This window comes from Alkalilimnicola ehrlichii MLHE-1 (assembly GCF_000014785.1).
Taxonomy (GTDB): Bacteria; Pseudomonadota; Gammaproteobacteria; order Nitrococcales; family Halorhodospiraceae; genus Alkalilimnicola; species Alkalilimnicola ehrlichii.
The window spans coordinates 910,305-1,371,677 of record NC_008340.1 but is presented as its reverse complement, the minus strand read 5'-3'; the positions used below and the strand labels follow the sequence as shown (position 1 = coordinate 1,371,677).

Here is a 461,373-nt window from a genome sequence, read left to right as displayed (position 1 = left end):
ATGGTTACTGCGAGGACTACGCCGAGCGGCTCTTCCGGCAGATCCAGGGCTTCGGCGAGTACGGCTTCCCGGAGTCCCACGCCGCCAGCTTCGCCCTGCTGGTCTACGTCTCCGCCTGGCTCAAGTGCCATGAGCCGGCCCTCTTCACCTGCGCGCTGCTCAACAGCCAGCCCATGGGCTTCTACGCCCCGGCCCAGTTACTGCGGGACGCCGAACGCCACGGGGTGGAGATCCGCCCGGTGGACGTGCGCCACAGCGACTGGGACTGCAGCCCGGAGCACCGCGGCGACGGCGAACCGGCCCTGCGCCTGGGCCTGCGCCTGGTGCGGGGCCTCAACCGCCGGGCGGCGGACCGGCTGATCGCCGCCCGCGGCCGGCGCCCCTTCCGCGACGTGCAGGAGATGGCCCGCCGCGCCGCCCTGCACCGCCGGGATCTGGAGACCCTGGCCCACGCCGGCGCCCTGCGCGGCCTGGCCGGTCACCGCCGCGCGGCCTGGTGGCAGGTGCTGGGCGCCGAAGCCGGCCTGCCGGTGTTTGAGGATCTGCACATCGAGGAGGCGGCGCCGGCGCTGGACGCCCCCGCCGAGGGCGAGGACCTGGTGGCCGACTACACCAGCCTGGGCTTCACCCTGGGCCGCCACCCCCTGGCCCTGCTCCGCCCGCAGTTGCGACGCCGCCGGCTGCTGACCGCTGCCGATCTGGCCAGCACCGGCCACGGCCGCCTGGTCCGCACCGCCGGGTTGGTCATCAACCGCCAACGCCCCGGCTCTGCCGGCGGCGTCACCTTCCTGACACTGGAGGACGAGACCGGGCAGATCAACCTGGTGGTCTGGAAGGCCACCGCCGAGGCCCAGCGCCGCACCCTGCTGGCGGCCCGGCTGCTGATGGTCAGCGGCATCTGGGAGCGCAAGGGGGCGGTCACCCACCTGGTGGCCGGACGGCTGGAGGACTGGAGCGACTGGCTCGGGGCGTTGGACGTCCGTTCGCGGGATTTCCACTGACGCCCTGGGCTGCGACGACGGCAACGACGCCCCGTCACCCCGCCGCTGCAAGCGCGGACCCACCCCCACCGTCACTGCGAGGAGCGAAGCGACGCGGCAGTCTACCCCTCTGGATCGCCACGGGCCTCCGGCCCTCGCGATGACGGGGAGGGGCCACCCCGTCACTGCGAGGAGGCGAAGCCGACGCGGCAGTCTACCGCCCTGGATCGCCACGGGCCTTCGGCCCTCGCGATGACGGGGAGGGGGCACCCCGTCACTGCGAGGAGGCGAAGCCGACGCGGCAGTCTACCCCTCTGGATCGCCACGGGCCTCCGGCCCTCGCGATGACGGGGAGAGGGGCCACCCCGTCACTGCGAGGAGGCGAAGCCGACGCGGCAGTCTACCCCTCTGGATCGCCACGGGCCTCCGGCCCTCGCAGTGACGGGGAGGGGCCACCCCGTCACTGCGAGGAGCGAAGCGACGCGGCAGTCTACCGCCCTGGATCGCCACGGGCCTCCGGCCCTCGCGATGACGGGGAGAGGGGCCACCCCGTCACTGCGAGGAGCGAAGCGACGCGGCAGTCTACCCCTCTGGATCGCCACGGGCCTCCGGCCCTCGCGATGACGGGGAGGGGGCCTTTGGCCCTCGCGATGACGGGGGAAAGCCTTCGACCCTCGCAATGGCGGGGGCGGACCCTCGCAATGGCGGGGGCGGTGGTCAGGCGTTGCCCACGTTGTGGTCGTGCGGCGAGTGGTAGTAATCGCTCCCGCGGGCTGACTCGCGCACCTCGTCAAGCAGGTGGCGCAGTCGCTCCTCCGCCGAACTCATATCGGCACAATCGGCGCAGGTCGGATCGCCGCACGGCTGGCGGGCGTACAGCCAATAGTGGATCGCCCCGGCCAGCATCCCCGAGGCCGCTTCCCAGGCATCGGCATCCTCATGCTGTTCCATCAGCCGGTTGCCCATATCCACCACGTTGGCGGCGGCAATATCGTAGAGACTGCTATCGGGTGGGAGCTGATCGGACATACGTACTCGGACCGTGAATGGCTTGCGAACAGGCGGGCCGCGCATTCTAGCAGGCCTGGCGCGGGGACACACCTCCGCCCCCCGAGCGCGGCCTACTCCCCGCCGCCCCGCTTCACCCGGGCCAGCTGCCGGCGGCTGCGCTTGTCCGGGCGATGGTCCGGGCGGGGCACGAAGGCCGCGTTCATGCGCTGCTGCTCCCGCACCTTCTCCCGCGCGGCCACACTCTCCGGCGTCTCCTCGTAGAGCTGCTGCGCTACCTTTGCCGGACCGCGCTGGTTGGCGACATCGCGGACCACCACCTCGAAGGTGATCGCGCCCTTGCGCACCCGCACCCGGTTACCGGCACCGACCTCCCGTGCCGGCTTGGCGTTCACGCCATCCACCTCGACCTTGCCGCCCTTGATCGCCTCGACGGCCAGACGGCGCGTCTTGAAAAAACGCGCCGCCCACAGCCAGCGGTCGAGCCGGACCTTTGCTGTCGGTTGGTCGTCCCGGTGACCCATGACAGGCGTCTCCGGCGGCGCCGCTCAGGCCTGCACCAGGCTGTTGCGGGCCACGACAATGCCGTCCTCGTCGGCGTACAGCCAGTCGCCGGCCTGAATCGTGATCCCGGCGAAGGTGACGGTGACATCGCGCTCGCCGATGCCCTTTTTGACACTCTTCAGCGGGTGCACGTTGAGCGCCTTCACACCCAGATCGATCGTGGCCAGCTCCGCGCTGTCGCGCACGCACCCATAGACCACTACCCCGGCCCAGCCGTTCTTCTGCCCCAGGGCCGCCAGGTTGTCGCCCAACAGGGCACACCGCATGGAGCCTCCGCCGTCGACCACCAGCACCCGCCCCTCGCCGGGCTCGCTCAACGCCTCCCGCACCGCCGAGTTATCCTCGAACAGTTTCACGGTGGTCACCGGACCGTGGAAGCGCACCCGTCCGCCAAAATCCCGAAACATCGGGTTCATCACCCGCAGCTCGTCGGCGAAATCATCGCAGAGGTCGGTCGTCGGAACACTCATTCGGGTCTCCTCGCTGTTGTTATCATCCAATCTGCCTATTATGCACCGTAAGGAAACCCGGAACGAAACCCGGCCCGACCCCCGGGTCGCAGCCGACCGGGTCCCGACAGCCCGCGGAGCCGTCATGCGCACATTGCCCGCCCTCATTCTGGCCGCCCTGTTCACCGTGGCGTATATAGCCCTGCTCTACGCACTGGTGACCTGGTTATGGCCACTGTTCCCTCCATGGCTTAAACTGATCGGCTTCATACTGCTTGCCGTATTCGCCATCGGCTCACCCCTACTCGTGCTCGCGCGGCTCGCCCGCCGCCACCCGGAGACCGGTGCCCGGCTGGTACGGCTGCTCGGTGGCAAGGCACCGCCGGGCGTTGACCCGACTGCAAACGCCCCGGGCCGCCCGCCCCGGGACCAGGACAGCCACAAGCCATGACGACAGATCAGAGCAAGCTCGAGGCCATCAACCAGGCCCTCAGGGCCCAGCGGCAGCTCGTCCGGCAACTGGACGACCAACAGGCGAGTCTGGAACGCCAGCTCCAAGGGCTGACCGGGGACAGCGCAGGGTGGGCTGCCGACACCGACCCGGCGCTCGGCCACGTGCTCGAGGCCTTCCACGCCCTGCTGGGCAGTCTCACCGAGAGCCTGAGCCAGGGCGACGCCGCACAACTGCTGGCGCGTTGTGCGGCGGAGCTGCTGCCCGATACCACGGGGGCCATTTTTGTCGACCAGGCCGGCGTAGAACCCGCGAACCGGGCGATCGCCGCCTGGCGCGGTGCCGAACTGCTCACCGACCCCAATGCGCTTCATTACGAGTGCACCGAGGACCAGGCAGCACACCGACTCAACATCGAGGCCCAAGGCCTCTACCTTGGGGTCGTGGAGCTCCGCCCCCTGAGCCCTGGCCGGGCGCTGCGTGCACGCGAACAACAGACCCTGCAGATGCTGGCCTCGGCCGCCGGGCTGGCCCTGGCCACCCACACCCTCCGCTACCGCCTGCGCCATCGCAACGTCCGTGACCCGCTCACCGGACTGTTCAACCGCCGTTACGCGGAGGACACCCTGGAGCGCGAACTGCATCGGGCCCAACGCCACCAGCTTCCGCTATCGGTGGTGCTGATTGACCTGGATCGCTTCGAGGCCTACAACCAGCGGCATGGCCAGAACGCCGGTGACCGCATGCTCCAGGCCATGAGTGACCTGCTGCAGCATTCCTTCCGCGGCTCGGACATCTGTGCCCGGGCCGCCGGCCAGCGCTTCCTTCTGGTGCTGCCCGAGGCCGCCATCCGTGATGCGATCGAACGGGCCAACGATCTGCGGCGGGAACTGGCCAAGGTCCGAGTGCACCTGCGCGGCCTGCACCTGCCGGCGATGACCGTGTCCATGGGCGTGGCCGGCTACCCGGAGCACGCCGATAGCAGCGACGATCTGATGGCCGCGGCCGACGCGGCGCTGCAGTTGGCCAAGCACTCCGGGGGCAACACCTGCGCCCTGGCCGAGAAAGTGCCCCTGTCGCCCCACAATGAGTGATGCCGTCCGCCGGGGGGCAACCCTAATCATCATCGCCGAGTTACTGCTGGCGACCATGGCGGCGACCATCAAGGCGGCGTCGGCGGAACTGCCCAGCGAGATGCTCGTCTTCTTCCGCAACCTGTTCGGGTTGCTGCTGTTGCTGCCGCTGCTGGTCCGGGGCGGGCGCCGGGGGCTGGCCACCCGCGTGCCGCACCTGCATCTGCTGCGCGGCCTGGCCGGCGTGGGCGCCATGTACTGCTTTTTCTGGACCATCGCCCATATGCCGCTGGCGGAGGCGCTGCTGGTAAAGCTCTCCGCCCCCTTCTTTCTACCCCTGATCGCCTGGCTGTGGTTGCGCGAGACGCTGTCCGGCCGTACCGTCCTAGCCATCGCCGTCGGCTTTCTTGGGGTCTATTTCATCCTGCAACCCAACGGGGCCATGCAGGGCGCCGCCCTGCAGGTGGGGGCAGTGGGCCTGGCCGGTGCCGCGCTGGCGGCGCTGGCCAAGGTCACCATCCGGCGCATGGGCCCGGAGGAATCCAGCCGCCGGGTGGTCTTCTGGTTCGGCGTGACCGCCACCACGGTCTCCGCCCTGCCCCTGCCCTGGGTCTGGCAGACACCAACGGGTCAGACGCTGGTGCTGTTGGTGGTCCTTGGCGCCTGTGCCACATCGGCCCAGCTCCTGCTCACCCGGGCTTTCGCCATCGCCCCGTCGGGGCGCCTGGGCCCCTTCACCTACATCTCGGTGGTCTTCGGTTCGCTCTACGGCTGGTGGATCTGGGGCGAGCTGCTGGGCCCCATGACCCTTCTGGGCATGGCCCTGGTCATCGGTGCCGGCCTGCTCAACCTGACCCTGCGCCGACCGGCGGCGCCGCCGGCCCGGCGGCCCGCGGAGGAACACCCATGACCGACGTCCTCACTGCCACCTATGAGCTTTACCTGGCCGAGGGTGAATCCCCCGAGGGCAAGGCCCGCGGCATCGCCCTGGAGCAGACCGTGGAGATGCCGGCCGACTGCCTGCCCGGCGACATCGCCGAGCGCATGGTGGGACGAATCCGCACGCTCGAGCCGCGGGCGGACCACTGGGTCCTCGAGATCGACTACCCGCTGGCCGCCATCGGTGGTGAGCTGACCCAGTGCCTCAACCTGCTCTTCGGCAATATCTCGCTGCAGTCCGGCATCCGGCTGGTTCAGGTGGCCTGGCCACCCAGCCTGCTGCGCCGCTGGGGCGGCCCCGGGCTGGGGGTGTCCGGGCTGCGGGCGCGGCTGGACGTGGGGGCGCGGCCATTGCTTTGCGCCGCGCTCAAGCCCATGGGGCTGTCGGCACCGGCGCTGGCCGCACGGTGTGCCGCCTTCGCCCGCGGCGGCGTTGATCTGATCAAGGACGACCACGGCCTGGCCGATCAGCCGGACGCCCCCTTCGCCGAGCGCCTGAACGCCTGCCAGGATGCGGTGCGACAGGCCAACCGCAGGAGCGGCGGCCGCAGCCTGTACCTGCCCAATGTCACCGCAGCGCCCCAGGCCCTCGGGGAACGGCTGGCGGCCGCGCGGGACGCCGGCTGTGAGATGGTCCTGATCAGCCCCTGGCTCACCGGCCTCGAGACCCTGCGCTGGGCGCGGGACGAATACGGCCTGGCCCTGATGGCGCATCCGGCGATGACCGGCGGGCTGTTTCTGCCGCGCCACGGCATCAGCCCGGCCCTGCTGCTGGGCGAGTTATTCCGCATTGCCGGCGCCGATGCCGTGATCTATCCCAACGTTGGCGGCCGCTTTCGCTTTTCCGCCGACACCTGCCAGGCCATCAACCACGCCCTGCGCCGGCCCCTGGAGGGACTGGCGAGCGCCTGGCCGACACCGGGCGGCGGCGTGGACGTGAAGCGGGCTGGCCACTGGAAGCAGGCCTACGGGCCCGATACCATCCTGTTGATCGGGGGCAGCCTTTACGCCCAGGGCGACATCGAGGCCGCCTCCCGAGCCCTGATGCAAGCGATCCGAGACTGATATGCCCGAGCAATCGAAGGTCATCCACGCCCGCGACTACCGCTGGGAGGGCGTGCCGCTGAAGGCCTACAAGACCGATGGCACCCACTTCCGCGCCATCACCCGGCAGACCCTGCTGGGCGCTGACGAGGACGAGCGCGCACTGGGCCACCAGACCCGGTACTTTGAGATCGCCCCCGGCGGCTACTCCTCCCTGGAGCGGCATCAGCACACTCACACGGTGGTGATCCTGCGCGGGCAGGGGGAGCTGATCCTGGGCGATGCGCTGCACCGGATCGGCCGGCACGACTGTATCTACATCGCGCCACAGACCTTTCACCAGTTCCATGCCAGCGGCGATGAACCCCTCGGCTTTCTCTGTATCGTCGACCGTGAGCGCGACCGGCCACGCCTGCCCGACGACGACGAACTGGCCCGACTGCGCGCCCTGCCCGGGGTCGGCCCCAAGGTCCGGACCTGACTCGTGGAGGCCATCCCGCTATCCACCCTGTTCATCGCCCTGGGTGTGCTGATCGTGCTCTCAGGCTGCTTCTCCGGCTCCGAGACCGGGCTGATGGCGGTGAATCGCTACCGGGTGCGTCACCTGGCAAGGCAGGGCCACCGCGGCGCCCGCCTGGCGGAGCGCCTGCTGGAGCGGCCCGACCGGGTCCTGGGCGTGATCCTGCTGGGCAACAACCTGGTCAACATCGCCGCCTCGTCGCTGGCCACGCTGATCGCCATCCGCCTGATGGGCGAAGCGGGGATCGCCCTCGCCGCGGTATTGCTCACCATTACCATCCTGATCTTCTCCGAGGTGACACCGAAGACGCTGGCGGCGGTGAACCCGGAGCGGGTGGCCTTCCCCGCCGCCTACGCCCTGACGCCGCTGCTGCTGGTGAGCTACCCGGTGGTCTGGATGGTCAACACCGTGGCCAATGGCCTGCTGCGGCTGTTTCGCGTCCGCGTCACCGACACCGGCGACGACAGCCTCAGCCGCGAGGAATTGCGCACGGTGGTCAATGAGGCCGGCAACCTGATCCCCCGACGCCACCAGAAAATGCTGTTGAGCATCCTCGATCTGGAGTACGCCACGGTGGAGGACATCATGGTGCCCCGCAACGAGGTGGTCGGACTCGATCTTGATGCCCCCTGGGCGCAGACGGTGGAGATGTTGATCAACACCCAATACACCCGCCTGCCGGTGTACCGGGGCGCCATCGACAACCTGGTGGGCATGATCCATGTCCGCCAACTGCTGGCCGACCTGCTGCGCAGCGACTTCACCCGCAGTGACCTGGAAAGCCGGGTCGGTGAGGCCTACTTCATCCCCGAGGGCACCGGGCTGCATCAGCAGTTGCTCAACTTCCAGCGCCGGCGCGAGCGCATCGGGTTGGTGGTGGACGAGTACGGCGACATCATGGGCCTGGCCGCGTTGGATGACATCCTGGAGGAGATCGTGGGCGAGTTCACCACCGACCCGGGCTCCGCACTGGCCAACATGCACCAGGAGCCCGACGGCAGTTGGATGGTGGAGGGTCAGACCACCGTGCGCGAGCTCAACCGGGTGCTCAAGTGGGGGCTACCCGCCAATGGCCCCCGTACGCTCAACGGCCTGATCCTGGAGCACCTGGAGTCGATCCCCGAGGCCGGCACCAGCCTGCTGATCCAGGGCTGGCCGGTGACCATCCTGCAAACCCAGGACAACCGGGTGAAAATGGCCCGGGTCCAACCCCACCACAAGCGCCGCCGCCAGCCCCGGCGGCACTGAGGCGCGGCCGTCAGCGCCCGGCCGCACCGCCGCGCCGGCGCCCCTCTTCGATATCGCTGAGCTGCAGATTGAGCGCACCCACCGAGATCTGCAGCTCCCGCAACGACAGCGCCAACGACAGCATCATCAACAGCAGGCTGACGGCGAAGATCCATTGCGCCAGCAGGAGCCAGCCCGCGAACAAGGCCAGCATGCAGAAGGTACAAAAGAGCAGGCTGGCCACCCCCGCCACCTGCATGTTGCGGATCAATATGACCCGCCGGCGCAGGTTATCAATCTGCCCCTTGAGCCGGGTGTCGTGGCTGTCCCGGTAGCGCGCCTGCAGGTCGCGGATCAGCGAGGCGAGGGCTAGGAAGCGGTTGGTATAGGCCAGCAGCAGCAGCGAAATCGCCGGAAAGAGCAGCGCTGGCGTGGACAGTGCGAGTTCCGTGGTTTGCGATTCGGGGCTTAGCATCCTGGGCCGGGTCTCCTCGGAAACGAAGCGGTCATTGTCCCGCGATCACGCGCCGCTGCCAATGAGGCCCCGAAAACGCGCGAGGACCGGCCCCCAGTAGGGGACCGGTCCTCGCACAGCAACCTTTCGCACGCACTCGTGAGTGCGGTGTCGACAGGCGGCAGGGCTTACTGGATACCGCCGCCCTGCATGCCGCCACCCTGCTGCTGCATCTGCATCATCTCCTGCTGGATCTCCTCGAACTCAGCGATCAGGTCGTCGGTCTCGGGGTGATCGGCACGCATCGCGGCGAGCAGGTTGTCCTGGAAGTCCTGCTGCGCCTCCATGAAGGCCTCATCCTCCATGGCATCGCGCTGAGCCTCCTCCAGGGCCATGCGCTCTTCCTGAAATGCCTCGAACAGGCTCTGCTGCTGCTCCGGATCGCCCTCGGCGGCCTGCAGCTGGTCGCGCAGCTCCTCGAGGCGCTCGATGTTGCCACGCGGGTCGTGGCCCATGCTCTCCATGGTGGTGACGGCCATCTCCTCCAGGTCTTCCTGCTCCTGGCGCAGGCCGGCGTTGTCCTCCAGCGTCTGCTGCTGGAGTTCACCCAGCTGCTGGTGGATCTCCTGCAGACGCATCTGCGCCTGCTGCGCCTGCTCCATGCCCTGGCCGCCCTGCTGCTGTGCCATGGCCGTTCCGGCGACCCCGGTCCCCAGGGCCAGGGCACCGCAAACGGCCGCGACCATGCCGGCGCGCGCCATACGAGATTTCATCGTTTCAATGATAGTCATGGACAATTGGACACCAAATTTTATGGGCGGCCTCGTCGGCCGCGAGTGAATTGAGTGCGTAAACACTAACAGCAAGCAAACGCTGCCTGTCAAATCCGCTTTAATCGCTACCCGGCGCCGTGACTCCACAGCCCCACACCGCTATTTTCGCCTTGACCGCTTGCCAAGTCACGCAGGCCAGACGATAGTTTCCTTGGGTGGCGAGCGTTAACTGAGGGACAGACAAAAATACAGGAGAGTTCCATGATCAAGGCAATTCGTAACGGATGCTTGGTCGTCGCGATGGGGGGCAGCCTGGTCTTTCCCGCCATGGCAGCCGATCCGGAGGCCATCGTCGACTACCGCCAGGGGGTGATGAGCTCGCTGGGGGGTAATGCCGCGGCGTCGGCCGCCATCATCATGGACGGTGTCGACTTCCGCGACAACCTGGAGCAACACGCCCGGATACTGGCGGAGTTCACCCGCGATATCCCCGCCCTCTTCCCGGAGGGCTCAGACGTCGGCGACAACGACGCCCGCGAGGCGGTCTGGAGTGACCGCCAGACGTTCGAAGAGCGCGCTGCTGAGACCCGGGATGCCGCGGAGGCCTTCTACGCGGTGGTGCGCGAGGATGGCACTGACCGGGAGATCATGGCGGCCTTCCGCGATCTGGGCCAATCCTGTCGGGCCTGTCACGACGATTTCCGCGACTGAGGTCGGTCCCATGACCGGGCGCTGGCCCACAGCCGCCCTGGCCGCTGCGGCCGTCCTGGCGCTGACCGGGCCGGCCGCAGCGGAGGCACCCGGGGATGACCCGGTCACCCGCGGCGAGTATGTGATGCGGGCCGGGGGCTGCGTCTCCTGCCATACGCCCCGGGACGAGGACGCCGAGTTCCTCGCCGGGGGCCGGGCGCTGGAGACGCCCTTCGGCACCTTTTACGGGCCGAACATCACCCCCGATCCGGAGTACGGCTTGGGGGACTGGTCGCTGGATGACTTCATCGGCGCAATGACCGAAGGGCGCGCGCCCGACGGGCGTCACTACTACCCCGTATTCCCCTACACCAGCTACACCCGGATGCGGCGCCAGGATCTCGAGGACCTGTGGGCCTACCTCCAGTCACTGGAACCGGTCAGTCAACCCAACCGCCCCCACGAACTCCACTGGCACGTGCGCTGGCGCTTGCCCCTGGCCGGGTGGAAGTGGCTGAACTTCGAGCCGGGTGAATTCGAACCCGATCCGTCCCGCTCGGAGACCTGGAACCGGGGGGCGTACCTGGTCCATGCGCTGAGCCACTGCGCCGAGTGTCATACGCCGAGAACCCGCACCGGCGGCCTCGACCGCGACCGGTGGCTGGCGGGGGCCCGGGACGGCCCGGAGGGAGAGACCGCCCCCAATATCACCCCCCACCGCGAAACCGGGATCGGACGCTGGAGCGAACGCCACTTGGTCCGCTACCTGGATTTCGGCATGGACCCGGACGGCGACTTCGCCGGCGGCCTGATGGGGGAGTTCATCGACGAGTCCAGCAGCCATCTGAGCGATGACGACCGGCGGGCCATCGCCCATTACATCCTGTCGTTGGAGCCCATAGAACACGCCGTCGATTGATCCCGGTCGGCCCGGTACTGTCTTGATCTGCGTCAAGATGACGCACGGTTTGCCCTATACAGGCCAGTAGGCTGATCGATACTGATATAAAGACTCCCCGTTCCCCAGCCCCAATATCGGCCTAGCAGCAGGAGGTCACCATGCTCACCATCGACGACTGCCGGGAGCTCGCGGAGCTCACGGAGGAGGAGATCGACGCCATTTGCGAGCACGAGCACTGTTCGGAGATGCTGGCGATCGAACTGGGCAACTATCTGGTGCACTCACCGGAGGGCTGTCCACGCATCCGGCGGATGATCCTGGACGACATTGAACACGCCGAGGCCCGCGGCGATACCCGCCACGTGGTCAAGCTGAAACTAACCCTGAAACACTTCTGCGAAACCCACCCGGAGGCGGTGGACAAAGCGCTGGACCAATAAGCACGTTGAGGCGCCCGGTGCGGTCGTGGCCGGCCGCACCGCCCACCCGCGGTCCATTTCCGCTCAGGCCGAACTGCTGCAGAAGGCCTCGTAGTCCACATAACCTGGGAACGGACGCCCGGGGGCGCAAACGGGGCAATCGGGGTTGGCCTTCATCCGCAATTGCTGAAACTGCCCCCGCAGCGCATCGTAGTGCACCAGTCGACCGGACAGCGGCTCCCCCACACCCAGCAGGAGCTTGACCGCCTCCGTGGCCTGCAGCAGCCCAATCACCCCCGGTAGCACGCCCAGCACCCCGGCCTGGGCACAGGATGGGGCCAGCTCCGCCGGGGGCGGCTCCGGATAGAGGCAGCGGTAGCAGGGCCCGTCATCCACATTGAACACCGTGACCTGACCCTCGAACCGGTAGACCGCGCCGTAGACCAGCGGCAGGCCCAGTTTCACGCAGGCGTCATTGACCAGGTAGCGGGTGGGAAAGTTATCTGAGCCGTCGATCACCAAGTCGGCGCCGGCGAGCACGGCCTCGATGTTCTCGCTGTTCAGCCGGGCCTGGACGGCCTCCACGCGCACCTGGGGGTTAAGCGCGGCCACCGCCTGCCGCCCGGACTCCGTCTTGGGCTGGCCGACCCGGTCGTCGGTATGCAGGATCTGGCGCTGCAGGTTGCTGCGGTCCACCACGTCATGGTCGACCAGCACCAGGGTGCCCACCCCGGCCGCGGCCAGATAGAGCGCCGCCGGCGAACCCAGCCCTCCGGCCCCCACCAGCACCACCCGGCTCTCGCCCAGGCGCAGCTGCCCCGCCTCACCCACCTCGGGCATGCGCAGGTGGCGGGCGTAGCGGGCCCGCGAGGCGTCATCCAGCACCCGCGGCACCTCGAAGGGCAGGCCTTCGTCCTTCCAGCGGTTAAAGCCGCCGGCGATGTTGCGCACGTCGCGATAGCCCAGGCGACGCAGGTCGTCCGCCGCCAGCAGCGAGCGCTGTCCCACGGCGCACAGGGTAAGGATGGGCCGTTCCGGCTCGGGCACCGCCTCCTCGATGCGCAACTCCAGCCAGTTGCGGTCGATGCGCAGCGCGCCGGTGGGGCTGCCCTCTGCCACCTCCCCGGCCTCCCGCACATCCAGCAGCACTGCCCCCTGCGCCGCCAGCTTCTGCGCCTCCGCCGGTGTGACCTCCGGCACCTCCCGGCGAATCCGCGCCGAGAGGCGCTCCAGGGCGGAGGGCGCCCCGCCGGCCACCGCCGGCAACACGGTCAGCACATCGCCCGGCCGCAGCGGCGTCCTCTGCCCCGCCAGCTCCCGTACGTCCTGCTCACCCCGGAAAAGATTGACGAAGGCCCGCAACTCGCCGTCCGGATCCACCAGACGGGCGTGCAGCAGCGGGTAGTCGCGGGCCAGGGCCTCGAGCACCTCGCCCACGCTGGCGCCCGGGACGTGCAGTTCCGGCTGGTCCCCGGCGAAGGGCCGCAACGGCGCCGGCAGGCGCACGGTTACGCTGGTTTCAGACATAACGTTTCCTCGATGAAATGATCGCCACGCAGGCGCCAGCTCCGCAACTCGGTGATCGCACGCCCGTCCACAGCGGCGATCAGGTAGCTCCACCCCCGCCAGGCCTGCTCACGGTCGGTCCCGGAGGGTCGCGCCCCGCCGTCCGGGTGGGTGTGCCAGACGCCCAGGATATCCAGGCCCAGGCGGTGGGCGGCGCGGTCCCAGCGCAGGAAATCGCGGGCGTGGACCAGGTAGCGGTCCGCCCGGCGGGCCGCCACATTGCGGCAGAGCACCAGCCGCCGGACCCGACCGTCACAGCCCAGCATGAGCCCACAGGCCTCCTCCGGCCAGCGCGCCAGGCCCAACCGCGCGAGCCGGTCGCGCTCGCGGGCGGGCAGGGTCAGGGCGTGTGGGGACAATGGCGCCATCATGACTTCATGGTAACTTAGTCAGGTATCGTTTGGCCCCTACCCCACTGGCCGTGGAGAGAACCCGACCCCGTGACCCAGACCGTACTGCTCGTTGGCACCCAAAAGGGCCTGTTCCGGCTGGAGGACACCCCTGACCGGACCGGTTGGGAGCTGGCCGGGCCGCTGATCGCCGGATACGAGGTGCTGCACGCCTGGCTGGACCCGCGCGACCCGCAGCGGGGGCTGGCGGCGGTGGACCACCCCGTGTGGGGCGCGCATATCTACCGCACCGACGATGCCGGCCACCGCTGGGAACCGCTCGCCGGCGTGCCCCTGCACCGCCCCGGGCTGTGGCCCAAGCGGATGAAGGCGGTCTGGCACCTGGCGCCGGGACCGGCCGAGGCCCCGGGGACGGTCTACGCCGGCACCGATCCGGCCGGCCTGTTCCGCAGCGATGATTACGGCCAGAGCTGGACGCCTGTGGCGTCACTCAACGAACACCCCACGCGGGACACTTGGGAGCCGGCCCGCGGTGGCTTTTCGTTGCATTCCATCCTGATCGACCCGCAATCGCCGCAACGCCTCTACGTAAGCATCTCGGCCGGGGGAGTCTTCCGCAGCGACGACGGCGGGCGAAGCTGGCGCCCCTGCAACGAGGGGGTCCGCGCCGAGAACCTGCCCGGCCGCTGCGCCGTGACCGGCCACAACGTGCACCGCACGGTGCTCTGTCCGCGCCGGCCGGAGCGGCTCTACCGGCAGTGTTACAACGGCGTCTACCGCAGCGACGACCGGGGCGGGCACTGGACGGAGATCTCCTCCGGACTGCCCAGCGATTTCGGCTACGCCCTGGCCACCCCGCCGCAGGATCCGGACACGGTGTACGTCATCCCCATTGAGAGCAACCACCTGCGGACCTGCTGCGACGGCCGCCTGCGCGTCTACCGCAGCCGTGACGGTGGCCGACACTGGGCGCCCCTGACCCGGGGATTGCCGCAACGCCACGCCTACGTCACCGTCCTGCGCGAGGCCATGGCCCAGGACGGTGCCGATCCGGCGGGGCTGTACTTTGGCACCTCCAGCGGCCACCTGTTCGCCAGCCGCGACGGCGGCGAGCACTGGGAGACGGTGGCGGAGTTCCTGCCCCGGGTGCTCTCAGTGCAGGCCGCCCGCTGTTACTAACCTTTCGGAAGGTTGGTAACGCCCGTTGGCGGGGCCTACTCCTCGCCACCCAGCCGGCGTAGCAGCCGCTCCTGGTAAGCACGCTCCACCGCGACCAGGCCGCCGCCCCGCCCGCGGCCCCGGCGCTGCTCCAGCCGGGCCCGAAGCAGCGCCAGGCGCTTCTCCGCCTCAGTGCGCTGGCGGCGCTGGATGGCGGTGTCGTCGTCGAGCCCGGCCAGCAGCGCCTCAAGGGACTCCACCTCGCGCTGATCCTGCAGTTCCGGCGGCAGGCAGTTGGCATTCTTGAGGATTCGGTACGCCGTCCGCAACTCCTCCGGCACCATACTGTCGTCATCGAGTGCCAGCGGCTTGCCGGCTCCGGGCAGATCGTCCAGCTCGCCCTGTTCCAGGGCCTCCCTGATCCGGGCATCGGCCAACTCATCCAGAAACTTCATCTCGCCCCTCCTGCCAGAAGGCCTGCACCTCCTCCAGCGACCCGGTGCGCCTCATGGGCGGCAGACTCCGCAGGAAGACCTTCCCGTAGCCCCGGCGGGTGAGCCGCGGATCGGCGATCACCAGCACACCGCAGTCATCCGCATCGCGAATCAGCCGCCCCACCCCTTGCTTCAGTGTAATCACCGCATGCGGCAACTGCAGGTGGCGGAAGGCGGAAATCCCCTCGGCCTCCGCCGCCTGAATCCGGGCCTGCAGCACCGGGTCGGCGGGTGAGGCGAAAGGCAGCCGGTCGATGATCAGGGTCGAGAGCGCGGCGCCGCGCACATCCACCCCCTCCCAAAAGCTGGCTGTGCCCAGCAGCACGGCGTCCCCGGCCCGTCGGAACCGGGCCAGCAGCTCGTGCTGGGCCGCCGCCCCCTGGACCAGCAGCGGGCGGTCCAGGGTGCCGGCAAGGGACTCGGCGGCCCGGCGCAGCACCCGGTAGCTGGTGAACAGCAGGAAGGCCCCGCCCGGGGCCGCGGTGATCACCGGCCGCGCCATCGCCACCAGACGCTCGGCATAATCCGGTGCGTCCGGGTCGGGGAGATTGTCGGGCAGGTAGAGCAGCGCCCGCCGGGCGTAGTCGAAGGGGCTGTCCAGACAGAGGGTGCGCGGTGCCTCCAGGCCCAGACGATCGGCGAAATGGGAGAAATCGCCCTTCATGGCCAGGGTGGCGGAGGTGAAGACCCAGGCGGCGGGGGCCGCGGCACGGCGGTTGCGGAAGGGACCGGAGACATCCAGCGGCGTGAGCCGCAACCAGAACCCCGAGCCCTGGGTCTCGAACCAGGGCACCCCATCACCGCTCCCGGGCTCATTGAAGCGACACAGTGCCTGGTGGAGCGCCTCCGCCCGTTGCTGGCACCGGGCCAGGCCAAGCCCGCGCTCGGAGAGCGGCGCCAGGGCCAGGGCCAGGTCGTGCAGTGCCCCCTTGAGTGCGGTCACCGCCCGGCGCAGCTCCGCAGCGGGGGGCTGCGGCCAGGCGGCCCGCTGATCGCCCTCACCGAGTGCGTCGCGCAGCGAATCGGCAGCGGCGGTCACCGCGGCCACCCGCTCCGGAAAACCGGGCTGATCCCCGGCCTCGCGCCCGTAGTCCTCCAGGCAGTCCCGGGCCAGGTCCCGCAGTTGTCGGGCGCTGAGGCCCAGGCCGAAAAAACGCGCCGCCGTCTCCGGCAGCTGGTGGGCCTCGTCCAGGATCCAGGCCTCCGCCTCCGGCACCACCTCGCCCCAGCCCGATTCACGCAGGGCCCAGTCCGCCAGCAGCAGGTGGTGGTTGATCACCACCAGGTCGGCCTCCTGCGCCCGGCGCCGGGCCTCGTAGAAGTGGCATTCGGAAAAGCGGGGGCACTGTCCGCCCAGGCAGTTCTCGGCGGTCGCGGTGATTCGGGGGCGCACATCGGGGCGCCGGGCGGCCGGCGGCGCCTCGGCCAGGTCACCGGAGTCGGTGGTGGCCGCCCACCCCGCCACCTGCTCCAAGGCATCCTGCTGTGCCGTGCTCAGCCCCGGCGTCCCCTCGCGCGCTGCGCCCAACCGCTGCAGGCAGAGGTAATTGCCCCGCCCTTTGAGCAGCGCGGCACGCAATGGGACACCCAGGGCGTCGCGCACCAGGGGCAGGTCGCGGTGGAAGAGTTGGTCCTGCAGTGTCCGGGTACCGGTGGAGATCACCACCCGCCGACCGGAGAGCAGCGCAGGCACCAGGTAGGCGAAGGTCTTGCCGGTGCCGGTACCGGCCTCGACCACCAGCGTGGCGCTGTCCGCCAGCGCCTCGGCGACCGCCGCGGCCATGCCCTGCTGAGCCTCCCGGGGTTGAAAGCCGAGTATCCGCGCGGCCAGCGCCCCGTCGGCGCCCAGCACCTCCAGGGCCACCTCCGGCAAGGGGGCGTCCCCGGCGGTCAAATGGCCTCCGCCTGGCGACGCGCCTCCTGGGCACCCTCCTCGTCACCCTGCTCGATGCGGCTGGCCTCTATGATCCGCCAGTTACGCTGCTGCAGCGCCCGGTCACCTTCCGCCAAGCGGATGGAGCGGCGCGCCATTTGCTCCGCCTGGGCGTAGTCGCCCTGTTGGAAGCGCACGACCGCCAGGTTCTGCCATAGCGGGGCCAGGTTGGGGCTGATCCGCACCGCGCGCTCCAGGTAGGCGGCCGCCAGGTCGTACTCCCCCGCATCGGCGGCCTGCCGGGCATCCGCCACCAGCTCCAGGACCGCATCGGGAATGCGCGCGCGCTCCGGTTCGCGTTCGCGCTCCGGTTCCGCCACCGGGGCCTCCTCCTCTGGCTCCGGGGCCTCGGCCGGTTCCACCGGCTCCGGCCGTCGGTCCTCTGGGGGCAGCACAGCACATGCGCCCAGGGTCAGTGGCAGGAGCAGGGCCAGCAGTCTTAATGTGGTGGTCATGGGTCGTCATCCCCCGGTTCCGGGTCATAAGGTATGGGGCGCAACGCCACCGCGGCTCAGCGCCGGAAGACGCGATCCCAGAAGCCCCGTCGGTCGTCGTCGTCCGGCTCGCGGGCACAGACCACCGACTCCGCCGGCAGGTGCCCGCTGATATAGGGCAGCGCCACCGCCCCGTCACAGTCCGGGCCACTGCGCCGCCCGGTCCGGTAATCGATCCAGGCCTCCTCCACGCCAGCGGGGGGCAGGCGGTTCAGGCGGCGGAAGCTCAATGCCTGAAACTGCTCGCCCCAGACGGGCATCGCCCCGCCACTGCCGGTGAGCCCGATCGGTTGATTGTCGTCCCGCCCCAACCAGACCACCGAGAGCAGATCCCCGGAGTAGCCCGCGTACCACGCGTCCCGGTAATCGTCGGTGGTTCCGGTCTTGCCCGCAAGGCCGTGGGTGTCGCCCAACCAGGACCGCAACCCGCGCGCGGTGCCCCGCGCCACCACCTGCTCCAGGGCATGCTGCAACAGGTAACTGCTGGCCGGATCGACCGCCTGTTCGGTGGCCAGGGGATAGCGGGAGAGCAGCTCGCCGTCGCTGTCGGTGACCGCCCGCACCGCCCGCAGCGGGGTCCGGAAGCCCTCGGCGGCGATGGTCTGATAGACCTGCGCCATCTCCAACACGCTGTGTTCGCTGGCACCCAGCACGAACGAGGGGTACAGGGTGTTGGGGACGCGGCCGCCCAGGTCAGCCCAGGTGCGGGCCACCCGGCGCAGGCCCAGCCCCTGGCTGAGACGCACCGTGGGCACGTTGAGCGAGTCGGACAGCGCCTCCCATAACGGCACCTCACCCCGGTGATCGCCATCGTAATTGCGCGGCGTCCAGGGCTCGCCCTCGCGATCCCGGAGGGTGACCGGCTCGTCGCTGAGCACGGTCCCCAGGGCGTACTGCCCCGGTTCCCGCAGGGCCGCCAGATAGACCGCCGGCTTGACCAGTGAGCCGATGGGGCGGCGGGCATCCAGGGCCCGGTTGAAGCCGGCGTAGCGGTAGTCCGCGCCCCCGACCACGGCCTTGACCTCGCCATCCTCCACCGAGACCGACACCAGCGCCGCCTGCAATCCTTCCGCACCGAATGCGGCCAGGCGGCTGTCCACCGCCCGCTCCGCGGCACGCTGGACCCGCGGCGCCAGCGTGGTGTGTACATGCAGCCCCTCGCTGATCAGGTCCTCCCGGCGGTAATCCCGTTGCAGGTGGCGGCGCACCAGGTCCATGAAGGCGGGATAACGCCCTTGGTGGCGCTGACCGTCGGCCACGACCCCCAGATCCTCCGCCATGGCCTCCCGCGCCTCGTCCCCCGGGATAATGCCGTGACGCGCCATCAACGTGAGCACCAGATTCCGTCGCTCCCGCGCCCGCTCCGGGTGGCGGCGCGGGTTATAGTGCGAGGGTCCGCGCACCATCCCCACCAGCGTGGCCTGCTGGGCGAGGCTGAGCTCATCCAGGGGACGCCCGAAGTAGAACTCGGCACCCAATCCGAAACCGTGGACGCCCCGCCCGCCGCGCTGCCCGAGAAAGACCTCGTTAAAGTAGGCCTCCAGGATCTCGTCCTTCTCGTAGTAATGCTCCAGGAGCAGCGCCATCACCGCCTCGGTGAACTTGCGCCGCAGGGTCTGATCGGCACTGAGGTAGAAGTTTTTGACCAGCTGCTGGGTCAGGGTGCTGCCCCCCTGCACCACCCGGCCGGCCCGCAGATTGGCCAGGGCGGCCCGGGCGATGCCGGTGAGGGAGAGGCCGTGGTGGTCGAAGAACTTGCGGTCCTCCACCACCAGCAGGGCCCGGACCAGGGTCTCCGGCACCTGCTCGAGCCGGACCAGCAAGCGGTCCTCCTGATGGGGCGCGTGCAGGCTGCCGACCACCGCCGGCTCCAGACGCGCCAGACCGACCCGCTCCCGGTCATCCAACCCCGTCACCGAGGCCAGCTGCCCCCCATCGAAGGCCAGGCGCAGGCTACGGGCCGGCTCCTCACCGTCGGGGTGGGCAAAGCCGCGCGTACTCAGGTGGAAAACCGCGCCGTTTCGGCTCCAACTCCCCGGTTGGCGCCCCGACGTCGTCTGCCGGTAGCCCAGCTCCTCAAGCTCCACCTGCAGCTCCACCGGCGACAGGGCCTTGCCGGCGTAAAGCTCCAGGGGGCGGGCGTAGACCCGGGCCGGGACCGCCCACCGGCCGCCCTCAAAATGCTGGCGCAGCTCCGGCTCCAGCGACTTGGCGTACAAGGCCAGCAGGCCCACCGCCACCAGGGCGACCGTGACCAGCAGGCCCAGCAGACGCGCGCCCCAGCGCTTCAAACGCCCGGGGCGCCCCCGCCCGGTGGCCCTGCGCCGGCTCTGACGTGATCGCTTCACCATCGGTCACCCGGGGCCGCCCCCCGACCTGCCACACGGCACCGCGCCGGCCGGACCACCGGGACGCACCGATCCTCGCGGACCGCGCCGGGAGCACGACGGTTACTCAGACACTCGGCTATCACAGATGGGGGCCTGACTCGTGGACTGTCTCAATCGGCCGGAGATTATACCATCGCTTACCCACCCGATACGGGCTTGACCGGTGGCCATTGCCGGCAATGCGGAACCGCCGTGGCAGGCCCGCCGGGGCTTTCCCTGCCGCCCCGGTGGCTTTACCCTTTGCCCTGCCAACGTATTAATCCACCTGCGCCGGCCGTTGGGCTCAAGTTTTCCCACCCACCGCCGTCATCTACGGGCAAGGTATTACAACCACAACAAACAACGACGACGACGACGGGACCAGGGGGAGCCGACCATGGCTTCGGTAGTCAAGGACAACGAAGAGCGCACGCCTTCCGTGACCATGAACCATTTCTCGGTCATCCAGCAGATCGCCGAGCGCACCAGCGGCGTGGGTGTGGAGGCGGTGGACATTGTCAACCACATCGAACACGTCGCCCAACTGTTCCGGCGCCAGGCGGCCATATTCTCCGACCTGGTGGGCACCGCGCGGCGCATGAGCGAGGCCAACGACACCGTCGACCAAGCCGCCCGCCGCGCCCACGACGTGGCGGCCAGCGCCGGCAAGGACGTGGAGCGCTCACGCGCAACCATCACCCACTCGCTGGAGCAGATCCGCGGGCTGGCCGAGTCGGTCACCCATATCGAAGGCCAGTTGAGCAGCCTCAACGAGGCGCTGCAGGGCGTGGCCCAGGTGGCCAATGAGATCAGCACCATTGCCAAGCAAACCAATCTGCTCGCCCTCAACGCCACCATCGAAGCCACCCGCGCCGGCGAGGTGGGCCGCGGTTTCGCCGTGGTGGCGGAGCACGTCAAGGAGCTGGCCAAGCAAACGGCGGATGCCACCTCCGAGATCCATCAGATCCTGGAGGAGTTGACCAACATCATCGAGCGGCTGATCCGGCGCGGTGCCGAGAGCACGGAGAAGGCCCAGGCGGTGCGTGAGGGCACCCACGCCATCCAGGAGATCATGGAGACGGTGGGCAGCGCCATGCAGGACGTGGACACCGAGTCCGGGCGCATCCATGAGTCCGTCGGCGAGATCGACCAGCACTGCCGCAGGACGGTGGGAGGGCTCGAGGAGCTCACCAGCGAGGTCCGGCACGCCAACGATGCATTGGAGGAGGCTGAGGCACGGACGGAGAAGCTGCGTCATTACACCGAGCTACTGATCCGCGAAACGGCCGTGGAGGGCGTGGAGACCATCGACACGCCCTATATCCGCTTGGCCGAGCAACTGGCCGCGGACACCGCCGCCGCCTTCGAGGAGGGCCTGAAGCGCGGCAGTGTCAACGAACAGGCGCTGTTCGATCAGAACTACCAGCGCGAGGCCGACACCGCGCCACCCCGTTTCACCGCCGCCAACTCCGAGTTCTGTGACCGGGTGCTGCCGGCCATCCAGGAACCGGCCCTGCAGCGCCAGCGCCGGGTGCTGTCCGCCTTCGTCTGCGACCTGGGCGGGTATGTGCCGGCACAAAGCCGTGAGGCCGCCCGCGCCCCGTCAGCGGACGACAGCGCCGAACTACCGCGGTTTCATCGGCGACGGCTGGACAGCCGCGAGACCCGTGCCGCGACCCGCAACCGCGAGCGTTTCCTGCTGCAGACCTACCGCCTGAATCTGGGCGAAGGGCACCATGCCCTGGTCAAAGAGGTCTCGGTGCCCATCAAGGTGGGCGGGCGGCACTGGGGGTGTCAGCGGCTGATCTACGCGGCGGACTGAGTCAGGGGGGGCAGCAACGCAATGTTTTTCTTCAAGCGCAAGGCCAAGGACCAGCCGGCCGGTGGACAGCGGGCGCCGGCGGTCACTGACGAGGATCTGAAGTACCAGGAGATCCTCAAGCAGACCTCCCTGCACACCAGTGAGCTGGGCCTGGAGGCCTCCGACGTCACCGGGCACGTGGACGGGATCAAAGAGCAGACCCGCCGCGAGGTGGCGCTGTTCGAGGAACTGCGCGACTCCGCCCAGCGCATGTCCGAGGCCAACAAGGTGGTGGACTCGGCCGCACGCAACGCCCAGCACGTCTCCGGCGCCGCCCGCGCCGACATGAGCCGGTCCGACGAGACCATCCAGAAGGCCCTGGGCGACATCCGCGACCTGAGCCAATCGGTGCACGACATCGAATCCGAATTGGGCGGGCTCAACGACGCCATGGTGCGGGTGAGCAAGGTGGCCAAGGGCATCGGCTCCATCGCCAAGCAGACCAATCTGCTGGCCCTCAACGCCACCATCGAGGCGGCCCGCGCGGGCGAGGCCGGACAGGGGTTCGCCGTGGTGGCCGAGGAGGTGAAATCCCTGGCCGGACAGACCCATGACGCCACCTCCGATATCGACCGCACGCTGCACGAACTCACCGAGCAGACCCGCGGACTGATCGACACCGGCGGCAAGAGCACCGAGCGGGCGAAGCAGGTGGAGAAGGGCACCAACGCCATGCAGGAGGTGCTGGATGCCGTGGCCCGGGCGATGGGTGACGTGGACAACGAGTCGGCACGGATCGCCTCCGCCGTACAGGAGATCGATCGCTACAGCGACCAGACCCTGGACGGCCTGAACGAGATGGCGGATGACGTCACCGGCTCGCTGCGGAAGCTGGAGGACGCCGGCAGCCGCCTGAACCAGTTGCTCAGTTTCGTCGAGGAGTTGATGAACCTGGCCAACGCCAGTGACGTGGAGACCGAGGACACCCCCTATATCCGTGTCGCCACGGAGACGGCCGCCCAGGTCAGCCGGGCCTTCGAGGCGGCGATCCGCAGCGGCGAGATCACCGAGGCGGACCTGTTCGACGAGGATTACGTCCCGATCCCGAACACCGACCCGCAGCAGTACACCACCCGCTTCGTGGAGTTCACCGACCGCGTGCTGCCGCCCATCCAGGAGCCGGTCCTAGAATCGGATCCGGCCATCGGCGGGGCCTGCGCCATCGACCGCAACGGCTACATCCCCACCCACAACCTGCACGTCTCCAAGCCGCAACGGCCGGGGCAGCGGGAGTGGAACAACGCCAACAGCCGCAACCGGCGGTTGTGGAAGGACCGCACCGGCCAGACCGCCGCCAAGAACCAGCGTCCCTGGTTACTCCAGACCTACCGCCGCGACATGGGCGGCGGCAAGTTCGTGCTCATGCGCGACTGCTCGGCGCCGATCACGGTCAATGGTCGCCACTGGGGCGCAATGCGGATACTCTACAAGCTCTGATCCGCGACACGGCGCTATAAATCCTGATCCTCTGGCTGCTGCTCGGCCCCAAGGGCTGAATCCGGCCGGAAGACCACCCGGTAGAGGGCCTCATTGGCGACCGCGTGGGCCGTGGCCAGCGGGATAAAGGGCACCACCACCGGCCCGCTGGCGAGCTGCAACCGCAGCGTGGCCAGCCCGCGGCGCCGCTGCACCCAGCTCTGCTGCACCGTCACCGCCTGGACCTTCTCCAGCGGGAACAGGGTGGTGCGCCGGCCCAGCAGCCCCCGCCGGACGCAGAGGAAGCGCCCCGCCCGGCGCCAGGCGACGGCGCGCCAGCGCAGCCAGGCCACCGGCCAGGCCAGCACCAGGGCCAGCGCCACCAGGGCCAGCCAGCCGGGGAAGCCGGTGAGTGTCAGCAGCACCAGGGCCAACGCGGTGGCGCCGGCCACCAGCCGCAACGCCAGCACCCGGCGGTAGAGCCGGTGGACCCGCTGGTAGCCCGCCTCGAAGGCGCCCCCGGCCGGCGCCCCAGTGCCGCCCCGGCCCGCCGCGTCCGCACCCAGACCCGACCAGAACACCTCGCTCAGGGCGCGTCCCTCCCGGCGACTCAACCCTGGCACCAGGAAACGCTGACCCGCGGTATCCGGTCCGCCGGGTAGGGCCCCGTACTGGTGACAGACCAGGTAACCGCAGCGCAGCAGCCGGCCCGCCGCCGTCTGCACCCACTCCAGGGACTGCAGCTTCGCCGCCGTGAGGGTCTGTTGGCGACGGGTGAACAGACCGCTGTACTGGAGGTAGCGGCCGCCCTCGCGCACCAGGGTGAAGCCGAAAAAGCGCAGCCAGACCACAGCCACCGAGACGCACACCAGGAGCAACAGCAGGGCCGTCACCGTCAGCACCAGGGCCAACACCGGCGACTCGGCGGCAGCCTCCAGCCAGGGCAGTCCGGCCAGCAGCTCTGGGTTGCGCAGGGCCAGGCGTTCCAACGGCTGCACCACCGGCGCCAACAGCGCGGCGATGACGTAGGCATGATTGCTGGCAAGGCCGTGCAGGGTGAGGCCACGGGGGCCGATCCGGAACAACGTCTCCGTCGACGCCTCCGACGGGGGCTGCCCCGCCTCCGCCCCGGTCGCACCCTCCACGGCGGGCCCCGGCCGGCCCCGTTCCAACCGTTCCTGCAGCGCCTCCGCCACCGCCCGGCGGATGCCCGGCAGCTCCACCTCGGCGGTGGCCCCGCCCGGTGTGTCCAGGCTGAAGCGGACCACATCAAAGGGGCGCATGTAGACCGGCTGCTCCAACGCCATATGCTGGACCCGCTCGGCGCTCACCTTCACCTCGCGCCGCTCCAGCACGCCGCGCTGCACCACCAGCACATCGCCGTCCATGCGAAAGCGGAACCGCCGGTAATAGAGCAGACTGATCAGCGCGGCGATCAGGCCCACCAAGGCCAGGCCCAGGCCCAGCTCGCGCAGGCCCACCTGCTCCAGCAGGGCCGCGCCGGCACCGGCACCGACCACCAGCGGCAGATTCTCGCGGACGAAACGGAACAGCCCGCCCAGGAACAGGATCGCAAGCGCCCAGGGCGACAGGCGCTGCCACTGCCCCACCGGGGGGCCCTCCAACTCAGCGGCCATCCGCCTCCCCTGTCTCCCCGTTGGCCGGCGGCGCCGCGGCGCCCTGGATGCGGTCCAGCAGGTACTGACGCAGGCGCTCGGCCCGGTCCCGCTCCAGGCCCTGGATGACCAGGTCGCCCCCGGCGCCACCAGCGGTGAAACAGGTCAGGCGGACCAGGCCGAAGGCCCGCTCCACCGGGTTGCTTGCGGTCTCCACATGCTGGATGCGGACAAAGGGCAGCACCGTGGTCCGCTGGACCAGCAGGCCGCTCTGGTAGGTCACGTCCTGCTCGCGCACGGCCCAGGCGCGGCGGCGCGCCTCCAGCCAGGCCAGGACCGGCGAGACCACCAGCAGCAACCCCACACCGGCCAGCAGCACCGGCCGCATGGCCAGGGGCATGCCGGTCATCACCGGCAGCAACCACGCCAGGAAGGCCAGTGGCAACAGGCTGAGAAACCGGCTGATAAGCTGGTAGGGCGCAAATCGGGGCGAGACCGGCTGGAGGGACTGTGCCTCCAGGGCAGGCAGCCGCTGCGGGTCCACCGGTGCATTGGATAGGGCCATGATTACCTCGGGGCCGTCGGTGTGGGCCCAGTATCTCAGATGACCCGACCCCGGTGTCAGTCCCGCCGGGTATTGGCCGATGGCAGGGTGATCACGGCCTCCAGCCCCGCGCCGGTATTGCGCAGCGCCAGCTCACCACCGTGGGCGCGGGCGATGTTGCGGGCAATCCCCAACCCCAGCCCGGTGCCTCCGGTGGCCGCGCTACGCGAGGCCTCCAGCCGATAGTAGGGGTCGAAGATCCGTTCCAGGTCCGCCTCCGGGATACCCGGACCGCGGTCCCGGATGCTCACCCGAACACCCGTCCCGTCCGCGCTGACCCGCACCTGGGCCCGTTCCCCGTAGCGCACGGCGTTGTCGATCAGGTTGCCCAGGCACCGCTTCAGGGCCAACGGCTCGCCCAGGGTCCAGGCGCTGTCCGGCCCGGTGAGCGCCACCTCGCCGCCGACCTCGGCGGTCTCGTGGACGAGTGCCCGCAGCAGGGGCATCAGATCGAGCGGTTCCGGGTCCTGCACCGGGGTGTCGCCGCGCATGAAATCGAGGGTGGAATGGACCAGCTGCTCCATCTCCGCCAGGTCGCGCTGGAAGCGCTCGCGCAGGGCCTCGTCGGGCAGCATCTCTGCACGCAGGCGCAACCGGGTGATGGGGGTTTTCAGGTCGTGGGAGACCGCCTCGAGCATCCGGCCCCGCTGGGCCAGGTTGTCCCGCAGACGCTGCTGCATGGCGTTGAAGGCGCGGGTGGCCTGTCGGACCTCCCGGCTGCCCTGCTCCGGCAGCGGCGGGTGATTCAGGTCGCGCCCCAGGTTCTCGGCGGCCCGGGCGAGGGTGCGCAGCGGGCCGGTCAGGCCGCGCACCGCCAGCCCGGCAATCACCAGCACGGAGAGGGTGAAGACACCCAGCGCGGCCAGCAGCCGCTGCGGCCAGCTCAGCGCATCGGCCGGCACCGGTTGGCGCAGCGTCAGGACACTGCCATCGTCCAGGTGGGCCTGGACCACGACCAGGCGCAGGGCCCCGGCGTGGTGATGCTGGTGGCGCCGTTGCATCTCGGTATAGCGACCGCCCTGCTCTTCCGGCGCCTCCACCCAGACCTGGAACGGGCGGTCCGCCGTCATCCGCTCACCCAGCACCTGCTCCAGCCGGCGGGCGGCATAGCTCTCCGGCGGATCATCGCGCCAGGGTTGGTCCAGGCTGGGTCGCAGCATGCCCCGGCCCCGCAACCGGTCACGCCGGTCATCAGCGGCCAGGGTCTCCAGTTCGTCCAGGCTGCCAGCCAGGCGCTCGGCCAGCCCGGAGACCACCACCCCCAGGGTCATGCGGCTGCGGTCCTGCCAGAGGATCCAGCCCGCCGCCAGCTGGGCCGCCAGCAGCCCGCCCAGCATGAGGACCAGCAAACGACCCATCAGGGTCTGGGGCCAGAGGCGCATCAGGCCACCCGCTCCACGTCGCAGGCCATCAGATAGCCCTCGTTGCGCAGGGTGCGGATAATGCGCTGCTCCCGGGCATCGTCCCCGAGCAGCCGGCGCAGCCGGCTGACCTGCACATCGATGCTGCGGTCGTAGGGGCTGGCATCGCGGCCGCGGGTGATGTCCATGATCCGGTCCCGGCTCAGCGGTCGCCCCGGCCGGGCGGCGAGGGCCTGTAACAGCCGGGTGTCCGCCCCGCCGAGGGTATGCACCTGGCCGTCCGGGCCGGCAAGGGTGTGGGCGGCCGGGTCCAGCAGCCAGCCGGCGAACCGGTACCGGACGCGCTCCCCGGCGGTGCCGGCCGGGTCGTCCTGCCGGGCCGGGGGCATGCGACTGCGACGCAGTAGGCCGCGGATGCGGGCCAGCAGCTCGCGGGGGTTGAAGGGTTTGGGCAGGTAGTCGTCGGCACCGAGCTCCAGACCGACGATGCGATCTGTCTCCTCGCCCCGCGCGGTCAGCATAATCACTGGCAGGGTACGCCAAGGGGCATCGGCGGCGCGTAGCTGCCCGCAGAGCTCCAGGCCGTCATCCCCGGGCAGCATCAGATCGAGGATCAGCAGGTCCACCGGGCCGGCCTCCAGGGCCGGCCAGAGCGCCGTCCCATCAGGCACAGCGCGGGCCTCCAGTCCATTCTGGCCCAGATAGTCGACCAGCAGTTCCCGCAAGCCGGGATCATCGTCCACGATCAGTATGTTCGCCTGCATGCGATTCGCTGCTCCTTTGTTGCCGGCTGCCCGCCCGCCGGGAACGCCGCCACGGGGGGACTGTCCCTTGTATACCACCCTCGCGAAAGCCGGGGTGTAAGCGCTTGTGACGCCGCATCGGGCACCGGTTACGTTCCGTTACAAACCATGGCCCCGCGGAAACAGGGCGCTTACCTGCCTATGGTGTGATGAAGGCGTGGCAGGACAAACCGCCTGCCAGCCACGACACACTGATCGAGAGGACAACGCCATGACACGCAAACAGACCCGACCGATGACCCGCATGTTAACCGGTATCACCCTGGCCACGCTGCTCGCCGGGACCGCCGTAACCGGCTACAGCCTGGCCCAGGAGACCCAGCGCGGTGAGGGCCAGCGCGGCGAGCGCGGTGGCATGATGATGGAACGTGGCGAAGGGCGCCACGGCATGATGAAGGGCCACAAGCACGGCGGTGACTACGGTGAGCGCATGGAGGCGCACCGCGAGCGGATGGCCGAGCGCCTGAACCTGGACGACGAGCAACGGGCCTTGTGGGACGAATTTCACCAGCACATGGGCCCGCGCCACGACCATGAGCAGCGCCGCGGGGCCATGCGCGAGATGATGGAGGACGACTTCACCGGGCGGCTCGAGCGGATGGAGCGCTGGTCTGCGGAGCACGCGGAACGGATGCGCGAGGCGCGGCGGGCCGGTGAGCGCCTGTACCAGTCCCTGGACGCCGAGCAACGGCAGATGCTGGACGAAGCGCCTCGCGAGATGGGGGAGCGTATGCGCGACTCCCGTGAGGAGCGCCGTGGGGAGACCCGTGAGGACCGGCGTGGGGAACGCGGCGAGGGCCAGCGCCGGGACGACGGCCAGCGTGGAGGCCAGGGCCAAGGTCAGCGCCAAGGCGGCTACTAAGGGCTCACCACCCACCATGGCCGGTGGGCCGGGATGGTCCACCGGCCGACCGGCGCCCCAGCCGGCCCGGTCACGAAACTGTCATCTCTTTGTCCTACCATCCGCTGCGTCGCCGGCCCGGGCCCCTCCGGGCCGGCGGCCCCGAACCGCCAGCGGAGTCTTGATGAAGCCCTTCTCAACCCTGCTTTACGGCCTGCTGCTGAACCCCGTGCGCACCCTTCGCCGGGGGGGCGAGGCACCGCCACCGTCCTGGCAACGGTCCCTCTTCCAGTTGATCCTCCCCTGGATCGGCTTCAGTGTCTTCACCAGTCAGACCCTTTACCAGATCATCCCCACCGGTCTGCCGCCGGAAGGGGTGCCGCACCCGATCGGCTTCGGCATCTACAGCTTCATCATCCTCACCATTGCCTGTCTGGGCCTAGCCGGGGCGGCCCATTGGCTTGCTGAATTATTCCAGGGCCGGAGTGATTTCGAGCGGGCCTTGCAGGCGGTCGGTTACGCGATGATCCCGGCCTGGGTAGGCAATATTGCGGCCGCCTTCCCATGGCCCTACGGCAACGGTATTGGTCTGGCGCTCATCGTCTACAGCCTGATCCTCCTGCTGCCCGCCTTCGCCATCGTGCTGGGGATCCGCCGGGGTAACCGGCTGGGCCACTACGTGGCCACCCTGATCTGCGCCGCGCTGATCACCTTCGTCCTGGGGTGGCTGCTGATCGACCTGATCCCGGGTGCCAAACCAGAGGTCCGGTTCGGCACCACGTGGCTGATCTGAGCCGATGGGCGGCCCCGACGCCCACTCCCACCCCAGCGCAGGCGCACGCGAGTGATTGACGGCATCGAACCGCTCGCCCTAGCATAGGAACGGCCAAGGATTGAATGGACTTGCACTGCCACGGAGCCGGCATGCCAATAGACAACGGACTGTACCTCGCCCTCTCGCGCCCCGGCGCGGCAGAGGCCGACCTGCCCCGGGTCACCGGGTTCACCCTGGATGAGCACCTCTCCCGGCCCTTCACGCTGACCCTGGACCTGGTCCACCCCTCGCCCGATCTCGCCCCCGACGACTGGCTTGAGCAGGGCCTGGCACTGGCCATCCATCAGGCCGGCCGCGTCACCCGCCGGGTCCACGGCGTGGTCACCGAGTTCCAGCGCGGCCGCACCGGCGCCCGGCGCACCGCCTACCAACTGGTCGTCCGCCCCGCCCTCTGGCGCCTTGCCCTGCGCCGCAACGCCCGCATCTTCCAGCACGCCTGCCCGCTGGATGTCCTCCACACCCTGCTTTCGGAACATGGCATCACCGACGCCGCCTTCGCCGTCCGCCACCGCCCCGAGCCCCGCGAGTACCTGGTGCAGTACCGGGAGAGCGACCTGGCCTTTGTCCAGCGGCTTGCCGCCGAGTTGGGCATCGTCTACTTCCACGAGTTCGACGACACCCCCGAGGGCGGCCACCGCCCGGTGTTCACCGATACCCACCGGGGGCTGGGGCAGGCGGGCGAATGGGCCTACCGCCCCCGCGCCGGCGGCGTGGCCGAGGCCCGCCATGTGCACACCCTGCGCGAGGCCCACCGGGTGCGCGCGCAGCGCGCCACCCTGGAGGATCGCCATTTCCGCACCCCCCGGCGGCGGCTGATCCACGCGCAGGCGGTGGATGGGGCAGCCGGGCATGATGGCGCCGAGTCGGGGGCCACCCCCTACGAGCACTACGACCACCCCGGCCGGTTCAAGAGCGAGACCAGCGGCCGGGCCTTCACCCGGGTCCGGCTCGGCCAGTTGCGCGCCGACGCCCACACCGCCGAGGCCGAAAGCGATATTGCCGAGCTGCGCCCCGGCGTGCGCTTCACCCTCGATGGCCACGACGCCGGCGAACGGCGCCGCGACTGGCAGGTGGTCGGCGCCCTTCATACCGCCCGGCAGCCCGCCGCGCTGGAAGAGGACGCGATCCTGCTGGCCGACGAGGACGAGGCAGGCGTGGCCCGGCTGAACAACCGGCTCACCCTCGTGCCCGCCGACACCGACTGGCGCCCGCCCCACGACCCGGGCGCCGGCCCGCGGATGGAGGGCCCGCAGATCGCCCGGGTGGTGGGCCCCGAGGGGGAGGCGATCCATTGCGATGAGCACGGCCGGGTCAAGGTCCGTTTCCCCTGGGACCGCTACGCCGCCGACGACGAGCACGCCAGCGCCTGGCTGCGCGTCGCCCAGCCCTGGGCCGGGCCCGGCTACGGCGGGCTGTTCCTGCCCCGGGTGGGCCATGCGGTGATTGTCGACTTCATGGCCGGCGACCCGGACCAGCCGGTGATCACCGGCCGGGTCTACGATGGCCACAACACCCCGCCCTATCCGCTGCCCGAGCACAAGACCCGCAGCGTGCTGCGCAGTCGCAGCCACGGCGGCGAGGGCTACAACGAACTGCACTTCGAGGACGCCCACGACGCCGAGCGCATCCACCTGCACGCCCAGCGCGATCTCGACCTGCACACCCGCAACGACCGCTCCGAGACCATCGGCCGGCACAGCCACCTGGGCGTCCACGGCGACCGGCTCGCGGAGATCCACGGCGACGAGCACCTCACCGTGCAGGGCGAGCGGCGCGAGCGCACCGGTGGGGATCAGCATCTCAGCGTGGAGGGCACGCTCCATCAATACCAAGGCGAGTGCCTTTTGGTGGAGGCTGGGCACGAGATCCACCATGCCGCCGGGGTCAAGCTGATCCTGGAGGCCGGTGCCGAGATCACCCTCCGGGCCGGCGGCAGCTTCATCAAGCTCGACCCCTCCGGCATCACCCTCAGCGGCCCCGGCATCCGTATAAACTCCGGAGGCAGCCCGGGCTCGGGGAGTGCACAGCGGGCCCAGACGCCCGCACGGCCGGGGCACGTGCCGGCCGAACCGCCCCCACGAGTCGTAAAGGGCGTTGGCCCGGACCCCGAGCGCTATGCACGCAGCGAGGCCGCCCGCATTCAATTGTGTGGCAAGGACACGGAGTCCGGTAACTGTTCCAGGGAGGAATGCCCGTGCACGAGTGGCTGACCCGGATTGGTGAGCGAAGCCACACCGTCGAAGGCCCCGGCGATGGCGCCGACGGGGAATGGGTGGGGCTGATCATCGACCCCCACCGCATCCCGGAAGAGGCCCTTGCCCTCTACACCCTTGATGGCGCTACCGACATCGTTCCCCTGTTCGCGGGGACGGAACTCCGTTCATTGTCAGCTTACGGGCCCTGGGCCGCGCGGCTCACACCGGGCAGCCCCGCGTTCGAACAGGCCGAAATGCTTTGCCGCGAGCTGGCGCTGGGCTGGATGTGCCGGCCGCCCGGCGGTGCCCTGGAGCCCTTCGTCGAGCAGATGCAGCGGCTTGCCGTGATGGACGACGCCGACGGAGGGCAGTCGCTGGTACAGGTGCAGCAACCGGAGGCCTGGACCGCCCTCCTGGCCAGCGCGCCGCGCACCCATTTTGACCTGTGGCTGCAGGTACTCGGACCGGTCTATACACCGACGCCCACCGCCGGTTGGCGCTGCTGGGTCGGGGCCGAGCCGCGCGGGCCGACCAGCCCACCGTTTCTCGATCACAACCAGTGCCGGGCGCTGGACGACGCCCCGCTGGCATGGTGGCTTGGGCAGGACCTTGGAATTCCGCTGGAGGCCGTCCCGCCCGACATGCTTGAGCAGCTCCGAACCCTTCGTGAGGCGGGCATTCACCTCCCCGACGAGTGGCGCCGCCGATTGGCGAAACCCGGCGGCGCGAAGGATCAGACAGCCCGTTCCAAACCGGGTGCCGCGGGCAGGGAGGCCGGCACATGACCGACTCCATCGCCCCCCAGGTCTGGCCCGCGGGACCGCGCGGCCGCGACGATGACCTCTTCCACGAAGACCCGCGCCCCCTGTGCGCAACGTTCCTGTGGGCGGACATCGTCTATCTCACCGGCTCCGGCGAGTTCTGGCTGCTCAACGCCACAGCCGCCGCCGCGATGCACCACGCGGCCGACAAGCTGGCCGACATCGCCGCCGTGGACGACCGCGACGAGCGCAACCGGCGGCTGTCCGAGGAGGCGGGCGTGCTGGACAGCTTCCTGCCAGCGCATCCGGTCAGTTTCCTGGGGGAAGCGGACCGCCAACGGTTCGCGCAGACCCTCCAGCAGCTCGCCGCCCTTCAGGACGAGGCCCCGGACACGCTGCTGCAACGGGTGGTGGACGGCGTGCCTTTCCAGGGCACCACCAGCGTGAGCACCTCGCAATCCTGGTCCGGCGATCATTCAATGCCTTCGGCCGTACCGACCCAATGCCCGGAACCGGCACGCATCCACGAGAGCAACGACCATCTCGACGCACTTCAGGCCCTTTATCAACGCGGCCTGGACAAGGCCGAGAAGGCCGGCTATGTCGTCGATAGCGCCCTGGTCCACGGCGACAGCGAGGCGCGCATCCGCGAGGCGCTGCAGCGCTATCACCGGCGGCGGGAGCTTGCTTTCCAGGGTGCTCGGTCCCACCTGGAACAGGGTCAGGGCCTGCCACCGACGCGGCCGCTCCATAAGATCCTGGAGCAATACCGCCGGCATGTGGCGCTCTGCGACCAGGACCCGGTACCAGAGGCCGTCGAACGCTGCGAGATCGCCTCCGTGATCGAGCACTACATCCCGCAACTGGAGCAGGACTACCGCCACTACATCGACAGTCTCATCGAGCTGGCCGGGCTGGGCGTGGCCACCCCCGAGCTGGCGCTGGCTGAGGACCCGGACGCCGGCTTCGCCGACGGCGTGGACTACGTGGCCCGCTACTTCGCGACCCTGGACGAACTCGACGCCTTGCGCGAGGACGTGGACACGCGGCTCAGGGAGTGGGAACAGGGCACGGGCCGGGCCACCCCGCTGCCCATCTTCCTGTTCACCGACGAGCAGGCGCGGTTCGACCGGCTGCGCGAGCGCATGGACCGCCTCTACCGCACGGCCCGGCGCCGGGTGGACCGCACGCGCCCGAGGCGCGTCCTGCACTGGGACCTGGGCCCCGACGACATCCGCGACCCCGAACCCTACCGCCCGCCCCCGATCCACCGGCTGGTGCGCGCCGACTTCCCCCTGCGCGAGTTCAGCGGCCCCGGTCGGCAGCGCACCCTCGATCACCTGAGCCTGCACCAGCTGGGCGAGACCCGCCCCCACTACGCCCGCCAGCGCGATGCCGCCATCGCGCACGACAGCCGCACGGTCACCGAGCCCCGCTCCCTGCCCGACACGGCACTGACCGGGTGGCTCACCCGACGCGGCTGCCGGCGGCTCGACTGGAACCCCGACTGGCACAGCGAGCCGCTCGGGCTGTTCGAGCCGGAACGCTTCTTCCACGACCTCGACCACCAGGGCCTGGTCATCGACCGCCTTGCCGACGACAGCGCCCGGGAGGAGTGGGGCCGGCGCCTGCGCCGGATCCTGTTCGCCGACCCGCTCAACCACCCCATGCGCCTGTTCGATGCCAGTGGCCCGGCGCAGCTCCTGCGCCTGCTGGCCGGCGCATACGCCGAGCCCGACCGGCGCGACCGGGCGCTGTCCGGGGAGGCACCCCTGTGGCTGCGCCGGCCCGGACCCGTGGCGCAGGCCGAACCGGAGACAGCCGCTTCCGGAACCGGTGCCCGCATCGGCCTGACCGCCCGCTACCAGGACACCGCCGGCATCGACACCGGGGGCAACGCCGGCGGCCGGACGGTCAGTGTGGCCCCCAGCCTCGCTCTCGACGAGCTGGGCATCACCGCCACCGTGGCCCCGCGGGCAGGACGGCTCGCGGGTCGTGTTGCGATTGCGCGGCCAGCACGCCTTCGACTTCGGCCGTGGCGAGATCGCCCTCGCGCCCATCCAGCTGCCCGATCCCGCCAAGGCGGAGCCGGTCATCGTCCCCTTCGGCCTTGATGCCGATCACCCCGATGCCCGCTCCATCGGCCGCTACTGCCTGCACATCGAGCCCGTGCTCCACGGCCATGCCGCCGTCTCCGTGGCGCTGGGCGGCGGCGTCGGGCTCGACACCGCCGGGGGCCGTCTCGCCGTCAACGGCCTCGCCCCCGTGGAGCGCGACGGCGTCGATGCCCGACTGGAGGCCTTCGCCGGCACCGGACTGGCCGGCCACAACCACTGCCGTCTGCTCTGGCAGCCGCCGGCGAACCTGCTCGCGCGCCTGCCGCGCTACCAGGCCATGGCCGAGATCGACCGCGCGGGCTACGCCCGGGACGAGGCCCGCCAGTGGAAAACCCTGACCGCCGCCGAGATCAACCCCGAGGTGCGCGTCGGCGTCGGCGGCGAGGCCGCCTTCCGGCTCGGCCTGCACAACGGCCGCTTCGTGCTGCACGCCTCCCTGCGCCTGGTGCTCGGCGTCGGCGGCGGGGGCAGCGTGCGCCTGGCGCTTGACCCCCGCCACCTCGACCTCTGGCTCGCCATGATGCACCAGGCGCTGGTGGAGGTCGGCTACGAGCGCGTCGACTGGATCGACGAAGACGCCTTCGAGGAGATGAGCCGCCTGGCCTATCTCGCCGCCATCACCCTGGTCGAACCCGCCCTGCTCCTGCTGCGCGGCACCCACCGACTGCGCCAGATGATCGAGTGGTTTACCCGGGACCGGGACATGGCCAGCCGGATCGCCTACACCATCGTCAACGACCCGCAACGGGACGCCATTGCCGCCTGGGTGCGCCAGCTACCGCCCGAGGCCCTGGGGCCGCTGTTATACACCCTGACCAGTCGGCCGCAGGCGTTCGAGGTGGAAGGCGACCAATACAACGCGGAACAAGCACGAGAATTCCACCAACGGGCCATCCTCAATTGCCTGCAATGGATCGTCTCTGGCGCCCAGAATGGCGTTTACGGGCCGCGGCGCGAGTTCTCGGCCGAGCAGCCCAACCCGGCGCAGAAATTGTTCGAGAAGGCCGTGGTGCGCATGGGCCGAGATGGACAGCCTACCGACGAATCCAGGGCCGATGCTTATGCGGAAAACCGCAAGCGTCTGGATGACTTTATGCCTGGAGCCTCACCGACCAGCCGCGTCGGCGCGATCGGCGAACGGTATGAGCGTGCGGTAAGAACCCTCTCCCGACACATTACCCCGCTGAACTGAGTTTTACAGTGGGACCGTATTTTGAATTGCGCAAGCAAAGGAACAGCGCCATGTCTCTCATCGGCAAAAGCGTCACACGTTTCTGGCTTCCAGCATTTCTGATAGCAGTGGGGAGTTCGTTGATACCGGCCAGTGCCACCTCTGAGCTCAGCCTTGACGAACCCCTCCATCAAGCCAAGGAAGAAGGCATGCGCCTGTGGGGCCTGCATGAATGGATCGACATGCAGCCCCCGTTGGAAAAAGCGGCCGAGGCCGGTGATGTCGAGGCCATGTACTACCTGGGCGAGGCCAACCGGCTGCTGGACCGGGGTATGTCCCGCGAAGCGATCGACTGGTATCACCGCGCGGCGCAGGGCGGGGATCCCTACGCCATGCTCCGTCTGAATTGGGGCATGATCTGCGAGCTGGCCGACATCTGCCCCGAAGAGCATGACTCCTGGGCAGAAATGGCTCTGGACCGGGAACTCCCCAAAGCGGAGGAAGGGGATCCGGATGCCATGCTTGCACTGTATTCGATCTATGTTGCGCTAGAAGATGTTGAAGAAGGTCGGAACTGGTTGCGCAACGCTGCCAGGGCGGGCCTCCCACAGGCACAAGACCTATGGGCGAGTCGTATTCAGGAACGCTCCGGCGAGTGGCCCCCGCCGCTGGAAGACGTGCAGGCCGCCGAGCCCTGGTTCCGCAAGGCGGCCGAACAAGGGTATGCCCCGGCTATGAATAACCTGGCCGGCAATCTCTGGCGACAGGACGACGTCGAGGGCTCATGGAAATGGGTCGTGCGCGGGTCCGAGCATGGCTATGTAAATAATCGAGTGACTTACGGTCGGTGCCATCTCAAGCCCGAGGACCGGCCTTACTGCCCCAATGACAGCGATCCGATCAAGGGCTGGGCCATCCTTCATGCAGCGTACGAAGAAACTCGCCATGATGATGCTCGCTGGTATATGGAGGAGTTTTCGGATCTTCTCAGCGACGAAGAAATCGCCGAAGCCGAAGAACTCGCCGAGGAGTGGCTGAACCGCGAGCCCCCGCTGTCCTATTTCCCGCCCAAGTACGGCCTGTAGCGGAATGCTCCTGTTTTGGCAGGTCACCGCCCGGACCGGTTGGCTCCCTTGGAATAGTTGCCGCCTGCCCGAATCCCTGGCGCAGGCCGACCCGGAGCACGATGCCTCCGGAAACGGCGTCCGCATCGGGATCACCGCCCGCCATGACGACGCCGTCGGCACCGGTCCCGGCCAATCCGGGCAGAGTTTCGCGGTCACCCCCAGCCTGGCCCTGGACGGTCACGTCATCGTTCCCACCGTGGAGCCCGGGGCCAACGGCGCGACGACGCCGCTGCGAACGCAGGGCCAGCACGCCTTCGACTTCGGCCGTGGCGAGATCGCCCTCGCGCCCATCCAGCTGCCCGATCCCGCCAAGGCGGAGCCGGTCATCGTCCCCTTCGGCCTTGATGCCAATCACCCCGATGCCCGCTCCATCGGCCGCTACTGCCTGCACATCGAGCCCGTGCTCCACGGCCATGCCGCCGTCTCCGTGGCGCTGGGCGGCGGCGTCGGGCTCGACACCGCCGGGGGCCGTCTCGCCGTCAACGGCCTCGCCCCCGTGGAGCGCGACGGCGTCGATGCCCGACTGGAGGCCTTCGCCGGCACCGGACTGGCCGGCCACAACCACTGCCGTCTGCTCTGGCAGCCGCCGGCGAACCTGCTCGCGCGCCTGCCGCGCTACCAGGCCATGGCCGAGATCGACCGCGCGGGCTACGCCCGGGACGAGGCCCGCCAGTGGAAAACCCTGACCCGTGCCGAGATCAACCCCGAAGTACGCGTCGGGGTCGGCGGCGAGGCCGCCTTCCGGCTCGGCCTGCACAACGGCCGCTTCGTGCTGCACGCCTCCCTGCGCCTGGTGCTCGGCGTCGGCGGCGGGGGCAGCGTGCGCCTGGCCCTCGACACCCGCCACCTCGACCTCTGGCTCGCCATGATGCACCAGGCGCTGGTGGAGGTCGGCTACGAGCGCGTCGACTGGATCGACGAAGACGCCTTCGAGGAGATGAGCCGCCTGGCCTACCTCGCCGCCATCACCCTGGTCGAACCCGCCCTGCTCCTGCTGCGCGGCACCCACCGCCTGCGCCAGCTGATCGAATGGTTCACCCGGGAGCGGGACATGGCCAGCCGGATCGCCTACGAACTCGCCGCCGAGGAACCGCCCAACCTCCGGTATGACCCGGAGGCCAGTCGGGAACACCACAAGCGCGTCCAGCAACTGCGCGCCTGGGTGCGCCAACTGCCGCCCGAGGCCCTCGGGCCGCTGCTTTATACCCTGACCAGTCAGCCGCAGGCGTTCGAGGTGGAGGAGAACCAATACAACGTGGAGCAAGCACGAGGATTCCACCAGCGGGCGATCCTCAACTGCCTGCAATGGATTGTCTCCGGCGTCCTGGCCGGCGTCTACGGGCCCCGGCGCGAGTTCTCCGCAGAGCACCCGAACCCGGCGCAAAAGTTGTTTGAAAAGGCCGTGGTGCGCATGGCCCGAGACGGACAGCCTACCGACGCATCGAGGGCCGATGCGTATGCCGAGAACCGAGGGCGGCTGGATCAGTTCATATCAGGGGGCCGCGCTACCCCTGAGCAATCCGATATGCAAAGGAAATACAGACAGAATGCCGGCTGGCTTTCCCGCCACATTCAGTAGAAAGGAAGGCATGCGACGACAACGGGCGGTTTGCGAAGGCCCAACAGAGGTATCGGTAATGCCCTGCACAAGAACAATGGTTTTCCTCTTGATCGTTGGCTTATGGGCCGGGACGGCTCAAGCCAACAAAGGCGAAGACACAACATCCCCAGAGCTCGATGCCGAGCAACAACAGGCCAAGGAAGAAGGCATGCGCCTGTACGGCATCCGCTGGCGCAGCGTGGCCATCCACCACCTGGAAAAGGCCGCCGAGGCCGGCGATGTTGAGTCCATGTACACCCTTGGCGAGATCTACCGCTTTATGGACCGTGGCATGTCCCACGAGGCCATCGACTGGTACCACCGCGCGGCGGAGGGCGGGGATCCCTACGCCATGCTTCGTCTGAATTGGGGCATGATCTGCGAGCTGGCCGACATCTGCCCCGAAGAGCATGACACCTGGGCAGAAATGGCCCTGGGCCAGGAACTCCCCAAAGCCGAGGAAGGGGATCCGGATGCCATGCTTGCACTGTATTCGATCTATGTTGCGCTGGAGGAGGTGGAAGAGGGTCGGAACTGGTTACGCAACGCTGCCAGGGCGGGCCTCCCACAGGCACAAGACCTGTGGGCGAGTCGTATTCAGGAGCGCTCCGGCGAATGGCCCCCGCCGCTGGAAGACGTCAAGGCCGCCGAGCCCTGGTTCCGCAAGGCCGCCGAGCAGGGCTACGCCCCGGGGATGTACAACCTGTCCCTAGCCTTGCGGGATCAGGAGCGGTATAACGAAGACTGGAAATGGACGAAAAAAAGTTCCCGACATGGCCATATCAGCGGTCGTCTCGCCGTTGGCTGGTGCTACCTGGATAATACCTGGGCGGATTTCTGCCCGGACGACGCAGATGACACGGTCAAGGGTTGGGCCATACTTCACGCGGTTTATGAAGAGACGCGAGATAGCACGGCCGAGGGCATTCTTGGGCGAGAACGCGACCGCATGACCGAAGATGAAATCGCCGAAGCCGAAGAACTCGCCGAGGAGTGGCTGAACCGCGAGCCCCCGCTGTCCTACTTCCCGCCCAAGTACGGCCTGTAGCGGAAATGACCGGCTCGGGCCCCGTACCGCCCCGTCGGGCCGACCACCTGTGGCATAACAGCCATGGATCTACCATGCCCCTGTGCGGTCCAGCACCGGACGGGCACGGCGCTGCCGCTGCCTCATTGCCCGGACGGCAACGACTGACTCTCTCCGCGTGGGTTCGCGACTAACGCCGGTCCCCCGTGGCCTGCTCCGCCATCTGGTCGAAGCTGGTGTGGCGCACGTCCTTGCCCTTGACGCAGTAGACGACGTATTCACAAATGTTGCGTGAGCGGTCGCCGATGCGCTCCAGGGCGCGGGCGGACCAGACGATGTCCATGATGCGCGGGATGGAGGCCGGTTCCTCGGCCATGTAGTTCATCAATTCGCGCATGATCTGTTCGTACTGGCTGTCCGCCTGGATGTCCTGCTGCGCAACGCGGACGGCCTGGTCGGGGTCCATGCGGGCGAAGGCGTCCAGAGCGCCGCGCAGCATCTGGCGGACATGCTCGCCCAGCACGGCCAGTTCGTCGACGGGGCTGTGGTTGCGGTCCCGCTCCAGCAGGTGCAGGGCCATGCGGCCGATGCGCTCGGCCTCGTCGCCCATGCGCTCCAGGTCGGTGATAGCCTTGATCACGGCGATCAGCAGACGCAGGTCGGTGGCGGTGGGTTGACGGCGGGCGATTATGTGGCTGCACTCGTCGTCCAGCGCCACTTCCAGGTCGTTGATCCGGTAGTCGCTGGTGATCACCTTTTCGGCCTTGGCGCTGTCGCCTTCGACCAGGGCCGCCACGCCGTCGGCGAGCTGCTGCTCGACGAGGCCGCCCATGGTCATGACTTTCCGGAGGATGTCTTCCAGTTCTTCGTTGAACTGTTGGGAGATGTGTTGCTGGAAAAAGTTGTTGTCCATGGTGGTTCGACCTGTATTGACTGTAGCTATGGCGGCTTGGGTTGGGTGGTGCCGGACTGCGGGGCGGTTCGTCGTTCATGGGGACGCTGTGAATACATCCCTGTACGCTTGAAGGCGGCATCCATGCCGCCTACACCCCATGAACGACGAACCGCCCCCGCAGCCCGGCACCACCGACTTCGACGCCCTCTAATGGCCAACCTATCTTGGTGCCTCTGTCTTGGCGGCCTCGATTCCGCTGCCCCCTCCCCGGCGACCCTTATCCGGTCAACCATAGCGACCGGTAATGTAGTCCTCGGTCTGCTTCTTCGCCGGGGTAGTGAACAGGGTGTCGGTGTCGTTGAACTCCACCAGTTCCCCCAGGTACATGAAGGCGGTGTAATCGGACACCCGGGCCGCCTGCTGCATGTTGTGGGTGACGATGGCGATGGTGTACTCCTCCTTGAGCTCGAACATCAGCTCCTCGATCTTCAGCGTGGCCAGCGGGTCCAGGGCGGAGGCGGGCTCGTCCAGCAGCAGCACCTCCGGCTCCACCGCCACGGCGCGGGCGATTACCAGCCGCTGCTGCTGACCGCCACTCAGGCCCAAAGCGTTCTCGTGCAGGCGGTCCTTCACCTCGTCCCACAGAGCGGCGCGCTTGAGGGAGCGCTCCACCACCTCGTCCAGCACCCGCCGGTTGCGCACGCCCTGCAGGCGCAGGCCGTAGGCCACGTTCTCGTAGATGGACTTGGGGAAGGGGTTGGGCTTCTGGAAGACCATGCCCACCCGGCGGCGCAGCTCGGGGATGTCCACCCGGCGGTCGTAGATGTCTTCGCCGTCGATGCGGATGTGGCCCTCGATGCGGCAGTTGTCGATCAGGTCGTTCATGCGGTTGAAGCAGCGCAGCAGGGTGGACTTGCCGCAGCCGGAAGGGCCGATAAAGGCGGTAATCCGCCCCCGTGGGATCTCCATGTCGACGCCCTTCAACACCTTGTCCTGCCCGTACCAGAGCTGCAGGTCGCTCACCTCCAAGCAGGTGTCGGTGGCCTTGCCCGGCTTGGACTTGGGCTTGTTTTTCAGCGCCTCGACGTTGTAGCCGTGGGTCATGCCACCCTGTTGCTGTTCGTTCATCATCGTGCTCACCATGGCTCGGTACTCCGTGAATTCGTTATCGGGCCTTCCGGCCCCTGCGGCCGCCCTTCCGGCGACCGGATTCGTCGACCCGGTCCGGGCCTCAGTCGCTCTGCGCCTTGTAGCGTTCGCGCAGGTAGTTGCGGATGGAGATGGCGGAGAGGTTCAGCACCACGATGACCATCAGCAGGATCAGCGCGGTGGCGTAGACCAGCGGCCGGCCAGCCTCCACGTTGGGGCTCTGGAAGCCCACGTCGAAGATGTGGAAGCCCAGGTGCATGAAGCTGCGCTCCAGGTGCACGAAGGGGAAGTCGCCGCTCACCGGCAGCTGCGGGGCCAACTTCACCACGCCCACCAGCATCAGCGGCGCCACCTCCCCCGCCGCCCGGGCCACGGCCAGGATCAGCCCGGTGATCATCGCCGGCGTGGCCAGGGGCACCACCGTGCGCCAGAGCATCTCGCTCTTAGTGGCGCCCAGGGCCAGCGCCCCGTGGCGGATGGAGCCGGGGATGCGGGACAGCCCCTCCTCCGTGGCCACGATGACCACCGGCAGGGTCAGCAGCGCCAGGGTCAGCGAGGCCCAGAGCACCCCGCCCTTGCCGAAGGTGGGCGACGGCAGCCGCTCGCCGTAGAAGAGCTGGTCGATACCCCCGCCCACGAAGTAGACAAAGAAACCCAGCCCGAAGACGCCGAAGACGATGGAGGGCACCCCGGCCAGGTTGTTCACCGCGATGCGGATGGTGCGGGTGAGCGGCCCCTGCTTGGCGTACTCCCGCAGGTAGATGGCCGCCAGCACCCCGAAGGGGGTGACGAAGATGGCCATGACGATGGTCATCAGCACCGTGCCGAAGATGGCCGGCAGGATGCCCCCCTCGGTGTTGGCCTCGCGGGGGTAGCCGGTGACGAAGTCCCAGAAGTCGCGCACGTAGAAGGCCATCTTCTCGCCCACGCCCATGGCGTTGGGCCGCCAGGGCTTCACCACGTCGCCCATGGCGATCTCCACCTGCTCGCCGGAGGCGGTCTCCATCAGCAGCGAGAAACGGGCCACCTCGCGCAGCAGCTCGTCGCGGCGCTCCACCAGCCCTTCGTACTCCTCCTCCCAGCGATCCCGGTCCGCCTGAATGGCGGCGGCCTGTTCGGCACGCGCCTCTTCGGAAAGGGTCTCGTCGGCGTCCAGGCGGCGCTGGGCCAGGCGCAGCTCCTCGATGGCCGCGTTGACCGCGCCGATCTCCACCCGCTCGATATGGCCGATCTCCTCGATCCGGCCGCGGTTGTCCTGGAAGAGCTCATCGAAGCGGGTCCAGGCGGCCTCATCGCCCTGGGCCACCGCCTCGCCGTCCACCCGCACCTCGCGCAGGTAGCCGATGAAGTCCCCCCACTGGCGGCGCTCCATCACCACCACGTCCTCGGGGTAGCTCCACTCGGACATGCTGGGGCCGGCGAACCAGGCGAAGTCCCGGCCGTCCACGTCCCGGTTGCCCCGCTTGATCCGGTAGCGGGTGACCAGGGCATCGTCGTCGGCCACATCGAAGCCCCGCTCCCGGGCCGCCGGGGCGGTGAGGGTCTCGGCCGCGTCCACCTCGCCCAGCACCTGTCGGGTCTCCCGGCCCGGCTCGCTGTACTCGAAGGCCACCACGTTGCTGGGCCAGAAGTGCTGCAGGCCGTTCCAGGCGATGTGGGCGATCAGCCCCACCACCATCACGATAGAGATGGCCACGGCACCGGCGTTGAGCCAGATCCAGGGCGTACCCCGCTTGAACCAGTCGCGCATCGCTTCAAATTCCTCTCGTTGACAGTCCGGGTCGGGACGGTCCGGGTTGGCGTTGTCTCATCACCGGGCTCACAGGGTGCTGTACTTCTTGCGCAGGCGGTGGCGCACGATCTCCGCCGCCGTGTTCACCACGAAGGTCATCAGGAAGAGCACCAGTGCCGCCAGGAAGAGAATGCGGAAGTGGGTGCTGCCCACCGCCGCCTCGCCCATCTCCACGGCGATGTTCGCCGACAGGGTGCGCATGCCCTCGAAGAGGTTGAAGTTGACCACCGGGCTGTTGCCCGTCGCCATCAGCACGATCATGGTCTCGCCCACGGCGCGGCCGAAGCCGATCATGATGGCGGAGAAGATGCCCGGGCTGGCGGTGAGCAGCACCACCGTCACCATCGCCTGCCAGGGGGTCGCCCCCAGCGCCAGGGAGCCCTGGGTCAGGTGTTTGGGCACGTTAAATATGGCGTCCTCGGAGATGGAATAGATGGTCGGGATCACCGCGAAGCCCATGGCCACCCCCACCACCAGGGCGTTGCGCTGGTCGTAGTTGATGCCCTGGTCGGTGAGCCACTGGCGCATGTCGCCGCCGAAGAAGGCCAGCTCCAGGAAGGGGCTGGCGGTCACCCCCAGCCACCCCACCAGCAGCACCACCGGGATCAGCAGCGCCGCCTCCCAGCCCGCCGGGGCCAGGCGGCGGATGCCCTCCGGCATCACCCGCGTCCAGAAGTAGGCGGCGAACACCATGGCGATGGGCATGACGATCAGGATGGAGAAGACCGCCGGCAGGTTGCGCTCGAAGAAGGGCGCGGCCCACAGCCCGGCCAGGAAGCCGAGGATGACCGTGGGCAGGGCCTCCATGATCTCGATGGTGGGCTTGGTGATCTGGCGCATCTTCGGCGCCATGAAGTAGGCCGAATAGATGGCCCCCAGCACCGCGATGGGGATGGAGAAGAGCATGGCGTAGAACGCCGCCTTCAAGGTGCCCACCGTCAGCGGCACCAGCGAAAACTTGGGCTCGAACTCCTGGGTGGCCGAGGAGGACTGCCAGACGTAGGCCGGGTTGTTGCGCCCCTCGTACCAGACCTTCTGCCAGAGGGCGGAGAAGGAGACCTCCGGGTGGGGGTTGTCCACCGCCAGGAAGTGGAAGGTGCCATCGCCCCCCACCGCCAACATGGCGTCCTGGCGCGGCGCCATGGCCAGGCCGTCCACCCGGTCGGCGCCCTCCAGACCGATCCGCGAGAAGGTCCGGGCCGACGTGGCGTAAGCCAGTTGCACGGTGCCGTCCTCGGCGCCGGTGGCAAAGCCCTTGCGGCCATGCTCGGGGGCGATCACCGAGATGGGCGCGGCGTGGGCGTCGAAGCTGCGCACCTCGGTCAGGCTGCGGCTGCGATCCTCCCCCCGGGTGATTATCCACTGGCTCACCGAGCCATCGGACCCGCCCACGATCATGGACGCCGCCCCCAGCAGAAAGTCCATGGCCGTCACCTCGGCGCCCTCGCCGGTGATGGCCCGCTGGCTGCTGACCAGCTCGGGGCGGTTGAGGTTGGAGACGTCGAAAAAGTGCAGCCGGCCGTCGGCACCGCCCACGAACAGGTTGCGCATGGTGGTGTCCAGCAGGATCTGGGTCACCTCGACGCCGGCCTCCGGCCAGGGCAGTTCGTAGATCTTGCGCTCCACCGTGGCCGCGCCGGTGAGGAAGTCCGTCTCCTCTTCGAACATCACCAGGCGCAGCGCCTCGGCCTCGTTGTTGGCCGCCACCACCGCACTGCCTCGCCGGCCGCGCTGCACGGTGATGGCGTCCAGGGGCAGCCCCTCCTCGGCAAAGACCTCCAGCGGCTCGCCCTCGCCTTCCGGGTAGGTGATGCTGGGGGTGATGGCGCGCCGCCCTTCCGTGTAGCTGACGTCGTAATCGTGGCGGGCCATGATGGCGGTGCCGTCGGACAAGCCGTAACCCACCAGGCGCGTGCGCGCCTCGGCCACGTCGAAGCTGCGCACCTCCACGCCCTCCGGCCGGTTCAGGCGGTACTCGTCCAGCAACTCGCCGCTACCGGGGCGGAAGAAGTAGACGCCTCCCTCCTCGGTGAAGCGCACCGCCACCTCCTGGTAGCGCTCCATGGCGGTATGCAGGGTGCGGCCGGAGTCGGTCCCGCCCGGGGCGGCGTAGGTGGACACCGGCCGGATCTCCGGGTCGCCGAAGATGGGCAGGGTCTCGGAGAAGAGGTAAACGAAGATCAGCCCTAGGGCGACGATCACCCCCACCCCGAAGGTGGCGATGCTGCCCTTGCTGATCCAGTCCTTCACGTGACGCCACCGGCGCCAGCGCCTGCGCTGCTCTTCGCTGGGGAGATAACGGCCGCTGGTGCCGCCCGCCGCGGCTGGGGAGGTGTCCGTCATGGTCAAGGTGTGAACTCGCCGTGGTGGATGAAGTGACGGCGATGGTAGGCGCCCGGCATGACGGTTTCGTGACAATTTGGCGAAGGCCCGCTTGTGTCATGGAACTGTCATATTGACAGGCCATTCATGGCCTTAGAATGCGCATCGTTCCACCGAGCCAATCCGAGGCACCGACCATGCGCACCCGTTCCCTGCTTTGCTCCGCCCTGCTCTCCCTGGCCCTGACCACCGGCCCGGCATTGGCGGGCCCGCCGCCTTGGGAGGAAAGCGCCGCCGACGACCACAGCGCCGAGGGCCAACGGGAGATCGCCCTGGCCCACGCTGATCAGGAGGACTACGCCGAAGCCCTGGCGTGGCTGGAGTCCGCCGCCTCGGCGGGCAGCGCCCGGGCCAAGGTGCACCTGGGCTACTTCCACCAGGAGGGCCTGGGCGTGGAGGCAGACGGACAACAGGCGCTGCACTGGTACCAGCGCGCCGTGGAGGCCGGCCGCACCGAGCACGCCACCCGCGTCGCCTGGGCCTACCTGGAGGGGGCGTGGGTGACGCCCGACCGGGAAGCGGCCGAACACTGGTTCCAGGTGGCCATCGACGCGGGCCACCACGAGGCCCACCTGGGGATCGGATCGGTGCTGCTGAGCGACGTGGTGGGCGGCGGCTCCGCCGAGCTGGCCGAGCGCGCCCAGGGGCATTTCAAAGCGGCCCTGGAGGAAGGGCTGGACATGGGCAGCTACTACCTGGCGCGGATGTACCGGGAGGGCCTGGGCATCGAACCCGACCCCGAGCGCGCCCTGCCCTACCTGTACGAAGGGGCCCGCTCACCGGACACCCAGATTAACGCCCCCATGCAGGCCTGGCTGGCGGAGATGTACTACGCCGGCGAAGGCATGGACGAGGGGGACAAGTTAGAGGCCGCGAGTTGGGCTTGGCTGGCGGCGGCCAACGGGCACCCGGACGGGGAGCGGTTGGTGAACGCCATTACGGCGGAGTTGGATGAAGCGGAGGCGGATGAGGCCAAGGAGCGAGCTTGGCGGCGGGCTGGGGGACGCTGACTGCATACATGCCTGCCATGCCCCTTGTTTCTACCCCATTCAATATAAGGACCCAATCAGCGCATGCCATTTTCCGGTCCGCGCGCTCTCGCGCCATTACCAAAGACGGATGGTGAACCCCTCCGCTGCGTGAGGCGGCGCGGACCGGCGCGCTCTACCGGTCCCCCTAGACGCACCGCAGCGCCATCCACAATGACCGAATCCTGGCCATCGACGAGGCCAGCGTCACGTTCCGCTACCAGGACTACCGGGCGAACGGCAAGCGCCGTGAGGTGACGCTTGCCGGTGAGGAGTTCGTGCGCCGGGTGCTCCTACACGTGCTGCCGAAGGGGCTGATGCGAATCCGCCATTTTGGGCTGCTGGCTAACCGCAGTCACAGGGCCAAGCTGGCGCAGGTGCGGGAAGCACTGTCAGCCTACACTGAACCGCCCGCTTTGGCGGGTGAGGCCTCGGCTGTTGGCACCCCCTGCCCGGAATGCAAGTCGGGCTACTTGTTCGTCATCGCGGAACTGCAACCCCGTGCGCTGCGGGAGGAGGCGGAACGACGACGATCCCCGTAGCTCGACGCACCGTCTGAACGTGTGGAGAAGACCGCCTTCAGAGCAAGGCGCGGTCCCTTGCGGGCCATCGGTTGGAATTCGGGCAGGGCTGGTGCAGTATCAAGGGAACGAACTCACGGCCAGCTTCGAGGAGACCGGCGGTGGTCGCTCAAGGAAGACCCACGCATTACTCGGTTCGCGCCGCTAGGTGCGAAGTGCCCCACGGGCGCCTGATACTTTCCCCCTTATATAGAAGACCACCCAGCGCGTGCCTCCGGGCAGGGCGGCTCAGTCCAACAGACATTTATCCGCCATGCTGCGCACGGCAGATAAATGCTTAGATGTTAGCGGGTGGAGTAATGGCGCACTACGACGACCACAGCGAGCATGACGAAGAGCTCTAGCCTGCGTTGGACGAGATCGACTTCTCACGGATCCATACGATGTTCCGTAGCTTGGTCCTGTTCGATGACATGTTCCTCAACATGCAGGGGATGAACATCGCGATAAACGACTCCTTTATCACGGACCAAGAGTACAACCTTTTAAGAACATATTTTGAGATTGAGCGGACGCCTACTCAGCAGGCGCTGTTTGTGTCGGCGCAGTCTCAGATGTGGATATTCGCGTTATACGAGTTGCTCAGGACGTGGCGCCACCGGATTCGCAAGTTGAAGACATGGCGCGAGAACGGCGCCATCCCTCACATGATGCGTCGGCTCCAGCAGGATCAGCACAACCTAGGAGCTCTCATGAAGGTGAGGCATCTTGAGCGTCTCCAAGAGGATCCGGAGTTCGTTGCCCTCATGGAGGCCCACGATGCGGCGCTAGAGCCGGTTTTCAGAATGGCTGAATCGATCCGCATCAACTTAGCTAAGCACGAAATCAAGGGCAAGCCGAACGCACCTGTTCGCGCGCCGGGGTACGGCAGGATAAATGGCATGTGTGGCGCCCTAGACTTCGAGCTAGACATGGGCGACAACACTTACCAACTGATAAACCGGAGAGACATCGCCGAGGCGCTCAGACGGGTTGGGGTCGCGCCATCCCATCAGCGCTAACATCGGCTTGGACGCCGGCCGTTTGGAAGCCGGCCGTTAGCGGAAGACCAACAATAAGACTCTGGGGGAATTTGCATGGCCCGCAAGGGAACCTACTACCTAGGGAGGGTAGTAAAGACCGGCGCTCTTGAAACCGCCGACATAAAGGCCGCTCTGCGTGCGCCTGAGAGCATAACGAGGTACGGTTCCGCATGGACGTTCCTTGACGTCCGCGAGCTTTCCGATGGCCGATCCTCATACTTTTTTGGGCGTCTTGGGAAATACGATCCAGACGGCGAGGTTTCGGTAGTCGATCCGGAGCAACACAAGGAGACGACTCAGCGGCAGCCCAATATCACGCGCGCATCGAGCCCTTTCCTATACGTCCCCGAGCATTCGGGCCTCTCGTTCCTCCATGTGTCCAATCAGATAGAGCATACGACCTTCATGAATCGTTGGGCTGAGGTTATCAATGCCTCGCACAACCAGCTTCTTGCGCGGTGCGATGTCGACCCCATAGCTGATCTTCGTTCATTTGCACGCAAACTCAACGGATTAGACGGAATATATCGCGTATCAGCGACCGTGTCGCCGCCCAACCCATTGTTCGGTCCGTTGTGGGAGGATCTCAAGAACTACCTCAAGTCCCGCAACACAGACCGCATGAAAGTCGAAGAGGACAGCAGCCAAAGGGAGCCGCTCGACACCGACCTGCCGGAGCATGTCCAAGGTATTGTTCAGCAGAGTGCGGACAAGCCGTACGCACCGGGATCGTTGCCAATCGGAGATGCTGCCATCCTGATGGCCGCTGATGGATACGGCAAAGGATACGTGCGGGGGAAGCAGGGCGATGATGTGGTAATAATCAGGACCTCTGAAACGGTAAGGAACTTCTCGTTCGCGCGAGACCCTGAACCCGAGGAACTCTACCGGAAAACGGCCGCTATACTTGAGCGAATCAAAGAAGAGCGACACATGGAGCACGATTGATGCTCGCGAAGCTCCTTGACCTAAAGCGGCTTCTGTTGGTGTCGCCCGAGCTTCTTTGCGTTCTAGCGGTCGCGCTCCTGGCGCACCGAAACCCCGAGTTTTTCGAGGCGGTGGCTTCGTCTGTTAGAGATGCAAAGGGGCTTCCTGCCTTCCTTGGCGGGCTTCCGCTTGTGCTGGTAGGTGTTAGCTACAAACTCGGCATGGATGTGCTACGGCCGGGGGACGAGGAAGAGAATAAAGTTCTTTACCAGTGGCCGCAGTATTGGGCCCTGGAGTTTCGGGTGACTGTGTCTCTCCTTCTCTGCGGGGTGGCGACCGGAGCTATGGCGCTGTTCTATCTCAACCCGCTCGAGTGGAGTCCTGCAACGTCTGGAGCTGTGTTCGTGGGCGCGATGCTTGTTCCTGTCATGACCGTGATACCGCTCGCTGCCGCTAAGTTGGCTATCAGGAAGATTTTGACTTTATACCGCTAACAAATTGCTCAACCGGACGCTCGTGCCTCGCGCCGGTTAGCGCCACGTTGATGACAAGACATGGACACTAACCTAATCACAACTGAAATCCTGAAGACACTGTGGTGGGTGATTCCTATCGCCCTGATCATGGCGATACTCCGCTCTCCATGGTTCAAGGGGCTGGTCGGCGAATCCTTGGTCAAGTTGGCAGCGAAGCTAAGGCTCCCGGCGAGTAAATACCACCGACTGCACAACGTCACGCTACCCACACCGGACGGAACCACGCAGATCGACCATATCTTCGTGTCTCGCTACGGCATCTTCGTGGTAGAGACAAAGAACATGAAGGGCTGGATTTTCGGCGGCGAGCGTCAGGCTCAGTGGACGCAGAAGATCTACAAGAAAACCTTCAAGTTCCAGAACCCCCTTCGCCAGAATTACAAGCACGTGAAGGCACTGGAGTCAGCGCTTGGTGTCCCGCCAGAGCACATCCATTCCGTGGTGGTGTTCACGGGTGCAAGTAGGTTCAAGACGCCCATGCCCGCCAGCGTGACCTGGGGCGCCCAAGTTCCACACTTCAGACCGAAAACCCAAGGGGTTGTGGGACGTAAGTGCTTGAAGCGATTGATCTGCGCGGCCAGAACCAGCCAAGCCGCTGTTGTGTCACGCGAATCCTAAGCTGGCTATTGATTGCAGGTCTCTGGGTGGCATAATGTCATGCCATGTACACGCGCATCACAAAGTCCGGCCCGCGCCGCTATTTGCAGTTGGTCGAGGGCTACCGAGACGCCAACGGCAAGGTTAAACAGCGTGTGGTAGCCAGCCTGGGTCGCCTTGATCAGCTTGAGGCAGCTGACCTGGAGCCGCTCATCAAGGGACTCCAACGGGCGGTGGGGCGTCCTGAATCATTGCCTGAAGCGCCTCAGTTCGAGACCGCCCGCGCCTTTGGCGATGTGTGGACCCTCCATCAGCTCTGGCAGGAGTTAGGCCTGGATGGGGCCTTGAAACGGGCTCTGCGCTCCTCCCGACGACAGTTCGATGCCGAGGCACTCATCCGAGCCATGGTTTTCAACCGCCTCGCTGAGCCGAGCAGCAAACGCGGCACGCTGGAGTGGTTGCGCGAGAGCACCAGCATGCCCGGGCTCGATGCCTCGACCGTGCACCACGAGCAACTCCTGCGTGCCATGGATGCGTTGGAGGACCACAAGGAGGCCGTGGAGCGTGCGGTAGCCGGCCAGTTGCGGCCGCTGCTTGACCAGGATCTCAGCGTCATCTTTTACGATCTCACCACGGTACGCATCCACGGCACCCATGCGATGGAAGACGATATCCGTCAGCATGGCCTCAGCAAGGACACCGCCGGTATTGGCCGCCAATTTGCGCTGGGGGTGGTCCAGACTGCCGAAGGCCTGCCGATCGCCCACGAGGTCTTCGAGGGGAATGTCGCCGAGACGCGCACCCTGGCCCCAATGATTGAACGTCTGCTGGAGCGTTTCGCGCTCGCCCGCGTGGTAGTGGTCGCCGACCGCGGCCTGCTCAGCTTCGATAACATCGACACTCTGGAGGCACTGGGCGTCGAGCAGGGGCTGACGGTCGACTACATTCTGGCTGTACCCGCCCGGCGTTACGGGGACTTCACCGAGGTGATGGAGTCTCTGCATACGCAACTGGAAACCGCCGTCACCGAGCCTAGTCAGGACGTGGTGACCGAAACCACCTGGCAGGGCCGACGCCTGGTGGTGGCCCACAATGCCGAACGGGCCGCCGAGCAGAGCGCGCAGCGTCGGCAGACCATCGAAGAGCTTGACGCCCTTGGTGCCCAACTCGCCGAGCGACTCGATAATCAGGATGCTGGCCAGCCCGGTCGTGGGCGGCGTTCCACCGACCGTAGTGCCTACCAGCGCTTCCACAAGGCCGTGCTGGAGAGGCGCATGAGCGCGATCATCAAGGCCGATCTCGGCTCGCCGCAATTCAGCTACACCATCGATGAGCCCGCCTGGGCGGCTGCCGAACGTCTGGACGGCAAGCTACTGCTGGTTACCAGCCTCACCGACATGGGGGCGGAAGCTGTGGTAGAGCGTTACCGCTCCCTGGCCGATATCGAGCGTGGATTCCGGGTACTCAAGAGCGAGATTGAAATCGCGCCGGTCTACCACCGGCTGCCGGAGCGCATTCGGGCGCACGCGATGATTTGCTTCCTCGCGCTGGTGCTCTACCGGGTCTTGCGCGGGCGCCTCAAGGCCGCCGGCAGCGCCTGCTCACCGGAAAAGCTGCTACGGAGCCTGCGGCAAATCCAGCGGCACACGGTGCGTGTGGGTAGCCGCGCCTACGAAGGGCTTACCCGACCCAACCAGGAACAGCTGGACCTTTTCGAAGCCGCCGGCGTGGAGGTTCCGAAGGCCCCGCGTTGACCGTGTTGTGGCATTTTTCGAATTCCGGGCCTAACAGGATCAGATAGTTACGGCGTTAACTGTGGAACTTGGGGGGGCGGCGCCTACATCACGTACATCAAGTCATTCACTGAGCCGGTGCTGAGTGAGTCCGAGGTACAAGACCTCCTGTCGCAGATCAAGTCTGGCCGATTGGAGCCAACACGGAAGACGCATCGCCAGCACGTCCAACAGCTCCGGTCTCGGTCCGACCCGACGGCAGAGCGGAAGTGTCCCAGGTGTGGTAACGACATGGTCTTGCGCACGGCCAAGCGGGGCGCGAATGCAGGCAATCAATTCTGGGGTTGCTCGGGGTATCCCAAATGCAGGGCCGTTCAAAGTGTCAGTTAGCAGATAGCCTCGGGCACCGTGCCTCCTTCCAGAACTGCTCAGGCTATAGTGCGGCAGAAGGGGCTGTATAGCCCCGAATTGCGTGAGGCAGCGGGGCTACGCCGCCCTGGCAAGTCCTCCCTATGCACTTTTGCAACCAAGAGGAACCCGCCATGACTGATCTCCGGTCCATCCAGGCACCGCTCAAGGAGCAATACCGTCAATCCCCGGAATCGGCCCTCGTCACGCTGAAGGCGGAGGGCCGTGTCGGCGAAGGGGTCTCGTGCAGTCTGGCCACCGGCAAGGCGCTGGTCGAGGCCGGGCTGCACCCCGCAACCGGTGGTCCCGGCACCCAGGCCTGTTCCGGGGACATGCTGCTGGAGGCGCTGGTGGCGTGTGCCGGTGTCACCTTATCGGCGGTGGCAACGTCCTTGGAAATCCCCATCGAAGAGTGCACATTACGTGCTGAGGGGGACCTGGATTTCCGTGGCACGCTGGGCATCTCGAAGGAGGCACCGGTGGGTTTCAAGGAGATCCGCCTGGAGATCGCGCTGCAATCCCCCGCGTCAGCGGAGCAACTGGATACGCTCCTGGAACTCACCGAACGGTACTGTGTGGTGGCGCAAACGTTGAAGGCCGCCGTGCCGGTGCACGCCAGCTATCGCGACAATGCCCAATAACCAGAACCCGGAACAACGCGCCCGCGACCGCATCGATGAACAGCTCCGCGCCTCCGGCTGGACGGTGCAAAGCCTGGCCGCACTGAACCCGCAGGCCACCCGGGGCGTGGCGGTGCGCGAGTACCCCACCGACGGTCAAGTCCCCATCGGCACCATCCAGCGGCTCTACTTCACCCTGACGGGTGAGCCACTGCCTTAACCAAATCAACCATGGGAAGCTGCCATGTCGGATTTCCAAACGCTACGCGAAAAAGCGCGCGCCTTTGCTGAGGCTCGTAACTGGGACCAATTCCACTCCCCCAAGAACCTGACGATGGCGCTGTCAGGAGAGGTGGGGGAGCTCCAAGACCTATTTCAGTGGATGACAGAAGCGCAGTCTCACGAGCTCACGCCGGATCAGCATCAGGCAGCGGCGCACGAAATCGCGGATGTGCAGATTTACCTGCTCAGGCTGGCAGATAAGCTGGGTATAGATATTCCTAGAGCCGTAGAGGAGAAGATGGCGCTCAACGAAAAGCGCTATCCCGCCGAAAAGGTGTGGGGATCATCACTCAAATACACTGGGTATCAACGCGAGGATGATTCTGCCTCATGATTGTATATGCTGCGAACAAGGCTGCCTTCGTCGAGGATATACGCCTCAACCGGATCCACGAAAAGATATTGCTGGAGTTTCGTCGGCGTCTTTCACGATCAGTCGCTGCCAAGGAGGTGGACTCCTGGCGCAATTCGCTGCAATTCATGGCCAACCTATTAGTCGACCCGGAAATCCCGGATGATGCCGGCGTGTCACTCGAGTACCACATCCCCCTGACCAGCAAGCGTATCGATTTCATCCTGACCGGCCAGAGCGACAGACGTGAAGAGACTGCTGTCATCGTGGAGCTAAAACAGTGGCAGCAGGCTGAGGCGCTGGGTAAAGACGGCATTATCTGCACCCCACTCGGCGGCGCTTGGCGGGAGACCAGCCACCCCTCCTACCAAGCCTGGACATATGCGGCGCTGATTGAGGACTACAACGAAACTGTTCGTGCCGACTCGATCCACCTCGCGCCCTGCGCATATCTGCACAACCTTGATGACGACAGAGCGGTGAATGACCCGGTGTATGCGTCGCATATTGCCCGCGCACCGGTCTTTATTTCCCGTGATGCAGAGCGCCTTGCCGATTTTCTGAAGCGCCATGTCCGCTATGGTGATCGGCACGACATCATGTACCGCATAGAGAATGGACGTATCCGGCCATCTCGCAGTCTAGCGGACGCGGTCCTGTCGATGCTGAAGGGCAACGACGCCTTCGTCATGATCGATGACCAGAAGGTCGCGTTCGAGAAGGCGCTGGAGTTAGCCCACAGAGCCCAGCATGGGGAAAAACAGGTGCTAATTATCGAAGGTGGACCCGGCACTGGAAAATCGGTATTGGCTATCAACCTCCTCGCCAAACTGACAGACCGAGACCTTGTCTCCCAGTACGTGTCGAGAAACGCGGCACCTAGGGCGGTATATGAGGCCAAGCTAACTGGTTCTTTCAAAAAGAGCCGCATCAGCAACTTGTTCCGAGGTTCAGGCTCTTTTATGGAGAGTGAGCCCGATTGCTTCGACGTATTGCTAGTAGATGAGGCACACCGTTTGAACGAGAAGAGCGGCCTGTACGGAAACCAAGGCGAGAACCAGATAAAGGAGATTATGCATGCCGCCCGGCTGTCCGTCTTTTTTGTGGACGAGGCACAGCGAGTAACCCTCAAGGATATTGGCACCCGAAACGAAATCCGCCACTGGGCCCAGACTCTCGGGGCCGAAGTGACAGAGCTCAGGCTGGCGTCACAGTTCCGCTGTGGTGGCTCGGATGGCTATCTCGCTTTTGTCGATCACCTTTTGGCCATTCGAGACACCGCTAATGCAGACGTTGAATCTATTGATTTTGACGTCCGCGTAATGGAATCACCACAGGATTTACGGCGGGAGGTGCTGGCGCACAATGCCAATAACCGTGCTCGCATGGTGGCAGGTTACTGTTGGGACTGGAAGAGCAAAAAGGACCCAACGGCCATGGACATAGAAATTCCTGAACATGACTTCTCTGCCCAGTGGAACCTAACTAAGGACGGCAGCCTGTGGGCCCTGGCCGAGCACTCCGTCGAACAGATCGGCTGTATTCACACCATTCAAGGATTGGAGCTTGACTATGTGGGTGTCATCATAGGTCCAGATTTAGTAGTCCGCGACGGTGAGATCATCACTGACGGGCGCAAACGATCTTCAATGGACCGATCGGTTCGGGGTATTCGAAAACTCTACAAACAAGACCCGGAAGACGCTCAGCGCCTAGCCGACGAAATCATCAAGAACACTTATCGTACGCTGCTGACTCGCGGAATGAAGGGCTGTTTTGTATTCTGCACGGACCCAGAGACCAACGCCTGGTTCCGCAAACAGATCGAAACCCCCGCTAACAATACCGTAATGCGGGCGGCTAACTATGAAGCCCTTCCCTACCCACTTCTGGCCACTGAGGACGTGAGGCCTTTTGAAAATGCTGTTCCGGTATTCGATCTAGCAGTGGCTGCCGGCGAGTTCAGCGATGCTCAATCAGTAGAAGATTGTGACTGGATGCAACTTCCTGATTGGCTCCGACCCGAACCAGATTTTTTTGTTACCCGCGTTATTGGCGAGTCCATGAATAAGCGCATCCCGAACGGCTCATGGTGTGTTTTTAGAGCGAATCCGGCCGGCACTCGGGAAGGCAAGATTGTTCTGGTAGCACACCGTGATATCCAGGATGATGATACCGGGGAGCGTTACACAATCAAACGGTATCACAGCGAGAAAGCGGTTGGAGATGACGGGTCGTGGTATCACACACGGATTGTGCTGAAGCCTGAGAGTCGCCATTTTGGCTATCGGGATATTGAGCTAACCGAGGACGCCGTGACCGAACTTAGAGTAATCGGAGAGCTGGTCACGACGCTGTAATGAAGTGACCCCCTCCAGAGCTGCACAGGCTATAGTGCGGCGATCAGGAGGACGACATGAGCAACGAAGCGACCATCAAGCGCTGGACCGCGAAGCGTAAATCCGCGGTGGTGATGGACGTCTTCAAGCGCAAGGCCGGGACGACGGCATGAATCCATCGACCCATACCACGACAGCAAGGAGGCTGTATGAGTGAAATCGTAATCTTTGAAGATGCCAACCAGCCGGTCGAAGTCCGACTGGAAGGCGAGTCAATCTGGGCGACTCAGAGCCAGATGGCCGAGCTGTTCGATACGACAACGGACAATATCGGGCTACACCTCAAGAACATCTATTCAGAGGGCGAGTTGGCCGAGTCGGCAACTACCGAGGAATTCTCGGTAGTTCGCCAAGAGGGCAACCGCCAGGTACGCCGGCGGCTCAAGCACTACGATCTGGACGCCGTGATCTCAGTGGGCTATCGGGTCAACTCGGGGCGTGCCACCCGCTTCCGCCAATGGGCCACCCGCGTCCTGCGCGAGCATCTGACCCAGGGCTACAGCCTCAACGAACACCGACTGGCCCAGCAGGGCCTGTCCGAACTGGAGCAGGCGGTGGAGTTGCTGGGCCAGACGCTCACCCGGCAGGAGCTGGTTTCCGACCTGGGCCAGGAGGTGGTGGGGCTGATCCTCGGCTATGCCCGCACCTGGCGCCTGCTGCAGGACTACGACGAAGGCGCCTTGGGTCTGCCGCCCGGCGCCCGACCGGCCCGGGGCGTTCTGGCGCTGGACGAGGCACGCCGCGCCCTGGATGCCCTCGCGGCTGAACTGCGCGAGCGGGGCGAGGCCACGGAGCTGTTCGCACGGGATAGGGGTGACGGGCTGGCCTCGATTCTGGGCAACCTGGAACAGAGCATGTTCGGCGAATTCCTCTACAAGACGCGTGAGGAACGCGCCGCGCATCTGCTGTACTTCGTCATCAAGAACCACCCCTTCTCGGACGGCAACAAGCGCTCTGGCGCTTTCCTGTTTCTGCTTTACCTGCGCCAGGAAGGCATGCGCCTCACCCTCAACGAACAGGGCCTGACCGCCCTGACCCTGTTGATCGCTGAGAGCGACCCCAAGGCCAAGGACCTGATGGTGCGCTTGGTCATGAACCTCATTTCGGAAGACGTGAGCAACAACCACGACGACAGAGCGAGTGCCGAATGAACGCCGGGGAACCTCGTCTCTAGGATCTGGAACTTCTGTCACATGCTGCGCGACGAGCACCTGCGCGAGTTCATCGAGCGCTACAAGCCGGGGGCGCGCCACCAGCGCCAGGCCACCTGGAGCGAGGACAACTTGCCCGAGCCGGACGGACGACATTGCCGAAGAGATCATCGAGAACCTGGAGGCCGGGCTGGAGAGTTTCCGGGGGGTGTTGTCGGAGTTGCAGTCCGAAAGGTGATTACTGCGGTGAGAATGGTGGGCCCCGCATTGCACGGGGCCCACCGCCCTACAAGTCAGCGGTTGCGGCCTTATTTCATGGCGTCCGCCAGGATGCCGTTCAGCGTCGGGCTGGGCCGCATGACCTTGTCGGCCACCTCGGGGGACGGGTGGTAGTAGCCGTCCAGGTCCGCCGGGCTGCCCTGGACCACGCTCAGCTCTTCGAGGATCTGCTCCTTCTTCTCTTTCAGCTGCTTGGCCACCGGCCCGAAGTGATCGGCCAGCTCCTTGTCCTCGGTCTGAGCGGCAACCGCTTCGGCCCAGTAGAGGGCCAGCCAGTAGTGACTGCCCCGGTTGTCCAGCTCGCCGGTCTTGCGCGACGGCGACTTCTCGTTCTCCAGCGCTTCCTCGGTGGCCTGGTCCAGGCACTGCGCCAGCACGCGGGCACGGGCGTTGTCCTGCTTCATGCCCAGTTCGTCCAGCGACACCGCAATGGCCAGGAACTCGCCCAGCGAATCCCAGCGCAGGTGGTTTTCCTCCTGCAGCTGCTGGACGTGCTTGGGCGCGGAGCCGCCGGCGCCGGTCTCGTACATGCCGCCGCCCTTGAGCAGGGGCACAATGGAGAGCATCTTGGCCGAGGTGCCCAGTTCCAGGATGGGGAACAGGTCGGTCAGGTAGTCGCGCAGGACGTTGCCGGTGACCGAGATGGTGTCACGGCCGCGCAGCGCACGCTCCATGGAGCGGCGGATGGCCTCCTCGTAGGTCTGGATGCGGATATCCAGGCCGCTCAGGTCGTGCTCTTGCAGGTAGCAGTTGACCTTCTTGATCAGCTCGATGTCGTGGGGGCGGTTGCGGTCCAGCCAGAAGATGGCCGGGGTGTCGGCCTCGCGGGCGCGGCGGACGGCCAGCTTGACCCAGTCGCGCACGGCGATGTCCTTGGTCTGGCAGGCGCGCCAGATATCGCCCTTCTCCACCTCGTGCTGCATCAGCACATGGCCCTTGTGGTCGACGATGCGCATGATGCCGTCGGCCTCGAGCTCGAAGGTCTTGTCGTGGGAGCCGTACTCCTCGGCCTTCTTCGCCATCAGGCCCACGTTGGGCACCGTGCCCATGGTGGTGGGGTCGAAGGCGCCGTTGGTCTTACAGAAGTTGATCATCTCCTGGTAGATCTTGGAGTAGGTGCTCTCCGGCATGACGGCCTTGCAGTCCTTCGGCTTGCCGTCGGGCCCCCACATCTTGCCGCCGTTGCGGATCATGGCCGGCATGGAGGCGTCCACGATCACGTCACTGGGCATGTGCAGGTTGGTGATACCCTTGTAGGAATCCACCATGGCCATTTCCGGGCGGTGCTCGTAGACGGCCAGGATGTCGCGGTGGATCTCCTCCTGCTGGGAGCGCGGCAGGGTTTCGATCTTCTCGTAGACGCTGCTGAGGCCGTCGTTGGGGTTCACGCCCAGTTCTTTGAACAGGTCGCCCCACTTCTCGAAGACCTCTTTGTAGTAGACCTTCACCGCGTGACCGAACACGATGGGGTGCGAGACCTTCATCATGGTGGCCTTCACGTGCAGCGACCACATGACCTGGGAGTCCTTGGCGTCTTCCATGGTCTCTTCCAGGAAGTCGCGCAGGGCGTTCACGCTCATGCGCATGCTGTCGATGATCTCGCCGGTCTCGAGCTCCAGCTTCTTCTTCAGCGTGACGTTGCCGTCCTTGTCGACGAACTCGATGCGCACCGTGCCGGCCTGGGGCATGGTGACGGACTGCTCCGCGGAGTAGAAGTCGCCGCCGCGCATGTAGTCGGCGTGGGTGCGGGAGGCCTTGCTCCACTTGCCCATGGAGTGCGGGTGCTTGCGCACGAAGTTCTTCACCGCCCGGGGGGCGCGTCGGTCGGAGTTGCCCTCGCGCAGCACCGGGTTGACCGCGCTGCCCAGCACCTTGGCGTAGCGGTCGTGGATCGCCTGTTCCTCGTCGTTCTTGGGCTCGGCGGGGTAGCTGGGAACGTCGTAGCCCTGGGACTGGAGTTCGCGGATGCAGGCGTTGAGCTGGGGGATGGAGGCGCTGATGTTCGGGAGTTTGATGATGTTGGCGTTAGGGTCCTGCGTCAGGTCACCGAGGAAGGCCAGGCCGTCCTCCACCTTCTGATCGTCGCTCAACCGTTCCGGGAAGGCGGAGAGGATGCGTCCGGCCAGGGAAATATCAGAGAGTTTGACATCGATGCCGGCGGCGCCAGTGAAGGTCTGGACCACGGGGAGTAAAGAGCGGGTGGCCAACGCAGGGGCCTCGTCCGTGAGGGTGTAGTAGATGGTGTTCGTCGCGGTGTCGGTCATGGGATCCTCTTATTGGTGATCGTTGGATGACGACGCTGTAGTTATTATTGGGGCCTGATCGGCCGTGGAAGGCGATTGGGCCGTCTGCGTACTCGCTGAGAGCCCCGAGGGTAGTCACTCCGCCCCGGTAGGCGCAAACAGTAGCACTCCCTCTATTGTACATTGGTTGACGCGAGTGCTCTCCTTGGAGCGCGGGTCTGTGGTAATCACCCATGCAAACCTCCCTTGAACGGCTTCAATCCTGGATCTAGCTGGCGGCTATCCTGGCCGGGTTGGGCCTCGGCCTGATCCGGCCCGGGGTGGGGCTGCTGCTGGAGCCCCTGCTCTGGCCTCTGCTGGGTGCCCTGCTTTACAGCACGTTTACCCAGATCCCCCTCACCCGGCTGCGCCACGGCTTTGCGGACTGGCGTTTCCTGGGGGCGTTGCTCACCGGCAATTTTGTAGTGATCCCGCTGTTCGTCGGGGAGGTCATCGAGGCCGCCGCCGGCTCATCCCCGACACGACCGGTTGAGCCCGGCCTACTTTATCTGCATATCGTCCTTCACCGACTTTACGCCGTCCACTGCCCTTGCCACAGCAACAGCGCGATCAGCGGCGGCCCGTGAACTGACAAAACCGCTCAATTGCACCTCGCCACGGAAGGTTTCCACGCTGATCTCCATGACCTTGAGATCGGGGTCGTTGAAGATCGCGGCCTTCACCTTGGTGGTGATGACGCTGTCATCCACGTACTCACCCGGAGCCTGACGGGTCTCGGTGGGGGAGCAGGCAGCCAGCCCGATAAGAGCGAATGCCAGCAGAAAAACTGAAAATAAACGGACATAGGTGTTCATGGTGATGTTCTCCAAGACGTGCGATTCGGGTCATTCTGCAGGGCCACCAGGTTGCTGCGCGCGGCGTCCGTTTCAGCCGTTCCCGGTTTCTATTTTGCGTGGTGCCCCTCCTCGCGCCGACTGGCTATTCCAGTAGGCCTATTATGTTATTTCTTTCCTTATCTCAGGCCGAGAAAGCCGAGAACGAAAAGGACGATGACGACAAGGCCAACCACCCAGATAATGCTATTCATCATAATTATTACTCCTTGCTACAACTATGTTGCTTTTCAACAACGGCTTATCACTACTCTACGACCATTCCGTTTCACCTTCCGTTCGATGGCGAACATAAAATAAGATCATTTTGGTAGTCGCCCACGGCGCATCCATTGCCTCATCCTCTGCGAAACGGGTACCGAGCCCGGGGGGCAACACTGAGGTCCGTACAGAATCCCTGAAATCCCCACCGAAGTCGGTGCGCCAGCGTACCCTCGGACGATCTCGAGCCAGCTATCGACAAACCTTACCGAGGATTGTGGCGCGGCACCCCTGTCAGGCTTGTTGCAGCCTAATGTGGGGTTAGAGTCTGAACCCGAACAGAAGGGGGCCACGAGGGATGCCGCCGCAGGCAAAGGGCGGCGCCGAATGGGCACAGAGCGCCGGTACTAGGACCGCGATTCCCGGCGCAGGGCCTTCTCCAGCGTTTTCGTTTCGGTAATGTCGAACAGGGTGATGACGACACCGTCGATCACGTTATCCAGCCTGCGATACGGAATGACGCGGACTGAGAACCAGCGCCCGTCGGAGGCCAGGATCTGCTTCTCCGAAGCCTCCAGTGTACGCAGGGTTTCCGCCGCGTCTTCGTGTAGTGTCGGGTAGTCGAGGGTGGTGGTCAGGTCACTCAGGGGACGGCCGATATCGCTTTCACGCAAACTGAAAATGGTGGACGCCCGCTCGGTGTAGCGCCGCACGTTCAGGTCCTGGTCCAGGAACAGAATGGCGATCTCGATACTGTTGAGGACGTTCTGCATATCGCTCTGGGCCAAGGCGAGGTCGTCCAGTTTCGCCTGCAGTTCGCTGTTGATCGTTTGCAGCTCCTCGTTCATGGACTGCATTTCTTCCTTCGACGTGGTGAGCTCCTCGTTGGTCGACTGCAGCTCTTCGTTGGTCGATTGCAATTCCTCGTTGGAGGACTGAAGCGCGTCCCGCGATACCCGGGCCTCCTCACGCAGGGCGATGATTTCGTCGCGATACTGTTGCAGTTCGGCCTCATGGGCGGCGTCGGCTGCGCTCTGGCTGCCCTCTTGCCCCTGCGCAGTCCGCTGAGGGGTCACCTCCCGGAAGACCACCATGGTCATGCCCTGCAGGGCGGTTGGCTCCCGAAAGGACTGCACCGTAATGTCCAGGGTCAGGCCCTTTTCCGTCTCGGTCAGGGCGAGGCCGTGAAGGTGCACCGGTTCCAATTGCTCGTTGGCCTGTTTCAACGCCCGGGCGAGCGGTGCCCGAAGGCCGGGGCGCGCCATGGCATGGATATTCCAGTTGGCCTTGCCCGCCGCGGGCTCGAGATACCTCCCGGTGCGGCCACTGATGTAAACGATGTCGCCCTCAGGGTTTAACAGGACTGCGGCCGGTGCATAGACCTGGAGCAGCACATGGTCGGCGGCGGCCTTCAGATCGTCGCCCTTGTCGGCGGGTAGGTTCGGCGTGGACACGGAATGCTCCTGCGTTGTCCGGGTCAATGGCGGGAAGGCGTTTAGCAGAAAATCGATTCTCTCAACGGAACGCGTGTCCCGTCGTGAATAAATCCGCAAGGCCGATTGCACGGGCTCGAAGAGATGGGTTTGCCGCCCCACGGTTTCGGCGCTGCCCAGCACCAGGAGGCCATCGGGCCGCAGACAATAGTGGAACAACGGAATCAACTTGCGTTGCAAGGCCGCATCGAAGTAGATGAGCAGATTCCGGCAGACGACCAGGTCGAGCCGGGTGAAGGGCGGGTCCAGCACCACGTCGTGCTGCGCGAACAGCACCTGATCGCGAATGTCAGCGTTCACCTGATAGTGGGCCTCGTGTTGGCGGAAGAACCGTTCCAGGCGGTCCGCCGTGACGGCATCGGCGATGGACAACGGGTACTCGCCCCGGCGTGCAGTGGCAATGGCATCGGGGCTGAGGTCCGAGGCGAAGATCTGCGGCGCGAAGTCGGCGGGATGGGGCAAGCGCTCTGCCGCCTCCCGCAGGGCGATCGCCAGCGAGTAGGGCTCTTCGCCGGTGGAGCACCCCACCACCCAGGCCCGCAGCGGCCGCGCAGTGCCGCATCGTTCGAGCAGGGCCGGAAGCGCCGTCTCTACCAGATAGTCCCAGACCTCCGGGTCACGGAAGAAGCGGGTGACCCCGATCAGCAGTTCCTTGAACAGCAGGTCGATCTCCTGCCGGTTGTTCTCAAGAAAGTCCGCGTACCCGGCCAGCGAGTTGATGCCGTGGACGGCCTGGCGTCGCTCGATCCGCCGGTGCAGGGTGCTGGTCTTGTACAGCGAGAAGTCATGTCGCGTGTGGCGCAGCAGCAGCCCGACGATGCGCGCCAGCGGTTGCGGCGGGGCCGCGGGGCTCTCGTCCTCATCACCGGGTAGCACCGGGGCGGTCACCTGGTCGACATAGGCCTGAATGCGCGTCGCCAGGGTATCCGCCGGTGCGATGATGTCGACGCATCCGGCGTTGATCGCGCTTCGCGGCATGGCGTCGAACTGGGCGCTGTCAGGGTCCTGGGCCAGCGTCAGTCCACCCACCGCCTTGATCTCCTGCATGCCCAGGGTGCCGTCCGAGCCCATGCCGGAGAGGACCACCCCGATGGCGCGCCCCCCCAGTGCGCTCGCCAGGGAGGCGAACAGCACGTTGACGGGCAACCGCATACCCCGGGGCTCCATGGGCTTGGCCAGATGCAGTGCGCCGCCCGCCAGGGTCAGTTCGGTGTTCGGGGGTATCACATAAACGTGGTCGGCCGCCACGGGTAGGCCGTGCTCCGCCTCCCGCACGGGCATGGCGGTCACCCGTTGCAAGAGCTGGGGCAGCAGGGCCTTGTGGGTTGGATCAAGGTGCTGGACGACGATATAGGCCAGACCGCGCCCAGGCCGTGCATGGGCGAAAAAGGCCTCAAGCGCGGTGAGCCCACCGGCTGACGCGCCCAGACCGACGATGCCGGGCAGATTGGTGTTGGCGTTGCGAAGGGTCAAGACTCACGGGATCCCGACTCGTTGGACACAGTGATCAGCACCAGGTCGCCCCCGGGGGCCACCGCCGCCACCAGATTGACCGGGCCTTCGTCCTGCGCCAACCGCACGCGACAGGTGGCTTCGTCGCCTTCCTCCCCCAGTGCCGCGAACAGATCCTGCACGGCCGGCCGACTCTCCGACGCAAGTACCTCGCTGAAGGCACGGCCGATGGGGCACCCACCCACCTGGCCGGCCCCAGCGCGATTCACATCCATGATGGTGCCTGAATGATCCACCACGAAGTAGGCCACGGGGGCATATTCGTATAGGGTCTGATAGCGGTTGAGGGCCGCCTCTGCCTCGCGCTCGGCAGCGACCAGCTGCTCCTGCTGCAAATCAAGTTCCACCTGGTGGACCTGCAGTTCGTGCAAGAGTTTGAGTGCCTCATCGGCACTGCCCGGAGCGCTGGCGAGCCGATAGAGCATCCCGAGGGCATCGACGCTGACCGTCCACCCGTTGGCCGGCGGCGCTGTGCCAGACGCGAGCTTGCGCTCGGCTGCAAGGCGCAGCCGCCCTTCCTCTGACAGGTCACCAGACATCGTTCAGCCTCCCAAAGCTCCGGTGGTTCACCCGGCAAACGCTTTGCCGGCACCCCCGTCTGCTTTTATCCTACGCGCTTTGTCGAATTGCCGGAATGCGGCACTCCCGCTTCACCCTCCGGATCGGCCTGGAAGAATTGGTAGCCCGCCCGGCCCTTTGCCTTTGCCTGGTACATGGCGGCATCGGCCCGTTGGTGGAGGGTCTCGGCATCCGCACCGTGTTGGGGAAAGATACTGATGCCGATGCTGGCGGAGACCTGCAGGGTGTGGTCACCCACATGCAGCGGCGCCGTGATGGCCGCCAGCACTTTTTCCGCGATGTGCGCCGCATCGTCCGGGCTATCGATCTCCTCGAGCAGAACCACGAATTCGTCACCCCCGAGACGGCTCACGGTATCGGTCTCGCGGACACAGTCCGAAAGCCGATAGGCGGTCCCGCGGAGGGCGTGGTCGCCGATATCATGGCCCATGGTGTCGTTGATGCGCTTGAAGTGATCCAGATCCAGAAACAGCAGGGCGAGTTGCCGGTCATGGCGGCGGGCGGCCCCCAGGGCCCGGCCAAGCCGTTCCGCGAGCAGCGCTCGGTTGGGCAACCCGGTCAGGCTGTCATGGTGAGCCAGATAGGCCATCTTCTGGGTCACCGAGCGCGACAGACTGACATCGCGAAAGACGATGACCGCACCGGTGACCCGGCCGTTACGATCATGGATCGGTGCCGCGGAGTCCTCGATGCCGATGCTGCCGCCATCGCGTTGCAGCAGGATGCAATTGGCCACCAGCCCGACGGTTCTGTCTTCGTTCATCGCAGTAACCGCAGGGTTCAGCGCGAACTCGCCGGCGGCCCCGTCCACGATCTTGAAGACGGTCGCCAGAGGCTGGGCGGAGGCCTCGTCCCGCGACCAGCCGGTGAGGGTTTCCGCCACCGGGTTGAGATACGTCACATAGCCCAGGCTGTCCGTCACCAGCACGGCGTCGCCGATGGATTCCAGGGTGACACGGGCACGCTCCGCTTTCTGGAACAACGCCTCCTCCGCCACCTGCCGGCCCGATTCCACGGCCTTTTGCCGGGCGACGTGGCGGAGGATGGCGGGAAGCCAGCTATCCCCTTCCAGCCGGCCCCCGTCCAACGGCAGGATCAGTGCCTCGGGGGCAGCGAGTTGTGCCTGACTGATCGCGTAGTCCGGAACGGCCACGTCGAAGAGCACGATGTCCGCGGCACGGATCGCCCTTGCATCAATGGCACGCGATACCATGTCGAAGGGCTGGCCGAAGTGAGTGGCGACCACCGCCATGACCCTGGCCGCCGTTGCGGGATCAAGGCCCAGGAGGAGGATCGACACCGGATCGGCCGCCACCGGTGTGGCCACTGGCGTAAGCGCTCGCCCGCTCACCAGTGGCCCTCGCCCATGATAGAGTCCATTGGTCGCGGCCCGTGCCACCATCTCCCGGTCAGGGAAGGCGCCGTCGATCACCTGGGGAGCTGTCCCCTGCTCCCGAATGGCCTCGGGGTGCTGGCGCGGCCGCGGGGTCTCACTATCCTTGAACTTCATGGAGGGACTCCTGCAGTCTCGACGACCGGAGGATGCGCCCGGACAGGGTATAACGTCTGTGCGCTCCACGAGGAATCGGGCGGCGCTATGTGTGCTAGCGAACAGAGGGTCTGAGTAGCGGTTCGACACCGCCAAGCCTGGCGGACACGCAGCCGCGGGGCATCGCCCCCGGCCTGTTGGGTGCGGCAGGGAAGGCCCCCTATCCTATCCTGTCGAGAGGCGTTGAGGGTGGCCCGCTCTGGCACTGCCCCAGCGCGACTCACCGTTGGTAAAGGGATAACCGTCCATGCAGGTATTACAGCGCGCGCAACTCAACCGGTTACTCGCAGCCCTCCCCGCGAGCGATTTCGCACGCCTCAGCCCCCATCTGGAACCGGTTTCCCTCACCCTGGGCGAGTCCTTGTGCGAACCGAACAAGGAGATGAAGCACGTCTACTTCCCGGTGGATTGCATCGTGTCACTGCTCTGCCTCATGGAAGACGGCAGTTCGGCGGAGACCTCGGTGGTGGGCAATGAAGGGATCGTTGGGGTCTCGTTGTTTATGGGGGGTGAAACAACCCCCAGCCAAGCGGTGGTGCAGGCCGCGGGACACGCCTATCGACTGACCGGGCGTGCCCTGAAAGCCGAATTCCACCGTGGGGGCCCCATGCAGCACCTTCTGCTGCGCTACACGCAGGCCCTGCTGACACAGATGGCGCAGACCGCTGTCTGCAACCGGCATCACACCCTGGATCAGCAGCTCTGCCGCTGGCTGTTACTGAGCCAGGATCGCCTTCAGTCCACCGAGCTGATCATGACGCAGGAGCTCATCGCCAACATGCTCGGGGTGCGCCGGGAGGGCGTCACGGAAGCCGCCAACAACCTGAAAAAGGCGGGGCTGATCAGCTATCACCGTGGGCATATTTCCATCCTCGACCGGGCCGGGCTCGAGCGTCGCGTCTGCGAGTGCTACGAGGTCGTGAGGCGCGAATACGCCCGGCTGCTGCCTCGGGAGGTGAGCAAACCCTCAACGCAGGCCGACCAGACCGGGAATGAATAGAACGATGACCACGGCACCCCTCTGAACGGCCCCATCCTCCCCCCTCGCCGAGCCCTCGGGGTGGCCCGGTTTGATCCGTACATTCCTTTTTTGTTATATTCTCTTTGGTTATTACGATATAGCTTCGTTGCCATATTTATGCCCTCCACTTGATCAGGTCGCTGCTGAGAGCCCGCACAATGAAACGCAGATTACTCGCCCGGGTCACCGGTCTAGCCCTTCTCGCCCCACTGGCATGGACGGCTAATGCCGCCGATCCATCGGTAGATGTCTACGCCGTGCTCCATTTGTCGCTGGATCACCTGGACAACCGCGAGAGCGACAGCCAGTTCCTCTCCACCAATCAGTCCCGCCTGGGCATCCGGGGCAGCACCGCCCTGTCCGCCGACACCCGTGCCCTCTTCCAGTACGAAACTGAAGTCAATGCCACGGAAGGCGGCTCGGGGCTCTTCCGCCGCAGCCGCCACAGCTTTCTGGGCCTGAGCGGGCCCTACGGCACCGTCCGTGGGGGCAACCTGGACGGCCCCCTCAAGGCCCTGACCGACCGCACCCAGTTCTTCACCGCCCGACTGGGTGACCCCGGCAACCTGATTGCCGGTGCCGGCGTGACCTGGGAGGACACCATCGGCGCGGCAGACGCCCCCGGCCACCTGCGCCGGCACAGCAATGCGATCGACTACACCACACCGGAATGGCAGGGCCTGAGCGCCACACTCATGGGCACCCCGGCACAGGGTGAATCCAGTGCCCAGACCGGTTCCTGGATGGTGCGCTGGCAACAACCCGCCTTTCAGCTGGCCGCCGGCTGTGTTCACAGCCGTTCCGGCAACTTCGCCAACGGCGATCGTAGCCAGACGACCCGCCAGCTGCTCGCGCAATACCGCGAAGGGGCCATCAACCTGGTCGCCATTGTCCAGGACCACCAACACATATCTGGACGGGGGGACCGGGATGCCCGCGCCGGCCTTCTCGGCCTGGGCTACCGGGTCGCACCCGGCCTCGAACTCCAGGGGCAGGTCGCGCACTTCGACGACGACCGCGGCAGTGACCATGACTCCACCCTTTACACCGTGGGTGTGGAGCATGCGATGAATCCGCGGGCCCGGGTGTATCTGAATTACGCCCAGGTCCGCAACGGGGATCTGGCCGGCCGTAGCGTGGCAGGGCAGTCCCATGCCCCGCCACCCGGGCCTGACAGCAGCCGCAGCCGCATGCTGGAGGTGGCGGACGGCAACAACCAGTGGGGGGTGTCCGCCGGGATGCTTTACGTCTTTTAAGCGACGTCTTTGATCGCAAAAGGGGGCGCCACTCTCTCGAGTGTCGCCCCCGTCCCCGGGCCCTTCCCTGGCCCATTCAGACCGTCTGGCGGTTACAGCCCCAGCCGCTCCATCTCCCGCTCGGCAGCGGCCGCCGGCAGCGGGATGAACCCGTCCCGAACGGTCACGTCCTGCCCTTGCTGGGTGTAGATCATGCGCAGGAACTCCCGCTCCACCGGGGGCAGTTCCTCGTTAGGGTGCTTGTTGACGTAGACGTACAGGAACCGGGCCAGCGGGTAATCGCCGGTCACCGCGTTCTCCGCGCTGGGCTCGAACAGCTCACTGTCGCGACCGAGCGGAATGGGCCGCACGCCGGAGGTCTGGTAGCCGATGCCCGAATAGCCGATCCCGTTCAGGGACTCGGTCACGCCCTGCACCACCGAGGCGGAGCCCGGCTGCTCGTTGATGCTGTCCTTGAAGTCACCGTCGCAGAGGGCGTGCTCGCGGAAGTAGCCGTAGGTGCCGGAGACGGCGTTGCGGCTGTAGAGGGTGAAGTCGCGGTTCTGCCACTCGTCGGTCAGCCCCACCTGACCCCAGCGGGTGATGTTCCCACCACCGCAGCGCTGGGTCTCGGAGAAGATACCGTCCACCTGCTCGATGGTCAGCCCCTCGATGGGGTTGTCGCGGTTGACGTAGACGGCCAGCACGTCGATGGCCACCCGCGCCAGGGTAGGCTCGTAGCCGTGGGCGTCCTCGAAGGCCTGGATTTCGGAGTCACGCATGGAGCGGCTCATGGGGCCGAAGTGGGCGGTGCCCTCGGCCAGCGCCACCGGGGCGGTGCTGGAGCCGGCGCCCTCGATCTCAATGGAGACGTTGGGGTAAAACTCGTTGAAGGTCTCGGCCCAGAGGGTCATCAGGTTGTTCAGGGTGTCGGAGCCCTGACTGGAGAGGTTGCCGGAGATACCGGAAACCCGCTCGTACTTGGGCAGGTTCGGATCCACCTCGGCAGCACCCGCGGCGCCGACGGCAAAAACGGTTCCGGCCAGGCCGGCGATGCAGCTTTGCTTCCACATAAGTTCATCACTCCGATCAAACGATGGCGGTTAACGCAGAACGGAGTATGGGAAGCGCATCTGACGCCGACGTGACCGATTCATGACCATCCGGTGACAGTGCCCCGGAGTATCCTCAGCCCTCGGACTGACGCAACCTATCCAGGACCGCTTCCGGTGAGGCCGATCGCGGCAGCGTGAGCCGGAACACCGCGCCTTCGGGGCCACTCTCCTTCAGGGTCAGCGCCCCGCCGTGGTTGCGCGCCAGTTCCCAGGCGATGGCCAGACCCAGACCGGCGCCGCCGGAACGTGGCGCGGTCCGCTTTTCCACGAACAACTCATCACGGACCGTATCCGGGACACCGGGACCATCGTCCGCGACCTCCACCCAAACGGTATCTGCATGCTGGCCGCCCTGCACCTGGATCTGTCGGGCGCCGGCAGCCACCGCGTTGCGGACCAGGTTCAGCAGGATGCGAAAGATCTGATCAAAATCGGCGTCCAGGACAACGGCGTCGGCACCGGGCGCCTGCAGTGAGGCCCGGGCCACCTCCTCGGGACCGATGGCCGCACGGGCCTCCTCGACCACGTCATCAAGGGTGAAGCGCTCCAGTTGCGGCGCTCGTTCCCGGGCATTGCCCACCTCCAGCATCGCCTCGCACATGCGCACCGACCGCCGCACCGAGCGGCGGATCATCTCCGCGCTGCGTTGCACCAGCGGGTCGGGATGGCGCGCCAGCCGGTCCCCCATCAACTGGGAGGCCACCATGGTGTTCCGCAGGTCATGCGTGACCTTGCGGATGGAGCGGCCCAACTCGGCCAGTTGCTCCTCTTGGCGATCCCGCACGATGGCGAGAATGTACTCCCGATTGTCGATCCGTATACAGGAGGCGCGGACCTGGGCAGGCAGCAGTGAGCCGCCCTGCGCCCGGCAGGAGAGATCGTCCGCGACCCAACGGCCCTCCCGGCGCACCTGGGCGAGAAAGGCCTGCAGCCGTGGGATCTCATGCGGGTGGATGTCGGCCGGGGTCAGCCGCTGGAAATCGTCACTGCTGTAGCCCAGATAACGGCAGGCGGCGGCATTCGCCCCGGCGAAACAGCCGTGGTCCACATCGATGAGAAAGGCGGGGTCGTAAAGCTCCTCGAACAGTCGGGCGGTGGCATCCTGCGTCTTGGACAGTTCGTCGGAGAAGATCATGCGCGGTGGTTTCCGGTGACAGCGGGTGGAGTGAGCCCGTATGCCCATAAACCGTAGCTGTCGGACCAATATCTGCCAGTTCAGCCGAACAGGAGATCGCCGTAGCTCCAGATCAACGTCCCCAGCACAATGGAGGCATAACAGGCGTAGGGCACCGAGCGCCAGAACCGGGCCAGGGCCGGCATCGTCGCCCCATCGACCTCGCATTGGTCATCGCCGCATTGCGTCGCCCGCCCAAAGACCCGCGTGCGGTGAAACTCCACAGCGAAGGAGAAGAGCACCATCAGCGCCCCGGAGCGCTGAAACCAGTGCCCCTCACCGGTTGCCATGCTGACGTACAACGACACCATCACCGGTAAGATGGCGCACAGCATTAGCACGGCCTCCAGGACGTAATCCTGCCGGGAGGGGAGCGGGCCGCTGACCACGCCGTTAGAATTCGCCATCGGGCACCTCGTGGTTGTGTCGCCAGCCCAGGGCCCATCGCCCTTGCCGGTCACGCCCCGCCGGCGGCGCCGTTCCGCCCTCGCCCACGCTTGCGGGCACGGACAGAGACCGCCCTGTGCATCCGGGCGGTGACGCGGCTGAGGCCCCGCCTCAACCAGCGGAAGCACGCCGCGAAGGCCTGGGCACGGAGTTCGGCGTTGCGCTGCTCCACGGCACGCAGCTTCGGGTCCGGCGTGTGAAACGCCATGGGCACCTCCAGACAGCGACTCCCATCGGGCAGACCACTTCCAATTGTGGTGCACGCGGGTGGCACTGTCATCGGTAAAGCTACTTAGGTGGGTTGCTCCCGCCCGCTGAATACAGCCCCGCTGCCACCGGGCTTTGACCCCGCCGGCGGACGACCGGATAATCGGCCCCGGCCCCGGCCCAGGGCCGGCTCGCCGCCCTGCCCCACCGAAGAAGACGTGATCGCCCATGAGTACTGAGAACGCACCACAAACCCCTGCCGAGCAGGAAGAGCATGCCCGTCTCGCCGAAGTGATGGCCCGCCTGCAGCGCGCCCTGGAGGCCACTGACCGGCGCCTGCGCGCCTACGCCGAGGAGGTCCGGGAACAGAAGGAATACCTCTGGGAGGCACGGGCGGATATGGACCATGTGGAGAAGATCTCCACGCGCCAGTCCATCGAGCAGTCGGTGATGACCGGTGAGACCATTCTCGACCGCCAGAAACGGCTGAAGAAGCTCCAGCGTGCCCCCTATTTCGGCCGCCTCGACTTCGCCGCCGACGGCGCAACCGGGACCGACCCCATCTACATCGGCATTCACCACTTCTACGACGACAACAGCGGGGAGAACGTGGTCTACGACTGGCGCGCGCCCATCGCCAGCCTGTTCTACGACTACGAAACCGGCCCGGCCCGGTATGAATCGCCCGACGGTGTGGTGGACGGCGAGGTCCAGCTCAAGCGCCAGTTCCGGATCCGCCACGGCAAGATGGAGCTGATGATCGACAGCAACCTGCATGTGGTGGACGAGGTGCTCCAGGAGGAACTGGCCCGCAGCTCCGACGACAGCATGCGGAATATCGTCGCGACCATTCAGCGCGACCAGAACGCCATTATCCGCAACGAGACGGCGCCGGCACTGATCATCCAGGGGGTGGCCGGATCCGGCAAGACGTCCATCGCCCTGCACCGCATCGCGTTTCTGCTTTACCGCTTCAAGGAAACCCTCAGCTCGACGGACATCCTGATCATTTCGCCCAACCGGGTCTTTGCTGACTACATCGCCAACGTGCTCCCGGAGCTGGGCGAGGAGCAGGTGAATGAGATCGGTATGGAGACCCTGGCCGACGAGCTGCTGGAAAGCCGCTACCGCTTCCAGACCTTCTTCGAGCAGACCGCCGAGCTACTGGAGAACGACGACGAGGCAATGAAGGAGCGGCTGCGCTATAAGGCCTCCCCGGAGTTCCTCAAAAAGCTCGGCGAGTATGCGGCGCACGTGGAGGAAAACCGCTTTGTCGCCGAAGACCTGTGGATCGCCCGCCGGCTGATCCCCGGCTGGTTGCTGGAGGAGATCTTCCGCAAGCACCGCAATATGGGCATGTCGGAGCGCATTGCCCAGGTGGTCCGGGAGACCGAACAGAAGTTCGGCATCCAGTACAACTACGACCTGATGCCGGAGGACCGCCGGGCACTGCGGGAGGCGGTGAAGGGGATGATCCGCCAGTCCACCCTGCGCGAGACCTACAAACAGTTCTTCACCTGGCTGGGTCGGCCGGAGCTGTTCAAAACCGCAAAGAGGGGCAAGCTGGAGTACGCCGACGTCTTCCCGCTGATTTACCTGAAGATGCGCCTGGAAGGCATCCGCTCGCCCTATCGGTACGTCAAGCACCTGCTGATTGACGAGATGCAGGACTATACCCCGGTACAGTACGCGGTGATCGCTCGGCTGTTCCGCTGCAACAAGACCATCCTGGGCGACGCCAATCAGTCGGTAAACCCTTACAGCGCCTCCGATGCCGAGCAGATTCAGCAGGCCTTCATGCAGGCCTCACGGGTCAGCCTGACCAAGAGCTACCGCTCCAGTTACGAGATCACCCAATTCGCCCAGCAAATCGCCCCCAACCCGGAGCTGGAGGCCATAGAGCGCCACGGCGAGCCGCCGCGGGTCGTCCGCTGCCGGACCCGCAAAGCGGAGCTGGCCCACATCGAGGAACAGGCAATGGACTTCCAGGCCTCGGGCCACAACACCCTGGGCATCATCTGCAAGACCCAGAGGCAGGCCAAACGGACCCACGACCGGCTGAGCGAGACGCTGGAAGGCATCCGACTGCTCACCGAACAAAGCAGCGGATTCGCCCCGGGCATCATCGTCTGCACCGCACACATGGCCAAGGGGCTGGAGTTCGACCGGGTGATCATCCCCGAGGTCAGCGAGAAGAACTACCGCACCGACATGGAACGCAACCTGCTCTACGTGGCCTGCACCCGCGCCATGCACCGGTTGACCGTAACCCATACCGGGGCACCGGCCGCCTTCCTGCCGGCCGCGGACGAGGTCGCCGTCACCGTTTCACTCTGACGCCGCCCGCTCAGGCTGGCCCGAAGGCCTCCTCCACTGGCACCGGCCGGCCCAGGTGATAGCCCTGGCCGTAAGCGATGCCGTAGTCACGCAGCATCGGCACCAGGACCTCCTGGTCAACGAACTCGGCAATGGCCGCCTTGCCGAAACCGGCCGCAATGTCGGCGATGGCCCTGACGATAATCCGGCTGTCCTCGTTGTGGGGCAGGCTGCGGATAAAGCTACCGTCGATCTTGATATAGTCCACCGGCAACTGGCCCAGGTAATGGAAGCTGCTGAACCCGACCCCGAAATCGTCCAATGCCGTCTGACAACCCAAGGCGCGGATGCCCTCCAACACCCCTCGGGCGGTGGAAAAATCGGTAACCGCCGCGGTCTCGGTGATCTCCAGTATCAGGTGCTCCGGGTCCGCACCACTGGCGCGGAGCTCGTCCGCCAGGAAGGTCGTCAGTCCATCGTCGTGGAGCGACTGCCCCGACAGGTTCACTGCCAGGCCAATACCCTGTGACTGCACCCGGCGGAGCACCTTCAGGGCCGCGCGCAGCACCCAGCGGTCCAGCTGAACGATCTGGCCACTGTGCTCGGCGAAGGGGATGAACCGGCCGGGCAGCAGCAGTTCACCGGACGGATCGCGCATACGCACAAGCACCTCGTAGTGGCGCACACTGCGGTCCCGCAGCCGCACGATGGGCTGCACCATGAGCTCGAAGGCATCACCCTGGAGCGCCTGGTGTAACTGCTCCACCCAATAGACCCGCTCCTGCAGCTCGCCCTTGGCGTGGTCCAGGGCGTGGAGCAGGTGCCAGCGCTGGACCCCTGTCTCTTTCGCCTTGTACATGGCCACATCGGCACTGGCCATCAGATCGGTCGGGGTTTCGCCATGTTCGGGGAACAGCACAATGCCAATGCTGGCGCTGACCCGGTGGCGGCGCTCGCCGATACTCAGGCCCAGGTCTTCCAGGAGCTTGACCATGTACTGGGCCACGGAGACCGCCGCGTCGGCATCCGTCTCCTCCAGCAGCAGTGCAAACTCGTCGCCGCCCAGGCGGGCGATCACGCCCCGGTGCTCCAGATGATCCAGCAACGTCCCGGCCACCAACCGCAACAGCTCATCACCCGCGTGGTGGCCACTCAGCTCGTTGACATCCCGGAACTGGTCCAGGTCCATCAGCAGCACCGCCCCGTGCACCCCCTTGGCCAACGCCCTGTCGAGGGCCTCCTGAAAGTAACGGCGGTTGTAGAGCTCGGTCAGCGGATCACGCTGGGCCAGCCAGATCAGCCGCGCCTCCGCGGCCTTGCGCTCGGTGATATCCAGCCCCACCGAGATGCGGCCCGCCGGCCGCCCCTCCTCCGCCGCCAGCGGGGCGTGGTACCAGGCCACGATCCGCTCCCCCCGGCCGGGGCTGTGCAGCGGGCGCTCCTCCTCCCGAGGCAGGCCGCTGTTACGACCGATGGGGACCAGGCCCGGAAAGACCGCGTCAAAGTGCGCGCCCACCAACTCATCCTCGCGACGGCCCAACGCCGCCTGGGCGTAGTCGTTGATTAGCGTGATCCGCCCCTCGGCGTCCTGACTCACGATAAGGACCCGGGCGGTGTCCAGCAGACTGCTGACGAAATCCCGCTCACGCCCCAGGGCGCGCAGCTGGGAGACCACCTGCTCACGCCGGCGCCGCACCTCGCGCTCGAGGGCCTCCAGCTGATCGGCCAGACCGAGCGTGGTGGTCTCCAGCAGATCGATTTCATCGGCCAGCCGGGGGCGCCCGACCGGAATGGCGGTACGCGCCCGCTGAAAGCCGCCCTCGGCCAGCCCCGGCAGGACCTGCGCCAGGCGGCGCAGACGCAGCATCGGACGCCACAGGATGAGCAGCAGGATCGCCTCCGCCACGAGCCATCCGGCCAGCCCCATAAAGAAGAGGTTGCGGGTGTGCCACTGGATGACATCCAGCTGGCGGGTGATATCGGTAATCAGCAGCAGGTAGCCGCTGCCACCGGGCGCCTCATGCTCGGCCAGCGTCACCGCGTTGATCTCCAACTCCCGTCCGTCGATCGCGATCTGCCGCGGGGCGCTTACCAGGGCCTCCATGCTAACCTCGCTGGCCAGGGCCTGCAGCCAGGGCAGGGTCACCTCACTGCGGGTGAGGGCGAGCAGATGAGCGTCCCACTCCGGCAACCGGGGGATGTCCCCTGCCTGATCCACCATGGTGTCGCCGCGTAGCAGCAGCGCCACATCACTGCCGGAGACATCGTGCAGCTGGCGGGTGAGGTCCACCAGGGAGCGCGACAGCATCACCATACCGGCGGTCTCACCCGCCACCAGCATGGGCACCACGCTGAACTGACGACAGCCCGCCTGGCAGATCAATGCGGTCAGTGGCCTGTCGTCCAGACGGACCTGATGCAGCCAGCGCTCGATCCCCTCCGGCGCGACCGCGGGCCTCCCGCCGCGGGCGGCCACCTGCGTGCCGTCTGGCGCGTAGACGCCGATACGCTCCACCCCGGCCTCCAACTGCAGAGTGGGCCACTGCCCGTCGAGAGCGCGGTGCGCACCCTCCGAATCACCGGCCTGCACGGCCCGGGCCAGCTCCGGTGCCGACGCCACCAGTGCCGCCAGCTCGCGCAGTCCCTCCGCCGATCGCTCCAGCGCCAGGCGGATCTCGCGATGCTGGCGCGCCTGGTGCGCCTCACGGGCCTCCTGAAACTGCCGCTCCAGGGTGCCATGCCCATGCGCGGTGACCAGGGCTGCCAGCCCCACCAGCACCAGACTGGTCAGGGCGATGACCCGCCAGGTCAGGCCCAGGCGGAGTCGGCGTCGCGCGGTTCCGGTTTCGCTCATGCGCATCCTTCAGTCACCGGGTCGACGGCGTCAATAACGCAGCGAGAGCTGCATGAGCAGCATATTCCATCGCCGGCGGGTGTCGGAGGGATCGGGATTGTCCTCAGTGGGCAGCCAGCCGGTACCGTCCACATAGTGGTACTCAGCGCCCAACTGCACCTTGGGATGGGGCTGCCAGCGCAGCCCCAGCGTCCAGTCGTGGGCAAAGCGGGCATGGGCGGGCAGGCCGGTGGCGGCGGCGAAGTCCCGGCCCGAGCGGTCACTGCGGTCGCTGACCAGGCTGTCGTAGCGGATCAGCCACTGCCAGTCCGGGTGAAAACGACGGGTGTATTGCACATACCAACTCTCGCCGGTGATGTCGAAATCGGCGCCGATGTCCGCCAATCCCTCCATGCTCGACTCCCGCACCGCAAACTCCGCGGTCAGGTCCCAGAGGGCCTCGTTGTATTGGAAGGAGACAATCCAGGGCTGGAAATCGAACTGACCATCACGGGCACCGTCGCGCTCAAAGCGGGCCTTGACGCGAGCCGCACTGAGCGCAGCGATGATGCGTCCGCCGTCGTGCTCATAGAGCAACTGGCCAATCACCGAGTCCCGGGGCTCTATACCGCCCGGCACCGGGTCCAGCCGCAGCGTGCGCTCCAGGTCGTCGTCCGCCTGGACCCGGCCAAAACCCACCTGGGCCCGGAGCGCGCCACCGTCGGGGATGCGCTCCTCCAGGTAGACGGTGCCGCCGTCCGCCGCCAGGGCCAGTGAGCGGGCACGATCGAAGTAGATGGACTGCGGCAGCAGGATACCCGGCCTCGCGAACGGCACATCCCGGGTCTGGTTGTGCAGGCCGAAGGGGTTCTTGAAGCGGCCCGCCTGCAGGCCCAGGGTGCGGCTGGCCGACGATACGAACTGGTAGTCCACCACCCCATGGTCGAGTTTGGGCCGGGCGTCACGACCATCCCCACCGGCCCGACGGCTCAGCACCTGGGCCGAAAGCAGCAGATCGTGGTGGGGCCGCAGCGAGGCGTTGGCGGCGATCTCCGTGAACTTGAAGCTGCCGCCGCCGTCGCGGCTGGGGCCGAAGAAGTTGTTGTGGTCCGTAGTGACCCAGCCCTGGCTCAAAAAACCGTGCAGTTGCAGGGTGTCCAGCATGTCCTGCCCCGCGGCGGCGGTGCTCAGCCCCAGTGCCAACACGCCCGCCAGACCACCGGCAGCCCGCCTATTCAATCGCAATGATCTGGACGCGCTCATCCAGGTACTCCCTTGTCAGATAGCCCAGCGCGCCAGGGGTGGTGGCCACGCGCTCATGCATCTCCGCCTGGGAACCCACCCGATGGGGTGACTGACCGGTGCCCGAGAAAACGGCCCGGTCCCAAGCCAATTGCAACTGGTGGGGGAAGGCATCAAGACGGCCCTTCACGAAACGCTCGTGGACCGGGTGACCCTCGGTGAGCACGAAGACCCGGGCGCTGGTGCCGTCCGGCCAATGGCGCTGTCGCATCGCGAACATGGCACGAACGGCATCCCGGCTGATCGCTTCGGTGCCGACCCCGGGGTGGGCAACCAAATAGACCGGCTCCTGCTCGGCCAGCGCCTGGGCGCTGCTGAACAGTGCCCAGGCAAGCATTAGCCCAGCCAGTGCCGAACCGGAGCGGCGCGCCCCGGCTGACCGCCAAAGGCATGGGCCCCGGTCTGTGGTGATACCGGAGAGGGATCGGATAATAGCCCCTAATGTCCTGAGTCGCAGCAGCTTATTCGTCCTTGCGCCGTGGTGACCGTTACGCAGTTTCTTATAGGCTTAGGTGCTCCGTAGGAAGTTACTATATCGAAACCGGTCGGCTATAGAAACGCCGACGCGCTCAGGGTTTAATCCATGAACTTCGTCCGGTTCCCTAGCTTGCGGGAGGCCGGGCCGTCCGGGTGCCGGCCCGGCGCAGCAATGCGGTGGGAAAGGTACAAATGAAGGTGCTGCCCTGCCCCGGCTGACTGCGCACGGTAAGCTGCGCCCGGTGGCGATTGAGCACATGCTTGACGATGGCGAGCCCCAGACCGGTACCGCCACTGGCCTTGGAACGGGCGCTGTCCACCCGGTAAAAACGCTCGGTGAGCCTTGGGATATGAGCTGCCGGTATCCCAATGCCATTGTCGGTGACAGATAAATGGGCACCCGCCTTGTCGGCATACCACCGAACGCCGATATAGCCGTCCCCCGGGGTGTATTTAACGGCATTAAAAATAAGGTTGGAGAAGGCGCTGCGCAGCTCGCTCTCACACCCCTCCAGCAACAGCCCCGGCTCGCACGTCAACTCAAAACGGTGATGGCGGCTGCCCGAAAGTGCCTTGCCGTCCTCGACGAGTTCCTCCAGTAACCGCGGCATGTCCACCCACTCCGGGTGGCTGGGCGTGGCACCGGTCTCCAGGCGGGAGAGCAGCAGCAGGTCATCCACCAGCCGGCGCATGCGCTCGGACTGCTCCTGCAACAAACGCAGCATGTCGCCAACTTCGGGGTCGTCCGCCATCTCCTCGTTCAAGGTTTCCGCCACGCCGTAGATGACCGTCAACGGCGTCCGCAACTCGTGGGAGACATTGCCCACAAAGTCCCGACGCATGGTCTCCAGCCGGTGCAGGTGGGTGACATCACGCGCCAGCAGCAGGTAGCGGTCGGTGCCATAGGGCACCAGCCGGATTTCCAGCCAGACCTGGCTGTCCAACGGTGACGGGAGGCTGACCTCGCGGGTCACCGGACTGCGGGAGGAGAGGAACGCCACGAAATCGGGATGGCGGTAGATGTTGGCGATCCGCTGGTGGCTGTCGCCGGGCCAGCGCAGCCCCAGCAAACGTGCGGCGGCCGGGTTCCACCAATCGATGCGGTAGTCGCCGCTAAGCACCACCAGGGCGTCGGGCATGGCGCGGGCCGAGTCCCGGTAGCGGGCCATCAGGCGCTGCAGATTACGCCGACGTTGGCGCTGGCGCTGCTGGCGCTGGTACAGGGCGTCGAAGAGGTGCCGCCAGAGCCCATGGGCGGCGGGGGGTGCCAATTGCCGCCCCTTACGCAGCCAGGCCTCAAAACGGTAGAGGTTATACCCTTCCCAGGCGAGCATCGTCAGGGCCGCCAGCAACAGCGCCTCGCTCAGCGCCTCCGCCCACCAACCGACCAGGGCCGCCAGCAGGAACAATGCGGACAGGCGGGACAGCACCCGGGGCCAGGGGTTTCCCTGCATCATTCAGACCTGGGCCGAGAACCGGTAGCCGGTACCGCGCACGGTCTGCACCAGATGGTCGTGTCCGGACTCCGCCAGTACCTTGCGCAGCCGCCGGATGTGGACATCAACGGTGCGCTCCTCCACATAAACATTGGTACCCCAAACGTTATCCAACAACTGACCGCGGGTATAGACCCGCTCCTGGTGGGTCATGAAGAAGTGCAGCAGGCGGAACTCCGTGGGGCCCATGTCCAGGGTCCGCCCGTTGCCGGACACCCGGTGGCTGACCGGGTCCAGGGTCAGCCCCTCCACCTCCACGGGTTGGTCGCCGGCATCCGGCGTCGTCCGTCTCAGCACCGCCCGGATACGGGCGATCAGTTCCCGAGGCGAGAACGGCTTGGTGACGTAGTCATCGGCGCCGACCTCCAGACCGCGCACCTTGTCCTCCTCCTCGCCACGGGCGGTGAGCATGATCAGCGGCACATCGCGGGTGAAGGGGTCGCGCTTGAGCTCCCGCGCCCAATCGATGCCGCTGACGTCGGGCAGCATCCAGTCCAGCAGGATCAGGTCCGGCACGCGCTCCAAAAGCGCCGCCTTGCCCTGGGCGACATCAGCGACGCCGGTGATCTCGAACCCCGCGCGCCGCAGCGGCAGCAGCAGCATCTCTCGAACGGCCGCATCGTCTTCCACGAGCAGTATATTGACAGCCATGCATCCAATCCCCGTCAGGTAACGACGGCCGCTATTTAAAGGCAGTAATGTTACAGCACTATGAACCGCCCCAGCCGCCACCCCCGGGGGTCATGACAGTGAGCCGGTCCCCGGCCGCCACCTCCAGGCGCACCTTGCCCGGCAGCAGCTCGCCGTTGAGCCGGTTCTCGCCCACCGCGCCCGGCGCGCCACCTTGTAGCCCCCAGGGGGCATGGCGGCGCCGTTCGGTGATCAGCGTGACCGATGCGGGGGTGAGAAACTCGTACTCCCGGATCACCCCCTCGCCTCCGGGATGGCGCCCGGCACCGCCGGAGCCACGGCGCAGGGCATAGCGGCGCAGACGCAGCGGATAGGCCATCTCCAGCGCCTCCAGGGGGGTGTTGAGGGTATTGGTCATGTGCACCTGAACGCCCGACCGGCCGCGATGGTGGGGACCGCCGCCCATGCCGCCGCCCAGGGTCTCGTAGTAGTCCCAGGGCGAGTCCTCCGCCAGCGCCCCCATGGCCAGGTTGTTCATGCCGCCATGGCTGGCCGCGGGGATGCGGTCCGGCAGCGCCGGCGCCAGCGCCCCCAGCACCGCGTCCACCACCCGCTGGCTGGTCTCGACATTGCCGGCAGCCACCGCGGCCGGGTGGCGGGCGTTGAGCAGGCTGCCCTCGGGGGCGCTCAGGGTGATAGGCCGGAAGGCACCGGCACAGGCCGGGGTCTGCTCCGGCATCAGACAGCGGAAGGCGTAGAACACGGCGGCGGCCGCCACCGATAAGGGGCAGTTCAGGTTGCCCCGCACCTGGTCGGCGGAGCCGGCGAAGTCCACGTGGGCATCGTGGTGATCGAGGGTCAGGGCCACCTGGATGGGCAGGTCCTGCTGCCCCTGGCCGTCGTCATCCAGGTAGTCGGTAAAGGTCCACCTGCCGTCGGGCAGGTCCACCAAGGCGGCCCGCACCAGCCGCTCGGCGTAATCGTTCAACGCCGCAAGGGCGGCCCGGAACTCAGACATCCCCATGCGCCCGACCAGTTCCTGCAGCCGGTGCACACCGCTGGAGACCGAACTGGCCTGGGCGGCAAAGTCGCCCCCCGCCTGCCGGGGGTTGCGGGTGCGCGAGACGATGCGCTGCAACACGGCCTCGTCGCGCCGGCCTGCCCGGTAGAGCCGCACCGGACTGATGAGCACCCCCTCCTCCTCCAGGGTGGTGGACAGGGGCATGGAGCCCGGGGTCACCGCACCGATATCCGCGTGGTGGGCGCGGTTGGCCAGGAAGGCGACCCGTTCGCCATCCACGAACAGCGGCGAGACGAGCGTGACATCGGGCAGGTGGGTACCGCCCAGGAAGGGGTCGTTAAAGACCACCATGTCCCCCGGCTGCCAGTCGAAGCGCCGGATCACCCCCGCCATGGCGTAGGCCATGCTGCCCAGATGCACCGGGATGTGCGCGGCCTGCGCCGCCAGCCCGCCGTCGGCATCGAACACCGCGCAGGAAAAATCCAGCCGGTCGCGGATGTTGGGCGAGAAGGCGGTGCGCCGCAGCACGGCGCCCATCTCCTCGCAGACGGCGGCCATGCGGCTGGAAAAGACACTGAGGGCAATCGGGTCCATGGTGGTTGCTCCTGGGGCACGGTCGGGCCGTGCCGGGTCAAGATCAGGCTTTGGGTGTTATGGTACCTGCCGCTGCGACAGAGTTGATCCCATGCCGGTGCACTGCACAATTAGCCTATAATGGGCGGACGCGGAACGGGACGGGGGTTGAGATATTCCGCTCGAGTCCCCAAATAATGTACTAAGGAATTTACAACTCGATCGAGCGAGCCGGGCCACCGGCTGTCATTCCCAAACGGAGATACTGAGGAGCGATCATATGGCTTTCAAGCTGCCCGATCTGGCTTACGACTATAACGCGCTGGATCGCGCCATCGACGCCCAGACGATGGAAATCCACCACACCAAGCACCACAACACCTACGTCACCAAGCTGAACGACGCCATCGCGGGCAAGCCGGAGGCCGATCTGTCTCTGGAAGACCTCCTGAAGAAGGCCGGCCAACTGGGTGCCCCGGTGCGTAACAACGGCGGTGGCCACTGGAACCATACCGCCTTCTGGCAGTGGCTGTCCCCCAACGGTGGCGGTCAACCGCAGGGTGAGGTGGCCCAGCAGATCGACCAGGCCTTCGGCTCCTACGAGAAGTTCCGTGAGGAGTTCACCAACGCCGCCCTGGGCCGCTTCGGCTCCGGCTGGGCCTGGCTGATCGTCAACGGCCAGGGCCAGCTGCAGGTCACCTCCACCCCCAACCAGGACAACCCGCTGATGGACGTGGCCGAGGTCAAGGGCACCCCCATCCTGGGCCTGGATGTCTGGGAGCACGCCTACTACCTGCGCTACCAGAACCGCCGTCCGGACTACGTCGAGGCCTTCTGGGACGTGGTCAACTGGGACGAGGTGGCAAAGCGCCTGGCCGAGGCCAAGTAAGGCCCGGACCGCGCCCGGGGCGGCCGCACCGCCCCGTTCACAAAGGCCCCGGCGAACACATCGACCGGGGCCTTTGTGTTTCAGCCCACCGCCGCGGCCTCTGGGCAATTTGTCCGACCAACCAACAGGCTGCACGCAACTTGCGCCCCGCCCGGGGCCTCTCTAGAATCCTCCCTTTTTCCCCGGCGGCCCTCGCCGCCCGCTGGCATCGCGGAGCCCGATCATGCTGGAAGCCCTCATGCCCACTTACAAGCGCCTGCCCGTTGCCTTCGAGCGGGGTGAAGGGGCCTGGCTGTGGGACGACCAGGGGCGCGCCTACCTGGACGCCCTGTCCGGCATCGCGGTCTGCGGGCTGGGCCACGCCCACCCGGCGGTCACCCGCGCGCTGCAGGAACAGGCGGCCACCCTGTTGCACACCTCGAACCTCTACCGGATTCCGGTGCAGGAGCAGCTGGGGGCGCGCCTGACCCAGGTGGCCGGGTTGGACGAGGTGTTTTTCTGCAACTCCGGCGCCGAGGCCAACGAGGCGGCCATCAAGCTCGCCCGGCTCTACGGCCACCGGCGGGGTATCGAGCGACCGCGCATCCTGGTGATGGACAACGCCTTCCACGGCCGCACCCTGGGGACGCTGGCCGCCACCGGCAACCCGGCGGCCCAGGAGGGGTTCGGACCGCTTCCGGAGGGCTTTCTGCGCATCCCCTACGATGACCTGGAGGCGGCCCGCCGGGCCGCCCGCGAACACGACGACATCGTCGCCGTGCTGGTGGAGCCGGTCCAGGGCGAAGGCGGCGTCCGCACCCCGGCGGCGGACTACCTGCCCGGCCTGCGCGAACTCTGCGACCAGCAGGACTGGCTGCTGATGCTGGACGAAGTGCAGACCGGTATGGGCCGCACCGGCCGGCTGTTCGCCTACCAGCACGCCAACATCCGCCCCGACGTGCTCAGCCTGGCCAAGGGCCTGGGCAACGGGGTGCCCATCGGGGCCTGTCTGGTGGGAGGTGCCGCGCGCGGCGTCTTCGGCCCCGGGAACCACGGCTCCACCTTCGGCGGTAACCCGCTGGCCGCCCGCGCGGCCCTGGCCGTGCTGGAGACCCTGGAGGAGGACCGCCTGGCGGAGCGGGCCGCGGTCCAGGGTCGGCGGATCCGCGAGGGCCTGATGCAGGCGCTGGGCGATCACTCCGGGGTCCGGGAGATCCGCGGCCTGGGCCTGATGATCGGGATCGAGCTCACGCAGCCCTGTGCCGGGCTGGTGACCGAGGCGCTGGAGCAGGGCCTGCTGATCAACGTCACCGCCGGCTCGGTGGTACGTCTGCTGCCCCCGCTGGTGATCAGCGACGAGGAGGCCGACCGCATCGCCTCCGGGGTCGCCGACCTTATCCGGGCATTCCTGACCAGGGAATGCGCCTGAACCCCACCCGGGGAGGACTCACATGCATCCGCGTCATTTTCTGACCCTGCTCGACTTCACACCGGACGAGCTGCGCCGCGTCATCCACCGCGCCTCGGAACTGAAGCACATTCGCGACCAGGGCCAGTTGCACGAACCGCTGCGCGGCAAGGTGCTGGGCATGGTCTTCGAGAAATCCTCCACCCGTACCCGGGTGGCCTTCGAGGCCGGTATGAACCAGCTGGGCGGCAGCGCCATCTTCCTCTCGCCCCGGGACACCCAGCTCGGGCGCGGCGAGCCGGTGGAGGACACCGCCCGGGTGCTCTCCCGCATGGTGGACATCATCATGATCCGCACCTACGGCCACGAGGTGCTGGAGCGCTTTGCCGAGTACTCCCGTGTCCCGGTCATCAACGGTCTGTCGGATCGCTTCCACCCCTGCCAGTTGCTGGCCGACATCCAGGCTTATGAGGCGCATCGGGGCAGCATCCAGGGTCGGACCGTGGCCTGGGTGGGCGACGGTAACAACATGTGCCACTCCTGGATCAACGCCGCCCGCCAGTTGGACTTTCAACTGCGGATCGCGGTACCGGAGGGCTATGACCCCGACCCGGACCTGATCCATGCCGGCGGCGACCGGGTCAGCGTGCACCGGGATCCCCGCGAGGCCGTGGAGGGGGTACACTTGGTGACCACGGACGTCTGGGCCAGCATGGGCCAGGAGGAGGAGGCCAAGGCACGCATGAAGGCCTTCTCCGGCTTCTGCGTGGACGATGCGCTGATGGGCCTGGCGGCGAAGGACGCGGTGTTCATGCACTGCCTGCCGGCCCACCGGGGCGAAGAGGTGTCCGCCTCGGTGATCGACGGCCCGCAGAGCGTGGTCTGGGACGAGGCGGAGAACCGCCTGCACGCCCATAAGGCCCTGATGGAATTTCTATTGCTGGCACAGGAGTGAGCGTGGTGAGCGGCGAGAGGGTGCACGGACAGGACGAGGACATCCTCCTTGAGCTGGACGACATCGAGTGCCGCTACGACGACGAGCCGGTCATCCGCGGGTTGAGCTTCCGGCTGCGGCGCGGCCAGGTGGCGTGCCTGCTCGGACCCAGCGGCTGCGGCAAGACCACCGCCCTGCGGGCCATCGCCGGCTTCGAGCCGGTGCGTGCCGGCGAGATCCGCTTGGCCGGCGAGGTCATCTCCCGCCCGGGCTACACCCAGCCCCCGGAGAATCGCCGGCTGGGGATGGTGTTCCAGGACTACGCCCTGTTCCCCCACCTGAACATCTACGAGAACATCACCTTCGGGCTGCGCGACCACACCCGGGCGGAGCGCCGGGCCCGGGCGGATGAGCTGTTGGAGCTGGTGGATATGCGCGGCATGGGCACCCGCTACCCGCATGAACTCTCCGGCGGACAACAGCAGCGGGTCTCGCTGATCCGTGCGGTGGCCCCCCGCCCCCGCCTGGTGCTGCTCGATGAACCCTTCTCCAACCTCGATGTGGACCTGCGCGAGCGCCTGGCCCGGGAGGTGCACGACATCTTCCGCGACCAGGGGGTCACCGCCATCCTGGTCACTCACGATCAGCACGAGGCCTTCGCCGTGGCCGATGTGATCGGCCTGCTCAAGGACGGGCGCATCGAGCAGTGGGACACCCCCTACAACCTCTACCACGAACCGGCCTCCCGCTTCGTGGCCGAGTTCATCGGCCAAGGCGTGCTCATCCCAGCCACCCTGCGTGACCACAACCGGCTGCAGACCGAGGTGGGCACGCTGCTCGGCAACCGCGCCTATCCCTGGCCCAACGACACGGCCGTCGACATCCTGCTGCGGCCGGACGATGTGCGCCTCATGCCGGAATCACACCTGAGGGCGCGGGTGGCCAACAGGGCCTTCAAGGGCGCAGAGACCATCTACACCCTGCGCCTGGAAAGCGGGCGGCAGGTGCTAGCGCTGGCCCCCAGTCACGACGTGTACCCCGAAGGCACCGACGTGGGCATCCGCATCGATGCCCAGCACCTGGTCGCCTTCCGTCGCGAGGAGGAGTAACCCGCCAAGGCAGGGACCGGCCTCATCCGCCCCCGCCTTCGAACGAAAGACGCCCCCGGCGGAGCATGCGGGCACAGACCTCAGGAGAGGCCGGCCGGGAGAAGAGATACCCCTGAACAGCGTGGCACCCCTCACGGCACAGGAAGGCGTGCTGTTCCGGCCGTTCCACCCCCTCCGCCACCGATTCCATGCCCAGGTTGTCCGCCAGGCTCAGGATGGTGCGGATGATGGCCGCCCCACTCTCGTCGGCGTACAGGTCGTTGACAAAGGAACGGTCGATCTTGAGCACGTCAATCGGGAAGCGGCGCAGGTAGGCAAGCGAGGAGTAGCCGGTGCCGAAGTCGTCCATCGCAACCCGCACCCCCATATCGCGGAACTGCCCGAGGGTATCGATGACCGAGGTGACCTCCCGCATCAGCATGCTCTCGGTCACCTCCAGCTCCAGGTTGCCCGGGGGCAGCCCCGCCTCCCCGAGAGCGCCCTCGATAATCCCCGGCATCGCCGGGTCCCGGAACTGGGGCGCCGCCAGGTTGACCGCCAGTTGCACAGGCGGCAGGCCCGCCTGTCGCCAGGCCCGGGCCTGACGGCAGGCCTCGCCGACGATCCACTCGCCCAATTCCATGATCAGGCCGGTCTGCTCCAATACCGGGACGAAGGTCGCCGGTGAATGGACCGGCCCCTCCCCCTCCCGCCAACGCAACAGGGCCTCCAAGCCAATGATACGTCCGGTGGCCGTCTCCACCCGGGGCTGGTAATCGAGATAGAATCCCTCCATGCGGTCCACTGCCCGGCGCAGACGGCTCTCCAGGGCCACCCGGGCCCGTGCCCGCTGGTTCATCTCCGCGGAGTAGTACGCCAAGCGAGTGCTTTCCTCCTGCTTGGCCCGATGCATGGCGGCCTCGGCCCGCTGCATCAGCTCTCCGGGACTGCTGCAGTCATGAGGGTAGAGTGCGACACCCGCGGAGCCGGGCACGTAGAACTCGTCCTCACCGACCCGGAAGAGTTCCTGCAGCGGCGCCAGCAGCCGGTCCACGCCGGCCGCCACCTCGGCATCATCACCGGCGCCGGCCAGCAGGACGGCGAACTCATCCCCCCCGAGTCGGGCCAGGGTCTCGCCGGGGCGCAGACACGCCTCCAACCGGCGCGCCACCTGCTGCAGGACCTGATCGCCGGCATGGTGGCCCACTCCCTCGTTAACGCTCCGGAACCGATCCAGGCCGATGTGCACCAGAGCAAAACACCCCTTCTCCGCCTGCGCCTCGCTGATCGCCTGACGCAGGCGGATCTGGAACAGGGTGCGATTGGGCAGCTCGGTGAGCACGTCGTGATGGGAAAGGTACTGCAGCCGGCGCTCCGCCTCGCGCATCTCCGTAATGTCGTGCACCACCCCGGCCATGCGCAGCGGGCGACCGTCGGCGTCGAAGGCCACGGTGCCTTTCTGATGCACGATTCGGACACTGCCGTCGGGCCGCTGGATACGGTGCTCGATGTCATAGGGCGGGCCGTTCGGCCGCATCGACTCATCGATGGCCTGGCGCACCCGGGCCCGGTCCTCCGGATGCACCGCCTCCATAAAGGCGGCCTCGGTTCCGCCCCATTCCCCCGGGGTCAGGCCGAAGATCCGGTAGACCTCATCCGACCAACGGATCTCGTTGCGCACGAAGTCCGAGACCCAGCTTCCCAAGTGCGCGATCTGTTGCGCCTCCGCCAGCTCCGCCTCCCTGCGTTCCAAGGCCTCCCGGGCCACCTGACGCTCGCGGACATCCTGAAACGAGACCACCGCCCCGGCGATACGCCCCTCCTCGCCATACAGGGGCGCAGCGTTGACCAGGACCGGCACGGGATGGCCGTCACTATGCCGGAACCGCAACTCGCAGCCCTTCAGGACGCACCCCGTGCGCAGCACCTGATCGATGGGCGAGGAGCGGGGCGGCAACGGCTGACTGTCGGGCCCGCTGTGCAGGGCCCACTCCTGGTGATTGGCGCGCAATGCCACCTGCTCGTCGGCCAAGCCGAGCAGCCGGCAGGCGGCCCGGTTGAGAAAGGTGAAGTTGCCTTCGGCATCCACGCTGAAGACCCCCTCGGCCAGGCTCTCCAGCAACTGTTCCCGCATCGCCCCCCCCGGCATGCAGTGCGGAGATGTCCCGCATGATAGTGACAACATATTAGTTCCTTGGTAGGGGAGCCAGTTTGTCAAAACCGGGTGACGTCGGCAATATAACTATTCTACGAATGGTTTTTGACGACGACTCAACTTCCCGCCCCCCCGTCCGATACAGGGGATAGCCAACACACTCTACCGAGCGGCAGTACGCAGCCCAGAGGTCGGGCACGCCGCATGGACACGCGGGAAGCAAAGGGGGTTCCGTGCTCAATAATCTCAAGATCAGCAGCCGTCTGACGCTCTCAGTGGCCACGCTGACCGTGGTGGGCGTGGCGCTCTTCTCAGCGCTGTTCATCTGGCGCACCGGAGCACTGGTGGAGCAGGCCGAACAGCGGGAGCTGGACCATGTCTACCGGGCGCTGGAGACGGAGATCGCCGACGATGCCCGGATGGCCGAGAGCTATGCCTCGCTGATGGCGCACATCCCACAGGTCCGTGCGGCCTTCGCGCGGCGCGACCGCGACTACCTGGTGAACATGCTCCAGCCCATGTACGACGCCAACGCCGAGGCGTACGGGCTGTTCCAGTTCCAGTTTCATGAGCCGCCGGCCACCTCCTTTTTCCGCTTTCACCGGCCCGACCGGTACGGCGACGACCTGTCGGAGGTCCGCAAGACCATTGTCACTGCCAACGAGGCGGCCACCACGGTGCGCGGCCTGGAGGGGGGCGTGCTGGGGATCGGAATCCGCGGGGTGAGCCCGGTCGCCGATCTGGACGGGAACCACGTCGGTGCCGTGGAGTTTGGCATCGACCTGGGACAGCAGTTCGTGGACCGCTTCGCCGAGGAATTCGGGGTGGAGCTCTCCATCTATACCCGTCAGGAGGATGGCTTCCAGGTCTTGGCCAGCACCCTGCGCGGTCAGTCGCTGGTCAGCCAGGGCATGCTCCACCGGGCCTGGACCGGCGACGAGGCGCGTGGCGACACGGAACGCAACGGGGTGCCTTACGCCACGGAGGCACGGCCGATCCACGACTTCTCCGGCGACCGCATCGCGGTTGTGGAGATCGGCATGGACCGCAGCTTCTACGCCGCCACCCTGCGCAACACCGCCCTCCAGGCCGGTGGGATAGCCCTGATCGGCATTCTGGTCGGGCTGGCGGTGGCCTTCTGGCTCGCCCGCGGCATCGTCCGTCCCATCCGCGCCACTGTCGGCCACCTGAACGACATCGCCCAGGGTGATGGCGACCTCACCCGGCATCTGGACGACTCCGGCCGTGACGAGATGGCCGAGCTGGCCACCGCCTTCAACCGCTTCGTGGACAAGATCCGCAAGCTCGTGCGTGAGACCGCCGAGGCGACCACCCAGATCGCCGCCGCCTCCGAGCAGATGGCCACCATTGCCCGGCAGACCCAGGACGGCACGCAGCGCCAGCAGGACGACACCACCCAGGTGGCCACCGCCATGAACGAGATGACCTCCACCGTGGCCGAGATTGCCCGCACCACCCAGGAGGCCGCCGATCTGGCCCATGGGACCGCCAGTAAGGCGGAGGACGGTCGCCAGGTGGTACACGGCTCCATGGAGGCCATCGATCAGCTCGCCGAGGAGGTCCAGGCCGCGGCGCAGGTGATCGAGAAGCTGGCCGAGGAAGGCGAGCACATTGGCTCGGTGCTGGACGTCATCCGGGAGATCTCCGATCAGACCAACCTGCTCGCCCTCAACGCCTCCATCGAGGCGGCGCGCGCCGGCGAACACGGCCGCGGCTTCTCGGTGGTGGCGGACGAGGTGCGCAGCCTCGCCGCCCGTACCCAGCAATCGGTGGGCGAGATCGAAGAGATGATCGAACGGCTGCAGTCGGGCACCAGCCAGGCCGTCTCGGTCATGGAGGAGAGCCGCCAGCAGGCCCGCGAGGGTGTCCAGGCCTCGGCACGCACCGGCTCCACCCTCGAAGAGGTGGCCGCCTCGGTCAGTCAGATCAACGACATGGCCACCCAGATCGCCAGCGCGGTGGAGGAGCAATCGGCCGTCAGCGAGGACATCAACCGGAATATCACCCACATCAAGGATGTGGCCGAGGATACCGGGCGCTCCGTGCAGGAGAGCGCCACTGCCAGCGATCAGCTCGCCCAACTCGCCAGCCAGCTACAGCAACTGGTGGGGCGCTTCAGGACCTGAGTCCGGAACCAGCCCGGCCTCCGGGGCTCCGGGGGCCGGCGTATCAGCCCTTGCGGTGCACGTCCTGCACGTGGGGCAGACTGCCGATGCGGTTCATCAGGCGGCTCATCTGGTTGACGTCCGCCACCTCCAGTGACAGATCCAGCGAGGCGTGCTCACCGCGGGAATCCGACTGGGTGTTGATCCCCAGCAGTCGGATCTGCTCATTGGTCAGCACCTTGGAGACGTCGCGCAGGGCCCTCTGGAGATCCGGCGTGTGGATGATGATATTCACCGGGTAACGCTTGCCCCCCGGATCGGTCCAGGTGACATCGATCAGCCGTTCCGGCGCATCGGAGCGAGCACGGCCCACCTCGGGGCAGTCCCGGCGGTGAATGGTCACGCCGCGGCCCCGGGTTAGGAAGCCGATGATGGGGTCACCGGGCGCGGGCGTGCAGCAGCGGGCCAGCCGGGTCAGCAGGTTGTCCACCCCGTAGATGGTCACCTCGTCACCGCCCGTGCTGGAGACGGTGCTGCGCTTGCGGCTGACCTGCAACGGTTCCTCGCCCTCGGGCCGGGGCAATACCCGCTCGCCGACGATGCTGGCGATCTGACCGGCCGTGATATCACCGCGCCCCAGTGCCGCCAGGAACTCCTCCAGCCGGCGGAAGCGGGTCTTCTGCGCCAGCTCGTCCAAGGGCACGTCCTGCAGCCCCAGCCGGTGGAGCTCCCGGTCGAGGATGTTACGTCCGGCCTGGACGTTCTTGTCGTGATCCTGCTGGCGGAACCAGGCCCTGGCCTTGGCCCGCGCCCGGGAGGTGCGCAGGTAGCCCAGCGACGGGTTGAGCCAGTCGCGGCTGGGGGTGGCTGAGCGTGAGGTGATGATCTCCACCTGACTGCCGCTCTTGAGGGTATGGGTCAGCGGGACCATACGGCCGTTGACCTTGGCCCCGCGGCAGTGATGCCCGACATCGGAGTGGATGTGATAGGCAAAATCGAGCGGGGTGGCCCCCCGGGGCAGGTCCACCACGTCACCCTGGGGCGTGATGACGTAGACCCGGTCCTCGAACACCTCGGCCTTGAAACGATCGATGAAGTCCTCGGCGCCGTTCTCCTCCTGCCCCCACTCCAGGATCTGGCGCAGCCAGGCGATCTTCTGTTCAAAATCGCGGTCCTGGCGGCCGCCCTCCTTGTAGCGCCAATGGGCGGCGATGCCCAGTTCCGCCTCCTGGTGCATGGCGTAGGTGCGGATCTGCACCTCCAGGGTCTTGCCCTCGGGGCCGACCACCGCGGTATGCAGGGAGCGGTAATTGTTCTCCTTGGGCGTGGCGATGTAGTCATCGAACTCCTTGGGGATGTGCTTCCAGAGGCTGTGCACCACCCCCAGCACCGCGTAACAGGTGCCCACGTCCTCCACCAGCACCCGTAGGGCGCGCAGGTCGTAGAGCTCCTCGAAGCGCAGGCCCTTGCGCTGCATCTTCCGCCAGATGCTGTAGATATGCTTGGGCCGGCCCACCACCTCAGCGTCGATTCCGGCCTGCCTCAGGGCCTCCTGCAGTTCCCTGCGGACCCGCTCGATGTAGGCCTCGCGGTCCAGCCGGCGCTCCGCCAGCAGCTTGGCCACCTGCTTGTAGACATCGGGCTGCAGGTAACGGAAGGCCAGGTCCTCCAACTCCCACTTGAGCTGCCAGATGCCCAGGCGATTGGCCAGAGGGGCGTAGATGTCCCGGGTCTCCTGGGCGATGCGCTGCTGCAGCGTCTCGGGCAGGTCGCGGATGCTGCGCAGGTCGTGCAGCCGCTCGGCCAGGGTAATGAACACCACCCGCACGTCCGAGGCCATGGCCAGCAGCATCTTGCGCAGCCCCTCGGCACGTTCCGATTCACCGGACAACTGGCCCGGGTCGTGGAAACGGGAGATGTCCTGCATGCGCGAAGCCCCCGCCACCAGGTGGGCCACGTCATCGCCGAGCTGCTTGCGGATACGGCCCAAGGCGGTGTCATCCAGGGTGGGCAGGTCGTGCAGCAGGCCGGCGGCCAGGGTGGCGGCGTCCAGCCTCAACCCGGAGAGGATGGTGGCCACCGCCACCCCGTGCTCGAAATAGCTGTCACCGGTGGGACGCTGCGCCGACTTGCACCCGGCCTCGGCGAGACGCCAGGCCTCGGCCAGCACCCGGCGGTCGTCCTCGTCCAGCCGGGCAGGCAGCTGCGCTACCCAGCTGTCGTAATCCAGCTGGGCCTCGTCGGGTAATTGTGTCAGTCCGGTATGTACCATTTACACCGTCATCCGCCGTCCATAAGGCGTGAATTGTACCTGTACCGTCTCCGCTTTCACCCCTTGGTTCACCCCATTATCCGCCATGCATCGCGCAAGCACATGTGGCAGCGCCGCATGCCGGGCCAGGCCATCACTGTCTGCAGGTCCAACCACGCCCCAGGCTTGCACAAGCCGCGAAGACTGTATAAATTTACAGTCATCATGACAAACGACACGCTCACACCCCGACAGCAGCAGGTGCTCGACCAGATCCGCGGGCACATCCGGCGCACCGGCTATCCGCCCACCCGGGCCGAGATCTGCCGCGCCCTGGGCTTCCGCTCGCCCAATGCCGCCGAGGCCCACCTCCGGGCCCTGGCCCGCAAGGGGGCCATCGAACTGCGCCCGGGCACCTCGCGCGGCATCCACCTGCCAGAGGAGGCGGCGGCCAACGACAGTGACGGCCTGCCCGTGGTCGGCCGGGTGGCCGCCGGCAGCCCCATCCTGGCCGAGGCCCACATCGACCGGCATTACCGGGTGGACACCCATCTGTTCTCACCCCGGCCCGACTACCTGCTGCGGGTACGCGGCATGAGCATGCGCGATGCCGGCATCCTCGACGGGGACCTGCTGGTGGTCCACCGCACCCACGAGGCCCGCAACGGCCAGATCGTGGTCATGCGGCTGCACGACGAGGTCACCGTCAAGCGCCTGGAGCAGCACGGCAGCCGGCTGCGGCTGCTCGCCGAGAACCCCGACTACCCCACCATCGAGGTGGACCTCACCCGCGATGACGCCAGCCTGGAGGGTATCGCCGTGGGCGTCATCCGCAACGAGGGGCTGGACTGAACCACAGCCGGTGTCCATGGAGCCGAGACCGCCTTTGGCCAGGGACGGCCACCATCGCAAGCGCGAGGAGCCCAACATGACCGAGGCACTGGACAATCTGCTGAAACACCCCCATATCTGGCGTGCCACCGGCGACCCGGACGCCTCCCGGGGGCTTGCCACCGGCTTTCCGGCCCTGGAGGCCGTGTTGCCCGGTGGCGGCTGGCCTGCCGGGGCACTCACCGAGATCCTCCATGACCGGACCGGCGTGGGTGAACTGCGTCTGGTTCTGCCGGCACTGGCCCGACTGAGCCGTGCCGGGCGCTGGGTGGTCCTCATCGCCCCACCCAACCTGCCCTATGCCCCCGCGCTGGCCGCTGCGGGGGTGGACCTCCGCCACCTGCTGCTGGTCCACCCCCGCACCGACCAGGAGGGGCTGTGGGCGGTGGAGCAGGCCCTGCGCTCCGGCACCTGCAGCGCCGTGCTGGCCTGGCCGGGGCCACTGGACACCGCCGCCCTGCGCCGGCTGCAACTGGCCGCCGAATCCGGGGATGCCTGGGGCGTCCTCTTCCGCGATCTGCAACAGGCCGCCCAGCCCTCCCCCGCCGCCCTGCGACTCACCCTCAGCCAGGATGCCGGCGGTAACCGGCTGGATATCTTCAAATGCCGCGGCGGTGGCCGCCAGCAGCTCACCCTGGCGCTGGACCACCCCGTGCCGCTGCCGGCACGGGACGGGGAAGCCCCGCTCAACGCCACTCCCCGACAGCCCACCCGGACGCACCGGCCGGCCGCCAATACGGCACCGCGCCGCCGCCCCCCGGCCACCGTGACCCCCCTGCACCCCCACCGCGCCCGTCGCGGCCGTAACCGCTCCCAACTGGGTCTTCCCCTGGACGGGGAGCGCCACTAAGCCGGGCCGGCCCCAGCCCCGGCCATGGAGATGCCGCGATGCTGTGGCTGGCCCTCCACCTGCCCGACCAGGCCCTGCCCGAGTCGCCCTGCACGCCCCCGGCAACGGGGGCGTGCAGGGCGACCGCCGATCAGGGGGCCGACGACCCCCTCGAAAACCTGGCGGCCTGGGCCTACCAGTACAGCAGCCGGGTCTGCCCCTGGCCGCCGGCCACGCTGGTGCTGGAGATTGGTGCCAGCCTGAACCTATTCGGCGGCCTCCAGGCCCTGCTGTCCAGGATTGACACCGGACTGCGCCGGCTGGACCGGACGGCCCGGCGGGCGGTGGCGCCCACGCCCCGGGGGGCCTGTTGGCTGGCGCGCTGCGGGCAACAGCGGATCCTCCAGAGCCCCGAGGCCCTGCGCCAGGCCCTGGATCCGCTGCCCCTCGCGGTGCTGGACCTGGAACCGCGCCAGCATCAGGCCCTGCACGGTCTGGGCCTGCGCCGCCTGGGCGACTGTCTGGCCCTGCCCCGCCGGGAACTGGCCCGTCGTCTGGGTCCGGCGCTCCACCAGCAACTGGACCAGGCCCTGGGCCACCGCCCCGAACCGCTGCCCGAATGGCGGCCGCCGGCCCGCTACCGGGGCCGCCGGGAACTGGTGCGGGAGACGGACAACCTCACCCCTCTGCTGCCCCTGCTGGAACGGCTGCTGCACGAACTGCAGGGCCTGCTGCGCGGCCTGGACGCCGGTGTCCCCCGCTTTGAGCTGGTGCTGGAGCACCTCCACCGCCCCGCCAGTCGGCTGACCGTCGGCCTGACGGAGCCGGACCGCGACCCGGAGCGTCTGCTGCGGGTGGCTGGCGAACGCCTGGCCCGGGAGCCGCTGGCCGCCCCGGTACAGGCGATCACACTGCTGGCCGAGGACATCCAACCCCTGCGGCCCGAGCCGGAGGCCCTGCCCGGCACTCGCGCCGCCCACGATCATCACCCCATGCGGGTGCTGCTGGAGCGACTGACCGCACGCCTGGGCGAGACCCGCGCCCACGGGCTGGCGGTGCATCCGGAGCACCGCCCGGAACGGGCCTGGCGCCGGGTGCCACCGGGCCAGGCCGGTGCCGCCGCCCCCCAGAAACCCCGCCCCACCTGGCTGTTGGAGCGGCCGCGCATCCTCGGCCAGCAGCAGGGCCAGCCGGTCTGCCGCGGCCCGCTGATCCTGGAGCGGGGGCCGGAGCGCATCGAGAGCGGCTGGTGGGACGGCGCCGACGTGGCCCGCGACTACTACGTGGCCCGCGACCATGACGGCGCCCGCCTGTGGATCTTCCGCGAGCGCCGTGGCCGCCGGCGCTGGTTCCTGCACGGCCTGTTCGGCTGAGCCGCCCGGCCGGAGCCCGCCCTAGTTCATGATCCGGCGCCGCAGCAGCCACGTGGCCAGGGACAACCCTGCCAGGGCGTACACCGCAATCACCCCCAGGTGCACCAGAACCAGGCCCGGCCACTCGCCGATGACCAACGGCCGCACCAGCGCCACCGCGTGCGCCAGTGGCAGGCACCAGGCACCGGCAACCACCGCCTGTGGCAGGGCCTCCAGGGGAAAGAACACCCCGGAGAGCAGCAGCATGGGGGTGATCACCAGCGTAAAGTAGTAAAGGAAGAAGTCGTAGCTGCGCGCCAGCGCAGTGACCACCATGGCCATGGCCGCGAAACAGAAGCCGGTCAGCAACACCACCGGCAGGGCCAGCACCGCGCGCGCATCGGCCACCAGCCCCAGCAGCGAGGCCACCACCAGGATGGCCGTGGCGCTCATCAGGGCCTTGGTGGCCCCCCACGCCACCTCACCGAGCACAATGTCATCCACCGTCAGCGGCGCCCCCAGCATGGCCGTCCAGGTCTGCTGCTGGGAGAACCGGGTATAGGCGGAGTACATGGCCTCAAAGCTGGCCGTGGTCATGGCACTGGAGCAAACGATGCCCGAGGCCAGAAAGACCATATAGGGCAGGCCATTCACCTCGCCCACCAGCCGCCCAAAGCCGTAGCCCAGGGCCAGCAGGTAGAGCAGCGGCTCGCCGAAATTGCCCAGGATGGAGGGCACCATCAGCTTGCGCCAGACCCGCACGTTGCGCCGCCAGACTGGGATGAACCGCAGGCTGGGCCGCGGCCGCAGCCCCCGGGTGATGTCGTCGCGCGCGCGTCCGTCCATCCTTCAGTCCCTCAGCCCATGCCCGGTCAGGCGCAGGAAGACGTCCTCCAGATTGGCCCGGCGGTGCACCCAGCGCAATTCCGGATAGGGGGCCAGGGATGCGAGCAGCAGCCGTTCGTCGGCCGCATAGAGCCGCACTGTCTCTCCCGAGTCCTCCTGCCGGACCCCATCGGGCTGCAGCCCCCAGCTCCGCCACCGCTCTGCATCGCGCCCGTCCAGCTCCACCACCTGGTTCTCGATGTGGGCGCGGATCAGCACCCCCGGGGCATCGCTGGCCACCACCCGTCCCTGGTCGATGATGGCGACACGGTCACAGAGCCGCTCCGCCTCTTCCATATAGTGGGTGGTGAGGATCAGCGTGCGGCCCCGGTCCAGCAGGGCCCGCAGACGGCGCCAGATGTGCTGGCGGGCCTGCGGATCCAGGCCAGTGGTGGGCTCGTCCAGCACCACCAGCTCCGGATCGTTGATCAGCGCCCGCGCCAGGGTCAGGCGCCGCTTCATGCCCCCGGACAGGGCCTGGATGGCGGCGTCCTCGCGCCCCTCCAGGCTGGCGAAGCGCAGCAACTCCGACACCCGCCGGTCCAGTTCCGGCCCGCGCAATCCAAAGTAGCTGGCGTAGGTGTAAAGGTTCTCCACCACCGTGAAGTCCGGATCCAGGCTGTCCACCTGGGGCACGACCCCGGCGCGGGCACGCACCTCCCGTGCCCGGGCCGGCACCGGCAAGCCCAACACCTGCAGGGTGCCGGCACTCGGCGGGGTATGCCCCAGCAGCATCCGCAACGTGGTGGTCTTGCCGGCCCCGTTCGGACCCAGCAACCCGAAACACTCTCCTGGCTGCACCGCCAGGTCGACGCCGGCCACCACCGCCAGCCCGCCGTAATGCTTCACCAGTCCCTCGGACCACACAGCCCATTCCGGTTTCCGGGCGCCCATCATCCCCGTTACCTTGCGAAACCCGCTGTCATGACTAACACTGGAGTAAGGTTTTCCCTTATTGCCATCTCCACCCCATCGTCTTCTCAGTCTCCCCATGACGATCAGGGAGTGTCGTCTTGAGACAGATCGCGCAGCGCATCGCCTGGGCCATCGCGCTCCCCATCATGGCCTTCCTCGCAGTCGCCGGCTTTCTGGTCCATGACCGTATTGAGGCCACCCGGCAGCTGGAGGCCCGCGTGACCCAGCTCGACCACGCCGAGGCCATTGCCCCGCTGATCCACGCCCTGCAACAGGAGCGCGGCGCCGGCAGTCTCTACCTGACCGCTCCGGGCGATACCCGCCTGCGGGAACTGGTCACGGCCACCCGCGAGGAGACCGATCAGGTCCTCGATACGCTACGCCGGCAGCGGGAGGAGGCCCCAGATCCGCCGTCCTGGATGGTGCGCCTGCAGGCGGAGCTGCGCAAGCTTCAGGACCACCGGGAGGCGGTGGATAACCACCAGCTCGACCCCGAACTGCATATCCACGTCTACACCCAGGTCATCGAGGCATTGATCCGCCGGATCGGCGAACTCATCGGGCCGTTCGGGCTGGAACGGCTCGACAATGACCTGATCGCCTATCTACTGCTCTTTCAAATCAAGGAGCAGGCGGGACGGGAACGGGCCCTGGGCGCAATCATGATCGCTGACAACGCCCCCCCGGGCTTTCGCCAGCAGGACCTGCTGCACCATGTGGTCCTGCAGCGAGAGTACCAGCTCGCGTTCGACCGGCTCTCCAACCCGGAGCACCGATACCGGTTAGAACACCTGATCGACCTGGAGGCGGAGGACCGGTTCATGGACCTGCGCACCCAGCTACTGGAGGCCAACGCCCCGCCCAACGACGGAGCACTGGCCCGAACCTGGTTCGGGCTGGCCAGCCAACGCATCGACGCTATGCGCGCGCTCTCCGAGCGCCTTCAGGATCAGGTGGTGGGGGAGCTGCGCGCCGAGGCGCGGTCCCTGCAGCGGACCAACCAGCAGGTGGTCGCGGCCACCGCCGGGCTGCTGACCATCACCCTGCTGCTCTCGGTGGGCATCGGCCGGGGCCTCTACCGGCAGTTAGAGGGCCGCCGGCGCGACGCCGAGCGCATCGAGTACCTGGCCACCCACGACCCACTCACCGGACTGCCCAACCGGACCCTGTTCCAGGACCACCTCACCGAGTGCCTGAACCGGGCCCGTGCCGAGGGGCATAAGGTGGGTCTGCACATGGTGGACCTGCAGGGCTTTACCGAGATCAATGCCACCTGGGGCGACGAGGTCGGTGACCGCATCCTGCAGACCCTGGCCCACCGCCTGGAGGAGGTGCTCCCCGCTGACGCCATCATCGCCCGTCCCTACGGCGACGACTTCGCCATCATCCAGCCGGCCATCCGCGCGGAGGGGGACATCCACACGGTGGCCGAGACCGCACGCCGCGCCGTGGAGAAGACCCTGCGAATCGGGCCGCGGCGGATCCGGCTGCGCGGCCGCGCCGGGGCCGCCTGCTTCCCCGAGCACGGCGAGAGTGCCAACAGTCTGATGACCGCCACGACCCTGGCGTTACAGGAGGCCAAGGCCAAGGGTGGCACCTGTGTCTACGTCCGAGGCATGTCCGACCGGTTCCAGGCCCGCCAGTCGTTGGCCCGGGACCTGGAGCACGCCCTCGAGCGCGGCGAGCTGCTGCTCAATTACCAAACCAAGGTGGACTTGGCCTCCGGCCGGCTGGCCGGCGCCGAGGTACTGCTGCGCTGGCACCACCCGGTGCGGGGCCTGGTGCCGCCGGACCAATTCATTCCAGAGGCGGAGAAATCGGGCCTGATCGTCAACATCGGCCAGTGGGTCCTGGAGACGGCCTGCCGTCAGGGCCGTCGCTGGCTCGACCAGGGCCGCCCGGTCCAGCTGGCGGTCAACCTCTCATCGGCCCAATTCCGCCAGGCCGACCTGGTGGACCAGGTCAAGGCAACCCTGACCCGGACCGGACTGCCCCCTACCCTGCTGGAACTGGAGATCACCGAGACCGCGGTGATGATGGACATGGACACCTCCGTGCGCACGCTGCAGGCCCTGCGCGAGCTGGGCGTCTCCCTGGCCATCGACGACTTCGGCACCGGCTACTCCTCGCTGGCCTACCTGCGCCGATTCCCGGTCTCGGTGCTGAAGCTGGACCGAAGCTTCGTCGACGGCATGGAGCATGGGGGCGACCCGGCCGCCATCGCCGCCGCGGTGGTCCAGTTGGGGCAGGTGCTGTCGCTGTCGGTGGTCGCCGAGGGCGTAGAGACCGAGGCCCAGGCTGCCGCCCTGCGCCAGCTCGGTTGCGACCTGGCCCAGGGCTATCTCTACGCCCGCCCACAGCCGGCGGAGCAGTTTGAGGCGCAGCTGCCGGCACCGAAGACCTGATTCGGTGCGGGTTCGCCCCTCATTGCCCAAGGAACTGGGCAAAAAACTGCACCACCAGCATCCCGGCCATCAACCAGAGCAACCCGCGCAGCCACCCGCGGAAGCGGTCCGCCGGTACCCGGTCGCGCAGGGCCATCCCGGCGCGCAGGCCCGCCAGGCTGATCAGCGCCAGCGGCAGGGACCAGAGCAGCAGATCCAGGCCGAAATAGCCCAGCACGGCGAAGGTACCGGCCTGGGCTATCTTGCTGACGAAGAAGGCCAGGTTGATGGCCTGGACCAGGACCAGCGGGGCCACCTTCATCTCCAGGAAGAAGATCATCAGCACCGGCCCACCGACGTTCACGGTGCCCCCCAAAACCCCGGCACCGAAGCCGAAGCCGGCCCCGGACCGGCGCGGGTGGCGCCGGATCCAGCCCCAGTCCAGACGGTGGAAGTGGCCGCTGGTCAGGTAGAAGACCATGGTCGCGGCCAGCAGCAGGCGGAAGGGGTTGGGATCCACCGAGACCAGCCACAGGGTGCCCACCACCGCGCCGGCCAGCATCCACAGGGCAATCGGCCAGAAGCGGCCCAGGCTGGCGGCCCAGCCGCCACCGCGCAGCATACTGTAGCCGTTGACCAGGATATTCGGCGCCAGGGTGAGCAGGATGGCGGTCTGCACGTCGGTCATCAGCGCCAGCAGCGGCGTGGCGACCAGCGGAAAGCCCACGCCGAAAGTGCCGTGGACCAGACCGCCCAGCAGCACCACGGCGAGCGCCAGAACCATATAGATGACGGGAATGTTCTCCAACGGGCGCCCCCCAATGCCCCCACGCCCGCCGGGCGGCCGCTGTCAGCGGCGCCGGGTGGGCCTTCTGCCGCGCCGCCCCTTGTGCCGGGGGGCCTTGCGTTTGTCGTTGTCTTTTTGGGTTTCGTGTTCCAACCCCACCGCCTGGCAGAGGGCGGCCACCTGCCCCTCGCGCAGGGGCCGGTGCTCGCCCCGACGCAGCCCCCGCGGCAGGCTCACCGGCCCGTAGCGCACCCGGATCAGCCGGCTCACCTTCAGGCCCTGGGACTCCCAGAGGCGGCGCACCTCGCGGTTACGGCCCTCGCGCAGGGTGACCTGGTACCACTCGTTGCCGGGCGGGGCCTCATAGCCCAGGGCCCTATAATCCACGACCGGCGTGATGCGGGTGAAGGCCGCCTCACCGTCGTCCAGGGTAACGCCCTGCTGGAGCCGGCGCAGGATCTCGGGGGTGACCTCGCCGTAAACCCGCACCGCGTATTCCCGCTCGATGCCGCTGGACGGGTGCATGAGCCGATTGGCCAGTTCCCCGTCGGTGGTGAATAACAGCAGGCCCTGGCTGTTCAGGTCCAGCCGGCCCACCACCACCCAACGGCCATCCGCCTCGGGCAGGTTCTCAAAGACCGTGGGCCGCCCCTCGGGGTCGTCACGGGTGCAGACCTGCCCCTCCGGCTTGTAGTAGAGCAGCACCCGGCGCTCCGGCTGGAGCTTGCGCCGGGCCACCGGCCGGCCGTCCACCTGCAGCCGGTCCTCGGCGGTGACCCGGTCGCCCAGTTGGGCAACGTGGCCGTTGACCTTGACCCGCCCCTCGGCGATCCAGGCCTCCATCTGCCGGCGGGAGCCGACCCCGGCGCGGGCCAGCACCTTCTGCAGTTTTTCGGTGTTTGCTTGTTCAGACATGGCGGTATTATCGCCCGGCATGGCCGGGCGCCCAAAGGGTGAATGGCCCGGAGGCCGATGGGGTGTAGGCCGCGCTCAGGCGCTGGCCACGTCGGGTCGGCCCAGGGCGTAGCGCTCCAGGCGCTTGATCTCGTCGCGTAGCTGGGCGGCCTCTTCAAACTCCAGGTTGCGGGCGTGCTCGCGCATCTGTTTCTCCAGCTGCTTGATGCGCTTGACCGCCTCGGCCGGGGTGTAACGGCCGTACTTGGCGGCCTCTTCCGCCACCTTGTCGATACGGCCCCGCGGCGCGCCCGGTATCGGGGCGCCGCCCCGCTCCATGATATCGGCCACGTCCTTGCGCACCCCCTTCGGGGTGATGCCATGGGCCTCGTTGTGGGCCTGCTGCTTGGCGCGGCGCCGCTCGGTCTCGTCAATGGCCCGGCGCATGGAGTTGGTGATCTCATCACCGTAAAGGATGGCCTTGCCGCCAAGGTTACGCGCCGCCCGGCCGATGGTCTGAATCAGCGAGCGCTCGGAACGCAGGAACCCCTCCTTGTCCGCATCCAAAATGGCCACCAGCGACACCTCGGGGATGTCCAGGCCCTCGCGCAGCAGGTTGATGCCCACCAGCACGTCAAACTCGCCCAGGCGTAGATCGCGGATGATCTCGGTGCGCTCCACGGTGTCCACATCGGAGTGCAGGTAGCGCACCCGCACGCCGTTCTCGTGCAGGTATTCGGTCAGGTCCTCGGCCATGCGCTTGGTCAGGGTGGTGACCAGCACCCTCTCGTCGCGTCGGGCGCGCTCGGTGATCTCGCCGTAGACGTCGTCCACCTGGCTGAGCGCCGGGCGCACCTCCACTTCCGGATCGAGCAGGCCGGTGGGGCGCACCACCTGCTCCACCACCCGCTGGCTGTGCTCATGCTCCCAGGGGCCGGGGGTGGCGGAGACCAGCACGCACTGGGGTGCCAGGCGCAACCACTCCTCGAATTTCAGCGGCCGGTTGTCCAGGGCCGAGGGCAGGCGGAAGCCGTAGTCCACCAGGGTCTGCTTGCGGCTGCGGTCGCCTTTGTACATGCCGCCCAACTGCGGAATGGTGACGTGGGATTCGTCGATGAAGACCACGGCGTCCTCAGGCACGTAGTCGAACAGGGTGGGCGGCGGCTCACCGGGGGCGCGGCCGGAGAGGTGCCGGGAGTAGTTCTCGATGCCGTTGCAGTAGCCCAGCTCGTGCATCATCTCCAGATCGAACAAGGTGCGCTGCTCCAAGCGCTGGGCCTCCACCAGTTTGTCGGCGGCGCGCAGCTCCGCCAGCCGGTCGCGCAGTTCCTCCTTAATGGCGTCGATGGCGCGCAGCACCTGGCCGCGGGGGGTGACGTAGTGGGTCTTGGGGTAGATGGTCAGGCGCGGCACGCGGCGCAGCACTTCGCCGGTGAGGGGGTCGAAGTGCGACAGCTCTTCGATCTCGTCGTCGAACAGTTCCACCCGCACGGCCTCGTCCTCGGCGTCGGCCGGGAAGATGTCGATGACCTCGCCCCGGGCGCGGTAGGTGCCGCGGGTGAAGTCCATGTCGTTGCGGGTGTATTGCATTTCGGCCAGGCGGCGCAGGATCTGGCGCTGGTCGATGGTCTCGCCGCGCACCAGGTGCAGCAGCATGGCCATGTAGGACTGGGGGTCGCCCAGGCCGTAGATGGAGGAGACGGAGGCGACGATGATGGTGTCCTGCCGTTCCAGGATGGCCTTGGTGGCGGACAGGCGCATCTGTTCGATGTGTTCGTTCACCGAGGCGTCCTTCTCGATGAAGGTGTCGGAGGCCGGGACGTAGGCCTCGGGTTGGTAGTAGTCGTAGTAGGAGACGAAGTACTCGACGCGGTTCTTGGGGAAGAACTCGCGCATCTCGCCGTAGAGTTGGGCGGCGAGGGTCTTGTTGGGGGCCAGGACCATGGCAGGCCGCTGCACGGCCTGGATGACGTTGGCCATGGTGAAGGTTTTGCCGGAGCCGGTGACGCCGAGCAGGGTCTGGTGGCGTTCGCCGGCGTTGAGGCCCTCGACCAGCGAGGCGATGGCCGTGGGCTGGTCGCCGGCGGGTTGGAAGCGGCTTTGGAGCTGGAACCTGGCGGTCATAATCGTCAGCACTGCCTGTGTGGCCTGGGGCTTCGTTCAGGGCGACTTGGGGTGTCGGGCGGGGGTGATGTCCTTCAGGGCTCCACTTGCGCACCCCTTCGGGGTTCCCTGCGCTACTCACAAAAAGTCGGCGGCGCGAACTCGCTTCGCTCGGACAGGCGCGCCTTTTCTCCGACTTTTTGCTGCGTTGCTCGGTGCGCAAAGTCGCCCTGAAGGACACCACCCCCGCCCGACACCCCAAGTCGCTACGACAGATTCTACCGTGTTCTCCTGTTCGGGCTCTGACCCCCGATGAGCCTCGTTGTTCAGGCGACAAACCTCCCGCATTGACGGTTACCCCGCCATCGATGTGCACGATCGGGCGCGAGCGGTTAGAATTACGCGGCTAAGACTCAGCGAGAAACGGAGGCAACTTTGGATATCAAACTGGCGAATCGGGTTCAACGTGTGAAGCCCTCTCCCACTCTGGCGGTGACCGCCAAGGCGGCGGAACTGCGCGCCGCGGGCAAGGACATCATCGGCCTGGGGGCCGGCGAGCCTGATTTCGACACGCCTGAGCATATCAGAGACGCAGCCATAACGGCGATCAACGAGGGTGAGACCCGCTACACCCCCGTCGACGGCACTCCGGCGCTGAAGAAGGCCGTGATCAATAAGTTCAAGCGCGAGAACGGCCTGGACTACGATGGCAAGCAGGTGCTGGTCTCCTCCGGCGCCAAGCACTCGCTGTACAACCTGATGTGCGCCCTGCTCAACGAGGGCGACGAGGTGATCATCCCGGCGCCCTACTGGGTGTCCTACCCGGACATGGCCAAGCTGGCCGACGCCGAGCCGGTGATCATCGAGGCCGGTCAGGAGCAGGGGTTCAAGATCACCCCCGAGCAGCTGGAGGGCGCGATCACTGACCGCACCCGGCTGTTCGTGATCAACAGTCCGTCCAATCCCACCGGTTCCGCCTACAGCAAGGCCGAGCTGGCCGCGCTGGGCGAGGTGTTGAAGAAGCATCCGCAGATCGTGGTGGTCACCGACGATATCTACGAGCACATCCTGTTCGAGGGTGAGTTCGTCAACATCGTCAACGCCTGCCCGGAGCTGAAGGACCGCACCGTGGTGGTCAACGGGGTGTCCAAGGCCTACGCCATGACCGGCTGGCGGGTCGGTTATGCCGCGGGCCCCGAGGCGCTGATCGGCGCCATGAAGAAGATCCAGTCCCAATCGACCTCCAACCCGGCCTCGGTCTCCCAGGCCGCGTCGGTGGCGGCGCTGGACGGTGATCAGGGCTGCATCCCGCCCATGCTGGAGCAATTTAAGAAGCGCCACGACTTCGTGGTGGACGCCCTGAACAAGATCGACGGCGTCGAGTGCCGCCCCTGCGAGGGCACCTTCTACTGCTTCCCCAATATGCAGGGTGCCATCGACAAGCTGGACGGCGTCGGCAATGACGTGGAACTGGCCGGGTTCCTGCTGGAGCAGGGTGTGGCCCTGGTGCCCGGCTCCGCTTTCGGTCTCGAGGGCTATGCCCGGATCTCCTTCGCCACCAGCATGGAGAACCTGGAGAAGGCCATGGAGCGGATCGCCAAGGCGCTGGGCTGAGGCGGTCGGGCTTCCGACAAGCGCCCATGGCCAGGGCGCAGTGCCGGCTTTCGGCCGGTGCGGTTCAGCGAAAGGCCCCGGTGCGCGTCACCGGGGCCTTTTTGCTTCCCAACCCGGGCCCAACCCCGGCGGCCGTGCCCCCGTCTATTGGACCCCATCAAGGCCTGATCCGGCTGCTCTGCATTGCTTATCGGCCCGGGGCGGTTCATCTTTCTGGGTAGCCGTGTGGTCCTGACGCCAACCGGCCGATGTTTTCCGGCAAGGGGGAGAGAGTTATGCGACGCAAACCGGCCACTGCGTTATCCACCATCGACCTGCGCCGCCGGCGATTGCTCCAGACGCTGGGCATCGGCGGGGCCGCTGCCGGGCTCGGCGGGCTCCCCTGGCTGACCGCACCCGGCGCCCTGGCCGGCGAACCCCGCCACGGGGGGACCCTGCGAGTGGCCCTGCCCCAGGCCGCCACCATCAATCCGCTGCGCATGAGCGCCGGCGGTGCCATCGCCGTGGTGCAGCAGGTGGCCGAATACCTGGTGCGCGTGGACGAGCACCTGAACCTGCAGCCGGCCCTGGCCACGGACTGGGAGACGCCCGACGAGGGGCGGACCTGGGTGTTCCGCCTGCGCGAGGGGGTGAAGTTCAACGACGGCCGGCCGCTGGAGGCCGACGACGTGGTGGCCAGCTTCCGGCGCCTGGTGGATCCGGACGTCGCCAGTGTGGCCCGCTCACAGTTGGACTTTCTGCCGCCCGAGGGCATCAGCGCCGACGACCGGCACACCGTCCGCTTCGAGTTATCGCGGCCCATCGGCGCGTTCCCCTACTACACCCAGATCTACAACGCCGTGATCCTTCCCCGCGACCACGACGGCGATCTCGCCAGTAACCCCGTCGGCACCGGGCCCTTCCTACTGACCCACTACCAGGCCCGCGAAGAGGCCGTGCTGGAGCGCAACCCCGACTATTGGGACGCGCCACGGCCCTACCTGGACCGGGTGCGCATGGCGATGTACGACGGTGATCAGCCCCAGGTGCTGGCCCTGCGCGGCAACGCCGCCGACATGATGCTGTTCGCCAGCTATATGAACGCCCGCCCGCTGCTGGACAACGAGGAGATCAACCTGCTCAGCGCCCGCAGCACCCAGCACCGCCAACTGGCCATGCGCTGCGACCAGCCCCCTTTCGAGGACGTCCGCCTCCGCCGCGCCGTGGCCCTGGCCCTGGGCCGGGAGTCCATGGTGAACAACCTCATTGGCGGCTACGGCGAACCGGGCAACGACCACCCGGTGGCGCCCCTCTACCCGGACGCGGCCGATATCGACCTGGCCCGGCGCGAGCCCGACCTGGAACGGGCGCAGGCGCTGCTGGCCGAGGCCGGCGTGCCCAATGGCTTCCAGATCGACCTCCACATCGGTCGCCTGGCCGAACTGCCGCAGTACGGCGTCCTGGTCGAACGCATGCTGAACCCGATCGGGATCCGCGTGAACCTGCGGGTGGAACCACTGAACACCTACTACGAACACTGGACCAAGGTGAACTTCGGCCTCACCGACTGGGTGGGCCGGGCGGTTCCGGAGCAGATCCTGGCGGCGGCCTTCCGGGGGGGCGCCGACTGGAACGCCCCCCATTGGCGCGATGATGAGTTCGACGCCGCCCTTAGCGAGCTGGAGGCGGCCACCGATCCGGCGCGCCGCCGGCAGCTCACGGCCACCCTGGCCGGGAAGCTGCACGAGGAGGTGCCGGCGGCCATCACTTACTTCACCCAGGCCCTGCGCCCGGTGCGTCGGCGGGTGCAGGGTCTCCGCGCGGACAATGCCAACTACCTGGACCTGACCCGGGCCTGGCTGGCCTAGGCGGCGAGGCACCTTCCAGCGTGCTGCGTTATACGCTTCGGCGCCTGTTGATGCTCGGGCTCACCCTGGTGGTGGCCTCGCTGCTGGTGTTCGCCCTGACCACTGTGCTGCCGGGCGACGTGGGCCGGATCATGCTCGGCCCCTTTGCCGACGAGGCGGCGGTGGCCCAGGTGAACCGCGAGCTGGGCCTGGACCAACCGGTGGTGCAGCGCTACCTGGACTGGGTCGGCGGCGTGCTGCGCGGCGACTGGGGGCACTCCTACACCCTGGAGGCCCCGGTGCTGCCGCTGGCGCTGGAGCGGCTGGGCCGCTCGCTGCTGCTCGCCGGCCTCGCCCTGGCGCTGCTCATCCCCACGGCCCTGGCGGCGGCGGTGGTCGCCGGCCGCCGTGCCGGCGGCTGGCTGGACCGCACCGGTTCGATCACCGCCCTGGTGCTCAGCGCCATGCCCGAGTTCGTCACCGGGGTGCTGCTGATCATGGTCTTCGGGGTGATGCTGGGCTGGCTGCCGGTCCAGGCCCTGCCGCCGGAGGGCAGCGGACTGCCGGAGACCCTGCGCCACCTGCTCATGCCGGCCCTGTCGCTGGCGCTGTTGCTCTTCGCCTATCTGTTCCGCATGGCGCGGGACGGCATGATCACCGAGTTGCGGGCGGACTACACGCGCACCGCCGTCCTCAAGGGCCTCCCGCCCGGGGTGGTCATCCGCCGGCACGTGTTGCGCAACGCCCTGCTGCCCACGGTCACGGTCATCGGCGCCCAGGTGGGCTGGCTGGTGGGTGGCCTGGTGGTGGTGGAGTCGCTGTTCCGCTATCCCGGCATCGGCGGCCTGATCCACGGCGCGGCCCTGGACAAGGACATCCCCCTGCTGGCCGGCTGCGCCCTGCTCATCACCCTGGTCTACGCGCTGGCCAACATGCTCGCCGATCTGGTCTATGCCGCGCTCAACCCCAAGGTCCGCCGCGGCATGGGGGGGCGCTGAAATGGGCCGTCTGCCGGCGACCTTCTGGGTGGGCCTGGCCATGGTCAGCGCCTGGGTGTTCAGCGCCCTGTTCGCCCCCTGGCTGGCCCCGGCCGACCCGCTGGACATCGCCTTTGACGCCATGGAGCAGCCGCCCTCGGCCCAGTACTGGTTCGGCACCGATAACTACGGCCGCGACATGTTCAGCCGCGTGCTGCACGGCGGACTGCACGTGTTGGCCATCGCCCCGGCGGCCACCGTCCTGGGCCTGGCGCTGGGCACCGCCATCGGGTTGCTGGCGGCCTACCTGGGCGGCTGGCGGGACGAGGGCCTGATGCGGTTGATGGACGCCATCATGGCCTTTCCCCTCATCGTACTGGCGCTGCTGGCACTGGCCGCCCTGGGGCCCTCCACCGTCAATGTCATCGTGGTGATCGGCCTGGTGTTCGCGCCGTTGATCGCCCGCACGGCGCGGGCCGCCGCCCTGGTGGAGGTGGAGCGGGAGTACGTGCAGGCGGCGCGGCTGCGGGGCGAGTCGGGGCTCTACATCCTGATCGGCGAGGTGTTGCCCAACATCCGCGGCCCACTGATGGTGGAAGCGGTTATCCGGGTGGGTTATGCGGTGTTCACCTCCGCCACCCTCGGCTTTCTGGGGATGGGGGTGCAGCCCCCGGCCCCGGACTGGGGGGTGATGATCAGCGAGAACCGCGCCCTACTTACCGAGGCCCCGTGGACGGTGCTGTTCCCCGCCGCCGCCATCGGCTTCGTGGTGGTCGGCTTCTCGCTCATGGCCGACGGACTCCAGGAGCGGGAGGGCTGATGCGCACACCGGCGCTGGAGATCGACGCCCTTACCCTGAGTTACCGCCGCCGGGGCCAGCGCCTGCCCGCCGTGCGCAACGTCTCGTTGAGCCTCGCCCCCGGGCGGACGCTGGGGATTGCCGGCGAGTCCGGCTGCGGCAAGTCCACCCTGGCCATGGCCGCGCTCGGCTACCTGCCGGGCAACGCCCGCATCGAGCAGGGCGAGGTCCGTATCGCCGGCCAGAGCCTGGCGCGGCTCTCCCCTGAAGCGCTGCGGCGGCTGCGTGGCCGCCAAGTGGCCGCGGTCTACCAGCAGCCGGCGGCGGCCCTGAATCCCGCCATTCCGGTGGGCGAACAGATCGCCGAGGTCTGCCGGCTGCACTTCGGCATGGGCCGGGCCGCGGCCCGTAATGCCACGGTCGAGATGCTGCGCAAGGTGCAGATCCCGGCCCCGCAGGCCTTGCTACACCGCTACCCGCACGAACTCTCCGGTGGCATGCAGCAGCGGGTGGTGATCGCCATGGCCCTGGCGCCCGACCCGGCGGTTCTGATCCTGGACGAACCCACCACCGCCCTGGACGCCACCGTGCAGGCGGAGATCCTCGCCCTGTTCGCGGAGCTGCGCCGGACGGTCAGTGCCGCCATGCTCTTCATCAGCCACGACCTGGCGGTACTGCGGCAGGTCTGCGACGAGTTGGCGGTCATGTATGCCGGCGAGGTGGTGGAACGGGGACCGGCGCAAGCGCTGCTGGAGCAGCCCATGCACCCCTATACCGCGGCCCTGCGCCGGTGCATCCCCAACCTGGACAGCGATAAGCGGCGCGGCGGGCTGGCCACCATTCCCGGCACCCCGCCGGAGCTGTCCGCGCTGCCCGGTGGCTGCGTATTCGCGCCCCGCTGTCCCATCGCCACCCCCCAGTGCACAGCGGCCCCGGTGCCGCTGGCCACGGTGGCGCCCAGTCAGCAGAGCCGGTGCCTGCTCCCGGACCTCGCCGGTCAGGCGGTCCGCCCGAGTCGCGCCGCGCCCCGGCCCGACGCCACGCCCGACGACGGCCGGCCCCCGGCCCTAAAGATCGAGGGCCTCAACGTCGATTACGGCCGGGTCCGGGTGCTGCGGGAGGTCTCACTAACCCTGGGCGGCGGGCAGACCCTGGCGCTAGTCGGTGAGTCCGGCAGCGGCAAGACCACCCTGGCCCGGGCCGTCACCGGGCTCAAGCCCGCCACGGCAGGTACCTTGGAGCTTCAGGGCAAGCCCCTGGCCGGCCGCCTCCGCCGCCGCAGCGGACGAACCCTACGCCGTCTGCAGATGGTGTTCCAGTCACCGGACGACACCCTCAACCCCAGCCACCGGCTCGCCAGCATGCTCCAGCGCGCGGCGCGCACCCTGGGTGGACTGCGCCGAAAACAGGCCCGCGAGCGGGCCCTTGCCCTGCTCGGCAGCGTGGCACTGAGCGGCGAGTTGGGCGCAAGGCGCCCGGGGCAGCTCTCCGGCGGCCAGCGGCAACGGGCCGCCATCGCCCGGGCCTTTGCCGGTGCCCCGGAGCTGGTGGTGCTGGACGAGCCCACCTCGGCCCTGGACGTTTCGGTTCAGGCCGCCATCCTAGAACTGCTCTTGCGCCTGCAGGCGGAGACCGGCGCGGCCTACCTGTTCATCTCCCACGACCTGGCGGTGGTGCGCTATCTGGCCGACCGGGTGGCGGTGATGTACCTGGGCGAGGTGGTCGAGGAGGGCCCGGTGGAGGCGGTCTTTGCAGGCCCCGGCCACCCCTACACCGCGGCCCTGCTGGCCGCCACGCCGGATCCGGGCCGGGCCTGGCGCCCGCCGGTCCGCCTGCCGGGCCACAACCCGGGCCCGGCGGGGCGTCCCGAGGGGTGCCCCTTCCACACCCGTTGCCCCTACGTACTGCCGATTTGCGCGCACTCGCCGCCGCCGGACCACGGGCCGGCGCCGGGACACCGGGTGCTTTGCCACCTGCCCCGCGAGCGCCTGCCCCGGGGCCCGGATAGAGGCGACGGGGCCGGCGGCTAGCCCGGGACGCACCAGCCGGCAGACAGAAAAAACCCCGGATGGACAAGCCGACCCGGGGTACACGGAGGAAGTCAGAGGCTCAGCCCAACGCCGGCCCCTCAGGAACTTTCTTGTTTTTTATTTCAGCCCCTCGCGTTCCAGCGCCTTCTCCGGCAGCACCAGCGCGGTCTCTTCCGGTAACGGTTCGAGGTCCATTGCGAACCATTGGTGGCCCTGAACGGCACGCCGCTGCATCCCAAAACGAATTTTGTCACCGTGGGTGAATTGCGGGGCCGGCTCGCCTTCCGGCAGGCGGAGCATCATGCGCATGGCCCGCATGACCTGGGGCACCTCCTCATGAATCACCACAATTTCATGATCCGCCTCATCATAGGAGACAAAAATCCCGTTCACCGGGTAGACTTCAGATCGCTCAACATCCTGGGCCAGCCCCGCCACGGACCATACGAGCAGTGCCAAAGTCACCACCAGGGGCAAAGAATAACTCTTCATCGGAATATCCTCGTACCAGTTTCTGAAAAACCGCGGGATCACCCACCGCGGGTTTGGGGTCACCGCCTATATTCGGGCCTTTCCGGGCTGTCCAGCATTGATTGAGTGACAGCGTTGAGGACATCCCAGTCGATCTCCTCATAGGTGAGCACCTGGCCCTTCTCAAGCGACTGGGCGTGGCGCTCGGCTTTCTGTTCGCTGGCGTACGGGATGAGGGTCGGCCCCATGGCCCCCATCCTGCGATCCCCCATGACGTACAGCGCCTTATCGGCCACGATCAACGCCGTGTCGTCCGGCTGCTCCCAGTCGGTCTCCCCCAGGTCATGCACGTACGCCTGGCGAACACGGCCAGCATTCTCCGCCTGCATCACCCAGGCAAACAGGTCTGTGGTGGAGCAGAAACTGAGGTTCTTCCGGCCATCATCCACGCAGACCTGCCCCTTGGGGCCGGGATAGTCCACGACCACCATGCCGCATTGCGCACAGCGCTCATCCGATGCCGTGGTGGCCGCATCACACTGGGCCCGCAATCCGTCCCCACAGCCCTTCAACGCAATCAGGGGGGAGAGTCCCAGCAGGATGATCGCGGACCGCCTGGTCAGCATATACCTCTACCTCTGTACACCCTCATTCAGCCCGGGCACAGCGCACCAGCCGACTGAAATGCGTAAAAAACATGGCCCGCTGACCGTCCATGAACCGCACATGCAGTACCTGGCCGGTATCCTTGTCCACGGTGGATGACCAATAGGGCATCGCGGAATCGGACCATCCGACCTGCGAGTAGTCGATCCGGTCCCGGTTTTCCCAGACCAGTTCCAATTGCTCTATGGCGGGCAGGAACCACCCCTCGCCTTTCTCCGCGCAGTAACGAGCGCTATCAAACCCTTCAAGGCCGTCGGAGTCGCCGTAGTCCCACAGCACTTCGTAGGTGTTGCTGTAACCATCCGAAAATGAGGTGTCCACGCCGCCCACGCACTGATGGCAGGTGGCGCTGTCCCATCGCATCTGCGGATCACCGGACTCGGCGTCGAAGAAGGTCTTGATCCCGTCAACCTCACCGGCATAAAAGAGCGGCCAGCCCTCCTGACCACAGAAGGAATCACTGACCTCGCCGACTGTCTCCTCGCCGGCCTCCAGGCAGGCCGCAGCCGAGGAGGCGAAACCGCCCCCGAGGAGTGCAACGGCCAGAGCGGTCAGAAGGCGGCCATGAGCCCCAAAGTTCTGGGTAATGCTGTTCAATTGTGTGACCTCGAATAGGTGACCGGAGACCCATCAGTCCTGCTTCAGGCGCGCCATGAGCCACTCATCCAGCGCGTCCATTTCCTCAATGCACACCTCATGCATAATCGGGTAATCCTCCCAATGCACGTCGTGACCGAGGGCCTTCAGCTTCTCGCGCCCCTGCTCGGCACGCCCGAAGTCCATGACATCATCGCGCGTGCCATGGGCCATGAAGATGGGGGTACCGGCGTTGGCGTGGTGCTGTTCCGCCTGCAGCGTTTCCGGCAACGGCAGATAGCCGGAAAGGCAGACCACGCCCGCGAGCGGCTCCGGGTACCGCAACCCCGTGTGCAGGGCCATGGCGCCGCCCTGGGAGTAGCCCGCCAGCACGATCCGGTTGGCCGGGATGCCTGCATCCTGCTCATCTCTGATCAGATCAACGATCCGTTCATGGCTATCGCGGATGCCCTCGACATCCTCCTCGGCGTCGAGATCCAGACTGAACAGATCAAACCACCCCCTGAGCAGCCCCCCGTCGTTCACGGTGATCCGCCGCACCGGGGCGTGGGGCACCACGTGGTGGATGCCAATACGGTTGGTTTGCCGCATCTTGGGGAAAACCCCATCAAAGTCGGTCCCATTCGCACCAAGGCCGTGCAGCCAGATCACGGATGCCACCGGCCGCTCGTTGGTGCTCCAGTCCGAGATCAGCATCGGTCCCCGCTGCACCTCCTCGCCAGGGGCCAGTTGCCCCCAGCTGGAGACCTCATAATCGGACTCTTCTTGAATCTTTCCTTCCTGCATCACATGTCACCCATGATTTCCCGCGCGCGCTCGAAGTCCATCGAGCCGACCGCGGAACTCAGTTCGTTTAGGACATCCCAGTCGATCTCGTCGTAGGTCAGGATGTGGGCGTCGTCCACACCGTTATCGACCAGGTGCTGTTTATGCGCTTCGGCCCGCCGGTCGTCACCGAAGGGCACCAGAGTCAGGCCCATGGCAGCGATCCGGGGATCGCCGACGACGTAATATGCCTGCTTAGCCACCATCAGCAGGCTGTCATCGGGGGACTCCCACGACTGCCCCTCCATGTCATGGACGTAGGCCCGGCGCAGCCGGGTGGCGTTCTCCGGCTGCAGTGCCCAGGCAAACAGGTCAGTGGTGGAGCAAAATCCCAGGTTCCGGGTGCCGTCATCGACACAGGCCTGGGCTTTCGGCCCGGGGTATTCGACAATCGTCATGCCGCACAACACACAGAGTTCATCGTCGTGGAAGGGCCTGGGTGAGCAGGCCGCTGTCTGGTCCTCCGTCTCGCTGCACGCCACCGTCAGGCCCACTAGGGGGAGGCCGGAAAACAGCTTCAACAGGGTACGCCGATCAGTCATCTATAAACCTCAAGCAGTCCTGTGACGAAATCGCCACATCGCCAGGAGAAAGGGCACAACCGCCCAAACCGCCAAAACACCAAACAGCAGGGGGAGCGAATAGGCGTCGGCACCCACGGACGTCAGCCCCGCATACTCCCTTGCCGCCTCAAAACCGGTCAGATTGATCAGTCGGAAGACATCAGTGGGGTTGAAGAGCAGCAGCACCTGGAACAGGACCGAAGAGACGGCCCCCTCGGTCCCCACCAGCAGTGCAAGCAGCACCAGGTCATAGACCAGAACGAACAGAAACCAGACCACCAGGGCAAGGCCGGCGGCCTTGGACTTGTCCCCCACCATCACGCTGATCAGGTACGCCATTCCAATGAAGGACCAGCCCAGCAGCAGCGCACTGCCAATGAACATGCCGAACCCGCCCGCCAGCTGGCCGGCATCAACTCCGCCCCCGAGCAGCCCGATGACCACACCCGCAACCCCGAACCCCACCAGCGTGGACAGCCCGAGAATGCTGGCATGGCCCAGGAACTTACCCGTGACCAATTGACTGCGTGACAACGGGTAGGTCAGCAGAAGCAGAAGGGTGCCCTGCTGATCTTCCCCGACGATGCTGTCGTAGGCGAGCATCAGCGCGATCAGCGGGATCAGGAACACAGCCAGGGTGGCCAGGCTGATGATCGTGGTGGCCACACCGGTAAACCCGACATGACCGGCCGCCGCCGCCCCAAACCAGGCCAGACCGATCGCAAAGAGCGCAAAGACGATGGTAATGGCTAGCACCCATCGGTTTCTCAGACCATCTCTAAACTCCTTGCCGGCAACAGTGAAAATGGCGTTCATCGCGGCGCCCCACTCCCTTCCATTTGTTTGTCAAAGTGCACGTAGAGGTGCTCCAGCGAGGCCGGCTGCCACTCCATGTCGTCCACGCCCTCACTGGCCAGCAGGTGCCTGAGCACGTCCACCTTCTGGCCATCGTGGGTAACGATCTCGACGGCCTGCCCGTTCACCCGACGCCCCTCCAATCCGGTGCCCTCCGCATGGGCGAGGATCCGGTCGGGCGTGCGGGTAAAGACCTTGATGGTCTGAGGCAACCCAGCGAGGCGCCGCAGTTCATCGAGTGTGCCCTGGGCAAGCAGCTTGCCCTGGCCCATGATGGCGGCGCGGTCGATATGGCGCTCAATGCCCGGGAGGACGTGAGAGCAGAGAATGATGCTCACCCCCTTCCCGCGCAGGTCATCCATCATGTCGTAGAAGTCGCGGGTCGCGATGGGATCAAGCCCCACCGTGGGCTCATCCATCAGGAGTAGCTGCGGGTCCCCCAAAAGCGCCTGCGCCAGGCCCAGCCGCTGACGCATGCCCTTGGAATAGGTCCGCACCTTTCGGTCCGCGGCGTGGGCCAGGCCGACCCGCTCGAGCAGTGTCCCGACCAGGCTACGGGCCACCTTCTTCAGATCCGCAAAGTACCGCAGCACCTCTCGGCCGGTCAGTTGCTCGTAAAAGGAAACATTCTCCGGTAGATAGCCGATCCTGCCGCGCAGGTCCGCCGCCTCCTTTTGTGAAGGACTCTTTCCAAAGACCTCCACGCTGCCGGCCGTTGGCGTCAGCAAGCCCAGGATAAGTTTCATTGTGGTCGATTTACCGGCCCCATTGTGGCCCATCAAACCCAGCACCTCGCCGGCCTCCAGCCCGAGGGTGAGACCGGTGACCGCGTGGACCGACCCGAAGTGCTTATCGACGCTCTCTAGACTGACTACTTTGCTCACCCGAGTTCCTCCAGGAGCTTCAAATCATGCGCAGGCCTGATCAGCGGATAGCTGTCCTTCACGCCACTGGGGCGAAGCACCGGGAATTGCCGCTGAACCCAGCGCAGGACCTGCACCGCAGGACTGTTCAAAAGGATCTTGGCGGCAGGGTATTTCCAGAGGATGCCGTCCATGGCATCGTTGGGCTCATACGGGACATCACCGATGCCATCGCCCCTGAGATCCCAACCCATGTAATCGCTCCAGTAGTTACCCCGCCCCTCGTGAGACCACTCCTGCTCCACATTCGCGACGTACATCACCTGGTGCTGGTTCCCGACGAATGAATTGCCGTGAAAGTGGTTGTTGTTGGAGCCGGCTGTCAGATGGACGCCGATCTCCGCACGGGCGAACAGGTTGTCTTCAAATTCGTTGTGTTGCGAGTTGTAAATAAAAACGGCTTTGCCCTCGGCGCCAAGAACGCCATGCCCATCCGGCGTACCGGGCGGGTGGCCCCGCATCACGTCAAGAGAACGGTTCCTTGCGAGATAGGAATAAGTGACCGCATTAAGAAGAATCCCGTAATTCTGATCCCTGATAGAGGTATTCCCCTGTACATTGAGGTGACGGGACATCATCAGGGCGTAGCCCATGCGGTTATCATAGGTTCGGTTCACCAACACATCGTTGGTGTGGGAAAACATGTAATGAATACCATACCGCTGATTATGCAGGACGTTGCCAATCAGACGGTTGTGATGACTGACATCGATATAGATGCCGTCGCGGGCTTCCCAGATCTCGTTGGCGATGATGACCGAGTCTGTCAGCCGGAACATGCGGATGCCATCGCCGCGCTCTGCCGAACGCATACGGGTATCACCGCTGATCCGGTTGGCGATAATCAGCACCTCATCGCTCTCCCCGGCCCATATCCCAAAGGCACGGGAATGAATCCGGTTACCTGTAATAACTGTGCGGTGGGAGCCCTTGTCGAGAAAGATCGCAGCATCCATTTCAGTCATATCGATGCCACTGTTGCGGATGATCAGGCCCTCCACACGGGTATCTGGTGCACCAATAATGGACAGGGTGACACCGACCCCTTGGCCATCCAGGATGGCCCCGTTATCCCCCTTCAGGGTCAAGGGTTTATCGATCCGGAAGTTGCCTCTATAGACCCCGGGTCGCAGCGAGAGCGTATCGCCAGGTTCGGCTTGATCAATGGCCTCCTGCAGACCCATACCCCCGGGCTGCACATACGTTGGCTCGGCCCAGGCCCCCTTCATCAGGGAGAGGGTGAGCAACAGCATCAGCGTAACGATGGATTTCAAGGTCATTCGCATCAGTCTCTCAGAGGCTGCCGAACCGGTGCGGTGCCCGGTCCGGCAGCGCTCGGCCTTACGCGGGTTCCACGATCATGCGACCGGCCATCTCCATGTGCATGGCATGGCAGAACCAGTTGCAGTAATACCAGTAGACCCCGGCCTTGTCGGCGGTAAAGGTCACCGATGCCGTCTGCTGCGGGCTGACCTCGATACTGACCCCATGATCACACACACAGAAGCCGTGGGTGAGGTCCTGGATCATGTCGAGGTTGGTGCAGACCACGGTCACCTCGTCACCCTGCTTCACCCGGAAGTGGTTCATACCGAACTCCGGCGCAATCAGGGTCATATAGACCCGCACTTTGTTGCCGTCACGGATGACCTTATTATCACGGGTCAGAGTGACACCGTCCTCCTCCGCCATCTTCACCGTTTCAGCGAAGTAGGGATCGTCGCGTTCCCAGATCTGCTTGGTCTGGATCTGGTCACGCCGAACCACCACGCAGTCATGCGGCTCCGCAAAGGTCGGGGTATCGTGGACCAGCTTCATCTCCTCGCCGGAGATGTCGATCATCTGATCGTTCTCCGGGTGCAGCGGCCCCACGGGAAGGAAGCGGTCCTTCGAGAACTTATTAAGGGAGAACAACCACTTGCCGTCCGCTTCACTGGATTCGGCCAGCGTGGCCTTGAGGTGGCCCGGCTGGTAGTGCACGTTCAACTTCTGCCGGATGTAGTTGACGTTCTCGCCCTGGAAGTGGCGGACCGCATCCTCCATGTTCCACTTGACCACCTGGCTGTCGATGAACAGCGTAGTGTAGGCGTTGCCGCGCCCGTCAAAAGTAGTATGCAGTGGCCCCAGACCCAGTTCCGGCTCGCCGGCGACCGCATCCCGCGGCTCGATTTTGTCATCGAACAGGTCATCCAAACGGGAAATGTCGATCATGGTGACCGTGGGCGACAGCTTGCCGTTGGCAATGAAGTACTTGCCGTCGGTGGAGCCGTTCAGGCCGTGGGGGTTACGGGGCACCGGGATGTACCGGGTAAGCTGAGAACCCTTTCGGCCATCGACCACCGGGACGCCATTGTCACCGAAGGTCATGTATTCGCCATTCTCGACGGCCTCCTCGATGCGCGGGATATTGAAGATGACCACATGGTCGCGCTCCGCCCGCATCTTCTCCTCAAGCGTGAAGCCGTGCTCGGAGTTGTAGCAGGTGGATGCCCCGTACTTCCCACAATAGCTGGAGTCCATGTTGTCCAGGTTGCCATCCACCAGCACCTGCCAGGCCACCTCCATGGTCTCAGAATCCAACGCGGACCAGACGGAGAAGTGCTTCTTGGGATCCTCCAGCTCGGTGCCGTCGTTGGGCAACGGAATGATCATCTCACCGTTGCAGTAGACATAGCCGGTTTTCGGCGCCTTCTGCAGCCGCAGGCCGTGGATCGCCTGGGCGTTCGGGATGGTGGTCACCTTGTCCGTCTTCATGATGTCAAGCCGGACCCGGGCGACGCGGGTATTGGCCTTGTCGTTGATAAACAGGTACCGGCCGTCGTGCTTGCCATCGGTGTAACTGATATGCGGGTGGTGGGCGTCGCCATTCAGGAACTTAGAGCTTTCGCCCAGAATCCGCTTGCTCTCGTTACTGATGCCATAGCCGGTTGCGGAACAGACATTGAATACCGGGATGCGCATGATCTCCCGCATCGACGGCACGCCGTAAACCCGAACCTCGCCGTTGTGACCGCCGCTCCAGAAGCCGTAGTACTCGTCGAGATCCCCCGGCCCTACGTGGATCTTCTCTAGAATGGATTGGTCGGCTGCCTGTACCTCACCGGAGCGAACCAGCGCACCGGTGCCGGCGGCACCCGCGGCGCTGACCGCCCCAACGGCAGCCGTGGTACCGAGGAACTTACGACGGCTCGGGTTCCGCAGGCCCGCCGATTCCTCACTGTTGGTGGTGTCCACCGTGGTGGTCTTTGTGTCCATCTCTTTCATTGTCATCGCCCTCTCGGCTTTACATCGAACACTCGCTTACGCCCCCCGGCATATCACGCTTCCTGGGGCTTCTTCAGATCAGGGAAGGCTTTATTCGCCCGCCCCTCGGCTTGCCGCGCCGCCTTTTCCCGGCGTTTACGGCCAACAATCATTGGTGGGCACTTTCGGTCGTTCCAGTACGTCACCTGGCAGTCCAGGCAGTAGTGGCACTCGTTCGCATTGATGTGCCCGTCCGGGTGAATGGCCTGCACCTCGCATTCGTTGGCGCAGATCTGGCAGGGGCTGCCGCACTCCTGGTGACGGCGCAGCCAGTCGAACAGACGGATCCGTGCTGGGATGGCCAGGGCCGCCCCCAGGGGGCAGACATACCGGCAGAAGGCCTTGCGCATGAAGACCCCGACTACCAAGAGCCCTACCGCGTAGAGCACAAAGGCCCACTCGCGCATGAACTGCATAGAGATCGCGGTCTTGAAAGGCTCAATCTCGGCATACCGCTCGGCCTCGATCAGCGAGTGCAGCGACACCGCGAACAGGCCCAGCAAAATGATGTATTTCAAGGCCCAGAGTCGCTCATGCACCGCAAAGGGCAGCTCAAACTGGGGCACCCTCAGCTTCCGGGCCACCTCGTTGATCAGCTCCTGCATGGCACCGAAGGGGCAGAGCCAGCCACAGAAGACCCCACGTCCCCATAGCAGCACGGTCACTGCCACGAAGCTCCAGAGGATGAACATATAGGGGTCCATCAGGAACGTGGACCACTGGAAGTCCGTGAACAGCGAGTTCATGAAGGTCAGCACGTTGACCACGGACAACTGGGCCAGGGTGTAGTAACCGATGAACCCGACCGTGTAGACCAGGAACCCGTGGCGGATCCAGTACAGTAGCCGCGGCCGGCGGGCCAACACATCTTGGAACAGCAGGATCAGGGTCAGTAACCCCAGGCCGAGGCCGAGCACGGTGATACCGAACACCCGGTCCTCCCAGACCGTCAGCCACAGGGGCGTGTCATCCTCTTCCAGGCTGGGTGGCGGCTCCGGGATATCCAGGAAATGCTCGGGCACCTGGTAGGTGGTGAAGAACCGGGCGTTCATCCGGTCGACGGGCCCCACCTCGCGGCGCACCAGCAGCTCCAGCTCGATTGGCTCGGCCGGATCGAACATGGCCTCCTGCCGGACGATAAATAACTCCTTCTCGTCGAGCGGCGGTTGCCCGTCGATGGCCACGTCGTACAGTCGGATCAGGTCTCGATCATGGAACTGAACGGTCTCGTCGCCCTGCACGATCTGCATGCGGTCGAAGACACCGCCACGTACCCAGCCATCCCCCTTGAACGAATAATTGCTCTCGTCGGTGGCCATAACGGCGATCAAATGCTCGCCTTCCTCAAGACGCGCCATCATCCGCTCGTAGGCGTCATCGCCGAGCAGGTTGCGGCCGACGGTGGGCACGTTCACATAGGCATAAAAGAGCTCAATGAGCGTCTCGTCACGACGCTCTTCGGGGGCCTCGTCGATCCCCTCGCCGCGGGTGCCGACAAAGGCGTCGTCCCGGTCACCCAGGGTGATGTGGAGATGACCCAGGGCCCCCATTTCAATCAGTTCCTGCCAGGTGGCTGGCTCGAAGATATCCTCGCGGACGGTCGCGGGCTCGCGGAGGGCCGCGGTATCCACTTCAACAATGCCGCGCTCACGGGCCACCATACGCGCTGAGCGCATGATGGAATCCCCCATCACCACCACCGTTACTGTGGCGCTGGAGACGGAGTCGACTCCGATATAGCCCTCACGGTCACGGCCACCAACGCGGACTCGGTCGGTAACGTGCAGGCCTTCGTACTGCTCCAGAAACTCCACCAGTTTTGAGTCCGGAACACCGATCAGCACAATGGGCTCGGAGTGATCAAGGAGCTGGGCCCCAGTGATCTTGCCGTTAAGGTCCAGCCCCACCCGCATGTTGACCGGTTTGCCGGAATACGCGCCGATTGGCGCGAAGTTGACTGTTTCGAAGGCGTAGCCCACCTTCTCACCATTAGAGAAGAGCGGGATGACAGGGGGATCGCCTTCTGGCTCCCCTACCTCGTCCGCGCCGGGAAACAGGTCTTCCAGCCAGTCCGCTGCCCAGGCCCCGCTGAAAGGGAGCAGGAGCAGCGCGGTCAACAGAATTATCAGAAACGGGCGAAACCGATTGATCACTGGGGCCTCCACAAAAGGCTAAAGCTAACGGCTATTCGCAGCCTTGCGCTGCATACCACGCAGCAACATCCCTAAGCGCCTGATCCCTCTGGAATTGAGGCCTGTCCATAATCGGCGTCATTTCCGTGTGTTCCCGATCTCCCTCCCTGAAGGCCACCAACTGCTTAAACAGGTAATTCTCATGCTGTCCGATCAGTCGAGGGTAGCGATCAAACGCAGGATCACTGCCCGTCAACCCGTGGCATTGGTAACAACTGGTCGCGGCAAAAAGCATGCCTTGGTTGGGATCTCCCTTAAGCTCTTCCGCAGAGACAAGCATCGGAATGGATAAGGCCACCCCAACCAGCGCGCTCAAAAAAATTCGGTGTGCCATCGCTCGTGTACCTCGTAATCAGTCGGCCTGTGGTGGTTCTTTTCATTGGGTCGCCGGCCAGCAAGCACCCCCACTTCACCACCGCACCGCACGCTTTATCTTTGTGCGTGAACAAACTCTGCTGCGGTGTTCGGTCGCGGCTTCCAGCCTTCGCCCGAAGTGTGAGGAATGACCGCCGACCCGCTTATGGGCAAAGCGTCTGTGCCGTGAAATAGGCAGCAAGATCCTTCTTGTCCTGCTCAGTGAGTTGCGCCGCCTGGGGCGACATCAGCGGGTCTTCCCGGCTCCCGTCCTGGAAGTTTTGCAGTTGGATGAGGATGTACTCCTCGTTCTGCTGCGCCAGCTGCGGGTACTGAGGTGAGTCGTTGCGGCCTTGCGCCCCGTGGCAGGCAAAACAGGTGGTCGCGAGTTGCTCACCGCGCTCCGGGTCACCCGCCACGGCGGCCCCGGAGGCCAGCAGCGCCCCGCCGACTGCTACAGATACAATCATTTTGCGAAACATGTCCGGTGTACCTCTCCAGAAAGCTGTTGTCGTTATAGAGCCGGCGCTGTTTACCACCGGCTCGTTACCTAGTGAACGCCTAAACACTGGAAAGGTCTTTGCCGGAGAACAAATTGACCTGGGACAATCTGTCGCAGGTGCAATCGACGGCTGGTTACTGCATGCTGAGGAGTTGCAAGCGTTTCGTGGATGCGAGCGTGACCCGGCAGCGCCCGACACGCACCAGGCCATCGCGCTCCCATTGCGCCAGCAGGCGGCTGACGGTATGGAGCGTCGTTCCGCAGAATTCCGCCAACTCTTGGCGGGTCAAAGGGTCACGCAGCTGCAAACCATCCGTGGTGGGTATGGAGGCCTGGTCAGCGAGTCGCAGCAGGCAGTGGGCCAGCCTTTGTGCGACCGGCTGCGTAGAGGACTCACAAAGGCGGTCCACGGTCTGGTCCTGGTATTGGCTAACGAGCTGAAGCAGGTTGTACTGCAGCGTAGGTAACCGACGAAGTTCGCTACTCATCGTCCCCCGGGACCACGCCAGCACCGTCACATCCATCCAGGCGCGGGCGGTCACCGGGTATGTCGCGTCCGGCCGGCCCACGACCGAGCAGGCGGCGAAGGGTTCCCCCGGCCGGATGATCCTGACGACGACCACGTGGCCATTACTCATGGCGCGAAACAACTTCACGGCACCCTCGACCACCAGAAAAAACTGATCTGCCGGCTCGCCGCAGTTGAACAAAGTCCCGCCACCGGGTACCACACGGCGGTGTCCGCGCGAGATAACCTCGGAGACCTGGCGTTCAGCCAGCCCGGAGAAGAGCGGACTAGTCTCCAAATCCTCGTGCAACCTGATGACATTGGTAGTCACCATCACAATCCTCCGGCTTTGGTGCGATACATATATTATGAATATTGTTACTTATGACTTTAGTTCTATGTTTGATACAAAGCAAAGACACGGGGCATTTACATCTTTATTTTTTGATAGATGGCAACAAACGACCCAAACTGGCTTCCCGGAGGGAAAAGCTGATGCAAGCTGCTAACGTCAAGGCACTGAAGGACCCCATTGTGGAGGAGGCCAGAGAGCTTCTCGCCGAGGTGGACTTTCGCCTCGGCTCGATCCCGACCACGGTGAGGCTCAGGCTCTACTATGAGATCCACAACCATGCGTTGGGCTACGAGCAGAGCCACTTCATACAGACCCCGCTACAGGACGAACCCGCCATGGTGGACCTGGAGGATGAGAAGGATCCGGATGCCGCACTGGAGGCGCTGGTGAGCGACTTCATCCAACGCTACCGTGAGGCGGAACAGGCCGGTCACCGACCATCTGCCGGCTGGCTAATGCCCAACCGCGATTTCTGCTGACACCCGACGGCGAGCGCCGGTTATGCCGCTCCGGGCTTCTCTGGCACGGGCTTGACAGGTGGCAGCGCGTGAGTACAATGCCCAGCACAACGCAACGCACAGTTCCCCGGTAGCTCAGTTGGTAGAGCAAGTGACTGTTAATCACTGGGTCGGCGGTTCGAGCCCGTCCCGGGGAGCCATACAAAACAAGGGCCTAGGCGATTCGCTTAGGCCCTTTTTGTTTGTCTGGGGGTTATCTGGGTGCACAGGTGGGTGCACATTGGCGGTTGCTAGGTGCATAACTGGGTGCAGCGCACTTTACCCAGCGGTCGGCCACCGGGTCGCCAGAACCCGCCCCACTCTGCGGATGGATGCCAGACCACCCGCGCAGGTCGATAGGACAAACGCCGTTTACCGCCAATACCGATAGGAAACTTCAATGTTGGCACGCCTTGCATGGGGGAATGCCCCTTGCATGACATGCAAGAATGCGGCCTAGCACTGCGCCACCTCTTCGCATCCGACACATAGCGCGGATTGGTGCCGAAGTCTGCGGCGGCCTTGGCGCGGGATTCTTGCTCGTAGCGGGACGGCTTGGGCGGCTCCATCTTCTCGGCTGCGATGGCGGCCTTCTGACTGGTGGTGATGGGCTGATCATCAGAAACATCCGGAATTATTTCCGGACCTTTTCCGGCGCTCGCGACTGGCCGCCCAGGGGACAACCTCTGCCTCTCCTTCGCCTCCGCCTCATACATGGCGAGTGCTTCCGTTGCGATGGCGGCTCCCAAAAACAAAACACGCCCCGATGGCTGAGTGAGGCCACCGGGGCGCTAGGGGTTTCGTGGGCGGCCACCCCATCGGGCCGGACGCGAGCGGTGCAGGCAATAACCGCTCCCCACTTCCAGCGAGGTCTAGGCGGCGCGGGCCTTATCCCGCGTGTTCATGACTAGCGTTGCCTGGTGCCCCGCCACGTTCATCAGCTCCCTTACTGTACGCATCAGGGCATCCATGTCGGCGGTGGTGGCCATGCGATCCCGGTCAACTTCGGGTCGCGGTTCATGGGCAGCGTCGGCGGCCTGAAAGGCTTTGCGACAGGCGGCGGTGGCGCTGGCGTGTACTTCGTCCAGCCGTTTACGCAGATCGGCCAGCTTACCCACCAGCTCGGCCAGCTCGGCATGGGTGTCGGCTTCCTCCTGCAACTCCTGCTCCATCACCTTCACCGCCTGCCGGAAGGCAGGGCCGTTATCCTTGCGCTCGGCTTCGGGCCGTTGCGCCTCCAGGGCGTCTATGCGGTCGCCATGTTGACGAGCAAGGCCGTCCAGCCGTTCGGCCTCGGCACGGCAGTTGGAAGCCGCTCCCATGTCCCCGGCAGCCACGGCGGCCTGATACTCGTCGCGGGCCTTGTCGGCGGCGGCTGCGTGTTCCTCGTTGAGCCGGTACTCTTCGGCAATCTGCTTTTCCAGTGCGTCTACATGCTTACCCATTGTTATCACCTCCCCGCTTATGTGCGCCCTTGATCGCGTCCACCATCGCCTGATACCCGCCACCACTCGGAGCGCTGTCCGTGGTCGGCTCTGGCATGACCGGAGCGGCCTTTGCCTTCGCGTCGGTGCGGGTGAGGCCGCGACTAGACTTGTGACGGTCGCGGATTTCCGCCATCGCGGCGGCCTGTCGGCGGCGCTCGGCACCAGCGTCATACCGGCCAGCACGGCGCGGCGGAGCGGTGTCGGCCTTCGGGGTGGCGGTGCGCTGGTTCATCAGCCGTTGCACCGCGCTCGGGTCTGCCTTGCGTCGGGTGGGCTTGCTGTCGGCCTTCGGCTCAAGGTCGGAACTCCAGAACTCCTTAATGGGCCTGGACGGTTGTTCCCAATGCTGTGGGCTGTCACTTCTGAAAACTGCCATCGTCGTTACCTCGCTGTACTACCAAGTGCAAAGCGCCCGCATCCGTTCGCCTGGGGCGCGTGAGTTGGCCGCCACCAGACCGGCAACGGCGTTTGCTCTGTCATCGTGACCACCGGGGGCGTGGTCGATACTGTCCCGGCCACCGCGTGCTGTGCGGCGCTCCAGGCTGATTAGCTGGGTCATCAGCCGATCATCGGGCGGAAGCTCCACGCGGGCGCTGTTCATGCTGGCGAGCATGTCCCGATAAAGGTCTGACTTCGGTTTAGCGGCCTGCTCTACGGTGATCCCGTGGCGGCTGAACTCGTCGGCAGGCCATGAGCCTGCATAACGATCCGAGATAGCGCGGGTGATCCGGTAGGACTTCAGCAGGTCGGCGTATTCGGCAACGATCTCGGCAGGCGTACCCTTGCGGGCGCGTAGCACGTCCACGACCACGCGCTCCCCTTCCCGGTGGCCGATGGCGGCGGTGAACTCATCCGCGCCACCACCTGCCGGATCAACAAAGGCGGTATAGGTAACGCGCTTGTTGTAGGGCAACTCCAGCGGGGTGGGCCGCGTGGCGGCCTCTACTACTTCGCGTTGCAGGAAGGTCTCCACGTCCGTCCTGAACTCCGCCAGGTACTCCGCCGCCGCACTGGCCGGGTCACGCTCCATTGCCTCCGTGACCACGCGCTCAGGCAATGAGGGATTCATGGTGCGGCTGGGAGCCTGCGCCACCAGGATGGGCGATGCCTTGCCGTAGTGTCGGCGGTAGTTTTCCCATAGCTCACCGCGTCGGGCGTATGGGCTGGAAAGCGCGATCAGCTTGCCGTTCAGCGTGGCCAGACCGGGACGCACGGCGGCAATGATCTCGCTGTCAGGGTTCGCGCTGTCATCGGAGCGCCAGAACGCCACCTCGTCGGCAATCACCGCCGCGAACGTGTAGCCGCGTGTCGTGCGGAATGAGGCCGTGCCCACCTCGATAACAGCCCGGTTGGACAGCTCTATGGATTCCCGATCCTCGCGCACGATCAGCCGTTCCAGCATCGGATTCGCGTGCATCAGACCGGAGATATACCGGAACACGCTGCGGGCCTGCGCACGGTCGGCAGCCATGACGCGGGTGGTGGCAACCTCACCGGGTGCCAGGGCATCGCGGTGGTCTTTGAAACACGCCTCATAGACCGCCAGCAAGGCCGCTGCATTGGACTTGCCACCGCGGCGGCCTACCACTAGCCACAACTCGTCATGTGCGCTCTGCGGGGCGCTCTCGCGGTCTGTGAGCGCGTGCCAGTGCTGTGCCTCGGCATCGTCCAGCGGGAGGCCATAAAAGCCGCTCAGGAGCGCACGCCAGGCGGCCCAGGTGTCGCCACCGAACTGGCCACCGAACAGGGCGGGATCGGTCATCACGTCGCGGATGGTGACGCTCATCGCATCGCCTCCCGTGCCTGGTGGGCCAGGTCCAGGGTTACGGCGTAGCGGTTGTGATCGCCCTGGTGGAGCCAATCCACCGCCAGGCGGCGGAGCGTGGCGACGTGGCGGGCGCTGGTGTCCGTCCGGTGGTAGCGGCAGGAACGGCGGTGGTGCGTGGCGTGGCGCTTGGCCACCGCGCATAGCTGGCCGGGACCGGGGTAGTGGCGGCAGTTGGCACAGATGACCATTAGCCCGCCTCCCCTGCCTTGGCCGCCAGGTATTGCGCAAGGTCTGGAACGTCACGTTGACGGCGCTCCAGACCAAGGCGGGAGTAGATACCCTGGAGACTGTTAGCGGCCTGCACCCACTTGCCCACGTCGAAGTCACCGCCCTTGGACAACGCCTGCTCCTGTTGGGCCAGCCAGTATTCGAGCCACAGACCACGCTCTACAAGGGATCGCTGCATGTAAGACAAGCGATCCGCACCACCAAGGTCATTACAGACTTCATCGAAGCGGGCGCGTAGCTCACGGGCAAGGCCATAACGACCGTCCAGCGATTCCAGCCAGCCGGGGCGGTATTGCTTTGGAATGTCCTGATGCTTGGCCGCCATTTCGCGCCTAACCTCTCGCTAATGTGCACCCATTTGTGCACCTAAAACCCTTACTCCCTATGGTACTAGCGGGACAATGTTTTACAAGTGATTGATTAAACTGCATTAACATGAATTGACGAGAGTGATTAGTTATCACTTGGCGGGGTTCAATCACCACCACAGGGGCGGCTTAAAGGCGGGCGCTGGAGGGTAGGCCGGGGTAATTGCCCCTGATTTGAGCGAGGTTATATTCGGGTCCGGTAGCTAGTGGGGGTTTGTGGGGTTTCTGGGGTTTGTTTCGCTCTATAGGTCTGAACTGTCGCTGACAGTTTTGAACCCATCGTTGTGAGAAACCCCAGAAACCCCCGAAACCCCCACTAACTCAGACTTGCACCACCCGCCATTGCCGGGTCTTGTACGCCTCCCCCGCGCTCTCAATGCGCAGGCCATCGACAACGCGCCCGGCGTGGCGCTCTATCCAACGGCCCAACCGGCGGCGATTCACATAACCACGATCCCCCGCGATCTCTTGCAGGGCCTCCAGCAGCGCCGCCCGTCCTTCGTCGTATTGCGGGAAGGTGCAGCCGTCGACATCGCCCCCGGCTGTGCTGATTAGCGTGGCGACCCGCACGGGCGCGGCGGCGTGTTGCGCGTGCCATGCCGCCACCAGCGCCCGGAGCTTCTGCGTTTCCGGGTCGTTGTCGTAGTTGCGGGCCACGGCGTCGGCAGGGTCAGCCAGGCTAAACCCCGCCAGCCCTTCGGCCCTGACCCAGACCACGCATTGGCGAATAAGGGCATCCCATTGTTCATAGCTGCCCATCGTTCCAAGGCCATGGGCTGGGGCGCCCTCAGCGAGAAACCCGCGCAGCACCGTTAGGGCGGCGGCGCGGTAGTGCAACCACCGCTCCCGCACGCGGGCCACCGGGTCAAAGGGGAAGGCCAGGCGCTCCGGGTTCTCCACTCCGTGGTCGATGGTGGCAACCAGTACCCGGCGGGACAGGTCGCCCACTAGTCGAAGGTTGTTACCCGTGGCAGCCACCAACACGCGGGTTGGGGCGCTCACATCCTCAGATACGCCTAGCTTGCGGTCTCTGAACTCGCTCGCGGTCAACACCGCGCATAACGTGTCCGAGTCCATAGGGCCGCTTACGTTGTCTAGCAGCAGACTAGACGGCCCGGCCATCAGCGCGGACATTAGGCGCTTGCGCTGTTCCTCGGCTTGCTCCGACCACGGGCTTTCGACCGGCTCGGAACCGCCTAGCCATGCTGTAGCCTTCGCGCCCTTGCTCTTGCCCGTTCCTGCCCGGTAGGCGTTCCAGGCGAAGGCGGGCGCGGTCTCCAACAGTGGGCGCTGAACGGCGGTCAGCAACGCGGCCAGTTGAACCGCTCGGCTCACGTCATCGACATAAGGGAAGCGCGCGAAAGGCTCCCAAAGGGTGGCCAACGCGGCCCGTACCTGCTCCCGGCTCGGGTGCGCTGGAATGGCTGGCCAGCCGTCCGGGTGGTCTGCTAGCAGCAGCAGGCCGGTTGCCTTGTCATAGCCGGGCTGGTTCAACAGGGAGCCATCGGGGCGCAGTATCGGCCCGCGAATTACCCCGGTCAGCTCGGGCACGCTCCAGCCGCCCCGGTTGGCCAGGATGCGCGGCGCAAGGTCTCCGGGCGCGTCGGCAGGTAGCCAATCCTTGGCGCGCCCGTCCCACCTCAGCCATGCGGCTACTTCCTCCAGGTGAGTCCGCAACCAAGGCGGTTGCACCCCGAATAGGGTACCGTCCTCCACTACCCGGACAAGCTGCCCCCCACGTTGGAACACAACACCGGCTTCAGCCATAAGGGCGTCGGCTTCGCGCACAATGCGCGGCATTTCCCCGGGCTGGGCCTTCAACGTGGCGCTTGCGCGGATCAACGTATAACGCGCCCCGCCGTGGGCATGACTGTAGATGAAGGGGCGGCCACCACTGCGAAGGTTCAGCCATGCTATTCGGCTGTCCGCCCGGTAATCCGGTTCCAGCGGATCAGCGAAGCGTTGCCCATGCCAGCGGTCGGGATCGTCCAGCACTTGCCCGACCGTCACGCGCTTGCCGCTTTGGTGGTGCAAAACGAAGTCACCGTAAAGACGCCCGTTCGTCACCGCATCAGTTAGCCGGGCGCGGGCTTCCTCGACATCCTTCGGCTGGATTTCGTCTAGGCGCTGCTCTACCCACTCTTCCCGCTGCAATGCTTGGTCTGGCGCCATTGCCTCGCGTTCCTGTCGGCGCAGCTCGGCCAGTTCCTCCAGCTCTGCGGCTGTCAGGTCCGGCAGCGTTGCGCGGGTGTCGATGGGCGCGGCGTCATTGTTGCGCGGCTCTGCCGGTGGGCGGCGTTGTTCCAGGGGCGCGATGCAAGCGGCACCGGCGGCGAAGTCCAGGCGCTCGGGCTGCCACACCACGGCATCCACGGGGCCACGCTCCAGCAGGGCACCGGACTTGCTCACCAAGTAAAAGCCGTGACCCGCAAGCCATAGGCGCTTATGCAGAACCTCACCTGCTCGGGGTATGTCGCGGGCGTCAGCCACCAGGACATAGCAGCGCAACCCGCCCCGGCCCTTAACGCATTCGCCCGTATCAGCGTGGTAGATATGGGAACTGCCACTATCACCCAGCACCAACGGGGCACGCTCGATGTCTGGCCACGCTTCCCGCAGCACCGACAACAGGCCATCCCGGTCTAGCGGTTTGGCGGTCGCCTCAGGGTCATAGTCGAGCATGAGCCACCCGGGCGCGGCGGGCCAATCGAAGTGCTCACGGGTGCGGGTAATGTCCCCTTCTTTTGCGGCCTTGCGGGATGCCACGGGGGAACGTTCAGCCCTAGCCACGCCAAAGGCCAACGCTTGGTCTGGCCGCAACCCGTCAATTAGCGTTGCCAGTTGCCACGGCTCCCCGCATTCCATGCGCCGGTATTCGCCACGCACTAGGGAACCACCGGGGGCGGTCAGAAGCTGGCCCTGTTGGTCCAGATGGTACCGCTTGGAAAGGCGGGAGGGGTTCGTAGCGGTGAACAGTGAAACGGCGGCATCGGCAGTGCTATCGGCAGTGCTATAATTCTGTTGCACGCCATCCCAATGTGCGCCCGCCCCGTTCGCCGGTTCGCCCCCGGCGGCGGGGTTTCGTTTTTCTGTCAGCATTACGCACCCTCCCCGCCTGCCTGCTGATAACCAACCGGATCGGCAAGCCATTCGTGAACGTCCGACTCACGCCAGACGGTCATGCGCTGGCCCAGGCGAATACGGGGAGGGAATCGCCCTTCCTGCTCACGTCGCCAGATCGTGGACTCGGAAAGGCCGGTAACGTCGATGACTTCCCGCTTTTTCATCAGGCGGGAAGGGCAGGCGGTCGCGTTTTGTGCGGTCATTGGTCAGAACCTCATGTTCGAGGCTCCACCAGCGGGGGGCGGCAAGATACGGCCAGGTGTTGCGCTATGTGTTCAACTCTGGCTATACTGCCTATGAGGCTACCGCTCCAACGGTAGACCTCACTCCACCCCCAACGGTGGAGCACGAAAGGTAGAAAGAAACGGGGCTTTGCCCCACCAGCCCGGTCACTGCTCCAACAGCGGCCGGGCTTTTTTGTGCGCAATCCGTCACGCACAGACCTGATTAAACCGCACTGGAGGGGGGTCGCGCAAGTGCCGATTTTAGCCATATATCAGGGGTGTAGCGCGACACCCCCACTAGATGTTGTGTTTTGACCTAGCCCACCACCTCCAGCCGCGCCCCGCCATTCTCGTCCCACTGGAGCGCCGCCCGGCAACGCGCCTCGGGCACCGGCTCGCCTGCAATGGCGGCTTTCAGCGCAATATCCCATGCCCGCATGGCCCGCTGTTTCTCGCCCCAATAGTCGTAGCGGTCGTAGTGCTTCGCGCTCACGCCACCAAAGTCATGGTTGTGCAGGTGGTTGGTGGTGGTTTTGGGAATCCCTATCTCGTGCATCCGCGTTTTGCAGGTGCGCCGGAAGTCTGAGGCCGTAAACTTCTCCATCGGCTCGCCCTGCGCCTCCAGGTGCGCCAGCAGACCGCGAACGATAGCGCCCGGCCTCTCGGCTCGCATGGGCTTGTGCGCGTTGCGTAGCTGCGGGAACAGGTACCCTTGCCCACCAGTCAGCGCCCGCAATTCCTCCAGCACTTCGGCGGCGGTGCTGTTGATTGGTACCAGGTGGTCGCGGGTGCGGTTTTTGTGCCGGGCGGCTTTCAGGTGCCACTGTCCGGCCTGCAAATCGAACTCGGGCCACTGTGCTTCCCTCAGCTCGGTAATGTGCTGGCCGCCCAGCGCCAGCAGCAGGCGCAACAGCAACGCATCCTGCGGGTAAGGGGTCGCGTGGTCGGCCTCCCGCCATACGCGCCCGATCTCGCTAAATGAAAGCTCCCGATCTCCGGGCGTAACGTGCACCTCAAGCGGCACGTCCTCCACCGGGTTGTGGCGCACGCGGAACTTAACGGCACTGCCCAGGTTGCGCGGGTCGTTATCCGCCTGAATGGCCAACTTGAACGCGCGATGCAGGTTAGCCCGCAGCACTCGGGCGGTATGGTCAGCGCCACGGCTTAGGGGCCGGTGCAGGATCAGTTGCACGTCCTCCGGCTCCACGTCCCCGGCCTTGGTGTCACGGGGCACCACCGGGAACACGTCGCGGTGGAACCCACGGCGAACGGCGGTAATGTACTCCCTGGAGCGCCCGCGCTTGCGCATGTGCCACAGGTACAGCGCCGCCACCCCTGCCAGCGTGCCCCGTTGCGCCCGCTTGCGTTTCTCCCGCCTGTGCGCCTCCTGCTGCTCTCGGGCGTGCTCCTGCGGATCAATGCCCCGCTCTAGCAACTCTCGCGCCTCCTGCGCCTTCTCCCGCGCCTCTGCGAGCGTTGTCTCAGGGTAGTTACCCAGCCCCATGAACCGCCGCTTGCCGGTAATGTCGTTACCGTCTTTATCGGTGGTGCCCTCGGGGGAGTAGTAGAACTGAAAGAATGTCAGCCGCCCGGCTGCCGACACCTTCACCCCGAACCCTGAACCGTCACCGTCCCACTCCCTGGTGGCCGACTTGCGGCGCTTGCCCTGGAGCGCCTCCAGTTTCTTGGCCGTAATACCCTTGCGAGCCATCGCCCTGCCCTCCTGAATCACTAGATCAGAACCCGAATCACTGGGCCGATTGGGTGCACAACTGGGTGCACACTGGCGGTCACAAGATGTGCACCCAACTGCATTAACCTGAATAGAATAATACGCCTTGGATGCAGGCCGTACAAGGGTTTACGGGCATCCAGGAGGGAGGGAGCAAGTGATAAAAATGGACGGGAAAGAAAGAAACGCTTGACTGTTAATCACTGGGTCGGCGGTTCGAGCCCGTCCCGGGGAGCCAAAGAAGCGAAGAGGGGTTAGGTCTAGCGGCCTAACCCCTTTTTTGTTTTTGTGGAAGCACTGAATACATCCTCATTGCGAGCCCCACCCCCGCTGCGCGAGCCCGAATCTACGAAGGACGGCACACCCCCGTCATCGCGAGCCCCCCTCCCCGCTGCGCGGGCCCGAATCAACGAGGAACGGGGCACCCCCGTCATTGCCAGGGCCGAAGGCTTTCCCCCCGTCATCGCGAGGGCCGAAGGCCCGTGGCGATCCAGGGCGGTAGACTGCCACTTCGGCTTCGCCTCCTCGCAGTGACGGTGTGGGGGGGGGGGGAGACAACCGCGCACCTCCCCGCCGCGTCACCCGGACCGGGTGCGCCACCGGCACTCAGAGTCGGATCGTGGCAGGCAACGGATCGTGTGGGCGATTTGCCCTACCCGGACCAGGCACCCTCCTCGTAACCAATTGATTTTTCGGTATTCATGAGTTGGCCCGATTTCTGCTTTAAGAAGGCCGTGTCCATTCAACCCTCTCCGTAGTGGTTATGGCCCTCATCCGGCACACGCCTCGGCGGCCGGACCGAGGGCCTCTTCTTTTCCACCCGTGCCCCCCGGGCGGCTTATACCCTGGGTATGTCAGGGGCCTCCGCAAGGAGCAGATCGAGCCACCGGTTGGTCAGTTTCTCCTGGACTGAATTCTGTCGCAGCCGTCCGTTCAGGTGCTCAAAGTCCACGGCATCGAGGGGCTGATCCTGCTCACAGCAGCTGAAGACAAACCGCTCCTCACCGCTATCCGGATCCTCCTGCCGGCACAGGCACTGGGCACAGACCGCTTTCATCATGCACTGCATCGGCGAGTTGATGGAGCCGAGCGCCACGTGGCCAGGTTTCAGATAAGGCTCAAGCGCCCCGCGACGGGCTGCTTTCACCGCCGCCATCATGCGATCGGAGCCGATGGCCATGATGCGATCCACCGCTCCCATGGGCACTGCAGTCGACCCTAACTCACCAGCGGCATACGCGGTCATTGCCTCCACAATGTTACCGACGACGCTGCGATCCTGTGGGCGGCGTGCCACCACCGGTTGCACCCCGGGACCGGGATCAACACTCCAGACGACTACGTCTGCCGCCGCCTCGATCTCGTCAACCTTATAGATGTCGCCGGGGTTACGGTAACCGGCGAAGTAAAGCACCCGGCTACCCGCCGCCCGCAACGCCCGGCCGATGGAGAAGAGCACGGCGTTACCCAGGCCGCCTCCGGCCAGCAGCACCGTCTCGCCAGCCGGTATCTCGGTGGGGGCACCGGTCGGTCCCATCAGCACCAGCGGGTCGCCGGGTTGCCAAGTGGCACAGAGGCGGGACGAGGCGCCCACTTCCAGCACGATGACCGAAACCAGGCCCTGCGCCCTATCCACCCAGGCCCCGGTCAGCGCCATCCCCTCGGTGACCAGCGGCACGCCGTTCATCCGCGGGGCGCACGACGCGTAGTTCTGTACCCGGTAGAACTGCCCGGGCTGGAAGTTGCGCGCCTGCAGCGGCGCACGCGCCACCACCTCGACAATACTGGGTGCCAGCCGCCGCACCGTCTGTACGCGTGCCTGGAGCTGATCATCCAGGTGCGCCAGCAACCGGCTTATGGCCGCATCCCGTTGCGGCTGATCGGCCGGGTCCAGGCTGTCGAGCGCCTGACGGAAGAGGTCGACGATGTATGGATAACCGTCCTTGGCGCTGGCCATGGCGCGCACCACGTTGCCTGCGTAAACGGGATGGTTGTCGCCGAAGAAGGACACGCGGCGGCCGTCATGTTCATAGGAGGTGAAGGGTGCCGGGTTACCAATTTTTGGGGTGGGCTGGTTCTCGCCCACCGGCGTCAGGTGTGGGGCGTCCTCTCCGGGCTCGAAGGCACGGAAGAATTTGCCATCCAGCTCGAAGGTGCCCGGGTGCTCCCTTTCGTAGGCCACGTTGGGTGAGGTACCGGCGGCCACTACCAGGGTCCGAAGGGGCAAGGTGAGTGTCTCACCACCGGCCACCCAGTCGCCATCCTCCTGCTGATGCATCTTCTCAAAACGAACGGCCTTCAGGTGGCCATGCCCGTCTGCCATGGCCGATTGCGGTGCCATACCATCAGCCAGAATCAGGCCCTCCTCCATGGCCCTGACCAGCTCGTCGTGGTTCTGCCGATAGGCCGGCGCGTCATGCAACCCCTTGCGGTAGAAGAGCGTGACGCCCCCCCATCCCGACAGCAGATGCGCGAAGTCAGGGCACTCCCCTGCCTGCTCTGCCCGGGCGCGCTCGGCCCGGACGGCGCGGCCATGGTCCAGAAACTCGTCAAGGATCTCGCGTTCCTCGCCGTCATATTCGGCCAGGACCGCTTCCTCTCCAAAGCGGCTGACCACAGCCTCGTACCGCTCCAACGTTCGCTCCACCTGGATGGGGTAGTAGGCGAGGAGCTCCGTGGTGGTATCCACGGCCGTCAGCCCGCCCCCCACCACTCCGGCGGGCAGGCGAACCTGCATGTTGGCCAGGGCGTTGCGCTGGGCCGCACCGGTCAGCTGCAGCCCCATCAGAAAGTCCGATGCCTGACGGATGCCGCGCACCAGATTGTTCTCAAGCCCGATGACCGTCGGCTTGCCGGCCCCGGCGGCGATCGCAATGTGATGAAAGCCGAGGGCCCAGGCGTCGTCCACCGTCAGGGTGCCACCCAGGCGCACCCCCCCAAAGCAGCGGAATGCGCGGCGTCGTGCTAGCGTCAGATAGATGACCTTGAGGAAGTTCTTGTCCCAGCGAGCGGTAATGCCATACTCGGCGACCCCGCCGAAGCCAAGTACCGTCCGTTCATCCAGTCGCTCGTAGAGGGTGTCGAAATCGCGCACCGGCGCGGGAACGCCGCTGGCGACGCCAGTCAACTCATCGGGCAGGGGCTCAATCTTCAGGCCATCGATGCCGACAACGCCAAACCCCTCATTCAACAGGTAGTGGGCCAGGGTGTAACCTGCCGGCCCCATACCGGCAACCAGCACATTCTTGCCGTTGTAGGGCAGCATGTGGGGGCGCTGGACGTGCAGGGGGTTCCACCGGGTGAGCAGGCTGTAGATCTCGAAGCCGTAAGGCAGGGCAAGCACCTCGCGCAGGATGGCCGTTTCCACCTCCGGGATCGCCACCGGCTCGACCTTCTGATAGATACAGGCGGTGACGCAGTCCTTGCAGATGCGGTGGCCGGTCCCGGGCACCATAGGGTTGTCCACCATAACCACCGCCAGGGCGGCCAGGCTGTCGCCCCGGTGCTTGAGATATTGCGCCTCTGAGATCTTCTCCTCCAGCGGACAGCCCACCATGGGCGTGCCCAAGGGGTTGTTGCGAAAACCACCCGCCTTTGCGCGCATACCCTTGGAGCAGAAGTCCCGGTCGCGATCGTGGCAGTAGAGGCAGTGCTCCACCTCGTCCACGATCCGCCTTAGCGGCAGACCCGGATCAGTGAGTGCGAACCCATCCCGCCTTCGCGTCACGTCGGTGCGATACGCCGTATACCCCTCCCGCGCCACGGGCTCGCACGGCACTTGGTTCTCAAAGTCCGTCTTGGCCCGTCCCCGCAGCGCCGTCCAACCATGCGTTTGGGCACCGATTGCGGTGGATTGAACGGCGGCGAAAGTCCAGCGTTCTATCCGGTTGAGAAGCGCGGCCAAGAAGGCCTGCGGGGTGCTCTCCGACAGCGCCTCCGCCAGCAATGTGGGGCCATCGGGATGCGCCTCCAGTGACTGCCGAAGGGCCGTTACGCCATCGGGGTCGTGCCCCGTCTCCATGGCCTGCAGCACGGACATGGCGCTCGCGGCAAGCGCCCGCTCCGGGTCTTCGACTGGGTTATCGCTCCCGGACAATGCCTCTTGGAGCACAGAGACCTCGCGGTCCAGGGTCTCCAGGTCCCAGTCGGCTAGATCCTCGGGGGCAAAGCGCTTCCGGACCTTCGCGACCACTTGGTCCCGGTAGGCCATGACGGTATCCAACTCCCGCTGAACGCGTTCCCGGAGTCGACCCCATTCGCTCTCGATCCCAAAGAGGCGGGCCAGAAAACGGCTCACTTGCGGGGCCACCCCGGTGAGTACCGCCGAGCGTTCCGTGGCCGAGAGATCCCCCGCCCCGGCCGTCCGGTACTGCTGAAAGACCTCGAACAATACCGGATCGTCCGTCGCCAGGAATTGGTCGAAAACGCTCAACAGTTCCGCAAGCTGCGCCGGGTTGTGGAGATCCGCGTAACGGAAGCCGGCGATACCCAGGGGAAAATCGCGTCCCTGTGGGCCACCGGCTTCGGGGGGAACTTGCGCATCAGGTGACATGGTGGGCTCCCGTTCATTCGGAGCGGTCGCACCGTACGGTCGGCGGGGCGCCGATAACGGTCATTCCGCATACCACATTATGGCGCCTTGCAGGGGAGAACTCCCGTGCGGCGTTTTGTCCCGGTCCCGGCGAGGCAACCGGCTTCCGCACCTGGCGACGCACAGCCGCCTGCATATGATCCTGAGCGGGCACAACATTCCCGGATCAAGCCCATAGACAAACACATGGGCCACGCTTAGGATAGTGGGTAGTTACTATCTTAATAGGTCCGACATGTCAGATCGTCAACGTCTGCCCGCCGAGGAGCGCAAGGCCCTGATCATCCGGGCGGTGACCGCACTCTGTGGCGAACACAATCCGGCGCGAGTGACGATGGCCGCTATCGCCGAGCGCATGGGGGTGACCCAGGGGGCCCTGTTCCGACACTTCCCCAGCAAGGCCACCATCTGGGAAGCGGTGGTGGACTGGGCCAGTGGACAGCTCTTGCGCCGGGCCGACCAGGCCATCGAGGCGGCCGACAGCCCCACCGACGCCTTGGAGCAGCTCTTCCTGACCCACGTGGACTTCATCGTCCACCACCCCGGCGTCCCCCGCCTGATCCTGGGTGAGCTTCAACACCCCGAGCCGACGCCGGCACGCCAGATGGCACAGGCCCTGCTTCGGAAATACCGGCAACGGCTGCAGACGCTCCTTCAGGCCGGGTGCAGGGCCGGCCTGCTGCGCCCGGACCTGGATATCGAGGCAGCGGCCACCCAGTTCATCGGCGCAATCCAGGGGCTGGTGCTCCAGGCACTGATCAGTGGCGACATGCGGCAGGCTGCCACCGTCGCGCCGCGCGTCTTCGCACTCTACCTTCAGGGTATCGCCACCCCCCATGCGCCAAAGGTTGATCCGCCGGAGGCCCGGCCATGACGCTCATGCGCCATCGCTGGTCCGGTCCGGCCGCCATCCTTCTGGGTCTGCTGATCGGGCTGGCCACCGCAGTCACCCTGGTCCTGTTGCGCGAGCCCCCTCAGCGGATCGAAACGCCGGAAGCCTCACACGCCGTACGCTATATCCGGGCCGAGCTATTACCCCTCCGGGTCCGCGTCGGGGGCCATGGGGTCGCACGCCCCGCCGAGACCTGGGCGGCCGTAGCCAACGTGCCGGGTCGGGTAATCTACCGGCACCCGGAGCTGCAGAGCGGCAACCTCCTCCCGGAAGGGGCCTTACTTCTCCGAATCGACCCCAGCCGATACGAATTTGCAGAGCGTGAGGCCCGCGCCGAACTCGCCTCCCTGCGGGCGGAACGGCGCGAGCTGGACGACGAGGAACGGAATACCCGCCGGCTGCTCGCCCTGGAGCAACGCCGGCTGGACCTGGCGGAGCAGGAGTTGGACCGCGTGCGCCGCCTCGCCGAGCGTGGGGCGGTCTCCAGCGCTCAACGGGATGAGCAGGAGCGCGTGACATTGCAGCAGGAGCACGCCGTGCAGAGCCTGCAGAATCAACTGCTGCTCTTTCCAGCCCGGCGCGAGCGACTGGAGGCCCAGCGCGCGCGGACCGAGACCCGGCTGGACCACGCCTTGCAGGATCTGGCTGACACCCGGTTTTTCGCCCCCTATGACCTGCGTGTTCACGACGTCGAGGTGGAGCGCCACCAGCATGTCAACGCCGGACAGCGCTTGTTCCGGGCGGACAACATTGCAGCCGCGGAACTGACCGCCCATGTGCCGGTGAAGCAAATGCGCCGGCTGCTGGGCGGTGACACTCCGCCTCCGCTGACGGTGGCCAACGACGCCACACTGCCCCGGGTGGATCTGTCCGGGTTGGAGGCCAAGGCAACGCTGGTGGGTGTGGACGGTGTGGTCTGGCCTGCCCAGGTCAAACGCGTCGTTGATGGCCTCGATCCACAGACCCGCACCGCCCGGGTCGTCCTGCAGGTGGATCACCCCTATCGCCAAGCCCAGCCCCCCGTCCGACCGCCCCTGGTACGCGGCATGTACCTGCGGGCAGAACTGAGCCAGCCCCTGACCGAACCGCGCCTGGTGATCCCGGCCCACGCCGTTCACCGGGATGAGGTCTACCTCGTGAACGAGGAGGACCGCCTTCAGCGGCGAGCAGTATCCGTGGCCTTTTGGCAGGAGGGCCTGGCGGTCCTGGCGGAAGGGCTGGCGCCGGGGGACCGGGTGGTGGTGGACGACGTCGTGCCAGCCATAGGCGGGATGCTGCTGGACCCGCGACGCGACGAGGCCTTGGAGGCCTCGGTACGTGAGCGGGCCGAGGGCACACAGCCATGATCCGCTGGTTTGCCGCGCACCCCACCGCCGCCAACCTGGTGCTGGTCATTCTGGTGGCGGTCGGCCTGTTCGCGGCCCCCACCCTGCAGCGGGAGACCTTCCCGGACTACCGTCCCGGCGAGGTCAGCATCGAGGTGGCGTACCGGGGGGCCAGCGCCGCCGACGTGGAGGACAACATCTGCCGGCGTCTGCACGATGCCGTCAAAGGCGTGGAACACCTGGACGAATTCGTCTGTACCGCCCAGGACAACCGCGCCTCGGCCACCGCCAGCATGGCCCCCCGCGGCACCATGGCGCGGTTCCTGGGTGACATCGACACCGAGGTCAAGGCCATTACCGACTTCCCGGAGCGCGCCGACCCGGCGGTGGTCCGGGAACTGCACCGCACCGACCTCGTGGCCGCTGTCGCGATCACCGGGGACCTCTCCCTGGTCGATCACGAGGCCTACGCCCAGCGGCTGGAGGATCGCCTGATCGCCCTGCCCGGGGTGGCCGACGTCATCACGCATGGGCTCTCCCAGCGCCAGTGGCAGGTGGAGGTAGGCCATGACGCCCTCGCACAGCATGGTCTGTCCGCCATTGAGTTGGCCGCCCGCGTTGCCGCCCAGAATATCGACAGCCCGCTGGGCACGCTGGAAACCCCTGACCGGGAGATCCTGCTGCGCTTCACCGACGAACGCCACGACCTCGTCGGCCTGGGGGAGCTGGTCGTGCTCTCCGATGAAGGTGGTGGGGAACTGCGATTGTCCGAAATCGCCCGACTGAGCGAGCACCGGGAACACACGGAGGAGAAGGTGCTCATGAATGGGCGACGCGCCGTCCTGCTGGAGGTGCACAAGGCCACCCACGCCGATGCCCTGGATGTCATGGAGGCTATGCAAGGGTTGCTGGAAACGGAGCGCGCACGCTGGGGCGAGGCCCTGACGCTGACCGTCACCCAAGATGCCACTTCGATCGTCCGTGACCGGCTGCAAATGCTGGTCTCCAACGGGCTGCTCGGGCTGATCCTCGTATTGCTAGTGCTCAGCCTGTTCTTCCGCCCGCGTCTGGCCCTTTGGGCCGGCATCGGGCTGCCTGTGGGGTTCCTGGGCGCGTTCACGGTCATGGCCTTGACCGGACTATCGCTCAACATGATCACCCTGGTCGCGCTGTTGATGGCCATCGGCCTGGTAATGGACCACGCCATCGTGATCACCGACAACATTTCCGCCCGCGCCCGAGCCGGCAGCCGTGCGCTGGAGGCCGTGGTGGAAGGTGCCCGTCAGGTGCTGCCGGGGGTCATCTCCTCTTTCCTGACCACGGTAGTCGTATTCACCCCGCTGTCCTTCCTGGCCGGTGAGCTGGGCGCGGTTTTACAGGTCTTGCCGGTGGTGCTCATCGCCGCACTCACCGCCAGCCTGATCGAGGCATTCCTGGTGTTGCCCCACCACCTCCGGGGCGGTCTCGACCGGATTCAGTCCAAAGGCAACTCACGGCTTCGGCAAGGTTTTGACCGCGCCTTTGATCGCTTCCGGGAAGGTGTCGGCAGCCTGGCCGACCGCGCCATACGCTTCCGCCATGGGGTGCTGGCCGGCACCCTGGTGATACTGCTGGCGTCAGCCGGCTACCTGGTCGGTGGCCACCTGGGTACCGAGGCCATGCCCGACATCGACGGCGATGTGCTGGAGGCCCGCATCCTGATGCCCCAGGGAACCCCCCTGTCCCGCACCGAGGCGGTGGCCAAACAGGTGAGCGAGGCCATGGCAGAACTGAATGAGCGTCTCACACCGGAGCAGCCGGACGGTGCCTCGCTGGTGCGCAACCTGCAGGTGCGATTCAATCACAACCCCAGTGCGGGTGAGCCCGGCCCCCATGTCGCCACCCTCAGCGTCGACCTGCTCACCGCGGAGCGCCGCACGGTGGACCTGGAAACTCTGACCGCTGCCTGGCGTGAGGCCATCGGCCCCATCGCGGGCGTACACAGCCTGGTCATTCAGGAGCCTGGCTTCGGCCCAGCCGGCACCCCCATTGAGGTTCGCCTGAGCGGCGACGACCTCGACGAACTTCAGCAGGCGTCGGAGCACCTGAAGGAGACCCTGGGCACGTACCAAGGCGTGTACAACGTGTTGCACGACCTGCGGCCCGGCAAGCCGCAATACCAGTTCCGCATGGCGGAAGGCGCGCATGGGCTGGGGCTCACGGCGGAGGCAACCGCCCGCCAGCTACGCGCCGCCATACTGGGGGAACTGGGGGGCACACTGCGCATCGGCGCCCACGATGTGGAAATCCTGGTCCGCCACACCGAGCGGGACCGCAACCGCCTGGATGCACTGGAGGAGCTCACCGTGCTCGGGCCGGACGGCCAACGCATACCGCTGGCGGTGGCGACGGAACGTAAGGCAGCCCGCGAGTGGGCGCGCATTACCCGGGTGGACGGCCAACGCACAGTCACCGTGGAGGCCAACGTGAACCCCCGGGTGGCGAATGCCCAGGCCATCGTCAATGACCTACAAAACCATTGGCTGCCGGACTTCAAGGCCGCTCACCCCACGCTGGCCGTGGGCTTCGAGGGCCAGGTGGCCCGTTCGGCGGAGACGGGAGGGTCGGTGCGGCGGGCCCTGCTGATCGGGCTGATCGGGATCTACGTGATCCTCTCCTTCCAGTTCCGCAGCTATGTGGAGCCGCTGCTGGTCATGGTGGCCATTCCCCTAGCCTTCATGGGCGCGCTCTGGGGCCATGTGCTGATGGGCTACTACCTGTCCATGCCCTCGCTGGTCGGCGCCGCCTCCCTGGCCGGCATCGTCGTGAACAACGCCATCCTGCTCATCCTGTTCATCAAGGCCCACCGGGACGCGGGGCTGTCCGCCGTGCGTGCCGCCGGCCAGGCCAGCCGCGACCGGCTGCGGGCCATCCTGATTTCGTCCGGCACCACCACCGCCGGAGTGTTGCCCCTGCTGGCGGAGTCCAGCACCCAGGCGGACGCCATCAAACCTTTGGTCATCTCTGTGGTCTTTGGCCTGGCCACGTCCACCGTGCTGGTCCTGTTTGTCATCCCGGCCCTGTACGTGATCTTCGACGAGCACCGGGCCCGACGCCTCAGGTCATCCGCTGAAGAACATCCGTAGGGCCACCACGGTCGGTAAGCCGGTGTTTAACCGACCCGGCCACGTGGACCCCGATCAGCGCCAGCAGCACATAGGCCGACCAGGTGTGCAGGGTGCTCGCCGCTCCCGCCAGGCCACGACTCTCGGGCACCAGCGAAGGCAGGCTGAACAACCCGAACATCGAAACCGGATGGCCGGCGGCATTGGACATGACGTAACCGCTGAGCGGCACTACCAGCATCAGGGCGTAGAGTAGAACCTTCACCGTCACGTTCAGCCGCCGCAACGGGCGTGGCAATGCGGAGACTGGCCCCGGCGGGGGCTGGACCCGGAACCACGCCAGGCGCGCTATCAACAAGACCACCGTAATGGCACCAAGTGCTTTGTGCAGGTTATAGACATTGCCGCGGATGGGGTTGTCCTCCGACAGCCCGGTCATCCACCACCCCACGGCGATGAGTGCAATGATGAGAAAAGCGCTCAACCAATGCAGGACTTTGGAGGGCGAGCTGTACTGATCATTCGGTGCATATGACATATCGCATAAACCCACTGTATTCCTATGCAATAACGCGCGATATTTTACATTCGCGGACATGCACATCTTATCGTGAAGCAGCTCGCATGCATTGATCCACAGTCGGTCCGAACCCCCATCCGCCTGCTATAGTGGCTAAACAACCCACCCAAACACTTGGCTATTCGGCCGGGAGCCCCTTATGCGCATTGTCCCGACACTGATCGTGGCAGCGGTTGCCTTACTCTCGATGGGCACCGCAGCAGCTCAAGCCACTGACGTCGACGTAAAACGGATGATACTGAGCGTTAACTCCAGCAGCTCCCTCTCTCAGGGCCTGGCGATGGACATTGGCCAACAACTCCATGACCGAGGTGAAGAGGTCCGCATTGTGCTCTGCGGGAGCGGAGCGGCCTTGGCCAGGAAGGGATACGATGGGCCCACCCTCCCCGACCGGGACCAGACGTCTCAAAGCCTGATGCAGGACCTGATGGGTAAGGGCATCCGGGTCGATATTTGCGAATACGCCTTAACCGGAACGGAAGACCCCGCCGAGGAGCTAATCGGCGGTATTGGGGTCACTGACCCTTCAGAGTTGCGTGAATTCTGGCAAGGTGCGACCCGCATCGCCGCCTTCTGATCGATGGTCTATTGATCTTACTCCACCGGTGGGGCAGCCCTGCCCCAACCGGCGGCCATATGTTTCACCGGGACACCCCGCGGGGCGCCTTGGCTAGGGCCCTACCACCTCCGTCTCAGGGTCTAAGACCACCTGCACCGTATTCCGGCCCGCGTTATTGGCTTGGTGCACACCAGGCTCGGTCCGCCGAATCAGCCCCGGGACGCATCGCCCGGTTGCAGGGAGGCGCAGATGGTCCGAGTGCGTACGCCGGCGAACATGACCGGTGATTCCAGACGGAGCGCAACCAACTCTTGCCTGACGCCGGAATCGCGGTCATGGTCCCGGAACCACTCTCCACGGTGGGCGGGAATACGCTGCCGGAATGAGAGGGCCAAGGCCAACGGGCTGGAGCCCTTTGAATACCTGAAGGACGTGCTCACACGCCCACCGGCCGCGGACACCGGCTAGGCTATTCAGGCCATGCTGCGCTAGAACTGGGGCGGGACAATAAAGGCCTGAGGCCGAAACCGGTCGGTGGGCAGGGTGGACCGCTCGCGCCAAAGGGTATTAATCTTTCAGAAGTATTTACCTAAGCTTAGGTGTGGCCGCACACCATACGATCATACTGCAGGACTCAATCGATACCTACATTTTGTGAACTAACCCATATATTGCCTTTTTAAAGAGTAAACAATAATAAAGGGAGATCGAATGGACCCGGATTTGAAACGGCGCCTGAAAGCCACCCCTGCTCTCCCTTCTCTCCCACCGGCAGCGGTCCGTATCCTGGACATTGCGCGCAGCAACGAGCCCCAGCCGCGCGAACTGTACGAGGCCATCCAACTCGATCCGGCCCTTTCCGCGCGCCTGCTGCGGGCCAGCAATTCGCCGGCCTTTCGCCGGGTGGGCGAGGTGCGCTCGCTCCGCGAGGCCCAGATGGTGCTGGGCTACGATGCCACCCTCACCCTCAGTCTGTCCTTCTGTCTGTTCACCACCATCCGCCGTCTGGAAGCCGGTCGCCTGGACTATGAACACTTCTGGCGCCGCTCCGCCTGCGTCGCCAGTGTAGCCGCACTGATTGCGAAATCGCGCGGGTTGGCCGGTGCAGAGGCAATGCTCGCCGGGCTGTTAAAGGATATCGGTGTTCTGGTGCTGGACAGCATCACCCCGGCCGACCACCCCGGCTGGACGAGTGATGAGCAGGCGGCGGCACAGCTTGCGGCGGAGGTCGGGGCCTGGCTGATCAATGAATGGCGGCTGCCGGACTACCTGGCGAGTGTCAGTTGGGCAACCCGGGACCTGGACCGGCGGCTGCCGCATATCCCCGACGAAGACCAAGCGCTGGTAGAGGTCGTCGGGGTGGCGGACGAGCTGGTGGGGATCTGGCTTGCCGACGATACCGGCGGGCAGCTGGACAATAGCCGGGACCTGGTCGCCCGGCGCTGGGCCTGGTCACCAGAGCAACTCTACCAACTGATCACCGAGGCCGACGAGGCGATCAAGGGCAACCTTGCCCTGCTGGATCTCAGCCAATTCGACGAGCAGATCATGGTCGGCGTAATGGACCAGGCGCGGGAGGTGCTACTGTTCCAGAATCTGTCCCAATTCAAAACGACCCATGAGGCCAACAGCCAGGCCGACGCCTTACGCGAACGCGCCCGTCAGCTGGAGGAATCCAGCCTGCGCGATGAACTGACCGGCGTCTGGAACCGCCGCAAGCTCTTCTCCTTCCTGGAGGTCACCCTGGAGGATGCCCGCACCGCCGGCACGCCGGTCACCGTCGCCTTCGCCGACCTGGATCGCTTCAAACCGGTAAACGACGACTACGGCCATGCAGCGGGCGATGTTGTCCTCAACCATTTCGCCCAGAAACTCTCCCGGCTGGTGCGCGGCGACGACCTAGTCGCCCGCTACGGCGGCGAGGAGTTCGCTATTGTCATGCCCAACACCGGTGGCGAAACCGCCAAGACGGCGCTGACCCGGGTGCTGAAGCAAGCCGCCGAGACGCGCTATGCCGTCCGCGAAGGCAAGTCCCTGCAGGTGACAGCCTCTATAGGCATGCGCAGCGTCGACCCCCGCAGCGAACCGGAGGTGTCAGCCCGCGAACTGCTTGCCGAGGCGGATGAGGCGGCCTACCACGCCAAGGCGATCGGCCGGGCAGCGCTCGTCGCCTCGGATCCGGACGGCCTCAGGGTGGTGCACCGGCTGGGGCAGCCATCGGTGATGGGCCGACTGGGCCAGACGCTGGTCAGCGCCTTCAGGCGGCGCTAGCCCGGCACGATCTCCTCCCGACAAACCACCTGCACCGTATCCCGCCCCGCCTCTTTGGCCTGGCGCAGGCCACGCTCAGCCCGCCGAATCAGCCCCGGCACGGTATCCCCCGCTTGCAGGGCGGTAACCCCAAAACTCGCCGTCAACGGGAAACCCAACCCGAAATCCGTCTCCGCCACGGCCCGTCGCAGGGCCCGCGCCAGGTATTCGGCCTCCAGGCCGTCCGTCATCGGGCAGGCCAACAGGAATGCCCCCCCGCCCCACCGCGCCAACGCATCGGTGACGCGAATCCGATCGCGCAAGATATTGGCGACGTCGGCCAACACCCGATCGCCCGCTTCCTGGCCAAGGCCCTCGTTGACCAGATTGAGATGGTCGATGTCAATCAGGATCACCGCCAGGGCCCCGGACTGCCCGTTCAGGCCCGCCACCTCCCGGTGCAGCAGCTCATCCATCCTCTCGCGATTGGGAAGGCCGGTAAGCGCATCGGTGCTGGCCTGCCCCTCCTCGCATTGCCGGGCTGCCTCCTGCGCGCGATAACGCTCCCACACCTTGCGCTGAAGCACCGCCGCACGGTCCTCAAGCGCTTGCAACGGCCAGGCCTCTTCTCCATCAGGCTCGGTGGCGGGAAAGGAGCCGTGCAGGTGCTCCAGTCGCCAGGCCCCGTCAATGTATCGGAAGACCAGGGTAAGGCGCAGATGGTCCAGGGCCAGCTCCTGCCCTTGCGCCAGGATAGTGTTGCGAATCCCGATATCCGCCGCCACCAGCGCCACGTCCGTGCACAGCGGCGTCACCTTGGCCGTACGAACGGCGTACTCAAACGGCTCAGGCACCTGGCTGATATCCCGTTCAATGACCTCGCGGGCCTCGTCCGGGTCATAGACCGACTCGTTGGCACCGGTCCCGAAGCCATGCACCAGCGGCCCGTTGAGGTCATGCAACGCAGCGGCATCACGCTTCCTCAGCCAGGTGTCCAGATAGCGCAAAAAGGCTTGGTTTACCGCCTCGTTCAGTTGATTCCGGTCTGCCTGCTCCATCCACAGTCTCCCGTGCGCCATGTCTTGGCGCCTACTTATTCTGAACATCAGTCATCCGGACAACCGGCACGCTTCCAGCGGGCACGGCACGCCGGGTCATTGTCTGACCAATATAGTCAGACAAACGATGGGACAAGGCAATAGATGAAATATGTTCATTTTTTGTGATCAAAAGGCAGGGCCCTGGGAACGCCTTTGTTCACCAGGGGCCCTGTTCGCCGTCACACACCATGGCTTCAGCGGAATCCCTCCCGGCCGCCGCCGATGGGCCTTTGAATCCCGTGGCGGGTATCCCGTTGCGCCTGTTCGCGCTTGCCACGCAGCTCGTCCGCAGCCACCTGGTCGAACCGCGCCTTATTCCGCACCGCTTCGATGTGAGGCACGTAGTTCTCGCTGACCAGGACCTCGCCCGGGCTCAGTTCACGGGGGCCGTTCGCCCGCACATGGCCGACGAAGTGCTGGTAGTTCTCCCCGCTGCCCACACCGCTGGAAGCAATCGACTGGGTGGGGAGATCCGCCCGCACCTGGCCCACGTGGGTGGTCCAGTTCTCGGCCGCGGCCAGGCCGGAAACGGCCAGGCCGGCACCGAGCGTCAGGGCCGTCGCAGTCTTGATAACAAAGGTCTTCATGATGGTCACCTCAGGCATTGAGTTGGGTCTCGGGTCCGGCGGTTGTGCTCCCGCCGAATTCACTGTCAGGTTATGCCGAAGGGCCCTGCGCGGTAATTCGTCTCTCTACCTAGAGGGAACTACCTAAAGAGTCAGCTCCCTGCCACCGCTGCTAGCCTGATACTACGCAACGGAAGACCTGTCATGGCTCGACACCAGACCATCATTGAGCGGTTGCCGCCTAACCACCAGCGCCGGGACTGGGTGGTCGGTGACCTGCACGGTTGCCGTTCCCTGCTCAATGAGGGGTTGCAACGGGTCGACTTCAACCCGGAAGGGGGCGACCGTCTGCTGTGCGTGGGCGATCTGACCGACCGGGGGCCGGAGTCGGTGGCCTGCCTGGAACTGCTGCTGGCGTCCTGGTTCCACAGCGTACGGGGCAATCACGACGATATGATCCGGGACTGGCTGGAGGCACCGCCCGGGTCCCTGCGCAGGATCGAGGCGGCCCACCTGTTGCTGGCCAACGGCGCCGACACCTGGGCGCAGGACCTGCTGCTCGATCCCGACCCCGCGGACCACCCGCTGATGCCCCTGCTCCACATGCAGGCCGAGTTGCCCCATGTGCTGGTGGTGGGCAGCGGCGCCGGGCGCTTTCAACTGGTCCATGCCGAACTGGTGAGTCCGGGGGCGCCACAGGGGCTGCTGAGTGACGCCGACATCGACGCCGGCCTGCCCGGCGTCGACCCGACGCCGCTGCTCTGGTCCCGACGGCTCATGGGGCGGCTGCGCAGCCCCCTGCCCGAGCGCAGTGAATCGCTGTCCACCACTTATTGCGGCCACACCGTCGGTCGCACCCTCCGCCGGCGCCTGTCCCACGTCTGCCTGGATACCGGGGCCTTCGTGCGGGTGACCCGCGGCACCACCGACTTCGGGCTGACGCTGGTCAACCCGCAGAGCGGTGAGGTGGTGTTCGTGCCCTAGGCGGCGAGTACGCTCGCCAGCCCCCTCGGGCCCGGTCCGCCTCACACCAGCCGCAGGTCCGGGTCCCCGTAGCACTGGTAGGCCCCCCAGGTGTTGTAATCGGGAAACTGAGCCCAGCAGGCCGCGCGGGCACGCAACACGGCCAGGCCCAATGCTTCGCCGTTGAGCAGGGCCTGGTAGAAGACCTCCGCGAAGCGCTGGGCGGCCCGGTCGTTGACCTCCCAGCCCCCGACCACCAGGCCGCGCACGCCGATGTTGATGAAGCTGCGGGCGATGGTACCGGCGAAGTGCTGAAACCGTACCCGCTGCTCTGCGGTGAGCTGGACCATGCGACCCAGGTGGCAACAGTTCAGGAACACGAAGTCCGGGGTCTCCGGCAGCTCGCTGATCTGCGGGCGGCCCAGCAGGGCGCCGTCGTCCAGCAGGATGCCGTTGCGCAACGCCCCGGGGGCCTCCCCGTGGGCCTCGTGGATGCCGTGCCCGGCCACATGCAGTATCCGCCAGGGCTTGGCGAACAGCGCACGCAGCACATCGGCCCCGCGCGGCTGTAACAGAAGCCGCACATCGTAGCCCTGGCCCAGCAGCGCGGTGGCCACGGCCTGCGCCTCCGCCCGGGCGCCGGGCAACTCCGGCAAGGGGGTGACCGGGTCACCCAGGACCAGCGCGCTCTGCGCCCGCACCGGCTTCAGGGTCTGACGGAACTCGGGCGTCCGGAACTGGCGCACCATGGCCTGGCGCACCGCCCAGGGCCGCGCCCCGGGGCGGCGGTTGTTGCTCAGCATCTCGAAGGGCAGGCGCGCGGTCCGCTCGTCCACGATCAGCATCAGGGCATCGAAATGATCGATCTGATCGCCCAGGTGGTTGGGGATCAGCAGATGGTAGAGGGCATTGGCGGTCTCGCGGTCGAAGCGCGGATCGCTCATGGCCTCCGCCAGTAGCCGCGCCACCGTGACCGGATCGAAGTCCACCGCCCGACCGGGGATTCGCGCACGCAGGCCCAGCAGTTCGTAGTTCAACAGCGGGGGCCGCTCCTGCTCGGTGACGATCAGCCGGCGCCAACGGCGGGTCGCCCGCCGCGCTGCCAGGCTGCCGGTCTCCACCCGCGGCTCGGGATGCCTTTCCTCCCGGCGCAGCACGAGGTCCGTGCCCAGCTCCTCGCTGAGTTGGCCGGTATCGGCGCGCAGGAACTGGCAGGCCTCCTGGAAACGAAGGCCGTCGTGCTCCAGGATCTCCAACTCCGTGATCGCCACACCGGTGCCATTCGCCTGCTCGACCATGGCGCGGTTGGCCCGGACCACGCCCTGGATGATCGATCGAATGATATCCGCCTCGTGCAGGGCGGCCGGGCTATTGCCGCCCACCAGGATCGCGCTGAGCCCGACCCAGGCGCCGTCGCTCGGGCTGGCCACCGCCAACAGATAGTCCAGGCAGGCGGCGTAGCTGGCCTCGGCGATCACGTTGGCGCTGAGCTCGCCCAGCTCACCGAGGCCCATCACCACGGCGCCGGGCACCGGCGAGCGCTGCGATCCGTCGGGCAGAATCACCGCCGTGCTGCCGACCCGGCCCGGGATGCGGTCCAGTTGGTAGCGCCGGGACAGTGCCCCGCCCAGGGCCTCGTCTAGGGCCGCCTCGGCCCCGGAGATCACATCGCCCACGGCATGCCCGCAGAGCACCGGGTGGCGCGCCTGGGCCAGATCGGCATATACCAGCGAGACCGTCAGGCCGGGGCGGCCCGCCTCCTCGTCTGCGTCCCCGGAGGCCCCCAGGGCCTCCGCGATCAGTGTCGCCTCATCCGGCTGGGTGGCCGGCGAAGGGTCGTAGAGGAACTCCCTTGCCCCCAGGCCACGCCGGCGGCTGAGCGGTTCCGTGGGCAAACGGTCTGTCCGCCCGGTCTCCAGCAGGTCGAGATAGGCGGGGAAGGCTGAGCGGGTGGCGGGGAGATCGCCGTGCACCGCGTCGCAGAACCAACGCGGCACCCCCGGCAACTCGCCGGCGGCGTGGGTGACCCGGCCATCCCCCTCGGTGGTCCCGACAAAGCGCAGCCGGCCGTCGCCGCTGCCGTCCATACGGATACCGGCCGGCGTCAGCGGCGCCTGACCGGCCACGTAGACGATGGGGTCATTCCCCGAGACCCGCGCCGGCAGCCGGTCGCGGCGCAGCCGCGCACCCCTCAACCGCTCTGCTTCGGGCACGTGCCCGAAGCGGCCGTTGTGGTGGGTCAGGCGGCTCCAGGTGGCCACGTCGTAGAGGTCCAGTTCGCCGTCCTGGGGCAGCAGATCCATGACCCCCGGGTACTCGGCCAAAAGGCCGAGGATCCGGTTCAGGCTGTTCGGCAGATCCAGCAGCGCCAGCATTCGCACCAGCCGGTCGTGCCCGAGGAGTGCCTCGACGATGGCAAACGAACCGCGGTTCGGCGTGCCCAGCATCAGCAGCCGCGAGCCCGGCTGCTCCGAGATCTCCGCCCACAAGGTCGGGTCGCTGGCCATCATGGCCCGGGTCACCAACCCGCCCATGGAGTGGGCCACGAACCGCACCGGGCGCCCCCCGCTCCCGCGGGCCCGGCGCACCTCTGCGGCCAGGCGCCGGGCCGCGTCGTCGATGGAGAGCCGCCAGTCGTAGGGGAAGACATGCACCTCATGGGTCTCGGCCAGATACTCGGCCAGCGGCTGGTAATACCGACTGAAGACCCCATCGGTCTCCACCCCACTGCGGCCGTAGGCCAGCCGGGTGATGCGGCCCAGCAGGATCTGCCGGCGGACCATCCAGATGCGGGTTTCCCGCGCCCTCAGTTGCGAGCCCATGATCCCCGGGAGCAGGAAGAGCAGCGGCCGGTGGGGGTCACCCCGGCTCACGCCCAGCACACCGCTGAAGGTCTCGGCCGCCAGGGAGGGTGCCTCGGCATCGCGGCTTCGGAACAGCGCCCGGTCGTCGGTCTCCAGCAGCCAACCGACCAGCGCCCGCTGTGAGTCAGGGTTGTCGAAATAGTTGAAGTGGGAGATGTCGGGCCGGCTCTGGAAGTATTGCCACACCCCTTGCCGGCGCCGCAGGCCTTCGTACATGGAGCGGGTGTCCACCACCAGATCGTGCCGGCCGGGAAAGATCAGCCGGTCCAGCAACAGCACCCCCAGCCGGCGGATCAACCCGCTGCCCTCGGCGTCGCCGGCGATCACCGCCAGCTCGGCATCCGCCTCGGGGGCCGCCAGGTTCAGCCAGCGCACCAAGGGCCCGTGGGGCAGCATCGCCTCAAGCCCCGGCAACCGGTCCGGGCTGAATCGCTGCGCGACCAGGGCCCGGATCATCGGCCGGATCACGCCGTTGAAGAAGGGCCCGTTGGCCGGCGGCAGCAACCGGATGAGGTTGCCCAGCAGGCTCAGCAGTCGGTCCAGGCGCTCGGAGGCCAAAGAGGTGCCGGCCGCCGGGCAGGCCACCCGCACGTAGCGGAGCACCCGGATCCCTTTGTCCCGGAGCCGTTCCAGCAGTTGCAGCAGCGCCTCCCGGTCGGCCCGGTCCTGTTCCGCGAGGGCAGCGATCCCGGGATCGTCCAGATCACGACCGGTGGCCGCCAGCCACTGCTCGTCGCGCCGGTACTGCTGCTCCAGGCCACCCCGGAGCGCAGACGGATCCTGCCCGGCAAGGCAGAGCAGATCGCCGATCAACCCGCCACGGGAGTGGGTGACCAGGTGGAGTTCAGCCCCCCGGGGCAGGTCGTCAACCAACTGCAGGGCATTGTCGATGGGACTGGCGCTGAGGGTGGGGTGCTGGAAGGCGCAGATGCGCGAGCGGCCGTCCGGTGCCCGGTAATGGGCCTGTAGCGTGGCCCATACGGTGGGCTCATCACCTCTGGGGGACCCACCGAGCTTGGAGAAACTGCCCGCGATACTGGACGCCGTGCCGTGGAGGAGCAGCAGCAGTGGCCCGTCACCGGGCAGGCCCTCGCCCTGGCGCACACGTTGCGCCTCGTCGACGGCGTCCGGGCCCTCGGGGCGGTCGCAGCGGTACAGCCCGTGGCCCGGTGTGACCTGGCCCTCCCAGTACTCGGCGATGGCCTTGGCGGACCTGCCGGCAAATTCGTCGGCGACCCGGCGCCCGAAGATCCGCAGGACCACCCGGCCAAACCGGCGCAGCACGCCCCGCGAGCTCGTGGACGCGCCCGCCAGCAATGCATCCAGCGCAATATCGGCGTCGCCCTCTCCGCGCAGGTGCCCCCGGCGGGCGGCCTCGTCCTCGGCCAGATCTTCCGCCGTGGTCCAGAGGATGCACTCGTCGTCATCCTCTATCTCGATCAGCGCAGTGGCGTCGCATTCGACGTCCCTGCGGACCCAACTGAGATCGTAGCTCCGGGAGGGCGAGCCCACCTCGAAGACCGCGGCATCCGGATCGTCCGACTCGACCTCGCGGCCGACGAAGTGCAGGTGAATCGCCATGGCCGCTTCTCCCTGCGGTGGGCCTGTACTACCTTACAGCATAGCCTGCGGGTGGGATCCAGCTGGGGGCACGGTGCCGGCCGCGGTCATGCAGCACTCAGCGCTGGCCCTGCCAGGCGATCCGGAAATGGATCCGGTAGTCGTCCTGGTCCGGCAACACGTCGCTGGCGGGCACGCCTACCGTCAGGCTGCCGGAGAAGCCGCGACCGAGGTCCAGGAAGGCACCGGCGCCCCAGCTCGTCAGGCGCTCGTTATCCTGGTCCTCCTGGCGCACCCCGCCGTGATCAACGAAGACGAAGGGCTCCACGGCGGCAAAGCCGGCGTAGCGCAACTCCAGGCTGAGGTAATAGCCGCTCTCACCCGCGGTGGCCCCTTGCGGGTAGCCGCGCACGTCGAAAGCGCCGCCCACCTGGAAGAGCTGCGGTGAGAGCACCGCCTCCGGGCTGTCGGCATACTGCCACTCGGCCCGCGACAGGGTATAAAAGGCCCGGGGCAGGCGCTGCTCCCAGAGCAGGCGGCCATCCCAGAGCAGGCTGTCATCGGTCTCATCCAGTTCCCCGGCGCTCTCCCGGAAGTGGGCGTGGGCCAGGCGTTGCTCGACCTCGAGGAAGTGGGTGTGGGGACCGGGTTGGCCGTACTGGCGCAGGCGCACGCCTGCGTCCACCCGCGTCACCTCGTTGTCGGCGAAAGTAACCCCGTCCAGTTCGGTCTTGGAGCGGACATAGCCCAGGCTGCCGACGGCATCCCAGGTGCGGCGCTCGCTCCATGCCAGGGGATGGGTATAGCGCAGGGAACCACGCAACGATTCACCCTCTATGTCCAGATCGCGCAGCGGACCACGGACGATCTCGATCTCGTTGTAGGCGAGGCGGGCGGTGAGGGCCGCCCCGCGATGGCCGACAGGGGTGGCGTAGCTCAAGTCGAGGGCGGTGGCCCCGCTACTTCCCACCAGAAAGGCGGTGAACCGGTCGGCCCGGCCGAAGGGCGAATACCAACTGGCCATGCCGCCGATCCGCTCTTCACCGGTACTGCGTGCGCCGGCGTTGTCGGCAAAGAGCTGGTAGCGCAGCCGCGGGGGTTCAAGCATCTGCAGGACCACATCGCTTTCACCGAACGCCTCGCCCGGACGCAGCGCCACGCCGGCCTGCAGCGCCTCACGACGGTTGAATTCACGCACCGAGGCGCGCAGATCGGGCACCCGCAGCACCTCGCCCTCCTCCAGCGGGATACGGCCGCGGATGTACCGCGGTTCGGTGTGCTCGGCCCCCTCCACGGCCACGCTACCGATCCGGGCCTCCACCAGCAGGATCTGCAGCCGGCCGTCGACGATCTGCTGTGGCGGCACGAAGGCCCGGGCAGTGACATCGCCCTGTTTGGCATAGGCGCTGTTGATGCGTTCCACCAGCTCGTTCACCTGACCGAAACTGACCACTTCCCCGATGTATTCCTCCGCCAGCTCGGTGAGCCACTGCTCGTCCAGCAGCTCCGTAGGGGAGAAGCGGATCTCTCTGAGGAGGAACTCCACCGTCTCATCCTCCAGGTCGGGCAGGACGAGCTCCGGGATATCCAGCTCGGGTTCCTCCGGCCGTGGCCCGCGCTCCTCCAGGCGCTCACGCTCGCGCAACAACTCCCGCAACTGGAGCGCCGGATCGACGCCCGGCCCGGGTTCGGGCTGGGCGCCCGGTGTCTGCGCATGGACCGCACCCGCCGTCAGCAGGGGAAGGCAAACGACCACCGCCAGCAGCGGCGCCCGCCGCGATTCTTCCGAGCCCCACCGCTTCATTGAGCGCCATTCTCCTCTGCCCCGGATTGATCGTCATCGCCCTGCAACAGACCGGTCCAGTCCAGGTTAACCGGGAAGTCGGGCGGCGCCCCCGGCAGGCCGGCACCGACCACCTGCACCGAGACCTCGTCGTCCGGCCAGAAGGCCCGCAGCCCCGGCAGGGTGTCGGGGATCGGCACGATGCGCTGCTCCAGCCGACCGGCATCGCGCACAATGCTGCGACCATCCACATCGAAACGGGCGCGGTCGCGGCCCGGTTGATAGTTGACCAGCTCCAGGCGGTAGCCGGGCCGGTAGGCGCCGCTGAAGGCGTTGGTGATGGTGTGCCGCCCGTCCTGGTCGACAAAGAAGCGGTACCCCGGCTCATAGAGCTGGACGTCCACGTCGCGCCGGTCGGGCCGCTGGTTGTCGGCCCACAGGTGGACCTCCGGCGTGAACACCTCCAACCAGTGGAAGATGTCGTTGTCCGGCATGTCGACTCGCGTGGTGTTGGTCTCCAATCGGGCGCGGCGGGCATAGAGCCGCTCGACGATGAGATCGGCCGGGGTGTCCACGGACAGGTCCACCTCCGATGCGTAGTGCTCGACCAGGCCCACCACGTCCAGCGGCAGCGGGTCCGGGTTGGCGGTGTGCTCGATGTGCGCCTCGATGGCGTCGCCCTTGAGGTCCACCCGGTCGTGAACCCGCAACCGATCGATTTCGATGGCCTGGGGCGCGCGCACCTCCAACCGCCCGGTGGGCACGTCTATCAGATCGGCTCGCAAATCGGTGGTGCCGTGGAGGAAGGCGTGACCGCCCAGGGTGGTGGCGGAGCTGATCCGGGTGGCATCGAGGAACAGGAAGTCATCGGGCAGACCGATGCCCAGCGGGGCGATCAACCGCGTGGTGGCGTCCCCGCCCAGTGCCCGCAGGTGTAGCGGTTCCTCCAGGCCGGCCTCATTGCTGCCGATGATGAAGCCCGTCTCGCTGAAGACGAAGGCCGCCTCGCCGTCGCCAGCGGTGCTGGTCACCCGCTCCAGGGTGACATCCTCCCAGGCGCCGGCCACGACCCGGCCGCCGGCTTCCACATCGCGGACCACCAGCCCCCCTTCCGGCGCGAACACCTGGAAGCGGTCCCCGGCAGAACCGGTCACCCGGGCGTCGTCACCGTGGCGCAGGCGCATGGCGGCGTCGGTGACCGCCTCCAGGTCCCCCGGCTCAGCCGTGCTGTCCAGGGCCAGGAAGGCGTCGCGATCCACCGCGCCGACAAAGGTGCCGGCATCCAGCCGGATCTCATCGGCGGCGATGTCCAGGGTGCCGAAGTCCGCCAGCGGCGCGCCCGGCAGCGCCAAACGGGCGATATGCCCCTGGTCGGCAGCCAGCACGGCATCGCCCTGCTCGCTGAAGACACTGTCCAGGGTCAGGTTACCGCCCAGGGCGTGCAGGTGCACCGAGCCCACGGCCCGGGCGGTGATCAGGGCGCGGGGGTCCAACGCGGTGGTGAGCGGCAACCCCTCGGCGCCGATGCCGCCGCCGGCCGCCTCCAGCAGCACCCCCGCCGCACCGCCGCGGATGATGGCATCTTCCGGATCATCGCCCCGTGTCGGGTCGTCGTGGGCTTCGATACCGCCGCCGACCCGCACGCGGATGTCGCCACCACCCCAGAGCCGCTCCAGGGCGATGCTGGTGCCGGGGACACCCAGGAAGATGTCGCCGCCAAGGTCATCGGCGGCATGGTGCGACTGCCCCCCCTCCGTGGCGATGACCCCGGCGTAGCGTACCTGCTCGATCTCGATGCCGTCGAAATCGACCGTGTCGAGATCCTCCAGGGTGAGCCCGCCGGGGCCCCCGGTGCCGAGCAGGCGCAGGAAATCGCCCAGGTCCATGACCTGGCCATCCACCAACACCACCTCGCCGATCAGCCGGACATCGCCCGGCTGGGCGCTGACCAGGGCGGCGCGTTCCTCCTCGGTGAAATCAAAGTTGCTGTCCTCGTCCTCGGGGGCCGGGATCCAGAGCGGGTCGTCAGACGAGCCGATGGAACCCCGCGGCGCCTCGATGGCCACATTCTCCCCCTGGATAATGGTCTCCACCCGCTGGTACTGGGTGTCCACAGTCTCCAGCATCCGGTCCTCGCTGAGGACGTTGAGCAACTGCTCCTCGGTCCACTCCGCCCCTTCCGCGAGCTGGTCACGGACACTGTCCGGCGCCTGGTAATCGAACTCGACCCGTTCATAGAACAGCATCTCCCCGGTGGCCGGATCCTCGGCCAGCGGTTCCTCGACCACCGTACCCAGGTCCGCCAGGGACTGGTCGCCGTTGCCCTCCAGCAGCAGTTCGCCCAATTCATCGCTGAGCGCGCCGTAACGGCCCTCCAGCCAGGCATTGACCGCGGCGGTGTTGTCGGCCACGCCCTGCGGGTCCGCCGTCTCGTCCCACGCCTCCGGTGAGCCGTCGACGCCGGCCCGGTGGGCGTAAATGCGGGCCCGATCCGGGGCCAGGTCGAAGCCGCCGTCCTCCCCGGCCAGGCGGTCCAGCTCCCACCAGTCACGGTAGCGGCTCTCCACCGAGGCCTCGAAGGCCTCCACCTGATCCTCGACAAAGCGGGCTACGCCGCTGTTGGGCGAGCCGTCGTCGAGCATCCCCAGCGAGTCCCACATCTCGCCCAGGCGGACCATGCGGTCGGTATCGAGCTCGGCGTCGATGGCGCTGATCAGCTTGCCGTCGGCGATAAAGAGCCGGACATCGCCTTCGGCGGCGCGGAGCGCCTCCACGTGAATGTCACCGTCGACGGGCACACCGGCACTGGCCAGTCCGCGGGCATCTTCCGCGAGCAGGACATGGCCGGCGGCGCGGGCGGTTACGTTGGCGCTGCCCAGCGGAAGGTTCAGCCAATCCGGCAGCGCGTCCGGATCGTCCACCACAACCCCGACCCCGGAGGCGATGGTCAGCGGCAGCACGAATTCGCCCTGCTCCCTGCCACCGATAGAGCCGTCCCGGGCACGCAGATGCACCCGGGCGCCGTAGACCGTGGGCCGGTCGGGGGCGGTGCCGCGGTCGATCAAGTGACGGGCCGCGTCGATGTCCACGGTATGGCCGCTGAGCGTCCCCACCTCGCGCACCGGCAGATCGCCGCGCAGGCCGTCCAGGAAGACCCCGCCATCCCCGGCCAGGGCCACCAGCCAGGCATCGTCCGGCGTGACCTCGCCGTCACCCACGATCACCCGCAGCGGGGCGCCCTCACTGCCGACGGCGCCACCGGCCTCCAGAGTGAGCTGGCGACCCTGCAACAGCCCGCCCTGCTCCGGCTCCCGGATGCTACCGACGGTCTCCACCGTGGTCAGCCCCTGGGGGTTGCGCACACTGCCGTCGATGATCACGTCACCGATGCTCTTGATGTCGATGGTACCCACCGGGTTGCCGATGAACCCGACGTCGATAGCCCGGTCCGCCCGCATGGACTGATAGCCCGGCCCTGACGGCACATCGTCGTCCGGGAACAGCAGCCGCCCGGAGTCTTCATCCACGCTGTCGCCGTAGAGGTAGCGCATCCCTTCGCGGGGCAGGTACTGCGCGGTGGCCCCCGGACGGGGGCCGAAGCCTGCGTCCTGCTCCTGGCCATAGAAGGGGTCATCCTCGTCGACCACGGTGCGCAGCAGGAAGAAGTCATCGTCACGCTGCTCGCGGTCGAGCCGGGAGACGGTCTTGGCGATGGTGCCGAAGCTCCCGTCCGGGGCCGCTGGGTCCGGGTTCCAGTCGTGCTGGAAGACGGTCTCGATGGGGTTGCCCTCGCCGTCACGCTTGGCGGTATCCCAGATCCTCACGCAGGGCCGGCAGGGCGCTAGGCCCTCCGCAGAAATCAGCTCCTCCTCGGGCAGGTCGAAACTGGGCGCATGGGGTTGGGTCCCGGCGTCCAGGTCATAGAGCACCACATCCTGGTGAGTACGGAAGGCGTCCTCCCCGCCGCCGGTGGTATCCACCCGGATCTCACCGAAACCCGACAAGGCCCGGATCTCGCCTCCGCCGGTGCTCACCACGTCGCCCGCCAGGAAGATGTAGCCACCGCCCACGGCGGCGCGCTGGATGTCGATGCGGTCGGCCTCGGCATCGTAGAAGCTGGCCACGGTGCCGAGTTCCACGTCGAAGCCCTCGCCGCCGGTCAGCTGCAGGAACTGCTCACCGCTACGGCCGGCGTTGTAGGCGGTGCGGAAATCGTCCGGCACATCCGCCGCGTCGACGTCGGGGGCGAAGCCATAGCCCAGCAGGTGCCAAATGGAGGGCGGCAAGAACTGCGCCCAGAAGGGTATCGGGGCCTCCTCCACCTCCTTGGTGGCACGATAACCCTTGCCGTACCACTCCAGGTAATCACCCAGGCTGTGGCCCTTGTCGGCGTCGAAATCGAGGGTGGTCCCGGCATTCCCCAGCAGGTCGGAGGAGAAATCCAGCGTCCACTCGTCGAACCCGCTCTGGATCAGGCCATTGACATTGATGTGCTCGGCGCTGATGTAGATGTCGCCCCCGGCCAGGATGCGGCTGGCCTCGCCGGCGGCCTCGGGCTGCCCGCCGGCGTGGAAGAACCCGGGAATCCAGTTCTGCACGAAATTACCACCGGCGACGATCTCCACCGCGGCGGCTTCGATGCTGGCCGAGGAGATAATGCTGCCGGCCTGGTTGCCCACCTGCACCAGACCGCGCGGGTTGATGATGCGGGCGGTCACCGACTCGCCTTCCAGTTGGTCGGCGGGGTCCGGCTCGTGGCCCAGGCGGATCTCCGGGTTGGTGTAGAGGTGGTCCTCCTGGGGCGGGACCTCGAACTGGTGCACCACGCGGATCTCCGGGGTGGCCTCCACCCCGCCGGTGTCGTAGCGAAGCCCGCTTGGCAGTTCACCCACCCCGGAGACCCGGGTCGGCACGGCGATACCGCCGAAGGCGCCGCTCTCCTGGGCGATGGTGATGCTGCCGTCACGGCGGTCGTCGATGATCAGGTCGTTGACCTGCAGCCACTCGTTGGACTCCACCAGGATGCGAATGCTCGGCCCGCCCGGCTCCAGGAACTCGGCCGGCACCTGGTTGAGATCCCCACCGGCGAAGTCGCTGAAGATGGCCTCCAGGTCCGGGCCCAACCGGACCTCGCCACCACCCTCCACCGCATCCGCCCGGACGACCACATCACCACCGGTGGCGGTGATGTCCTCCACCTCGATGAAGGGCACCGCCCGGCCGCCGTCATAGGGCCCGTCATCCTCATCCCCCAGGGCAGCCAGGCGGCCGGCGAGGGTCTCGATCTGGGCGGCGGCGCGCCAGAACAGCAGACCGGAGCCCTCCGGATCGTCCGGATCCGGCTCCACGTATTCCCCCAGCAGATCCCGGTAGGCACCGACCAGCGCCTCCAGGTCACCGCGCACGTCGCGTTCCTCGAAGAAGTAGCCGACACCCGGGCTGGCCAGGATGCGTTCGTCGTCATCGTCGCCCTGGCGCACCCACAGGTATTGGTGCATGCCGCCGGCGCCCACCACCTGGCCGTCGATGGTGATGGTGCTACCCCGGACCAGGTCCTCGCTACGCACCTCCTTCGCCAGCGAGACCTCATCGGCACGGACCAGCCGGCGGAAGAAGTTGGCGATGGACTCGGCGGCGCGCCGGTAGATGTCCTGGCCCTCGCCCTCGCCCCGGGCCCGGTACCGGAAACCCACGGGCGCGATCAGATAGGCGTCCTGTCCGGCCTCGACCACGGCGTTGTCGGCCACGTCGATACGGCTGTCCACCACCAGGTCCGCATGCACGCGAGGGTCGTTCTCCAGCGGCAGGGCCCCCTTGTTGTACAGGTAGGTATCGGCCTCCACGCCCTTGCGAGCCGGCAAACCGCCGTCGCCCAGGCCGGTGCGCATGACCACGTTGCCGGCGGAGGCCAGCCGCGCGCCGTTGCCCACGGTGATCCCCTCACGCACATCGGCCTCCGCCTCGCTGTTGCCGCGGGCGAAACTGGCCACCCCGGAGGTGCGGGCGCGGGTATGAGCCACCAGGTCCAACTCGGTGGCGTTGGAGAGCACCACATCGCCACCGGCGGTGATGTTGGCGTTTCCGCCGATGATCACGTCGTTCTGGTGATCGGTGTGCATCACCGACTCGGCCCGGGCGATATCGATGGCGTTGCCGGTGTTCAGACGGGCGACCTGTTCGGCGGTGATCGCCTCGATGGCGCGGACCAGCAGGTCCAGCTCCACGTTGACCGTGGCCCCGGTGCCGATACCCGCCCGGGTGATCGTCTCAATATACGTGGCGCCGCGGCCGGCGGAGGCACCCAGCACCCCGCCGCCCGCAACCCGGATGTCGTTACCGGCGTCGGCGACGCGCTCCACCGCCTGCTCGGCGATCACGTCCACGTAGAGGGCGCGGATATCGGCGTGGTCGCCGATCCCGGCCTCCACTACACTGGTTTCCCCGTAGAAGGCCTCCCGCTCCTCGTCGACGTTGACGATGCCCGTGACCCGGTTGGCGTTATGGTACAGGCGGGCACCACTGGCACCGGCCACCGACGCGCGGCTGGTGTCCACCACGCCGGAGAAGCGGGTGTCCTGCAGCGCCCGGACATTCAGCACACCCACTTGCAGCGGGTCGCTGTGGTGGCCCAGCACCTGGGCCCGGTTATCGGCGGTGCTGAAGGTATGCACCTCCGCCGCGGCCCCGTCGATGGCGCCCCCGGTGGCAGTCTGGCCAAAGCCGTGGTCGTGGCTGCTGGCGTTGGTGGTGACATCCACCACGTCCGGCCGATCATCGTTGTCGCTGGCCTGGTTGTCGGTGCCGAGGATGGCGTGGGTCAGGGTGTCGGACTCCACCCGGGTCACGGTCATCCCGGCCGCGAAGGCGCCGTAGGATTCCGACGCACTGTGGCCGTGCTGCCGGCTGTGGTTCTCCGCCCGCAGGCTCACCACGCCACCGGGCAGGGTGACACCGGCCCCGGTCAGCGCCCGCGACCGGGCGTGATTGCGGGCCTCCGCCAGGGCCGCATTGGCCGATGCCAGCGCGCCGCTGCTGGCCTCGGAGCGGGCAAAGGCACTGTCGGCACCCGCCGGGCGGGCGACGTGGGCGTGCACCGTCAAGTCACCGCCGCCCAGAATGGCGGTTCCGTCACCGATGGCAGCGGTCACGTCGGCCGCCACCCGGGCGTCGGTAATGGCGGCCCCGATGGCCAACGCGCCACCGTAAGACTGGCTGGCGAGCACGGCCCGGGCGTGGGGCGTGGCGTCGGCGCCCAGCCGCACCTCACCGGCACCGGCGTCCAGGGTCGCGCCGGTGCCGATGCGGGCGTCCACCGCCGTCTGCTCATAGGCCCGGGCATAGCCGCCGTTGGCGGACACCAGCAGCGCGCCACCGCTCACCGCGCCGGTGGCGTAGGCGGTACGACTGCCGTCGTCATTGGCGATGGCGCGGATGGTGAAATCGGCCTCGTCCACCCCGTCGGCCAGCCGCACCGAGGCCTGGTCACCCACCACCGCTGCCACCTCGGCATTGGACGCGGCCTGCGAGAGGTTGGCACCGAAGGCGACCCCGCCGGCGAAGGTGCGGGCGTGGGTCCGGGCCCGGGCCGCGGGATCGGCCTCGGCCCACACCGACAGCCCGTCGCCGCCCAGGGTCAGGTCCGCCCCCGGCCCCAGGCCGGCGTTTACGGTGGCGGTGTCGGTGGCGAAGGCGAAGGACCCGGAGACCGCCACGCCCTTGGCGATACTCCCCGCGATGGCCTCGGCCTCGGCACCGTAGCTGCCCACCGGCAGGCTGCGTGCCCGGACATCCACCGCGCGCGCCTGCACCGCGGCGCCACCGGGGCCGTCTAAGTCACCGACGGCCGCTTCAACGGTGGCCGAAGAGTAGGCGCGGGAAACCGCCGCAGCGATGGCCCCGGTCACCGCTGCCGCCACCCCGACCCCGTCCGCGGTCACATCCGGCCGGGCCAGGGCATCCAGGGTCAGCGCGCCGTCGCCCAGCCGCAGGTCAGCGCCGTTGCCCACGCGCGCCTGCACCGTCGAGCGCTCCTCGCCCAGCGCCAGGGCGGCGGCGCCGCCGCCCACCACGCCGGCCCCGAGGGCGATGCCATCGACCGCCACGCCACCGTCGGAGACGGCGCTGAGGGAGAGATCGAAGTCCGCCGAATCCTCGTCGTCACTGCCGACGGCGGTGTCGTCGGCCACCTCGGCGATTACCGTGGAGGTTCGCGCCGCGCGGGAGATCGCCGCCCCCACACCGGCCACGAAGCCCGCGGCCACGCCGATGGTCTCGGCATAGGTCCCGCCGTGGTCGAAGGCGTCGATGGTGAGCTCGACGCCGGCGTCGTCGGCCGCGTCGCGCTGGAGGTTCACCGGGCCCAGGGTGGCACGCACCCCGGTGGTCACATCGGCATCGGCATAGGCGGCGGCCAGGCCGATGCCGCCTGCGGCCCCGGCCCAGGCGCGGGTCTCCGCCGCAGTGCCACCACCAAGGTCGTCGTGACCGGCTCGGATGGTGAGCTCGCCGACATCCAGGGTGCCGTCACCCCCGATTTCGGCCACCACCCCGTTACCCACCCGGGTGAAGCCCACCGCGGCGCCGAAGCCGACACCCCCCAACGCACCGGAGCCCACGTAGTTGCGGGTGGCCACCCGGTCATCGGCGGTCACGTCCACCCGGTCGGCGCGGAGATCGCTGGCATCGATGCGGGCCACCGTCTGGTGGTCATCGCCATCGATCACCGACTCGGTCAGGTTGAACTCGAGGTCGCTCTCCAGGCTGTCCCGCTGATCGTCGCTGAGGCTGCCGCCGACATCGTCCTCGGTGTTGGCGTCATTGTCCGGATCCCCCTCGAAACTGAAGTTGGCGAAGGTATTGGCGGTGTCCAGAGTGCCGCCGCCGTTGCCATTGAGCTCCCGCTCGAGACCGCCCTCCACGTCGTCTTCGGCGATATCATCCTCGCCCCGGGTGGGCGTCACCTCGCCGGCGCCCACCCCCAGGAGGATCACGCCGACCCCGGCGCTGAAGCCGGTCTGGCCGGCACCCAGGGTGGCGGTATACAGGCTCAGCTCGGCACTGCGCTCGGCGGAGACCGACACCGCGCCGGCCTCGATCGCCGCGCCGTCTCTGACCTCGGCGAGGACGGAGGCCTGGCCGCTGAAGACATTGGCGGCGGCCCCCAGGCCCATCCCCATGCCCAGGGAGGCACCACCGGCAAAGGCCCCCACCTCCAGGTGGTCGCGGGCGCGGACGTTAACCTGCGCGGGGACATCGTCGTCCCCCTGGCCGATGGCCGCGCCCTCGATCCGGGCCTGGGTGACGCTCTGTTGCAGGCTCAGGCCCAGGGTGCCGGCAATGGCCGTGCCGCCGGCGGCACCGCTGGCGGCAATGGTTCCGAAGCGGTTCAACGACTCCGCAGCCACGTCCACCTCGCCCTCCACCGAGAGCCGGGAACGGTCCTGATCGCTGTCGGCGATGCGGGCCACGGTGACGGCGTCCACCACCGCCACGTTGAAGGAGCCGGCGGCGGCCGCGGCACCCACCGAGACGGTGCCGGTGAGCATCGTCACCCCGGTGTCGCTGTCCGCCTGCACGCCCACGTCGCCCGCCTCCAGGCGACTGCCGGTGACCTCCGCCAGGGTCTGCGCCCCCAGCCGGCTGACCACCCCGCCGCCGGCCAGGCTGGCGTAGGTGCCGCCGGAGGCCCCGATGGCCAGGCCGCTGGTGCTCTGAGAACCGGCGGCGTCCACGTCGATCCGCCCCCCGGCGGTCACCGTGGCGTCGTCGATCCCGGCGCGGGTCCGGCGGGTGACCACATCCACCACCGCCGCACCGGAGGCACCGACACTGCCCAGGGCAGCGCCGATGACCAGGCCGCGGGTATGCACATGCCCTCCGGCAGAGACCGCCACATCGGTCTCCGAGCTGACCTCGCTGTTGCGGATACCGGCGGTGGTCTCGCCGGCGATGCGGTTGACCAACGCGGTGGCGGCCAACCCCACCCCGCCCTTCACCACGTTGGCGGAGATGCCGGCGGTGGCCAGGGCGGCGCTGGTGGTCTGATCGGAGCGGGCACTCACCCGGACGCCGTCCACCCCGCGATCATCATCCCGGACCAGGCGGCTGAGCAGGTAATCGCCCGCCTCGTCCTCCACCGAGAAGCCTCCGGTGCTACCGCCCCCGGTGCCGTCGCGGTCCTCGGCGGCGTCGTCGACCTCGCTGTCGTAGATCTCGACACCGTCCTCGTCATCAAACGTGTTCTCGCCGTCGGACTTGTCCACCAGCCCGGGGATGGCGTGCAACCGGTGGTCACGGCCACTGACCGTGCCCGGCTGTTGCGCCCGGGCGACCACCACGGTGGCGTCGCCGGGGTCCTCACCGCCGATCCAGGCGTGGGTCTCGCTCTCCACGATATTGACCGCGACGGTGCCCGCAGCGCCAAAGGCCTTGCCGCCGAAGCCGAGGCTGCCGGCCACCAACGCCACGTTGTCGCTGCTGGCGGCGTCCACCAGCACGTGGCCCTCGGCCAGCACGTCGGCACCGTCGGCGATCCGCGCCTTGGTCCGGTTGCCGAACAGGTTGGTGGAGACCGAACCGGCCACGCCGCCGACACCCCCGGCGGCGGCACCGGCGGCGATGGTCTGAATCTCGTTGTCCGAGCGGGCATCCACCACCAGGTGACCGAGATGGTAGTGGGCCTCGGCGTCGCCGCCGCCGGCGGGATCATCGATGGCGGCCGGCAGACCGGGCGCACCGCCGGTCACCTCGGCAGTCACCCCGGAGCCGATCTGGTTAACGGTCACTGCCGCGCCCCCGCCCACCTTGCCGCCACCCTGAATGGCAGCGCCCAGGGCGCGGATACGGCTATCCTGCGACGCCGCCACGGTGACCAGCGCCGCCGGGGCGTAAAGCCGGCTCCCGGTCAGGCTTGCGGTGACGGTGTTGTCGATCCGGCTCACGGTGGCGGCGCCCCCCAGGGCCACCTTGCCGGCGCCTCCGCCGGCGGCGCCCAGGGTGTTGATGTCACCGCTGACCTCTGCGGTCACATCCACCGGGCCCAGCGCTTCGATGTCGGCGCCGGTGATGTCCGCGGCAAAGCGGGATTCGATCTCGTTGTAGGCCACCGCCGCACCCAGCGCGACCTTGCCGGCACCGTTGATGGCTCCCGCCAGGCTCCAGATGGCGGCCTGGCCACCGGCGCCATGGTCGCCGGCGGTGATTCGCACGGCACCCGTGTCGCGCACCCGGCTGCTGCCCAGCCCGGCGCTGACATCGAGATCGATGAAGTTGATGATGGCACTGCCGTTGAGCGCCACCTTGCCACCGCCCCCGCCGGAGACGGCCACCCCGTAGATGTCGGAAGAGCTGCCGGCGTCGATGCTCAGGTCGCCCCCGGACAGCGCGAGATCGGCGTGGTTGATCTCGGCCGCCACCGCGGTGTCGATGGCGTTGTAGGCCACGGCGGCACCGATGCCGGCCTTGCCGGAGAAGGCGACGTTGCCGGCCAGGGCATCGATGCGGCTACCGCGATCGGCGCCGAGATTCACCGCCCCGGCGTCGATCTCCGCCAGGTGGACCGGGCCGTCGTCCGCCTGCGCACGGCTGCCGCCGATGGTGGCACGCGCCTCGCCACCGATCAGATTGGCGGCGCCGGAGCCCGCGATGGCCACCTTGCCCGAGGCGCCGCCGCCCACCCCCAGGCCGATGACCCGCGACCGGTCGGCGGCATCGACGCTCAGCTCGCCATCCACGCCGTCGATCCGGGCGCCGCGCACCTCGGCGATGTAGTCGTTGTCGATCTGGTTGCCACTGAAGGCCAGCCCGATGCTGGCCTTGCCGCTCGCGCTGATGCTGCCGGCCACACCGACAATGGCATCACCCTCCAGCGGGCCACCGTCGAAGCGGGCATCCTCGGCGGCGTCATCGTAGCCGCTGTCGATCTCCGCCTGGTCGCCGCCCTCGCCGGCGAACTCATCGCCGCCGGTTTCGTAGCTGTCATCGCCCCAGTCGCGATCACCTTCGGCCTCGGGCTCGGCCAGCGCGGTGCCCTCACCACTGAAGTTGTAAACGTGACCGCCACCGGCGGCATCGATGCGGTCGTCCAGCGCCACGCGTTCATCGTCACTGGCGCTGCGCGCCCGCACCCGCACCCGCTCATTGGCGGTGATCTCCGCGCGTTCCACGTCGTCGCCGTCGTCCCGGTCGGCGATCGCGGCCTTGGTGGTGTTGCCGATGCGGTTCAACACCACCGCGCCGCCCACCGCCCCTTTTCCGCCGTAACCCAGCACCGCGCCGGCACTGATGATGCGGGTGGCGCTGAGGGCATCCACGGTCACCTCGGCCACGTCGGTGATGCGCGTACCGAGAATGCCCGCATCGATGGTGTTACGCACCTGGGCCAGAGTCACCGCGGCGCCGAAGCCACCGCCCTTGCCGCCGAACAGCGAACCCCCACCGGTCCCGATGCTGGAGCGGTCATAGGCCAGCACCTGCACCCCGCTCCCGTCGTCGGGTTCGGGATCGCTCCCGGGGTCGCCGATGGTGCCGCCCTCGATGGTGGCCGCGGTCTCATTACTGATGTCGCTGAGGGAGACGGAACCGGCCACGGCGGCGGCCTTGGTGGAGCCACTGGCGGTGATCGCCAACCCCATGCCGACGCTGATCAACTCACCGTCGCGAAGGGCCTCCACCGTCACCTGGCCGGGTTGCTCGATCCGGGTGTCCACCAGCCGCGCCCGGGTGTGGTCGCCGAGCAGATTGACGCCCACGGTGCCGGCGATGGCCACCTGAGGGTCGCTGCTGTTACCGCCCAGCACCAGGGCCCCGGAGCCGCTGACGGCGATGGTGTCAACGGCGGCCACCGCGCTGGCGGTAACGTCGGTGGTGTCGGCATCGCGCGCCGCCAGCGACACGTCCTCGATGAGCGCCGTGGTGTTCAGACTGCTGAGGTTGACCGAGGCCGACCCCGCCACGGCGACGCCCAGGTCCGTCTCCTCGCTGTCGGCATCGGCGCCCGCGTCCGGGATGTCCGCACCCTCGTCGGGGAAGGTCTCCAGGTCGGGCTGGGTGGGGTCCGGGTTGGCAAGGTCGCCGTCCTCGTCCAGGTCGTCCGCCGACGCCTCCTGCTCATCCAGCGCCCCGGCTGGCTCGCCGGTCCCGCTCTGCACGGCCTCGGCGATGGTCTCATCCTCGGGGGCTTCCGCCCCTTCGGTGCGATCGGAGGTGACACCAATCACGTCATTGGTCAGCCCGGAGTCGGTCCAGTTGTCGGTGGCCGGCGGCTCGCCGGTCTCACCGGCGGCGCCGCCGGCGATGGAGGCACTGCCCACCAGGCCATCGCTGCGTGCGGCCACGGTGACCTGGTCGGCGGTAATCCCCTGTTCGGTGTCATCCAGCTCGGTGACGTCCCCGCCGCCGGCCATCGCCGGGCGGAGACCGGCCACATCGCCGATCACGGCCCGGGTATCGGTCCGCAGTTCGTTGACAGAGATGCCGACGCCGACAGCGACACTTTCGGCCAGGGTGATGGAACCGGCCACCGACCACCAGCGCAGATCGCGGCCGGCGCTGACGGTCAGTGCCGCGGCGTCGACCGCCGCCGCGTGGCTCACCGCGGCCACGGTATCGGTGTCCAGGCGGTTGACCACCACCGTACCGTTGCCGGCGAAGCTGGCCCCGTGGCCGGAACTGGGTGCAATGCCGATGGACTGGTCGAAGCGCTCGGCGTGCACGCCAATGGTGCCCTGCCCGTGGCTGGCGCTCACCACCGCGTGGTCGGCGATACCGGCGCTGACGTGGCCGCCGCGCTCCAACCAGGCGAAACCGGCGCCGATGCCCACGGTGGCGTCCCCGGCGACGCCGGCGGTGAGCAGGCCACCGACGTTGCCGGCGACGTCGATGGTGCGGACATCGGCCCCGGCGCTGACGGTGATCGCCTCGTTCCACCGACGGCTCAGGGCCGGATCGCCATTGTCCTGCGCCGGGCGCAGCTCGGTGCTCCAGCCGGTATCGCCAGCCGTGCCGCCGGCCGTCACCTCGGCGCCCTCACCGATCCAGGCGTCGGCGTTGACGTTGTAGCGGGCGAAGTTGACGGCGGCGGCGCCGTCGAAGACCCCGTCCTCCGATTCGGCCGCGGCGTTGGCATAGGTGGTGAGCCAACCGTCGGCCATGTCCAGCAGATTGGACTCCGCCTCGTCGTAGGTCAGCTCATCGTCGTCGTCCTGAGCCAGGTCGCGGAGGGTCTCGAGACCGTCCCAGGCAGGCCCCTCAAAGTGGTCCGGCAGGATGACGTCCGCGGCCACCCCGACGCGATGGGCGTCAACCACCGCCGAGGCGCCGATAAGTGCCTCCGCGCTGTTGTCCATGAAGGTCAGGGTGAGTGCGGCGCCGACCCCGACACCGACGCCGTCATCCTCGGGGGCCGTCTCCACCTCGGTCTGGGCGCGCCCGCGATAGCCGCTCTCGGCGCGCCGCGCGAGCACGGCCACGTCACCCGCGGCACCCCCGCCCGGGCCGCTGATGGTCACCGCCTCGCCGATGTGCGCCCCGGCCGAGTCGTCGGCACCGGTAAACGCGACCGCCGCGCCGACATTGACGTCGAAGCCGGCCTCTTCCGACTGGCCGGCACCGGGGTCCCCGGCCACGTCCTGCAGGCCGTCATCGACCCCCTCGTTGCCGCGCTCGCCCCGCTGCTGGACAAAGTCGACGGTGTTGAGGTCGCGATCGTCGCCGGTATTGTTCTCTCCGTTGCCGTTGTCACCCGCCTCCCCGGTTTCGGCCCGGGTGCTCGCGGCCACGCCGCGCCCGGTGGTCTCGGAGTCGGCGATCAGCACCACGTCGCCGTCGGTGGTGACATCCCGGTACAGCAGGGCCCGGGTGCCGGCCTCGGTATCCAGTACCGCGCCGGCCAGGCCGATGGCGACATCGCCCTGGGCCTCCGCCGAGGCCTGCACCTGGTAGTCCTGCAGGTCGAGGGCGTGGAGGTACAGGTCGCCCACCTCCAGGGCATTGTCCACGGGCTGGCCGTGGACTGCGGCGGTGGTATCCAGGGAGATGTCAGCGAAGGCCACCGTGCCGGCGATCCCGGCGGTGGCGTCGCCGCTGGTTTTGCTGGCGGTCAGGATCTCGGCATGCAGGTCGCCGCCAGCGGTGACCGCCAGGGCACCGCCGGCGGCGACCATGGCGCCCTCGTCGAGCTGCGCCTGGCTGGTCCCGTCGATACGGGCATAGGCCACCGACGCCCCCAGGCCAACGGCACCACCATCAGACTCTCCGGCTATCGGGGTGAGCACGATGGCCCTGTCCCGACGATCGGCGGACACCGACACGCCGCCGGTGTCGGCGCTGATATCCGCGCTGCCGGCCAGGCGCGCCCGGGCGGTGCTCTCCCGCAGGTGCCAGTTGACGCCGCCACCAACACCCACGGTGCCGGCGGCCGCCGCCTGCCCCGCCACGTCCACGGTCTCCACCCGGCTGCGGGCCGCCACGGCAACGGCATCGTCCCAGTGCCAGGTGGTGTCACCGCCCAGCTCGGTTTCCCAGTCACCGCCATCACCCACCGCGTGCAGGGTGGTCACATCGGTGGGATCGTCACCAGTGCCCACCAGCGCCTCGGCAGTGGCGGTCAGGTCCAGCAGGTTCACCGCCCCGGCGATATTCACCGTGCCGCCGGTCTCCGACGACGTGCTGGCCTCGCTGGTCAACCAGTCGTCCAGATCATCGCTGTCAGCGCCCGCAATGTCGTCCAGCCCGCCCGGCCCGTCCTCGTTGTCCTCGTCACCCCACGCCACCCGTGCGGGCAGATCCACCTCGGCGCCAACGCCGATGCGCCCGGCCTCGATGCGGGCACCGTCGGCGATCTCGGTACGGGCGATCTGGTCAAGCCGGGCGTAACTGACCGCCGCGTTGATGCTGTTGGCCCCGTCGTCACCGTCCGGGCCGGTGGCCTCGGTGCCGGAGCGGGCGCGGGTGGAGAGATTGTCCAACTGCCGGCGGGAGACGATGGCCACCTGGCCACCCGGTCCCAGCGGGCCGGCGGGTGGCAACAGCTGGGTATTGCCTCCGAGGGTGGTGCTGGCGCTGTCCCGGGCATCGGTGTAGGCCACCGCCGCCCCGATATCCAGGGCCAGGCCGCCATTGCCACCGGCACCCGGGGTCTCCTCCGGCTCGCCGGTATCCACGTCACCGACCAGACCGGCCACGTAGTCGGAGGTGCCTTGATCGTCGGCGGCCTCGTCCGGTCCGTCGTTGCCATTACCGCCGTTATTGTCAGCGTCCTCCGCGGCCCGGGTGGTGGCCACGGTGTGCTGCGCCCGGGTGATGGATTCCGCCAGCAGGGTCGCGTCCCCGCCCGCCCGCACCGTACCGTCCAGGACCACGCGGGTGGTGTTGTTCAACTCGGCCACCGCCGCCGCCAGCCCCACACTGATGTCGCCGGTGGTCTCCACCGAGGCCCCGGTGTGGATCGCCTGGTCGGTGCGCGCCACCATCCGCAGGTCACCGCCGGCGACGATGCCCACGGGGGGTTCAACGGTGTCGTCGGCGACCGCCCCGCCGGTGAGCAGCGTGCGGGTGGTCCAGTCCAGACCCAGGTAGGCCACCGTGGCGCCAAAAGCCGCCTCGCCCCCGCTGCCGAGCGTGGTGGTGGCGTCGACGGTGACATCGTGTTCCGTGAACGCCGACAGGCCGAGATCGCCCCCGGCGGCGAGGGTCGCCCCCTCCTGCACCTGGACGGTGGTGCCGCCATCCTCCGGCTCCGACTGTAGGAAGCCCAGGGCCACACTGCCGCCCAGGCCGACGTCAAAACCGTCGCCCACCTCGGTGACGGCCTCGGCCACCAATTCATTGTGACTGGCCGCGCGCAGGTCGATGTCACCGCCGGCCACAATGCTCGCGCCCTCTTCCACGGTGACCGCGGTCTGCCCGCTGATCGAGGCCAGGGCGAAGGCGCCACCGAGGCCGTCGCCGTCGGCATGCGCCTCGGCGCGGGCGGTGCGCTGCGCCTCGGCATGGATGTTCACGTTCCCGCCCGCGTCCAGTTCCGCACCGTCCTCCAGGGTGACGATGGCCGAGGCGTCCACCAGACCGAGCCCAAGCCCGAAGTCCGGCAGATCCTGGTTGTCGAGCTCGTCGTCGACGGCCTCCAGTCCGCTGTCGATGGCCGACTCGGCGACCTCTTCCAGCCCCTCCGGCACCAGCGCCTCGACCCGGCCCTTGAGCGCCTCCACCAGGTCCAGTTCCGCCTCCGCATCGACCCGGGCGGACAGGGTGATGTCCTCGGCCTCGATCCGGCCGCCGATCGCCACCTCCGCGTCGGCCCGGGTGACCCCGAGGTCCGACCGCCCGACGTTGTGGGCGCGCACCACCACGCCGCCATCCTGGGCCAGCAGGTCACCATAGACCTCGGCGCGGCGCTCACCGGCGATGACCAGGTCGCCGGCGTCGACGGCGATCCCTGCCCCGCTCTCCAGGCCGTCGATATTCACCGCCGAGCCGAACACCGCCTCGTGGTCGTCAATGGGGTCGGCGATCTCGATCCGGGCGCCGCTCTGGACCAGCACCTGATGACCGATCAGGCGCACGTGGTCGGCGTCGATCTCCCCCTGAATCTCGATGGTGGCTTCCGGGTCCAGTTCAACCTCGCCCCGCATCAGTTCGCCGAGGCCGACATCGCCGTCCAGGATCCGATCCAGTTGCGAGGAGCGGGGGGCGATGGCGGTCAGCGCCCCGGCGTTGATCGCCCCCTCCGCCCCCACCAGCATCCCGTGGGGCGTGGCGAACAGCAGGTGCCCTTCGCCGAACTCGCCGTCCAGCTGACTGAACAGTTCCCCGTGGATCTTAGCGCGGCTGTCGTAGACCAGGTTGATGAGGTTCAGGGTGCCATCGGGCAACACCAGGTCCGCCCGGTCCCCGCTGGCCAGGATGAACTCGGCAAATGCGTTGAGGCCGGTCCGGCCGGAATCGGTCAGCGATTCGGTGGTGATGGTGTAGCGGGTGCCGCCATCGACACCGGGGGCGTCGGAGATGTCGGTCTCGGTCTTGTTGTCCTTGACCGTAATACTACTGCCGGCGGCACTGGCAGAGGGGAAGGCCCCACCGCACGCCAACGCCGCGGAGATGGCCAGCGCCAGAGGATCCCGGCGCCACCCGGGTCCCTCCACCGGGTGATCAGGAACGGGCTTGTGCCTGCGCCGTCCCCGACGGGTCCCCTGCGTCCCGTTTTTCATACCTTCCCCCAGGCAGCAATCCCTACCGCGGACTCAAGCGATGGCATCGCCACCCGGGTCGAAGGACGCCAGGGCCCACGCCGAGAGGGAAACCAAGCTTAAGAACTAGGCAACTATGGCTGTCTTTCAGAATTAGTACAGACTCGGGACCGTGTCCAATCCAAGGGCGCGGCGGGTTCCCGGGCATCACGTACCGGTTGGGGAAACGAACTCACTCGAACGCCTGCCGGATCACATCCCGGTAGTTGCGGATACGGGCGACGAAGTGCACCGGCTCATAGCCGCGGGCGTAGCCGTAGCGCAGGTTCGGGTAATACCGCTCGTCGGAGAGCAGGGGCAGTACCTCGCGCATCTCCTGCCAGTCGTCCGGGTCCCGGCCCAGGTCGCGGGCCAGCTGGCGGGCGTCCAAAAGATGCCCGCGACCGACGTTGTAGCTGGCCAGGGCCAGGAAGGTACGGTCCGGCTCAGGGATGTGCTCGGGCAACCGCTCGTGCCGGTCGGCGAGGTAGCGGGCCCCGCCCATGATGCTCTGCTCCGGGTCCAGGCGGTCATTCACACCCAGGGACTCGGCCGTGCGGCCGGTCAGCATCATCATGCCACGCACCCCGGTGGGACTGCGCGCCTGTGGATCCCAGTGCGATTCCTGGTAGGCCAGCGCGGCGAGCAGGTCCGCCGGCATATCGGTCTCCGCCTCGGCCTGCTCAAAATGGCGCTGATAGCGCGGCAGGCGGCTTTCCATCCGCCGTTTCAGCGCCCGCAGATCGACGAAGTCGAACTCGCCGACATAGGTATAGTAGCGGTTCTCCATCGCCGCGATGACCTCGTCCCCGGCGCGGCTGTTCATCCACTCAAAGGCCTGCTGCGCCAGGCGTTCCTGGCCCTCGGCCAGGTACCAGCCCAGGTTCTGGCCCTCGGTCAGATCCATCGTGACGTCCAGGTGGGGCAGGTAGCGGCGGTTGAGGCGCACGATATTGGAGTCGGCAACGGTGCACGCCAACCGCCCCTCCTCCACCGCCATCAGCAGTTGTTCCGAACCGCGCTGATCCTCCTGGAAGGTCAATGCGTCATAGCGCTCCGCCAGGACCTCCAGCCGTTCCACGTAACTGGAGGCGGCCGTCACCTTTAACACCACCTCCTCCAGGTCTTCCGGGCTGCGGGGTTTGTCGGTCCGGTCCCGGTGACAGACCACCTGCTGGGTAATCTCGGTGTGGGCCGGGCCGCGCTCGAAGCGTTGGTTGCGCGAATCCAAGTGCGTCAGCCCGGCAGCGGCCAGGTGGGCGGCGCCGGCCTCCAGGTAATCCAGCACTTCCGCCGTGGTGGCCGCCACGGTCCAGTCCACCGTCCAGCCCCGGTGGTCCGCGAACGCCTCCACCAGCGCCACCTCCGGCCCTACCGCCCGCTCGTGACGGTCCAGGTAATAGGTGGTGGCGCTATTGCGCGTCACCACCCGCAGCACCCCCGTCTCGTCGGGGTGCTCCAGCCGGGGGCCGTCCTCCGGCCCGTCGGTACAGGCGTTGAGCAACAGGACTAGCACCACCGCCAGGATGGCAATCCACGTGCGCATGACCAGGCCCCCTCACCCCCGATGCCGGGCCGCCCGACCGCACCCGGCGGGCGATCCCACAATGACTGAGCAATTCAATCAACATCTTCAGTAGACTATGACGGCCATAGGGAATCAACAGGGAGCCGCCCCGATGCCGGCAGAACCTATCTGGCCCTTTGACAACAGTTACGCCCGGCTGCCCGAGCGCTTCTTTGCCCGTGTGCGGCCGACCCCGGTGGCACAGCCCGGTCTGGTGCGGCTCAACGAGCCTCTGGCCGAAGCATTGGGGCTGGAGGTGGCGGCCTTACGCGGTAAGGCGGGCCTGGCGATGTTCGCCGGCAACCGTCTGCCTGAGGGGGCGGAACCCATCGCCCTGGCCTATGCCGGCCACCAATTCGGGCAGTGGGTGCCGCAACTGGGTGATGGCCGGGCGGTGCTGTTGGGCGAGGTAGTGGACAGGGACGGCCGGCGCCGGGACATTCAGCTCAAGGGCTCCGGCATCACCCCCTTCTCCCGGGGTGGTGACGGGCGGGCGCCCATCGGACCGGTGGTCCGCGAATACCTGGCGAGCGAGGCCATGCACGCCCTGGGCATCCCCACCACCCGCTCGCTGGCGGCGGTGACCACCGGGGAGCCGGTGCTGCGCGAGCGGGTGGAGCCCGGCGGCATCCTCACCCGGGTGGCGCACAGCCATGTGCGGGTGGGCACCTTCGAGTACTTCCACTGGCGGGAGGATGTCGACGCCCTGAGGACCCTGGCCGATTACGTTATCGCCCGCCATTACCCGGAACTGGCAGACGACGCGCGGCCCCATCTCGCGTTATTGAAGGCGGTGATCGATCGCACTGCCGAGCTGGTGGCCCACTGGATCAGCGTGGGCTTCATCCACGGGGTGATGAACACCGATAACACCTCGCTGGTGGGCGAGACCCTGGATTACGGGCCCTTCGGCTTCCTGGACGCCTACCACCCCAGGACCTGCTACAGCGCCATCGACATTGAAAACCGTTACGCCTTCGACCAACAGCCGCGGATCGCGCACTGGAACCTCACCCGGTTGGCGGAGACCCTGCTGCCATTGCTGCACGAGGATGAGGACGAGGCCGTGGCGCGGGCCGGGGAGGCGCTGAACGGCTTCCTCCCGCGCTTCGAGGCCTGCCACCATGCCCGACTGCGGGCCAAGCTGGGCCTTGCCGAAAGCCGCCGCGGGGACATCGACCTGGCGCACGAGTTGCTTGATCTCATGGCTCGGCAACAGGCGGACTTCACCCAGGTCTTCCGCGCCCTTTCCGACGAGCGGATGGATGATCCCGACGAAGGGCCCGCCCGACGCTGCTTCGCCCGGCCCGAGGCCCTGGATGGCTGGCGCGCACGCTGGATCCAGCGATTACGCCAGGAGGGACGGCCGGAGCCGGCACGCCAGGCCGCCATGCGGGCGGTAAACCCCAAGTTCATCCTGCGCAACCACTTGGCCCAATGGGCGGTGGATGCCGCCACCGAGCGGGGGGATTTCGGCCCCATGGACCGGCTGCTGCAGGTGCTGACCCGCCCCTACGACCCGCAGCCGGAGGCGGAGGCACTGGCCGCCCCGCCCCGGCCGGAGCAGCAGGTCTATCAGACCTTCTGCGGTACCTGACCAGGGAGCCGAAGCCCGCCGGGAAGAGGGCCTCCCCGTTGGGCTTGGGGAGCCCCCTGGCATCGCCCGGAGCCCCGGGCAACAACGCTTACCCGGCGACCAGGGCCACGATGCCTGTAACGCCGGGAACGAGGCCCACCAACAACCCGAGTACCACAATCAGCAACCACAGCAGGGGGTGCTTCTCCCCGTCGAACTCTTCATGTCCAGCCATCGCCAGCCTCCTTGAATCGGTAGCGAATATGATGCTGAGAACCACAGCGTTGCCCTGTGCGTTGAGGGCGGGACGCCCCGGCCACCAGTGGCGGGAAGCGTCTTACCCCCTTTTTATTGCGGGTTTATCACTGTTGCAACCAAGTGTTTTTCTTGGGTTTTTTACTAACACTTACGCCTTAACTCTCACCGGAATGCGGCGTCGAGGCTGGCGGTCCGGCCATTGCGGCCGCGCGGCTCTCCGTGACGGGGGGCGGGCTCCGCGACCCTGTGCCGCAGTCTGCTGCTACACTGCTCCATTTCCCAGTGGGCACCATACGGCATGCTAAGGAACCGACTCGCGCGGCATCCGCTGGCCGTCATTGTCATCGCCCAGCTGTTCGGCACCTCGCTTTGGTTCAGTGTCAACGGCGTGGGGCTGGCCCTCAGCGAAGCGGTGGCGCTCAGCGACACCGGCCTGGGCCTGCTCACCATGGCGGTTCAGGCCGGCTTCATCACCGGCACCCTGATCATTGCCACCACGGGGCTCGCCGACCGGGTGCGGGCAAGCCGGCTGTTCGCCATTGCGGCGGTGACCGGCGCGGTGATCAACGCCGGCTTCATCCTGGTGGCGGGTGATCTCCACCTGGGGGTGACAGCCCGCTTTCTCACCGGCCTGTGCCTGGCGGGGATCTATCCCCTGGGTATGAAACTGGTAGTCAGTTGGACGCCCCGCTACGCCGGCGCGGCGCTGGGCTGGCTGGTGGGCATGCTGACCCTGGGCACCGCCCTGCCTCACCTGCTGCGCGGGGCCACCTTCGAACTGCCCTGGCAGTGGCCGCTGCTGCTGGCCTCCGGCCTGGCGCTGGTGGCGGCCTGGCTCATCCATTCCCTCGGTGATGGCCCCGAGCTGCCCGGACCGGCGCCGGGTGGCCGGCCCTGGGCCGGGCTAGCAGCCTTCGGCTGCGGCAACTTCCGGGCTTCGGCCTTCGGCTACTTCGGGCACTGCTGGGAGTTGTACGCCTTCTGGACCCTGGTGCCTTTCCTGGTCGGCCGCGAGATCGAGCGCCTGGCACTGGGCCCGGGCTGGCTGCCCTGGTTGGCCTTCGCGGTCATCGCCCTGGGCCTGCCCGGCTGCGTCTGGGGCGGGCGCATCAGCCGCTGGCTGAGCAGCTTCAATGTGGCCCGCCTGACCCTGGCCATCTCCGGCACCCTGTGCCTGCTCTATCCGCTGCTGGGGGATGCCCCACCCCTCTTCCTTCTGGCACTACTTGCCGTTTGGGGGCTGGCCGTGATCGCCGACTCGCCCCAGTTCTCCGCCCTGGCATCGGCGACGGCGCCGCGCGCGCGCCTGGGCGCGGCGCTGGCTATCATGAACGCCATCGGCTTTGCCATGACCCTGCCCGCCATTGCGCTAACCACCCATTTCTGGTCGCAGCAGGAGCTGGGGGTGATGTGGTGGCTGCTCCCCGGACCGGTGCTGGGCCTGCTGGCCCTGCACCGTATGAACCGGCACGCACTGCGGGAAATCTGAGCCGGTTGCGCTCAGGCCCCGGGGAGGGTCGGAACGCTGCGCCGCCGCCACCAACGGGCCAACAGGCCGTGGCGGGGTGCCAGCAGCAGGGCGATCAGAAAGAGACCGGTGGCGACCAGGACAATGGCCCCGCCGGAGGCCACGTCGAAGAAGAAGGAGAGGTACAGCCCCACCACGGCCGATATCACCCCAACGCCGATAGAGAGCAGCATCATGGTGGTCAGCCGCTCGGTGAGCAGGTGGGCGGTGGCGCCGGGGGTGATCAGCATGGCCACCACCAGGATGATCCCCACCGTCTCCAGGCTGGCGACAATGGTCAGGGTCAGCAGCAGGATCAGGCCATAGTGGATGGCCCCGGTGCGAAACCCCAGGGCCTGCGCCTGAAGCGGGTCGAAGGTGTACAGCAGCAGCGGCCGATAGAATAACCAGACCACCAGAAAGGCAACAATGCCGGATACCAGGGTCAACAGCAGCGCCGAATGCTGCACGCCCAGCACATTGCCGAACAGGATGTGCATCAGGTGGGTGCTGGAGGCGATCTTGCTTATGATCACGATACCCAGCGCAAAGGCGGCCGTGAACATCAGCCCCATGGCGGCATCGGACTTGATCCGGGTGTGGCGTTCAATGGCACCGATACCCAGGGAGGTCAGGGCACCGGTGATGAATGCACCGATAAAAAAGGGCCAACCCAGGAGGTAGGCCACCGCCACCCCCGGCAGCACCGCGTGAGAGATGGCATCACCCAGCAGCGACCAGCGCTTGAGCACCACATAGCAGGAGAGCATGCCGCAAACGGTGCCCACCAGCACGGAGGTGAGCAGCGCCCGCTGCATGAAGCCGTATTCAAAGGGGGCCGCCAGGGGCTCCGGCAGCAGCCCCACCACCAGCAGCAGCACCGCCAGCAGGGCATCCACCAGCGCCAGCCCCAATGCCTCCAGCATGTCCATCACCGCCAGGCCTCCCGGGGCTGCTCGGCGCGCTCCGGCGACGGGCCCCGCCAGCCCACAGCCGCCATGCGGGCGAGCATCTCATCCACCAACATCTCCTCAGGCCGACCCATGCCGATCACGGTGCGATTCAGCAACAGCACCTGGTCTGCGTACTCACGCGCACTGACCAGATCGTGGGTCACCATCACCACCGTACGGCCGGCGGCACGCTCCCGGGCGAGCACGTCGAGGATCAGGGCCTCGCTGGCGGCATCCACCCCCGCCAGCGGCTCGTCCAGCAGCAGCACCTCGGCCCGCTGGGCCAGGGCTCGCGCCAGCAGCACGCGCTTCTTCTGACCACCGGACAAGGCGCCGATGGGGCGCTCGGCATAAGCAGTCATGTCCACCGCCGCCAGCGCCTCGTCCACCGCAACCCAGTGACGAGGGTGGACAAAACGCGGTGGCATGAGGCGGCGCCAGGCGGGGTCGCCGCGCATGTGGCCGTAACGCCCCGTCAATACCGCGTCCCGCACCGATATCGGGAAGTCCCACTCAATGGCCTCCTGTTGCGCCATATAGGCCACCGCGCCCTGCCGGCGCTTACGGGCGGGCGTATCGCCAAGCACGGTGACCCGGCCACGCACCGGGCGCATGGAGCCAACCAGGATCCGGAACAGCGTGGACTTACCCGCCCCGTTGGGTCCGATGATCGCCGTCCACTGCCCGGCCGGCAGGCGCACATCCACATGCGCTAGCACCGGCTCACCCTCATAGGCCGCGTACAGCTTTTCAGCTTCCACCGCGGCCGGGGCGACGATTTTCCCGGAGGGGGGCTCGATCACGCTTACAGCTCCGACAGCGACTCCTTGATAAGCCGCACATTGTGACGCATCAGCGAGAAATAATCTTCTGCCCCGCTGCCCGCCCCGCCCAGCGAATCCACATAAAGCGGCCCGGCGACATCGACCCCGGTGTCCTCGGCGACACTGCGCACATGGCGATCGGAGATCGTGCTTTCCCAAAATACGGCACCCGGATTCTTCTGCCGTACCAGGTCGACGATGCGCATGATCTGGCGCGGGGAGCCCTCGGTCTCCGCGTTGGTGCCCCAGACGCCGTCATGGACAAACCCATAGGCGTCGGCAAAGTAGACGAAGGCCGCCTCACTGGTGATCAGCAGCCGACGTTCCTCGGGGACGGCCGACAAGGCCTCGGTCAGTTCGGTGTGCAGATCCAGCAGACGCCCGGCCAGGTCTTCGGCCCGCTCTTCAAAGGCGTCCGCCCGCTCCGGGTGCACCTCACCCAGGGCCCGGCCAATGGCCCGGGCGTAACCGGCGGCAGCGCGTGGATCCATCCACAGATGAGGGTCGGGGTCGCCCTCATAATCCCCGGTGACAATCGGCAGGGTGTCGTGGCCGCTGCGCTCGGCCACCGGCACCATTGGCACCCCCTCAGCGACCGTGGCCGCCACCTGGCCCATCCACTGCTCCAGTTGATAACCGTTGTACAGCACCAGGTCGGCGCGCTCCAACGCCATGAAGTTATTGGGGCTCAACTCCCACTCGTGGACCTCGGCACCGATGGGTGTCAATACCGTGAGGTCGACATCATCCCCCGCCACTTCACGGGTCAGGTCCCCGAGGATGGAGAAGGTCGCCACCACCCGGGGGCGCTCCCCCTCGGCGGCGTTGCCGCCGCCGCAAGCCATCAATACGAACGGCAACAGGGCCACAGTCACCAGCTTCCACGCCTTCATCCGGCAAGCCCCCTTATTGAATTGCGTTTAAGAATCATTCTTGATTGTAGCGAGCGCAATCCGTCTTGCCAAGCGCAGCTGACGCCCGGGACGGTGCAGCCGACCTACCACGTGCCGGTGTTCGCCATGGAGGCCCAGGGCTCTTTGGGCGGCAGCGCCTCACCCGCCTGCAGCAGCTCAATGGAGATGCCATCCGGCGAGCGGACGAAGGCCATGTGGCCGTCCCGGGGCGGCCGGTTGATGGTGACGCCGCTGTCCATCAACCGCTGGCACAGCCCATAGATATCCGGCACCCGGAAGGCCAGGTGGCCGAAGTTGCGGCCACCGGTATAGGTCTCCGGGTCCCAGTTGTAGGTCAGCTCCAACATCGGCGCCTTGTCCGCGCTGCGCGCCCGCGCCTCGTCGTCCGGGGCCGCCAGGAAGACCAGGGTAAAACGCCCCTTTTCGCTCTCCTTACGGCTGATCTCCACCAGCCCGAGCTTGTTGCAGTAGAAATCCAGTGACGCATCGAGATCGCTGACACGCACCATGGTGTGCAGGTACTGCATGGTCCCACCTCCTTTACGCATTGTCCTCATGCTGCGCTGCCAGGGCGACGGCTGCAACCGGGGGCGTTGACCGCCACGGCAGGCCGCCACCCGGGTATTTGCCACGCGGCTGTGTGAAATAACACACCCCGCCGGGGGCCGGGATGATAGTCAGTCCCGTTCCAAAGAAAACAGCGTGATTATTCAGGGTGTTGGGAAAAACCCAGCGCCGGCGTGCTTCTTGCTCTGGATAGCCCAATCAACCCATCCCGCGCAGCAAATAAAATCAGGAGCAAAACGATATGCCAGCGTCATCGCGCACCCGCCATGCAACCTACTTCATCGCCCTGGGCGCCATCACCGGTGCCGGGCTGCTGGGTACCCCGCCGCAGACGCACGCCGGTGGCCACGGCCACCTGGCCCCCATTGTGATCACCGCGCCGGTAATGACGAGCCCCGGCGAACTGGAGACCGATCCGCGCCAGGCCCGCCTGCCGCTGCCGGCCCAGGACGGTGGCAGTTTCCTCAAGTCCATTCCCGGGTTCACCACCAGCCGTAAGGGGGGCACCAGCGGCGACCCGGAGCTGCGCGGCCAGGGGGGTGGCCGCCTGAACATCCTGATGGACGGCCATCCGGTGCTCGGCGGCTGCGGCCAGCGGATGGACCCGCCCACCGCCTATATCTACCCGGAGAGCTACGACCGGGTGCGCATTTTCAAGGGGCCGCAGACGGTCCGCTACGGTGCCGCACCGGCCGGGGTGGTGGACTTCCAGCGGGACCCGCAGCGATTCGATGAGCCCACCGTCACCGGCCACGCCAGCATGACGGTGGGCCGTTTCGACCGCACCGATCTGATGGCCGACGTGACCGCCGGCAGCAGCGAGGGCTACGCTCGCATCATCGGCACGATCTCCAAACAGGACGACTACCGGGACGGTGACGGCGACAAGCTGCACTCGCAGTTCGAGCGCTGGAGCGGGACCGGCATCCTCGGCTGGACGCCGGATGAATTCACCAACCTGGAGTTCGCCTACGAGCGCAGTGACGCCGAGGCAGCCTACGGCGACCGGATGATGGACGGCACCACCTTCGACCGGACGGGCTACAGTCTCACCGCCCGCCGCGAGGCCCTCACCCCCTGGCTGGACGCGGTGGAGTTCAAGGCGTTCTACAGCTATGTGGACCACGTGATGGACAACTTCCGCATGCGCAGCGCCCCTCAGCAGACGGTGAGCTTCCCGGACCGGCGCACCACCGGCGCCAAAGTGGATGCCGAGCTGGTGCTGGCGGAACAGACCTGGTTGACCGTCGGCCTGGACTACACCGAGGACGAGCACGGTCGGGGCCGCCGGACCACCATGGGGGGTGCCAACACCCTGCAGGAGGTGCTGAGCACTGATTATTCCCGGAACGATACTGCGGAGTTCCGCGACTACGGGATGTATGCGGAGTTAGAACATGGGCTGACGGCTCGCGACTATGTCTTCTTCGGCGCCCGGATCGATCGCAACCGGGCCGAGGCCGAATCCATGTATGGGGGCGCTACTCCGGGTACCACGGACCGCAACACCCTCTGGAGTGGCTTCGCCCGCTACGAGCGAGATTTGGCCGACCTGCCCCTCACCCTCAACATCGGTGTGGGTGCCGCGGAGCGCGCCCCGGACTTCTGGGAGCGGATGAAGGACTTCGACCTGGAGACCGAACGTCTGACCCAGTTGGATGCCGGCGTCCAGTGGCGGGGCACGCGGGTGAACGCCACACTGTCCGCCTTTTACGGCGAGTTCAGCAACTACATCCTGGTCGGTGCCGAGTCCGGCGACCCCGATGCCCGTAATATCAGTGCCAGCCATTACGGCCTGGAGGCGGACCTGACCTACCGCTTCAGCCCGACGCTCTCCTCCACCACCACGCTCGCCTGGGTGCGTGCGGACAACGACAGCGACAACGAGCCGCTGGCCCAGACCCCGCCCCTGGAGGGCACGCTCAGCCTGGACTACGACGACGGCCGCTGGTTCGCCGGCGGTGTGGTCCGGGCGGTGGAGCGCCAGGACAGAATCCATGAGGGCTTCGGCACCATCTACAGCGTGGATACCGGTGAGACGCCCGGCTTCGCCACCCTGGGCCTCTACGCCGGCCACCGCTTCACCCAGCAAACCCACGCCACCATCGGCGTGGACAACGTGTTCGACAGGAAATACCGGGAACACATCCAGGGCGGCAGCCCGGACCTGGACCCGAACGGGAGGTTCGCACCCCTTAACGAGCCCGGCCGCCAGTACTGGATGAAGGTGGCCACCCGATTCTGACCGGGGCGGCAGCGGGCCGCTGACACCTTGAAGGGGTCGCGTCCCGGTTCGGTGATACCATCGGAGCACCGGATCGGGATACCCCGCACACCACCGGCGGAAACCGGAGGCCATACCATGAGCCGCCATATCGAAATCGAGATCGTGCAGCCGGACCTGATGGCCCGGATCGCCCGTGGCGAATGAGGTCACCTACCAACTCTACATCCGCCTGAGACGTCCCTGCCGGATCCGGGCCGGGCGCCTGCCCGGCCACCGGCTGCCCGCCGGCTGGTACGTTTACACAGGCAGTGCCCGGCGCAACCTGGCGGCTCGGGTGGAACGCCACCTGCGGCGCGACAAACCGCGCCGCTGGCATATCGACTGGCTGCTCACCCGGCGGGAAGCGCGGGTGGTGCACGTGCGGCTCAGCGCACGACCGGAATGCCTTGAGAATGCCGCCGTTGGCGGCCGGGTGCTGATCCCCGGTTTCGGCGCCAGCGACTGCCGTGCCGCCTGTGGCAGCCACCTGCGCTACCTGGGCACGGACCGCCCCACCGCGGTGCCGGAGGAGAGCCTGCGGCGTCGGCATCCCGGGCTGAGGGCCCTGCACACCGCGCTGGCCACGGGTGACTGAGTTCAGCCCGCCGTGTCGTCACCGTTGCCATCCAACCGCAGGGTGACATGCATGACGTTGGGATCATCCACCGACGTCTTTACCGTAAAGCCCATGGCCTCGTTGATCCGTAACATAGGCCGGTTCTCGCGCAGCACCTCCCCGTAAACCTCGCGGATGCCGCGCTGGCGGGCATACTCCACGATCCGCCGCATCAACAGCGGCCCCAGGCCCATGCCGGTGACATTGTTGTCCACCATGATGGCGTATTCGGCCGTCTCGTTATCCGGGTCCGCGCTGATCCGCACCACGCCCCACAATTCCACCTGGCCTGGCAACCCCGGATCGGTCACCGCCAACGCCATCTCCCGGTCATAGTCGATCTGCGTGAGCCGGGCCGCCATCTCATGGGGCAGCGTGCGGATGGTGCGGAAAAAGCGCAGGCGAAGCTGTTCGGGCGGGGTCCGTTCCACCATCTTGGTCAGGGCCGGCTCATCCTCCGGCAGGATCGGCCGCAGCAGGAAACGCCGGCCGTTGGGGAGGTTCAGCTCCTCCTCGAGCTCCTTGGGATAGGGCCGGATGGCGAGCCGGCGGGCGGGATCACCGGTGTAGGGCGGGCGGATGACCACCCGTGAGTCCAGCGCCACCACGCCCTCGGCGGTAGCCCAGAGGGGGTTGATCTCCAACGACTCGATGGCCTCGAAGTCAATCACCATCTGCGAGACCTTGATCAGCGTCAGCGCCAGGGCGTCCAGATCCGCCGCCCGCAACCGGTTGCTGGCGAGCATGGAGTAGATCCGCGTCTGGCTCATCATCTCGCGGGCCAGATGCATGTTGAGCGGCGGCAAGCCGTAGGCCACATCGGCAATAACCTGCGCCTCGGTGCCCCCGTGTCCGAACCGGATCACTGGTCCGAAGCGCCCCCCCGGCATAACAGCGACACATAATTCAAACGCCCCTTCCCGGGGGGTCATCGGCTGCAGCAGGTAGCCATCCACCCGGGCATCGGGATAGAGCTCACGCAGCCGCGCCTCCATGGCGTGGGCCTCTTGGACCACCGCCTCCGGTGACTCCAGGTCCAGTGCCACCCCCCGCACCTCGGACTTGTGCACGATATCCGGCGACATGATCTTCAGCGCCAGGGGCCCTTCCATGGCCGCCGCCTCCCGCCCGGCCTCCTCGGGGGTGGTGGCCCGCCGGCTGGGGACACAGGGAATCTCGTAGGCAGTCAGCAATTGCTGCGCCTGGTACTCGTTGAGCTGATCGCGGCCGGCGGTCAGTGCCGCGCTGATCAGCAGCCGGGCCGACTCCGGATCGGTCTCGAACGCCTCCGGCATGGAGGTGGGGGTCTCCATCAACAATTCCTGGTTGCGCTGGTACTGGACCAGGCGCATATAGGCGCGCACCGCCTCTTCCGGACCCTCGAAGGCCGGCATGGTCTGCTTCAGCCGCTCGCGGCCCCTGGCACCAGCGCGTGGACCGGACCAGACCGCCAGCACGGCACGGCGGCTCTTACGGGCATGCGCCTCCAGCACATCGACAATGGCCGTGTTGTCCACCAGCTCGTTGGGTTGGTTGATCACCAGGGTGCCACCGATGCGCTTGTCCCCGGCCAGGGTGTCCAGTGCCTTGCCGTAGGCGTCGGCGTCGGCGTCACCGCCCAGGTCCAGCGGATTGGCGGTGGATTCCGGGTCGCGGGCCAGTAGCGCCAGGCCCTCACTGCTCTCCTCCGACAGGCCCTCCAGCGTACCGCCGTAGGCCTCCAACTCATTCGCCGCCAACAGGCCCAGACTGCGGCTGTTACCGAGCACCGCCAACGGCCCCTGGCGCCCCGGTTTTCTCGCTGAAGTGAGAATCTCCACCGCGTTGAACAACTCATCCAAGTCGGCCACCCGGACCAGCCCGGCCCGCCGGAAAGCGGCCTCATAGACGGCGTCCTCGGCCGCCCCCTTGCTGCCGCGGCGCGGCTTGAGCACCACCACCGGCTTGACGCGCGCCGCGCGCCGCGCCGCCGACATGAACTTCCGGGCATCGTCGATGTACTCGAGGTAGAGCAGGATGGCGCGGCTGTGCACATCGCTAGCCAGATAATCCAGGACGTCGCCGGTATCCACGTCCATCGCGCCACCCAGGTGGATCAGATGACTCAAGCCCAAGCCCTCTGACTGGCACCAGTCCAACGCACGGGTGGCCACGGCCGCCGACTCCGTGACCAGGGCCGCGCGCCCAGCCCCGGGCCGGAAGGGAGCGACACTGGCGTTGACCCCGGTGCGCGGTACCGTCAGGTCGATGCAACCGGGACCCAACAGGCGCAGCAGGAAGGGCTTAGCCGCATCCAGCACCGCCTGGATCTGGGCCCGGTAGTCCTCCGGGCTCAGGTTCGGTGCCGGTTTGCCGACCAGCACCGCCGCCCGGGTGCCCTTCTCGCCCAGCGCACGGATGGCGTCGGGTACCCGATTGAACGGCACATCCAGGACCGCCAGATCCGGGACCATTGGCAGGCTCTCCACATCCGGGTAACACAACACCCCATGCAGGGCCCGCTTACCGGGCATGACCGGCATCACCGGACCACGGAAACCGGCACCGACCAGGTTGCGCAACAGCAGGCTGTCGGTATCACCACCGGTGCCAATCAGGGCGATCGCCCGGGGTTGAAAGAGGTGTTCCAGGTTTCTGACCGTCATGAATGCACTGATCCTTGTCTCCGCGGTGGGTGGTCCGCGGGCATGAGCCGCCGGACCGCATACGGCGGCCCGCTGCCATGCCCCTGAACGGGGCGTGCGCCGAGGGGTTGGCGCGGATACGGGCTGCTACCATTCCAAGGGTAAGCGCCGCCGTGCGATCATGGAAACCCCATCGGGGCGTTCACCCGTTTCCATCCCGCCACCACACACTCTACGCCTGGGAGCTCGCCACGCATGACCAAGACCGAAGCCCGCGTTCAGGAGGCCATGGAGCGACTGCTGGCAGAGATCACCCCGGAGACCGTGCTGGCGGAGGTGCAGGACGACCACAGCTTCCATGAGGACCTGGATATGGACTCGGTGGACTTTCTGCGGTTGATGCTCGGCCTGGAACAGGCATTGGGGGTCAAGATCCCGGACGGGGACTATACCCAGCTCTCCACCCCCGGCGGTTGCCGCCGCTATCTGGTCCGGTTGCTGGAGCACGGCCCCGTGCACACCCGCCCCCGGGCGGATCAGCGGGTCCGTTGAGCATGGCGGCCCACGGCCACCCCCGGCCATTGGGGGGGCACTTGAAATTCCCGCGCTGCAATCGTTAAATACGCGCCCTACACTCCCCACCCCGATGCCTACATGACAGCAGCACAACCCGCGGATCAACGCCCGGTACTGGGCCGCTTCCAGCCCAATCGCCTGCTCATCCATTACGGCGAGGTCGCCCTGAAGGGGCGGAATCGCAGCCGTTTCGAGCGCGCGCTGCGCCACAACCTGCGCCATCGGCTGCGGGCCGCCGGCCTGCGCCCCGAGATCCACCAGGGCCACCAGCGCATCTGGGTGGATCTGCAAGGCCTGTCGGAGGCGCAGCGCCAGGAGGTGCTCCAGGCCGCGGCGGAGACCCCGGGGATCGTCACCTACCAGCCGGTGCACTACCTGGCCGCCAGCGCCGACCGCCAGGCCATGCTGGAACAGGCCCGCATGCTGCTGTCCGACCTGGCCAACCGTATGGAGAACGCCGGCCAGGGGAGCTTTGCCGTCCGGGTCAAGCGGGCCGACAAGCGCTTTCCCCTGCCCTCGGACCAGATCGCGGCACGGATCGGTCAGACCATCATCGAACACAGCCCCTGGCAGCGGGTGGACCTCCGCCGCCCCGACCAGACCTTCCACCTGGACATCTACAGCGACGGCATGTACTGCTACGGCACCCGTCACCGGGGCCTGGGCGGGCTGCCGGTAGGGCCCGGGGGTCGAGCGCTGACCCTGCTCTCCGGGGGCATCGACTCGCCGGTGGCGGCCTTCCTGATGGCCAAGCGCGGCTGCCGGGTGGATTTCCTGCATTTCACCGCCAGCCCGTCGCAGCAGCGTGCCGACGCCGACCACACGGTGATCCGGCTGGCGCGCCAACTGTCCCGCTACACCGGCCATTCGCGGCTCTACATGGTGCCCTATGATCACTTCGACATGGCGCTGCACGGCGACCAGCGCGGCCACGAAGTGGTGTTGTTCCGCCGCTTCGTCGCTCGCACCGGCGAGGCGCTGGCCAAGCGTTTAAGGGCGCTGGCGCTGATTTCCGGTGACAGCCTGGGCCAAGTGGCCTCGCAAACCATGGAGAACATGGTCAGCACCTCGCTGGCCGTGCGGATGCCGATCATGCGCCCGCTGGTGGGGCTGGACAAGGCGGATATCGTGGCCATTGGCCGGCGCATCGGGACTTACGACATCTCCATCCAGCCCTATAAGGATTGCTGCGCGCTGTTGGACCACCAACCCCGCACCCGCACCCTGCCCTCCAACCTGGAGGCCATCGAAGCCCAATTGGGGCTGGATGACCCGGCCCTGGTGGAGGCCACGCTGGCCGACGCCGTCTGTCTGGAGTTCGCCGCCGGCCGCGACCTCAAGCGCTAAGCCAGCGCGCCCTGGGGGCTTGCAGTGGCGGCGGGGGCGCCACCCCCGTCATCGCGAGGGCCGAAGGCTTTTCCCCGTCATCGCGAGCCCCCCGCCCCGCTGCGCAGGCGCGAATCAGCGAGGAACGGGGCACCCCCGTCATCGCGAGGGCCGCAGGCCCGTGGCGATCCAGGGCGGTAGACTGCCACGTCGGCTTCGCCTCCTCGCAGTGACGGTGGGGGTGGGGCCGCGCTCGCAGTGAGGGTAGGGGGCGCCCGCAGCGTCTGGCCATGTTCATCAAGAGGGCCGAAGGCCCGTGGCGATCCAAGGCGGTAGACTGCCGCGTCGGCTTCGCCTCCTCACAGTGACGGTGTCGGGGAGCCCCATCCCCGTCATGCGGTGTCGGGGAGCCCCACCCCCGTCATGCGGTGTCGGGGAGCCCCACCCCCGTCATGCGGTGTCGGGGAGCCCCACCCCGTCATCGCGAGGAGCGCAGCGACGCGGCGATCCACACCCCATCTGGACTGCCGTGCCGCTTCGGGGCTCGCAGTGACGGTGGGGGCGTCCACTGCCGCGCCCATGCGAGGGGCGCAAAAAAAGAGGGAATCATCCGGTTTTCCGAGCGCCTTAACGGGCAAACAGGGGCAGCCCGTCACAACGTGCACGAACTAGGCTTGGTAAATGCCCGGACTGTGGATAAAATCCGCTGCAGCGAGGTTCGCCTCGGTTTCCACTCTCCTCCGCCCTGACTCATCCGGCCGCGGCCTGATGCCCGGGGTGGCTTTGCCGCTGGCAGCTACGGAGAGAGCATTTGCACAGGGGGGTATCCCAACGCATGCGAACGGACAGCACCCGTGGTACCGGCATCAATCGCCGCCGTTTTCTCGCCTGGTCGGCCGCTACCCTGGCCATGGCAAGCACACCCATCACCCTCGCGCAGGCCGCCCGCACAGAACATCGCGACCTGGCCTTCCACAACCTACACACCGGTGAGAAGCTGACGGTCACCTACTGGGAACACGGCAGGTATCTGCCTGACGCCCTGTCCGAGGTAAACCACGTCCTGCGCGACCACCGCGCCAATGAGGTCCACCCCATAGATCCGGACCTGCTCGACACCCTCGACGCATTGCAGCAGCGGCTGGACACCCAGGCCACCTTCGAGGTGATTTCCGGGTACCGCTCGCCCGAGACCAACCGCCGGCTGCGCGCCCAGGGGCGGAACGTGGCGGTCTACAGCCTGCACATGGAAGGCGAGGCCATCGATATCCGGGTACCGGGGCGAGACCTGTCGCAGGTGCGCGACGCCGCGCTCTCACTGCAGAAAGGTGGGGTGGGCTACTACCCCCGTTCGCAGTTCGTCCACGTGGACGTGGGCAACGTCCGCAGCTGGTAAACCGGGCTCAGCCCGCGCGACGGGCGCCGCCCCCCGCCCCGCCGGCGGGGCCACCGGATGGGGGCGGTGTCCAGCAGTTGCGTAACGGCTGCCGGGCCCGTTCCGGCAGATCCCGGGAGAATGCCAATTGCAGGCCGCCGGCCTCGCGCACGCCGTAGACCTTACCCGCCCCGACCCCGTACATCCGGGCAACGTCCCGGCACGCCGCCAGAAAGCCCGGTGGCGGTGCCCCTTTGCGCACCGCCGGCCCCTTACCATCAAAGGCGATAACGAACGCCACCCGATGGTGGCGCACTACGCCGACCACCGCGGCCACGCCCAGCAACAGCGCGAACAGCCAGAACCAGACCACGGCCACCCCCTAGAATGCGCAACACCGCCACCGGTGCATTCTACACACCCCGGCCGCAGGGGCGGACCGCCCGAGGCTACTCCGGCTCGAAATGGTCCAGCAGGTACTCGATGATATCGTCGGACTCATAGAGCCAGCGCACCGAGCCGTCCTCCTGCTCAATGCGCAGGCAGGGCACCATCACCCGCCCGCCCTCACGGCGCAGGGTCTCACGGTACTCGCCCGGACCCTGGGCGTTGCGCAACTCGATATCCAGCGACAGGCGGTGCATCACGCGACGCACCTTGATACAGAACGGACAGGCCGGGTAGTGGTACAGCGCTAATCTACGGGTCTGGGCGTCCACGGCACGCTGGTCCTCGGGATCACGCTCAATGCCTTTAGGCATCATCAACCGGCTGCCGGCGATCATGAACGGCGTCAACACGAGACGGACTCCTCGGAAAAAATAACGGATAAGAATACGCATATACCCAAGTGTGCCATAGAGCCGCCCCCGGTGTCCGTCATCCGGACACCGGGCACTGTCCGGGATCCGGCCATCGCCCCTCTCCCGAAGCCAGAATGGCCCGCCCGAGAACCCTAGGCCTTTGATTTAACAGCAGCCGCACCCCTCTGCCTGCAGCTGGCACAGCGTTTGCGCCTCCTCCTGCGCGTCCCCCGGGGCGTCATTACAACCATCAGGAGGAGACAACCGTGAGCGCTGTTCAACCAACACCAAGAGATGTGCAGGTGCTGGGCATCGATGCCGGCGGCACCATGACCGACACCTTCTTTGTGGATGGCCAGGGTGAGTTCGTGGTCGGCAAGGCCCAGAGCACACCGGACGACGAATCCGTCGGACTGCTCTACTCCAGCGAGGATGCCCTCGCCCTCTGGGACATCCCCCTGGAGCAGGCCCTGCCCCAGCTACAGACCGGCGTGTACTCCGGGACCGCCCTGCTCAACCGGGTGGTCCAGCGCAAGGGACTGCGCTGTGGGCTGATCGTCAACCAGGGCATGGAGGATTTCCACCGCATGGGCCGGGCCATCCAGGCCTACCTAGGCTTCGCCTACGAGGACCGGATCCATCTGAACACCCACTACTACGACGAGCCACTGGTGCCCCGGCAACGCACCCGTGGCGTGGTCGAACGGGTGGATATGTTCGGCAATGTGGTGATCCCGCTGCGCGAGGAGAGCGCCCGCCAGGCCGCACGCGAGGTCATCGCCAGTAACGTGGACGGCATCGTCATCAGCCTGCTCCATTCCTACAAGAACCCGGAGCACGAGCGCCGTGTACGCGACATCGTACTTGAGGAGGTGGCCCGCGCCGGCAAGACCATCCAGGTCTTCGCCTCAGTGGACTATTACCCGGTGCGCAAGGAGTCCCATCGCACCAACACCACCATCCTGGAGGCCTACGCGGCCGAGCCCTCGCGCGAGACCCTTAAGAAGATCTCGACATCGTTCCAGGAGAAGGGGACCCAGTTTGACTTCCGGGTCATGGCCACCCATGGCGGCACCATCTCCTGGAAGGCCAAGGAGCTGGCACGCACCATCGTTTCCGGCCCCATCGGCGGGGTGATCGGGGCCAAGTACCTGGGGGAAACCCTGGGCTACAAGAACATCGCCTGCTCCGATATCGGCGGCACCTCCTTCGACGTTGCCCTGATCACCCAGAACGAGCTGACCATCCGCACCGATCCGGACATGGCCCGGCTGGTGCTGTCCTTACCGCTGGTGGCCATGGACTCGGTGGGGGCCGGGGCCGGCAGCTTCGTACGGCTGGACCCCTACACCCGCGCCATCAAGCTGGGCCCGGACTCCGCCGGCTACCGGGTCGGGGTCTGCTGGGCGGACAGCGGCATCGAGACCGTCTCCATCACCGATTGCCACATGGTGTTGGGCTACCTGAACCCCGACAACTTCCTGGGTGGGGCGATCAAACTGGAGCCGCAGCGGGCCCACGACGCCATCAAGGCGCAGATCGCAGACCCTCTGGGCCTGTCGGTGGAGGACGCGGCCGCCGGGGTGATCGAACTGCTGGACTCGGAGCTGCACGACTACATCCGTTCCATGATCTCCGCCAAGGGTTACGACCCGCGCAGCTTCGTCTGCTTCTCCTACGGCGGCGCCGGGCCGGTGCACACCTACGGCTACACCGAGGGCCTGGGCTTCGAGGACGTGATCGTCCCCGCCTGGGCGGCCGGGTTCTCCGCCTTCGGCTGCGCGGCGGCGGACTTTGAGTACCGCTATGACAAGAGCCTGGATATCAACCTGGACCAACACGCATCCCCGTCCGAGCGCGAGGCCGCGGCCAAAACGCTGCAGGCCGCGTGGGCCGAGTTGACCGAGAACGTCCTGGAGGAGTTCCGGGTGAACGGTTACGGCCCCGAGCAGGTGCGCCTGCAGCCGGCCTACCGTATGCAGTATCGCGGCCAGCTTAACGACCTGGAGATCGATTCACCGATCGCCTCGGCCGACTCCGAGGAGGACTGGCTGCAACTGGAGGAGGCCTTCAACCAGACCTACGGCCGGGTCTACGCCGAGTCCGCCCGCTCACCCGAGCTGGGCTATTCGGTCACCGGCGCCATCATGCGCGGCTCGGTGCCCATCCCGAAACCCCGCATCCCCAGGGAACCACTGGCCGATAAGACCCCAGCGCCCAAGGCCCGTCTCGGTACCCGCCGGTTCTACCACAAGCGCCGTTGGGTCGAGGCCCAGCTCTATCACATGGAGTCGCTGCTGCCGGGCAATGAGATCGAGGGACCGGCGATCATCGAGTCCGATGCCACCACCTTCGTCGTGCCCACCGGCTTCCGCACCTGGCTGGACGAGCACCGGCTGTTCCACCTCAAAGAGTTGTAGGCCACAGCCCCTGTGACCCGAAACCCGATAGGCAGACCCAATCCGGAGAGATCACCATGTCCTACGAACGTATCGAACCCCAATATGCCGGGGGCGGCGAACAGACCACCGGCATCGTCCGCGGCGGTGAGAGCCTGAAACAACACCGCGACCGCGTACTGGACGCGACCCGGGGCACCGGCCACTACGCCGGTCTACAGAGCCTGGCCCTGCGCGACGAGGAGCCGATTCGCTACAACAAGATGTTCTCACGGCTGCGCGCCGGGGTGGTGGACGCCCGCGAGACCGCCAAACGGATCGCCGCCTCACCCATTGTCGAGCAGGAGGGCGAACTCTGCTTCACCCTCTACAACGCCGCCGGCGACGCCATCGTGACCTCCACGGGGATCATCATCCACGTGGGCACCATGGGCGCGGCGATCAAGTACATGATCGAGAACGACTGGGAGCACAACCCCGGCGTCCAGGACAAGGACATCTTCTGCAACAACGACTCGCTGATCGGCAACGTTCACCCCTGCGACATCCACACCATCGTGCCCATCTTCTGGGAGGGCAAGCTGGTGGGCTGGGTGGGGGGTGTCACCCACGTCATCGACACCGGTGCGGTGGGCCCCGGCTCCATGGCCACCGGGCAGATCCAGCGCTTCGGCGACGGCTACTCGGTCACCTGCCGCAAAATCGGCGCCAACGACACCCTGTTCCGCGACTGGCTGCACGAGAGCCAGCGCATGGTCCGCACCACCCGTTACTGGATGCTGGACGAACGCACCCGGGTGGCCGGCTGCCACATGATCCGCGACATGGTCGAGGAGCTGATCCGCGATGAGGGCATCGATGCCTACTGGCAGTTCTGCTACGAGTCCGTGGAGCACGGCCGGCGCGGTCTGCAGGCCCGCATCAAGGCCATGACCATCCCCGGCAAGTACCGCCAGGTCGGCTTCGTGGATGTCCCTTACAAGCACGAGGATGTGCGGGTGCCCTCCGATTTCGCCAAGGTGGACACCATTATGCACACCCCATCGGAGATCGAGATCCGCGGGGATGGCACCTGGAAACTGGACTTCGAGGGCGCCACCCGGTGGGGCTGGCATACCTACAATGCCCACCAGGTGAGTTTCACCTCCGGCATCTGGGTAATGATGACCCAGACGCTCATACCCACCGAGATGATCAACGACGGCGCCGCCTACGGCACCGAGTTCCGGCTGCCCAAGGGCACGTGGATGAATCCGGACGACCGCAGGGTGGCCTTCTCCTACTCCTGGCACTTCCTGGTCTCCAGCTGGACCGCCCTGTGGCGGGGCTTGAGCCGATCCTATTTCGGGCGTGGCTACCTTGAGGAGGTCAACGCCGGCAACGCTAACACCTCCAACTGGCTGCAGGGCGGGGGGTTCAACCAGTACGACGAGATCCACGCGGTCAACAGCTTCGAGTGCGCCGCCAACGGCGTCGGCGCCTCGGCCTTCGGCGACGGCATCAGCCACGCGGCGGCGATCTGGAACCCCGAGGGCGACATGGGCGATATGGAGATCTGGGAGCTGGCCGAGCCCCTGGTCTACCTGGGCCGGCAGATCAAGGCCAGTTCCGGCGGCTCCGGCAAGTACCGTGGCGGCAGCGGCTGGGAGAGCCTGCGCATGGTCTGGAACGCCAAGGACTGGACCATGTTCTTCATGGGCAACGGCCACATCAGCTCCGACTGGGGCCTGATGGGCGGCTTCCCGGCTGCATCCGGCTACCGCTTCACCGCCCACGACACCGGCATCAAGGAGCTGATCGAGGCCGGAAAGCCCATTCCCCTCGGCGGCGACGTGGACCCGGGGGAGAACGCCTACGAGAAGCTGATCCCGGACGCCCGGGTCAAGCGGGACAAGCAGGCCATCACCACCGAGGCCATGTACAAGGACTATGACCTCTACCTCAACACCATGAAGGGCGGCCCGGGCTTCGGCGACCCGCTGGAGCGTGACCCCGTCATGGTGGCCCACGACCTGGCGGAGGGACACATCCTGCCCCGCTTCGCCGAGAGGATCTACGGTGTAGTGACCCAGGAGACCGACGACGGCCCGCGGGTGGACAGCAAAGCCACCGAGGCCCGCCGCCAGGCGATACGCAAGGAGCGGCTGGACCGGGCGATGCCGACGATGGAATGGATGAAGCAGGAGCGCGCGCGCATCCTCAAAAAGGAGGCCAGCACCCAAGTGCAACAGATGTTCGCCTCCTCCTTCAAACTCAGCCCGCGCTTCCTGGCCCACTTCAAGGCCTTCTGGAACCTGCCCGAGCACTGGGAATTGCACGAGGAGGAGCTGGGCATCCCCCATTACGGCTCGCACTACCACATGGACCTGTCTGAACTGCCCGATGTGCGCACCGTGAAACTGGTGGAAGAGGAATAGGCTGCGGCTCGGTGGTCACGGCCACCGGGCTCCCTGCCTTTGCGGACAACATAAACGGAGTACACCCATGTCTTACGAACGTACCAAGATCGCCGATCTCATCGACGGCACCATCGACCCAGACACCCTGCACAAGATGCTCTCGAGCCCCAAGGACGAGGATCGTTTCGAGACCTATATCAGCATCCTGCAGGAACGGGTGCCCTGGGACGACCGCATCATCCTGCCCTTGGGCCCCAAGCTCTACATCGTCCAGGAGCAGGACACCCATCGCTGGGTGATCAAATCCGAGGCCGGCCACGTGTTCTGCGACTACCGTGAGAACTGGAAGCTGCACGCCCTGATCTATGTACGGGAGAGCCAGGAGGCCCTCGACGAGATCTACCCGGAGCTGATGGCACCCTCGTCCGGCTGGCAGACCATCCGTGAGTACTACTGTCCACTCAGCGGTGACCTGTTGGACGTGGAGGCACCGACCGCCTGGTACCCGGTGATCCATGACTTCGAACCGGATATCGAGACGTTCTATCGGGACTGGCTCGGCCTCGAGGTGCCCGAACGCGCCGAGGGCTGATACCGCCTTGTGCATGACATGGCCGGGCGGCGCGCCGTCCGGCCATGTCCAGGGGTCTGAGCCACGCACCTGGTTTTCCAAAGCGCAGCATTCTCACTCATGACAGCGCTGCAGCCCGGCACGATGACTGCTATAAAGAAGACAATACGCCAACATCGTGTCGGTGGCGCAACAACACCCATAATCAAAGGCAGGGGCGTCGTGCCCAACCCGCCGAACCACGTACAACGTCCCCGCTGCCATACCGCAGCCCAGGCGCCGCCAAACGGCGCCGGCTCCGGGCCACTTCCCCTCGTGCGCACACGCCGGCACCGCGCCGTGGGTTGCGACGGATCGGGGCCCTGCACCCGGCCCGACGGCCACCCGCACCGGAGGAGACGACATGCAGGATCGCCGCATTTATCAGGCCTGGGAGAGCTTCCTCAGTCAGGGGGAAACGCCGACAGGGGTGCGTGACGAAGTCCTCGCCTCCTGGCAGCGCTCCCTGGACAACAACGTACCGGTGGACCGCTCCCAGACCCAAGCGCTCAGCGATGGCGAGTTCCTGCGCGTCCGGCAGCAAAGCGGCCCCTTCCTGACGGCGGCACGCCCGGCACTGGAACAGGGGCGCCGGTTTCTCAGCGAGGCCCGGGCCATGGTCATGTTGAGCAACGCCCATGGCACCGTCCTGGAGACCGTCGGCGACCGGCGGGTGATCGAACATGGCCAGGACATCGGCCTGTGCCGGGGCGGGTTGTGGGACGAGGGCCACATCGGCACGAACGCCATCGGCACCGCGCTGGCCAGCCAGCAACCGGTCCAGATCCATGGCTACGAACACTATTGCTGCCGGGTACAGCGCTGGACTTGCGCCGCCGCGCCGGTGTTCAGCCCAACGACCCGGCGCATTCTCGGTGTCGTGGACCTCTCCGGACCCGCGGAGAGCTTTAACCCACAAAGCCTGGCCTACGTGGTGGCAGTGGCCCGCCAGATTGAGGGTGGGCTGATACAGGCCACCGAGGCCGACCACCGGCGGCTGATAGACCGGTTTCTGGGGATGGGACGGCGCTGGAAGCACCGCGACGTCCTGGTGGTCAGTCGCAGCGGCGTCATCGTGCATGGCAACGAACAGGTGCGACGCCAGATCAGCCGCGCCTCCCGTAACCTGTTTTTCGAGAACACCATCCCGCTACTGCGGGACACCCCTGCGGAAGAATGGCTGGACAAGCTCCACGCCCAGCTGCCCACCGCGGACATTGAACCGGTGACCGTGGATGGCGAGCACCTGGGGGTTATCCTGGCACCGCGTCAGGGTCGGACCGGCATCCGGCCGCGTAATCGGGACATGGGCGAGCACCCGTCGGACGGCTTCTCGCTGGACACCCTGATCGGGGACAGCCCGGCCATGCGCGCCGCCTGCGATAAGGCCCGCCGACTCGCGGCCACCGACGCCCCGATCCTGATCGAGGGCGAGACCGGGGTCGGCAAAGAGCTCTTCGCACAGGGCATCCACGCCCTGAGCATGCTGACCGGGCCCTTTATCCCGGTCAATTGCGGGGCGCTTCCCAAGGACCTGATCGGCGGCGAAATGTTTGGTTACGTGGGCGGGGCCTTCACCGGCGCCAGTCAGGAGGGCCGGCCCGGAAAACTGGAGGCCGCCGACGGCGGCACCCTTTGCCTGGACGAGGTCAGCGAGATGCCGCTGGACCTGCAACCCACCCTGTTGCGCATCCTGGAGGATGGGGTCGTCTATCGCATCGGCAGCCACCAGCCCCGACGGGTCCGGGCCCGGCTGCTGTCCATGACCAACCGCAATCTGCCGGAGGAGATCGAGTCCGGACGCTTCCGTCAGGATCTTTTCTACCGGATCGCCGCCCTGCGCCTGCGCATCCCCCCGCTGCGGGAACGCGGAGACGATATCGCCCTGCTGGCGGAGTACTACCTGCGGCAACAGGCCACCCGCAGTGGGCGAACGCCCCAGTCACTGTCCGCGGAGGCCATGGACGCCCTGCTGCGCTACCACTGGCCCGGGAATGTGCGCCAACTGCGCAATGCTATCACCACCACTGCCGCTCTGACTGACGCCGCCACGATCGACGTGGAGGCGTTGCCGGAAGAGATCCTCACCCCCGCCCCAGCCCCCACGCCCGGCGAGGACGGCAATCTGCAACTAGCCACGGTGGAGCGGGCCGCCATCGAGCAGGCCCTGCGCCGGTGTGAGGGCAATGTCTCCCGGGCTGCCCGGCAATTGGGCATCGCCCGCTCCACGCTCTACTGCCGCATCCAGGAACAGCACATCCCCATCCCCCGGCGCCGACGCACAGCGCCGTGACAGGCCGCCCGGCGCCGTTCACTCCTCCGGCCGGGACCGGCCGCGCAGCCGGTCCAGCTCCGACTCAGACCAGCCCTCCGGCTCGGTCAGCGCCACCCAGGCATCGACATAGTGTTCGGCGGCGATCTCATGGCCATGCCCCCGGGGTGCCCCTCCCACCGCAATATCGGCCAGCAGCTGCAACATCGTGACGACCGGGTACCAGCGCAGTTCGGTGGAGACATCCGGGCCACGCGGCTCCCGCATCCATTCCGGTTCACGATAGAGCACGGCGGGATCAAAGAACGTCACCGGGTCGCTGGCATACTGCAGGAAGGCGATCCGGAAGGGCCCCCACTCATCACCCTGATCCTCCAGGCCCTCGTACTGGTTCATGAATCGGACCACCGAGCCGTCACGGAACCGGGGCAACCAGGCCGGTGATCCGGCGTCCCGGCCGCGGGTGACGGTACGCCAGGTCTCGCTGCGAAAGGGGGGACCGCTCCAGAGCGCCCCGTCGAACGGATCCTGAATGATGTCGTAGACATCGAAGGAGCGATCGGAATTCAGCGCCCCCAGGCTCAGACCGTGGAGATAGAGGCGGGGCCGCTCGTCCTCCGGTAGGCGGCTCCAATGCCCGTACACGGCCTGAAACAGGGCGCGGGCGGTCTCCACCCCGTAGTCACCCTCCACCAGCAACGACAAGGGGCTGGGCAGGTAGGAGTACTGCGCGGTCACCGTCGCGATATCGCCACGGTGCAGGTACTCGGCCGGTTCCTGGGCGGCCGGGTCCACCCAACCCCGCCCGGTGGGGGTTGCGATCAGCAACACCGAGCGGTCGAAACCACCCACCCGCTTGAGCTCCTCCAGGGCCAGCTCGGCCCGGGCCTCCGGGGTCTCCGCCGCGTTCAACCCCACATAGACCCGAATGGGCTCCGGCACCGGTTCGCCGTGAAACCAGCGCAGGTCCTCCGCTGTCGGCCCGCTGCTGACGAACCGGCGCCCGCGGCTGCCCAACTCCTCCCAGGTGATGAGGGAGGCGGCGCTGCCGGTACGCATCGGGTCCTCCGGCGGATCCAAGTCATCCTGGATCAAGGCATCCACTTGTTGGTAGGAGTTATCGGCGGCGCGCAGGCCCAGGGTGAAGATCACCCCGTCGATGACCGACCAGAACAGCAGCAGCGCGGCGCCGATCCCGGCCACGTGCGACACCCGGCGGGGCACATGGCGCTGCAGCCGCGCCGAGAGCAGCAGGAAGGTGTGACGGAAAAGGCGTGCCAGCAGCAACAACAGGGCGAAGACCGCTAGGGCAATCAACGCGATGCTGTAGGCCCGGATCCCGCTCACAGGCTCCACCCCCATCAGGGTCCGCACGGAGTTCTGCCACTCCGAGGCCCGGGCCAGGAAATGGCCCGCGATCACCACGCAGGCCAGGGTCGCGAGCAGTTTCACGGCACTGCCCAGGCGGGCGCGGGGGGCGGGCAATTCCAAATAGGCCCACAGCCACTGGCCGGCGAAGCCCAGGGCATACCCTGCGGCGAACGACAGCCCGGAGATGACACCCTGCACCAGGAAAGGCCGGGGCAACAGGCTCGGGGTCAGCGAGAAGGCGAAAAACAGGGTGCCCAACAGCAGCCCCGCCGTGGAGAACTGCCCGAAGATTCGGGTGACTCGACGCATTCAACCCCCTCAGTCACTGCCCATTCTCAGGATCGCCGTTACACCCCCAGGCTGCAACCGGAACTGCCCTCCGCACGCGGGGGATGACATCCAGCGATACGGGGAGGATACTGGGAGATTCACCCAGCTGCCGAGTCGGGCTTATGAGTGTCGACATCGAGCTGTTTTCGGATCTGGTCTGCCCTTGGTGCTACCTGGGCAAACACAGGCTGGAGCGCGCCCTGGCGCAACTGCCGGACGGTCCGCCGGTACGCATTATATGGCGGTCATTGGAGCTGTTTCCTGCGCGCTCTCGCCATCGCCCGCCCCTGCCCCCGCGCTCGCAGGAGCTGGACCGCGATTTTCTCGACCAGGCGCACACCGACGCACTGCCACTGGCCCGCCACCCCCCGCCGCTGGTGGACGCCTACGACGCCCACCGGCTGGTTCAGGTGGCCCGCGAACAGGGTCTGGACCCCTTACGGGTGGCCGACGCCCTGTTTCACGCCGGTTTTGTCGAGGGGGGTGACCTGTCCAATCACCAGGTATTGGAGATGGCCGGCGCCGAGGCCGGGATGCCCCGGGAGCTGATCCGTGAGACCCTGGCCGGGGACGGCGGTACCGCCGGCCTGACCGCCGACCTGGCGCACGCCCGTGAGCTCAACGTCAGGGCGGTCCCCTTCTACCTGATGGACGGCCGCATCGAGATCATCGGGGCCGAGACCACCGATGTGCTGCTGGAGGCCCTGTCCACCGTGGTGGCGGAGTGCGATCACCCCTGAACCCCGCGACGGCGTGCAGGGCGCAGGCCCCGGGCCCGATCAGGCCCGGGTCGGGTCCAGCCTCGGCCGCAGCACCGCCTTCTCGGCCTCGACAATGAAGAACAGGGCCAGCCCGAAGATCAGGATCCGCGACCACTCATCCCAGCCGATCCCTTCGGTGCTGAACAGGAACTGGAACGGCCCCGAATAAGTGAAGAGCATCTGCAGGACCAGCAGCAGCGCGATCGCAATCAGCACCGGGCGGCTGCCCAGCAACCCGCGGATGTTGAGCACCGACTCGAGGATGTACCGGCTGTTGATGAGGTAAAACATCTGCCCCACCACCAGGGTGTTGATGGCGGCGGTGCGCGCCAGCTCCTGGCTGGCGCCTTCCCATTCGATCATCCAGAAATAGTGACCGAAGGTGCCCACCACCAGCAGCGCCGAGACGAACAGCACCCGCCAGATCAAGAAGCCCGACAGCAGCGGCCGCCCCGGCTCCCTGGGCCGGCGCTCCATCAGCCCCGGCTCCGGCGGCTCAAAGGCGAGGGCCAGGGCCAGGGTCACCGCCGTGACCATATTCACCCACAAGGCCTGTACCGGCTCCAGCGGCAGCGCCAGACCCAGCATAATCGCGGAGACGATGGTGAAGGCCTGCCCGCCGTTGGTGGGCAGGATAAACAGGATGGCCTTTTTCAGGTTGTCATAGACCGTCCGGCCCTCCTCCACCGCATGGGCGATGGAGGCGAAATTATCGTCCGCCAGCACCATCTCGGAGGCCTCCTTGGCCGCCTCCGTGCCCTTCACGCCCATGGCGATCCCCACATCGGCCCGCTTCAGCGCCGGGGCATCGTTCACGCCATCACCGGTCATCGCCACCACCTGGTTGTCCGCCTGCAGGACCTTGACCAGGCGCAGCTTGTGCTCGGGCGTGGTCCGCGCGAAGACCTCCACATCCCGCGCCCGCTCCTGGAGCGTGGTGTCGTCCATCTCCTGGATCTCGTGGCCGGCCAGGGCGTGCTCACCATCGCCGATCCCGAGCTGCTTGCCGATGGCGCGGGCGGTGAGGGAGTGGTCCCCGGTGATCATACGCACCTGGATACCGGCACTGTGGCACTCGCCGACCGCAGCGATGGCCTCCTCGCGGGCCGGATCGATGATGCCCATCACCCCGAGGAGGACGAGCCCATCCTCCACGTCATCAAAGGTCAGATCCCGCTTGTCGGCCGGGACCCGCTTGGTGGCCACGGCGAGCAGCCGCTGACCGCGCTCCGCCACCTCATCCATTCGCGCCTGCCACCAGTCCGGGTCCAGCGGCTGGTCGCCGTCGGCGGTGCGCTGCTCGGCGCAAACGGCCAGCACCCGCTCCGGCGCCCCCTTCATGATGATGTAGCCGTTGCCTTCATGGTCGTGGTGCAGGGTGACCATAAACTTGTAGGACGACTCGAAGGGGATCACATCGGTGCGGGGCATCCGCCCTGCCAGCTGCCGGGCGTCCATCCCCGCCTTGAGGGCGGCGGTGATCAGCGCCCCCTCGGTGGGATCACCCTCCATCCGCCAGCGGCCGTCCTTTTCGTAGACCTGCGCCTCATTGCAAAGCATCACCGCCTGGAGGATCTCGCAGAGCACCGGCTGGCTGTCGTCGGGCTCCACATCCCGGCCGTCCAGCTCGAAGTCGCCGTGCGGCTCGTAGCCCACGCCGGTGACCTGGTACTGGCGGTCGGCGGTCACCACCTCCTGAACGGTCATCTCATTACGGGTAAGGGTGCCGGTCTTGTCCGAGCAGATCACCGTCACCGAACCCAGCGTCTCCACCGCCGGCAGGCGCCGGATGATGGCGTTGCGCCGGGCCATCCGCTGCACGCCAATGGCCAGGGTGATGGTCATGATCGCGGGCAGCCCCTCGGGGATGGCCGCCACTGCCAGACTGACCGCCGCCAGGAACATATCCATGGCGGCGTAATCGCGCACCAGGTACCCGAACAGGAAGGTGGCCACAGCCACGGCCACAATGGCCACACTGAGCCAGTGACCAAACTGCGCCACCTGGCGCAGCAGCGGCGTGGTGGTGCTCTCCACCTCGGAGAGCATGGTGCTCACCCGGCCGATCTCGGTCTGTTCCCCGGTCTCGGCAACCACCCCCAGCCCGCGGCCGAAGGCCACCAGGGTGCCGGAAAAGGCCAAGGAACTGCGATCGCCCAACTCGCTGGCCTCATCCACGGGATCCAGCCCCTTGTCCACCGCCACCGACTCCCCGGTGAGCACCGCCTCATCGATGCGCAGGTTGCGCGCCTCGACCAACCGCAGGTCCGCCGGCACCCGGTCGCCGGCCTGCAACAGCACAATGTCCCCGGGCACCAGCTCCTCGGCATCCACCGTCTGCCGGTGCCCGTCGCGCAGGACCATGGCCTTGGGCGAGAGCATGCCGCGGATGGCGTCCAGGGCCTTCTCGGCCTTGCCCTCCTGGATAAAGCCAATGATGGCGTTGATCAGCACCACGGCCAGGATGACACCGGTGTCCACCCAGTGCTGGAGGAAGGCGGTACCGATGGCGGCCACGATCAGGATGTAGATCAGGACGTTGTGAAACTGCAGCAGAAAGCGCTTGAGCGGCCCGTCCTTCTCCGGCGGGCGCAGCCGGTTGGGGCCGTGGGTCTCCAGCCGGCGTTTGGCCTCCTCACTATCCAGGCCGTCCGCTGAGGATTGCAACCGCTCGAGCGCGGTTTTCATATCAAGACTGTGCCAGGCGGTATCCTGTGCTGCCTCGAAATCCTGCCGCGGGTCCTGCTGTTCTTCTTGCGCCATCATTACTCCTTGCCGAGGGGCCGGGCCGCCACGCGATCGCGCCCAGCGGTCAGCATAACCGCAAACTTCACTCGTTTTAAGTGCAGCGCAACATTTCCGCTGGATCAATCACATCCCGGTTATGGCGGCCATACGGGAGCGCTGAATAGGCCATCGTCGCAGGGCAGGCGCCCACCCACCGTCACGAGGAGGAGGCACAGCCGCCGTGGCAGTCCAGGGCGGGCTATGGATCGCCGCGTCGCTTCGCTCCTCGCGATGACGGGGGTGTTGCCCCGTCACTGTGGGAAGGGCCACCCCCCCACCGTCACTGCGAGGAGGCGAAGCCGACGTGGCAGTCTACCGCCCTGGATCGCCACGGGCCTTCGGCCCTCGCGATGACGGGGGTGCCCCGTTCCTCGTTGATTCGGGCCCGCGCAGCGGGGGGTCGGGCTCGCGATGACGGGGGAGTGCCCCCCACCGTCACTGCGAGCCCCCGCAGGGGGCGCGGCAGTCCAAGCGGCGTATGGATCGCCACGGCACTCCAAACCTCGCAATGAGGGGGGAACGCCTTCGGCCCTCGCCACGACGGGGGTACGCCCTGGAATAATCCTTTGGAATTGTACCGATGCGATGACAGACTGATGACATCAGTACCCCCCGGGGGGGGACCGACCGGACAGGGAGCGACGCCGTGCAAAAACGCATCAACCGCCTGATCGAGGGTCAGGCGGACAAAAAGGAGCGGAAAAAGACGCTGCAGGAGCTGCGCCTGAAGCTGCTGCGCAGCCAGCTGGCCCTGTCCGAGGCTGCCGAGATCCCCGTGGTGATCATGGTCACCGGCCAAGTCGGTAGCGGCCGCGGCGAGACGGTGAATCTGCTCAACAAGTGGCTGGAGAACCGGGGCATGGAGACCCATGCCTTCGGGCCGCCCAATGACGAGGAACGCGCCCGCCCGCCCATGTGGCGGTACTGGCGTAGCCTGCCGCCGGCCGGCCGTATAGGGATCTACGTCAACGGCTGGTATGGCGAGGCGGTGATCGACCGTGTGCAGGGTCTGATCGGCCCAGCGGTCCTGGAGACCCGGGTGGAGGAGGTCCGGGAGTTCGAGAAGACCCTGGCCGCCGAGGGCGCGCTGATCCTGAAGTTCTGGTACCGAATCTCCCGCGAGCGGCAGGCCGAGCGCCTGCACCAGCTGGAGTCCGACCCGGTCAACCGCTGGCGGGTCAATGAGTTGTCCTGGCTACGCCACGAGCAGTTTGACGCCATCGACGAGACCGCCCACCAGGTGGTGGAGGCCACCGACAGCGCCTGGGCCCCCTGGCACGTGCTGGAGGGCGGGCACCCGGAGCGGCAAACGCTGCAGACCGCCGCCATCATCCTGGACCGGATGCAGGACCGGCTGAGGGGTCGGCGGGAGGAGGTGGAGAGCGCCCGCGCCCCGGTCAAATGCCGTCCCGCGCGCGATCCACAGACCCTGGAGGCGCTGGACCTGACCCAGACCCTGGACAAGACCACCTACCACGAAGAACTGACCCGCTGGCAGGACCGGCTCAGTCAACTGGTGCGGGATCCGGTGTTCCGTCGCGACTACGCCGTGGTGGCGGTCTTCGAGGGCCACGACGCCGCCGGCAAGGGCGGCAGCATCCACCGGGTCACCGCCGCCCTGGACGCCCGCCACTACCGGGTGATCAGCGTGGCGGCGCCCACCGACGAGGAGCGCGCGCAGCCCTGGATTTGGCGCTTCTGGCGGCAACTGCCCTCGCACGGCCGGATGACCATCTTCGATCGCTCCTGGTACGGGCGCGTCCTGGTGGAACGGGTGGAGGGCTTCGCCGAGCGGACCGACTGGCGCCGCGCCTATGGCGAGATCAACCACTTTGAGCAGAACCTCCTGAGGAGCAATATTATCCTCGCCAAGTTCTGGCTCGCCATCGACGCCGACGAGCAGCTCGCCCGCTTCCAGGCGCGCGCGGAGACACCGTGGAAGGCGCACAAGCTGACCGAGGAGGACTGGCGTAACCGGGAGCGGTGGGACGACTACCAGGCCGCCATCAACGACATGCTGCGCTACACCGATACCACCGCCGCGCCCTGGCACGTGATCGAGGCCAATGACAAACGCTTCGCCCGGGTCAAAGTGATCAAGCGGCTCTGTGCCGCCATTGAGGGAGCCATGGAGAGCGGCGGCTGAGCCGGGTGCGACCGGATCAGCGCAGCAGGAGCAGCAGCATCAGGAGCACCAGGGCCAGGAACAGCGCCCCGGCCACCGCCAATTGACTGAACCCGGACGCCATCCGGGACACCAGCCGGCTGCCGCCACCGCTGTCCGATAGTAACGGTTGCCAGGCGGGCGGCTGGGGCAACGAAGGCGCGGCGGGCAACAGGGCGGCCAGGTCCCCTTCCGGCAAGCGCACGGCCTGCCAGCGGCGCGGCGCCCAATACCACCAGGCGCCCCCCGCCCCCAGCCCCAGCAGTGCCGGCCAGAGGCTGTCCCAGAGTGCCGTCACCCCGAGGGCCGCCACCGCCGCCTGGGGAAGCTGCCACCCCGCCCACAACCAGGGCAGAAACACCCCGATCAGTACCAGGCCAAGCACCGGGGCCCGGCCGCGCGCCGGCTCGCCCACGGCGCCGTTGTGCTCCGCCCCCCAGGGACCACCCGGCGGTCGGACCAGCCAGAGCAGGCGCAGCATGAGCAGCGTCGTGGCCAGCGAGCTCAGCGCCAGCAGCGGCAGCAACAGCTCCGCCCAGACCCCGGGCGCCATATCGACGGCATCCTTGAGCGCCTTCTTGCCCAGGGCCCCGGCGGTCAACGGCAGTCCGGCCAGGGCGGCGGCCGGCCAAAGCATCAGCCAGAACCGCGCCCGCGCGTCCGCCCCCATGGCCAGGAACAGCGCCCCCTTGGCCAGTCCATGGTGCAACGCCATCAGCACGACCGCCCCCATGGCCAGGGTCCACTGGATCTCCGGCAGCGCCAATCCCAAACCGATCAGCAGGGTGAGCAGCCCCATCTGGCTGACCGTGGAATAGGCCAGCACGGTCTTGGCCCGTTCCTGGGCCAGACCCACCACCACGGCGAAAAAGGCCGAAAACAGGCCGATGGCCATCACCCACGGGGCGACGGCGTCGGTCACCCCCTGGCCAAGCGGCAGAAACCGCAGCCAACCCATCAGCCCGGCCTTGACGATCACCCCGGAGAGCACGGCGCTGGCAGGGACCGGCGCGCAGGGATGGGCCAACGGCAGCCAGAGGTGCAACGGCACCATACCCATCTTGATCCCGAAGCCGAGCAGGAACAGCACCACCAGCCAGTCCTTGTGGGCGGCCCCGGCCAGCATCGGGCCCAGCCCGCGCAGATCGGGGTTGCCGAACTCAGCGGCCATCAGCAGCAGGCCCGCCACCAGCAGCCCCTCACCCAGCACCGCCAACACCAGATAGACCCGCCCGGCCCGGCGCGAGACCGCCCGGCCGTCGTGGATCACCAAGCCGTAGGCGGCGAAGGTCATCAACGCATAGGCCAGGTAAAAGCCTGCCGCGTCCAGGGCGATGAACACCCCCAGGTTACCGGCCATGGTGAGCAGGAACAGCGCCAGAAAGCGGTCCCGATGGGCATCTCCGGCCATGGCGCGGCGCGCGGCGAGAGCGGCCAGCAGCCACACTACCGCGGCCAGCAGCAGCAACGGCGCGCCGAGCGGGTCCACCCCCAGGCGCAGGCCCAGCAACAACCACGGGGCCTCCCAGTGGCCGCCGGGCCAGAAGGCGGCCAGCAGTGCCGGCACCGGCGCCGATGGGGCCCACCGCCACGCGCTCGGCCGCCACGCCGTGAACAGAGCGGCGGCCAGCAGCAGCGGCCAGAGCAGGACCAGAATCACCAGCATTGTGTGCGAACCCAACCGCGGGACAGGCCCCTAGCCTAGCGGCTCCGGCAACTGCCCCGCCACTGCCTCACGGAGCAGGCGGGTCACCTGGCGGCGGCCCGGCAATGACAAGGCCCGGGCGGTCTCACCCCAGTCCCGGTGCTGCAGGAGGCGAAGGATGAGCGCATTGCGCTCCGCCGGGGTCAGCCGCGCGGCTCGCTCCGGGTCGGCCAGCAGCCACAACGTCCAGCGGCGGAGCGCCGGCAGGCAGGCTTCGAAGATCCGCTCGCTGGCGGCGAAGGCCCGCAGGTCCTCCCAGTCATCCGCCACGGGCGGGGCGGCACCCTGATCCGGCGCGCGCAGCAGTTGGTCGGCCAGCGCCGGCTCCAGCCGGCGCAGCGGATCGGCCAACAGGTGGGGCAGGCCGTCGAGAAAGCGGGCCCGGGCCCGGCCAAGCAGGGACTCCCCGGCGGCACTCACCGCCCGGAGCATGACCACCGAATGGGCGCCGCTGGCCGCGCCGCGACGCAGGCTGACACGCACCGGGGCCAGCCCCTCGCATTGCCAGAAACGCAGCAACTCGTCGGTGGTCCCGAAGGCCGTGCCCAGGTAGTCCAGACCCCGCCGCCGGGCGTCGGCGAGGGCCTCCAACAACAGGCGCCGTCCCAGCCCCCGGCGCCTGGCATCCGGATGGACCGCAATGCGTACCACCCGCAGTCCGCGCCGCTCCGGCGCCTGACGCAGACCGCAATGGGCGGCCAGGGTCTCCGGGAGCATATGGCCCATGGGACGGGCCCGACCCCGCCAGACGGCCTCGGCGAAGGCGGCATCGAATCCCCCCTCCTCCGCCACCATCAGCGTTCCCACCAGGCGCCCGTCCAGCCATAACGCCCCGACCCGCACATTGGGCCCGTCCAGCAGGTGGCGCAGGTCCAGTGGCCGGGTGCGATAGTGGGCCTGGACCAGGAGCCCGAACACCTGGGTGAGCAACGGCTCGTCGGCGGCCAGGCGGTCGCGGACCAACCACTCCCAGCGCGGGGCGCCGGAGGCCGTCGGCGGCACCTCCCCGGGTTCGGCGTCCAGCAGCAGTAACCGGAACACCAGCGCCTCCACCGGATCGCCGGGCGACCAGCGCACCGGGGTCTGCAACCGCACCGCCTGCCAGCCGCGGGTCTCGCGGTCGAGCAACGCGTTGAAGCGCAGGGCGAACCCCCGACCGGTGCCCTCGTAGCCATGGACCGTGGTGGCGAAGGCCATGCGCGGGTGGCGGCGCAGCAATGCCGCCAGCACCGGTGTCGGGATGGCGGCCGCCTCGTCCACCAGCACCAGGTCGGGGGTATCGCTGCTGTCCAGCAGGGCACGCGGCACGGCGAAGCGCAGGCTCCGCCCCCGCCACTCGACCGCAGTCCGGGTACGGCGACTGCCGGGGAGCCCCGCGGCGGCATGTTCCAGCAGCGGCTGCACCGCCTCCGCCGCCGGCGCGGTCACCCGGATATCAGCCAGCCCCTGGCGCAGCAGGCGGGCGGCGGCCAGCCCCAGGGCGGAGGACTTGCCCCGCCCGCGGTCGGAGGTCAGCACCACCGGCCGCCGCCGGTGACCGCGCCCGGATGCGGAACGGACCAGGGCCTCCACGGCCTGTGCCTGATCGGGGGTGAGCGGCCCGCCCCCGGCGGGCCCGACGACCGCGGATGCGGATTGCGACGGCGGCAGGCGGTCCGGGGCGGCCGGCACCGCCGTGCCGTCCTGCTCCACCACCCAGGCATCGGGGCTGTCCCGCAGCAACCGCGCCAGGCGCCAGAGGTAACGGCCGGGGACCTGCTCCGGGCGCAGCGGGTGGACGGCCAGGCGCACCCGCTCCGGATCCGGCGCCCGGTGCCAATCCGCCAGCGGTGGGGTAAGCAGGAGCAGCAGGCCGCCACCGTGCACCGTGCCGGCCACGGCCCCGAAGGCGTCCGGATCGAAGCCGCAATGGGCGTCAAACACCAGCGCCGGGTACTCCCGGCCCAGCTCCTGCCAGACTTCCGCCGCGGCCCGGGCGCCCTCACCCTCCCCCACCCACAGGTGGTGTTCGTCGGCACCGCAGCGTTGCAGGACCCGGCGGGCCTCGGCACGGCCCCAGACCGCGGTCCCGGCCAGCACCAGCAATCGCCGGTGGCCACGGGCACGGGCAGCGGCCAGCAGCCGGTCGACCACCCCGAGCAATGGCTCCGGGCCCGTCACGCCCTCGTCCTCCGCGGCTCACCGCGGCAGGGGGCGCGGCTCAGCAGGCCGTCGGTCGGGTGAGGATGAAGGCCGAGACCAGCACCAGCGCCGTGGCCTGCAGGCCCAGCGCCACCGGCGGCAGTGCCAACCACAGCGCGATAAGCAGGCTCAGCAGCAGCGAGGCGACGGCCAACACCTTGGCCCGGTAGGGGATGGCGCGCTCGGTCTGCCAGGCACGAATGCACGGGCCCAGCCGGGGATGGTCGAGCAGCCACGCCCGCCAACGCTCCGAGCCCTTGGCGAAGGCCCAGGCGGCGAGCAGCAGGAAGGGTGTGGTCGGCAGGAGCGGCACCACCACACCGACACTGCCGATGGCCACGCACAGTATCCCCAGGCTTCGCCAGAACAGCACCATGGTCCGCTGCCCTCACCTCTGATCGGTTCCCACCGCGCATGCAATTAGCTGCGTCCCACATACAGTTTACCCCGAAAACGACCGGGTGGCAGCCGGCAGCTTAACCACCTTTCAGCCCCATTGGCCATGCCCCGGTGGCCCCGCCGGGTGCCTGCCCGGCCCCCGCTCGATGCCCCATCCGCCGCGGAAAAAATCAGCCGCAGGGGATCCCCAGAGGGTGGAATTAGCGGTTAGTATGCGGGTAGGGCTGGTCGGGCGCCGGCCGGCGATGACACCACGGGCCGTTGATGGGGGATCCGACGTGAAGGCATTTTTCCACCCGAGCCAGGACAAGCACATCCCCAGGAGCTACCTCTCCCGCGGTCAGATGCGGGCGCCGCTGGAACTCCCCGAGCGCACCGGGCATATCCTGGAGGGGCTGCGGACGCTGGATATCTCGGTGGAGACACCCTCTGATCACGGGATGCAGGCCATTGCCCGGGTCCACGACATGGGCTACCTGCGGTTCCTGGAGTCGGCGCATCGGCGCTGGAAGGCCATCCCCGATGACTGGGGTGATGAGGTGATGTCCAATGTCTTCGTGCGCTCGCCCAACCCCATGAAGGGCATCCTGGCCGAGGCCGCCCGCTACCTGGCCGACGGCAGTTGCCCCATTGGCGAACACACCTTCGAGGCCGCCTACTGGTCGGCCCAGACCGCGTTATCGGCCAGCGACGAGCTGCTGCGGGGGGCGAAGCGCGCCTATGCGGTCTGCCGCCCGCCGGGACACCACGCCCGCCGCGACGCCGCGGGTGGCTTCTGCTATCTGAACAATGCCGCCATCGCCGCCGAGGCCCTCAAGGCCCAGTACCCCCGGATCGCCATCCTCGACCCGGACATGCACCATGGCCAGGGCATCCAGGAGATCTTCTACGACCGGGACGATGTGCTCTATATCTCCATCCACGGCGACCCCACCAACTTCTACCCGGTGGTGAGCGGCCACGAGGAGGAGCGCGGGGCCGGGGCCGGCGAGGGCTATAATATCAACCTGCCCATGCCCCACGGCTCACCGGAGGCCACCTACTTCCAGCGCTTGGAGGAGGCGGCGCACGCCATCGAGCTCTACGCCCCCGACGCGCTCATCGTCACCCTGGGCTTCGATATCTATAAGGATGACCCGCAGAACAAGGCGGCGGTGAGCTCACCCGGCTTCAACCGCATGGGTCGCACCCTGGCCGAGCTCGCTCTGCCGACGCTGATCATCCAGGAGGGGGGCTATCACATGGCGACGCTGGCACAGAACACCCGCGAGTTCTTCACCGGCTTGGGCGACCCGCGCTGAGGATCACCTCGTGCATCTCCATGGCGCTGGGGCCGCTGAACGCCGATTTCGGCAGGGGGTTGGCGTGCGCCTGGCGGAAGTCGTCGCTGTCCACCCATCGTTCAAAGGCCTCGCGACTCTCCCAGGTGGTCTGCACCAGATAGGGCACGCCGGGTTTGGCGGGACGGAGGATCTGCATCCCGAGGAACCCGGGATTGCGCTCGATTTGGCCGGCGCGGTTGCGGAAACGCTCTTCGAAGGCGGCTTCGTGACCCTCGGCGACCGGGACGCGATTGGTGACAACGAACATGCCAAGGCTCCGGGCAGCTATGGCGCGTGCCCGGCATCGACGCGGTACGCGCCCGGGGATGGGGAATGGCGGAGAGGGAGGGATTCGAACCCCCGGACCCCGCGAGGGGTCAACGCATTTCGAGTGCGCCCCGTTCGGCCGCTCCGGCACCTCTCCGCGGTGCTCACCGACCCGCCAGGGCAGGCGCCCGCGAGCCGGTTCAATATCAACCATTGAGACAGAAAGGCTGTACGTCAACGATCGAGGGCCGTAGTCTAACACCAAGATCCGCGATTGAGTAGGAACCCCCCACATGCGAATCATGGCGGTGCGCCTGGTGGCCGGGGCCATCACGCTGGCACTAATGGCCTATGCCTGGCTCGCCTGGGAGCGGGCCCGCGACCCGGAGCCGATCACGATTCTGGAACGCGTTCTGGAACGCGGCGAGCTGCGCGTGATCACCCGTATCAGCGCCACCACCTATTACCAGACGGACAAGGGACGGGCCGGCCTGGAGTTCGAGCTGGCCCAGGCGTTCGCCCACCGCCTGGGTGTGCAGCTCCGCATGCTGGTGGCCCCCGACCTGGAGGCCATCTTCGCGGCGCTGGACGATGGCGAGGCGGACCTGGCCGCCGCCGGCCTCACCTACACGGAATCCCGGGGCCAGCGCTACTGGTTCACACCGCCCTACAAGGACATTACTCAGCAACTGGTCTACCGGGTGGGCACCCCCCGACCGGATGACCTCAGTGAGATCGGACCGGGCGAGTTGGCGGTGATCGCCAACAGCAGCCACGCGGATCGGCTGCGGGAACTGCGCAACCGCAGCCACCCCGACCTGACCTGGGCGGAGGATGAACATGCAGACAGCGAGGCCATGCTCTACCGGGTCTGGAACGAGGAACTGCGCTACACCGTGGCCGACTCCCATGAGCTGAGCATCAACCGGGCCTACTACCCGGAGCTGCGCAAGGCCTTCGAGATCTCGGGCGTGGAGGGACTGGCGTGGGCCTTCCCGCGCACCGAGGACCTCAGCCTCTATAACGAGGCCGCCCGGTACTTCACCGATCTGCGCCTGGAGGGCACGCTCTCGACGCTGCTGGAGGAGCACTTCGGCCACCTGGGCCGTTTCGATTACGTGGGGTTCCGGGCCTTCAACCGCCACGTGGCGGATCGACTGCCGCGCTACCGGCACTGGTTCGAGGAGGCGGCCGAGGAGTATGGGGTGGACTGGCGGCTGCTGGCGGCCATCGGCTATCAGGAGTCCCACTGGGATCCGCAGGCGGTCTCACCCACCGGGGTGCGGGGCATCATGATGCTCACCCTGGATACTGCCTCCATGCTGGGGGTGGACAATCGGCTCGACCCCAAGCAAAGCATCTTTGGCGGCGCCCGCTATTTCTCCCGGCTGCTCGAGCGCCTGCCCGAGGACATTGAAGAGCCGCACCGGGCCTGGATGGCCCTGGCCGCCTACAACGTGGGCTACGGCCATCTGCAGGACGCGCGCCGGCTCGCCCGCCAGCGCGGCTACGACCCGAACGACTGGCGAGTCATCCGCGACCACCTGCCGCTGCTCAGCCAGCGCCAATGGTATGTGCAGACCCGGCACGGCTATGCGCGCGGTTGGGAGCCGGTGCACTACGTGCGCAACATCCGGCTCTATTACCAGCTACTGCAACGCATTACCGAGCCCGGGCGGCGCCAGGTGCCCGCGGGGGAAGCGCTGGGCGAGCCCCCGCTGCCGACACCCCCCGCCCCGCCCGGGGCGCCGTTGCCGGCGGACCCGCCGGCCGACTAACGGCGGGCCCGGCGCCGGGCCCGGAAAAACCGTCGCAGACGATCACCGGCCTCGGTGGCGAGCAAGCCGCCGACCACCTCCGGGTGATGGTTATGCTCCGGCGCATCGGCCAGCGCAAAGACCGAACCGCAGGCACCGGTCTTGGGGTCACTGGCCGCGAAGACCACCCGCTTTACCCGCGCATGGATAATAGCCCCGATGCACATGGTGCAGGGCTCCAGGGTTACGTAAAGCGTGGTACCGGACAGCCGGTAAGCCCCCAGCACCTCGCCGGCCCGGCGCAGGGCCACCACCTCGGCATGCGCCGTGGGGTCCCGGGCGGTGATGGGCTGGTTGCTGCCGACGGCCACCTCCCGGTCGTCCAGCACCAGCACGGCCCCGACCGGCACCTCGCCGGCCGCCTCGGCCTGATCGGCCAGGGCCAGCGCCCGCCGCATCCAGCGGATGTCCTCGGGTTGCCAGACAACCGCGCCGCAGTCGGTCCCGACCAAGTCCTTACTCCCACTCGATGGTCGCCGGGGGTTTGCCGGAGATATCGTACGCCACCCGGGAGATGCCAGGTATTTCGTTGATGATCCGGCGGGAGACGTGATCCAGGAACTCGTAAGGCAGGTGGGCCCAGCGTGCGGTCATGAAATCGATGGTCTCCACCGCCCGCAGCGCCACCACGTACTCGTAGCGACGGCCGTCGCCGGTGACCCCCACCGACTTCACGGGCAAGAAGACGGCAAAGGCTTGGCTAACCTGGTCGTAGAGGTCGTGGGCGCGCAGTTCCTCGATAAAGATGGCGTCCGCCTCCCGAAGCAGGTCCGCGTACTCCTTGCGCACCTCGCCGAGGATCCGCACCCCCAGGCCCGGCCCCGGGAAGGGGTGCCGGTAGACCATGTCGGCGGGCAGCCCGAGCTCCAGGCCGATGCGGCGCACCTCGTCCTTGAACAGCTCGCGCAACGGCTCCACCAGCTTCAGCGTCATGTCCTCCGGCAGCCCGCCCACGTTGTGGTGCGACTTGATGACATGGGCCTTGCCGGTGGCCGAACCGGCGGACTCGATCACATCCGGGTAGATGGTGCCCTGGGCCAGCCAGTCCACCTCGGTCAGGCGGGCGGCCTGCTCGTCGAAGACCTCAATGAACATATTGCCAATGATCTTGCGCTTGCGCTCCGGGTCGTCGACGCCCTTCAGGGCCTCAAGAAAGCGCGCCTCGGCATCCACCCGGATGACGTTCACGCCCATGTGCCGGGCGAACGTGGCCATCACCTGATCGCCCTCGTCCTTGCGCAGCAGGCCGTTGTCCACGAAGACGCAGGTCAGCTGGTCGCCGATGGCCCGGTGCAGCAGCGCCGCCACCACGGAGGAATCCACCCCCCCGGAGAGCCCCAGGAGCACCTTGTCCCCGCCCACTTGGCGCCGGACACGCTCGATCAGATCATCGACGATATTCCCCGGCGTCCAGTCCGCCGGACAGCCGCAGATCTCATGGACGAAACGGGAGAGGATACGGGCCCCCTGAGGCGTATGGGTGACCTCCGGGTGGAACTGCACCCCGTAATAGCCGCGCTCGTCGTCACCGATGCCGGCGATGGGGCAGCTCTCGGTGCTGGCAATGAGCTTGAACCCCGGGGGCAAGCCGGTGACCCGGTCACCGTGGCTCATCCAGACGTCCAGCAGCCCCCAGCCCTCGGGACTGGCGTGGTCCTCGATGTCGCGCAGCAGGCGCGAGTGGCCGCGAGCGCGCACCCGCGCATAGCCGAACTCCTTGTGATCGGAGGCTTCCACCCGGCCGCCCAACTGGCCCGCCATGGCCTGCATGCCGTAGCAGATGCCGAGTACCGGCACGCCGGCCTGGAAGACGGCCTCGGGGACCCGCGGGCCGTTGTCCACCGTCATGGACTCCGGCCCGCCGGAGAGGATAAAACCGGCCGCACCGAAATCGCGGATCGCCGTCTCCGGGGCGTCCCAGGCGTAGATCTCGCAGTATACCCCCGCCTCGCGCACACGGCGGGCGATCAATTGAGTGTACTGGGAGCCGAAATCGAGAATGAGGATGCGATGGGCGTGAATATCCTGAGTCATTGATAGATCCGCTGGAACGAAGGCTGGCACAGGGACACGCCCCATGCTAAAAAAAACCGCCGGAATGCCGGCCATTGAGGCGCCACAGCATACCGCATGCAACGACCGGCGCGCACCCAGGCGCCGGACACACCGGGACCGGCCAGCCTGGAACAGGGGAGGCCCGGCTCAGCCGTGGTGTGCGGGGGAGAGAGGAATGAACCCGAAACGGCACGACCTGGAACACAGCCACGACCCGGCAGACATCCGCGAGCGGCTGGCCGGCGACAAGCACCGCAGCTACCTGCCCGACGCCATCCTCGGCGGCATCGACGGCTGCATCACCACCCTGGCGCTGGTGGCCAGCGTGGCCGGCGCCGGCCTGCCCGGCATGGTCGCCTTTGTGCTCGGCTTGGCCAGCCTGATTGCCGACGCCCTGAGCATGGCAGTGAGCAACTATCAGGCCGTGAAGAGCACCGACGAGGCGCGACACCGGCTGCGCGAACAGGAGCACCACCACGTGGCGGTGGACCCGGAGGGGGAGCGGGAGGAGATCCGCGCCATCTTCGAGGCCAAGGGCTTTGACGGCGACGCCCTGGAGCACATCGTCGAGACCATCACCCGGGACCAGCGGCTGTGGGTGGAGACCATGCTGATGGAAGAGCACGGCCTGGCCTTGCACGGCCCCTCGGCCCTGGTCTCCGGCCTGACCACCTTCGCCGCCTTCGTCGGCATCGGCTTCGTGCCCCTGGCCCCCTTCCTGGTGCCCTTCCTAGCCGGCGACGAATACTTTTTGATCAGCGCCGTTGTGACGGCTCTGGCGCTCTTCGGCATCGGTTACGCCAAGGGGGTCATCCTGGATATGTCCCGCTGGCGCGCGGGGCTGGAGACCCTGCTGTTGGGCGGCAGTGCCGCGCTGGCCGCCTTCCTGGTGGGGAGGTTGCTGGAACCGTTGCTGCTCCAAGCCCTCTGAGCAGCGAGCCCGCGACGCCCACCGTCACTGGGGGCAGCGCACCGGCAACGGGCACGCTTTGCCGCCGTGGCCGGGCTGGGCAGGCGTCAGCCCACGCGGTAGTTGGGCGCCTCTTTGGTGATACTCACGTCGTGCACATGGCTCTCGCGCATACCGGCGTTGGTGATGCGCACGAACTCCGGCCGGGTCCGCATCTCCTCAATGCTGGCGCAGCCCACATAACCCATGCTGGCGCGGATCCCCCCCAGCAACTGGTGGACGATGGTGACCATGGAACCCTTATAGGGCACCCGGCCCTCGATGCCCTCGGGCACCAGCTTGTCCACGTTGGCGGTGGGGTCCTGGAAATAGCGGTCGGCCGAGCCCTGGCTCTGGGACATGGCGCCCAGCGACCCCATCCCGCGGTAGGATTTGTAGGAGCGTCCCTGATAGAGCTCCACCTCACCCGGTGCCTCTTCGGTGCCGGCCAGCAGGCTCCCCACCATCACGCAATAGGCACCGGCCGCCAGGGCCTTGGCCATATCGCCGGAAAAGCGCACGCCGCCGTCGGCAATCAGGGGGATGTCGGTACCCGCCAGGGCCTCGGCCACGTTGGAGATCGCGGTGATCTGCGGGACGCCCACCCCGGCCACCACCCGGGTGGTACAGATGGAGCCCGGGCCGATACCGACCTTGACCGCGTCCACACCCGCCTCCTTGAGATCGAGCGCCGCCTGGGCAGTGGCGATGTTCCCCCCAATCACCTGGAGGTCGGGATAGTGCTGTTTGATCCACCGCACCCGGTTGAGCACGCCCTGGGAGTGGCCGTGCGCGGTATCCACCACCACCACGTCCACCCCGGCCTCCACCAGCGCGGCCAGCCGTTCCTCGGTATCGCCGCCAGTACCCACTGCGGCGCCCACCCGCAGGCGGCCGTGCTCGTCCTTACTGGCGTTCGGGTAATCCTTGGCCTTCTGGATATCCTTGACCGTGACCATGCCCCGCAGGTGGAAGGCATCGTCCACCACCAACACCTTCTCGATGCGGTTTCCGTGCAGCTTGCTGAGGATCTCCTCGCGATCGGCGCCCTCGGTCACCGTGACCAGTCGCTCGCGCGGGGTCATCGCCACCGAGACCGGTTCGTCCAGGCGGGTCTCGAAGCGCAGATCGCGGCTGGTGACGATACCCACCAGGTCCTCACCGTCCACCACGGGCACGCCGGAGATACCATTGGCCCGCGTCAGCTCCAACACCTCGCGGATGGTGGTGCGAGGGGATACGGTAATGGGCTCCTTGATCACCCCGCTCTCGAACTTCTTGACCCGGCGCACCTCGTTGGCCTGCTGCGCCACGGTCATGTTCTTGTGGACAATGCCGATACCACCCTGCTCGGCCAACGCGATGGCCAACCGGGCCTCGGTGACGGTATCCATCGCGGCGGAGACGATAGGCGCGCGCAGACGGATACCACGGGTCAGCTGGGTGCTGAGGTCAACATCCCGCGGCAGGACGGCGGAGTGCGCGGGGAGCAGGAGAACGTCGTCAAAGGTCAGGGCTTCTTGAGCGATGCGCATACGTGGTAACACCTTTCTGGCTGGGCGGCCCGGGTATAGCCGTGCAAAGGTTAGCCGGCCATTATAAGGCGCCTGATAGTATCCGTAAACGGCGCGCCTTGGCGCCACGGCTTATCACCGCCACCGCGGGAAAGGCCACCCCCACCGTCACTGCGAGGAGGCGAAGCCGACGTGGCAGTCTACCGCTCTGGATCGCCACGGGCCTTCGGCCCTCGCGATGACGGTGGCAAAGCCTTCGGCCCTCGCGATGACGGGGGTGTGCCCCCTCCATCGCCACTGCGAGCCCCCGAAGGGGGCGTGGCAGTCCAGGCGGCGGGCAATCAGAGGGGGCGGAAGCCCACCAGGGTCATGTCATCACGGCGGGGTTCGGGGCCACGGTAGCGTTCCAGCTCCGCCTCCAGGCGTTGGATCTGCTCGGCCATGGGCAGATGGGCGTTACGGGCGATCAGCCGGCGCACCCGCCGGCGGCCGAGCAGTCGCCGGGGCTCCCCACCCATGTGGTCGGGGATGCCATCGGTGAGTTGGTAGAAGGACATCCCCGGTTTCACCGGTACCCGGTGATCCACGAACGGTTTACGCGGGACCAGGCTATGGTAGCCGAGGCCGGCCCGGTTGCCCTTGATTTCATGCGCCTCGCCATCCTCGACGTAAATCAAGGGCAGGCCGGCACCGGAGAACGTCACGCTGCGATCGGCCTCGTCCCAGAGGCAGATGCTGGCATCCAGACCGTCGTCGGACTCCGGCTCCTCCCCATCCTGACGCAGGCGGGCCCGGACCATCTCGTCCAGGGCGGTGAGGATCTCCGCCGGGCTGCGCAGATCGCGCTCGTGGAGGATACGGTCCAGCGCCGAGGCCACCACCAGGGTAATGAAGGCGCCTGGCACACCGTGCCCGGTGCAATCCACCACCACAATCAGGCTCTGCCGCCCGAAACGCTCCAGCCAGAAGTAGTCCCCGCCCACCAGGTGGAGCGGCTCCCAGCAGACATGGATCTCCTGGACGGCATCGCCCAGTGCCGACTTGTCGGGGAGCATCGCCGTCTGAATCCGGCGGGCGTAGCGGATGCTCTCCACCACCAGGCGGTTGGCCCGCTCCAACTCCCGGTGCGCCTCGTTGAGGCGCCCATAGGCGGCCTCGGTCTCTTCCTTCTCCGCGGCAAGCTCGTCCATGGCATCCTGCAGCTTACGGGTGCGGTCCTGTACCCGTTGCTCCAACTCCTCGGTCAGCGCCTTCAACTCACCCTCGGCCTGATCCCGCTGGTTCAACCCCTTCTGAAAGGCCCCCAGCAGACGGTCCAGCGAGCCCACGATCTGGCCCAGCTCGTCGCCCTGGTGGCCGGGCATACCCGGCCTCGACCAATCGCCCGGGTGGGCGGGGTCTACACCGGCGATGGCGGTGTTCAGCCGCAACAGCGGACGGGTGATGAGGAAGTGGAAGATCGCGACGACCAGCAACGAAATGGCCAGCGCCTTGATCAAGTTGACCCCTGCGTTCACTGCCGTGCGGTGCACGAAACCGGCGGCGATCACCTCCGGGTCCAGTCGCACCCGCAATTCACCGACGGGCTCAGCACGGCCAATGATGTCCTGCCGGATCAGCTCGACCTCCCAGTGGGAAAGGTCGTCGAACAGCCGGCCCGCCATCCCATTCTCATTCAGCGCCCGGGGGCGATCGTACAGCGCCAGCCGGTCGCCAAAGTTATCGTGCAACTCCACGCGCTGGATGAATTCGTACTCGGCCAACCCCCGGGCGATCTGATTGGCACCGTCCGGGTTGAGGTTGAAGGCGGCGTCCACCGCCGAGCCCTCGACCATGGCGAGGGTCTGCTGCATATGGGTACGGACCTCGTCGCGCATGGAGCGCCAGTCGGCGTAGATCTCCACGGCGGCCGCCAGCACACCCAACAGGAAGACCACCACCAGGGTGGTGACCGCCTGCTTAAAGGTCAGACCCCGCGAAACCCGCCGGCCCGGCGCTGCCGCTTCCTGCATCAACCCTCCGGCCCTTGAGCCCCGCTGCCGGCCACCGTCACCCGGTTACGCCCGGCCACCTTGGCCTGATAGAGGGCGTCATCAGCCCGCATGATGGTGTCATCCAGGGACTCATGCACCGCCAGGATCCCCGCCACCCCGATGCTGACCGTCAGCCGGATCGCCTCCTCCTGCCAGGGAATACGCAACTCGGCGATCTCGGACCGGATCCGTTCCGCCAACGCCAGGCCGCCCTGCAGGTCGACATCGGGCAGGACGGCAAGAAACTCCTCGCCCCCCAGGCGCCCGACGGCGTCGGACTCGCGCAGATTGCGCCGCAACACTTCGGAGAAGGCGACCAGCACCGTGTCCCCGGCAGCGTGGCCGTACTTGTCGTTGATGCGCTTGAAGTGGTCCAGGTCCATCATCAGCAGAGTGAGCGGCGTGAGCCCCTGGCGACGGCGACGGGCCAGCTCCCGCTCCCCCACCTCCAACACCTGGCGGCGGGAATAGACCCCGGTCAGGTCATCCATCATGGCCAGGCGGTGCAATTCCTCGGCCAGGGTCTCGCGCGCCTGCACCTCCTTCTCGAGGGCCTCGTTGAGCGTGCGCAGCGATTCCGCCTGGGCCTCCAGCTTCTGGTTGGCCTGCTGCAGGTCCAGCTGCATACGGTCGCTCATCCGCAACAACCGCGTCTGCGAGCGGTAGCTCTGCCGGTAGGCGTCCGCCAGCGCACGCACACCATCCGCCACCTGATCCAACTTCCCCACCATCTCCTCGGCGTGGGCAAGCAGGGCCTCCTCCTGGTCAAAGAGCGAGAAGCGCGGACCAGGAGACTCCTTCGCGACGGAGGGTGACGACCAGTCCTCTGGCCTCTTCTCGCGTGAGCGATTCATGCGTTGGCCCATAAGGTTGTCAGCTGGAGGCGGATGCGTCGTCCCGCTCGTTGAGGTGGAATTCCGCATGCTCGAAATCCTCTGAGAAGTCCTCCCCGAACTCCTCCATGGTGTCGTCGCCGGCCTGGTAGTACCAGTCCACCGTCACCTCTCGGCCCTCTCCGGCCGCGTCCTCCAGCAGCTGAAACATGTTCATCAGCGCCTTGGCACTGCTGCTGTTGAAATAAGCCATCTCCAGACGGACCTGCAGGGCCGCCCCCTCCGGGTCGGCCAGAAACGCCTTCAGCGCCTCCATGATCGGCCCGAAAAACGCCGCGGCGTCCTCCGGGTAGGACTCGCCGGACATCTCAAACCGCCCGGCCTGCGGGTCGAACAGCACCCGCGGGGTGCGGTCCGTGGCTTCCAGGTCGATAGGATCAATCGTCATCTCAGATGTAAGCCTTGAGACAGAAAAAGACGTGCTCGGCGTCCAGATCGAGGAAGTCGAACTCGATAGGCTCACTCGCCCGCCGGGCAATCTCAATGAGGCCGATACTGGCCCCTTTGCTGTCCTCCTCGGGCGGTTCGCGGAGCTTCGTCTTGTAGTATTTGCGCAGTTGATCGCGGTCCATGCGGGCCAGGTTCTCCAGCCGCTCGCGCAGACGCCGCGCATCCTCCGGCGTCACCGTGTTGCCACAGACCACGAAAAAGCGCCCGCCGTCACGGCCGACGGTCACCATTCCGGAACTCAATGCCGGCGCGCCACCTTGTTGAGCGTCGCCCTCCCGGTCCGCCGAGTAGCGGATGATGTTCTGGACCTGCTCGACGAAGACAGAGAAGACCTTCCGGGTCACCCGGGGATCCGCGTCGTCCAGACGCATCTTGTGGCGCAGGGCCTCACCCAGCGCCGTGAGAATGCTCTCGGTAACATAGCCGGTAAAGGAGAAAATGATACCCCTACCTACGAGATCATCCCGGAAACGCAGGTAATCGCTCGCCAGCATGCGCTCTCCCGATCAGGCGCCCGTGTGCGCGCCGTCCGAGGGGGACGACACTCCCTATTGGTACTAGTTGTTAACTATACCGGATTCATCCTCACAGAAAAGGTCGGTCAACGGTAATGGTCGCGGATCTCCTCGGTCGCCCCGTCGGCCTCCATGGCCTGCAGTGCCGACCGCAGACGCGCCAGGGTATCGGGATCGGTGTCGGGATGGCAGGCCAGGTAAAGGTCCACCTCCCGGAAGACGAACCGCTGTTCCACCGGGCCGGTGCCTTCCCGGCGTGCGAGCCAGGGGGCCACCCGGCTGCCGGTGACCCAGACATCAATCCGGCCGGCCTGCAGGCGGCGGGCGTTCAGGGCATCGTGACTGACATAATCGATATCCACCCCTCGTGACTCCAGGTAGGCGGAGGTGGCATCGCCACGGAACCCTCCCACCCGCAGCATGTGCAGATCGCCGACGGACTCGGCCTCCACGTCGGCATCGGGATGGCTGAAGGCCGCCCAGTCGTTGTCGGAGAGCGGGCCAACCCATTCGAACAGCGGCTCGCGCTCAGGCGTACGGCCGGTGGAATAGACACAGGCGCCGGGCCGCTGTTGTGCCGCCGCATAGGCCCGGGCCCAGGGCAGAAGGCGGAAAGAGGCCTCAATCTCGGCCCGCTCCAACGCCTCCCGCAACACATCGGTGGAGATACCGGATAACCCCCCGTCCTCATCCTGGAAATTGTAGGGGGGGTAGTCTTCGGTGGTAAGCACCAGTTCCTCTGCCAGCAGGGCCATCGGGGCCCAGAGCAGGAGCACCCCAATACTCACCCTTCGACTGCGCCTGTCCGACACCATTCGCCCCCGATTGTCCGCTCCGAGTCATCTCGTGCACCGAACATAGCACTTCCTGCCAGGGTGGTTTATAGACAGGGTTCACAGACAGCCCTTCCGGTGTCCACCGACCTCTCGCCATAACGGGTCACTCCGGGCCCCGCGTCCGCGAAAAAGGTGGGGTTACCTCCAAAAAGTCTCCTGCCACCGCGCCGCCGTGCCCCACCCCAAAAACGGCCGTATATCTCTTTTTGTTTCAGCGACATACAAGGAGATAGCAAACTAACCCGATAGTGGTATTTCTGATTATTACTCTAGGTATTGCGTCGACCAGCATCTGTTTACCTGCCCATCCGCCACGAACTAGCTTTTAACCATCCAAATTTCGACGAATCGAATAGTAGCCGCGGACCATCGCGCACCACCCTGCCTGAGACGCCTGCACGGGTCCCACCCGACGGCAGAGTGCGAACCCCGGCCACGAGCGCACACGACAAATCCACTACAGGAGTCGAGCCATGAGAATAATGGTCGCTTACGACGGCTCACGAAACGCCAAACTGGCATTGGCGCAGACCATCGACATGTTTCACCGGCTGCGACCGAAGCTGCTTTTGGTCGGCGTGGCCGAGGAGACGAGGGATTCCACCGAGCTGAACGAAGACCTCTTTCAAGAGGAGTACCAGGAGATCAAGGCCGCCCTGGAGGAGGCCTCGGAGTTTGCCACCGAACAAAAGCTCGAGAGCGAGATCATCATCGCCGAGGGAGACCCCCGGAAGATGCTCCTCGAGGCCACCCGCAAACGCACCCCCGATCTGTTGGTCATCGCCCGCCACAGCACCAAGCCCGATGGCGGCATCATCGCCCAGTCACTCACCTACTTTGTTGACGAACTCGACTACATGACCTTTGGCAGCGTCAGCGCCTTTCTCTCCCGGCGGGTGGAGTGTCCGTTGTTGATCTATCCAGCCCCCTGACCCCGCCCCGGCAGCCCCCCCTCACGACCCCGGGAGACCCCTATGAAAGTCGTTGACGTCTTCAAATTTCGCAGTCCCGAGATAAAGGCCCTCCACCTCACCTGGATTGCGTTCTTCATCACCTTCTACGTCTGGTTCAACATGGCCCCGCTGGCCACCAGCATGCTACGCAGCGTGGACTGGTTGACCCAGGATGACATCCGATTATTCGCCATCTGTAACGTCGCCCTCACCATCCCCGCCCGCATCATCGTCGGCATGGCCTTGGACCGCTTCGGCCCGCGCCGGGTGTTCTCGATCCTGATGATCCTGATGGCCCTGCCGGCGCTGGCGTTCGCCTTCGGCAACAACATGACGCAGCTACTGATCTCGCGGCTGGTGTTGAGTTCGGTAGGCGCCAGCTTCGTGGTGGGCATTCATATGACCGCGCTCTGGTTCCGGCCCCGGGATATCGGCTTCGCCGAGGGCTTCTACGCCGGCTGGGGTAACTTCGGTTCGGCCGCGGCCGCGATGACCCTGCCCACCATCGCCCTCACCCTGTTCGGCGGTGAGGACGGCTGGCGCTGGGCCATGGCGGTGAGTGCCCTGGTCATGGCCGGTTACGGGGTCTTCTACTGGTTCGCCATCACCGACGGCCCGCACGCCACCTCACACAAGCGCACCCGTAACGCCATGGCCATGGAGGTCAGCAGTTGGGGCGACATGATCAAGCTGATCATCTGCACCCTTCCCCTGGTGGGCGTCCTTGCTCTCCTGGTGTGGCGCATCGAACAGATGGGCTACCTCAGCACTACCGGTGCCACCATCCTGTACCTGGTCATCGGCGGCATCGTGCTCTACCAGGTCGTCCAGATCTTCCGGGTCAATGTCCCGATCCTGAAAAAAGGCGTGCCCAAGGACGACAAGTACCACTTCAACAGCGTCATCGCGCTGAACAGTACCTACTTCGCCAACTTCGGGGCGGAACTGGCGGTGGTCTCCATGCTGCCGATGTTCTTCGAGCAGACCTGGGGGCTGGGTGCCGCCGCCGCGGGCGCCATCGCCGCCTCCTTTGCGTTCGTCAACCTCGTCGCACGCCCCATGGGCGGCCTGGTCTCCGATCGCATGGGCAACCGGCGCTTCGTGATGCTGTGCTACATGTTCGGGATTGGTATCGGCTTCGTGCTCATGGGCCTGTTGGACTCCAACTGGCCACTGATCGTTGCCATCGCCATCACGATCTTCACCTCCTTCTTCGTACAGGGCTCAGAGGGGGCGACCTTCGGGATCATCCCGTCGATCAAGCGCCGGATCACCGGCCAGATCTCGGGCATGGCGGGGGCGTACGGCAATGTGGGTGCGGTGGTCTACCTGACCATCTTCACCTTCGTCACCCCGACCCAGTTCTTCTTCATCATCGCCACCGGCGCGTTCCTGAGCTGGCTGATCTGCCTGCTCCTGCTGAAGGAGCCGGAAGGCGCCTTTGCCGAGGACTACCACGTCTCATCGGTGGACCGCATGATCGAGGAAGAGGACCTGAAACGGGAGCGCCAGAAGGCCTGGGCGCGATAACCGCCGACTGGCCCGCCGGGGGACTTAAGGCGCCCCCGGCGGCGCTACTTGCCAAAACCGTGCTGGACGGCCCAGACAGCCGCCTCCACCCGGGAGTGCATGCGCAGCTTCTTCAATATGCTCTTGACATGCACCTTGACAGTCCCCTCCATCAGGCCCAGATCTCGGGCAATCATCTTGTTCGACTGCCCCTTCGCGATATGGCGCAGGATCTCGCTCTCTCGACTGGTGAGTTCCGCCAGCAGTTCGTCCGCCGCTGAGTGATTGGGTCGGGTCAGCACCTGGGCCAGTACCGAGGCCAGCTCCGGGGAGATCACCAGCTCACCGCCGGCGGCACGACGCAGCTCAGCGACAAGCGCCTCGGGCTCCATGTCCTTGAGCAGGTACCCATCGGCACCGGCCTGCAGCGCCGCATGCACATCCTCGGCGGCATTGGAGACGGTCAATACCACCACCCGCAGCTTCATGCCGGACGCCCGGATGGCCTCCAGGGTCCGCACACCGCCCATCCCCCGCATGTTGAGGTCCAGCAGCACCAGGTCCGCCCCGGATCCAGGCAACAGGGCCATGGCCTGCTCGCCGCTGCCCGCCTCGCCGGCCAGCTCCAGGTCGGGCTCGGCCTCCAAGAGCTGCCCCAGGCCACGCCGTAACAGGGGGTGGTCGTCAACCAGGAAGATACGTTTGGCATCAGCGGTAGTCTGCATAGGCTCCCCGAATGTCCTCATCCTGAACCCCTTGATTGTTGTTCTGGCTGGCGCTGAACGCGACAGCGCGCGCCATGGACTCCGGCCGGAAGGTCAGCATCACCCGCATCCCCCCCCCGGCCCGGTTACCGAGTCGCAGCATCCCTCCAAGGCCCTCCGCCCGTTCCTGCATGATGGCGGTGCCATAGTGGTGCCCCGGTTCCTCGGAAACAGCCGCCAGCCCGACGCCGTTGTCGAGGACTTCCAGCACCACGTCGTGGTTCGACCCCGGGGCCACCACCACGTCCGCCCGGGTGGCCTGACTGTGCCGAACCACGTTCGCCAGCGCCTCACGCGCGATTTGCAGGAGATGGATCTCCTCGTTCGCGTTCAAGGGCCAGTGGCTCAGACGGTAGTCCAGACGGATGGGGATATCACCCCGCTCGGAGAACTCCTTGACGGCCTTGCGCAGCGCAGACTCCAGCCCGGGGGAGTCCATCCCCAGGCGGAACGTGGTCAGGAGCTCGCGCAACTGCTCATAGGCGGAATTGAGCCCATCACGCAACTCAGAGAGGATGGCCTCGAGCTGGGCGGGTTCGTGCTCCTTGCGCATCAACCCCTGCAGCCGTGCCACCTGGATCTTCATGTAGGACAGTGCCTGGGCCAGCGAGTCGTGCAGTTCCCTGGCAATCACCGCCCGCTCCTCCATCAACACAATGCGGTGCTCGGCATCCAATTCGCGCTCGCGGGCACAGGCGGCGGCGATATGGCTGGCCACCGTCTCCGCCAGGTGCAGCTGCCACCCCCTGGGCTGGTCGCCGGGGGTGTACTCCACCTGCAGCAGACCGTAGCGGACATTCCGGTCCTCCAGGGGCAGAGCCAGCATACCCGGGCAAACCACGCCGCCCCCGTGACGGGGTACGACATTCATACAACCCTTGCAGTCCGGAGCGCTGCAGCGGGCCGGGCGACTCTCAGCGGAGGTGGAGAGGGTCTCGAAGGACTTGTCCGCACCGGGCTGGGCCAGGCAGATGCTCAGCGGCCCCAGCCCCGTCACCCGCTCCAGGGTGTCGAGCATCGCCTTGAGGTTACTGGACTCCAGTGCGCCGGCACTGAGATCACGACTGGCATTGTAGACCAGCTCCAAGGCACTGTTGCGCCGCCGAAGCTCTGCGGTCTTCTCGCTCACCCGGTGGGCGAGACTGCGCTGCATATCGGTGAGGGTGTCCGCCATCCTGTTGAAGGTCCGGGCGTACATGCCCAGCTCATCGTTCGGCAGGTAGCGGGCGCGGGCCTCGAAATCCCCCTTCATCAGGCGACCGGCCACGTAGTTCAACTGCTGCACGGGGAGCACCAGGCGCATGTGAAGCCGGTAGAGCCCGTACAGCACCAGGCCACTGAGCAACGCCATGGCCAGCACCCGCACCGACTGGGAGTTGTGAATGCGCGCCTCAGCGGCCGACTGAGCCGCCGTGACCAGGTTGTCCACCGTGCCCACGAATCGGTCCACTTGGTCCAGATAGCGGACCGGCGAACCGGCGCTGCTCCCATCGACGAGCAGCGGCTTTAACTCAGTGGTCCACTGCCGGTGGACCTCCTCCCAGGCCTCTCGAACCGGGTCGTCCGGGTTTGCCGGTATGGGTCGCAGCAGCTCCGGGCTGTGCAGCCGCCGCTCGAAGGCAGCAACCTCCGCATCCAACGTCTTGGCACCCGCCTGCGGGCCCTGGTCGTCCAGCAGGGTAGTGGCAATGCGGTAGGACTGCATGCGCAGGGACCCGGCCACGTTGATCGCCGCCGCATCATGCTGCGCCGTTTTGGCGACGAACGCCCCATGCAGCATGCCCAGGAAGCCGATGGTGGCCACTCCCACCAGCAACGCGAAGAGCGACCCGGCCAGGGTGGGGTGGAGCAGGCGATTGTAGAGACGGCTGATAGCCATGGAAACCTCGTGCTACCACTAAATAGTACTGCCCCTTCCGACAGCGGGCCGAGAGATAAGTTACCGCATTCCGTTGCCTTTCCAATCAACCACTTGCGCTTTTACCCCTCTCTACCTCTAGAGAGGTATAGCCCGATTTTCGCGGCTTTCGAACCCGGTCCCACCCCATTTACCGCCCCCCCAGGCGCGATTAGCTTTGCTTCACAAGCATGGTCACCCATCCGGGTAGAGGCAACGACAGGAGCACTATCGTGGCAGCCAACAAAGACATCGAACATTGGGATCCGGAAGACGAGAAACAGTGGGAGAGTTTCGGCAAACGGGTCGCCAATCGGAACCTGTGGATCTCCATCCCCGCCCTGCTGTGCGGCTTCGTCATCTGGCTGATGTGGGGCATGATCACGGTGCAGATGCGCAACCTCGGGTTTCCCTTTGAGGACACCGAGTTGTTCACCCTCGCCGCCATCGCCGGGCTCTCCGGCGCCACCCTCCGCATCCCGGCCTCCTTCATGATCCGCATCGCCGGCGGGCGGAACACCATCTTCCTCACCACCTCCCTGCTCATCATACCCGCCCTGGGCACCGGGCTGGCGCTGCAGTCCCAGGAGACGCCGCTGTGGGTCTTCCAGGCGCTGGCGCTGCTCTCGGGCATCGGCGGTGGCAACTTCGCCTGCTCGATGAGCAACATCTCCACCTTCTTTCCCAAGCGCCAGCAGGGGCTGGCCCTGGGCCTGAATGCGGGGCTGGGCAACTTCGGCGTCACCACCATGCAGATCGTCATCCCGCTGGCGATGACGGTGGGCATCTTCGGCGCCCTCGCCGGTGATCCGATGGTATTGGAGCGGGCCAGCGGCACATTGATCGGTCGCATCGAGGCCGGTACCGAGACCTTTATCCAGAACGCCGCCTTTGTCTGGCTGCTGCTGCTGGTCCCTCTGGCCTTCGCCACTTGGTTCGGCATGAACAACCTGCGGACGATCACCCCCAACCCGGGGACCCCGTTCGCCGCCTTCGGCAAGATCCTGGCGCTCTACGGTATCGGCTTCATCGCCGCCGCTGTCGGCCTCTACCTCTTCCTGCCGCCACCGGTGGGCCTGGGGCTGCTGAACATGTGGATCACCCTGCCGCTGATCATTCTCATCACCCTGGGGCTGATGCGACTGATGCCGGGCGAGGAGATCAAGCCCAACATCAAGAAGCAATTCGCCATCTTCCGCAACAAGCACACCTGGTCGATGACGGTCCTCTACATTCTGACCTTCGGATCGTTCATCGGGTTCTCGGCGGCACTGCCGCTCTCCATTGAGGTCATCTTTGGCAGCCTGATGGAGACCCTGCCCGACGGCACCACCCAGCGGGTGGAAAACCCCAACGCCCCCAGCGCCCTCACCTTTGCCTGGATGGGCCCGTTCGTGGGCGCGCTGATCCGACCGGTGGGCGGTTGGCTGTCCGACAAGGTGGGCGGCTCCATCGTCACCCAGGCCATCTCGGTGGTCATGGTCATCGCCTCCGCGGCGGTCGGCTGGGTGATGATGATGGCCTACAACTCGCCGGACCCGAACACCTGGTTTTGGCCCTTCCTGCTGCTGTTCATTGTGCTCTTCGCCGCCAGCGGCATCGGCAACGGTTCCACCTTCCGCACCGTGGGCGTGATCTTCGACCAGCACCAGAAGGGGCCGGTGTTGGGCTGGACCTCGGCGGTTGCCGCCTACGGCGCCTTTATCGCCCCGCGCGTGATGGGCGAGCAGATCGAGGCGGGCACGCCGGAGCTGTCCATGTACGGGTTCGCCATCTTCTACGCCCTCTGCCTGATCCTGAACTGGTGGTTCTATCTGCGGAAGAACGCCTACATCAAGAACCCCTGACCACACAGGCCTATTAGCGATGCCAGGCCACCCGGGCCCTCCGGCCCGGGTGGCCATAACAGCGAATCGACGATTCGACTCAGCGAGGAGACCGCACCATGAGTTACTTTCTCGACCGACTGACCTTCTTCAAGCGGGTCAAGGACGGCTTCTCCGGCGGACACGGGGAGGTCAGGGATGAGTCCCGCCGCTGGGAGGATGCCTATCGCAGCCGCTGGCAGCACGACAAGGTCGTGCGCTCCACCCACGGGGTGAACTGCACCGGCTCCTGCAGCTGGAAGATCTACGTGAAAAACGGCCTGGTCACCTGGGAGACCCAGCAGACCGACTACCCGCGCACCCGGCCGGAGCTGCCCAACCACGAGCCGCGCGGCTGCGGCCGTGGCGCCAGCTACTCCTGGTACATCTACAGCGCCAACCGGCTGAAGTACCCGATGATCCGCGGCACGCTGCTGCGCATGTGGCGCGAGGCGCGCAAGAAGCACAAAGACCCGGTGGACGCCTGGGCCTCCATTGTCGGCGACCCCAAGAAGGCCGAGCTCTACAAGAGCCGCCGAGGCCTGGGCGACATGGTGCGCTCCGACTGGGACGAGGTGAACGAGCTGGTCGCCTCCGCCAATATCCACACCATCAAAGAGCACGGCCCGGACCGAGTGATCGGCTTTTCTCCGATCCCGGCCATGTCCATGGTCAGCTACGCCGCCGGCTCCCGCTACATGTCACTGCTCGGCGGCGTGTGCATGAGCTTCTACGACTGGTACTGCGACCTGCCCCCCAGCAGCCCGCAGACCTGGGGTGAGCAGACCGACGTGCCGGAATCAGCCGACTGGTACAACGCCGGCTTCATCATGATGTGGGGTTCCAACGTCCCGCAGACCCGCACGCCCGATGCCCACTTCATGACCGAGGTACGGTACAAGGGCACCGAGATCGTCACCGTCTGCCCGGACTACTCCGAGGCCTCCAAGTTCGGCGACATCTGGCTGAACCCCCAGCAGGGCACCGACTCCGCGTTGGGTATGGCCCTGGGCCACGTGATCCTCAAGGAATTCCACGTGGACAATCCCAGCGACTACTTCCGCGACTACGCCCGCCAGTACACCGACATGCCCTGCCTGGTCCGTCTGGAGAAGACCGACAAGGGCTACCAGGCCGACCGCTTTCTGCGGGCGTCAGACCTCGACAAGGCGCTCGGTCAGAAGAACAACCCCGAGTGGAAGACCATCGCCTGGGACGAGAAGAGCGACTCACTGGTGGTCCCGAATGGCTCCATCGGCTTCCGCTGGGGCGAGGATGGCCAGTGGAACCTGGAGGAGAAGGAAGCCAGCGGCAAGGAGACGAAGCTGCAGCTCTCGCACCTGGACAGCCGCGACGAGGTGGCCCTGGTGGGCTTCCCCTACTTCGGCGGCCAGGAGCACGAACTGGGCCGGTTCACCGCCAACCCCCAGGAGGAGGTGATCTACCGCAAGGTGCCGGTGCGCAAGATAAAGCTGGCCGACGGCGAGGAGGTGCTGGCCGCCTCGGTGTACGACCTGATCACCGCCCACTACGGCGTGGACCGCGGCCTGGACTGCGAGAACACCCCCAAGAGCTACGACGAAAACAAGCCCTACACCCCCGCCTGGCAGGAGCAGATCACCGGTGTACCGCGTGACAAGGTGATCAAGGTGGCCCGGCGCTTCGCCGACAACGCCAACAAGACCCGTGGCAAGTCCATGATCATCATCGGTGCCGCCATGAACCACTGGTACCACATGGACATGAACTACCGCAGCGTGATCAACATGCTGGTCTTCTGCGGGTGTATCGGTCAGAGCGGCGGCGGCTGGGCCCACTACGTCGGCCAGGAGAAGCTGCGTCCGCAGACCGGCTGGCAGCCGCTGGCCTTCGCCCTCGACTGGGCGCGTCCGCCGCGGCACATGAACTCCACCTCCTTCTTCTACGCCCACACCGACCAGTGGCGCTACGAGAAGCTGAATGTGGCGGACATGCTCTCGCCGCTGGCCAACAAAGAGGACTTCCAGGGCAGTCTGATCGACTTCAACGTCCGCTCGGAGCGCATGGGCTGGCTGCCCTCCGCCCCGCAGCTCGGCGCCAACCCGCTGGAGGTGGCCAAGGAGGCGGCCAAGGCCGGAAAGGACCCGAAGGACTATGTGGTCGAGCAGCTCAAGAGTGGCCGGCTGCGCATGGCCTGCGAGGACCCGGACAACCCGGCCAACTTCCCGCGCAACCTGTTCGTCTGGCGCTCCAACCTGCTCGGTTCCAGCGGCAAGGGCCACGAGTACTTCCTCAAGCACCTGCTGGGCACCAAGCACGGCGTACAGGGCAAAGACCTCGGCGAGGAGGGTGCGGAGAAGCCCCAAGAGGTGGTCTGGCGCGAGGAGGAGACTCGCGGCAAGCTCGATCTGCTGACCACGCTGGACTTCCGCATGTCCACCACCTGCCTCTACTCCGACGTGGTGCTGCCCACGGCCACCTGGTACGAGAAGGACGACCTCAACACCTCGGACATGCACCCCTTCATCCACCCGCTGTGCGAGGCGGTCAACCCCTGCTGGGAGTCCCGCACCGACTGGGAGATCTACAAGGGGCTGGCCAAGACCTTCTCCAAACTGGTTGAGGGCCACCTGGGCAAGGAGACCGACATCGTCACCCTGCCCCTGTTGCACGACAGCCCGGCCGAGCTGGGCCAGGCCCTGGACGTCAAGGAATGGCACAAGGGCGAATGCGACCCCATCCCGGGCAAGACCATGCCGGCACTGGTCCCGGTGGAGCGCGACTACCCCAACGTCTACGCCCGCTTCACCGCCCTGGGCCCGCTGATGACCAAGCTGGGCAACGGCGGCAAGGGCATCAGCTGGAACACCGAGCACGAGGTGGACCTGCTGGGCCGGCTGAACGGCCAGCACCGCAAGGAAGGGGCGGCCAACCAGGGGCTGCCCCGGATCAACACCGCCATCGAGGCGGCGGACACCATTCTGTCGCTGGCCCCGGAGACCAACGGTGAGGTGGCGGTCAAGGCCTGGGCGGCGCTCTCCAAACAGACCGGGCGCGACCACACCCACCTGGCCCTGCCCCGCGAGGAGGAGAAACTGCGCTTCCGCGACCTGGCCGCGCAACCGCGCAAGATCATCTCATCGCCCACCTGGTCGGGTTTGGAGTCGGAGCACGTCTCCTACAACGCTGGCTACACCAACGTGCATGAGCTGATCCCCTGGCGCACCCTCTCTGGCCGCCAGCAGCTCTACCAGGACCACCCCTGGATGCGCGCCTTCGGCGAGGGCTTCGTCTGCTACCGGCCGCCGGTAAACATGCGCACCACCCAGACGGTGCAGGGTGTACGCGGTAACGGCAACGAGGAGATCGCGCTGAACTGGATCACCCCGCACCAGAAGTGGGGTATCCACAGCACCTACACGGACAACCTGATCATGCTCACGTTGTCCCGTGGCGGCCCCTGCGTGTGGATCAGCGAGATCGATGCCAAAAAGGTCGGCATCGTCGACAACGACTGGATCGAGTGCTTCAACAGCAACGGCTCCCTGGTGGCCCGCGCCGTGGTCAGCCAGCGGGTCCGTGAGGGCATGGTGATGATGTACCACGCCCAGGAGAAGCTGGTGAACACCCCCGGATCCGAGATCACCGGCGAGCGTGGCGGCATCCACAACTCGGTCACCCGGGCGGTCATCAAGCCGACCCACATGATCGGGGGCTACGCCCAGCTCAGCTACGGCTTCAACTATTACGGCACCGTCGGTTCCAACCGCGACGAATTCGTGGTCGTGCGCAAGATGGACCGCGTGGACTGGCTGGACGGTGACGACGAGAGCATCTACGACGCGGAGGAACAGGCATGAGAGTCCGGGCGCAAATCGGAAAAGTCCTGAATCTGGACAAGTGCATCGGGTGCCACACCTGCTCGATCACCTGCAAGAACGTATGGACCTCCCGCGAGGGCATGGAGTACGTGTGGTTCAACAATGTGGAGTCCAAGCCCGGCGTCGGCTACCCCAAGGACTGGGAGAACCAGGACCGCTGGAACGGTGGCTGGGCGGTGCGTAACGGCCGCCTGGAGCCCCGGGCCGGGGGCAAGTGGCGGATTCTGTCCAACATCTTCTACAACCCGGACCTGCCGTCCATCGACGATTACTACGAGCCGTTCAACTTCGACTACCAGCGGCTGCAGAACGCCCCGGCGTCGAAGTATCAGCCCGTGGCCAAACCCTTCTCGGCGCTCACCGGCTACCCGATGGACAAGATCGAGTGGGGCCCCAACTGGGAGGAGATCCTCGGCGGCGAGTTCGAGAAGCGGTCCAAGGACTACAACTTCGCCAAGGTGCAGAAGGAGATCTACGGCCAGTTCGAGAACACCTTCCTGATGTACCTGCCGCGGTTGTGCGAGCACTGCCTCAACCCCTCCTGCGTGGCCTCCTGCCCCTCGGGCGCGATCTACAAGCGCGAGGAGGACGGCATCGTCCTGATCGACCAGGACAAGTGCCGGGGCTGGCGGATGTGCATCAGCGGCTGCCCGTACAAGAAGATCTACTACAACTGGCAGAGCGGTAAATCGGAAAAGTGCACCTTCTGCTTCCCCCGTATCGAGGTGGGCCAGCCCACGGTCTGTTCGGAGACCTGCGTGGGGCGCATCCGTTATCTGGGCGTCATCCTCTACGACGCCGACAAGATCTCGGAGGCCGCCTCCACCGCCTCGGAACAGGACCTGTACGAGAAGCAGATGTCGGTCTTCCTCGACCCCCATGACCCGGAGGTCATCGCCGAGGCCAAGAAGGCGGGCATCCCGCACGCCTGGCTGGAGGCCGCGAAACGCTCGCCGGTCTACAAGATGGCCATGGATTGGAAGGTCGCCTTCCCGCTGCACCCGGAGTACCGCACGCTGCCGATGGTCTGGTACATCCCGCCGCTCTCCCCCATCCAGTCCGCCGCCGATGCGGGCACCCTCGAGAACGACGGACTGATTCCGGATGTGAACTCGCTGCGCATTCCGGTCAAGTACCTGGCCAACATGCTGACCGCCGGCGATGAACGTCCGGTGGTGACGGCCCTGCAGCGAATGCTGGCCATGCGCCACTTTAAACGCAGCCAGACCGTGGAGGGCAAGCCCAACCACCAGGTCCTCGAACAGGTCGGCCTGGACGAGGCCACGGTGGAGGACATGTACCAGATCATGGCCATTGCCAACTACGAGGATCGGTTCGACGTCCCGGCCGCCAACCGGGAACTGGCCGCCGACGATGCCTACGGCGAGCGCTCCGGCTGCGGCTTCAGCTTCGGCGACGGCTGCAACGCCGCCAGCAACGGTGTCAGCCCGCAGGACATCTTCGGTGGCCGCCGGGCCTCCCGCCGGGCCTACCCCGTCCGCGAGGAGCCATCGGCGCCGGCCGAGGAAGCCGAGAAGCAGAAGGAGGGCACGTCATGAAGACCCTGAAGGCCATCTCCGTGCTCATGGACTACCCCTCCGAGGCGGCCCAGGCCCACGCGGACTCGCTCATTGCCCTGTTCCAGGCGGATGAGTCCCTGACCCCGGAGACGCGCCAGGGCCTGACGGCCCTGGTCCGTCGCCTGCGCGACAGCGATCTGCTGGATCTGCAGGCCGACTACTCGGCCCTGTTCGACCGCAGCCGCGCCCTCTCCCTCTACCTGTTCGAGCATCTGCACGGCGAGTCGAGGGACCGGGGACAAGCCATGGTGGAACTCATCAACTTCTACCAGGAAGAGGGACTGGTCATCGATAGCCGGGAACTGCCCGACTACGTGCCCCTTTTCCTGGAGTTCTGCTCACGGCTGGAACGCCCGGCGGCGTTGAGTTGGCTGATGGAGGCGCATTACCTGCTGCAGAAGCTGCACGGCCGCCTGCAGGAGCGGGAATGCGACTACCAGTGGCTATTCAAGGCGTTGCTCGACACGGCCGGGTTGGAAACCGCTGACGAGCAGATGCAGCGCCAACTGCAGCAGGAGGAGCGGGACGACACCGCTGAGGCACTGGACCGCGTCTGGGCCGAGGAACCGGTGACCTTCGGCCCCACGGCCGGTGGCTGCGGCGCACCGAAGACCAATCAGGGACAGGCCGTGCCGGTGAATTGGGCCAACCTGTCGCGCAACAGTGCCTGACACTGAGGAGTTCTGATCATGTTTGCCACATACCTTCACGACCTGGCGTTCGCGGTGTTTCCCTACATCGCAGGGACGGTGTTCCTGATAGGGAGTCTGCTGCGCTTTGAGAAGAGCCAGTACACCTGGAAGAGCAACACCACCCAGCTGATGTCCGGTGGCCCCCGTTTCCGCCTGGGGATCAACCTCTTCCACATCGGCATCATCGGGCTGTTCCTCGGCCACTTCTTCGGTCTGCTCACACCGCAAGCCATCTACAGCGCAGTGGGTCTGACCGCCGGCGCTAAGCAGGTGCTGGCCATCGTGGCCGGCGGTATCTTCGGCATCATCACCCTGGTGGGCGTGGCCATCCTGCTGCACCGGCGGTTCACCGACCCGCGGGTGCGGCGGACCAGCTACCCCATGGACTCGTTCATTCTGGTCCTGCTGGCCGCCCAGCTGCTCACCGGCCTGCTGACGATCCCAATCTCCATGGGCCACCTGGACGGCGGCACCATGCTGCAGATCGTTGCCTGGGCACAGGGGCTGGTGACCTTCCAGGCGGATGCGGCAGCGACCATCTACGACATCCACTGGATCTACAAGATCCACATGTTCCTGGGCATGGTGATGTTCCTGGTCTTCCCCTTCACCCGCTTGGTGCACATCTGGAGCGTGCCCTACGGCTATATCTGGCGTGCCTGGCAGATCGTGCGGGTCCGCTCCGTCAACTGAAAGGCCGCCGCATGACCGGGGCGGGTCGACTCGACCCGCCCCGGTGGCACGGGAGGTAGCATGACGATTGAGGTCAACGGCGTGGAGATCACTCACCACGCCATCAATATCGAGTCGGCGCACCATAAGCGGCCGGACCTGGACCCGCGTGAGGCACAGGAGCAGGCCGCGCTGGCCCTGACCCTCCGCGAACTGCTGCGTCAGCGCGCGCTGCAACTCGACCTCGAGGTGCCCGAGGATGACAGCGATGACCAGGCACTCGACGCGGTGATCGACCGGCTCATCGAGTTGGAGGTGGACATCCCGCAGGCGGACGAGGCCACCTGCCGGCGCTGGTTCGAACAGAACCCCGACCACTTTCGGACCCCCGACCTGGCCGAGGTCCGGCACATCCTGGTGGCCGGCCACCCGGAGGACCTGGAGGAACGGGAACAGGCCCGCCAGACCGCCGAGGGGCTCATCCGCCAGTTGCAGGCCGACCCGGCGGCCTTCCCCGCCCTGGCCACCGCACACTCACGCTGCCCCTCATCGGAACAGGGCGGGCTGTTAGGCCAAGTGAGCCGGGGCGAGACCGTGCCGGAGTTCGAGGACGCCGTCCTGCGGCTGCCTGTGGGCCTCGCCCCACAACCCATTAAGACACGTTATGGCTTCCACGTGGTGGAGGTCCTGCAACGCATCCCGGGCACCGCCCTGCCCTTCGAGGCCGTGCACGAGCGCATCGCGGAGTACCTGGAGGCCGTCTCCCGGCAACGGGCGTTGAACCAGTACCTGCGCCTGCTCGTCGGTGAGGCGGACATCAAAGGCATCCAATTGGACGGGGACACCACCCCGCTGACGCAGTAGGAGCCCGATTACCCATGCAGATCAAGAGCTTCGACGACCTGAAGACCGTCGGTCTGGAGCAGGACAGCCCGCAGCTGCTGCTCCTGGTCCTGCTGCGGGCCGAGCCCGAGGACGACACCGCGCCGCCGGAGGGCACCGAGGTGATCGAAGGGCGCGGCCACCTGGTGCCGGTGATGGCCACCGACCGGGAGCTGACCGCGGACCTGCGCCTGGACGTGCTGGTGGAGGAGGCCGACAAGGTGGGCCAGCCCTGGGACCTGATTATGGTCTCCAGCCTGTCCGCCCAAGACGGCCGACTCCCCACCTCGGACGAGGCTGAACCCTACCTGAAGCAAATGGCCGAGGCCGTGGAGAACGGCGCGGATCTGTCCGGCTACGCGGTATTCGACCGCGCGGGCAGTCCGGTGCGCCTGGCCCCCCATTAAAACGGGAGAACACATGACCATGAGCACCACCACGAGAACCCTTTGGGTGGGCGACCGGGAGATCCCTGTGGATCCGGAGGGCTACATCATCAATCTTGACGACTGGTCCGAGTCGTTCGCGCAGGCCCTGGCCGACGAGGAAGGGCTGGTGCTCACCGACGAGCACTGGGACGTCATCTGCTTTATCCGCAGTTACTACTACCGCCACCAGGTCCAGCCCCAGGTGCGGGTGATGATCAAACACTTTCGCAACTACTGGGGGCCGGAGAAGGGCAACAACCACTACCTGCACGACCTCTTCCCCCGTGGTGGCCCGCAGAAGCAGGGCAATCGCCTGGCCGGTATACTGCGCACCAAAGGGGAGCATTAAATCCGCGAAGTGAGGGAGGTCGTCTGGTGGAATCCTGTGAACAATGCCCCGGCGGTGAGGGCTGCCACGGACGCAGTCTGGCGCCGGTGCTGCGGCGGGTCTACGCCCTGCACGCTGCGGGGGTGACCAACAAGTTCGACCTCCTCGACCGGCTCAGCGATGAGGACGAGGCGCTGCTGGAGCAACACGCGCGCGGGCTCACCACCGTATGCTGGACCCGGGCGGCGTTGACCGCCAGCGCCACACTGTTGGCCGAACAGCCCGCGGACGACGACACGCCGCCGGCCGAGGCGGTGGAGGCGCGCCTGGCCGCCATCCTGGCCGCCTTCGAGCGCTTCCCCTGGCGCATCGACGATCTGGTCGACGCGGCCCCGGAGCTCTACGACCTGGTCGCCGCCGAGAGCGACGGTCAGGCGGCGGTCAGCCGGCTGGGCCGGCGCCCCTTCGGTAAGCTGTGCAAACGGGCGGTCTGGGGCTAGCGCCTAGCCCAGCGCCGCCGGCGCCACGATGGGCGTGCCCAGCTCCCGCCCGAATGGCGGCAGGCCGTTGAGCAGGGCCTGGCCGTAGCGGTGGGTGAGCAGGCGCCGGTCCAGCACCGTGACCCGGCCGCTGTCCGCCTCGGAGCGCAGCAGCCGGCCGCAGGCCTGCACCAGCTTCATGCCGGCGTCGGGTACGGTGATGTCCATGAAGGGGTTGCGCCCGCGGGACTCCAGCCATTCGGCCAAGGTCGCTTCCACCGGGCTGTCGGGCACGGCGAAGGGCAGCTTGGCGATGACCACGTGGCGGCAGAGATCGCCGGGCAGGTCCACCCCCTCGGCAAAGCCGGCCAGGCCGAAGATCACCGACGGCTCACCCGCCTCCACCGCCCGGGCATGGGCCGCCAGCAACTCCACCCGCGGGCGCTCGCGCTGGCGCAGGATACGCCCCTGCCACTCGGCAGGCAGGCCCTCATAGACCGCATCCAGTTGCCGCGCCGAGGCGAACAGCACCAGGGCCCCCCCCTCGGGCTCCAGGATGCCGGGCAGCACCCGGATCAGCTCCCCGGTGTGGGCCTCCGGGTCGCGTGGGTCGGAAGCCATGCGCGGCACGTGCAGTACCGCCCGGTTACGGTAGTCGAAGGGCGAGGCCAGCGAGAGGTAACGGGTGCCGTCGTCCTCCTCCAGCCCGCAGGCCAGGCGCATGCGGTCGAACCGGCCCAGGGCAGTGAGCGTGGCGGAGGTCAGCACGGCCCCAGCGGCCCGTGACCACAGGCCGTTGCGCAACATGGCGGCGGCGGAAACCGGCGAGGCGGCAACCAGATAATCAGGCCGCCCGCTCCCCAGGGCCGTGATCCAGCGCGCCACCGGGGGCGCCTCGGACGGCTGCTCCCGGGCCACCAGCCGCCAGGTGTCGGCCAGGTGCTCCACCCGGGAGGCCGCCTCGCCCAGCTCCGGGGCCAGGCGCTCGGCCACGCTCCCCGGGGTGACCCCCTCCTCGGCGGTGACCTTGGCGAAGGCCTGACCGATCCGCCCGTAGTGCTTCTCCACCTCGGCACTGGCGTCGCGCAACCCCGGCACCAGCTCGCCCAGGGGCGCCGGCAGTTCGCCGGCGGGAAAGCGCCAGACCCCGTCCCGGTTCATCCGCTGCCAGTCGCGCCGGATCATGCCGTGCATCTCGTTGAGCATCGCCGACAGCTCGTTCACCGCCCGCTCCAGGGCCTCCAGGTGTCGGCCCGCCTCCTCCGGCAACAGGCTGATGGCCTGCCCGGCGAGCCGCGGCAGCCGCTCGAGCCACTGCACCGAGGCCAACAGCGGCGACTCGGCCCGGAAGGCATCGGTGGCGCGGGCGGCCAGGTGGTGCGCCTCGTCGAAGACGTAGAACACCTGCTCCGGAGGCGGCAGGATGACCCCGCCGCCCATGGCCAGGTCCGCCAGCACCAGGTCGTGATTGGCCACCAGCACGTCCTGCTCCTCCATGCCGCGACGGGCGCGGTGGAAGGGGCAGTCGCTGACGTGGGGGCAGCCCCGGCCGGTACAGCCGTGGCGGTCGGTGGTCATCGGCCCCTGCAGGTCGGCGGCGGGGGGCGGGCGGCGGTCCAGGTCGCCGTCCCAGTCGCCGGCCTGGAGGTCGCGGTAGAGCGCCTGCAGGTGCTCCAACTCGCCCGTCTGTGGCTTGCGCGGCCAGTGTGCCGGCCCCGCGGAGGGCCCGCCCAGGTCCATCTCGCCCTGGGCCGCACCGCCCACCAGCTGCTCCAGGTTGCGGGTACAGACGTAACGCCGCCGGCCCTTGATCAGACCGTAACTGAAGGTCAGCCCGGAGTTGGCCTGCAGCGCCGGCAGGTCGCGGTCGACGATCTGCTCCTGCAGGGCGACGGTGGCGGTGGAGATGATAAGCTGCCGCCCCTCGGCGCGGGCGACGGGGATGCCGGCCAGCAAATAGGCCAGGCTCTTACCCGTGCCGGTGGGCCCCTCGATGGCCAGCAGCCGCCGGCCCTCGCATTCGCCGGCGAGGGTGCGCGCCACCTCCGCGATCATCTGGCGCTGCTGGGACCGGCTGCGGAAACCGGGCACATTCTGCCCTACTTGGCGCAGGGCCTCACGGATCTCTTGCTTCACAGATTCTTCGAGCATGCCAGGTTTTCGCTCACCGGGGCGGCTTCGGGGGAGGCAGTTTGCAAGATATTGTACCTATACTGTTTACTGCGGGTGAGCCACTCATCCATAACAATGGGCAAAGCAGGAGGAGCTAAGACCCCATGCAAAAACTCGACGACAAAATCGCACTGGTCACCGGCGGCTCTCGCGGTATCGGCAAATCCATCGCGCTGGAGCTGGCCAAGCTGGGCGCCAAAGTGGCTATTAACTACCACGGCAGCAAGGACAAGGCCGAGGCCGTCGCCGACGAGATTCGTGGCCTGGGGACCGAGGCCCTGGTGCTGCAGGCCGATGTGGGCGATGCGGACTCTGCACGCAATCTGGTCAAGCAGGTTATCGACCAGTGGGGGCGGGTGGATGTACTGGTCAACAACGCCGGTATCACCCGGGACACCACCTTCAAGAAGATGACCGACGAGGCCTGGCACGAGGTCATCAACACCAACCTGAACAGCGTATTTTACGTCACCAGCGCCGCCCTGCCCTCCATGCTGGAGAACAAGTTCGGGCGGATCATCAACATCAGCTCCTTCGTGGGTCAGGCCGGCAACTTCGGTCAGACCAACTACGCCGCCAGCAAGGGCGCGGTGATCGCGTTCACCAAGAGCCTGGCGAAGGAAGTGGCCCGCAATAACATCACCGTGAACGCGGTGGCGCCGGGCTTTACCGCCACCGAGATGGTCGCCGCCATCCCGGAGAAGGTGCAGGAGAAGATCCTGTCCACGGTGCCGCAGAACCGTTTCGGCGAGCCGGAGGAAGTCGCGCGCGGCGTCGCCTACCTGGCTTCGGACGGCGACTACATCACCGGTCAGCAGCTCAACATTAACGGTGGTGTTTACATGTAAGGGGCCCGTCAGCCCCATCAGGGGGCGGCCTCGTAACCGGTCCCGCCGTGGCGGGGCCGGTTTTTTTCCACCTAGTCGGCGTACCTACTCGACGCGGATACGTTCCCGGTTCTCCTCCAGGGTGGTCTCACCGATGCCGCTGACCTGGGTGAGATCATCAACACTACCGAATGGCCCGTTGGCCTCGCGGTGCTCCACGATGGCCTGGGCGCGGCTCTCGCCGACGCCGACCAGTTCCTCCGCCAGCAGCCCGGCGTCAGCCGTGTTGATGTCGATACGGTCGGCCGCCAAGGCCAGTCCCGAGACGAGGGCGAGGATAAGCGCGAACAAAAAGGGGATGGTGTTACGCAGTGTCATGGCCTGTGCACTCCTTTATTCCGTTGGCCAGGGCCGGGCCCGGATGGACCACAGCCGTCCTTGAACCCCGCTTCCTGCGAGGCCAATCAAAATTAGCACCCTGCCGGCAATGAGGCAACCCGCTGCAAGCGGGCGCCCCGTCAGACGCTGGCCACGTCGTCCCACTCCTCCTGGGTCAACAGGCGATTGACATCCACCAGGATCAACAGCCCCTCCTTGCGGCTGACCACGCCGTAGATATAGCGGGAGGACTCCTCGTTCCCAACATTGGGCGCCGTGTCGATCTCCTGCTCAGCGACGTTGACCACCTCGGCCACGCTGTCGACCATGATGCCGGCGATGTGGGTGCCGGCCTCAATGACCACGATACGGCTGTTCTTATCCGGTTCGCGATCGGGCAGACCGAAGCGCAGACGGGTGTCGATGACCGTCACCACCTTGCCCCGCAGGTTGATGATGCCCATGACGAAGGGGGGCGCCCCCGGCACCGGCGCGATCTCCGAGAGCGGCAACACCTCCTGGACCTGCATCACGTTGATGCCGTAGGTCTCGTCGTCCAGACGGAACGTCACCCATTGGCTGGTCGGCCCCTGCCCGTACTGTTGTTCGTCGTCGTGCTGTTGCGCCATGTCTTGCTCCGCTGAGGTTCCTGTCCGTGCCGGCGCCACGAGGTGGCTCAGCCGCTCTGTCTCAGAGCCGGCCCTGCCCCTGATGTCGGCGCCGTGGTAAATAACTCAAGCCTCACCCTGATTCAGCAATTCCGCGAAGGCATCGGTGTCCATCAAAGCGCAGAGGTGTTCCCGCACCGTGCCTGCCAGCCAGCGACGGCGACCGCGGCGGGTGCGCCACTGCACCTGGTCCGGGCGCAGCCGCATCACCTCCCCCACCTCCCGACAGGCCAGGGCCCATTCGCCCTCACCCACCACCAGCAGTTTGCGCGGCCGCCGGTCCGCCTCCTCCAGGCGATCCCGATGCCGGTCCAGCACCAGGGTGGCGGTATCCACCACCTTCACGTTGCGCCCCCGGTAATGGAACAGCCCCCGGTACCACGGCGGTTTGCCGGGCGCCCGGGTGACCCGTTCCGGAAAGGGCACCACGCTCTGCAGTTTAATGAGCGGCACGGCCAGGCGCAGGCCGCCCACATGGAAGATCAGGGCCTGGAAATCCGGGGAGGCCCAGTCCGGGACCGGGGTCTCCGGCAGCTCCGGTACCTCCGGCACTTCCGGCGCCGGAGCGGACGTCCGGGCCGGCTTGGCCGCCGGCTCGGGCGCCGCCTCGACCCGGGGCGCCTTGCGGACCACCTCCCGGGTGTGCCGAGCCGGGATCTCCTCCGGGGCGGGCAGCGTGGGGCTCAGCTCCGGCAGATGGATCACCGGCGGCGCCGGCGACTCCCGCACCGGACGGCCCCCCTTCTCCGCGGGCCGCGCAGCGGCGGGCTCCGCCGCCGGACGCACCGCCGGCGGTGTCTCCCCGCCGCCGGACGCCTGTCCGGCCTCCGTCTCCCCGTCGCCCTCGGGGATGGCCGCCAGCAGGTCCTCCAGGTAACTGCTCACCGCGCGGTCCTGCCGGACCAGTTCCGGATCCGTTTTATCCCGTCGCTCAGCCATGCCCCACCTCCGGCGGGCCGGCCTGCTGGTCACCGGTATCCAAGGTATCCAGGAGCTTGCGGTAGGCGATACTGCCCCGTGACCAGGGCTGCATGACCGTCAACGGCCGCCCTGCGCGGCTGGCGTCACGGAACTGGGTGTCCACCGGAATCGCGCCCGCCCAGGCCCGCTCCCCGTAGACCCGCCGGATCTCCGTGAGCGATTCCACCGAGGCCCGGGTCCGGCGATCGAACAGCGTCGGCACGATGGTGTAGGGCAGCGGACGGCTGCGCGAGCGCTGCACCATCTCCAGGGTGCGGACCATCCGCTCCAGCCCCTTGAGGGCGAGGAATTCCGTCTGCACCGGCACCAGCAGGTGGTGGCAGGCGGCCAGGGCATTGACCATGAGCACGCCCAACATGGGCGCACAATCCAGAAAGGCGAACTCGAACTCATCCTCCAGGGTGGCCAGGCCGCGGCGCACCACCAGCCCCATGCCCTGACGACTGCCCAACTGTCGGTCCAGGGTGGCCAGCGCGGTGGAGGCCGGGATGAGCTTCAGCCCGGCCACCCCGGTGTCGTGGAGCAGCTCCCGGGCCGGCGGGGCCTTGCCCGGGGCGTCGAACAGATCGTAGATGCTCGGCTGCACGCTCTCCGGATCGTATCCAAAATAGGCGGTCAGCGAGCCGTGAGGATCCAGATCCACCAGCACACAACGCCGCCGCTTGAGCGCCAGCAGGCCACCCAGGCTGACGGCGGTGGTGGTCTTGCCGACCCCGCCTTTTTGATTGGCGACTGTCCAGATCCTCATGGGCTTGGCCGTGGGTCCTCCGGGTGCCTGTCTCCAGGCCGATGAATGCAATCAGCGGACCAACCCCGGGGGCTAGCGCAGCTTCGCCAGCTCCTCACCCACCTGATCCAGCGGCAGGACGCGGTCGGTGACCCCGGCCTTAGCCACCGCGGCGGGCATGCCGTAGATGACGCTGGTGGCCTCGTCCTGGGACCAGATCGGCGCGCCGGTGCGCTTAAGCAGCTTGGCACCCTCGCAGCCGTCCGCGCCCATACCGGTCAGCACCACGCCCAGGGCCTTGCCCGGGCAGTACTTGGCCGCGGAGGCGAAGGCGATATCCACGCTGGGCTTGTAAAACTGATCGGAGGAGGCGTCAAAGATCCGCACCGTCAATTTCCCGCCGCGCTCCTCCACCCCGGCCTGGCGACCCCCGGGAGCCAGAAGGGCCTGGCCCGGCCGGAGTTCGTCCCCGTTCTTCGCCTCGCGCACCTCGATCCGGCAGAGCTCGTTCAGACGCTCCGCGAACGCCGGGGTGAAGCTTGCCGGCATGTGCTGGATGATCAGCACCGGTAGCGGAAAGCCTGCCGGCAGCCGGCTCATGACCCGCTGCAACGCCACGGGCCCACCGGTGGAGGTGCCGATCACCACCAGCCTCAGCGCCCCGGGCCGGATGCGCTGACCCCGCTCCGGCGCAGGCGCTGCGGGTGCCCCGGTGGGCGCCACCGGAGCCTCCGGCCGGGCACGGGCACCGGTGGGTGGCACCGGTGCCCGCCCCGAGGCTTCGCCGGGCGCCGGCCGGGCCCGCTCCGACCGCGCCCCGCGGTCAACGGGCGCCGCCGGCCGCGGCGCGCGCCCGGCCGGCGCACCGCGGCCGCCCCCCAACGCCAGCACCCGCTCCTGGAGCTGCCGCTTGACCTGCTCCATGTCGCCGGAGATATCGGCGAAACGCTTGGGAATGAAGTCCGAGGCGCCGGCATCAAGGGCATCCAGGGTCTCCCGCGCGCCATCGTAGGTGAGCGAGGAGAACATCAACACCGGAGTGGGCTGGCGGCGCATGATCTCGCGCACGGCGGTGATGCCGTCCATTTCCGGCATCTCGATGTCCATGGTGATGACATCGGGGCGCAGCTTCTGCGCCTGCTCCACCGCCTGCCGCCCGTTCGCCGCCTCACCGACCACCTCGATGCCCGGGTGCTCCTCCAGCATCGATTTGATGCGGCGGCGGAAGAAACCGGAGTCATCCACCACCAGCGCGCGTACTTTCACCCACTACCTCCTCTTTCTGTCCGTGAAACACCGGGCCAGGGAGCAGCCCCGGCCTACAGGCGGGCGCCGTAGGCCTTCACCAGGCTGGGGATATCCACGATGAGCGCAATCTTGCCGTCACCGGTGATTGTGGATCCGGCCAGGCCCGGCAGCCCCTGCAGCATGGCCCCCAGCGGTTTGATCACCACCTCCTCGAGCCCGATGACCTCGTCCACCACAAAGCCCACGGCCTGGTTGCCCAGGATCACGGTGACCACCTGGCGCTCGTCCTCGGTACCGGCCTCCCGCATGCTGCGCACAGTGCCCTCACCCATCTGCTGCAACCAGCGCTCCAGGAAGAAGAGCGGCATGGCCTTGTTGCGCACCATCACCACCAGCCGCCCGTTCACCACATTGGTCCGCTTGTGGTTGAGCTCGAAGATCTCGCGCACCACCGACATGGGCAACGCAAACTTCCGCCCCCCCACCTTGACCATCAGCGTGGGCAAAATGGCCAGGGTCAGCGGCAACTGGATCTTCATGGTGGTGCCGACACCCAGCTCGGAGTCGATGTCCACGGTGCCGTTGAGCCGCGAGATGCTGTTCTTGACCACGTCCATGCCGACGCCCCGGCCGGAGACGTCGGAGATCTCCTCCTTGGTGGAGAACCCGGCGGCGAAGATCAGGTTGTAGCACTCCTTCTCGTCCAGCCGGTTGGCCGACTCCCGATCCATCACCCCTTTCTCCACGGCGATATTGCGCAGCTTCTCGGCATCCATGCCGCGGCCGTCATCGGCGATGGTGAGCAGGATGTGGTCCCCCTCCTGCTCGGCACCCAGCAACACCGTGCCGGTGCGCGGCTTACCGGCGGCCTCACGCTCCTCCGGCGACTCGATGCCGTGGTCGACGGCGTTGCGCACCAGGTGGACCATGGGGTCGGCGAGCGCCTCCACCATGTTCTTGTCCAGGTCGGTGTCCTCGCCGCGCATCTCCAGCTTGATCTCCTTGTGCATCCCGCGGGCCAGGTCACGGATCACCCGCGGGAAGCGTCCGAAGACCTTCTTGATCGGCTGCATGCGGGTCTTCATCACCGCCGTCTGCAGATCGGAGGTGACCAACTCCAGGTCAGAGACCGCCTGCCCCATGCGTTCGTCGCCCAACACGCCCCGCAGCGTGGCCAGGCGGTTGCGCACCAGCACCAGTTCGCCCACCAGGTTCATGATGTCGTCCAGCTTGGCGGTGTCCACGCGCACGGTGGCCTCGGGCTTGGGCGCCGGCGCCTTGCCCGCACCGCCGCTCCCGGGGCCATTTCCGCCATTACCCCCACCCTGGCCGGTGCCCCCGCCGCCCGGCGCTGGCTTGGCGGCCGGCTTGGCGCTGGCCTGCGTCCGCGGCGGCCCGGCCGGTTTGGTGGCCTGCCCCGGCGCGCTGGCGCCGGCGGGTGGCGCCGGCTGCCCGCCCTCGTCGGCCGGCTTGCCGGGCGCCCCGCCCTTGCCGTGCAGGTCATCCAGCAGGGCCTCGAACTCGTCCTCGCTGATCCTGTCGTCACCGGCCGCCAGGCTCTGATCCGCCGGTGCGGTCGCGCCGGCATCCTCGGGCAGCGCCTTCTCCGGTACCCCGGCGTGCCGGCCCTTGCCGTGCAACTCGTCGAGCAGTGCCTCGAACTCCTCGTCGGAGATCTCATCACCGCCGGCGGCGCCTTGCGCCGGCGCCCGGACCTCCGCCGGCGCAGCGTCGCCCTCGCCCTTTTCCTCCTCCAGGGCATCCAGCAGGGCCTCGAACTCCCGATCGCTGATGTCGCCCTCCGGCTCACCGGCCGCGGCGGGTTCATCGCCGGCGGGGGTGGCCGTCGACGCTGCCTCATCACCGTCGGTGCCCAGGCGCTGCTCGTCGGTGATATTCAGGGCCTCAAGGTCGCGTAACAGCTCCGGTGCGGCCGGCTGCGGGTCCTCTCCGTTCTCGATGCTATTGAACTGATTGACCACCACATCCAGCGCCTGCAGCACGGTGTCCATCAGCTCCGGGGTCACCGTGCGCTCGCCGTTGCGCAGCAGGTTGAAGACATCCTCGGTGCGGTGGCAGACGTCCACCAGCGGGTCCAGGTTGAGAAAGCCGGCGCCGCCCTTGATGGTATGGAAACCGCGGAAGACGGCATTGAGCAGGTCCTTGTCGTCAGGCCGCTGCTCCAGATCCACCAGCTGTTCACCGAGGTTGTCCAGGATTTCCCGGGACTCCACCAGGAAGTCCTGGACGATGTCGTCTTCGATGTCGATCCCCATGCCTGCCCCCTGATTGTGATGCGGTGGCGGAGCGGCCGGCGCCCGCCGGCGGGCGGTGCGGCGTACGGCTCAGAAGCCGAGGCTGGACAGCAGGTCGTCCACGTCGTCCTGGCCCTTGACCACGTCCTCGCCCTTGCCGGGCATCTGCGGCCCCTCGCCCCGCATGTCGGTCTCCTTGCTCTCCCGGGGCTTATCGGCAGCCCGGCGGGTTTCTTCACCCCGGGCCTTGCCGGACAGGGCGACCATCTGCACCAGGTTCTCCTCGACCTCCTCCACCAGTCCGATGACCCGGCGGATAATCTGGCCGGTGATGTCCTGGTAGTCCTGGGCCATCAGCGCCTCGGAGAGCTTGCTGTGCAGGTCGGAGGCGGAGAGCCGGGTGCGTCCCAGGAAGCCGTCGATATCCCGCGACAGGGTACGGAACTCGTCGGCGGAGAGCTCACGGCGGCGAAAGGCGCGCCAGCGCTCGGCCAGCTCGGCGGACTGGTCGCGCAGCGTATCGGTGAGCGGCATGGCCTCCTCGATAATGCCCAGCGTCCGGTGCGCGGCCTGCTCGGTCATGGTGATGACGTAGTTCAGGCGCTCGCGGGCATCGGGGATGTCGTTGGCCGCGATGTCCGACAGCCGGGTGTCCAGCTTGAAGGACTTGATGGCCTCGTGCAGATCGCGGGTGAGCTGCCCCAGCTGCTGGAAGAGCTCAGTCTCGCGCAGGTGGGTCAACTCGTCGACGATGGCGTCAGCGGTTTGGGCATCGCCCTGCTCCACGGCGGCCAGCAGGCGCTCGGCGGCCTCCCGGTACTGCGCCAGGGTGTCGTCCTGTTCACGCCCCATGGATTCAGGCCCCCCCGGCGTCGATCCGCTCGAAGATCTTCTCGATCTTCTCCCTCAGGGTGACCGCGGTGAAGGGCTTGACGATATAGCCGTTGACCCCGGCCTGGGCCGCCGCGATGATCTGGTCCCGTTTGGCCTCGGCGGTGACCATGAGCACCGGCAGGTCCTTGAGCTCCGGGTCGGCGCGCACCTCCTTGAGCAGGTCCAGGCCGCTCATGCCCGGCATGTTCCAGTCGGTGACCAGGAAATCGATGCCGCCGCGCTTGAGGATGGGCAACGCCGTCTTGCCGTCGTCCGCCTCCACCGTGTTGTTGAAGCCCAGGTCGCGCAGCAGGTTCTTGATGATCCGCCTCATCGTCGAGAAATCGTCCACGATGAGGATCTTCATATTCTTGTTCATGGCTATGGCTATCCCCCTAATTGCATCCGGCCCAGTGGTGTTCGGCACGGCTCAGCTCCGGCCGAGCCATTCCTTTAACGCCTCTCGCAGCTTGACCACAATCCGACCGTGGATCTGGCTGACGCGTGACTCGGTGACATTCAACACCTCGCCGATCTCGCGCAGGTTGAGTTCCTCGTCGTAGTACAGGGCCATGATGAGCTGCTCCCGTTCGGGCAGCCGGCGGATGGCCTCGGCCAGTGCCCTCTGGAAGCCCTCGTCCGTGATCTCGGCGAACGGCTCCGGATGATCCCCGGGCAACTGATGGGGCTCGCCGGTGGCCGGATCCTCCTGGTCGATGCTGAAGATGCGGGATGTGGAGACATCCTGCAGGATCTGGTGGTACTCATCGAGGGTGATGCCCAGCTCCTGGGCCACCTCGTGGTCGCGGGCATCTCGCCCGGTCCGATGCTCCACGGCCCGGATGGCCTCGGCCACCGAGCGGCCCTTGCGGTGTACCGAGCGCGGGGTCCAGTCCAGCCGCCGGATCTCGTCCAGCATCGCGCCGCGGATCCGGATACCGGCGTAGGTCTGAAAGCTGGCCCCCTGACCGGGGTCGAACTGCCGCGCCGCCTCCAGCAGGCCCACCATGCCGGCCTGGATCAAATCGTCCAATTGCACACTGGGCGGCAAACGGCCGGCCAAGTGGTGAGCGATGCGTTTGACCAGCGAGGCGTGCTGCACCAGCAGATCGTTGTCGTGCTGAGCCGCCACCTCGGCGTACATGGCATGTCCGTTCATGAGGACACCTCCCCGGTGCTGTGTTGCACCAGGCGCTCCACGAAGAACTCCAGGGTGCCGGCCAGATGCGCCGGCGAGGGCCACTTACGCACCCGCATGGCCATGTCCTTGAAGGCCCGCGCGGCCGGGCTGCCCGGGTAACTGGTCACCACCGGCTGCTGCTTCTGCACCGCACGGCGCAGGCAGTCGTCCTCGGGGACCATGCCCACGTAGTCGATGGCCAGGTCCAGGAACCGGTCGGTGGCGGCGGAGAGCTTGCGGAACAACTGCCGGCCCTCCTCGGGGGAACGCACCCGGTTGGCCACCATGTGAAAGCGCTCCACCCCGTGGTCGCGGTTGAGCACCTTGATCAGGGCGTAGGCATCGGTGATGGAGGAGGGCTCGTCACAGACCACCACCAGGACCTCGCGCGAGGCCTTGGCGAAGCTCATGACACCGTCGGAGATGCCGGCGGCGGTATCCACCAGCAGGTAGTCCAGCTCGTGATTGAGCTCGCTGAAGCTGCGGATCAGCCCGGCATGCTCCGCGGGGGTGAGTTCGGCCATGCGCTGGGTGCCCGACGAGGCCGGCACGATGGTGAAGTCCCCGGGCGCCTGGAGCAGCACCTCCTCCAGGCTGGCCGTGCCGTCAATGACGTGGGAGAGGTTCTTTCGCGGCGACAGACCGAGCATCACATCCACGTTGGCAAGCCCCAGGTCCGCGTCCATGAGCATGACGCGCTGCTTCTGCGCACTGAGTGCCGCCGCCAGGTTGACGGACACGTTGGTCTTGCCGACACCGCCCTTGCCGCTGGTTACGGCAATGACCTTGACCGGTCTGGGATTAGCCATGCGTCTCAGTCCTGCTGCCTGATCGGAATCCGTGTTACTCGCCTGCATGCCTTGAACCGCCCAGGCTCAGCGCCAGGGCCTCCTCGTCCACTTCCTGGTGGCACTCCTCCACCAAGGTACTAGCTAGTTCGGCTAGTCTATCACCCCTGGCAACCTCAAGGTCTTCCGGCACCCGTTGTCCGGTCCCCAGCCAGGCGATGGGCAGCCGGCTACGCAGGGCCACGGTGAGCAGCCCGCCCAGGCTGGTGGCCTCATCCAGTTTGGTGAAGATGCAGCCCTGCGGCTCCGCCACCGCGAAGGCGCGCATGGATTCGGTCAGCGTGCTCAACTGGGTCGCCGCCGACAGGACCAGGCAGGTGCGCAGTCGCCGACTGCTCTCGCGCAGGGCCGTGAACTGCTCGGCAAGGCGCACGTCACGCTGGCTCATGCCCGCCGTGTCCACCAGCACCAACCGCTTGTCATCGAGATTCTCCAATACCCCGGCCAGCTCCTCGCCGCTGGCGGCGTTGTAGACCGGCACTTGCAGGATGCTGGCGAAATTGCGCAACTGGTCCTGGGCGCCGATGCGGAAGGTATCGGTGGAGACCAGGGCCACCTGATCGCGGCCGTGCTTAAGGGCAAAGCGCGCCGCCAGCTTGGCCACGGTGGTGGTCTTGCCCACCCCGGTGGGCCCCACCAGGGCCATCACCCCGCCCTGCTCCAGGATGTCGTCCTCGGCCACCTGCAGGTTGCGCTCGATGATCGCCAGGGCACGGGCCCAGGCCTCGCCCGGTTCCGCCTCGGCGGGGATGTGGTCGGCCAGGCGGCGGGCCACGTCACTGCCCATCCCCATATCGGCCAGGCGCTTGAGCAGCCCGGCCCGGGCCGGGTGCCGCTGCCCCATCCGGCCCCACTCCATCAGGCTGAGCTGACTCTCGAACAACCCGCGCAACTGGCGCAGCTCCTCGCGCATCTCATTCATGGCCGGGTCCTGGGCCCACTCCACCCGGGGCGCGGTCTCAGCCCCTCGGCCCCGGCGCCGCACAGGCCGTTCCCCCGCCGCCGGTTGCTGCGCCGCCGCCTCGCGACTGGACTGCTCATGGGCGGCCTGGAGATCGGCGAACAGGGCCTCCCCGTCGTCATCGTCGCCCACGGTGATGTCCACCTGCCGCCGGGACGCCCCGCCAGCGGCGGCCGCCTCCGCGGTCGTCTGACGGCGGTGGCGGTTCTCGCCGATGGCCCCCAGCGGCAAACCGCCGGGACGCCCCGCCCCCCGCTCGCCGGCGCCACCCGCCGCCTGCTGCACGGCCCGCTCGTCGTAGTCGATGGCGGAGATCACCTCCACCCCACCCTCAACCGGCTTGGTGGAGAGGATCACGGCCTCGGGGCCGTGCTCCTCGCGCACCTTACGGATGGCCTGCCGCATGTCCTCGGCGAATATGCGCTGGATCTTCATCGCCTGCCCTCTTGTCCTTTATTGGCCGCCGCCGACCTGCTGTTGCTGGCCTACGGTGGCTACGATGCGAACCTGGCGGTCATCCGGGATCTCGTTGTACGAGAGCACGTGCAGGCTGGGCACGCTGTGGCGGATAAGCCGCTGCAGCCAACTCCTCAGTTGCGGCGAGGTGAGCAGGACCGCCGGCTGACCCGCCATCTCCTGCTTGCGGGTGGTGTCCGCCAACGACTGCTGGAGGCGCTCGGCCAGGCCCGGCTCGAAGCCGCCCGACGTTTCCCCGCCGCCCTGTATTGCATTTAGCAACATCTGTTCCAGTTGCGGATCCAGGGTCATCACCGGCAGCTCCCGGGTCATGCCGGCGATGTTCTGCACGATCTGGCGGCCCAGTGCCTCGCGCGCCGCCTGGGTGAGCTGGGCCGGGTCCTTGCTGCGCGCCCCGTACTCGGCCAGGATCTCGACAATGCTGCGCATGTCGCGCACCGGGATGCGCTCCTCCAGCAGGTTCTGCAGCACCTTCACCACCACCGACAACGGCAGGGTGTTGGGCACCACCTCCTCCACCAGCTTGGGCTGGCTCTGGGCGAGGATATCCAGCAGCTTCTGCACCTCCTCGTGCCCCAGCAGGCGGTGGGCGTTCTGCTGCACCAGTTGCGACAGGTGGGTGGCGATCACCGTGCTGGTGTCCACCACCGTGTAGCCGAGGGTCTGGGCGTAATCCCGCTGCGAGGGCTCGATCCAGACCGCCTCCAGGCCGAAGGCCGGGTCCTTGGTGGGGATGCCCTTGACCTGGCCCTGAACGCTGCCGGGGTTGATGGCCAGTTCGCGCCCGGGCTGCACCTCTGCCTCGGCCACCGGCACCCCCTTGATGGAGATCCGGTAGGTGTTGGGGCCCAGGTCCAGGTTGTCGCGGATGTGCACCGGCTGGATGAGAAAGCCGAGGTCCTGCGAGAGCTTCTTGCGCACCCCCTTGATCCGGGTGAGCAACTGGCCGCCCTGGTTGCGGTCCACCATCGGGATCAGGCCGTAACCCACCTCCAGGCCCACCACGTCCACCGGCGGTACGTCGTCCCAGCTGAGCTCGCGCTGCTCCGGCGACTTGGCCTCGGCCTGCTCACCGCTGGCCTTGGCACCGGCCTGCGCCTCGGCCTCGGCGACCTCCTTCTGGCGCTGGGTAATCAGGTAGGCGGCGGTGAGGCAGACGGTGCCGAAAAAGGCGAAGGGCAACAGCGGCATGCCCGGGATCAGCCCCAGGAAGAAGATGACACCGCCCACCACCCAGAGCACCCGCGGGTTGCTGAACAGTTGCCCGGTGACCGCGTCGCTCATCTTCTGGCTGTCCGCTACCCGGGTGACGATGATGGCGGTGGCGGTGGAGAGCACCAGCGAGGGGATCTGCGCCACCAGTCCGTCGCCGATGGTTAGCAGCGAATAGTTGCGCACGGCATCGCCAAAGATCATGTCGTGCTGCAGCATGCCGATGGACAGCCCGCCGACCAGATTGATGACCAGGATCAGGATGCCGGCGATGGCATCGCCGCGGACGAACTTGCTCGCGCCATCCATGGAGCCGTAGAAGTCGGCCTCGCGGGCCACCTCCTCGCGCCGCTCCTTGGCCTGCTTCTGGTCGATAATGCCGGCGTTCAGATCGGCGTCGATGGCCATCTGCTTGCCAGGCAGCGCATCCAGGGTAAAGCGGGCGGAGACCTCGGCCACCCGGCCGGCCCCCTTGGTGACCACCACGAAGTTGATGATGATCAGGATGGTGAAGACCACCAGGCCGACGGCGTAGTTGCCACCGATGACGAACTCGCCGAAGGACTCGATCACCCGCCCGGCGGCTGCGGTACCGGTATGGCCGTCGAGCAGGATGATCCGGGTGGAGGCCACGTTCAGCGCCAGGCGCAGCAGGGTGGCGATGAGCAGGATGGTGGGGAAGACCGCGAAGTCCAGCGGCCGCATGGCGTAGACAGTGACCAGCAGGATGGACAGCGAGAGCACGATGTTGAAGGTGAACAGCAGATCCAGCCCGATGGGCGGCAGCGGCACCACCAGCATCATCAGCAGGGCCACCACCAGCAGGGGCGTACCCAGGCCCAGCGGGCCGACACTGCGCAGATTGTCCATCAGGGTGGCGTTCATCGTCTTTTATCCGCTCCTCTGCTCCGGCCCTTTGCGGGCCGCTCCTGCCGGGTTTTTGTCACCGGCGCCGTCAGTCGTCTGACGCCCGCTCCCCGGGCGCCCCCTGCTCGGCGTAGGCCCGGAATTCCGCCGGGATGTCCGGCGCCGGGCGCCGCGGCGCCTCGCTCTGCCCGCCCCGGGCGGCCCGGAGCTGGTAGATGTAGGCCAGCACCTGGGCCACGGCCATGTAGAGGCCGGCGGGGATCTCCTGGTCGATGTCCGTGGTGTGATACAAGGCCCGTGCCAACGGCGGCGCCTCGAACAGCGGGATACCGTGCTCACCGGCGATCTCGCGGATGCGCAGCGCCACCTGGTCCTTGCCCAGGGCCACCACCCGGGGCGCGCGCATCCTGAGCTGGTCGTACTGGAGGGCCACGGCGTAGTGGGTGGGGTTGGTGACCACCACGTCGGCCTCGGGCACCTTCTCCATCATCCGGCGCTGGGCGGCCTCGCGCTGCAGTTGCCGGATCTTGCCCTTGACCTCGGGCTTACCCTCGGTCTGCTTGAACTCGTCCTTCACCTCCTGGCGGGTCATGCGCAGCTTCTTCTGGTGGTCCCAAAGCTGGTAGGGCACGTCCACCGCCACCACGATGATCAGAGAGGCGGCGAGGACGAAGAAGGCGATGAAAAAGAGCTCGATGGCGTGGGCCATGGCCGACTGCAGCGGGGCCAGGGCCAGCGAGCGCAGCTCGTCCTGAAACAGGTAGAAGAACACCCCGGCCACGGCGCCCACCACCAGGATCTTGGCGATGCCCTTGGCCAGCTCAATCAGGGCCTTGGGGCCGAAGATGCGCTTGATGCCCTTCACCGGGTTCATTTTTTCCGGCTTCGGGATCATCGGCTGGGCGCTGAAGGTCCAGCCGCCCAGGGCAACCGGACCGATGAGCGCCACCAGCATCATCAGCCCGACGAAGGGGGCGACGATGAGCAGGCCCCGGCCCAGGGCCTCATGGACACGGGCGATGGGCTCTTTGGGGTCGAAGATCTGTTCGCGGCCGGGTTGGAAGGACCACTCCAGCAGGCCGACAATGCCCTCCCCCATGTAGCCGCCGAACATCAGCATGCCCAGGGCGGCGAACAGCATCAGCAGCGTGGTGGTCAGCTCCCGCGAGCGCGGTATCTGCCCCTTCTTCTTCGCGTCCTGTAGCCGTTTCGGGGTTGGCTGTTCGGTTTTCTCCTGGCCGTTCTCGCTCTCTTCGGCCATGAGCTGCCCCCGTCATCCCCGCGCCGGTGCGCTGTCTCCCTGGCCCGGCCTGGCCGCCCCGTGACCGCCGGCATTCCGTCGCTGGCGGGCCTGCGGGGGGTAATGCAAATTGCCGGCCAATCAGCCGGTGATGGCGAGCAGGTCGCGCACCACCGCGAAGGCGTGGGACCAGATCATCGCCATGCGGGTGGGCAACACCGGCAGCACTAGGCCCAACACCAGCACCGGGCCCACCAGCATGGTGATGGGCAGGCCCACGGAGAAGACGTTCATCTGGGGCGCGGCGCGGGTCATCACCCCCAGCGCCAGGTTGATGATCAGCAACACGGTGACCACCGGCAGCGCGATGAGCACCGCGCCGGCGAACATCTGTGACGCCCACGCCGCCACCTCGAAGAAGGCCTCACGGCCCACCCCCTCGGCGGCGATGGGCAGGGCGGAGAAGCTTGCGGCGGTCAGCTCGATGAGCATCAGATGCCCGCCTATGCCCAGGAAGACCAGGGTCACGATCACCAGCATCACCTGCGAGAGCACCGGTACCGACATACCGGTCTGGGGATCCACCATGGTGGCAAAGCCCAGCCCCATGGCCAGGGCCATGCTCTCGCCGGCCACCACCACCGCGTTCACCGCCAGCAGCAGCATAAAGCCCATGATCAGCCCGATGAGCACCTGCTGCACACTGATCAGCAGGCCCTCGGCGGAGAGTGGATCCACCGGCGGCACCTCGCCCACGGCCGGCAGCACAGCCACCGCCAGGGCGAGGCCGAAAAAGACCCGGACCCGGACCGGCATCAACTGGTTGCCGAACACCGGCGCCACCATCACCATCGCCCCCACGCGCATCAGCGGCCACATCAGGCTGCCGACCCAGGCGGTGATCTCGCCGATGGTGAACTCCATGCCGCGCGCCCCCGTCCGACCCGGCCTACCCGATGAAGCCCGGGATGCCGCGGTACAGCTGCCGGGTAAAGTCGGTCAGGATGGTGTGCATCCAGGGGGTCATGATGAACAGCACCAGCGCCATGACCCCCAGCTTGGGCACAAAGCTCAGGGTCTGCTCGTTGATCTGGGTGGCGGCCTGGAACAGGCCGATGAGCAGACCGGTGATCAGTGCGGACAGCAGAATGGGCCCGGCCAGCAGCACCGCCACGGTCAGCGCCTGCTTGCCCAGTTCGATGGCCAGTTCCGGAGTCATGGCGAATCCCTCCCGATGGGTTCGACGGTTGGCGGCGACGGCGGCGTTATAGGAAGAAGCTGGAGGCCAGCGTGCCCATGAGCAGGGACCAGCCGTCCACCAGCACGAAAAGCAGGATCTTGAACGGCAGCGAGATAATCATGGGCGAGAGCATCAGCATGCCCATGGACATCAGGGTGCTGGCCACCACCAGGTCAATCACCAGGAAGGGCAGGTAGATGATGAAGCCAATGGTGAAGGCGGTCTTCAGCTCGCTGGTCATGAAGGCCGGCACCAGCACCGTGAAGGGCACATCGTCCGGGCTGTCCACCTGGTCGTAGCCGGCGATGCGCAGGAACAGCCCCAGGTCGGACTCGCGGGTCTGCGCGATCATGAACCCGCGCATGGGTTCGCTGGCCGCCTCCAGCGCCTCGTCCGGCGCCATCTCCTCGGCCAGGTAGGGCGCCAGCGCGGTGTCGTGGACCTCCTGAAAGACCGGGGCCATCACAAACAGGGTGAGAAACAGCGCCAGGCCGATGAGCACCTGGTTGGAGGGGGTGGAGGCCGTACCCATGGCCTGGCGCAGGATGGCCAGGACGATGATGATGCGGGTGAAGCTGGTCATCATCAGCAGCCCTGCCGGCAGCAGCGTCAGCAGGGTCATAAGGATGAGCACCTGGAGGCTCAGGCTCCAGGTCTGACCGTCCTCACCCTCGGTGATGCGCAGCGCCTCCAGGCCCGGCGGCTGCGCCAGCACCACGACGGGTGCCGTCAGGCCGGCCAGCGCGATCAGGATCAGGAATGTGCGTCGAGCCATCATTTCTTCTCGTGGTGGTGTTGCTGCATCATTCGACGCAGCCGCTCCGCGAACGGGCTGCCCTGCATGTCCGGGGCGCCGCGTGTGGCCTCCGCCTCGAGCCCCTCCAGGGGCTCATCCAGCACATGCAAAGTCTGTACCCGCCCGGGAGCCACCCCCACGAGAAGTTGGGTCGACCCCACCTTAACCAGTACCACTTTCTCCCGTTGGCCCACCGACAGGGCCCCCAGGACGCGCATCTGCCCATTGGCAGACCCGCCCACACCGCCCATGCGGCGCAGGGCCAGCATGAGCAGGGCGATCAACACCAGCACCACCACCAGCCCGACAATCACCCGCGCCATGCCGGTGACATCCACGCTGGGCACGCCGCCCTCACCGGCCCAGACCAGGCCGGGCAGCCACATCCCGGATACCGCCAACAGGGCGGCGCCGGGTTTTCGACACCCGGTCGGGGACGGGCAGGAAGGGTGGCGACGGAAAACCATCAGCGCAGCTTTTTGACACGCTCGGCGGCGCTGATGACATCCGTGAGCCGGATGCCGAAGCGCTCGTTGACCACCACCACCTCGCCGTGGGCGATGAGCGTGCCGTTGACCATCACATCCAACGGCTCGCCGGCCAGGCGGTCCAGCTCCACCACCGACCCCTGGTTGAGCTGGAGCAGGTGGCGGATGCTGATCTGGGTGCGACCGATCTCCATGGAGAGGGTGACCGGGATGTCCATAATGACATCCAGGTTGGCCTCTTCATCGCCCAGATTGCGCCCGGCCCCGGCATCGGGCTCAAGCTCATCCAGCTCGGCCCGTTCCGCCTGCCAGTTCTCCTGGCGCTGCGTCTCCCGGGCCTCGGTGGCCGCGCGCTGGCCGGCGGACGGCTCCTCCGGGCCACTCTGTCCAGCCTCGTCGTCGCCGGTCTGCTCTTCCATAGCCCGCGCCCACTCGTCCGCCATGGCCTGCTGATCCACCTCCGACCCGGCATCAGCGGCGGCCTTCCCGCCGGCGGGCTCATCATCTACCCCATCCGACGCGCTGTCGCTGGCCGCCTCGTCCTGCCCGGCCGCTTGCCCCGACTCCGGGGCACGTCCGGTCTCGCCGGCCTGTTGCTCCGCCATGGCCTCTTCCCAGGCCTCGTCGGCGCCGGTCTGATCCTTCCGCTCCTCACTCATGACTGCTCACCGCCCTTGTTACGGTCTCGCGACTGTCTTGCGGTCCGGGACGCCGCCGCGGCCCTGCCGCGCCGTTGCCGCCCCCGGCCCCCGCTGTCCCCGTCCGCGGACGCCTTGTCGCCCGTCTTACCTTTGGCCTTGTCCTGTACCTCCGCCTCTGCGGGTGCCTCGCGCTCCTCTTCCTCGCTCTCCAGCCAATGGATGGCGTCCTGCTCGGCGCGCGGCTGGATCCGCTCGGTGATCTTGATGGCGGTATTGCCGTGACGTACCCCGTAGCGGCCGCGGAAGACCGGCATGTCCTCGGCATACACCTTCACCGCCTCCGGCAACTCCACCGGGATGATGTCGCCCGGCTTCATGTTCATCACATCGCGCAGGCTCACCTCCACCTCGGTGAGCACGCTGGACAGCTCCACCTCGGCAAACTTCATCTCCTCGCGCAGGGAGCGGGTCCAGCGTTCGTCCACCTCGTTGCGGTCCGACTGCACGCCGGCATCGAGCAGCTCCCGGATCGGCTCGATCATGGTGTAGGGCAGCGTCACGTGGATATCGCCGCCGCCGCCGTCGAGCTCGACATGGAACTTGCTGACCACCACCACCTCGCTGGGGCTGACGATATTGGCGAACTGCGGGTTGACCTCCGAGTGCATGTACTCGAACTCGGCGTTCATCACCGGGTTCCAGGCCTCCTCCAGGTTCTCGAAGGCCTGATCGATAAGCATGCGGATGACCCGCAGCTCGGTGGGCGTGAACTCGCGCCCCTCGATCTTGACGAAGAACCGCCCGTCGCCGCCGAAGAAGTTGTCCACCACGATGAAGACCAGCTTGGGGTCGATGATGAACAACCCGGTGCCGCGCAACGGATGCACCCGCATCAGGTTCAGGCTGGTGGGCACGAACAGGGTATGGACGTACTCGCCGAACTTCATCATCTCCACACCCACCACCGACACCTCCGGGGTGCGGCGCAGCATGTTGAACAGCCCGATGCGGAACAACCGGGCGAAGCGCTCGTTGATCATCTCCAGCGTGGGCATCCGCCCACGCACGATCCGCTCCTCGGCGGTGAAGTTGTACGAGCGCAACTCGCCAGGCTCGGCGTCGTCCTCGGTATCCACCGCACCGTCGTCGACGCCATGCAGCAGGGCGTCGATTTCATCCTGGCTGAGTATGTCCTGGGCCATGGGTCCTACCCCTATTGCATGACGAAGCGGGTGAAGTAGACCGCCTCCAGCCTTTGCTCAACACCGCGTTCGGCCAGCACCTGATTGACCTCCTCCAGGGCAGCCTGACGCAACGCCTCGCGGCCGGCGCGGGTGTTCACCTCCTGGTAGTCCTGATCGGCAAACAGGTCGAGAAGATTATTGCGAATCACCGGCATGTGCCGGTCGATCGCCTCTTCCACCGAGGCGTACCGCGTCTCGAGCTGCACCCGTGCCTGCAGGTAACTGATGCGGCCACCGCGCTCGAAGTTGACGGTCAGTGCGGGGTCCAGCTCGATGTAGATGGGCTCGTCCAGCGCCTGTTCCACCTGCGGCTCGTCGTTGCCGACGGAGCCGATCATCCCCGTCAGATAAGCGGCAACTGCCCCTCCCACGGCCAGAAGCACGACCAGAATCGCGATGAGCAGGATGACCACCAGCTTGGACATCCCCTGTTGTTTGCTTGTGGCTGTTGCCATTGACCGTCCGCCCTCCGACAGAAATCCGACGCAGAAAGAGAGAAGCAAAAGCGGTGCCAAATGGCGCGCTTTTGCCGAGCTCCAGTGTAACGGATTAGCCCTAAAGGTATAGAGCCTGCCCGCTTGACAGCCGGCCTTCTTGCAAATAGATTGCACCACTTGATGCAACAGTATTGCATTTCACACCTGCCAACCTGACGCCCTTCGTGGGCCGCATCACGTCACACGCATTGGGGAGCAACACAATCATGATCAAGAAGACGCTGGCCGTTGCCGCCACGTTGGTCATGCTGGCACCGGGAGGGGTGCTGGCCGACCGGACTGGCGATGGAGAGGTGACCTCGCAGATGCAGCGGGACCCGCTGGATCAGCCGGGGCTTCGGGCCCAGGCGCTGCCGCTGGGCGGCACGCGGGAGCAAGTCGATTCCGGCACCGCGTTCAACCCGGCCCTCTCGGTGATCCTGGACGGGGTGTACTACTCCGAGTTCACCGGTGAGTGGGACGCCCCGGCGGGCTTTGACAGTGGCCACAGCCACAGCCACGGCCACGGCCACGGCCACGGCCACGACCATGACCTGGACGAGGGCTTCAACCTGCGCGAGACGGAGATCGCCTTCTCCGCGTCGGTGGACAACTACTTCGACGCCATGGTGATCCTGGCCATTGAGGGCGACTCCGGCATCGAGGTGGAAGAGGCCTATCTGACCACCCAGAATTTGCCGGCGGGCCTGCAGGTGAAGGCCGGTAAGTTCCTGTCCGACATCGGCTACATCAACAAGCAGCACCCGCACGACTGGGACTTCGTCGACCGTCCACTGGTCAACGAGTTCCTGTTCGGTGACCACGGCCTGCAGGAGAAGGGGGTGCAGCTCTCCTGGGTGCCAGCGACTCCGGTCTATACCCGATTCGGCGTCGAACTCCTGCAGGGTGAGACCAGCGGGATCGCCAACTACATCGGTTCGGGCCGGGTAGAGGAAGTGACGGTGACCCCCGATCCCGTCACCGGGGACCCCACCCGGCAGCGCTGGCGGGACGACAACCCCTTCGATGATGCCTCCGGACCCCGTCTCTTTACCGGCTTCTTCAAGATTGCGCCGGACCTCGGCTACAACCACGCCGCCCAGTTCGGGCTTTCCTACGGGATCGCCACCACCTTCCAGAATGAGCAGCAGCACTCCAGCACCCGGTACGAATCCTGGGACGGTGATGCCTGGTTCGCCGGTGTGGACGCCGTTTATAAGTACGACAGCGGTGGTGCCTACGGCCACGGCAACCTGCGACTGCAGGGCGAGTACTTCCTGCGTGAGATCGACGTCGACTACATGAGTCAGAGCTTCCAGGGCGTCAACAACGGCAGCCTGCAGACCACCGACAGCTTCTCCGATCGCCGGCGCCAGGACGGCCTCTACCTCCAGGCCGTCTACGGGTTCGCCCCGCGCTGGGAGGTCGGCGCCCGCTTCGAGGCCCTGGGCCTGACCAACGAGTCGTTGGTGCCGGACCGCAGCGCCGGTGAGTTCGAGGACTTCGACGCCAGCTACCGGTACACGCTCAACACCACGTGGCGCCCGACCCACTTTTCCGCGCTGCGAGCTCAGCTCAACTACAACGACTTCGCCAAGGAGGACGACCACACCAATCGCGGTGCCTCCTTCATGCTCCAGTACAACCTGAGCCTGGGCGTGCACGGCGCACACCCCTTCTGATCGAACCGGGCTAACCTGACCGCCTGCCGGGCCCTTACGCCCGCCAGGCGGTCAAACCGTGACACTCATTCAAGGCGAGGAGACACAGAATGCACCGCTGGATACTCGCAATCGCCCTGTTGCTGTTCGCCGGTCTCGCCCAGGCCGGGATGAACGTGGTGGCCACCACCAGCAACATGGGCATGCTCGCCCGCACCGTCGGCGGCGAGCACGTCAACGTCACCGTCCTGGCCCCGCCGGACCGCGACGCCCACTACCTGAGCGTGCGCCCGAACATGATGACCCACCTGCGCCGGGCTGATCTGGTGGTCGCCGTGGGGGCCGAGCTGGAGATCGGCTGGCTGCCGCCGGCCATCGACGGCGCCGCCAATCCCGCCATCCGTCCGGGGCGCAGCGGCTACTTCGAGGCTGCCGCCCAGGTGGAGCGCATCGGCACCGGCGTGGCCGCCGACCGGGCCCAGGGCGACGTCCACCCGGAGGGCAACCCCCACATCTACCTGGACCCGGTGCGCCTGGCCACCGTGGCCGGGGTGCTGGCCGAGCGCATGGGCGAGCTGGACGAGGCCAACGCCCAGAGCTATCAGGCCAATGCCCGGCGCTTCGCCGAGGCGGTGGAGGCGCGCCTGCCGGAGTGGGAGGCCACCGTGGCGCAGAGTCCCGGCGTGCTGCTCTACCACGAGGACGCCGACTACCTGCTGGAGCGCCTGGGCGTGGAACGGCTCGGCTATGTCGAGCCGCTGCCCGGCGTGGAGCCCACGGCCTCCCACCTGCGCGACCTGGTGCGCCGGCTGGAGGGCACCGAGGGCGTCATCCTGCGGGCCGAGTTCCAGCCCGGCCGCGGGCCGGACTTTATGGCCGAGCAGCTTGGCTGGCCGAGCCAGGGGCTGCCCACCGGGGTCCCCGTTAACGGTGACCTGGACGATTACCTGGCGCTGATTGATCGCTGGGTGGAGGCCATGGTTCCCTAAGGCGTCATGGACACTCCCTTACTCGACATCCGCAACCTGCGGGCCGGCTACCGTACCCCGGTGGTCGGCCCCTTTTCGTTGCAGGTACGCGCCGGCGAGATCATTGGCCTGACCGGCCCCAACGGCTGCGGCAAATCCACCGTCCTTAAGGCGGTGACCGGCGAGGCCCGGGTCTTCGAGGGTCAGATCGAGCGCGACACCGCCGCCGGTATCGCCCTGCAGGCGCAAAGCCCGGCCACCCGCGGCGAGATCCCGCTCACCGGGGGCGAGCTGCTCCGGCTGATGGGCCACGACGGCACCGGCCTGCCCGCGCGCCTGGCCGGGCTCACTCACCGCCGGGTGGACCGGCTGAGCGGTGGCCAGCGCCAGATCCTGGCCGTCTGGGCGGTGCTCTACAGCGGCGCCCGCCTGATCCTTTTGGACGAGCCGGGCAACAACCTGGATCGCGAGGGCCTGGATTTGCTCAGTGAGGCCCTGGCCACCCTGCCCGCCAACCGGGCGGTGGTCATGGTCAGTCACGAGCAGGCGCTGGTGGACCGGGTCTGTCACCGGGTCGTGGACATGGAGGCCGCCCAGGCATGATGGAACTGCTGTTCGACCCCCTCTTCCGGATGCCCTTTCTCACCGGCGTGGTGCTCGCCGCCCTGCTGCCGGTGCTGGGGCTCTACCTGCGCCTGCGCGAGGAGTGGCTGGCCGCCCTGGGCTTTGCCCACGTGGCCGGCGCCGGCGCCGTGGCCGGCAGCCTGATCAGCGCCCCGCTGCTGCCGGCGGCGCTGTTGACGGCGCTGGTCGCGGTGGGGGTGAAGGGCCTGATGCGGCGGGCGGGCAACGATGTCTACGCGCTGCTGATCGTGCTCGGCTGGAGTGCCATGCTGCTGGGCGCGTCGCTGAGCCACCACGCCAAGCTCACCGGCCAGGCGCTGGTGGACGGCCAGCTCTATTTCACCGGCAGCGACCACCTCCAGTTGGCGCTCGGCCTGGCCCTGCTCGCCCTGATCGCCCTGCCCTGGCTGTCGCCGCGGCTGCTGCGCGAACAGGTCTTTCCCGGCCACGATCGGGCCAACCGCCGCCCGGTGCTGCGCACCGTCCTGGCCTTCGAGGCCCTGGCCGCCCTGGGCATCGCGGTGGCGGCCACCGCCATGGGGGTGATGTCCGCCTTCGCGCTGATCTTCATCCCGGCCTGGGTGGCCTACCGCCGGGCGGCGGGCTGGCGGCGCGCCGTCGCCTGGTCCATGGCCCTGGGCGTGCTCAGCTACCTGGCCGCCTTTGTCCTGGCCATGGCCGCCGACCTGCCCTTCTCACCGGTGCTGGTGGCCCTGCTGGCGCTGCTGGCAGTACTGCGCCTGCCGGCCGGGGCGGCCCCGGCCGCCCGCTGAACCCGGCGGCGCACCGGGTTAGAGGTCCACCGGCTCGATGGCATCCACCCGGCGCAGCCCACGCGGCAACAGCGCGCCACGACGGCCGCGGGGGGCGCGGTAGGCGGCCAGGTCGTCGGGCTTCAGGGTCATGCCCCGCCGCCCCACCGTCAGGCTCAGCCCCTGGCCCGGGGCGATCACCGCCAGCCCGGTCAGCAGCTCCTCGCGCGCCTTCACCGCCGCCGCCGGGATACCGATGATCTTGTTGCCCTTGCCCTTGGCCAGTCGCGGCAGCTCGGAAAGCGGGAAGACCAGCAACCGGCCGCCGCTGGAGACGGCCGCCAGCTCCGCGCCCTCGTCCGCGGTGGCCGGGGTCGGGGCCAGTACCCGCGCGCCCTGGGGCACGGTGAGCAGTGCCTTGCCGGAGCGGTTCTTGGCGTACATGTCGGAGAGCGCGCAGACAAAACCGTAGCCGGCGTCGGTGGCCAGCACCCAGAGGCTGGCCGGATCGCCGCAGAGCACGTGCTCGAAGCGCGCGCCCGGGGCCGGCGACAGCCGTCCGGTCAGCGGCTCGCCCTGGCCCCGGGCCGAGGGCAGGGTGTGTGCCGTCAGCGAGTAGCTGCGCCCGGTGTGGTCCAGGAAGACCGCCTGCTGGTTACTCCGCCCCGGGGCGTGATCGCGGTACTGGTCGCCCGCCTTGTAGTTGAGCCCGGGGGCGTCCACTTCATGGCCCTTGGCCGCGCGCACCCAACCCTTCTCGGAGAGCACCACGGTGACCGGCTCGCTGGGCATCAGGTCGGTCTCGTCCAGGGCCCGGGCGGCGGAGCGGGTCACCAGCGGGGAGCGGCGCTCATCGCCGTACTGCTCGGCGTCGGCCCGCAGCTCCTCTTTGATAAGCTCGCGCAGCCGCTCATCCGAACCCAGGATGGTCTGCAACTCGTCGCGCTCCCTCTCCAGGTCCCCCTGCTCGCCGCGGATCTTCATCTCCTCGAGCTTGGCCAGGTGGCGCAGCTTGAGCTCCAGGATGGCCTCGGCCTGACGCTCACTGAGCCCGAAACGGGCCATAAGCACCGGCTTGGGCTCATCCTCCTCGCGGATGATGGCGATCACCTCGTCGATATTGAGGTAGGCGATCAGCAGGCCCTCGAGGATGTGCAGCCGGTCCTGCACCTTCTGCAGCCGCCAGTTCAGCCGCCGGCGCACGGTATCGGTCCGGAAGGTCAGCCACTCCAGCAGCAGTTCGCGCAGCCCCAGCACCCGCGGCCGGCCGTCCAGGGCGATGACGTTGAGGTTGACCCGGTAGTTCTTCTCCAGGTCGGTGGTGGCAAACAGGTGCTCCATCACCCGGTGGATATCCACCCGGTTGGAGCGTGGCGTGATCACCAGGCGGGTGGGGTTCTCGTGGTCCGACTCATCGCGCAGGTCCTCGACCATCGGCAGCTTCTTCGACTGCATCTGGCCGGCAATCTGCTCCAGCACCTTGCTGCCGGAGACCTGATAGGGCAGCGCGGTAACGATGATGTCGCCGTTCTCGCGCTCGTAACGGGCGCGCATGCGCAGGGTGCCGTTGCCGGTCTCGTAGATGCGCCGGATGTCGTCCTTGGCCGTGATGATCTCCGCCTCGGTGGGGAAGTCCGGGGCGGGCACGTGGGCCATCAGGGCGACGGTATCGGCCTCCGGTTCATCCAGCAGGTGCACACAGGCGCTGACCACCTCGCGCAGGTTGTGGGGCGGGATGTCCGTGGCCATGCCCACGGCGATCCCGGTACCGCCGTTCAGCAGCACATTGGGGACACGGGCGGGCAGCAGCCCCGGCTCCTCCATGGTGCCGTCGAAGTTGGGCACCCAATCCACCGTGCCCTGCCCCAGCTCCTGCAACAGCAGCTTGGCGTACGGCGCCAGCCGCGCCTCGGTATAGCGCATGGCGGCGAAGGACTTGGGGTCGTCGGCGCTGCCCCAATTGCCCTGCCCGTCCACCAGCGGATAGCGGTAGGAGAAGGGCTGGGCCATGAGCACCATGGCCTCGTAACAGGCCGAATCGCCATGGGGGTGGTACTTGCCCAGCACGTCACCCACCGTGCGCGCGCTCTTTTTGTACTTGGCGAGATTGGACAGCCCGAGCTCGGACATGGCGTAGACGATGCGCCGCTGCACCGGCTTCAGGCCGTCCCCCACGTTGGGCAGGGCGCGGTCCAGGATGACGTACATGGAATAGTCCAGGTACGCCTTCTCGGTGAACTCTCGCAGCGGTCGGGTCTCAAACTCCAGGCTATCGGCGCTACTCGCCATGGGCGTCTCCATGAATCAGCGATGGGCCCGGGGCCGGCGCGGGCCTCCGGGCCGGCGAAGGCATTCGGTGTACGGCGGCGGGCCGGTGGCGGCAACCGGCCCGCAGGGCGCTTCATTCTGCCCGCAGAGTGGGTGCTCGGCAAACGGCATCGCCACTGCGCCAAGGCCGGGCCGGCCATCGGGCACCCTCGGGGCAGAAATTGTTGCAGCGCACCAATATTCGCGTTATGCTGCGTCGCACCATCACGGTGGTGGGAGGGTACTCATGCATTCACAACTGATACAAAACCTGCGCGTTCAGGACCTGATGGTCAGCAGCCTGCTGGCCCTAGTCGTGGCGTGGCTGGGTATCCTCATGCTCAACAACCATAAGCCCGTCACCCACCCGGGCACGGCGGCGGCCGACGAGGCCGCCGTCCTTCAGGCCACCGCTGATCTCTGGCAACACCACCCCTGGCTCCAGCCGCCGCTGGAGAACCTCGTCCGCCTGTGGATGGCCGGACGCCACGAGGTATTCGACAACGAGCCCGACGCGGCACAGCCGGCTGATCCGCGCCCGCTCTACGACCAGATCGCCGAGCACTACCCCATGGGCGCGGCGCGGGCCCGCCAGTTCGCCGACTGGATCGAGAGCGCCGCCGAGGCCTACCAGGTGCCGCCCGAACTGCTGGCGGCCGTGGTGGCGGTGGAGTCCTCCTTCCGGGTGGACGTGCGCTCCTCCGTGGGTGCTGTCGGGCCGGCCCAGCTCCGCCCCGAGTATTGGAGCGAGTTGGGGTACAACCTGTACGAGCCGGGCGAAAACATCCGCGCCGGCGCCCGGGTGCTGTCCTCCTATTACCATCTGTGTGACAGCGACTGGGACTGCGCCCTGCGCGCCTACAACGTCGGCATCACCCGGGTGATGAATGGCGGCGGCAGCGCGGCCGGGGAGCGCTACGTGAGCCGAATCAGCAGCGCCCCCTTTGTCGCCGAACGGGGCGGCTGGTAACCGCTCAGGCCAGTGCGCCGCGGCGGCGGCGCAGGCGCAGCATCCGCGCCAGCCAGTACAGCGCCACCCCCGCGAGCAGGTGCTTGAGGGTATGGCCGCTGACCCAACCGCCGGTGGCCTCGAACACCAGCGCGTCCAGATTCTCCAGCACCAGGGCCAACAGATACCAGCCGGCGGCGGCAATCACATCCCCGCCGCGGGTATAACGCCCGCCCCGCATCCCGATCCAGACCACGGCCACCAGGATGGGTACCGCCTGGACCAGCAGGTAAAGCCGCAAATCGCCCTGCCCCGACAGCTCGGTAACCAGCCAGTGGGTCGCCCCGGCGGCACCGATCAGTAGCAGCAGCGGTAGCAGCCAGGGGGTCACACGGGCGGGCAGGCGCTCGCCCAGCACCGCCGTGAAGATTGCCATGAAGGCGAGGCTGATAGGCAACCGATCCCAGTAGAGCCGCCAATGGTCCGGGTCCAGGTGGTAATAGATGGAGCCGAAGGCCACCCCCACGGTAGCTGCAAACAGGGCGTAATAGGGCCAGGCATCGGTCGCGGGCCGGAAGGTCTGGCGGGCCTGCAGCCGGCGGGTCTGGAGCAGGCCGTACAGCCCCACGAGCAGGAACACCCCATTCGAGATCACATCGCCGAAATGAGGGATGCCCAGCACCCGCCGCTGATCGGCGAAGTCGTGGTAAGCCTCCGGCTGGGGAATGGGCGGCACCCAGAGCCAGACCGCCGCCACCAGCGCCGCACCGAGCAGTGTCAGCCACAGCCCGCCGCTGCGCATCAGCGCCCCCTTGCCCGGCAAGCGCGCCACCGCGGCACCACCGTCATTCGGCCCGCTTGCGGCAGAAGGTCAGGCCATCGGCGATCGGCACCAGGGCCACGTCCACCCGGTCGTCCTCGGCCACAGACCGATTGAAATGCCGGATCGCCTCCGTGCTCTCATCCGCCACCTCGGGGTCGGCCACCCGGCCATACCAGAGCGTGTTGTCGACCAGGATCAGCCCATTGTCGCGGACCAGCCGCAGGCAGCGCTCGTAGTAGTCCACGTAGCCGGTCTTGTCGGCGTCGATGAAGGCCATGTCCCAGGCCCCGGCCCCGCCCTCTGCCAGCAGCGCGTCCAGCGTCGCCAGCGCCGGCCCCAGGCGAACCTCGATACGCCCCTCGACCTCCGCCTCCCGCCAGTAGGGTCGGGCGAAATCGATATAGCGCTGCTCCAGTTCGCAGCAAACCAGCCGCCCGTCCGCCGGCAGCGCCCGCGCCATCCACAACGCACCATAGCCGGTAAAGGTACCCACCTCGATCACCCGGCGCGCGCCCATCAGCCGCGCCAGCAGTTGCATCAACGCCCCCTGCTCGGGCGCGCTCTGCATCTGGGCATTGGGCAGTTCCGCCGTGGCCTCGCGCAGGCGGCGCAGGGTGTCGTCCTCGCGCACGCCCACCGCCTGAAGATAGGTGCCCAGACGCTCGTCCAGTCCGATGCTGAGCCCGGTCATCGCGCCTCCTCGATCAAATGATGGGCCCGCGTCGTGGATGGGGCCCGTCTAGTGGTGTCCGCAACAGCCCGTCATGCCCGCGGTGCCTTCGCCGTGGCTGGCGCGGGGCTTGGAGGGCCGGCCCTGCGAGGCCTGGCTCAATGCTTGCGCCTCTGCCGGAATCGCAGCGGCCCGGGGCAGGGCTGTTGCCCCTGCCGGCAGTCGGTACACCTGCAACCCCGCCCGCAAAAACCGGCCCAACGTCCGCTGACCGATCTGGCGGACCAATACACGGGTGACACCTGCCTGCTCCAATTCAGCCAGCAGCTTACAACGACCGCTGCAGCGGTCGGCATCCATGGGGTTGGCGACCCACTGACGCTGTCCTTCATCCGTCAGCACCAACATATACGGCGCTTTGGCGAAGTGCCCGGAAACACGCCCCTGGGTGTTGACCGGAATCGCTGTTTTCATGGCTCATAATCCTCTTTTGTTTATCAGTGCCGGAGACCGGCATGACGCCGGCCATCGTGTTGCGTGGTCAGTACGGGAGGAAGGGCCCGGCCGTGGCGGTCACGGTGGTAAACAGGCCCAGCACCAGGTTTGTCAGGACCAAGCGCCGGATGCCGGTCATATGGCGGCATGCCATAGCGCTGTCCCCCTCCGCAACCGCAACCTGAAACCGCCGGTAGGGGAGGAAATAGGCGAACAGGAAGACCGCGATCATCAGCCAGGCGGTGGCACTCATCAGGTGGACATAGAGGCGGACGTTCTCCATCCCCCCGTAATAGCCGTAAACCAACCAATAGCCGCTAACGGTAATGGCAATAACAACCACCCAAACCCACTTAAAAAACCGGGACAGCACATCGCTCCAGAGCGCGAGGCGATCGGGGCCCTCCAACACCGCGCTGGCCGGCCGAAGGATCATCCAGGAGAAAAACATACCGCCCACCCAGATCACAGTGGCCAGCATGTGAACCGTCAAGAGAATGCTCATAGGGATTAAGGCTCCGTGGTTGCGTATCGGCATCGAACCGATGGAATCACAGCCAAAGGAGCAAGATGCCTGCCAAACGGCACCACCCGGACGGGGAGCGAGCCTTGGCGGGCAAAGCGCTGATTCATGGGGCGTGGGCCCCTTAGGTGCTGCCACCGGTGGCACCACCGCAGGACAGACCCTGCTATCAATGGCAGAGGGCCGCGTGAAATGCCGCCTCACCCCGGCAAATCACCCATCGTCATGCCATATTTGGCGGTCTGCTCGGGCCCTACTCCACCCTGGCCCCGGCCACGCCCCCCGATGGGTTGAGTTGCACGACCACATAGCCGTGGCATTGCGCCTCCCCGGCCCTGCACCCGGAACCCTCCATGAGCACCTCCTCGAACTGGACGAATAGCCGTACCCGGTGCCCCGTTTGCCCCGTCACATGCCAAGCCAGGGTGTCATTGTCGATCCAACCGCCTTGCGTGCAGAGTTCGGCCAGACCTGCCCAGTGGTGAAGGAAATCGTCGATGTCATCGGCATCGATTGGCACGCGATCTTGAGCCATGGCCACCTCCCCTATCACTGCAAACGCGGACCCGTCCCCACCGCCACTGCGACCGCAAGCCCATCCCCACCGTCGCTGCGAGCCCCGAAGGGGCGTGGCAGTCCAGGCCGGCGTGTGGATCGCCGCGTCGCTGCGCTCCTCGCGATGACGGGATGGTGGTGGCCCCCACCGTCACTGCGAGCGCGGACCCACCTCCACCGTCACTGCGAGCGCGGGCCCACCTCCACCGTCACTGCGAGGAGCGAAGCGACGTGGCAGTCTACCCCTCTGGATCGCCACGGGCCTTCGGCCCTCGCGATGACGGGGGGCACCCTTCGGCCCTCTTGAAGAACTTGACTGTGCCGGAAGCGGAAGATCGCCCCCACCGTCACTGCGAGGAGGCGAAGCCGACGCGGCAGTCTACCGCCCTGGATCGCCACGGGCCTTCGGCCCTCGCGATGACGGGGGGCACCCTTCGGCCCTCTTGATGAACATGGCCAGACGCTGCGGGCGCCCCCTACCCTCACTGCGAGCGCGGCCCCACCCCCACCGTCACTGCGAGGAGGCGAAGCCGACGCGGCAGTCTACCGCCCTGGATCGCCGCGGGCCTTCGGCCCTCGCGATGACGGGTGGGGCGCCCCCTCGCGATGACGACCGAAAACCCGCGGCCCTCGCCATGGCAGCCCCGCCGTTCTTCCCTGATTCGCGCCCGCGCAGCGGGGGGTCGGGCCCGCGCAGCGGGGGGTGGGGCTCGCGATGACAACGGCTGCCCCGTTCCTCCCAATCACAGGGGGGGACTCCGCGCCCTCTAACCAAGCATAGCGAAGCCAATGCCTGGGGCTACGTAGTTCCTGCTAGGTAATCAGCCGAATTACCGCGAACGCCACCTGGGCCTAACCTGAAAGTGAATTCGGCGGGAGCACAACCGCCGGACCCGAGACCCGACCCAACGCCTGAGGTGACCACCATGAAAACCTTCGTTATCAAAACCGCGACCGCCCTGACGCTCGGCGCCGGCCTGGCCATCTCTGGACTGGCCTCGGCCGAGAACTGGACCACCCACGTGGACCAGGTGCAGGCGGACAGCCCGACCCAACCCTCCGTGGCCATCGGTGCCGGCAGTGGGGAGAACTACCAGCACTTCGTGGGCCATGTACGGCACCAGGGCCCCAGCGCACTGGACCGGCATGACGCCCTGGTGGGCGAGAACTATCGGTTCCACCTCGATGCCCTGCGCGGTGACGAGCGGATCTGATCAACCCACTGCCCAGGCCGTGTTCCGCCGAACACCCTGGCCGACCTCCAGCAGGGCCTACGATGAACAGGCATGTTCCGTAGGCCCCGCTCTTGCCCTTAACGCCCTGGCTTATGGATCGCCACGGGACGGATCAACTGGATGCCTGAAACTCAGCCCCGCCCGTAAAGCCGGTTCATCTCCGCCATGCGCTGCTGCAATCCCTCCGGCAGCCACTCCCACTGGAATCGCCACCGCCAGTTGTCGCCGCCAGCGACGCCGGGGATGTTCATGCGGTGGTCGGAGTCCAGCGCCAGCAGATCTTGCATCGGCACCACGGCCAGGCCGGCCACCGAGGCCAGGGCGGCGCGGATCAGCGGCCAGGGCATCTCTTCGCCGGGGTACCCCAGGTAGGCGGCGACCCGCTCCGCCACAACGGGATCGAGCCCCTGGTACCACCCGACGGTGGTGTCGTTGTCGTGGGTGCCGGTGTAGACGGCGCCGTCGCGGACGTGGTGGTGTGGCAGGTAGGGGTTGTCGGCGTCGCTGTCGAAGGCAAAGTGGAGGACCTTCATCCCCGGCAGCCCGAAGGTGTCCCGCAGCGCCTCCACGTCCTCGGTGATGAAGCCGAGGTCTTCGGCCACCAGCGGCACCCGCCCGAACCGGTCCGCCACCGCGGCCAGGAAGGCGCGGCCGGGAGCCGGGACCCACTGGCCGTTCCGGGCGGTCTCCGCCTCGGCGGGGATCGACCAGTAGGCGGCGAGGCCTCGGAAGTGGTCGAGGCGGACGAAGTCGAACAGCTCCAACTGGGTGGCGAGCCGATCCAGCCACCAGTGGAAGCCGTCGGCCTGCATCCGCGCCCACTCATAGTGGGGGTTGCCCCACCGTTGCCCGGTATCGGAGAAGTAGTCCGGCGGCACGCCCGCCACGGTCCGGGGGCGGCCGGCCTCGTCCAGTTGGAAGTAGTCCCGGTGGGCCCAGACGTCGGCACTGTCGTGGGCGACGAAAAGGGGCATGTCGCCGAAAAGGGCGACGCCGCGCTCGCCGGCGTGCCGGCGCAGTGCCTCCCACTGGCTGAAGAAGAGGAATTGCTCGAAGACGGCCTGGTCGATGGCGTCGGCCAGCCGCTCCCGGGCCGCCGCCAGGGCAGCCTCCTCCCGGTCCCGCTCGGCGGTGGGCCACTCCCACCAAGGGGCCTCCCCCTTCTCCCGGCGCAATGCGACGTAGAGCGCATAGTCCTCCAGCCAGTGGGCGTGGCGTTGGCGGAAGGCGGCCTCCTCGGCCATCGACGCCTCATCGCCGGCGGCGGCCCGACCGGCCCGCGCCCGGCACAACCGCTCCTGCCGCCAACGGCGGGGGGCGTGGGAAGGCTGCGGTTCCCGCGGTAGCCAGCCGACCGCCTCCAGCGCCTCTTGATCGATAAACCGTGCGTCACCGGCGTGGACCGAGAGGGTTTGGTAGGGGCAGAGGTCGTCGTGGGTCGGCCCCAGGGGCAGCATCTGCCAGACCGAGAAGCCGGCATCGGCCAGCCAATCAATGAAGCCGTGGGCGTGGCGGCCGAGGCTGCCGCTACCCGCCTCTCCGGGGAGCGAACTCAGGTGGGCGAGAACCCCGGCCCGGCGCCGCTGCCAGAATCCACCCCCGCTCATCCATCGGCCCTTCCATGCCGCATGACGCCACCCTTCTCCGGGCTGCCTTTGCCGCGGTGGGTAAAGGCGTGGCTCAGATGCTCCGGCGGTTCCACGCCCAGGATTTCGTAAAGCGCCGTGAGCTGCACCCGGTAGAGGTGGTCGAATTCACGCACCACCCCGGCCGGATTGTAGTCGCCGAACCACCAGAACCAGTCGGAACTCTCACAGATCGCCAGTTGGGCTTCGGCCCGCCACTGGACCTCGGGTTTCAGCCCCGGCACGGCGCGATCGAAGGCCTGTTTGGCCTCCCCCAACATGTCCCAGGCACGGTTCTTATCCGCTTCGCCGATCCAGGTGGAGAAGGTGCCGTAGACCCAGCTACCGGCCACCAGCCGCTCCAGGGGCCGGGGCTCCACCCCGGCGGCCGCGGCGGCGAAGGTGGTCATCTCCAGCCGCGGGTGGTCGGCCAGTTGCCGATAGAGACCGCTCAGGAAGAAGTACCCGTTGGCCGGATAGTGCTCCCAGGCGTTCTCGCCGTCCATGATGATGGAGATCACCGCTTGGCCGGGATCGGCGCAGCGGTCGGCGATCTCCTCCAGACGGTTCACCAGGTTCGCCACGGCGTCGTCACCGTGCCAGTCGGAGTACTCGAAACCGATAGCGTCGGAGAGGCCGTCGTCACGGAAAAAACAGTGGAGAGGCGGATGGTGGGCGTTCGCGCCGCCGTTGCCCGCGGCGCCATCGGCGCCGGCCAGGGTGTAGGCACGGTGCCACCGGGGGTCGTCCTCCGCCCACTGATCCGCGGCCCGCAGACTGTTGTCCAGCACCGCACCGCCGCTGGCGGCCCAACGGAATCCGCTCTCCGCCAACAATTCCAGCGTCGCCCGGCTCACCCCGCCCTCTGCCGGCCAACACCCCTCGGGCCGCCGGCCGAAGGCCTTCTCGAAGGTCTCGATGCCGCGCTCCACGTGCCAGCGGGCCCGCTCCTCGCCGCCGAAGTAGCGTTCCAGCAGCGGCAACTGGATCTCGGGCCACGCCTCACGGGCGCTTTGCACGTCCTGGAGCAGCGGCAGGATCGGGTGGGCATAGGGGGTCACCGAGAGCTCCACCCGACCGCTATCGGCCAGGCGGCGGTAACGCTCCAGCACCCCGCCCATCAACTCGCCGATGACCTCCAGCAGTTCCCGGCGGTCGTGGATGGTATAGGCGGCTTCCTGCCGGAGCAGCCGCCGCACCCGCGGATCGCGGCGACGTACGGTCTCCCCCAGCCATGCCAAGTGGTACCAGACCAGCAGATCGACCATGAACTGATCGCTCAGGTAGTCCACGTGCTGCCCGTGGCGCTCCACCCAGCGACTCAATTCCACCAGCCGGTGGAAGGCCGGAAACGGCTCCACCAGACGCCGATGGTTAACGCGCAGGCATTGCTGCACCAAATGCCGGCGCTCGCACTCATCGTCGGGCAGGACCGGTTCGGCCAGCGCCCGCAGGAGGGGGTCCTGGAGCCGCCGCTCTCCGGCGAGAAAGCCGGCCACCTGAGCGGAATAGTCTTCGATTTGTTCAATGAGCGTCGGCGAGAAGTTGACCACCGCCCGGGCCTCGGGCACCGCCTCCAGATGGGCGGCCATGTCGACGTAGTCCTTGATGGCGTGGAGGTAGACCCACGGCAACTGGTAGTCGCCGGTGCCGGGGTTGAAGTAGCTGGGTTGGTGCATGTGCCAGCAAAGCACCACCCGCGCCTTGGGCAGCTCGGCCTCAGGTGTAGACATTGTGGATCTCCTGGCCGAGCATGTCGGGCGTCACCAGCACCACACCACCGGGGCTGAGGTGGAAGCGCCGGGCGTCCTCCTCCGGGTCCTCGCCGATCACCGTGCCCGCCGCCAGGCGGCAGTGCTTGTCGATCACCGCCTTGCGGATACGGCATCCCGGCTCGATGTGGGCCTCGGGCAGGATCACCGCGTCCTCCACCCGGCTGCCGTCCTCCACCACCACCGATGAGAAGAGCAGCGAGCGGCGCAGGTAGGCACCGGAGATGATACAACCGCCGGAGACCATGGAGTCCACCGCCATGCCGCGCCGGTCGTCGTCGTCGAAGACGAACTTGGCCGGCGGGAGCTGTTCCTGATGGGTCCAGATGGGCCACTCCTTGTCGTAGAGATTAAGTTGGGGGTTGACCCCGACCAGTTCCAGATTGGTCCGCCAAAAGGCATCGATCGTGCCCACGTCGCGCCAGTACGCCTGGCCGCCGGTCGCCGCGTCGCGGAAGGGAAAGGCAATGACGCGCGCCTGGTCGATCAGTGACGGAATGATGTCCTTGCCGAAGTCGTGGTCGCTCTCTTTTCTGGCATCGGCGATCAACTGATTGAAAAGAAACGCCCGGTTGAAGATGTAGATCCCCATGGACGCCAGCGCCCGGTCGGACTGCCCGGGGATCGATGGCGGGTCGGCGGGCTTTTCCTGGAAGCGCACCACCCGGTTGTCCCCGTCCACTGCCATGACGCCGAAGGCACTCGCCTCCTCCACCGGCACCTCCAGGCAGCCGACGGTGACGTCGGCCCCCGTCTCCACGTGGCGGGCCAGCATCGGCCCGTAGTCCATCTTGTAGACGTGATCCCCGGCCAGGATCAGCACGTAGTCGGGATCGTGCATGCGGACGATATCGAGGCTCTGGTAAACGGCGTCGGCGGTCCCCCGGTACCACGACCCCTCGGTGCGCTGCTGGGCCGGCAGGATTTCGACGAACTCGCCGAAATCGCCCCGCAGCGAGCCCCAACCGAGGCGCAGGTGGCGGATCAGTGAGTGGGCCTTGTACTGGGTCAGCACGCCGATGCGGCGGATGCCCGAGTTAATGCAGTTGGAGAGGGTGAAATCGATGATGCGAAACTTCCCGCCGAAGGGCACTGCAGGCTTTGCCCGCCACGTGGTGAGATCCATGAGCCGCGAGCCCCGGCCGCCGGCCAGGATCAGGACCAACGTATTACGGGTCAGGCGGCTGACAAAGCGAGGGGAAGGGCTGGACGACATCGGCGCATCTCCCTGCGGCCAGGAACGAAACATACCCTACTCTGCATGGGCTTTTCCGCCACGTACAGGCCTTTTTGGCTTGGTGTTGGCACCTTCTCGCCTCAGCCCTTTATGCCGGTTACAGTAGTAGAGAACGGCACTGGCGCCACCATGACACGCCACCGGAGGGATCGCCATTACCCGCAAGGACCCCACCGCCGACGACCGCCGGCGCATCACCGAGGCGCGCCACCACGACCCCTTCGCCTTTCTTGGCGGTCCCCACGGGCCGAAGCGGACGGTGCGCGTCTACGACCCCCACGCCGAAGCGGTCGCCTTCGAGGACGGCACCAAACTGCCGCGCCGGCCCGGCAGCGACTTTTTCGAAGGGCCACTGCCGGCGGGACTCTCCGCCCCCTACCGCCTGCGCCGGACCAGTCAGGACGGCGCAGCGCATACGGCGCACGATCCTTACGCCTTTGGCCCGGCGCTGCCGGACTACGATCTCCACCTCTTCGGTGAGGGGCGCCACTACCACGCCCAGCGCTTCCTGGGCGCCCATCCGCTGGAGCACGAGGGCGTCCCCGGCGTCCGCTTCGCCGTCTGGGCGCCCAACGCCGAACGGGTCAGCGTCGTCGGCGACTTCAACCGCTGGGACGGGCGCTGCCACCCGATGCGGGTGCGCGGCGGCAGCGGCGTCTGGGAGCTTTTCATTCCCGGCCTGCCGGACGGTTCCCTCTACAAGTTCGAACTGCGCAACCGCGACAGCGGCGCGGTTCTGGTCAAGACCGATCCCTACGGCCGCCGCTACCAGCTGCGCCCGGACAGCGCCGCGGTGGTCGAGCCGCCGGCGGATTACGCCTGGAATGATCGCGAGTGGATGGCCGCCCGCCGGGAAGATCAGTGGCAATCGATCCCCATCTCGATCTACGAGGTCCACCTCGGCTCGTGGCAGCGGGCCGGCGACGGCAGCTTCCTCGACTATCGCACCCTGGCCCACCGCTTGGTCGACCACGTCCTGGCCACCGGCTTCACCCATATCGAACTGCTGCCGATCACCGAACACCCATTCGACGGTTCGTGGGGTTATCAAACCACCGGCTACTTCGCCCCCACCACCCGTTTCGGCGCCCCCGACGACTTCCGTTACTTCGTCGATCACTGCCACCGCCACGGCATCGGGGTGATCCTCGACTGGGTGCCGGCCCACTTCCCCCGCGACGACTGGGCGCTGGCCAACTTCGACGGCACGCCGCTCTATGAGCACGCCGACCCGCGCCGCGGCGAGCACCGCGATTGGGGCACGCTGATCTTCAACTTCGGCCGCAACGAGGTCCGCAACTTTCTTACCGCCAGCGCCCTCTACTGGCTGGAGGAGTTCCATATCGACGGGCTGCGGGTGGACGCGGTCGCCTCGATGCTCTATCTCGACTATTCACGGGATGAGGGCGACTGGGTGCCGAACATCCACGGCGGCAATGAGAACCTGGAGGCCATCGACTTTCTGCAGGAACTCAACCGCATCACACACGGTGAACAGCCGGGGACGATGATCATGGCCGAGGAGTCCACCTCGTGGCCCCAGGTCACCCGCCCCACCTGGCTCGGCGGCCTCGGCTTCACGATGAAGTGGAACATGGGGTGGATGCACGACACCCTGACCTACATGGGCGAGGACCCGATCCACCGCCGCTACCACCACGACCAACTCACCTTCGGCATGCTCTACGCCTTCACCGAGAACTTCGTGCTGCCGTTCAGCCACGATGAGGTGGTCCACGGCAAGCGGAGCTTGCTCTGGCGCATGCCGGGCGACGAGTGGCAGCGCTTCGCCAACCTGCGCCTGCTCTACGCCTACCAGTTCACCTATCCAGGCAAGAAGCTGCTCTTCATGGGCTGCGAATTCGGCCAGGGCAACGAGTGGAACGCCGAGGCGGCGCTGGACTGGTACGTCCTCGACTACCCGTTGCACCAGGGGGTGCTGCGTCTCGTCGGCGACCTTAACGCCCTCTACCGGGAGGTACCGGCGCTGCACCGGCACGACTTCGACGAGCACGGCTTCGCCTGGATCGACTGCCACGACACCGAGCAGTCGGCCATCAGCTACCTGCGTCGCGACGGGGGCCACGACGGGGAGGCCACGCCGCCGGCGGCCACCGTGCTCAACTTCACCCCGGTCCCCCGCCACGACTACCGGCTCGGCGTCCCGGCGCCGGGCTACTGGCGGGAGCGGCTCAACACCGATTCGACCCACTACGGCGGCACGAACCTGGGCAACGGCGGCGGCGTATGGGCCGAGGCCGTCCCGTGGATGGGACACCCGTGGTCGGTGGTATTGACCCTACCGCCGCTGGCCGGGGTGGTGCTGTCACCGGAAGCCGGCCCATGAAGATTCTCTTTACCGCCTCCGAGGCGTGGCCGCTGGTGAAGACCGGCGGGCTGGGCGATGTGGCCCACGGCCTCACCCACGCCCTGCGGGAACGCCGCCACGACGTGCGCCTGTTGCTGCCGGCCCACCCCGATGCGGTGGCCGGCCTGGAGGGCCGTATTCGCCGCCACGCCCTGACCCTGGACCAGCGGCCGTTCACACTCATCGAGGGGCGGCTGCCCGGTACCCGCGTCACCACCTGGCTGCTGGACGACCCGCCGCTCTTCGCCCGCGCCGGCAACCCGTACACCACCGAGGACGGCGACCCGTGGCCCGACAACGCCCGCCGCTACCACCGCCTGAGCCGGGTGGCGGCGGCCCTGGCCGCCGGCGAGCTGCTGCCGTGGCAGGCGGCGGTGCTCCACGCCCATGACTGGCAGACGGCCCTGGCGCCGTTCCTCCTCCAGCGGCGGCCCGTCCCCCGCCCGGCCACTGTCTTCACCATTCACAACCTGGCCTACCGCGGCCTCTTCCCGGCGGAGACCCACACCCGCCTCGGGCTACCGCCGGAGGCGTGGACGCCCGAAGGCCTGGAGTTCCACGGCCGACTCGCCTTTATCAAGGGCGGCCTGGCCTACGCCGACGCCATCACCACCGTCAGCCCCACCTACGCCCGGGAGATCCAGACCCCGGCCTTCGGCTGCGGCCTGGACGGCCTGCTGCGCCACCGGTCCGGGGTGCTCCACGGCATCGTCAACGGTATCGACACCACGGTCTGGAACCCGGCCGCCGACCCCCACCTGGCGGCCTGCTACCGGAAACCCGACCCGGCGGCCCGGGCCGCCAACCGCGCCGCCCTTGCCCAACGGATCGGCCTCGACGGCGATACCGGCGAGAGGAGCGGCCCGCTACTCGGCTTCGTCGGGCGGCTGGTGGAACAGAAGGGTGTCGACCTGATCCTCGCCGCCCTCCCCCGGCTGTTGGCCGGCGGCGCGCGCCTCGCCTTGCTCGGCTCGGGGGAACGGGAGTTGGAGGAGGCGCTGCGCCAAGCCGCCCGGCACTATCCGGGCCGGGTCGGCGTCCATATCGGCTACGACGAGGGGCTGGCTCATCTGATCGAGGGGGGCTGCGATCTCTTTCTGATGCCCTCCCGCTTCGAGCCATGCGGCCTCAACCAGCTCTACTCCCTGCGCTACGGCACCCCGCCGGTGGTCACGGCCACCGGCGGACTGGCCGACACCGTCATGGACGTGGACACCGACCCCACCGCCGGCAACGGCTTTCACCTTCCCGCCGCCAACGCCGGCGCCCTGGCGGCCACAGTGGAACGGGCCACCGCCCATTGGCGGCGACCGGCGGCGTGGAAGCGCATCCAGGCGCGGGGAATGGGCGGAGACTACTCCTGGGACGCCTCGGCGGAGGCGTACCTGCGGCTCTACCGCAACACCCCTGGCAATAACGGATCATGAGTACGCGACTGTTATGAACGAAACCACCTTCTCTCTGGAGGTCCGGCCGAATATCCCGCCGCGGCTTGAGCGCCTGCACGACCTGGCGAACAACCTGCTCTACTCCTGGGAGCGCCGGGTTCGCGGCCTCTTCTACCGCCTCGACCAACCCCTCTGGGAGGCGTGCGGCCACAATCCGAAGCTCTTCCTCCGCCGGGTGTCCCAAGAGGTACTGGAACAGGCGGCGGAAGATCGGGCCTTCATGGAGGACTACAATCGCACCCTCTCCGCCTTCGACACCTACCTGGAAGAGTCCCCCACCGACCACATTGCCTCCTACCTCGATCCGGAGCGAGACCTGGTGGCCTACTTCTGCGCCGAATTCGGCTTCCACGAAAGCCTGCCCATCTACTCCGGCGGCCTCGGCATCCTGGCTGGTGACCACTGTAAGGCGGCCAGCGACCTCTGCCTGCCGTTTGTCGGCGTCGGCCTCCTCTACCGCCAGGGGTACTTCGACCAGACCATCGACAACCAGGGCCGTCAGGTGGCCCACTACCACCCCACCGACTTCACCACCCTGGCGGTGCGGCCGTGCATGGGCGAAGACGGCGGAGAATTGCGAGTGGCCGTGGAGCTCCCCGGCCGGACGGTACTACTGCGGGTCTGGGAGGCCCAAGCCGGCCGTATCCGCCTCTACCTGCTGGACAGCGACCTGCCCGAGAACAGCGAAGCCGACGACCGCTCCATCACCTATCAGCTCTACGGTGGCGGCACCGAGACCCGCATCCAGCAGGAGATCTGCCTGGGCATCGGCGGCGTTCGCGCCCTACGCGCCCTAGGGCTGGCGCCCACCGTGTGGCATATCAATGAGGGCCACTCCGCGTTCCAGGTGGTGGAGCGCTGCCGGGAGCTGGTGGCCGAGGGCCACGCCTTCGACACCGCCCTGGAAGCAGTGGCCGGCGGCACCGTCTTCACCACCCACACCCCAGTCCCCGCGGGCCACGACATCTTCGAACGGGAGATGATGGAAACGTACTTCGCCGGAACGGCCGAGGCCCTGGGCATCGACCTGGCCCGTTTTCTCGCCCTGGGGGAGAACGCCGTCCGTAACGGCGCCTTCAACATGACCGCCCTGGCCCTGCGCGGCTCCCGCTTCCACAACGGCGTCAGCCGCATCCACGGGCGGGTGGCTTCGGAGATGGAGGCCGGTATCTGGCCGCAGATCCCGCTGCGCGAGAACCCGCTGCGCTACGTCACCAATGGCATCCACGTCCCCACCTTCCTGGCGCGGGAGTGGGGCAACCTCTTCGACATGCGGCTGCGCCAATGGCGTAACGAAATGCTCAACGAGGACTTCTGGCAGGTGGTCGATGAGATTCCGGACCACCGCTACTGGAGCCTGCGCCAAAGCCTGAAGACCGAGATGCTGGAGGGCGTCGCCGCCCGCGCCGAGCACCAATTCCGGCGCAACGGCCTCTCCGCAGCGATGATCAAGCGCATCACGCGCCACGTCCGCCAGACCGAGGGCGACATGCTGGTCATCGGCTTCGCCCGGCGGTTCGCCACCTACAAGCGAGCGCCGCTGATCTTCACCCATCTGGAGCAGCTCAAGGAACTGCTCAACGACCCAGAGCGACCGGCCCTGCTGATCTTCGCCGGCAAGGCCCACCCACGCGACGAGCCCGGCCAGGCCATCATCCATCACATCCATGAACTGTCCCTCGACCCCGACTTCATCGGCAAGATCCTGCTGCTGGAGGGCTACGACATGGCCCTGGCCCGCCTGCTGGTCACCGGCGTCGACGTCTGGCTTAACAACCCGGAGTACCCGCTGGAGGCGTGCGGCACCTCCGGCCAGAAGGCCGGCGTCAACGGCGTCATCAACCTCTCGGTGCTCGACGGCTGGTGGGGCGAGGGCTACGACGGCGAGAACGGCTGGGCCATCACCCCCCATGAGCCCGGCTTCGACCCCCACTACCGCGACCACGAAGAGGCGCGCGACCTGCTCAATATCCTGTCCGAAAAGGTGCTGCCCCTCTACTACGACCGGGGCAAGCAAGGCTACTCCACCGGTTGGGTGCGCAAGTCGAAGGCGTCGATGCGCACCACCATCCCCCGGTTCAACGCCCAGCGGATGGTCATGGACTACGTGCGCGGCTTCTACGGCCCGGCCCGGGACCAGAACGCCCGCTTCATGGCTGACGGGTTGAAAGCGGCCAAGGAGCTGGCCGAGTGGAAGGCGCGGGTCCTCGACTGCTGGGACGGCGTCTGGATGCAGCGGCAGGACGAAGCGCCGGCAGCCATCCGGCACGGCGAGAGCCTGCCAATCCGGGTCAAGGCCCACCTCAACGGCCTCAGCCCCGAAGACGTCACCGTGGAGTGCCTGGTAACGACCGCCCCGGACGGCGATGACCCGGAGGCGATGGAACGCTTCGCACTGACCGCCGCGGAAGTGGCGGAGGACGGCAACCACGTCTTCTCGCTGGACCTGGAACCGCATCTGCCCGGACTCCAGTACTACAAGCTGCGCATCTACCCCAGCCACCCGGCGTGCAGCCACCCGTTTGAGTTGGGGAGGATGGTTTGGCTGTAGCGCGCCAAGGGGCATGGTGAGAAGGAAAGCGGCGTGCCGGTAACGGGGATAACGACCAGCACTTCGTGAGCCACGTGCGGAGCCTAGGCTGATTTGTGCAATTCAATGGTGATCATGGGCTTGTCCTGCGATAGGCGTTGGGGACAGTCATTATTGCCTTCTGGTATTGAAGGTAGGCACAAACAGGGCTAGCGTTTTACCTAAGTGCCTACAGGCCCCGCTTTGTAGTCGATGCTCAAAACCACACCGCCAGGGAAGGTTTCCTGCACTGCAACAATCTTCTGTACGCGGCTTGGTAACTCATACGGGGCCTGAAATTACTCCCGAAGCCCTGATCGCCATGAGACGGTGCACGGACCGGGACGCAATCAGACACTGGCAACAGACTGTCGAGGAACGCTGGCGGGACAAAGACGATGGCTAGAAAAGAGACCGATACCTGGGCAACCGCCACCTTCGAAGGCGTTCGGCGCCTCCGGATCCGGGAAATGCTGCGGCGCTCCGCTCGCGAGCGGCTGGAAGCCATGATCGAACTCGAACAAACGGCGAACCATCTGTCCGCTGCACCGCGGGTAAGTGGAAATAGACGATGGTGATGGAGGACGCGCGAAGGGCGTCGTCACTGACCACGACCAGGGTACCTCCTCCTGCGTGCCCTAGCTCCCACACAGATCGCGAAGGGAGCTTCTCAAGTCATCGCAACTGACTCCCACATCCAATGCCAGGATATGCACCTGAGCCATCCACCTGCTAATGTGTTTGGAGAATGTAAATCTCAGACTCCTTTATTTGATGACTAGTATTTGGTGATCTAATCGTGGGCAGCATGGAGAACAGCGATTGCAGCCAAGGAGGGAAGCCCACGGACTCCGCTGGGGAGAGGCAGCCCTACCTTTGGGGCAAACTCCACAAAGGTCCCGCTGGTGAGGTGGAGGCTTGGCTCCCACTGGCAGACCATTGCACCGACGTAGCCTTCGTATTCTTGGCCTTATGCCGCACAAACGCGGCGCACCGAGCCCTGAGCCAGGCCATCGGCCATGCCCCTACCCCCGTTCACCTAGAAAGGCTCGCGGCCCTGGCTTTTCTTCATGACATAGGCAAGTGCAACCATGGTTTCCAAGCCAAAGCACGCCGGGAGCCTCGGGACACAGCCGGGCATGTCCATGAAATATCGGCACTGCTATACGATCCAGACCTTCAAAAACGGCTGTTGGACAGTCTTGGGTTCGACGAAATAGCTAGCTGGTTCGACGATGCTGAGGGCACGCTAGGCATGCTATTGGCCAGCATCTCCCACCATGGAAAGCCGATCAAACTGGACCACACAGAAACGAACCGGTACCGCCGTTACTGGCTACCCCGAGACGGCATTGACCCCCTCGAGGACCTGACTAACCTTACCCTTACCGTAAGGCAAGCCTTCCCGCAGGCCTTTACCGGAGATGCATCTCCCCTCTCCCCCACTCCTGAACTTCAGCACCGCTTTGCTGGCCTGGTTATGCTGGCCGATTGGATCGGTTCCCATGAAGGCTTTTTTCCATTCCGCCATGGACCTGAATGCAGGGCTGCGTTTGCGCAGCGCGCCGCCAGCGAGGCAATCACAACAATCGGACTCAACAGTCAGCCCTTCCGCTCCCGTCTAGACCCTCGCGCAGGCTTTACCGACCTGTTTCCCGGTTTTAGCCCGACGGCCCTGCAGGCTGCGCTCATGGATCCGCCCAACGTGCCGGTGATGATTGCGGAGTCCGATACCGGCTCTGGCAAAACCGAGGCCGCTCTAGCCTGCTTCTTCCAATTGTTCGCGCGAGGTGAGGTGGATTCCCTCTACTTCGCGCTCCCCACTCGGGTGGCGGCGCGGGAACTGTATGAACGCATCCTCCTCTTTGTAAAGGAGGTATTCAGGGACAACGCGCCACCAGTGTTGCTAGCCGTGCCGGGCTACGCAAAAGTCGATGGTGAACAAGCGCTACCTTCGGAGGACAACCTCTGGCAGGATGACGAAACCCTACGCCGACGGGAGCGTGCCTGGGCTGCTGAGCGGCCCAAGCGCTTTCTCGCAGCGCCGATCGCTGTGGGCACAGTGGATCAGGCGCTGATGGCTACGATGCAGGTCAACCACGCCCACCTCAGGGCCGTCTGCCTGGAGCGCTCGTTGCTGGTGGTGGATGAGGTCCACGCCTCGGATACCTATATGCGTGGCCTTCTCCGCGCATTGCTCGATCACCACACCAGATCCGGTGCCCGGGCGCTGCTTCTCTCCGCCACTCTCAGTGCTGATGCCCGGGAGGCTTTCCTCACACCACAAAGTGCGGTGCCCGTAGTTCCATCGTTCAGTGAAGCCATCCAAAGCCCTTACCCCGCTCTAACCGGCAGCGGGAGCGCCCCCACCCCGATTGGAGGTGTCGGGACCCGCCAGAAAGCTGTACAACTTGAACCGGCACCATACCTCGCGGAACCAAAGGCACTACAGCCCCGGGTCGCAGAGGCCCTCCGTGCGGGCGCCCGGGTGCTAGTGGTCCTCAACACGGTCGCCCGAGCCATTGACTTCCTACGGGCAGCGGAAGCGGACCCCGTGGTTGCCCGCACGCTCTTCTGCGTCAACAATCAAACCTGCCCCCACCATGGCCGCTTTGCCCGCGCCGACAGACTCATCCTGGACAGGGAGGTCAGCCGCGTGTTCGGGAAAGGATCCCCTGACGGTGCGCTGCTGCTCGTCGGCACCCAGACACTGGAGCAAAGCCTGGACATCGACGCAGACTGGCTCATCACGGATCTCTGCCCCATGGATGTTCTCCTTCAGCGCATTGGCCGGCTGCATCGCCACACGCGACGTCGCCCTCCCGGTTTTGATACACCTACGTGTACTGTGCTGATGCCTGCGGAACCCAGTCTTGAAGCTTGGTTCGACGCCAAGGGAAGGCTCCACGGCCTCGCCGGGCTGGGGAGGGTTTACCCCGATCTGCGCATAGCCCAGCTCACCATCGAGCGCATCGGCGCTGGCTGTACCATCCGTATCCCGGACGACAACCGGGAACTGATTGAGACCACAGTCCATCCCGAACGCCTCGCACGTTTCACCGGCCCACCATGGGACGGACACCAGCAACAACTGCTGGGCACCGCCACGGCACACGGGCTCGCTGCACGGACCGCCCTAATGCCTTGGCATCAGCCTTTTGGACCGGAACTCCGTTTCGGGGATTTTGATGAGAGGCTCGCCACGCGGTTGGGGCTCGAGGACCGGCGCCTATCCCTGGACCCGCCAATCACCAGCCCGTTTGGCCAAACACTGCATGAACTGCCCGTTCCCGGCTGGATGGCCGGAGACACTGACGCCACCGCGCCAGAGGCCGCACCTGACGCGACCCGTGATGTCGTGACCTTCCGTTACGGTGGCCGTGACTACCGCTATACCCGATTCGGACTGGAGCTCGACCGATGAACGCCAACCTCCTCACTGACAATGTTTTCGGCATCCTAACGCCCGACCAACAACACCGCCGGCTGTCGCTCCCCGGCCTACTCGCCGCGCTGGCTCGGGGGGAGGTAGAGAGCCTCACGGGGGTGCAGCGCCATCAAATAGATGCATTTCACATCTTTCTTTGTTACCTCTCGGCCGCCGCCCTGGAGTGCGCCGACCAGCCCGACCCCCCGCAGGAGGAGGACCGATGGAAACAGTCGTTGCGTTTGTTGAGCGACTACGCGGACGACTGCGCATGGACGCTTGCAGTCGATGGCCCAGGCAAGCCGGCGTTCATGCAGCCCCCGATACCAAGCAACGATCTGGCCGGCTACAAACCCAAGGCCGCCACTCCCGATGAACTCGATGTACTGCAAACCGCGAAAAACCACGATTTGAAAGCTTCGCGTCTAACGCATGCGAGCCCGGAAGACTGGGCACTGGCACTGATCTCGTCACAGACGATGAGCGGGTTCCTGGGTCAGGGCAATTATGGCATAAGCAGAATGAATGGCGGCTTCGGCGTGAGGGTCTGCGTAGGCGTCAACCGCACCCTCCAACCATCTGAGCGCTGGCGGGAAGACCTAGCCCGACTCAACGCACAAAGGACCCACCTGACCCAGCCACCTTGGCCGTTTCGCGACGACGGCCATTTGCTGCTTTGGACTCTGCCCTGGGATGGCCAGACAAGCATTGGACTCGAGACGCTGCATCCATATTTTATCGAGATCTGCCGCCTCGTCCGCCTCGTTTCGAAGCCAACGGGCATCGCCGCACTTGGGAAACCCACCAAGGCCGCCCGCATTGCCGGTGGCAAAGAACTCGCCGGCAACGTCGGTGACGGATGGACCCCGATACACCGGAAAAAGGGCAGCGCGTTAACTCCCAGTGCCCGCGGTTTTCATCCCGATATGCTGCGGGACCTAATCATCACACAGACCGAATATCTCCTAGCGCCCATGCAAGAGTTGCCCAGCGGCGATGGTGCCGCCATCTTTCACGCCAGCGCACTGGTTCGCGGCCAGGGCACCACCGACGGCTTCCATGAAGTGAACATCCCGATCGACAGCAAGGCCAAGCGGCTTTTACTGCTGGGCGGCGAGCCAGCGGATCACCTGGGCCGTCGGTCCGAGTGGGCCATCGACGCCGCCCGGAACCTGAGAAGCCGAGTCCTTCGGCCCGCGCTTTTCACTCTTCTGGAGGGCGGTCCGGAGGGTTGGCCCGACACCAATCGACGGGAGGCTGGCCAATGGACGGCCGTTTGGCTGGGTGAGTATGACGAAGGCTGGGCCGATGCCTATTTTCCATGGCTCTGGAGCTCGATCGAAGTCAACAGTGAACCCGACGCCCGAGCCGACTGGGTGGCTCGCCTAAGCCAACTAGCGGAGAACATCCTTGAACACGCCTTCGGGGCAGCACCCCAACGCACTGGACGCCGTTATCGCGCCCAAGTCCGCGCCAGCGGACTGTTCAGGGGGGCGCTGTACAAGCACTTCCAGGAGGAGATGGCCCATGGCCGACACTGAGAGGCAGTTCAACACCCCTTCAGAGATGGCGCCACATCTAGCGGCAGCCCTCCACCATCAGGCGTTCCCCAACGGAGACCGGGCTCGCCTCAAGCGTATGGGCGTGACTGGGCCAACACCTCTGGCCTACCACCGCTTCCTGCTCCGGCACATACCCCACCGTTGGCAGCGGGAGGGCCTGGAAATGGGGTGGCGTACCCTAGTCGCTGCACTGGCACGGCAACATCACAACCCCCACGCACCAGATATCTCGCTGGGCCGGGCACTTGCGGATTCAGGCTACTCTGAGGCCCGGCTTGAGAGCCTGTTGGCCGCCGAAGGCCGCGTCCTGGCGACACTCACCCTGCGCGCCGCGACAAGGCTGGCTGCCCAGCGCGCCCGCTGTAACTGGAAAGACACCGCCCGATTGCTCTTCGCATTCGATGATGAGGCCCGCGAGCGCATCAATCGCAAGATCGCCCGGGATTATTACCGTACCGCCACCTCCGCCCCGGGAAGCCAATAAGGAGACGACCATGTTCCTGCAAATCCACACCCTCACATCTTACCATGCCGCCCTACTTAACCGGGACGATGCCGGCCTTGCCAAGCGCATTCCCTTTGGCAGTGCAGAACGTATGCGGGTCTCCTCCCAATGCCTAAAGCGCCACTGGCGGCAGGCCCTGAAAGACGTAATTTCCCTCCCGAGCGGAATCCGCACCCGCCATTTCTTCGAACGAGAGGTCTGCCGACGTGTTATCGCCGAGGGCGTCGAAGACGAGAAGGCGCGTGAATTAACAGGCAAGCTCATCGACGCCGTTATGCACAGCAAAGAGGCCCGCGAGAAAGACTCCCTTTTCCTCAAACAACCTGTCCTTTTCGGCCGACCAGAGGCTGACTACTTCGTCAGTTTGATCACCGAATGTGCCCGTAGCGGTGAAGATCCCGGCTCAACCCTCAAGGATCGGGTCAAGGCGGAGAAAAAGAACTTCCGCGCCCTGCTTCAGGCGGCTGGAGGCAGTGACCTTGAGTCGGGCATAGAGGGCGCCCTGTTCGGGCGTTTCGTCACGTCAGACATCCTTGCCCGCACTGATGCCAGTGTCCACGTCGCCCATGCCTTTACCGTGCATTCCCTGAACAATGAGGTGGACTATTTCACTGTGGTAGACGACCTGAAGGAGCCAGGCGAGGATGCCGGCGCAGCACATGCCGGGGATATGGAACTGGGCGCTGGGCTTTTCTACGGGTACGTCGTGGTGGACGTACCACTGCTCGTCTCAAACCTTTCCGGTTGTGAGCGGCAGGCATGGCGCGAACAGACAGAGGCTTGTGCCGACGCCCGTGATGTCTTGGCGGCCCTGGTACACAGCATCGCAACCGTCTCGCCCGGAGCCAAATTGGGTGCTACGGCTCCCTACGCCCGTACCGACTGTGCGTTGTTGGAGACCGGTACGACCCAGCCCCGTGCCTTGGCAAACGCTTACCTTGAACCCCTGCCAGCGCGGGGCGACCTGATGCAGCAGTCCGTTAATACCATGGGCCATTACCTGAAATCCCTTGATGACATGTTCGGTGAGGAAACCAGTCGCTTCGTCTCTGCTACCAGGGACACAACGTCGCTCCCCTGCGCCCACCGCGGCCCCCTTTCAGAAACGATCGACGGCGCCTTGGATAGCATCTTCGGAGGTCAATGATGCCATGCCTGATCCTACGCCTGGACGCGCCGCTGATGAGTTTCGGCGGAGTATTAGTGGACCAGCATAATCCCACCGACCGCTTCCCAGGCCGATCCATGCTGACCGGCATGCTGGCCAATGCCTTAGGCTGGCACCATCAGGACACCGAGGCCCTGAACAGCCTGCAGGCTCGAATAAGCTATGCCGCACGATGGGACGTGCCACCCGAACCCTTGCGGGACTACCAAACGGTGGATTTAGGACAGACGCACCTGGCAAACCCGGGATGGACCACCCGCGGCGCCCCAGAGCATCGGGAGGGCGGCACGGCGAAGAGGGGCATTCATCAACGAGACCGCCACTATTGGGCGAACGGAGTCATGACCGTTGCGGTCACCGTCCCTCCGGGCGAGCCCAACGTTGCGACCCTGGCGGCTGCCCTGCGCCATCCGGCCCGCCCGCTATTCATCGGGCGTAAGGCATGCCTGCCGGCGGCCCCCGTGCTCCTGCGGGTGCGTGAATCCGACGACGCCTATCACGTACTGGCCAGCGAACCCCGGGATCCTCGCGCAGCGGCAGACACTCGCTTTTTCGAAGCCTGCTGGCCACCTGGAACAACAGCCCCCGCCACCGAGTCCCGGCAACGCCAGAACCGCACGGACGACCGGGATTGGCGAACCCAGGCCCACGTGGGTCTGCGTCCGATGATCACTGGCTACCTCACGGAGGTGCCCCCATGCACATGATCGACCTTCGACTGCGGCCTGAGAAGCTCATCGCTCATGCGCAAGACCAGGGCCATAACCGCAGCCGAGACGAGGACCTGGGCTATGCCGTCCACAGCTGGTTGCGCGCCACGCTGGGCAAGCACAGCCCGACCAGCTTCCGGCTGATCGATACCCGGGAGGGTAGTCTGCGGTTGTTGGGTTATGGCCCCAGCGACGCGCAAACTCTCTGTGAGCACGCCACCACCTTTGCCGACCCGAGTGCAGCGAACGCTTGCGATTGGAATACTGCAGCGAGCAAGGATATGGGGAGTATTCGCTGGCGCGTTGGTCAGCGCCTCGGTTTTGAGTGTCGGCTCTGCCCAGTGGTGAGAGGAAAGTCCGGCGAGCGGGACGCCTTTCTCGCGGCACTCCCGGAAGGAAAGGAACCGGCTGACACCACACGCAGCGAGATCTACCACAGCTGGACTGCTGACCGCCTGCACCCGGCAGTGGAACTGGAAGACACTAGCTTTAAGCTTAAGGCCTTCCGGCTCGTCTCCACATGGCGCCAGGGCGCGGCAGGCCAGGGCGGACGCCGACGGGGAAGACGCGTCTCGTTCGCCCGGATGCCTTGGTCACCGGCAGACTCACGGTACGCGACCCCGATACCTTCGCCACCCTGGTGGCGCGGGGCGTTGGCCGACACCGAGCCTTCGGCTTCGGAATGCTGCTGCTTCGACCGGCATGAGCGAGGGAGGTTTCCTACCAGGGCGCCTCGGCCTTTCCGGTGCCCGTATTCCTCACGTGGATCGTCATGGCTTGCTGTGGCTGACACGCGGACGGCTGTACGTAGAGGATGGCACGCTGCATTTCACGGCAGCAGAGTCCGAAGACCTGGCCGCCGGTGATTATGCGATTCCGTACCAAGGCCTCTCAATGATTCTGCTCGGCCCTGGCAGTACGGTCACGCACGATGTATTACGCCTCCTTGCACGCCACGGGACGCTGTTGGCCGCTATTGGCGGGGGTGGCACCAAATACTACACGGCTCCGCCAATGGGCCAAGGCCGCTCAGATGTGGCCCGGCGCCACGCCACGCTTTGGGCGAACAAAACCCAACGGCTCGACGTCGCACGACGCATGTACGCCTTTCGCTTCGGGCGCGTGCTTCCTCATAAAGACATCGCTGTACTGCGCGGCATTGAAGGCGGACGCATCAAGGAGCTCTACCGGGTGGAAGCCAGCCGCTTCGGCATTCCTTGGAAGGGGCGCCGTTACAATCGCAACAACCCATCTGCAGCGGACGTCCCCAACCAGGCCATCAACCATGCGGCAACGTTCGTGGAGGCCGCCGCAGACATTGCTGTGGCCGCCACCGGCGCGCTGCCACCGCTCGGCTTTATCCATGAGGAATCGAGTAACGCTTTTACACTGGACATTGCCGACCTCTACCGGGGCGAAATCACCGTCCCGTTGGCATTCCAGGCCGCCCGAAAGGTTCTTGACGACCCGACCCTCAGTATCGAACGCACCTTGCGCCGAGACGCGGCGAGCGCATTTCAACGCCATAAAGTCATCCCGAAGATGATCGATCGAATAAAGGACCTGATCAATGCCGATGACAATGGTCGTAACACGTAACGTTAGTGACCGCACCCGCGGCTTCCTCGCATCCTCCATGCTGGAACTCGCGCCGGGTGTTTACAGTGCACCCCGCCTGTCCGCTGCCGTACGCGTGCGGATCTGGAACGTGTTGGAAGACTGGTGGCCCTATGAGCAAGACGCCTCCGTCATCATGGTCTGGGCGGATCAAAACACACCTGGCGGACAGGCTGTCGCAACTCTGGGCATGCCCTCAGTAGCCCTTGAGGAGATTGATGGCATCGTGCTCGCGCGCCGCCCAAATTAACACTCGGTCTTTAACAATTCAGTAAATTCAGCCTATTATCGTCTAGAGGCTCCCCCGCGCCTGCGGGGATAGACCCCGGAGTTGTCGACGCAGCAGCTCTACCTCGACGGCTCCCCCGCGCCTGCGGGGATAGACCCGCGGTTGCCATATCCGATGAGGTGATTCGGTAGGCTCCCCCGCGCCTGCGGGGATAGACCGTAGATCTCGATCTGCCTATGGCCAGTAGCGCCGGCTCCCCCGCGCCTGCGGGGATAGACCCATCACCGGCCCGGTGCGGCGCGTGCAGAACCGGGCTCCCCCGCGCCTGCGGGGATAGACCCGTCTGGGAATGGCAGAGCGGCCTCAAGCTGGTGGCTCCCCCGCGCCTGCGGGGATAGACCCGATCCATGCCGGCACCGGCGGCGGCGAGGGCTGGCTCCCCCGCGCCTGCGGGGATAGACCCCACAGCCCCAATTCCCTGCCAGCTCGCTGCCGGGCTCCCCCGCGCCTGCGGGGATAGACCTCGCTGCCGCTGCAGCTCTTTGCCGAGCAAGCCGGCTCCCCCGCGCCTGCGGGGATAGACCTGTAGTGTATTTCTTCCCACCCGCCGTGGTAATGGCTCCCCCGCGCCTGCGGGGATAGACCCCTGGAAGGCGAGCTGATCCAGCTACAGAACGAGGCTCCCCCGCGCCTGCGGGGATAGACCCTTGAACAACCCGCGCTCGAACTCGAACACGAGGGCTCCCCCGCGCCTGCGGGGATAGACCCTTGAGGCACAGCACCAGGAGCGCCTCAGCGAAGGCTCCCCCGCGCCTGCGGGGATAGACCTTGAGTCCATTGAGGTCACCGGCACATTCTTGCGGCTCCCCCGCGCCTGCGGGGATAGACCCTGGAAGAGAACCGGCACAAAGAGAGGCTAGAAGGCTCCCCCGCGCCTGCGGGGATAGACCTCAGACTGCCACACAGGATAGCACCGAAGACGAGGCTCCCCCGCGCCTGCGGGGATAGACCTGGGTCAGCGAGCGGGCGGGCCTGGCACTGTCAGGCTCCCCCGCGCCTGCGGGGATAGACCTTTTATCAGCACCGAGTGGGGCAGTCTGGCGAAGGCTCCCCCGCGCCTGCGGGGATAGACCTTATCGGAGTAGAGCCCGGCGCGTCCGATAGCGGGCTCCCCCGCGCCTGCGGGGATAGACCTGGAAGGTGTGAGCTGGGCCGGGATGGTGGCGTGGCTCCCCCGCGCCTGCGGGGATAGACCCTGCAGTCCGAAGAGCAGACCCCGGACGGCTCCGGCTCCCCCGCGCCTGCGGGGATAGACCCCACTCCAGTTCGGCTGCGATGCCTTTCCAGAAGGCTCCCCCGCGCCTGCGGGGATAGACCCCACGGGCGTTCCGCCATGCGGCGCGTCCCGAAGGCTCCCCCGCGCCTGCGGGGATAGACCTAGGTCCGTGTGGATATGCACGCTCATGCCTGCGGCTCCCCCGCGCCTGCGGGGATAGACCCGTGGCAACGCCGCTCAAGCACGACTTTGAAGTGGCTCCCCCGCGCCTGCGGGGATAGACCCAGTGATGGAAAAACATTCGTGGCCGATATTCCGGCTCCCCCGCGCCTGCGGGGATAGACCTCAATATCGCCGTCGGCCAGCCCGAGCAGGCCCGGCTCCCCCGCGCCTGCGGGGATAGACCTTTCACCATCGAGGATTGCGCAGACGAACTGAAGGCTCCCCCGCGCCTGCGGGGATAGACCTCGACCTTCCTCGGTCCAACTTCTCGGGTCTGGGGCTCCCCCGCGCCTGCGGGGATAGACCCGTGGCTAGAAACTCGGGGTGGGCCTTCTCCCAGGCTCCCCCGCGCCTGCGGGGATAGACCCGAAAAGACCGAGGCGCACGGTGCGCCGAGTGGGGCTCCCCCGCGCCTGCGGGGATAGACCCCTGCCCCCGGGCAAGAAGCACAAGCCCAACGTGGCTCCCCCGCGCCTGCGGGGATAGACCCCGGCAGGGAGTTGACGCGGGATGCCCAGGGAGGGCTCCCCCGCGCCTGCGGGGATAGACCCCTGACCAGCCAGCTATGGGCCAATGTCTACCTGGCTCCCCCGCGCCTGCGGGGATAGACCCCTGCCGGGGCAGATTGAGCAGTTTGCCTCCGGGGCTCCCCCGCGCCTGCGGGGATAGACCCTTTACCCCTAAAGCAACTGAAGCAACTGACTTTGGCTCCCCCGCGCCTGCGGGGATAGACCCGTCCAGCGAATCTCCTGCGCGCCGCTGATATCGGCTCCCCCGCGCCTGCGGGGATAGACCCCTTAAGCAATTTGGCATTAACGCCAATCGCGAGGCTCCCCCGCGCCTGCGGGGATAGACCTTACCGTGATCGAACAAGCGCAACATGCGGCCGGGCTCCCCCGCGCCTGCGGGGATAGACCCTAGAGCGCGAGATGGAAGAGGCGCACCAAGAGGGCTCCCCCGCGCCTGCGGGGATAGACCTCGGACACCTCCACGTACTGGAATACGCTCTCTGGCTCCCCCGCGCCTGCGGGGATAGACCGTCGAGGCGCAGAATACCGGCGGCGGCCTCGAGGGCTCCCCCGCGCCTGCGGGGATAGACCCACCGCCAGCGCGCAGGAAATGGGCGATAACGGGGCTCCCCCGCGCCTGCGGGGATAGACCCGGCAAGGGGTTGCGTTACGGCTTAGTGTTGCTGGCTCCCCCGCGCCTGCGGGGATAGACCCTCCAGCGTACCCCCCGGCGGAATGATGCGCTTGGCTCCCCCGCGCCTGCGGGGATAGACCTTTGGACCATCATCCACTCTGCACGAGTTTGTTGGCTCCCCCGCGCCTGCGGGGATAGACCCCGGGCTCAAGCCGTACCAATCATCTAAAGGGTGGCTCCCCCGCGCCTGCGGGGATAGACCCTCCCGCGCCTGGCGTGTCAGCAGCCCGACGCGGGCTCCCCCGCGCCTGCGGGGATAGACCCTCCTCCGGGGACTCCCACCGGCGCACGTTGGCGGCTCCCCCGCGCCTGCGGGGATAGACCCTTGACGCGGCATCGAAGCAAGAGTTTATCCGCGGCTCCCCCGCGCCTGCGGGGATAGACCCTGGGCGAGATCCCGCTGCCGGGCCTGACCACCGGCTCCCCCGCGCCTGCGGGGATAGACCCTCGCGGACGGACACCTTGCCGTGCAGCACCTGGGCTCCCCCGCGCCTGCGGGGATAGACCCCACGCAGACGACGAGGGCTACTTCAAGGCCCAGGCTCCCCCGCGCCTGCGGGGATAGACCGGCAAGCAGGCAGAGAGCCGACTGAAGGAGTATGGCTCCCCCGCGCCTGCGGGGATAGACCTGTGCCCCGCCGCGTGGGCGGGGCTGTTTTCTGGGCTCCCCCGCGCCTGCGGGGATAGACCCTGGTCGGTGAGGATCGCATCGATCTGGCCGCTGGCTCCCCCGCGCCTGCGGGGATAGACCCTACCGCGGGCAGCTGATGGTGTCGGTCTGGAAGGCTCCCCCGCGCCTGCGGGGATAGACCCAGGGATGGGGGGCATACTTCCTCCTGACCTCGGGCTCCCCCGCGCCTGCGGGGATAGACCCGAGTTCGACGAGGAGTTCCTGGCCCACCTGGTGGCTCCCCCGCGCCTGCGGGGATAGACCCGTTCACCTCCCGGCTCGGCCACCCCGCGCCAAGGCTCCCCCGCGCCTGCGGGGATAGACCCGCGAGGCTGGTCGGTCAAGCTGTACCCTCGGCGGCTCCCCCGCGCCTGCGGGGATAGACCCTACAAGCCCGGGGCGGTGCCGGTCGCGTGGTGGGCTCCCCCGCGCCTGCGGGGATAGACCCAACCCCAGCAGCCCGCTCGCTCACCCGAGCGCGGCTCCCCCGCGCCTGCGGGGATAGACCTGTCGTTGATCTCGGCGCGCTGGTATTCGTTGCGGCTCCCCCGCGCCTGCGGGGATAGACCCTCCGCAACGCGCACCTTGCCGTGCAGCACCTGGGCTCCCCCGCGCCTGCGGGGATAGACCTCGCCCGGCCCGGACCTCCAGATTAGGGTTCTGGGCTCCCCCGCGCCTGCGGGGATAGACCCGCAGCTGCATGATCTCGAAAGGCGTCCACTTCGGCTCCCTCGCGCCTGCGGGGATAGACCCCAGGCGGCACCAGGTACGGTCTCAGGCTTGGTGGCTCCCCCGCGCCTGCGGGGATAGACCCTCGGGCCATCTCCTGCTCCTCCGTGCTGCCGTGGCTCCCCCGCGCCTGCGGGGATAGACCCCTCTCCACCTGGGCGATGATCCGGCCCCGGGTGGCTCCCCCGCGCCTGCGGGGATAGACCCGGTGTGTGGCTGGTTGTAGGGGATGACGGTACGGCTCCCCCGCGCCTGCGGGGATAGACCGCACCGCGGTGAGGAAGTGGAGGTATGGTCACAGGCTCCCCCGCGCCTGCGGGGATAGACCCTTTGCTGAGGCGGTCGATCCGTACCAGCCGGGGGCTCCCCCGCGCCTGCGGGGATAGACCCCGGCACCGAGTGGCCAGCAGCCTGGTGGTCCAGGCTCCCCCGCGCCTGCGGGGATAGACCTGGAGAGGCTGGTCTTGATATCCAGAAGACGGAGGCTCCCCCGCGCCTGCGGGGATAGACCCCCGCAGTACCCGACCCTCCACATTGACTCCGAGGCTCCCCCGCGCCTGCGGGGATAGACCTGAGGCCGAGTCGAACCCGGAAACCTGGTACTGGGCTCCCCCGCGCCTGCGGGGATAGACCCTGAAGGGGTCAATAATGGATACTTGCCAACTCGGCTCCCCCGCGCCTGCGGGGATAGACCACAGGCCCACGGCAGTCAGCGCCCACTTGATCCGGCTCCCCCGCGCCTGCGGGGATAGACCTCTGTTTCTCCGCGCTCCTGCGCCAGTCTTGCAGGCTCCCCCGCGCCTGCGGGGATAGACCCCGAGTGAGGGCCGGCATCAGGTGTGTTTCCTGCGGCTCCCCCGCGCCTGCGGGGATAGACCCTTGTAAATCGTTTCCTCGAACTCTTCGGCATCGGCTCCCCCGCGCCTGCGGGGATAGACCTTGACCCCAAGACCCCAACCCGGACAACCCGGCGGCTCCCCCGCGCCTGCGGGGATAGACCCGGTGGGCGCCGGTGCCCGAGGGTCCCGCCCGGGGCTCCCCCGCGCCTGCGGGGATAGACCGATATCACCCGTCGCTAGCTCCTCGGGATACCAGGCTCCCCCGCGCCTGCGGGGATAGACCCATTGCAAGTGCTTTTCCCCGGTGTAGTCCCCGGGCTCCCCCGCGCCTGCGGGGATAGACCCCTCACGCAGCGCCTTGATTTCCTGTTCTAGCAGGCTCCCCCGCGCCTGCGGGGATAGACCTAGTTTCACCATCATTACTCACCTCCACCTTAAGGCTCCCCCGCGCCTGCGGGGATAGACCTCTGCAGTACGGGTGCGAGCACCTGCGCCGGCTGGCTCCCCCGCGCCTGCGGGGATAGACCCCGGGCCAAGTTTCCCGGGGCGGCTAGCGTGTTGGCTCCCCCGCGCCTGCGGGGATAGACCCTCGCCGGTGGACTGCGTCGGCGCCTGAGCCTTGGCTCCCCCGCGCCTGCGGGGATAGACCTCTATTAGCCAAGCCCCACTCCGGTAGGGCCTCGGCTCCCCCGCGCCTGCGGGGATAGACCCCGGAAGCCGGACTGGTTGATGAGGGTGGTGACGGCTCCCCCGCCCCTGCGGGGATCGCCCCCCAAGACGGCGATGCTGGACAGGGGACGGGAACAAGAATGAGGATGGCAGGTGCGCCATCCGGCAAGCTAGCCCACCCCGAGACACGCGCTGCAGAGCACTGGAGACCGGTCCGCTCCGTACTCGGATCGGGCTATGCACTACGCGCGGGAAGGCAAGAATGCTGCTTGCCGAACACAGCAATGGGACCGAACTAGGGAGCATCGTAAGCCGCCGCACCGGCCCGATGGCCCGGCGCCGGTTACGGGGTGCGGCCCACCGACGCCTTCGAAGGCCCAGTATACCAGCCAGGACGCTGAGAGATAGCAGGAGCCCAGGCCGTCCAAATCACCGCAGACGACCTCAAACCCCGCCAGGCGCTGGTCTCAAACCATCGCCTCCGCCATATTCCCCTTATCCTCCAACCACCGCCGCCGCTGCGACGCATTGCGCTTGCCCAGCAACTGGGCCATCAACGCCTCGGTGGCCTCGGCGTCGTCCACCATCAATTGCACCAGTCGCCGGGTGTCGGGGGCCATGGTGGTCTCGCGCAATTGCAGCGGGTTCATCTCGCCCAGGCCCTTGAACCGGGTGACGGCCACCTTGCCCTTCAGCTTCTCGGCGGCGATGCGGTCGAGCACGCCCTGGCGCTCGTGCTCGTCCAGGGCGTAGAAGGTCTGTTTGCCCACGTCGATGCGGTAGAGCGGCGGCATGGCCACGAAGACATGGCCGGCGCGCACCAGCGCCGGGAAGTGCTTGAGAAAGAGGGCGCACAGCAGGGTGGCGATGTGGGCGCCGTCGGGGTCGGCGTCGGCGAGAATGCAGATCTTGCCGTAGCGCAGGCCATCGAGCTGCTCTGAGCCTGGGTCGGTGCCCAGGGCCACGGCGATATCGTGCACCTCCTGCGAGGCCATCACCTCGTCGGGCGCGACCTCCCAGGTGTTCAGGATCTTGCCACGCAGGGGCATGACGGCCTGGAACTCGCGGTCGCGGGCCTGTTTGGCGGAGCCGCCGGCGGAGTCGCCCTCCACCAGGAAGAGCTCGGTGCGCGCCGGGTCCTGGGCGGCGCAGTCGGCCAGCTTGCCGGGCAGTGCCGGGCCCTGGGTGACGCGCTTGCGGGCCACCTTGCGGGACGCGCGCATCCGCCGCTGGGCGGCGGAGATGATGAGCTGGACGATGGCCTCGGCGTCCTCCACGTGCTGGTTCAGCCACAGGCTGAAGGCATCCTTAACCACCCCCGAGACGAAGGTGGCGCACTCGCGCGAGGAGAGCCGCTCCTTGGTCTGACCGGAGAACTGCGGGTCCTCCAGCTTGACCGACAACACATAACTGACCCGCTCCCAGACGTCCTCCGGGGTGATACGCACGCCGCGCGGCAACAGATTGCGGAACTCGCAGAACTCGCGGATGGCCTCGGTGAGCCCGGAGCGCAGGCCGTTGACGTGGGTGCCGCCCTGGGCGGTGGGGATGAGGTTGACGTAGCTCTCGGTGATGGCCTCGCCGCCCTCCGGCAGCCAGGTGACGGCCCATTCGGCGGCCTCGTGGTCCGAGCTCATCCGCCCGATGAAGGGCTCGGTGGGCAGGGTCTGCCACTCCTGCAGGGCGCCGCTGAGGTAGTCCTTCAGCCCGTCCTCGTAACACCAGACGGTCTCCTCCTCCGCGGCTTCGTCATAAAAACGCACCACCAGCCCCGGGCAGAGCACCGCCTTGGCGCGCAGCACATGCCGCATCCGCGGGATGGAGAATTTCGGTGAGTCGAAGTACTTGGTGTCGGGCCAAAAGCGCAGCAGGGTGCCGGTGTCCTTCTTGGCCACCTTGCCCACCTCGGTCAGCTCTGAGGTCTTTTCGCCGTGGGCGAAGCTCATCATGTACTCGATGCCACCGCGGCGCACCCGCACCTCCAGCCGCCGGGAGAGGGCATTCACCACCGACACCCCCACGCCGTGCAGGCCGCCGGAGTACTGGTAGTTCTTGCCGGAGAACTTGCCGCCGGCGTGCAGGGTGCCGAGGATGACCTCCACCCCCGGGCGCCCCTGCCCCGGGTGGACGTCCACCGGCATGCCCCGGCCGTCGTCCCGCACCTCCAGGCTGCCGTCGCGGAAAAGGGTGACGTCCACGCGGGTGGCGTGGCCGGCCATCACCTCGTCGACGCTGTTGTCGATGACTTCCTGGGCCAGGTGGTTGGGCCGGCTGGTGTCGGTGTACATGCCCGGGCGCTTGCGCACCGGCTCCAGCCCGGTGAGGACTTCGATATCCGCGGCGTCGTAACGGTTGCTCATGGGCGGGGCGTTGCCTCCTGTTGAACGACAAGCGTGCTGGAGTGTAACGCCGCCACCGGCTCGGCGCTAATGCCCCCGCGTTGACCGCGGCGGCACCGGCGGGTTAGCTTTAGCCGTCTCATGGCCGCGTGGTGCGGCCCGACACCGCTTGGCAAGCCCTGCAGGAAGCCCCATGGATACCCCCTCTTCTGGTTCTGATTCCTTTGATTTCGAGGCCGCGCTGAAAGAGCTGGAAGGCCTGGTCGAGCGCATGGAGCGCGGTGAACTCTCCCTGGAGGAGTCGCTGCGCCAGTTCGAGCGCGGCGTTGAGCTGACCCGCGCCTGCCAGAAGGCGCTGCAGGAGGCGGAGCAGAAAGTGGAAACCCTCATCGGCCAAGGGGCGGACGCCCATGAACAAGCCTTCGAAGATCCGGCACATCGCGACACTTGAACGTGTCAGCCCCACCTGGCGTGCCCGGGTGGAGCAGGCGCTGGACTACTGGTTGCCGGAGGCGCAGACCCACCCCGCGCGCCTGCACCAGGCCATGCGCTATTCCGCGTTGTCCGGCGGCAAGCGGCTGCGCCCGATACTGGTTTTTGCCACCGGGCAGGCCCTGGGCGCGGCCCCCACCCTGCTGGACGGCCCCGCCTGCGCGGTGGAGTGCATCCACGCCTACTCGCTCATCCACGACGACCTGCCGGCCATGGACGACGACGAGCTGCGCCGGGGTCAGCCCACCTGTCACAAGGCCTTCGACGAGGCCACCGCCATTTTGGCCGGGGACGCGCTGCAGACGCTGGCCTTTCACATCCTGGCCCACGACCCGGGGGGGGTGCAGAACAGCCGCGCCCGGCTGCGGATGGTCGAGGTGCTGGCGCTGGCCGCCGGCTCCCGCGGTATGGCGGGGGGGCAGGCCATCGACCTGGCCGCCACCGGGCAGCAACTGGACGTGGCCCAGCTCGAGGATATGCACATCCACAAGACGGGCGCCCTGATCCGGGCCAGCGTGCAGCTCGGCGCCCTGGCCGCCAGCCCGGTGGACGAGGAGCTGCTCCAGCGGCTGGACCATTACGGCAAGTGCATCGGGCTCGCCTTCCAGATCCGCGACGACATCCTGGATGTGGAGGGCGAGACCGAGGCCTTGGGCAAGGCCCGGGGCTCGGACCAGCGCCAGGCCAAGGCCACCTACCCCGCCCTGCTGGGCATGCGCGAGGCCCGCGAGACGGCTGACCGGCTGGTGGAGGACGCCCTGGAGTCGCTGGAGGGGCTGGACCAGAGCGCCGATGTGCTACGCGGCATTGCCGAATACTGCATTGGCCGGAACCACTGAAAACGCGATATAGTATTATTCGTATCTATCGTCGCGTGTGAACACCCCGAGGACCGATCACCATGCCTGAGGCAGAAAAGCTCGCCACCGTCTCCATCGAGGACGTGCAGGCCCGCCAAGACAGCCGCCGCATTCCCATCAACAAGGTGGGGATCAAGGACATCCGCCATCCGGTGCGGGTAGGCGGCCGGGACGGCCAGGAACAGCACACCGTGGCCAATTTCAGCATGTATGTGAACCTGCCTCAGCACTTCAAGGGCACGCACATGTCCCGCTTCGTGCAGATCCTCGAGGGGCACGACACCGAGATTACCGTGCAGTCCTTTCGGGAGATGCTGCACGAGGTGGCCGAGCGGCTGGAGGCCGAATCCGGTCACATCGAGATGGCCTTCCCGCTGTTCGTGCGCAAGACGGCACCGGTCACCGGGGTGCAGAGCCTGATGGACTATCAGGTCGCCTTCATCGGTGAGATCCACGAGGGCGAGCCGGAGCTGGCCATCCGGGTGGTGGTGCCGGTGACCAGCCTCTGCCCCTGCTCCAAGGAGATCTCCCGCTACGGCGCGCACAACCAGCGCTCCCACGTGACGGTCACCGCCAAGACCCGCGATCTGCTCTGGGTGGAGGACCTGATCGACCTGGTCGAGGAGGAGGCCTCCTGCGAGCTCTACGGGCTTCTCAAGCGGCCGGACGAGAAGTACGTCACCGAGCGCGCTTACGAGAACCCCAAGTTCGTCGAGGACCTGGTGCGCGATGTGGCCATCCGCCTCAACGACGAGGACCGGGTGCTGGCCTACAACGTGACGGCCGAGAACTTCGAGTCCATCCACAACCACTCCGCCTTCGCCGAGATCGAACACGACAAGACCGGCGAACCCCGGCGCTGAGGCCTGCCCGCGGCGCGCACCTGCCCTGCCCGGCCCTCTGCCGGGCAATATCCGGTGGCTGTGGTTACAATGTGGCCAACGGCAGCACCGGTGACGGAAGGGACAGGGCCTCAATTGAAGAAACTGCTGATCGCCACCCTGCTGGCCGTCGTGCCCCCGGCCGCCATGGCCGGGCAGGACGCCAGCCTGGTCGACATTTACCAAAACGCACTGGATTACAACGCGCGCTTCGCCGCCGAACAGGACCGGCTGCGCGCGCGCCGCGAAGTGCTGCCCCAGGCCCGCTCCGCCTTCCTGCCCGAGATCGGCGTAGAGGCCCAGTGGGGTTACACCGACGAGCGCACCCGGCTGGACCTGGGCCTGGACGAGGCCGTCGGCCCGGCAGCCGATCTGGCCGCCGCCCTCGGTATCTCCGAGCGTTTCGATAGCCGCTTCGAGACCCGACAGGGGGCGGTGCAGGTGGTGCAGCCGCTCTACCGTGGCGAGAATTTCGCCCGGCTGGAGCAGGCGCGCAGCCAGGTCTCCGCCGCTGAACTGGCCTTGGAGCTGGCACACCAGGACCTGATCCTGCAGGTGGCCGAGGCCTATTTTCAGCTCCAGCTCGGCAACGAGACCGTCCGCCTGACCGAGGCCGAACTGGCGTCCGTGAACGCCCAACTTGAGCGGGCACGCCACAATCTGGAGGCGGGCATCGGCAGCCGCACCGATGTGGACGAGGCCCTTGCCCGGCGCGATCAGGTGCAGGCGGAACAAATCAGCGCCCGCAACGAGCGCGACCTGGCCCGCCAGCAGCTCCAGCAGTTGGCCGGCCCCCTGCCCGGCCCCTTGACCCCGATCAGCCCCGAGTTCCGGCCCTCCGCGCTGGACCCGCCCCAGCCCGACCACTGGGCCAATCTCGCCCGGCGCTATAACCTGACCGTGCAGTTGGCCCACCGCGATCTGGAGATCGCCCGCCAGGAGATCCAGTACCGGCGGGCGGCGCACCAACCTCGGGTGGACCTGATCGGGCGCTATGGGCGGCGCTGGCAGGACGAGGGGCCGTTCGGGGTCGGCGACCGGCTGGACGTGGAGGGGGGCAGTGTCAGCGTGCAACTGTCCATGCCCCTCTATACCGGCGGCCTCACCACCTCCCGGGTGCGCCAGAGCGAGGCCGAGCGCGACGCCGCCCTGCAGGAGCTGACCGAGATTCGCCGCGGCGCTGAGCTGCGGGCCCAGGAGGCGAGCCGCAACCTGAACAGCGGCCGGGAGCGTATCCTGGCCCTGGAGCAGGCCCTGCGCTCGGCGCGCGGCACCGAACAGGCGGTGCGCGAGGGGCTGGCGGCCGGTATGCGCACCACCGCGGACCTGCTGCAGGCCAAGCAGCAGCGGTACGCCGTCGAGCGCCAGCTCGCCGCCGCGCGCTACGCCTACCTGCTCGGCTACCTGGAGCTGCAGGCCGCCGTGGGCCTGGCCCTGGACGGCAACACCGTGCGCGAGGTGGATAGCTTCCTGCGGTCCGGCAACGGCGACGGCTGAGCAGCCAGCGGGGCGCCCCTGGCGGCGGGCGGGCTCAGGCCGACTGCGGGTCGTGGCGCTGCACCCCGGACAACACCTCCGCCGCCGGGAAGCCGTCGCCATGGGGCGTTTCCAACGCCGAGACGGGGTCCTCGCCCGGCTGCACGCTGCCCACCAGGTTGATGAAATCGTACAGCTCCTTGTCCGCCAGGTGGGACGGCTGCACGTTCTGCAGGGCACTGAAGATATTCGCCAGCCGGCGCGGCTCGATCTCACCCCACTCCCGCAGCATCGCCTTGATCATCTGGCGCTTCAGGTCCGGCTGCGAGCCACAAAGGGTGCAGGGGATGATGGGAAACGCCATGCGCTCGGCATAGCGCTCCAGATAGGGCTCCGGCACATAGGCCAGCGGCCGGATCACCACGTGGCGGCCATTGTTGGAGCGCAGCTTGGGCGGCATGGCCGCCAGCCGGCCGCCATAGAAGAGGTTGAGGAAGAAGGTCTCCAGGATGTCGTCGCGGTGGTGGCCCAGCGCGATCTTGCTGCAGCCCATCTCCTCCGCCGCCCCGTAGAGCAGCCCCCGGCGCAGCCGCGAGCAGAGCGAGCACTTGGTCTTGCCCTCGGGGATCACCCGCTCCACGGTGGAGTAGGTGTCCGCCTCCAGTATCCGGTAGGGCACGCCCAGCGATGCCAGGTACTCGGGCAGCACATGCTCCGGGAAGCCGGGCTGCTTCTGGTCCAGGTTCACCGCCACCAGCTCGAAGCGCACCGGCGCGCGCTTTTGCAGGCGCAGCAGCACGTCCAGCAGGGCGTAGGAGTCCTTGCCCCCGGACAGGCAGACCATGACCCGGTCGCCCTCCTCGATCATGCGGTAATCGCGGATGGCGTTGCCGGTCAGGTGGCTGAGACGCTTCTGCAGGGTTTTCAGGCCCATGCCCATGACGAGACCTCTTGGGTTCGGAGCGTGCCGGGTGGCAAGTGTTTGCGCGGAACCCATCATCAGAGCACCGCCCAAAGCACCGCAAACCCCGGATTCTATCAAAGACGGGGAATAAACCCTCGACACCAGCCCCCAACTCCCGGATGATAGCGCCCCCGTATCAGCAACGACCTGTCACGACTCCATGACCGAACGCCTGCGCAACATCGCCATCATCGCCCACGTCGACCACGGCAAGACCACCCTCGTCGACAAACTCCTGCAACAATCCGGCACCCTGGAAACCCGCGGTGAGGCCGTCGAGCGGGTCATGGATTCGAACGACCTGGAGAAGGAACGCGGCATCACCATCCTCTCCAAGAACACCGCCATCCAGTGGAACGACTGGCGCATCAACATCGTCGACACCCCCGGCCACGCCGATTTCGGCGGCGAAGTGGAGCGGGTGCTCTCCATGGTCGACTCGGTGCTGCTGCTGGTGGATGCCGTCGACGGCCCCATGCCGCAGACCCGGTTCGTCACCCAGAAGGCCCTGGCCCTGGGGCTGCGCCCCATCGTGGTGGTAAACAAGATCGACCGGCCCAGCGCCCGCCCCGACTGGGTGGTGGACCAGACCTTCGACCTGTTCGACCGGCTGGGCGCCAGCGACGAACAACTGGACTTCCCCATCGTCTTCGCCTCCGCGCTGCAGGGCTATGCCAGCGAGGACAGCGAGGCCCGGGGCGGCGACATGACCCCGCTGTTCGAGACCATTACCCGACATGTCCCGGCCCCCGAGGTGGACGCGGACGGCCCGTTCCAGATGCAGGTCAGCTCGCTGGACTACAACAGCTACGTGGGCGTGATCGGCATCGGCCGGATCACCCGCGGGCGGGTGCGCACCAACTCCCCGATCAGCATCATCGGCCGCGACGGTCGCAAGCGTAACGGCCGCATCCTGCAGGTGCTCGGCTTCCACGGCCTGGACCGGGTGGAGGTGCCCGAGGCCCGGGCCGGCGACATCATCGCCTTTACCGGCTGCGAGGGGCTCAACATCTCCGATACCCTCACCGACCCGGCCCACCCGGATGCGCTGCCCCCGCTCACCGTGGATGAGCCCACCGTGAGCATGACGTTTCAGGTCAACACCTCCCCCTTTGCCGGTCGCGACGGCAAGTACGTCACCTCGCGGCAGATCCGCGAGCGCCTGGAGCGGGAACTGATCCACAACGTGGCCCTGCGGGTGGAGCCCACCGACGACCCGGACCGCTTCCGCGTCTCCGGGCGCGGCGAGCTGCACCTGTCCGTGCTCATCGAGAACATGCGCCGCGAGGGCTACGAGCTGGGTGTCAGCCGCCCCGAGGTGATCGTGCGCGAGATCGACGGCGTTCAGCAGGAGCCCTGGGAGCAGCTGACCGTGGACGTGGAGGAGCAGCACCAGGGCGCGGTCATGGAGAAGCTGGGCGAGCGCGGCGGCGAGCTGCAGGACATGATCCCCGACGGCAGGGGCCGGGTACGGCTGGATTTCATCATCCCTGCCCGCGGGCTGATCGGCTTTCGCACCGAGTTCATGACGGCCACCTCCGGCACCGGCCTGATGTACCACGTCTTTGACCACTACGGCCCGGTGAAGCAGGGCGACTTTGGCAGCCGACACAATGGGGTGATGGTGAGCATGGCGAAAGGCAAGGCGCTGGCCTACGCCCTGTTCAACCTGCAGGAGCGGGGCAAGCTGTTCATCGGTCACGGGGCGGAGGTTTACGAGGGGATGATCGTGGGCATCCACGCCCGCGACAACGACCTGGTGGTCAACCCGCTCAAGGCCAAGCAGCTCACCAACGTTCGCGCCGCCGGCTCGGACGAGAACCTCATCCTGACCCCGGCCATCGACCTGACCCTGGAGCAGGCGCTGGAGTTCATCAACGACGATGAGCTGGTGGAGGTGACCCCGGAGGCCATCCGCCTGCGCAAGAAGCTGCTCAAGGAACACGAGCGCAAACGCGCCGCGCGCTGAACGGCAACGGGCGCCCTCCCCCGGCCTTTCCCACCGTCATTGCGAGCCCCGAAGGGGCGTGGCAATCCACACGCCGCATGGATCGCCGCGTCGCTTCGCTCCTCGCGATGACGGGGAGTAAGGGGCACACCTCTTGAAGAACTGGACTGTGCAGGGAGGAGCAGGCCGCCCCCACCGTCACTGCGAGCGGGCCCCACCCCCACCGTCACTGCGAGCGGGCCCCACCCCCACCGTCACTACGAGGAGGCGAAGCCGACGTGGCAGTCTACCGCCCTGGATCGCCACGGGCCTTCGGCCCTCGCGATGACGGGGAAAAGCCTTCGGCCCTCTTGAAGAACTTGACTGTGCCGGAAGCGGAAGGTCGCCCCCACCGTCACTGCGAGGAGGCGAAGCCGACGCGGCAGTCTACCGCCCTGGATCGCCACGGGCCTGCGGCCCTCGCGATGACGGGGGAAAGCCTTCGGCCCTCGCGATGACGGGGAGTAGGTTAGGAGTGGTAACATACCCCCCCGAGTATGCGAAAGCCCTGATAATCAACACAGCCTCCGGTAAGCAAGACTATGGACGACAAGACCCGCACTGAACTTGAGGCCGCGGCCTTCCGTGCCCTGGTGCAGCACCTGCGTGAGCGCACCGACGTACAGAACATCGAGCTGATGAACTTGGCCGGCTTTTGCCGCAACTGCCTCTCCAAGTGGTACTTGGCGGCGGCCGAGGAGCGGGGCGTGCCTATGGATTATGATCAGGCAAGAGAGATCGTCTACGGCATGCCCTACGATGAGTGGAAGGCACGCCACCAGCGCGAGGCCAGCACCGAGGAGCTGGCGGCGTTTGCCCAGACGGAGGCCGGACGACAGCAGGGCTGAGCCGGCGCCGGGCACGAACCCAGGGAGGCGGCATGACTACCGAAGCCGGTCACAGCAAGCAACGCGACCCCCAGGACCTGGCACAGCGCCTGCGCCACAGCGGCCTGCGCAACACCCGTCCCCGCCGCTACGTGTTGGAAGTGCTCGCGCACGAGGAGCAACCCCTGAGCAGCCGCGAGATTCACGCCCGCATGGGCGAGCAGGCCTGCGACCTGGTCACGGTCTACCGCTGCCTGGCCGACTTTGAGCGGGTGGGTCTGGTTCAGCGGCACGAGTTCGGCGACGGTAACGCCCGTTACGAGCTCAACGATCAGTCCGGGCACCACCGCCACTATGTGGTCTGCCGGATCTGCCAGCGCAAGGAGGCCATGGACGTCTGCCCGCCACACTGGCTGGAGGAAAAGCTCCGCGCCCGCGGCTACAGCGACATCAGCCACAGCATGGAGTTCTTTGCGGTCTGTCCGCACTGCCGCCTGCAGGAGGAGCGGGAATCCGCCCGTCCCCAATGAGCGCCGAACAGATCCTGAACGGAGACGACTACCAAGCCAAGCGGCGGGTGACCCTGGTCGGGTCCCTGGTCAATGTCCTGCTCGCCATCGGCAAGATCATCGCCGGTGCGGTGGGCAACTCCCAGGCGCTCATCGTCGACGGCGTCCACTCGCTGTCCGATCTGGTCAGCGACGCCCTGGTGCTCTGGGCGGCCCGGGTGGGCAGCTACGGCGCCGACCTGGACCACCCCTACGGCCACGCCCGCATCGAGACGGCCGCCACGGTGGGCGTCGGCGCCCTGCTGCTGCTGGTGGCGGGGGGCTTTGCCTACGACGCCGCCATCCGCATGATGAACCCGGAGGATCTGCTCACCCCGGGCTGGATCGCGCTGGCGGCTGCCATCTTCTCGGTGCTGGCCAAGGAGGCGCTCTACCACTACACCACCCATGTGGCGAATGCGGTGCGCTCCGACCTGATCCACGCCAATGCCTGGCACCACCGCTCGGATGCACTCTCCTCGGTGGTGGTGATTGTCGGTGTCGGCGGCGCTATGGCCGGCCTGCCGTGGCTGGACGCCCTCGCCGCGCTGGTGGTGGCGCTGATGATCGGCGCCGTGGGCTGGCGGTTGGCCTGGCACTCCGCCCGTGAGCTGGTGGACACCGGGCTCGATCCCGACGAGTTGGCCTACATCGGCCGGCTCATCGACAGCGTGGACGGGGTGGAAGGCCATGAGGACCTGCGCACCCGGCGCATGGGTTCCGACACCCTGGTGGACGTGCACATCCGTGTCGCCCAGGACATCAGCGTCTCCGAGGGCCACCGGATCAGCGACGCAGTGCTCCTGCGCCTCTGCCGCGAGGTGGACCACGTGGCCGAGGTGCTGGTGCACGTGGATCACGAGGGCATCACCGAGGCCCGGCGCAGCATCCGCCTGCCGCTGCGGCGGCGGGCCGAGGCGGAATTGCGCGAGGCCTGGGGCCGGCTGCTGGATGACTATCCGCACAACCGGCTCATCCTGCACTACCGCGACGGCCGCCTGGATGTGGACGTCATCCTGACCGGCCTCCCGGAGGGCCGGACACTGCAGGCGCTCGCCGCACTGCAGGAACGCCTGCGCGAGCAGGCCGCTCCCATCGACTACGTCGGCCGAATCCGGCTTTTGGCCCAACCGGGCAGCTAAGCCATGGAACTCGGGTCCCTGGTCAAGGTGCTCTCTGACAGTCCCCTGTGGCTGGCCGGCGGGCTCTTTTTGATCGTCATGCTCGAATCGCTGCTGGTGGTGGGCTACCTGGTGCCCGCTGCGAGCCTGGTCTTCCTGGTGGGGGCCCTGGCCGCCTCCGACCCGGTGCTGCTGCTGCCCGCCTTCGCCGGTGCAGCGGGAGGCGCGCTGGTGGGCGGCGCGGCCAACTATGAGCTGGGCTTCCGGCTGCGCCACCGCACCGATCGGCTCTGGCCATTCAGTCACCACCCGGGGCTGCTGGAGCGCAACCAAGCCTTCCTCGCCCGCCACGGCGCCGTCAGCCTCATTGTCTCCCGCTTCGCCAAACCCACCCGTTCGACCCTGCCAGCGGTGGCGGGGATGCTGGACATGGACCGACGCCTTTTCCTATTCGGCAACCTCCTGTCCGCCCCCCTGTGGGCGGCGGTCTGGCTGGGGTTGGGGCTGGGCGCGGGCACCTCGGTCGCGGTGGTGTTGGGCGAAGCCGGGCGGGTGGCCCTGCCCTTCCTCACCGCCGCGGTGCTGTTGGCCGGCTTCGGCTGGCTCTGGGGCCGACGGCGGTTGCGCCGGGGCCTGCCCTCCGGCGCGCGCCACTGGCGGATGGTGGTCATTCTTCTGGTGACCCTGGCGATGGTGGTCTCGGTCCTGGAGGTGATGGCCTAAGCCCTCAGACGACCAGCGGCGGCTCCTCCATGGCGGCCACCTGCTCGCGCAGGGCCAGTACGTGCTCTTCCCAATAGCGATCGGCCCCGAACCAGGGGAAGGCCTGGGGAAAGGCGGGATCGTGCCAGCGGCGGGCCAGCCAGACCGCGTAGGCCATGATGCGCAGCGTGCGCAGGGCCTCAATCAGGTTCAGCTCCCGGCGGTCGAAGGGCCGGAACTGCTCATAGCCCTCCAGCAGGTCGGAGAGCTGAACGGTGCGCTCCGGCCGATCGCCCGAGATCAGCATCCAGAGATCCTGCACAGCGGGCCCGGCGACGCAGTCGTCCATATCGACGAAGTGGGGCCCCTCCCCCTCGCGCCAAAGGATGTTGCCGGCGTGGCAGTCGCCGTGCAGCCGGATGGCGCCCCAGTTGCCCGCGTCGGCAAAGCGGGCCTCCAGCAACATGAGCAAGTGATCGGTCACGCCCTGGTAGGCTTCGCACAGGTGCGCCGGGATCCAGCCCTCGGCCAACAACCAGTCCCGGTGCTCACGGGCCACGCCGGTGTCGCGGATCAGTGGCCGGTGGCGGAAGCGGCCGGCCTCGCCCACGGTGTGCATCCTGGCCAGGAACCGGCCCAGCCAGAGCCGCACTTCCGGGTCGTCCAGGGCGGGCGCACGCCCGCCGCGCCGGCGATAGACCGCCAGCCGGAAGCCCTCGTGCCGGTGCAGGGTCCGCCCCTGAATGCGCAACGGCGGCACCACGGGGACGTCACGGGCCACCAGCTCTTCGCACCAGGCGTGCTCTTCCAGGATGGCCTCGTCGCTCCAGCGCTCCGGCCGGTAGAACTTGACCACCACCGGTGCCGCCTCCTCCAGTCCGACCTGGTAGACGCGGTTCTCGTAGCTGTTCAGGGCCAGAAAGCGGCCGTCAGGTAGAAAACCCAGGGCCTCGACGGCATCCAGCACCTGGTCCGGGCCCAGGCTGGCATAGGGATGGTGGGCGTTGGCGGGCATCAGGTCTCGTCCTGCGCGGCCAGTTCGCGCTCCAGGCGCGCCAGCGCCGCCAGGGGCTCATCGGCGCGGGTAACCGGACGCCCCACCACCAGGTGGGTGGCGCCGCCCGCGACCGCGTCGGCCGGGCTCAGCACCCGCGCCTGATCGCCCTTTGCCGCCCAGGCCGGGCGGATACCCGGGGTCACCCGCAGGAAACCGTCGCCGCAGCGCTCCCGCACCAGGGCCGCCTCCCGGGCACTGCAAACCACCCCGTCCACGCCGGCGCCCCGGGCCAGCTCGGCCAACCGGCAGACGGCGGCGTCCGCCGGGCCGGCCAGGCCAATCTCACGCAGGGTCGCGTCGCTGTGGCTGGTGAGCACGGTGACCGCGGTCAGCAGCGGGCGATCCCCGGTCTCCCCCAGGGCCTCCCGGGCCGCCGCCATCATCGCGGCACCGCCCAGGGCGTGGACGTTGACCATCCACGCCCCGGTGGCGGCCGCCGAGCGACAGGCCCCGGCGACGGTGTTGGGGATGTCGTGGAACTTGAGATCGAGAAAGACCCGGTAACCCCGACGGACCAGCGCGTCCACCAACTGTGGGCCTTCGGCGACGAACAGCTCCTTGCCCACCTTCAGCGCGCAGCGCTCGGGGCTCAGGCGATCGGCGAGCGCCAGGGCCGGCCCGGCCTCGGGGTAATCCAGGGCAATGATCAGTCGGGAATGGGACACGGGTTACTCTCCCTCCACGCCACGCAGGGGGCGGATACTGCCCCAGCTCTTGCAGCCGGGGCATTGCCAGAACAGCGTGCGGGCGGTGAAGCCGCATTGCCCGCAAAGGTACTGCGCCCGCGCCTCCAGCAGCGCGCGGAGAGTCCGGTGCAGTGCCGCCTCCACCGGACCCTCCGCCACAGGGGGGGCGCCGTCGCTCATCTCCACCAGCCGGAGTAGGCCGCGCACCGAGGGCTGGGCTTCAAGGTGCTCGGCCAGCCAGCGCATCGCCGCCTCGTGCCCAGCCTCCGCGCGCAGCCACTCCACTTTCGCCAGCGCCACCGCCACCGGGGCCTTGCCGGTGGCGAGCAATTGATCGAGAAACTCCGGGTAGCGGTGGAGCTGACCCAGGCTCTCCAGCGCCTGGTACAGGCCATCGAGCACCTCGCCGACGAACTCCGGTGCCTGGGTAGGCACCTGCCGGTACAAACGTACCGCCTGCCGGGCATGCCCCATCTGCCGCGCCAGATGCCCGGCCTGGATACTCGCCCGGACACACCGCGGGTCGTGGGTGAGGGCGCGCTTGTAGAGGGTGCGGGCACGGCTGAGATCGCCGGCCGCCCAGGCTTCGCCCGCCATCTCGCAGTAGAAGTGCGCCACCTGGGGGTGGAGGTTCTGGGCGGAGACCTTTTCCAGGCGCAGGGCGGCGCCGATGGCCTGGTCCCACTCCTTCTCCTGCTGATAGATGGCCAGCAGTTGACGCAGGGCCGGTTCGACGTGGTGGTTGAGGTCGATCACCTCCTCGAAGAGCGTCTCGGCCCGGTCGAGCAGGCCCGCACGCATGTAGTCCTCGCCCAGCTCCAGCAGGGCGTAGGTGCGCTGCTGGCGGCTCAGGGCCGGGCGGGCGATGAGGTTCTGGTGAATACGGATGGCGCGGTCGACCTCACCCCGGCGCCGGAACAGGCTGCCCAGCGCCAGGTGGGTCTCGACTGTCTCGCTGTCCACCTCCACCATTTGGGTGAACACTTCGAGCGCCTTGTCGCGCTCCTCGTTCAGGAGGTAGTTGAGGCCCTGGAAATAGGCCTCGGGCAGGTCCCGTTGCTCGCCGCCCCGATGCCCGGCCCCGCTCCGTCTCCCGGCCAACCACCCGGACATCGCCGCCACGGGCAGCAAAAGCCAAAGCAACTCGGGCATGGTGTCGGCTTAGCGTCCTTCCTTCAGCGGAAGACGGCGGAGTTCGTTGAGCTCCTTTTGGGCATCATTGACTTGGCGCTTGAGCTTTCGGATCTCCCGCCGCTTGCGGAAGACCACGACCTGGCTGGCAAGAACGCCCAGGATAGCCCCCACGATGAGTGTGACCACGAGCACGAAGGAAAGGGGCAGGTCTGCCTGGCCGAAGAAGAAATCCACCACCACGTCATCGGCGTTCAAGGTGGCAAAGCTGAGCCCCAGGGCGGCTACGATGAGGACGAAAACTATTATTATTGCCTTACGCATGTTGTCTTACCCTACCCTGGCGATATTCGGTGCCTGTCAGGACTGAATGGGGTTGTGCCGACCGGCGTTGACCCGGTCGCGCAACTCCTTACCTGGCTTGAAGTGTGGCACGTATTTACCGGGCAGTGCCACCGGCTCGCCGGTTTTCGGGTTGCGTCCGATGCGCGGCGGACGATGGTGCAACGAGAAACTGCCGAAGCCGCGGATCTCGATGCGCTCGCCGCTGGCCAGCGTTTCGCTCATCTGCTCGAGCAAGGTCTTGACCGCCAGCTCAACATCCTTGTGCGCCAGGTGTTGTTGTTTGCCGGCAATGACTTCGATCAGTTCGGATTTGGTCATTGACTGTCTGCCTGACTACGGGGTTCTGAACCAAAAACGGTGGGGCCTTGCAACAAGGCCCCACCGACCGACGTACAGCGAGCGGGCAGCCGGAGCCGCCCGCACACGACTTGCGTCCCGGCGACCGCCTCAGCGGTCGTCGTTCTGCTCGCCGAGCTGCTCCTTGAGCAGATCGCCGAGGGCAGTGGTCCCGGCAGTGCCGGTGGGCCGGGCGTGATCCTGCACCAGCCGCTGCTCCTCCACCTGGTCCTTCGCTTTGATGGACAGGTTGGCCATGCGGTTGCGGCGGTCGACGCCCACAAACTTGGCCTCGATCTCCTCGCCCTCCTTGAGGACCGTCCGGGCATCCTCGACCCGGTCGCGGGAGATATCGGAGGCGCGCACGTAGCCCTCCATGCCGCCTTCCAGCGTCACGGTGGCGCCCTTGGCCTCGACGTCCTTCACGGTGCCCTTGACCAGGGAGCCCTTGGGATGGTCCGCCAGCCAGGAACCGAAGGGGTCCTGCTCGAGCTGCTTGATGCCCAGGGAGATGCGCTCGCGCTCGGGGTCCACCGACAGCACCACGGCCTCGACTTCCTCACCCTTGCGGTAGTTGCGCACCGCCTCCTCGCCGGCCTCGCCCCAGGAGAGGTCGGACAGGTGCACCAGGCCGTCGATACCGCCATCCAGCCCGACAAAGATGCCAAAGTCGGTGATGGACTTGATCTGGCCGGTGACCCGGTCGCCCTTCTGGTGGGTGGCGGCGAACTCGTCCCACGGGTTGGGCAGGCACTGCTTCATGCCCAGGGAGATACGGCGGCGCTCCTCGTCGATGTCGAGGATCATGACCTCGACCTCGTCGCCGATGGAGACCATCTTCGCCGGGTTGACGTTCTTGTTGGTCCAGTCCATCTCGGAGACGTGGACCAGGCCCTCGACGCCCTCTTCGATCTCGACGAACGCGCCGTACTCGGTGATGTTGGTCACACGGCCCGGCACGCGCGCACCCTCGGGGTAGCGGCCGCCGATGTTCTCCCACGGATCGGCACCCAGCTGCTTCAGGCCCAGGGAGACACGGTTGCGCTCGCGGTCGAACTTGAGCACCTTGACCTCGATCTCCTGACCGACCTCGACCACCTCGGAGGGGTTCTTGACCCGGCGCCAGGCCATGTCGGTGATGTGCAGCAGGCCGTCCATGCCGCCCAGGTCCACGAAGGCCCCGTAGTCGGTAAGGTTCTTGACGATGCCTTTGAGCACCTGACCTTCCTGCAGCTTCTCGAGGAGCTGCTCGCGCTCGGCGGAGTACTCCTCCTCCACCACGGCGCGGCGGGAGACCACGACGTTGTTACGGCGCGGATCGAGCTTGATGACCTTGAATTCCAGGTCGCGCCCTTCCAGATAGGTGGTGTCGCGCACCGGCCGGATGTCCACCAGGGAGCCGGGCAGGAAGGCGCGGATATGGCCCAGGTCGACGGTGAAACCGCCCTTGACCTTGCCGCTGATCTGGCCCTTGACGGCCTCGCTCTTCTCGTAGGCGTCTTCGAGGAACCGCCAGGCGTAGGCCCGCTTGGCCTTCTCGCGGGAGAGACGCGTCTCGCCGGAGCCGTCCTCGACGGCGTCCAGGGAGACCTCGACCTCGTCCCCCTCCGCTACTTCGAGGTTGCCCTCCTCGTCGTAGAATTGGGAGGCAGGGATCACCGCCTCGGACTTCAACCCGGCGTTGACCACCACGTGATCACCGTCGATGGCCACCACCTTGCCCATGACGATTGCGCCGGGGCGCATATCGGTGTTGGCAAGGCTTTCCTCAAACAGTTCTGCAAAGCTTTCGGTCATTGCTCGATGTGTCCCGGACCGCGTACGGACCGTTCGGTTGTCTGAAAACCATGAAAGGCCTGGCTGCCCGGTCCATTACCGGGGCTGACCACGCCTTCCCCCTTGTCTGTGCTGCTGGATACTACCCTTTTTCGCCGGCCAGGTACGCCTTTACCCGCGCCAGCACCTGCCCTGTCACCTCGTCCACGGGCACCCCCGTGGTGTCCAGTTCCAGGGCACCCCTGGAGGGTCGCAGGGGGGCCGCGCTGCGCTGGGCATCGCGCCGGTCCCGCTCGGCGATCTCCTCCGAAAGACTCGCAAGCGTAACACTCACCCCCTGCTCCTTCAACTGCTTGTAGCGCCGGCGGGCGCGCTCCTCCGCGCTGGCGGTCAGGAAGATCTTCACCGGGGCGTCAGGGAAGACCACCGTGCCCATATCGCGGCCGTCCGCCACCAGCCCCGGGGGTTGCCGGAAGGCCCGCTGGCGCTCCAGCAACGCCTCACGTACAGCGGGGATGGCCGCCACCCGGGAGGCGGCATCACCCACCTGTTCGGTGCGGATCTGCCAGGTCACGTCCTCGCCGGCAAGCAGGATGTGGGGTTCGCCCCGTTCGTCCTGACGAAACTCCGCGGGCAGATCCCGCGCCAGCGCCGCCAGCGCGCCCTCATCGTCCAGCGGCACATCCTGCCGGCAGGCGTGGAGGGCGGCCAGGCGGTAGAGGGCGCCGCTGTCCAGCAGGTGCCAGCCCAGTTGCTCCGCCACCGCCCGGGCGATGGTCCCCTTGCCGGACCCTGAGGGCCCATCCAGCGTCAACACCGGGATGTTGCTGTCAGCCTGTCCGGTCATGGTGAATCGCTCCTTTGCTGGGCACGTCCCTCTGCGTCGCCCCGGGTCAGTGCCACCCCTGCGTCACCGGCCAGCTCGACGAACCCGGGGAACGAGGTGTTCACATTGGCGCAGTCCTCGATCTCGATCGGCTCACGGGCCCGGGTGGCGGCCATGGTGAAGGCCATGGCGATACGGTGATCCCCGTGGCTGTGCACCCGCCCCCCGCCCCAATCCGGCTGACCGACGATGCGCATACCGTCGGGTTGCGGCTCGGCGGTAACCCCCAGGGTGGTCAAGCCCTCGGCCATCACCGCGATCCGGTCGCTCTCCTTGACCCGCAGCTCCTCGGCCCCGGTCAGCAGCGTCTCACCCTCGGCGCAGGCGGCGGCGACAAAGAGCACCGGGAATTCATCGATGGCGAGCGGTACCAGCGCCTCGGGGATGGCAACCCCCTTCAGGGGGGCACTGCGCACCCGCAGGTCGGCCACCGGCTCGCCCCCCACTTCCCGCTCGTTCTGCACCTGGATATCGGCCCCCATCAGGCGGAGGATGTCGACCACCCCGGTGCGGGTCGGGTTCATGCCCACGTGCTCCAGGGTGATATCGGAGCCCTCGGCGATGCTCGCACCGACCAGAAAAAAGGCCGCCGAGGAGATGTCCGCCGGCACATCGATCTCGCCGCCGCGCAGCCGCCCTCCGCCCTCGATGCAGACCCGGCGGCCCTCCTGCCGCACCGGGTAGCCGAACCCGGCCAGCATGCGCTCGGTGTGATCGCGGGTGGGCGCCGGCTCGGTGACACAGGTACGCCCCCGGGCGTACAGGCCGGCCAGCAGCAGCGCGGATTTGACCTGAGCGCTGGCCACCGGCAGCTCGTAGTCGATGCCGTGCAGGGGTTGCCCGCCACGCACCGTCAGCGGCGCCGTGCCGCCCTGGCCGCTCTCGATCACCGCCCCCATGGCGGTGAGCGGGTCGATCACCCGGCGCATGGGCCGGCGGGACAGGGAGGCATCGCCGGTGAGGGTGGTATCGAAGGACTGCCCGGCCAGCAGCCCGCAGAGCAGGCGCATGGAGGTGCCGGAGTTGCCCAGGTCCAGCGGCCCGTCCGGCGCCCGCAGCCCGTGCAGACCGACCCCCTGCACCGTCACCCGGCCCTGGTGGGGCCCGTCGATGTCCACCCCCATGGCACGGAAGGTGCGCAGCGTGGCCAGGGCATCGGCACCCTCCAGAAAGCCGCTGATGCGGGTCTCGCCCTCGGCCAGGGCGCCGAGCATGATGGCGCGATGAGAGATGGATTTATCGCCCGGGACGCGGAGCCGCCCCCGCAGCGCCCCGCCGGGTCGCACATGAAATTCCACAGCTTTCTCCAGTGCCTAGTGTTTGTCTTCCAGTAACGCCAGGAATTGCTCGCGGCGCTCCTTGGCATGACGGAAGATGGCCTCCAGGGCCGCCCCGTCCCCCTGCTCGACCAGCGCCGTGAGATGCGCCAGGTCAGCGGTGTAGTAACGCAACGCCCGCGCCAATGCCTCGCGGTTGGCAAGGCAGATGTCCCGCCACATCACCGGGTCGGAGGAGGCGATGCGGGTGAAGTCGCGGAATCCGCCGGCCGCGTATTCAAAGATCTCATGCTCGCCCTCCCAGCGGGAGAGGGTATCCACTAGGCCAAAGGCCAGGGCGTGCGGTAGGTGCGAGGTAGCGGCCAGCACGTCGTCGTGGTGGGCGGCCGACATACAGGTCACCCGGGCGCCCACCGCCTCCCACATGCGGCGGGTCCGCGCCACCGCCCAGTCGGCGCTCTCCGGCACCGGGGTGAGGATGACCCGGCGCTGGTTGTAGAGCCGGGCGAAGGAGGCCTCCACCCCACTTTTCTCCGTACCGGCAATGGGGTGACCGGGCACGAAACCGGCGGGCAGCTCGCCGAAGGCGGCCCGCGCGTCCTCGATGACTGAGCCTTTAGCGCTACCGCCGTCGGTTACCACCGCCTCCGGGGCGAGGTGGTCCCGGATCTGCTCGAAGACACCGCGCATGGCGCCCAGCGGCACGCAGACCACCACCATATCGGCGGCGGCCACCGCCCGCGCCGGGTCGGTGGTGTAGTGGTCCACCACCCCCAACTCCTCGGCACGCTGGAGGCTGTCGACGCTGCGGCCGCAACCGATCACCTGGTCCACGGCGCCGGCCTGGCGCAGAGCGCGGGCCAGCGAACCGCCGATCAGGCCGACGCCGATGATACAGAGCCGGTGGATTAACGGCCGCTTACTCATGCCGGGGCGCTGATCAGCCGCTCCAGGGTGTCGAGGAAGCGCCGGTTCTCCTCGGGCAGGCCGACCGATACCCGCAGGAAACCGGGCAGTTCGTAACCGCCCACCGGGCGCACGATGACCCCGGCCCGCAGCAACCCCTCGTTGACCGAGGCAGCGCCGCCGCCGACATCGAAACAGAGGAAGTTGCCGGCGGAGGGCAGGACGGTGAGCCCCAACTGGCGCAGCTCCGCCTCCATGAGCCGCAGTTGCTCGGTATTGAGGGCGATGGCGCGGGCCAGATGGGCCTCGTCGTCCAGCGCTGCCCCGGCCGCCGCCTGGGCCACGGCATTGCAGTTGAAGGGCTGGCGGACGCGGTTGAGCAGCTCCGCCACCGGCGGGCTGCTGAGCGCGTAGCCCACCCGCAACCCGGCCAGCCCGTAGCACTTGGAGAAGGTCCGGGTGACCACCAGGTTGGGGAACTCATCCAGCCAGCGGCTGGCGTCGGGCAGGCCGGCGAGATCCCGGGCGTACTCGAAATAGGCCTCGTCCACCACCACCAGCACGTCGCCCGGGACCTGCTCGATGAAGGCGCGCAGCGCATCCTCCCCGACCCAGGTACCGGTTGGGTTGTTGGGGTTGGCGATGAAGACCACCCGGGTGCGCCCGCTGATCAGCCGCTGCATGGCGGCCAGATCGTGCCCGTAGGGTTGGTCGCTGTCGGCGCCGTGCGCGGGCGCCACCCGGGCCACCGCCCCGGCCGCCTGGGTGACAATGGGGTAGACGGCGAAGGCGTGGCGGGAGAACACCGCCTCGCGCTCCGGGCCCAGGAAGGCCTGGGCGATCAGCGCGAGGACGTCGTTGGAGCCATTACCCAGGGTGATGCGCTCCGCCCCGACGCCATGCCGCGCAGCCAGCCGTGCCTTCAGCTCGAAGGCGTTGCCGTCCGGATAGCGGTGCACCTCGGCGGCGGCCTCGCGGGCGGCGGTCAGGGCCTGCGGCGAGGGCCCCAGCGGGCTCTCGTTGGAGGCCAGCTTGATGATGTCGGTCACGCCGTATTCGCGGCGCAGTTCCGCGATGGGCTTGCCCGGCTCATAGGGGGCCAGGGCCTGGACACCGGGGACCGCCCGTCGGGCCCAGTCGACTTCGCTCATGCTCATGGCATTGTCCTCACAATCCGGACGGCGTTACAGCGCTCGCGGGTACGAGCCCAGGACGCGGCACAGGCTGGCCTGTTCGCGGATCTCGGCCAACGCCTGGCGGACGGGTTCGTCCTCCACGTGACCCAACAGGTCCACGAAGAACACATACTCCCAGACGCCCTGCGGCGCGGGCCGGGATTCGATCCGGGTCATGTTCACTCCATTCCTGGCTAATGGTTCCAGCAGCCGGTAAAGGCCACCCGGCTGGTTGGCCCGGCTGATCACCAAGGAGGTCTTGTCGTCACCGCTGGGTGGTGGAGACTCCGGCCCCACCACCAGAAAGCGGGTGGTGTTGCCCGGCTCGTCCTCGATGTGGGTGGCAAGCACCGGCAAGTCGTAGAGCTCGCAGGCCGCCTCACTGGCGATGGCCGCCGCACCCCGTTCGGCCGCCGCCAGCCGCGCCGCCTCGGCGGTGCTGGTGACCGGCACCCGTTCCACGCCCGGCAGATGGGTATCGACCCAGGCCCGGCACTGGGCCAGTCCCTGCTGGTGGGAGTAGATACGCCGGATGGCGTTCCAGTCCTGCTCGCGGCTGGCCAGGGCGTGGTGGATGGGTAACTGCACCTCGCCGACGATCTGCAGCGGCGAGTTGAGAAAGCGGTCCACCGTGTGGGTGACCACCCCCTCGGTGGAGTTCTCCACCGGCACCACCCCGTAGTGGGCGGCACCGGACTCCACCTCACGAAAGACCGCGGCGATAGTGCTCAGCGGTGCCGTGCCCATGGCGTGGCCGAAGTGCTTGAGTGCCGCCTCCTGGGTATAGGTGCCTTCGGGCCCCAGGAAGGCCACCTGCAAGGGCAGCTGGATGGCCAGGCAGGCGGACATGATCTCGCGGAACAGCCGGGTCACCGCCTCCTCGCCCAGCGGGCCGGGGTTGGACTGGCGGACCCGGCGCAGCACCTGCGCCTCGCGCTCGGGGCGGTAGAAATCGTTGCTGTGCCCGGCCTCACGCTTGACCCGGGCCACCTCTTCGGCCATCCGGGCGCGCTCGCTGATTAGCCGCAGGATCTCGTCGTCCAGGGCGTCGATGCGCGCACGCACGGCCTGCAGCGCGGCCTGATCGTCGGGGGAGGTCTGTTCGTCACTCATGCTCGCCAACGCCTCACTCGATGACCCGAACCCGCAACACGCCCTCCACCTCGGCAATGGCCTGCACTACCGACTCGGGGATGGCGCCCTCCACGTCCACCACGGTGTAGGCCAGCTCCTCGTGAGACTTGTTGTACATATCGTCAATGTTCAACCCCGCCTCCGCCAGCGCGGTGGAGATCCGCCCCAGCATGTTGGGCACGTTGGCATTCACCACGCAGAGCCGGTTGCCCTTGCCCCCCCGCGGCATCACCACCTCGGGGAAGTTGACCGCGTTGCGGATATTGCCCGTCTCCAGGTACTCGCGGAGCTGATCCGCCACCATGACGGCGCAGTTCTCCTGCGACTCCACCGTGGAGGCACCCAGGTGGGGCAAGGCGATGACGTTGCCCCGCCCCTTCAGGGCATTGCTGGGGAAGTCACAGATATAGGCACGCAGATGGTCGCGGTCCAACGCCTCCAGGATGGCCTGCTCGTCCACCACCTCGGAACGCGCGAAGTTGAGCACCGTCAGCCCCGGGTGGGCCGCGGCCAGGCGGCTACCATTGATCAGCCCACGGGTGGCCTCATTCAGCGGGGCGTGAATGGTCACCACATCGGCCCGGCTCATCAGTTCATCGACGCTATGGGCCTGTTCCACCTGACTGGAGAGCTGCCAGGCCCGGTGCACGGTGATCTGCGGGTCGTAGCCGACAACCTTCATGCCCAGGGCCATAGCCGCGTTGGCCACCTCCACCCCGATGGCACCCAGGCCGATCACGCCCAGGGTGCGCCCCGGCAGCTCAAAGCCGGTGAAGCGCTTTTTGCCCGCCTCCACCTCGGCGTTGATCTGCTGGTCGCTCCCCTCCAGGGCGCGGGCAAAGTCCCAGGCCTGGCAGATGTTGCGGGCGGCCAGGAACAGCCCGGCGATGGTCAACTCCTTCACTGCGTTGGCGTTGGCGCCCGGGGCGTTGAACACCGGGACGCCCCGCCGGCTCATGGCCTCCACCGGGATGTTGTTGACCCCGGCGCCGGCACGGCCCACCGCCAACACGGTATCCGCCACCTCGCTCTCCTGTAGCTTGTGGGAGCGCAGCATGATGGCGTCCGGGTGGGCGATGTCGGAGGAGGTCTCGAAGTGATCCCGCGGGAAGCGCTCCAGCCCTTTGACCGAGATGTTGTTAAAGGTGAGGATCCGGAACATGACTCACCTCCTCAGGCGTTGCGCTGTTCGAAGTCGCGCATGAAGTCGATGAGCTTGTCCACCCCGGCCTCGGGCATGGCGTTGTAGATGCTGGCGCGCATGCCGCCCACCGAGCGGTGGCCCTTGAGGGTGGTCAGGCCCTGGCGCTTGGCCTCTTCCAGGAAGGTGGCGTCCAGCGCCGGCTTGGCCAGCACGAAGGGCACGTTCATCCAGGACCGGCAGTCCGGGTCCACCGGGTTGCTGTAGAAGTCCGAGTCATCGATGGCGCGGTAGAGCTTCTCCGCCTTGCGCCGGTTGATCTCGGCCATGCCCTCCAGGCCGCCCTGGCGCTTGAGCCACTGGAACACCAGGCCGGCCAGGTAGAGCCCATAAGTGGGCGGGGTGTTGAGCATGGAGTCGGCCTCCGCCTGCTTGGCGAAGTCCCAGACCATGGGCGTGTCGGCACGGGCCTCGCCGATCAAATCCTCGCGGACAATGACCACGGTAATGCCGGCTGGCCCGATGTTCTTCTGCGCGCCGGCGTAGATGAGCCCGAACCGGGAGACGTCCACCGGGCGGGAGAGGATGGTGGAGGACATGTCCGCCACCAGTGGGGTTTCACCCACCTCCGGCACCTGGTGGAACTCCACCCCGCTGATGGTCTCGTTGGGGGTGTAGTGCAGGTAGGCGGCGTCGTCCGAGAGCTGCCAGGCGCTGCGCGGCGGGATGCTCATGAACTGGCTGGCCTCACCGCTGGCGGCGACGTTGACCTGGCAATACTTGCCCGCCTCGGCGATCGCCTTCTTGGACCAGGCCCCGGTGTTGACGTAATCCGCCCGCGTCCGGCCCCGCAGGAGATTGAGCGGAACTGCGGAGAACATGCCCGTGGCCCCGCCCTGGAGAAACAGCACCTTGTAATTGTCGGGGATGTTCATCAGCTCCCGCAGGTCGGCCTCGGCGCGCTCGGCGATGCTGACGAACTCCTTGCCGCGGTGGCTCATCTCCATCACGCACATGCCGGAGCCCTGCCAGTCGAGCATCTCGTCCCTGGCCTGACGCAGAACCTCCTCCGGCAGCATGGCCGGACCGGCACTGAAGTTGTACACACGGGACATTCGGCGTTCTCCTGTTTACTCTGGATTGTCTATGCCCCCGGCGGCGGCGCCCCGCCGGGGGGCACCGGGCTCAGGCGGGATCGGGCGGCCCGGACCCGTCGTCCGCCGCCGCGCCGGCCTCATCATCATCGTCGTCGTCGCCCAGGGCCTCGATCCGCTCCAGACCCACCAGGGTCTCATCCTCATCCAGACTGATGAGCTTGACGCCCTGGGTGTTGCGCGACAGGCGCGAGATATCGGCCACGGGGGTCCGCACCAGGGTGCCGTGACGGGTGATAAGCATGATCTCGTCCTCATCCGCCACCTGCACCGCACCTACTACCTCGCCATTGCGATCGCTGGTCTGGATGCAGATCACCCCCATCCCGCCGCGACCGCGCCGCGGGTATTCCTCCACCGGGGTCCGCTTGCCGTAGCCATTGGCGGTGGCCGAGAGGATATCGCCGTCGTCCAGGATCAGCAGCGCGATCACCCGCTGCCCCGGCTCCAGCCGGATGCCACGGACGCCGGCGGCGGTGCGGCCCATGGCCCGCACCTGGCTCTCCTCGAAGCGGATGGCCTTGCCGGCGTCGGACACCAGCATGACGTCGCGGCTGCCATCGGTGATGGCCACATCCACCAGCCAGTCGTCGGCGCGCAGGTCCAGGGCAATAATGCCGTTGCTGCGCGGACGGGAGAAGTGCGACAGCGGGGTCTTCTTGACCGTGCCGTTGTGGGTGGCCATGAAGACGAAGTGGGCGTCATCAAACTCCTGCACCGGCAGCACGGCGTTGATGCGCTCGTCCGGCTCCAACGGCAGCAGATTGACGATGGGCTTGCCACGGCTCTGGCGGCTGCCCTGGGGCAGCTCGTAGACCTTCAACCAGTAGCACTTGCCGTGGCTGGAGAAGCAGAGCAGCGTGTCGTGGGTATTGGCCACGAACAGCTTGTCGACGAAATCCGCGTCCTTCATGGCGGTGGCGCTCTTGCCCCGGCCGCCGCGGCGCTGGGCGCGGTAGCTGTCCAGCGGCTGCGACTTGGCGTACCCGCTGTGGGAGAGCGTGACCACCACATCCTGCGGGGTGATGAGGTCCTCCAGGGTGAGGTCCAGCGCCTGGGGGATGATCTCGGAGCGCCGCTCGTCGCCATACTGCTCGCGGATGGCCACCAGTTCCTCGCGGATGACCTCCATCAGCCGCTCGCCGCTCTCCAGGATGTGGATCAGCTCGCCGATCTGCTCGAGCAGGCCACGGTACTCCTCCAGGATCTTCTCCTGCTCCAGACCGGTCAGCCGGTGCAGGCGCAGCTCAAGGATGGCCTGGGCCTGAGCGGCGCTGAGCCGGTAGCCGTCCTCGCCCAGACCGACGTCGGGGCTGAGGTCGTCGGGGGTGGTGGCGTCGGCGCGCTCCAGCATGTCGGTGACCATGCCCGGCGCCCACACCCGGGACATGAGCGCCGTCTTGGCCTCCGCCGGCCCGGGTGAGGCCTTGATCAGGGCAATCACCGGATCGATGTTGGCCAGGGCCACCGCCAGGCCCTCCAGCACGTGGGCCCGGTTGCGCGCCTTGCGCAGCTCGAAGATGGTCCGCCGGGTCACCACCTCCCGGCGGTGGCGGACGAAGGCGTCGAGGATTTGGCGCAGGTTCAACAGCTTGGGCTGGCCGTCCACCAGCGCCACCATGTTGATCCCAAACACCGTCTGCAGTTGGGTGTGCTGGTAGAGGTTGTTGAGCACCACCTCGCCCACTTCGCCCCGGCGCAGCTCGATCACCACGCGGATGCCGTCCTTGTCGGACTCATCGCGCAGCTCGGTGATCCCCTCGACGCGCTTTTCCTTGACCAGCTCGGCGATCTTTTCCAGCAGCCGCGCCTTGTTCACCTGGTAGGGCAGCTCGCTGACGATGATGCGCGCCTTGCCCGACTTGTCATCCTCTTCGATTCGGGCGCGGGCCCGCATCACCATGCGACCACGCCCGGTCCGGTAGGCCTCGTGGATGCCGGCGGTGCCGTTGATAATGCCGGCGGTGGGCAGGTCGGGCCCCGGCAGGTATTGCATGAGCGCGTCCACATCCAGCGAGTCGTCGTCGATCAGCGCCACACAGGCGTCGATGACCTCGCGGATGTTGTGTGGCGGAATGTTGGTGGCCATGCCCACGGCGATGCCGGAGCCGCCGTTGACCAGCAGGTTGGGCACCCGGGTGGGCAGCACCGTCGGCTCGCTCTCGGAGCCGTCGTAGTTGTCCAGGTAGTCGACGGTCTCCTTCTCGATGTCCGCCAGCAGCTCATGGGCCAGCCTGGACATCCGCACCTCGGTGTACCGCATGGCAGCGGCCGCGTCGCCGTCGATGGAGCCGAAGTTGCCCTGCCCGTCCACCAGCATGTAGCGCATGGCGAAAGGCTGGGCCATGCGCACGATGGTGTCGTAGACCGCGGAGTCGCCGTGGGGGTGGTACTTACCGATAACATCACCGACCACGCGGGCGGACTTCTTGTACGACTTGTTCCAGTCGTTGCCCAGCTCACGCATGGCGTAGAGCACGCGCCGGTGCACCGGTTTGAGGCCATCACGGACATCCGGCAGGGCCCGACCCACGATCACGCTCATGGCGTAATCGAGGTAGGACTGCCGCATCTCGTCTTCCAGGTTTACGGGCAATATCTCTCTAGCGACGCTCGCCATCCGGGATCTCGACTCGCTGCAAAAACGATCTGAGACGCACGACGACGCGCCCCGCCCCGCACCGGGACCGGGGCGCGCCGGGCGCCCGCGTAAAGGCGGTCATTCTAGCACAGGAGCGGGGTGCGCCTGCGCTGGCTGGTGGGGTTAGTCGTCGCCCTGGCGGTAGGCCCGCTTGACCACGATATCCTCCACCGGGACGTCCTGGTGCATACCCCGGTTGCCGGTGCGCACTTGGGCGATCTTGTCGACCACCTCCATGCCCTCGGCCACCCGGGCGAAGACGGCGTAACCGAAGTCGCGGGTACCGTGGTCGAGAAAGGCGTTGTCGGCCAGGTTGATGAAGAACTGGGAGGTGGCGCTGTCTTTCTGCTGGGTCCGGGCCATCGACAGCGTGCCGCGTTCGTTCCGCAGGCCGTTATCGGCCTCGTTCTTGATCGGGGCACGGGTCTCCTTCTGCCGGAACTCCTCGTCGAAACCGCCACCCTGCACCACGAAACCGGGGATAACCCGGTGGAAGATGGTGCCGTCGTAGAACCCGTCATCCACGTACTGCAGGAAATTCTCAACGGTGATGGGGGCCTCGTCCGGAAAGAGTTCCAGGGTGAGGTTGCCGTGGCTGGTCTCGAATACAACCATGGGGGTCTCCATTTGCGCGTGCTGGCTGTCCTGATCATCCCGTTCACCGCCGACGGCCTTGGCGCCGACGACCAACAGGACGGCGAAAATCACGAAAAGCATGAAAGCGATCAGTTTGTGGGCTGAGCGTAACGCCATGCCGATACTCCCTGTCCGGTCCGCCCGGTAACATCTGAAGGGCGCTCAGGATACCGCAGCGCGTTGCCATTGGCAGCCACAACCGGCCGCGGCTTACGTTAAACTGCGGTCTCGTGTCGCACCATGCACCCCGATACGGAAGGCATCCTTGGACTTTACCAGCCAGGTCATATTCTTCGGCAGCCTGCTGCTGCTGGTCAGCGTCATGGCCAGCGTCATATCCAACAGGATAGGCGCTCCGCTGTTGTTGGTCTTCCTGGTGATCGGCATGCTGCTGGGCGAGGAGGGTCTGGGTGGGCTCTACTTCGACGACTTCCAGACCGCCCATCTCATCGGCAGCCTGGCGCTGGCGGTCATCCTGTTTGACGGCGGCCTGCGCACCCGTACCAGCAGCTTCCGCGTCGGCCTGCGCCCGGCGGTGGTGCTGGCCACCGTGGGGGTGGTGATCACCGCCGGCCTGACCGGCCTGGTGGCCCGCTACGCCCTCGGCCTGGGCTGGTTGGAGGCGGCCCTGATCGGGGCCATCGTCGGCTCCACCGACGCCGCAGCGGTGTTCTCGCTGCTCCACTCCAAGGGGCTGGAGCTGAAACAGCGTGTCGCCGCCACCCTGGAGATCGAATCCGGCAGCAACGACCCCATGGCCATCTTCCTGACAGTGGCCCTGATCGAGCTGCTCATGGGCCAGCACACCAGCATCGGCTGGGGCATGGCGCTGGAGTTCGTCCAGCAGATGGGGCTGGGGGCCTTAATAGGGGTGCTCGGGGGCTTTCTGCTCGCCTACACCATCAACGGCCTGTCGCTGACCCCGGGGCTGTACCCGCTGCTCGCCCTGGGCGGGGGGCTGGTGGTCTTCGGTGCGACCGGGGTGGCTGGCGGCAGCGGTTTTCTGGCGGTCTATCTGGCCGGCCTGATCGTGGGCAACCGCCGGATCCAGGCCGCACAGAACATCCAGCGCTTCAACGACGGCATGGCCTGGCTGTCGCAGATCACCATGTTCGTCATGCTCGGCGTGCTGGTCACCCCCTCGGAGCTGCTGCCAGTGGCCCCGAAGGCGGCCATCGTCGGCGTGGCCCTCATTTTGGTGGCCCGGCCGCTGGCGGTCTTCACCTGTCTGGCCCCCTTTCGCTTCCCCTGGCGGGAGCAGTTGTTCATCGCCTGGGTGGGCCTGCGCGGCGCGGTGCCCATCATCCTGGGCATCTTCCCGCTGGTGGCGGGGCTGGCGGGGGCCGAACAATTCTTCAACGTGGCCTTCTTCGTGGTGCTGCTGTCGCTGGTAGTGCAGGGCTGGACCATCGCGCCCGCCGCCCGACTGCTGGGCCTGGAACTGCCCCCGGACTCCGGCCAGACGGAACGGGTGGAACTGGACGTACCACAGCAGGCGGACTACGAGTTCGTCTCCTATCGAGTCAAGTCCGACAGCCCCGCCCTGTTCAAGCCGCTGCACAACCTGCGGCTGCCGGACAGCGCCCAGGTCCTCACCCTGTTCCGGCAGGGGGCGCCGGTACGCGAAGAGGACGGCGACATCCTCCAGCCCGGCGATCAGGTCTACCTGCTCAGCCTGCCGGACGATCTACCCCTCCTCGACCGCATGTTCGTCGCCCCGGCCGGGCCGGCCTACCTGGAGGAGCAGCGCTTCTTCGGGGAATTCACCCTGGACGGCGAGACGCGGCTGGGCGACCTGGCGGCGGTCTACGGCTTCAACCTGCCACCGGGGGTCGACCCGGGGCAGTCATTGGATGAGTACCTGCTCCACCTGTTCCGCGGCAAGGCGGTGGTGGGCGACCGGGTGCGCCTCGATCACCTTCAGTTCACCGTGCGGGAGATGGAGGGCAACCGCATCCTCAAAGTCGGCCTGAAACTCGGGCGCGGCTGACCCCCTGCGGGCGCACCGCCCACGTTACTGCGAGGAGCGAAGCGACGCGGCAGTCCACCCGCCGCATGGATCGCCGCGGGCCTGCGGCCCTCGCGATGACGGGGTGGGGGCACCCCCCACGTCACTGCGAGGAGCGAAGCGACGCGGCAGTCCACCCGCCACATGGATCGCCGCGGGCCTGCGGCCCTCGCGATGACGGGGTGGGGCACCCCCACGTCACTGCGAGGAGCGGAGCGACGTGGCAGTCCACACGCCGCATGGATCGCCGCGGGCCTGCGGCCCTCGCGATGACGGGGTGGGGCACCCCCACGTCACTGCGAGGAGCGAAGCGACGCGGCAGTCCACACGCCGCATGGATCGCCGCGGGCCTGCGGCCCTCGCGATGACGGGGTGGGGGCACCCCCACGTCACTGCGAGGAGCGAAGCGACGTGGCAGTCCACCCGCCGCATGGATCGCCACGGGCCTGCGGCCCTCGCGATGACGGGGTGGGGGCACCCCCACGTCACTGCGAGGAGCGGAGCGACGCGGCAGTCCGCACGCCGCATGGATCGCCGCGGGCCTGCGGCCCTCGCGATGACGGGGTGGAGGCACCCCCACGTCACTGCGAGGAGCGGAGCGACGCGGCAGTCCACACGCCGCATGGATCGCCGCGGGCCCGCGGCCCTCGCGATGACGGGGTGGGGGCACCCCCCACGTCACTGCGAGGAGCGGAGCGACGTGGCAGTCCACCCGCCGCATGGATCGCCGCGGGCCTGCGGCCCTCGCGATGACGGGGTGGGTCCACCCCCCACGTCACTGCGAGGAGCGGAGCGACGCGGCAGTCCACACGCCGCATGGATCGCCGCGGGCCTGCGGCCCTCGCGATGACGGGGTGGGTCCACCCCCCACGTCACTGCGAGGAGCGGAGCGACGTGGCAGTCCACACGCCGCATGGATCGCCGCGGGCCCGCGGCCCTCGCGATGACGGGGTGGGTCCACCCCCCACGTCACTGCGAGGAGCGGAGCGACGCGGCAGTCCACACGCCGCATGGATCGCCGCGGGCCTGCGGCCCTCGCGATGACGGTGGGGAAGCCTGCGGCCCTCGCGATGACGGTGGGGAAGCCTTCGGCCCTCGCGAAGACGGTGGCAATACCTTTGAAAGGCATTCGATCTATACGATACTGAGGCCCATTGCGCGGCCATCGAAAGCAGGCAAGGACCCTCCCCCCGTGGACACTATTTTTCTCGCGCGACAACCCATTTATAACCGGGAATTGGAGGTTGTCGCCTACGAACTGCTTTACCGCGCTGGCGCCCGGGATCGGGCTGATGTGGTCGACGGGGATCAGGCCACCGGGCAGTTGCTGGTCAACACCTTCACGGATTTCGGGCTGGAGCGGCTGGTCGGTGACGTGCCCGCCTTTATCAACCTGACCCGCCCCTACCTGATCGGCGAGCTGGAACTCCCCATCCCACCCGATCAGGTGGCATTGGAGGTGCTGGAGGATGTCGCGCTGGATGACGAGCAGGTGCTCGCCGGGCTGCGCAGCCTCTCCGACCGGGGCTATGTCATCGTGCTGGACGACTTCGACTACCAGCCGGAGAACGAACCCGCCCTGGCCTGTGCCGACCTGGTAAAACTGGAGGTCAACGACACCTCTACAGAGGCGCTGACCCGGGTGGTCCGCCGCCTGCGGGAGTTCGATCTGCAGCTCCTCGCCGAGAAGGTCGAGACCGACCGTCAGTTCCAGCTTTGCCTCGACCTGGGGTTCGATTTCTTCCAGGGCTATTACTTCAGCCGTCCGAACCTGGTCTCCGGTCAGCGCCATGCCAGCAGCAAAGTCGGGCTGCTGCCGCTGCTCGCCAAACTCAACGACCCGGACGCGGACCTGCAGGAACTGGAGCGGTTGATCGCCCGGGACCAGGTGCTGGTCTACCGGCTGCTGCGCTGCGCCAACTCGGCCGCGGTCTCCCGCGGGCCCATCGAGTCCCTGCACAATGCGCTGCTCCTGCTGGGCACCCGCACCGTGCGCACCTGGATCATCCTGATCACCCTCTCGGCGGTGGAGGACAAGCCGCCGGAGCTGTGCCGCATCGCCCTGGCCCGGGCGCGCATGTGTGAGCTGCTGGCTCGGGAGTCGGGCATCGCCAACCCCGAGGCCTGTTTCACCGCCGGGCTGCTCTCGCTGTTGGACACCCTGATGAACCAGCCCATGGCGGAGCTGGTCCAGGCCCTGCCGCTGACCCAGGCGATCGAACGCGCCCTGCTCAACCGTGAGGGGGCCATCGGCGCCCTGCTGCAGCGGGTTTGCGATTATGAGCAAGGCCACTGGCAGGCCCTGGAAACGGACGACGCCGACGGACGGCGCTACCCCGGGGCCTACCTGGAGGCCCTGCAATGGGCCGACCGCATCATGGACGTGGTCACCCAGACCCGCGATCCGGAGGCGTTGACAACGGTTCGATCCCGATCTGACTGACCCCCCCTTCCCCCGATTTGCTGCGCTTGCGAAACGCCCGCCTTGACCGGATACCGGGCGCATACAACACTCAGTTCAATGACAACCGAAAAGGTGGGCGCGATGCACGCCTGCCGCAACCCGGGAAGGGAACGCAGGGGATCCGAACAATGGATGTAAGGGAGGAGAGCCGATGATCTGTCGCACCCTGAAAGCGGCCACCGCCGCCGGCGCGTTGGCCTTGATAGCCGGTCTGCCCTCTGCGGCCATGGCCCAGGAGGTCACCCAGCTACGCTGGGCCACCTCCGCCACCGGTTCCACCGGCTACGCGGTGAAAGTGGACCTGATGACCATCCTCAATCGCGAATGGAGCGGTTACAACATCACGGTCTTGCCCACCGCCGGCGCCGTCGCCTCCGTGCGCGGCTACGCCCTGGGCGAGTTTGACGGCTACTACGGTGCGGACGTGGCCTTCGCCGAACTCGCCGACGACTCGGGCCGGTTCCGGGATTTCCGCGCCCATATGGAGCGCGAGCCGGTCCAGTCCTTCTGGGCCTACACCATGGAGGTGGGCCTGGCGGTCCGCGCCGACGACCTGGACGAGTACGACGGCTGGGGGGGGCTGGCCGGTGCCCCCGTGTTCACCGGCCCCGCCCCGTGGGACGTCCGCGCCCAACTTGAACGGGCCATGGCCGCCGTGGACGTGGGCCATGACTACACCGAGATTGACCTGAGCATCGCGGGTTCCTCGCTCAACGAGGGCACCATCGACGCCTTCATCGCCTACACCAGTGGGCAGACCAGCGTCGCCCCCTGGGTCAACGAGGCCATGCTGTCGGTGGATACCGCCATCCTCAACCCCACCGATGAAGAGCGGGCCCAGATCGAGGCGGCGGGCATGGAGGTGGTGGCCGTGCCGGCGGAGCGCTTCGATACCGATATTGGCGTTGACGAGGCCCATTTCGTACCCTTCTTCTACGGCTTCCACCTCGGCCCGGAGGTCCCGGAAGAGGACCTGTACGAGATGCTCACCATCATCCAGGCCAAGTCCGAGGAGCTGCGCGCCGCCAATGCCGCCTTCGCCCAGGTGGATGAGGATATGGTCGAGCTGCAGCGCCGCGGGGTGGCCGCCAGCGGCGGCAGTGTACCGGTCCACCCGGGGCTTGCCCGCTTCCTGCAGGAGAACGACGCCTGGGACGAGGCGTGGGATGACTGGGTCTACCGGTAAGGCCGTGAGGGCCTGACCCCGGTCGTGGGGCGCCCCTGTGATCCGCCGGGGGCGCCCTTGTCCGAACCACCCCGGACAGGGCGGGCCGATGACTGAGCGCGAGAACGCCAGCGGGGGGCGCACCACGCCCGATCTGGAGCCCCGGCGCAGCCGCTCCCGGCTGCACTTGGCCTGTCACATCGTCGCCCAGTGCCTGTTCTACGCCCTGGCGCTCTATTTCTTCAGCCACCTCAGCATCTATTACTTCACCGGCGCCGGCGGGGCCACGCTCCTGGCGGTGACGCTGGTCCCCATCGCCGTCGCCATTGCCTTCGCCAATGACCTGCGCCACGACGATCTCTACCCCCTGCTCGGTCCGCTACCTGCGACCCTGATCGGCATCGCGTACGCTGCCGCGCTGATCTATGCGGCCTACTACCTGGTCACCGAGTTCGAGAATATCCGCATCTACCGGGTGGGGTTCTGGAACGACGCCGACAAGGCGGCCGGCGCCATCGTGGTGGCGCTGACCCTGGAGTACACCCGGCGGCGCTACCTGGCCCTGGCCCTCGTGATCCTGCTGCTGATTCTGTACACCGCCTACGGCCACCTGGTGCCCGGCATGTTCCAGCACCCGGGGATGAGCTGGAACCGCATTCTCACCGCCACCAGTTTGGAGATCTCCACCGGGGTGTTCGAGCGCCTGCCCCAGTTGGGGCTGACCCTGATCGGCTCCTTCATGCTGGTGCTGGCCGTGCTGCGCGCCTTCGGTTGTATCGACTCCATACTGGCCGGCAGCTCCCGGCTGGCCGCCCGATCACCCCGACTGTTGCCCCAGGCCGCGGTGATCGGCAGCTTTTCCGTGGCCGCCGTCTCCGGCAGCGGCGCGGCCAACGCCGCGACCACCGGCTCGGCCACCATCCCGGTGTTGATCCGGGCCGGCTTTCCGCGGGTCAAGGCCGCCGCCATCGAGACCGCCTCGTCGCTCGGCGGGCAGTTGATGCCGCCGTTGATGGGCATCGCCGCCTTCCTGATGGCCGAGTACCTGCGGGTCAGCTATTTCGATGTGGTCGCCCGCGGTTTCGCCCCCGCGATCCTCTATTTCCTGGGCGTCAGTGTCGCGGTTTACCTGCTGGCCGGCCGCTACATGCAGCGCGCGGTCACCCCGCGCCGGGAACCGATTGATTATGTGGACATCATCAACCTGTCCGCTTACGCCCTGGCGGTGATCGGCCTGATCTGGCTGATGGGGGTGGAGCGGCGGGCGGCCATGTCCTCGGCGCAGTTGGTGTTTATCGCCCTGTTCTCGGTGCTCAGTGCGCTATTCCTGCTGCGGTTCCTCTGGGCGCTTTACCACCAGTCCGGCCCGCGACTCACCCCGGCGCGCCTGCAAGAGGCCGGCCGCCCCTTCGTGCGCCTGATCGAGACCTTCACCACCAACACCGCGGAACTGACCGTGCTGCTCGCCACCCTGGGCATTCTCACCGCCACCTTCACCATCACCGGCGTGCCCACCAAGGTGGGCATCCTGCTGATGGAGATGGCCGGCGCGCACCTGGCCCTGATGGTGCTGGTGGCTTTCGCCTTCGGCTACCTGGTGGGCATGGGCCTGCCGGTGGCGCCCACCTACATCATCGTGGCAGTGGTGATCACCCCCTTCATGATCCGCGCCGGGGTCGACCCTTGGGTGGCGCACTTCTTCGCCTTCCTGGTGGCGGTGTTCGGCGAGCTCTCCCCGCCCACCTCGGTGGTGGCGGCGGTCACCTCGCGAATCGCCGAGGCCCCCTTCGTGCGCACCATGATCTCGGCGCTGGGCATGTGCGTGCCGCTACTGATCCTCATGGTCGGCGTCTACACCCGGCCGGCGCTGGTGGTAGAGCCGGGTTGGCCGCAGCTTCCCGCCTTCGCCCTGCTGCTGGTCGGAACCCTGGGGACCATTCTCGCCCTGCAGGGCCGCTATGCCCAGGGATGGCTTCGGGACTGGGGCACCCGCCTCGCCCTGGGGCTGCTGAGCGCGGTGGTGGTGCTGCATCCGGACGAGCGGCTGGCGTGGGTGGTGACCGCTCCGGTACTGGCCATGGTCTTCTGGGGCCTGCTGCGGGCTCACCGGGCCCTGCGGGCACGACCGCTGGAGGCGGCCGACAGCGCCCCCGCCTGACCCGCGACCGGGGCGTCGCGGCAGGTCCCGGCGCCGTTCAGAAGCCCACCGCCTGGCCGTCCTTGCGCGGATCAGAGCCGGCCACATAGCCTCCGGACAGCCGCTGAGCCACCTGGGCGCCACCGAAGCCGAAGGCGGCCTCCGGCGCGGTCACGGTGAGCTCATGCCCCAACTCACTCAGCCCCTCCAGAGTGCGCGCCGGCAATGTTGCTTCCACCGCCACCCGGCGTCCGCCGAGGACCCGCCAGCGGGGTGCGTCACAGGCGGTCTGCGGATCCTGGTCGAAGTCCACCAGTCGGACGCCCACCTGCACGTGGCCCTGGGCCTGCATGGGGCCGCCCATCACGCCGTAACTGGTCAGTGGGCCCCCGTCAGGCGTGGTCAGAAAGCCGGGGATGATGGTGTGAAAGGGGCGCTTGCGGGGGCCAACCCGGTTCGGATGGCCGGGCTGCAGGGTGAAGCCGGCGCCACGGTTCTGCAGGCTGATCCCCGTCCCCGGAATCACCACCCCGGAACCGAACCCCAGGTAGTTGGACTGGATATAGGAGACCATGCGCCCCTGCGCATCGGCCGCGGTGACATAGACGGTCCCACCCGGCCTCGGCACCCCGTAACCCGGGTCACCCGCCGCCTGCCGGTCGATGGTCGCGGCGCGCGCGGCCAGGTAGCCCGGGTCGAGCAGTGCCGCCGGCTCCACTGTCATGGCCTCCGGGTCGGCCACGTGGGCCTGCGTATCCGCCAGCGCGAGCTTCATCGCCTCGATCTGCAGATGCAGCCCCGGAATGCTGTCCGGTGCCACCTCCGGCATCTCAGTGTGCGCCAGGATGCCCAGGGCGATCAGGGCTGCTATGCCCTGGCCGTTGGGCGGCAGCTCGTGGGCCTCTACCCCGCGGTAGGGCAGCGACAGCGGGCACACCCACGCCGGCCGGTGGGCGTCCAGGTCGGCCTCGGTGAGCGCCGCGCCGTGCCGGCGCGCCTCGGCGGCGATGCGCCGGGCCAGTTCGCCCCGGTAAAAGGCCTCGCCGCCGGTCTCGGCGATCCGCTGCAGCGTGGCCGCCAGGTCCGGATTGCGAAAGCGCTCACCGGTGCGCGGGGCCCGCCCGCCGGGCAGGAAGGTGTCAGCGAAGCCCGGTTGCCGCTCAAGCTGGCGGGCGCCCATGGCCCAGAGGGTGGCGACCGCTGGGGTGACCAGGAAACCCGATTCCGCCAGTGCCACCGCCCGCTGGAACAGGCGCGCGAAAGGCAGCGCGCCGAAGCGCCGGGAGAGCGCGGTCCACGCCGAGACGGCCCCCGGCGTGGTGACCGAGTGCCAGCCCACCGGCGGCATGCCGTCGCGACCGGCGAAAAACGCCGGCGACCACCCGGCCGGTGCCCGACCGCTGGCATTCAGCCCGTGCAGTTGCCTGCCGTCGTGGACCAGGGCAAAGGCGTCACCCCCCACCCCGTTGCCGGTGGGCTCGACCACCGTCAGGGTAATGGCCGCCGCCAGGGCCGCATCCACCGCATTACCACCCTCGGCCATGGCCTGCAAACCCGCCTGGGCGGCCAGCGGTTGTGAGGTGGCCACCACATTGTCCGCCATCACCGGACTGCGCCGGGAGGGGTGCGGATTACGGAACCGCATGGCCACCCCCAGATGCCGCGGGCCGGCAGACCGCCAGCCTGATACCGAAGTTCTGAGCCGGAGCCATATCGCCTCCTGGAGCGTTTCCCGATTCCGACCCACGACCGCCCTGTGACAGGCGGAAGGGGTAAGGCTTACCCTTAAGCCTTACCCTTCGAGAGTAGCCATCGACGACTCAGGTCGCGACCGCGCTGGTGGGGGACACGCCAGCGGCGCACCCATCGAACGCCCCCTGGGGGAACTCATGACGCCATGACACCGCTCATCCGTTACAGCCTGCTGCAACTCCCGGGGTTGCTCCTTATCGCCTCGCTGGGGTGGTGGGCCTGGTCCTCCGGCTGGGTCAGCGCCGGCACGGCGGTGGCACTGTTTCTGGTGTGGCTGCTCAAGGATGCCCTGCTCTACCCGCTCTACCGCCCCGCGCTGGAACGGCAGGTGCCTTGCGGCGGCCAGGCCCTGGTGGGGCGGCACGCGACGGTGATCACGGCCCTGCATCCAGTGGGGCGCGTCCGCGTCGACGGCGAGAGCTGGCGCGCCCGGTCCGCCCACGGCGAGCCGGTGCCGGCCGGCAGAGGGGTGCGGGTGATTGACGCAGAGGGATTGACTTTGACGGTGGAGCCCATCGATTAAATACATCTTACATTTCGTACCTTTTTTGTGGTTTGCCGCGGATCAAGTTTCGGACCACCTCACACGCGGGACCATTTGCCTTGCCGCAATGAAGAGGAGGCAAACCATGTCCATGCGCAAACAAACCCTGACCGCTGCACTCATTGCCGTTGCCACTGCCGGCGCCACACTCACCACCCCGGTGCTCGCCGCAGGCACCAGCCTGGAGGCCGGCAACATCCTGGTGCGGGGCGGTTTCCACCAGGTCTCACCCAAGTCCGACAACGGCTCTTTGACGGCCAACGACATTGACGTGGACGTCGGTGACAGCACCCGCCTGAGCGGCACCCTGACCTACATGGTCACGCCCAACATCGGCGTCGAGCTGCTGGCGGCCCTGCCCTTCGAGCACAACATCCGCCTGGACGGCCTGGGCAAGGTGGGCAGCACCAAGCAGCTACCGCCCACCCTCAGCGTGCAGTACCACTTCAGCGACCTCGGCCTCCCCTTCCGGCCCTATGCCGGCGTGGGTCTGAACTACACCAACTTCTTTGACACCAAGACCAGCGGCCCGCTGGACGGCAACCGGCTCTCCCTGGACGACTCCTGGGGTCTGGGCGTGCAGATCGGCGTGGACGTGCCGGTGGCCGAGGACTGGTTCGTGAATGCCGAAGTGCGCTATATCGAGATCGAGACCGACGCGAAACTGAACGGCGACGATATCGGGACTGTGGAGGTCGACCCGACCGCGATCGGCATCAGCCTGGGCCGGCGCTTCTGAGCCGCGTCCCTGCCGCGCCGGCACTGAACGGGTGACCGGCGCGGCCGCACCCCCTGACGGGTCCGGGTGGCGCCCATCGGCGCCACCCGGACCCGTCACCACCTCTGACCGCCCTGCCTAACCCAGCCGGTTATAGCCGTTCAGCGCCGCCACCCGATAGGCCTCGGCCATGGTCGGGTAGTTAAAGGTGGTATTCAGGAAATACATCAGGGTGTTGGCCTCGCCGGTCTGGGCCATGATGGCCTGGCCGATGTGGACGATCTCGGCAGCCTGGTCGCCGAAGCAGTGGATGCCCAGGATCTCCAGGGTCTCCGGGTGGAACAGCAGCTTGAGCATGCCGACACCCTGGTTGGCGATCTGGGCCCGGGCCAGGTCCTTGAAGAAGGCGTGACCCACCTCATAGGGCACCTTGGCCGCGGTGAGCTCCTGCTCGGTCTTACCCAGCGAGCTGATCTCGGGGATGGTGTAGATGCCGGTGGGGATGTCCTGCACCAGCCGGTAGTCGCGTTGGCCACAGAGCATGTGCGAGGCGGCGAACCGTCCCTGGTCGAAGGCGGCACTGGCCAGGCTGGGGTAGCCGATCACATCGCCCACCGCGTAGATGTGCTCCTGCGCGGTCTGGTAATTGTCATTGACCTGGATCTGACCGCGGCTGTTGGGCTCAATGCCCAACGCCTCCAGCCCCATGTCCTCCGAGTTGCCACTACGGCCGTTGGCCCAGAGGAGGATGTCCACCTTGATCTGCTTGCCCGAGTCCAGGTGGACGACCACGTGGTCGTCACGGGGCACCACTTGGGTAAAGGCCTCGTCGTGGCGGATCAACACGCCCAGTTCCCGCAGGTGGTAGCTGAGGGCGTCCGAGATCTCGTTGTCCAGGAAGGTGAGCAACCGCTCCCGGGTGTCGATCAGGTCCACCTTGACCCCGAGCCCGCGGAAGATGGAGGCGTACTCGCAGCCGATCACGCCGGCGCCGTAGATGGCGATGGTGCGGGGGGTGTGATCCAGGGAGAGGATCTTGTCGCTGTCGCACACCCGGGGGTGGTCGAAGGGCACCCCCTCCGGGCGGTAGGGCCGGGAGCCGGTCGCGATCAGAAAGTGCCCGGCGCGCAGGCGCAGCACCTTGCCCTCGGCACCGTGCACCTCCACCGTGTGGGCGTCCAGAAACCGGGCCCGGCCGTGCAGCACCGGGATCTCGTTGCGACTGTAGTAACCGGCGCGCAGGTTCACCTGCCGGTTGATCACCCGCTCCGCGAACTTCAACACCCGGGGGAACGACAGCCGCTTGGGCGCGGCCACGTCGTGGAACAGCGGATTGGTGTTGTACTCCATCATGCGCCGGACGTTGTGGCGCAGCGCCTTGGAGGGGATCGTCCCCCAGTGGGTACAGCCCCCACCCACCTCGCCGTGGCTCTCCACCACCACCACGTCCCTGCCGCTTTTCGACAGGGCCAGTGCCGCGCCCTCGCCGCCGGGACCGCTGCCGATCACCACCGCGTCGTAGTGCTGTTCCTTCACCGCGCCTCCTACCATTGCACCGGGCTCCTGCCCTTGCAGTGTAGTCACCCGGTACCGGCGGGTAATGTTCAACCGTTGATCAGCGCCCGCACCCCAGCACCTCCAAAATCGGTAACCACCCCTCGCTCAGTGACCAGCACATCGATCAGCTCCGCGGGGGTCACGTCGAACACCGGGTTCCAGGCCCCGGCGCCCTCGGCCGCCACCCGACGGTCGCCGAGCCAGAGCAGCTCCTCCGGCGGGCGCTCCTCGATGGGGATGCGGTCGCCTCCGGGGCAGTCAAGATCGATGGTGCTGGACGGCGCCACCACCATGAATTTCACCCCGTGGGCCTTGCAGGCGAGGGCCAGGGCGTAGGTGCCGATCTTGTTGGCGGTGTCGCCATTGGCGGCGACCCGGTCGGCGCCCACGATGACCCAGTCCACCCGGCCGCGCTGCATCAACAGCGGCGCCGCCCCCTCGGCAATCAACCGCACCGGGATACCGTCCGCCACCAGCTCCCAGGCGGTCAGCCGGGCGCCCTGCAGCCAGGGTCGGGTCTCGTCGGCGTAGACCGCGGACAGCCCCTTGCCGGACCAGGCGCTGCGGATGACCCCCAGGGCCGTGCCGTAACCGCCGGTGGCCAGCGAGCCGGTATTGCAGTGGGTCAGTACACCGGCGCCGGCCGGGATCAGATGGGCGCCGAGCTCGCCCATGCGCCGGTTGGCGGTCAGGTCGTCCTCGTGGATGGCGACGGCGGCCGCTTCCAGCGCCGCCAGCGGATCCGCGGGGTCGCTGTCGACGACTTGCTGCATCCGGTCCAGCGCCCAGAAGAGATTGACTGCCGTCGGCCGGGCGCTGCGCAACCGGGCCAGATCCGCCGCCATCGCGGCCGGCCAATCCGCCGGCCGGCGCGCCATGGCGGCCCGGGCCGCCAGCACCACACCATAAGCGGCCGCGATGCCGATGGCCGGGGCGCCGCGCACCACCATGTCGCGGATGGCGTCGGCCGTGTCGGCGGCGGAGTGGCAGTCCAGCCAGACCGTCTCCGCCGGCAGGCGGCGCTGGTCCAGCAGCTTCAGGTGATCGCCCTGCCAATCGAGGGCCCGTACGGTGTCGTTGCGGGGCATGGCGGCTCCGGTCTGCGTCTATCGGCGAGGGCCCATGGTACCGCGACAGGCACCGGTGCGGGCCATCCGCCAGGCCGCCGGCTGGGGTCAATCCAGCGACAGCACCCGCAGCACCCGCCCGGCCACCACCTCTGGGGGGTCGTCATCGCAGGCGATGGTATGGTCCGCATAGCGCCGGTAGAGGGGCAGGCGTTCCCGGTGCAGCGCCGCCAGTGACTGCCCGGCGGCGATTACCATGCCCCGCGCCACCGGGTCCCCGACCCGGTGCGCCAGTACCGCCACCGGGCAGTCCAGGAAGACGACCGTGCCGAGCCGCCGGAGCGCCGCCATCCCACGGGCGGCATAGACCACTGAACCGCCGGTGGCGATCACCGCCGGCTCAGCGGGCTGCAGGTCGCACAGCACCCGCGCCTCGGCGGCTCGGAACCCCTCCACCCCGCGCTCCGCCATCAGCGCCTGGAGGGATTGGCCGCAACGCGCCTCCATCACGGCATCGGTGTCGATGAAAGGACGCTGCAGCCGGGCGGCGAGCCGGCGGCCCACTGTGGACTTGCCCGCCGCCGGCATGCCGATGAGGATTAGGGATTGATCCGGTGTCATGCCGGCCATGTCACTCCGCGTCGCCCTGCCCCGATTCCGGTCAAACACACCCCCATGGGGCCCTTCCGCCCTGCATCGCGCACCAGGCCCCAGAGTCGGGCACCACCGCCGTTATAACACGCGCGGTTCTGGGAAACCCGGCCCGCCACGGGAGGTTCGGGCCCCAACTCGAGTCCCGCCCCGGTTGGTGCCACAATAGCCCCATCCGCCACTGCGTTTCGGGAGTGACGCCATGCAGAAGGTCGACAGTCTGGTCTCCGCCCGCTGGGTGATCCCGGTGGAGCCGGAGGACGCCGTGCTGCCCCACCACACGGTGGCCATCCGTGACGGGCGCATCATCGACTGTCTGCCCACTGACCAGGCCGAACGGCAGTACGAGGCGGGCCAGCATCAGCGGCTGGCGCGGCACGCACTGCTTCCGGGTCTGGTCAATGCCCACACCCACAACGCCATGAGCCTGCTGCGCGGGCTGGCCGATGACCTGCCGCTGATGACCTGGCTGCAGGATCACATCTGGCCGGCGGAGGGGCGGCATGTCTCGCCGGAGTTCGTGCACGACGGCACGGCGCTGGCGATGGCCGAGATGCTACGCGGCGGCACCACCTGCTTTTCCGATATGTACTTCTTCCCGGAGGTCACCGGCCGGCTGGCGGACCGGGTGGGGATGCGCGCGGTGCTGGGGATGATCGTGATCGACATGCCCACCCCCTACGGTAGCGGGCCGGAGGACTACCTGGACAAGGGCGTGGCCCTGCACGACGCCTGGCGCAACCACCCGCATATCTCGACGGTGTTCGCCCCTCACGCACCCTACACCGTCTCGCCGGAGTGGCTGAAGCGGGTGCGGGTGCTGGCCGACCAACTGGACACCCGGGTCCACATGCATGTCCACGAGACCGCCGGCGAGGTGGAGGACTGCGTGCAGTCCACCGGTCAGCGGCCGCTGCAGCGGCTCGACCAACTCGGGCTGCTCAACCCTTCGCTGATCGCCGTGCACATGACCCAGCTCACCGAGGCGGAGATGGACCGGCTGGCCGAAACCGGTGTCAACGTGGTCCACTGCCCGGAGTCCAACCTGAAGCTGGGCAGCGGGTTCTGCCCGGTGCACGCCCTGCAGCGGCGCGGGATCCACGTGGCCATCGGCACCGACGGCGCGGCCAGCAACAACGACCTGGATCTGCTCGGCGAGCTGCGCACCGCCGCGCTGTTGGCCAAGGGCTACAGCGGCAACCCGGCGGCCCTGCCCGCCCACCGGGCATTGCGCATGGCCACCCTGGACGGCGCCCGGGTGCTGGGCCTGGACGGGGAGATCGGCTCGCTGGTGCCGGGCAAGTACGCCGACCTCTGCGCGGTGGATCTCTCCGGTGTGGAGACCGAACCGCTGTACAATCCTATCTCGCAGCTGGTCTACACCGGCCAGCGGGAGCGCGTCAGCCACGTCTGGGTGGCGGGCCGGCTGCTGCTCAACGAGCGCCGTCTGACCACCCTGAACGAGGCCGATATCCTGGAACGGACCCGGGCCTGGCAGGCCCGCATCGCCCCGGAGGACACCCATGACTGACCCGGCGACCGACACGACCCGGCGTAATGTGCACGACCACGAGGTGGCCAAATTCGACGCCGCCGCCTCGCGCTGGTGGGACCCGCAGGGGGAGTGCAAGCCGCTGCACGACATCAACCCGCTGCGGCTGGACTACGTGGCCCAGTGCCTGGGCGGACTGGAGGGGCGGCGCATCCTCGACGTGGGGTGCGGCGGCGGGCTGCTGGCCGAGGGTATGGCCCGGCGGGGCGCCGAGGTGACCGGCATCGACATGTCCAAGGCGGCGCTGCAGGTGGCGCGCCTGCACGCGCTGGAGATGGAGGTGGAGGTGGCCTACCGTCAGATCACCGTGGAGGAGCTGGCCGACTCTGACGAGCCCCGGTTCGATGCGGTGACCTGTCTGGAGATGCTGGAGCACGTCCCCGACCCGGCCTCGGCGGTGCACGCCTGCGCGCGGCTGGTCAAACCCGGCGGCCACGTGATTTTCTCCACCCTCAATCGCAACCCCAAGAGCTACCTCTTCGCCATCCTGGGCGCGGAGTATCTGCTGCAGTTGTTGCCCAAGGGCACCCACGACTGGCAGCAGTTCATCCGCCCCTCGGAGCTGGACCGCTGGGCCCGCGAGGCCGATCTGGTGCTGCGCAGCATGAAAGGGCTGACCTACAACCCGCTGAATCAGCGCTACAAGCTCACCGACGACACCAGCGTCAACTACCTGGCCCACTACCAGCACAGCCCGGCACGGGCCGGGTCGTAATGCGGGCGGCCCGCATCGAGGGGGTACTATTCGACCTGGACGGCACCCTGCTGGATACCGCCGGGGACCTGGCCACGGCCCTGAACCGGGTACTTGCCGAACAGGGCCGGTCACCGCTGCCGGAGGCCCGCATCCGCCCCACGGTCTCCCACGGGGCGGTGGTCATGCTCTGCCACGCCTTCGCCCTGGCGCCGGACGACCCGGCCATGCCGGCGCTGCACGAGGCCATGCTGCGCCACTACGAGGCGGATATCGCCGGGCGCACGCGCCCCTTCCCCGGGATGGAGACCGTGCTGGCACGGGTGGAGGCACTGGGGCTGCCCTGGGGCATCGTCACCAACAAGCCGGCGCGGCTCACCCACCCCCTGCTGGCGGCGCTGGGACTGGACCGGCGGGCGGCGGCGGTGGTCTGCGGTGACACCGCACCACGGCCCAAGCCCCACCCCGACCCCATGGAGGCGGCCTGCGCGACACTGGGCGTGGCGCCGGCCCGTTGCCTGACCGCCGGCGATGCCCTGCGCGATATCCAGGCCGGACAGCATGCCGGCTGCCCGACCCTGGCCGCCCTGTTCGGCTACCTGGGGGCCGGCGATCACCCGGCCGGCTGGGGCGCCGATGGCCTGCTGAACACGCCGCAGGACCTGCTGCGCTGGCTGCCCCCGGCCTAGATCAGGTCACGCGGGATGCTGCGCGAGATGTTGTGCGCATGCACCCGCTCGTCGCCCTCGTAGGCGTCCATCTCGGCGCGCAGGTGGAAGTTCCCGGCGTCGGAGGTGAGCACCGTGCGGGTCTCCACCCGCACCTGCCAGCCCTCCCGGCGCAACTCCCGCACCGCGCGGGTCTCGCCCCGCACCGAGTCGTACTGATTGCCCGTATGGCTGTACCACTCAACGGTGTGAATGCGCATGCCCATGCCGATCTCATCCAGTTGGAAGGCCCCCTCGTCCTTCTTGACCTCCAGTGTGGAGCGGTCGGACGCCAGGTCCCGGGTGACCGTCCAGCCGTAGTCCCGCGGCTGCAACAGGGTCATCGCCGGCCCCGGGCTCTGCACCGGCGGGCCGGGGCGGCGCAGGTTCTCCTCCTCGGCAGCAGACTCGCGCACCGGCAGCTCCAGGCAGCAGCCCTGGGTACGGAAGGTGAGCCGCGGCGACTCCGGCGCCGGCCAGGCCAGCGGCCAGTAAGAGGTGGAGATCGACACCCGCAACCGGTGGCCGGCGGGGATGCGCTGACCGATGTCGTTGAGCTTGACCCTTACGGTGTAGAACCGGCCCGGCTCCAACGGCTCCGGGTCCTCATGGCCGTTGCGGTGGGTGAGGTTGAGCAGCCCGTAGGTCAGCCGGGTGGCCTCGTCGCTCTCCGCCACCTCAGACAGGCGCACGGCCACCTGCGCCACCGGCTTGTCGGACGCCACCTCCAGGGTCACCGCCGGCTGCCCGAGCAGTTCCAGCGGCTGCTCCAGCGGATCGCTGGTGAAGATCAGCGCACCGCCGTCCTCCTCGCGCTGGTCGTGGGGCAGGTCCGGGGTGGCGCTGAACGAGCACCAGCGCCCGGCGAACAGCCCCACCGACAGCGGCGATTGCAGCGTCAAATCGGTGTGCTCGGCGGGCCGGGCGCTGCTGTTGCCAATCTGCCCCGGACGCAGGTCCAGGCACTCTCTGCGCACCCCGGGGCTGGGCCAGCCCGGCTCGGCCACCCAGCGCCCCGGCCGGTGGCGGACCCCGGTGATGGGGGGCATGGTGTCCTGGACCCAGGCCCGCAGCATGGGCTCGGCCTCCACCCCGTTGGGTTCGTCCTTCAGCCAGCGGTCGAACCAGCGCAGCACCTCGCCGAGGAAGTCGATGGCCGGGCCCGGGATGCCCTGGTGGGGGTACTTGTGGCCCCAGGGGCCAACCAGCCCCATGCGCGGCCCCGGCAGGTGCTCCAGCATGCGGAACACCGAGTTGGAGTAGCCGTCCGCCCAGCCGGAGACGGCCATCACCGGGATCTGTACCGCGCCATAGTCCTCGTTGATGGAGCCGTGGCGCCAGTAGTCGTCGCGGCGCTGGTGGCTCAACCAGTCCTCCAGCCAGAAACCGCTGCCCTCCATGCGCCGGTGCCAGGTCTCGCGCCAGCTGTCGCCGACGATGGCCGGATCCGGCGGCAGGGCCGAGTGGCTGTACATGGCCGAGGCCCAGGACAGGTTGTCGCCGAGCAGGCAGCCGCCCATATAGTGGACGTCGTCGGTGTACCGGTCGTCGGTGGAGCAGACGGTGACAATGGCCCCCAGCTCCTTGGGCTGCCGGGCGGCCAGCTGCAGGCCGTTGAACCCGCCCCAGGAGATGCCGATCATCCCCACCCGACCGTTGCACCAGTCCTGTTCCGCCAGCCAGCGCAGGATCACCTCGCCGTCCTCCAGCTCGATGGGCAGGTACTCGTCGGTGAGCACCCCGTCCGATTCGCCGCTGCCGCGGATGTCCACCCGCACGCAGGCGTAGCCGTGACCGGCCAGGTAGGCGTGGGTGGCGTCATCTCGCTGCCGGGTGAACTCCCGTTTGCGGTAGGGGATGTACTCCAGGATGGCCGGCACCGCCTGGTGCACGGCAGATTCTGGGATCCAGGCCCGGGCCGCCAACTGCACGCCATCCGGCATCGGGATCCACAGGTTCTCGACCACCCGGATGCGCTCCGGCAGGTCGTTCAACGGCACTACACGCGCCTTCTCGGGCATCACGCTGCCTCCGGCTTCTCGATCCGAAAGTCCAGGCCCTCGCGGATGTGTTCGAAACGGGCCTCTATGTCCTCTTCATTCTCGCCGCCCAGGAAGATCAGCGCCAGGCAGTAACTGTAACTGTCCTGATCCCAGAGCTGGGACAGCCAGGCACCCTCGCGAGCCTGGATCTGGATACGGGTCCCGGGGAAGGCCTCCTCCAAAGCGCGCACCTCCGATGCACTGGGCACCCGGGTGACCTTGCCGTCCTCGAACACCCGCAGGAAGCACTTCGCCGCCATGGGGAACTCGCCCCGCCCCTGCGGGAACTCCGGCGCCCGACCCAGCGCCAGGTCAACGGCCACCTCCTGGTGCGAGACCCCGTCCACCTTCTCGAACAGGTCGCAGTGGGACTGGGACAGCCGGGTGTTGACCTCCAACAGCCAGACATCGTCTGTGGCTTCGTCCCAGTAGAACTCAATGTTGAAGGGCGCATTGTCGTAGCCGATGTGGGTCATGAACCGCCGCGCCTGCTCGATCATCCGTTGCTGGACCGGCTCGGGCAGCACCGACGGGTATTGGTAGCGCCGGAATGAAGAGCCGTTGGGCTCGCGGACCGAGTCCACCGCACCGTAGACATACACATGGCCCTGGTAGCCATAGCCCTCCAGGGTGCACTGATGGCCACCAATGATGCCCTCGGCCAGGCAGTGGCCGCCGCCGATGCCGCGCACCTCCGGGGGGAGTTCCACCTGGTCCAGCAGGTAGTCGAAGGGCTCGGCGAAGCGACCGATTCCCGCCCGCATCCGCGCCTGGGCGTGCTCGAAGTCCTCCGGTCCGTCAATACGGAAACCCAGGTAGCTGGAGAAGGACTTGATGGGCTTGACCCAGAACGGGTAGCCGATCTCCGCCTCGAGCCGCGCCCGGGCACGGTCGTCGAAGGGGTCGAAGGCGGCAAAGGGCGGGCAGGCATCGGGGATCACCCTGGCCTGCTCCACCCGCGCCCAGTACTTGTGCTCGCAGCAGAGCACCGCCTCCAGGGACGCCGAAGGCAGCCCGTACTCCCGGGCCAGCAGGGGTACCGTGGTGCTCACCGGAAAATCGATGTAGTGGATCAGGCCGTCCACGGACCCATCGAAGCCATTCAGCCGGGTCCGCACCTTCTCGATGAGGTGCGGGATGTCGTAATCGTCCCGCTCCACCAGTTCGGAGCGGTTCAGCAGGCCGTGGAACGTATAGTGCTCCGCGTGCCGGACGCGCTTGAGAAACGCGTGGTTCTCCTCGTCCAGCCCGAATACGAAGATGTTCTTGTGCGCCACCATAAGGCAACCCCGCTACAGTGTTCGGCAAGTCGCTGATACCTTGGAGACTGGGGGTAGCCCTGCGGTTTTGCAACCGCGCGCGCACCGGCTGCGCCCCGGGGCCCCAGCGTGTTAGATTAGGCCGCACTCCATCCGCCGCCACCGCCACCCAGCCCGTGCAAGCTCTGGACTACTGCCGCAAAAAGGCCGCCCCACCGGGGTCCAGCCTGCATTACGCCCTGCTGTTCGCCACCCCCGTTCAACGGGACGGGCTGCTGGCGCTGCACGCCTTTCACCGCGAGGTGACGGCCATCCCCGGTGAGGTCAGCGATCCCGCTGTGGGCCGGGCCAAGCTCGACTGGTGGCGCGGGGAGATCGACCGCGTCTTCGAGCGGCAACCGGAGCACCCGGTGGGCCACGCCCTGGTCCCGGTGATCCGGCAGTCCGAACTGCCCCGCGAGCGCTTCGAGGACATCATCACCGGCACGGCGCTGGACCTGGAGTATGGCGTCTATCCCAGCTTCCGCGAGCTGTCGGCCTACGGCCATCAAGTGGGGTGTGCCATGGCCGATCTGGCCCTGCGCCAGGCGGGGTACAATGACCCGGCCAGTGCCCGCTTCGGGCACCATCTGGGGATGGCCCTGCTGCTCACCGGCCGACTGCGCCACCTGGGCCGCCACGCCCGGGCCGGGCGGTTCTATCTGCCGGAGGACGAGATCCACGCGGCAGGCCTGTCCCGCGAGGGCCTGCTGCGACTGCCCGCGGACCACCCGGGGCTGCAGCACCTGCTGCAGCAGCAGGTGGACCGGGCGCGCGATTTCTTCCGCCAGGCGGATACCGCCCTGGCCGACCGCGACCGCTATGCCCAGCGCCCGGCCCTGATCATGGCCGCCCTCTACCGGCAACTGCTGGTGGAGCTGGAGCGCCAGGGGCTGCCCATGCTCCATCGGCGCGTTCACCTGACACCGCTGCGCAAGCTGTGGCTGGCATGGCGCACCGCGCGCAGGGAACGGCGGCATCAAAACCAATAGAAGAGGAAACACAATGAGCAATCCACTGACCGGCGACTATACCCCGGCGGCTGAGCTGTTCCGGGACCGCATCATCCTGGTGACCGGGGCCTGTGGGGGGATCGGCGGGGCGGTCTGCCGCCAGCTGGCCGAGGCCGGGGCCACCGTGGTCGCCCTGGACAAGGACATGAAGTCACTGGAGCGCCTGTACGATGACCTGGCCCAGCGCGGCCCGGCGGAACCGGCGCTCTACCCGATGAACCTGGAGGGCGCCAGCACGGCGGACTACGACGACATGCGCGTGCGCCTGGAGGAGAACTTCGGGCGGCTCGATGGTCTGCTGCACTGCGCCGCGATGCTCGGCCGTCCGGCGCCGGTGGAGATCTACGACATGGAAGCCTGGTTCCGGACCGTCCACCTCAATCTCCACGCCCCCTTCCTGGTCACCCGGGCCTGCCTGCCGCTGCTGCGCCAATCGCCGGCCGCCTCCATCGTCTTCACCAGCGCCCGTGAGGGCCGGGAACAGATGCCCTATGCCGGCGCCTACGGCGTCTCGGCGGCCGGAGTGGAAGGTCTGATGCGCATCCTCGCCGCCGAGCTCGCCGACACCACCCCGGTGCGGGTCAACAGCCTGGACCCGGGTGCGGTGCGCACCCGAATGCGCTATCAGGCCTACCCGGGCGAGGACCAGGAGAAGCTGCCCACCCCCGACCAGGTAGCCGGGGCCTTCGTCTGGCTGCTGGGCGCGGACAGTGCCGACGTCCACGGCCAGTCCCTCACCCTGGCGCGCTGACCGGCGACATGACCGACGCCCTCACCGGGCCCCGGCTGCACGCCATCTACCGGGCCCTGCGGGACCACCACGGCCACCTGGACTGGTGGCCGGGCAACGGCTGCTTCGAGATTGCGGTGGGCGCGGTGCTCACCCAGAACACCGCCTGGAGCAACGTGGAGAAGGCCATCACGCGGCTCCGCGAGCGTCGCCTGCTGGCCCCCGAGGCGATGCTGGACTGCCCGCAGGAGGCCCTGGCCGAGGTTATCCGGCCCTCCGGCTACTTCAACGTCAAGGCGCGGCGGCTGCTGGCGTTGTGCCGGGCCTGGCAGGACGCCGGCGGGGAGGCGGGCCTGGCGGCGCTGGACACCGCCACCCTGCGCCAACGGCTGCTGGCGGTCCATGGGGTGGGGCGCGAAACCGCGGACGATATCCTGCTCTACGCCTTCGAGCGACCGGTCTTTGTGATCGACGCCTACACCCGGCGAATCTTCGCCCGACTGGGGCTGGTGGACGGGGACCCGGGCTATGAGCCCCTGCGCGCGGCCTTTGAGCGCGCCCTGGGGCCGGATGTGGCGCTGTACAACGACTACCACGCCCAGATCGTCGCCCTGGGCAAGGCCACCTGCCGGCCGCGGCCCCGCTGCGGCGTCTGCCCGCTGGCTGACCGCTGCCCCAGTGCCGAGTCGGCCTAGATGAACTCGAAGAGCGACAGCCCCTGCAGTCGGGTATAGGTCTGCTGCGCGGCCTGCAGCCCCACCAGCTCCTGGTTGAAGCGACCGGTGGCCTCGGCGTAGTCCAGGTCCGCCAACCTGGATTTCGCGGCATTCAGGTCCAGCAGGGCGCCCTCGTTGGCATCGCGACTGGCGTCCAGGGTGTTCAGCCGGGCCCCCAGCTCCGAGCGTACCCGGATGATGTTCTCCATCCCCTGGTCGATGTCGGCCAGAAAGCGGTTGACGGCATTATTCAGGGCCGGACCGTCACCGTCGTCTTCCAGGGTGCGGATGAGGTTGTTGACGGTCTCGAATACAGACTGAGGCCTGGCCGCGCTCACCTCGAACCGGTCGCCCTCCTCCGGCCGGCCGTCCAGCTTCACCTGCAGCGACTGGCCGCTCTCGGCGGGAAACCGGAGGGTCATACCGGGCTCGTAGGGCCCGGTGACGGGCTCGCCGTCCACCGCCACCGGCTGATCGTCGCCATCCAGCACCCGGTAGGTCATGCCTCCCGCCCCGTCCTGTTCGAAGGCGATGGTGTACGCCTCCCCGGGCTGGACCAGGGCGGGCGAGTCGCCGACGGTGATGATGCCGCTGCCGCTGTTCCCCTGCGCCTCGCGGGCCTGGTAATCCCCATTGCCGTTGGGGATCTTCATGAAGGCGTCGAAGCCCGAGCTGTCCACCGCCAGCGTACGCGAGGGGCCGATACGTACCTCCCGCTGGCCCTGATCGCCGTTGTACACCACCTTCCCGCCCGCGGTCTTGGTGAAGGGCTGGGTGCGGGTCTCGGAGCCGGCGAACAGGAACTCGCCGTTGCCGTCATCGGTGTTGGCGAGCTGTACGAGTTGATCCTGGGCCTGGCGCAGCTCAGAGGCGATGTAGGCCCGGGTCTCCCGGTCCTGCGAGCCGTTGGCCGCCTGCACGGAGAGCTCGCGCACCCGCTGCAGGGTGTTGCCAAACTCGTTGAGGATGTTCTCCGATAGCCCCAACCGGGTCTCCGCCTGGTCGGCGTTGCGGTTGTACCGCTCCACGGTATTGATGGCCTTCTCCAGCTCCAGGATGCGGGAGGCGCCGGCCGGGTCGTCCGACGGGGTCAGGATCTGCCGGCCGCTGGCCAGTTGCGCCTGGGTCTTCGACAGCGAGGCCTGCTGGGAGAGGATGCTGTTCACCCCCTGCAGGGCCAGTTGGCTGGTGGACAATCGCATGGCTGCTTACCTCTGCACCGCGCCCAGTAGGGTCTGGAACAATTCGTTGGAAACGGCAATGACCTGGGCCGATGCCGAGTAGGCCTGCTGGAAGCGCAGCATGTTGGCCGCCTCCTCGTCCAGGTTGACGCCGGACACGGCCTCGCGGGCCTCGATGGACTGGTTGAGCAGGGTCTCCTGGGCGTCCCGGTTGGACTGCGCCCGCAGGGTATTGGCCCCCACGTCCCCCACCAGACTGCTGTAGGCCTCCTGGAAGGTGGTGTTGCCCCCGTCCAGGGTCTCCAGGTCCTCCAGCCCCACCATGGCCAGGGCATTGCCGTTATCCCCCACGGCGCTGCGGTTGCCGCCGATAGAGAAGGTATCGCCTTCGCGGGGCACCCCCGAGAGCGTGAAACGGCCGGCCAGGCCGGGCAGGCCGAGGTAACCGTCAAAACCGTCCTCGTCCGCACCCGCATCCGGTTCGGCGCCGAGGCTGAAGGTGGCACCGACCTCCACGTCCAGTGCCTCCGGGTCATAAGGCAAAAAGACCGCCGCCATACCACCCTGGCCATCGGGCACCTCGGCCTCGAAGCCGGGTTCGTCATTGTCGCCCCCCGCCAGGACGAAGTTCAGTTCGATCGTTTCGTCGAGGGGGATCGCGCCGTCGTCCGCCGCGGTCAGCTGGATGGGGCTGATCTGACCGGTGCCGGTATTGGCCGACTGGCCGTCACCGTCCACCCCCTCACCCGAGATCAGCGCAGAGGCGGCCGCCACTTGGTTGGGACGACTCAGGCGGGTTTCGATACTGCTCGCCCCCAGCCGGGTGGGCTGGATATCGAAGCGGTCGCCGCGGGAGAAGTCACCGTCGGGGTCGGGGCCCAGGTTGATCGCCAGGCCGTCGGCCCGCAGCAGATAGTTACCGTCGTCGTCGGTCTCCAGGTCATCCAGGTCGAAACGGCGGGTCCCCGCCGCGTCATCGACGTTGACCAGCCGCCAGGTGTCACCGCCCTCGTAGCGCAGGCTGTAGTTCTGCCCGGTGAGCTGATCGATCCGCTCTCGGTCGAAGCCCACCGCCGGGCGTGTGGCCGGGTCGGCGTTGGTCACCTCGGTCATCCGCGGGGGCGCCACGCTGAACAGGTCGGCCCCCGGACGGGGCTCCCCGGAGTCGAACTGAACACCGAGATTGTGCTGGGCGTTGAGGGTCTCGGCCACGGTGACCGCGATCCGGCCCAGCTCGTCGTTCACCGGGTTGAGCACCTGGTCGCGGAACTCCATCAGCCCACCCAGCCCGCCGCCGGTGAGGTTGCTCGTGACATTAACCCGCCCGCCGGCGGTCTCCACGAACAGGTCCAGTTGCTCGGGGTCCCCGTCAGCGGGGCCGATTTCGATGCGGTTGGCGGTGGTGCCATTGACCACCGGCTGGCCGGTGCCCACCGCCACATTCACGGCCCCGTCGGTCTGGGCCACCACCCGCACGTCGGCGATCTCGGCCATCCTGCGCAGCAACTCATCCCGCTGGTCCAGCAGGTCGTTGGGCGGCTGACCGACCCGGTTCTGCTCGCGAACGATCTCCCGGTTCAGGTCGGCCACCGACTCCGAGAGCTGGTTCATGGTGCTGACCTGCTGCCGGGTCGCCTGGTTGACCTCCCGCTCCAGCTCGGCGGTGCGCCGGTCCAGGGTGTTAAAGCGGGTGGCCAGGGTGTCGGCTGCGCTCAGCACCTGCTGCTTGGCGGTGGTGGCGTTGGGGTCGTTGGCCAGATCGTCCAGGGCGGCAAAGAAATCCTGCAACGCCGGCGAGAGGCCGGCATCGGCGTCGGCCAGCAGGTTGTCCACCCGGCCGGAGAGTTCGGCCATGGTGTCCAGGCGCTCGAACTCAGAGGTGTTGTTGCGGACGTTCTCGATCAGGTTCTGATCCGCCAGCCGGCGGACGGTGTCCACCTGGACACCGTTACCCACGAACCCCGCGCCGCTACCGGTGGGCAGCCGGCTGCTCTGCTCCACCCGCTGCCGGCTGAAGCCCTCGGTGTTGACGTTGCTGATGTTGTGCGAGGTGGCGGCAAGGGCCCGCTGGGCCGCCATCAAGCCGGATATGCCCGTGTTCATCGTGCCCGACATGACTGCATCTCTCCTGCACGGGGGCTGAACCCAGCCCGCCAGTTACCGGTATCGGCCGCGGTCACCGCGACTTGAACGGCCGCATCACCCGGACGTCCGGCCACCGCCATCGGCCAGGCGCAGCGGGGTGTCGTCCACATGCCGCAGGTGCTCGCTGTTCATCACCCGCTCCAACTTCTCGGCGTACCGGGGGTCGGTGGCATAACCCGCGTCCTGCAGGGCGTGGACAAAGGCCGAGGGGTCGTGGCCGACCGCCAGCGCCTCGCTGTAGCGCGGGTTGCGGCGCAGGAAGTCGGCATAGTCCCGGAAGCTCTCCGCCACTCCGCCGTAGGCGCGGAAGCTGGCCTGCTCGCGTTGAGCGACGCCTTCCCGGTACTCCAGCGTCGCTACGCTGACGCTGTCACCGGCCCAGCCGTGGGATTTGATATTGAACAGGTTGTGGCTGCTGCCCTGCTCACCCCGGTCAATCACGTGCTGGCCCCAGCCGGTCTCCAGCGCCGCCTGCGCGATCAGGGCGCGGGGGGAGACACCCAGCTCGGCGGCGGTCTCCCGGGCCGCCGGCAATAAACCCTCGACGAATTCAGCGGGGCTGTCCCAGGGCGGACCGCCGGCGGACTGACCGTTGTCAGCCGCGGTCGACGCCGAATCACTGGCGCCCTCAGGCTCCGCTGCCCCCGCCTTCGGAGCCACAGGGCGGTCGAAGGCCGGCATCTTCAGACCGTCCAGAACCGGCTTCACAGCCGGGCGACCGTCACCGCCCTCGGCGCCGGTGTCCGCGGGGCGGGCCCGTGCCCACGGGGTGGCCCGGGCGGGGATGGCCTCCCGCCGGTAGTCCGCCAAGTCCTTCGGTGCCCCCTGCCCGGTGCCCTCATCCAGGCCGGCGTGCTGGAGCATCTGCCGCTCCACCGCCTCGGCCAGTCCCAGCCCCTGGCCGGTTGCGGCCATGTTCATGGCCAACTGCTGATCGAGCACGTCCCGGTACTGGTCCTCGGCCTGGCTGCCGAACAGGTCGTTGCCCGGGGTGGTGGTGCGCATCTGCTTGAGCATCATCTGCACGAACAGGCTCTCGAACTGCTGGGCCACATCGGCGATGGCCTCGCGCGAGGGGTTCTGCAGCCCCCGGCGCAGCCGCGCTGCTCCGGCGGCCGGGTCGAGGGCGTTGTCGGCATGGACCTGCGCACCCTGGCTATGAAGATTCATTGCCCCACCTCAGATGATGATGAGTTCCGCACGCAGCGCACCGGCCCGCTTCAGCGCCTCGAGGATGGAGACCAGATCCCCCGGCGCCGCGCCCACCCGATTGACCGCGTTGACGATCTCATCCAGCGTGGTGCCCGGACCGAAGACGAACATGGGGTTGGCCTGCTCCTCGATCTCGATGTCGGTCTGCGGCACCACCATGGTCTCGCCCTCGGTGAAGGGATCGGGCTGGACCACGAAAGGCGCCTCGGTAATGGTCACGGTAAGGCTGCCATGGGTGATGGCCGCCGGTCGCACCTTCACCTCGCTGCCAATGACCACCGATCCGGTGCGCGCGTTGACGATGACCCTGGCCGGTGCCTCCGCCGGAGTGACCCGGATCTCCTCCAGGTAGCTCATGAAACTGACCCGCTGGTTGGGGGTCTGCGGGGCCTGTACCCGGATGGAGACGGCGTCCTGGGCCTGGGCGGTATTCGGGCCCAGGGTCTCGTTGATGGCCTCCGCCACCCGGTGGGCGGTGGTGAAGTCGGGGGTGTTCAGATTGAGCACGATGTCGCCCTGCTGGGCGAAGGGGCTGCGCACCTCCCGCTCCACAGTGGCGCCGTTGGGGATGGTGCCGGCACTGGGGATGTTGACGGTGATGCGGGAGCCGTCCGCCCCCTCGGCGCCAAACCCGCCCACCAGCATATTGCCCTGGGCCATGGCGTAGACCTCGCCGTCGGCGCCACGCAGCGGGGTCATCAGCAGCGTGCCGCCGCGCAGGCTGTCGGCGTTGCCCAGCGAGGAGACGGTGATATCCAGGGTCTGGCCCTGGCGGGCAAAGGGCGGCAATTCGGCGGTGACCATCACCGCGGCCACGTTGTCCACCTGCATGTTCACGTTGTCGGGTATGGCGATACCCTGCGCCGCCAGCATGGAGCGGATGCTCTGGATGGTGAACGGGGCCTGGCTGGACTGATCACCGGTCCCGTCCAGCCCCACCACCAGGCCGTAGCCCACCAGTTGGTTGCTGCGCACGCCCTGAACCGAGGCGATGTCCTTGATCCGTTCGGCCTGGGCCAGTCCGCCCATCAGCAGGACGATGACGGCGAGCAGGCCGATCAAGGTCAGGCGGGTGGTCCCCCAATGTGCTTGTCGCATGATCCCCCCTCGGCGGCCTTACAACGGCCACCAGCGACTGTTGAACACCCGGGTCAGCCAGCCGGGGCGGTTGCTGTCGGCCAGCGCCCCGGTCCCCGTGTAGGCGATCTGGGCATTGGCCACGCGCAGCGACGAGACGGTATTGTCGGCGCCCACGTCATCGGGTCGCACAATGCCCGAGATGGTCACGTACTCCGCACCCTGATTGAGGGTCAGCTTCTTCTGCCCCTCGATGACCAGGTAGCCGTTGGGCATGGTATCGGTGACGATGGCGGTCAGGGTGCCGGTGAGCTGATTGCTCTGGTCGGCGGCCCCGTCTCCGCTGAAGCTGCGATCGGCCTGGGCGTCGAACTCCAGCGGCACCCCGCCACGGGTGGCACCACGGCCGGCCACGGTCGGTGCCGGCAACTCGGCGCTACTGCTCTTGGTCATGGAGCTGCTGTTGGACTTGCTGGCATCGGTGTTCTCTTCGAACAGCACGGTGATCACATCACCCACCCGCCGTGAGCGCCGGTCCTCGAACAGCCGTTGCTCACCGCCGGCCTGGTAGATGGCGCCGTTGTTCTGGCGCTCGGGCTCCGCGATCTCCGGCAGTGGCAGCGGCTTGGGGGCCTGGTCGGGCATGCCGGCGCACCCCGCCAGCGCGGTGACCGCCAGGGCCATGAACAGCCATTTGATGAGCCGGTGGTTCATCGCCGCGCTCCTTAGATGTTGTTGTTGATGAACTGCAGCATCTGGTCGGTGGACGAGATGGCCTTGGTGTTGGTCTCGAAGGCCCGCTGGGTCTCGATCATGTTGACCAGTTCCTCGGCAATGTTGACGTTGGAGCTCTCCAGCGCGCCCTGCAGGAGGGTACCGACACCGTCCAGGCCCGGGTCGCTGATCTGTGGCGGGCCGCTGGCGGCGGTCTCGCGGAACAGGTTGCCGCCCATGGCATCGAGTCCCGCCGGATTGATGAAGTCGGCCAGCTGGATGTTGCCGAGCTGCTGCGGATCGGCCTGACCGGGCAGGCGGGCGCTGACGGTGCCGTCACGGCCGATGGTGACGCTGACCGCGTCGTCCGGGATATTGATGGGCGGCTGCAGTTGGTAGCCGGAGGAGGTCACCATCTGGCCCTGGTCATCGACGTTGAAGCTGCCGTCGCGGCTGTAGGCGATCTCGCCATCGGGCATGAGGATCTGGAAGAAGCCGTCGCCCTCAATGGCGATATCCAGCGAGTTCTCGGTCTGCTGGATGTTGCCCTGCATGTGGATCTTTTCCGTGGAGGTGACCCGGACCCCGGTCCCCAGATTCAGCCCGGTGGGCAGAAGGGTGTCCTGGGTGCTCTGGCCGCCGGCTTGGCGGACCGTCTGGTAGATCAGGTCCTCGAAGTTGGCCCGGTCCTTCTTGAAGCCGGTGGTGTTGACGTTGGCCAGGTTGTTGGACACCACCTGCATACGCGTCTGCTGCGCATCCAGGCCGGTCTTGGCCACCCAAAGTGCTGGATTCATGGCATGTGCCTCCGTGGTGTCGGTTTCCTGCCGTTACCGGCTTGATTGCAAGATCGGGGCCATTTTCGGCACCCCCACCCGTCACTGCGAGCCCCCGCAGGGGGCGTGGCAGTCCAAGCCGGCGTGTGGATCGCCGCGGGCCTTCGGCCCTCTTGATGAACATGGCCAGACGCTGCGGGCGCCCCCTACCCTCACTGCGAGCGCGGCCCCACCCCCACCGTCACTGCGAGGAGGCGAAGCCGACGTGGCAGTCTACCGCCCTGGATCGCCACGGGCCTGCGGCCCTCGCGATGACGGGGGTGCCCCGTTCCTCGCTGATTCGCGCCCGCGCAGCGGGGCGGGGGGCTCGCGATGACGGGGGTGCCGCCTCCCCCACCCGTCACTGCGAGCCCCCGCAGGGGGCGTGGCAGTCCAGACGGCGTGTGACCTACCGCGTGGTCATTAGCTGTTGCGCAACAACTGGGCGCTGGTCTGGTCGTTCTCCTCGGCCGCCGTCATCATCTTGACGTAGGTCTCGAACTGGCGGGCGTGGTCGATCATCTTCACCAGCGCATCCACCATGTTGACGTTGCTACCCTCGTAGGCGCCGGAGACCAGGCGCACGCCGGCGTCCGCCTCGGCCTCCCCTCCATCCACCAGCCGGAACAGGCCGTCATTGTCCTTGCGCAGGTCCTGGAGAGCCGGGTCCACCAGCTTGAGCCGGTCCAACTCCACCCACTGGTCCGGATTCTGCCCGGCGGGAATGATGCTGAGGGTGCCGTCGGCCCCGATCTCGATCTCGTCCGCCGGCGGGATGGCCACCGGTCCGGCCTCACCCATGACCAGGTGCCCGTCACCGGTGGTCAACAAGCCGCCGTCGGCGATCTGCAGATCCCCCCGGCGGGTGTAGGCCTCACCCCCATCGGGGGCCTGAACCGCCAACCAACCGTCACCGTCAATGGCCACATCCAGCGCCCGCCCGGTCTGTACGATGCCGCCCTGGCGAAAGTCGCTGCCCACCGTGAGCGCCTCGGAGTAGGCCCGGGCATCGTGCCCCGGGCCGCGCACCGGCGCCGACATCAACGCGTCCAGGTCGGCGCGGAAGCCGGGCGTGTCCACGTTGGCCAGGTTGTGGTTATTGTGCTGCTGGGCCTCCAGGGTGTGCTTCGCCCCGGTCATGGCCAGGTAAACCAAGCGATCCATGGGTCTTGCCTCCCCGCCACCGGGTGTGAGCCCGGCATGGCGGTCATGCCTCATCAGCGGATGTTGAGGATTTCCTGGGTGATCTGGTCTTCGGTGCTGATCATCTTGGCGTTGGCGGAGAAGTTCCGCTGGGCAACGATCATCTTCACCAGCTGCTCCGAGATGTCCACGTTGGACTGCTCCAGGGCGCCGGATTCGATACTGCCGAAGTCCGAGGTCCCGGCGGTGCCGACCACCGGCTCACCGGCCTCGAAGGTGGCGACCCATTCGGTATCACCCACCGGCTGCAGGTTCTCCTGGCTGGGGAACTTGGTGACGCCCACCCGTCCGAGCACCTCCGACTGGCCATTGGTGAAGCGGGCGAAGATGGTGCCGTCCTCGGACACATCCAGGCTGGAGAACTCACCGGCGGCGAAGCCATCCTGGGTGATATCGCTGACCGCGAAGGGGGTGCCGAACTGGGTCAGCGATTCGAGGTCGAGCTCGAAATCCAGGTCCTCCGCATCGGCCAACGCCCGGGTGTAGTCGAAGGTCGCGTTGCCCTCGATGAGACCGTTGGGGCCAAAGCTGATCGGCTGGGGCTGGCCGTTGTTGAGGACCTCGCCGTCCACCTCCGTGTGCACATACCAGTCGTTGTCATTGCCCTTGATGAAGTAGAAATTGGCGGTGTGCTGGCGCCCGAGGGAGTCGAAAAAGGTGGTGCTGGTCGACTCGTTGAAGGTGGCGGTATCCCGCGGGTCGAACACGGCGCCGGGCACCGGATTGTTCTCATCCGGCCCCACCCACTCGAGCTGATCGAAGTCCGCCAGGCGATCGTCGGCATCCAGCGTGTAGGCCGGCGGAATCTCGGCGCCGGCGTTCAGGTTGGCCTGGATCCGCGCCTCGGTGGTTGCCTCGGGGGCCACATTGCCGGTCTCCACCCGCAGCTCCTGCTGGCCGTCACCGACGATGTTGCCGTCGCCATCGGCGGCGAAGCCGGTCAGGCGCTTGCCGGCCGAGTTGGTAATCCAGCCCTCCCGGTCCAGCTGGAAGGCGCCGGACCGGGTGTAGGAGATATCGCCGTCGTCACTGAGACGGAAGAAACCCTTGCCGCTGATCCCCAGGTCCAGGCTGTTCTCGGTAAAGTCGAACTGCCCCTGGCTGAATTGCTGGCCGACGTTCTGCAGCCGGACCCCCTGGCCGATCGCCAGCCCGGTCACCCCCAGGTTGCTGGACGCGAACAGGTCGGCGAACTCCGGCCGGCTTTCCTTGAAACCCCAAGTGGAGCTGTTGGCGATGTTGTCGCCGGTGATGTTGAGTTCCGACTGGGCGGCGTTCAGCCCGGTAAGCGATGTTCCGAATGACATAACGAATCCCCTTTTTGTTCGATCGCTGTTACTGCACCCGACGGATATCGGACAGGGCCATCTCGCCGATGCCGTCCAGATTCACCCGCGGCCCCCGTTCGTTCTCACCGGCCAGGGTCACGCTGACCACCGGTGCTGAGTTCATGACCCTCAGGCTCCGTTCCTCGCCCTCCACCTGGGTGGAGGCGGTCACCCGGTACGCCCCCGGGGGCAACGTACGTCCGTCGTCGGCACGCCCGTCCCAGGCAAACCGGTAGTCGCCGCTCGGCTGCTCGCCGGTGGCAAGGGTGCGGACCCGCTCACCCGCGGCGTTGTGGATGTGGATGTTGGCGTTGGCGACCGCCGAGGGGAGCTGGACGATGCCGGTCATCTCGCCGTCGGCGGGCAGCCGGCCGGCATCGGTCTCCACCAGCACCTCACGCCCCACCAGTGAGGCGGCCTGCAGGGCCTGGTTGGCGCGCATGTCCTGCTGAAACTCCGAGAAGGACTTCTGCAACTGGTCCATGCCGGAGGCGGTGGTGAAGGAGGCGATCTGGGACATGAACTCGCCACTCTCCATGGGGTTCATGGGGTCCTGGTTCTGCAGCTGGGTGATCATCAGCTTGAGAAAATCATCCTGTCCGAGCTCGCCGGCCGGCTCCCGCTGGGTCGGTTGTGCCCGGCTGTAGTCGCCGCTTCCGGCTCCGCTGATATTCATTCCTTATCCCCTCTCTATCGCCGCCCGTGGGCCCGCCTGTCCGCCACCGGTCACTGCTGGCCCAACCGCAGGGTCTGCAACAGCAGCTCTTTGGAGGTGTTCATCACCTCCACGTTGTTCTGATAACTGCGTGAGGCGGAGATCATGTTGGTCATCTCCTCCACCGGATTGACGTTGGAGCGGTAGACGTAGCCCTGCTCGTCCGCCTGCGGGTGGTTGGGCATGTAGAGCGGTTGCACGGGGGCATCGCTCTGCACGATATCCTCGACCTTCACGCCCACGTTGGTACCGCGGGCATCGCCCGGGTGGTTGGGATTCCCGGCCGCCTGCCCCTGCTGCGCTGCCTGCAGCACCGAGGCGAAGACCGGCTGGCGCGACCGGTAGGCCTGCTCTGGGCTCCCCGCCACGGTCTCCGAGTTGGCCAGGTTGCTGGCGACGGTGTTGAGGCGGGTCTGCTGGGCGTTCATGCCGGAGCCGGATACATCGAAAACCTTGAACAGGGACATGCGTCAAATCTCCGTCATTCACCGCGAATGGCACCGAGCAGGCCGGTGATGCGATTGCCCAGGAAGGTCAGCGTCGCCTGGTACTGCACCGAGTTCTCGGCAAACCGGGCCTGCTCGACGTGGCTCTCCACCGTGTTGCCGTCCAGGGCCGGGCCGTGGGGCACGCGGTAGAGGGCTTGCGGGTCGCCAGCCAGGCCGCCCCCGCGGCTGACCGCAAAGTGCTTGGCATGGGTTGCCTGCAACGGCTGGGCCTGCTTGCCCTCGGCGGCCCGCATGGCCGCCTGGAAGTCCATATCCTGGGCCTTGTAGTGCGGTGTGTCGGCATTGGCGATGTTGGAGGCCAAGAGCTGCGAGCGCTCGGCGCGCAGGCGCAGGGCCAGTTCCTGGGTGCCAAAGGCTTTGTCCAACGACAGGCTCATTACTCACCTCTCCTGTGGTTTCCATGGGAGATTAAGCAATCAGCATGCCAGGTCAGACATTGGGAGGTGGTGGCGATCTGGGGGCGGGGTGGCGGGTGTTCCCCGGTGGGGCGTCGCCGGCCAGGGATGGCCGGCGACGAGCCTACAGGGATGTACTCGCGGCGTCCCCACCGGGGAACACCCGCCACCCCGCCCCCAGATCGCCAACGCCTGAGTCAGACCATCCGCTCGCCGTCGAGCCAGGACGGGACGGGCGGCTGCCCTTTACCGGCCGCCGGCAAGGCCTTGCCCCGAAGGGGCGGATTCAGGCGCGGCGGTAGACGACACCGCCGTCCAGGCGCTTCATCTCAAAATCCGCCGCATAGCCGGAGAGGGACTCCGAGGCGCCGACGATCAGCCAGCCGCCGGGCCGGACCGCCCGGGCCATGCGGTGAATGATGTCGCGACGGGAATCCGTGGAGAAGTAGATGAGCACATTACGACAGAAGATGATGTCGAACCGACCCAGTGAGGCATAGCTGTCGAGCAGGTTATGTAGCTGAAAGCGGGTCCGGCGCTTGACCTCCGGGCGCACCTCCCAGGTGTCGTCACCCACCTCCCGGAAAAAGCGCTGCTGGCGCTCCGGAGTGAGGCCGCGACGGGCGACACTGGCCCGATACCGCCCCTGACGCGCCATCTCGATCATCCGCGGCGCGATATCGGTGCCCAGGATCTCGGCGTCGATCGCCCCCCGGCCCGACTGGTTGAACTCATCCACCGTCATGCTGATGGAATACGCCTCCTGACCGGAGGAGCAGGCCGCGGACCAGATGCGGATGGAGCGCTGACCACGCTCCACGAAGTCGGGCAGGATGCGCTCGCGCAGGACGCGGAAGGGAAAACCATCCCGGAACCACTGGGTCTCGTTGGTGGTCATCGCCTCGACCACCTTGGCACGCAGGGTCGCACCGCCCGGACGGCGCAGCCGTTCGACCAGCTCCCCCAGATCGGAAACCCGCTGATCCGCCATCAGCGGCCCCAGACGACTCGCCACCAGGTACTGCTTGTTGTCGCCCAACACAATGCCGCTGGACGACTCCAGTAACTGGCGGAACGCCTGGTAGTCTTTCTCTTTAATGGCTGAAACGCTCAAGCTCACTCCCTGCGATAGTCACCACCGCGGCAGGGGTGCGTACCGTGTCGGCCGCACCTCAGCGCTGCGTCACCGCCGCAAGGCGGTTCTCCACCCGCGCCGCCAGTTCATTGGAACGGAACTTCGACAGAAAATCGTCCGCCCCCACCTGCTGGACCATCCGCTCGTTAAAGACCCCGGACAACGACGAATGCAGCAGCACATGGAGCCCCTGCAGGGCCTCGTCGGTGCGGATACGGCTGGTCAGCGTGTAGCCGTCCATGCGGGGCATCTCCACGTCGGAGATCACCATCAGGAGCCGGTCGAGCGGTGAGGGGGTCTCCCCCGTCCAGGCCTTGAGCTGTTCCAGCGCCTCCAGGCCGTCCCGCACGGCGGTGCACGCCAACCCCAGGTCCTCCACAGTGTGCACCACCTGCCGGCGGGCGATGACGGAATCGTCCGCCACCAGCACATGCCAGCCCTCCGCGCCCTGCAGTGCCTCGTCCGCGCCGCCCTCCACCTGCCGCGGGTCCAGCCCGCCGGCGGCGTTGAGTTCGGCCAGCACCTTCTCCACATCGATGATCTGCACCATCTTCCCCTCGATGCGGGCGATGGCGGTCAGGTAGGTCTCCCCGGAGCCCTGGGAGGGCGGCGGCAGCACGTCCTCCCACTGCAGGTTCACGATACGGTCCACCCCAGCCACCAGGAAACCCTGCACCGTACGATTGTACTCGGTGACCACCACGTAGCCGCCATCCCCGACATCCAGCGGCGGGCCACCCACGGCCATGCTCAGGTCCAGCACCGGGATGGTCTGGCCACGGATGTGGGCGATGCCTCGGGCCACCGGGTGGCTCTGGGGGACCCGGCTCAGGCGCGGCGCGGGGATGACCTCCCGCACCTTGAAGACGTTGATGCCGTAGCGCTGGGCGCCGCCGAAATGGAACAGCAACAACTCCATGCGGTTGCGTCCCGCCAGCTGCGTGCGCTGATCGACTGCGTGCAAAATCTGCGACATGACTCCCCCGGTGGCTACAGGACGCCGGTCCAACCCTGGCCTTTGGCATCGGTCGCGGGGCCCGAAACTTGAGGCCCCCGCCCCGGCCCGCCGGCATGCGGGCGGCGAAGGGCCACGGCCCTATTCCACCATAGGTTTTAGTGAATAGGAATGATCGCGGCCACCGAGTGCCCTGGCATGAATCCTGCTGTCACCCTGCACCACCCCAGTCCCCCACAGGGTTCATTGACGGAGCAGCCACAATGCCCAGGCACACCGTGTCGCCCCGGACAATCGGGCTATTGCTGACAGCCATTTTTTTGACGGCCAGCGGTCCCGTGCAGGCGGAGCGCCAGTCGCTCGACGACATCCGGTCCACCGCTGCTACTTGGGTCGAGGGGCAATTTACCGGGCTCGGTGACGAGCTGGAGATCACCATCGGACGGCTGGACCCGCGCCTGCGGCTGCACCCCTGTGACGGCGCCCTGGAGGCGTTTTCTCCCCACGATAATCGGGGTGTTGGCAATCTCACCGTGGGCGTGCGCTGCACCGGCACCCAGCCCTGGACGGTCTATGTCAGCGCCCGGGTGGATACCCAGGTGGAGGTCCTCGTGGCCGCCCGTCCGCTGCGCCGAGGCGAACGCCTGAGGGCCGACAGTGTGACCACCGAGCGCCGCCAGCTCGCCTCACTGCACCGCCCCTACGAGACCGAAGCCGAGCATCTCATCGGCAAGGAGCTGCGCCGATCGCTGCGCCGGGGCGATCTGATTGCCGGCAACGCGCTGGCCGCACCGCAGCTCGTGCAGCGCGGTCGCAGTGTCACGCTGCGCGCGGGCGGCGGCAGGGTGCAGGTGACCGGCCAGGGCAAGGCATTGGAGAGCGGCGTGCTGGGCGATATCGTGCGGGTCGAGGCGGGCAGCTCCGGGCGAGTGGTCGAGGGCCGGGTGGCCGGCGAATCCCTGGTGGAGGTCGGTCGGTGAGGGGCATCGCCACCGGCACGGTTTTCGCATATTCTCAAATCAGCGATAGCCGGCTAAAGTTTCCGGACGATCGGCCGATTGACTATCCAGAGTGACCGCTCAGCCCCACCCCGGGCAACGCTGAGTCAAGATTCTGGACGGAGAGAGCACAATGACGGATCCCATCAACAACGGCAACCGGCTCCCGGCCACCCCGGGACTGACCCCGGGCAATGCCGGCAAGGCAGGTGGCAGCACCCGGCAGGACGGCGCCGGCGAGCGGTCATCGGCTGCCGGCGAGCGCCCCGCCGCCGACCAGGCCGCGGTCTCCGACCGGCTGCAGGCCGTGCGCCAGCAGATCGACGCCACCCCGGAGGTGAACCGGGAGCGGGTCGATGCGCTGAAAGAGCGCATCGCCAACGGCGAGTATCCGGTGGATGCGGAGCGGATCGCCAGCCGCATGGTGGAACTGGAGAACCTCCTGAACGACTGACCGGGCGGCAGGCCGCCCCCGGCACCGTGAGGACGACGGCTTATGACCGACTCTGACCAGGATGACCGCCTCCGTGACAGCCTGCAACGCTGCCAGGAGTGTGCGCACACGGTCATGGCGGTGCTCGAACGGGAGCGCGGCCTGCTGGAGCAGCGCGACCCCGAGGGCCTTACCGCGTTGATGCCCGAGAAGCTGGAGGCGCTGGCGACGCTGGAAGCGGCGGAGCGCCAGCGCGCGGAGGCGGCCTGGGCGCTGGGCTATGCGCCGGACCCGGAGGGCATGCGCCGTCTGCTGCGCGAGCGGTCGGACGCCGGCCTGGAGGCGGAGTGGCAGGCCCTGACCCGCCAGTTGCAGGCACTACAGCGCAGCAACGAGGCCAACGGCCGGTTGATCCACCGCAGCCTGGAGCAGACCGCCGGCATCCTTGCCATCCTGACCGGGGCCCCCGCCCAGGGGGTCACCTACGGGCGGGACGGCGCCCAAGGGGGCGCCGGGCCCGGGCGATGCATCACCAGCGCCTGACGACCGGCGCCGTGGCCGGGCCGGTCGCCCAGCGCGCCGGCTTTGGGGCGGACCGGGGCGAACGTGCGGAACGGGCGATCACCACACTCAGCTAAACCGCCCGATCGTAGCGGCAGCAAACAGGAAGCCCCCGATGGCGTAGCCACCGGGGGCTTCCTGTTGACGGGGCCCGCCGGAGGCAACACCCCGGCGGACGGGCACCCGCCGCCTTACTTCACCTTTTCCTTGATGCGGGCAGACTTGCCGCTGCGCTCGCGCAGGTAGTAAAGCTTGGCGCGGCGCACGTCACCCCGGCGCTTGACCTTCACGCTCTCGATGATCGGGCTGTAGGTCTGGAAGACGCGCTCGACGCCCTCACCATGGGAGACCTTGCGCACCGTGAAGGCACTGTTGATGCCGCGGTTGCGCTTGGCAATCACCACGCCCTCGAAGGCCTGCAGACGCTCACGACCGCCTTCCTTCACCCAGACCTGGACGGTCACGGTGTCGCCGGGACCGAACTCGGGAATCTTGGCCTCGCGGGCCGCCATCTGCTCCTTGTCGAGCTGCTCGATGATGTTCATGCCTGTACCCTCGGTTCTCGATTTACCGGTCCGCTGCCCGGTGCTCATCAATGAATTCTTCCAGAAGCCGGCGGCTATTATCGTCCAGCTCCCGCTCCCGCAGCAATTCCGGCCGCCTCAGCCAGGTCCGACCCAGCGCCTGCTTGCGCCGCCAGCGCGCCACCCGGCCGTGATCCCCGGAGAGCAGCACCGTGGGCACCTGTCGCCCCTCCCAGCACTCCGGCCGGGTGTAGTGCGGGCAGTCCAGGAGCCCGTCGGTGAAGCTGTCCTCCTCCGCGGAATCCTGGTGGCCCAGGGCGCCGGGAATCATCCGGGTGAGGGCGTCCACCATCACCATGGCCGGCAGTTCGCCGCCGCTGAGCACGTAGTCGCCGATGGACCACTCCTCGTCCACCTCGGCCTCGATCACCCGCTCATCGATGCCCTCGTAGCGGCCACAGATCAGGATCAGCCGCTGCTCGTCCGCCAGCTCGCGCACCCCGGCCTGGTCCAGCCTGCGCCCCTGCGGGCTCAGGTAGATGACCCGCGACGGGAGTGTGCTGGCGGCCCGCGCCTTGCGCAGGGTGGTGGCCAGCGGCTCCACCTTCATGACCATCCCGGGGCCGCCGCCGTAGGGGCGGTCGTCCACGGTGCCGTGCCGGTCGCTCGCATCGTCCCGCGGATTCCAGAGCTGGAGCTCCAGCAGCCCCCGCTCCACCGCCCGGCCGGTGATACCGTGGTGCCCCACCGCCGCGACCAACTCGGGGAAGAGGGTGATCACGTCGATCCGGTGCAAGCCGCCGGTGTCCGCCCCGGACTCACCCATGTTCCGCTCTCTGGCCGTCAAAAATCAGGGTCCCAGTCCAGCTCGATGCGTCCGGCGGTCAGGTCCACCCGGCGCACCGTCTGACCGTACACGAAGGGCACCAGCCGCTCCCGGTCGCCCTGCAACACCAACACGTCGTTGGCGCCGGTGGCAAACAGGTGTGACACCCGTCCCAGCGGTTCCCCGCCGGTCGTATAGGCGGCCAGCCCCTCCAGGTCCGCCCAGTAGTACTGCCCCTCGGGCAGTTCGGGCAGATCACGCCGCGGCACGCCAATCTGCAGGCCGATGTAGGCCCGTGCCCGGTCGCGATCCTCCACGTCCCGGAAGGCGGCCACCAGGCCCTTCCCCTGGCAGCGCCCCGCGGTGCGCTCCACTGGCACCCAGTCGCCGTCGTCACGGCGCAGATACCAATGGGGGTAATCCAGTATGGCCTCACGCGGCTCGGTGTGGGAGTACACCTTCACCCAGCCCCGCACGCCATGCAGACCGACCACCTCGCCCATCGGAACGATGTCGTCGGCCCCCTCCATACCGTGCAATGCCGTGTTACTCGGCAGCCTCGGCAGCGCCCTGCTTCTCCGCCTTGCGCAGCAGCTGGGCGGCACGCTCGGACGGGCGGGCCCCCTTGTCCAGCCAGTGGCGCGCGCGCTCCACGTCCACCCGCAGGGGCTCTTCCTTGCCGGCGGCAATGGGGTTAAAAAAGCCCAGGCGCTCAATGAAGCGGCCATCACGGGGGTTGCGGCTGTCCGTCACCACGATGTGGTAAAACGGGCGCTTCTTGGCTCCGGTCCTCGCCAGACGAATGGTTACCATTGCGTAAACCAACCTCTTCAACTGAACAAAGCCGTGCCCACCTGATGATGCAGACACGGCCACGGCAAACTTGAGTAAGCCGGGCATTGTACCGGTTTTGCGGGCAAAGTGAAGTACCCGATGGGCAATGGCGGCCCGCCCGGGGGCCAGGCGCGATTCCGGGCGGACGTCCGCCCCCGCCCGGCGCTACAATCGAGACCCTGAGCCTTCTGGTGTTCGCCCATGCCTTATCCGCCACGCACAACCGTCGCGCCCCGCCTCCCCGCGCTGCTATTGCTGCTGGGGCTGCTCGCCGGCGTCGGCCCGAGCGACGCCCGGGCCGATGACAATGACCGCGACGCCCCGCGCGCCACCCCGGTTATCGGGGTGGAGATCACGCCCCGGGACCTCTCCCGCCGCGTTTCGGTGGCGGGCAACCTGGAGCCGCTCCGGCGCGTACGGGTCACCAGCCGTATCGCGGGGGCGCTCTCGGAGCTGGATGCCGAGGTGGGCGACCGCGTGGCAGAGGGGGAGTTGCTGGCCCGAATCGACGTCAGCGAGCAGCGCGCGGAGCTTGCCCGCGCGGAGGCCCGATTGGTGGATGCCGAGGCCCGCTATGAGCGCTACCGTCGACTGCGGGAACGGGACCTGGCCTCGACCGCCGAGTTCGAAGCGATGGAGGCGGAGCTGCGGGTGGCGCAGAGCGAGCGCGAGCTCTGGCGGGCCCGGGTCCGCCACGGCGAGGTGCGGGCCCCGCTGGACGGCACCGTCCTGCATCGCCCCGTGGAGGCCGGCGACGGCATCGGTAGCGGCGATCTGCTGTTCGAACTGGCGGAGGTGGACACCCTGCTGGCCCGCATCGGGGTCTCGGAGCTGGACATCCAGCACCTGCAGCGGGGCCAGACGGCCCTCCTGCGGCCCGACGCCCTGGGCGGTGAACCCATCGCGGGCGAGATCCGGCGCATCCACCCCAGCGCGGATCCATCCAGTCGGCTGGTGACCGTCGAGGTGGCGATCGACGCGGAGACCCCGGCCGGGCGCCTGCGCCCCGGCTACCTGACCCGGGTCACACTGATGGTGGACCCGCGCCCCGGCCGCCTGGCGGTGCCCTCGCAGGCGCTCGGAGCGGCAGCGCCGGGCGAGCACTATGTCTATGTGATCGCCAACGGGCAGTTGGAGCAGCGCGAGGTGCAGGCGGGCGTCAGTCGCCGCGGCTGGACCGAGATCCTGCAGGGCCTGGCAACGGGCGAGGTGGTGCTGGCGGTCAATCCGCTCACCTTCAACGAAGGTGACCGGGTGCGGGTCATCCAATGGTATGCCGGGGACGACGGATGACCCGGCTGGCCCGTGACTTCCGCGACAGCCGCCCGGGGAGCCTGGCAAACGCCGCCATCCGGCGCCCGGTGGGCACGCTGGCCATCGCCTTTCTGGTCCTCCTGCTGGGCCTCTACAGCATAGGCCGACTGCCGCTGGACCTGCTGCCGGCTGTGGAATACCCGCAGATCCGGGTCACCGTGAACTACCCCGGCGCCGCGCCGGAGGTGATGGAGCAGCAGGTGACCCGGGTGCTGGAGCAGAACTTGGCCTCGGTGGAGAACCTGGTGAGCCTGGAGAGCCGGGCCTCCGAGGGTCGCACCAACGTCAATCTCTTCCTGGAGTACGGCAGCGACCTGGATCTGGCCATCCAGGAGGCGGCCCGCTACCTGGAGCTCGCCCGCACCCAGATGCCGCCGGACATCGAGCCGCCGCGGCTCTACCGCTTCGACCCGGCCCAGGACCCGGTCTTCCAGGCGGGGTTCACCTCCTCCACCCGCACCCCACCGGAGGTTCGCGACTGGCTGGAGAACCGCCTGGCCCCACAACTGAACACCGTCACCGGGGTGGGTTCGGTCTCGGTGGCCGGCGGGGTGGTGCGCGAGATCCAGGTGCTGCTCGACCAGACCCGACTCAACAGCTACGGCCTGGGCTTCGCCGACGTGGAGCGTGCCCTGGTCAGTGAAAACGTGGACGTGCCCGCCGGCCAGATCACCTCCGCCCACTTTGACGTAATGACCCGTACCGACGGGCGGTTCCGCCGCGTCAATGATATCGCCCAGGTGCTGCTGGACGTGCCGGGTTCCGACCAGCGCATCCCCCTCTCCGAGGTGGCGCAGGTGGTCGACGGCCACCAGGACCAGCGCATCTTTGCCCGCCTGAACGGCCGCGAGGCCACCCAGCTCTCCGTCTACAAGCAGCCGGACGCCAACACCGTACAGGTGGTGGAGGCCGTACAGGCGCGTCTGGAGGCGTTGCAGGCCTCGGGCTTTATCACCGAGGACCTGCAGTTCGCCACCACCCGGGACCCGGGCCACTTCATCCGCGGCTCGGTGCAGGCGGTGGCCACGGCCGCCCTGCTCGGCGGGGTGCTGGCGATGGTGCTGGTGCTCTTCTTCCTCGGCAGCCTGCGACGCGGTCTGGCCATCGGCCTTTCCATCCCCATCGCAGTGGCGGCCACCTTTGCCCTGCTGGGCGTCAGCGGCCTGACCCTCAACGTGATGAGCCTGGGGGGCCTGGCCCTCGGGGTGGGGCTGTTGCTGGACAACGCCATCGTGATGAGCGAGAACATCGCCCGCCACCGCGAGCAGCTCGGCAAGTCGCCGGAGGCGGCCGCCCACGAAGGCGCCCGCGAGGTCTTCTCCGCGGTGCTGGCCGCCACCCTGACCAACCTGGCGGCGGTGACCCCCTTCCTGCTGGTCAGTGGCGTCGCCGCGCTGCTGTTCCGGGAGTTAATCCTGACCATCTCCTTCGCCATCGTGGCCTCGCTGGCCGCGGCGGTCACCCTGGTGCCCATGCTCACCACCCTGCTCGCCCGGCTGCGCTGGCAGAGCGGTCTCAGCGACACCCTCCCCATACGCGGCTTCGGCGCCGGACTGGAGGCCACCACCCGGGGCTATCGCCGGCTGCTGCGGGGGGCCGTCCGGGTGCCCTGGCTGGTGGTGGGGCTGGCGATCGCGCTGCTGGGCAGTTCCGCCTTCCTGGCCCGGGACCTCGGCAGTGACTTCCTGCCGCCGGTGGACGACGGGCGCGTTTCCGCCTTCATCCGTCTGCCCTCGGGCACCCCGCCGGAGGCCACGCTGGAGGCTGCGAAGACGGCGGAAGCGGTGATCGGGCGGATGCCCCATGTGGAGAGCGTGTTCAGTCTGGTGGGGGGGCATCTGCATGGCGGCATTCTCAACATCCGCAATGCCACCGCCCGCTTCTCCATCCAACTGACGCCGGGTGATGAGCGCCCCGACTGGCCGGCCGAACGTTGGGTGCGGAAACTGCAGACGGAGCTGGATGCCGAGGATTTTCCCGGCGGCCGCGCCGTGGTGCGCCCACCCAGCCTGCGCAGCCTGCGACTGGGGCCGTCGGAGGCGGACATCTCCGTCGGCGTGGTCGGCGACGACCTGCGTACACTGGACAGCGCCGGACGCGAGATCGTGCGCCGGCTGGAACGCCTGCCGGGGCTGACCAACGTGGAGATCGCCCGCGACGACCGCACCCCCATGGTCAGCATCCACCTGGACCGGGAACGGGCCAAGGCGCTGGGGGTCACCGCCGAGGAAGCGGCCCGGGCGGCGCGGGTGGCGGTGGACGGCATCACCCCCACCCGCTTCAGCACCCCCAACGCCGACTACGACATCCGGCTGCGCCTGCCCCCGGGCACGGTCACCACCAGCGACGGGCTGGGCGACGTCACGGTACTCCCTGACAACGGCCGGGGCCCGGTCTACCTGAGGGAGCTGGCCGATTTCGTGCTCGGCGACAGCCCGGCGCACATCGAGCGGGAGAATCAGACCCGGATCCTGCGGGTGGAGGCCGACGTGGACCGCCTGCAGACCGACCTGGGCGCGGCGGGCCGCATGGTGCGCGACACCCTCGCCGACTTCGAGCTGCCGGCCGGCTACAGCCTGTTGTACGGGGGCGCCGACGAGACCGTACAGGAGACCCGGCAACAGTTGCTGCAGGTGGTGGCCCTGTCGCTGCTCCTGGTCTTCACGGTGCTCGCCGTACAGTACGAGCGACTGGTCAATCCGCTGGTCATCCTGGCCACCGCACCGCTGGCACTCACCGGCGGGCTGCTGGCGCTGTGGCTGACCGGCACGCCCTTCACCACGCCGGTCATGCTGGGCGCCGTGGTGCTCATCGGGGTCGTGGTCAACAACGCGATACTGCTGGTGGAATACATCGAGATCGGCCGTCGCGACGCCGGCCTGAACGACGCCGAGGCTGCGGTGGAGGCCGGCGCCGTGCGCCTGCGCCCTATCCTCATGACCACCCTGACCACGGTGGCGGGCATGACCCCGCTGGCGATCGGCATGGGGGCCGGCTCCGACCTCATGCAGCCGCTCGCGCTGGTGGTGGTGGGCGGGCTGCTCTCGGCCATGCTGCTCACGCTGTTTGTGGTGCCCTGCCTGTACCTGATTGCCAACCGCTGCGGCAGGGGGATAAAACGGCTGCTGACCGGTGCCGCGGAAGCCTGAACCCCCTTGCGGCGTGCCGTTGCACTGACCGGGGCTTTGGTGCATGGTTCATCGGGCACCCTCATCAATAAGGCGGAGTACCAAACCAATGACCGGAGGAGAGCTGCTGATCATTTTTCTGGGCCTGGTGGCCGTCGCCATCGTGGGCTTTGTCGTAGGCCGTGCCACGGGCTCGGGCTCCGGCCAGTCGCACAAGCTGGAGGAGCAGCTGGAAGAGACCCGGGCCGAGCACGAGGCCTATAAGCAGGAGGTCACCAACCACTTCGAGAAGACCGCCGAGCTGTTCAAGGACATGACCGGCGCCTACCGCTCGCTTTACAACCACATGGCGGAGAGTAGCGGTAAGCTGGGCGTGGGCCCGAGCGGCCCGTTGCTGGAGGCGGACCCGGCCCGCCAGGGCGAGGAGGCGCTGGACTACGGCACCGCAGATGCGGAGACCGACGAGACCGCCGCCGGGACCGAAGAGAGCACACCGCCCCCGAAGCAGCCCTCCGACTACCCCCAGGCGCGCCAGACGCCGGCCTCCAAGACGGCCGCGCCGAAGGCCTCAGGGCCCAGCGAGTCCGGGAAAAAGCAGGCGGAGGAGCACTCTGGCAAGACCGAGAAAAAGCAGACAGAGGAACGCCCCGCCAATACCGAGAAAAAACAGACGGAGGCATCCCCCGCCAAGAGCCAGGAAAAGCAGGGGGAGAAGCGCCAGGGCAAGGCCTGACCCCGGCCGTGCCGGGACAGCCCCTGGGCTTGGGCGTGCGGCCCCGGTGCGGCACGGGGCCTCCGCACCGCCCTGCCCCACTCAGGACCGGGGCGGGTGCGCCGCGGCGGGCATCAGGAAGTGTCCGCGCGCGGTGGCGATGATCCGCTCCGGATCGCCCTGCCAGGCGACCACGGCGATGTTCGCCACCCGCTGACCCTGGCGCCACACCCGGCAGTCGGCCATCACATCCTCCGGCCGGCCCGGCCGCAGGTAGTCAATGGAGAAATCCACCACCCGCGGCAACCCTTCCAGCTCGTGGCCCACCTCCCACAGGATCTGCGCCTGGGCCGCCAGCTCCATGAACCCCCCGAGCACACCCCCGTGGATCGCCGGCAACGCCGGGTTGCCGATCAGCTCATCGCGGTAGGTCAACCTAAAGCCCAGCCCCCCGTTACGCAGTTCGACACCCATGCCGATCAAGCGGGCGTAGGGCCAGCCGCGCAGCTGGTCGCGGAGGGCCTCCAGGGAGGGCTGCAGGTTATGCTCGTTCATCGGCTGCCCTCCACGAAGCCGGGCACCTGGCCGGTGCGCATGAAGCTGCTCATGCTGGTGGCGATGGGGCGCTCGGGCCGCCCCTCCGGAAAGACCGTGCAGCGGGCGAAGCAGATATTGGGCGTGACCCGATAGCATTCACCGCGGGCCACCACCGCCAACCCCGGTTCGGCCCGGCCCAGGTGATCCACCCGCAGGTCCAGGGTGGCCACCGCCTCCAGCCGCCCCAGCCGGCAGAGCACGGCGGCGCCACTGGTCTGGTCGATGAGCGTGGTCACGACACCGCCATGCAGGTGACCGGTGTCCGGGTCGCCCACCAGTTCCTTACGGTAGGGCAATTGCGTCTCCACACCATCGGAATCCGCCCGGTTCACCACAATCCCCAGCAGTCGCCCGTGCGGCAGAAGCTGAAAGAAGTCCCGGGCCATCGCCAGCATGCCCCGCGGGTTAATCGCTTCGGTCACTCGCAGCCCTCCAATCTGAATCCGCCGTCAGGTTACGAGAAGGATCGCCTGCGGTAGGCCGGGCGTCAATCCGCTTGGGAACACAAAAAAGCCCCCGACATCCCTGTCGAGGGCCGCAGTGGAGCGGCCGGTAGCCACCCCTGTCTGCCCGGTGAGCCGGGTTCGGATCAGAAGTCGACCTTCACCCCCGCCCAGAACTCGCGGGGCTTGCCGGGCCGGGCGCCGGCGGGGCGGTAGTGGGCGACATACTCCTTGTCAGTCAGGTTCTCCACCGCGCCGAACAGCCGGGCATTGCGATGGACCCGGTACTCACCCGAGAGGTCCAGCAGCAGTCGGGAGTCTATCCGCTGGTGGCTCAGAGCCGGGTCGGCCTTGGCCTTCACCGAGGTGACGTAGTTGGCGTTCAGGCTGAGCCGCCAACCCTCCTGCGCCAACCCGACACTGGCATTGATCATGTGCTCCGGCACTTCGGGCAGCGAGTCGCCGCGGCGGGCGTTGGCCCACTGATTGGGCGCGTTACCACCGATGTCCTGCTTGAACCGGCTTTGGGTGAGGGTATAGCCGATGCTCACGGGCACCCCGATGCCCCACTGCTGGGAGTGCCCCACATCGTGCATCCACAGGGCCTCCAGGCCGTAGATGTCGACCTCGCCGGCCGAGACGGTGTCGCCGATGTCGGCGGCGCCACAGCCGCCGCCAACAGCGGTGCACTCGATGTTGATGTTGGAGTACTCGTTATAGAAGGCGATCACCTCGGCACGGGTCACGCCGCTGTCGTACCGGAACCCGGCCTCGTAATTGGTGCTGCGCTCCTCCTTGTCATCCGGGCTGCTGCCCCCCGGGGCAAAACCACGGTGCACACCGGCCAGCACACTCCAGTTGGCGTCCAGGTCGTAGGTGGCGCCCAGCCCCGGGATCCAGACCCGATAGGTGTTGGACTGATCGCGGCTCAGGCTGGCCGAATCGCGCTGCGGGGTCCCCCAGTCGCGCCGGCGGATCTCGATATCCTCATGGCGCAGCCCGGCGGCGATCTGCCAGGGGCCACGGCGCATGGTGTTCTGCGCGTAGGTGGCGATGGCGTCGGCCTCGGTCAACCGGTTGGTCTTGGAGCCGAAGGGCTCACGCTCGTCGAGGAAGAGATCGCCCTGATCGCTGACGGCATAGATGTCGTGCCACTGGAAGCGATCCTCTTCGTCCTCGTGGTAGCGCACCCCAACCTCGAGTTCGTGGGACCAGCTCCCCAGATCGAACCAGTACCCCCCCTTGAGGTCGACCCCCCGGGCGAAGTACTCGCGATTATTGGCCCGCAAGGCGCCGCGCGCGCCGGCGTTGTTGGGGTCACCCTTGATCCAACTCAACTCATCGGCATAGGTGTCCGGATCATCCAGGATAGCCGTGATGCCGACGAAGTCACCATCACCCTGGCCATCCACCTCGTGGAGCTTGTACCAGTTGCGGACGGTGTCCGTGCGGTAAATGGTGGTGGTCAGGTCGGTGTTCGCCGTGGGCGTGATGTAGTGGCGAAGCTGGAAGAGCTCGTTCTCCGTATTGATCTCGTCCCGGGCCGAACCGACATACCGACGGAAGGGGTTGGCGTCGAAGTCCTCCTGGGTCAGGCCCAGGTAAGTGTCATTGATGGTGCGGTCATCCCGGGCAAATTTGAACTCCAGCTCCTGATAGACGGCGGCCGCCGGGTCGGTGTTCCAACGCAGCTTGGTCATCAGGTTGCGGCGGTCGAAGCCGGTGTCCAGGTCGGGCTGGTTGGGACCGGACGCCGGATTATCCAGCCGCTTGAAGCCGTCGGACTGATTCGTGAAGCCCTCCAGGAGCCAACCAAACTGGTTACCCGCCTCGCCGATATCGCGGGTACCGCCCACGTGACTGTGGATCCGGCGGCCATTATCGGTACCGAACAGGATATCCGCCTTGCCCGAGGTCTCGGTGGGGATCGGCGTCGACAGCATGTTGATCGCCCCGCCGGTGGTGTAAGGCCCGTGGCGGATGGCACTGGAACCCTTCTGGACCTCGACGCGGTCCATGCGCCCCATCGGCGGGAAGTAGTAGGCCGCCGGCGCGGCATAGGGGGCCGGGGCCACCAGCACCCCATCCTCCATCACCGTGATCCGGCTGTTCCGCTCGGGCGGGGTACCGCGCATGCTGATATGCGGGAACTGACCGTGGCCCTCCTCCTCCACCACATTGACGCCGGGCACGGCGCGCAGGACCCGGTGGGGGTCGGTGTAACTGTGGCGTTCGAGCTCCTCACGATCGAGCGCTTGTGCAGACCCCGGAACCGGCTGTATCCGATCCGGATCGCCGGTGATCGTAATCCGATCCAGCAGCCGGGAGCCGCTCTCGGCGTGCACCCCCTGCGCCCCAAAGGCCATCGCCACGGCCGCCGCGACCAATGGCAGCCGGCGTCGGAATCGATACGTAGTCATAACTGATTGCTCCTGTAACGAATTCGACCGGGCGTACCTCCCTGGCATCACACCAGTCCCCCCAAAAAGACGGCTGCAGAAAAAAAGGCGGCCCTAGCGGATCACCGCGGGCCGCAAGCCGCTTCACATGTCCCGAGCGCAATCGTAGTGAGACTGGTTCGCATTTGCAATATCATTACAAAAGATTGGAGATGCTCTAATTACAAACGCGTTGAAGGCAGGGAACGGGCGCCGGACCGCAGCGCGCCTGGGGGCGTTCAGTTGAACAACCCCGACACGCCGCAGTGCCGGACGGGAGAGATCAGAGGGGGCTTGAGTCCACCGCCAGGCGGTGTCGGTAATGCAATTGGGCGGGCCGGGCTGGCATGCGCCCGGGGGCGCACGGCAGCCCGGTCAGGGCATCAGAAGCGCTGCTTGGCCAGCCAGGGGATGACCCGCTCGAAGGCCTCCTCAATATCATCCATGCTCGCGGAGAAACTGATGCGCAGCGAATTGGGGCAACTGTCGCCGAAGGCGTCCCCCGGCACCACGCAGACGCCGGTCTCCTGCAGCATGCGGATGGCCACGGTGGTGGCATCGGTGTTCGGCGGCAGTGACGGGAAGATGTAAAAGGCGCCCTGGGGCCAGTAACCGGTGAGGTGGGGCGCATCGCTGACCAGTTGCACCACCCGGTCCCGGCGCCGGCGGTACTCCGCCACCATGCTGTCCAGGCAGGTCTTCTCCCCGCGCAGCGCGGCCACACCCGCCCACTGCGCCGGGGTATTGGCCACGGTGGTGGTGAAGATATGGAACCGGCGCAGCTTCTTGATGGCCCCCTGGCTGGAGATGATCCAACCGATCCGCAGGCCCGACATGCTGTAGGTCTTGGAGAAGCTGGACATCATCATCACGTGGTCCAGGTCGGAGGTGCAGTTGAGCACGCTGGCGTATTGCAGGTCATCCAGCAGCAGGTGGTCGTAGACCTCGTCGCTGTAGACATACACCCCGCGGTAGGCGGCCTCCTGGACGATGGCCTCCACCGTCTCGCGCGGATAGACCGTGCCGGTGGGATTGCTCGGCGAGTTAAGGATGATGCCGAAGGTGCGCATCCCGATGTTGTCGATCACCTCCTGGGGGTCGAGCTGATGGCCATTCTCTGCGCGGGTGGGGATGGCCTTCACCTCGCCGCCGTTCATGCGGATCAGCGGGGCATAGAGCGGAAAGGAGGGGTCCGGCACCAGAAACTGCCGGCCGGGTGCGGCGGTGGCCGCCAGCGCCAGGTAGATGGCCTCGGTCGCGCCGGTGGTGACCAACACGTTCTCCGGGGCGATCGGCCGCTGATAGCGGTCGGCGTAATACTCGGCGATGGTCTCCAGCAGTTCCGGCAGGCCGGCGTCCATGGTGTAACCGGTCTGGCCGTGGCGCAGGGCATCGATGTGCGCCTCGATCACATGGTCGGGCACGGGAAAGTCCGGCTGGCCAATGGAGAGATGGATCACGTCATCCATCTCGGCGGCCATGTTGACCATGCGCCGGATGCCCGGGATGGGCAGCGCCCTCAGGGCCGGATTCCACATGGGTTCCGGGGTTTCGGAATACTCCAGCTCGACCGGATCCGCCACCATGCCCGATCCTCCTATGCAGCGGCTGCGGATGACGGGTGATCGTCGCCCCATGCGGCGATCCCGACTTGTGCGTTCAGTTCCACAGTAGGCCCGGCGCGGGCGGGGGTCAACAATTGACGAACCCTGCCGCGGAGGGCTACTAATGAGCAGAGTGGCGGGCTTTCCGGGGCGCAGCATCCGGTCTGCCCCAGACCGGTGCAAGCCTGCCCGCCACTGCACCCTTCAGGCCGCTTACGGGAGAAAGCCATGCCAGCAGCAGCGGAACCGGTCATCGCCTTGCTGACCGCCATGGACGAGGACGTGCCACCGGGGCTGGAGACGCTCTCAGGCCAGGCCCGGCTGATCCATACCCGTACGGTGGAGGAGCTGCGCGACGCCCTGGCCGAGGCGGACATCCTGCTGGTCACCGACTTCAATACCGACGTGGTGGAACGGGCCTGGCCGGCGGCACGCAAGGTCTCCTGGGTCCACGCCACCTCGGCGGGGGTCGACCGGCTGCTGTTTCCCGCCCTGCGCGAGAGCGATGTCCCGCTGACCAACGCCCGCGGGATCTTCGACCGCCCCATCGCCGAGTATGTGCTGGGGCTGATCCTGCTCTATGCCAAGGATCTGCACACCACGCTGGCCCTGCAGCGCGAACACCGCTGGCACCACCGGGATACCGAACGCATTGAGGGTCAGCGGGTGCTGGTGGTGGGGGCCGGTTCCATCGGCCGGCAGATCGCCCGCGCCTGTGGTGCGATGGGCATGCAGGTCACCGGTATCGCCAGCCGCGACCGCGACAGCGACCCCGACTTCCAGGCCGTCTATAGCAACGACCGGCTGACCGAGCTGCTGCCGGACCAGGACTACGTGGTCATTGCCGCTCCGCTCACTCCGGCCACCGAGGGGCTGTTCGACGCCGGGCTGTTCCGGCGGATGGCCACGCACGCCCGGCTGATCAACATCGGGCGCGGCCCGATCGTCCGCACCGATGACCTGGTGGCGGCTCTGCGGGCCGGCGAGCTGGCCGGCGCGGCCCTGGATGTCTTCGAGGATGAGCCGCTACCGGCCGACCACCCCTTGTGGGACCTGGACAATGTGGTGATCTCTCACCACATGGCGGGTGATGTGGTGGGCTGGCGCCGGGCGCTCTCTGAGCAGTTCATCGCCAACTTCCATTGCTGGCGCCAGGGCGAACCCCTGCTCAACCAGGTGGACAAGGGACGCGGCTACGTACCGCCCTCCCCCGGCACCTGACCCGATCCCCACCGGCCCCGGCGCCCGAGGGGCCGGTGACAAACCCGATTCATGAGGAGCGAGCCATGTTTGAATCCCCCCTGCTGTCGAACCTGCACGGCTACATCGACGGCTCCTGGACCCCCGCCGACAGCGGCGAGCGCTTCCCGGTCCACAACCCGGTCAACGGTGACGAGTTGGGCCGCGTTGCGGCCATGGGAGCGGAGGAGACCCGAAGGGCCATCGACGCCGCGCACGCCGCGCTGCGCCGGGGCAGTGAGCTGGAGGAGCGGCAGGCCTGGCTGGACGGTATCGTCGATGCCCTGAAAGCGCACAAGTCGGAGCTGGGCCGTGTCCTCACCATGGAGCACGGCAAGCCGCTGAAGGAGGCCCAGGGCGAGGTGTTATACGCCGCCGGGTTCTTTGAGTTCTGCGCGAAAAATGTCTACTCGCTGGGGCCGCGCACGCTCCCCGAGCGTCCGCGCGAGGCCACCTGGACCATCCACAATCGCCCGGCCGGGGTGGTCGGCCTGGTCACCCCCTGGAACTTCCCCATTGGCATGATCGCGAAGAAGCTTTCCGCGGCGATCGCTGCCGGCTGCCCCAGCGTGATCAAGCCCTCGTCCAAGACCCCGCTGACCATGCTGGCGCTGTTCACGCTGATGGAGCGGGAGGTGGACCTGCCCCCCGGTTTCGTCAACCTGGTCACCGGGCCCTCCGGGCCCATCGGCGATACCCTGATGGCGGATGACCGGGTGCGCGTGGTGAGCTTCACCGGCTCCACCGAGGTGGGCCGCAAGCTGATCACCGCCAGCGCCCCGGGGGTGAAAAAGCTCGCCCTGGAGTTGGGCGGTAACGCGCCCTTCATCGTGTTCGCGGACACCGACCTGGACCGCGCCGCCGACCACCTCATCGCCAACAAATTCCGGGGTGGTGGCCAGACTTGTGTCTGTGCCAACCGCATCCTGGTGGAGGCCTCGGTGGAGGAGAGCTTCGCCGACAAGGTGGCGGAGCGGGCCGCCCGGCTGAAGGTGGGTGACGGCATGGCGCCGGACACCGACCTCGGGCCGCTGATCGACCGCAACGGCTACGAGAAGGTGCGGCGGCATTTCAACAACGCCCTGGAGCAGGGCGCCACCGCGGTGCTGGGCGAAGACCCGGGTCCCATCCCCAACGACTGGGGCGGCTTCTTCCCGCCAGCGGTATTGCGGGGGGTGAAGCCGGGCATGGACTGCACCCGCGAGGAGACCTTCGGCCCGCTGGTCCCCATCATGCCCTTTCGGGACGAGGCGCAGGCCCTGGAGATGGCCAACGACACCGAGTTCGGCCTCGCCGCCTACCTGTTCACCGCCGACGAGGCCCGCGCCCAGCGCCTGATCGCCGGACTGGAGTTTGCCCATGTGGGCCACAACACCGGCACCGGGCCCACGCCGGAGGCCCCGTTCGGCGGCATGAAGTGCAGTGGTTGGGGCCGGGAAGGAGGCACCGAGGGCCTGTTCGAGTTTGTGGAACCGCAGACGGTACCGCGGGGCAATTGACCGGGCCGGTTCGGTCCGTGGCCACTGCCTGTGCAGGGGGCAGCGGCACCGCTTGCCCCCCTGCAAGACTGCACGCACACAATCCGCAGTAACGGGCTTTGTTTTGCCGACTGTCCCGACATACCCGATGCCGTACTGCACAATAGCCCATCGTTGACAGGGGCTACGCCCCTGGCATAAAAACTGGGCTGTCAGACCAGCGAACCAACTCTACTATTCCATCAATCGTCTGACAGCATGGGCCCGCCCTGGGTGGCAGGCCCCGGATTTTCCCGTGAAGCCATCAGCGGAGATGTCATTACAATGCTTAACAGCACCCGCAATGTATTCGTAAGCCTGTGCGCCGGCGCGGCGCTGGCCGCCGGTGGCGCTGCCATCGCCGACGACCGCGGCGACTGGCCGCGCAGCATCACCGTGGGCACCGCCAGCCAGGGCGGCACCTACTTCATTTACGGTTCCGGCTGGGCCAACATGGTGGGCGAAGCGCTGGACATCAACGCCGGCGCCGAGGTCACCGGCGGCCCGGTCCAGAACGCCACCCTGGTGCAGACCGGCGATCACCAATTCGGCATGGTCACCATGGGCCCCGCGCTGGCGGCCTGGGAGGGCGAAAGCGAACTGGCACCGGGCCTGGAGCACAAGGACATCCGCGCAGTGTTCCCCATGTACCAGACGGCCTTCCAGGTCATCGCCCTGTCCGGGTCCGGCATTGAGAGTGTCGCGGATCTCGACGGCAAAACCGTGGGCATCGGCCCGGCCGGCGGCACCGCTGACATGTACTGGCCCCAGTTCTTCGAGCAGCTCGGTCTGGATGTGCGCACCCGTAACGGCGGCGCCTCCGACCAGGTGGGCCAGCTCCAGGACGGCCTGATCGATGCCTTCGCCTTCGCCGCCGGCATCCCGATCTCCGCCTTCAGCCAGGCCGAGGCCCAGGCCGACGTCAACATCTTCTCCATCGCTGAAGCCGATCAGGAGGCCATTCTGGAGGCCTTCCCCGAGCTGGTCGGCTCCAGCGTCCCGGGCGACGCCTACCAATCCCTGGACGCCGATATCCCGGCCATCTCCATCTGGAACTTTGCCATCACTCACAAGGACATGCCGGAGAGTCTGGTCTATGGTGTGACCAAGACGGTGATGGAAAACAACGATGAGATGGTGCAGATCCACGGCGCTTCCAAGGAAACGCTGCCGGAGAACTGGGAGGTCAACGACTGGCTTCCGTTCCACCCGGGCGCGGTGCGCTGGTTCGAAGAGAACGGATTCGACATCCCGGATGACCTGCGCGGCTAAGCGCCACGCGGCACCGGCAACCCCACCCCCATCCGCATCCGCGGGTGGGGGTTCTGTTTGTCAGGGCGACTGAAAACTGACTCGGCAGTCGGTTTCCCTGACAGGTCCCTATCCGCAAACGGGCCAAAAGCCTGACAACGGACAGTGAATCCAACCATGAATTCACAACGACACGACAATCAGAACACGGCACCCGACGACAAGGATCCCCAGGCACCGGACGCCCCCAAGGTGGCCGTAGAAGATGTGACCGAAATCCCCCTCGGTCACAATGAGCGCGACGTGGCGGGCTGGCAACGCTGGCTGCTCTACAGCATCTGCGTGCTCTACACGGCCTTCCATCTCTATTCGCTCAACGTTGCCCCGATGGAGACCTGGGCCTTCCGCATCAGCCACGTGGCGGGGGGCCTAGTCATCGGCTTCCTGCTGACCACCGCGGCCACCCTGAACCGCACCGCCAATCCGCGGGCGCTGACCACCCCGCAGTTGGTGCCCCTGCTGGCCAGCGCCACCGCCATCGGTTACGCGGCCTTCTGTATCGGCCTGGCCTGGTACCTGCGTGAAGTGGGTGGCCAGCCCAACCCGCCGGACTGGGTCTTCGAACACATGCGCTATGCGCTGATCGGTGGCACCGGTATCGCCCTGCTCTCCAGTTGGATCTTTCACAGCCCCGCCAATCGGGTGCACTGGCCCGATTGGCTGCTGTCGCTGGCCGCCATCGTGGTGGCCGCGTTCATTATTTTCGCCCTGGCCCGCTGGCGTATGGCCGCCGGCACCTCCTTCGTCGGCACCACCGAGTTCCTGGTCTCGCTCACCGGGATCCTCCTCATCCTGGAGATGACGCGCCGGGTGGCCGGGCTGGCGCTGGTCATCATCACCGGTGTGTTCCTGTTCTACGCCTTCGCCGGCCCGTGGCTGCCGGGCATCCTGGAGCACCGTGGTTACTCCTTCCCGCGCTTCTTCAGCTATGTCTATACCGACAACGGCATCCTCGGACCGACCACGGCCGTCTCGTCCACCTACATCATCCTGTTCATCACCTTCGCCGCCTTCCTCCAGGCCTCCAAGGTGGGCGACTACTTCGTGAATTTCGCCTTCGCCGCCGCCGGCCGGGCCCGCGGCGGGCCGGCCAAGGTCTCGATCTTCGCCTCCGGGCTGATGGGGATGATCAACGGCACCTCGGCGGGGAACGTGGTGGCCACCGGCAGCCTGACCATCCCGTTGATGAAGAAGGTGGGCTACCACCCGCGCAGCGCGGGGGCCATCGAGGCGGCCGCCTCCACCGGCGGACAGATCATGCCGCCGATCATGGGGGCGGGTGCCTTCATCATGGCGGAGATCACCGGCATCCCCTATACCGAGCTGGCCATCGCCGCCATCATCCCGGCGGTGCTCTACTTCCTGTCCGTCTATTTCATGGTGGACCTGGAGGCCCGCAAGATGGGCATGACCGGCCTGCGCGGTGACCAGCTACCGCAGCTCGGCGACATGCTGCGCAAGGTCTACCTGTTCATCCCGATTATCGTGCTGATCGGGGCGTTGTTCATGGGCTACTCGGTGATCCGCGCCGGCACCGTGGCCATGATCAGTGCCGCCGTGGTCTCCTGGCTCACCCCGCACTGGATGGGCCCCCGGGCCATCCTCCGGGCCTTGGAGCTGGGCGCCAAGATGGCCATCCCGCTGGTGGCGGTCTGCGCCTGTGCCGGCATCATCGTCGGCGTGATCAGTCTCACCGGCGTGGGCGCGCGCTTTGCCTCCATGCTGCTGGGCATCGCCCAGGTGGATGTAACCATCCCCATCATCAACTGGACCATCGAGGGCAGCGGCCAACTGCTGGCGATGTTCTTCGCCATGTGCATCAGCATCCTGCTGGGCATGGGCATGCCCACCACTGCGGCCTACGCGGTGGCCGCCTCGGTGGTAGCACCCGGCCTGCAACGGCTGGGGATCGACCCGCTGGTGGCGCACTTCTTCGTGTTCTACTTCGCGGTCATCTCCGCCATCACCCCGCCGGTGGCGCTGGCGGCCTACGCGGCCTCGGCCATCGCCAACACCGATCCGCTGCGCACCTCGGTCACCTCCTTCAAGGTGGGCCTGGCGGCATTCATCGTGCCCTTCATGTTCTTCTACAGCCCGGCGCTGCTGGGCGAGGGCACCTGGGGCGAGATCGCCCGCGTGGTGGTCACGGCCAGTATCGGCATCTACCTGCTGACGGCATCGGTACAGGGCTGGTTCTTCGGGCATATGGTCTGGTTCCTGCGCATCGGCCTGCTCATCGGTGCCCTGTCGATGATTGCTGGCGGCTGGATGACCGACCTGTTGGGCATCACCATCGGCGGGGTCCTGGTCGCCCTGCAGTTGCTCTTCAAAAAGCAGACCGGTGAGCTGGCGGCCTCCGCCGACAAGGGGGCAGGCCCACCGCGGCAATAGCCGCTCGCCACGTGGGGTGGGGCATACTGACGCCACTCTGCGGTATCATCCGCGAGGGTCGATCCGGGCAGCCGGATCGACCCTCTTTTCTTGGGCAGCAAGGGAGTGGCCATGGGCTCCACTGTCGAGGCGCTGATCAGCGTGTTCGGGCTGATCGCCTTGGGGCATATCCTCTATCGCACCGGCTTCGCCGCCGATGGCTTCTGGCCAACCGCGGAGAAGCTCACCTATTACCTGGCGCTGCCCGCACTGCTGGTGGCCCGGCTCTCCGAGGCCCCGCTGCACACCCTGGACCTGCTGCCCATTGTCACCGTGCTGGTGGGCGCGGTACTGCTTGTCTACCTGGCCCAGTGGCTGTTGCTGCGCCCACGCACGCCGAAGGGAGGCCCGGCGTTCACCTCGGTCCTGCAGGGCAGCATGCGACCGAACACCTACGTGGGTCTGGCCACCGCCGTGGCGCTGTTCGGCGATGAGGGCCTGACCCTGGCCGCCATCAGCCTGGCGGTCCTGGTGCCGCTGGTGAACATCCTGGCGGTGATCGCGCTGATGCGGTACGGGGATCAGGGGGACCGGGCCGGCGCCGGCATGATCGGCAGCATTCTGCGCAACCCACTGGTGATGGCCTGTGTGGTGGGCATCCTGCTCAACCTGCTCACCCCAGGGCTGCCCGGCGCCGCGGTGCTCTTCCTTGATGGCCTGGGCCAGGCGGCCCTGCCCCTGGGGCTGATGGCCGTGGGGGCGGGGCTGTACTGGGGCGAGATCGGGCGCAACCCGGGCGCGCTGGCGGTGTCCAGCGCCCTCAAACTGCTGGTGCTACCCCTGGTCACCGCCACCGCGGGTTGGCTGATGGGTCTGGAGGAGACGACCCTGGCGGTACTGGTGCTGTTCAGCGCCGTGCCGGCCTCTGCATCCTGCTACATCCTGGCCCGTCAACTGGGGGGTGATGCCGTGCTGATGGCCACCATCCTGACGGTGCAGACCGCGCTGGCCGCCATCACGCTGCCGCTGGTGCTCTGGCTGACCCTTTGGCTGTTCTGAGTTCAGGAGCCGTTCTGAGCTCAGCCGAAGATCCGCTCGCCCTTGAGCAACACCCGATGGACCAGCGAGTGCAGATGGTTGCGCTCGCGCTCCAGTTCTTCGTGGGTCACCACCTGCAACTGGATGGGCCGGTCGACCTTGCTGAGGCTGCGCTGGAGGTGAATGCCCCGACGCGATGGGGGATCGTAGGCCTCGGGCACCACCACCAGCAGTTCCAGGTGGCGGTCGGGCGCCTCCGGGCCCTCCACTCCGGGGCCGTACAGATAGATGGCCTCGGCCGGCACCGCCTCACGCACGCGGTTGACGATGAATTCCTTGAGTTCGTTGCGTAGGGTCATGGCTTTCTGCCTTCACAGGTGTTCGCGCACCACGCCGAGGAAGTCGTCCCCGTACAGGGAGAGCTTGCGCTCCCCCACCCCGTTGATGCCGGCCAGCGCATCCAGGGTGTCGGGGCGCAGCTCTACCATCTCACGCAGGGTGGAGTCATGGAAGATCATATAAGGGGGGACTCCCTGATCCCTGGCCAGCTCTCGCCGGCAGACGCGCAGGGCATCGAAGAGCTGCTCGTCCTCCGGCCGGGCGAAGGGGGTCTCGGGCACCGCCCGTTTTCGCCGGGCGCGCGCCGGCGCCGGATCGCGGCGCAGGTGCAGGGGCTGCTCGCCGCGCAGCACCGGGCGACAACGCTCGGCCAGGCGCAAGCCGCCGTAGCCGTCCAGGTCCACCTCCACCAGGCCCAGAGCCACCAACTGGCGGAACAGGGTGCGCCACTGCCCCGCCTCCATGTCCGCCCCCAGCCCAAAGACCGACAGGCGGTGGTGACCGAACTGCCGGACGCGGTCGGTCTCACGGCCGCGCAGGACATCCACCAGATGGGCCACGCCAAACATCTGGCCGGTGCGGTAGACCGCAGACAGGGCCTTACGGGCCGCCTCGGTGGCGTCCCAGGTCTCCACCGGCTCGAGACAGGTATCACAGTTGCCGCAGGGCTCGGGCAGGTCCTCGCCGAAATAGCCCAACAGTGACTGCCGGCGGCAGGCGGTGTGCTCACAGAAGGCCAGCATGGCCTCCAGCCGGTGGCGCTCCACCCGCTTGTGGGCCTCCCCCGCCTCGGAACTGTCCAGCATCTGGCGCAGGGTGATCACATCCTGCAGGCCGTAGGTCATCCAGGCGGTGGCCGGCAGCCCATCGCGCCCGGCCCGCCCGGTCTCCTGGTAATACGCCTCCATGCTCCGCGGCAGGTCCAGGTGGGCCACGAACCGCACATCGGGCTTGTCGATACCCATGCCGAAGGCGATGGTCGCCACCACAATCAGCCCCTCCTCCTCGATGAAGCGCTGCTGATTGCGCTGGCGCGTGGCCGCGTCGAGACCGGCGTGGTAGGGCAGCGCCGGGCGGCCCTTGCTGTTCAGCCACTCGGCCATATCGTCCACCTTGCGCCGGGAGAGGCAGTAGACGATGCCGGCATCCCCGGGGTGCTCCGTCTCCAGGAACCGCCAGAGCTGATCGCGGGCATTGCGCCGCGGCGTGACCCGATAGCGGATATTGGGCCGGTCGAAGCTGGAGAGAAACTGCCGCGCCTCGTCCAGGCCCAGGCGTCTGACGATCTCCTGCCGGGTGCGGGCATCCGCGGTGGCGGTCAGGGCGATGCGCGGTACCCGGGGGAAGCGCTCATGCAGCACGGAGAGCTGCAGGTACTCAGGGCGGAAGTCGTGACCCCACTGGGAGACGCAATGGGCCTCATCGATGGCGAACAGGGCGATGGGCACCTGTTGCAGTAGCTCCTGCATGCGCGGGGTCATGAGCCGCTCTGGCGCCATGTAGACCAGGTCCAACTCACCGCGGCGCATGTCCTGTTCGATCGTCCGCAACTCCTCCAGACCGCATGTGGAGTTCAAGGAGGCGGCGCGCACCCCGGCTTGGCTGAGGGCCCGGACCTGGTCCTGCATCAGTGCGATCAACGGCGAGACCACAATGGCCACGCCCGGACGCAGCAGTGCAGGGAGTTGGTAGCACAACGACTTGCCGCCCCCGGTGGGCATCAACACCAGCGCATCGCCGCCGTCACTGACATGGCGGACGATCTCCCCCTGCTGGCCGCGGAAGCCGCGAAAGCCGAACACCCGATGCAACAGCGTCAATGCCGGGTCGGCCGACTCGGCGGTACAATGATCCACTACGTTAGACATAACGATACCCTGCGCGTCCCTGCGCTCGTTTTGGAATGAAGGCACGCTAGCACCGGCCGGGGGTGGACGCAATCCGCGCACCCGGCCGGTGGAACCCCTGCAACGGGAGGATACTCACCACTGTGGCCCGGATCGCCTACCCCCTCGTGCTCGCCCTGCTCAGCCTGGTGGCCACACCGCACGCCATGGCCGTGGACCGGCTGTCCCTGGACCTTGGCTCGGTGACGGGCGAGGGCTGGCATACCGAAGGCCTGAGTCTGCGTCTGCCCCTGCGGGATGGCGATACCGAGATACGGATCGACACCCTGCGCCTGGACGATGGCACCGAGCTCACCGGGCTCAGCCTGCGTTGCGGCACCCTGGAACTGCCCGCCGGGGGCCTGCGCTGCGAAGCGGGCACATTGTCCGCAACCCTGCCCCACCTGGGCAAGGTCCACGGGGAGGGCCACCTGGCCCTGCGCCTGGACGGCAGCCGGCTGGATACCCGCTGGCGGCTGACGACGACCGGTATCGAAGGCCATCTGGCGGTGCGCAGCGACCCGGACGGCTGGACCCTGGACCTGAACCGCCTCCGGGTCTCAGATCCGGGCCGGCTGCTGGCGGACTGGCTGCCGGCGGGAACGGACCTCGGGGGCGAACTGAGCGCCGACGGCCGCCTGAGCGGCGACGGGCAGCGGACCCGCGGCTGGCTGGAGTGGCGCGCCGAGCTCAGCGGCCAGGACGCAAGCGGCCGGCTCGCCGCTGAAGGCCTGCGCGTGGACGGCCGTCTGATGGCCCACCGCCGGGGCACGGGCCCCTGGGCGCTGCGCGCCAGCCTCGACAGCGAGCAAGGACAGGCCTATGCCGAACCGGTCTTCCTTGACCTGGGTGAACACCCGACACGCCTGACCGCGGGCGTGGACTGGGATACGACCGAAGGGGGCTGGGACGTGCGCCATTTCACCCTGCGTCAACAGGGCCAAGGGGAGCTGACTGGACAGGGGCGGCTGGACCGCACCGGCCTGCGAGCGCTCTCGCTGCGCCTGCGCGACGGGCGGGCGGATGGCCTCTATGCCGTCTACCTGCACCCCTGGCTGCTGGGCGGCAACCTGGACCAGTTGCAGCCACACGGCCGCCTGGACGCCCGTCTGGAGTGGGCCGAGGGCGCCCCCCAAGTTGCCGAGGTGACGGCCCGGGGCCTGCAGTTGGACGATGCTCAGCAGCGCTTCGCGCTGCGTGATTTCAGCGGCCGGTTGCTCTGGCACGGGGCGGACCGTGAGGCGCCACCCCAGAGCCGTCTGCGCTGGCGCGAGGCCAGCCTGCTGCAACTGCCGCTGGGCGAGACCGCGCTGCGCCTCACCGCCCACGGGCGCGAGGTCCGCCTGCCCCCGGGCCAACGGCTGCCAATCGTGGACGGCGCCCTGCGGGTCCACCAGTTGCGGCTGAGCGGGCTCGGCACCGACCAGCTGGACATCCGCTTCGAGGCGGACATCCTGCCCATCGATCTGCGTGCACTGACCACCGCCCTGGACTGGCCCCCGCTCTCCGGCACCCTCTCCGGCCGGCTGCCAGAGCTGAGCTATCGTGATGGCCGTTTGGGCCTGGGCGGCACCCTCATCGCCCAGGTCTTCGGCGGGCTGCTCCGGGTGGATCAGCTAAGCCTGGAGGACCCCTTCGGCCCCGCACCGGTCTTCCGCGCCGACCTGCGCATGCGCAGTTGGGATCTGGACAGCTTCACCGAGGTGCTGGAGTTGGGCAGGATCGAGGGCTACGCCCACGCCGATATCCTCGGTCTGCACCTGATCGGCTGGGAGCCGGTCGCCTTCGATGCGCGCATCTGGTCGCCGGAGGGCACAGGCGAGCGCCGCCGCATCAGCCAGCGGGCGGTGGAGAACATCACCCAGATCGGCGGCAGCACCCCGGCGGACTGGGTCTCCCGGCAATTTCTGCGCTTCTTCGACACCTTCCGCTATCGGCGGCTGGGCATTAGTTGTCGCCTGGAGGGCGGGGTTTGCCACATGGGCGGGGTGGCACCGGCCAACGGCGGCTATTACCTGATCGAGGGCCGCGCCCTGCCCCGTCTGAATATCATCGGCTTCGCCACCGAGGTCAGTTGGCCCGCCCTGCGCGAACAGATTGGCCAGGTATTGGCCCAAGAGGAGGCCCCGGTGGTCGACTAAGGGGCCCGCTTTGCGCTTTACTGAACCGCATGGGCAGGCTGAACCGAATCCCTGCACCGACCGTCTAAACCAACACGGAACAACCCGTCATTGCGAGGAACGCCCCATGAATGCAACCCCCTGGCGTGCCGCTGCGCTGCTCAGCGCCCTGATACTGCTGAGCGCCTGCGTGACCATCAACGTTTACTTCCCCACGGTCGCGGCCGAACGGGCCGCCGACCGCATCATCGAGGACGTCTGGGGGCCCGAGGCCCAGCCCCGCGGCAACCCGTCCGAGGAAGGCGAGCCGCAGTCCGGCCTGCCGGCACCGGAGGCACAACAGCCGGTGGCCATGCGGGTGCTCAACGTGATGGTGCCCCCGGCCCGGGCCCAGGCGGACCTGGACATCGAGACCCCGCGGATCCGGGAACTCACCCGCCAGATGCGCGACCGGCACACGCAGCTACGCCCCTACTACGAGAGCGGTGCCATCGGCCTGACCAACGACGGACTGATCACCATCCGCGACCAGGGGGCGATCCCGCTCGCCGAGCGCAACACCGTCCGCAACCTGGTGGAGCAGGATAACCGGGACCGCAATGCCCTCTACCGGGAGATCGCCGAGGCCAATAACCGCCCCGACTGGGAGGGCGACATCCGCCAGACCTTCGCCGAGCGCTGGCGCACCCGCGCCCCCTCCGGCTGGTACTACCAGGACAGCCGCGGTAACTGGCGACAGAAATAGCATCCGAACCGGGCAGACGGAAGGGGGCGAGCTCGCCATTACGCCCCCTTCCGTCACGCGAGCGCGGAACCGCCCTCACCGTCACTGCGAGCGCGGACCCACCCCCACCGTCACTGCGAGCGCGGACCCACCCCCACCGTCACTGCGAGCGCGGACCCACCCCCACCGTCACTGCGAGGAGGCGAAGCCGACGCGGCAGTCTACCGCTCTGGATCGCCACGGCCCTTCGGCCCTCGCGATGACGGGGTGTGGGGGCACCCCCACCGTCACTGCGAGGAGGCGAAGCCGACGCGGCAGTCTACCCCTCTGGATCGCCACGGGCCTTCGGCCCTCGCGATGACGGGGAGAAAGCCTTCGGCCCTCGCGATGACCGGGGGTGCCCCGTTCCTCGTTGATTCGCGCCCGCGCAGCGGGGAGGGGGGCTCGCGATGACGGGGGGTGGTGCCCCGCACCCACCGTCACTGCAAGCCCCGCGTGACGGGGGCGGGGCTCGCAGTGACCGGTTACTGCAGCCGCTCCGGGTTATTGCAGCCGCTGCAGCCGGGCCTGAGCCTCCCGCCCCTCGGGGCTGTTGGATTGGGCCGCCACCGTGAAGTGGCCGCGGGCCCGGTCGGTATCGCCGGCGGCCAAAGCCAGCTTGCCCAGCGCATTGTGGGCCACCGCATTGGGCAGCAGGTCGTTGCTGCGCTCCAGGTCACGACGGGCCTGGCTGTGGTTACCCAGCTCGTTGTGCGCCATGCCCCGGCCCAGGTGGAAGGCAAAGTACTCGCTGTTTCTAACCAGAGCCCGGTCGTAGGCCCGCACCGCCTGGCCGTGTTGGCCCCGGACGGACAGGATGTCGCCCCGCAGGCCGTGGAAAATGGCCTCATCCGGGTATCGCTGCACCGCCTGGTCTGCCAGGCGCATCGCCTCCGCGGTGTTGCCAGCCCTCAGCGCCTCGCGGGCCCGGTCATGGGCCTCGAAGGCCTCCTGGCGCTCGCGCAGCCCGGCGATGGCCTGCTGGTAAGCCTCTCGGCCCATCCGGCACTCCCCGCACCGGCTCTGCAGCTCCCGCACCGTCTGCCGGTTGGCCTCCAGCCGCTCACGCGAGGGCGGATGGCTGGCGAACAGCCCCTCCAGCCAGGAAGGGTCCCCGCGGTCGTGCATGCGCAGGAAGGTCTCCATGAGGTCCACCGCCCCCTGGGGGTCGTAACCGGCCCGAGCCATGTACTCCATGCCGAAGCGGTCGGCCTCCAGCTCGTGGTGCCGGCTGTAGCGTTGCATAATCAGGGTGGCCCCGATCCCGGCACCGGCAACCAGCAGCGGACCGATATCCCGATCAGCGGCGGAGGCACCGATCCCCACCGCCATAATGCCCGCCTGCAACAGCAACCCCCGCTCCACGCGCTGGGCACCGTGGCGCGCCGCCGCATGGACGATCTCGTGGCCCAGCACCGCCGCCAACTCCGCCTCACTGTCCATCTCCAGCAACAGCCCGCGGTTGATGCCCATCTTCCCGCCCGGAAGCGCCCAGGCATTGGGGGTGCTGTCGTTGATCACCACGAACTCGTAGGGCAGGTGCGGCCGGTCGCTCACCTCCGCCAGGCTTTGTCCGACCCGGTTGATGTACCGGTTCAGTGCCTCGTCGGTGGTATACGGCCCACCCATGGACTGCTGGGTGGTGTCGTAATGCTGCTCGCCAATGGCTACCTCCTCCCGCTCGGAGAGCAGCGCCAGCTCCCGCTGGCCGGTGACCGGATTGGCGGCGCAGGCCGTCAGCACCAGGGCCAACAGCACCAGAACAAAGATACGATTAAGGATACGCATGACCGTTCACCCGATGGCTTATCACTGCGGCAAGGCCAGCGCCGAGGCGTGCTCCCGCAACTGGTCGGCCGTCAACAAAAAGACCCCGTCCCCGCCATGCTCAAACTCCAGCCAGAGGAAAGGCACGGTGGGGTAGGCCGCCTCCAGCGCCGGGGCGCTGTTGCCAACCTCTACCACCAGTATGCCCTCCTCGGTGAGAAAATCACCCGCACGCGCCAACAGACGCCGCACCAGATCCAGCCCGTCGTCACCCGCCTCCAGGCCCAGCCGCGGCTCATGGCGGAACTCCGGCGCCAAGTCACTCATGTCCCGGGCATCCACGTAGGGCGGGTTGCTGATAATGAGCTCGTACCGGTTCTCCCGGGGCAAGCCGTCGAACAGATCGGAGGGGATGAGCGCCACCCGCTCCTCCAAATGGTGGCGCTGGACGTTGATCTCCGCCACGTCCAGGGCATCGCGGGAGATATCCACCGCATCCACCCGCGCCTGCGGGAAGGCGTAGGCGCAAGCGATGGCGATACAGCCCCCGCCGGTGCCCACGTCCAGCACCCGGTGTACGTGGTCTGTCGACAGCCAGGGCTCGAAGCCACGCTGGATGTACTCCGCCAGGGGCGAGCGCGGCACCAGCACCCGCCGATCGACGTAGAACGGCAGGCCGGCGAACCAGGCCTCGTGGGTCAGATAGGGCAGCGGCAGGCGCTCCTCGATACGCCGCTTCACCCGCGCCACGATCGCCTGGCGCTCGCTGGCGGTAAGCCGACTGTCCCACCACGCCGCCGGCAGGTCCGGCGGCAGGCGTAGGGTGTGCAGCACCAGCGCTGCGGCCTCATCCAGGGCGTTGTCGGTCCCGTGCCCGAACACAAGCCCACCCTCGTTGAACCGGCTGGCGGCGTAGCGGACGAAATCACGCAGGGTCTCCAGCTCCGGCGGTACGGTTTGCAGATTTTCCATGGTCGCAACGGCCTCCTCACTTCCGTGCAATAGTAACACCGCTACACTCCCCGGTAGGGTATCCACGCATTGCACCGAGTATGAGGAGAGACGAGGCATGAGGAGCGTGTTCGGCTGGGTTCTGGTGGCCGTGGTGGCCGTGGGCGGCGGCGCCCTGAGTGCCGCATGGATGGGCGCTGGCACGCCCGAGCCCCCGGAGACAGAGGCCACCTGGCTGGAGGGGGGACGGGCCATCACCCCGTTCGAGCTGGTGGACCAGCACGAGAGGCCCTTCGACAACCGGCGGCTGGAGGGGCAGTGGACCTTCATGTTCTTCGGCTTCACCCACTGCCCGGACATCTGCCCCATGTCCCTGGCCGCCATGAACCGGATCGAAACCCTGCTGGCCGAGACCGGCGATGACGAGGACCTGCAGGTGGTGTTCGTCTCCGTGGACCCTGATCGCGACACGCCGGAGCGGCTGAAGGAGTATGTGGGCTGGTTCGGTGAGGACTACCTGGGCGTCACCGGCGAGATGGACAAGGTGGAGGTGCTCACCCGCAACCTGGGCATCGTCCACGCCCGGCATGACACGGGCGGCGGGGAATACCAGATCGACCACAGTGCGCAGTTCCTGCTGATCAACCCCGGGGGGCACCTACAGGCCATTTTCCCCTACCCCCACGCACCGGAGAGTATCGTGGCGGATTTCCGGCAGATGCGCGCCTATCACGAGGGGTAGCTGGGCCCACTGAGTTCCCCGGGCCAGCCTTGGCCGGAAAAGTGTTCTCGCGCGTACCGGTTTATGGTATTGAACGTGTTGATCAACATCGGCACGAGTTCCCGTGCCCGGTTCACGGCGCCCGCGAACTCCTCAGCATCACGCATATACTCGTGAACCAGCCGATTACGGAGATTACGTGCCTCGACCCAATCGACCACAGACGCCAACAAGCCGAGCTTCTCGAGGCGATTCAGGTTATCCAGAGCGGAGCCTGGCGTCTCCAGCATTTGCCGGAGCAGTTCCGGCAGCAATCGATCCCCCAGCGTATCCTGCATCCTGGAAAAACGGGCGACAAACGCATCCAGGCGCTCCGCTCGATCCGGGTCCTCCTCCAGGCCCGCAACCCAGGTGGTGTCCACAGGATGGGGTAGCAGTCGCTGAGTGGTGTGTATCAGGTGTTCGCCCTCCCGCCGGACGGTATCCAGCAGGAAGATCAGCCGATCACTTGCAGGTCTAAGCGTCAAAGCGCCACCCCTGTTTCTCGAGCGACCTTATGAATAGGCTGCATACGCGTGGCGGGGTCTATAATCAGCACGTCGATGCGTTGATCGCCTAAGGCAAGCTGCAGCTTGGCCGCCAGCCGGCTGGCCTCGGCCGGGCGATTGGCCAGTATACGGTCTGTCTCCACCAATAAATCAATGTCACCGCCCCGCGCCGCATCATCCACACGGGAACCGAAGAGCCGCACACGCGCATCCTCGCCCAATTGTTCGGCCACAGCCTTCCTGATCGTGGCAATCTGTTGGCTGGTCAATCGCATAAGTAGGAGTATATCACCCGTCATATTGGCGTCGGCCTGCCGCCTTGGGGCGCTTTTCCGGTATGCTCTGGCCACCGTGCCACGCGCCACTGCCTGAGAGCCACCGCGGATGAGTGTTTACCGAGACGAAAGCCCCGCCACCGGGTTGGACCACCTGAAGGCCGCACTGCTCTACCCCCTGCCCCACCACGCCATCTCGCGGATGGTGCACTGGGCGGTCCGGGTGGAGACGCCGTGGTTCAAGAACCTGCTGATCAAGGCCTTCATCCGGGTGTTCAAGGTGGACATGAGCGAGGCACTGGAGGAGGACCCCACCGCCTACCCCACCTTCAATGCCTTCTTCACGCGGGCCCTGAAGCCCGAGGCCCGCCCGCTGCCGGACGACCCGGACGCCATCCTGTCACCGGCGGACGGCACCATCAGCCAGATGGGGCCCATTGAGAGGGACACGATCTTCCAGGCCAAGGGCCACAGCTTCACCACCGCCGAGCTTCTGGGAGGTGATGAGGCGTTGGCGGAGGAGTTTCGGGATGGCTGGTTTGCGACCATCTACCTGTCACCGCGGGACTACCACCGGGTGCACATGCCGATGACCGGCACCCTGCGGCAGATGATTCATATACCGGGGCGGTTGTTCAGCGTGGCGCCCTTTACCGTGCGTACAGTGCCTAAGCTGTTTGCGCGCAACGAGCGGGTGGCCTGTATTTTCGACACCGACCGAGGGCCGATGGCGGTGGTGCTGGTGGGGGCGATCAATGTGGGGAGTATTGAGACCGTGTGGGCGGGGGAGATAACCCCGCCGGCAGGAATCCGCGCGCAATACAGCAATTACGAGGCGGACAACGCGCCAACCATAGCACGAGGCCATGAAATGGGGCGTTTCAACATGGGATCAACCGTTATTACGTTGCAAAACAGTCGGCCGGCCCCAGGAAAAATAATGAGCGCGCACATAAAACAGGGAATGACGATTTAACATAGTCACCTAGTCTGTGGTCTGTCGCCAATAACCAGCGAAAGCAAGATTGTCCTCATCGTCATCCTCGGCTGGCGGCAACCATGGGTTCGACACATCCTCAGCAACAAAACTTGACCCTCCATTGAACACCACCTCACCGCTGGCAACGACTGACCCTGAAATATCGGAAGAACCGTTGTGAACAAAGTCCCCATCAGTCCAGTAGGTCGCCGTACTTGGCCCCGTCTTTCCATTAAACTCCATATTTCCTTGCGCAATAAATGCGGTATTCGACTCCCCTTCCGCCGAGTATTGCGCAGCACCATTATGAGTCAAATCACCGGTCGCAATAATCGTCACATCACTGAAACTACCTCCAACCTCCACATTCCCTTCACAATAATAGGTTATATGGCCTGTCGGATTATCTTCTCGGTCCACCCCACTGGATAATGCGTCACAATGCTCTTCACCAAAACGGACCTCAGAGTTCGGCTCATCATCTGGTGGAACCATTCCACCTTCAACAAACTCGGCTATGAAATCCTCGACGCGCGGAACGTCCAAAACGTCGGTTCTAAGAAAGTCCCCTTCCTCTAACCCAGCCCCATGAACAGCCCCATCCCCTGCAACAGATACGAGCCCCTCTACTGTACTAGGATTAGCGAAATCGATCGCTGTATTGGAGTGGACACCGGTAAGATAGTAAGACTTGCCATTCTGCACGAATTTGCCATCCGCAAAAATCCCACGATCAAATGCAGGATGGTTGTCATCGGTATACACTGGGGCCGGGACGAAAAGCTCAAAGTCTACACGCCGTACTGATCCAGCCTGTCCTGACACTCTCCCCTCGCTGCGGACATTTAACCACGCCTCGAAATCCGAGTGTGTATCGTCACACGGAGTCAATAGAGATAAGTTGTACTCTCCGTGCTCTCCGACAGTGCCAGCTAATCCATCGATTAATCCTTCCGCTGCATTGCAGTCGATGCCGGCACCCGCTTCATGCAGTTCTCTGAGTGCAGCAGCCACTCCACTATCCGCTGCAAACAAGGCATCCGTCTGCTGCTTCGAATTGCTGGCCATACGCTCCTGCAGCATCGCCTGGTTCGCGCCGGAGATGCCGATGACGGTCAGGACCAACAGGATGAGCATCGCTAGGATCAGGGCGGAGCCTGCCTCGCGGCGCTGGCCGGGTCTTGTCTCGTGCCTCATGGTGTCCATGGGTTGCTCCTGCACTTAGGGCCGTTTTGCCTGCCGCCGGGATGGCCCGGCGGCGGATTCCGTTAAAGGTGCCGCCAGGACAGCACCTCGACACCCGCCGGACCGAGCAGCCGGCGGGCGTTGTCCAGCGCCTGGCTGCTGAACCGGATCTCGCCGTTCCCGGAGATGGTGATGGCGGTCGAGCCCGTCCCCGAAGGGTCATCAAGGACCTGACCGTCCAGTCCGATGACGGCGCCGTAGAAGGTGGAGTTGCCGGTGTTCAGGCTGGCGCCGGGCATCAGGATCACCAGGCCCTCGTAGCTCATGGTGCCCTCGAAGCTGACCCCCGCTTCCACCACCAGCACCCCGGCACCCGACAGGTTGCCGGCGACACTCGAGCCACTGGCAAGGCGGCTGAACTGCGGACTGGTGCGGGTGCCCAGCTCGCCAGTTTGGTTGACCGCCCCGGTCACCACTGCGGGTTCACCAAGGGCATCGCTGATCTCCACCCAGGCGTCGAACCAGGCATTCCACGCACTCTCAGCCTGGAAGGGCTCAGAGATCATCTCGCTGGCCGGGTTGCCGGCGTACTGATTACTGCCACCCGCCAGTTCGCCGTCTCCCCAAAGCCGGGCGCCGGTCTTGTCCACTGTGCCCTCGGCGTTCCGATCGGGGTCGAGGCTGGTTCGACAACCCGCCCCCTCGCATTCGAAGTCGGCGGGAACGGGGTAGTCGCGCCCGTCCACACTGCCGGGTGAGCCGCCGGCGTTGACCGAGCAGCTAATGCTGACCCCGAAACAGCTCACGGCGGCGTCGGCCACATCACCGAAATCGCGCCCGGGGGCAATACCGACCAGGGTCTCCACCCGCCGCCGGGCCTGCACCTCGCCGTCGGCTGACAGGTGATCACCAGTGCTCAGCAGCCGGTAGCAGGCATCCGCCCCGGGGCCGCAGCCACCCAGCTGGCCGGGCAGCACCTCCGTGCAGTCCACCTGGAAACGGGTGAAGCGCCCACCCGGGGTCCCCGAGAGCATATTGGTCTCGCAGGTCAGGGGATTGTTCGGTCGCTCCAGCCACCAGAGCACCTCTGCGATACCGGACTCGGCGGCGAACAACGCAGCCGTCTGCTGCTTGGTATTGGCCGCCATCCGCTCCTGCAACAGGGTGACGCCCGCTGTGCTGATGCCAATCACGGTGAGCACCAGCAGGATCAGCAGGGCCACGACCAGCGCGGCGCCCCCCTGTGACGGGGACTGCCGTTGCAGTGGTGGGCTTGTGGGGTGCTGTGCGGGTGTCACCATCGGCCGAAGCTCCTAGTCGTTGCCCAGCGGGTGGAATGTGTGGTTGCGTACCGCCGTGGTGAACTCAATCCAGGGGATCGCGCGGTCATCCTCGTCCACACCGGGCGTTTCCTCGCCCCATAGAGTGAAGGTGAGGCGGATGGTGCGTACGTCAGTGGCATCCCCCGGGGCACTCTGATAGGTCAAATTGCTGCCCTGCCGGACACCGAATGCAATGCCCTCCAGCCGCAGGCCGTCCACCAGCGGGTTCAATGTGCCGCCATCGTCACTGAACCTTACCCGGTCGCCGGCGAACTTATAGATGGCCTTCACCACATCCCAGCCGCCGTCATCGTCGCAGTACCGCAGTGTGAGCTCGCTGTCATTGGCATCCCATTCGATCGTATCCTTCTCCTCCAGTCCGGTATCGGCTTTGCAATCATCCGGCGCGTAACCGGCCATGCGAATATCCCGGGCGATGAACTCGGTGAAGAAGCGGGCATCCTCGGCCACCCGGTTGATGTGCTGCTGGGTCTCCTGGGTCTGCCGGCTGGCGGCGAAGAGGCTCACCACCCCGAGCAGGATGATGCTGCCGATCAGCAGCGAGACCATGAGCTCCACCAGCGTCACACCCCGCTGCAGGCGCTGGCGTTGATTCAGGGCGTTCGTCATCACAGCCCCCTACAACCGGAACCAGTAATCGAAATCGATGCGGTCGTCATCCGGATCTCCCCCCCTGCCCCGTTCCGTCCACTCCAGGGTCAGCCGGTAGAGCAGATCATCGGTATTGGCACCCTCGTGGCTCAGCTCTGCCTCCAACGTGCCCGGGAAGAGGCCCCGAGTGGCCCGCGCCCAGCGGGCCAGGTCGTTGGCTGCAAGCTGTGCCTCGTTACAGGCCAACCCGCCCTCGCAAGCATCCGGATTGGCGGTGCTGATCTGAGCGAAGTCCGAGAAGTCGTAATCCCCGTCGACGACCGCACCCCGGTTGGCCCGCATCCGCTCCTCCAGGTCCAGCGCCTGTACGCTGGCCATAGAGCTCAGGTAGGCGCTGTGGCTGTAGCTGAGCATATTGGCCTGCAGCGCCAGCACGCCCAGCAGCCCGACGGAAATGATGACCAGCGCGATCAGGACCTCCAGTAGGGTGAAGCCGCCCTGGCGCCGCGGTCCTGTGGTTGAATGGATGGCTGATCTCATGGCTCATCCTCGCAATCGACAACCCCAACCTGTCCGCTCCGGCGGACCTCCACGCATCGGGGGTCAACGCCGGTACCGGTGTGACTCAGCCTATAGTGATAGGTCGCGCTTGGATCCGGCCGGCCACGGGGATCGAAGGTGACATCGGCCGTGCTGTCGACGGCGACGTTGGCATTGCGCGAAAAGCGCCGCTGCCGGTCCGACCCGCCACTGTCGGCATCCACCAGCAGCCAGCTCTCGGCATCTCCGGACATGGTCACCGTCCAGGGGCTGCCCTCGCGCACCGCCTGGCTCCGCGCCACGGTCAACGCCGTCACCATGTCGTTGGCGGCGGTGGTGAGCTGATTACGCGCCATGATCCGCTGCATCGACGGGGCGGCGATGGCCGCGACCACGGCCAGCACCACCAGCGTGATCATCAACTCGATAAGCGTAAAACCGTTAGACCTTTTCATGCCTTAAAGCATAAGGGCTATTGGGTAGGCCAGGCGCGGGCGCCGCGACTGGCGGCGTCCATCCGCCGACGAGCGGTCCCGGGCGGCCTCAGCACTCCGTGGTCACCGTCCGGATCCGCCCGTTGCGGGACAGGATCACCCGCCGCGACTGCCCGTTGAGACAGAACACCGCCGTGCCGGCCAGGAAGCCCCCGCCGGCCTGACGCGGGATCCCATCACCGCTGAACCGCGCCAGGCCGTCCTGCGGGAAGTTGACCTGGATTTCCGGCCCGGGGGCGGACCACAGCCGGTGGGTGGCGGACGGGTCGCTGGCATCCCCGGTGACCAGCCAGCCCTGGGAGAATTCGCCGTCCTCGTCACAGGCGCCATCCTGGCCGGCCGGGCACAAGACCGTGACGGTATTGGAGCGAACCGCCTGGCTGCGGGCGGTGTGCAGGGCGCTGATGAAGTCGTTGGCGGCAGTGGTAAGGCGCAGGCTGGTGATCACGCCGTTCAGGGCCGGCACTGCCTGGGTCAGGAGCACGGACGTGACGACCAGGACAATCAGCAGTTCAACCAGGGTTAATCCCTTTTGGTGTAACATGAAACCCTCCATGGCTATTGTGGGTGGCGCCGTGGTGACGCCCGCCGGCCTGCTAACGGACGGCGACGGGGCAATCCCTGCCCCATAAGACCGAAGACTAGCGTAGAACGGGCGGCTGAGGCGAGCTTGCGGGCCGCCGCTCGTCAGGGGATGGCGACCAACCGTCGGCTGCCGGATGAAAAGCGCGCGGTCGGCGGGCGAAGCTGGTGACAATCAGTCGGAGACATCGCCGCGGCCAGCGGCGGGGACGGCGGACGAGGATAAGGGTATGCGTGCAAAACGGCCGGGAAACAGCGGGTTCACACTGATCGAGGTGATGATCGTGGTGGTCATTGTGGGCATCCTGGCCTCGATCGCCTATCCGCTGTACACCAATCAGGTGATCCGCGGTGAGCGCTCTGATGGCCAGGCCGCGCTGATGAGTGTGGCGCAGCGCATGGAGCGGATGTACACCCGGGACAACGAGTACTCGGTACCGGGTAACCTCACGTCTGACCAAGGGCTTTGGGAGGTGGACGTGTCGTTACAGAACAACAATCAGGGCTTCCGACTCGAAGCTGACAAGGTGAGCGGGCGCGATGACTCAGATTGCGACGGCACGATGTTTCTGACGCATACCGGAGAGCGTGGGCCGGACGCCTGCTGGTAGTTGGCTGACAGCCGGCGAGACCCTGCCCCGTCACTGCGAGCCCCCATGGGGCGTGGCAGTCCAGGCGGGGGTGTGGATCGCCGCGTCGCTGCGCTCCTCGCGATGACGGGGGTGGTGCCCCGCACCCACCGTCACTGCGAGCCCCGCAGGGGCGCGGCAGTCCATGGCGGGGTGTGGATCGCCGCGTCGCTGCGCTCCTCGCGATGACGGGGGTGGTGCCCCGCACCCACCGTCACTGCGAGCGCGGCCCCACCCCCACCGTCACTGCGAGGAGGCGAAGCCGACGTGGCAGTCTACCGCCCTGGATCGCCGCGGGCCTTCGGCCCTCGCGATGACGGGTGGGGCGCCCCCCCTCGCGATGACGACCGAAAACCCGCGGCCCTCGCCATGGCAGCCCCGCCGTTCTTCCCTGATTCGCGCCCGCGCAGCGGGGCGGGGGCTCGCGATGACGGGGAAAGCCTTCGACCGTCGCGATGACCGGAGGGGCAGGGATGCACCGTGGTTATGCCGAGTCGCGGAGCTCCCGCGGCAGCGAGAACACCACTTTCTCCTCGATGCCCTTCGCCTCCTCCGGTGGGCGGGCGCCCCAGGCCTGGAGCTGGTCCAGGACCTGCCGCACCAGCACCTCCGGGGCCGAGGCGCCGGCGGTGACGCCGATGGCGTGGCGGCCCTCCAGCCACGCCCGCTGGAGTTGTTCCGGGCCGTCCACCAAGTGGGCCTCGACCCCCTTGCGCTCGGCCAGTTCCCGCAGGCGGTTGGAGTTGGAGCTGTTGGGTGAACCCACCACCAGCATCAGGTCCACCTGCTCAGCCAGTTGCTTGACCGCATCCTGCCGGTTCTGGGTGGCGTAGCAGATGTCGTTCTTGCGCGGGCCGGTGATGTTGGGGAACCGTTCGCGCAGGGCGTCGATGACGTTGGCGGTGTCATCCATCGACAGGGTGGTCTGGGTGACGAAGGCGAGGCTGTCCGGGTCGCGAACCACCAGCGCCTGGACGTCCTCGGGCTTCTCAACCAGGTAGATGTCGCCGCCGGCCCCCCCCTGGCGCTCATACTGGCCGATGGTGCCCTCCACCTCCGGGTGGCCGGCGTGGCCGATCAGCACCACCTCGCGCCCCTCCCGCGCGTACTTCTGCACCTCCATATGCACCTTGGTGACCAGCGGGCAAGTGGCGTCAAAGACCTGCAGCCCGCGGCGCTCCGCCTCGCGGCGCACGGCCTGGGAGACGCCGTGGGCGCTGAAGATGACCGTGGCGCCGTCCGGCACCTCGTCCAGCTCTTCGACAAACACCGCGCCCTTGTCCCGCAGGTTGTTGACCACGTAACGGTTATGCACCACCTCGTGGCGCACGTAGATGGGCGCGCCAAAGAGCTCCAGCGCCCGGTCGACGATGTCGATGGCGCGGTCGACGCCGGCACAGAAGCCGCGGGGGTTGGCGAGCAGGACTTGGGTCATGGCGGTGACACCTGGTTGGATTTCGCAGCTATTTTGTCAGCTATTGGGGCCCTGCGGCAACGGCGTGTGCTCACGCCTGCTTGGGCTCCAGGAAGATCATGTAGACCATCACCATGACCACCCCGACAGTGATACCGATGTCGGCGACGTTGAAGATGGGGTAGTGCCAGTCGCGCCAATAGACATGGATGAAGTCGATGACGTAGCCGTGCACCAGCCGGTCGATCAAATTGCCCACCGCCCCACCCAGCACCAGGGCCAGGCCACAGGCCAGGAAATGGCGGCGCCCGCGGATCTGGTGCAGCCACCACAGGATGTACAGCGACACCCCCAGGGCGATGGCGGAGAAGAACCAGCGCTGCCAACCCCCCGCCTCGCCCAGGAAGCTGAAGGCCGCCCCGGGGTTATAGCTGAGGGTGAGGTTAAGCACCGGCAGCAGCGCCACGCTCTGGTGGTAGACCAGCCAGTACTCGGCGGCCAGCTTACTGGCCTGATCCAGCAGCAGCACGACGAATGCCAGGCCGATCCACGGATTCATGCGACCTCGCTCAGGCGTAGTGACGGGTCTCACCCTCGCCGTCGACGTTGCTCACGCAACGGCCGCACAGCTCCGGGTGATCCGCATGGTGGCCCACATCCGGGCGATGGTGCCAGCAGCGGGTGCACTTGGGGTGCTGACTGGCTGCGGCGAAGAGGCGGAAACCCTGGCCATTCTCACCGGGGACCTCCACCGACTCCACCGGGGCCCGTTCCAGATCCTCCACGCGCGCCTCGCTGGTGATCAGCACGAAGCGCAGCTCGTCGCCCAGCCGGTCGAGCTTGGCCTTGAGCTCCGGCGGACAGAAGAGCTGCACCTCCGCCTGCAGGCTGGCGCCAATCACCTTGTCGTTGCGAAGCTGCTCCAGCTCCCGGTTGACACCGGCGCGCACCGCCAGCACGTCGTCCCAGAAGGCGCGCCCGAACGGGTCGCTGTCATCGAGCGGGAACAGGCCCTCGTACCAGGTCTCAAGCAGCACCGAGTCGCTGCGTTCGCCCGGCAGGTGCTCCCAGATCTCCTCGGCGGTGAAGGAGATGATGGGCGCAAGCCAGCGCACCAGGCCCTCGGCCACGTGCCAGAGGGCGGTCTGGCAGGAGCGGCGGGCGAGGCTGTCGGGCTTCGTGGTGTACTGGCGGTCCTTGATCACGTCCAGGTAGAAACCGCCCAGGTCCACCACGCAGAAGTTGTGCACCATCTGATAGATACGGTGGAACTCGTAGCGCTCGTAGGCCTCGCGCACCTGCTGCTGGAGCAGGTAGGCGCGGTCCACGGCCCAGCGGTCCAGGGGCAGCATATCCGGGGGGGCCACGGCGTGTTCGGCGGGCTCGAAGCCGTTGAGGTTGGCGAGCAGGAAGCGGGCCGTGTTACGCATGCGCCGGTAGGCGTCAGCGGTGCGCTTGAGGATGCCGTCGGAGACGGCCATCTCGGCGGAGTAGTCCGAGGAGGCCACCCACAGGCGCAGGATATCCGCCCCCAGGGTATCCATGACCTTCTGCGGGGCCACCACGTTGCCCCGGGACTTGGACATCTTGTGGCCCTTCTCGTCCACGGTGAAGCCGTGGGTAAGCACCCCCTTGTAGGGCGCGGTCTCGCGCACCCCCACCGAGGTGAGCAGCGAGGACTGGAACCAGCCGCGGTGCTGATCGGAGCCCTCCAGGTAGAGGTCGGCGGGCACCTGCAGCTCGTCCCGGCGCTCCAGCACCGTGGCGTGGGTGACGCCGGAGTCGAACCAGACATCCAGGATATCGGTGACCTTCTCGTAGCGCTCGGCGTCAGCGCCCAACAGCTCGGCGGGGTCCAGCTCGAACCAGGCGTCCACCCCGGCCTCCTCCACCCGCCGGGCCACGGCCTCGATCAACCGTTCGCTCTCCGGGTGGGGCTCACCGCTGCGCTTGTCCACGAACAGGGCGATGGGCACACCCCAGTTGCGCTGGCGGGAGATGCACCAGTCCGGCCGGCCGTTGACCATCGATTCGATCCGGGCCTGCCCCCACTCCGGATGCCAGCTCACCCCCTTGATGGCGGCCATGGCGTGCTCACGCATGCCCGCCTTGTCCAGGCTGATGAACCACTGCGGCGTGGCCCGGAAGAGGATGGGGGTCTTGTGGCGCCAGCAATGAGGGTAGCTGTGGCGGTAGGGCTCGTGGTGCAGCAGCGCGCCGCGCTCCGCGAGCAGGTCCACCACCTTCGGGTTGGCCTTGAAGACATGCTGTCCGGCGAAGAACGGGGTGTCGGGGAGGAAAACCCCGTTGCCGTCCACCGGGTTGTCGGTGGGCAGGTCGTACTGCTGGCCGACCACGTAGTCATCCTGGCCATGCCCGGGGGCGGTGTGCACCGCCCCGGTGCCGCCGTCGGTGGTGACGTGCCCGCCCAGGATCACCGGCACCTCGCGTTCCAGGAAGGGGTGCGCCAGTCGCAGGCCCTCGAGCACCGCGCCGTCGCAACGGCCGACGACCCGGTAGTCGTCCACCTCGTAACGGGCCATGGCCGATTCCACCAGCTCGGCCGCCAGCACCAGTAGTTCGTCGTCGAAAGCGACCACGACGTATTCCAACTCCGGGTGCAAAGCCACCGCCTGGTTGGCGGGCAGTGTCCAGGGGGTGGTGGTCCAGATGGGGATGGCGACCCGGCCGGCCGCGGCCGCCTCGCCCCCGAGTCCGGCCCGGCGGTCCAACTCCTCGGGCTCCAGCACGGCAAAGCGCACGTCGATGGCGGGCGAGGTCTTCTCCTCGTATTCCACCTCGGCCTCGGCCAGGGCGGAACCACAGTCGGCGCACCAGTGCACCGGCTTGAAGCCTCGGGTGACATGACCACGCTGGATGATCCGCCCCAGGGCACGCAGGATATCCGCCTCGGTGCGGTAATCCATGGTGAGGTAAGGGTTGTCCCAGTCACCAAGCACGCCGAGCCGCTTAAAATCCTCGCGCTGGCCGTCCACTTGGCTGGCGGCAAACTCGCGGCAGGCGTCGCGGAAGGCCCGCGGGCTCACCTTGGCGCCCGCCTTGCCCCGCTTTTTCTCCACCATCAGCTCTATGGGCAGCCCGTGGCAATCCCAGCCCGGCACATAGGGGACGTCGTAGCCGTCCATGCTGCGCGCCTTGATGATGATGTCCTTGAGGATCTTGTTGACCGCGTGGCCGATGTGGATGTCGCCGTTGGCGTAGGGCGGGCCGTCGTGCAGCACGAAACGGGGCTTGCCGGCGCGCTCGCGGCGCAGGCGACCGTAAAGGTCCGTCTGATACCAGCCGGCGAGCCGCTCCGGCTCCCGCTTGGCCAGATTGCCGCGCATGGGAAAGCCGGTCTTCGGCAGGTTCAGGGTGTGCTTGTAATCACTCACGTCGCGGTCCTTGGGGTCGGATCGGAAAGAGGGTTGTCATTGAACAGGGCCCGGGCTTGGTCCACGTCCCGGCCGATCTGGGCGCTGAGCGCATCCAGCGAGTCGAAATGCCACTCCTCGCGCAGCCGCTGGAGGAATCGCACTTGCAGATGGCAGCCGTATAGTCTGCCTTGCCAGTCCAGCAAATGCACCTCCAGCAGGTGCCGTTTGCCCCCCACCGCCGGGCGGGTCCCGACATTGGCCACCCCGGGCAGCGGCCGGTCGGCCACGCCCTCCACACTCACGGTGAAGATGCCCCCCAGGGCCGGCCGCTGGTTGGCGCGAAAGGCGATGTTGGCGGTGCGGAAGCCAAGCCGCCGGCCGATGGCATCACCCCGCACCACCCGGCCGGAGAGGGTGTACGGGCGGCCCAGGAGGTCCTCGGCCTCACCCAGGTCACCGGCAGCCAGGGCGGCACGTACGCGGGTGCTGCTGATGCGCTCACCGTCCTCGGTGGCCAGGGTCTCCAGGCGGTCCAGCTCGAAGCCGTGCCGGCGCGAGGCCTCGGCCAGCATGGCATAATCGCCCCGGCGGGCGCGGCCGAAGCGGAAGTCGTCACCGATCAGCAGGTGGCGCACGCCCAACCGGCCGATCAGCAGCTCGTCGACGAAGGCCTCTGCCGACATGCCGGCGAGGGCCGCGCCGAAGCGTGCCACCACCACCCGCTGCAGCGGGGTCTCGGCCAACGCCGCGAGCTTGTCGCGCAGGGGGGTGATGCGCGTGGGCGCCTGCTCCGGGCGCAGGGCCTCCAGCGGGTGCGGCTCGAAGGTAAGCAGCAGCGGCGGTACACCCAAGCGCTGCGCCGCAAGCCCCAGGGTGTCGAGCATGGCCTGATGGCCTAAGTGCACGCCATCGAAATTGCCGATGGTCAGCGCGCACCCGCGGTGGCGGGGCTGCAGATTGTGGAGGCCGCGTACCAGTTCCATACCGGGGGAGTGCTCGCAAAACCGCCATTATACAAGGTGTGCGATCAGCCTGCGCGCTCCGCGCCCGGCGGCTCCTTCATGGATCGCCAGTCCCACCCGAACAGGCGCAGGGCGGCGAAATAGACCGCAGCGGCAAGGAGCAGCCACCCACTCAAGCGCAGCACCCGCTCGGTGACACCGGCCTGCAACCATTGCTCCGGCTGACTGGCCGGCCATAGCAGTACCGCCCCCATCACTAGGGTGGCCAGGCCCACCCGCCGGCCCAGGGCGCTCCAGCCGGCACAGGGTGCGTAGTGGCCGCTGCGCCGCAGCGCGCGATAGAGCAGGGTCGCGTTGACCCACGCGGCAACCGCCGTGGCCATCGCCAACCCCACGTGCCCCACCCCGGTGTCATGGAGCCAGAGCACCGCACTGACGCTGAGCACCATATTGCAGAGCAGGCTGATCACCGCGCAGCGCACCGGTGTCCGCATATCCTGGCGGGCGAAGTGCCCCGGCGCCAGCACCTTGACCAGCACGAAACCGAACAGGCCCAGGCTGTACCCGGCCAAGCTCAGGGCAGCGGCCATCACATCCAGTTCGACGAACTGGCCGTAATGAAAGAGGGTGGCGATGATGGGCAGGGCCATGGCCGACAGGCCCACCGTGGCCGGCGCAATGAGCACCAGGACCCAGCGCAGCCCCCAATCCAGAGTCTGGCTGAACCGCTCCGGACTGGCGGCGGCGTGCTCCGCCGACAGGCGCGGCAACAGCACCATACCCAGGGCCACCCCGAACACCCCGAGGGGGAATTCCACCAAACGGTCGGAGAAATAGAGCCAGGTCACGCTGCCGGTGATCAGGAAGGAGGCCAGCACCGTGTCCAGCAACAGGTTGATCTGCGCCACCGAGGAGCCGAAGGCGGCGGGTGCCATCAGCCGCATGATGCGGCGCACACCGGGGTGGCGCCAGCCGAAACGGGGCCGGCGGAGCATGCCGATGGAGGCCAGAAAGGGCAGTTGCAGCAGCAGTTGCAGCACGCCCGCCACCAGCACGGCGACGGCCAGGGCCAGGATAGGCGTCTCCAGCAGCGGCGCGATACCCAGGGCGGCGCCGATCATACACAGATTGAGCAGCACCGGCGCGAAGGCCGGCGGCCCGAACCGGCCCCAGGTGTTGAGGATGCCAGCGGCCGCCGCGGTGAGGGAGATGAACAGGATGTAGGGGAAGGTCCAGCGCAGCAGCTCCACGGCCAGGCCGTATTTCTCCGGCTCGTTACTGAACCCGGGTGCGAAGAGCGTGACCACCCAGGGCGCGCCCGCCACGCCCAGGGCGGTGATCACCAGCAACACCGCCGCCAACACTCCCAGGGTATTCGCCGCCAGCGCACCCACCTCGTCCGGGCGCTTGGTCCGGTACTCGGAGAGCACCGGCACGAAGGACTGGGAGAAGGCGCCCTCGGCGAAGAGCCGGCGCATGAAATTGGGGATCTTGAACGCGACGATGAAGGCGTCGGTCTGCGGCCCCGAACCGAACACCCCGGCCACCACCATGTCGCGCACCAGGCCCAGCACACGTGAGACCATGGTGAGCGATCCGAAGGTAAAGACCGAGCGGAACATCCCCGCCTTCATGCCCCTGGGCTCCGGGTTGTGTCTGGCTCTTCCATGCGGCCCCTTTTATCCGGGTGAACAGGGTTGACATTGCGCTGTAGGGTGCGCATATTACCGGCCTTTCGTTCGCACTGCAGTGATTCAACCAGGAGTCGAGCTTTGGCTAACATCCCTTCGGCAAAGAAGCGCGCCCGCCAGGCGGAAAAGCGTCGCAAGCACAATCAGTCGCAACGGTCGATGATGCGCACTTACATCAAGCGCGTCGTGAACGCCATCAAGGCCGGCGACAAGGCGCAGGCCGAGGAAGCCTACAAGGTCGCCGTGCCGGTTATCGACCGCATGGCCACCCGCGGCCTGATCCACAAGAACAAGGCCGCCCGCCACAAGAGCCGCCTCAACCAGCACCTGCGCAACCTGCAGGGCTGAACCGACCGGGCACCCTGCCCGGCCGGCCACTGACAACGCCGGCACCCGGTAACAGGGGCCGGCGTTTTCTGCGTGGGCGAATGACGGACCCCATCCGCGGCCAGGACTCGCGCCGCGGGCACAAGGGGCCGAAGCACCGGCTCAGCCGCCGTCGGCGGTGACCACCATGTTGTCCCGGTGAATCAGCTCCGGTTCATCCACGTAGCCCAGGATGGACTGGATCTCCCGGCTGGGCCGCCCGAGGATCTGACGCGCCTCCTTGGCGCTGTAGTTGACCAGCCCCCGGGCCACCTCCCGCCCGTCAGGCGCCAGACAGGCCACCATCTCCCCGCGGGAGAACCGACCCTCCACCCGCGTCACGCCGACCGGCAGCAGGCTGCTCCCCGCCTCGCGCAGCACCCGGGCCGCACCCTCATCCAGCCAGAGCCGGCCGCGCAGCCGCAGATGGCTGGCGAGCCACTGCTTGCGGGCCGCCACCGGCTCGCGCTCTGGGTACAGCAGGGTGCCCAGGCGTTCACCGGCAGCGATACGGGCGAGCACGTCGCGCTCGCGCCCCGAGGCGATCACGGTGATGCACCCCGAGCGGGCCGCGCGAGCCGCCGCCTGCACCTTGGTGAGCATACCGCCCCGCCCCAACGCGCCGCCGCCACTGCCGCAGTACCGCTCCAGCCCCGGATCCTCGGCCGAGGCCTCGCGGATCAGCCGCGCCTCCGGGTGCCTGCGCGGATCCGCATCGTACAGGCCCTCCTGATCGGTCAGGATCACCAGCACGTCCGCCTCCACCAGATTGGCCACCAGCGCCGCAAGGGTGTCGTTATCGCCGAAGCGGATCTCATCGGTGACCACGGTATCGTTCTCGTTCACCACCGGCACCACGCCCAGGCGCAGCAGCTCACGCAGGGTGGTCCGGGCATTCAGGTAGCGGCGGCGGTTGGCCAGGTCATCGTGGGTCAGCAGCACTTGGGCGGTGCGCAACCCTTCGGCACGAAAGCCGCTCTCCCAGGCCTCTACCACCCCCATCTGACCCACCGCAGCGGCGGCCTGCAACTGGTAGAGCGCGTTCGGCCGCTGCGACCAGCCCAGCCGACTCATGCCCTCGGCCACAGCACCGGAGGAGACCAGCGTGGCCTGGCGCCCGCCGCGGCGCAGCCCGACCACTTCGCTCGCCCAGCCCTGGATGGCCCCGCGGGCCACCCCCTGACCATCGCTGGTCACCAGGGCGCTCCCCACCTTCACCACCCACCGGATGGCATGGGGCAGCCGCTCGCGCATACCGCGACTCATTCAGGCCCCTCCTCTTGCCTCTGCTCGCGCCGCGCCCGCTCCCCGGCCTCGCGCGCCTCCTCGTCCATGACCTCCAGCCGGTTCATGACATCCTGAGCCAGTTGCCGGGTGCCGTCGCCGGAGAGCGCCGAGATGCGGTAAACGGGGCCGCCCCATTGCAGTCGCTGGAGCAGATCGTTGACGTGGGCATCGCGGTCCTCCTCCGGCAACAGGTCCAGCTTGTTGAGCACCAGCCAGCGCTCCCGGGCGGCCAGCGACTCACTATAGCGGCCCAGCTCGGCGACGATCTTACGGGCGTCGTCCACCGGATCCTGCGCCGGGTCCAGGGGCACCGCGTCGATGACGTGCAGGACCAGACGGGTACGGCCCAGGTGTTTGAGAAACTGAATGCCCAGGCCGGCGCCCTCCGCCGCCCCCTCAATCAACCCCGGAATGTCCGCCACCACGAAACTGCGCGCCGCCCCGACGCTGACCACCCCGAGGTTGGGGTAAAGGGTGGTGAAGGGGTAATCCGCCACCCGCGGCCGGGCGGAGGAGATGGCCCGGACCAGGGTCGACTTGCCGGCGTTGGGCATACCCAACAGGCCGACGTCCGCGAGCAGGCGCAATTCCAGGTGGAGGTTGCGCCGGTCCGCCTTGGTGCCGGGGGTGTACTGGCGTGGCGCCCGGTTGGTGGAGCTCTTGAAGTGCACATTGCCCAGGCCGCCCTTGCCGCCCCGGGCCACCAGCAGACGCTGCCCGTGCTCCAGCAGCTCGCCGATCAGCTCCCCGGTGTCGGCATCACTCACCAGCGTACCCACCGGGACGGCAATCTCCCGGTCCTGCCCGCTCTTGCCGTAGCGCTGCTTGCCCATGCCGTTCTCGCCCCGCTGGGCGGTGAATTTCCGCTCGTGGCGGAAGTCGGCCAGAGTATTCAGCCCCTCATCGGCCCGCAGCCAGACGCTGCCCCCATGGCCACCGTCGCCGCCATCGGGCCCGCCGCGGGGGATGTACTTTTCACGACGGAAGCTGGCGCAGCCGTCCCCGCCATCGCCCCCCTCGACCCGGATAGTCACTTCATCGACAAACTTCATGGCGGTTTAGCCCTTCCGCATACAAGAAAAGCCCCGTGCGCACACACGAGGCTTTCCGGAAACTCACGCAGGCCGGGATGGCCCGGGCGTGGTGTTTACTGCACGGTGCGCACGCTGACGTAGCGGCGGTTGCGCGGGCCCTTGCGCTCGAAGACCACCTGACCGTCCGCCTTCGCGAACAGGGTGTGGTCCTTGCCCAGACCGACGTTCTCACCGGCGTGGAAGTGCGTGCCACGCTGGCGCACCAGGATGTTGCCGGCCAGCACGTTCTGACCGCCAAAGCGCTTCACGCCAAGACGCTTACTCTCTGAATCGCGGCCGTTACGAGTGCTGCCGCCTGCCTTCTTGTGTGCCATGAGTGCTGAACCTCCCGAATCAGCCGGCGGAGATGCCGGTGATCTTGACCTCGGTGAACTGCTGCCGATGACCGGCGAAGCGGCGATACTGCTTGCGGCGCTTGAACTTCTGGATCTCGATCTTGCGGGCACGGCCCTGACCCAGCACCTCGGCGGTCACCTTGCCGCCCTCCACGGTGGGCGCGCCGACCTTGACGTCGTCGCCCTCGCCGACCATCAGAACCTGGTCGAACTCCACGGAAGCGCCCGCCTCACCGGCGAGCTTCTCGACGCGCAGGACGTCTCCCTCGGAGACCTTGTACTGCTTGCCTCCGGTCTTGATAACGGCGTACATGACCCGTTCTCCGTTAGTGAATCTGTTGGCTGGTGTTCGCTTGCCACTCCGCTGATACCGGGTGACCGGCCGCCTTCTCCCGGCTGGACACCCGGGCCGCGACCTGCAGCGGATTCAAGAGCGCGGATTCTACCTGCCCCGCCGGGGGGCGTCAATTCTGCCGGGCCTGCTGTTCCCGGTAGGCGCCCATGTCGATTCAGCCGATCTGTGGGGTCAACTGGCAGCATAGTTGGCGCCAGGGGTAGTTGATTGGGTGGGAAGCCTATCAATACCACTGAGAGCCCTAGCTGGCTCTTCAGGCAGCTGATCCGCTTGTGGTTCCACCACCAGTCATCCGACTTGTAAAACTCGCGGTCCTGCCGACCCTCGTGCTGGACCAGTTCGGCATCCTCCACCACCCTCTGATGGGAGTCGATATGGACAGGAACAGGACGCCGCAACCAGATCGAGGCCTGCACTACCAAGCCTCGCCTCCTGCAAACTAATCTCTTCGTCTGGGTCAACGTGAAGTAACCCTGCGAGTTCACCGGCCAAATTGTAAATCGCCAAGCCCACCAGCACGCGAGAGATGGCCGGCCCGTCGACCACTACCCTCACCCGCTCTGCGGTCTTGACCAGACGGAGCTGGGCGACGTGGGAGCTTCGGGGTGCCCCACGGGCAGGACAAACACCAGCGCATGCCCCGCCGCGCGCCGGAAGACGCTGTCCTGCTCGGCGCTCATGCGGGTCCGGCAGGGGTACCGCGACGATGCCGTCATTTCGGCGGCCGGCCCCGTGAAGTCGCTGGTGAAGCCCTCGGGGGCATCGAGCATCAGTTCGATGCCCAGGTCGCGCCGACGCCGGTGCTGCATGGCTAGTTGATCCGGATGGGGGGCAGGGTGAGATCGGGGAACGGGCGATAGTACAGGGTGCCGGTAAGGGAGCTCAGCCGGTCGCCGTCCCGGGTGTCGTGGTAGATGAATCGGTAGACGGGGCCGTCGGGCGCCTCCGCCCCACCGATGTCGAGTAGGCCGTGCCATGCAGGACGGCCATGGCGCCTTGGTCCATGGCCTTACTCCTTTGCCGCCGCATACCTTTTACAGGCCCGCTCTGGGCTGGGCAGCCTGGAGCAGCGTAACGGTTGGTGTCTGGCTCATGGCGCCGGCTCAGGCCGCGCTGGCCGCAAATGGCAGTGTGCGATAAGCCGTACCTGGGGAGGGCTCTACCTCGACCCCAAAGCGTTTCTCGATATTGCCCATCTTGATGAACTTCTCGCCGCGCTGGTAGGCCGCGCGTAGCTGTTCGCCGAGTTCAGTGAGTTCGCGCGAAGGTCGGGCCCACTGGTCCCGGGGAAGGGGCCTGGACCACCCCGCCAGCCAGCCCTTGGGCACCGCCTTGGGCAGCACATGCTTCATGCGGTACTCGGTGTACCAGTGGGCGAAGCGTGCATGATTCCACCACTGCTCGCGCCGAAAGCGCCGCCAGCGGGCCTTGTCGTGGGTGCGTTCGCACTCGGCCTTTTCCCGGGCCACGTAGGCGTCGTACCACTCGAGGCCCCACTCCCGGGCGGAAGAGGTGATGGCCTCGGGCCCCTCCTCCATGAAGCGGCGGATGTACTCCCACTGGGCCAGCGCGCCCGGGAGGCCGCCGACCCCGACGATGATGCCGGCCCCGGGCAGGGTATAGCCGGGTCGTTCCGGATCGGGCGGCATCAGAGCGAAGTTCCAGCCGAAGCCGGTGACCGCCCCGGCGCTGAGGTTTGGGTTGAAGACCGCCAGGGCGACCACGTCCTCCCAGGGGACCAGCACCGTCTGGCGTTGTTGGCCGACGAGCTTGCGGCAGAAGTCATGGAAATAGGGATAGAGAGGCAGGAAGGCCAGGGAGGCGATATGCAGGAGCAGCATCATGAGAGGAAATGCCGCCTCAACGTCAGGGCGGAAAAACTCCACAGAATCCCATATTGCAAAAAATCCGGTGAGCATGGCAATGGTGCCGGCCGTGGACGCCAACCACATGTTAGTTGGGTCGGGTAACCAAATGCTCTGTCCCCGGCTCTCCACCACGAAGGCCACCTCGCGGCGTTGGCGATGCAGGCGAATGGGTGGGATGCGCCTCAGTATGACATCGGGATAGAGAATGCCGATGAAGAAGGGAAACAGCGCAATTCCGTAAGTAACCCCCACTCCTGCTACTACCAGTTCGAAGGGAAGGGATCCCTTGTACACGGCACTCAGCAAGAAAACGAGGGCCAGTCCTGCCAAAAAAGTCATGAGCCCACTGGCAATATGCCCCGTAACCAGGAGACTCTCGGGGGTGGCGCCCTGGCGCAGGTCCATCGTGACCTCGTCGTGGCGCACGTCGATGTGAGCCACGTCCACGCCGTGTTCGCTGTCGATGGGCAGGGGCAGAGGGCTCAGGCAGTACTGCTCGCCGCCGGCGCGGCTTTCGCGCTCGCCGGCGCGCATAGGGGGTAACGTATCGTCGATGGTTGATCTGGGCATGGAGGTCCTGTCCCTTGTTGTCACGGCCAGGGCGTCAGGGGCATGTCCGGCCAGTTGCCCACTTGGTACCGCGTGAGGAAACGATCGCCGAGGGCGGAGATCTCCCTCCACTCATCGGAGAGCGATGTGCCGCGGCGATGCAACTGGAAGACCCGGGTGGTGGATGCTTCGGGGCCCTTCGTGCGGATGACGAGGCGGAACTCGTGGCATTCGGCCAATGTTTCGGGATCGAAATGGTAGTGCAGGGCATAGCTCGAGCCCCGGGTTTCGAGCTCGGCATGTTCGAGAAAGTCTCGGGTCATTTCCTTGAGGCGAGGGGTGACGCCCCAGAGGCCCAGCGCGAGGTTTTCCGCATTGGGGGCGTCAAGCCCGGGCAAGCCAATGCGTATGGCGAGGTCGGTGCCTGCCGGCCCGGGCCCCGGGCCGCCATGGGGCTCGGCCTGCCCCTGCCGTTCCACCGTGAGATCGGTATCGCCAAGTCGGGCCAGTTCCCGCTCGTGGGCCTCGCGATCCCAGCCCTGATCTTCTCGCCCCCAGTGACTGCGCTGGCACCAGCGCTGCACAGGGCTCAACGAGAAGCGATTGGCCAGCACCTCGCCGATGATCAGCAGGGCGGTGCCAACCGCCACCACCCAGCCGGCGGGGCCGGCGAATTTGAGCAGCAGCAGTCGCCAGGCGACGGCCGGCTTGCCCAGGGTTCGACCGACCATACTCATGATGCCGATTGATAGGCCACCCAGGGCGACTCCGGCCGCGCCCGTAAAGGCAACCTGTGAGGCCAGTCGCTCGGCGTCGGTGTCTGCGCGGTCGATACGCCGAGATTGCTTGAAAACCTCGAGAGCACCTGAAAGGCCACCCAATAGGGCCACGGCCCCCATCGCCCCATTGGCTACCCTGGCCCAGCGCTCCAGTTGCGCCGGGCTGCCGGCGGCCGCACGGGTCTCGGCCAGGGCGTCGAATGCCTCGCCCAGCAGGCGCTTGTGCCGGTTGATGTCTGCCTGGGCCTCCCGGATCTTGCGCGCGTTGAATTGGTCGGCCGCCCGGCGGTGGGCCTGGCGGGTACCGCGCCTTGACGCGCGCGCCATCTCCTGCTGGCGTTTCCGCCGGAGTTGCTCGAGCTCCCGCTCCAGCGCGGTCAGCCGGGTCATGGCCGTATCGGTGTCGTCCAGCGCCTGCTGGATGCGGCCCAGTACCGATTGATCGGGAATGTCCCAGCCCAGCTCCAGCAGGCCCAGCCGTTCCGCGAACATCAGCCGTTGCCCATCGGGCAAGCGCGAAGCCAGGGTAGTGATGCGCTGCCCCAGGTCGACATCCTGTACGTCATCGAGCAACGTCCCGAGCACCGCCTGCCCCAGCAGCTTCTCCTTGATTTGCACTTCGCCCGCGATGGCGGTTCGGGCTTCGTCGGAGAGGCCCTCGACGCTGCGAAAGCGCAGCCCGGTCTGATGTTCAACCTCGCCCCGCCACTGCTGGTAGCGGCTGAGTGCGCCCTGGGCGCCCATCAGTGCGGACGCCTGGGTGAGCGCTTTCTGGAGGCCAGTGTTTTGGGAAAGGAATCCCTCCACGAAGGACGCGGTGGGGACGTAATGCATCAGGTGTGCCGGTACCGGGTCGTCGCCGGCGTAGTAGCTCGACAGGAAGTCCTCCTGCCCGCAGGCCAGCAGGGTCTCGACGGCCTGCTTTTCCAGCAGGCAGGTCAGCAGGATGTGATGCTCCTCTTCGCGGTCGAGCAGCAGGGCCTGGGTGTGCCAGGTGGGCAGTATGGCGGCCAGGTCGGCCCCGATACGGTGATACTCGCTCTGCCACTGCGCCTGCATCGGGGTGGCATAGGCCAGGAAGTCTTCCATCGCCTGCCGGCGGATCACGTCGACGATGCCGTTGGGCGCCAGCGCCCCGCCAATGAAGCCCGTGTGGCCGCCTGAACGGGCAGTGACCTGCTCTATGGCTTCGCGATGCTGCGAATAGAGCTCGGCGGGCGACTCCAGGTCGTTACGCTCGGCGTCACCGGCTTCGCCCGGCCACTCAGGCATATGGGCGTCGCCTGCATTGGCAATGTGAGGCGCCAGGTTCAACGACATCAGGCCTTCGATGGTTCGTGCGGAGAAGAGCGACGCTGGGTGTGGGGATGGAGGGTTTGCGAGGCGTCGGGGTGCAGGCCCTGGTCGCGCTCAATGTCGTAAAGTCGGGAGGTGGGGCCGTCGGCGCGGCAGCGTTCGCGCACGAGGGGGTGCCACTGGCTGCGTGCGGCCCGGCGCTGGGCGAGCTGCCAGACAAAGTCACGCAGGACGAGGGCGGGCAGCATGACGGCCTGGAAGGCATTGGTGAACCACTTTTCATCCCGGGTCATGACGCCCATGTTGACGAACTCGCGGTGGAGTTCGATGTCGATCTTGCCCGTGCGATTGCGCTGGGCGAAGCGCTTGCGCACCGCCTGGCGGGTGGATTCGGGGGTGTTTCGGCCCTGCTCGTCGAACCAGGGGCCGTTTTCCATGTAACAGCGCAGGTACTCCCAGAGCATGGCCTGGGTTTGGGCGGTGTGGCCCATGGGGAGGTTGAGGTTGACGGCGATGACCTCGTCGGGCTGCTGGAAGCGCTGGAGGAGGATCTGCAGCGGGGTGAGCCGGTTGACGCCGGCATGGTGGGTGACCTGGCGGGTTTCCTGCAGCCACGCGACGGCCTCGTCCCAGGGGGTGTGGTAGAGCTTTTTGCCGTCCTGGAAGTAGACCTCGCGGGTGCGGCGATTGAAGCGCAGGGGCAGGGCCGCGGGCCAGAAAACCTCGAGCAGGAAGAAGAAGAGGGTGACGCCGGCCATGGCACCGATGAACTTGAAAACAAAGACCACCCCCTCCCAGTCCTGAAAGAGAATCGGTAACATCAGTAAGAACATCAAAAGCGAGATCAATCCCCACATGCCGGTCCACAGGCCCCTTGAGCTGCCGGTGGAAAGGTCGAGGTAGTGCTCGGTCTGGTCCTGGACATCGCCGGCCTGCATGGGCTGAGCGGCGGCGCGCCGGTCGGGGCGCAGGGTGATGACCTCGTCGGCCAGCCCGATATTGCGGGAGAGATCGGCGAAGAACCGGCGTAGGTGCTGCATGGCTAGTTGATCCGGATGGGAGGCAGGGTGAGATCGGGGAACGGGCGATAGTACAGGGTGCCGGAAAGGGAGCTCAGCCGGTCGCCTTCCCGGGTGTTGTGGTAGATGAGTCGGTAGACGGGGCCGTCGGGCGCCTCCGCCCCGCCGATGTCGAGGTCGAGATCCTTTTCGGTGATGGTCCGGCTGCGTTCGTCATGCCGGACCAGCCCGGTGCGCCAGCGCTCGGTGGCCTCCAGGGTGAACATGCCCGGGAAGGGCGTGGCGCCGGGGAAGGTGACCAGCAGGACACGGTAGTGGTAGACATCGCCGGAGCGGGGGTTACGGGCCTGGCGGGCCTCCAGCCGGATGCGTGGCTGGTAGAGCAGCCGGTAGAGGTGGCCGAGTTCCTCGTCCAGGTCGCCGGCCCAGTCGGCCGGGTGGGTGCCGAAGCGGGTACGGCGCAGCCAGTGTTCCAGTTCGTTGTCGCGGGTGAAGCGCAGGCTGACCGCGCCGGCGACGATGACCAGCGTCAGGGCGAGGATCACGGCCGGTGCGATCCGGGCCCGGGCGGCGGTGCGCGCGGCCTGGGTGGACCGGCCCACGAGCAGGGCTTGCCGGGCCTGGCGGTAGGTGTGGAAGGCGTGGGCGCCGGCGGCGGTCTGGCCGGCGGCGGCCGTGGCCATGCCGGCCTGGATGGTGCCCGATCGGCGATCCCCCTGGCGGACGCTCTCCCAGGCGCCGTAGCCGAAGTAGACGGCGTCGAAGACCGCAGTGATCGACAGAGTCAGGTTGGTGGCCTGACCCCAGAGGAGGTAGCGGTCGAAGGCGCCCCGCCAGCCGGCGGACAGGCCCTGGCGGGCAAGGATGTCGTCGGAGCGGATCTGCGCGAAGTGCTGAATGGTGGCGGCGGTGGCGCTGATGGTGCCGGATACGCCCCCAGCCGCCGCTGTTGCGGTCTGTACGGAACGATCACCGGCGGCCAATTGGCTGCCCGCATGAACCACCACCAACCCATTCATCAGCACCAGCAGGCTTTTCAGCGGGGCCTCCTGCAGGGCGCGCTGCAGGAAGGGGTTGCCCTCGGCGGAAGAAGCGCCCTCCGCGACCACGCGGATGGTGATGACCTGCCGGGCGTCGAGCTCGGGCAGCAGGTCGGGGCGCATCTGGTACAGGGGCGACGGGGCGCCGGCGGCGCGGGCGCTGGGTTCGTTCATCCAGTCCAACAGGGCGCGCGCGGCGACCGACTCCACTTTCAGGCGCTGCCGGCTGCGCGCCAGCGCGGCGGCGAGATAGCCGGCGATCAGGGTCCGGTGGGCGGAGGTGGCGCCCTGTTCCCGGAGAATGGGCCCAATGGTGGTGGCGAGCACGAGGAACAGCCCCTCGCGGGCCGTGGCCAGGCCGTGGCCCAGCTGTCCGGCCAGGTGGTTGAGGCTGTGGGCCCAGGTTTCCCAGTCCTGGGCCTGCAGGGACTCGCTGACCCCGACCAGGCGCTGGACATCGGCCAGTTGCACCGGTTCTAACCGCCCCAACAGTGCCGTCCACAGGGAGTGGCCGCCGGGCATGACCGGGGGGCCGGTATCGGGATCCAGCAGGTTGGTGGCCAGGGTGGCACCGGTTTCGTATTGGGTGACACCGCCCAGGGCCGCGCTCCAGAGGGTTTCCATCGCCTCGTGGTGTTCGTCAAGCGAGGGGTCGAAGTGGCTCTGGGCGGAGGCCATGGACTCGGGGCCTTCGCCCCCCCAGAGGGTGCCCATCCAGCGCGCCCAGTCGGCGGCCAGGGTATCGAGGTTCTCCTCGATGGCCCTAATTTCCCGCCCATGGTGGTGAATGGCCTGCTCGAGGCGGTCGCGGTCGGCCAGCCGCGGGAGTCGCCCGCGAAAGCCCTCGCCCTGACGGTCCAGGGCCAGGATGTTCTCGGCCAGAATGCGTTCCTCGCCTTCGTTGGCGAGCCAGTCGGCGCGCTGCGCCTGGCCCTGGCGCACCAGGTGGGCCAGTTCGATGACCACCCCCCAGGGGTCGTCCACCAGCACGGTGGCGTGCTGCTCGGCATCGTCCACCGCACGCTTGATGTCCTCCCATACGGGCAGGGTGGCGGGCTGCTCGATACTCCAGTGGAAGTCCCTTTCGTCAAACTCGCCGAGTTCAGGGATCTCGTTCGACCAGGCATCGGCGCTGCTGGCTGGCCCCTGGCCGGGCACGAATTCGCGCATCACGGCCCGGCGCCTGCCGTCGTCTCGCCCGATGGCGGTGAACTGCTCATCGCTCCAGCGCACCGGGGACCAGGCGATGGCGGCCGTCTCGCCCGCCGGTACGTAGATGCAGACCCTGGCGGTGGGCCCGATGGGGGCGCCGGCCCGATCGGTCTCCTCCAGCGCGCTGCCGCGCACCCGGTATTCGACCAGCCGTTGCTGGCTGTCTAACCAGACGTAACACCAGCCATTGCGAAGGGGCCGGGCGACGTAACGCAGCGGAGCCGCCTCGTCCGGAGACCCCTGGCTCTCGGTGACCGGCCGGCCTTGCAACGGTGGCAGGTCGAAGTCCTCCAGGAAGGGGCTGGACACCCCGTTGACCCCGATGGCGTACCGGACGGGGACGATGGCGGCGAGCAAGGGGCACTGGGCGATGGTCATGACGCCGCCCCTCCGGCAATACGTTGCGCTTGCCCCTCGCTGATGACGAATTCACCGGTGTCCGCACCCTCCCGCGCCTCGTCCACGGGGGACCAGACGGCTTGTCGTGGGTGGAAACGCACGCCGGAAAGACCCTGCCAGAACCCTTCAGGGAGCGCCCTGTCCCCATGCGCTCTGCTCATGACCCGGGCATCGGCGAACCGGAACCAGAATCGCCGCCCGTCCGGCGCCAGGAAAAACAGCCGACGCCGCCAGAAGGCCGCAACCTCCTCGTCCGATCGGTCACTCTGAAAGACCCAGGCGTGGCGTGCGGGCAGCTCGTTTGCACGCCACTGCGCCATCAGGTGGCTGCCCGCTCCTGCGCGCACGAGCAAAGGCCCAGAGTCGGCGATCGCCGCGTAGTCCGTCCCATGCAGGACGGCCATCGCGCCGCTGCCGCCGGCGTCGTCTCTGAAGATGGCGGGCAATGCCCCGGGGTTGATCGCCCCATCGATCATCATCCATGCGCCGTGATCCATGGCTATTCTCCCTTGCCGCTACATACCTCGCACAGGCCCGCCCCGGACTGGGCGGCCTGGTGCAGGAGGAACCTCTGCTTGAGCACCGCCGAAGGTCCCGGCTTAGCGGAGCCATCGGCCTCCGCCGCCATGACCCGCCCGGGCAACAGGGGCGTTGCCGTGCGTTGGCCCGATCCCGAGCCCGGGCGACCACCGGAGTTCATGCGGATGCCGGGGCCGCTGAGGGTGATGCCCGAGGGATCGACCTTGATGAAACTGCCGCCCGCCTGGAGGGTGATCTCGGCGCCGGCGTCGATGACCGCCTTGTGCCCCGACTTGACGTGCAGTTCCCGGCCGCATTCGCTTAGCCAGGCCTCACCGGCTTTGAGATGCAGGGTGCCCTCCACGCTGAGATGCTGATCCCCACCGGTGCGCTCGCGCCGCTCGCCCTGCACGGTGAGGTGCTCGTCGCCGTGGATCTCCGCGAGCCGGTCGCCGTGGACGCCCAGGTGGCTGTGCCGGCCGATGGTCTCGGAGCGGTCGTTGCGGGTGTGCAGGTCGAGATCGCGCTGGGCGTGCAGGTGGATGCGCTCGGCCTCGCGGGCATCCTCGAAGTGCAGTTCGTTGTAGCCCTCACCGTCCTGGCTGCGGCTGCGCAGCACGCTGCGGGTCTTGTGCTCGGGCAGCGGATAGGGCGGGGTGTTGTGGCCATCGTAGACCCGGCCGGTGATCACCGGCTGATCCGGATCGCCGGCCATGAAGTCGACGATCACCGCATGGCCCACCCGGGGCAGGAACAGCCCGCCGTAGCCGGGCCCGGCCCAGGGCTGGGCGACGCGCAGCCAGGCGCTGGCGTGCTCGTCATCGGCGGCGTAGCGGTCCCAGGGGAAACGGACCTTGACCCGGCCGTGCTCATCGCAGTGGATCGCCTCCCCCTCGGGGCCCACCACCCGGGCGATCTGCGGGCCCTCCATGCGCGGGCCGGCGTCCGGGTCGTGGGGCGGGCGCCAGTCGGTGTCGGCGGGCACGAGGGTGAGCCGGTTGTTCAGCCGGGCCACGCCTGCCTCGTTCTCGCCCTGCCCCTCGGCGGCCAGCAGGATCGCGTCCTCTTCCAGCGCGGCGGGCTGGCGGGCGGTGTGGCGGGCGCCGACCACCTGCCAGTCCCGGCGCCGTTCGCCGGCGTCGTGGCCATCCAGGGTGAAGCGCACGCCGGGGCGCAGCTCGGCGATATCGCTCTCGGCCTCGGCGGTGTGGGCGTCGGCACGCAACTGGCCGAGCCGGACCCGGGTGAAGGCCCGGCCGCTGGCCTCGCTCTTAAACCGGCCGGGGTGGTCGTAGTGCTCGTAGGGGGTGGCGCCCGACTCGGCCCCCTCCGCCTCATGGGCGTGGATCAGCCGCCGCCGGGGGGTGCGGAAATGGCGATCCTCCAGGGTGGCGCGCTGCGCGCGCACCCGGTGGGCCTCGCGCAGGGTGTGCACATGGCGGGCCTCGGCTACGCCGCCGGCGCGGGGGCGGTAGACCCATTCGCCCGCATGCCCCAACCCCCGATGGGTATCGGTGAACACCGGGCGGTGGCCGCCCTCGGGGGTGTCGTCGAACTCGTGGAAGTAGACGATGCCCAACTCGGCGGCAAGCCGCTGGACAAAGGCCAGGTCGCTCTCCCGGTACTGCACCAGGTACTCGCGGGTCTCGGGGCGGTGGCGGACGGCGAAGGCGGCGTCGGTGATGCCATGTTCCGAAAGCAGGGTGTGGAGGACATCCAGCAGGCAGGCGTGCTGGAAGATGCGGCAGTTTCGGCGCAGGGAGAGCCGCCAGAGGGCGGGGCGGACGACCAGCTGGTAGGCGGTGCGCCGGGCGCCGGTGCGGCCGCGCTGGAACTCGGTGACCACGCCGTGGACCCGGCGGGTGACGCGGCCGGCCTGATGGATCACCAGGGCCAGGCCCTGCTCAAGCCAGTCGTCGGGGGCGAGATCGGGTGAGGGGTGGACCAGGTCCAGGGTCAGGGTGAAGGGCCGGGAGAGGTGCTCATCCAGGGTGAACCCGGTGACCCGGGGCAGGTCGGCCTCCGCCACGCCGGGGCGCGAGAGGGCGAGGTACAGTCCGTTGTCCGTAGGCATGGCCAGTCCGTTGGCATGGGAATCCGTAGTCGATTAGCCTAGGGGGGTGCCTTTTGGCTTGTCAAGGCATCGACCGCCCGGCATCTCCCCTTCCTGCTGACGCATTGGGATGAGCGTTGAGCTGTCGACACAACCGCCTCCGTCACCGGCAGCAGATCCGCATCCTGATTGCGTTGCCCGGATCGCTGCACGCCGGCGCACGGCGCTTTACAGTCTCCCTGGCACCACTGCAAACTGGATTCCTTACCGATTTCCGCGGGTGAGGCAGGCGGCGTATGGATATCGAATCGCTGGAAGTCAGACAGCACCTGGCCCGCTTTCCCCCCTTCGATGCCCTGTCGGACGAGCTGCTCGACGCGGTGGCGGATACGGTGGAGGTGGCCTACTTCAAGTCCGGCACCGATATCCTCAAGCTGGACCAGGAGATCAACGACCTGCACTACATCCGCAGCGGGGCGGTGGATATCTACCGCCGTAACGGCACCCTCTACGACCGCCTGAGCGAGGGGGATATCTTCGGCCATTTCGCCCTGCTGCGAAACCAACGGGTACGCTTTCCGGCCAAGGCCATCGAAGACACCCTGATCTATTACATCCCGCGCACCACCTTCGACCGTCTGTGCGAGGCGGACGAACAGTTTGCCGATTTCGTGGAACTGGAGAAACCGCGGCTTGAGACCACGGTCGAGAAGACGTTCGATCACGCCAGCCTCACCACCCGGGTACGCAAGCTGATTACCCGCAGCCCGCTGATGCTGAATGAGTCCACCCCGGTGCAGGAGGCGGCCCGGCTCATACGAGACAGCCAGAACCCCTCGGTGCTTGTCCTGGGAGCGCCCGACGATGACCCGGAGCAGTTGACCGTGGAGCGTGGCGGGGAGCGACGGCGGCTGGTGGGCCTGGTCACCGACAGCGACTTTCGCAACCGGGTGGTGGCGGAGGGGCTGCCGCCGGAGACGCCGGTGGGCGAGGTGGCCAGCCGTGACCTGATCACCATCCAGTCGGATGAGACCGTGCAGGAAGCCACCCTGAGCATGCTGCGCAATAACATCCACCACCTACCGGTGCTCCACCGCCGCCGGCCGGTCGGCCTGCTGCACCTGTCGGACATCCTCCGCCACGAGACCCACAGCAGCCTCTACCTGGTGGACAGCATCTACCGGGCGCGCAGCGTCAAGCACCTGATCCGCCTGCGCCGCGACGCCCGCGACACCTTCGTCGGCATGGAACGTGAGGGCGCCAACTCACAGATGATTGGCAGCGCCCAGTCCACCATCGGCCGCAGCTTCACCCGCCGCCTGCTGGAGCTGGCCGAGGAGGCCCTGGGTCCGCCGCCGGTGCCCTACTGCTTTATGGTCCTGGGCTCCATGGCCCGGCACGAGCAGACCATCGTCACCGACCAGGACAACGCGCTGATCCTGGACGACCGATTCGACCCGGAGCAACACGACGACTACTTCGCCGAGCTGGCCAAACAGGTCTCCGACGGTTTGGCGGAGCTGGGCTATACCTATTGCAAGGGCGGCATCATGGCCACCAACCCCCAGTGGCGCCAGCCGCTGCGAGTGTGGAAGGAGTACTTTCGCGACTGGATCCTGCAGCCCACGCCGGAGCGGCTGCTGCACAGCTCGATCTTCTTCGATCTGGAGAGCTGCTATGGCGAGGAGGTGTTCGTCGAGCAGCTGCAGGACCTCGCCGCCAATCTTGCACCGCGCCATAGTCGCTTTCTCGCCGCCCTCGCCCGTAACGCCCTCAACCGCACGCCGCCGCTGGGCTTCTGGCGCGATTTCGTGATGGAGAAGGACGGCAAACAGAACAACATCATCAATCTCAAGGGACGGGGTACGGCCCCCATGGTGGACCTGGTGCGGGTGCACGCCCTCGCCTGCGGCTCCACCGCCCAGAACACCTTTGATCGGTTAGACGACATCAGCAAGACGACGCTGCTGCCCAAGGGGGTGGGCGAGAAGCTGCGCTACGCCTTCGAGTTCATGTCCATGGTGCGCATCCGGCATCAGGTGGCCGACATCCAGAACGATCGTCCGCCGGACAATTACATCGAGCCGGAGAACCTCTCCGACACCGAGCGCCACAACCTCAAGGACGCCTTCCAGGTCCTGAGCAATGCCCAGCGCTTCCTGCGTTTCCGCTACCCCATGCCCTAGTCCAGGCCGCCGTATGCTCTCTTGGCGACGAAACACCACCCCGGCCACACAGTGGCCAGCCTACTTGGCCGATCGAGCCAGACAGGCCCGCGATCCGCGGCTGCAACGCTACTTTCAGGGCTGGGACCTGACGCCGAATACGCCAATCGGCGAGGCCCCCCTGGTGGCGCTGGACATGGAGACCACCGGTCTCGATCCGGACCGCCATGCCATCGTCAGTATTGGCTTGGTGCCCTTCGACCTGCAGCGCATCCGGCTACCCGACCGCCGCCACTGGTTGCTGCAGCCACCCCGCCCGCTGCTCAGCGAATCCATCACCCTGCACGGCATCACCCACTCGGACCTGGCCAACGCACCCGATCTTTCGGAGGTGTTGGATGAGCTGCTGGAGGCCTTGGCCGGTCGACAGCCGGTGGTCCACTACCGCAATATTGAACGCCCCTTTCTGGACACAGCCGTGCGCGCCCGCGTGGGCGAGGGCCTCCTGTTCCCGGTGATCGACACCATGGAGCTGGAGGCGCGACGGCACCGGCAGTCGGGCTGGTCGCGGCTGAAACGGTTCCTCGGCCAGAATCCGGTGCCTATCCGGCTGCACGACAGCCGCCTGCGCTACGGCCTACCGGCCTACCACTCGCACCATGCGGTGAACGACGCCCTGGCCACGGCCGAGCTGTTTCAGGCACAGGTCGGCCGGCTCTACTCGCCGGAGACGTCGCTCGGCCAGCTCTGGTGCTGACAGGCCCTATGGCCGCCCCTCGCTCATTAAAAAGGGGCGACCCGCCGGTGGCGGGCCGCCCCTGACAGACAGGCCTGCAAGCAGGCCCCAGCCCGTTTACCGGCTGGGCTCCTTCTGCCCCTCCTCCGGCTCCGGGAGACCCCGGGGCTCGGACATCAGGCCCTTGAAGATGGCATAGCAGCCCACCAGCAGGACCAGCGTGAAGGGCAGACCGGTGGAGATGGCCATGGCCTGCAGGGCCGCCAGCCCGCCACCGATCAGCAGGGCGATGGCGATCAGCCCCTCGATGATGGCCCAGAACACCCGCTGCGGCTTGGGCGCATCCACCTTGCCACCGGAGGTGATGGTGTCGATCACCAGCGAACCGGAATCGGACGAGGTAATGAAGAAGACCACCACCAACAAGATGCCCACGAACGAGGTGATCTGCGCCAACGGCAGTTCGCCGAGCATGACGAAGAGCTGGAGTTCCAGTGCCGCCTCGCGCACGCCCTCAAAGCCCTGGTTGACCACCTGATCGATGGCGGTGGCACCAAAGGCGGTCATCCAAAGCACGGAGACCATGGACGGCACCAGCAGGACCGCGATCAGGAACTCACGGACCGAGCGACCGCGGCTCACGCGGGCGATGAACATGCCGACAAAGGGTGACCAGCTGATCCACCAGGCCCAGTAGAAGGCCGTCCAGCCCTCGGTGAAGTTGCTGTCCTCGCGCCCGAAGGGCATGGACAGCGCCGGCAGGTTGACCAGGTAGGCCATCAGGTTCTGGAACACCCCGGTAAATATCAGGAGTGTCGGCCCGACGAAGATGACGAAGAACATCAACAGGCCCGCGACGAACATGTTGATCTCGGAGAGACGCTTAACGCCCTTGTCCACCCCCGCCACGATCGAGACGATGGCCACGGCCGTGATCCCCAGGATCAGCAGCACCATGGTCAGGTTGCCCTCAGGGATTCCGAACAGGTGGCTGAGCCCTGCGGAGGCCTGCTGTGCGCCCAGCCCCAGGGAGGTGGCCAGGCCGAACAGGGTCGCAAAGACCGCCAACATGTCGATGAGGTGCCCCGGCCAACCCCAGACGCGCTCACCGAGCAGGGGGTAGAAGATGGAGCGCACGGTCAGCGGCAGCCCCTTATTGTAGGCGAAGATGGCCAGTGCCAGGGCCACCACGGCGTAGATCGCCCACGGGTGCAGGCCCCAGTGGAAGATGGTCGCTGCCATCCCCAGCCGGATCGCCGCCTCGGTATTCCCCTCGGCGGCCCCCAGCGGCGCCCAGTCGGTGCGAGCCCCGTCCTCCAGGGCGATGCCGCCCATGGCAGTGCCGAAGTGACTGATGGGCTCGGAGACGGCGAAGAACATCAGCCCTATGCCCATACCCGCGGCGAAGAGCATGGAGAACCAGCCGAGGTAGGAGAAATCGGGTGTCGCCTCCGCCCCCCCGATACGGACCCGGCCCAGTGGCGAGAAGATCAGGGCGAGACAGACCAGCACAAAGATGTTGCCGGCGAGCAGGAAGAACCAAGCGAGATTACTGGTGAGCCAGACACGGGTGGCCTCGAACAGCGGCGCCACCTCGTCCTGCAGGGCCAGGGTGAGGACCACAAAAAACACGGTGACCAGCGCGGAGATGGCAAAGACCTTGCCGTGAATGTCCAGGTTGAGCCGGATCTGGCCGGTGATGTTGTCCTGGCCAATGACATAATCGGTGTCGATCAGGTTGGCCGGCCCCTCGGGCGCAGGCACGCCCACAGAGGCCATCTCGCCGGAGTTGGTGATTGATTGCTGGTTGTCAGACGGTTGCGGTTCATTATCTTTAGCCACAGGTAGGCCTCCGTGTTGCTGACGACGCAGTGTGCAGTACGGTGGCGGGGTTCACCCGCGAGGTGGACGGACCAGGAACACCGACACATCGGTTTGCCGCGCCACCTTGCCGCCGTGGGACGGCATGATGACATCGAGTTTCCGCGGCAGGTGCGTGCCCATGATGACCAGGTCGACGCCCACCTCGTCCACCGCCTTGACCAACAGATCGTCCAAGTCGGCAACCGGATCGGCGCTGACATACACCTTGGTGCTCACCGGCCGGCCATGCCGCTTGCCCTGCTCTTCGGCGAAGGCCTTGAGCTTCTGCTCGTACTCCGCCGGCGACCGGGCCACCCGCCCCGGCGTACCTGGGGTCACACTCACGTAACAGACCTCGGCGCCGAAGTGTTTCGCCATGTCAGCAGACACCTGCAAGGTGCGCTCCAGCGCCCCCAGGTGGGCCAGGTCCACCGGGACCATGATGCGGTGATACATACCTGAATGCCCCCCATAAACATTGATGGGCGAAAAAACCCTAAAAGTCTTGTATAACAATCTTAAACATAGAAGAGGCCCCTGAAGAAACAACACGGGCCGGTAACGGCCTTATCAGAATAGTGCCGGTCCGGCGCTCATCCCTGGCCCGGCCACGGCCCTGGCAGCGGCCCGGATGTCAACTGCCTTGACACCCCCGCGACACCACCCTAGCATGCGTGGCCATTCACCTTTCGGAACCGCCGCTTGATGGACATCGACGCAATACGGAATCTGGCAGCCGACGACATGGCCGCCGTAAACCGCCTGATCCAGGAGCGCCTGAGTTCCGAAGTCGTGCTCATCGACCAGATGGGCCACTACATCGTCAACAGCGGCGGCAAGCGCCTGCGTCCGCTACTGGTGCTGCTGGCGGCCCGCGCGGCCGGTTACCGCGGCGAGCACCATATCAAGCTGGCCGCGGTGGTCGAATTCATCCATACCGCCACCCTGCTGCACGACGATGTGGTCGACGAATCCACCCTCCGCCGCGGCCAGGACACCGCCAACAGCATCTGGGGCAACGAGGCCGCCGTGCTGGTGGGCGACTTCCTCTACACCCGCGCCTTCGAGATGATGGTGGAGGTGGGTCTGCTGCCGATCATGCAGGTGATGGCCCGCACCACCAACACCATCGCCGAGGGCGAGGTGATGCAGCTGCTCAACTGCCACGACCCGGACGTCTCCGAGGCCCGCTACCGCGACGTCATTTACCGCAAGACCGCTTCGTTGTTTGAGGCCGCCTGTTGCCTGGGCGGGACCATTGCCGGGCTGCCGCAGGCGCAAACCGACCACCTGGCCGCCTACGGCCTGCACCTGGGCACCGCCTACCAGTTGGTGGACGACGCCCTCGATTACGCGGGCAAGGCGGAGGAGATCGGTAAGAACATCGGCGACGACCTGGCGGAAGGCAAGCCCACCATGCCGCTGATCTACGCCATGGCCCGCGGCAGTGCCGAGGAGCGCCAGGTCATCCGGGAGGCGATCAGCGAGGGGGGCATATCGCGCATTGCCGCCGTGCAACAGGCCATTGAAAACACCGGTGCCATTCCTTATACTCAGCGCCTCGCTCGGGACGAAGCGGAAGAGGCCGTGAATCGCCTGGCCCACCTGCCCGATTCCGAGTGGAAGCAAGCCCTAGAGGCGCTGGCCCGCTTCAGCGTGGCCCGCACCTTCTAGCCGGCAAGCAGACCATCGGGGTGTAGCTCAGCTTGGTAGAGCACTGTCTTCGGGAGGCAGGAGTCGCTGGTTCGAATCCAGTCACCCCGACCAGCATCAGAGAGCGGCGGATCCGGCAGCGGGTCCGCCGCTTTTCGTTACGGGCCACTCGGCCTCGGGACGCATCCGGCCGGCAGCCGATCCCACCTGCTAAACTACGCCCTCGTACTGAACAGGGGATTCCATGTCGGGCCATCGCGATACCGATCACCCCCCCGCAGAGCTTGCCTATCCGGTGGTCCGCCGCCGGGCTGTCGGCTGGTACCTGGGCGCCGTTCTCACCCTGCTGCTGGTCGTGGTCTGGCTGCTGCACGATCAATACCAGCGCGATATCGCTCTGGCCGCGGACCGGACCCAGGCGCGGGTGGACATGGTGGCGGAGTGGGTCCGCAGCAGCCTACTGGTCAGCGAGCACACCCTGGCGGGCATCGCCCACATCCTGGCCCCTGAGACGCCAGAGCGTATGATCCCCTATCACCTGGGCGACGAAGCGCTGGACGGCTTCCTACGCCTGCGCCGGGACAGTCTGCCGATCCTCAATGAGCTGGCCATCCTCCGCCACGACGGGACGGTGCTCAATAGCACCCGGGAGGACATGGCCCGGGGCACAGACCTGGGCGACACGGCCTTTCTCTCGGCGTTCCGCGCCGATCCCACCCTGCACGAGCTGATCACCTCCCTCTACCGATCACCCCTGGATGACCGGCACTATCTGATGCACCTCCGGCGCATCTCCCGGGCACCGGACCCGACCGCCAACCTGGTGGCCATCCAACTGGATCCGGCCATCTTCTCGGAGGCCCTGCATCGCACCACCCTCTCCCGAGGTGAGAGCATCACGGTGCTGGACAGAGACCTGCAGCTAGTCGCCCGTTACCCGGACCGTGACAGCGACGGCGCCTCCGTGCCGGTCAGCACGCCCGTCGAGACCCCGGAGCTAACAGCCTTCCTCGAGCAGGGGCATGCCACCGCCCGGATCCGCATGCGCTCCCCGGTGGATGGGGTGGAACGCATCTACACCGCCCGACGGGTCAATGCCCTCCCCTTCGTGGTCATCTCCGGCGAGGCGATTGACGTGGCCCTCGGCGGTTGGCGTCAGCGGGCCTGGGCCATGGGCCTGGGGGTTGCCCTCGCCGCCCTGCTGGGGACAGCACTGCTGGCCCATTACCTGCACCGCCGGAGCCTGGAGCGCGCCCTGCGCCTCGAGGTGCGCGGGCGGGAGGCGACGCAGGAGGCGCTCCAGTCCCGCGAGGCCCGTCTGCGGGCCTTGGTCGACGCCATGCCGGATCTGCTGTTCATGTTCGACAGAGAGGGCCGGTTCATCCACATTCATGCCGACGAGCCGGAAAAACTGCTGCTCCCCGCGGAACAGGCCCTTGGCAAGCACTTTCGGACGGTGTTACCGGAGCCGCTCAGCACCCCCCTGAAAGACGCCCTGGCGCGGCTCGCCGCCGGTGAGGACCCGGTGCAGTATGACTACACGCTGACGCTCGGCGGGACGGAACGGACCTTCACCACTGTCGTGCGCCCGGTGCGCGGTGCCGATAACCAGTACCTTGGGGCGCTGGCCCAGGTCCGCGACATCACCGAAGCACGGACCACGGAGGCGGAACTGCGGATCGCGGCGGCCGCCTTCGAAACCCATCTGGGCATGATGATCACCGATGCCGAAGGCCGCATCCAGCGGGTGAACGACACCTTTTGCCGGATCACCGGTTACCAACAGGCCGAGGTACTGGGCCAAACGCCCCGCCTGCTCAGCTCCGGGCGACACGACGAGCGCTTCTACCAGCGGATGTGGGCACAGGTGCGGGAGCACGGGAGCTGGGAGGGGGAGATCTGGAACCGCCGCAAGAACGGCGAGATATTCCCCGAGTGGCAGACCATCACCGCCGTGCGGGACGACAGCGGTGAGATCACCCACTACGTGGCGACCCTGCACGATATCAGCGACCGCAAGGAGGCCGAGCGCCAGGTCCACCGGCTGGCTTTTTACGACACGCTCACCGGGCTGCCCAACCGACGGCTGCTCTTGGAACGCCTGGCACATTGCCTGCGCGGCAATCACCGCAGCCGCCGCCAGGGCGCGCTGCTGTACCTGGACCTGGATCACTTCAAGGCGGTGAACGATGCCCATGGGCATGGCACGGGGGACCGGCTGCTACAGGCCCTGAGTGGCCGCCTGTCCAACTCGATCCGCGAGAGCGACACCCTCGCCCGGCTCAACGCCGATGACTTTCTGGTCCTGCTCACCGACCTGGCGGAGGAGACCCAGGCCGCCGCCCGCGGCGCGGAGGCGGCGGCAGAGGCACTGATTAAACAGCTTGAGGCGCCACTGGTGATGGATGGCGAACCTATCCATTTGCACGCAAGCATCGGGATCACGCTCTTCCGCAACCACGAGACCAAACCGGAGGTGGCCGTTCAAGAGGCCGAACAGGCCATGCACCAGGCAAAGCAAAGCGGACGTAACGCCATCTGCTTCTTCGACCCGCTGATGCAGGCGGACATGCTGCGCCGGGTGCACTTGGAGCGGGGCCTGCGGCGCGCGGTCCATGACGGCGGCCTGACCCTGCACTTCCAGCCCCAGGTGGGGCCGGACGGTGACATCCTGGGGTACGAGGCGCTGCTGCGTTGGCCGCACCCGGAGCAGGGGCCCATCGGGCCGGGCGTTTTCATCCCCATCGCCGAGCAAAGCCGGCTGATCATCCCCCTGGGCCGCTGGCTGCTGCAGGCCGCCGCCCGGCAATTGGCTGCCTGGGCCCGGGACCCGGCCACCCGGGCGCTGACGCTGTCGGTCAACATCAGCAGTGTGCAGTTCCGCCACGACGACCTGGTGGCGGCCGTCCGCGAGGCCCTGGAAACCACCGGCGCGCCGGCGGAGCGGCTGAAGCTGGAGGTCACTGAGAGCCTGCTGATGGAGGAGCCGGATCAGGTCTGCGCGACCATGGAGCGGCTGCGCGCCCTGGGCGTGCACTTCTCGCTGGACGACTTCGGCACCGGGTTTTCCTCCCTGGCCTATCTCCAACGGCTGCCTCTGGATGAGCTGAAGATCGACCAGTCCTTCGTCCAGTCCCTGGAGCAGGCACCGGCGGCGGACGCCATTGTCGGCTCCATCATCGGGCTGGCCCGGAGCCTGTCCCTGCACGTCATCGCCGAAGGGGTGGAGACCGAGACCCAGCGTACCCGGCTCGCCGCCCACGGCTGCCACCGCTACCAGGGCTACCTGTTCGGCGCCCCGGCCCCGCTGGCATAAGCCGAGTTCATCAGGGCTGGTAGCGCGCCCAGCAGTTGGGGGTCTCCCAGACCGTGACGGCCAGCAAGGCCGCGTTGCCGCGGCTGCGAGCATGGACCCGGGGGGCCAGGCGCTCGTACCAGTGCCGGGCCAGCACCTCGGCGGTGGGCGGCCCGGGCACCAGGTAGAGCTTGCCGCCCAGCGCCGGGTCCCGGCCCTCGGCGTACCCCTGCCCGGCCACCCGCTCACGTAAGCCCTCCAGCCACGCCTCGGGCCGGTCGCTGCCGCCGGCCAGCAGGGCCAGCATGACGTGATCATCCACCGACAACAGCAGGCCGTGGTCACAGGGCGCGTCGATGACCGCCAGCATCTCCTCCTTGAGAAAGCCGAAGTCCAGCACCATGCCCCGCTCCTCGCCGGCCTCCTGCAGGCTGGGGTTGCCGCAGGCCGCTTCGACCACATAGCGGTGGCCGTGCAGGTGCCGGCAGCGCGAGCCGTGGTCGGGGATCCGGTGGGCGGCGTCGATCTCGACGCGACGGGTGACGGTGAAACTGCTCACGCAAGGGCTCCGTAACGAGTCTGAGCGGCTGGGATGACCGCACAGTGTACCATCGCCACCCGCCCGCCGGAGGCCGCCGACGACGGACGGTCCGCCACCGGCAGTGCAGACCGGCCCCGGTTCAGACCTTGTTGACCGGGATCTTCAGGTAGACCGTCCCGTTGTCCTCCGCAGGCGGCATCTCACCGGCGCGCATGTTGACCTGGACCGAGGGCAGGATCAGCCGCGGCATGCCGAGCTCGGCGTCCCGCGCCGTGCGCATGGCCACAAACTCGTCCTCGCTGATCCCCTCACCCACGTGCACGTTGTGCCGGCGCTCCTCGCCCACCGTAGTCATGTACTGGTACTCATCCCGGCCCGGGGCGCCGTAGTCGTGGCACATGAACAGGCGCGTCTCATCCGGGAGCGCGAAGATCTTCTGGATGGAGCGGTACAGCGCCCGCGCGTCCCCGCCCGGGAAGTCGCACCGCGCCGTGCCGAAGTCGGGCATAAAGATGGTGTCGCCGACGAAGGCGGCGTCGCCGATCACGTAGGTCAGGCAGGCCGGGGTATGGCCCGGGGTGTGCAACACCCGGCCCTCCAGGCCGCCAATGGAAAAGGTGTCACCCTCGCTGAACAGCCGATCGAACTGGCTGCCGTCCCGCGGGAAGTCCGGCCCGGCGTTGAACAGCTTGCCAAAGACATCCTGCACGATGCGGATGTTCTCGCCGATGCCCATCTGGCCGCCCAAGGCCTGGCGCAGATAGGGCGCCGCCGACAGGTGATCGGCATGCACGTGGGTCTCCAGGATCCAGTCCACCTGCAGGCCGTGCTCCCGGACGTAGGCGATGATGCGATCCGCACCGGCATAGCTGGTGCGCCCGGAGGCCGGATCGTAGTCCAGCACGCTGTCGACAACGGCACAATGCCGGCTGTCCGGGTCCTGCACCACATAGCTATAGGTGTGGGTATCGTCGTCGAAGAAAGGTTCCACCAGGGGGGTCTGCATGATGCGCTCCTCCCATATAAAAAAGGCCGGGATACCGCAGTGGCACCCCGGCTGGACCCATCAACGTCATCTCATACTGCTATGACGCGGAGGCCTCTGGACCGATTACAGGGTCTTCTTGCAGAAGTACCAGTCCACGTAATCGTAGCCCTGATCCTTGCGCGCCTCAGCCTCCTCGACGGTCGCCGGCGGCGGCACGATCACCGGATCACCCGGCTGCCAGGCCTCGGGGGTGGCCACGCCGTGCTCCTGCGAGGTCTGCAGGCTCTTGACCAGGCGCAGGGCCTCGTCGATGGAGCGGCCGTTGGTCATCGGGTAGTAGATCATGGCCCGAAGGATGCCCTCGGGATCGATGAAGAAGGTGGCACGCACCGCGGAGGTGTCGCTGGCACCCGGCTGCACCATCCCGTAGGCATTGGCGACCTTCATGTTCAGGTCGGCGATGATCGGGAAGTTGATCTCGACGCCAAAGTTCTCCTTGATGTTGCGGACCCAGGCAACGTGGGCATGGATGCCATCAATGGACAGCCCCAGCAGCTCGGTATTCAGGGCCTTGAAGTCCTCGGACCGCTGGGCGAAGGCCATGAACTCGGTGGTGCAGACCGGGGTGAAGTCCGCCGGGTGGGAGAACAACACCACCCACTTGCCGCGGTAGTCGCTGAGCTTCTTCGGGCCGTGGGTCGTCTGCGCCTCGAAGTCCGGGGCCGGCTTGTTCAGCTGCGGCATGGCGAGGACGGGCTCTTGCTGTTCATTCACTTCTTCAGTCATGTCGACCTCTCTTGGTTAGCGACAGTCGTTCCGTATCAACGTTTCCGAATGTTATAGATTTAAAACCATTCTGGCCAATAGAACCTGCCGAAGACGGTGATAGATTATAGCCGTTCCAGTTATAAGCATATGCCCTTTGTCTCGCACCGGCGTCGCCCCCTGTACAATACCCATCGGTCCTTATGGAGGAACACGCAGGCATGACGCTCGAGATCCTCGCCGTGGGCGATCTGCACCTGGGCCGCCGCCCCGCCGGGCTGCCCCAGGCGGTCGTCGAGCAACATGACCCGGCGCGCCTGGGTCCCGCAGCAGCGTGGCAACGGCTGGTGGATGCGGCCATCCGCCAGCCGGTGGATGCGGTGCTCTTTGCCGGTGACGTGGTAGAGCAGGAGCAGGACTTCTTCGAGGCCTACGGCCTGCTCCATACCGGGGTCCGGCGCTTGGTTGAGGCCGGTATCCGCGTGCTCGGAGTCAGCGGCAACCATGACACCGCCGTGCTGCCCCGGCTGGCCCGGGAGCTGCCCGGTTTCGAACTGCTCGGCGCCGACGGTAGCTGGCAGGCGGCCCGGCTGTGTGGCCGCGACGGCACCGAAGCCATCGTCCATGGCTGGTCATTCGTCGAGGCCCGGCGCGCACTGAGTCCGCTGGCCGATCACCGCTTCCCGCCGGCGTCCTGCCCGCAGCTCGGCCTGCTCCACTGTGACCGCGACCAGGCCGACAGCCCCTACGCCCCGGTCAGCTCCGGCGAATTGGAACGCGCCGGGCTGGACGCCTGGCTACTGGGCCACATCCACCGGCCCGACCCGCTGGACCCCGGGCACCCCTCCGGCTACCTGGGCTCGGTCACCGCCCTGCGCCGCACGGAGATCGGGCCACGCGGGCCTTGGCTCTACCGCCTGGATGGTCGCGGCATCACCGAACTCCGGCAGTGGCCGCTGGCGCCTCTGCAATGGTACGAACTGGCTGTCGACCTGAGCGGCCTCAACGATGCGGCAGATGGTCGCACCCGCCTGCTGGAGCAGGTCCGGGCGCTGCAGGCGAGGCTGCAGGGCGAGGCCTGGCAACCCCGGCTGGTCGGCCTGCAGGTCCGCCTCACCGGGCGCGTCGATCAAGGCGGCACCGTCCGCGACCGGCTGGCCGATGAGTTGCGGGACAGCCCCCTGCTACCCGGCCCGCCCGATGTCTTCGTCAACCGCCTGCACCTGGAGACCCTCCCCGAAATCGACCTGAGCCACCTGGCCCGGGAGGCAAGCCCGGCGGGGTTGCTGGCCGCCCAGCTGCTCGCCCTGCGCGCCGGCCCGGACGATCCGGAGTACCGCAATCTGGTTGCTGAGGCGCGGGAGGCCCTGGAGGCGGAGTGCCGCCACAAGCACTGGCAGGACCTGGCGCCCGTCCCCCTGGATGATCGGGCCGTGGCCGACCGCCTGTGGCAGGCCGGCACGGCCGCCCTGGATGCTCTGCTCGCGCAGAAGGCGGCGGACGCATGAAGCTCGAGAGCCTGCACATTCGGCAACTGCCCGGCATCCACCCCGGATTCGACCTGGAGGGGCTGGACCCGCGGATCAACCTGCTGCTGGGGCCCAACGCCTCCGGCAAGAGCAGCGTGGTGCGGGCCCTGCGCCATCTGATGGAGACCCGCACCGACGACCCCGCCAACCTGGTGCTGTCGGCCACCTTCAGCGAGGGAGAGCGGCAATGGCAGGTGGATCGGCTGGGCCGCGACATCCACTGGCGCTGCGACGGCGAACCCTGCGCGCCCCCACCCCTGCCCGGCGCCGAGGGGCTCGGCTATTACTGGATCGGGCTCGACCGCCTGCTCGAAACCACCCGCGAGGACCAGGCCGCCGAGGCCACCCTGCGCCGCGAGATGCAGGGCGGCTACGACCTGCAGGCCCTGCGGGAGAGTCAGCCGTTCAGCCTGTCCGCCCAGCGGGGGCGCATCGCCGCCCGGGAACTGCAACAGCGCCAGCAGGCCCTGCGCCGGGTGGAGCGCGAACACCAGGCGCTGGCCAGCGACGAGGCCCGACTGCCGGAACTCAGCGAGGCCGTGGCCGAGGCGCAACGGGCCCGGGAACGCCGGCAGGCCTGTGAGCAGGCCTTGCTGGCCCTCGACGCCGCGCGGGAACTGCGCCACCAGGAGGATCGCCTGGCCCGCTATCCCGATCCCATGCCCGTCGGCCTGACCCGCGACCGGCTGGAGACCCTGGAGCAGCAGGAGGCGGAACTGGCACGCGCCCTGGCCAGCGCCCGCGACGACCAGGCCCGGGCGGAGGCCGACCGGCAGGCGACCGGTCTGGCGGATGGCGGCCCGCCACCGGCGGAGCTGCAAGCCGCCGGCGAGCAGGCCCGTCGGCTCACCCGGCTGGAGGAACAGGTCCGCCATACCCACGAGCAACTGGCTGCCACCCGCCGGGCCGCGGCCCAGGCGGCCCGCGCCCTGGGCCGCGGCCCCGACGACGACCGGGCGCAACCGGCGCTCTCCCCGGAGGAGCTGGCCGGCCTGGAGCGGCTGGCCCACGAGGCCCACGCGGCACGGGAACGCCTCCAGGCGCTGGACGCCCGCCTGGCAACCCTGGAGCCCAACGCTGAGCCCTTCGACCCCGCGCCACTGGAACGGGGCTGCCATGAACTGCGCCGCTGGCTGCGCCAGCCTGCCCCGCGGCCGCTGCACTGGCTGGGCCTCGGGCTGACCGGGCTGGGCGGCGCGGGTACCGCGGCACTGGGGCTCACCCTTGGCCACTGGCCCACCGTGGCCAGCAGCCTGGTGGTGCTCGCCGGCCTCGGTGCCAGTGCCGTGGCAATGGGGCGCCGCCGGGACCGGCGCGAGAGCGAGACCCGGTTTACTGAACTGCCGCTCCCCGCCCCGGAGGTCTGGGAGGAGGCCGCCGTCCGGCAACGCCTGGATGAGCTGGAACAGGCCTGGCACCAGGCCCGAAGCCTTCAGCAGCGGCGCCAGGAGGCCGACCAACTCCACGCGCAAAGGGGCCGGGCGCGCACAGAACAGGCTGAGGCGGAGCAGGCCCTCCACCGGCATGCCGCCGCCCTGGGCCTGGACGCGGAACTGCCGCTGGCCTTCGACCGCGCCGTCCGCCTGCTGAGCCGCCATCAGGAGGCCCGCGAACAACAGGCCGCCCAGGAGGCCGTACTGGACCGCCAGGCCCAGGAACTCGACACCCTGCGCGACACCCTGCACCACTTCCTGGCGACCTGGCACACCGCCCCGCGCGAGGAGCGCAGCGAGGCACTGGGCGCCGCCCTGGACGACCTGCGGCAACGCTGCGAGGCCGCCGAGCGTGCCCGCCAGCAGGCGGACAACGCCACTCGACTGATCCGGGAATTGGAGCGCCAGCTTCGGGATACCCGCCGGCAGCTCGACCAGCTCTACCACGACGCCGGCCTGCAACCCGACCAGCGGGCCACCCTGCTGGAACGCATCGACCAGCTCCCTGAGTGGCAGGCCTGCCGGCAGGCCCTGGAGGCCGCACGGAGCAATTACCGGCTGCGCCGTGAGGACCTGGAGGGGCAGGCCGACCCCGACATCATCGAGTGGCTGGAGGCCGGCGATGAGCCCGCCCTGCGCCGCGCCGCTGAGGACGCCGCCGAGGCCGCCGGACGGCTGGAGCCGCTGCGCGAGGAGCGCGCCGGCATCCGCACCCGCCTGGAACAGACCCGCCAGCGCCACGACCTGGAGGAGGCCCTGGCCCAGCGCGAGGAGGCGCGCGAGGCGCTGGCCGGAGAGCGCGAACAGGCCCTATCCGCGGCCGCGGCCCGGTTCCTGCTGGAGCGCGTGGCCCGCCGGCACGAACAGGCCCACCGCCCCGAGGCCCTGGCCCGGGCGGACCGGCTCTTTGCCCGCTTCACCCACCAGCGCTATGGGTTACGCCTGGGCCCGGACCAGCGACTGCAGGCAATGGACCACCATAGCGAACAGCCCCAGCCGCTGGAGCGCCTCTCCACCGGCACCCGCATGCAACTGCTGATCGCCCTGCGAGTGGCGTGGCTGGAGCAACTGGAGCGCCAGACCCGGCCGCTACCCCTGATCCTCGACGAGGCCCTCACCACCACCGACCCGGAACGCTTCCAGGCGGTGGCCGGCAGCCTCGCAGCGCTACTGGAGACCGGCCGCCAGATCTTCTACCTGAGCGCCCAGCCGGAGGACGCCCGGCGCTGGGAGCTCGCCCTGGGCCAGCGGCCCCACTGCATCGAACTGGCCCAACTGCGCGGTACCGGTTCCGCACTGTCCGACCAAGCCCTGCAACTGCCGGAGGCGGAGCCGGTCCCGGCCCCGGACGGGCACACCGCCGAAAGCTACGCCCGCGCCCTGCAGGTGCCCGGCATCGACCCCTGGCGTCCGGCCGGCGAGATCCACCTCTTTCACCTGTTGCGCGACCGGCTCGACACCCTCCACCGGCTGCTGCGCGACTACCGCGTCCACCACAGCGGCGAGTTGCAGCGGCTGCTGGAGGACCCGGCCCTTAAACACCACCTGCCAGCGGAACTGCGCGAGCAGCTCTCGCGCCGCGTGCAACTGGCCCACCACTGGCTGCAGGCCTGGCGCCAGGGTCGCGGCCGGCCGGTCACCCGGGCGGTGCTGGAGGCCAGCGGGGCGGTGAGCGACACCTTTATGCCACGGGTCGCCGAACTCAACGACGCCCACCACGGCGATGCCCGGGCCCTGCTGGAGGCCCTGGGTGCCGGCGAGGTCTCAGGCTTCCGCCGGGCCAAGCTCGAGGAGCTGGAGAGCTACCTGGAGGCGGAGGGCCACCTGGACCCGCAGCCCCGATTGGAGCGCGACGAGCGCTATCGCGCCGCGCTGGCCAAGGTGGAGCTGCCCCTGGAGGCGATCGGGCGCGACGCTGAAATCATCGACTGGCTGGAGGCGGCGCTACTGGCCTGAGCCTTGGGCCGAGGCCGCTGTGCGCCGGCGGCAAACCATTGCGAACAAATGGAAACCGGACTACGGGAGGAGACGCTCATGCGCTATTACCACAACCCCCGCTGCAGCAAGTCCCGCGAGGGGCTCAAACTGCTGCAGGCCCACGGCGTGGAGCCGGAGGTGATCCAATACCTGAAGACCCCGCCGGGCACCGACGAGCTGGCATCGCTGATGGAGCGGCTCGACATCCATGACCCGCGCGGCATGATGCGGCGCAAGGAGAAGCTGTACAAGGAACTGGCACTGGACGACCCGGGCCTGGACCGCGAGACCCTGCTCCAGGCCATCGCAGAACATCCCCGGCTACTGGAACGCCCCATCGGCGTCAGCGACCGGGGCGCCGTCATCGGCCGGCCGCCGGAACGGCTGCTGGAGCTGCTCGCCTGAGGCGCGAGGCCCTGCCACGGGCCGCTGCGCGTCAGCCTCGCGGCAGGGTCACCCCGCGCTGGCCCTGGTACTTGCCGCCCCGGTCCTTGTAGGAGGTCTCGCACTCCTCGTCGGACTCCAGGAACAGCATCTGCGCCACCCCCTCGTTGGCGTAGATCTTTGCCGGCAGCGGGGTGGTGTTGGAGAACTCCAGGGTCACATGCCCCTCCCACTCCGGCTCCAGCGGCGTGACGTTGACGATAATGCCGCAGCGGGCGTAGGTGGATTTGCCCAGGCAAATGGTGAGCACGTTGCGCGGGATGCGGAAGTACTCCACCGTGTGCGCCAGGGCAAAGGAGTTGGGCGGGATGATGCAGACGTCCGACTCCACGTCGACGAAACTGCGGCTGTCGAAGGCCTTGGGGTCGACGATGGCTGTGTTGATGTTGGTGAAGATCTTGAAGTGCGACGAACAGCGCACGTCATAGCCGTAGCTGGACGTGCCGTAGGAGATCACCTTTTCACCCCCCGCCTCCCGCACCTGCCCCGGCTCAAAGGGCTCGATCATGCCGGCCTGCTCGGCCATGCGGCGGATCCATTTGTCAGACTTGATGCTCATGCGCCTTGAATTCCAGCCTATAGAAACCGTCCGTAGTCTACCCGGTAAGTTGATCGATTGCCGCATGAACATGCCGATCGCCGGGGCAACCCAATTGCCACCCCGGCCACCGCAGCGACAGCGGGCGCACACCAATGCGTCGCCACGGCGTTCAGGCCGCTATCCCGTCACTCCAGTCACATCCAACATAGCCGTGGCGATGGCGAAGTAGATCAGGATGCCGAAGATGTCGGCGATGGAGGTGATCAGCGGCGCACTGGCCGTGGCCGGGTCCAGTTTGAACCGGGCCAGGATGAAAGGCAGCAGCATGCCGATCATGCTCCCCATGAACACCACGGCGACCATGGACAGCGCCACCACGTAAGCGATCTCCATACCTCCGCGATACATGCCCAGGAAGGCGACTGCCACGGCCAGGGTGACACCCAGGGCCACGGACACCATGGCCTCCTTGCTCCACAGCTTCAGCCAATCCTTCGATTTGACGTCACCGGTCGCTAGACCACGCACCATCAGGGTGGCGGACTGGGTGCCGGCGTTACCCGCCGTATCCACCACCAGCGGCAGGAAGGTGACCAGTACGATCACGGCGGCCAGGGTATCCTCATAAGCCCCGATGATCTCGCCGCCGAACATGTTGATAAAGACCAGCAGCACCAGCCAGCCCACGCGGCGTTGGTACAGGGCCCACAGGCTGGCGTCCTTGAGCCCCAGGTTGAGCACGCCCACACTACCCAGCTTGTGGAAGTCCTCGGTGGCCTCGGCCTCGGCCACGTCCATCACGTCATCCAGGGTAACGATACCCAGCAGCACGCCCTCAGAGTCCACCACCGGCAGGGCCGAGAGGTCATAGTGCTGCACGGTCTCCACCGCCTTCTCTCGGTCGTCGAAGGCCGAGACACAGATATAGCGGTAGTCCATGATGCTCTCGACCGTGCTGTCCGGCTCAGCCAGGATGAAGCGGCGAATAGACAGCGCATCCAACAGCTTGCCTTCGTTATCAGTGACGTGGATGACGTTCACCGTCTCGCCCCGCTCCTTCTGGGCACGGATGTGGGCCAGCGCCTGTTCAATGGTCCAGTTGGGGCGCACCGAGATGTACTCCGGGGTCATCAGGCGGCCCACCGACTCATCCGGATACCCCAACAGCCGCTGGGCCCGGCGCCGGTCCCCGGGGGGCAGCATCTCCAGCAACCGCTGGGTGGCTGTCGCCGGCAGTTCCTGCAGCAGCGCGGTCCGATCGTCCGGCGTCAGGCTGGCCAGGACCTCGCGGGTCTCCTCGTCGGTCATGTCCTCCAGGAGCGCGTCCTGGTTGTCCGGTGAGAGGTAGGCGAAGACCTCATTGGCCTGGTGTCGGGGCAGGAGCTTGAAAAGGAAGATACGCTCTGCCTTTTCAAGCTCCAGCATGATGTCGGCGATGTCCTGGGCCGCCTCGTCGGCCACGGCCTCCCGCACGTCACTCCAGCGCCGCTCCGCCAGCGCTGCCTGGATCCGGGGGACAAGCGGGTTTTCTTCTTCTTGCATGGGTGCCTCCTTGACAAGGCCAGGGCCCGTGAGGATGCACGGGCCGGGTTAATCTCTGGTTACACCAGGGCGCCGAGTGTCAGCGCGGCGATGAGCGGCAGGCCGATCAGGCCACCGGTCACCGCACCCAGGCTGAGCATGCGCCGCAACCCACCGCCATGGCGCCGGGCGCGGACCTCGTTGACGGTCACCGGGGGCAGGTCACGGCCGTGAAGCGCCCCGGCCAGGCCGCCCCACTCGTCCAGCACCGGCAGCACGCCAACACCGGCACGGGCCATCAGCCCACGCACGCCGCGCAGGGGCTGGTCCGGGCTTAGGGTCATCCCCGTGCCGAGGAGTTCGCGCTCGACCGTCTCGCGGCCATCCCGCCCGGCGAGACTGCTGCGGGTCACAAAACCCAGATAGCGGCCACGCGCGTCCTGCACAAACAGGACATAGGCCTCGTGACGGGACAGCTTCGCGCGGGCCCCCGCCACCGGAGTGCCGCTGGTGACCGCCAGCGCCTGCGGCCGCATGTACCGGCCGACCGCGCCCGAGGGTTGCTGCAGGGCACCCAGCAGCGCCTTCCGCCGATCAGCGGGCAGCGCCCGCAGGATCGCCTGCAGCCGCTCCACCGGGGTCTCATCCAGCGCCAACACCAACTCGGGCAGGGGCGCCGGGGTGAGCAGACGTGCCGCCGCCGCGGGATCGAGCGCACTGAGCAGGCGCTGGCGAGCGCCCACGCTCATGCCGCGGAAGATGGCCAGGGCACGGCGGTAGGGCACCCGGTTGAACAGCACGGGAATGTCGCTGCCGTCCAGGGCGGAGAACAACCGCACCTGGGCGGCGACATCGAGACGCAGGCAGAGATCGGCCGCCCGACGGGTGCGGCCGAGATGGAGGTTATGGATGATCGCTTCAATCATGGCTCCGGCTCCAGAATCAGGGCAATGGCAAGCATTTGCCCGGTTGCCGAAGCCAGCGGATCAGGTGGGATGACCCCCGGTCAGGCCGGGAACACGCAACCTGCCACCGGCGCCCGGCAACCGGACACCACGGCGGGCCGACGGCCATTGGCCGTCGGCGCTGGTACTCGGTAGCGGTACGTCATCGTCGGTGAGCATGGTCACCTCCCAGCAAAGAAGCCCCGGGGATGCGGAGAGGGCATCGCCAGCCAGTACAAGGCGCTTGTGCTGAGAGGGTTTCCGCCCGGCCGGTCAGGCAGAGCGTGAATGACCCGCTGCGGTCTGAATTACCGCGCGGGATTCTGGGCCGTTGGACCCGGTGGGAATCAGGCGTGGTAGTTCAGACTCGCCTCAGCACCGCCTGCGGCGTTGCCAGGGCTTGGATTGTCAGTCGATCTAGGGATCGATGGATTCATCAACGGCTGCGCGGCCTTCCCGCCGCACCACCTCTTGTGGCCTATAATCGCCGTTAAAATAACCTGTGGACCGATAACCCGTCAAATGAAAACCCAGTGGTTACCCGGGCTGCGGGCCAGGCGTCTGGCCTGGGCCGCAGCCCGGCGGCCCAACAGGGCGGCAGGCTCAAAAGGCATGCTTAACGCCGAGGGACACCGCCCAGGCATTATCGCCCTGGGCCACGTTCACGCCCCGACTCTCGTCATCTGCGCCGTAGTAATCGGGCTCGGTGGGCAGCCTGTCGGCATTACGCTGGTTACGGCTCATGGCGTAAGCCGCGTAAAGCGTGGTGCGATCGGTGATGAAGTAATCGGCCCCCACGGCATAGAGCGTGCTGTCGCTGCGGGACGCATCGGCGTCGTAGCGGGTCACCTGGGCCAGGAGCTCCACATCGGGACGGGCCAGCACCCCCACGCCGACTCCGAACACGCGGTCGTCCTCCAACGGGGCGACATCGGTGCTTTGGTAACACTGATAGAAGGCGAAGCCGCGCCAGACGTCCGGCCGTTCATAACCCAAGGCCAGCTGGTAGAGCTTGTGCTTCCATTCGCCGAACCCCTCATCGCCCGGGCTTAGGTCAAAGAGCTCATCCACGCGCCCCTGATTGGCCTGCAGATAAGACAGGCCGGCATAGAGGTTGCCATCGCCAAGCTCCCCGTCGAACTGGCCATGGGCGACCCACAGATCGCCACGGGCAGTGCCCTGGCGCGGCCCGTACATTGCGGTCAGCGAAAAGCCGTTGAGCTCGGGGCTCAGGTAGACCAGGACGTTCTCCTGAAACTCGTTGTTGCCCGGCGTGGCCCCAAACAGGTGGGCATCGCCCACGCGGTCGACGAACATCTGCAGGTCGTCGATCGCGACGAACAGCGGATCCTCCATGTGCCCGGCCAGAACGGTACCGAACGCACCGTCCAGCCCAACAAATGCGTTCTCGCCGGCCCCGAACAGGCCGTCTCCGCCGGCGGTCAGGTGGACCTCGGTCTCGTACTGGAAAAGGCCGGTAAGGCCCGCGCCCAAGTATTCTGAGCCCGTTATGCCCAGCAGGGACCCGCGACTGGCCAGGAATTCGCTGCGACGGTCGCCATCATGGGCAATGTCGGCAGAGAGGTGGACTTCCCCGTAGAGGGTCAACCCATCCGCCTGGGCCACCAGGGGCAGCGCCAACGCACCGGCCGCCACTGCAATGGAAAAATTGCGAAAATGCATGGCGCCAACTCCTTTGTTTTTTATCGGGGACTTTCCGCCATCGCGGCCGATCAGGCCGAGACACCGAGCAACCAGGCCGCGGTCAGGAAGTAGACCGCCAGACCACTGAAGTCCTGATGCATCACCGTGGCCACCGTCTGCGCTTCCGTTTCAGCACCCTGGATATCGGCAATGGCCACTTTCATTACACAATCATTTCTCATGACAATAGCTCCCTATTGACCCGATCATCACCGAAGCAATAGAGGCACGCGAACACGACAACGAGCCCTATTGCGGCGACAATCGTTGGCCACAACAGTTGCGCACAACACCCCGGGCACAGGATCACCCGGGCTGTCGAATGCGGACTATCAGCTTTTGGGGAGCACCAGGCCGGGGCCGGCCTGATCAAAGCGACTACAGGGGATGCAGCCGATAAATGCGGTTCAGGCAGGCAGGGCCGGGCGCGGTCCGCTCACGCGGATCACCCCAGTTCGCTGGATTTTGCTACTCGGAGGTTCCATCTTCGGTGGGAGTCCTCCCCCTGTTGCCTTCGTTATGCAGGGCGCAATGCTACCGACCTGTCATACCGTTTGCAACACGAATCACGGGGTGCTGGAACAATGCTATTGAAGAGCGCCTGACTATCACGCCAATCCCCGGAAATATAGAGCCACAATGGCGTTTATGGGGCGCTACCCCGGCGCCGTCGATGGGCGGCCGGCGAATGGCCAACCGGTACACCTTGACCCTAAGGGCGGCCAGCGGTAGAAGAACCGCTTCGCTCCACAGCACAAGGACCGCCAGCCCATGGCCTTATGGATCGCCGCCCTGCTTGGTGTCATTCAGGGCATCTTCATGTTCCTGCCCGTCAGCTCCACCGCCCACATGGTGCTCACCGAGCACTGGCTGATCGCCCGCGGGGAGACGCTGCCGCCCCCGGAGAGCGCGGAGATGATCCTCTTCGCCTTGGTGGTGCACGTGGGTACGCTGGTCTCCATCGCGGTGGTCTTTTGGCCCAGCCTGTGGCGCTTCAGCCTGAACGCACTGGGCGGCGCCTGGGAGTGGGCCGGGCGAGGCGGTCGCGGGGGCCTGCCGCTCTACTGGCGGCTGTTCTGGCTGGGGATGTTCTCGGTGTTGTGCACCGGGGTGCTGGGGTTGACGCTGAAGGCCACCTTCGAGCACGTCTTTGCCTCGCCGCTGATGATCGCCGGCACCCTGACCCTGACCGGCATCCTGCTCTGGTGGACCGACCGTCTGGCCCCGCGTCGGCGCGGCCTCAAGGGCATTAACCTGAAGGTGGCGGGTGTCATCGGCCTGGCCCAGGGCTTTGCGCTGATGCCGGGGCTCTCCCGCAGCGCCATGACCATCGTCTTCGCCCTCTTTACTGGCCTGAAGCGGCGCTGGGCCGCCGAGTACAGCTTTTTCCTCGCCATCCCGACCATATGCGCGGCCACCCTGCTCCAGGCCATCGAGGTCTACCGCCTGGGGCTGCCCAACACCGTCGGGTTTTCCGCGTTGGCCGTGGGCTTCGTGGTGGCCGCCATCGTCGGCATCATCTCCCTGAAGCTGGTGATCTATTTCTTGTATCGGGCGCGGTTGAAGGTCTTTTCCTTCTATGTCTGGGCCCTGGCCCTGGGCATCGCCACCGGGCTGATCGACCTGGCACCTGCTCTGGGCTGACGGCACTGTCGGCCCGCACGATGCCCCGGGCCCGGGTAACGACCGCGGCCGTTCAGCGGGGGCCACACCGGTCTGTCCGTATGCGTCGCCGCCATCGCCTCACCGCCTGGAGTGAGATACCTTTGACGGATCCACCGTCTGAAAGGGATGCAGCAATACCGCCATGGACTTTTTCGAGCATCAGGACCGCGCCCGGCGTACCACCCTCTGGTTGATCCTCTTCTTCGTGCTCGGGGTGATCGCCATCGCCGTGGTGGTCAACGCCCTGGCCCTCTTCTTCCTCGGCGAGCCCCCGCCGGCCGGCGCACCGCCGGAGCACTGGCTAAGCCAGAACCTGGAGCTGCTGATCACCACCACGGTGCTGGTGGTGGCCGGCATCGGGCTGGCCAGCGCCTTCCGGGTGGCGAGCCTCTCCGGCGGCGGCAGCAAGGTGGCGGAGATGCTGGGCGGCACCCGCGTCACCCCCGACACCCGGGACCCGAAACGGCGCCAGCTGCTCAACGTGGTGGAGGAGGTGGCCCTGGCCTCCGGCACGCCGGTGCCGGATGTCTACGTACTGGAGGAGGAGGCCGCCATCAACGCCTTTGCCGCCGGCTACAGCCAGAGTGATGCGGCGGTGGCCGTCACCCGCGGCACCCTGGAGAAACTCAACCGCGAGGAACTGCAGGGCGTGGTGGCCCACGAGTTCGCCCACATCGTCAACGGTGATATGCGCCTGAACATCCGGCTGATGGGGGTGGTGTTCGGGCTGTTGGTGCTCACCGTGGTGGGCCGGTTCATGACCCGCGCCATCTTTGTCGGCGGCGGCAGCCGGGAGGGCAAACAGGCCGCCATGGGTATCGCCGCCCTGGGACTGGCGCTGATCCTGGTGGGGGCGCTGGGGGTGTTCTTCGGCCGGCTGATCAAGGCCGCGGTCTCGCGCCAGCGCGAGTTCCTGGCCGACGCCTCGGCGGTGCAGTACACCCGTAACCCGGACAGCATCGGCGGCGCACTGAAGAAGATCGCCGTGCACAGCCGCGGCTCCGGGCTGGAGTCGCCGGAGACCGAGGAGGTCAGCCACATGCTCTTCGCCTCGGGGTTTGCCTCCATGAGCGGCCTGCTGGCCACGCACCCCCCGCTGGAGGATCGCATCCGCGCCATCGAGCCACAATTCGACCCGGAGCGCGACCTGCCAGCCCTCGCCGAGCGGGAGCAGCGCCGCCGGGCACGGGAAGAGGCCGAGGCGGAGCGCCGGCGCGAGGCCGAACGCGCCGCCGCCGAGGGCCAGGGGCAAGGCGTGCGCATTCCCGGCGCCATACCCCTGCCCGGTACCGACGCCCTGCCCCAGGGCGCGATCCTGGGCGCCATCCTGGCCGACGTGGACCAGCCGGACACCCGCCGCCACCAGGCCGCCGCCCAATTGCTCCACGCCCTGCCCGAACCCCTGCGGGACGCCGTCCACGGTGAGGACGCCGGGCTGGCGGTGCTGTACACCGTCATCAGCGAAGACCCGGAGGTGCGCCGCCAGCAGCTGGCGCGGATCCGGGAGGACTGGGGCGAGGACGCCGAGGCCCGGGTCCGCGAGTGGCTGGAGGACGACCAGTCGTTGGCGCCCGGGCAGCGGCTGCCGCTGGTGGAACTGGCCCTCCCCGCCCTGCGCCACCAGCCGCGGGAGCGCCTGGGTGAGCTGCGCGAGACCCTGGGCGCGCTGATCCGCGCCGACGGCGGGGTTTCGGTCTTCGAGTTCGCCTTGGCACGCATGTTTGACGCCCACCTGCGCGATATCCTCAACCCCGGCGCGGCCGACCGGGGGCACGCCCGGGTCAACGCCGAGAAGGCGGCCGCCATCCAGCAGTTGCTCTCGGTACTCGCCTGGGCGGGGGCCGAGGGTGACGAGGACGCCGCACGGCAGGCCTACGCCGCGGGGATGGCCCTGCTCTACCGGGAAAACCGGCCGCCGGCCTACGGGGTGCCGGCGGACTGGCCCAACACCCTTACCGAGGGCTTGGAGCGGCTGGACCGCCTGGGCGCTGGGCCCAAACGGCGGCTGCTGGAGGCCATGGTGGCCACCGTGGGGCACAACGGCCAGGTCAACGTGGCCGAGGCGGAGTTGCTGCGGGCACTGGCGGCGGCCTTGCACGTACCCATACCGCTGATTCTGCCCACCACCGAAGAAAGCGGCGGCGACGGCGTGTCGCCGTAACCACGCCCGGTCGGGGCATTCCATTTCCGCTAAGGAAGGGCTAGCCCCCACCGCCACTGCGAGCACAGCCCCACCGTCACTGCGAGGAGCGAAGCGACGTGGCAGTCCATACCCCGCCTGAATCGCCGCGGGCCTCCGGCCCTCGCGATGACGGGGGTGGCGCCCCCACCGTCACTGCGAGGAGCGAAGCGACGCGGCAGTCTACCGCCCTGGATCGCCGCGGGCCTTCGGCCCTCGCGATGACGGGGTGGCACCCCCACCGTCACTGCGAGGAGCGAAGCGACGCGGCAGTCTACCGCCCTGGATCGCCGCGGGCCTTCGGCCCTCGCGATGACGGGGTGGCACCCCCACCGTCACTGCGAGGAGCGAAGCGACGCGGCAGTCCATACCCCGCCTGAATCGCCGCGGGCCTCCGGCCCTCGCGATGACGGGGGTGGCACCCCCACCGTCACTGCGAGGAGCGAAGCGACGCGGCAGTCCATACCCCGCCTGGATCGCCGCGGGCCTTCGGCCCTCGCGATGACGGCGGTGGCGCCCCCACCGTCACTGCGAGGAGCGAAGCGACGCGGCAGTCTACCCCTCTGGATCGCCGCGGGCCTTCGGCCCTCGCGATGACGGCGGTGGCGCCCCCACCGTCACTGCGAGGAGCGAAGCGACGCGGCAGTCTACCCCTCTGGATCACCGCGGGCCTCCGGCCCTCGCGATGACGGGGAGGAGGTAACGGCCCTCTTGAAGAACTTGACTGTGCCGGAAGCGGAAAGTCGCCCCCACCGTCACTGCGAGGAGGCGAAGCCGACGCGGCAGTCTACCGCCCTGGATCGCCACGGGCCTTCGGCCCTCGCGATGACCGGGGGTGCCCCGTTCCTCGTTGATTCGGGCCCGCGCAGCGGGGTGGGGGGCTCGCGATGACGGGGAGGAGGTGGCGGCCCTCGCGATGACGGGGGAAAGCCTTCGGCCCTGGCGATGACAGGGGTGCCCCGTTCTGCGTTGATTCGGGCCCGCACAGCGGGGGTGGGGCTCGCGCGTTACACTAGCGTCGGCCCAGGGCCAGGCCGCCCCCCGCCGCCAGCACCGCGAGCACCACCGTGGCCAGCATGTAGCCGAGCGCCGGAAGGACGGCACCCGCTTGCAGCAACGCCACTGACTCCAGGCTGAACACGGAGAAGGTGGTAAAGCCACCGCAGACGCCGGTCATCAGGAACTGCCGGGCCTGTTCGGGCAGCGGCCGCGGACCGTCCACGGCGGTCCGGCCGGCCACCCAGCCGATGGCCAGGCAGCCGAGGGTGTTGACCAGGAGGGTGTCCCAGGGGAAGACGCCGAGGGGCAGCCAGTCCAGCAGGTAGCGCAGCACCGCCCCCAGCGCACCGCCCAGCGCCACCCATACCCCGGTGTTCATTGCCCCACCCCGGCGAGCCAGAGGCCGGCGCTGACCGCCGCCAGGCAGGTCAACAGGGAGCCCGTCACGTAGAGCACCACCGCGCCCCAGCGACCGTCGTCGATCAACTGGGCGGTCTGCAGCCCGAAGGAGGAGACGGTGGTGAAACTGCCGCAAAATCCGATCATCAGCAGCAGGGCGGCCTCGCTGCCGGGCGCCAGCAGGCCGGCCAGCAGGCCGATCAACAGCGAGCCGGCCCCGTTCACCGCCCAGGTACCCCAGGGGAAGTCACCCTCCACCCGGGCGGTGATGCGGGCGTTGCACCACCAACGCGCCACCGCCCCCACACCCCCGCCCAGGGCCACCAGCACCAATGACTGCACCGTTTCCATCCCCCCTGAAAACCTGACCACAGGCCGTCGCCCCCGCCACTGCCCGCACCGGAACAATCTGGCATACTGTACGGCTTACTCAAAACGGCCCGAAAACCGGGCGCCACCCGCTCAGCAACCCAAAAGACATCGGCATGACGCGAAAGATACTGGTCACCAGCGCCCTACCCTATGCCAACGGCCCGATCCACCTGGGCCACCTGGTAGAGTACATCCAGACCGATATCTGGGCCCGTTTCCAGCGACTGCGGGGCCACGACTGCCACTACGTCTGTGCCGACGACGCCCACGGCACCCCCATCATGCTAAAGGCCCGCGAGCGGGGCATCACGCCCGAGGCGCTGATCGCCGAGGTCGGCGAGGAGCACCAACGCGATTTCGCTGATTTCCTGATCGAGTTCGATAATTACCACACCACCCACTCGGACGAGAACCGCTACTTTGCCGAGCTGATCTACTCGCGCCTGAACCAGGCCGGTCATATCGACCGCAAGGTCATCAAGCAGGCCTACGACCCCAAGCTGGAGATGTTCCTGCCCGACCGCTACATCAAGGGCGAATGCCCCCGCTGCGGCGCCGAGGACCAGTACGGCGACTCCTGCGAGGCCTGCGGCGCCACCTATACCCCTGCCGAGCTCAAGAACGCGGTCTCCGTGGTCTCCGGTGAGCGACCGGTGGAGCGTGAGTCGGAGCATTACTTCTTCCGGCTGCAGGACTTCGAGGCGATGCTGCGGGAATGGGCCAGCCCGGAGCACCTGCAGGCCGAGGTGGCCAACAAGCTCGCCGAGTGGTTCAAGGAGGGTCTGCGCAGCTGGGACATCTCCCGCGATGCCCCCTACTTCGGCTTCCGCATCCCGGACACCGAAGACAAGTATTTTTACGTCTGGCTGGATGCGCCCATCGGCTATATGGCCAGCTTCAAGCACCTGTGCGAGCGCAAGGGCCTGGACTTCGACGACTGGTGGGGCCCGGACTCCACGGCGGAGCTCTACCACTTTATCGGCAAGGACATCATCTACTTCCACGCCCTGTTCTGGCCGGCTATGCTGCACGGCGCGGGCTTTCGCAAGCCCACCGAGATCTGTGCCCACGGCTTCCTGACCGTCAACGGCCAGAAGATGTCCAAATCCCGGGGCACCTTCATCATGGCCCGGACCTGGCTGGACCATCTCAACCCGGAGTACCTGCGTTACTACTTCGCGGCCAAGCTGAGCGCCAGTGTCCACGACCTGGACCTGTCGCTGGACGACTTCACCCAGCGGGTCAACGCCGACCTGGTGGGCAAGCTGGTGAACATTGCCAGCCGTTGCGCCGGCTTTATCCATAAGCGGTTCGAAGGCCGCCTGGGCGAGACCCTGGACGACCCGGCCCTCTACCGCCAGTTCACCGCGGCCGGCGAGCATATCGCCGAACTGTACGAGAAGCGTGAGTTCTCCCGCGCGATGCGTGAGATCATGGCCCTGGCCGACCAGGCCAACCAGTACGTGGACGAACAAAAGCCCTGGGTGCTGGCCAAGCAGGAGGACCAGGCCGACCGGGTACAGGATATCTGCACCCAGGGGCTCAACCTCTTCCGGGTCCTGGTGGTCTATCTCAAACCGGTGCTGCCCCGGCTGGCCGCCGACGCCGAGGCCTTCCTCAACCTGCCCGAACAGTGTTGGGCCGACGCCAAGACCCCGCTGCTGGACCACGGCATCCGCAAGTTCAAGCCGCTGATGACCCGCGTGGATCCGGACCGGGTGCAGGCCATGCTGGAGGACTCGAAGAAGACCCTGCAGCCCAAGGGTGAGCCCCAGGCCGCCGAGGCCGGACCGCTGACCAGCGACCCCATCGCCGAGCAGATCGAGATCGGCGATTTTGCCAAGGTGGACCTGCGCATCGCCCGCATCGAGCAGGCCGAGCACGTCGAGGGGGCCGACAAACTGCTTCGCCTGCAGCTGGACCTGGGCGGCGAGACCCGTCAGGTCTTCGCCGGCATCAAGCAGGCCTACCGGCCCGAGGACCTGGAAGGGCGACTCACCGTCATGGCGGCCAACCTGAAGCCGCGCAAGATGAAATTCGGCGTCTCCGAGGGCATGGTCCTGGCCGCCGGCCCGGGCGGCAGCGACCTCTACCTGCTGGAGCCCCACCAGGGCGCCCAACCCGGCATGCGGGTGAAGTGATCCGCCGATAATGGCGCGTTGCAACCTGCGGCAACGCGCCACTGGATCAAAGCCTAGTGTGGCGTTAAGGTGCCATTTATCCGGAATCTTGCCCGCGACAACGGGGCGTTCTGATACTCCTGGACGGAATCGTGACGGAACTGGCGCTCATTCTGGTCTCCACAGTCCTGGTCAATAATTTCGTCCTGGTCAAGTTCCTGGGGCTCTGCCCCTTCATGGGCGTCTCGCGACAGTTGGAGACCGCCATGGGGATGGCCCTGGCGACCACCTTCGTGCTGACGCTCTCGGCGGTGTGCAGCTACCTGGCCTATGAGTACCTGCTGGCGCCACTGGGTGTGGAGTACCTGCGCACGATCACCTTCATCATGGTGATCGCCGTGGTCGTGCAGTTCACGGAGATGGCGGTGCGCAAGACCAGTCCGTTGCTGCACCAGGTGCTGGGCATCTATCTGCCGCTGATCACCACCAACTGCGCGGTGCTGGGCGTGGCCCTGCTCAATCTGCAGGAGCAGAACTCTCTGCTGCAATCGGCAGTGTACGGGTTCGGCGCTGCCGCTGGTTTCTCACTGGTGCTGGTGCTGTTTGCCGCTTTACGCGAGCGGTTGGAGGTGGCGGACGTGCCCCTGCCCTTTCGGGGCGCCTCGGTGGCACTGGTTACGGCGGGCATTTTGTCGATGGGGTTCATGGGTTTTGCCGGGCTGGTTCGCCTCTAGCCCATTACCCAACGACTGGCTTGAGCGGCAAGGGAATCGATCATGCTGACACCGATACTGGCACTCACGGCCCTGGCCCTGATCGCGGGCGCCCTGCTCGGCTTTGCCGCCGTGCGCTTCCGGGTGGAGGGCAACCCCATTGCCGACCAGGTCGACGCGGTGCTACCACAGACCCAATGCGGCCAGTGCGGCTTCGGTGGTTGCCGGCCCTACGCCGAGGCCATCGCCGCCGGTGAGGCCGAGATCAACCGTTGCCCCCCCGGTGGCCAGGACACCGTCCAGACCCTGGCCGACCTGCTGGGCGTGGAGCCCCTGCCGCTGGACGAGGAGCGAGGCGAGGCCCCGCACACCCCCCAGGTGGCCTGGGTCGATGAGGCCGTGTGTATCGGCTGTACCCGCTGCATCCAGGCCTGTCCGGTGGACGCGATTCTGGGCGCGGCCAAGCAGATGCACACCGTGCTCAAGGGCGAATGCACCGGCTGCGGGCTCTGTGTCGATCCCTGCCCGGTGGACTGCATCCACATGGTACCGGTGGACCTGGACTTGGCCGAGTGGCATTGGCCCCTGCCCCAAAATGATACGGCGCGCCGGGAGGTGGCGTGAGCGGAGGCCTTTACGGCTTCGCTGGGGGGCTGACACTCGATGGCCGACGGTTCACCCGCGACCGCCCCATCGAGCCCGGCCCGTTGCCCCGCACCCTGATCCTGCCGCTACACCAGCACGTGGGCGAACCTGCCGAGCCGGTGGTATCGGTGGGCGAGCGGGTGTTGCGGGGGCAAATGGTGGCGCAGGCGGACAACTACGTCTGCGCACCGGTCCATGCCAGCACCTCCGGCACCGTGGTGGCCATCGAAGACCGCCAAGTCCCGCACCCCTCGGGCCTCGCCGCCCCCTGCATCGTGATCGAGAGCGATGGCGACGACCGCGCCGCCCCCCCAATGGCGGTGATCGACGACCCGGCCGGGACGCCGGCGAGGGTCCTGCGGGCACGGGTGCGCGAGGCGGGCATCGTCGGCCTGGGCGGCGCCGCCTTTCCCACCGCCATCAAGCTCAACCCGCCATCGGATACGCTGCCCGACACGTTGATCGCCAATGGCGTGGAATGCGACACCCACATCACCTGTGACGACCGGCTGATGCGGGAGCGCCCGGAGCAAATCCTGGACGGCGTCGCCACCGCTGCAGACATGCTCAACGTGGTCCGGATACGGATCGCTGTGGAGGGCGACAAGCCGGAGGCCGCCCGGGCCTTGCGCGACGCCCTGGCCGCCAGTGGCCTGGCCGACGACGGCCGCCGGGACTGGGCGGTGGTGGACGTCCCCAAGCGCTACCCGGCAGGCAGTGAACGACAGCTCATTCACAACCTCACCGGCCGTCGTGTGCCTAGCGACGGCCTGCCCAAGGACGTGGGCGTGATCACCTCCAACGTCGGCACCTTCGCCGCCATCCACCGCGCCATACGACACGGTGAGCCCCTGATCCGACGCATCGTCACGATCACCGGTGACGGCGTCCGGCGACCGGCCAATGTCGAGGCCCGCATCGGCACCCCGATGGCGGAACTCATCGACCACTGCGGCGGTTACCACGACGGGGTCTACCAACTGGTGATGGGCGGCAGCCTGATGGGCACCGCCCTGCTCAGCGATGACGTGCCCCTGATCAAGGCGAGCAACTGCCTGCTCGCCGCCACTCCCTCGGAACTGCCGCCGGCGGAGCCGCCCATGCCCTGCATCCGCTGCGGGGCCTGCGCCGAGGCCTGTCCGGAGAGGCTGGCCCCGCAGCAGATCTACTGGCACACCCGGGCCCGCGACTATGAACACGCCGATGACTGGGGGGTGTTCGACTGCATCGAGTGCGGCGCCTGCGCCTGGGTCTGCCCCAGCCATATCCCCCTGGTGCAGTACTTCCGGCATGCCAAGGGGGCCATCGCCCAGAAGGAACAGGAGAAGGCCCGGGCGGAGCTGGCTCGCCGGCGCCATGAGTTCCGCCAGGAGCGTCTGGAGCGCGAAAAGCGCGAACAGGCGGAACGGCGCCGCCGCAAAAAGGCCGCCCTGAAGCAGGGCAAGGACGATCGCAAGGCCACCATCGACGCCGCCCTGGCGCGAGCCCGCAACAAGAAGAAGACGCCGGAAAAGGAGGAATAGCCCTGGAGTTCTCCCGTCGCAGCTCCCCCCATCAGGTGGGCGGCCCGGGCGTGGCCGCGATCATGCGCCAGGTGCTTTACGCCCTGGTGCCCGGCACCCTGGCGCTGGCCTGGTTCCAGGGCGTGGGCGTGTTCGTCCACCTGGCCGTGGCGCTGGTGACCGCTGTTGCAGTGGAGGCTGCGGTGCAGTGGCTGCGCCGCCGCCCGGCCACAGCGGCGCTGAGCGATCACAGCGTCCTGGTCACCGGCTGGATCCTGGCGCTGGCGGTGCCGCCGCTGGCCCCCTGGTGGGTGACGGCGAGTGCCACCCTGTTTGCCGTCCTCTTTGGCAAACACCTCTACGGGGGGCTGGGCTTCAACCCCTTCAACCCGGCCATGGTCGGCTACGTGATGGCGCTGATCGCCTTTCCCCGGGAGATGACCTTCTGGTTCCCGGCGGCCGCCCCGGGCGACTGGCCTGTGGGGGCCTGGGAGGCGGTGCGTGGAGTCCTCGTGGGCCTGGATGCGCCCACCCTGGACGCACTCACCGGGGCCACGCCGCTGGATCTGCTTCACACCGGCGCGCCGCCCGGCGGCGCCCTGGCCGTGGAGAGCGGCCCGGGCTGGATGGTGGCACCGCTGCTGTTCCTGGCCGGGGGGCTCTGGCTGCTCCGGTGCAGACTGATCGACTTTCGCATCCCGGCGGGGATGCTGGGCGCCATGGCGCTGCTGGCCACCCTGCTCTGGCTGCTGCCCGGGGAGCAGCCGGATCCACTGTTCCATCTGCTGGCCGGGGGGACGCTGCTGGGCGCCTTTTTCGTGGCCACAGACCCGGTGTCGGCAGCGACGACCGCCCGCGGCCGCTGGGTCTATGGCGCCGGTATCGGGGCCCTGGCGCTGCTGATCCGGGAGTTCGGCGGTTACCCCGACGGGGTGGCCTTCGCGGTGTTGTTGATGAACGGCGCCGCACCGTTCATTGACTACTGTTTCCGGCCACGGAGGGCCACGGGATGACGTTGCGCAACATCCTGTTGGCGGCCGGCATTCTCGGCGGGTTTGCGGCCGCGGGGACGACGCTGGTGGTGGTCACCCATGAGATGACCGCGGAGCGCATCGCCGCGGAGCGGGAGGCGACGCTGTTGCGGCGTTTGCAGGAGGTGCTCCCCGAGCGGCTGTACGACAATGCGCTGCATGAGGATACCGTGGCGGTGCCGGGGGCGGCGCTGGGCCGGCCCGGGGAGGCGCTGACGGTGTACCGGGCGCGGCGGGCGGGTGAGCCGGTGGCGGCGATCCTGACGGTGGTGGCGCCGGACGGGTACAACGGCCGTATCCGCCTGCTGATGGGGGTGAAGCGGGACGGGACGCTGACGGGGGTCCGGGTGGTACAGCACCAGGAGACGCCTGGGCTGGGTGACCTGATCGAGGCGGACCGGTCGGACTGGGTGCGGGATTTCGAAGGCCGGTCGTTGGGGGATCCACCGGTTGAGCGCTGGACGGTGCGTCGCGACGGCGGGGATTTTGATCAGTTCACCGGGGCGACGGTGACACCGCGGGCGGTGGTGCATGCGGTGCGGCGGGGGTTGGAGTGGTTTGAGGCGCATCGGGGTGAGGTTTTTCCCGAACTCGAAGCCGCGGAGGAGGCCGTGGAGGTGGATGACCCACCGCGGGACTGAAAGCGGATGGGGGTCGGAATTTGGGCTTTGTGGGGCGGCGTTTGTGGGGGCTGCGAGAGGGGTGCTTCTGGCGGCGGTAGTCCGGCGTCGAGCTTACAGGGAGGTATTCACAGCGTATCCGTCACCCCAACCCCGGGACCGCCGCCATAGCCACTCGTGAGCCCCCGGAAGACGCGACCTCGAAATACCAGAAGGGCAACCCAGGACAGCGGCTGATGAGGCACTAATGCCATGACGACTGACACCTTACCGACAACAGAAACGCCCGGGCGCGCGCCCTCGGCGTTTCAGGAGATCGCCCGCAAGGGGCTGTGGGAGAACAACCCGGCGCTGGTGCAGTTGCTGGGGCTCTGCCCGCTGCTGGCGGTCACCGGTACCGTGGTGAACGCGGCCGGGCTGGCCCTGGCCACACTGCTGGTGCTGGTGGCCTCCAACCTGACGGTGTCGCTGATCCGTAACCAGGTGCGCACGGAGGTGCGTATCCCGGTTTTCGTCCTGGTGATCGCCTCGTTTGTGACCGCCGTGGAGCTGATCATGGAGGCCTGGTTCCACCAGCTCTACCTGGTGCTGGGGATCTTCATCCCCCTCATTGTCACCAACTGCGCCATTCTCGGCCGGGCCGAGGCCTTCGCCGCGCGCAATCCGCCGGGGCGCGCGGCGCTGGACGGGCTGATGATGGGGGTGGGTTTCGGCGCGGTGCTGCTGTTACTGGGCGCGATGCGCGAGGCGCTGGGTCAGGGCACGCTGCTGAGCAACGCCCACCTGCTGCTGGGCGAGGCCGGCCGGGGCCTGGAGATCACCCTGATCCCGGATTATCCCGGCTATCTCATCGCCCTGCTCCCACCGGGGGCCTTTATCGGGCTGGGCCTGATCCTGGCGGGCAAGAACTGGCTGGAGCAGCGCAGGAGCGGAGCATGAGACTGAGCGAGCACATCCGTCCCCTGAGGGCGCTGCTCTTCGATGTGGACGGCACCCTGGCGGATACCGAGGGTGAGGGGCACCTGCCTGCGTTCAACGCCGCCTTTGCCGAGTACGACCTGCCCTGGCGCTGGGGCGCTGAACGCTATCGCGAACTGCTCCGGGAGGTGCCCGGGGGGCGCGAACGCTTGCAGTATGAGCTGCAGCGGCGCAGCGATGCCTTTCGCCCCTCAGAACCCGTCGCCGACTTGGCCCGACGCCTGCATCAGGCCAAGAACCGCCACTATGCCTGCCGCCTGGAACAGGGACTCATCCCGCCGCGCCCCGGGGTCCTCCGGCTGATTCGCGAGGCCATTGAGGCGGATATAAAGCTGGCGGTGGTGACCACCAGCGCCCACGAGAACGTGGAGGCGCTCTTCCGCCACGTGCTGGGCGTCGACCTTCGCCCTCACTTCGAGGTGGTGGTCGCCGGCGACGACGTGCCCCGCAAGAAGCCCGCCCCCGACGCCTACCAGGTCGCGCTGCAGCGGCTGGCGCTGCCTGCCAGCGAGTGCCTGGCACTGGAGGACTCGGTGAACGGGCTGAGGGCGGCACTCGGGGCCGGCCTGCCCACGCTGATCACCCGCAACGCCTGGACCCGCGACGACGACTTCAGCGGTGCGCTCGCGGTGGTGGACCACCTGGACGACGACGGCCGGGGCAACCGGGTTACAATAGCCTGATCGAATGACTCAGGTACCCCCGTTTCACCATGACCAAGGCCAAGATCAACGCGCTGTTCAGCCGCCTGCGGGCCCACATGCCCGAACCCACCACCGAACTGGAGTACGGCACCCCCTTCGAGCTGCTGGTGGCTGTCGCCCTCTCCGCCCAGGCCACCGACGTCAGTGTCAACAAGGCCACCGCCCGGCTGTTCCCGGTGGCCAACACGCCGGAGGCCATCCTGGAACTGGGTGAGGAGGGACTGAAGGACTACATCCGCCATATCGGGCTGTACAACAGCAAGGCCGCCAATATCATCAAGACCTGCCGCATCCTGCTGGAACGGCACGGCGGCGAGGTGCCGCGTGACCGCAAGGCCCTGGAGGCCCTGCCCGGCGTGGGCCGGAAGACCGCCAACGTGATCCTCAACACCGCCTTCGGCGAGCCCACCATCGCCGTGGACACCCACATCTTCCGGGTCAGCAACCGCACCGGCCTGGCCCCGGGGAACACCGTCCGACAGGTGGAGGACAAACTGATCCGGGTGGTCCCCGACGAATTCAAGCGCGACGCCCACCACTGGCTGATCCTCCACGGGCGGTATACCTGCGTGGCCCGCAAGCCCCGGTGCGGCGCCTGTGTCATCGAGGATCTGTGCGAATTCCCCGACAAGGTCGAACCCTGAGCCCGGGCCCGGCGGCCTGCCCCGGGCGTACCCAGCGGAGGTCCGATGTTTTTCTCTGATCGTGAACAGATGCGCCGCTTCTACCTGGAGGCCTGGCGCAAGTATCAGGCCGGCGGCGTGCTGGAGCCCTTGGAGGCGATGGTGGGTGAGGTGGTCGCCCAACACCCGGAGTACCACCCGCTGCTGCGCAACGAGGACAAGGCGCTGCAGCGCGATTACCTGCCAGAGGACGGGGAGACCAACCCCTTCCTGCACATGGGCCTGCACATCGCCCTGCGCGAACAGGTGGCCACCGACCGGCCGGCCGGTATCCGCCGCATCCACCAGAACGTCAGCCGCGCCTTGGGCGACCCCCTGGAGGCCGAGCATCTGATGATGGAGCCGCTGGCCGAGGGCCTGTGGCAGGCCCAGCGGGACGGCCGCCAGCCGGACGAAGCCGCCTACCTGCGGGCGCTGGAGGCCCTGGAGCAGCGGGTTGCCCGGCCACGCTGAGCCGCCTTCACTCCCCCTCCTGTGGCCCTTCCTGCCACGGCAGCGATAGGATGCGGGTGGGGAGGCCGGGCTCCACCTGGAGCAGCGCCTCATCGCCGGCAAGGAACTCAGCCAGGGCCTGCTTATGGGCCACGTCCACGGCCACCCCCTCGGTCCAGACCATCGGCCAGCCGGGGTAGAGCCGCTCCCGTTCCAGACTGCCCAGCCAGAGCCGGCGCGGGCTGTCCACCAGGTGGAAGGTGGCCGGCCAAAGCCGCAGGACCCAACGTTCGTCTTCGGACAGGGGCTGCACCCTGACCACGGCGGGCAGCCGGCCCCGGTGCCAGCGCGGCAGCGGCGGCAGGGCCTCCAGACCGGGTTCCGGCTGCAGCCAGCGTAGCGCGCCGGTCAGGCCACTGTCCGGTGCCACCCAGCCGGCCTGGCCCAGCTTCTCGCGCAGCCGCTCGCCGGTGGCCAGCCACTGGAAATCCACCGGCCGGCGCCCCCCGTCCAGCCAGCGCTGCTCGCGCCCCTGACCGGCGGGCGGGTCACCGGCCAGCCATTCCGACAGGGTCACCGTGGGCCACCCCGAGGACAGGGCAATCCGCTCGCGCAGGGTATCCACGTCCTGTACGGCGTGCACCGCACCAGCCAGACAGAGCACCCCGACGCTGAGCAGGGGCAGCACCCGCTCCGGTCGCCGCCGGGTGGTGTTCAACCGCGCCAGCACCACCATCCCGGCGGCGACCGCCCCCAGCAACAGCCCCCCCAGGGCATCCACCACCCAGATCCGCCCAACCAGCACCGCCGCCGCGGCCACCCCGAGCAGCACCACCGCGCCCAGCAGCAGCAACTGCCGGCGCAGAAAGCCGTAGGTGGCGGTGGCGAGAAGCACCGTCGCAATCAGCAGGGCCGCCAGCGCCGCCATGTCAGGATCCGGGAAGTGGTGGGGGGGCGCGGCCTGATAGAGTGGCTCGGGGTCCACCGCGCCGAGCCACCAGCCCAGCCCCCAGCCCATCAGCCAGGCGGAGGTCACCGCCCCGGCCAGCGCCAGGGCAACGCGGAAACGCCGGGACCACAGCAACCACATCAGCCCCAACAACAGTGGCGGTAGCCAGGCTTGGGGATCGATCAGCACGGCGGGCCCCCAGAGCGCGCGGTGCATCCAGGCGGGGACCAGATACTGGAAGTAGCCCAGGGTGGCCTCATCCGGCAGCGTGGGCCCACCCAGCAACCAGAGCCGGACGCTGAGTGCACCCAGCAGGGCCAGGGCAATCCACCACAACCGGCCCAGGTGATGCCCCAGCGCCAGGAAGGCCTGCCGGGAGGGCCACAGGGCCTGACCGAGCAGGGGGTGCATCCGCCCCCAGCGGCGGGCCGACCAAGCCATGCGCGTGCCCCAGGCCCGCAGGCGGGGGCGCACCCAGCGACGACCGACCCACCAGACCACCCAGGACGTCCCCAGGACCAGCACCACCAGGGTGATGAGCCGGGTGGTGACCGACAGGGCCACCGCCATGGACGCCCCCAGCACCATGCCCGGGAAGAGGTAGGCGGGTGCCCAGACCAGCCCCGAGGCCAGGTTGGCCAGCATGAAGCGGCCGGCAGGCATGCGCATCATGCCGGCCACGGCCGGAATGACCCCGCGACTGGGGCCTATGAATCGGCCCAGGATGACGCTCTTCGCGCCGTGGGACTGAAAGAACGCGATGCTCTTGTCGAGCACGCCGGGGTATCGCCGCAGCGGCCAACTCCCGCGCAGCCAGGGGCCGTAGCGGCGCCCGAGCCAGAAGCTGACCGAGTCGCCGAGCACCGCGCCGAGATAAGCGAGCACCAGGCTGGGCCAGAAGGGCAACTGGCCACCACCGATGAGCACCCCGGCACCGAACAGTAGGGCGGCACCGGGCACCAGCAGGCCCGCGCCGATCAGCCCCTCAAAGAACGCGGCCAGGAAGAGCAGGGCCAGGGCCCATCCCGGATTGGCCCCCACCCATTCCAGCGCCGCGTTGAGCCACTCCGCCATGGACCCGGTTCAGACCGGCCGGGAAGGGGCCCTACGCCCGTTCCCGGGGTCCGCTCTAGCGGCGCGCCACGCGGGCGAAGGCCCGTTCGGCGGCGGCCAGGGTGTACTCGATGGCGGGGGTGTCGTGGGCGGTGGAGAGGAAGCCGGCCTCGAAGGCGGACGGCGCCATATAGACCCCCTCCTCCAACATGGCGTGGAAGAAGACCTTGAAGGCCTCCAAGTCACAGGCCTGCACCTGCTCGAAGGTGGTGACCGGATTCTGATCGGTGAAGAACAGCCCGAACATGCTCCCGGCCTGGTTCAGCGAGACGCTCACGCCGGCGGCCTCGGCCCGCTCACGCAACCCATCCACCAGGGTGGCGGTGGCCTCCTCGAGGGCGCGGTGGGTTGCCGGGTCGTCGACCAGGGCGAGGGTCGCCAGCCCTGCGGCCATCGCCACCGGATTACCGGACAGGGTGCCGGCCTGGTAGACCGGGCCTTCCGGAGCCAGGTCGGCCATGATCTGCGCCTTGCCGCCGAAGGCCCCCACCGGCATGCCACCGCCGATGACCTTGCCCAGGCAGGTGAGGTCCGGGGTGATGCCGTAGCGGCCCTGGGCGCACTGTACGCCAACCCGGAAGCCGGTCATCACCTCGTCGAAGATCAGCACGCTGCCGTGGTCGTCGCAGCACTCGCGCAGGGCCTCCAGGAAGCCGGGCACCG

366 protein-coding genes, 3 tRNA genes, 6 pseudogenes and 1 CRISPR repeat array (2 of these 376 running past the window's edge) are annotated in these 461,373 nt (G+C 67.3%); of the genes and pseudogenes, 164 read left to right on the top strand and 211 right to left on the bottom strand.

The genetic code is table 11. The features are described 5' to 3' along the window. Positions 1 to 1,001: the 3' portion of an error-prone DNA polymerase gene (locus MLG_RS05995; RefSeq protein WP_011628919.1), read on the top strand. 2,077 nt of this gene lie to the left of the window's left edge; the window shows 1,001 of its 3,078 coding nt (coding positions 2,078–3,078); the start codon falls outside the window, past its left edge; the stop codon is at positions 999 to 1,001. A 696-nt stretch (positions 1,002 to 1,697) separates the two neighbouring features. Here MLG_RS05995 and MLG_RS05990 read toward each other — a convergent pair. From MLG_RS05990 to rraA, 3 genes are all read right to left on the bottom strand, one after another. Further along, positions 1,698 to 2,009 carry a hypothetical protein gene (locus MLG_RS05990; RefSeq protein WP_041717938.1) on the bottom strand — a complete coding sequence of 104 codons (312 nt, stop codon included), beginning with the start codon at positions 2,007 to 2,009 and terminating at the stop codon, positions 1,698 to 1,700. A gap of 92 nt (positions 2,010 to 2,101) precedes the next feature. Further along, on the bottom strand, positions 2,102 to 2,512 hold the full coding sequence (locus MLG_RS05985) for an RNA-binding S4 domain-containing protein (protein ID WP_011628917.1): 411 nt from the start codon (positions 2,510 to 2,512) through the stop codon (positions 2,102 to 2,104). Positions 2,513 to 2,536: 24 nt separating this feature from the next. Further along, the gene (gene rraA, locus MLG_RS05980) at positions 2,537 to 3,022 is read right to left on the bottom strand and encodes a ribonuclease E activity regulator RraA (RefSeq protein WP_011628916.1); all 486 of its coding nucleotides are present in this window, start codon (positions 3,020 to 3,022) and stop codon (positions 2,537 to 2,539) included. A gap of 124 nt (positions 3,023 to 3,146) precedes the next feature. On the opposite strand from rraA, the gene MLG_RS05975 reads away from it, so the two are divergent. The 6 genes from MLG_RS05975 to MLG_RS05950 are packed head-to-tail and all read left to right on the top strand — an operon-like array spanning position 3,147 to position 8,276. Further along, positions 3,147 to 3,452 (top strand): hypothetical protein, encoded by a 306-nt coding sequence (locus MLG_RS05975; protein ID WP_011628915.1) that lies wholly within the window; start codon positions 3,147 to 3,149, stop codon positions 3,450 to 3,452. Continuing rightward, the gene (locus MLG_RS14775; protein WP_011628914.1) at positions 3,449 to 4,546 is read left to right on the top strand and encodes a GGDEF domain-containing protein; all 1,098 of its coding nucleotides are present in this window, start codon (positions 3,449 to 3,451) and stop codon (positions 4,544 to 4,546) included. The genes MLG_RS05975 and MLG_RS14775 overlap by 4 nt, the downstream gene beginning before the upstream one ends. Further along, positions 4,539 to 5,435, top strand: coding sequence for a DMT family transporter (locus tag MLG_RS05965; RefSeq protein ID WP_011628913.1), 897 nt, complete (start codon positions 4,539 to 4,541; stop codon positions 5,433 to 5,435). Before MLG_RS14775 ends, MLG_RS05965 begins: the two co-directional genes overlap by 8 nt. Then, positions 5,432 to 6,529: a RuBisCO large subunit C-terminal-like domain-containing protein gene (locus MLG_RS05960; RefSeq protein ID WP_011628912.1), complete on the top strand. Its 1,098-nt coding sequence runs from the start codon at positions 5,432 to 5,434 to the stop codon at positions 6,527 to 6,529. Before MLG_RS05965 ends, MLG_RS05960 begins: the two co-directional genes overlap by 4 nt. Position 6,530: 1 nt before the next feature. Continuing rightward, positions 6,531 to 6,989 (top strand): cupin domain-containing protein, encoded by a 459-nt coding sequence (locus MLG_RS05955; protein WP_011628911.1) that lies wholly within the window; start codon positions 6,531 to 6,533, stop codon positions 6,987 to 6,989. 3 nt (positions 6,990 to 6,992) lie between these two features. Then, positions 6,993 to 8,276 carry an HlyC/CorC family transporter gene (locus MLG_RS05950; protein ID WP_011628910.1) on the top strand — a complete coding sequence of 428 codons (1,284 nt, stop codon included), beginning with the start codon at positions 6,993 to 6,995 and terminating at the stop codon, positions 8,274 to 8,276. 10 nt (positions 8,277 to 8,286) lie between these two features. Here the strand turns inward: MLG_RS05950 and MLG_RS05945 are convergent, their stop codons facing one another. Together MLG_RS05945 and MLG_RS05940 are read right to left on the bottom strand one after the other, a co-directional pair. Next, positions 8,287 to 8,730: a DUF2721 domain-containing protein gene (locus MLG_RS05945; RefSeq protein WP_011628909.1), complete on the bottom strand. Its 444-nt coding sequence runs from the start codon at positions 8,728 to 8,730 to the stop codon at positions 8,287 to 8,289. 167 nt (positions 8,731 to 8,897) lie between these two features. Beyond that, entirely contained in the window at positions 8,898 to 9,500 is a 603-nt protein-coding gene (locus tag MLG_RS05940) for a hypothetical protein (RefSeq protein WP_011628908.1), read from the bottom strand. A 243-nt stretch (positions 9,501 to 9,743) separates the two neighbouring features. On the opposite strand from MLG_RS05940, the gene MLG_RS05935 reads away from it, so the two are divergent. The 3 genes from MLG_RS05935 (at position 9,744) to MLG_RS05925 (ending at position 11,513) form a co-directional block, all read left to right on the top strand. Next, complete coding sequence (locus tag MLG_RS05935) at positions 9,744 to 10,193, top strand: c-type cytochrome (RefSeq protein ID WP_011628907.1); 450 nt, start codon at positions 9,744 to 9,746, stop codon at positions 10,191 to 10,193. Positions 10,194 to 10,203: 10 nt separating this feature from the next. Next, positions 10,204 to 11,091 (top strand): c-type cytochrome, encoded by an 888-nt coding sequence (locus tag MLG_RS05930; RefSeq protein WP_011628906.1) that lies wholly within the window; start codon positions 10,204 to 10,206, stop codon positions 11,089 to 11,091. 140 nt (positions 11,092 to 11,231) lie between these two features. Beyond that, positions 11,232 to 11,513: a hypothetical protein gene (locus MLG_RS05925; RefSeq protein ID WP_011628905.1), complete on the top strand. Its 282-nt coding sequence runs from the start codon at positions 11,232 to 11,234 to the stop codon at positions 11,511 to 11,513. A 63-nt stretch (positions 11,514 to 11,576) separates the two neighbouring features. Here the strand turns inward: MLG_RS05925 and moeB are convergent, their stop codons facing one another. Both moeB and MLG_RS05915 read right to left on the bottom strand, forming a co-directional pair. After that, a complete protein-coding gene (gene moeB / locus MLG_RS05920) occupies positions 11,577 to 13,019 on the bottom strand; it encodes a molybdopterin-synthase adenylyltransferase MoeB (protein WP_011628904.1) in 1,443 nt (480 codons plus the stop codon). Continuing rightward, positions 13,001 to 13,417: a M67 family metallopeptidase gene (locus MLG_RS05915; protein WP_198003250.1), complete on the bottom strand. Its 417-nt coding sequence runs from the start codon at positions 13,415 to 13,417 to the stop codon at positions 13,001 to 13,003. The genes moeB and MLG_RS05915 overlap by 19 nt, the downstream gene beginning before the upstream one ends. Positions 13,418 to 13,498: 81 nt before the next feature. Between MLG_RS05915 and MLG_RS05910 the strand changes: the two genes are divergently transcribed. Then, positions 13,499 to 14,587 (top strand): hypothetical protein, encoded by a 1,089-nt coding sequence (locus MLG_RS05910; protein WP_011628902.1) that lies wholly within the window; start codon positions 13,499 to 13,501, stop codon positions 14,585 to 14,587. 35 nt (positions 14,588 to 14,622) lie between these two features. On the opposite strand, the gene MLG_RS05905 is transcribed toward MLG_RS05910, so the two are convergent. From MLG_RS05905 to mrcB, 4 genes are read right to left on the bottom strand one after another with little or no spacing between them, the layout of a single operon-like run. Next, entirely contained in the window at positions 14,623 to 15,021 is a 399-nt protein-coding gene (locus MLG_RS05905) for a DnaJ family domain-containing protein (protein ID WP_011628901.1), read from the bottom strand. Then, the gene (locus MLG_RS05900) at positions 15,005 to 16,954 is read right to left on the bottom strand and encodes an ATP-dependent DNA helicase (protein ID WP_011628900.1); all 1,950 of its coding nucleotides are present in this window, start codon (positions 16,952 to 16,954) and stop codon (positions 15,005 to 15,007) included. Before MLG_RS05900 ends, MLG_RS05905 begins: the two co-directional genes overlap by 17 nt. Further along, on the bottom strand, positions 16,951 to 17,448 hold the full coding sequence (locus tag MLG_RS05895) for a tetratricopeptide repeat protein (protein WP_011628899.1): 498 nt from the start codon (positions 17,446 to 17,448) through the stop codon (positions 16,951 to 16,953). The genes MLG_RS05900 and MLG_RS05895 overlap by 4 nt, the downstream gene beginning before the upstream one ends. Positions 17,449 to 17,504: 56 nt before the next feature. Next, complete coding sequence (gene mrcB, locus MLG_RS05890) at positions 17,505 to 19,778, bottom strand: penicillin-binding protein 1B (protein WP_198003249.1); 2,274 nt, start codon at positions 19,776 to 19,778, stop codon at positions 17,505 to 17,507. Between the two features lie 475 nt (positions 19,779 to 20,253). Here mrcB and MLG_RS05885 point away from each other — a divergent pair, with 475 nt between their 5' ends. Together MLG_RS05885 and MLG_RS05880 are read left to right on the top strand one after the other, a co-directional pair. After that, on the top strand, positions 20,254 to 21,678 hold the full coding sequence (locus tag MLG_RS05885; protein ID WP_011628897.1) for a methyl-accepting chemotaxis protein: 1,425 nt from the start codon (positions 20,254 to 20,256) through the stop codon (positions 21,676 to 21,678). Between the two features lie 21 nt (positions 21,679 to 21,699). Continuing rightward, on the top strand, positions 21,700 to 23,154 hold the full coding sequence (locus MLG_RS05880; RefSeq protein WP_011628896.1) for a methyl-accepting chemotaxis protein: 1,455 nt from the start codon (positions 21,700 to 21,702) through the stop codon (positions 23,152 to 23,154). A gap of 14 nt (positions 23,155 to 23,168) precedes the next feature. On the opposite strand, the gene MLG_RS05875 is transcribed toward MLG_RS05880, so the two are convergent. From MLG_RS05875 to MLG_RS05860, 4 genes are read right to left on the bottom strand one after another with little or no spacing between them, the layout of a single operon-like run. Continuing rightward, a complete protein-coding gene (locus MLG_RS05875; protein WP_011628895.1) occupies positions 23,169 to 24,770 on the bottom strand; it encodes a PH domain-containing protein in 1,602 nt (533 codons plus the stop codon). After that, positions 24,760 to 25,314 carry a PH domain-containing protein gene (locus MLG_RS05870; protein ID WP_011628894.1) on the bottom strand — a complete coding sequence of 185 codons (555 nt, stop codon included), beginning with the start codon at positions 25,312 to 25,314 and terminating at the stop codon, positions 24,760 to 24,762. Before MLG_RS05870 ends, MLG_RS05875 begins: the two co-directional genes overlap by 11 nt. 56 nt (positions 25,315 to 25,370) lie before the next feature. Beyond that, entirely contained in the window at positions 25,371 to 26,735 is a 1,365-nt protein-coding gene (locus MLG_RS05865) for an ATP-binding protein (protein ID WP_011628893.1), read from the bottom strand. Then, a complete protein-coding gene (locus tag MLG_RS05860; RefSeq protein WP_011628892.1) occupies positions 26,735 to 27,478 on the bottom strand; it encodes a response regulator in 744 nt (247 codons plus the stop codon). Before MLG_RS05860 ends, MLG_RS05865 begins: the two co-directional genes overlap by 1 nt. A gap of 250 nt (positions 27,479 to 27,728) precedes the next feature. Between MLG_RS05860 and MLG_RS05855 the strand changes: the two genes are divergently transcribed. The 8 genes and pseudogenes from MLG_RS05855 (at position 27,729) to MLG_RS05820 (ending at position 39,212) form a co-directional block, all read left to right on the top strand. After that, on the top strand, positions 27,729 to 28,379 hold the full coding sequence (locus MLG_RS05855; RefSeq protein ID WP_041717935.1) for a Spy/CpxP family protein refolding chaperone: 651 nt from the start codon (positions 27,729 to 27,731) through the stop codon (positions 28,377 to 28,379). A 163-nt stretch (positions 28,380 to 28,542) separates the two neighbouring features. Continuing rightward, a complete protein-coding gene (locus MLG_RS05850; RefSeq protein ID WP_011628890.1) occupies positions 28,543 to 29,151 on the top strand; it encodes a Yip1 family protein in 609 nt (202 codons plus the stop codon). Positions 29,152 to 29,282: 131 nt separating this feature from the next. Next, complete coding sequence (locus MLG_RS05845) at positions 29,283 to 31,403, top strand: type VI secretion system Vgr family protein (protein WP_011628889.1); 2,121 nt, start codon at positions 29,283 to 29,285, stop codon at positions 31,401 to 31,403. Further along, on the top strand, positions 31,382 to 32,173 hold the full coding sequence (locus MLG_RS05840) for a DUF4123 domain-containing protein (protein WP_011628888.1): 792 nt from the start codon (positions 31,382 to 31,384) through the stop codon (positions 32,171 to 32,173). Before MLG_RS05845 ends, MLG_RS05840 begins: the two co-directional genes overlap by 22 nt. After that, a pseudogene (locus MLG_RS15930) lies at positions 32,170 to 35,458 on the top strand (hypothetical protein). The gene MLG_RS05840 and the pseudogene MLG_RS15930 overlap by 4 nt, the downstream one beginning before the upstream one ends. A gap of 50 nt (positions 35,459 to 35,508) precedes the next feature. Beyond that, a complete protein-coding gene (locus tag MLG_RS05830; protein WP_011628885.1) occupies positions 35,509 to 36,522 on the top strand; it encodes a tetratricopeptide repeat protein in 1,014 nt (337 codons plus the stop codon). A 4-nt stretch (positions 36,523 to 36,526) separates the two neighbouring features. Next, positions 36,527 to 38,143 (top strand): hypothetical protein, encoded by a 1,617-nt coding sequence (locus tag MLG_RS05825; protein WP_011628884.1) that lies wholly within the window; start codon positions 36,527 to 36,529, stop codon positions 38,141 to 38,143. A 58-nt stretch (positions 38,144 to 38,201) separates the two neighbouring features. After that, positions 38,202 to 39,212 carry a tetratricopeptide repeat protein gene (locus MLG_RS05820; protein ID WP_011628883.1) on the top strand — a complete coding sequence of 337 codons (1,011 nt, stop codon included), beginning with the start codon at positions 38,202 to 38,204 and terminating at the stop codon, positions 39,210 to 39,212. A gap of 169 nt (positions 39,213 to 39,381) precedes the next feature. Here the strand turns inward: MLG_RS05820 and phoU are convergent, their stop codons facing one another. The 4 genes and pseudogenes from phoU to MLG_RS05800 form a co-directional block, all read right to left on the bottom strand. Then, positions 39,382 to 40,104, bottom strand: a complete 723-nt coding sequence (gene phoU / locus MLG_RS05815; RefSeq protein ID WP_011628882.1) for a phosphate signaling complex protein PhoU — start codon at positions 40,102 to 40,104, stop codon at positions 39,382 to 39,384. 267 nt (positions 40,105 to 40,371) lie between these two features. Further along, positions 40,372 to 41,124 (bottom strand): annotated as a pseudogene (gene pstB, locus MLG_RS05810) (phosphate ABC transporter ATP-binding protein PstB); the annotation flags it as partial. Between the two features lie 193 nt (positions 41,125 to 41,317). Further along, on the bottom strand, positions 41,318 to 42,985 hold the full coding sequence (gene pstA / locus MLG_RS05805; protein WP_011628880.1) for a phosphate ABC transporter permease PstA: 1,668 nt from the start codon (positions 42,983 to 42,985) through the stop codon (positions 41,318 to 41,320). 69 nt (positions 42,986 to 43,054) lie between these two features. Continuing rightward, on the bottom strand, positions 43,055 to 45,370 hold the full coding sequence (locus MLG_RS05800) for an ABC transporter permease subunit (protein WP_011628879.1): 2,316 nt from the start codon (positions 45,368 to 45,370) through the stop codon (positions 43,055 to 43,057). A gap of 176 nt (positions 45,371 to 45,546) precedes the next feature. Here MLG_RS05800 and MLG_RS05795 point away from each other — a divergent pair, with 176 nt between their 5' ends. From MLG_RS05795 to rhuM, 13 genes and pseudogenes are all read left to right on the top strand, one after another. Beyond that, complete coding sequence (locus MLG_RS05795) at positions 45,547 to 46,419, top strand: tetratricopeptide repeat protein (RefSeq protein WP_041718347.1); 873 nt, start codon at positions 45,547 to 45,549, stop codon at positions 46,417 to 46,419. A gap of 182 nt (positions 46,420 to 46,601) precedes the next feature. Beyond that, positions 46,602 to 46,979: pseudogene (locus tag MLG_RS05790) on the top strand (transposase); the annotation flags it as partial. Between the two features lie 389 nt (positions 46,980 to 47,368). Beyond that, positions 47,369 to 48,019, top strand: a complete 651-nt coding sequence (locus tag MLG_RS05785) for a hypothetical protein (protein WP_011628877.1) — start codon at positions 47,369 to 47,371, stop codon at positions 48,017 to 48,019. A gap of 75 nt (positions 48,020 to 48,094) precedes the next feature. After that, complete coding sequence (locus tag MLG_RS05780) at positions 48,095 to 48,988, top strand: hypothetical protein (protein ID WP_011628876.1); 894 nt, start codon at positions 48,095 to 48,097, stop codon at positions 48,986 to 48,988. Next, positions 48,988 to 49,461 (top strand): hypothetical protein, encoded by a 474-nt coding sequence (locus tag MLG_RS05775; RefSeq protein WP_049753526.1) that lies wholly within the window; start codon positions 48,988 to 48,990, stop codon positions 49,459 to 49,461. Before MLG_RS05780 ends, MLG_RS05775 begins: the two co-directional genes overlap by 1 nt. Before the next feature lie 60 nt (positions 49,462 to 49,521). Then, complete coding sequence (locus MLG_RS05770; protein ID WP_011628875.1) at positions 49,522 to 50,121, top strand: nuclease-related domain-containing protein; 600 nt, start codon at positions 49,522 to 49,524, stop codon at positions 50,119 to 50,121. A gap of 44 nt (positions 50,122 to 50,165) precedes the next feature. Beyond that, entirely contained in the window at positions 50,166 to 51,854 is a 1,689-nt protein-coding gene (locus MLG_RS05765) for an IS1634 family transposase (RefSeq protein ID WP_011628874.1), read from the top strand. Positions 51,855 to 51,971: 117 nt separating this feature from the next. Further along, complete coding sequence (locus MLG_RS15850) at positions 51,972 to 52,223, top strand: topoisomerase DNA-binding C4 zinc finger domain-containing protein (RefSeq protein ID WP_269490053.1); 252 nt, start codon at positions 51,972 to 51,974, stop codon at positions 52,221 to 52,223. Between the two features lie 152 nt (positions 52,224 to 52,375). Next, a complete protein-coding gene (locus tag MLG_RS05760; RefSeq protein ID WP_011628873.1) occupies positions 52,376 to 52,882 on the top strand; it encodes an OsmC family protein in 507 nt (168 codons plus the stop codon). After that, positions 52,872 to 53,081 (top strand): hypothetical protein, encoded by a 210-nt coding sequence (locus MLG_RS05755; protein WP_011628872.1) that lies wholly within the window; start codon positions 52,872 to 52,874, stop codon positions 53,079 to 53,081. The genes MLG_RS05760 and MLG_RS05755 overlap by 11 nt, the downstream gene beginning before the upstream one ends. 24 nt (positions 53,082 to 53,105) lie before the next feature. Beyond that, a complete protein-coding gene (locus MLG_RS05750; protein ID WP_011628871.1) occupies positions 53,106 to 53,477 on the top strand; it encodes a nucleotide pyrophosphohydrolase in 372 nt (123 codons plus the stop codon). Further along, positions 53,474 to 55,855 carry a DNA/RNA helicase domain-containing protein gene (locus tag MLG_RS05745; protein WP_011628870.1) on the top strand — a complete coding sequence of 794 codons (2,382 nt, stop codon included), beginning with the start codon at positions 53,474 to 53,476 and terminating at the stop codon, positions 55,853 to 55,855. Before MLG_RS05750 ends, MLG_RS05745 begins: the two co-directional genes overlap by 4 nt. Positions 55,856 to 56,043: 188 nt before the next feature. Further along, positions 56,044 to 57,045 (top strand): RhuM family protein, encoded by a 1,002-nt coding sequence (rhuM, locus tag MLG_RS05740; protein ID WP_011628869.1) that lies wholly within the window; start codon positions 56,044 to 56,046, stop codon positions 57,043 to 57,045. A gap of 308 nt (positions 57,046 to 57,353) precedes the next feature. Here rhuM and MLG_RS05735 read toward each other — a convergent pair whose 3' ends face one another. The 5 genes from MLG_RS05735 to MLG_RS14770 form a co-directional block, all read right to left on the bottom strand. After that, a complete protein-coding gene (locus MLG_RS05735; RefSeq protein ID WP_011628867.1) occupies positions 57,354 to 59,588 on the bottom strand; it encodes an NADP-dependent isocitrate dehydrogenase in 2,235 nt (744 codons plus the stop codon). A 518-nt stretch (positions 59,589 to 60,106) separates the two neighbouring features. Continuing rightward, positions 60,107 to 60,421: a BON domain-containing protein gene (locus MLG_RS15105; protein WP_011628866.1), complete on the bottom strand. Its 315-nt coding sequence runs from the start codon at positions 60,419 to 60,421 to the stop codon at positions 60,107 to 60,109. Positions 60,422 to 61,068: 647 nt separating this feature from the next. Beyond that, a complete protein-coding gene (locus MLG_RS05725; RefSeq protein ID WP_011628865.1) occupies positions 61,069 to 63,627 on the bottom strand; it encodes a chemotaxis protein CheB in 2,559 nt (852 codons plus the stop codon). Continuing rightward, the gene (locus MLG_RS05720) at positions 63,624 to 64,205 is read right to left on the bottom strand and encodes a PAS domain-containing protein (protein WP_011628864.1); all 582 of its coding nucleotides are present in this window, start codon (positions 64,203 to 64,205) and stop codon (positions 63,624 to 63,626) included. Before MLG_RS05720 ends, MLG_RS05725 begins: the two co-directional genes overlap by 4 nt. Before the next feature lie 65 nt (positions 64,206 to 64,270). Beyond that, positions 64,271 to 65,755, bottom strand: coding sequence for a diguanylate cyclase domain-containing protein (locus MLG_RS14770; protein ID WP_011628863.1), 1,485 nt, complete (start codon positions 65,753 to 65,755; stop codon positions 64,271 to 64,273). 286 nt (positions 65,756 to 66,041) lie between these two features. Here MLG_RS14770 and MLG_RS05710 point away from each other — a divergent pair, with 286 nt between their 5' ends. Further along, positions 66,042 to 66,794: a Crp/Fnr family transcriptional regulator gene (locus MLG_RS05710; RefSeq protein ID WP_011628862.1), complete on the top strand. Its 753-nt coding sequence runs from the start codon at positions 66,042 to 66,044 to the stop codon at positions 66,792 to 66,794. Positions 66,795 to 66,973: 179 nt separating this feature from the next. Beyond that, a complete protein-coding gene (locus tag MLG_RS05705; RefSeq protein WP_011628861.1) occupies positions 66,974 to 68,071 on the top strand; it encodes a porin in 1,098 nt (365 codons plus the stop codon). 92 nt (positions 68,072 to 68,163) lie between these two features. Here MLG_RS05705 and MLG_RS05700 read toward each other — a convergent pair whose 3' ends face one another. The 4 genes from MLG_RS05700 to MLG_RS05685 form a co-directional block, all read right to left on the bottom strand. Beyond that, entirely contained in the window at positions 68,164 to 69,123 is a 960-nt protein-coding gene (locus MLG_RS05700) for a PstS family phosphate ABC transporter substrate-binding protein (RefSeq protein WP_011628860.1), read from the bottom strand. A 115-nt stretch (positions 69,124 to 69,238) separates the two neighbouring features. Beyond that, positions 69,239 to 70,300 (bottom strand): ATP-binding protein, encoded by a 1,062-nt coding sequence (locus tag MLG_RS14765; RefSeq protein ID WP_232209290.1) that lies wholly within the window; start codon positions 70,298 to 70,300, stop codon positions 69,239 to 69,241. A gap of 80 nt (positions 70,301 to 70,380) precedes the next feature. Continuing rightward, a complete protein-coding gene (locus MLG_RS15395) occupies positions 70,381 to 70,746 on the bottom strand; it encodes a hypothetical protein (RefSeq protein WP_041717929.1) in 366 nt (121 codons plus the stop codon). A 50-nt stretch (positions 70,747 to 70,796) separates the two neighbouring features. Next, entirely contained in the window at positions 70,797 to 70,994 is a 198-nt protein-coding gene (locus MLG_RS05685) for a hypothetical protein (protein WP_041717928.1), read from the bottom strand. A gap of 227 nt (positions 70,995 to 71,221) precedes the next feature. On the opposite strand from MLG_RS05685, the gene MLG_RS05680 reads away from it, so the two are divergent. Next, positions 71,222 to 73,330, top strand: coding sequence for a HelD family protein (locus MLG_RS05680; protein ID WP_011628857.1), 2,109 nt, complete (start codon positions 71,222 to 71,224; stop codon positions 73,328 to 73,330). 10 nt (positions 73,331 to 73,340) lie between these two features. On the opposite strand, the gene MLG_RS05675 is transcribed toward MLG_RS05680, so the two are convergent. The 6 genes from MLG_RS05675 to MLG_RS05650 all read right to left on the bottom strand — a co-directional run bounded on the left by MLG_RS05675 (position 73,341) and on the right by MLG_RS05650 (position 81,662). Next, positions 73,341 to 76,163 carry a bifunctional diguanylate cyclase/phosphodiesterase gene (locus MLG_RS05675; RefSeq protein ID WP_041717927.1) on the bottom strand — a complete coding sequence of 941 codons (2,823 nt, stop codon included), beginning with the start codon at positions 76,161 to 76,163 and terminating at the stop codon, positions 73,341 to 73,343. Positions 76,164 to 76,193: 30 nt separating this feature from the next. Continuing rightward, entirely contained in the window at positions 76,194 to 77,405 is a 1,212-nt protein-coding gene (locus MLG_RS05670; protein WP_041717926.1) for a porin family protein, read from the bottom strand. Then, complete coding sequence (locus MLG_RS05665) at positions 77,374 to 77,781, bottom strand: hypothetical protein (protein ID WP_011628854.1); 408 nt, start codon at positions 77,779 to 77,781, stop codon at positions 77,374 to 77,376. Before MLG_RS05665 ends, MLG_RS05670 begins: the two co-directional genes overlap by 32 nt. Positions 77,782 to 78,046: 265 nt before the next feature. Then, positions 78,047 to 79,378, bottom strand: a complete 1,332-nt coding sequence (phoR, locus tag MLG_RS05660) for a phosphate regulon sensor histidine kinase PhoR (RefSeq protein ID WP_011628853.1) — start codon at positions 79,376 to 79,378, stop codon at positions 78,047 to 78,049. After that, a complete protein-coding gene (gene phoB / locus MLG_RS05655) occupies positions 79,379 to 80,068 on the bottom strand; it encodes a phosphate regulon transcriptional regulator PhoB (RefSeq protein ID WP_011628852.1) in 690 nt (229 codons plus the stop codon). Between the two features lie 58 nt (positions 80,069 to 80,126). Further along, positions 80,127 to 81,662 (bottom strand): hydantoinase B/oxoprolinase family protein, encoded by a 1,536-nt coding sequence (locus MLG_RS05650; protein WP_011628851.1) that lies wholly within the window; start codon positions 81,660 to 81,662, stop codon positions 80,127 to 80,129. 259 nt (positions 81,663 to 81,921) lie between these two features. On the opposite strand from MLG_RS05650, the gene MLG_RS05645 reads away from it, so the two are divergent. The 4 genes from MLG_RS05645 (at position 81,922) to MLG_RS05630 (ending at position 85,960) form a co-directional block, all read left to right on the top strand. Continuing rightward, a complete protein-coding gene (locus tag MLG_RS05645) occupies positions 81,922 to 82,530 on the top strand; it encodes a superoxide dismutase (protein WP_011628850.1) in 609 nt (202 codons plus the stop codon). A 223-nt stretch (positions 82,531 to 82,753) separates the two neighbouring features. Next, complete coding sequence (locus tag MLG_RS05640) at positions 82,754 to 83,938, top strand: aspartate aminotransferase family protein (protein WP_011628849.1); 1,185 nt, start codon at positions 82,754 to 82,756, stop codon at positions 83,936 to 83,938. Positions 83,939 to 83,960: 22 nt separating this feature from the next. Then, on the top strand, positions 83,961 to 84,872 hold the full coding sequence (argF, locus tag MLG_RS05635) for an ornithine carbamoyltransferase (protein WP_011628848.1): 912 nt from the start codon (positions 83,961 to 83,963) through the stop codon (positions 84,870 to 84,872). A 2-nt stretch (positions 84,873 to 84,874) separates the two neighbouring features. Next, positions 84,875 to 85,960 carry an ABC transporter ATP-binding protein gene (locus MLG_RS05630; RefSeq protein WP_011628847.1) on the top strand — a complete coding sequence of 362 codons (1,086 nt, stop codon included), beginning with the start codon at positions 84,875 to 84,877 and terminating at the stop codon, positions 85,958 to 85,960. Between the two features lie 22 nt (positions 85,961 to 85,982). Here MLG_RS05630 and MLG_RS05625 read toward each other — a convergent pair whose 3' ends face one another. Further along, positions 85,983 to 88,073, bottom strand: a complete 2,091-nt coding sequence (locus tag MLG_RS05625) for a sensor domain-containing protein (protein ID WP_011628846.1) — start codon at positions 88,071 to 88,073, stop codon at positions 85,983 to 85,985. Between the two features lie 254 nt (positions 88,074 to 88,327). Here MLG_RS05625 and MLG_RS05620 point away from each other — a divergent pair, with 254 nt between their 5' ends. After that, positions 88,328 to 90,241, top strand: a complete 1,914-nt coding sequence (locus MLG_RS05620; RefSeq protein ID WP_011628845.1) for a methyl-accepting chemotaxis protein — start codon at positions 88,328 to 88,330, stop codon at positions 90,239 to 90,241. A gap of 43 nt (positions 90,242 to 90,284) precedes the next feature. Here MLG_RS05620 and relA read toward each other — a convergent pair whose 3' ends face one another. Further along, complete coding sequence (relA, locus tag MLG_RS05615; protein WP_011628844.1) at positions 90,285 to 92,492, bottom strand: GTP diphosphokinase; 2,208 nt, start codon at positions 92,490 to 92,492, stop codon at positions 90,285 to 90,287. A 204-nt stretch (positions 92,493 to 92,696) separates the two neighbouring features. Here relA and lexA point away from each other — a divergent pair, with 204 nt between their 5' ends. The 3 genes from lexA to MLG_RS15845 all read left to right on the top strand — a co-directional run bounded on the left by lexA (position 92,697) and on the right by MLG_RS15845 (position 95,564). Next, positions 92,697 to 93,323, top strand: a complete 627-nt coding sequence (lexA, locus tag MLG_RS05610) for a transcriptional repressor LexA (RefSeq protein WP_011628843.1) — start codon at positions 92,697 to 92,699, stop codon at positions 93,321 to 93,323. A gap of 76 nt (positions 93,324 to 93,399) precedes the next feature. After that, positions 93,400 to 94,212 carry a translesion DNA synthesis-associated protein ImuA gene (gene imuA, locus MLG_RS05605; protein WP_041717925.1) on the top strand — a complete coding sequence of 271 codons (813 nt, stop codon included), beginning with the start codon at positions 93,400 to 93,402 and terminating at the stop codon, positions 94,210 to 94,212. 38 nt (positions 94,213 to 94,250) lie between these two features. Next, entirely contained in the window at positions 94,251 to 95,564 is a 1,314-nt protein-coding gene (locus MLG_RS15845; protein ID WP_011628841.1) for a Y-family DNA polymerase, read from the top strand. Between the two features lie 21 nt (positions 95,565 to 95,585). Here MLG_RS15845 and MLG_RS05595 read toward each other — a convergent pair whose 3' ends face one another. Together MLG_RS05595 and MLG_RS05590 are read right to left on the bottom strand one after the other, a co-directional pair. Then, the gene (locus MLG_RS05595) at positions 95,586 to 96,389 is read right to left on the bottom strand and encodes an ABC transporter permease (RefSeq protein ID WP_011628840.1); all 804 of its coding nucleotides are present in this window, start codon (positions 96,387 to 96,389) and stop codon (positions 95,586 to 95,588) included. A 3-nt stretch (positions 96,390 to 96,392) separates the two neighbouring features. Further along, positions 96,393 to 97,325: an ATP-binding cassette domain-containing protein gene (locus tag MLG_RS05590; RefSeq protein WP_011628839.1), complete on the bottom strand. Its 933-nt coding sequence runs from the start codon at positions 97,323 to 97,325 to the stop codon at positions 96,393 to 96,395. Positions 97,326 to 97,441: 116 nt separating this feature from the next. On the opposite strand from MLG_RS05590, the gene MLG_RS14760 reads away from it, so the two are divergent. After that, positions 97,442 to 99,748: a putative bifunctional diguanylate cyclase/phosphodiesterase gene (locus tag MLG_RS14760; RefSeq protein WP_011628838.1), complete on the top strand. Its 2,307-nt coding sequence runs from the start codon at positions 97,442 to 97,444 to the stop codon at positions 99,746 to 99,748. Between the two features lie 19 nt (positions 99,749 to 99,767). On the opposite strand, the gene MLG_RS05580 is transcribed toward MLG_RS14760, so the two are convergent. From MLG_RS05580 to uvrB, 3 genes are all read right to left on the bottom strand, one after another. Next, complete coding sequence (locus tag MLG_RS05580) at positions 99,768 to 100,535, bottom strand: sulfite exporter TauE/SafE family protein (protein ID WP_011628837.1); 768 nt, start codon at positions 100,533 to 100,535, stop codon at positions 99,768 to 99,770. Between the two features lie 42 nt (positions 100,536 to 100,577). Continuing rightward, entirely contained in the window at positions 100,578 to 101,429 is an 852-nt protein-coding gene (gene rluB / locus MLG_RS05575) for a 23S rRNA pseudouridine(2605) synthase RluB (RefSeq protein WP_041718336.1), read from the bottom strand. Between the two features lie 75 nt (positions 101,430 to 101,504). Beyond that, positions 101,505 to 103,532 (bottom strand): excinuclease ABC subunit UvrB, encoded by a 2,028-nt coding sequence (gene uvrB / locus MLG_RS05570; protein WP_011628835.1) that lies wholly within the window; start codon positions 103,530 to 103,532, stop codon positions 101,505 to 101,507. 414 nt (positions 103,533 to 103,946) lie between these two features. Between uvrB and MLG_RS05565 the strand changes: the two genes are divergently transcribed. From MLG_RS05565 to MLG_RS05545, 5 genes are all read left to right on the top strand, one after another. After that, a complete protein-coding gene (locus MLG_RS05565; protein ID WP_011628834.1) occupies positions 103,947 to 105,125 on the top strand; it encodes a pyridoxal phosphate-dependent aminotransferase in 1,179 nt (392 codons plus the stop codon). A 275-nt stretch (positions 105,126 to 105,400) separates the two neighbouring features. Next, entirely contained in the window at positions 105,401 to 106,972 is a 1,572-nt protein-coding gene (locus tag MLG_RS05560) for an ABC transporter substrate-binding protein (RefSeq protein ID WP_011628833.1), read from the top strand. 20 nt (positions 106,973 to 106,992) lie between these two features. Next, complete coding sequence (locus MLG_RS05555) at positions 106,993 to 107,949, top strand: ABC transporter permease (protein WP_011628832.1); 957 nt, start codon at positions 106,993 to 106,995, stop codon at positions 107,947 to 107,949. 1 nt (position 107,950) lies between these two features. Then, complete coding sequence (locus MLG_RS05550) at positions 107,951 to 108,748, top strand: ABC transporter permease (RefSeq protein WP_011628831.1); 798 nt, start codon at positions 107,951 to 107,953, stop codon at positions 108,746 to 108,748. Further along, positions 108,748 to 110,757 carry a dipeptide ABC transporter ATP-binding protein gene (locus MLG_RS05545; RefSeq protein WP_011628830.1) on the top strand — a complete coding sequence of 670 codons (2,010 nt, stop codon included), beginning with the start codon at positions 108,748 to 108,750 and terminating at the stop codon, positions 110,755 to 110,757. The genes MLG_RS05550 and MLG_RS05545 overlap by 1 nt, the downstream gene beginning before the upstream one ends. A gap of 117 nt (positions 110,758 to 110,874) precedes the next feature. On the opposite strand, the gene MLG_RS05540 is transcribed toward MLG_RS05545, so the two are convergent. From MLG_RS05540 to MLG_RS05480, 13 genes are all read right to left on the bottom strand, one after another. Next, entirely contained in the window at positions 110,875 to 111,249 is a 375-nt protein-coding gene (locus tag MLG_RS05540) for a copper-binding protein (RefSeq protein WP_011628829.1), read from the bottom strand. 59 nt (positions 111,250 to 111,308) lie between these two features. Next, positions 111,309 to 111,854 carry a nitrous oxide reductase accessory protein NosL gene (locus MLG_RS05535; protein ID WP_011628828.1) on the bottom strand — a complete coding sequence of 182 codons (546 nt, stop codon included), beginning with the start codon at positions 111,852 to 111,854 and terminating at the stop codon, positions 111,309 to 111,311. A 22-nt stretch (positions 111,855 to 111,876) separates the two neighbouring features. Beyond that, positions 111,877 to 112,491 (bottom strand): hypothetical protein, encoded by a 615-nt coding sequence (locus MLG_RS05530; RefSeq protein ID WP_011628827.1) that lies wholly within the window; start codon positions 112,489 to 112,491, stop codon positions 111,877 to 111,879. 33 nt (positions 112,492 to 112,524) lie between these two features. After that, positions 112,525 to 113,277 (bottom strand): alpha/beta hydrolase, encoded by a 753-nt coding sequence (locus MLG_RS05525; protein ID WP_011628826.1) that lies wholly within the window; start codon positions 113,275 to 113,277, stop codon positions 112,525 to 112,527. Then, positions 113,277 to 113,858 (bottom strand): nitrous oxide reductase accessory protein NosL, encoded by a 582-nt coding sequence (locus tag MLG_RS05520; protein WP_011628825.1) that lies wholly within the window; start codon positions 113,856 to 113,858, stop codon positions 113,277 to 113,279. The genes MLG_RS05525 and MLG_RS05520 overlap by 1 nt, the downstream gene beginning before the upstream one ends. 9 nt (positions 113,859 to 113,867) lie before the next feature. Next, positions 113,868 to 114,695, bottom strand: coding sequence for an ABC transporter permease (locus MLG_RS05515; protein WP_011628824.1), 828 nt, complete (start codon positions 114,693 to 114,695; stop codon positions 113,868 to 113,870). Further along, positions 114,692 to 115,618 carry an ABC transporter ATP-binding protein gene (locus tag MLG_RS05510; RefSeq protein ID WP_011628823.1) on the bottom strand — a complete coding sequence of 309 codons (927 nt, stop codon included), beginning with the start codon at positions 115,616 to 115,618 and terminating at the stop codon, positions 114,692 to 114,694. Before MLG_RS05510 ends, MLG_RS05515 begins: the two co-directional genes overlap by 4 nt. Continuing rightward, positions 115,615 to 116,937, bottom strand: coding sequence for a nitrous oxide reductase family maturation protein NosD (locus MLG_RS05505; protein WP_198003246.1), 1,323 nt, complete (start codon positions 116,935 to 116,937; stop codon positions 115,615 to 115,617). Before MLG_RS05505 ends, MLG_RS05510 begins: the two co-directional genes overlap by 4 nt. A gap of 61 nt (positions 116,938 to 116,998) precedes the next feature. After that, positions 116,999 to 118,921, bottom strand: coding sequence for a TAT-dependent nitrous-oxide reductase (nosZ, locus tag MLG_RS05500; protein ID WP_011628821.1), 1,923 nt, complete (start codon positions 118,919 to 118,921; stop codon positions 116,999 to 117,001). Between the two features lie 53 nt (positions 118,922 to 118,974). Then, positions 118,975 to 121,077, bottom strand: coding sequence for a transcriptional regulator NosR (gene nosR / locus MLG_RS05495; protein WP_232209287.1), 2,103 nt, complete (start codon positions 121,075 to 121,077; stop codon positions 118,975 to 118,977). 67 nt (positions 121,078 to 121,144) lie between these two features. Then, entirely contained in the window at positions 121,145 to 121,486 is a 342-nt protein-coding gene (locus MLG_RS05490) for a c-type cytochrome (RefSeq protein WP_011628819.1), read from the bottom strand. 184 nt (positions 121,487 to 121,670) lie between these two features. Then, the gene (locus tag MLG_RS15390) at positions 121,671 to 121,988 is read right to left on the bottom strand and encodes a c-type cytochrome (RefSeq protein ID WP_011628818.1); all 318 of its coding nucleotides are present in this window, start codon (positions 121,986 to 121,988) and stop codon (positions 121,671 to 121,673) included. 154 nt (positions 121,989 to 122,142) lie between these two features. Continuing rightward, positions 122,143 to 122,850 carry a Crp/Fnr family transcriptional regulator gene (locus MLG_RS05480; protein WP_011628817.1) on the bottom strand — a complete coding sequence of 236 codons (708 nt, stop codon included), beginning with the start codon at positions 122,848 to 122,850 and terminating at the stop codon, positions 122,143 to 122,145. A gap of 161 nt (positions 122,851 to 123,011) precedes the next feature. Here MLG_RS05480 and MLG_RS05475 point away from each other — a divergent pair, with 161 nt between their 5' ends. Together MLG_RS05475 and MLG_RS05470 are read left to right on the top strand one after the other, a co-directional pair. Beyond that, a complete protein-coding gene (locus MLG_RS05475; protein ID WP_011628816.1) occupies positions 123,012 to 123,350 on the top strand; it encodes a hypothetical protein in 339 nt (112 codons plus the stop codon). 103 nt (positions 123,351 to 123,453) lie between these two features. Then, positions 123,454 to 123,529 (top strand) — tRNA-Asn (locus MLG_RS05470). A gap of 711 nt (positions 123,530 to 124,240) precedes the next feature. Here the strand turns inward: MLG_RS05470 and MLG_RS05465 are convergent. The 9 genes from MLG_RS05465 to MLG_RS05430 form a co-directional block, all read right to left on the bottom strand. Beyond that, positions 124,241 to 124,813, bottom strand: coding sequence for a hypothetical protein (locus tag MLG_RS05465; protein ID WP_011628815.1), 573 nt, complete (start codon positions 124,811 to 124,813; stop codon positions 124,241 to 124,243). Next, complete coding sequence (locus tag MLG_RS15385) at positions 124,806 to 125,231, bottom strand: hypothetical protein (protein WP_011628814.1); 426 nt, start codon at positions 125,229 to 125,231, stop codon at positions 124,806 to 124,808. The genes MLG_RS05465 and MLG_RS15385 overlap by 8 nt, the downstream gene beginning before the upstream one ends. 18 nt (positions 125,232 to 125,249) lie before the next feature. After that, on the bottom strand, positions 125,250 to 126,641 hold the full coding sequence (locus MLG_RS05460) for a hypothetical protein (RefSeq protein WP_011628813.1): 1,392 nt from the start codon (positions 126,639 to 126,641) through the stop codon (positions 125,250 to 125,252). After that, positions 126,638 to 126,871 carry a hypothetical protein gene (locus tag MLG_RS05455; protein WP_011628812.1) on the bottom strand — a complete coding sequence of 78 codons (234 nt, stop codon included), beginning with the start codon at positions 126,869 to 126,871 and terminating at the stop codon, positions 126,638 to 126,640. The genes MLG_RS05460 and MLG_RS05455 overlap by 4 nt, the downstream gene beginning before the upstream one ends. Then, entirely contained in the window at positions 126,871 to 127,236 is a 366-nt protein-coding gene (locus MLG_RS05450; protein WP_011628811.1) for a hypothetical protein, read from the bottom strand. The genes MLG_RS05455 and MLG_RS05450 overlap by 1 nt, the downstream gene beginning before the upstream one ends. Before the next feature lie 364 nt (positions 127,237 to 127,600). Beyond that, positions 127,601 to 130,378, bottom strand: a complete 2,778-nt coding sequence (locus tag MLG_RS05445) for a hypothetical protein (protein WP_011628810.1) — start codon at positions 130,376 to 130,378, stop codon at positions 127,601 to 127,603. Further along, positions 130,378 to 130,605, bottom strand: coding sequence for a helix-turn-helix transcriptional regulator (locus MLG_RS05440; protein ID WP_011628809.1), 228 nt, complete (start codon positions 130,603 to 130,605; stop codon positions 130,378 to 130,380). The genes MLG_RS05445 and MLG_RS05440 overlap by 1 nt, the downstream gene beginning before the upstream one ends. 337 nt (positions 130,606 to 130,942) lie before the next feature. Beyond that, a complete protein-coding gene (locus MLG_RS05435) occupies positions 130,943 to 132,337 on the bottom strand; it encodes a tyrosine-type recombinase/integrase (protein ID WP_011628808.1) in 1,395 nt (464 codons plus the stop codon). A gap of 859 nt (positions 132,338 to 133,196) precedes the next feature. Next, positions 133,197 to 136,910, bottom strand: a complete 3,714-nt coding sequence (locus MLG_RS05430; protein WP_011628807.1) for an oxidoreductase — start codon at positions 136,908 to 136,910, stop codon at positions 133,197 to 133,199. A gap of 274 nt (positions 136,911 to 137,184) precedes the next feature. Here MLG_RS05430 and MLG_RS05425 point away from each other — a divergent pair, with 274 nt between their 5' ends. From MLG_RS05425 to MLG_RS05415, 3 genes are read left to right on the top strand one after another with little or no spacing between them, the layout of a single operon-like run. Further along, positions 137,185 to 137,823, top strand: a complete 639-nt coding sequence (locus tag MLG_RS05425) for a TetR/AcrR family transcriptional regulator (RefSeq protein WP_011628806.1) — start codon at positions 137,185 to 137,187, stop codon at positions 137,821 to 137,823. Continuing rightward, entirely contained in the window at positions 137,820 to 139,187 is a 1,368-nt protein-coding gene (locus tag MLG_RS15380; protein WP_011628805.1) for an efflux RND transporter periplasmic adaptor subunit, read from the top strand. Before MLG_RS05425 ends, MLG_RS15380 begins: the two co-directional genes overlap by 4 nt. Continuing rightward, the gene (locus tag MLG_RS05415) at positions 139,184 to 142,291 is read left to right on the top strand and encodes an efflux RND transporter permease subunit (RefSeq protein WP_011628804.1); all 3,108 of its coding nucleotides are present in this window, start codon (positions 139,184 to 139,186) and stop codon (positions 142,289 to 142,291) included. The genes MLG_RS15380 and MLG_RS05415 overlap by 4 nt, the downstream gene beginning before the upstream one ends. On the opposite strand, the gene MLG_RS05410 is transcribed toward MLG_RS05415, so the two are convergent. Further along, the gene (locus MLG_RS05410) at positions 142,263 to 142,808 is read right to left on the bottom strand and encodes a cytochrome b (RefSeq protein WP_011628803.1); all 546 of its coding nucleotides are present in this window, start codon (positions 142,806 to 142,808) and stop codon (positions 142,263 to 142,265) included. The two genes, MLG_RS05415 and MLG_RS05410, sit on opposite strands and share 29 nt — an antisense overlap. Positions 142,809 to 142,989: 181 nt before the next feature. Between MLG_RS05410 and MLG_RS05405 the strand changes: the two genes are divergently transcribed. The 3 genes and pseudogenes from MLG_RS05405 to MLG_RS05400 all read left to right on the top strand — a co-directional run bounded on the left by MLG_RS05405 (position 142,990) and on the right by MLG_RS05400 (position 145,680). Further along, positions 142,990 to 143,427 (top strand): DsrE family protein, encoded by a 438-nt coding sequence (locus MLG_RS05405; RefSeq protein ID WP_011628802.1) that lies wholly within the window; start codon positions 142,990 to 142,992, stop codon positions 143,425 to 143,427. Between the two features lie 366 nt (positions 143,428 to 143,793). After that, positions 143,794 to 143,877, top strand: a pseudogene (locus MLG_RS15925) (transposase domain-containing protein); the annotation flags it as partial. Positions 143,878 to 144,120: 243 nt separating this feature from the next. Next, complete coding sequence (locus MLG_RS05400) at positions 144,121 to 145,680, top strand: sensor domain-containing diguanylate cyclase (RefSeq protein WP_011628801.1); 1,560 nt, start codon at positions 144,121 to 144,123, stop codon at positions 145,678 to 145,680. Here the strand turns inward: MLG_RS05400 and MLG_RS05395 are convergent. Both MLG_RS05395 and MLG_RS05390 read right to left on the bottom strand, forming a co-directional pair. Beyond that, entirely contained in the window at positions 145,677 to 146,717 is a 1,041-nt protein-coding gene (locus MLG_RS05395; protein WP_011628800.1) for a diguanylate cyclase, read from the bottom strand. The two genes, MLG_RS05400 and MLG_RS05395, sit on opposite strands and share 4 nt — an antisense overlap. A 236-nt stretch (positions 146,718 to 146,953) precedes the next feature. Then, entirely contained in the window at positions 146,954 to 147,346 is a 393-nt protein-coding gene (locus MLG_RS05390) for a hypothetical protein (RefSeq protein WP_156774638.1), read from the bottom strand. A 183-nt stretch (positions 147,347 to 147,529) separates the two neighbouring features. On the opposite strand from MLG_RS05390, the gene MLG_RS05385 reads away from it, so the two are divergent. Beyond that, positions 147,530 to 148,309 (top strand): metallophosphoesterase, encoded by a 780-nt coding sequence (locus MLG_RS05385; protein ID WP_011628798.1) that lies wholly within the window; start codon positions 147,530 to 147,532, stop codon positions 148,307 to 148,309. 41 nt (positions 148,310 to 148,350) lie between these two features. Here MLG_RS05385 and MLG_RS05380 read toward each other — a convergent pair whose 3' ends face one another. From MLG_RS05380 to mltF (MLG_RS05365), 4 genes are all read right to left on the bottom strand, one after another. After that, on the bottom strand, positions 148,351 to 152,733 hold the full coding sequence (locus tag MLG_RS05380) for a DUF7379 domain-containing protein (protein ID WP_011628797.1): 4,383 nt from the start codon (positions 152,731 to 152,733) through the stop codon (positions 148,351 to 148,353). A 97-nt stretch (positions 152,734 to 152,830) separates the two neighbouring features. Continuing rightward, positions 152,831 to 154,516, bottom strand: coding sequence for a ShlB/FhaC/HecB family hemolysin secretion/activation protein (locus tag MLG_RS05375; protein ID WP_011628796.1), 1,686 nt, complete (start codon positions 154,514 to 154,516; stop codon positions 152,831 to 152,833). Further along, positions 154,513 to 172,635, bottom strand: a complete 18,123-nt coding sequence (locus tag MLG_RS05370) for a leukotoxin LktA family filamentous adhesin (RefSeq protein WP_041717924.1) — start codon at positions 172,633 to 172,635, stop codon at positions 154,513 to 154,515. Before MLG_RS05370 ends, MLG_RS05375 begins: the two co-directional genes overlap by 4 nt. Positions 172,636 to 172,912: 277 nt before the next feature. After that, positions 172,913 to 174,265 (bottom strand): membrane-bound lytic murein transglycosylase MltF, encoded by a 1,353-nt coding sequence (gene mltF / locus MLG_RS05365; RefSeq protein WP_011628794.1) that lies wholly within the window; start codon positions 174,263 to 174,265, stop codon positions 172,913 to 172,915. Positions 174,266 to 174,398: 133 nt separating this feature from the next. Here mltF (MLG_RS05365) and MLG_RS05360 point away from each other — a divergent pair, with 133 nt between their 5' ends. Then, on the top strand, positions 174,399 to 175,883 hold the full coding sequence (locus MLG_RS05360) for a protein adenylyltransferase SelO (protein ID WP_011628793.1): 1,485 nt from the start codon (positions 174,399 to 174,401) through the stop codon (positions 175,881 to 175,883). A gap of 88 nt (positions 175,884 to 175,971) precedes the next feature. Here the strand turns inward: MLG_RS05360 and MLG_RS15840 are convergent, their stop codons facing one another. Further along, on the bottom strand, positions 175,972 to 176,097 hold the full coding sequence (locus tag MLG_RS15840; protein WP_269490052.1) for a hypothetical protein: 126 nt from the start codon (positions 176,095 to 176,097) through the stop codon (positions 175,972 to 175,974). Between the two features lie 321 nt (positions 176,098 to 176,418). Here MLG_RS15840 and MLG_RS05355 point away from each other — a divergent pair, with 321 nt between their 5' ends. Further along, positions 176,419 to 177,609 carry an MFS transporter gene (locus MLG_RS05355; protein ID WP_011628792.1) on the top strand — a complete coding sequence of 397 codons (1,191 nt, stop codon included), beginning with the start codon at positions 176,419 to 176,421 and terminating at the stop codon, positions 177,607 to 177,609. A gap of 11 nt (positions 177,610 to 177,620) precedes the next feature. Here MLG_RS05355 and MLG_RS05350 read toward each other — a convergent pair whose 3' ends face one another. The 4 genes from MLG_RS05350 to MLG_RS05335 form a co-directional block, all read right to left on the bottom strand. Then, the gene (locus MLG_RS05350; RefSeq protein WP_011628791.1) at positions 177,621 to 178,559 is read right to left on the bottom strand and encodes a metal ABC transporter permease; all 939 of its coding nucleotides are present in this window, start codon (positions 178,557 to 178,559) and stop codon (positions 177,621 to 177,623) included. Next, a complete protein-coding gene (locus MLG_RS05345) occupies positions 178,559 to 179,383 on the bottom strand; it encodes a metal ABC transporter ATP-binding protein (RefSeq protein WP_011628790.1) in 825 nt (274 codons plus the stop codon). The genes MLG_RS05350 and MLG_RS05345 overlap by 1 nt, the downstream gene beginning before the upstream one ends. Before the next feature lie 2 nt (positions 179,384 to 179,385). Further along, positions 179,386 to 180,297, bottom strand: a complete 912-nt coding sequence (locus MLG_RS05340; protein WP_011628789.1) for a metal ABC transporter substrate-binding protein — start codon at positions 180,295 to 180,297, stop codon at positions 179,386 to 179,388. A gap of 104 nt (positions 180,298 to 180,401) precedes the next feature. Further along, the gene (locus tag MLG_RS05335; protein ID WP_011628788.1) at positions 180,402 to 180,845 is read right to left on the bottom strand and encodes a VOC family protein; all 444 of its coding nucleotides are present in this window, start codon (positions 180,843 to 180,845) and stop codon (positions 180,402 to 180,404) included. A 281-nt stretch (positions 180,846 to 181,126) separates the two neighbouring features. Between MLG_RS05335 and MLG_RS05330 the strand changes: the two genes are divergently transcribed. Next, a complete protein-coding gene (locus MLG_RS05330; protein WP_011628787.1) occupies positions 181,127 to 183,130 on the top strand; it encodes a TonB-dependent copper receptor in 2,004 nt (667 codons plus the stop codon). 175 nt (positions 183,131 to 183,305) lie between these two features. Beyond that, positions 183,306 to 183,746 (top strand): GIY-YIG nuclease family protein, encoded by a 441-nt coding sequence (locus MLG_RS05325; protein WP_011628786.1) that lies wholly within the window; start codon positions 183,306 to 183,308, stop codon positions 183,744 to 183,746. Positions 183,747 to 183,748: 2 nt separating this feature from the next. Here the strand turns inward: MLG_RS05325 and MLG_RS05320 are convergent, their stop codons facing one another. Next, complete coding sequence (locus tag MLG_RS05320) at positions 183,749 to 186,412, bottom strand: bifunctional acetate--CoA ligase family protein/GNAT family N-acetyltransferase (RefSeq protein ID WP_011628785.1); 2,664 nt, start codon at positions 186,410 to 186,412, stop codon at positions 183,749 to 183,751. A gap of 234 nt (positions 186,413 to 186,646) precedes the next feature. Between MLG_RS05320 and MLG_RS05315 the strand changes: the two genes are divergently transcribed. The 3 genes from MLG_RS05315 to MLG_RS05305 all read left to right on the top strand — a co-directional run bounded on the left by MLG_RS05315 (position 186,647) and on the right by MLG_RS05305 (position 189,689). Then, positions 186,647 to 186,943, top strand: a complete 297-nt coding sequence (locus MLG_RS05315; RefSeq protein ID WP_011628784.1) for an acyl carrier protein — start codon at positions 186,647 to 186,649, stop codon at positions 186,941 to 186,943. 102 nt (positions 186,944 to 187,045) lie between these two features. After that, positions 187,046 to 188,314 (top strand): tRNA uracil 4-sulfurtransferase ThiI, encoded by a 1,269-nt coding sequence (thiI, locus tag MLG_RS05310; protein ID WP_011628783.1) that lies wholly within the window; start codon positions 187,046 to 187,048, stop codon positions 188,312 to 188,314. 814 nt (positions 188,315 to 189,128) lie between these two features. Beyond that, positions 189,129 to 189,689, top strand: a complete 561-nt coding sequence (locus MLG_RS05305; RefSeq protein ID WP_011628782.1) for a DUF882 domain-containing protein — start codon at positions 189,129 to 189,131, stop codon at positions 189,687 to 189,689. Positions 189,690 to 189,696: 7 nt separating this feature from the next. Here MLG_RS05305 and MLG_RS05300 read toward each other — a convergent pair whose 3' ends face one another. Both MLG_RS05300 and MLG_RS05295 read right to left on the bottom strand, forming a co-directional pair. Continuing rightward, positions 189,697 to 190,041: a DUF3634 family protein gene (locus tag MLG_RS05300; RefSeq protein ID WP_011628781.1), complete on the bottom strand. Its 345-nt coding sequence runs from the start codon at positions 190,039 to 190,041 to the stop codon at positions 189,697 to 189,699. A 76-nt stretch (positions 190,042 to 190,117) separates the two neighbouring features. Beyond that, complete coding sequence (locus MLG_RS05295; RefSeq protein ID WP_011628780.1) at positions 190,118 to 190,510, bottom strand: glutathione S-transferase N-terminal domain-containing protein; 393 nt, start codon at positions 190,508 to 190,510, stop codon at positions 190,118 to 190,120. A 227-nt stretch (positions 190,511 to 190,737) separates the two neighbouring features. Here MLG_RS05295 and MLG_RS05290 point away from each other — a divergent pair, with 227 nt between their 5' ends. From MLG_RS05290 to MLG_RS05275, 4 genes are all read left to right on the top strand, one after another. Beyond that, on the top strand, positions 190,738 to 192,891 hold the full coding sequence (locus MLG_RS05290; protein ID WP_011628779.1) for a hydantoinase/oxoprolinase family protein: 2,154 nt from the start codon (positions 190,738 to 190,740) through the stop codon (positions 192,889 to 192,891). Positions 192,892 to 192,947: 56 nt separating this feature from the next. Beyond that, positions 192,948 to 195,287 carry a hydantoinase B/oxoprolinase family protein gene (locus MLG_RS05285; protein WP_011628778.1) on the top strand — a complete coding sequence of 780 codons (2,340 nt, stop codon included), beginning with the start codon at positions 192,948 to 192,950 and terminating at the stop codon, positions 195,285 to 195,287. A gap of 67 nt (positions 195,288 to 195,354) precedes the next feature. Then, a complete protein-coding gene (locus MLG_RS05280) occupies positions 195,355 to 195,861 on the top strand; it encodes an acetone carboxylase subunit gamma (protein WP_011628777.1) in 507 nt (168 codons plus the stop codon). Positions 195,862 to 196,243: 382 nt separating this feature from the next. Then, the gene (locus MLG_RS05275) at positions 196,244 to 198,172 is read left to right on the top strand and encodes a sigma-54-dependent Fis family transcriptional regulator (RefSeq protein WP_011628776.1); all 1,929 of its coding nucleotides are present in this window, start codon (positions 196,244 to 196,246) and stop codon (positions 198,170 to 198,172) included. A gap of 18 nt (positions 198,173 to 198,190) precedes the next feature. Here MLG_RS05275 and MLG_RS05270 read toward each other — a convergent pair whose 3' ends face one another. Further along, complete coding sequence (locus tag MLG_RS05270; protein ID WP_011628775.1) at positions 198,191 to 199,831, bottom strand: alpha/beta hydrolase; 1,641 nt, start codon at positions 199,829 to 199,831, stop codon at positions 198,191 to 198,193. Between the two features lie 143 nt (positions 199,832 to 199,974). Here MLG_RS05270 and MLG_RS05265 point away from each other — a divergent pair, with 143 nt between their 5' ends. Continuing rightward, positions 199,975 to 200,592: a DsbA family oxidoreductase gene (locus MLG_RS05265; RefSeq protein ID WP_041717922.1), complete on the top strand. Its 618-nt coding sequence runs from the start codon at positions 199,975 to 199,977 to the stop codon at positions 200,590 to 200,592. A 39-nt stretch (positions 200,593 to 200,631) separates the two neighbouring features. Here MLG_RS05265 and MLG_RS05260 read toward each other — a convergent pair whose 3' ends face one another. Next, a complete protein-coding gene (locus tag MLG_RS05260; RefSeq protein ID WP_011628773.1) occupies positions 200,632 to 203,376 on the bottom strand; it encodes a cation-transporting P-type ATPase in 2,745 nt (914 codons plus the stop codon). 670 nt (positions 203,377 to 204,046) lie between these two features. Here MLG_RS05260 and pap point away from each other — a divergent pair. Further along, positions 204,047 to 205,546: a polyphosphate:AMP phosphotransferase gene (pap, locus tag MLG_RS05255; RefSeq protein WP_011628772.1), complete on the top strand. Its 1,500-nt coding sequence runs from the start codon at positions 204,047 to 204,049 to the stop codon at positions 205,544 to 205,546. A 16-nt stretch (positions 205,547 to 205,562) separates the two neighbouring features. Here pap and MLG_RS05250 read toward each other — a convergent pair whose 3' ends face one another. From MLG_RS05250 to MLG_RS05240, 3 genes are read right to left on the bottom strand one after another with little or no spacing between them, the layout of a single operon-like run. After that, the gene (locus tag MLG_RS05250; RefSeq protein ID WP_011628771.1) at positions 205,563 to 207,230 is read right to left on the bottom strand and encodes a complex I subunit 5 family protein; all 1,668 of its coding nucleotides are present in this window, start codon (positions 207,228 to 207,230) and stop codon (positions 205,563 to 205,565) included. 30 nt (positions 207,231 to 207,260) lie between these two features. Then, the gene (locus MLG_RS05245) at positions 207,261 to 209,429 is read right to left on the bottom strand and encodes a tRNA(Met) cytidine acetyltransferase TmcA (protein ID WP_011628770.1); all 2,169 of its coding nucleotides are present in this window, start codon (positions 209,427 to 209,429) and stop codon (positions 207,261 to 207,263) included. A gap of 40 nt (positions 209,430 to 209,469) precedes the next feature. Continuing rightward, entirely contained in the window at positions 209,470 to 209,826 is a 357-nt protein-coding gene (locus tag MLG_RS05240; protein ID WP_011628769.1) for a YbaN family protein, read from the bottom strand. A gap of 301 nt (positions 209,827 to 210,127) precedes the next feature. Between MLG_RS05240 and MLG_RS05235 the strand changes: the two genes are divergently transcribed. Further along, the gene (locus tag MLG_RS05235) at positions 210,128 to 211,150 is read left to right on the top strand and encodes a histone deacetylase family protein (RefSeq protein WP_041717920.1); all 1,023 of its coding nucleotides are present in this window, start codon (positions 210,128 to 210,130) and stop codon (positions 211,148 to 211,150) included. Here the strand turns inward: MLG_RS05235 and MLG_RS05230 are convergent. After that, positions 211,125 to 211,439 (bottom strand): antibiotic biosynthesis monooxygenase family protein, encoded by a 315-nt coding sequence (locus MLG_RS05230; RefSeq protein ID WP_011628767.1) that lies wholly within the window; start codon positions 211,437 to 211,439, stop codon positions 211,125 to 211,127. The two genes, MLG_RS05235 and MLG_RS05230, sit on opposite strands and share 26 nt — an antisense overlap. A gap of 66 nt (positions 211,440 to 211,505) precedes the next feature. Beyond that, a tRNA-Ser gene (locus MLG_RS05225) sits at positions 211,506 to 211,595 on the bottom strand. Between the two features lie 136 nt (positions 211,596 to 211,731). Here MLG_RS05225 and mltF (MLG_RS05220) point away from each other — a divergent pair. Then, positions 211,732 to 213,216, top strand: coding sequence for a membrane-bound lytic murein transglycosylase MltF (gene mltF / locus MLG_RS05220; protein ID WP_011628766.1), 1,485 nt, complete (start codon positions 211,732 to 211,734; stop codon positions 213,214 to 213,216). Here mltF (MLG_RS05220) and tadA read toward each other — a convergent pair. Both tadA and guaA read right to left on the bottom strand, forming a co-directional pair. Then, positions 213,213 to 213,653, bottom strand: a complete 441-nt coding sequence (tadA, locus tag MLG_RS05215; RefSeq protein ID WP_049753651.1) for a tRNA adenosine(34) deaminase TadA — start codon at positions 213,651 to 213,653, stop codon at positions 213,213 to 213,215. The two genes, mltF (MLG_RS05220) and tadA, sit on opposite strands and share 4 nt — an antisense overlap. 58 nt (positions 213,654 to 213,711) lie before the next feature. Then, complete coding sequence (gene guaA / locus MLG_RS05210; RefSeq protein ID WP_011628764.1) at positions 213,712 to 215,289, bottom strand: glutamine-hydrolyzing GMP synthase; 1,578 nt, start codon at positions 215,287 to 215,289, stop codon at positions 213,712 to 213,714. Between the two features lie 196 nt (positions 215,290 to 215,485). Between guaA and MLG_RS05205 the strand changes: the two genes are divergently transcribed. Further along, positions 215,486 to 216,241, top strand: a complete 756-nt coding sequence (locus MLG_RS05205) for a VIT1/CCC1 transporter family protein (RefSeq protein ID WP_011628763.1) — start codon at positions 215,486 to 215,488, stop codon at positions 216,239 to 216,241. Between the two features lie 86 nt (positions 216,242 to 216,327). Here MLG_RS05205 and guaB read toward each other — a convergent pair whose 3' ends face one another. From guaB to MLG_RS05175, 6 genes are all read right to left on the bottom strand, one after another. Further along, positions 216,328 to 217,794 (bottom strand): IMP dehydrogenase, encoded by a 1,467-nt coding sequence (gene guaB / locus MLG_RS05200; protein WP_011628762.1) that lies wholly within the window; start codon positions 217,792 to 217,794, stop codon positions 216,328 to 216,330. A gap of 320 nt (positions 217,795 to 218,114) precedes the next feature. Continuing rightward, entirely contained in the window at positions 218,115 to 219,785 is a 1,671-nt protein-coding gene (locus MLG_RS05195) for a SpoIIE family protein phosphatase (protein ID WP_011628761.1), read from the bottom strand. Further along, the gene (locus tag MLG_RS05190; protein WP_156774636.1) at positions 219,785 to 220,660 is read right to left on the bottom strand and encodes a GGDEF domain-containing protein; all 876 of its coding nucleotides are present in this window, start codon (positions 220,658 to 220,660) and stop codon (positions 219,785 to 219,787) included. Before MLG_RS05190 ends, MLG_RS05195 begins: the two co-directional genes overlap by 1 nt. A gap of 19 nt (positions 220,661 to 220,679) precedes the next feature. Further along, entirely contained in the window at positions 220,680 to 221,087 is a 408-nt protein-coding gene (locus MLG_RS05185; RefSeq protein WP_011628759.1) for a DUF1987 domain-containing protein, read from the bottom strand. A 1-nt stretch (position 221,088) separates the two neighbouring features. Further along, on the bottom strand, positions 221,089 to 221,643 hold the full coding sequence (locus MLG_RS05180; protein WP_011628758.1) for a SiaB family protein kinase: 555 nt from the start codon (positions 221,641 to 221,643) through the stop codon (positions 221,089 to 221,091). A 107-nt stretch (positions 221,644 to 221,750) separates the two neighbouring features. After that, entirely contained in the window at positions 221,751 to 222,419 is a 669-nt protein-coding gene (locus tag MLG_RS05175; protein WP_041718316.1) for a substrate-binding periplasmic protein, read from the bottom strand. 554 nt (positions 222,420 to 222,973) lie between these two features. Here MLG_RS05175 and MLG_RS05170 point away from each other — a divergent pair. Both MLG_RS05170 and MLG_RS05165 read left to right on the top strand, forming a co-directional pair. Further along, a complete protein-coding gene (locus tag MLG_RS05170; protein WP_011628756.1) occupies positions 222,974 to 223,432 on the top strand; it encodes a universal stress protein in 459 nt (152 codons plus the stop codon). A 42-nt stretch (positions 223,433 to 223,474) separates the two neighbouring features. Continuing rightward, a complete protein-coding gene (locus MLG_RS05165) occupies positions 223,475 to 224,983 on the top strand; it encodes an MFS transporter (protein ID WP_011628755.1) in 1,509 nt (502 codons plus the stop codon). A gap of 44 nt (positions 224,984 to 225,027) precedes the next feature. Here MLG_RS05165 and narL read toward each other — a convergent pair whose 3' ends face one another. After that, positions 225,028 to 225,687: a two-component system response regulator NarL gene (gene narL / locus MLG_RS05160; protein ID WP_011628754.1), complete on the bottom strand. Its 660-nt coding sequence runs from the start codon at positions 225,685 to 225,687 to the stop codon at positions 225,028 to 225,030. Further along, a complete protein-coding gene (locus tag MLG_RS05155; RefSeq protein ID WP_011628753.1) occupies positions 225,671 to 227,605 on the bottom strand; it encodes a type IV pili methyl-accepting chemotaxis transducer N-terminal domain-containing protein in 1,935 nt (644 codons plus the stop codon). Before MLG_RS05155 ends, narL begins: the two co-directional genes overlap by 17 nt. A 209-nt stretch (positions 227,606 to 227,814) precedes the next feature. Between MLG_RS05155 and MLG_RS05150 the strand changes: the two genes are divergently transcribed. The 9 genes from MLG_RS05150 (at position 227,815) to MLG_RS05110 (ending at position 238,430) form a co-directional block, all read left to right on the top strand. Next, the gene (locus tag MLG_RS05150; RefSeq protein ID WP_011628752.1) at positions 227,815 to 229,470 is read left to right on the top strand and encodes an MFS transporter; all 1,656 of its coding nucleotides are present in this window, start codon (positions 227,815 to 227,817) and stop codon (positions 229,468 to 229,470) included. Positions 229,471 to 229,568: 98 nt separating this feature from the next. Then, entirely contained in the window at positions 229,569 to 233,327 is a 3,759-nt protein-coding gene (locus MLG_RS05145; protein WP_011628751.1) for a nitrate reductase subunit alpha, read from the top strand. After that, positions 233,324 to 234,907 carry a nitrate reductase subunit beta gene (narH, locus tag MLG_RS05140; protein ID WP_011628750.1) on the top strand — a complete coding sequence of 528 codons (1,584 nt, stop codon included), beginning with the start codon at positions 233,324 to 233,326 and terminating at the stop codon, positions 234,905 to 234,907. Before MLG_RS05145 ends, narH begins: the two co-directional genes overlap by 4 nt. Then, entirely contained in the window at positions 234,904 to 235,599 is a 696-nt protein-coding gene (gene narJ, locus MLG_RS05135) for a nitrate reductase molybdenum cofactor assembly chaperone (protein ID WP_011628749.1), read from the top strand. Before narH ends, narJ begins: the two co-directional genes overlap by 4 nt. An 18-nt stretch (positions 235,600 to 235,617) precedes the next feature. After that, entirely contained in the window at positions 235,618 to 236,313 is a 696-nt protein-coding gene (gene narI / locus MLG_RS05130) for a respiratory nitrate reductase subunit gamma (RefSeq protein ID WP_011628748.1), read from the top strand. Positions 236,314 to 236,373: 60 nt separating this feature from the next. Then, positions 236,374 to 237,156, top strand: a complete 783-nt coding sequence (locus MLG_RS05125; protein ID WP_011628747.1) for a peptidylprolyl isomerase — start codon at positions 236,374 to 236,376, stop codon at positions 237,154 to 237,156. Between the two features lie 14 nt (positions 237,157 to 237,170). Next, positions 237,171 to 237,581, top strand: coding sequence for a hypothetical protein (locus MLG_RS05120; protein WP_011628746.1), 411 nt, complete (start codon positions 237,171 to 237,173; stop codon positions 237,579 to 237,581). 19 nt (positions 237,582 to 237,600) lie between these two features. Next, positions 237,601 to 237,951: a TusE/DsrC/DsvC family sulfur relay protein gene (locus MLG_RS05115; protein WP_041718313.1), complete on the top strand. Its 351-nt coding sequence runs from the start codon at positions 237,601 to 237,603 to the stop codon at positions 237,949 to 237,951. 26 nt (positions 237,952 to 237,977) lie between these two features. Then, positions 237,978 to 238,430: a hypothetical protein gene (locus tag MLG_RS05110; protein WP_011628744.1), complete on the top strand. Its 453-nt coding sequence runs from the start codon at positions 237,978 to 237,980 to the stop codon at positions 238,428 to 238,430. Positions 238,431 to 238,433: 3 nt separating this feature from the next. On the opposite strand, the gene dinG is transcribed toward MLG_RS05110, so the two are convergent. Continuing rightward, positions 238,434 to 240,560, bottom strand: a complete 2,127-nt coding sequence (dinG, locus tag MLG_RS05105) for an ATP-dependent DNA helicase DinG (RefSeq protein WP_011628743.1) — start codon at positions 240,558 to 240,560, stop codon at positions 238,434 to 238,436. A gap of 125 nt (positions 240,561 to 240,685) precedes the next feature. Between dinG and fabG the strand changes: the two genes are divergently transcribed. Then, positions 240,686 to 241,429: a 3-oxoacyl-[acyl-carrier-protein] reductase gene (gene fabG, locus MLG_RS05100; RefSeq protein ID WP_011628742.1), complete on the top strand. Its 744-nt coding sequence runs from the start codon at positions 240,686 to 240,688 to the stop codon at positions 241,427 to 241,429. An 84-nt stretch (positions 241,430 to 241,513) separates the two neighbouring features. On the opposite strand, the gene MLG_RS05095 is transcribed toward fabG, so the two are convergent. The 20 genes and pseudogenes from MLG_RS05095 to MLG_RS05000 form a co-directional block, all read right to left on the bottom strand. Beyond that, positions 241,514 to 241,786, bottom strand: coding sequence for a ComEA family DNA-binding protein (locus MLG_RS05095; RefSeq protein ID WP_011628741.1), 273 nt, complete (start codon positions 241,784 to 241,786; stop codon positions 241,514 to 241,516). A 140-nt stretch (positions 241,787 to 241,926) separates the two neighbouring features. After that, positions 241,927 to 242,415 (bottom strand): chemotaxis protein CheW, encoded by a 489-nt coding sequence (locus MLG_RS05090; protein ID WP_011628740.1) that lies wholly within the window; start codon positions 242,413 to 242,415, stop codon positions 241,927 to 241,929. 105 nt (positions 242,416 to 242,520) lie between these two features. Then, positions 242,521 to 243,393: a chemotaxis protein CheW gene (locus MLG_RS05085; protein ID WP_011628739.1), complete on the bottom strand. Its 873-nt coding sequence runs from the start codon at positions 243,391 to 243,393 to the stop codon at positions 242,521 to 242,523. Beyond that, positions 243,386 to 244,183 carry a ParA family protein gene (locus MLG_RS05080; RefSeq protein ID WP_011628738.1) on the bottom strand — a complete coding sequence of 266 codons (798 nt, stop codon included), beginning with the start codon at positions 244,181 to 244,183 and terminating at the stop codon, positions 243,386 to 243,388. Before MLG_RS05080 ends, MLG_RS05085 begins: the two co-directional genes overlap by 8 nt. 72 nt (positions 244,184 to 244,255) lie before the next feature. Then, positions 244,256 to 245,428 (bottom strand): protein-glutamate methylesterase/protein-glutamine glutaminase, encoded by a 1,173-nt coding sequence (locus MLG_RS05075; protein WP_011628737.1) that lies wholly within the window; start codon positions 245,426 to 245,428, stop codon positions 244,256 to 244,258. A gap of 53 nt (positions 245,429 to 245,481) precedes the next feature. Next, positions 245,482 to 247,686, bottom strand: a complete 2,205-nt coding sequence (locus MLG_RS05070; RefSeq protein WP_011628736.1) for a chemotaxis protein CheA — start codon at positions 247,684 to 247,686, stop codon at positions 245,482 to 245,484. A gap of 69 nt (positions 247,687 to 247,755) precedes the next feature. Further along, positions 247,756 to 248,517 (bottom strand): protein phosphatase CheZ, encoded by a 762-nt coding sequence (locus MLG_RS05065; RefSeq protein ID WP_011628735.1) that lies wholly within the window; start codon positions 248,515 to 248,517, stop codon positions 247,756 to 247,758. Between the two features lie 4 nt (positions 248,518 to 248,521). Further along, complete coding sequence (gene cheY / locus MLG_RS05060; protein WP_011628734.1) at positions 248,522 to 248,917, bottom strand: chemotaxis response regulator CheY; 396 nt, start codon at positions 248,915 to 248,917, stop codon at positions 248,522 to 248,524. Positions 248,918 to 248,968: 51 nt separating this feature from the next. Next, positions 248,969 to 249,697, bottom strand: a complete 729-nt coding sequence (locus MLG_RS05055; RefSeq protein WP_011628733.1) for an RNA polymerase sigma factor FliA — start codon at positions 249,695 to 249,697, stop codon at positions 248,969 to 248,971. Then, the gene (locus MLG_RS05050) at positions 249,694 to 250,527 is read right to left on the bottom strand and encodes a MinD/ParA family protein (protein WP_041717918.1); all 834 of its coding nucleotides are present in this window, start codon (positions 250,525 to 250,527) and stop codon (positions 249,694 to 249,696) included. The genes MLG_RS05055 and MLG_RS05050 overlap by 4 nt, the downstream gene beginning before the upstream one ends. 34 nt (positions 250,528 to 250,561) lie before the next feature. Then, positions 250,562 to 251,962, bottom strand: a complete 1,401-nt coding sequence (gene flhF / locus MLG_RS05045; protein ID WP_011628731.1) for a flagellar biosynthesis protein FlhF — start codon at positions 251,960 to 251,962, stop codon at positions 250,562 to 250,564. 18 nt (positions 251,963 to 251,980) lie between these two features. Further along, positions 251,981 to 254,101 carry a flagellar biosynthesis protein FlhA gene (gene flhA, locus MLG_RS05040; protein ID WP_011628730.1) on the bottom strand — a complete coding sequence of 707 codons (2,121 nt, stop codon included), beginning with the start codon at positions 254,099 to 254,101 and terminating at the stop codon, positions 251,981 to 251,983. A 70-nt stretch (positions 254,102 to 254,171) separates the two neighbouring features. Further along, positions 254,172 to 255,344, bottom strand: coding sequence for a flagellar biosynthesis protein FlhB (gene flhB, locus MLG_RS05035; protein ID WP_011628729.1), 1,173 nt, complete (start codon positions 255,342 to 255,344; stop codon positions 254,172 to 254,174). Positions 255,345 to 255,464: 120 nt separating this feature from the next. Beyond that, entirely contained in the window at positions 255,465 to 256,247 is a 783-nt protein-coding gene (gene fliR / locus MLG_RS05030) for a flagellar biosynthetic protein FliR (protein WP_011628728.1), read from the bottom strand. A 25-nt stretch (positions 256,248 to 256,272) separates the two neighbouring features. Next, a pseudogene (fliQ, locus tag MLG_RS05025) lies at positions 256,273 to 256,548 on the bottom strand (flagellar biosynthesis protein FliQ); the annotation flags it as partial. Between the two features lie 40 nt (positions 256,549 to 256,588). After that, a complete protein-coding gene (gene fliP / locus MLG_RS05020; RefSeq protein ID WP_011628726.1) occupies positions 256,589 to 257,341 on the bottom strand; it encodes a flagellar type III secretion system pore protein FliP in 753 nt (250 codons plus the stop codon). Continuing rightward, positions 257,338 to 257,745, bottom strand: a complete 408-nt coding sequence (gene fliO, locus MLG_RS05015) for a flagellar biosynthetic protein FliO (RefSeq protein WP_041717917.1) — start codon at positions 257,743 to 257,745, stop codon at positions 257,338 to 257,340. The genes fliP and fliO overlap by 4 nt, the downstream gene beginning before the upstream one ends. An 80-nt stretch (positions 257,746 to 257,825) precedes the next feature. After that, positions 257,826 to 258,506 (bottom strand): flagellar motor switch protein FliN, encoded by a 681-nt coding sequence (gene fliN, locus MLG_RS05010; RefSeq protein ID WP_011628724.1) that lies wholly within the window; start codon positions 258,504 to 258,506, stop codon positions 257,826 to 257,828. Beyond that, positions 258,503 to 259,690, bottom strand: coding sequence for a flagellar motor switch protein FliM (gene fliM / locus MLG_RS05005; protein ID WP_011628723.1), 1,188 nt, complete (start codon positions 259,688 to 259,690; stop codon positions 258,503 to 258,505). Before fliM ends, fliN begins: the two co-directional genes overlap by 4 nt. Before the next feature lie 11 nt (positions 259,691 to 259,701). Continuing rightward, positions 259,702 to 260,187 carry a flagellar basal body-associated FliL family protein gene (locus MLG_RS05000; RefSeq protein ID WP_011628722.1) on the bottom strand — a complete coding sequence of 162 codons (486 nt, stop codon included), beginning with the start codon at positions 260,185 to 260,187 and terminating at the stop codon, positions 259,702 to 259,704. Between the two features lie 347 nt (positions 260,188 to 260,534). Between MLG_RS05000 and MLG_RS04995 the strand changes: the two genes are divergently transcribed. The 4 genes from MLG_RS04995 (at position 260,535) to MLG_RS04980 (ending at position 264,234) form a co-directional block, all read left to right on the top strand. Next, on the top strand, positions 260,535 to 261,890 hold the full coding sequence (locus MLG_RS04995; protein WP_011628721.1) for a TonB-dependent receptor: 1,356 nt from the start codon (positions 260,535 to 260,537) through the stop codon (positions 261,888 to 261,890). A gap of 89 nt (positions 261,891 to 261,979) precedes the next feature. Beyond that, a complete protein-coding gene (locus MLG_RS04990; RefSeq protein ID WP_011628720.1) occupies positions 261,980 to 262,858 on the top strand; it encodes a metal ABC transporter substrate-binding protein in 879 nt (292 codons plus the stop codon). 6 nt (positions 262,859 to 262,864) lie between these two features. Then, positions 262,865 to 263,440, top strand: coding sequence for an ATP-binding cassette domain-containing protein (locus MLG_RS04985; protein ID WP_011628719.1), 576 nt, complete (start codon positions 262,865 to 262,867; stop codon positions 263,438 to 263,440). Then, positions 263,437 to 264,234, top strand: a complete 798-nt coding sequence (locus MLG_RS04980) for a metal ABC transporter permease (protein WP_011628718.1) — start codon at positions 263,437 to 263,439, stop codon at positions 264,232 to 264,234. Before MLG_RS04985 ends, MLG_RS04980 begins: the two co-directional genes overlap by 4 nt. Before the next feature lie 18 nt (positions 264,235 to 264,252). On the opposite strand, the gene parC is transcribed toward MLG_RS04980, so the two are convergent. Beyond that, positions 264,253 to 266,502 carry a DNA topoisomerase IV subunit A gene (gene parC, locus MLG_RS04975; protein WP_011628717.1) on the bottom strand — a complete coding sequence of 750 codons (2,250 nt, stop codon included), beginning with the start codon at positions 266,500 to 266,502 and terminating at the stop codon, positions 264,253 to 264,255. Positions 266,503 to 266,767: 265 nt separating this feature from the next. On the opposite strand from parC, the gene MLG_RS14755 reads away from it, so the two are divergent. After that, positions 266,768 to 267,490 carry a lytic transglycosylase domain-containing protein gene (locus MLG_RS14755; protein ID WP_011628716.1) on the top strand — a complete coding sequence of 241 codons (723 nt, stop codon included), beginning with the start codon at positions 266,768 to 266,770 and terminating at the stop codon, positions 267,488 to 267,490. Positions 267,491 to 267,494: 4 nt separating this feature from the next. On the opposite strand, the gene MLG_RS04965 is transcribed toward MLG_RS14755, so the two are convergent. From MLG_RS04965 to MLG_RS04945, 5 genes are all read right to left on the bottom strand, one after another. Continuing rightward, positions 267,495 to 268,301 carry an alkaline phytoceramidase gene (locus tag MLG_RS04965; protein ID WP_156774635.1) on the bottom strand — a complete coding sequence of 269 codons (807 nt, stop codon included), beginning with the start codon at positions 268,299 to 268,301 and terminating at the stop codon, positions 267,495 to 267,497. 13 nt (positions 268,302 to 268,314) lie between these two features. Continuing rightward, positions 268,315 to 268,983, bottom strand: coding sequence for an O-methyltransferase (locus MLG_RS04960; protein WP_011628714.1), 669 nt, complete (start codon positions 268,981 to 268,983; stop codon positions 268,315 to 268,317). Between the two features lie 48 nt (positions 268,984 to 269,031). Then, positions 269,032 to 269,436: a NifB/NifX family molybdenum-iron cluster-binding protein gene (locus MLG_RS04955; RefSeq protein ID WP_011628713.1), complete on the bottom strand. Its 405-nt coding sequence runs from the start codon at positions 269,434 to 269,436 to the stop codon at positions 269,032 to 269,034. 67 nt (positions 269,437 to 269,503) lie between these two features. Next, positions 269,504 to 269,962 (bottom strand): CopD family protein, encoded by a 459-nt coding sequence (locus MLG_RS04950; RefSeq protein ID WP_011628712.1) that lies wholly within the window; start codon positions 269,960 to 269,962, stop codon positions 269,504 to 269,506. A 271-nt stretch (positions 269,963 to 270,233) separates the two neighbouring features. Next, on the bottom strand, positions 270,234 to 270,515 hold the full coding sequence (locus MLG_RS04945) for a hypothetical protein (RefSeq protein ID WP_049753521.1): 282 nt from the start codon (positions 270,513 to 270,515) through the stop codon (positions 270,234 to 270,236). A gap of 946 nt (positions 270,516 to 271,461) precedes the next feature. Between MLG_RS04945 and MLG_RS04940 the strand changes: the two genes are divergently transcribed. Next, complete coding sequence (locus MLG_RS04940; protein ID WP_011628710.1) at positions 271,462 to 271,749, top strand: hypothetical protein; 288 nt, start codon at positions 271,462 to 271,464, stop codon at positions 271,747 to 271,749. A 152-nt stretch (positions 271,750 to 271,901) separates the two neighbouring features. Here MLG_RS04940 and malQ read toward each other — a convergent pair whose 3' ends face one another. The 3 genes from malQ to glgC are packed head-to-tail and all read right to left on the bottom strand — an operon-like array spanning position 271,902 to position 276,383. Beyond that, positions 271,902 to 273,377, bottom strand: a complete 1,476-nt coding sequence (gene malQ / locus MLG_RS04935) for a 4-alpha-glucanotransferase (RefSeq protein WP_011628709.1) — start codon at positions 273,375 to 273,377, stop codon at positions 271,902 to 271,904. Continuing rightward, a complete protein-coding gene (locus MLG_RS04930) occupies positions 273,374 to 275,128 on the bottom strand; it encodes a glycoside hydrolase family 57 protein (RefSeq protein WP_011628708.1) in 1,755 nt (584 codons plus the stop codon). Before MLG_RS04930 ends, malQ begins: the two co-directional genes overlap by 4 nt. Further along, positions 275,115 to 276,383: a glucose-1-phosphate adenylyltransferase gene (gene glgC, locus MLG_RS04925; protein ID WP_011628707.1), complete on the bottom strand. Its 1,269-nt coding sequence runs from the start codon at positions 276,381 to 276,383 to the stop codon at positions 275,115 to 275,117. The genes MLG_RS04930 and glgC overlap by 14 nt, the downstream gene beginning before the upstream one ends. Positions 276,384 to 276,552: 169 nt before the next feature. On the opposite strand from glgC, the gene glgB reads away from it, so the two are divergent. From glgB to cas2e, 12 genes and pseudogenes are all read left to right on the top strand, one after another. Then, on the top strand, positions 276,553 to 278,751 hold the full coding sequence (gene glgB / locus MLG_RS04920) for a 1,4-alpha-glucan branching protein GlgB (RefSeq protein WP_041717916.1): 2,199 nt from the start codon (positions 276,553 to 276,555) through the stop codon (positions 278,749 to 278,751). Then, positions 278,748 to 280,199, top strand: a complete 1,452-nt coding sequence (glgA, locus tag MLG_RS04915) for a glycogen synthase GlgA (protein WP_011628705.1) — start codon at positions 278,748 to 278,750, stop codon at positions 280,197 to 280,199. The genes glgB and glgA overlap by 4 nt, the downstream gene beginning before the upstream one ends. A gap of 13 nt (positions 280,200 to 280,212) precedes the next feature. Continuing rightward, on the top strand, positions 280,213 to 282,771 hold the full coding sequence (glgP, locus tag MLG_RS04910) for an alpha-glucan family phosphorylase (RefSeq protein WP_011628704.1): 2,559 nt from the start codon (positions 280,213 to 280,215) through the stop codon (positions 282,769 to 282,771). Positions 282,772 to 283,597: 826 nt separating this feature from the next. Next, positions 283,598 to 286,213, top strand: coding sequence for a CRISPR-associated helicase/endonuclease Cas3 (locus MLG_RS04905; protein WP_011628703.1), 2,616 nt, complete (start codon positions 283,598 to 283,600; stop codon positions 286,211 to 286,213). Beyond that, positions 286,210 to 287,757, top strand: a complete 1,548-nt coding sequence (casA, locus tag MLG_RS04900) for a type I-E CRISPR-associated protein Cse1/CasA (protein WP_011628702.1) — start codon at positions 286,210 to 286,212, stop codon at positions 287,755 to 287,757. Before MLG_RS04905 ends, casA begins: the two co-directional genes overlap by 4 nt. Further along, positions 287,744 to 288,262 (top strand): type I-E CRISPR-associated protein Cse2/CasB, encoded by a 519-nt coding sequence (casB, locus tag MLG_RS04895; RefSeq protein WP_011628701.1) that lies wholly within the window; start codon positions 287,744 to 287,746, stop codon positions 288,260 to 288,262. Before casA ends, casB begins: the two co-directional genes overlap by 14 nt. A 10-nt stretch (positions 288,263 to 288,272) precedes the next feature. Further along, positions 288,273 to 289,430 carry a type I-E CRISPR-associated protein Cas7/Cse4/CasC gene (cas7e, locus tag MLG_RS04890; protein WP_011628700.1) on the top strand — a complete coding sequence of 386 codons (1,158 nt, stop codon included), beginning with the start codon at positions 288,273 to 288,275 and terminating at the stop codon, positions 289,428 to 289,430. Further along, the gene (gene cas5e, locus MLG_RS15090) at positions 289,427 to 290,158 is read left to right on the top strand and encodes a type I-E CRISPR-associated protein Cas5/CasD (RefSeq protein ID WP_198003243.1); all 732 of its coding nucleotides are present in this window, start codon (positions 289,427 to 289,429) and stop codon (positions 290,156 to 290,158) included. The genes cas7e and cas5e overlap by 4 nt, the downstream gene beginning before the upstream one ends. Further along, a pseudogene (locus tag MLG_RS15920) lies at positions 290,149 to 290,640 on the top strand (type I-E CRISPR-associated protein Cas6/Cse3/CasE); the annotation flags it as partial. The gene cas5e and the pseudogene MLG_RS15920, both read left to right, overlap by 10 nt. Before the next feature lie 41 nt (positions 290,641 to 290,681). Then, entirely contained in the window at positions 290,682 to 290,867 is a 186-nt protein-coding gene (locus MLG_RS15915; RefSeq protein ID WP_083761830.1) for a type I-E CRISPR-associated protein Cas6/Cse3/CasE, read from the top strand. Then, on the top strand, positions 290,864 to 291,760 hold the full coding sequence (gene cas1e, locus MLG_RS04880) for a type I-E CRISPR-associated endonuclease Cas1e (RefSeq protein ID WP_011628698.1): 897 nt from the start codon (positions 290,864 to 290,866) through the stop codon (positions 291,758 to 291,760). Before MLG_RS15915 ends, cas1e begins: the two co-directional genes overlap by 4 nt. Continuing rightward, entirely contained in the window at positions 291,732 to 292,028 is a 297-nt protein-coding gene (cas2e, locus tag MLG_RS14750; protein WP_011628697.1) for a type I-E CRISPR-associated endoribonuclease Cas2e, read from the top strand. Before cas1e ends, cas2e begins: the two co-directional genes overlap by 29 nt. Positions 292,029 to 292,075: 47 nt before the next feature. Further along, a CRISPR array of direct repeats spans positions 292,076 to 297,717; the repeat unit is 28 nt; unit sequence GGCTCCCCCGCGCCTGCGGGGATAGACC. A gap of 365 nt (positions 297,718 to 298,082) precedes the next feature. Here the strand turns inward: cas2e and parE are convergent. Continuing rightward, the gene (gene parE / locus MLG_RS04875) at positions 298,083 to 299,975 is read right to left on the bottom strand and encodes a DNA topoisomerase IV subunit B (protein WP_011628696.1); all 1,893 of its coding nucleotides are present in this window, start codon (positions 299,973 to 299,975) and stop codon (positions 298,083 to 298,085) included. A gap of 172 nt (positions 299,976 to 300,147) precedes the next feature. Between parE and MLG_RS04870 the strand changes: the two genes are divergently transcribed. The 4 genes from MLG_RS04870 (at position 300,148) to MLG_RS04855 (ending at position 303,684) form a co-directional block, all read left to right on the top strand. Further along, positions 300,148 to 300,405 carry an exodeoxyribonuclease VII small subunit gene (locus MLG_RS04870; protein WP_011628695.1) on the top strand — a complete coding sequence of 86 codons (258 nt, stop codon included), beginning with the start codon at positions 300,148 to 300,150 and terminating at the stop codon, positions 300,403 to 300,405. Then, the gene (ispA, locus tag MLG_RS04865) at positions 300,365 to 301,285 is read left to right on the top strand and encodes a (2E,6E)-farnesyl diphosphate synthase (protein ID WP_011628694.1); all 921 of its coding nucleotides are present in this window, start codon (positions 300,365 to 300,367) and stop codon (positions 301,283 to 301,285) included. The genes MLG_RS04870 and ispA overlap by 41 nt, the downstream gene beginning before the upstream one ends. 62 nt (positions 301,286 to 301,347) lie before the next feature. After that, positions 301,348 to 302,169, top strand: a complete 822-nt coding sequence (folE2, locus tag MLG_RS04860; protein ID WP_011628693.1) for a GTP cyclohydrolase FolE2 — start codon at positions 301,348 to 301,350, stop codon at positions 302,167 to 302,169. Positions 302,170 to 302,283: 114 nt separating this feature from the next. Then, positions 302,284 to 303,684 (top strand): TolC family outer membrane protein, encoded by a 1,401-nt coding sequence (locus MLG_RS04855; protein ID WP_041717914.1) that lies wholly within the window; start codon positions 302,284 to 302,286, stop codon positions 303,682 to 303,684. A gap of 34 nt (positions 303,685 to 303,718) precedes the next feature. On the opposite strand, the gene ttcA is transcribed toward MLG_RS04855, so the two are convergent. Then, positions 303,719 to 304,603, bottom strand: a complete 885-nt coding sequence (gene ttcA / locus MLG_RS04850) for a tRNA 2-thiocytidine(32) synthetase TtcA (RefSeq protein WP_011628691.1) — start codon at positions 304,601 to 304,603, stop codon at positions 303,719 to 303,721. Positions 304,604 to 304,787: 184 nt separating this feature from the next. Here ttcA and typA point away from each other — a divergent pair, with 184 nt between their 5' ends. The 5 genes from typA (at position 304,788) to MLG_RS04825 (ending at position 309,833) form a co-directional block, all read left to right on the top strand. Further along, positions 304,788 to 306,596 (top strand): translational GTPase TypA, encoded by a 1,809-nt coding sequence (gene typA, locus MLG_RS04845; protein ID WP_011628690.1) that lies wholly within the window; start codon positions 304,788 to 304,790, stop codon positions 306,594 to 306,596. A 560-nt stretch (positions 306,597 to 307,156) separates the two neighbouring features. Further along, complete coding sequence (locus tag MLG_RS04840; RefSeq protein ID WP_011628689.1) at positions 307,157 to 307,462, top strand: DUF1244 domain-containing protein; 306 nt, start codon at positions 307,157 to 307,159, stop codon at positions 307,460 to 307,462. Positions 307,463 to 307,494: 32 nt separating this feature from the next. Beyond that, positions 307,495 to 307,971 carry a Fur family transcriptional regulator gene (locus MLG_RS04835; RefSeq protein ID WP_011628688.1) on the top strand — a complete coding sequence of 159 codons (477 nt, stop codon included), beginning with the start codon at positions 307,495 to 307,497 and terminating at the stop codon, positions 307,969 to 307,971. Next, a complete protein-coding gene (locus MLG_RS04830) occupies positions 307,968 to 309,131 on the top strand; it encodes a cation diffusion facilitator family transporter (protein WP_011628687.1) in 1,164 nt (387 codons plus the stop codon). Before MLG_RS04835 ends, MLG_RS04830 begins: the two co-directional genes overlap by 4 nt. 3 nt (positions 309,132 to 309,134) lie before the next feature. Beyond that, positions 309,135 to 309,833 carry a DedA family protein gene (locus MLG_RS04825; protein ID WP_011628686.1) on the top strand — a complete coding sequence of 233 codons (699 nt, stop codon included), beginning with the start codon at positions 309,135 to 309,137 and terminating at the stop codon, positions 309,831 to 309,833. A 4-nt stretch (positions 309,834 to 309,837) separates the two neighbouring features. On the opposite strand, the gene MLG_RS04820 is transcribed toward MLG_RS04825, so the two are convergent. The 15 genes from MLG_RS04820 to MLG_RS04750 form a co-directional block, all read right to left on the bottom strand. Further along, positions 309,838 to 310,827, bottom strand: coding sequence for a serine/threonine protein kinase (locus tag MLG_RS04820; RefSeq protein WP_011628685.1), 990 nt, complete (start codon positions 310,825 to 310,827; stop codon positions 309,838 to 309,840). Beyond that, positions 310,827 to 311,534 (bottom strand): orotidine-5'-phosphate decarboxylase, encoded by a 708-nt coding sequence (gene pyrF / locus MLG_RS04815; protein ID WP_011628684.1) that lies wholly within the window; start codon positions 311,532 to 311,534, stop codon positions 310,827 to 310,829. The genes MLG_RS04820 and pyrF overlap by 1 nt, the downstream gene beginning before the upstream one ends. A gap of 3 nt (positions 311,535 to 311,537) precedes the next feature. Further along, positions 311,538 to 312,707 (bottom strand): lipopolysaccharide assembly protein LapB, encoded by a 1,170-nt coding sequence (gene lapB / locus MLG_RS04810; RefSeq protein WP_011628683.1) that lies wholly within the window; start codon positions 312,705 to 312,707, stop codon positions 311,538 to 311,540. Between the two features lie 9 nt (positions 312,708 to 312,716). Further along, positions 312,717 to 313,010 (bottom strand): LapA family protein, encoded by a 294-nt coding sequence (locus tag MLG_RS04805; protein WP_011628682.1) that lies wholly within the window; start codon positions 313,008 to 313,010, stop codon positions 312,717 to 312,719. A gap of 36 nt (positions 313,011 to 313,046) precedes the next feature. Then, complete coding sequence (locus tag MLG_RS04800) at positions 313,047 to 313,349, bottom strand: integration host factor subunit beta (protein ID WP_011628681.1); 303 nt, start codon at positions 313,347 to 313,349, stop codon at positions 313,047 to 313,049. A 129-nt stretch (positions 313,350 to 313,478) separates the two neighbouring features. Further along, a complete protein-coding gene (gene rpsA, locus MLG_RS04795; RefSeq protein ID WP_011628680.1) occupies positions 313,479 to 315,164 on the bottom strand; it encodes a 30S ribosomal protein S1 in 1,686 nt (561 codons plus the stop codon). Positions 315,165 to 315,285: 121 nt separating this feature from the next. Further along, positions 315,286 to 315,990 (bottom strand): (d)CMP kinase, encoded by a 705-nt coding sequence (gene cmk / locus MLG_RS04790; protein ID WP_011628679.1) that lies wholly within the window; start codon positions 315,988 to 315,990, stop codon positions 315,286 to 315,288. Beyond that, positions 315,987 to 317,327: a 3-phosphoshikimate 1-carboxyvinyltransferase gene (gene aroA, locus MLG_RS04785; RefSeq protein ID WP_011628678.1), complete on the bottom strand. Its 1,341-nt coding sequence runs from the start codon at positions 317,325 to 317,327 to the stop codon at positions 315,987 to 315,989. Before aroA ends, cmk begins: the two co-directional genes overlap by 4 nt. A 15-nt stretch (positions 317,328 to 317,342) precedes the next feature. Then, complete coding sequence (locus MLG_RS04780; protein ID WP_011628677.1) at positions 317,343 to 318,233, bottom strand: prephenate dehydrogenase/arogenate dehydrogenase family protein; 891 nt, start codon at positions 318,231 to 318,233, stop codon at positions 317,343 to 317,345. Next, complete coding sequence (hisC, locus tag MLG_RS04775; RefSeq protein WP_011628676.1) at positions 318,230 to 319,369, bottom strand: histidinol-phosphate transaminase; 1,140 nt, start codon at positions 319,367 to 319,369, stop codon at positions 318,230 to 318,232. Before hisC ends, MLG_RS04780 begins: the two co-directional genes overlap by 4 nt. 27 nt (positions 319,370 to 319,396) lie before the next feature. Further along, positions 319,397 to 320,500, bottom strand: a complete 1,104-nt coding sequence (gene pheA / locus MLG_RS04770) for a prephenate dehydratase (RefSeq protein WP_011628675.1) — start codon at positions 320,498 to 320,500, stop codon at positions 319,397 to 319,399. Between the two features lie 13 nt (positions 320,501 to 320,513). Next, positions 320,514 to 321,683, bottom strand: coding sequence for a phosphoglycerate dehydrogenase (locus tag MLG_RS04765; RefSeq protein WP_011628674.1), 1,170 nt, complete (start codon positions 321,681 to 321,683; stop codon positions 320,514 to 320,516). An 11-nt stretch (positions 321,684 to 321,694) separates the two neighbouring features. Then, a complete protein-coding gene (gene serC, locus MLG_RS04760; protein WP_011628673.1) occupies positions 321,695 to 322,777 on the bottom strand; it encodes a 3-phosphoserine/phosphohydroxythreonine transaminase in 1,083 nt (360 codons plus the stop codon). A 70-nt stretch (positions 322,778 to 322,847) separates the two neighbouring features. After that, a complete protein-coding gene (gyrA, locus tag MLG_RS04755) occupies positions 322,848 to 325,436 on the bottom strand; it encodes a DNA gyrase subunit A (protein WP_011628672.1) in 2,589 nt (862 codons plus the stop codon). Positions 325,437 to 325,580: 144 nt separating this feature from the next. Beyond that, positions 325,581 to 326,084: a peptidylprolyl isomerase gene (locus tag MLG_RS04750; RefSeq protein ID WP_156774707.1), complete on the bottom strand. Its 504-nt coding sequence runs from the start codon at positions 326,082 to 326,084 to the stop codon at positions 325,581 to 325,583. Between the two features lie 274 nt (positions 326,085 to 326,358). Here MLG_RS04750 and MLG_RS04745 point away from each other — a divergent pair, with 274 nt between their 5' ends. The 4 genes from MLG_RS04745 (at position 326,359) to MLG_RS04730 (ending at position 333,888) form a co-directional block, all read left to right on the top strand. Then, positions 326,359 to 328,083, top strand: a complete 1,725-nt coding sequence (locus MLG_RS04745; RefSeq protein WP_011628670.1) for a potassium/proton antiporter — start codon at positions 326,359 to 326,361, stop codon at positions 328,081 to 328,083. Positions 328,084 to 329,293: 1,210 nt separating this feature from the next. Further along, entirely contained in the window at positions 329,294 to 330,544 is a 1,251-nt protein-coding gene (locus MLG_RS04740; RefSeq protein ID WP_011628669.1) for an EAL and HDOD domain-containing protein, read from the top strand. Positions 330,545 to 330,716: 172 nt separating this feature from the next. Beyond that, on the top strand, positions 330,717 to 331,751 hold the full coding sequence (locus tag MLG_RS04735; protein WP_011628668.1) for a TAXI family TRAP transporter solute-binding subunit: 1,035 nt from the start codon (positions 330,717 to 330,719) through the stop codon (positions 331,749 to 331,751). 88 nt (positions 331,752 to 331,839) lie between these two features. After that, positions 331,840 to 333,888 carry a TRAP transporter permease gene (locus MLG_RS04730; RefSeq protein WP_011628667.1) on the top strand — a complete coding sequence of 683 codons (2,049 nt, stop codon included), beginning with the start codon at positions 331,840 to 331,842 and terminating at the stop codon, positions 333,886 to 333,888. A 37-nt stretch (positions 333,889 to 333,925) separates the two neighbouring features. Here the strand turns inward: MLG_RS04730 and MLG_RS04725 are convergent, their stop codons facing one another. After that, positions 333,926 to 335,512 (bottom strand): gamma-glutamyltransferase family protein, encoded by a 1,587-nt coding sequence (locus MLG_RS04725; protein WP_041717912.1) that lies wholly within the window; start codon positions 335,510 to 335,512, stop codon positions 333,926 to 333,928. A 252-nt stretch (positions 335,513 to 335,764) separates the two neighbouring features. Between MLG_RS04725 and MLG_RS04720 the strand changes: the two genes are divergently transcribed. Both MLG_RS04720 and MLG_RS04715 read left to right on the top strand, forming a co-directional pair. Then, complete coding sequence (locus MLG_RS04720) at positions 335,765 to 336,142, top strand: NfeD family protein (RefSeq protein ID WP_011628665.1); 378 nt, start codon at positions 335,765 to 335,767, stop codon at positions 336,140 to 336,142. Between the two features lie 106 nt (positions 336,143 to 336,248). Then, positions 336,249 to 336,902: an OmpW/AlkL family protein gene (locus MLG_RS04715; protein ID WP_011628664.1), complete on the top strand. Its 654-nt coding sequence runs from the start codon at positions 336,249 to 336,251 to the stop codon at positions 336,900 to 336,902. A gap of 117 nt (positions 336,903 to 337,019) precedes the next feature. On the opposite strand, the gene sthA is transcribed toward MLG_RS04715, so the two are convergent. The 3 genes from sthA to MLG_RS04700 all read right to left on the bottom strand — a co-directional run bounded on the left by sthA (position 337,020) and on the right by MLG_RS04700 (position 340,126). Beyond that, positions 337,020 to 338,432, bottom strand: coding sequence for a Si-specific NAD(P)(+) transhydrogenase (sthA, locus tag MLG_RS04710; protein WP_011628663.1), 1,413 nt, complete (start codon positions 338,430 to 338,432; stop codon positions 337,020 to 337,022). Between the two features lie 53 nt (positions 338,433 to 338,485). Next, the gene (gene mtnA, locus MLG_RS04705) at positions 338,486 to 339,526 is read right to left on the bottom strand and encodes an S-methyl-5-thioribose-1-phosphate isomerase (protein WP_011628662.1); all 1,041 of its coding nucleotides are present in this window, start codon (positions 339,524 to 339,526) and stop codon (positions 338,486 to 338,488) included. An 87-nt stretch (positions 339,527 to 339,613) separates the two neighbouring features. Then, positions 339,614 to 340,126: a shikimate kinase gene (locus MLG_RS04700; RefSeq protein WP_041718296.1), complete on the bottom strand. Its 513-nt coding sequence runs from the start codon at positions 340,124 to 340,126 to the stop codon at positions 339,614 to 339,616. Between the two features lie 232 nt (positions 340,127 to 340,358). Between MLG_RS04700 and MLG_RS04695 the strand changes: the two genes are divergently transcribed. The 3 genes from MLG_RS04695 to gph are packed head-to-tail and all read left to right on the top strand — an operon-like array spanning position 340,359 to position 343,091. Continuing rightward, a complete protein-coding gene (locus MLG_RS04695) occupies positions 340,359 to 341,687 on the top strand; it encodes a TRZ/ATZ family hydrolase (protein ID WP_011628660.1) in 1,329 nt (442 codons plus the stop codon). Then, positions 341,680 to 342,423: a bifunctional 2-polyprenyl-6-hydroxyphenol methylase/3-demethylubiquinol 3-O-methyltransferase UbiG gene (gene ubiG / locus MLG_RS04690; RefSeq protein WP_011628659.1), complete on the top strand. Its 744-nt coding sequence runs from the start codon at positions 341,680 to 341,682 to the stop codon at positions 342,421 to 342,423. The genes MLG_RS04695 and ubiG overlap by 8 nt, the downstream gene beginning before the upstream one ends. Next, positions 342,423 to 343,091, top strand: coding sequence for a phosphoglycolate phosphatase (gph, locus tag MLG_RS04685; RefSeq protein ID WP_011628658.1), 669 nt, complete (start codon positions 342,423 to 342,425; stop codon positions 343,089 to 343,091). Before ubiG ends, gph begins: the two co-directional genes overlap by 1 nt. On the opposite strand, the gene MLG_RS04680 is transcribed toward gph, so the two are convergent. Together MLG_RS04680 and MLG_RS04675 are read right to left on the bottom strand one after the other, a co-directional pair. Further along, positions 343,088 to 345,130 carry a CocE/NonD family hydrolase gene (locus MLG_RS04680; protein ID WP_011628657.1) on the bottom strand — a complete coding sequence of 681 codons (2,043 nt, stop codon included), beginning with the start codon at positions 345,128 to 345,130 and terminating at the stop codon, positions 343,088 to 343,090. The genes gph and MLG_RS04680 overlap by 4 nt on opposite strands. After that, complete coding sequence (locus MLG_RS04675; protein WP_011628656.1) at positions 345,130 to 346,431, bottom strand: ATP-grasp domain-containing protein; 1,302 nt, start codon at positions 346,429 to 346,431, stop codon at positions 345,130 to 345,132. Before MLG_RS04675 ends, MLG_RS04680 begins: the two co-directional genes overlap by 1 nt. A 155-nt stretch (positions 346,432 to 346,586) precedes the next feature. On the opposite strand from MLG_RS04675, the gene MLG_RS04670 reads away from it, so the two are divergent. Genes MLG_RS04670 through MLG_RS04660 form a run of 3 tightly spaced genes read left to right on the top strand, consistent with a single transcriptional unit; the run spans position 346,587 to position 348,887 of the window. Continuing rightward, positions 346,587 to 347,441: a squalene/phytoene synthase family protein gene (locus MLG_RS04670; protein ID WP_011628655.1), complete on the top strand. Its 855-nt coding sequence runs from the start codon at positions 346,587 to 346,589 to the stop codon at positions 347,439 to 347,441. Positions 347,442 to 347,454: 13 nt separating this feature from the next. Further along, positions 347,455 to 348,213, top strand: coding sequence for an SDR family NAD(P)-dependent oxidoreductase (locus MLG_RS04665; RefSeq protein WP_011628654.1), 759 nt, complete (start codon positions 347,455 to 347,457; stop codon positions 348,211 to 348,213). An 8-nt stretch (positions 348,214 to 348,221) separates the two neighbouring features. Further along, entirely contained in the window at positions 348,222 to 348,887 is a 666-nt protein-coding gene (locus MLG_RS04660; RefSeq protein ID WP_011628653.1) for an endonuclease III domain-containing protein, read from the top strand. Here MLG_RS04660 and flgL read toward each other — a convergent pair. From flgL to MLG_RS04595, 13 genes are all read right to left on the bottom strand, one after another. After that, positions 348,884 to 350,110 carry a flagellar hook-associated protein FlgL gene (gene flgL / locus MLG_RS04655; RefSeq protein ID WP_011628652.1) on the bottom strand — a complete coding sequence of 409 codons (1,227 nt, stop codon included), beginning with the start codon at positions 350,108 to 350,110 and terminating at the stop codon, positions 348,884 to 348,886. The genes MLG_RS04660 and flgL overlap by 4 nt on opposite strands. A 6-nt stretch (positions 350,111 to 350,116) precedes the next feature. Further along, a complete protein-coding gene (flgK, locus tag MLG_RS04650) occupies positions 350,117 to 352,204 on the bottom strand; it encodes a flagellar hook-associated protein FlgK (RefSeq protein WP_011628651.1) in 2,088 nt (695 codons plus the stop codon). Between the two features lie 84 nt (positions 352,205 to 352,288). Then, entirely contained in the window at positions 352,289 to 353,404 is a 1,116-nt protein-coding gene (gene flgJ, locus MLG_RS04645; RefSeq protein ID WP_011628650.1) for a flagellar assembly peptidoglycan hydrolase FlgJ, read from the bottom strand. A 9-nt stretch (positions 353,405 to 353,413) separates the two neighbouring features. Beyond that, complete coding sequence (locus tag MLG_RS04640) at positions 353,414 to 354,544, bottom strand: flagellar basal body P-ring protein FlgI (RefSeq protein WP_011628649.1); 1,131 nt, start codon at positions 354,542 to 354,544, stop codon at positions 353,414 to 353,416. Positions 354,545 to 354,562: 18 nt separating this feature from the next. Then, positions 354,563 to 355,237: a flagellar basal body L-ring protein FlgH gene (gene flgH / locus MLG_RS04635; RefSeq protein ID WP_011628648.1), complete on the bottom strand. Its 675-nt coding sequence runs from the start codon at positions 355,235 to 355,237 to the stop codon at positions 354,563 to 354,565. 11 nt (positions 355,238 to 355,248) lie between these two features. Beyond that, positions 355,249 to 356,034: a flagellar basal-body rod protein FlgG gene (flgG, locus tag MLG_RS04630; protein ID WP_011628647.1), complete on the bottom strand. Its 786-nt coding sequence runs from the start codon at positions 356,032 to 356,034 to the stop codon at positions 355,249 to 355,251. Positions 356,035 to 356,475: 441 nt separating this feature from the next. Further along, the gene (locus MLG_RS04625; RefSeq protein ID WP_011628646.1) at positions 356,476 to 357,216 is read right to left on the bottom strand and encodes a flagellar basal body rod protein FlgF; all 741 of its coding nucleotides are present in this window, start codon (positions 357,214 to 357,216) and stop codon (positions 356,476 to 356,478) included. A gap of 53 nt (positions 357,217 to 357,269) precedes the next feature. After that, the gene (locus MLG_RS04620; RefSeq protein WP_011628645.1) at positions 357,270 to 358,562 is read right to left on the bottom strand and encodes a flagellar hook protein FlgE; all 1,293 of its coding nucleotides are present in this window, start codon (positions 358,560 to 358,562) and stop codon (positions 357,270 to 357,272) included. A 28-nt stretch (positions 358,563 to 358,590) separates the two neighbouring features. Next, positions 358,591 to 359,259, bottom strand: a complete 669-nt coding sequence (locus MLG_RS04615) for a flagellar hook assembly protein FlgD (RefSeq protein WP_011628644.1) — start codon at positions 359,257 to 359,259, stop codon at positions 358,591 to 358,593. Positions 359,260 to 359,309: 50 nt separating this feature from the next. Continuing rightward, positions 359,310 to 359,765: a flagellar basal body rod protein FlgC gene (gene flgC / locus MLG_RS04610; protein WP_011628643.1), complete on the bottom strand. Its 456-nt coding sequence runs from the start codon at positions 359,763 to 359,765 to the stop codon at positions 359,310 to 359,312. 14 nt (positions 359,766 to 359,779) lie between these two features. Continuing rightward, positions 359,780 to 360,184, bottom strand: a complete 405-nt coding sequence (gene flgB, locus MLG_RS04605) for a flagellar basal body rod protein FlgB (RefSeq protein WP_011628642.1) — start codon at positions 360,182 to 360,184, stop codon at positions 359,780 to 359,782. Between the two features lie 304 nt (positions 360,185 to 360,488). After that, the gene (locus MLG_RS04600; protein ID WP_408626109.1) at positions 360,489 to 361,322 is read right to left on the bottom strand and encodes a CheR family methyltransferase; all 834 of its coding nucleotides are present in this window, start codon (positions 361,320 to 361,322) and stop codon (positions 360,489 to 360,491) included. A 52-nt stretch (positions 361,323 to 361,374) separates the two neighbouring features. Beyond that, on the bottom strand, positions 361,375 to 362,313 hold the full coding sequence (locus MLG_RS04595; protein WP_011628640.1) for a chemotaxis protein: 939 nt from the start codon (positions 362,311 to 362,313) through the stop codon (positions 361,375 to 361,377). 281 nt (positions 362,314 to 362,594) lie between these two features. Here MLG_RS04595 and flgA point away from each other — a divergent pair, with 281 nt between their 5' ends. The 3 genes from flgA (at position 362,595) to MLG_RS04580 (ending at position 364,266) form a co-directional block, all read left to right on the top strand. Then, the gene (gene flgA / locus MLG_RS04590; protein ID WP_049753517.1) at positions 362,595 to 363,272 is read left to right on the top strand and encodes a flagellar basal body P-ring formation chaperone FlgA; all 678 of its coding nucleotides are present in this window, start codon (positions 362,595 to 362,597) and stop codon (positions 363,270 to 363,272) included. 151 nt (positions 363,273 to 363,423) lie between these two features. Further along, the gene (gene flgM, locus MLG_RS14745; RefSeq protein ID WP_011628638.1) at positions 363,424 to 363,744 is read left to right on the top strand and encodes a flagellar biosynthesis anti-sigma factor FlgM; all 321 of its coding nucleotides are present in this window, start codon (positions 363,424 to 363,426) and stop codon (positions 363,742 to 363,744) included. A 42-nt stretch (positions 363,745 to 363,786) separates the two neighbouring features. Continuing rightward, on the top strand, positions 363,787 to 364,266 hold the full coding sequence (locus MLG_RS04580; RefSeq protein WP_011628637.1) for a flagella synthesis protein FlgN: 480 nt from the start codon (positions 363,787 to 363,789) through the stop codon (positions 364,264 to 364,266). 209 nt (positions 364,267 to 364,475) lie between these two features. On the opposite strand, the gene rplS is transcribed toward MLG_RS04580, so the two are convergent. The 4 genes from rplS to rpsP are packed head-to-tail and all read right to left on the bottom strand — an operon-like array spanning position 364,476 to position 366,447. Then, positions 364,476 to 364,829 (bottom strand): 50S ribosomal protein L19, encoded by a 354-nt coding sequence (gene rplS / locus MLG_RS04575; RefSeq protein WP_011628636.1) that lies wholly within the window; start codon positions 364,827 to 364,829, stop codon positions 364,476 to 364,478. A gap of 22 nt (positions 364,830 to 364,851) precedes the next feature. Further along, entirely contained in the window at positions 364,852 to 365,634 is a 783-nt protein-coding gene (trmD, locus tag MLG_RS04570) for a tRNA (guanosine(37)-N1)-methyltransferase TrmD (protein ID WP_049753516.1), read from the bottom strand. Positions 365,635 to 365,651: 17 nt separating this feature from the next. Then, positions 365,652 to 366,164 carry a ribosome maturation factor RimM gene (gene rimM / locus MLG_RS04565; protein WP_011628634.1) on the bottom strand — a complete coding sequence of 171 codons (513 nt, stop codon included), beginning with the start codon at positions 366,162 to 366,164 and terminating at the stop codon, positions 365,652 to 365,654. A gap of 16 nt (positions 366,165 to 366,180) precedes the next feature. After that, entirely contained in the window at positions 366,181 to 366,447 is a 267-nt protein-coding gene (rpsP, locus tag MLG_RS04560) for a 30S ribosomal protein S16 (protein ID WP_041717910.1), read from the bottom strand. Between the two features lie 222 nt (positions 366,448 to 366,669). Here rpsP and MLG_RS04555 point away from each other — a divergent pair, with 222 nt between their 5' ends. From MLG_RS04555 to MLG_RS14740, 3 genes are all read left to right on the top strand, one after another. After that, on the top strand, positions 366,670 to 367,761 hold the full coding sequence (locus MLG_RS04555; protein WP_011628632.1) for an efflux RND transporter periplasmic adaptor subunit: 1,092 nt from the start codon (positions 366,670 to 366,672) through the stop codon (positions 367,759 to 367,761). Beyond that, a complete protein-coding gene (locus tag MLG_RS04550; protein WP_011628631.1) occupies positions 367,758 to 370,931 on the top strand; it encodes an efflux RND transporter permease subunit in 3,174 nt (1,057 codons plus the stop codon). The genes MLG_RS04555 and MLG_RS04550 overlap by 4 nt, the downstream gene beginning before the upstream one ends. An 88-nt stretch (positions 370,932 to 371,019) precedes the next feature. Next, complete coding sequence (locus tag MLG_RS14740; protein ID WP_011628630.1) at positions 371,020 to 371,643, top strand: YhcB family protein; 624 nt, start codon at positions 371,020 to 371,022, stop codon at positions 371,641 to 371,643. An 81-nt stretch (positions 371,644 to 371,724) separates the two neighbouring features. Here MLG_RS14740 and MLG_RS04540 read toward each other — a convergent pair whose 3' ends face one another. The 4 genes from MLG_RS04540 to MLG_RS04525 all read right to left on the bottom strand — a co-directional run bounded on the left by MLG_RS04540 (position 371,725) and on the right by MLG_RS04525 (position 376,686). Continuing rightward, positions 371,725 to 372,177, bottom strand: a complete 453-nt coding sequence (locus MLG_RS04540; RefSeq protein ID WP_011628629.1) for a PaaI family thioesterase — start codon at positions 372,175 to 372,177, stop codon at positions 371,725 to 371,727. Then, entirely contained in the window at positions 372,174 to 372,641 is a 468-nt protein-coding gene (locus tag MLG_RS04535) for a PaaI family thioesterase (RefSeq protein WP_011628628.1), read from the bottom strand. Before MLG_RS04535 ends, MLG_RS04540 begins: the two co-directional genes overlap by 4 nt. Positions 372,642 to 372,808: 167 nt before the next feature. Further along, positions 372,809 to 375,082, bottom strand: coding sequence for a TonB-dependent receptor family protein (locus tag MLG_RS04530; protein ID WP_156774632.1), 2,274 nt, complete (start codon positions 375,080 to 375,082; stop codon positions 372,809 to 372,811). Positions 375,083 to 375,483: 401 nt separating this feature from the next. Then, on the bottom strand, positions 375,484 to 376,686 hold the full coding sequence (locus MLG_RS04525) for a pyridoxal phosphate-dependent aminotransferase (RefSeq protein WP_041717909.1): 1,203 nt from the start codon (positions 376,684 to 376,686) through the stop codon (positions 375,484 to 375,486). 246 nt (positions 376,687 to 376,932) lie between these two features. Here MLG_RS04525 and MLG_RS04520 point away from each other — a divergent pair, with 246 nt between their 5' ends. The 5 genes from MLG_RS04520 (at position 376,933) to MLG_RS04500 (ending at position 384,200) form a co-directional block, all read left to right on the top strand. Next, positions 376,933 to 377,925, top strand: a complete 993-nt coding sequence (locus MLG_RS04520) for a D-2-hydroxyacid dehydrogenase (RefSeq protein ID WP_011628625.1) — start codon at positions 376,933 to 376,935, stop codon at positions 377,923 to 377,925. A 65-nt stretch (positions 377,926 to 377,990) separates the two neighbouring features. Beyond that, positions 377,991 to 379,442 carry an NAD-dependent succinate-semialdehyde dehydrogenase gene (locus MLG_RS04515; RefSeq protein ID WP_011628624.1) on the top strand — a complete coding sequence of 484 codons (1,452 nt, stop codon included), beginning with the start codon at positions 377,991 to 377,993 and terminating at the stop codon, positions 379,440 to 379,442. Between the two features lie 303 nt (positions 379,443 to 379,745). After that, a complete protein-coding gene (locus MLG_RS04510) occupies positions 379,746 to 380,732 on the top strand; it encodes a TAXI family TRAP transporter solute-binding subunit (RefSeq protein ID WP_011628623.1) in 987 nt (328 codons plus the stop codon). 156 nt (positions 380,733 to 380,888) lie between these two features. Further along, complete coding sequence (locus tag MLG_RS04505) at positions 380,889 to 383,162, top strand: TRAP transporter permease (protein WP_011628622.1); 2,274 nt, start codon at positions 380,889 to 380,891, stop codon at positions 383,160 to 383,162. 111 nt (positions 383,163 to 383,273) lie between these two features. Then, positions 383,274 to 384,200 (top strand): AEC family transporter, encoded by a 927-nt coding sequence (locus tag MLG_RS04500; RefSeq protein ID WP_011628621.1) that lies wholly within the window; start codon positions 383,274 to 383,276, stop codon positions 384,198 to 384,200. A gap of 20 nt (positions 384,201 to 384,220) precedes the next feature. Here the strand turns inward: MLG_RS04500 and MLG_RS04495 are convergent, their stop codons facing one another. After that, positions 384,221 to 384,538, bottom strand: coding sequence for a hypothetical protein (locus MLG_RS04495; protein WP_011628620.1), 318 nt, complete (start codon positions 384,536 to 384,538; stop codon positions 384,221 to 384,223). A 12-nt stretch (positions 384,539 to 384,550) separates the two neighbouring features. Further along, entirely contained in the window at positions 384,551 to 386,386 is a 1,836-nt protein-coding gene (gene recQ / locus MLG_RS04490) for a DNA helicase RecQ (protein ID WP_011628619.1), read from the bottom strand. Positions 386,387 to 386,508: 122 nt separating this feature from the next. On the opposite strand from recQ, the gene MLG_RS04485 reads away from it, so the two are divergent. Together MLG_RS04485 and MLG_RS04480 are read left to right on the top strand one after the other, a co-directional pair. Next, a complete protein-coding gene (locus MLG_RS04485) occupies positions 386,509 to 388,545 on the top strand; it encodes a translocation/assembly module TamB domain-containing protein (RefSeq protein ID WP_011628618.1) in 2,037 nt (678 codons plus the stop codon). Between the two features lie 106 nt (positions 388,546 to 388,651). Further along, positions 388,652 to 389,269: a YdbL family protein gene (locus MLG_RS04480; protein ID WP_011628617.1), complete on the top strand. Its 618-nt coding sequence runs from the start codon at positions 388,652 to 388,654 to the stop codon at positions 389,267 to 389,269. Positions 389,270 to 389,791: 522 nt separating this feature from the next. On the opposite strand, the gene MLG_RS04475 is transcribed toward MLG_RS04480, so the two are convergent. Beyond that, positions 389,792 to 391,075 carry a M48 family metallopeptidase gene (locus MLG_RS04475; RefSeq protein WP_011628616.1) on the bottom strand — a complete coding sequence of 428 codons (1,284 nt, stop codon included), beginning with the start codon at positions 391,073 to 391,075 and terminating at the stop codon, positions 389,792 to 389,794. Between the two features lie 21 nt (positions 391,076 to 391,096). Further along, positions 391,097 to 392,026 carry a 50S ribosomal protein L3 N(5)-glutamine methyltransferase gene (gene prmB, locus MLG_RS04470; RefSeq protein ID WP_011628615.1) on the bottom strand — a complete coding sequence of 310 codons (930 nt, stop codon included), beginning with the start codon at positions 392,024 to 392,026 and terminating at the stop codon, positions 391,097 to 391,099. A gap of 97 nt (positions 392,027 to 392,123) precedes the next feature. On the opposite strand from prmB, the gene MLG_RS04465 reads away from it, so the two are divergent. After that, complete coding sequence (locus tag MLG_RS04465; protein ID WP_011628614.1) at positions 392,124 to 392,747, top strand: SCO family protein; 624 nt, start codon at positions 392,124 to 392,126, stop codon at positions 392,745 to 392,747. Here the strand turns inward: MLG_RS04465 and MLG_RS04460 are convergent. Further along, complete coding sequence (locus tag MLG_RS04460) at positions 392,735 to 393,253, bottom strand: hypothetical protein (RefSeq protein WP_011628613.1); 519 nt, start codon at positions 393,251 to 393,253, stop codon at positions 392,735 to 392,737. The genes MLG_RS04465 and MLG_RS04460 overlap by 13 nt on opposite strands. Continuing rightward, positions 393,250 to 393,549 carry a nucleotidyltransferase domain-containing protein gene (locus MLG_RS04455; protein WP_041718283.1) on the bottom strand — a complete coding sequence of 100 codons (300 nt, stop codon included), beginning with the start codon at positions 393,547 to 393,549 and terminating at the stop codon, positions 393,250 to 393,252. The genes MLG_RS04460 and MLG_RS04455 overlap by 4 nt, the downstream gene beginning before the upstream one ends. A gap of 109 nt (positions 393,550 to 393,658) precedes the next feature. On the opposite strand from MLG_RS04455, the gene asd reads away from it, so the two are divergent. Then, the gene (gene asd / locus MLG_RS04450) at positions 393,659 to 394,525 is read left to right on the top strand and encodes an archaetidylserine decarboxylase (RefSeq protein WP_011628611.1); all 867 of its coding nucleotides are present in this window, start codon (positions 393,659 to 393,661) and stop codon (positions 394,523 to 394,525) included. Positions 394,526 to 394,534: 9 nt separating this feature from the next. Here the strand turns inward: asd and MLG_RS15080 are convergent, their stop codons facing one another. The 6 genes from MLG_RS15080 to MLG_RS14720 all read right to left on the bottom strand — a co-directional run bounded on the left by MLG_RS15080 (position 394,535) and on the right by MLG_RS14720 (position 399,225). Then, entirely contained in the window at positions 394,535 to 395,734 is a 1,200-nt protein-coding gene (locus MLG_RS15080) for a pilus assembly PilX family protein (protein WP_083761825.1), read from the bottom strand. A 62-nt stretch (positions 395,735 to 395,796) separates the two neighbouring features. Then, entirely contained in the window at positions 395,797 to 397,014 is a 1,218-nt protein-coding gene (locus MLG_RS14735) for a pilus assembly PilX family protein (protein WP_011628609.1), read from the bottom strand. Positions 397,015 to 397,026: 12 nt separating this feature from the next. Further along, complete coding sequence (locus MLG_RS04440) at positions 397,027 to 397,665, bottom strand: PilW family protein (RefSeq protein WP_011628608.1); 639 nt, start codon at positions 397,663 to 397,665, stop codon at positions 397,027 to 397,029. A gap of 9 nt (positions 397,666 to 397,674) precedes the next feature. After that, positions 397,675 to 398,187, bottom strand: coding sequence for a type IV pilus modification protein PilV (gene pilV, locus MLG_RS14730; RefSeq protein WP_011628607.1), 513 nt, complete (start codon positions 398,185 to 398,187; stop codon positions 397,675 to 397,677). After that, positions 398,184 to 398,642: a GspH/FimT family pseudopilin gene (locus tag MLG_RS14725; protein WP_011628606.1), complete on the bottom strand. Its 459-nt coding sequence runs from the start codon at positions 398,640 to 398,642 to the stop codon at positions 398,184 to 398,186. Before MLG_RS14725 ends, pilV begins: the two co-directional genes overlap by 4 nt. 88 nt (positions 398,643 to 398,730) lie before the next feature. After that, positions 398,731 to 399,225, bottom strand: coding sequence for a GspH/FimT family pseudopilin (locus MLG_RS14720; protein WP_011628605.1), 495 nt, complete (start codon positions 399,223 to 399,225; stop codon positions 398,731 to 398,733). A gap of 268 nt (positions 399,226 to 399,493) precedes the next feature. Here MLG_RS14720 and MLG_RS15835 point away from each other — a divergent pair, with 268 nt between their 5' ends. Next, entirely contained in the window at positions 399,494 to 399,874 is a 381-nt protein-coding gene (locus MLG_RS15835) for a type IV pilin protein (protein ID WP_011628604.1), read from the top strand. A 502-nt stretch (positions 399,875 to 400,376) separates the two neighbouring features. Here MLG_RS15835 and ispH read toward each other — a convergent pair. From ispH to murJ, 5 genes are all read right to left on the bottom strand, one after another. Continuing rightward, positions 400,377 to 401,327, bottom strand: coding sequence for a 4-hydroxy-3-methylbut-2-enyl diphosphate reductase (gene ispH / locus MLG_RS04415; protein WP_011628603.1), 951 nt, complete (start codon positions 401,325 to 401,327; stop codon positions 400,377 to 400,379). Between the two features lie 70 nt (positions 401,328 to 401,397). Further along, positions 401,398 to 401,865 carry a signal peptidase II gene (lspA, locus tag MLG_RS04410; RefSeq protein ID WP_011628602.1) on the bottom strand — a complete coding sequence of 156 codons (468 nt, stop codon included), beginning with the start codon at positions 401,863 to 401,865 and terminating at the stop codon, positions 401,398 to 401,400. Between the two features lie 10 nt (positions 401,866 to 401,875). Next, the gene (gene ileS / locus MLG_RS04405) at positions 401,876 to 404,701 is read right to left on the bottom strand and encodes an isoleucine--tRNA ligase (RefSeq protein WP_011628601.1); all 2,826 of its coding nucleotides are present in this window, start codon (positions 404,699 to 404,701) and stop codon (positions 401,876 to 401,878) included. Further along, complete coding sequence (locus MLG_RS04400; RefSeq protein ID WP_011628600.1) at positions 404,698 to 405,666, bottom strand: bifunctional riboflavin kinase/FAD synthetase; 969 nt, start codon at positions 405,664 to 405,666, stop codon at positions 404,698 to 404,700. The genes ileS and MLG_RS04400 overlap by 4 nt, the downstream gene beginning before the upstream one ends. Before the next feature lie 44 nt (positions 405,667 to 405,710). Next, the gene (gene murJ / locus MLG_RS04395; protein ID WP_011628599.1) at positions 405,711 to 407,279 is read right to left on the bottom strand and encodes a murein biosynthesis integral membrane protein MurJ; all 1,569 of its coding nucleotides are present in this window, start codon (positions 407,277 to 407,279) and stop codon (positions 405,711 to 405,713) included. A 138-nt stretch (positions 407,280 to 407,417) separates the two neighbouring features. Here murJ and rpsT point away from each other — a divergent pair, with 138 nt between their 5' ends. Then, positions 407,418 to 407,684 carry a 30S ribosomal protein S20 gene (rpsT, locus tag MLG_RS04390; protein WP_011628598.1) on the top strand — a complete coding sequence of 89 codons (267 nt, stop codon included), beginning with the start codon at positions 407,418 to 407,420 and terminating at the stop codon, positions 407,682 to 407,684. 141 nt (positions 407,685 to 407,825) lie between these two features. Here the strand turns inward: rpsT and proB are convergent, their stop codons facing one another. The 11 genes from proB to MLG_RS04335 all read right to left on the bottom strand — a co-directional run bounded on the left by proB (position 407,826) and on the right by MLG_RS04335 (position 421,528). Further along, positions 407,826 to 408,968: a glutamate 5-kinase gene (proB, locus tag MLG_RS04385; RefSeq protein WP_011628597.1), complete on the bottom strand. Its 1,143-nt coding sequence runs from the start codon at positions 408,966 to 408,968 to the stop codon at positions 407,826 to 407,828. Next, a complete protein-coding gene (cgtA, locus tag MLG_RS04380; protein ID WP_011628596.1) occupies positions 408,965 to 410,041 on the bottom strand; it encodes an Obg family GTPase CgtA in 1,077 nt (358 codons plus the stop codon). The genes proB and cgtA overlap by 4 nt, the downstream gene beginning before the upstream one ends. 95 nt (positions 410,042 to 410,136) lie before the next feature. Next, positions 410,137 to 410,397, bottom strand: coding sequence for a 50S ribosomal protein L27 (gene rpmA, locus MLG_RS04375; RefSeq protein WP_011628595.1), 261 nt, complete (start codon positions 410,395 to 410,397; stop codon positions 410,137 to 410,139). Positions 410,398 to 410,416: 19 nt separating this feature from the next. Further along, positions 410,417 to 410,731, bottom strand: a complete 315-nt coding sequence (gene rplU / locus MLG_RS04370) for a 50S ribosomal protein L21 (RefSeq protein ID WP_011628594.1) — start codon at positions 410,729 to 410,731, stop codon at positions 410,417 to 410,419. 593 nt (positions 410,732 to 411,324) lie between these two features. Further along, a complete protein-coding gene (locus tag MLG_RS15535) occupies positions 411,325 to 411,582 on the bottom strand; it encodes a hypothetical protein (RefSeq protein WP_041717907.1) in 258 nt (85 codons plus the stop codon). Between the two features lie 294 nt (positions 411,583 to 411,876). Next, the gene (locus MLG_RS04360) at positions 411,877 to 413,211 is read right to left on the bottom strand and encodes a hypothetical protein (RefSeq protein WP_011628592.1); all 1,335 of its coding nucleotides are present in this window, start codon (positions 413,209 to 413,211) and stop codon (positions 411,877 to 411,879) included. Between the two features lie 20 nt (positions 413,212 to 413,231). Then, on the bottom strand, positions 413,232 to 415,241 hold the full coding sequence (locus tag MLG_RS15655; protein WP_232209285.1) for a hypothetical protein: 2,010 nt from the start codon (positions 415,239 to 415,241) through the stop codon (positions 413,232 to 413,234). 47 nt (positions 415,242 to 415,288) lie between these two features. Continuing rightward, positions 415,289 to 416,305 (bottom strand): DUF6708 domain-containing protein, encoded by a 1,017-nt coding sequence (locus MLG_RS04350; protein WP_011628590.1) that lies wholly within the window; start codon positions 416,303 to 416,305, stop codon positions 415,289 to 415,291. 2 nt (positions 416,306 to 416,307) lie between these two features. Then, complete coding sequence (locus tag MLG_RS15830; protein WP_011628589.1) at positions 416,308 to 418,914, bottom strand: toxin VasX; 2,607 nt, start codon at positions 418,912 to 418,914, stop codon at positions 416,308 to 416,310. Then, positions 418,911 to 419,432, bottom strand: a complete 522-nt coding sequence (locus MLG_RS04340; RefSeq protein ID WP_011628588.1) for a DUF4123 domain-containing protein — start codon at positions 419,430 to 419,432, stop codon at positions 418,911 to 418,913. Before MLG_RS04340 ends, MLG_RS15830 begins: the two co-directional genes overlap by 4 nt. A gap of 2 nt (positions 419,433 to 419,434) precedes the next feature. Continuing rightward, positions 419,435 to 421,528 carry a type VI secretion system Vgr family protein gene (locus tag MLG_RS04335; RefSeq protein WP_011628587.1) on the bottom strand — a complete coding sequence of 698 codons (2,094 nt, stop codon included), beginning with the start codon at positions 421,526 to 421,528 and terminating at the stop codon, positions 419,435 to 419,437. Positions 421,529 to 421,803: 275 nt separating this feature from the next. Here MLG_RS04335 and MLG_RS04330 point away from each other — a divergent pair, with 275 nt between their 5' ends. After that, on the top strand, positions 421,804 to 423,693 hold the full coding sequence (locus MLG_RS04330; RefSeq protein ID WP_011628586.1) for a putative nucleotidyltransferase substrate binding domain-containing protein: 1,890 nt from the start codon (positions 421,804 to 421,806) through the stop codon (positions 423,691 to 423,693). A gap of 13 nt (positions 423,694 to 423,706) precedes the next feature. Further along, entirely contained in the window at positions 423,707 to 424,429 is a 723-nt protein-coding gene (locus MLG_RS04325) for a 3'-5' exonuclease (protein ID WP_011628585.1), read from the top strand. 96 nt (positions 424,430 to 424,525) lie between these two features. Here MLG_RS04325 and MLG_RS04320 read toward each other — a convergent pair whose 3' ends face one another. Together MLG_RS04320 and MLG_RS04315 are read right to left on the bottom strand one after the other, a co-directional pair. Continuing rightward, positions 424,526 to 426,187, bottom strand: coding sequence for a BCCT family transporter (locus MLG_RS04320; RefSeq protein WP_049753647.1), 1,662 nt, complete (start codon positions 426,185 to 426,187; stop codon positions 424,526 to 424,528). Between the two features lie 114 nt (positions 426,188 to 426,301). After that, positions 426,302 to 426,727, bottom strand: coding sequence for a universal stress protein (locus tag MLG_RS04315; RefSeq protein ID WP_011628583.1), 426 nt, complete (start codon positions 426,725 to 426,727; stop codon positions 426,302 to 426,304). 249 nt (positions 426,728 to 426,976) lie between these two features. Here MLG_RS04315 and MLG_RS04310 point away from each other — a divergent pair, with 249 nt between their 5' ends. The 3 genes from MLG_RS04310 (at position 426,977) to MLG_RS04300 (ending at position 431,240) form a co-directional block, all read left to right on the top strand. Continuing rightward, on the top strand, positions 426,977 to 427,945 hold the full coding sequence (locus tag MLG_RS04310) for a polyprenyl synthetase family protein (protein ID WP_011628582.1): 969 nt from the start codon (positions 426,977 to 426,979) through the stop codon (positions 427,943 to 427,945). A 16-nt stretch (positions 427,946 to 427,961) separates the two neighbouring features. Continuing rightward, positions 427,962 to 428,038, top strand: a tRNA-Pro gene (locus MLG_RS04305). Positions 428,039 to 428,168: 130 nt separating this feature from the next. Further along, a complete protein-coding gene (locus tag MLG_RS04300) occupies positions 428,169 to 431,240 on the top strand; it encodes an EAL domain-containing protein (RefSeq protein ID WP_011628581.1) in 3,072 nt (1,023 codons plus the stop codon). A 10-nt stretch (positions 431,241 to 431,250) separates the two neighbouring features. Here the strand turns inward: MLG_RS04300 and MLG_RS04295 are convergent, their stop codons facing one another. The 3 genes from MLG_RS04295 to MLG_RS04285 all read right to left on the bottom strand — a co-directional run bounded on the left by MLG_RS04295 (position 431,251) and on the right by MLG_RS04285 (position 433,534). After that, positions 431,251 to 431,778 carry a 6-pyruvoyl trahydropterin synthase family protein gene (locus MLG_RS04295; protein WP_011628580.1) on the bottom strand — a complete coding sequence of 176 codons (528 nt, stop codon included), beginning with the start codon at positions 431,776 to 431,778 and terminating at the stop codon, positions 431,251 to 431,253. A gap of 121 nt (positions 431,779 to 431,899) precedes the next feature. Beyond that, the gene (locus MLG_RS04290; RefSeq protein ID WP_011628579.1) at positions 431,900 to 432,766 is read right to left on the bottom strand and encodes an MBL fold metallo-hydrolase; all 867 of its coding nucleotides are present in this window, start codon (positions 432,764 to 432,766) and stop codon (positions 431,900 to 431,902) included. A 105-nt stretch (positions 432,767 to 432,871) separates the two neighbouring features. Further along, on the bottom strand, positions 432,872 to 433,534 hold the full coding sequence (locus MLG_RS04285; protein ID WP_011628578.1) for a peroxiredoxin: 663 nt from the start codon (positions 433,532 to 433,534) through the stop codon (positions 432,872 to 432,874). A 200-nt stretch (positions 433,535 to 433,734) separates the two neighbouring features. On the opposite strand from MLG_RS04285, the gene MLG_RS04280 reads away from it, so the two are divergent. The 3 genes from MLG_RS04280 to arsC all read left to right on the top strand — a co-directional run bounded on the left by MLG_RS04280 (position 433,735) and on the right by arsC (position 438,857). After that, a complete protein-coding gene (locus tag MLG_RS04280; RefSeq protein WP_011628577.1) occupies positions 433,735 to 435,021 on the top strand; it encodes a metallophosphoesterase family protein in 1,287 nt (428 codons plus the stop codon). After that, the gene (locus MLG_RS04275) at positions 435,018 to 438,431 is read left to right on the top strand and encodes a hypothetical protein (protein ID WP_011628576.1); all 3,414 of its coding nucleotides are present in this window, start codon (positions 435,018 to 435,020) and stop codon (positions 438,429 to 438,431) included. Before MLG_RS04280 ends, MLG_RS04275 begins: the two co-directional genes overlap by 4 nt. Before the next feature lie 78 nt (positions 438,432 to 438,509). Then, positions 438,510 to 438,857, top strand: a complete 348-nt coding sequence (gene arsC, locus MLG_RS04270; protein ID WP_198003240.1) for an arsenate reductase (glutaredoxin) — start codon at positions 438,510 to 438,512, stop codon at positions 438,855 to 438,857. Positions 438,858 to 438,888: 31 nt separating this feature from the next. Here arsC and dcd read toward each other — a convergent pair whose 3' ends face one another. The 5 genes from dcd to MLG_RS15825 all read right to left on the bottom strand — a co-directional run bounded on the left by dcd (position 438,889) and on the right by MLG_RS15825 (position 443,770). Further along, on the bottom strand, positions 438,889 to 439,455 hold the full coding sequence (gene dcd, locus MLG_RS04265) for a dCTP deaminase (protein WP_041717906.1): 567 nt from the start codon (positions 439,453 to 439,455) through the stop codon (positions 438,889 to 438,891). A 159-nt stretch (positions 439,456 to 439,614) separates the two neighbouring features. After that, positions 439,615 to 440,979 carry a magnesium transporter gene (mgtE, locus tag MLG_RS04260; protein ID WP_011628573.1) on the bottom strand — a complete coding sequence of 455 codons (1,365 nt, stop codon included), beginning with the start codon at positions 440,977 to 440,979 and terminating at the stop codon, positions 439,615 to 439,617. 59 nt (positions 440,980 to 441,038) lie between these two features. Then, on the bottom strand, positions 441,039 to 441,884 hold the full coding sequence (locus MLG_RS04255; RefSeq protein ID WP_011628572.1) for a magnesium transporter MgtE N-terminal domain-containing protein: 846 nt from the start codon (positions 441,882 to 441,884) through the stop codon (positions 441,039 to 441,041). A 621-nt stretch (positions 441,885 to 442,505) separates the two neighbouring features. After that, positions 442,506 to 443,585: a porin gene (locus MLG_RS14715; protein ID WP_011628571.1), complete on the bottom strand. Its 1,080-nt coding sequence runs from the start codon at positions 443,583 to 443,585 to the stop codon at positions 442,506 to 442,508. Between the two features lie 50 nt (positions 443,586 to 443,635). Next, positions 443,636 to 443,770 (bottom strand): hypothetical protein, encoded by a 135-nt coding sequence (locus MLG_RS15825; RefSeq protein WP_269490051.1) that lies wholly within the window; start codon positions 443,768 to 443,770, stop codon positions 443,636 to 443,638. A 607-nt stretch (positions 443,771 to 444,377) separates the two neighbouring features. On the opposite strand from MLG_RS15825, the gene MLG_RS04245 reads away from it, so the two are divergent. Both MLG_RS04245 and MLG_RS04240 read left to right on the top strand, forming a co-directional pair. Next, entirely contained in the window at positions 444,378 to 445,250 is an 873-nt protein-coding gene (locus MLG_RS04245) for an undecaprenyl-diphosphate phosphatase (RefSeq protein WP_011628570.1), read from the top strand. 163 nt (positions 445,251 to 445,413) lie between these two features. Continuing rightward, positions 445,414 to 447,432, top strand: a complete 2,019-nt coding sequence (locus MLG_RS04240) for a M48 family metallopeptidase (protein WP_011628569.1) — start codon at positions 445,414 to 445,416, stop codon at positions 447,430 to 447,432. 1,030 nt (positions 447,433 to 448,462) lie between these two features. Here the strand turns inward: MLG_RS04240 and MLG_RS04235 are convergent. Together MLG_RS04235 and crcB are read right to left on the bottom strand one after the other, a co-directional pair. Next, positions 448,463 to 448,828 (bottom strand): fluoride efflux transporter FluC, encoded by a 366-nt coding sequence (locus tag MLG_RS04235; protein WP_011628568.1) that lies wholly within the window; start codon positions 448,826 to 448,828, stop codon positions 448,463 to 448,465. After that, on the bottom strand, positions 448,825 to 449,199 hold the full coding sequence (gene crcB, locus MLG_RS04230; RefSeq protein WP_011628567.1) for a fluoride efflux transporter CrcB: 375 nt from the start codon (positions 449,197 to 449,199) through the stop codon (positions 448,825 to 448,827). The genes MLG_RS04235 and crcB overlap by 4 nt, the downstream gene beginning before the upstream one ends. Before the next feature lie 134 nt (positions 449,200 to 449,333). Between crcB and metG the strand changes: the two genes are divergently transcribed. The 10 genes from metG (at position 449,334) to MLG_RS04180 (ending at position 458,669) form a co-directional block, all read left to right on the top strand. After that, the gene (gene metG, locus MLG_RS04225) at positions 449,334 to 451,361 is read left to right on the top strand and encodes a methionine--tRNA ligase (RefSeq protein WP_011628566.1); all 2,028 of its coding nucleotides are present in this window, start codon (positions 449,334 to 449,336) and stop codon (positions 451,359 to 451,361) included. Positions 451,362 to 451,492: 131 nt separating this feature from the next. Further along, positions 451,493 to 452,074, top strand: coding sequence for an electron transport complex subunit RsxA (gene rsxA, locus MLG_RS04220; protein ID WP_011628565.1), 582 nt, complete (start codon positions 451,493 to 451,495; stop codon positions 452,072 to 452,074). A gap of 42 nt (positions 452,075 to 452,116) precedes the next feature. Further along, positions 452,117 to 452,677: an electron transport complex subunit RsxB gene (rsxB, locus tag MLG_RS04215; RefSeq protein ID WP_011628564.1), complete on the top strand. Its 561-nt coding sequence runs from the start codon at positions 452,117 to 452,119 to the stop codon at positions 452,675 to 452,677. Beyond that, a complete protein-coding gene (rsxC, locus tag MLG_RS04210; protein WP_011628563.1) occupies positions 452,674 to 454,221 on the top strand; it encodes an electron transport complex subunit RsxC in 1,548 nt (515 codons plus the stop codon). Before rsxB ends, rsxC begins: the two co-directional genes overlap by 4 nt. Before the next feature lie 2 nt (positions 454,222 to 454,223). Next, positions 454,224 to 455,213: an RnfABCDGE type electron transport complex subunit D gene (locus MLG_RS04205; protein ID WP_041717905.1), complete on the top strand. Its 990-nt coding sequence runs from the start codon at positions 454,224 to 454,226 to the stop codon at positions 455,211 to 455,213. Continuing rightward, positions 455,210 to 455,872: an electron transport complex subunit RsxG gene (gene rsxG / locus MLG_RS04200; RefSeq protein WP_011628561.1), complete on the top strand. Its 663-nt coding sequence runs from the start codon at positions 455,210 to 455,212 to the stop codon at positions 455,870 to 455,872. The genes MLG_RS04205 and rsxG overlap by 4 nt, the downstream gene beginning before the upstream one ends. Positions 455,873 to 456,103: 231 nt before the next feature. Further along, positions 456,104 to 456,790 carry an electron transport complex subunit E gene (locus MLG_RS04195; protein WP_011628560.1) on the top strand — a complete coding sequence of 229 codons (687 nt, stop codon included), beginning with the start codon at positions 456,104 to 456,106 and terminating at the stop codon, positions 456,788 to 456,790. Continuing rightward, a complete protein-coding gene (locus MLG_RS04190; protein WP_011628559.1) occupies positions 456,787 to 457,512 on the top strand; it encodes an HAD-IA family hydrolase in 726 nt (241 codons plus the stop codon). The genes MLG_RS04195 and MLG_RS04190 overlap by 4 nt, the downstream gene beginning before the upstream one ends. Before the next feature lie 29 nt (positions 457,513 to 457,541). Continuing rightward, positions 457,542 to 458,177: an endonuclease III gene (gene nth / locus MLG_RS04185; RefSeq protein ID WP_011628558.1), complete on the top strand. Its 636-nt coding sequence runs from the start codon at positions 457,542 to 457,544 to the stop codon at positions 458,175 to 458,177. Positions 458,178 to 458,222: 45 nt separating this feature from the next. After that, complete coding sequence (locus tag MLG_RS04180; RefSeq protein ID WP_011628557.1) at positions 458,223 to 458,669, top strand: DUF1841 family protein; 447 nt, start codon at positions 458,223 to 458,225, stop codon at positions 458,667 to 458,669. Positions 458,670 to 458,676: 7 nt separating this feature from the next. Here the strand turns inward: MLG_RS04180 and MLG_RS04175 are convergent, their stop codons facing one another. Both MLG_RS04175 and hemL read right to left on the bottom strand, forming a co-directional pair. Then, on the bottom strand, positions 458,677 to 460,671 hold the full coding sequence (locus MLG_RS04175) for a VTT domain-containing protein (RefSeq protein WP_011628556.1): 1,995 nt from the start codon (positions 460,669 to 460,671) through the stop codon (positions 458,677 to 458,679). 55 nt (positions 460,672 to 460,726) lie between these two features. Next, on the bottom strand, positions 460,727 to 461,373 hold the 3' portion of the coding sequence (gene hemL, locus MLG_RS04170) for a glutamate-1-semialdehyde 2,1-aminomutase (RefSeq protein WP_011628555.1). It continues 643 nt past the right edge of the window; the window shows 647 of its 1,290 coding nt (coding positions 644–1,290); its start codon lies off the right edge, out of view — the gene reads right to left on this strand; its stop codon occupies positions 460,727 to 460,729.

Excerpts from the sequence above, each read along its gene's own strand:
- MLG_RS05990 (WP_041717938.1), bottom strand. The coding sequence starts at position 2,009 with ATGTCCGATCAGCTCCCACCCGATAGCAGTCTCTACGATATTGCCGCC.
- MLG_RS05985 (WP_011628917.1), bottom strand. The coding sequence starts at position 2,512 with ATGGGTCACCGGGACGACCAACCGACAGCAAAGGTCCGGCTCGACCGC.
- rraA (WP_011628916.1), bottom strand. The coding sequence starts at position 3,022 with ATGAGTGTTCCGACGACCGACCTCTGCGATGATTTCGCCGACGAGCTG.
- MLG_RS05975 (WP_011628915.1), top strand. The coding sequence starts at position 3,147 with ATGCGCACATTGCCCGCCCTCATTCTGGCCGCCCTGTTCACCGTGGCG.
- MLG_RS14775 (WP_011628914.1), top strand. The coding sequence starts at position 3,449 with ATGACGACAGATCAGAGCAAGCTCGAGGCCATCAACCAGGCCCTCAGG.
- MLG_RS05965 (WP_011628913.1), top strand. The coding sequence starts at position 4,539 with ATGAGTGATGCCGTCCGCCGGGGGGCAACCCTAATCATCATCGCCGAG.
- MLG_RS05960 (WP_011628912.1), top strand. The coding sequence starts at position 5,432 with ATGACCGACGTCCTCACTGCCACCTATGAGCTTTACCTGGCCGAGGGT.
- MLG_RS05955 (WP_011628911.1), top strand. The coding sequence starts at position 6,531 with ATGCCCGAGCAATCGAAGGTCATCCACGCCCGCGACTACCGCTGGGAG.
- MLG_RS05945 (WP_011628909.1), bottom strand. The coding sequence starts at position 8,730 with ATGCTAAGCCCCGAATCGCAAACCACGGAACTCGCACTGTCCACGCCA.
- MLG_RS05940 (WP_011628908.1), bottom strand. The coding sequence starts at position 9,500 with ATGACTATCATTGAAACGATGAAATCTCGTATGGCGCGCGCCGGCATG.
- MLG_RS05935 (WP_011628907.1), top strand. The coding sequence starts at position 9,744 with ATGATCAAGGCAATTCGTAACGGATGCTTGGTCGTCGCGATGGGGGGC.
- MLG_RS05930 (WP_011628906.1), top strand. The coding sequence starts at position 10,204 with ATGACCGGGCGCTGGCCCACAGCCGCCCTGGCCGCTGCGGCCGTCCTG.
- MLG_RS05925 (WP_011628905.1), top strand. The coding sequence starts at position 11,232 with ATGCTCACCATCGACGACTGCCGGGAGCTCGCGGAGCTCACGGAGGAG.
- moeB (WP_011628904.1), bottom strand. The coding sequence starts at position 13,019 with ATGTCTGAAACCAGCGTAACCGTGCGCCTGCCGGCGCCGTTGCGGCCC.
- MLG_RS05905 (WP_011628901.1), bottom strand. The coding sequence starts at position 15,021 with ATGAAGTTTCTGGATGAGTTGGCCGATGCCCGGATCAGGGAGGCCCTG.
- MLG_RS05895 (WP_011628899.1), bottom strand. The coding sequence starts at position 17,448 with ATGACCACCACATTAAGACTGCTGGCCCTGCTCCTGCCACTGACCCTG.
- MLG_RS05885 (WP_011628897.1), top strand. The coding sequence starts at position 20,254 with ATGGCTTCGGTAGTCAAGGACAACGAAGAGCGCACGCCTTCCGTGACC.
- MLG_RS05880 (WP_011628896.1), top strand. The coding sequence starts at position 21,700 with ATGTTTTTCTTCAAGCGCAAGGCCAAGGACCAGCCGGCCGGTGGACAG.
- MLG_RS05875 (WP_011628895.1), bottom strand. The coding sequence starts at position 24,770 with ATGGCCGCTGAGTTGGAGGGCCCCCCGGTGGGGCAGTGGCAGCGCCTG.
- MLG_RS05870 (WP_011628894.1), bottom strand. The coding sequence starts at position 25,314 with ATGGCCCTATCCAATGCACCGGTGGACCCGCAGCGGCTGCCTGCCCTG.
- MLG_RS05865 (WP_011628893.1), bottom strand. The coding sequence starts at position 26,735 with ATGCGCCTCTGGCCCCAGACCCTGATGGGTCGTTTGCTGGTCCTCATG.
- MLG_RS05860 (WP_011628892.1), bottom strand. The coding sequence starts at position 27,478 with ATGCAGGCGAACATACTGATCGTGGACGATGATCCCGGCTTGCGGGAA.
- MLG_RS05855 (WP_041717935.1), top strand. The coding sequence starts at position 27,729 with ATGACACGCAAACAGACCCGACCGATGACCCGCATGTTAACCGGTATC.
- MLG_RS05850 (WP_011628890.1), top strand. The coding sequence starts at position 28,543 with ATGAAGCCCTTCTCAACCCTGCTTTACGGCCTGCTGCTGAACCCCGTG.
- MLG_RS05845 (WP_011628889.1), top strand. The coding sequence starts at position 29,283 with ATGCCAATAGACAACGGACTGTACCTCGCCCTCTCGCGCCCCGGCGCG.
- MLG_RS05840 (WP_011628888.1), top strand. The coding sequence starts at position 31,382 with ATGCCCGTGCACGAGTGGCTGACCCGGATTGGTGAGCGAAGCCACACC.
- MLG_RS05830 (WP_011628885.1), top strand. The coding sequence starts at position 35,509 with ATGTCTCTCATCGGCAAAAGCGTCACACGTTTCTGGCTTCCAGCATTT.
- MLG_RS05825 (WP_011628884.1), top strand. The coding sequence starts at position 36,527 with ATGCTCCTGTTTTGGCAGGTCACCGCCCGGACCGGTTGGCTCCCTTGG.
- MLG_RS05820 (WP_011628883.1), top strand. The coding sequence starts at position 38,202 with ATGCCCTGCACAAGAACAATGGTTTTCCTCTTGATCGTTGGCTTATGG.
- phoU (WP_011628882.1), bottom strand. The coding sequence starts at position 40,104 with ATGGACAACAACTTTTTCCAGCAACACATCTCCCAACAGTTCAACGAA.
- pstA (WP_011628880.1), bottom strand. The coding sequence starts at position 42,985 with ATGCGCGACTGGTTCAAGCGGGGTACGCCCTGGATCTGGCTCAACGCC.
- MLG_RS05800 (WP_011628879.1), bottom strand. The coding sequence starts at position 45,370 with ATGACGGACACCTCCCCAGCCGCGGCGGGCGGCACCAGCGGCCGTTAT.
- MLG_RS05795 (WP_041718347.1), top strand. The coding sequence starts at position 45,547 with ATGCGCACCCGTTCCCTGCTTTGCTCCGCCCTGCTCTCCCTGGCCCTG.
- MLG_RS05780 (WP_011628876.1), top strand. The coding sequence starts at position 48,095 with ATGGCCCGCAAGGGAACCTACTACCTAGGGAGGGTAGTAAAGACCGGC.
- MLG_RS05775 (WP_049753526.1), top strand. The coding sequence starts at position 48,988 with ATGCTCGCGAAGCTCCTTGACCTAAAGCGGCTTCTGTTGGTGTCGCCC.
- MLG_RS05770 (WP_011628875.1), top strand. The coding sequence starts at position 49,522 with ATGGACACTAACCTAATCACAACTGAAATCCTGAAGACACTGTGGTGG.
- MLG_RS05765 (WP_011628874.1), top strand. The coding sequence starts at position 50,166 with ATGTACACGCGCATCACAAAGTCCGGCCCGCGCCGCTATTTGCAGTTG.
- MLG_RS05760 (WP_011628873.1), top strand. The coding sequence starts at position 52,376 with ATGACTGATCTCCGGTCCATCCAGGCACCGCTCAAGGAGCAATACCGT.
- MLG_RS05755 (WP_011628872.1), top strand. The coding sequence starts at position 52,872 with ATGCCCAATAACCAGAACCCGGAACAACGCGCCCGCGACCGCATCGAT.
- MLG_RS05750 (WP_011628871.1), top strand. The coding sequence starts at position 53,106 with ATGTCGGATTTCCAAACGCTACGCGAAAAAGCGCGCGCCTTTGCTGAG.
- MLG_RS05745 (WP_011628870.1), top strand. The coding sequence starts at position 53,474 with ATGATTGTATATGCTGCGAACAAGGCTGCCTTCGTCGAGGATATACGC.
- rhuM (WP_011628869.1), top strand. The coding sequence starts at position 56,044 with ATGAGTGAAATCGTAATCTTTGAAGATGCCAACCAGCCGGTCGAAGTC.
- MLG_RS05735 (WP_011628867.1), bottom strand. The coding sequence starts at position 59,588 with ATGACCGACACCGCGACGAACACCATCTACTACACCCTCACGGACGAG.
- MLG_RS15105 (WP_011628866.1), bottom strand. The coding sequence starts at position 60,421 with ATGAACACCTATGTCCGTTTATTTTCAGTTTTTCTGCTGGCATTCGCT.
- MLG_RS05720 (WP_011628864.1), bottom strand. The coding sequence starts at position 64,205 with ATGTCTGGTGACCTGTCAGAGGAAGGGCGGCTGCGCCTTGCAGCCGAG.
- MLG_RS14770 (WP_011628863.1), bottom strand. The coding sequence starts at position 65,755 with ATGAAGTTCAAGGATAGTGAGACCCCGCGGCCGCGCCAGCACCCCGAG.
- MLG_RS05710 (WP_011628862.1), top strand. The coding sequence starts at position 66,042 with ATGCAGGTATTACAGCGCGCGCAACTCAACCGGTTACTCGCAGCCCTC.
- MLG_RS05705 (WP_011628861.1), top strand. The coding sequence starts at position 66,974 with ATGAAACGCAGATTACTCGCCCGGGTCACCGGTCTAGCCCTTCTCGCC.
- MLG_RS05700 (WP_011628860.1), bottom strand. The coding sequence starts at position 69,123 with ATGTGGAAGCAAAGCTGCATCGCCGGCCTGGCCGGAACCGTTTTTGCC.
- MLG_RS14765 (WP_232209290.1), bottom strand. The coding sequence starts at position 70,300 with ATGATCTTCTCCGACGAACTGTCCAAGACGCAGGATGCCACCGCCCGA.
- MLG_RS15395 (WP_041717929.1), bottom strand. The coding sequence starts at position 70,746 with ATGGCGAATTCTAACGGCGTGGTCAGCGGCCCGCTCCCCTCCCGGCAG.
- MLG_RS05685 (WP_041717928.1), bottom strand. The coding sequence starts at position 70,994 with ATGGCGTTTCACACGCCGGACCCGAAGCTGCGTGCCGTGGAGCAGCGC.
- MLG_RS05680 (WP_011628857.1), top strand. The coding sequence starts at position 71,222 with ATGAGTACTGAGAACGCACCACAAACCCCTGCCGAGCAGGAAGAGCAT.
- MLG_RS05675 (WP_041717927.1), bottom strand. The coding sequence starts at position 76,163 with ATGAGCGAAACCGGAACCGCGCGACGCCGACTCCGCCTGGGCCTGACC.
- MLG_RS05670 (WP_041717926.1), bottom strand. The coding sequence starts at position 77,405 with ATGAGCGCGTCCAGATCATTGCGATTGAATAGGCGGGCTGCCGGTGGT.
- MLG_RS05665 (WP_011628854.1), bottom strand. The coding sequence starts at position 77,781 with ATGCTTGCCTGGGCACTGTTCAGCAGCGCCCAGGCGCTGGCCGAGCAG.
- phoR (WP_011628853.1), bottom strand. The coding sequence starts at position 79,378 with ATGATGCAGGGAAACCCCTGGCCCCGGGTGCTGTCCCGCCTGTCCGCA.
- phoB (WP_011628852.1), bottom strand. The coding sequence starts at position 80,068 with ATGGCTGTCAATATACTGCTCGTGGAAGACGATGCGGCCGTTCGAGAG.
- MLG_RS05650 (WP_011628851.1), bottom strand. The coding sequence starts at position 81,662 with ATGGACCCGATTGCCCTCAGTGTCTTTTCCAGCCGCATGGCCGCCGTC.
- MLG_RS05645 (WP_011628850.1), top strand. The coding sequence starts at position 81,922 with ATGGCTTTCAAGCTGCCCGATCTGGCTTACGACTATAACGCGCTGGAT.
- MLG_RS05640 (WP_011628849.1), top strand. The coding sequence starts at position 82,754 with ATGCTGGAAGCCCTCATGCCCACTTACAAGCGCCTGCCCGTTGCCTTC.
- argF (WP_011628848.1), top strand. The coding sequence starts at position 83,961 with ATGCATCCGCGTCATTTTCTGACCCTGCTCGACTTCACACCGGACGAG.
- MLG_RS05625 (WP_011628846.1), bottom strand. The coding sequence starts at position 88,073 with ATGCGGGAACAGTTGCTGGAGAGCCTGGCCGAGGGGGTCTTCAGCGTG.
- relA (WP_011628844.1), bottom strand. The coding sequence starts at position 92,492 with ATGGTACATACCGGACTGACACAATTACCCGACGAGGCCCAGCTGGAT.
- lexA (WP_011628843.1), top strand. The coding sequence starts at position 92,697 with ATGACAAACGACACGCTCACACCCCGACAGCAGCAGGTGCTCGACCAG.
- imuA (WP_041717925.1), top strand. The coding sequence starts at position 93,400 with ATGACCGAGGCACTGGACAATCTGCTGAAACACCCCCATATCTGGCGT.
- MLG_RS15845 (WP_011628841.1), top strand. The coding sequence starts at position 94,251 with ATGCTGTGGCTGGCCCTCCACCTGCCCGACCAGGCCCTGCCCGAGTCG.
- MLG_RS05595 (WP_011628840.1), bottom strand. The coding sequence starts at position 96,389 with ATGGACGGACGCGCGCGCGACGACATCACCCGGGGGCTGCGGCCGCGG.
- MLG_RS05590 (WP_011628839.1), bottom strand. The coding sequence starts at position 97,325 with ATGATGGGCGCCCGGAAACCGGAATGGGCTGTGTGGTCCGAGGGACTG.
- rluB (WP_041718336.1), bottom strand. The coding sequence starts at position 101,429 with ATGTCTGAACAAGCAAACACCGAAAAACTGCAGAAGGTGCTGGCCCGC.
- uvrB (WP_011628835.1), bottom strand. The coding sequence starts at position 103,532 with ATGACCGCCAGGTTCCAGCTCCAAAGCCGCTTCCAACCCGCCGGCGAC.
- MLG_RS05560 (WP_011628833.1), top strand. The coding sequence starts at position 105,401 with ATGCGACGCAAACCGGCCACTGCGTTATCCACCATCGACCTGCGCCGC.
- MLG_RS05550 (WP_011628831.1), top strand. The coding sequence starts at position 107,951 with ATGGGCCGTCTGCCGGCGACCTTCTGGGTGGGCCTGGCCATGGTCAGC.
- MLG_RS05545 (WP_011628830.1), top strand. The coding sequence starts at position 108,748 with ATGCGCACACCGGCGCTGGAGATCGACGCCCTTACCCTGAGTTACCGC.
- MLG_RS05540 (WP_011628829.1), bottom strand. The coding sequence starts at position 111,249 with ATGAAGAGTTATTCTTTGCCCCTGGTGGTGACTTTGGCACTGCTCGTA.
- MLG_RS05535 (WP_011628828.1), bottom strand. The coding sequence starts at position 111,854 with ATGCTGACCAGGCGGTCCGCGATCATCCTGCTGGGACTCTCCCCCCTG.
- MLG_RS05525 (WP_011628826.1), bottom strand. The coding sequence starts at position 113,277 with ATGCAGGAAGGAAAGATTCAAGAAGAGTCCGATTATGAGGTCTCCAGC.
- MLG_RS05520 (WP_011628825.1), bottom strand. The coding sequence starts at position 113,858 with ATGACTGATCGGCGTACCCTGTTGAAGCTGTTTTCCGGCCTCCCCCTA.
- MLG_RS05515 (WP_011628824.1), bottom strand. The coding sequence starts at position 114,695 with ATGAACGCCATTTTCACTGTTGCCGGCAAGGAGTTTAGAGATGGTCTG.
- MLG_RS05505 (WP_198003246.1), bottom strand. The coding sequence starts at position 116,937 with ATGACCTTGAAATCCATCGTTACGCTGATGCTGTTGCTCACCCTCTCC.
- nosZ (WP_011628821.1), bottom strand. The coding sequence starts at position 118,921 with ATGAAAGAGATGGACACAAAGACCACCACGGTGGACACCACCAACAGT.
- MLG_RS05490 (WP_011628819.1), bottom strand. The coding sequence starts at position 121,486 with ATGGCACACCGAATTTTTTTGAGCGCGCTGGTTGGGGTGGCCTTATCC.
- MLG_RS15390 (WP_011628818.1), bottom strand. The coding sequence starts at position 121,988 with ATGTTTCGCAAAATGATTGTATCTGTAGCAGTCGGCGGGGCGCTGCTG.
- MLG_RS05480 (WP_011628817.1), bottom strand. The coding sequence starts at position 122,850 with ATGGTGACTACCAATGTCATCAGGTTGCACGAGGATTTGGAGACTAGT.
- MLG_RS05475 (WP_011628816.1), top strand. The coding sequence starts at position 123,012 with ATGCAAGCTGCTAACGTCAAGGCACTGAAGGACCCCATTGTGGAGGAG.
- MLG_RS05465 (WP_011628815.1), bottom strand. The coding sequence starts at position 124,813 with ATGGGTAAGCATGTAGACGCACTGGAAAAGCAGATTGCCGAAGAGTAC.
- MLG_RS15385 (WP_011628814.1), bottom strand. The coding sequence starts at position 125,231 with ATGGCAGTTTTCAGAAGTGACAGCCCACAGCATTGGGAACAACCGTCC.
- MLG_RS05460 (WP_011628813.1), bottom strand. The coding sequence starts at position 126,641 with ATGAGCGTCACCATCCGCGACGTGATGACCGATCCCGCCCTGTTCGGT.
- MLG_RS05455 (WP_011628812.1), bottom strand. The coding sequence starts at position 126,871 with ATGGTCATCTGTGCCAACTGCCGCCACTACCCCGGTCCCGGCCAGCTA.
- MLG_RS05450 (WP_011628811.1), bottom strand. The coding sequence starts at position 127,236 with ATGGCGGCCAAGCATCAGGACATTCCAAAGCAATACCGCCCCGGCTGG.
- MLG_RS05445 (WP_011628810.1), bottom strand. The coding sequence starts at position 130,378 with ATGCTGACAGAAAAACGAAACCCCGCCGCCGGGGGCGAACCGGCGAAC.
- MLG_RS05440 (WP_011628809.1), bottom strand. The coding sequence starts at position 130,605 with ATGACCGCACAAAACGCGACCGCCTGCCCTTCCCGCCTGATGAAAAAG.
- MLG_RS05435 (WP_011628808.1), bottom strand. The coding sequence starts at position 132,337 with ATGGCTCGCAAGGGTATTACGGCCAAGAAACTGGAGGCGCTCCAGGGC.
- MLG_RS05430 (WP_011628807.1), bottom strand. The coding sequence starts at position 136,910 with ATGTCACCTGATGCGCAAGTTCCCCCCGAAGCCGGTGGCCCACAGGGA.
- MLG_RS05425 (WP_011628806.1), top strand. The coding sequence starts at position 137,185 with ATGTCAGATCGTCAACGTCTGCCCGCCGAGGAGCGCAAGGCCCTGATC.
- MLG_RS15380 (WP_011628805.1), top strand. The coding sequence starts at position 137,820 with ATGACGCTCATGCGCCATCGCTGGTCCGGTCCGGCCGCCATCCTTCTG.
- MLG_RS05415 (WP_011628804.1), top strand. The coding sequence starts at position 139,184 with ATGATCCGCTGGTTTGCCGCGCACCCCACCGCCGCCAACCTGGTGCTG.
- MLG_RS05410 (WP_011628803.1), bottom strand. The coding sequence starts at position 142,808 with ATGTCATATGCACCGAATGATCAGTACAGCTCGCCCTCCAAAGTCCTG.
- MLG_RS05405 (WP_011628802.1), top strand. The coding sequence starts at position 142,990 with ATGCGCATTGTCCCGACACTGATCGTGGCAGCGGTTGCCTTACTCTCG.
- MLG_RS05400 (WP_011628801.1), top strand. The coding sequence starts at position 144,121 with ATGGACCCGGATTTGAAACGGCGCCTGAAAGCCACCCCTGCTCTCCCT.
- MLG_RS05395 (WP_011628800.1), bottom strand. The coding sequence starts at position 146,717 with ATGGAGCAGGCAGACCGGAATCAACTGAACGAGGCGGTAAACCAAGCC.
- MLG_RS05390 (WP_156774638.1), bottom strand. The coding sequence starts at position 147,346 with ATGAAGACCTTTGTTATCAAGACTGCGACGGCCCTGACGCTCGGTGCC.
- MLG_RS05385 (WP_011628798.1), top strand. The coding sequence starts at position 147,530 with ATGGCTCGACACCAGACCATCATTGAGCGGTTGCCGCCTAACCACCAG.
- MLG_RS05380 (WP_011628797.1), bottom strand. The coding sequence starts at position 152,733 with ATGGCGATTCACCTGCACTTCGTCGGCCGCGAGGTCGAGTCGGACGAT.
- MLG_RS05375 (WP_011628796.1), bottom strand. The coding sequence starts at position 154,516 with ATGAAGCGGTGGGGCTCGGAAGAATCGCGGCGGGCGCCGCTGCTGGCG.
- mltF (WP_011628794.1), bottom strand. The coding sequence starts at position 174,265 with ATGCGCACGTGGATTGCCATCCTGGCGGTGGTGCTAGTCCTGTTGCTC.
- MLG_RS05360 (WP_011628793.1), top strand. The coding sequence starts at position 174,399 with ATGCCGGCAGAACCTATCTGGCCCTTTGACAACAGTTACGCCCGGCTG.
- MLG_RS15840 (WP_269490052.1), bottom strand. The coding sequence starts at position 176,097 with ATGGCTGGACATGAAGAGTTCGACGGGGAGAAGCACCCCCTGCTGTGG.
- MLG_RS05355 (WP_011628792.1), top strand. The coding sequence starts at position 176,419 with ATGCTAAGGAACCGACTCGCGCGGCATCCGCTGGCCGTCATTGTCATC.
- MLG_RS05350 (WP_011628791.1), bottom strand. The coding sequence starts at position 178,559 with ATGGACATGCTGGAGGCATTGGGGCTGGCGCTGGTGGATGCCCTGCTG.
- MLG_RS05340 (WP_011628789.1), bottom strand. The coding sequence starts at position 180,297 with ATGAAGGCGTGGAAGCTGGTGACTGTGGCCCTGTTGCCGTTCGTATTG.
- MLG_RS05335 (WP_011628788.1), bottom strand. The coding sequence starts at position 180,845 with ATGCAGTACCTGCACACCATGGTGCGTGTCAGCGATCTCGATGCGTCA.
- MLG_RS05330 (WP_011628787.1), top strand. The coding sequence starts at position 181,127 with ATGCCAGCGTCATCGCGCACCCGCCATGCAACCTACTTCATCGCCCTG.
- MLG_RS05320 (WP_011628785.1), bottom strand. The coding sequence starts at position 186,412 with ATGACGGTCAGAAACCTGGAACACCTCTTTCAACCCCGGGCGATCGCC.
- MLG_RS05315 (WP_011628784.1), top strand. The coding sequence starts at position 186,647 with ATGACCAAGACCGAAGCCCGCGTTCAGGAGGCCATGGAGCGACTGCTG.
- thiI (WP_011628783.1), top strand. The coding sequence starts at position 187,046 with ATGACAGCAGCACAACCCGCGGATCAACGCCCGGTACTGGGCCGCTTC.
- MLG_RS05305 (WP_011628782.1), top strand. The coding sequence starts at position 189,129 with ATGCGAACGGACAGCACCCGTGGTACCGGCATCAATCGCCGCCGTTTT.
- MLG_RS05295 (WP_011628780.1), bottom strand. The coding sequence starts at position 190,510 with ATGCGTATTCTTATCCGTTATTTTTTCCGAGGAGTCCGTCTCGTGTTG.
- MLG_RS05285 (WP_011628778.1), top strand. The coding sequence starts at position 192,948 with ATGTCCTACGAACGTATCGAACCCCAATATGCCGGGGGCGGCGAACAG.
- MLG_RS05280 (WP_011628777.1), top strand. The coding sequence starts at position 195,355 with ATGTCTTACGAACGTACCAAGATCGCCGATCTCATCGACGGCACCATC.
- MLG_RS05275 (WP_011628776.1), top strand. The coding sequence starts at position 196,244 with ATGCAGGATCGCCGCATTTATCAGGCCTGGGAGAGCTTCCTCAGTCAG.
- MLG_RS05270 (WP_011628775.1), bottom strand. The coding sequence starts at position 199,831 with ATGCGTCGAGTCACCCGAATCTTCGGGCAGTTCTCCACGGCGGGGCTG.
- MLG_RS05265 (WP_041717922.1), top strand. The coding sequence starts at position 199,975 with ATGAGTGTCGACATCGAGCTGTTTTCGGATCTGGTCTGCCCTTGGTGC.
- MLG_RS05260 (WP_011628773.1), bottom strand. The coding sequence starts at position 203,376 with ATGGCGCAAGAAGAACAGCAGGACCCGCGGCAGGATTTCGAGGCAGCA.
- MLG_RS05250 (WP_011628771.1), bottom strand. The coding sequence starts at position 207,230 with ATGCTGGTGATTCTGGTCCTGCTCTGGCCGCTGCTGCTGGCCGCCGCT.
- MLG_RS05240 (WP_011628769.1), bottom strand. The coding sequence starts at position 209,826 with ATGGTGCTGTTCTGGCGAAGCCTGGGGATACTGTGCGTGGCCATCGGC.
- MLG_RS05230 (WP_011628767.1), bottom strand. The coding sequence starts at position 211,439 with ATGTTCGTTGTCACCAATCGCGTCCCGGTCGCCGAGGGTCACGAAGCC.
- mltF (WP_011628766.1), top strand. The coding sequence starts at position 211,732 with ATGCGAATCATGGCGGTGCGCCTGGTGGCCGGGGCCATCACGCTGGCA.
- tadA (WP_049753651.1), bottom strand. The coding sequence starts at position 213,653 with ATGCGGCGGGCGCTGGCCCTGGCCGATCAGGCCGAGGCGGCCGGCGAG.
- guaA (WP_011628764.1), bottom strand. The coding sequence starts at position 215,289 with ATGACTCAGGATATTCACGCCCATCGCATCCTCATTCTCGATTTCGGC.
- MLG_RS05205 (WP_011628763.1), top strand. The coding sequence starts at position 215,486 with ATGAACCCGAAACGGCACGACCTGGAACACAGCCACGACCCGGCAGAC.
- guaB (WP_011628762.1), bottom strand. The coding sequence starts at position 217,794 with ATGCGCATCGCTCAAGAAGCCCTGACCTTTGACGACGTTCTCCTGCTC.
- MLG_RS05195 (WP_011628761.1), bottom strand. The coding sequence starts at position 219,785 with ATGCAGGAAGCGGCAGCGCCGGGCCGGCGGGTTTCGCGGGGTCTGACC.
- MLG_RS05190 (WP_156774636.1), bottom strand. The coding sequence starts at position 220,660 with ATGAATCGCTCACGCGAGAAGAGGCCAGAGGACTGGTCGTCACCCTCC.
- MLG_RS05185 (WP_011628759.1), bottom strand. The coding sequence starts at position 221,087 with ATGACGATTGATCCTATCGACCTGGAAGCCACGGACCGCACCCCGCGG.
- MLG_RS05180 (WP_011628758.1), bottom strand. The coding sequence starts at position 221,643 with ATGCTGGCGAGCGATTACCTGCGTTTCCGGGATGATCTCGTAGGTAGG.
- MLG_RS05175 (WP_041718316.1), bottom strand. The coding sequence starts at position 222,419 with ATGGCCCTGCTGGCAGAGGAACTGGTGCTTACCACCGAAGACTACCCC.
- MLG_RS05170 (WP_011628756.1), top strand. The coding sequence starts at position 222,974 with ATGAGAATAATGGTCGCTTACGACGGCTCACGAAACGCCAAACTGGCA.
- MLG_RS05165 (WP_011628755.1), top strand. The coding sequence starts at position 223,475 with ATGAAAGTCGTTGACGTCTTCAAATTTCGCAGTCCCGAGATAAAGGCC.
- narL (WP_011628754.1), bottom strand. The coding sequence starts at position 225,687 with ATGCAGACTACCGCTGATGCCAAACGTATCTTCCTGGTTGACGACCAC.
- MLG_RS05155 (WP_011628753.1), bottom strand. The coding sequence starts at position 227,605 with ATGGCTATCAGCCGTCTCTACAATCGCCTGCTCCACCCCACCCTGGCC.
- MLG_RS05150 (WP_011628752.1), top strand. The coding sequence starts at position 227,815 with ATGGTCACCCATCCGGGTAGAGGCAACGACAGGAGCACTATCGTGGCA.
- MLG_RS05145 (WP_011628751.1), top strand. The coding sequence starts at position 229,569 with ATGAGTTACTTTCTCGACCGACTGACCTTCTTCAAGCGGGTCAAGGAC.
- narH (WP_011628750.1), top strand. The coding sequence starts at position 233,324 with ATGAGAGTCCGGGCGCAAATCGGAAAAGTCCTGAATCTGGACAAGTGC.
- narJ (WP_011628749.1), top strand. The coding sequence starts at position 234,904 with ATGAAGACCCTGAAGGCCATCTCCGTGCTCATGGACTACCCCTCCGAG.
- narI (WP_011628748.1), top strand. The coding sequence starts at position 235,618 with ATGTTTGCCACATACCTTCACGACCTGGCGTTCGCGGTGTTTCCCTAC.
- MLG_RS05125 (WP_011628747.1), top strand. The coding sequence starts at position 236,374 with ATGACGATTGAGGTCAACGGCGTGGAGATCACTCACCACGCCATCAAT.
- MLG_RS05120 (WP_011628746.1), top strand. The coding sequence starts at position 237,171 with ATGCAGATCAAGAGCTTCGACGACCTGAAGACCGTCGGTCTGGAGCAG.
- MLG_RS05115 (WP_041718313.1), top strand. The coding sequence starts at position 237,601 with ATGAGCACCACCACGAGAACCCTTTGGGTGGGCGACCGGGAGATCCCT.
- dinG (WP_011628743.1), bottom strand. The coding sequence starts at position 240,560 with ATGCTCGAAGAATCTGTGAAGCAAGAGATCCGTGAGGCCCTGCGCCAA.
- fabG (WP_011628742.1), top strand. The coding sequence starts at position 240,686 with ATGCAAAAACTCGACGACAAAATCGCACTGGTCACCGGCGGCTCTCGC.
- MLG_RS05095 (WP_011628741.1), bottom strand. The coding sequence starts at position 241,786 with ATGACACTGCGTAACACCATCCCCTTTTTGTTCGCGCTTATCCTCGCC.
- MLG_RS05090 (WP_011628740.1), bottom strand. The coding sequence starts at position 242,415 with ATGGCGCAACAGCACGACGACGAACAACAGTACGGGCAGGGGCCGACC.
- MLG_RS05085 (WP_011628739.1), bottom strand. The coding sequence starts at position 243,393 with ATGGCTGAGCGACGGGATAAAACGGATCCGGAACTGGTCCGGCAGGAC.
- MLG_RS05080 (WP_011628738.1), bottom strand. The coding sequence starts at position 244,183 with ATGAGGATCTGGACAGTCGCCAATCAAAAAGGCGGGGTCGGCAAGACC.
- MLG_RS05070 (WP_011628736.1), bottom strand. The coding sequence starts at position 247,686 with ATGGGGATCGACATCGAAGACGACATCGTCCAGGACTTCCTGGTGGAG.
- MLG_RS05065 (WP_011628735.1), bottom strand. The coding sequence starts at position 248,517 with ATGGGGCGTGAACAGGACGACACCCTGGCGCAGTACCGGGAGGCCGCC.
- cheY (WP_011628734.1), bottom strand. The coding sequence starts at position 248,917 with ATGAACAAGAATATGAAGATCCTCATCGTGGACGATTTCTCGACGATG.
- MLG_RS05055 (WP_011628733.1), bottom strand. The coding sequence starts at position 249,697 with ATGAACGGACATGCCATGTACGCCGAGGTGGCGGCTCAGCACGACAAC.
- MLG_RS05050 (WP_041717918.1), bottom strand. The coding sequence starts at position 250,527 with ATGGCTAATCCCAGACCGGTCAAGGTCATTGCCGTAACCAGCGGCAAG.
- flhF (WP_011628731.1), bottom strand. The coding sequence starts at position 251,962 with ATGAAGATCCAGCGCATATTCGCCGAGGACATGCGGCAGGCCATCCGT.
- flhA (WP_011628730.1), bottom strand. The coding sequence starts at position 254,101 with ATGAACGCCACCCTGATGGACAATCTGCGCAGTGTCGGCCCGCTGGGC.
- flhB (WP_011628729.1), bottom strand. The coding sequence starts at position 255,344 with ATGGCCGAAGAGAGCGAGAACGGCCAGGAGAAAACCGAACAGCCAACC.
- fliR (WP_011628728.1), bottom strand. The coding sequence starts at position 256,247 with ATGGAGTTCACCATCGGCGAGATCACCGCCTGGGTCGGCAGCCTGATG.
- fliP (WP_011628726.1), bottom strand. The coding sequence starts at position 257,341 with ATGATGGCTCGACGCACATTCCTGATCCTGATCGCGCTGGCCGGCCTG.
- fliO (WP_041717917.1), bottom strand. The coding sequence starts at position 257,745 with ATGTGGCTGCCCGGCCTGGTCTGGGCCGGTGAGGGCGGCGTGCCCAGC.
- fliN (WP_011628724.1), bottom strand. The coding sequence starts at position 258,506 with ATGAGTGAGGAGCGGAAGGATCAGACCGGCGCCGACGAGGCCTGGGAA.
- fliM (WP_011628723.1), bottom strand. The coding sequence starts at position 259,690 with ATGGCCCAGGACATACTCAGCCAGGATGAAATCGACGCCCTGCTGCAT.
- MLG_RS05000 (WP_011628722.1), bottom strand. The coding sequence starts at position 260,187 with ATGGCAACAGCCACAAGCAAACAACAGGGGATGTCCAAGCTGGTGGTC.
- MLG_RS04995 (WP_011628721.1), top strand. The coding sequence starts at position 260,535 with ATGCAGCGGGACCCGCTGGATCAGCCGGGGCTTCGGGCCCAGGCGCTG.
- MLG_RS04990 (WP_011628720.1), top strand. The coding sequence starts at position 261,980 with ATGCACCGCTGGATACTCGCAATCGCCCTGTTGCTGTTCGCCGGTCTC.
- MLG_RS04985 (WP_011628719.1), top strand. The coding sequence starts at position 262,865 with ATGGACACTCCCTTACTCGACATCCGCAACCTGCGGGCCGGCTACCGT.
- MLG_RS04980 (WP_011628718.1), top strand. The coding sequence starts at position 263,437 with ATGATGGAACTGCTGTTCGACCCCCTCTTCCGGATGCCCTTTCTCACC.
- parC (WP_011628717.1), bottom strand. The coding sequence starts at position 266,502 with ATGGCGAGTAGCGCCGATAGCCTGGAGTTTGAGACCCGACCGCTGCGA.
- MLG_RS14755 (WP_011628716.1), top strand. The coding sequence starts at position 266,768 with ATGCATTCACAACTGATACAAAACCTGCGCGTTCAGGACCTGATGGTC.
- MLG_RS04960 (WP_011628714.1), bottom strand. The coding sequence starts at position 268,983 with ATGACCGGGCTCAGCATCGGACTGGACGAGCGTCTGGGCACCTATCTT.
- MLG_RS04955 (WP_011628713.1), bottom strand. The coding sequence starts at position 269,436 with ATGAAAACAGCGATTCCGGTCAACACCCAGGGGCGTGTTTCCGGGCAC.
- MLG_RS04950 (WP_011628712.1), bottom strand. The coding sequence starts at position 269,962 with ATGAGCATTCTCTTGACGGTTCACATGCTGGCCACTGTGATCTGGGTG.
- MLG_RS04945 (WP_049753521.1), bottom strand. The coding sequence starts at position 270,515 with ATGGCTCAAGATCGCGTGCCAATCGATGCCGATGACATCGACGATTTC.
- MLG_RS04940 (WP_011628710.1), top strand. The coding sequence starts at position 271,462 with ATGAAAACCTTCGTTATCAAAACCGCGACCGCCCTGACGCTCGGCGCC.
- malQ (WP_011628709.1), bottom strand. The coding sequence starts at position 273,377 with ATGAGCGGGGGTGGATTCTGGCAGCGGCGCCGGGCCGGGGTTCTCGCC.
- MLG_RS04930 (WP_011628708.1), bottom strand. The coding sequence starts at position 275,128 with ATGTCTACACCTGAGGCCGAGCTGCCCAAGGCGCGGGTGGTGCTTTGC.
- glgC (WP_011628707.1), bottom strand. The coding sequence starts at position 276,383 with ATGTCGTCCAGCCCTTCCCCTCGCTTTGTCAGCCGCCTGACCCGTAAT.
- glgA (WP_011628705.1), top strand. The coding sequence starts at position 278,748 with ATGAAGATTCTCTTTACCGCCTCCGAGGCGTGGCCGCTGGTGAAGACC.
- glgP (WP_011628704.1), top strand. The coding sequence starts at position 280,213 with ATGAACGAAACCACCTTCTCTCTGGAGGTCCGGCCGAATATCCCGCCG.
- MLG_RS04905 (WP_011628703.1), top strand. The coding sequence starts at position 283,598 with ATGGAGAACAGCGATTGCAGCCAAGGAGGGAAGCCCACGGACTCCGCT.
- casA (WP_011628702.1), top strand. The coding sequence starts at position 286,210 with ATGAACGCCAACCTCCTCACTGACAATGTTTTCGGCATCCTAACGCCC.
- casB (WP_011628701.1), top strand. The coding sequence starts at position 287,744 with ATGGCCGACACTGAGAGGCAGTTCAACACCCCTTCAGAGATGGCGCCA.
- cas7e (WP_011628700.1), top strand. The coding sequence starts at position 288,273 with ATGTTCCTGCAAATCCACACCCTCACATCTTACCATGCCGCCCTACTT.
- cas5e (WP_198003243.1), top strand. The coding sequence starts at position 289,427 with ATGATGCCATGCCTGATCCTACGCCTGGACGCGCCGCTGATGAGTTTC.
- MLG_RS15915 (WP_083761830.1), top strand. The coding sequence starts at position 290,682 with ATGGCGCCAGGGCGCGGCAGGCCAGGGCGGACGCCGACGGGGAAGACG.
- cas1e (WP_011628698.1), top strand. The coding sequence starts at position 290,864 with ATGAGCGAGGGAGGTTTCCTACCAGGGCGCCTCGGCCTTTCCGGTGCC.
- cas2e (WP_011628697.1), top strand. The coding sequence starts at position 291,732 with ATGCCGATGACAATGGTCGTAACACGTAACGTTAGTGACCGCACCCGC.
- parE (WP_011628696.1), bottom strand. The coding sequence starts at position 299,975 with ATGAGCAACCGTTACGACGCCGCGGATATCGAAGTCCTCACCGGGCTG.
- MLG_RS04870 (WP_011628695.1), top strand. The coding sequence starts at position 300,148 with ATGGATACCCCCTCTTCTGGTTCTGATTCCTTTGATTTCGAGGCCGCG.
- ispA (WP_011628694.1), top strand. The coding sequence starts at position 300,365 with ATGAACAAGCCTTCGAAGATCCGGCACATCGCGACACTTGAACGTGTC.
- folE2 (WP_011628693.1), top strand. The coding sequence starts at position 301,348 with ATGCCTGAGGCAGAAAAGCTCGCCACCGTCTCCATCGAGGACGTGCAG.
- ttcA (WP_011628691.1), bottom strand. The coding sequence starts at position 304,603 with ATGGGCATGGGCCTGAAAACCCTGCAGAAGCGTCTCAGCCACCTGACC.
- typA (WP_011628690.1), top strand. The coding sequence starts at position 304,788 with ATGACCGAACGCCTGCGCAACATCGCCATCATCGCCCACGTCGACCAC.
- MLG_RS04840 (WP_011628689.1), top strand. The coding sequence starts at position 307,157 with ATGGACGACAAGACCCGCACTGAACTTGAGGCCGCGGCCTTCCGTGCC.
- MLG_RS04835 (WP_011628688.1), top strand. The coding sequence starts at position 307,495 with ATGACTACCGAAGCCGGTCACAGCAAGCAACGCGACCCCCAGGACCTG.
- MLG_RS04830 (WP_011628687.1), top strand. The coding sequence starts at position 307,968 with ATGAGCGCCGAACAGATCCTGAACGGAGACGACTACCAAGCCAAGCGG.
- MLG_RS04825 (WP_011628686.1), top strand. The coding sequence starts at position 309,135 with ATGGAACTCGGGTCCCTGGTCAAGGTGCTCTCTGACAGTCCCCTGTGG.
- MLG_RS04820 (WP_011628685.1), bottom strand. The coding sequence starts at position 310,827 with ATGCCCGCCAACGCCCACCATCCCTATGCCAGCCTGGGCCCGGACCAG.
- lapB (WP_011628683.1), bottom strand. The coding sequence starts at position 312,707 with ATGCCCGAGTTGCTTTGGCTTTTGCTGCCCGTGGCGGCGATGTCCGGG.
- MLG_RS04805 (WP_011628682.1), bottom strand. The coding sequence starts at position 313,010 with ATGCGTAAGGCAATAATAATAGTTTTCGTCCTCATCGTAGCCGCCCTG.
- MLG_RS04800 (WP_011628681.1), bottom strand. The coding sequence starts at position 313,349 with ATGACCAAATCCGAACTGATCGAAGTCATTGCCGGCAAACAACAACAC.
- rpsA (WP_011628680.1), bottom strand. The coding sequence starts at position 315,164 with ATGACCGAAAGCTTTGCAGAACTGTTTGAGGAAAGCCTTGCCAACACC.
- cmk (WP_011628679.1), bottom strand. The coding sequence starts at position 315,990 with ATGACCGGACAGGCTGACAGCAACATCCCGGTGTTGACGCTGGATGGG.
- MLG_RS04780 (WP_011628677.1), bottom strand. The coding sequence starts at position 318,233 with ATGAGTAAGCGGCCGTTAATCCACCGGCTCTGTATCATCGGCGTCGGC.
- hisC (WP_011628676.1), bottom strand. The coding sequence starts at position 319,369 with ATGAGCATGAGCGAAGTCGACTGGGCCCGACGGGCGGTCCCCGGTGTC.
- pheA (WP_011628675.1), bottom strand. The coding sequence starts at position 320,500 with ATGAGTGACGAACAGACCTCCCCCGACGATCAGGCCGCGCTGCAGGCC.
- MLG_RS04765 (WP_011628674.1), bottom strand. The coding sequence starts at position 321,683 with ATGTTCCGGATCCTCACCTTTAACAACATCTCGGTCAAAGGGCTGGAG.
- serC (WP_011628673.1), bottom strand. The coding sequence starts at position 322,777 with ATGTCCCGTGTGTACAACTTCAGTGCCGGTCCGGCCATGCTGCCGGAG.
- gyrA (WP_011628672.1), bottom strand. The coding sequence starts at position 325,436 with ATGGCGAGCGTCGCTAGAGAGATATTGCCCGTAAACCTGGAAGACGAG.
- MLG_RS04750 (WP_156774707.1), bottom strand. The coding sequence starts at position 326,084 with ATGGAGACCCCCATGGTTGTATTCGAGACCAGCCACGGCAACCTCACC.
- MLG_RS04735 (WP_011628668.1), top strand. The coding sequence starts at position 330,717 with ATGATCTGTCGCACCCTGAAAGCGGCCACCGCCGCCGGCGCGTTGGCC.
- MLG_RS04730 (WP_011628667.1), top strand. The coding sequence starts at position 331,840 with ATGACTGAGCGCGAGAACGCCAGCGGGGGGCGCACCACGCCCGATCTG.
- MLG_RS04725 (WP_041717912.1), bottom strand. The coding sequence starts at position 335,512 with ATGCGGTTCCGTAATCCGCACCCCTCCCGGCGCAGTCCGGTGATGGCG.
- MLG_RS04720 (WP_011628665.1), top strand. The coding sequence starts at position 335,765 with ATGACACCGCTCATCCGTTACAGCCTGCTGCAACTCCCGGGGTTGCTC.
- MLG_RS04715 (WP_011628664.1), top strand. The coding sequence starts at position 336,249 with ATGTCCATGCGCAAACAAACCCTGACCGCTGCACTCATTGCCGTTGCC.
- sthA (WP_011628663.1), bottom strand. The coding sequence starts at position 338,432 with ATGGTAGGAGGCGCGGTGAAGGAACAGCACTACGACGCGGTGGTGATC.
- mtnA (WP_011628662.1), bottom strand. The coding sequence starts at position 339,526 with ATGCCCCGCAACGACACCGTACGGGCCCTCGATTGGCAGGGCGATCAC.
- MLG_RS04700 (WP_041718296.1), bottom strand. The coding sequence starts at position 340,126 with ATGACACCGGATCAATCCCTAATCCTCATCGGCATGCCGGCGGCGGGC.
- MLG_RS04695 (WP_011628660.1), top strand. The coding sequence starts at position 340,359 with ATGCAGAAGGTCGACAGTCTGGTCTCCGCCCGCTGGGTGATCCCGGTG.
- ubiG (WP_011628659.1), top strand. The coding sequence starts at position 341,680 with ATGACTGACCCGGCGACCGACACGACCCGGCGTAATGTGCACGACCAC.
- gph (WP_011628658.1), top strand. The coding sequence starts at position 342,423 with ATGCGGGCGGCCCGCATCGAGGGGGTACTATTCGACCTGGACGGCACC.
- MLG_RS04680 (WP_011628657.1), bottom strand. The coding sequence starts at position 345,130 with ATGCCCGAGAAGGCGCGTGTAGTGCCGTTGAACGACCTGCCGGAGCGC.
- MLG_RS04675 (WP_011628656.1), bottom strand. The coding sequence starts at position 346,431 with ATGGTGGCGCACAAGAACATCTTCGTATTCGGGCTGGACGAGGAGAAC.
- MLG_RS04665 (WP_011628654.1), top strand. The coding sequence starts at position 347,455 with ATGAGCAATCCACTGACCGGCGACTATACCCCGGCGGCTGAGCTGTTC.
- MLG_RS04660 (WP_011628653.1), top strand. The coding sequence starts at position 348,222 with ATGACCGACGCCCTCACCGGGCCCCGGCTGCACGCCATCTACCGGGCC.
- flgL (WP_011628652.1), bottom strand. The coding sequence starts at position 350,110 with ATGCGATTGTCCACCAGCCAACTGGCCCTGCAGGGGGTGAACAGCATC.
- flgK (WP_011628651.1), bottom strand. The coding sequence starts at position 352,204 with ATGTCGGGCACGATGAACACGGGCATATCCGGCTTGATGGCGGCCCAG.
- flgJ (WP_011628650.1), bottom strand. The coding sequence starts at position 353,404 with ATGAATCTTCATAGCCAGGGTGCGCAGGTCCATGCCGACAACGCCCTC.
- MLG_RS04640 (WP_011628649.1), bottom strand. The coding sequence starts at position 354,544 with ATGCGACAAGCACATTGGGGGACCACCCGCCTGACCTTGATCGGCCTG.
- flgH (WP_011628648.1), bottom strand. The coding sequence starts at position 355,237 with ATGAACCACCGGCTCATCAAATGGCTGTTCATGGCCCTGGCGGTCACC.
- flgG (WP_011628647.1), bottom strand. The coding sequence starts at position 356,034 with ATGAATCCAGCACTTTGGGTGGCCAAGACCGGCCTGGATGCGCAGCAG.
- MLG_RS04625 (WP_011628646.1), bottom strand. The coding sequence starts at position 357,216 with ATGGATCGCTTGGTTTACCTGGCCATGACCGGGGCGAAGCACACCCTG.
- MLG_RS04620 (WP_011628645.1), bottom strand. The coding sequence starts at position 358,562 with ATGTCATTCGGAACATCGCTTACCGGGCTGAACGCCGCCCAGTCGGAA.
- MLG_RS04615 (WP_011628644.1), bottom strand. The coding sequence starts at position 359,259 with ATGAATATCAGCGGAGCCGGAAGCGGCGACTACAGCCGGGCACAACCG.
- flgC (WP_011628643.1), bottom strand. The coding sequence starts at position 359,765 with ATGTCCCTGTTCAAGGTTTTCGATGTATCCGGCTCCGGCATGAACGCC.
- flgB (WP_011628642.1), bottom strand. The coding sequence starts at position 360,184 with ATGAGCCTGTCGTTGGACAAAGCCTTTGGCACCCAGGAACTGGCCCTG.
- MLG_RS04595 (WP_011628640.1), bottom strand. The coding sequence starts at position 362,313 with ATGTCGCAGATTTTGCACGCAGTCGATCAGCGCACGCAGCTGGCGGGA.
- flgM (WP_011628638.1), top strand. The coding sequence starts at position 363,424 with ATGACGGATCCCATCAACAACGGCAACCGGCTCCCGGCCACCCCGGGA.
- MLG_RS04580 (WP_011628637.1), top strand. The coding sequence starts at position 363,787 with ATGACCGACTCTGACCAGGATGACCGCCTCCGTGACAGCCTGCAACGC.
- rplS (WP_011628636.1), bottom strand. The coding sequence starts at position 364,829 with ATGAACATCATCGAGCAGCTCGACAAGGAGCAGATGGCGGCCCGCGAG.
- trmD (WP_049753516.1), bottom strand. The coding sequence starts at position 365,634 with ATGGGTGAGTCCGGGGCGGACACCGGCGGCTTGCACCGGATCGACGTG.
- rimM (WP_011628634.1), bottom strand. The coding sequence starts at position 366,164 with ATGGAGGGGGCCGACGACATCGTTCCGATGGGCGAGGTGGTCGGTCTG.
- rpsP (WP_041717910.1), bottom strand. The coding sequence starts at position 366,447 with ATGGTAACCATTCGTCTGGCGAGGACCGGAGCCAAGAAGCGCCCGTTT.
- MLG_RS04555 (WP_011628632.1), top strand. The coding sequence starts at position 366,670 with ATGCCTTATCCGCCACGCACAACCGTCGCGCCCCGCCTCCCCGCGCTG.
- MLG_RS04550 (WP_011628631.1), top strand. The coding sequence starts at position 367,758 with ATGACCCGGCTGGCCCGTGACTTCCGCGACAGCCGCCCGGGGAGCCTG.
- MLG_RS14740 (WP_011628630.1), top strand. The coding sequence starts at position 371,020 with ATGACCGGAGGAGAGCTGCTGATCATTTTTCTGGGCCTGGTGGCCGTC.
- MLG_RS04540 (WP_011628629.1), bottom strand. The coding sequence starts at position 372,177 with ATGAACGAGCATAACCTGCAGCCCTCCCTGGAGGCCCTCCGCGACCAG.
- MLG_RS04530 (WP_156774632.1), bottom strand. The coding sequence starts at position 375,082 with ATGACTACGTATCGATTCCGACGCCGGCTGCCATTGGTCGCGGCGGCC.
- MLG_RS04525 (WP_041717909.1), bottom strand. The coding sequence starts at position 376,686 with ATGGTGGCGGATCCGGTCGAGCTGGAGTATTCCGAAACCCCGGAACCC.
- MLG_RS04520 (WP_011628625.1), top strand. The coding sequence starts at position 376,933 with ATGCCAGCAGCAGCGGAACCGGTCATCGCCTTGCTGACCGCCATGGAC.
- MLG_RS04515 (WP_011628624.1), top strand. The coding sequence starts at position 377,991 with ATGTTTGAATCCCCCCTGCTGTCGAACCTGCACGGCTACATCGACGGC.
- MLG_RS04510 (WP_011628623.1), top strand. The coding sequence starts at position 379,746 with ATGCTTAACAGCACCCGCAATGTATTCGTAAGCCTGTGCGCCGGCGCG.
- MLG_RS04505 (WP_011628622.1), top strand. The coding sequence starts at position 380,889 with ATGAATTCACAACGACACGACAATCAGAACACGGCACCCGACGACAAG.
- MLG_RS04500 (WP_011628621.1), top strand. The coding sequence starts at position 383,274 with ATGGGCTCCACTGTCGAGGCGCTGATCAGCGTGTTCGGGCTGATCGCC.
- MLG_RS04495 (WP_011628620.1), bottom strand. The coding sequence starts at position 384,538 with ATGACCCTACGCAACGAACTCAAGGAATTCATCGTCAACCGCGTGCGT.
- recQ (WP_011628619.1), bottom strand. The coding sequence starts at position 386,386 with ATGTCTAACGTAGTGGATCATTGTACCGCCGAGTCGGCCGACCCGGCA.
- MLG_RS04480 (WP_011628617.1), top strand. The coding sequence starts at position 388,652 with ATGAATGCAACCCCCTGGCGTGCCGCTGCGCTGCTCAGCGCCCTGATA.
- MLG_RS04475 (WP_011628616.1), bottom strand. The coding sequence starts at position 391,075 with ATGCGTATCCTTAATCGTATCTTTGTTCTGGTGCTGTTGGCCCTGGTG.
- prmB (WP_011628615.1), bottom strand. The coding sequence starts at position 392,026 with ATGGAAAATCTGCAAACCGTACCGCCGGAGCTGGAGACCCTGCGTGAT.
- MLG_RS04465 (WP_011628614.1), top strand. The coding sequence starts at position 392,124 with ATGAGGAGCGTGTTCGGCTGGGTTCTGGTGGCCGTGGTGGCCGTGGGC.
- MLG_RS04455 (WP_041718283.1), bottom strand. The coding sequence starts at position 393,549 with ATGCGATTGACCAGCCAACAGATTGCCACGATCAGGAAGGCTGTGGCC.
- asd (WP_011628611.1), top strand. The coding sequence starts at position 393,659 with ATGAGTGTTTACCGAGACGAAAGCCCCGCCACCGGGTTGGACCACCTG.
- MLG_RS15080 (WP_083761825.1), bottom strand. The coding sequence starts at position 395,734 with ATGGACACCATGAGGCACGAGACAAGACCCGGCCAGCGCCGCGAGGCA.
- MLG_RS14735 (WP_011628609.1), bottom strand. The coding sequence starts at position 397,014 with ATGGTGACACCCGCACAGCACCCCACAAGCCCACCACTGCAACGGCAG.
- MLG_RS04440 (WP_011628608.1), bottom strand. The coding sequence starts at position 397,665 with ATGACGAACGCCCTGAATCAACGCCAGCGCCTGCAGCGGGGTGTGACG.
- pilV (WP_011628607.1), bottom strand. The coding sequence starts at position 398,187 with ATGAGATCAGCCATCCATTCAACCACAGGACCGCGGCGCCAGGGCGGC.
- MLG_RS14725 (WP_011628606.1), bottom strand. The coding sequence starts at position 398,642 with ATGAAAAGGTCTAACGGTTTTACGCTTATCGAGTTGATGATCACGCTG.
- MLG_RS14720 (WP_011628605.1), bottom strand. The coding sequence starts at position 399,225 with ATGTTACACCAAAAGGGATTAACCCTGGTTGAACTGCTGATTGTCCTG.
- MLG_RS15835 (WP_011628604.1), top strand. The coding sequence starts at position 399,494 with ATGCGTGCAAAACGGCCGGGAAACAGCGGGTTCACACTGATCGAGGTG.
- ispH (WP_011628603.1), bottom strand. The coding sequence starts at position 401,327 with ATGACCCAAGTCCTGCTCGCCAACCCCCGCGGCTTCTGTGCCGGCGTC.
- lspA (WP_011628602.1), bottom strand. The coding sequence starts at position 401,865 with ATGAATCCGTGGATCGGCCTGGCATTCGTCGTGCTGCTGCTGGATCAG.
- MLG_RS04400 (WP_011628600.1), bottom strand. The coding sequence starts at position 405,666 with ATGGAACTGGTACGCGGCCTCCACAATCTGCAGCCCCGCCACCGCGGG.
- murJ (WP_011628599.1), bottom strand. The coding sequence starts at position 407,279 with ATGAAGGCGGGGATGTTCCGCTCGGTCTTTACCTTCGGATCGCTCACC.
- proB (WP_011628597.1), bottom strand. The coding sequence starts at position 408,968 with ATGAGTCGCGGTATGCGCGAGCGGCTGCCCCATGCCATCCGGTGGGTG.
- cgtA (WP_011628596.1), bottom strand. The coding sequence starts at position 410,041 with ATGAAGTTTGTCGATGAAGTGACTATCCGGGTCGAGGGGGGCGATGGC.
- rpmA (WP_011628595.1), bottom strand. The coding sequence starts at position 410,397 with ATGGCACACAAGAAGGCAGGCGGCAGCACTCGTAACGGCCGCGATTCA.
- rplU (WP_011628594.1), bottom strand. The coding sequence starts at position 410,731 with ATGTACGCCGTTATCAAGACCGGAGGCAAGCAGTACAAGGTCTCCGAG.
- MLG_RS15535 (WP_041717907.1), bottom strand. The coding sequence starts at position 411,582 with ATGCAGCACCGGCGTCGGCGCGACCTGGGCATCGAACTGATGCTCGAT.
- MLG_RS04360 (WP_011628592.1), bottom strand. The coding sequence starts at position 413,211 with ATGCCCAGATCAACCATCGACGATACGTTACCCCCTATGCGCGCCGGC.
- MLG_RS15655 (WP_232209285.1), bottom strand. The coding sequence starts at position 415,241 with ATGCCTGAGTGGCCGGGCGAAGCCGGTGACGCCGAGCGTAACGACCTG.
- MLG_RS04350 (WP_011628590.1), bottom strand. The coding sequence starts at position 416,305 with ATGCAGCACCTACGCCGGTTCTTCGCCGATCTCTCCCGCAATATCGGG.
- MLG_RS15830 (WP_011628589.1), bottom strand. The coding sequence starts at position 418,914 with ATGACCATCGCCCAGTGCCCCTTGCTCGCCGCCATCGTCCCCGTCCGG.
- MLG_RS04340 (WP_011628588.1), bottom strand. The coding sequence starts at position 419,432 with ATGGATCACGGCGCATGGATGATGATCGATGGGGCGATCAACCCCGGG.
- MLG_RS04335 (WP_011628587.1), bottom strand. The coding sequence starts at position 421,528 with ATGCCTACGGACAACGGACTGTACCTCGCCCTCTCGCGCCCCGGCGTG.
- MLG_RS04330 (WP_011628586.1), top strand. The coding sequence starts at position 421,804 with ATGGATATCGAATCGCTGGAAGTCAGACAGCACCTGGCCCGCTTTCCC.
- MLG_RS04325 (WP_011628585.1), top strand. The coding sequence starts at position 423,707 with ATGCTCTCTTGGCGACGAAACACCACCCCGGCCACACAGTGGCCAGCC.
- MLG_RS04320 (WP_049753647.1), bottom strand. The coding sequence starts at position 426,187 with ATGGCCTCTGTGGGCGTGCCTGCGCCCGAGGGGCCGGCCAACCTGATC.
- MLG_RS04315 (WP_011628583.1), bottom strand. The coding sequence starts at position 426,727 with ATGTATCACCGCATCATGGTCCCGGTGGACCTGGCCCACCTGGGGGCG.
- MLG_RS04310 (WP_011628582.1), top strand. The coding sequence starts at position 426,977 with ATGGACATCGACGCAATACGGAATCTGGCAGCCGACGACATGGCCGCC.
- MLG_RS04300 (WP_011628581.1), top strand. The coding sequence starts at position 428,169 with ATGTCGGGCCATCGCGATACCGATCACCCCCCCGCAGAGCTTGCCTAT.
- MLG_RS04290 (WP_011628579.1), bottom strand. The coding sequence starts at position 432,766 with ATGCAGACCCCCCTGGTGGAACCTTTCTTCGACGACGATACCCACACC.
- MLG_RS04285 (WP_011628578.1), bottom strand. The coding sequence starts at position 433,534 with ATGACTGAAGAAGTGAATGAACAGCAAGAGCCCGTCCTCGCCATGCCG.
- MLG_RS04280 (WP_011628577.1), top strand. The coding sequence starts at position 433,735 with ATGACGCTCGAGATCCTCGCCGTGGGCGATCTGCACCTGGGCCGCCGC.
- MLG_RS04275 (WP_011628576.1), top strand. The coding sequence starts at position 435,018 with ATGAAGCTCGAGAGCCTGCACATTCGGCAACTGCCCGGCATCCACCCC.
- arsC (WP_198003240.1), top strand. The coding sequence starts at position 438,510 with ATGCGCTATTACCACAACCCCCGCTGCAGCAAGTCCCGCGAGGGGCTC.
- dcd (WP_041717906.1), bottom strand. The coding sequence starts at position 439,455 with ATGAGCATCAAGTCTGACAAATGGATCCGCCGCATGGCCGAGCAGGCC.
- mgtE (WP_011628573.1), bottom strand. The coding sequence starts at position 440,979 with ATGCAAGAAGAAGAAAACCCGCTTGTCCCCCGGATCCAGGCAGCGCTG.
- MLG_RS04255 (WP_011628572.1), bottom strand. The coding sequence starts at position 441,884 with ATGATTGAAGCGATCATCCATAACCTCCATCTCGGCCGCACCCGTCGG.
- MLG_RS14715 (WP_011628571.1), bottom strand. The coding sequence starts at position 443,585 with ATGCATTTTCGCAATTTTTCCATTGCAGTGGCGGCCGGTGCGTTGGCG.
- MLG_RS15825 (WP_269490051.1), bottom strand. The coding sequence starts at position 443,770 with ATGAAAGTGGCCATTGCCGATATCCAGGGTGCTGAAACGGAAGCGCAG.
- MLG_RS04245 (WP_011628570.1), top strand. The coding sequence starts at position 444,378 with ATGGCCTTATGGATCGCCGCCCTGCTTGGTGTCATTCAGGGCATCTTC.
- MLG_RS04240 (WP_011628569.1), top strand. The coding sequence starts at position 445,414 with ATGGACTTTTTCGAGCATCAGGACCGCGCCCGGCGTACCACCCTCTGG.
- MLG_RS04235 (WP_011628568.1), bottom strand. The coding sequence starts at position 448,828 with ATGAACACCGGGGTATGGGTGGCGCTGGGCGGTGCGCTGGGGGCGGTG.
- crcB (WP_011628567.1), bottom strand. The coding sequence starts at position 449,199 with ATGGAAACGGTGCAGTCATTGGTGCTGGTGGCCCTGGGCGGGGGTGTG.
- metG (WP_011628566.1), top strand. The coding sequence starts at position 449,334 with ATGACGCGAAAGATACTGGTCACCAGCGCCCTACCCTATGCCAACGGC.
- rsxB (WP_011628564.1), top strand. The coding sequence starts at position 452,117 with ATGCTGACACCGATACTGGCACTCACGGCCCTGGCCCTGATCGCGGGC.
- rsxG (WP_011628561.1), top strand. The coding sequence starts at position 455,210 with ATGACGTTGCGCAACATCCTGTTGGCGGCCGGCATTCTCGGCGGGTTT.
- MLG_RS04195 (WP_011628560.1), top strand. The coding sequence starts at position 456,104 with ATGACGACTGACACCTTACCGACAACAGAAACGCCCGGGCGCGCGCCC.
- MLG_RS04190 (WP_011628559.1), top strand. The coding sequence starts at position 456,787 with ATGAGACTGAGCGAGCACATCCGTCCCCTGAGGGCGCTGCTCTTCGAT.
- nth (WP_011628558.1), top strand. The coding sequence starts at position 457,542 with ATGACCAAGGCCAAGATCAACGCGCTGTTCAGCCGCCTGCGGGCCCAC.
- MLG_RS04180 (WP_011628557.1), top strand. The coding sequence starts at position 458,223 with ATGTTTTTCTCTGATCGTGAACAGATGCGCCGCTTCTACCTGGAGGCC.
- MLG_RS04175 (WP_011628556.1), bottom strand. The coding sequence starts at position 460,671 with ATGGCGGAGTGGCTCAACGCGGCGCTGGAATGGGTGGGGGCCAATCCG.